General features: G+C 72.2%; 400 protein-coding genes, 10 tRNA genes, 1 other RNA gene, 6 pseudogenes and 1 riboswitch (1 of these 418 cut by a window edge). Of the genes and pseudogenes, 201 read left to right on the top strand and 216 right to left on the bottom strand.

Features of this window, described 5'->3' with window-relative positions; all coding sequences use genetic code 11:
* The first annotated feature begins 631 nt into the window (after positions 1–631).
* The 3 genes from DEJ51_RS09680 to DEJ51_RS09690 all read left to right on the top strand — a co-directional run bounded on the left by DEJ51_RS09680 (position 632) and on the right by DEJ51_RS09690 (position 5,967).
* On the top strand, positions 632–2,527 hold the full coding sequence (locus DEJ51_RS09680; protein ID WP_150257233.1) for a PhoX family protein: 1,896 nt from the start codon (positions 632–634) through the stop codon (positions 2,525–2,527).
* 53 nt (positions 2,528–2,580) lie between these two features.
* A complete protein-coding gene (locus tag DEJ51_RS09685; protein WP_223835738.1) occupies positions 2,581–4,410 on the top strand; it encodes a peptidoglycan-binding protein in 1,830 nt (609 codons plus the stop codon).
* A gap of 114 nt (positions 4,411–4,524) precedes the next feature.
* Positions 4,525–5,967, top strand: a complete 1,443-nt coding sequence (locus DEJ51_RS09690) for an RNB domain-containing ribonuclease (RefSeq protein ID WP_150257234.1) — start codon at positions 4,525–4,527, stop codon at positions 5,965–5,967.
* A gap of 6 nt (positions 5,968–5,973) precedes the next feature.
* Here DEJ51_RS09690 and DEJ51_RS09695 read toward each other — a convergent pair whose 3' ends face one another.
* Positions 5,974–6,810, bottom strand: a complete 837-nt coding sequence (locus DEJ51_RS09695) for a hypothetical protein (protein WP_150257235.1) — start codon at positions 6,808–6,810, stop codon at positions 5,974–5,976.
* On the bottom strand, positions 6,807–7,541 hold the full coding sequence (locus DEJ51_RS09700) for a MerR family transcriptional regulator (RefSeq protein WP_150257236.1): 735 nt from the start codon (positions 7,539–7,541) through the stop codon (positions 6,807–6,809). Before DEJ51_RS09700 ends, DEJ51_RS09695 begins: the two co-directional genes overlap by 4 nt.
* 77 nt (positions 7,542–7,618) lie before the next feature.
* On the opposite strand from DEJ51_RS09700, the gene rnpB reads away from it, so the two are divergent.
* An RNA gene (gene rnpB / locus DEJ51_RS09705) (RNase P RNA component class A) lies at positions 7,619–8,020 on the top strand.
* A 159-nt stretch (positions 8,021–8,179) separates the two neighbouring features.
* Positions 8,180–8,527, top strand: coding sequence for a hypothetical protein (locus DEJ51_RS09710; protein WP_150257237.1), 348 nt, complete (start codon positions 8,180–8,182; stop codon positions 8,525–8,527).
* A gap of 79 nt (positions 8,528–8,606) precedes the next feature.
* Here DEJ51_RS09710 and DEJ51_RS09715 read toward each other — a convergent pair whose 3' ends face one another.
* Genes DEJ51_RS09715 through DEJ51_RS09725 form a run of 3 tightly spaced genes read right to left on the bottom strand, consistent with a single transcriptional unit; the run spans position 8,607 to position 11,535 of the window.
* Positions 8,607–9,935 (bottom strand): bifunctional RNase H/acid phosphatase, encoded by a 1,329-nt coding sequence (locus DEJ51_RS09715; RefSeq protein ID WP_150257238.1) that lies wholly within the window; start codon positions 9,933–9,935, stop codon positions 8,607–8,609.
* A complete protein-coding gene (locus tag DEJ51_RS09720; protein WP_190620892.1) occupies positions 9,935–10,678 on the bottom strand; it encodes a zinc ribbon domain-containing protein in 744 nt (247 codons plus the stop codon). The genes DEJ51_RS09715 and DEJ51_RS09720 overlap by 1 nt, the downstream gene beginning before the upstream one ends.
* Positions 10,675–11,535 (bottom strand): Nif3-like dinuclear metal center hexameric protein, encoded by an 861-nt coding sequence (locus DEJ51_RS09725; RefSeq protein WP_150257239.1) that lies wholly within the window; start codon positions 11,533–11,535, stop codon positions 10,675–10,677. The genes DEJ51_RS09720 and DEJ51_RS09725 overlap by 4 nt, the downstream gene beginning before the upstream one ends.
* A gap of 584 nt (positions 11,536–12,119) precedes the next feature.
* On the opposite strand from DEJ51_RS09725, the gene DEJ51_RS09730 reads away from it, so the two are divergent.
* Positions 12,120–13,196: a hypothetical protein gene (locus DEJ51_RS09730; RefSeq protein WP_150257240.1), complete on the top strand. Its 1,077-nt coding sequence runs from the start codon at positions 12,120–12,122 to the stop codon at positions 13,194–13,196.
* Positions 13,197–13,256: 60 nt separating this feature from the next.
* On the opposite strand, the gene DEJ51_RS09735 is transcribed toward DEJ51_RS09730, so the two are convergent.
* From DEJ51_RS09735 to DEJ51_RS09745, 3 genes are read right to left on the bottom strand one after another with little or no spacing between them, the layout of a single operon-like run.
* Entirely contained in the window at positions 13,257–14,198 is a 942-nt protein-coding gene (locus DEJ51_RS09735; RefSeq protein WP_150257241.1) for a 3-oxoacyl-ACP reductase, read from the bottom strand.
* Positions 14,199–14,231: 33 nt separating this feature from the next.
* Positions 14,232–15,308 (bottom strand): Zn-dependent alcohol dehydrogenase, encoded by a 1,077-nt coding sequence (locus DEJ51_RS09740; protein WP_150257242.1) that lies wholly within the window; start codon positions 15,306–15,308, stop codon positions 14,232–14,234.
* Between the two features lie 46 nt (positions 15,309–15,354).
* On the bottom strand, positions 15,355–16,209 hold the full coding sequence (locus tag DEJ51_RS09745) for a MaoC/PaaZ C-terminal domain-containing protein (RefSeq protein ID WP_150257243.1): 855 nt from the start codon (positions 16,207–16,209) through the stop codon (positions 15,355–15,357).
* 253 nt (positions 16,210–16,462) lie between these two features.
* On the opposite strand from DEJ51_RS09745, the gene DEJ51_RS09750 reads away from it, so the two are divergent.
* From DEJ51_RS09750 to DEJ51_RS09760, 3 genes are all read left to right on the top strand, one after another.
* The gene (locus tag DEJ51_RS09750) at positions 16,463–16,816 is read left to right on the top strand and encodes a DNA-binding response regulator (protein WP_223836153.1); all 354 of its coding nucleotides are present in this window, start codon (positions 16,463–16,465) and stop codon (positions 16,814–16,816) included.
* 197 nt (positions 16,817–17,013) lie between these two features.
* Complete coding sequence (locus DEJ51_RS09755; RefSeq protein ID WP_150257245.1) at positions 17,014–17,577, top strand: RNA polymerase sigma factor; 564 nt, start codon at positions 17,014–17,016, stop codon at positions 17,575–17,577.
* Entirely contained in the window at positions 17,564–17,833 is a 270-nt protein-coding gene (locus tag DEJ51_RS09760; RefSeq protein WP_150257246.1) for a hypothetical protein, read from the top strand. The genes DEJ51_RS09755 and DEJ51_RS09760 overlap by 14 nt, the downstream gene beginning before the upstream one ends.
* 35 nt (positions 17,834–17,868) lie before the next feature.
* On the opposite strand, the gene DEJ51_RS09765 is transcribed toward DEJ51_RS09760, so the two are convergent.
* The 3 genes from DEJ51_RS09765 to DEJ51_RS09775 all read right to left on the bottom strand — a co-directional run bounded on the left by DEJ51_RS09765 (position 17,869) and on the right by DEJ51_RS09775 (position 21,876).
* Positions 17,869–18,384, bottom strand: a complete 516-nt coding sequence (locus tag DEJ51_RS09765; RefSeq protein ID WP_150257247.1) for a YcxB family protein — start codon at positions 18,382–18,384, stop codon at positions 17,869–17,871.
* A gap of 156 nt (positions 18,385–18,540) precedes the next feature.
* Positions 18,541–19,728, bottom strand: coding sequence for a lipid-transfer protein (locus tag DEJ51_RS09770; protein WP_150257248.1), 1,188 nt, complete (start codon positions 19,726–19,728; stop codon positions 18,541–18,543).
* Positions 19,729–19,743: 15 nt separating this feature from the next.
* Complete coding sequence (locus tag DEJ51_RS09775) at positions 19,744–21,876, bottom strand: acyl-CoA dehydrogenase (RefSeq protein WP_150257249.1); 2,133 nt, start codon at positions 21,874–21,876, stop codon at positions 19,744–19,746.
* 186 nt (positions 21,877–22,062) lie between these two features.
* Here DEJ51_RS09775 and DEJ51_RS09780 point away from each other — a divergent pair, with 186 nt between their 5' ends.
* The 5 genes from DEJ51_RS09780 (at position 22,063) to DEJ51_RS09800 (ending at position 26,161) form a co-directional block, all read left to right on the top strand.
* Entirely contained in the window at positions 22,063–23,118 is a 1,056-nt protein-coding gene (locus DEJ51_RS09780) for a tetratricopeptide repeat protein (RefSeq protein WP_223835739.1), read from the top strand.
* Positions 23,119–23,205: 87 nt separating this feature from the next.
* Complete coding sequence (locus DEJ51_RS09785; protein WP_150257251.1) at positions 23,206–23,829, top strand: histidine phosphatase family protein; 624 nt, start codon at positions 23,206–23,208, stop codon at positions 23,827–23,829.
* 206 nt (positions 23,830–24,035) lie between these two features.
* Complete coding sequence (locus DEJ51_RS09790; RefSeq protein WP_150257252.1) at positions 24,036–24,413, top strand: peptidase inhibitor family I36 protein; 378 nt, start codon at positions 24,036–24,038, stop codon at positions 24,411–24,413.
* A gap of 86 nt (positions 24,414–24,499) precedes the next feature.
* The gene (locus tag DEJ51_RS09795) at positions 24,500–25,366 is read left to right on the top strand and encodes a hypothetical protein (protein ID WP_150257253.1); all 867 of its coding nucleotides are present in this window, start codon (positions 24,500–24,502) and stop codon (positions 25,364–25,366) included.
* An 87-nt stretch (positions 25,367–25,453) separates the two neighbouring features.
* Positions 25,454–26,161: a DNA alkylation repair protein gene (locus DEJ51_RS09800; RefSeq protein ID WP_150257254.1), complete on the top strand. Its 708-nt coding sequence runs from the start codon at positions 25,454–25,456 to the stop codon at positions 26,159–26,161.
* A gap of 34 nt (positions 26,162–26,195) precedes the next feature.
* Here the strand turns inward: DEJ51_RS09800 and DEJ51_RS09805 are convergent, their stop codons facing one another.
* Positions 26,196–27,884, bottom strand: a complete 1,689-nt coding sequence (locus DEJ51_RS09805; RefSeq protein ID WP_150257255.1) for a serine/threonine-protein kinase — start codon at positions 27,882–27,884, stop codon at positions 26,196–26,198.
* A 235-nt stretch (positions 27,885–28,119) separates the two neighbouring features.
* On the opposite strand from DEJ51_RS09805, the gene DEJ51_RS09810 reads away from it, so the two are divergent.
* On the top strand, positions 28,120–29,982 hold the full coding sequence (locus DEJ51_RS09810) for a serine/threonine-protein kinase (RefSeq protein ID WP_190620284.1): 1,863 nt from the start codon (positions 28,120–28,122) through the stop codon (positions 29,980–29,982).
* A gap of 91 nt (positions 29,983–30,073) precedes the next feature.
* On the top strand, positions 30,074–30,715 hold the full coding sequence (locus DEJ51_RS09815; RefSeq protein WP_150257257.1) for a class I SAM-dependent methyltransferase: 642 nt from the start codon (positions 30,074–30,076) through the stop codon (positions 30,713–30,715).
* On the opposite strand, the gene DEJ51_RS09820 is transcribed toward DEJ51_RS09815, so the two are convergent.
* Complete coding sequence (locus DEJ51_RS09820) at positions 30,712–31,665, bottom strand: IS481 family transposase (RefSeq protein ID WP_150257258.1); 954 nt, start codon at positions 31,663–31,665, stop codon at positions 30,712–30,714. The genes DEJ51_RS09815 and DEJ51_RS09820 overlap by 4 nt on opposite strands.
* 248 nt (positions 31,666–31,913) lie before the next feature.
* Between DEJ51_RS09820 and DEJ51_RS09825 the strand changes: the two genes are divergently transcribed.
* The 4 genes from DEJ51_RS09825 (at position 31,914) to DEJ51_RS09840 (ending at position 35,732) form a co-directional block, all read left to right on the top strand.
* Positions 31,914–32,336 (top strand): hypothetical protein, encoded by a 423-nt coding sequence (locus tag DEJ51_RS09825; RefSeq protein ID WP_190620286.1) that lies wholly within the window; start codon positions 31,914–31,916, stop codon positions 32,334–32,336.
* A 305-nt stretch (positions 32,337–32,641) separates the two neighbouring features.
* Positions 32,642–33,637: an N-acetylmuramoyl-L-alanine amidase gene (locus tag DEJ51_RS09830; RefSeq protein ID WP_150257260.1), complete on the top strand. Its 996-nt coding sequence runs from the start codon at positions 32,642–32,644 to the stop codon at positions 33,635–33,637.
* Between the two features lie 153 nt (positions 33,638–33,790).
* A complete protein-coding gene (locus DEJ51_RS09835; protein ID WP_150257261.1) occupies positions 33,791–34,621 on the top strand; it encodes a DUF5336 domain-containing protein in 831 nt (276 codons plus the stop codon).
* Positions 34,622–34,721: 100 nt separating this feature from the next.
* Positions 34,722–35,732: an LLM class F420-dependent oxidoreductase gene (locus DEJ51_RS09840; protein ID WP_150257262.1), complete on the top strand. Its 1,011-nt coding sequence runs from the start codon at positions 34,722–34,724 to the stop codon at positions 35,730–35,732.
* A 5-nt stretch (positions 35,733–35,737) separates the two neighbouring features.
* Here the strand turns inward: DEJ51_RS09840 and DEJ51_RS09845 are convergent, their stop codons facing one another.
* On the bottom strand, positions 35,738–36,124 hold the full coding sequence (locus tag DEJ51_RS09845; protein WP_150257263.1) for a hypothetical protein: 387 nt from the start codon (positions 36,122–36,124) through the stop codon (positions 35,738–35,740).
* A 91-nt stretch (positions 36,125–36,215) separates the two neighbouring features.
* On the bottom strand, positions 36,216–36,785 hold the full coding sequence (locus tag DEJ51_RS09850) for a hypothetical protein (RefSeq protein WP_150261802.1): 570 nt from the start codon (positions 36,783–36,785) through the stop codon (positions 36,216–36,218).
* A gap of 221 nt (positions 36,786–37,006) precedes the next feature.
* Between DEJ51_RS09850 and DEJ51_RS09855 the strand changes: the two genes are divergently transcribed.
* The gene (locus tag DEJ51_RS09855; protein ID WP_150257264.1) at positions 37,007–37,309 is read left to right on the top strand and encodes a hypothetical protein; all 303 of its coding nucleotides are present in this window, start codon (positions 37,007–37,009) and stop codon (positions 37,307–37,309) included.
* Positions 37,310–37,313: 4 nt separating this feature from the next.
* Here the strand turns inward: DEJ51_RS09855 and DEJ51_RS09860 are convergent, their stop codons facing one another.
* The 3 genes from DEJ51_RS09860 to DEJ51_RS09870 form a co-directional block, all read right to left on the bottom strand.
* Complete coding sequence (locus tag DEJ51_RS09860; RefSeq protein ID WP_150257265.1) at positions 37,314–38,396, bottom strand: prenyltransferase; 1,083 nt, start codon at positions 38,394–38,396, stop codon at positions 37,314–37,316.
* Positions 38,393–39,130 (bottom strand): class I SAM-dependent methyltransferase, encoded by a 738-nt coding sequence (locus DEJ51_RS09865; RefSeq protein ID WP_150257266.1) that lies wholly within the window; start codon positions 39,128–39,130, stop codon positions 38,393–38,395. The genes DEJ51_RS09860 and DEJ51_RS09865 overlap by 4 nt, the downstream gene beginning before the upstream one ends.
* Before the next feature lie 64 nt (positions 39,131–39,194).
* Positions 39,195–40,517, bottom strand: coding sequence for a glycosyltransferase family 4 protein (locus tag DEJ51_RS09870; RefSeq protein WP_150257267.1), 1,323 nt, complete (start codon positions 40,515–40,517; stop codon positions 39,195–39,197).
* Between the two features lie 218 nt (positions 40,518–40,735).
* On the opposite strand from DEJ51_RS09870, the gene DEJ51_RS09875 reads away from it, so the two are divergent.
* Positions 40,736–41,359 (top strand): TetR family transcriptional regulator, encoded by a 624-nt coding sequence (locus DEJ51_RS09875; protein WP_150257268.1) that lies wholly within the window; start codon positions 40,736–40,738, stop codon positions 41,357–41,359.
* A 1,683-nt stretch (positions 41,360–43,042) separates the two neighbouring features.
* On the opposite strand, the gene DEJ51_RS09885 is transcribed toward DEJ51_RS09875, so the two are convergent.
* The gene (locus DEJ51_RS09885; RefSeq protein WP_150257269.1) at positions 43,043–43,276 is read right to left on the bottom strand and encodes a ferredoxin; all 234 of its coding nucleotides are present in this window, start codon (positions 43,274–43,276) and stop codon (positions 43,043–43,045) included.
* Complete coding sequence (locus DEJ51_RS09890; RefSeq protein ID WP_150257270.1) at positions 43,276–44,739, bottom strand: aldehyde dehydrogenase; 1,464 nt, start codon at positions 44,737–44,739, stop codon at positions 43,276–43,278. The genes DEJ51_RS09885 and DEJ51_RS09890 overlap by 1 nt, the downstream gene beginning before the upstream one ends.
* Before the next feature lie 207 nt (positions 44,740–44,946).
* Between DEJ51_RS09890 and DEJ51_RS09895 the strand changes: the two genes are divergently transcribed.
* The 6 genes from DEJ51_RS09895 to DEJ51_RS09920 all read left to right on the top strand — a co-directional run bounded on the left by DEJ51_RS09895 (position 44,947) and on the right by DEJ51_RS09920 (position 52,689).
* Positions 44,947–46,173, top strand: coding sequence for an MBL fold metallo-hydrolase (locus DEJ51_RS09895; RefSeq protein ID WP_223835740.1), 1,227 nt, complete (start codon positions 44,947–44,949; stop codon positions 46,171–46,173).
* A 211-nt stretch (positions 46,174–46,384) separates the two neighbouring features.
* Positions 46,385–46,464, top strand: a riboswitch (cobalamin riboswitch).
* A 130-nt stretch (positions 46,465–46,594) separates the two neighbouring features.
* The gene (locus DEJ51_RS09900; RefSeq protein WP_150257271.1) at positions 46,595–47,848 is read left to right on the top strand and encodes a prenyltransferase/squalene oxidase repeat-containing protein; all 1,254 of its coding nucleotides are present in this window, start codon (positions 46,595–46,597) and stop codon (positions 47,846–47,848) included.
* Positions 47,848–48,507, top strand: a complete 660-nt coding sequence (locus DEJ51_RS09905; protein ID WP_150257272.1) for an SCO2322 family protein — start codon at positions 47,848–47,850, stop codon at positions 48,505–48,507. Before DEJ51_RS09900 ends, DEJ51_RS09905 begins: the two co-directional genes overlap by 1 nt.
* Positions 48,504–49,853, top strand: coding sequence for an energy-coupling factor transporter transmembrane component T (locus DEJ51_RS09910; RefSeq protein WP_223835741.1), 1,350 nt, complete (start codon positions 48,504–48,506; stop codon positions 49,851–49,853). The genes DEJ51_RS09905 and DEJ51_RS09910 overlap by 4 nt, the downstream gene beginning before the upstream one ends.
* Positions 49,850–51,766 carry an ABC transporter ATP-binding protein gene (locus tag DEJ51_RS09915; protein ID WP_150257273.1) on the top strand — a complete coding sequence of 639 codons (1,917 nt, stop codon included), beginning with the start codon at positions 49,850–49,852 and terminating at the stop codon, positions 51,764–51,766. Before DEJ51_RS09910 ends, DEJ51_RS09915 begins: the two co-directional genes overlap by 4 nt.
* The gene (locus DEJ51_RS09920; protein ID WP_150257274.1) at positions 51,763–52,689 is read left to right on the top strand and encodes an ECF transporter S component; all 927 of its coding nucleotides are present in this window, start codon (positions 51,763–51,765) and stop codon (positions 52,687–52,689) included. The genes DEJ51_RS09915 and DEJ51_RS09920 overlap by 4 nt, the downstream gene beginning before the upstream one ends.
* A gap of 82 nt (positions 52,690–52,771) precedes the next feature.
* On the opposite strand, the pseudogene DEJ51_RS35815 reads toward DEJ51_RS09920, so the two are convergent.
* Positions 52,772–52,861: pseudogene (locus DEJ51_RS35815) on the bottom strand (hypothetical protein); the annotation flags it as partial.
* A 114-nt stretch (positions 52,862–52,975) separates the two neighbouring features.
* On the opposite strand from DEJ51_RS35815, the gene DEJ51_RS09925 reads away from it, so the two are divergent.
* Entirely contained in the window at positions 52,976–53,380 is a 405-nt protein-coding gene (locus DEJ51_RS09925; RefSeq protein WP_150257275.1) for a transglycosylase SLT domain-containing protein, read from the top strand.
* Between the two features lie 130 nt (positions 53,381–53,510).
* On the opposite strand, the gene DEJ51_RS09930 is transcribed toward DEJ51_RS09925, so the two are convergent.
* The gene (locus DEJ51_RS09930; RefSeq protein WP_150257276.1) at positions 53,511–54,680 is read right to left on the bottom strand and encodes a steroid 3-ketoacyl-CoA thiolase; all 1,170 of its coding nucleotides are present in this window, start codon (positions 54,678–54,680) and stop codon (positions 53,511–53,513) included.
* Positions 54,681–54,922: 242 nt separating this feature from the next.
* Between DEJ51_RS09930 and DEJ51_RS09935 the strand changes: the two genes are divergently transcribed.
* The gene (locus DEJ51_RS09935; protein ID WP_150257277.1) at positions 54,923–56,188 is read left to right on the top strand and encodes a cytochrome P450; all 1,266 of its coding nucleotides are present in this window, start codon (positions 54,923–54,925) and stop codon (positions 56,186–56,188) included.
* Positions 56,189–56,507: 319 nt separating this feature from the next.
* Here the strand turns inward: DEJ51_RS09935 and DEJ51_RS09940 are convergent, their stop codons facing one another.
* Positions 56,508–57,023 carry a PaaI family thioesterase gene (locus DEJ51_RS09940; RefSeq protein WP_150257278.1) on the bottom strand — a complete coding sequence of 172 codons (516 nt, stop codon included), beginning with the start codon at positions 57,021–57,023 and terminating at the stop codon, positions 56,508–56,510.
* A 107-nt stretch (positions 57,024–57,130) separates the two neighbouring features.
* On the opposite strand from DEJ51_RS09940, the gene DEJ51_RS09945 reads away from it, so the two are divergent.
* Positions 57,131–58,072 carry a GlxA family transcriptional regulator gene (locus DEJ51_RS09945; protein ID WP_150257279.1) on the top strand — a complete coding sequence of 314 codons (942 nt, stop codon included), beginning with the start codon at positions 57,131–57,133 and terminating at the stop codon, positions 58,070–58,072.
* Positions 58,073–58,141: 69 nt separating this feature from the next.
* Here the strand turns inward: DEJ51_RS09945 and DEJ51_RS09950 are convergent, their stop codons facing one another.
* Positions 58,142–60,187, bottom strand: a complete 2,046-nt coding sequence (locus DEJ51_RS09950) for a bifunctional glycosyltransferase 87/phosphatase PAP2 family protein (RefSeq protein WP_150257280.1) — start codon at positions 60,185–60,187, stop codon at positions 58,142–58,144.
* Positions 60,188–60,541: 354 nt separating this feature from the next.
* Between DEJ51_RS09950 and DEJ51_RS09955 the strand changes: the two genes are divergently transcribed.
* Both DEJ51_RS09955 and DEJ51_RS09960 read left to right on the top strand, forming a co-directional pair.
* Positions 60,542–60,745 (top strand): antitoxin, encoded by a 204-nt coding sequence (locus DEJ51_RS09955; protein ID WP_150257281.1) that lies wholly within the window; start codon positions 60,542–60,544, stop codon positions 60,743–60,745.
* A gap of 177 nt (positions 60,746–60,922) precedes the next feature.
* A complete protein-coding gene (locus tag DEJ51_RS09960; protein ID WP_150257282.1) occupies positions 60,923–61,255 on the top strand; it encodes an antibiotic biosynthesis monooxygenase family protein in 333 nt (110 codons plus the stop codon).
* A gap of 60 nt (positions 61,256–61,315) precedes the next feature.
* Here DEJ51_RS09960 and DEJ51_RS09965 read toward each other — a convergent pair whose 3' ends face one another.
* Positions 61,316–62,065 carry an L-2-amino-thiazoline-4-carboxylic acid hydrolase gene (locus tag DEJ51_RS09965; RefSeq protein WP_150257283.1) on the bottom strand — a complete coding sequence of 250 codons (750 nt, stop codon included), beginning with the start codon at positions 62,063–62,065 and terminating at the stop codon, positions 61,316–61,318.
* A gap of 69 nt (positions 62,066–62,134) precedes the next feature.
* Positions 62,135–62,554, bottom strand: a complete 420-nt coding sequence (locus DEJ51_RS09970; RefSeq protein ID WP_150257284.1) for a nuclear transport factor 2 family protein — start codon at positions 62,552–62,554, stop codon at positions 62,135–62,137.
* 106 nt (positions 62,555–62,660) lie between these two features.
* Between DEJ51_RS09970 and DEJ51_RS09975 the strand changes: the two genes are divergently transcribed.
* Positions 62,661–63,173 carry a GNAT family N-acetyltransferase gene (locus tag DEJ51_RS09975; protein WP_223835742.1) on the top strand — a complete coding sequence of 171 codons (513 nt, stop codon included), beginning with the start codon at positions 62,661–62,663 and terminating at the stop codon, positions 63,171–63,173.
* A gap of 57 nt (positions 63,174–63,230) precedes the next feature.
* Here the strand turns inward: DEJ51_RS09975 and DEJ51_RS09980 are convergent, their stop codons facing one another.
* Positions 63,231–65,300 (bottom strand): MDR family MFS transporter, encoded by a 2,070-nt coding sequence (locus DEJ51_RS09980; RefSeq protein ID WP_150257285.1) that lies wholly within the window; start codon positions 65,298–65,300, stop codon positions 63,231–63,233.
* Positions 65,301–65,504: 204 nt separating this feature from the next.
* Here DEJ51_RS09980 and DEJ51_RS09985 point away from each other — a divergent pair, with 204 nt between their 5' ends.
* Both DEJ51_RS09985 and DEJ51_RS09990 read left to right on the top strand, forming a co-directional pair.
* Complete coding sequence (locus DEJ51_RS09985; protein WP_150257286.1) at positions 65,505–66,383, top strand: peptidoglycan-binding domain-containing protein; 879 nt, start codon at positions 65,505–65,507, stop codon at positions 66,381–66,383.
* Positions 66,384–66,517: 134 nt separating this feature from the next.
* A complete protein-coding gene (locus DEJ51_RS09990; RefSeq protein ID WP_150257287.1) occupies positions 66,518–67,201 on the top strand; it encodes an HAD-IA family hydrolase in 684 nt (227 codons plus the stop codon).
* Positions 67,202–68,918: 1,717 nt separating this feature from the next.
* Here the strand turns inward: DEJ51_RS09990 and DEJ51_RS10000 are convergent.
* Positions 68,919–69,446 carry a DinB family protein gene (locus DEJ51_RS10000; RefSeq protein ID WP_150257288.1) on the bottom strand — a complete coding sequence of 176 codons (528 nt, stop codon included), beginning with the start codon at positions 69,444–69,446 and terminating at the stop codon, positions 68,919–68,921.
* Positions 69,447–69,687: 241 nt separating this feature from the next.
* A complete protein-coding gene (locus tag DEJ51_RS10010; RefSeq protein ID WP_030013166.1) occupies positions 69,688–70,269 on the bottom strand; it encodes a TMEM165/GDT1 family protein in 582 nt (193 codons plus the stop codon).
* Between the two features lie 578 nt (positions 70,270–70,847).
* Between DEJ51_RS10010 and DEJ51_RS10015 the strand changes: the two genes are divergently transcribed.
* From DEJ51_RS10015 to DEJ51_RS10030, 4 genes are all read left to right on the top strand, one after another.
* Positions 70,848–71,492: an HNH endonuclease family protein gene (locus DEJ51_RS10015; protein ID WP_150261806.1), complete on the top strand. Its 645-nt coding sequence runs from the start codon at positions 70,848–70,850 to the stop codon at positions 71,490–71,492.
* Positions 71,493–71,586: 94 nt separating this feature from the next.
* A complete protein-coding gene (locus DEJ51_RS10020) occupies positions 71,587–73,245 on the top strand; it encodes an alkaline phosphatase D family protein (protein WP_150257289.1) in 1,659 nt (552 codons plus the stop codon).
* Between the two features lie 396 nt (positions 73,246–73,641).
* Positions 73,642–74,268, top strand: a complete 627-nt coding sequence (locus DEJ51_RS10025) for a DedA family protein (protein WP_150257290.1) — start codon at positions 73,642–73,644, stop codon at positions 74,266–74,268.
* A 172-nt stretch (positions 74,269–74,440) separates the two neighbouring features.
* The gene (locus DEJ51_RS10030) at positions 74,441–74,950 is read left to right on the top strand and encodes a hypothetical protein (RefSeq protein ID WP_190620288.1); all 510 of its coding nucleotides are present in this window, start codon (positions 74,441–74,443) and stop codon (positions 74,948–74,950) included.
* A 12-nt stretch (positions 74,951–74,962) separates the two neighbouring features.
* On the opposite strand, the gene DEJ51_RS10035 is transcribed toward DEJ51_RS10030, so the two are convergent.
* Both DEJ51_RS10035 and DEJ51_RS10040 read right to left on the bottom strand, forming a co-directional pair.
* Positions 74,963–75,187, bottom strand: a complete 225-nt coding sequence (locus DEJ51_RS10035) for a DUF2277 domain-containing protein (RefSeq protein WP_030389450.1) — start codon at positions 75,185–75,187, stop codon at positions 74,963–74,965.
* Positions 75,188–75,202: 15 nt separating this feature from the next.
* Positions 75,203–75,847, bottom strand: a complete 645-nt coding sequence (locus DEJ51_RS10040) for a TRADD-N-associated membrane domain-containing protein (RefSeq protein ID WP_223835743.1) — start codon at positions 75,845–75,847, stop codon at positions 75,203–75,205.
* Positions 75,848–75,972: 125 nt separating this feature from the next.
* Here DEJ51_RS10040 and DEJ51_RS35820 point away from each other — a divergent pair, with 125 nt between their 5' ends.
* Complete coding sequence (locus DEJ51_RS35820; protein ID WP_100661309.1) at positions 75,973–76,047, top strand: 50S ribosomal protein bL37; 75 nt, start codon at positions 75,973–75,975, stop codon at positions 76,045–76,047.
* A gap of 51 nt (positions 76,048–76,098) precedes the next feature.
* Here DEJ51_RS35820 and DEJ51_RS35720 read toward each other — a convergent pair whose 3' ends face one another.
* The 3 genes from DEJ51_RS35720 to DEJ51_RS10055 all read right to left on the bottom strand — a co-directional run bounded on the left by DEJ51_RS35720 (position 76,099) and on the right by DEJ51_RS10055 (position 77,681).
* Positions 76,099–76,275 carry an HGGxSTG domain-containing protein gene (locus tag DEJ51_RS35720; protein WP_317852388.1) on the bottom strand — a complete coding sequence of 59 codons (177 nt, stop codon included), beginning with the start codon at positions 76,273–76,275 and terminating at the stop codon, positions 76,099–76,101.
* A 135-nt stretch (positions 76,276–76,410) separates the two neighbouring features.
* Positions 76,411–76,929: a DUF6650 family protein gene (locus DEJ51_RS10050; RefSeq protein ID WP_150257291.1), complete on the bottom strand. Its 519-nt coding sequence runs from the start codon at positions 76,927–76,929 to the stop codon at positions 76,411–76,413.
* A gap of 137 nt (positions 76,930–77,066) precedes the next feature.
* Positions 77,067–77,681, bottom strand: coding sequence for a DUF6879 family protein (locus DEJ51_RS10055; RefSeq protein WP_150257292.1), 615 nt, complete (start codon positions 77,679–77,681; stop codon positions 77,067–77,069).
* 186 nt (positions 77,682–77,867) lie between these two features.
* On the opposite strand from DEJ51_RS10055, the gene DEJ51_RS10060 reads away from it, so the two are divergent.
* Together DEJ51_RS10060 and DEJ51_RS35825 are read left to right on the top strand one after the other, a co-directional pair.
* Positions 77,868–79,019: a tetratricopeptide repeat protein gene (locus tag DEJ51_RS10060; RefSeq protein ID WP_317852389.1), complete on the top strand. Its 1,152-nt coding sequence runs from the start codon at positions 77,868–77,870 to the stop codon at positions 79,017–79,019.
* Between the two features lie 57 nt (positions 79,020–79,076).
* Positions 79,077–79,279, top strand: a pseudogene (locus DEJ51_RS35825) (tyrosine-type recombinase/integrase); the annotation flags it as partial.
* A 63-nt stretch (positions 79,280–79,342) separates the two neighbouring features.
* Here the strand turns inward: DEJ51_RS35825 and DEJ51_RS10070 are convergent.
* Positions 79,343–79,417: transfer RNA gene (locus tag DEJ51_RS10070), tRNA-Val, on the bottom strand.
* Positions 79,418–79,522: 105 nt separating this feature from the next.
* Here DEJ51_RS10070 and DEJ51_RS10075 point away from each other — a divergent pair.
* The 3 genes from DEJ51_RS10075 (at position 79,523) to DEJ51_RS10085 (ending at position 82,049) form a co-directional block, all read left to right on the top strand.
* Positions 79,523–80,767: a hypothetical protein gene (locus tag DEJ51_RS10075; RefSeq protein ID WP_223835744.1), complete on the top strand. Its 1,245-nt coding sequence runs from the start codon at positions 79,523–79,525 to the stop codon at positions 80,765–80,767.
* Positions 80,768–81,211: 444 nt separating this feature from the next.
* Entirely contained in the window at positions 81,212–81,769 is a 558-nt protein-coding gene (locus DEJ51_RS10080) for a DUF4383 domain-containing protein (protein ID WP_150261810.1), read from the top strand.
* A gap of 67 nt (positions 81,770–81,836) precedes the next feature.
* Complete coding sequence (locus DEJ51_RS10085; protein WP_094744670.1) at positions 81,837–82,049, top strand: FmdB family zinc ribbon protein; 213 nt, start codon at positions 81,837–81,839, stop codon at positions 82,047–82,049.
* Positions 82,050–82,134: 85 nt separating this feature from the next.
* Here the strand turns inward: DEJ51_RS10085 and DEJ51_RS10090 are convergent, their stop codons facing one another.
* Genes DEJ51_RS10090 through DEJ51_RS10105 form a run of 4 tightly spaced genes read right to left on the bottom strand, consistent with a single transcriptional unit; the run spans position 82,135 to position 87,414 of the window.
* Entirely contained in the window at positions 82,135–82,794 is a 660-nt protein-coding gene (locus DEJ51_RS10090; protein WP_150257294.1) for an O-methyltransferase, read from the bottom strand.
* Positions 82,791–83,621, bottom strand: a complete 831-nt coding sequence (locus DEJ51_RS10095; protein ID WP_150257295.1) for an HAD family hydrolase — start codon at positions 83,619–83,621, stop codon at positions 82,791–82,793. The genes DEJ51_RS10090 and DEJ51_RS10095 overlap by 4 nt, the downstream gene beginning before the upstream one ends.
* The gene (locus DEJ51_RS10100) at positions 83,618–86,212 is read right to left on the bottom strand and encodes a phosphoribosyltransferase (RefSeq protein WP_150257296.1); all 2,595 of its coding nucleotides are present in this window, start codon (positions 86,210–86,212) and stop codon (positions 83,618–83,620) included. The genes DEJ51_RS10095 and DEJ51_RS10100 overlap by 4 nt, the downstream gene beginning before the upstream one ends.
* A gap of 35 nt (positions 86,213–86,247) precedes the next feature.
* Positions 86,248–87,414 carry an HpcH/HpaI aldolase/citrate lyase family protein gene (locus DEJ51_RS10105; protein WP_150257297.1) on the bottom strand — a complete coding sequence of 389 codons (1,167 nt, stop codon included), beginning with the start codon at positions 87,412–87,414 and terminating at the stop codon, positions 86,248–86,250.
* Positions 87,415–87,608: 194 nt separating this feature from the next.
* Between DEJ51_RS10105 and DEJ51_RS10110 the strand changes: the two genes are divergently transcribed.
* On the top strand, positions 87,609–88,379 hold the full coding sequence (locus tag DEJ51_RS10110; protein ID WP_150257298.1) for a TerD family protein: 771 nt from the start codon (positions 87,609–87,611) through the stop codon (positions 88,377–88,379).
* Positions 88,380–88,511: 132 nt separating this feature from the next.
* Here DEJ51_RS10110 and DEJ51_RS10115 read toward each other — a convergent pair whose 3' ends face one another.
* The 6 genes from DEJ51_RS10115 to DEJ51_RS10140 all read right to left on the bottom strand — a co-directional run bounded on the left by DEJ51_RS10115 (position 88,512) and on the right by DEJ51_RS10140 (position 93,072).
* On the bottom strand, positions 88,512–89,252 hold the full coding sequence (locus tag DEJ51_RS10115; protein ID WP_150257299.1) for a Tellurium resistance: 741 nt from the start codon (positions 89,250–89,252) through the stop codon (positions 88,512–88,514).
* 123 nt (positions 89,253–89,375) lie between these two features.
* Positions 89,376–90,491, bottom strand: a complete 1,116-nt coding sequence (locus DEJ51_RS10120) for a DUF475 domain-containing protein (RefSeq protein WP_150257300.1) — start codon at positions 90,489–90,491, stop codon at positions 89,376–89,378.
* Between the two features lie 25 nt (positions 90,492–90,516).
* On the bottom strand, positions 90,517–91,092 hold the full coding sequence (locus tag DEJ51_RS10125) for a TerD family protein (RefSeq protein WP_150257301.1): 576 nt from the start codon (positions 91,090–91,092) through the stop codon (positions 90,517–90,519).
* A gap of 190 nt (positions 91,093–91,282) precedes the next feature.
* On the bottom strand, positions 91,283–91,858 hold the full coding sequence (locus DEJ51_RS10130; protein WP_030009302.1) for a TerD family protein: 576 nt from the start codon (positions 91,856–91,858) through the stop codon (positions 91,283–91,285).
* Between the two features lie 165 nt (positions 91,859–92,023).
* On the bottom strand, positions 92,024–92,482 hold the full coding sequence (locus tag DEJ51_RS10135; RefSeq protein WP_150257302.1) for a peroxiredoxin: 459 nt from the start codon (positions 92,480–92,482) through the stop codon (positions 92,024–92,026).
* Positions 92,483–92,643: 161 nt separating this feature from the next.
* Positions 92,644–93,072: a DUF3052 domain-containing protein gene (locus DEJ51_RS10140; protein WP_190620290.1), complete on the bottom strand. Its 429-nt coding sequence runs from the start codon at positions 93,070–93,072 to the stop codon at positions 92,644–92,646.
* 470 nt (positions 93,073–93,542) lie between these two features.
* Between DEJ51_RS10140 and aceE the strand changes: the two genes are divergently transcribed.
* Together aceE and DEJ51_RS10150 are read left to right on the top strand one after the other, a co-directional pair.
* Entirely contained in the window at positions 93,543–96,275 is a 2,733-nt protein-coding gene (aceE, locus tag DEJ51_RS10145; protein WP_150257304.1) for a pyruvate dehydrogenase (acetyl-transferring), homodimeric type, read from the top strand.
* Between the two features lie 167 nt (positions 96,276–96,442).
* Positions 96,443–97,264, top strand: coding sequence for a potassium channel family protein (locus DEJ51_RS10150; protein WP_150257305.1), 822 nt, complete (start codon positions 96,443–96,445; stop codon positions 97,262–97,264).
* Here the strand turns inward: DEJ51_RS10150 and DEJ51_RS10155 are convergent.
* Positions 97,245–97,643 carry a peptidase inhibitor family I36 protein gene (locus DEJ51_RS10155; RefSeq protein WP_150257306.1) on the bottom strand — a complete coding sequence of 133 codons (399 nt, stop codon included), beginning with the start codon at positions 97,641–97,643 and terminating at the stop codon, positions 97,245–97,247. The genes DEJ51_RS10150 and DEJ51_RS10155 overlap by 20 nt on opposite strands.
* Positions 97,644–98,080: 437 nt before the next feature.
* Here DEJ51_RS10155 and DEJ51_RS10160 point away from each other — a divergent pair, with 437 nt between their 5' ends.
* The 3 genes from DEJ51_RS10160 to DEJ51_RS10170 all read left to right on the top strand — a co-directional run bounded on the left by DEJ51_RS10160 (position 98,081) and on the right by DEJ51_RS10170 (position 101,045).
* Positions 98,081–98,746, top strand: a complete 666-nt coding sequence (locus DEJ51_RS10160) for a TetR/AcrR family transcriptional regulator (protein ID WP_223835745.1) — start codon at positions 98,081–98,083, stop codon at positions 98,744–98,746.
* 220 nt (positions 98,747–98,966) lie between these two features.
* Positions 98,967–100,118, top strand: a complete 1,152-nt coding sequence (locus tag DEJ51_RS10165) for an alpha/beta hydrolase (RefSeq protein ID WP_411757390.1) — start codon at positions 98,967–98,969, stop codon at positions 100,116–100,118.
* Positions 100,119–100,193: 75 nt separating this feature from the next.
* Positions 100,194–101,045, top strand: a complete 852-nt coding sequence (locus DEJ51_RS10170; protein WP_190620292.1) for a DUF4429 domain-containing protein — start codon at positions 100,194–100,196, stop codon at positions 101,043–101,045.
* Positions 101,046–101,058: 13 nt separating this feature from the next.
* Here the strand turns inward: DEJ51_RS10170 and DEJ51_RS10175 are convergent, their stop codons facing one another.
* The gene (locus DEJ51_RS10175) at positions 101,059–102,081 is read right to left on the bottom strand and encodes an aldo/keto reductase (protein ID WP_150257308.1); all 1,023 of its coding nucleotides are present in this window, start codon (positions 102,079–102,081) and stop codon (positions 101,059–101,061) included.
* The gene (locus tag DEJ51_RS10180; protein WP_150257309.1) at positions 102,078–102,479 is read right to left on the bottom strand and encodes a MerR family transcriptional regulator; all 402 of its coding nucleotides are present in this window, start codon (positions 102,477–102,479) and stop codon (positions 102,078–102,080) included. The genes DEJ51_RS10175 and DEJ51_RS10180 overlap by 4 nt, the downstream gene beginning before the upstream one ends.
* A gap of 78 nt (positions 102,480–102,557) precedes the next feature.
* Here DEJ51_RS10180 and DEJ51_RS10185 point away from each other — a divergent pair, with 78 nt between their 5' ends.
* The gene (locus DEJ51_RS10185) at positions 102,558–103,376 is read left to right on the top strand and encodes a serine hydrolase domain-containing protein (RefSeq protein WP_150261813.1); all 819 of its coding nucleotides are present in this window, start codon (positions 102,558–102,560) and stop codon (positions 103,374–103,376) included.
* Here the strand turns inward: DEJ51_RS10185 and DEJ51_RS10190 are convergent.
* Complete coding sequence (locus tag DEJ51_RS10190) at positions 103,373–104,068, bottom strand: pirin family protein (protein WP_150257310.1); 696 nt, start codon at positions 104,066–104,068, stop codon at positions 103,373–103,375. The genes DEJ51_RS10185 and DEJ51_RS10190 overlap by 4 nt on opposite strands.
* Before the next feature lie 92 nt (positions 104,069–104,160).
* Between DEJ51_RS10190 and DEJ51_RS10195 the strand changes: the two genes are divergently transcribed.
* The 5 genes from DEJ51_RS10195 (at position 104,161) to DEJ51_RS10215 (ending at position 109,072) form a co-directional block, all read left to right on the top strand.
* Positions 104,161–105,378 (top strand): PucR family transcriptional regulator, encoded by a 1,218-nt coding sequence (locus DEJ51_RS10195; protein ID WP_150257311.1) that lies wholly within the window; start codon positions 104,161–104,163, stop codon positions 105,376–105,378.
* A gap of 89 nt (positions 105,379–105,467) precedes the next feature.
* A complete protein-coding gene (locus DEJ51_RS10200; protein ID WP_150257312.1) occupies positions 105,468–106,385 on the top strand; it encodes an ACP S-malonyltransferase in 918 nt (305 codons plus the stop codon).
* Between the two features lie 19 nt (positions 106,386–106,404).
* The gene (locus DEJ51_RS10205) at positions 106,405–107,409 is read left to right on the top strand and encodes a ketoacyl-ACP synthase III (RefSeq protein WP_030009996.1); all 1,005 of its coding nucleotides are present in this window, start codon (positions 106,405–106,407) and stop codon (positions 107,407–107,409) included.
* Positions 107,410–107,466: 57 nt separating this feature from the next.
* Positions 107,467–107,715 carry an acyl carrier protein gene (locus DEJ51_RS10210; RefSeq protein WP_030009997.1) on the top strand — a complete coding sequence of 83 codons (249 nt, stop codon included), beginning with the start codon at positions 107,467–107,469 and terminating at the stop codon, positions 107,713–107,715.
* Positions 107,716–107,794: 79 nt separating this feature from the next.
* Positions 107,795–109,072, top strand: coding sequence for a beta-ketoacyl-[acyl-carrier-protein] synthase family protein (locus tag DEJ51_RS10215; RefSeq protein WP_150257313.1), 1,278 nt, complete (start codon positions 107,795–107,797; stop codon positions 109,070–109,072).
* Between the two features lie 65 nt (positions 109,073–109,137).
* On the opposite strand, the gene DEJ51_RS10220 is transcribed toward DEJ51_RS10215, so the two are convergent.
* Entirely contained in the window at positions 109,138–109,632 is a 495-nt protein-coding gene (locus tag DEJ51_RS10220; RefSeq protein WP_033225979.1) for a DUF3145 domain-containing protein, read from the bottom strand.
* Between the two features lie 249 nt (positions 109,633–109,881).
* Here DEJ51_RS10220 and DEJ51_RS10225 point away from each other — a divergent pair, with 249 nt between their 5' ends.
* Positions 109,882–110,784, top strand: coding sequence for an SGNH/GDSL hydrolase family protein (locus DEJ51_RS10225; RefSeq protein ID WP_150257314.1), 903 nt, complete (start codon positions 109,882–109,884; stop codon positions 110,782–110,784).
* 87 nt (positions 110,785–110,871) lie between these two features.
* Here DEJ51_RS10225 and DEJ51_RS10230 read toward each other — a convergent pair whose 3' ends face one another.
* Entirely contained in the window at positions 110,872–113,322 is a 2,451-nt protein-coding gene (locus DEJ51_RS10230) for a beta-glucosidase family protein (RefSeq protein WP_150257315.1), read from the bottom strand.
* Between the two features lie 184 nt (positions 113,323–113,506).
* On the opposite strand from DEJ51_RS10230, the gene DEJ51_RS10235 reads away from it, so the two are divergent.
* Positions 113,507–114,094 (top strand): TetR/AcrR family transcriptional regulator, encoded by a 588-nt coding sequence (locus DEJ51_RS10235; protein WP_150257316.1) that lies wholly within the window; start codon positions 113,507–113,509, stop codon positions 114,092–114,094.
* A gap of 72 nt (positions 114,095–114,166) precedes the next feature.
* Here DEJ51_RS10235 and DEJ51_RS10240 read toward each other — a convergent pair whose 3' ends face one another.
* On the bottom strand, positions 114,167–114,490 hold the full coding sequence (locus tag DEJ51_RS10240; protein WP_150257317.1) for a putative quinol monooxygenase: 324 nt from the start codon (positions 114,488–114,490) through the stop codon (positions 114,167–114,169).
* A gap of 115 nt (positions 114,491–114,605) precedes the next feature.
* On the opposite strand from DEJ51_RS10240, the gene DEJ51_RS10245 reads away from it, so the two are divergent.
* From DEJ51_RS10245 to DEJ51_RS10255, 3 genes are read left to right on the top strand one after another with little or no spacing between them, the layout of a single operon-like run.
* Positions 114,606–115,505 (top strand): LysR family transcriptional regulator, encoded by a 900-nt coding sequence (locus DEJ51_RS10245; protein ID WP_317852390.1) that lies wholly within the window; start codon positions 114,606–114,608, stop codon positions 115,503–115,505.
* A gap of 4 nt (positions 115,506–115,509) precedes the next feature.
* Positions 115,510–116,229 carry a carbon-nitrogen hydrolase family protein gene (locus tag DEJ51_RS10250; protein ID WP_150257319.1) on the top strand — a complete coding sequence of 240 codons (720 nt, stop codon included), beginning with the start codon at positions 115,510–115,512 and terminating at the stop codon, positions 116,227–116,229.
* Between the two features lie 13 nt (positions 116,230–116,242).
* Entirely contained in the window at positions 116,243–116,965 is a 723-nt protein-coding gene (locus DEJ51_RS10255) for a hotdog fold domain-containing protein (protein ID WP_150257320.1), read from the top strand.
* Between the two features lie 3 nt (positions 116,966–116,968).
* Here the strand turns inward: DEJ51_RS10255 and DEJ51_RS10260 are convergent, their stop codons facing one another.
* A complete protein-coding gene (locus DEJ51_RS10260; RefSeq protein ID WP_150257321.1) occupies positions 116,969–117,304 on the bottom strand; it encodes a winged helix-turn-helix transcriptional regulator in 336 nt (111 codons plus the stop codon).
* A 96-nt stretch (positions 117,305–117,400) separates the two neighbouring features.
* On the opposite strand from DEJ51_RS10260, the gene DEJ51_RS10265 reads away from it, so the two are divergent.
* Positions 117,401–118,288 (top strand): NAD(P)-dependent oxidoreductase, encoded by an 888-nt coding sequence (locus DEJ51_RS10265; protein ID WP_150257322.1) that lies wholly within the window; start codon positions 117,401–117,403, stop codon positions 118,286–118,288.
* 12 nt (positions 118,289–118,300) lie between these two features.
* On the opposite strand, the gene DEJ51_RS10270 is transcribed toward DEJ51_RS10265, so the two are convergent.
* The 3 genes from DEJ51_RS10270 to DEJ51_RS10280 all read right to left on the bottom strand — a co-directional run bounded on the left by DEJ51_RS10270 (position 118,301) and on the right by DEJ51_RS10280 (position 120,677).
* Complete coding sequence (locus DEJ51_RS10270; protein WP_150257323.1) at positions 118,301–119,101, bottom strand: EI24 domain-containing protein; 801 nt, start codon at positions 119,099–119,101, stop codon at positions 118,301–118,303.
* A 66-nt stretch (positions 119,102–119,167) separates the two neighbouring features.
* Positions 119,168–119,590 carry an organic hydroperoxide resistance protein gene (locus DEJ51_RS10275; protein WP_030757623.1) on the bottom strand — a complete coding sequence of 141 codons (423 nt, stop codon included), beginning with the start codon at positions 119,588–119,590 and terminating at the stop codon, positions 119,168–119,170.
* A 64-nt stretch (positions 119,591–119,654) separates the two neighbouring features.
* On the bottom strand, positions 119,655–120,677 hold the full coding sequence (locus DEJ51_RS10280) for an NADP-dependent oxidoreductase (RefSeq protein WP_150257324.1): 1,023 nt from the start codon (positions 120,675–120,677) through the stop codon (positions 119,655–119,657).
* A 95-nt stretch (positions 120,678–120,772) separates the two neighbouring features.
* Between DEJ51_RS10280 and DEJ51_RS10285 the strand changes: the two genes are divergently transcribed.
* The gene (locus DEJ51_RS10285) at positions 120,773–121,195 is read left to right on the top strand and encodes a MarR family winged helix-turn-helix transcriptional regulator (RefSeq protein ID WP_150257325.1); all 423 of its coding nucleotides are present in this window, start codon (positions 120,773–120,775) and stop codon (positions 121,193–121,195) included.
* 108 nt (positions 121,196–121,303) lie between these two features.
* Here DEJ51_RS10285 and DEJ51_RS10290 read toward each other — a convergent pair whose 3' ends face one another.
* Positions 121,304–122,026: a hypothetical protein gene (locus tag DEJ51_RS10290; RefSeq protein ID WP_150257326.1), complete on the bottom strand. Its 723-nt coding sequence runs from the start codon at positions 122,024–122,026 to the stop codon at positions 121,304–121,306.
* Between the two features lie 78 nt (positions 122,027–122,104).
* Between DEJ51_RS10290 and DEJ51_RS10295 the strand changes: the two genes are divergently transcribed.
* The gene (locus DEJ51_RS10295; protein WP_150257327.1) at positions 122,105–122,671 is read left to right on the top strand and encodes a hypothetical protein; all 567 of its coding nucleotides are present in this window, start codon (positions 122,105–122,107) and stop codon (positions 122,669–122,671) included.
* Here the strand turns inward: DEJ51_RS10295 and DEJ51_RS10300 are convergent.
* Positions 122,668–123,441 carry an esterase/lipase family protein gene (locus tag DEJ51_RS10300; protein ID WP_150257328.1) on the bottom strand — a complete coding sequence of 258 codons (774 nt, stop codon included), beginning with the start codon at positions 123,439–123,441 and terminating at the stop codon, positions 122,668–122,670. The genes DEJ51_RS10295 and DEJ51_RS10300 overlap by 4 nt on opposite strands.
* A gap of 212 nt (positions 123,442–123,653) precedes the next feature.
* Here DEJ51_RS10300 and DEJ51_RS10305 point away from each other — a divergent pair, with 212 nt between their 5' ends.
* From DEJ51_RS10305 to DEJ51_RS10315, 3 genes are all read left to right on the top strand, one after another.
* A complete protein-coding gene (locus DEJ51_RS10305) occupies positions 123,654–124,691 on the top strand; it encodes a rod shape-determining protein (RefSeq protein ID WP_150257329.1) in 1,038 nt (345 codons plus the stop codon).
* Positions 124,688–126,382 (top strand): GAF domain-containing protein, encoded by a 1,695-nt coding sequence (locus DEJ51_RS10310; protein ID WP_223835746.1) that lies wholly within the window; start codon positions 124,688–124,690, stop codon positions 126,380–126,382. The genes DEJ51_RS10305 and DEJ51_RS10310 overlap by 4 nt, the downstream gene beginning before the upstream one ends.
* Positions 126,383–126,622: 240 nt before the next feature.
* The gene (locus DEJ51_RS10315; protein ID WP_223836155.1) at positions 126,623–127,078 is read left to right on the top strand and encodes a GNAT family N-acetyltransferase; all 456 of its coding nucleotides are present in this window, start codon (positions 126,623–126,625) and stop codon (positions 127,076–127,078) included.
* 113 nt (positions 127,079–127,191) lie between these two features.
* Here the strand turns inward: DEJ51_RS10315 and DEJ51_RS10320 are convergent, their stop codons facing one another.
* Positions 127,192–127,632: an Lrp/AsnC family transcriptional regulator gene (locus tag DEJ51_RS10320; protein WP_030012642.1), complete on the bottom strand. Its 441-nt coding sequence runs from the start codon at positions 127,630–127,632 to the stop codon at positions 127,192–127,194.
* Positions 127,633–127,701: 69 nt separating this feature from the next.
* Between DEJ51_RS10320 and DEJ51_RS10325 the strand changes: the two genes are divergently transcribed.
* Together DEJ51_RS10325 and DEJ51_RS10330 are read left to right on the top strand one after the other, a co-directional pair.
* A complete protein-coding gene (locus DEJ51_RS10325; protein WP_190620294.1) occupies positions 127,702–128,457 on the top strand; it encodes a LysE family transporter in 756 nt (251 codons plus the stop codon).
* A 9-nt stretch (positions 128,458–128,466) separates the two neighbouring features.
* Positions 128,467–129,834: a carboxyl transferase domain-containing protein gene (locus tag DEJ51_RS10330; protein WP_190620296.1), complete on the top strand. Its 1,368-nt coding sequence runs from the start codon at positions 128,467–128,469 to the stop codon at positions 129,832–129,834.
* Positions 129,835–129,927: 93 nt separating this feature from the next.
* Here the strand turns inward: DEJ51_RS10330 and DEJ51_RS10335 are convergent, their stop codons facing one another.
* Together DEJ51_RS10335 and DEJ51_RS10340 are read right to left on the bottom strand one after the other, a co-directional pair.
* Complete coding sequence (locus tag DEJ51_RS10335) at positions 129,928–130,278, bottom strand: hypothetical protein (RefSeq protein ID WP_223835747.1); 351 nt, start codon at positions 130,276–130,278, stop codon at positions 129,928–129,930.
* A 227-nt stretch (positions 130,279–130,505) separates the two neighbouring features.
* Complete coding sequence (locus DEJ51_RS10340; protein WP_150257333.1) at positions 130,506–131,351, bottom strand: helix-turn-helix domain-containing protein; 846 nt, start codon at positions 131,349–131,351, stop codon at positions 130,506–130,508.
* A 49-nt stretch (positions 131,352–131,400) separates the two neighbouring features.
* On the opposite strand from DEJ51_RS10340, the gene DEJ51_RS10345 reads away from it, so the two are divergent.
* On the top strand, positions 131,401–131,763 hold the full coding sequence (locus DEJ51_RS10345; RefSeq protein WP_150257334.1) for a cupin domain-containing protein: 363 nt from the start codon (positions 131,401–131,403) through the stop codon (positions 131,761–131,763).
* Positions 131,764–131,773: 10 nt separating this feature from the next.
* Here the strand turns inward: DEJ51_RS10345 and DEJ51_RS10350 are convergent, their stop codons facing one another.
* Positions 131,774–133,036, bottom strand: a complete 1,263-nt coding sequence (locus DEJ51_RS10350; protein WP_150257335.1) for an MFS transporter — start codon at positions 133,034–133,036, stop codon at positions 131,774–131,776.
* A gap of 214 nt (positions 133,037–133,250) precedes the next feature.
* On the opposite strand from DEJ51_RS10350, the gene DEJ51_RS10355 reads away from it, so the two are divergent.
* Positions 133,251–134,408 carry a glutamate--cysteine ligase gene (locus DEJ51_RS10355; protein ID WP_150257336.1) on the top strand — a complete coding sequence of 386 codons (1,158 nt, stop codon included), beginning with the start codon at positions 133,251–133,253 and terminating at the stop codon, positions 134,406–134,408.
* 62 nt (positions 134,409–134,470) lie between these two features.
* Here the strand turns inward: DEJ51_RS10355 and DEJ51_RS10360 are convergent.
* From DEJ51_RS10360 to DEJ51_RS10370, 3 genes are all read right to left on the bottom strand, one after another.
* Positions 134,471–134,547, bottom strand: a tRNA-Ile gene (locus tag DEJ51_RS10360).
* Between the two features lie 190 nt (positions 134,548–134,737).
* Positions 134,738–134,810 (bottom strand) — tRNA-Asn (locus DEJ51_RS10365).
* 5 nt (positions 134,811–134,815) lie between these two features.
* A tRNA-Asn gene (locus DEJ51_RS10370) sits at positions 134,816–134,888 on the bottom strand.
* A 145-nt stretch (positions 134,889–135,033) separates the two neighbouring features.
* Between DEJ51_RS10370 and DEJ51_RS10375 the strand changes: the two genes are divergently transcribed.
* From DEJ51_RS10375 to DEJ51_RS10395, 5 genes are all read left to right on the top strand, one after another.
* Positions 135,034–135,339: a YtxH domain-containing protein gene (locus DEJ51_RS10375; RefSeq protein ID WP_150257337.1), complete on the top strand. Its 306-nt coding sequence runs from the start codon at positions 135,034–135,036 to the stop codon at positions 135,337–135,339.
* A gap of 94 nt (positions 135,340–135,433) precedes the next feature.
* Complete coding sequence (locus DEJ51_RS10380) at positions 135,434–136,882, top strand: FGGY family carbohydrate kinase (RefSeq protein ID WP_150257338.1); 1,449 nt, start codon at positions 135,434–135,436, stop codon at positions 136,880–136,882.
* Between the two features lie 141 nt (positions 136,883–137,023).
* The gene (locus DEJ51_RS10385) at positions 137,024–138,757 is read left to right on the top strand and encodes an ABC transporter ATP-binding protein (RefSeq protein ID WP_150257339.1); all 1,734 of its coding nucleotides are present in this window, start codon (positions 137,024–137,026) and stop codon (positions 138,755–138,757) included.
* Positions 138,754–140,676, top strand: a complete 1,923-nt coding sequence (locus DEJ51_RS10390) for an ABC transporter ATP-binding protein (RefSeq protein ID WP_150257340.1) — start codon at positions 138,754–138,756, stop codon at positions 140,674–140,676. The genes DEJ51_RS10385 and DEJ51_RS10390 overlap by 4 nt, the downstream gene beginning before the upstream one ends.
* Positions 140,677–140,772: 96 nt before the next feature.
* Positions 140,773–141,288 (top strand): GNAT family N-acetyltransferase, encoded by a 516-nt coding sequence (locus tag DEJ51_RS10395; RefSeq protein ID WP_150257341.1) that lies wholly within the window; start codon positions 140,773–140,775, stop codon positions 141,286–141,288.
* Between the two features lie 57 nt (positions 141,289–141,345).
* Here the strand turns inward: DEJ51_RS10395 and DEJ51_RS10400 are convergent, their stop codons facing one another.
* A complete protein-coding gene (locus DEJ51_RS10400) occupies positions 141,346–142,458 on the bottom strand; it encodes an RNA polymerase sigma factor (protein ID WP_411757299.1) in 1,113 nt (370 codons plus the stop codon).
* Positions 142,459–142,551: 93 nt separating this feature from the next.
* Between DEJ51_RS10400 and DEJ51_RS10405 the strand changes: the two genes are divergently transcribed.
* Positions 142,552–143,154, top strand: coding sequence for a hypothetical protein (locus DEJ51_RS10405; RefSeq protein WP_150257342.1), 603 nt, complete (start codon positions 142,552–142,554; stop codon positions 143,152–143,154).
* Positions 143,151–143,273: a hypothetical protein gene (locus DEJ51_RS35505; protein ID WP_263411702.1), complete on the top strand. Its 123-nt coding sequence runs from the start codon at positions 143,151–143,153 to the stop codon at positions 143,271–143,273. Before DEJ51_RS10405 ends, DEJ51_RS35505 begins: the two co-directional genes overlap by 4 nt.
* On the opposite strand, the gene DEJ51_RS10410 is transcribed toward DEJ51_RS35505, so the two are convergent.
* From DEJ51_RS10410 to DEJ51_RS10420, 3 genes are all read right to left on the bottom strand, one after another.
* The gene (locus DEJ51_RS10410; RefSeq protein WP_150257343.1) at positions 143,270–145,372 is read right to left on the bottom strand and encodes a molybdopterin oxidoreductase family protein; all 2,103 of its coding nucleotides are present in this window, start codon (positions 145,370–145,372) and stop codon (positions 143,270–143,272) included. The two genes, DEJ51_RS35505 and DEJ51_RS10410, sit on opposite strands and share 4 nt — an antisense overlap.
* A gap of 159 nt (positions 145,373–145,531) precedes the next feature.
* Complete coding sequence (locus DEJ51_RS10415; RefSeq protein ID WP_150257344.1) at positions 145,532–146,302, bottom strand: glucose 1-dehydrogenase; 771 nt, start codon at positions 146,300–146,302, stop codon at positions 145,532–145,534.
* 68 nt (positions 146,303–146,370) lie between these two features.
* Positions 146,371–147,078 (bottom strand): vancomycin high temperature exclusion protein, encoded by a 708-nt coding sequence (locus DEJ51_RS10420; protein WP_150257345.1) that lies wholly within the window; start codon positions 147,076–147,078, stop codon positions 146,371–146,373.
* Between the two features lie 330 nt (positions 147,079–147,408).
* On the opposite strand from DEJ51_RS10420, the gene DEJ51_RS35510 reads away from it, so the two are divergent.
* The 4 genes from DEJ51_RS35510 (at position 147,409) to dnaG (ending at position 153,072) form a co-directional block, all read left to right on the top strand.
* Positions 147,409–148,134 carry a sirohydrochlorin chelatase gene (locus tag DEJ51_RS35510; protein ID WP_150257346.1) on the top strand — a complete coding sequence of 242 codons (726 nt, stop codon included), beginning with the start codon at positions 147,409–147,411 and terminating at the stop codon, positions 148,132–148,134.
* Between the two features lie 36 nt (positions 148,135–148,170).
* Positions 148,171–149,496 carry a deoxyguanosinetriphosphate triphosphohydrolase gene (locus DEJ51_RS10430; protein WP_150257347.1) on the top strand — a complete coding sequence of 442 codons (1,326 nt, stop codon included), beginning with the start codon at positions 148,171–148,173 and terminating at the stop codon, positions 149,494–149,496.
* A 93-nt stretch (positions 149,497–149,589) separates the two neighbouring features.
* On the top strand, positions 149,590–150,855 hold the full coding sequence (locus DEJ51_RS10435; protein WP_150257348.1) for an NAD(P)/FAD-dependent oxidoreductase: 1,266 nt from the start codon (positions 149,590–149,592) through the stop codon (positions 150,853–150,855).
* Between the two features lie 291 nt (positions 150,856–151,146).
* Positions 151,147–153,072, top strand: coding sequence for a DNA primase (gene dnaG, locus DEJ51_RS10440; RefSeq protein ID WP_150257349.1), 1,926 nt, complete (start codon positions 151,147–151,149; stop codon positions 153,070–153,072).
* 9 nt (positions 153,073–153,081) lie between these two features.
* Here the strand turns inward: dnaG and DEJ51_RS10445 are convergent, their stop codons facing one another.
* A complete protein-coding gene (locus DEJ51_RS10445) occupies positions 153,082–153,528 on the bottom strand; it encodes a gamma-glutamylcyclotransferase family protein (RefSeq protein WP_223835749.1) in 447 nt (148 codons plus the stop codon).
* A 281-nt stretch (positions 153,529–153,809) separates the two neighbouring features.
* Between DEJ51_RS10445 and DEJ51_RS10450 the strand changes: the two genes are divergently transcribed.
* Both DEJ51_RS10450 and DEJ51_RS10455 read left to right on the top strand, forming a co-directional pair.
* Entirely contained in the window at positions 153,810–154,352 is a 543-nt protein-coding gene (locus tag DEJ51_RS10450; protein ID WP_223835750.1) for a hypothetical protein, read from the top strand.
* A 129-nt stretch (positions 154,353–154,481) separates the two neighbouring features.
* The gene (locus DEJ51_RS10455; RefSeq protein WP_150257350.1) at positions 154,482–155,210 is read left to right on the top strand and encodes a class F sortase; all 729 of its coding nucleotides are present in this window, start codon (positions 154,482–154,484) and stop codon (positions 155,208–155,210) included.
* A gap of 28 nt (positions 155,211–155,238) precedes the next feature.
* On the opposite strand, the gene DEJ51_RS10460 is transcribed toward DEJ51_RS10455, so the two are convergent.
* The 3 genes from DEJ51_RS10460 to DEJ51_RS10470 all read right to left on the bottom strand — a co-directional run bounded on the left by DEJ51_RS10460 (position 155,239) and on the right by DEJ51_RS10470 (position 157,756).
* Positions 155,239–156,015 (bottom strand): sulfite exporter TauE/SafE family protein, encoded by a 777-nt coding sequence (locus DEJ51_RS10460; protein ID WP_150257351.1) that lies wholly within the window; start codon positions 156,013–156,015, stop codon positions 155,239–155,241.
* 36 nt (positions 156,016–156,051) lie between these two features.
* Positions 156,052–156,336 (bottom strand): hypothetical protein, encoded by a 285-nt coding sequence (locus DEJ51_RS10465; protein WP_150257352.1) that lies wholly within the window; start codon positions 156,334–156,336, stop codon positions 156,052–156,054.
* A 124-nt stretch (positions 156,337–156,460) separates the two neighbouring features.
* Positions 156,461–157,756: a ferric reductase-like transmembrane domain-containing protein gene (locus DEJ51_RS10470; RefSeq protein ID WP_150257353.1), complete on the bottom strand. Its 1,296-nt coding sequence runs from the start codon at positions 157,754–157,756 to the stop codon at positions 156,461–156,463.
* Between the two features lie 157 nt (positions 157,757–157,913).
* On the opposite strand from DEJ51_RS10470, the gene DEJ51_RS10475 reads away from it, so the two are divergent.
* The 3 genes from DEJ51_RS10475 to nirD are packed head-to-tail and all read left to right on the top strand — an operon-like array spanning position 157,914 to position 162,062.
* The gene (locus DEJ51_RS10475) at positions 157,914–159,206 is read left to right on the top strand and encodes an NAD(P)/FAD-dependent oxidoreductase (protein WP_150257354.1); all 1,293 of its coding nucleotides are present in this window, start codon (positions 157,914–157,916) and stop codon (positions 159,204–159,206) included.
* A 1-nt stretch (position 159,207) separates the two neighbouring features.
* Entirely contained in the window at positions 159,208–161,733 is a 2,526-nt protein-coding gene (nirB, locus tag DEJ51_RS10480; protein ID WP_150257355.1) for a nitrite reductase large subunit NirB, read from the top strand.
* Complete coding sequence (gene nirD, locus DEJ51_RS10485) at positions 161,730–162,062, top strand: nitrite reductase small subunit NirD (protein WP_150257356.1); 333 nt, start codon at positions 161,730–161,732, stop codon at positions 162,060–162,062. The genes nirB and nirD overlap by 4 nt, the downstream gene beginning before the upstream one ends.
* A gap of 19 nt (positions 162,063–162,081) precedes the next feature.
* Here nirD and DEJ51_RS10490 read toward each other — a convergent pair whose 3' ends face one another.
* The gene (locus DEJ51_RS10490; RefSeq protein ID WP_150257357.1) at positions 162,082–162,489 is read right to left on the bottom strand and encodes a VOC family protein; all 408 of its coding nucleotides are present in this window, start codon (positions 162,487–162,489) and stop codon (positions 162,082–162,084) included.
* Between the two features lie 386 nt (positions 162,490–162,875).
* Here DEJ51_RS10490 and DEJ51_RS10495 point away from each other — a divergent pair, with 386 nt between their 5' ends.
* Entirely contained in the window at positions 162,876–164,036 is a 1,161-nt protein-coding gene (locus tag DEJ51_RS10495) for an alkaline phosphatase PhoX (protein WP_150257358.1), read from the top strand.
* A 306-nt stretch (positions 164,037–164,342) separates the two neighbouring features.
* Here the strand turns inward: DEJ51_RS10495 and DEJ51_RS10500 are convergent, their stop codons facing one another.
* The 3 genes from DEJ51_RS10500 to dusB all read right to left on the bottom strand — a co-directional run bounded on the left by DEJ51_RS10500 (position 164,343) and on the right by dusB (position 169,959).
* Positions 164,343–165,341 carry an ArsR/SmtB family transcription factor gene (locus tag DEJ51_RS10500; protein ID WP_150257359.1) on the bottom strand — a complete coding sequence of 333 codons (999 nt, stop codon included), beginning with the start codon at positions 165,339–165,341 and terminating at the stop codon, positions 164,343–164,345.
* Positions 165,342–165,725: 384 nt separating this feature from the next.
* Positions 165,726–168,434 carry a pyruvate, phosphate dikinase gene (ppdK, locus tag DEJ51_RS10505; protein WP_150257360.1) on the bottom strand — a complete coding sequence of 903 codons (2,709 nt, stop codon included), beginning with the start codon at positions 168,432–168,434 and terminating at the stop codon, positions 165,726–165,728.
* 364 nt (positions 168,435–168,798) lie between these two features.
* On the bottom strand, positions 168,799–169,959 hold the full coding sequence (dusB, locus tag DEJ51_RS10510; RefSeq protein WP_150257361.1) for a tRNA dihydrouridine synthase DusB: 1,161 nt from the start codon (positions 169,957–169,959) through the stop codon (positions 168,799–168,801).
* Between the two features lie 33 nt (positions 169,960–169,992).
* Between dusB and DEJ51_RS10515 the strand changes: the two genes are divergently transcribed.
* The gene (locus tag DEJ51_RS10515) at positions 169,993–171,441 is read left to right on the top strand and encodes an MFS transporter (protein WP_150257362.1); all 1,449 of its coding nucleotides are present in this window, start codon (positions 169,993–169,995) and stop codon (positions 171,439–171,441) included.
* Between the two features lie 18 nt (positions 171,442–171,459).
* Here DEJ51_RS10515 and DEJ51_RS10520 read toward each other — a convergent pair whose 3' ends face one another.
* Positions 171,460–171,915, bottom strand: coding sequence for a MarR family winged helix-turn-helix transcriptional regulator (locus DEJ51_RS10520; RefSeq protein WP_190620298.1), 456 nt, complete (start codon positions 171,913–171,915; stop codon positions 171,460–171,462).
* 91 nt (positions 171,916–172,006) lie between these two features.
* Between DEJ51_RS10520 and DEJ51_RS10525 the strand changes: the two genes are divergently transcribed.
* The 4 genes from DEJ51_RS10525 to DEJ51_RS10540 all read left to right on the top strand — a co-directional run bounded on the left by DEJ51_RS10525 (position 172,007) and on the right by DEJ51_RS10540 (position 174,937).
* Positions 172,007–172,351, top strand: coding sequence for a DoxX family protein (locus DEJ51_RS10525; protein WP_150257363.1), 345 nt, complete (start codon positions 172,007–172,009; stop codon positions 172,349–172,351).
* Positions 172,352–172,405: 54 nt separating this feature from the next.
* The gene (locus DEJ51_RS10530) at positions 172,406–173,464 is read left to right on the top strand and encodes an aldo/keto reductase (RefSeq protein WP_150257364.1); all 1,059 of its coding nucleotides are present in this window, start codon (positions 172,406–172,408) and stop codon (positions 173,462–173,464) included.
* Positions 173,465–173,485: 21 nt separating this feature from the next.
* The gene (locus DEJ51_RS10535; protein ID WP_150257365.1) at positions 173,486–174,079 is read left to right on the top strand and encodes a TetR family transcriptional regulator; all 594 of its coding nucleotides are present in this window, start codon (positions 173,486–173,488) and stop codon (positions 174,077–174,079) included.
* A 237-nt stretch (positions 174,080–174,316) separates the two neighbouring features.
* Entirely contained in the window at positions 174,317–174,937 is a 621-nt protein-coding gene (locus tag DEJ51_RS10540; protein WP_223835751.1) for a VC0807 family protein, read from the top strand.
* 79 nt (positions 174,938–175,016) lie between these two features.
* Here the strand turns inward: DEJ51_RS10540 and DEJ51_RS10545 are convergent, their stop codons facing one another.
* The gene (locus DEJ51_RS10545; RefSeq protein WP_150257367.1) at positions 175,017–176,399 is read right to left on the bottom strand and encodes a glycine--tRNA ligase; all 1,383 of its coding nucleotides are present in this window, start codon (positions 176,397–176,399) and stop codon (positions 175,017–175,019) included.
* 155 nt (positions 176,400–176,554) lie between these two features.
* Between DEJ51_RS10545 and DEJ51_RS10550 the strand changes: the two genes are divergently transcribed.
* The 4 genes from DEJ51_RS10550 to DEJ51_RS10565 are packed head-to-tail and all read left to right on the top strand — an operon-like array spanning position 176,555 to position 179,691.
* A complete protein-coding gene (locus DEJ51_RS10550) occupies positions 176,555–177,535 on the top strand; it encodes a metal ABC transporter substrate-binding protein (protein ID WP_150257368.1) in 981 nt (326 codons plus the stop codon).
* Between the two features lie 27 nt (positions 177,536–177,562).
* Positions 177,563–178,357 (top strand): metal ABC transporter ATP-binding protein, encoded by a 795-nt coding sequence (locus DEJ51_RS10555; protein ID WP_150261819.1) that lies wholly within the window; start codon positions 177,563–177,565, stop codon positions 178,355–178,357.
* On the top strand, positions 178,357–179,220 hold the full coding sequence (locus tag DEJ51_RS10560) for a metal ABC transporter permease (protein ID WP_150257369.1): 864 nt from the start codon (positions 178,357–178,359) through the stop codon (positions 179,218–179,220). The genes DEJ51_RS10555 and DEJ51_RS10560 overlap by 1 nt, the downstream gene beginning before the upstream one ends.
* Before the next feature lie 42 nt (positions 179,221–179,262).
* A complete protein-coding gene (locus DEJ51_RS10565; RefSeq protein ID WP_078892882.1) occupies positions 179,263–179,691 on the top strand; it encodes a Fur family transcriptional regulator in 429 nt (142 codons plus the stop codon).
* Here DEJ51_RS10565 and DEJ51_RS10570 read toward each other — a convergent pair.
* From DEJ51_RS10570 to DEJ51_RS10590, 5 genes are all read right to left on the bottom strand, one after another.
* A complete protein-coding gene (locus DEJ51_RS10570; protein WP_150257370.1) occupies positions 179,688–180,257 on the bottom strand; it encodes a hypothetical protein in 570 nt (189 codons plus the stop codon). The two genes, DEJ51_RS10565 and DEJ51_RS10570, sit on opposite strands and share 4 nt — an antisense overlap.
* Before the next feature lie 20 nt (positions 180,258–180,277).
* Positions 180,278–181,099, bottom strand: a complete 822-nt coding sequence (locus DEJ51_RS10575; protein WP_150257371.1) for an isoprenyl transferase — start codon at positions 181,097–181,099, stop codon at positions 180,278–180,280.
* Between the two features lie 11 nt (positions 181,100–181,110).
* Positions 181,111–181,857, bottom strand: coding sequence for a DNA repair protein RecO (gene recO / locus DEJ51_RS10580; protein WP_030009060.1), 747 nt, complete (start codon positions 181,855–181,857; stop codon positions 181,111–181,113).
* A gap of 110 nt (positions 181,858–181,967) precedes the next feature.
* Positions 181,968–183,443, bottom strand: a complete 1,476-nt coding sequence (locus DEJ51_RS10585) for a nucleobase:cation symporter-2 family protein (protein ID WP_223835752.1) — start codon at positions 183,441–183,443, stop codon at positions 181,968–181,970.
* Positions 183,444–184,056: 613 nt separating this feature from the next.
* Entirely contained in the window at positions 184,057–184,752 is a 696-nt protein-coding gene (locus tag DEJ51_RS10590; protein ID WP_150257372.1) for a TerB family tellurite resistance protein, read from the bottom strand.
* A gap of 171 nt (positions 184,753–184,923) precedes the next feature.
* Here DEJ51_RS10590 and DEJ51_RS10595 point away from each other — a divergent pair, with 171 nt between their 5' ends.
* Positions 184,924–185,682: an SDR family NAD(P)-dependent oxidoreductase gene (locus tag DEJ51_RS10595; protein ID WP_150257373.1), complete on the top strand. Its 759-nt coding sequence runs from the start codon at positions 184,924–184,926 to the stop codon at positions 185,680–185,682.
* Positions 185,683–185,799: 117 nt separating this feature from the next.
* On the opposite strand, the gene leuA is transcribed toward DEJ51_RS10595, so the two are convergent.
* A complete protein-coding gene (gene leuA / locus DEJ51_RS10600) occupies positions 185,800–187,563 on the bottom strand; it encodes a 2-isopropylmalate synthase (protein ID WP_150257374.1) in 1,764 nt (587 codons plus the stop codon).
* Positions 187,564–187,928: 365 nt separating this feature from the next.
* Here leuA and DEJ51_RS10605 point away from each other — a divergent pair, with 365 nt between their 5' ends.
* The 4 genes from DEJ51_RS10605 to DEJ51_RS10620 all read left to right on the top strand — a co-directional run bounded on the left by DEJ51_RS10605 (position 187,929) and on the right by DEJ51_RS10620 (position 190,985).
* The gene (locus DEJ51_RS10605) at positions 187,929–189,005 is read left to right on the top strand and encodes a M4 family metallopeptidase (RefSeq protein WP_150257375.1); all 1,077 of its coding nucleotides are present in this window, start codon (positions 187,929–187,931) and stop codon (positions 189,003–189,005) included.
* A gap of 9 nt (positions 189,006–189,014) precedes the next feature.
* Entirely contained in the window at positions 189,015–189,284 is a 270-nt protein-coding gene (locus tag DEJ51_RS10610) for a protealysin inhibitor emfourin (RefSeq protein WP_150257376.1), read from the top strand.
* A 51-nt stretch (positions 189,285–189,335) separates the two neighbouring features.
* The gene (locus DEJ51_RS10615) at positions 189,336–190,154 is read left to right on the top strand and encodes a GNAT family N-acetyltransferase (protein ID WP_223835753.1); all 819 of its coding nucleotides are present in this window, start codon (positions 189,336–189,338) and stop codon (positions 190,152–190,154) included.
* A 159-nt stretch (positions 190,155–190,313) separates the two neighbouring features.
* Positions 190,314–190,985: an SAM-dependent methyltransferase gene (locus DEJ51_RS10620; protein WP_150257377.1), complete on the top strand. Its 672-nt coding sequence runs from the start codon at positions 190,314–190,316 to the stop codon at positions 190,983–190,985.
* A gap of 96 nt (positions 190,986–191,081) precedes the next feature.
* Here DEJ51_RS10620 and era read toward each other — a convergent pair whose 3' ends face one another.
* The 4 genes and pseudogenes from era to DEJ51_RS10635 all read right to left on the bottom strand — a co-directional run bounded on the left by era (position 191,082) and on the right by DEJ51_RS10635 (position 195,448).
* Positions 191,082–192,032 carry a GTPase Era gene (era, locus tag DEJ51_RS34970; protein WP_223836157.1) on the bottom strand — a complete coding sequence of 317 codons (951 nt, stop codon included), beginning with the start codon at positions 192,030–192,032 and terminating at the stop codon, positions 191,082–191,084.
* Positions 192,033–192,527: 495 nt separating this feature from the next.
* Positions 192,528–192,992: pseudogene (locus tag DEJ51_RS34975) on the bottom strand (WxL protein peptidoglycan domain-containing protein); the annotation flags it as partial.
* Positions 192,989–194,284: a beta-xylosidase gene (locus DEJ51_RS10630; protein WP_150261821.1), complete on the bottom strand. Its 1,296-nt coding sequence runs from the start codon at positions 194,282–194,284 to the stop codon at positions 192,989–192,991. The gene DEJ51_RS10630 and the pseudogene DEJ51_RS34975, both read right to left, overlap by 4 nt.
* Before the next feature lie 117 nt (positions 194,285–194,401).
* Positions 194,402–195,448: a GlxA family transcriptional regulator gene (locus tag DEJ51_RS10635; RefSeq protein ID WP_190620305.1), complete on the bottom strand. Its 1,047-nt coding sequence runs from the start codon at positions 195,446–195,448 to the stop codon at positions 194,402–194,404.
* Between the two features lie 71 nt (positions 195,449–195,519).
* On the opposite strand from DEJ51_RS10635, the gene DEJ51_RS10640 reads away from it, so the two are divergent.
* Positions 195,520–196,797: an MFS transporter gene (locus DEJ51_RS10640; RefSeq protein ID WP_150257379.1), complete on the top strand. Its 1,278-nt coding sequence runs from the start codon at positions 195,520–195,522 to the stop codon at positions 196,795–196,797.
* 270 nt (positions 196,798–197,067) lie between these two features.
* Here the strand turns inward: DEJ51_RS10640 and DEJ51_RS10645 are convergent, their stop codons facing one another.
* The 12 genes from DEJ51_RS10645 to hrcA all read right to left on the bottom strand — a co-directional run bounded on the left by DEJ51_RS10645 (position 197,068) and on the right by hrcA (position 207,706).
* Positions 197,068–197,424 carry a cytidine deaminase gene (locus DEJ51_RS10645; RefSeq protein ID WP_150257380.1) on the bottom strand — a complete coding sequence of 119 codons (357 nt, stop codon included), beginning with the start codon at positions 197,422–197,424 and terminating at the stop codon, positions 197,068–197,070.
* 58 nt (positions 197,425–197,482) lie between these two features.
* A complete protein-coding gene (locus DEJ51_RS10650) occupies positions 197,483–197,836 on the bottom strand; it encodes an MmcQ/YjbR family DNA-binding protein (protein WP_150257381.1) in 354 nt (117 codons plus the stop codon).
* Entirely contained in the window at positions 197,833–199,137 is a 1,305-nt protein-coding gene (locus tag DEJ51_RS10655; RefSeq protein WP_150257382.1) for a hemolysin family protein, read from the bottom strand. Before DEJ51_RS10655 ends, DEJ51_RS10650 begins: the two co-directional genes overlap by 4 nt.
* Positions 199,134–199,631 (bottom strand): rRNA maturation RNase YbeY, encoded by a 498-nt coding sequence (ybeY, locus tag DEJ51_RS10660; RefSeq protein WP_150257383.1) that lies wholly within the window; start codon positions 199,629–199,631, stop codon positions 199,134–199,136. Before ybeY ends, DEJ51_RS10655 begins: the two co-directional genes overlap by 4 nt.
* A gap of 13 nt (positions 199,632–199,644) precedes the next feature.
* Complete coding sequence (locus DEJ51_RS10665; protein WP_150257384.1) at positions 199,645–200,688, bottom strand: PhoH family protein; 1,044 nt, start codon at positions 200,686–200,688, stop codon at positions 199,645–199,647.
* A 168-nt stretch (positions 200,689–200,856) separates the two neighbouring features.
* Positions 200,857–201,951: a carbohydrate kinase family protein gene (locus DEJ51_RS10670; RefSeq protein ID WP_223835754.1), complete on the bottom strand. Its 1,095-nt coding sequence runs from the start codon at positions 201,949–201,951 to the stop codon at positions 200,857–200,859.
* A 219-nt stretch (positions 201,952–202,170) separates the two neighbouring features.
* Positions 202,171–203,076, bottom strand: a complete 906-nt coding sequence (locus DEJ51_RS10675; protein WP_150257385.1) for a ribonuclease Z — start codon at positions 203,074–203,076, stop codon at positions 202,171–202,173.
* A 3-nt stretch (positions 203,077–203,079) separates the two neighbouring features.
* Positions 203,080–203,439, bottom strand: a complete 360-nt coding sequence (locus DEJ51_RS10680) for a histidine triad nucleotide-binding protein (RefSeq protein ID WP_150257386.1) — start codon at positions 203,437–203,439, stop codon at positions 203,080–203,082.
* Positions 203,440–203,558: 119 nt separating this feature from the next.
* Positions 203,559–204,305, bottom strand: a complete 747-nt coding sequence (locus tag DEJ51_RS10685) for a 16S rRNA (uracil(1498)-N(3))-methyltransferase (RefSeq protein ID WP_150257387.1) — start codon at positions 204,303–204,305, stop codon at positions 203,559–203,561.
* A complete protein-coding gene (locus DEJ51_RS10690; protein WP_150257388.1) occupies positions 204,302–205,393 on the bottom strand; it encodes a nitronate monooxygenase in 1,092 nt (363 codons plus the stop codon). The genes DEJ51_RS10685 and DEJ51_RS10690 overlap by 4 nt, the downstream gene beginning before the upstream one ends.
* A 156-nt stretch (positions 205,394–205,549) precedes the next feature.
* On the bottom strand, positions 205,550–206,689 hold the full coding sequence (gene dnaJ, locus DEJ51_RS10695) for a molecular chaperone DnaJ (RefSeq protein WP_150257389.1): 1,140 nt from the start codon (positions 206,687–206,689) through the stop codon (positions 205,550–205,552).
* The gene (gene hrcA / locus DEJ51_RS10700) at positions 206,690–207,706 is read right to left on the bottom strand and encodes a heat-inducible transcriptional repressor HrcA (protein WP_053703005.1); all 1,017 of its coding nucleotides are present in this window, start codon (positions 207,704–207,706) and stop codon (positions 206,690–206,692) included.
* A gap of 156 nt (positions 207,707–207,862) precedes the next feature.
* Here hrcA and DEJ51_RS10705 point away from each other — a divergent pair, with 156 nt between their 5' ends.
* Both DEJ51_RS10705 and DEJ51_RS10710 read left to right on the top strand, forming a co-directional pair.
* The gene (locus DEJ51_RS10705) at positions 207,863–208,588 is read left to right on the top strand and encodes an MBL fold metallo-hydrolase (RefSeq protein ID WP_150257390.1); all 726 of its coding nucleotides are present in this window, start codon (positions 207,863–207,865) and stop codon (positions 208,586–208,588) included.
* A gap of 28 nt (positions 208,589–208,616) precedes the next feature.
* Positions 208,617–209,426, top strand: coding sequence for a DUF3097 domain-containing protein (locus DEJ51_RS10710; protein ID WP_150257391.1), 810 nt, complete (start codon positions 208,617–208,619; stop codon positions 209,424–209,426).
* Here DEJ51_RS10710 and DEJ51_RS10715 read toward each other — a convergent pair.
* The 4 genes from DEJ51_RS10715 to lepA form a co-directional block, all read right to left on the bottom strand.
* The gene (locus DEJ51_RS10715; RefSeq protein ID WP_150257392.1) at positions 209,404–209,991 is read right to left on the bottom strand and encodes a Uma2 family endonuclease; all 588 of its coding nucleotides are present in this window, start codon (positions 209,989–209,991) and stop codon (positions 209,404–209,406) included. The genes DEJ51_RS10710 and DEJ51_RS10715 overlap by 23 nt on opposite strands.
* A gap of 105 nt (positions 209,992–210,096) precedes the next feature.
* Positions 210,097–211,329, bottom strand: a complete 1,233-nt coding sequence (gene hemW / locus DEJ51_RS10720; protein ID WP_190620308.1) for a radical SAM family heme chaperone HemW — start codon at positions 211,327–211,329, stop codon at positions 210,097–210,099.
* Positions 211,330–211,504: 175 nt separating this feature from the next.
* Positions 211,505–213,397 (bottom strand): AMP-dependent synthetase/ligase, encoded by a 1,893-nt coding sequence (locus tag DEJ51_RS10725; protein WP_150257394.1) that lies wholly within the window; start codon positions 213,395–213,397, stop codon positions 211,505–211,507.
* A 235-nt stretch (positions 213,398–213,632) separates the two neighbouring features.
* Positions 213,633–215,498, bottom strand: a complete 1,866-nt coding sequence (gene lepA / locus DEJ51_RS10730) for a translation elongation factor 4 (protein WP_150257395.1) — start codon at positions 215,496–215,498, stop codon at positions 213,633–213,635.
* 255 nt (positions 215,499–215,753) lie between these two features.
* Between lepA and rpsT the strand changes: the two genes are divergently transcribed.
* Positions 215,754–216,020: a 30S ribosomal protein S20 gene (rpsT, locus tag DEJ51_RS10735; RefSeq protein WP_030010251.1), complete on the top strand. Its 267-nt coding sequence runs from the start codon at positions 215,754–215,756 to the stop codon at positions 216,018–216,020.
* Positions 216,021–216,335: 315 nt separating this feature from the next.
* Here rpsT and holA read toward each other — a convergent pair whose 3' ends face one another.
* Positions 216,336–217,331 carry a DNA polymerase III subunit delta gene (gene holA / locus DEJ51_RS10740; protein ID WP_223836158.1) on the bottom strand — a complete coding sequence of 332 codons (996 nt, stop codon included), beginning with the start codon at positions 217,329–217,331 and terminating at the stop codon, positions 216,336–216,338.
* Positions 217,332–217,392: 61 nt separating this feature from the next.
* Between holA and DEJ51_RS10745 the strand changes: the two genes are divergently transcribed.
* Entirely contained in the window at positions 217,393–217,635 is a 243-nt protein-coding gene (locus tag DEJ51_RS10745; protein ID WP_150257396.1) for a hypothetical protein, read from the top strand.
* Between the two features lie 22 nt (positions 217,636–217,657).
* Here the strand turns inward: DEJ51_RS10745 and DEJ51_RS10750 are convergent, their stop codons facing one another.
* The 14 genes and pseudogenes from DEJ51_RS10750 to DEJ51_RS34470 all read right to left on the bottom strand — a co-directional run bounded on the left by DEJ51_RS10750 (position 217,658) and on the right by DEJ51_RS34470 (position 231,709).
* Positions 217,658–218,548, bottom strand: a complete 891-nt coding sequence (locus tag DEJ51_RS10750; RefSeq protein WP_150257397.1) for a YceI family protein — start codon at positions 218,546–218,548, stop codon at positions 217,658–217,660.
* 388 nt (positions 218,549–218,936) lie between these two features.
* Positions 218,937–220,907 (bottom strand): annotated as a pseudogene (locus DEJ51_RS10755) (ComEC/Rec2 family competence protein); the annotation flags it as partial.
* 146 nt (positions 220,908–221,053) lie between these two features.
* On the bottom strand, positions 221,054–221,719 hold the full coding sequence (locus DEJ51_RS10760; RefSeq protein WP_317852392.1) for a ComEA family DNA-binding protein: 666 nt from the start codon (positions 221,717–221,719) through the stop codon (positions 221,054–221,056).
* 395 nt (positions 221,720–222,114) lie between these two features.
* Entirely contained in the window at positions 222,115–222,960 is an 846-nt protein-coding gene (locus DEJ51_RS10765; protein WP_150257399.1) for a DegV family protein, read from the bottom strand.
* A gap of 88 nt (positions 222,961–223,048) precedes the next feature.
* Complete coding sequence (locus tag DEJ51_RS10770) at positions 223,049–223,792, bottom strand: hypothetical protein (protein WP_150257400.1); 744 nt, start codon at positions 223,790–223,792, stop codon at positions 223,049–223,051.
* Between the two features lie 120 nt (positions 223,793–223,912).
* Positions 223,913–226,783, bottom strand: a complete 2,871-nt coding sequence (gene leuS / locus DEJ51_RS10775; protein WP_150257401.1) for a leucine--tRNA ligase — start codon at positions 226,781–226,783, stop codon at positions 223,913–223,915.
* Between the two features lie 324 nt (positions 226,784–227,107).
* Positions 227,108–227,180, bottom strand: a tRNA-Ala gene (locus tag DEJ51_RS10780).
* 131 nt (positions 227,181–227,311) lie between these two features.
* Positions 227,312–227,545 carry a hypothetical protein gene (locus tag DEJ51_RS10785; RefSeq protein WP_008738908.1) on the bottom strand — a complete coding sequence of 78 codons (234 nt, stop codon included), beginning with the start codon at positions 227,543–227,545 and terminating at the stop codon, positions 227,312–227,314.
* Positions 227,546–227,689: 144 nt separating this feature from the next.
* Positions 227,690–227,762, bottom strand: a tRNA-Ala gene (locus tag DEJ51_RS10790).
* A 123-nt stretch (positions 227,763–227,885) separates the two neighbouring features.
* The gene (locus tag DEJ51_RS10795; protein WP_150257402.1) at positions 227,886–228,542 is read right to left on the bottom strand and encodes a histidine phosphatase family protein; all 657 of its coding nucleotides are present in this window, start codon (positions 228,540–228,542) and stop codon (positions 227,886–227,888) included.
* Positions 228,539–228,985 (bottom strand): ribosome silencing factor, encoded by a 447-nt coding sequence (gene rsfS / locus DEJ51_RS10800; RefSeq protein ID WP_030008628.1) that lies wholly within the window; start codon positions 228,983–228,985, stop codon positions 228,539–228,541. The genes DEJ51_RS10795 and rsfS overlap by 4 nt, the downstream gene beginning before the upstream one ends.
* Before the next feature lie 119 nt (positions 228,986–229,104).
* Positions 229,105–230,835, bottom strand: coding sequence for an LCP family protein (locus DEJ51_RS10805; RefSeq protein WP_150257403.1), 1,731 nt, complete (start codon positions 230,833–230,835; stop codon positions 229,105–229,107).
* A 24-nt stretch (positions 230,836–230,859) separates the two neighbouring features.
* Positions 230,860–231,477 carry a nicotinate-nucleotide adenylyltransferase gene (gene nadD, locus DEJ51_RS10810; protein WP_150257404.1) on the bottom strand — a complete coding sequence of 206 codons (618 nt, stop codon included), beginning with the start codon at positions 231,475–231,477 and terminating at the stop codon, positions 230,860–230,862.
* A 64-nt stretch (positions 231,478–231,541) separates the two neighbouring features.
* Positions 231,542–231,709 (bottom strand): hypothetical protein, encoded by a 168-nt coding sequence (locus DEJ51_RS34470; protein ID WP_033224011.1) that lies wholly within the window; start codon positions 231,707–231,709, stop codon positions 231,542–231,544.
* 139 nt (positions 231,710–231,848) lie between these two features.
* On the opposite strand from DEJ51_RS34470, the gene DEJ51_RS10815 reads away from it, so the two are divergent.
* On the top strand, positions 231,849–232,919 hold the full coding sequence (locus tag DEJ51_RS10815; protein WP_150257405.1) for a M48 family metallopeptidase: 1,071 nt from the start codon (positions 231,849–231,851) through the stop codon (positions 232,917–232,919).
* Here the strand turns inward: DEJ51_RS10815 and DEJ51_RS10820 are convergent.
* The 7 genes from DEJ51_RS10820 to DEJ51_RS10850 all read right to left on the bottom strand — a co-directional run bounded on the left by DEJ51_RS10820 (position 232,903) and on the right by DEJ51_RS10850 (position 239,651).
* On the bottom strand, positions 232,903–234,114 hold the full coding sequence (locus DEJ51_RS10820; protein WP_190620310.1) for a hypothetical protein: 1,212 nt from the start codon (positions 234,112–234,114) through the stop codon (positions 232,903–232,905). The two genes, DEJ51_RS10815 and DEJ51_RS10820, sit on opposite strands and share 17 nt — an antisense overlap.
* Before the next feature lie 68 nt (positions 234,115–234,182).
* Positions 234,183–234,743: a hypothetical protein gene (locus tag DEJ51_RS10825; RefSeq protein WP_150257406.1), complete on the bottom strand. Its 561-nt coding sequence runs from the start codon at positions 234,741–234,743 to the stop codon at positions 234,183–234,185.
* A gap of 77 nt (positions 234,744–234,820) precedes the next feature.
* Positions 234,821–236,113, bottom strand: a complete 1,293-nt coding sequence (locus tag DEJ51_RS10830) for a glutamate-5-semialdehyde dehydrogenase (RefSeq protein ID WP_150257407.1) — start codon at positions 236,111–236,113, stop codon at positions 234,821–234,823.
* 336 nt (positions 236,114–236,449) lie between these two features.
* Positions 236,450–236,908 (bottom strand): hypothetical protein, encoded by a 459-nt coding sequence (locus DEJ51_RS10835; protein ID WP_150261826.1) that lies wholly within the window; start codon positions 236,906–236,908, stop codon positions 236,450–236,452.
* 34 nt (positions 236,909–236,942) lie between these two features.
* Positions 236,943–238,070, bottom strand: coding sequence for a glutamate 5-kinase (proB, locus tag DEJ51_RS10840; protein WP_150257408.1), 1,128 nt, complete (start codon positions 238,068–238,070; stop codon positions 236,943–236,945).
* A gap of 151 nt (positions 238,071–238,221) precedes the next feature.
* Positions 238,222–238,653 (bottom strand): GtrA family protein, encoded by a 432-nt coding sequence (locus DEJ51_RS10845; RefSeq protein ID WP_150257409.1) that lies wholly within the window; start codon positions 238,651–238,653, stop codon positions 238,222–238,224.
* Entirely contained in the window at positions 238,650–239,651 is a 1,002-nt protein-coding gene (locus DEJ51_RS10850; protein WP_223835755.1) for a glycosyltransferase family 2 protein, read from the bottom strand. The genes DEJ51_RS10845 and DEJ51_RS10850 overlap by 4 nt, the downstream gene beginning before the upstream one ends.
* A gap of 182 nt (positions 239,652–239,833) precedes the next feature.
* On the opposite strand from DEJ51_RS10850, the gene DEJ51_RS10855 reads away from it, so the two are divergent.
* Both DEJ51_RS10855 and DEJ51_RS10860 read left to right on the top strand, forming a co-directional pair.
* A complete protein-coding gene (locus tag DEJ51_RS10855; RefSeq protein ID WP_150257410.1) occupies positions 239,834–242,713 on the top strand; it encodes a bifunctional glycosyltransferase family 2 protein/CDP-glycerol:glycerophosphate glycerophosphotransferase in 2,880 nt (959 codons plus the stop codon).
* Positions 242,710–243,882, top strand: coding sequence for a glycosyltransferase (locus DEJ51_RS10860; RefSeq protein ID WP_150257411.1), 1,173 nt, complete (start codon positions 242,710–242,712; stop codon positions 243,880–243,882). Before DEJ51_RS10855 ends, DEJ51_RS10860 begins: the two co-directional genes overlap by 4 nt.
* Positions 243,883–243,982: 100 nt before the next feature.
* Here DEJ51_RS10860 and galE read toward each other — a convergent pair whose 3' ends face one another.
* From galE to DEJ51_RS10900, 8 genes are all read right to left on the bottom strand, one after another.
* A complete protein-coding gene (gene galE / locus DEJ51_RS10865; RefSeq protein ID WP_150257412.1) occupies positions 243,983–244,996 on the bottom strand; it encodes a UDP-glucose 4-epimerase GalE in 1,014 nt (337 codons plus the stop codon).
* 83 nt (positions 244,997–245,079) lie between these two features.
* Positions 245,080–246,696 (bottom strand): glycosyltransferase family 2 protein, encoded by a 1,617-nt coding sequence (locus DEJ51_RS10870; protein WP_150257413.1) that lies wholly within the window; start codon positions 246,694–246,696, stop codon positions 245,080–245,082.
* Positions 246,697–246,766: 70 nt separating this feature from the next.
* Positions 246,767–248,212 carry a GTPase ObgE gene (gene obgE / locus DEJ51_RS10875; protein ID WP_150257414.1) on the bottom strand — a complete coding sequence of 482 codons (1,446 nt, stop codon included), beginning with the start codon at positions 248,210–248,212 and terminating at the stop codon, positions 246,767–246,769.
* Between the two features lie 178 nt (positions 248,213–248,390).
* Positions 248,391–248,645, bottom strand: coding sequence for a 50S ribosomal protein L27 (gene rpmA / locus DEJ51_RS10880; RefSeq protein ID WP_030840805.1), 255 nt, complete (start codon positions 248,643–248,645; stop codon positions 248,391–248,393).
* 13 nt (positions 248,646–248,658) lie between these two features.
* Complete coding sequence (gene rplU, locus DEJ51_RS10885; protein WP_030013082.1) at positions 248,659–248,979, bottom strand: 50S ribosomal protein L21; 321 nt, start codon at positions 248,977–248,979, stop codon at positions 248,659–248,661.
* A gap of 283 nt (positions 248,980–249,262) precedes the next feature.
* The gene (locus tag DEJ51_RS10890) at positions 249,263–253,348 is read right to left on the bottom strand and encodes a ribonuclease E/G (RefSeq protein WP_150257415.1); all 4,086 of its coding nucleotides are present in this window, start codon (positions 253,346–253,348) and stop codon (positions 249,263–249,265) included.
* Between the two features lie 235 nt (positions 253,349–253,583).
* Entirely contained in the window at positions 253,584–254,363 is a 780-nt protein-coding gene (locus DEJ51_RS10895) for a TIGR03936 family radical SAM-associated protein (protein WP_150257416.1), read from the bottom strand.
* A gap of 110 nt (positions 254,364–254,473) precedes the next feature.
* Positions 254,474–255,559, bottom strand: coding sequence for a hypothetical protein (locus DEJ51_RS10900; RefSeq protein WP_150257417.1), 1,086 nt, complete (start codon positions 255,557–255,559; stop codon positions 254,474–254,476).
* 188 nt (positions 255,560–255,747) lie between these two features.
* On the opposite strand from DEJ51_RS10900, the gene DEJ51_RS10905 reads away from it, so the two are divergent.
* A complete protein-coding gene (locus DEJ51_RS10905) occupies positions 255,748–257,346 on the top strand; it encodes a recombinase family protein (RefSeq protein WP_150257418.1) in 1,599 nt (532 codons plus the stop codon).
* A gap of 46 nt (positions 257,347–257,392) precedes the next feature.
* On the opposite strand, the gene DEJ51_RS10910 is transcribed toward DEJ51_RS10905, so the two are convergent.
* The 10 genes from DEJ51_RS10910 to folC form a co-directional block, all read right to left on the bottom strand.
* Positions 257,393–259,321 carry a TIGR03960 family B12-binding radical SAM protein gene (locus DEJ51_RS10910; RefSeq protein ID WP_190620312.1) on the bottom strand — a complete coding sequence of 643 codons (1,929 nt, stop codon included), beginning with the start codon at positions 259,319–259,321 and terminating at the stop codon, positions 257,393–257,395.
* 72 nt (positions 259,322–259,393) lie between these two features.
* Positions 259,394–260,914, bottom strand: coding sequence for a CYTH and CHAD domain-containing protein (locus tag DEJ51_RS10915; RefSeq protein WP_150257420.1), 1,521 nt, complete (start codon positions 260,912–260,914; stop codon positions 259,394–259,396).
* A 49-nt stretch (positions 260,915–260,963) separates the two neighbouring features.
* Positions 260,964–262,163, bottom strand: coding sequence for a rod shape-determining protein RodA (rodA, locus tag DEJ51_RS10920; protein WP_150257421.1), 1,200 nt, complete (start codon positions 262,161–262,163; stop codon positions 260,964–260,966).
* 8 nt (positions 262,164–262,171) lie between these two features.
* Positions 262,172–264,355 (bottom strand): penicillin-binding protein 2, encoded by a 2,184-nt coding sequence (gene mrdA / locus DEJ51_RS10925; protein ID WP_150257422.1) that lies wholly within the window; start codon positions 264,353–264,355, stop codon positions 262,172–262,174.
* 13 nt (positions 264,356–264,368) lie between these two features.
* Entirely contained in the window at positions 264,369–265,076 is a 708-nt protein-coding gene (mreD, locus tag DEJ51_RS10930) for a rod shape-determining protein MreD (RefSeq protein ID WP_150257423.1), read from the bottom strand.
* Positions 265,077–265,088: 12 nt separating this feature from the next.
* A complete protein-coding gene (mreC, locus tag DEJ51_RS10935; RefSeq protein ID WP_150257424.1) occupies positions 265,089–266,036 on the bottom strand; it encodes a rod shape-determining protein MreC in 948 nt (315 codons plus the stop codon).
* Between the two features lie 133 nt (positions 266,037–266,169).
* The gene (locus DEJ51_RS10940; protein ID WP_008738981.1) at positions 266,170–267,189 is read right to left on the bottom strand and encodes a rod shape-determining protein; all 1,020 of its coding nucleotides are present in this window, start codon (positions 267,187–267,189) and stop codon (positions 266,170–266,172) included.
* Positions 267,190–267,485: 296 nt separating this feature from the next.
* A complete protein-coding gene (gene ndk, locus DEJ51_RS10945) occupies positions 267,486–267,896 on the bottom strand; it encodes a nucleoside-diphosphate kinase (protein WP_150257425.1) in 411 nt (136 codons plus the stop codon).
* 64 nt (positions 267,897–267,960) lie between these two features.
* Positions 267,961–268,329, bottom strand: a complete 369-nt coding sequence (locus tag DEJ51_RS10950; RefSeq protein WP_150257426.1) for a DUF4233 domain-containing protein — start codon at positions 268,327–268,329, stop codon at positions 267,961–267,963.
* Positions 268,330–268,332: 3 nt separating this feature from the next.
* The gene (gene folC, locus DEJ51_RS10955) at positions 268,333–269,871 is read right to left on the bottom strand and encodes a bifunctional tetrahydrofolate synthase/dihydrofolate synthase (RefSeq protein ID WP_150257427.1); all 1,539 of its coding nucleotides are present in this window, start codon (positions 269,869–269,871) and stop codon (positions 268,333–268,335) included.
* 116 nt (positions 269,872–269,987) lie between these two features.
* On the opposite strand from folC, the gene DEJ51_RS10960 reads away from it, so the two are divergent.
* Positions 269,988–271,037, top strand: a complete 1,050-nt coding sequence (locus DEJ51_RS10960) for a rod shape-determining protein (protein WP_150257428.1) — start codon at positions 269,988–269,990, stop codon at positions 271,035–271,037.
* Positions 271,038–271,048: 11 nt separating this feature from the next.
* Here the strand turns inward: DEJ51_RS10960 and DEJ51_RS10965 are convergent, their stop codons facing one another.
* Positions 271,049–272,197, bottom strand: a complete 1,149-nt coding sequence (locus DEJ51_RS10965; RefSeq protein ID WP_150257429.1) for a sensor histidine kinase — start codon at positions 272,195–272,197, stop codon at positions 271,049–271,051.
* A 187-nt stretch (positions 272,198–272,384) separates the two neighbouring features.
* Entirely contained in the window at positions 272,385–275,033 is a 2,649-nt protein-coding gene (locus tag DEJ51_RS10970) for a valine--tRNA ligase (RefSeq protein ID WP_150257430.1), read from the bottom strand.
* A 127-nt stretch (positions 275,034–275,160) separates the two neighbouring features.
* Between DEJ51_RS10970 and DEJ51_RS10975 the strand changes: the two genes are divergently transcribed.
* Complete coding sequence (locus tag DEJ51_RS10975; protein ID WP_150257431.1) at positions 275,161–276,096, top strand: hypothetical protein; 936 nt, start codon at positions 275,161–275,163, stop codon at positions 276,094–276,096.
* 66 nt (positions 276,097–276,162) lie between these two features.
* On the opposite strand, the gene clpX is transcribed toward DEJ51_RS10975, so the two are convergent.
* The 5 genes from clpX to DEJ51_RS11000 form a co-directional block, all read right to left on the bottom strand.
* Positions 276,163–277,449, bottom strand: a complete 1,287-nt coding sequence (gene clpX, locus DEJ51_RS10980) for an ATP-dependent Clp protease ATP-binding subunit ClpX (protein ID WP_030026955.1) — start codon at positions 277,447–277,449, stop codon at positions 276,163–276,165.
* A 153-nt stretch (positions 277,450–277,602) separates the two neighbouring features.
* Positions 277,603–278,268, bottom strand: coding sequence for an ATP-dependent Clp protease proteolytic subunit (locus tag DEJ51_RS10985; RefSeq protein WP_150257432.1), 666 nt, complete (start codon positions 278,266–278,268; stop codon positions 277,603–277,605).
* Between the two features lie 54 nt (positions 278,269–278,322).
* The gene (locus tag DEJ51_RS10990) at positions 278,323–278,940 is read right to left on the bottom strand and encodes an ATP-dependent Clp protease proteolytic subunit (RefSeq protein ID WP_150257433.1); all 618 of its coding nucleotides are present in this window, start codon (positions 278,938–278,940) and stop codon (positions 278,323–278,325) included.
* Positions 278,941–279,250: 310 nt separating this feature from the next.
* Positions 279,251–280,639, bottom strand: a complete 1,389-nt coding sequence (tig, locus tag DEJ51_RS10995; protein WP_190620314.1) for a trigger factor — start codon at positions 280,637–280,639, stop codon at positions 279,251–279,253.
* A gap of 164 nt (positions 280,640–280,803) precedes the next feature.
* Positions 280,804–280,880, bottom strand: a tRNA-Pro gene (locus DEJ51_RS11000).
* 168 nt (positions 280,881–281,048) lie between these two features.
* On the opposite strand from DEJ51_RS11000, the gene DEJ51_RS11005 reads away from it, so the two are divergent.
* Positions 281,049–281,119, top strand: a tRNA-Gly gene (locus tag DEJ51_RS11005).
* Between the two features lie 251 nt (positions 281,120–281,370).
* Here DEJ51_RS11005 and DEJ51_RS11010 read toward each other — a convergent pair.
* The 3 genes from DEJ51_RS11010 to DEJ51_RS11020 form a co-directional block, all read right to left on the bottom strand.
* On the bottom strand, positions 281,371–281,565 hold the full coding sequence (locus DEJ51_RS11010) for a membrane protein (RefSeq protein WP_030008564.1): 195 nt from the start codon (positions 281,563–281,565) through the stop codon (positions 281,371–281,373).
* 176 nt (positions 281,566–281,741) lie between these two features.
* Entirely contained in the window at positions 281,742–282,197 is a 456-nt protein-coding gene (locus DEJ51_RS11015; protein WP_150257435.1) for an HD domain-containing protein, read from the bottom strand.
* Positions 282,194–283,582: a pyridoxal phosphate-dependent decarboxylase family protein gene (locus DEJ51_RS11020; protein WP_150257436.1), complete on the bottom strand. Its 1,389-nt coding sequence runs from the start codon at positions 283,580–283,582 to the stop codon at positions 282,194–282,196. The genes DEJ51_RS11015 and DEJ51_RS11020 overlap by 4 nt, the downstream gene beginning before the upstream one ends.
* Before the next feature lie 82 nt (positions 283,583–283,664).
* On the opposite strand from DEJ51_RS11020, the gene DEJ51_RS11025 reads away from it, so the two are divergent.
* On the top strand, positions 283,665–284,339 hold the full coding sequence (locus DEJ51_RS11025; RefSeq protein WP_150257437.1) for a DUF4232 domain-containing protein: 675 nt from the start codon (positions 283,665–283,667) through the stop codon (positions 284,337–284,339).
* 3 nt (positions 284,340–284,342) lie between these two features.
* On the opposite strand, the gene DEJ51_RS11030 is transcribed toward DEJ51_RS11025, so the two are convergent.
* On the bottom strand, positions 284,343–285,158 hold the full coding sequence (locus DEJ51_RS11030; protein ID WP_150257438.1) for an ABC transporter ATP-binding protein: 816 nt from the start codon (positions 285,156–285,158) through the stop codon (positions 284,343–284,345).
* 115 nt (positions 285,159–285,273) lie between these two features.
* Positions 285,274–286,416 carry a PP2C family protein-serine/threonine phosphatase gene (locus tag DEJ51_RS11035; RefSeq protein ID WP_150257439.1) on the bottom strand — a complete coding sequence of 381 codons (1,143 nt, stop codon included), beginning with the start codon at positions 286,414–286,416 and terminating at the stop codon, positions 285,274–285,276.
* 117 nt (positions 286,417–286,533) lie between these two features.
* On the opposite strand from DEJ51_RS11035, the gene DEJ51_RS11040 reads away from it, so the two are divergent.
* Entirely contained in the window at positions 286,534–287,769 is a 1,236-nt protein-coding gene (locus tag DEJ51_RS11040; protein WP_150257440.1) for a GNAT family N-acetyltransferase, read from the top strand.
* 43 nt (positions 287,770–287,812) lie between these two features.
* Here the strand turns inward: DEJ51_RS11040 and DEJ51_RS11045 are convergent, their stop codons facing one another.
* A complete protein-coding gene (locus DEJ51_RS11045) occupies positions 287,813–288,619 on the bottom strand; it encodes an Fpg/Nei family DNA glycosylase (protein WP_150257441.1) in 807 nt (268 codons plus the stop codon).
* A gap of 68 nt (positions 288,620–288,687) precedes the next feature.
* Positions 288,688–289,173 carry a ribose-5-phosphate isomerase gene (locus tag DEJ51_RS11050; RefSeq protein WP_150257442.1) on the bottom strand — a complete coding sequence of 162 codons (486 nt, stop codon included), beginning with the start codon at positions 289,171–289,173 and terminating at the stop codon, positions 288,688–288,690.
* Between the two features lie 218 nt (positions 289,174–289,391).
* Between DEJ51_RS11050 and DEJ51_RS11055 the strand changes: the two genes are divergently transcribed.
* Positions 289,392–290,825: an amino acid permease gene (locus tag DEJ51_RS11055; RefSeq protein ID WP_150257443.1), complete on the top strand. Its 1,434-nt coding sequence runs from the start codon at positions 289,392–289,394 to the stop codon at positions 290,823–290,825.
* A 74-nt stretch (positions 290,826–290,899) separates the two neighbouring features.
* Here the strand turns inward: DEJ51_RS11055 and DEJ51_RS11060 are convergent, their stop codons facing one another.
* A complete protein-coding gene (locus DEJ51_RS11060) occupies positions 290,900–291,484 on the bottom strand; it encodes a biotin transporter BioY (protein ID WP_150257444.1) in 585 nt (194 codons plus the stop codon).
* A 286-nt stretch (positions 291,485–291,770) separates the two neighbouring features.
* On the opposite strand from DEJ51_RS11060, the gene DEJ51_RS11065 reads away from it, so the two are divergent.
* The gene (locus DEJ51_RS11065) at positions 291,771–293,177 is read left to right on the top strand and encodes an amino acid permease (protein ID WP_150257445.1); all 1,407 of its coding nucleotides are present in this window, start codon (positions 291,771–291,773) and stop codon (positions 293,175–293,177) included.
* 145 nt (positions 293,178–293,322) lie between these two features.
* On the opposite strand, the gene DEJ51_RS11070 is transcribed toward DEJ51_RS11065, so the two are convergent.
* Positions 293,323–294,117, bottom strand: coding sequence for an SDR family NAD(P)-dependent oxidoreductase (locus tag DEJ51_RS11070; RefSeq protein ID WP_223835756.1), 795 nt, complete (start codon positions 294,115–294,117; stop codon positions 293,323–293,325).
* Positions 294,118–294,277: 160 nt separating this feature from the next.
* On the opposite strand from DEJ51_RS11070, the gene DEJ51_RS11075 reads away from it, so the two are divergent.
* Together DEJ51_RS11075 and DEJ51_RS11080 are read left to right on the top strand one after the other, a co-directional pair.
* Entirely contained in the window at positions 294,278–295,681 is a 1,404-nt protein-coding gene (locus DEJ51_RS11075; protein WP_150257447.1) for an amino acid permease, read from the top strand.
* Between the two features lie 160 nt (positions 295,682–295,841).
* Positions 295,842–296,498 (top strand): superoxide dismutase, encoded by a 657-nt coding sequence (locus DEJ51_RS11080; protein WP_030016698.1) that lies wholly within the window; start codon positions 295,842–295,844, stop codon positions 296,496–296,498.
* A 135-nt stretch (positions 296,499–296,633) separates the two neighbouring features.
* Here DEJ51_RS11080 and DEJ51_RS11085 read toward each other — a convergent pair whose 3' ends face one another.
* Positions 296,634–297,278, bottom strand: a complete 645-nt coding sequence (locus tag DEJ51_RS11085) for a DsbA family protein (RefSeq protein ID WP_150257448.1) — start codon at positions 297,276–297,278, stop codon at positions 296,634–296,636.
* A 138-nt stretch (positions 297,279–297,416) separates the two neighbouring features.
* On the opposite strand from DEJ51_RS11085, the gene pepN (DEJ51_RS11090) reads away from it, so the two are divergent.
* Positions 297,417–299,972 (top strand): aminopeptidase N, encoded by a 2,556-nt coding sequence (pepN, locus tag DEJ51_RS11090; protein ID WP_150257449.1) that lies wholly within the window; start codon positions 297,417–297,419, stop codon positions 299,970–299,972.
* Between the two features lie 230 nt (positions 299,973–300,202).
* The gene (locus tag DEJ51_RS11095) at positions 300,203–301,165 is read left to right on the top strand and encodes a hypothetical protein (protein WP_150257450.1); all 963 of its coding nucleotides are present in this window, start codon (positions 300,203–300,205) and stop codon (positions 301,163–301,165) included.
* Here the strand turns inward: DEJ51_RS11095 and DEJ51_RS11100 are convergent.
* Together DEJ51_RS11100 and DEJ51_RS11105 are read right to left on the bottom strand one after the other, a co-directional pair.
* Positions 301,141–302,028 (bottom strand): pyridoxamine 5'-phosphate oxidase family protein, encoded by an 888-nt coding sequence (locus tag DEJ51_RS11100; protein WP_150257451.1) that lies wholly within the window; start codon positions 302,026–302,028, stop codon positions 301,141–301,143. The two genes, DEJ51_RS11095 and DEJ51_RS11100, sit on opposite strands and share 25 nt — an antisense overlap.
* On the bottom strand, positions 302,028–302,486 hold the full coding sequence (locus DEJ51_RS11105; RefSeq protein ID WP_150257452.1) for a VOC family protein: 459 nt from the start codon (positions 302,484–302,486) through the stop codon (positions 302,028–302,030). The genes DEJ51_RS11100 and DEJ51_RS11105 overlap by 1 nt, the downstream gene beginning before the upstream one ends.
* 121 nt (positions 302,487–302,607) lie before the next feature.
* Between DEJ51_RS11105 and DEJ51_RS11110 the strand changes: the two genes are divergently transcribed.
* Together DEJ51_RS11110 and DEJ51_RS11115 are read left to right on the top strand one after the other, a co-directional pair.
* The gene (locus tag DEJ51_RS11110; protein ID WP_150257453.1) at positions 302,608–303,168 is read left to right on the top strand and encodes a CGNR zinc finger domain-containing protein; all 561 of its coding nucleotides are present in this window, start codon (positions 302,608–302,610) and stop codon (positions 303,166–303,168) included.
* Between the two features lie 273 nt (positions 303,169–303,441).
* Complete coding sequence (locus tag DEJ51_RS11115) at positions 303,442–306,765, top strand: S8 family serine peptidase (protein WP_150257454.1); 3,324 nt, start codon at positions 303,442–303,444, stop codon at positions 306,763–306,765.
* Between the two features lie 84 nt (positions 306,766–306,849).
* On the opposite strand, the gene DEJ51_RS11120 is transcribed toward DEJ51_RS11115, so the two are convergent.
* Positions 306,850–308,334 carry a M28 family metallopeptidase gene (locus tag DEJ51_RS11120; RefSeq protein ID WP_150257455.1) on the bottom strand — a complete coding sequence of 495 codons (1,485 nt, stop codon included), beginning with the start codon at positions 308,332–308,334 and terminating at the stop codon, positions 306,850–306,852.
* A 261-nt stretch (positions 308,335–308,595) separates the two neighbouring features.
* Between DEJ51_RS11120 and DEJ51_RS11125 the strand changes: the two genes are divergently transcribed.
* Positions 308,596–309,624 carry an aspartate-semialdehyde dehydrogenase gene (locus DEJ51_RS11125; protein WP_150257456.1) on the top strand — a complete coding sequence of 343 codons (1,029 nt, stop codon included), beginning with the start codon at positions 308,596–308,598 and terminating at the stop codon, positions 309,622–309,624.
* 58 nt (positions 309,625–309,682) lie between these two features.
* Here DEJ51_RS11125 and DEJ51_RS11130 read toward each other — a convergent pair whose 3' ends face one another.
* Positions 309,683–310,183 carry a DUF1203 domain-containing protein gene (locus DEJ51_RS11130; RefSeq protein ID WP_150257457.1) on the bottom strand — a complete coding sequence of 167 codons (501 nt, stop codon included), beginning with the start codon at positions 310,181–310,183 and terminating at the stop codon, positions 309,683–309,685.
* 139 nt (positions 310,184–310,322) lie between these two features.
* Here DEJ51_RS11130 and pepN (DEJ51_RS11135) point away from each other — a divergent pair, with 139 nt between their 5' ends.
* A complete protein-coding gene (gene pepN / locus DEJ51_RS11135) occupies positions 310,323–312,908 on the top strand; it encodes an aminopeptidase N (RefSeq protein WP_150257458.1) in 2,586 nt (861 codons plus the stop codon).
* A gap of 115 nt (positions 312,909–313,023) precedes the next feature.
* Here pepN (DEJ51_RS11135) and DEJ51_RS11140 read toward each other — a convergent pair whose 3' ends face one another.
* Genes DEJ51_RS11140 through DEJ51_RS11150 form a run of 3 tightly spaced genes read right to left on the bottom strand, consistent with a single transcriptional unit; the run spans position 313,024 to position 315,840 of the window.
* On the bottom strand, positions 313,024–313,926 hold the full coding sequence (locus tag DEJ51_RS11140) for a LysR family transcriptional regulator (RefSeq protein WP_150257459.1): 903 nt from the start codon (positions 313,924–313,926) through the stop codon (positions 313,024–313,026).
* A gap of 10 nt (positions 313,927–313,936) precedes the next feature.
* On the bottom strand, positions 313,937–314,857 hold the full coding sequence (locus tag DEJ51_RS11145; protein ID WP_150257460.1) for a DMT family transporter: 921 nt from the start codon (positions 314,855–314,857) through the stop codon (positions 313,937–313,939).
* 50 nt (positions 314,858–314,907) lie between these two features.
* Positions 314,908–315,840, bottom strand: a complete 933-nt coding sequence (locus tag DEJ51_RS11150) for an EamA family transporter (RefSeq protein ID WP_150257461.1) — start codon at positions 315,838–315,840, stop codon at positions 314,908–314,910.
* A gap of 164 nt (positions 315,841–316,004) precedes the next feature.
* Here DEJ51_RS11150 and DEJ51_RS11155 point away from each other — a divergent pair, with 164 nt between their 5' ends.
* Complete coding sequence (locus DEJ51_RS11155) at positions 316,005–316,496, top strand: MarR family winged helix-turn-helix transcriptional regulator (RefSeq protein WP_150257462.1); 492 nt, start codon at positions 316,005–316,007, stop codon at positions 316,494–316,496.
* 109 nt (positions 316,497–316,605) lie between these two features.
* Here the strand turns inward: DEJ51_RS11155 and DEJ51_RS11160 are convergent, their stop codons facing one another.
* On the bottom strand, positions 316,606–316,845 hold the full coding sequence (locus DEJ51_RS11160) for a hypothetical protein (protein WP_150257463.1): 240 nt from the start codon (positions 316,843–316,845) through the stop codon (positions 316,606–316,608).
* Positions 316,846–316,865: 20 nt separating this feature from the next.
* Complete coding sequence (locus DEJ51_RS11165) at positions 316,866–318,893, bottom strand: 4-alpha-glucanotransferase (protein WP_150257464.1); 2,028 nt, start codon at positions 318,891–318,893, stop codon at positions 316,866–316,868.
* Between the two features lie 214 nt (positions 318,894–319,107).
* Here DEJ51_RS11165 and DEJ51_RS11170 point away from each other — a divergent pair, with 214 nt between their 5' ends.
* Complete coding sequence (locus DEJ51_RS11170; protein WP_190620316.1) at positions 319,108–322,110, top strand: beta-N-acetylglucosaminidase domain-containing protein; 3,003 nt, start codon at positions 319,108–319,110, stop codon at positions 322,108–322,110.
* Between the two features lie 293 nt (positions 322,111–322,403).
* On the opposite strand, the gene DEJ51_RS11175 is transcribed toward DEJ51_RS11170, so the two are convergent.
* Positions 322,404–322,940 carry an HNH endonuclease gene (locus DEJ51_RS11175; protein ID WP_030011969.1) on the bottom strand — a complete coding sequence of 179 codons (537 nt, stop codon included), beginning with the start codon at positions 322,938–322,940 and terminating at the stop codon, positions 322,404–322,406.
* A 284-nt stretch (positions 322,941–323,224) separates the two neighbouring features.
* Here DEJ51_RS11175 and DEJ51_RS11180 point away from each other — a divergent pair, with 284 nt between their 5' ends.
* From DEJ51_RS11180 to DEJ51_RS11245, 14 genes are all read left to right on the top strand, one after another.
* Positions 323,225–324,307: a mechanosensitive ion channel family protein gene (locus DEJ51_RS11180; RefSeq protein WP_223835757.1), complete on the top strand. Its 1,083-nt coding sequence runs from the start codon at positions 323,225–323,227 to the stop codon at positions 324,305–324,307.
* Positions 324,308–324,463: 156 nt separating this feature from the next.
* Complete coding sequence (locus tag DEJ51_RS11185; protein WP_150257466.1) at positions 324,464–325,693, top strand: ROK family transcriptional regulator; 1,230 nt, start codon at positions 324,464–324,466, stop codon at positions 325,691–325,693.
* Positions 325,694–325,837: 144 nt separating this feature from the next.
* Positions 325,838–327,172: an ABC transporter substrate-binding protein gene (locus DEJ51_RS11190; RefSeq protein ID WP_150257467.1), complete on the top strand. Its 1,335-nt coding sequence runs from the start codon at positions 325,838–325,840 to the stop codon at positions 327,170–327,172.
* A 67-nt stretch (positions 327,173–327,239) separates the two neighbouring features.
* On the top strand, positions 327,240–328,121 hold the full coding sequence (locus DEJ51_RS11195) for a carbohydrate ABC transporter permease (RefSeq protein WP_150261828.1): 882 nt from the start codon (positions 327,240–327,242) through the stop codon (positions 328,119–328,121).
* A complete protein-coding gene (locus DEJ51_RS11200) occupies positions 328,118–328,972 on the top strand; it encodes a carbohydrate ABC transporter permease (RefSeq protein ID WP_190620317.1) in 855 nt (284 codons plus the stop codon). Before DEJ51_RS11195 ends, DEJ51_RS11200 begins: the two co-directional genes overlap by 4 nt.
* A gap of 2 nt (positions 328,973–328,974) precedes the next feature.
* Entirely contained in the window at positions 328,975–330,240 is a 1,266-nt protein-coding gene (locus tag DEJ51_RS11205) for a 6-phospho-beta-glucosidase (protein ID WP_150257469.1), read from the top strand.
* Entirely contained in the window at positions 330,231–331,220 is a 990-nt protein-coding gene (locus tag DEJ51_RS11210) for an N-acetylglucosamine kinase (RefSeq protein WP_150257470.1), read from the top strand. The genes DEJ51_RS11205 and DEJ51_RS11210 overlap by 10 nt, the downstream gene beginning before the upstream one ends.
* Positions 331,221–331,427: 207 nt before the next feature.
* Positions 331,428–332,837 carry a hypothetical protein gene (locus DEJ51_RS11215; RefSeq protein WP_411757300.1) on the top strand — a complete coding sequence of 470 codons (1,410 nt, stop codon included), beginning with the start codon at positions 331,428–331,430 and terminating at the stop codon, positions 332,835–332,837.
* Positions 332,838–332,842: 5 nt separating this feature from the next.
* Positions 332,843–333,967: a glutamate ABC transporter substrate-binding protein gene (locus tag DEJ51_RS11220; RefSeq protein WP_150257471.1), complete on the top strand. Its 1,125-nt coding sequence runs from the start codon at positions 332,843–332,845 to the stop codon at positions 333,965–333,967.
* Between the two features lie 104 nt (positions 333,968–334,071).
* Entirely contained in the window at positions 334,072–335,361 is a 1,290-nt protein-coding gene (locus DEJ51_RS11225; RefSeq protein ID WP_223836162.1) for a hypothetical protein, read from the top strand.
* Positions 335,358–338,156 (top strand): serine/threonine-protein kinase, encoded by a 2,799-nt coding sequence (locus tag DEJ51_RS11230; protein ID WP_223835758.1) that lies wholly within the window; start codon positions 335,358–335,360, stop codon positions 338,154–338,156. Before DEJ51_RS11225 ends, DEJ51_RS11230 begins: the two co-directional genes overlap by 4 nt.
* A gap of 3 nt (positions 338,157–338,159) precedes the next feature.
* Entirely contained in the window at positions 338,160–339,671 is a 1,512-nt protein-coding gene (locus DEJ51_RS11235) for a protein phosphatase 2C domain-containing protein (RefSeq protein WP_150257472.1), read from the top strand.
* 60 nt (positions 339,672–339,731) lie between these two features.
* Positions 339,732–341,066 (top strand): VWA domain-containing protein, encoded by a 1,335-nt coding sequence (locus DEJ51_RS11240; protein ID WP_150257473.1) that lies wholly within the window; start codon positions 339,732–339,734, stop codon positions 341,064–341,066.
* A gap of 47 nt (positions 341,067–341,113) precedes the next feature.
* Positions 341,114–342,157, top strand: coding sequence for an FHA domain-containing protein (locus DEJ51_RS11245; RefSeq protein WP_150257474.1), 1,044 nt, complete (start codon positions 341,114–341,116; stop codon positions 342,155–342,157).
* 13 nt (positions 342,158–342,170) lie between these two features.
* Here the strand turns inward: DEJ51_RS11245 and DEJ51_RS11250 are convergent, their stop codons facing one another.
* Complete coding sequence (locus DEJ51_RS11250) at positions 342,171–343,160, bottom strand: methyltransferase domain-containing protein (protein ID WP_150257475.1); 990 nt, start codon at positions 343,158–343,160, stop codon at positions 342,171–342,173.
* 102 nt (positions 343,161–343,262) lie between these two features.
* On the opposite strand from DEJ51_RS11250, the gene DEJ51_RS11255 reads away from it, so the two are divergent.
* Entirely contained in the window at positions 343,263–343,667 is a 405-nt protein-coding gene (locus tag DEJ51_RS11255) for a globin (RefSeq protein ID WP_150257476.1), read from the top strand.
* Between the two features lie 52 nt (positions 343,668–343,719).
* Here DEJ51_RS11255 and DEJ51_RS11260 read toward each other — a convergent pair whose 3' ends face one another.
* The 3 genes from DEJ51_RS11260 to ettA are packed head-to-tail and all read right to left on the bottom strand — an operon-like array spanning position 343,720 to position 346,557.
* The gene (locus DEJ51_RS11260) at positions 343,720–344,436 is read right to left on the bottom strand and encodes a hypothetical protein (RefSeq protein WP_150257477.1); all 717 of its coding nucleotides are present in this window, start codon (positions 344,434–344,436) and stop codon (positions 343,720–343,722) included.
* Entirely contained in the window at positions 344,433–344,882 is a 450-nt protein-coding gene (locus DEJ51_RS11265; RefSeq protein WP_150257478.1) for an acyl-CoA thioesterase, read from the bottom strand. Before DEJ51_RS11265 ends, DEJ51_RS11260 begins: the two co-directional genes overlap by 4 nt.
* Before the next feature lie 10 nt (positions 344,883–344,892).
* Entirely contained in the window at positions 344,893–346,557 is a 1,665-nt protein-coding gene (gene ettA, locus DEJ51_RS11270; protein WP_078658346.1) for an energy-dependent translational throttle protein EttA, read from the bottom strand.
* Between the two features lie 267 nt (positions 346,558–346,824).
* On the opposite strand from ettA, the gene DEJ51_RS11275 reads away from it, so the two are divergent.
* Positions 346,825–348,264, top strand: coding sequence for an MFS transporter (locus tag DEJ51_RS11275; protein ID WP_150257479.1), 1,440 nt, complete (start codon positions 346,825–346,827; stop codon positions 348,262–348,264).
* Between the two features lie 34 nt (positions 348,265–348,298).
* Here DEJ51_RS11275 and DEJ51_RS11280 read toward each other — a convergent pair whose 3' ends face one another.
* The 5 genes from DEJ51_RS11280 to DEJ51_RS11305 form a co-directional block, all read right to left on the bottom strand.
* Positions 348,299–349,801 carry a bifunctional phosphatase PAP2/diacylglycerol kinase family protein gene (locus tag DEJ51_RS11280; RefSeq protein WP_150257480.1) on the bottom strand — a complete coding sequence of 501 codons (1,503 nt, stop codon included), beginning with the start codon at positions 349,799–349,801 and terminating at the stop codon, positions 348,299–348,301.
* A 156-nt stretch (positions 349,802–349,957) separates the two neighbouring features.
* Positions 349,958–351,109 (bottom strand): thioester domain-containing protein, encoded by a 1,152-nt coding sequence (locus DEJ51_RS11285; protein ID WP_223835759.1) that lies wholly within the window; start codon positions 351,107–351,109, stop codon positions 349,958–349,960.
* A 263-nt stretch (positions 351,110–351,372) separates the two neighbouring features.
* A complete protein-coding gene (locus DEJ51_RS11295) occupies positions 351,373–351,780 on the bottom strand; it encodes a single-stranded DNA-binding protein (RefSeq protein WP_150257481.1) in 408 nt (135 codons plus the stop codon).
* A 121-nt stretch (positions 351,781–351,901) separates the two neighbouring features.
* Positions 351,902–353,770 carry a GTPase gene (locus DEJ51_RS11300; RefSeq protein ID WP_150257482.1) on the bottom strand — a complete coding sequence of 623 codons (1,869 nt, stop codon included), beginning with the start codon at positions 353,768–353,770 and terminating at the stop codon, positions 351,902–351,904.
* 4 nt (positions 353,771–353,774) lie between these two features.
* Positions 353,775–355,391, bottom strand: a complete 1,617-nt coding sequence (locus DEJ51_RS11305; RefSeq protein WP_150257483.1) for a dynamin family protein — start codon at positions 355,389–355,391, stop codon at positions 353,775–353,777.
* Positions 355,392–355,723: 332 nt separating this feature from the next.
* Here DEJ51_RS11305 and DEJ51_RS11310 point away from each other — a divergent pair.
* The 5 genes from DEJ51_RS11310 (at position 355,724) to DEJ51_RS11330 (ending at position 360,703) form a co-directional block, all read left to right on the top strand.
* Positions 355,724–355,796, top strand: a tRNA-Arg gene (locus DEJ51_RS11310).
* Between the two features lie 139 nt (positions 355,797–355,935).
* Entirely contained in the window at positions 355,936–356,214 is a 279-nt protein-coding gene (locus tag DEJ51_RS11315) for a hypothetical protein (RefSeq protein ID WP_150257484.1), read from the top strand.
* 375 nt (positions 356,215–356,589) lie between these two features.
* The gene (locus DEJ51_RS11320; RefSeq protein WP_150257485.1) at positions 356,590–358,002 is read left to right on the top strand and encodes a serine hydrolase domain-containing protein; all 1,413 of its coding nucleotides are present in this window, start codon (positions 356,590–356,592) and stop codon (positions 358,000–358,002) included.
* 160 nt (positions 358,003–358,162) lie between these two features.
* Entirely contained in the window at positions 358,163–359,449 is a 1,287-nt protein-coding gene (locus tag DEJ51_RS11325) for a phosphoribosyltransferase family protein (RefSeq protein WP_150257486.1), read from the top strand.
* Between the two features lie 129 nt (positions 359,450–359,578).
* Positions 359,579–360,703: a sulfite oxidase gene (locus DEJ51_RS11330; RefSeq protein ID WP_150257487.1), complete on the top strand. Its 1,125-nt coding sequence runs from the start codon at positions 359,579–359,581 to the stop codon at positions 360,701–360,703.
* A gap of 45 nt (positions 360,704–360,748) precedes the next feature.
* Here DEJ51_RS11330 and DEJ51_RS11335 read toward each other — a convergent pair.
* Together DEJ51_RS11335 and DEJ51_RS11340 are read right to left on the bottom strand one after the other, a co-directional pair.
* Positions 360,749–360,964, bottom strand: a pseudogene (locus tag DEJ51_RS11335) (phosphate ABC transporter ATP-binding protein); the annotation flags it as partial.
* A gap of 46 nt (positions 360,965–361,010) precedes the next feature.
* A complete protein-coding gene (locus DEJ51_RS11340; protein WP_150257488.1) occupies positions 361,011–361,487 on the bottom strand; it encodes a phospholipase in 477 nt (158 codons plus the stop codon).
* Positions 361,488–361,686: 199 nt separating this feature from the next.
* Between DEJ51_RS11340 and DEJ51_RS11345 the strand changes: the two genes are divergently transcribed.
* The 6 genes from DEJ51_RS11345 (at position 361,687) to DEJ51_RS11370 (ending at position 368,679) form a co-directional block, all read left to right on the top strand.
* Positions 361,687–362,208, top strand: coding sequence for a hypothetical protein (locus DEJ51_RS11345; RefSeq protein WP_150257489.1), 522 nt, complete (start codon positions 361,687–361,689; stop codon positions 362,206–362,208).
* 113 nt (positions 362,209–362,321) lie between these two features.
* Complete coding sequence (locus tag DEJ51_RS11350) at positions 362,322–362,735, top strand: GNAT family N-acetyltransferase (protein WP_150257490.1); 414 nt, start codon at positions 362,322–362,324, stop codon at positions 362,733–362,735.
* A gap of 141 nt (positions 362,736–362,876) precedes the next feature.
* Entirely contained in the window at positions 362,877–364,574 is a 1,698-nt protein-coding gene (locus DEJ51_RS11355) for a serine/threonine-protein kinase (RefSeq protein ID WP_150257491.1), read from the top strand.
* A gap of 146 nt (positions 364,575–364,720) precedes the next feature.
* On the top strand, positions 364,721–366,016 hold the full coding sequence (locus tag DEJ51_RS11360; protein WP_223835760.1) for a S8 family peptidase: 1,296 nt from the start codon (positions 364,721–364,723) through the stop codon (positions 366,014–366,016).
* Positions 366,017–366,228: 212 nt separating this feature from the next.
* A complete protein-coding gene (locus tag DEJ51_RS11365; protein ID WP_223835761.1) occupies positions 366,229–367,524 on the top strand; it encodes a hypothetical protein in 1,296 nt (431 codons plus the stop codon).
* Between the two features lie 90 nt (positions 367,525–367,614).
* A complete protein-coding gene (locus tag DEJ51_RS11370; RefSeq protein ID WP_150257493.1) occupies positions 367,615–368,679 on the top strand; it encodes a WxL protein peptidoglycan domain-containing protein in 1,065 nt (354 codons plus the stop codon).
* Positions 368,680–368,683: 4 nt separating this feature from the next.
* Here the strand turns inward: DEJ51_RS11370 and DEJ51_RS11375 are convergent, their stop codons facing one another.
* The 5 genes from DEJ51_RS11375 to iolC form a co-directional block, all read right to left on the bottom strand.
* Entirely contained in the window at positions 368,684–369,433 is a 750-nt protein-coding gene (locus DEJ51_RS11375; RefSeq protein WP_150257494.1) for a helix-turn-helix domain-containing protein, read from the bottom strand.
* A gap of 81 nt (positions 369,434–369,514) precedes the next feature.
* Entirely contained in the window at positions 369,515–371,014 is a 1,500-nt protein-coding gene (locus tag DEJ51_RS11380; protein WP_150257495.1) for a CoA-acylating methylmalonate-semialdehyde dehydrogenase, read from the bottom strand.
* A 13-nt stretch (positions 371,015–371,027) separates the two neighbouring features.
* Entirely contained in the window at positions 371,028–372,902 is a 1,875-nt protein-coding gene (gene iolD, locus DEJ51_RS11385; RefSeq protein ID WP_150257496.1) for a 3D-(3,5/4)-trihydroxycyclohexane-1,2-dione acylhydrolase (decyclizing), read from the bottom strand.
* On the bottom strand, positions 372,899–373,780 hold the full coding sequence (gene iolB / locus DEJ51_RS11390) for a 5-deoxy-glucuronate isomerase (RefSeq protein WP_150261834.1): 882 nt from the start codon (positions 373,778–373,780) through the stop codon (positions 372,899–372,901). The genes iolD and iolB overlap by 4 nt, the downstream gene beginning before the upstream one ends.
* 7 nt (positions 373,781–373,787) lie before the next feature.
* Positions 373,788–374,711, bottom strand: a complete 924-nt coding sequence (gene iolC / locus DEJ51_RS11395; protein WP_150261833.1) for a 5-dehydro-2-deoxygluconokinase — start codon at positions 374,709–374,711, stop codon at positions 373,788–373,790.
* Positions 374,712–374,794: 83 nt separating this feature from the next.
* Between iolC and DEJ51_RS11400 the strand changes: the two genes are divergently transcribed.
* The 3 genes from DEJ51_RS11400 (at position 374,795) to DEJ51_RS11410 (ending at position 377,180) form a co-directional block, all read left to right on the top strand.
* Positions 374,795–375,709 (top strand): sugar phosphate isomerase/epimerase family protein, encoded by a 915-nt coding sequence (locus DEJ51_RS11400; protein WP_150257497.1) that lies wholly within the window; start codon positions 374,795–374,797, stop codon positions 375,707–375,709.
* A 26-nt stretch (positions 375,710–375,735) separates the two neighbouring features.
* Positions 375,736–376,746, top strand: a complete 1,011-nt coding sequence (locus DEJ51_RS11405; protein WP_150257498.1) for a Gfo/Idh/MocA family protein — start codon at positions 375,736–375,738, stop codon at positions 376,744–376,746.
* Positions 376,747–376,979: 233 nt separating this feature from the next.
* Positions 376,980–377,180 (top strand): helix-turn-helix transcriptional regulator, encoded by a 201-nt coding sequence (locus DEJ51_RS11410; RefSeq protein ID WP_030716013.1) that lies wholly within the window; start codon positions 376,980–376,982, stop codon positions 377,178–377,180.
* A 60-nt stretch (positions 377,181–377,240) separates the two neighbouring features.
* Here DEJ51_RS11410 and DEJ51_RS11415 read toward each other — a convergent pair whose 3' ends face one another.
* Positions 377,241–379,478, bottom strand: coding sequence for an MMPL family transporter (locus tag DEJ51_RS11415; RefSeq protein ID WP_150257499.1), 2,238 nt, complete (start codon positions 379,476–379,478; stop codon positions 377,241–377,243).
* A gap of 146 nt (positions 379,479–379,624) precedes the next feature.
* Here DEJ51_RS11415 and DEJ51_RS11420 point away from each other — a divergent pair, with 146 nt between their 5' ends.
* From DEJ51_RS11420 to DEJ51_RS11430, 3 genes are all read left to right on the top strand, one after another.
* Positions 379,625–380,296: a TetR/AcrR family transcriptional regulator gene (locus DEJ51_RS11420; RefSeq protein WP_223835762.1), complete on the top strand. Its 672-nt coding sequence runs from the start codon at positions 379,625–379,627 to the stop codon at positions 380,294–380,296.
* A 392-nt stretch (positions 380,297–380,688) separates the two neighbouring features.
* On the top strand, positions 380,689–380,922 hold the full coding sequence (locus tag DEJ51_RS11425; protein WP_150257501.1) for a heavy-metal-associated domain-containing protein: 234 nt from the start codon (positions 380,689–380,691) through the stop codon (positions 380,920–380,922).
* Between the two features lie 112 nt (positions 380,923–381,034).
* A complete protein-coding gene (locus DEJ51_RS11430) occupies positions 381,035–383,344 on the top strand; it encodes a heavy metal translocating P-type ATPase (RefSeq protein ID WP_150257502.1) in 2,310 nt (769 codons plus the stop codon).
* Between the two features lie 391 nt (positions 383,345–383,735).
* Here the strand turns inward: DEJ51_RS11430 and DEJ51_RS11435 are convergent, their stop codons facing one another.
* Together DEJ51_RS11435 and DEJ51_RS11440 are read right to left on the bottom strand one after the other, a co-directional pair.
* A complete protein-coding gene (locus tag DEJ51_RS11435; RefSeq protein ID WP_030010215.1) occupies positions 383,736–385,025 on the bottom strand; it encodes a citrate synthase in 1,290 nt (429 codons plus the stop codon).
* 182 nt (positions 385,026–385,207) lie between these two features.
* On the bottom strand, positions 385,208–387,463 hold the full coding sequence (locus DEJ51_RS11440; RefSeq protein ID WP_150257503.1) for an ATP-dependent RecD-like DNA helicase: 2,256 nt from the start codon (positions 387,461–387,463) through the stop codon (positions 385,208–385,210).
* A 265-nt stretch (positions 387,464–387,728) separates the two neighbouring features.
* Here DEJ51_RS11440 and DEJ51_RS11445 point away from each other — a divergent pair, with 265 nt between their 5' ends.
* Positions 387,729–388,259 carry a DUF937 domain-containing protein gene (locus tag DEJ51_RS11445; protein ID WP_150257504.1) on the top strand — a complete coding sequence of 177 codons (531 nt, stop codon included), beginning with the start codon at positions 387,729–387,731 and terminating at the stop codon, positions 388,257–388,259.
* Positions 388,260–388,315: 56 nt separating this feature from the next.
* Positions 388,316–388,828 (top strand): annotated as a pseudogene (locus DEJ51_RS11450) (GNAT family N-acetyltransferase); the annotation flags it as partial.
* Here DEJ51_RS11450 and DEJ51_RS11455 read toward each other — a convergent pair.
* Positions 388,734–389,714: an EamA family transporter gene (locus DEJ51_RS11455; protein ID WP_150257506.1), complete on the bottom strand. Its 981-nt coding sequence runs from the start codon at positions 389,712–389,714 to the stop codon at positions 388,734–388,736. The pseudogene DEJ51_RS11450 and the gene DEJ51_RS11455 sit on opposite strands and share 95 nt — an antisense overlap.
* A gap of 100 nt (positions 389,715–389,814) precedes the next feature.
* Here DEJ51_RS11455 and DEJ51_RS11460 point away from each other — a divergent pair, with 100 nt between their 5' ends.
* The gene (locus tag DEJ51_RS11460) at positions 389,815–390,723 is read left to right on the top strand and encodes a LysR family transcriptional regulator (RefSeq protein WP_150257507.1); all 909 of its coding nucleotides are present in this window, start codon (positions 389,815–389,817) and stop codon (positions 390,721–390,723) included.
* 198 nt (positions 390,724–390,921) lie between these two features.
* Complete coding sequence (locus tag DEJ51_RS11465) at positions 390,922–392,718, top strand: glycoside hydrolase family 3 protein (protein ID WP_150257508.1); 1,797 nt, start codon at positions 390,922–390,924, stop codon at positions 392,716–392,718.
* Positions 392,719–392,808: 90 nt separating this feature from the next.
* Here the strand turns inward: DEJ51_RS11465 and DEJ51_RS11470 are convergent, their stop codons facing one another.
* Complete coding sequence (locus DEJ51_RS11470) at positions 392,809–394,242, bottom strand: S28 family serine protease (protein WP_150257509.1); 1,434 nt, start codon at positions 394,240–394,242, stop codon at positions 392,809–392,811.
* Between the two features lie 84 nt (positions 394,243–394,326).
* Complete coding sequence (locus tag DEJ51_RS11475; protein ID WP_223835763.1) at positions 394,327–394,680, bottom strand: hypothetical protein; 354 nt, start codon at positions 394,678–394,680, stop codon at positions 394,327–394,329.
* A 289-nt stretch (positions 394,681–394,969) separates the two neighbouring features.
* Here DEJ51_RS11475 and DEJ51_RS11480 point away from each other — a divergent pair, with 289 nt between their 5' ends.
* Positions 394,970–395,524, top strand: a complete 555-nt coding sequence (locus DEJ51_RS11480) for an EF-hand domain-containing protein (RefSeq protein WP_150257510.1) — start codon at positions 394,970–394,972, stop codon at positions 395,522–395,524.
* Positions 395,525–395,614: 90 nt separating this feature from the next.
* On the opposite strand, the gene DEJ51_RS11485 is transcribed toward DEJ51_RS11480, so the two are convergent.
* Complete coding sequence (locus DEJ51_RS11485) at positions 395,615–399,472, bottom strand: ABC transporter ATP-binding protein (protein ID WP_150257511.1); 3,858 nt, start codon at positions 399,470–399,472, stop codon at positions 395,615–395,617.
* 245 nt (positions 399,473–399,717) lie between these two features.
* Here DEJ51_RS11485 and DEJ51_RS11490 point away from each other — a divergent pair, with 245 nt between their 5' ends.
* The gene (locus DEJ51_RS11490; protein WP_150257512.1) at positions 399,718–399,942 is read left to right on the top strand and encodes a hypothetical protein; all 225 of its coding nucleotides are present in this window, start codon (positions 399,718–399,720) and stop codon (positions 399,940–399,942) included.
* Between the two features lie 108 nt (positions 399,943–400,050).
* Here the strand turns inward: DEJ51_RS11490 and DEJ51_RS11495 are convergent, their stop codons facing one another.
* Complete coding sequence (locus DEJ51_RS11495; RefSeq protein ID WP_150257513.1) at positions 400,051–401,718, bottom strand: thiamine pyrophosphate-binding protein; 1,668 nt, start codon at positions 401,716–401,718, stop codon at positions 400,051–400,053.
* 5 nt (positions 401,719–401,723) lie between these two features.
* Positions 401,724–402,689 (bottom strand): agmatinase, encoded by a 966-nt coding sequence (speB, locus tag DEJ51_RS11500; RefSeq protein ID WP_109782357.1) that lies wholly within the window; start codon positions 402,687–402,689, stop codon positions 401,724–401,726.
* Between the two features lie 118 nt (positions 402,690–402,807).
* On the opposite strand from speB, the gene DEJ51_RS11505 reads away from it, so the two are divergent.
* A complete protein-coding gene (locus DEJ51_RS11505; protein ID WP_150257514.1) occupies positions 402,808–404,277 on the top strand; it encodes a PucR family transcriptional regulator in 1,470 nt (489 codons plus the stop codon).
* On the opposite strand, the gene DEJ51_RS11510 is transcribed toward DEJ51_RS11505, so the two are convergent.
* On the bottom strand, positions 404,265–405,281 hold the full coding sequence (locus tag DEJ51_RS11510) for a hypothetical protein (RefSeq protein ID WP_150257515.1): 1,017 nt from the start codon (positions 405,279–405,281) through the stop codon (positions 404,265–404,267). The two genes, DEJ51_RS11505 and DEJ51_RS11510, sit on opposite strands and share 13 nt — an antisense overlap.
* Positions 405,282–405,538: 257 nt before the next feature.
* Here DEJ51_RS11510 and DEJ51_RS11515 point away from each other — a divergent pair, with 257 nt between their 5' ends.
* Positions 405,539–406,696, top strand: coding sequence for an acyl-CoA dehydrogenase family protein (locus tag DEJ51_RS11515; protein WP_150257516.1), 1,158 nt, complete (start codon positions 405,539–405,541; stop codon positions 406,694–406,696).
* Positions 406,697–406,722: 26 nt separating this feature from the next.
* Entirely contained in the window at positions 406,723–407,601 is an 879-nt protein-coding gene (tesB, locus tag DEJ51_RS11520; protein ID WP_150257517.1) for an acyl-CoA thioesterase II, read from the top strand.
* A gap of 15 nt (positions 407,602–407,616) precedes the next feature.
* Here the strand turns inward: tesB and DEJ51_RS11525 are convergent, their stop codons facing one another.
* Positions 407,617–408,474 carry a DUF4253 domain-containing protein gene (locus tag DEJ51_RS11525; RefSeq protein WP_150257518.1) on the bottom strand — a complete coding sequence of 286 codons (858 nt, stop codon included), beginning with the start codon at positions 408,472–408,474 and terminating at the stop codon, positions 407,617–407,619.
* Between the two features lie 195 nt (positions 408,475–408,669).
* Here DEJ51_RS11525 and DEJ51_RS11530 point away from each other — a divergent pair, with 195 nt between their 5' ends.
* Positions 408,670–409,137, top strand: a complete 468-nt coding sequence (locus tag DEJ51_RS11530) for a hypothetical protein (RefSeq protein WP_150257519.1) — start codon at positions 408,670–408,672, stop codon at positions 409,135–409,137.
* Positions 409,134–409,589 carry a hypothetical protein gene (locus tag DEJ51_RS11535; RefSeq protein ID WP_150257520.1) on the top strand — a complete coding sequence of 152 codons (456 nt, stop codon included), beginning with the start codon at positions 409,134–409,136 and terminating at the stop codon, positions 409,587–409,589. The genes DEJ51_RS11530 and DEJ51_RS11535 overlap by 4 nt, the downstream gene beginning before the upstream one ends.
* A 185-nt stretch (positions 409,590–409,774) precedes the next feature.
* Here DEJ51_RS11535 and DEJ51_RS11540 read toward each other — a convergent pair whose 3' ends face one another.
* Positions 409,775–410,581: a phosphatase gene (locus DEJ51_RS11540; RefSeq protein ID WP_150257521.1), complete on the bottom strand. Its 807-nt coding sequence runs from the start codon at positions 410,579–410,581 to the stop codon at positions 409,775–409,777.
* A 56-nt stretch (positions 410,582–410,637) separates the two neighbouring features.
* Positions 410,638–411,216: a TetR/AcrR family transcriptional regulator gene (locus DEJ51_RS11545; RefSeq protein ID WP_150257522.1), complete on the bottom strand. Its 579-nt coding sequence runs from the start codon at positions 411,214–411,216 to the stop codon at positions 410,638–410,640.
* A 98-nt stretch (positions 411,217–411,314) separates the two neighbouring features.
* Between DEJ51_RS11545 and DEJ51_RS11550 the strand changes: the two genes are divergently transcribed.
* From DEJ51_RS11550 to DEJ51_RS11565, 4 genes are read left to right on the top strand one after another with little or no spacing between them, the layout of a single operon-like run.
* Positions 411,315–412,931 carry a carboxyl transferase domain-containing protein gene (locus DEJ51_RS11550; RefSeq protein WP_150257523.1) on the top strand — a complete coding sequence of 539 codons (1,617 nt, stop codon included), beginning with the start codon at positions 411,315–411,317 and terminating at the stop codon, positions 412,929–412,931.
* Positions 412,932–412,957: 26 nt separating this feature from the next.
* Positions 412,958–415,003 carry an acetyl-CoA carboxylase biotin carboxylase subunit gene (locus DEJ51_RS11555; protein WP_150257524.1) on the top strand — a complete coding sequence of 682 codons (2,046 nt, stop codon included), beginning with the start codon at positions 412,958–412,960 and terminating at the stop codon, positions 415,001–415,003.
* Between the two features lie 11 nt (positions 415,004–415,014).
* Complete coding sequence (locus DEJ51_RS11560; RefSeq protein WP_150261836.1) at positions 415,015–415,932, top strand: hydroxymethylglutaryl-CoA lyase; 918 nt, start codon at positions 415,015–415,017, stop codon at positions 415,930–415,932.
* A gap of 7 nt (positions 415,933–415,939) precedes the next feature.
* Positions 415,940–417,100, top strand: coding sequence for an acyl-CoA dehydrogenase family protein (locus tag DEJ51_RS11565; RefSeq protein ID WP_150257525.1), 1,161 nt, complete (start codon positions 415,940–415,942; stop codon positions 417,098–417,100).
* Between the two features lie 75 nt (positions 417,101–417,175).
* On the opposite strand, the gene DEJ51_RS11570 is transcribed toward DEJ51_RS11565, so the two are convergent.
* Complete coding sequence (locus DEJ51_RS11570) at positions 417,176–417,496, bottom strand: hypothetical protein (protein ID WP_190620321.1); 321 nt, start codon at positions 417,494–417,496, stop codon at positions 417,176–417,178.
* A gap of 295 nt (positions 417,497–417,791) precedes the next feature.
* On the opposite strand from DEJ51_RS11570, the gene DEJ51_RS11575 reads away from it, so the two are divergent.
* The 7 genes from DEJ51_RS11575 (at position 417,792) to DEJ51_RS11605 (ending at position 425,799) form a co-directional block, all read left to right on the top strand.
* Positions 417,792–418,829, top strand: a complete 1,038-nt coding sequence (locus DEJ51_RS11575; RefSeq protein WP_150257526.1) for an ABC transporter substrate-binding protein — start codon at positions 417,792–417,794, stop codon at positions 418,827–418,829.
* 66 nt (positions 418,830–418,895) lie between these two features.
* Complete coding sequence (locus DEJ51_RS11580) at positions 418,896–419,795, top strand: siderophore-interacting protein (RefSeq protein WP_150257527.1); 900 nt, start codon at positions 418,896–418,898, stop codon at positions 419,793–419,795.
* A gap of 150 nt (positions 419,796–419,945) precedes the next feature.
* Positions 419,946–421,439, top strand: a complete 1,494-nt coding sequence (locus DEJ51_RS11585; RefSeq protein ID WP_150257528.1) for a pyridoxal phosphate-dependent decarboxylase family protein — start codon at positions 419,946–419,948, stop codon at positions 421,437–421,439.
* Positions 421,423–422,721 carry a lysine N(6)-hydroxylase/L-ornithine N(5)-oxygenase family protein gene (locus DEJ51_RS11590; protein ID WP_150257529.1) on the top strand — a complete coding sequence of 433 codons (1,299 nt, stop codon included), beginning with the start codon at positions 421,423–421,425 and terminating at the stop codon, positions 422,719–422,721. The genes DEJ51_RS11585 and DEJ51_RS11590 overlap by 17 nt, the downstream gene beginning before the upstream one ends.
* The gene (locus tag DEJ51_RS11595; protein WP_150257530.1) at positions 422,721–423,305 is read left to right on the top strand and encodes a GNAT family N-acetyltransferase; all 585 of its coding nucleotides are present in this window, start codon (positions 422,721–422,723) and stop codon (positions 423,303–423,305) included. The genes DEJ51_RS11590 and DEJ51_RS11595 overlap by 1 nt, the downstream gene beginning before the upstream one ends.
* Entirely contained in the window at positions 423,302–425,083 is a 1,782-nt protein-coding gene (locus DEJ51_RS11600) for an IucA/IucC family protein (RefSeq protein ID WP_150257531.1), read from the top strand. Before DEJ51_RS11595 ends, DEJ51_RS11600 begins: the two co-directional genes overlap by 4 nt.
* Positions 425,084–425,250: 167 nt before the next feature.
* Complete coding sequence (locus tag DEJ51_RS11605; protein ID WP_150257532.1) at positions 425,251–425,799, top strand: hypothetical protein; 549 nt, start codon at positions 425,251–425,253, stop codon at positions 425,797–425,799.
* A gap of 16 nt (positions 425,800–425,815) precedes the next feature.
* On the opposite strand, the gene DEJ51_RS11610 is transcribed toward DEJ51_RS11605, so the two are convergent.
* Positions 425,816–427,408 carry a beta-N-acetylhexosaminidase gene (locus DEJ51_RS11610; RefSeq protein WP_150257533.1) on the bottom strand — a complete coding sequence of 531 codons (1,593 nt, stop codon included), beginning with the start codon at positions 427,406–427,408 and terminating at the stop codon, positions 425,816–425,818.
* 183 nt (positions 427,409–427,591) lie between these two features.
* Between DEJ51_RS11610 and DEJ51_RS11615 the strand changes: the two genes are divergently transcribed.
* A complete protein-coding gene (locus DEJ51_RS11615) occupies positions 427,592–427,867 on the top strand; it encodes a hypothetical protein (protein ID WP_030008735.1) in 276 nt (91 codons plus the stop codon).
* A 65-nt stretch (positions 427,868–427,932) separates the two neighbouring features.
* Complete coding sequence (glmS, locus tag DEJ51_RS11620) at positions 427,933–429,750, top strand: glutamine--fructose-6-phosphate transaminase (isomerizing) (protein ID WP_150257534.1); 1,818 nt, start codon at positions 427,933–427,935, stop codon at positions 429,748–429,750.
* 80 nt (positions 429,751–429,830) lie between these two features.
* On the opposite strand, the gene DEJ51_RS11625 is transcribed toward glmS, so the two are convergent.
* Both DEJ51_RS11625 and DEJ51_RS11630 read right to left on the bottom strand, forming a co-directional pair.
* Positions 429,831–430,400 (bottom strand): acetate uptake transporter, encoded by a 570-nt coding sequence (locus tag DEJ51_RS11625; protein WP_150257535.1) that lies wholly within the window; start codon positions 430,398–430,400, stop codon positions 429,831–429,833.
* Between the two features lie 172 nt (positions 430,401–430,572).
* Positions 430,573–431,106: a universal stress protein gene (locus DEJ51_RS11630; RefSeq protein WP_150261838.1), complete on the bottom strand. Its 534-nt coding sequence runs from the start codon at positions 431,104–431,106 to the stop codon at positions 430,573–430,575.
* Between the two features lie 446 nt (positions 431,107–431,552).
* On the opposite strand from DEJ51_RS11630, the gene DEJ51_RS11635 reads away from it, so the two are divergent.
* The 4 genes from DEJ51_RS11635 to DEJ51_RS11650 all read left to right on the top strand — a co-directional run bounded on the left by DEJ51_RS11635 (position 431,553) and on the right by DEJ51_RS11650 (position 434,301).
* Positions 431,553–431,873 carry a hypothetical protein gene (locus tag DEJ51_RS11635; protein ID WP_150257536.1) on the top strand — a complete coding sequence of 107 codons (321 nt, stop codon included), beginning with the start codon at positions 431,553–431,555 and terminating at the stop codon, positions 431,871–431,873.
* Positions 431,874–432,249: 376 nt separating this feature from the next.
* Entirely contained in the window at positions 432,250–433,425 is a 1,176-nt protein-coding gene (locus DEJ51_RS11640) for a helix-turn-helix domain-containing protein (protein WP_150257537.1), read from the top strand.
* Between the two features lie 105 nt (positions 433,426–433,530).
* Positions 433,531–434,133, top strand: a complete 603-nt coding sequence (orn, locus tag DEJ51_RS11645) for an oligoribonuclease (protein WP_150257538.1) — start codon at positions 433,531–433,533, stop codon at positions 434,131–434,133.
* A 95-nt stretch (positions 434,134–434,228) separates the two neighbouring features.
* Positions 434,229–434,301, top strand: a tRNA-His gene (locus DEJ51_RS11650).
* Positions 434,302–434,348: 47 nt separating this feature from the next.
* Here the strand turns inward: DEJ51_RS11650 and DEJ51_RS11655 are convergent.
* Complete coding sequence (locus tag DEJ51_RS11655) at positions 434,349–435,374, bottom strand: LacI family DNA-binding transcriptional regulator (RefSeq protein WP_150257539.1); 1,026 nt, start codon at positions 435,372–435,374, stop codon at positions 434,349–434,351.
* Positions 435,375–435,477: 103 nt separating this feature from the next.
* Here DEJ51_RS11655 and DEJ51_RS11660 point away from each other — a divergent pair, with 103 nt between their 5' ends.
* Genes DEJ51_RS11660 through DEJ51_RS11675 form a run of 4 tightly spaced genes read left to right on the top strand, consistent with a single transcriptional unit; the run spans position 435,478 to position 440,147 of the window.
* Entirely contained in the window at positions 435,478–436,833 is a 1,356-nt protein-coding gene (locus DEJ51_RS11660) for an extracellular solute-binding protein (protein ID WP_150257540.1), read from the top strand.
* A 7-nt stretch (positions 436,834–436,840) separates the two neighbouring features.
* Positions 436,841–437,845, top strand: coding sequence for a carbohydrate ABC transporter permease (locus DEJ51_RS11665; RefSeq protein ID WP_150257541.1), 1,005 nt, complete (start codon positions 436,841–436,843; stop codon positions 437,843–437,845).
* Positions 437,842–438,666 carry a carbohydrate ABC transporter permease gene (locus DEJ51_RS11670; protein WP_150257542.1) on the top strand — a complete coding sequence of 275 codons (825 nt, stop codon included), beginning with the start codon at positions 437,842–437,844 and terminating at the stop codon, positions 438,664–438,666. The genes DEJ51_RS11665 and DEJ51_RS11670 overlap by 4 nt, the downstream gene beginning before the upstream one ends.
* Positions 438,663–440,147 (top strand): GH1 family beta-glucosidase, encoded by a 1,485-nt coding sequence (locus tag DEJ51_RS11675; RefSeq protein ID WP_150257543.1) that lies wholly within the window; start codon positions 438,663–438,665, stop codon positions 440,145–440,147. Before DEJ51_RS11670 ends, DEJ51_RS11675 begins: the two co-directional genes overlap by 4 nt.
* 48 nt (positions 440,148–440,195) lie before the next feature.
* On the opposite strand, the gene DEJ51_RS11680 is transcribed toward DEJ51_RS11675, so the two are convergent.
* From DEJ51_RS11680 to DEJ51_RS11700, 6 genes are all read right to left on the bottom strand, one after another.
* Complete coding sequence (locus DEJ51_RS11680) at positions 440,196–440,489, bottom strand: hypothetical protein (RefSeq protein ID WP_150257544.1); 294 nt, start codon at positions 440,487–440,489, stop codon at positions 440,196–440,198.
* Between the two features lie 137 nt (positions 440,490–440,626).
* Entirely contained in the window at positions 440,627–441,289 is a 663-nt protein-coding gene (locus DEJ51_RS11685) for an NADPH-dependent F420 reductase (RefSeq protein WP_150257545.1), read from the bottom strand.
* A gap of 46 nt (positions 441,290–441,335) precedes the next feature.
* Positions 441,336–441,989, bottom strand: a complete 654-nt coding sequence (locus DEJ51_RS11690) for a hypothetical protein (RefSeq protein WP_223835764.1) — start codon at positions 441,987–441,989, stop codon at positions 441,336–441,338.
* A 2-nt stretch (positions 441,990–441,991) separates the two neighbouring features.
* The gene (locus tag DEJ51_RS34475) at positions 441,992–442,156 is read right to left on the bottom strand and encodes a DUF5993 family protein (protein ID WP_190620326.1); all 165 of its coding nucleotides are present in this window, start codon (positions 442,154–442,156) and stop codon (positions 441,992–441,994) included.
* 27 nt (positions 442,157–442,183) lie between these two features.
* Positions 442,184–443,590: a sensor histidine kinase gene (locus DEJ51_RS11695; protein WP_150257546.1), complete on the bottom strand. Its 1,407-nt coding sequence runs from the start codon at positions 443,588–443,590 to the stop codon at positions 442,184–442,186.
* Between the two features lie 7 nt (positions 443,591–443,597).
* Positions 443,598–444,287 carry a response regulator transcription factor gene (locus tag DEJ51_RS11700; RefSeq protein WP_030010722.1) on the bottom strand — a complete coding sequence of 230 codons (690 nt, stop codon included), beginning with the start codon at positions 444,285–444,287 and terminating at the stop codon, positions 443,598–443,600.
* Positions 444,288–444,366: 79 nt separating this feature from the next.
* Between DEJ51_RS11700 and DEJ51_RS11705 the strand changes: the two genes are divergently transcribed.
* The gene (locus tag DEJ51_RS11705; RefSeq protein WP_150257547.1) at positions 444,367–444,927 is read left to right on the top strand and encodes a hypothetical protein; all 561 of its coding nucleotides are present in this window, start codon (positions 444,367–444,369) and stop codon (positions 444,925–444,927) included.
* A 23-nt stretch (positions 444,928–444,950) separates the two neighbouring features.
* Here DEJ51_RS11705 and DEJ51_RS11710 read toward each other — a convergent pair whose 3' ends face one another.
* From DEJ51_RS11710 to DEJ51_RS11720, 3 genes are all read right to left on the bottom strand, one after another.
* Complete coding sequence (locus tag DEJ51_RS11710; protein ID WP_150257548.1) at positions 444,951–445,589, bottom strand: class I SAM-dependent methyltransferase; 639 nt, start codon at positions 445,587–445,589, stop codon at positions 444,951–444,953.
* 162 nt (positions 445,590–445,751) lie between these two features.
* Positions 445,752–446,630: a spermidine synthase gene (locus tag DEJ51_RS11715; RefSeq protein WP_150257549.1), complete on the bottom strand. Its 879-nt coding sequence runs from the start codon at positions 446,628–446,630 to the stop codon at positions 445,752–445,754.
* 45 nt (positions 446,631–446,675) lie between these two features.
* Positions 446,676–447,071, bottom strand: a complete 396-nt coding sequence (locus DEJ51_RS11720) for a hypothetical protein (RefSeq protein ID WP_150257550.1) — start codon at positions 447,069–447,071, stop codon at positions 446,676–446,678.
* 242 nt (positions 447,072–447,313) lie between these two features.
* Between DEJ51_RS11720 and DEJ51_RS11725 the strand changes: the two genes are divergently transcribed.
* On the top strand, positions 447,314–448,630 hold the full coding sequence (locus tag DEJ51_RS11725; RefSeq protein ID WP_150257551.1) for a tetratricopeptide repeat protein: 1,317 nt from the start codon (positions 447,314–447,316) through the stop codon (positions 448,628–448,630).
* A gap of 575 nt (positions 448,631–449,205) precedes the next feature.
* Here DEJ51_RS11725 and DEJ51_RS11730 read toward each other — a convergent pair.
* Positions 449,206–449,802, bottom strand: a complete 597-nt coding sequence (locus DEJ51_RS11730) for a histidine phosphatase family protein (RefSeq protein WP_150257552.1) — start codon at positions 449,800–449,802, stop codon at positions 449,206–449,208.
* A gap of 86 nt (positions 449,803–449,888) precedes the next feature.
* Between DEJ51_RS11730 and DEJ51_RS11735 the strand changes: the two genes are divergently transcribed.
* The 4 genes from DEJ51_RS11735 to DEJ51_RS11750 all read left to right on the top strand — a co-directional run.
* On the top strand, positions 449,889–451,109 hold the full coding sequence (locus DEJ51_RS11735; protein ID WP_411757301.1) for a hypothetical protein: 1,221 nt from the start codon (positions 449,889–449,891) through the stop codon (positions 451,107–451,109).
* A complete protein-coding gene (locus DEJ51_RS11740) occupies positions 451,097–452,680 on the top strand; it encodes a hypothetical protein (RefSeq protein WP_150257554.1) in 1,584 nt (527 codons plus the stop codon). The genes DEJ51_RS11735 and DEJ51_RS11740 overlap by 13 nt, the downstream gene beginning before the upstream one ends.
* Positions 452,677–454,017 (top strand): AAA domain-containing protein, encoded by a 1,341-nt coding sequence (locus DEJ51_RS11745; protein ID WP_150257555.1) that lies wholly within the window; start codon positions 452,677–452,679, stop codon positions 454,015–454,017. The genes DEJ51_RS11740 and DEJ51_RS11745 overlap by 4 nt, the downstream gene beginning before the upstream one ends.
* A gap of 78 nt (positions 454,018–454,095) precedes the next feature.
* Positions 454,096–454,555, top strand: partial view of a hypothetical protein gene (locus DEJ51_RS11750; RefSeq protein WP_150257556.1) — the 5' portion only. 2 nt of this gene lie beyond the right edge of the window; the window shows 460 of its 462 coding nt (coding positions 1–460); it begins with the start codon at positions 454,096–454,098; the stop codon is cut by the window's right edge — 1 of its three bases falls inside, at position 454,555.

A 454,555-nucleotide genomic window follows, 5' to 3' on the forward strand; every position in this document is an offset into this window, starting at 1 on the left:
GACCAGGGCCGTGGCAGCCGGTCCTCACGGGATCGCGGGAGCGCCTGCCGAACGGTCCGGGAGGCTGCCGCCGAGGCGGAGACCCGGGGCCCGGCCCGAGCGCCACCCGCACCCGGTGCGCCGGCCACCGCTCCGGGCGCTGACGGTGACGGTGCCGCCGCCCGGTTCCTGTACCGTGAAACGCCCGGCGGACACACCCCACCTGTGACGCACGGGACATGACGCATCGTCATGCACCGTCCGGCCCGGGGCTGCGCCCGCGGCGATCACGGCCGTGTCCGGCGGCGTCACCGGGCGATCCGGCCGCTCCGTGGGCCTCTTCACCGTCCCACGGCCGCCGGGAACGTCTCGGGACAGGCAGGTCGCGGGCCACCGGACCGTGCGCCCCGGATCCCCTGCACCCCGGTCACGGCCTGCCCGCCGCACGGGCCCGCCCGCCGTCCCGGACCCGCGTCGGGGCCGGTGGGACGCCCTGGGACACCCGGTCGTGGCTCGAATCTGCCCTAGGGTCTTCGCAGTTCGCCGTACGAGATCCGCTGGCCGGGACCGCCTCCACAGCCGGCCGCGCCCCCCTCTCCCCGCTCGTTCCGGCGTCCCCTTCTCCCGCTCGCCCAGTCAGGAGCCATGCCCTATGTCCCCTCACCCGAGCCCGTCTTTCACGGACGTGGTCGCCGCCCGGATGTCCCGGCGGAACGTGCTGCTCTCCGGCGCCCTCGCGGTGGCGGCGGCCGGCCTCTCCGCGTCCCCGGCATCGGCCCGGGTCCGGACCGGCACCGGTCCGGGCGGGGCGGGACCGGACACCGCGGAGCTCGGCTTCACCGCCGTACCGGCCGGCGACGCCGACGCGGTCACCCTGCCCGCGGGCTACACGGCGCAGACGCTCGCGCCGTGGGGGCAGCCCATACGCGCGGGCGGTCCGGCATGGCGCAAGGACGGCTCCGGCTCCGCCGCCGACCAGGCCCTGCAGATCGGGTCCCACCACAGCGGAACGCACTTCTTCCCGCTGCACCGCGGCCCGGAGGGCAGCCGCCGCGGCATGCTCGTGATCAACCACGAGTCCGCGGACCCCGCCCTGCTGCACCACGACGCGGGCACCGGTGCACCGGCCGGGGACCGGGTCGCCAAGGAGCTCGCCGCCCAGGGCGTCAGCGTTCTGGAGGTCGAGCTGACCGGGCGCGGCAGCTGGCGCGTCCTCGACTCGCGGCGCAACGCGCGGATCACCGGCACCAGCCCCGTCACCTTCTCCGGGCCGGTCGGGGCGGACCACCCGGCGCTGCGGACCGGACGCCCGGCGGCGGGCACCCTGAGCAACAGCGGGTACGGGGTGACGCCCTGGGGCACGTACCTGGCCTGCGAGGAGAACACGAACGCGTGGTTCGGTACGGCCGACCCCTCCTGGCAGCCGACGCGCACCCAGCGCCGCTACGGGCTCAGCGCGAACGGCCACGGGAAGCGGTGGCACGAGGCGGATCCGCGCTTCGACCTCGCCGTAAACGGCAACGAGCCGCACCGCTACGGCTGGGTCGTGGAGATCGACCCCTTCGCCGCGCACCGCACCCCGGTCAAGCGGACCGCTCTCGGCCGCTTCAACCACTCCTCGGCGGCGGTGACCGAATCGGGCGGGCGGGCCGTCGTCTACGGCGGCGACGACCAGGACGGCGGCTACCTGTACAAGTTCGTGGGCGACGGCCCGTGGAAGGCACACCGGTCGAGGGGACGCAGTCCGCTGGACCACGGCACCCTCCACGTGGCGCGCTTCGGGGAGGACGGCACCGGCCGCTGGCTGCCGCTGTCGCACGGACAGGGGCCGCTCACGACGGCGCTGGGATGGCGGGACCAGGCCGACGTCCTGCTGCGGGCCCGGGAGGCCGCCGACGCCCTCGGTGCCACGAGCCTCGACCGGCCCCAGCAGATCACCGTCGGCCCGAACAGCCGGGACGTGTACTGCGCACTGGCCAACGGCACCGGCGGCCATCACCCCGGCCAGGGCTCCGGCAGCCCCCGTGACACCAACCCGTACGGGCACGTCGTCCGCTGGCGGGAGGAAGACGGTGCCGGCGCGCACGACGGCTTCAGCTGGGACGTCGTCGTGCTCGGCGGCGATCAGGCGCAGGGCGAGGGCGTGCTGCCCGGCGCCGGGACGTTCGGCTCGCCGAAGGGCCTGACGTTCGACGCCGCCGGACGGCTGTGGATCCAGACCGGGATCTCCAACCACGCGGTGAGCCAGGCGGACCACAAGGACCTCGGCAACAACGCGGTGCTGGTCGTCGCACCGCGCGGCGAGGTCCGGCGCTTCCTGACCGCGCCGCGGGGCGCGGAGGTCACCGCGGCCGTGCTCACCCCGGACATGCGGACGATGTTCGTCAGCATCCAGCACCCGGGAGAGCGCACGGCGGCCTGGGGGGAGCCCACGCCGGAGAACCCGCGGGCCGTCAGCGACTGGCCCGACCGCGACCCGGCGGGCCGTCCCCGCTCGGCCACGGTCGTCGTCCGCCGCACGGACGGCGGCGTCATCGGCGCGCGCTGAGCGCCGCCACCGCCCGAACCCTCACCTATGGCAGTACGTTCACGGAGGACGTTGTGGTCACCATCATCAGTCGCAGCGAATGGGGAGCCAGGTCCCCCTTCAAGCCGCAGAGGCTGTCCTGGAAGCCCTGGCAGGGCGGCGTGGTCATCCATCACCACGGCGCCGGCAGCTGGCCCGTGCACGAGCACGACCAGTGCTACGGCCAGATGCGGAGCGTGCAGCTGACGGCGATGTACCCCTGGCCGTTCCTCCAGGAGCAGTACAACGACATCCCGTACAGCTTCGTCGTCTGCCAGCACGGCGGCATATTCGAGGGCACCGGCACCCAGGTGCGGTCGGAGGCGAACGGCACGCAGACCGTGGGCGCCAACCAGGACTACTACGCGGTCATGGGCCTGATCGAGAGCGAGGACCAGCCCTCGCGGGCCATGCTCGACTCCATCCGCGAGCTGATCGCCCATCTGCGGGAGAACCACTCGGCGGGCCCCTTCATCCGCGGTCACCGGGACGTCTTCGACACCGAGTGCCCCGGGAACCTCTATCCGCACATCCAGGGGTTCTACCCGGTCCTGCCGCCCGGTGAGCCGGATCCCACTCCCCCCAAGCCCGCCCGGCCGCTGTTCCTCTACTCCCGCAGCCAGTGGGGCGCCCGGCCGCCGCGTGAGGTGACCCGCGTCGATCCCGGCAGCCGCACCGGATTCACCGTCCACTACTCCGCGGGTCCGGCCAGCCAGACGGTCCGCCAGATCCAGAACTACCACATGGACTCCAACGGCTGGTCGGACGTCGGCTACAACTTCCTCGTCGACGTCGAGGGGCGGATCTACGAGGGCCGCGGCTGGGACGTGGCCGGTGCGCACGCGACCGGACACAACACCACCCACATCGGTGTCTGCTTCATCGGAGAGGACGGCGACGCGACCCCCCGCGCACTGTCGGCCATCCGCGCCCTCTACAACCAGGCGAACTCCCGGACCGGCCGAACCCTGGCGATGACGTGGCACGGCGGACTCTCCGGCCAGTCCACGCAGTGCCCGGGGCCCGGCCTGCGCGCCTGGGTCCAGGGCGGTATGAACGCGTCCACCCTGCCGGTCCACACCGGGACGGGTGACCTCGGCGGCGACTCCACCGGCAGCACCGGCGGCGGCATGACCCTGGTCCGTACGATCGCGGCGCAGCAGGCGGCCGTCAACCAGCTCGGCTACAGCCCGGCGCTGGAGGTCGACGGCGTCTGGGGTCCGAAGACCGACGCCGGCGTGCGCTGGCTCCAGCAGAAGGTCGGGGCGGGCGCCGCCGACGGCCTGTGGGGACCCGCCACCGAAGCCGCGTACGCGGCTCACACGGGCGGCTCCGGCTCCGGCACGGGCTCGGGCGGCGGGGGTATGACCTCCGTGCGCTCGGTCAAGGAGCAGCAGCAGGCCGTCAACGCGCTCGGCTACAGCCCGGCGCTGGAGGCCGACGGCATCTGGGGTCCGAAGACCGACGCCGGCGTGCGCTGGCTCCAGCAGAAGGTCGGGGCGGGCGCCGCCGACGGCCTGTGGGGACCCGCCACCGAAGCCGCGTACAACGGCTACCTCGACAACGGCGCGATGCTCACCGTCGACGGCCAGTGGGGTCCGGCCACCATCCGCGCCACGCAGAAGGTCATCGGCGTGACCGCAGACGGCCAGTGGGGTCCGAACTCCGTACGGGGCCTCCAGCGCCACCTGAACACCTGGAGCAACGCGGGGCTGGTGGTGGACGGGGCCGCGGGCCCCGCGACGTACAAGGCGCTCCAGACCCACCTCAACAAGATGACCGGGGCCGGTCTGGCCGTGGACGGCGCCTGGGGTCCGGCCACCGTGCGGGCGCTCCAGACCGCCCTGAACCGGGGGCAGTTCTAACCCATGACCGCATGCGGGCGGGGGGTGGTGCGCGGGGGGCACCACCGCCCGCTCCATGCATGCCGGCGCGCCGCTCGCCGCGCCGTCCGGGCCGCCCGACCATAGGCTCGGTCCATGCCACGCCGTCAGATGCACATGACCGGCGCAGACGGGGCTGCTCTGCGGGCCGCGCTGCGCGAACTGCGGACGAAGCTCGGGGTGCCCGAGGACTTCCCGGCGGCGGTCCTCGCCGAGGCCGAGCACGCGGCGGCGCACCCCCGCCTCCCGGACCTGGACAGTACGGACATCCCCTTCTTCACGATCGACCCGCCGGCCTCCGTCGACCTCGACCAGGCCATGCACCTGGCGAAGCGCTCCGGCGGCGGCTACCGGGTCCACTACGCCATCGCCGACGTCGCCGCCTTCGTCACCCCCGGCGGCGCCCTCGACGCCGAGGCCCACCGGCGCGTGACCACCCTCTACTTCCCCGACGGGAAGGTCCCGCTGCACCCGCCCGTCCTCTCGGAGGGCGCGGCCAGCCTGCTGCCCGACCAGGTCCGCCCGGCCCTGGTGTGGCGCTTCGACCTCGACCCCGACGGCCGGGTCGAGACCGTCGACGTCCGCCGCGCGCTGGTCCGCAGCCGGGCCAGGCTCGACTACGACGGCGTCCAGAAGGCCGTCGACACCGGGACGGCGGAAGAGCCGCTCGCCCTCCTGAAGGACGTCGGACGGCTCCGCGAGGCCCTGGAGGAGGCGCGCGGCGGCATCTCCCTCAACGTGCCCGAGCAGGAGGTCGTCGAGCGCGGTGGCACGTACTCCCTGGCCTACCGCGCCCCGCTGCCCGCCGACGGCTGGAACGCGCAGATCTCCCTGATGACCGGCATGGCCGCGGCCGATCTGATGCTGGCCACCGGCACGGGCATCCTGCGGACGCTGCCCAGCGCCCCCGACGGCGCGGTCGGCAGGCTCCGGCGGACGGCGAAGGCCCTGCGGATCGACTGGCCGCACCACGTGCCGTACGCCGAACTCGTGCGCTCCCTCGACCCGCACCGCCCCGCCCACGCCGCCTTCCTCCAGGAGTGCACGGCCCTGCTGCGCGGCGCGGGCTACACGGTCTTCACCGGAGGCGAGAGCCCCGACCCGGCCGTCCATTCGGCGGTGGCGGCCCCGTACACGCACTGCACCGCGCCGCTGCGCCGGCTCGTCGACCGTTACGGCGGGGAGCTGTGCCTGGCGGCGGTGGCCGGAACGGAACCCCCGCCGTGGGTCCTGGCGGCCCTTCCCGCGCTCCCGGAGGAGATGGCGGAGGGCGGCCGGCTGGCGAACACGGTGGAGCGGGAGTCCGTGGACCTGGTCGAGGCCGCCGTGCTGAAGGACCGGGTCGGGGAGACCTTCGAGGCCACGGTCATCGACGTCAAGGACGGGGAGCCGCTGGTGGGCACGGTCCACCTGGAGGACCCGGCAGTGGTCGGACGTGTCCGCTCCGCCTCGCTCGGACTGCCCCTGGGCGAACGGATCCGGGTCCGGCTGGCGGAGGCCGACCCGGGCACCTCGAAGATCCTCTTCTCGCCCGTCTGAGCGGCTCTAGGAGGCGGCGGGCTGCCGGCGCAGGGCGGTGACCAGCGCGCGCGGGTCGTCGGCGTGGAAGCGGACGGTCCGGGCCTCGCCCGTGGCGCCGAGCGGCCGGGTGAAGCGGAGCGGCCGGTTCAGCTCCAGGGTGACGGTGGTCTGGCTGCCGACGACGAGGTCGAGCACCCCGTCCTCGGACAGGGTGACCAGCCGGCCCTCGGGGTAGCGCCGGTCCACCCGTGCCGAGGCCACCGCGTCCGCCGGTACGGCCAGGTCGAACAGGGCCCCGTAGCGGATCCGCAGGGACCCGTCGGGGCGGACCACGTGCGGCCGGGTGACGCACGCGGCGTGCAGGGCGAGGACGAGCAGGATCCCGTACACGTCCAGCACCAGCACCACCCGGTGCACCGTCGGCCAGGGGATGAGCACGGCCAGTCCGACCGTCTCGACCACCGACACGAAGAGCATCCCGTACATCATGGCCGTCTGCGGTCCGGTGTACGCGGCGGCGAGGTCCCCGGGGCGCACCCCGTGCTTCCCGCGCACGGCCCACCGGCCGAGGGAGGCGGTGGCGCGCAGCTCGTGCAGCACCAGCCGCCTCACCTGCACCGGGACCACCGCCCGGACCGCCGCGCGCCCCGCGGCCCGGGGGCCCGCGCCGCGGGCGCGTTCGGCGGCGTAGAGGCCGTGGACCACCCAGGCCTCCAGCAGCAGCACGCCGACGAGGAGCGCCTCGGTGGCCGCGAGCGCCCACCCGGGCAGGCGCACCCCGGCAGCGAGGCACACCACGAGCACCAGCTCCGCCGGGACCACCGCGGCGACGGCGATCCGTGCCGCCCGTATGCGGGTCATCCCCGCCCCCTCTCGATGAACGCCTCCATGACGAGGCGGACGACTTCGGCCTGCGCGGGCGCGTACTCGGCGAGCAGCGCCTCCTTGAACCCGGCAACGACCGCCCCGCCGGCGGGGATCGCGGCGAACACCTCGTCGGGGACGGCCGCCACCAGCTCCGCCGCCAGGGGCGTGATCCGCGGGTCGTCCACGGGTGCCCCGGCGAGCTCGTCGAGGCGCACGTACAGCGCGAGCACGGCGGGATCGGCGGCCAGCGGCCCGAGCGCGGCGTACACCTCCTGGCCGCCCGCGCCGGTCGCGTCGAGGAGGGTCAGGTGTTCGCGGTCCTTCGCGGCGGCCGGCGAGTCGGTCCGCGGCGCCTTCGCCAGCAGTGCGGCGAGCCCCGGGGAGAGCGGCTCGGCCTCCCCCGGCCCGGCTTCGAGCAGCACGGCGAGCCTGCGCCTGCGTTCCCGGATCTCGGCCTCCTGCCGGGCGAGGTCGGCGTCGAGTTCGGTGAGGACCTCGGCCAGTTCGCGCCCGGCGTCGTCGGCGAGGACGTCCCGCACCTCGTCGAGGCCGAGCCCGAGCTCGGTGAGCCGGCGTACGCGGGCCAGCAGGACGGCGTCGCGGAGGCTGTAGGCCCGGTAGCCGTTCGGGCGCCGCTCCGGTTCCGGGAGCAGCCCGACATGGTGGTAGTGCCGGATCGCGCGGGTGGTGACCCCGACGACCGCGGCGATCTCTCCGATCCGCATGCCCCCAGTAGAAACCCTGCCGCTGCGGCAAGGTCAAGCGGCGACCGCACAGCCGGTAGCATGGTCGCCACGGCAGACGAGCCGGCCGGGCGGCCGCGTCGGGGTCCCAGGATCCCGCCGAGGAACGTCCGGGCTCCACAGGGCAGGGTGGTGGGTAACGCCCACCCGGGGTGACCCGCGGGACAGTGCCACAGAAAACAGACCGCCAGGGGCTTCGGCCCTCGGTAAGGGTGAAACGGTGGTGTAAGAGACCACCAGCGCCTGAGGTGACTCAGGCGGCTAGGTAAACCCCACCTGGAGCAAGGTCAAGAGGATCCGTCTCCGGACGGGTCTGCGCGAACGCTTGAGGGCTGCCCGCCCGAGTTCGCGGGTAGACCGCACGAGGCCGGTGGCAACACCGGTCCTAGATGGATGGCCGTCTCCCCGGCGACCGCGAGGTCACCGGGCGACAGAACCCGGCGTACAGGCCGACTCGTCTGCCGCTTCCACTCCCGTTCGGGGAAGCGGCCCCCGCCCCGACCCCGCTCGGCGGGCACCCGGCCCTGGGCCCATCGGCGGGCGGCGGCTCCGGCACCGGATCCCGGCAGTCGGTGCGCCGTGCCTTCCGGCGGTCCGGCCGATGCGGCACTCTCACCACCATGACGGATCACCCTGCCCGCGCGGCCACGGCCGCCGCGTGCATACGCGAACTCGCCGAAGCGACCGCCGACCCCCGCAATGCCTACGCGAACCCCGCCGAAATCGCTGCCGTGACCGGAAACCTCCGCGAACTCGCCCGCCATCTCGAAGACGCGTTGAACCATCTGGAGGTCCACATCGGGCGGCGGGCCGCCGTCGACTGGGCCGCACCGGCCGGGGCACCGCCCCGCCCGTACGCGGGGCAGGCGCGCGGCGCCGTCCAGTCCGCCCGGGCCGAGGCGCACAACCTCGGCCGGGCCCTCGGCCGGGCCTTGGAGGTCCTCGGCCCCTTCAAGTCCGCGCCCTGACGGGGAGACGGGCGCAGGAGCGATGACGATCCGCCCCCGCCGACGGGCTGCCGCCGGCGGGGGCCTTCCCGGCGCGGGGCTACCGCAGGTGCGCGGTGTCGTTCAGGAGGCGGACCGAGGCGTTGCCGTCCGCGTAGTAGGCCACCGCGGAGAGGGAGGCCGCCGACAGTTCCATGCGGAACAGGGATTCCGGCGGGGCGCCCAGGGCCAGGCGGACCAGGATCTTGACCGGGGTCACATGGGTGACCAGCAGGACCGTGCGGCCCGCGTGGGCGGACAGCAGGCGGTCGCGGGTCGCCGAGATCCGGCGGGTGGCGGACATGAAGCTCTCGCCGCCGCCCGTGGGCGCCGCCTTCGGGGAGTCCAGCCAGGCCTGCATGTCGTCCGGGAAGCGCTGCTGCACCTCGGCGAAGGTCAGGCCCTCCCACGCCCCGAAGTCCACCTCGCGCAGGCCCTCTTCGACCGTCACGGTGAGGCCGAGGCGGTCCGCGACCGTCTGGGCGGTCTCCCGGCAGCGGCGCAGCGGGGAGCTGACGACCGTCTGGATGGTGCCGCGGGCGGCGAGCGCCTCGGCCACGGCGGCGGCCTGCCTGCGGCCGGCCGGGGACAGTTCGGGGTCGCTGCCGCCACTGCCGGAGAAGCGCTTCTGCGGGGTGAGCGCGGTCTCGCCGTGCCGCAGCAGCACGAAGGTGGCCGGCGCACCCATGTCCGGGCCCCAGCCGTGGCTGCCCGCGGCGACCGCCGGGGCGTCGGCGTCCAGGCAGGGCTCGATCGCCTCCGCCAGTGCCTCGGCGTCGGCGAACAGCGAGTCGGCGGCCTCCTGGGAGGCCATGCCCGTGGTGGCGGACGCCGCGCCCAGGGCCGCTCGGACGGCCGCCGCCCCCTTCGCCGCGTCCCCCGGCGGGCCCGTCGGCGCCGGCGGGGTGGCCAGGGCGCGCGCCGCACCGTGGTCGAGGGCGGCCGTGGACGCCGAGGGCTCCCACTGCTTGCCGCGCTTGCCCGCGTCCATCGCCTCGTTCGCGAGCCGGTCCGCGTGCTTGTTCTGCTCGCGCGGGATCCACTCGTACGTCACCTGGGCGCGCGGCAGGATCCGCGCGGCCTCGGCCGCGAGCGGCTTCATGTCCGGGTGCTTGATCTTCCAGCGGCCCGACATCTGCTCGACGACCAGCTTCGAGTCCATCCGGACCAGGACCTGCGCGTCGGAGGCGAGCTCACGGGCCGCCGCGAGCCCGGCGATCAGGCCCTTGTACTCGGCCACGTTGTTCGTCGCGATGCCGATGTACTCGGCCCGCTCGGCCAGCGTCTCGCCCGTGGCCGGGTCGAGCACCACCGCGCCGTAGCCGGCCGGCCCCGGGTTGCCCCGGGACCCGCCGTCCGCCTCCACGACCAACCCGACGGGCCCGCCCATCAGATGCCCGAGTCGGCCATACGGACCAGGATGCGGCCGCAGTTCTCGTGACGGACGACCTGGTCGCGGGCCGCGGCCTTGATCTCGTTGACCTCGGCCATGTCGAGCTCCAGCCGGCAGCCCTCGCAGCGGCGCTGGTAGAGGCGCGCGGCGCCGACCCCGCCCTGCTTGACGCGGATCTTCTCGTACAGCGCCATCAGGTCGGCCGGCATGGACGTGACGACGACCTCGCGGTCCTTGGTGACCTTCGCGACCTCGGTGTCGATCTCGGAGGTCGCCGCGTCACGGCGCGCGGTGGCGTCCGCGGCCTTGGCCTCCAGAGCCGAGACGCGCTCGGTCAGCCCGGCGACGCGCTCCTGCGCACCCTCCAGGCGCTCCATGACCTCCAGGACCACGTCCTCCAGGTCGCCCTGGCGCTTGGCGAGGGAGACGACCTCGCTCTGCAGGTTCGCCAGGTCCCGGGCCGAGATGCCCACGCCCGAGTCGAGCCGCTGCTGGTCGCGGGCGGCGCGCTGGCGCACCTGGTCCACGTCCTGCTCCGCCTTGGTCTGCTCGCGCGCGGTGTCGCTCGCCTGGGTCTGGGCGGCGACGAGCAGGTCGCGCTGCTGCGCCAGGTCCTTGGTGAGCGAGTCGAGCTCGGCGTGCTCGGGCAGCGACTTGCGCTTGTGGGCGAGCTGAGACAGCCGGACGTCCAGCGCCTGGACGTCGAGAAGTCGGATCTGGTCGGCGGGCTCGGCGTTCAGTTGGGGGCTCCAGAGATAGAAGGGGGTGTGACGGACGGCGCGTGGGCCGTCCAAGGGTCGGTGACCGTGCGCGAGACGTGGGTCCGCAGACCCCAGCCGTGGCGCTCGGAGATCGCGTCGAGCTGCGCGGCGGCCTGCTCGCACCAGGGCCACTCGGTGGCCCAGTGGGCGGCGTCGACGAGGGCGAGCGGGCGGCTCGTCTCGCGGGCCTCGGACACGGGGTGGTGGCGCAGGTCGGCGGTCAGGAAGACGTCCACACCGGCGGCGCGGACCTGCTCGAAGAGGCTGTCGCCGGAGCCGCCGCTGACGGCGACCCGGCGGACCGGCTGGTCCGGGTCGCCGGCCACGCGGATGCCCTGCGCGGTCGGCGGGAGCCAGGCCGCGGCGCGGGCGGCGAACTCGCGGAGGGTCTCGGGGTGGTCCAGTTCGCAGATCCGGCCGAGGCCGCGGCGGCCCTCCGGGTCGCTCGGGTCGGGCACCAGCGGGCCGACGATCCGCAGGTCGAGGGCGCCGGCGAGGGCGTCCGAGACTCCCGGATCGGCGGTGTCGGCGTTGGTGTGGGCGACGTGCAGCGCGATGTCGTTCTTGATCAACGTGTGCACGACCCGGCCCTTGAAGGTGCCGGCCTCGACGGTGGTGGTCCCCCGGAGATAGAGGGGGTGGTGGGTGATGATCAGGTCGGCGCCCAGCTTCACCGCCTCGTCGGCGATCTCCTGGACGGGGTCCACGGCGAACAGGACCCGGGTGACCTCGGCGTCCGGGTCGCCGCAGACGGTTCCGACGGCGTCCCACTGCTCGGCCCGCGAGGGGGGCCAGAGAGCGTCCAGCGCGGCGATGACTTCAGAGAGACGGGGCACGGGCCAAGGCTACCGTCCGGGGCGACCGTCCCGGCCAGGCCAGCCCCGCCGACCGGGCCCACCGGCGCCCGGCCCGGACAAACCGCCAGGTTCCCGGCACCCGGTATCCGGCGGTAGACGTCAGGGGGCGGACCCGCCGCCTGGGACGGGGACGCAGCCGCGCCACGGAGGTGGGGGCGGGCCCTGCGGCCCAGGGCAGGGGCCGGCCCGCGGCGCGGCCGCCGGCCGGCCTGCACCGTGCCGCTCCGCACGCCGGGTGCCGGACGCCGCACGCCGCACGCATCCGGGCCTCGGGCCACCGCCGCATGGCGCGGCGGGCCCGCGGCTCGCAGGGGAAGGGCCGGTGCCGCGCGCCGGAAGCCCGGCCCCGCGGGCCGGCGGCTCGCTCGGAGCGGTCCGGTGCCGCGGTCCGGCCGCGGCGGGTGCGCTTCCGGGTAGCTCGCCGCAGGCGACACCGCACAGCACAGTCGCCTCGTCCACCACGCGCGAATCGCCGACCGGACACCCGTATGTGTGAAGCGGTGTTGGTGGTGTTGTTCGCCAGGATGCCCGAAAACTAGCTTCCCCTCCGGAGGTGACCACGGATGACTGTCTGTGCCATCGAGACGACGACCACGGCCGCGTTCGGCATCGCCGCGGACGGGTCGTACGCCGCCCGGCTCGCCGGGGAGGGCGACGCGCTCTACGCGGAGCGCTGGACCCTCGCCGGGCCCGAGCCCTACGCGGTGCCGCTGCCGCTCGCACAGCCCGAGGAGGCGGACAGCGAGGTGCTGCCGCTGGCCGACGGGCGGGTACTGATCCACCGGCGGGTGGCGGAGCGGCACGCCTTCGCACTGCTCTACCCGACCGGGGCCGAAACCGGGCCGCGCACCGGGGAGCTCCAGCTGGGCGGAGTGGAGGTGCGGGACGGCGTACAGGTCCGCCTGCTCCCGCCGGGCCCGGACGGATACGGCGCCTTCGCCCTGGCCGCGGAGGACACCGTGAGCACGGTCTGGCAGGTGGCCGGGGGCCCGTCGGGGCCGCGCCCCGTCGCCCGGATCCCGGGGCGGTGCTCGGGCGGCGTCTGGCTCGACCGGGCGGGGCGGCTGCTGGCGCTGGACCGCGAGCTGGAGGGCACCACCAAGGCCGTCGCCGTGGACCTGGGGCGCGGCGAGGTGTCCCCGCTGCTGCAGATCACCGAGGACAGCGACGACCGGCTGCTGCTGGCCGACCCGGACAGCGGGCTGCTGCTGATCCGCTCCGACGCACCCGGCGCACCGCGCCTGGGGTGGGGGGTGCTGGGCAGCTCCCTGCCCCTCCGGTTCCCGGAGTGCCTGGCCCGCCTGGGGGGCGCCCACCCGTTCGCGGTCCAGCCCGGCCAGGCCCTGATGCCGGAGACCTGCGGGGTGGCCCTGCGGCTGCCCGAGGGCGACATCGGCCTGTGGCGTCCCGCCGACCGGCACGTCTTCCGGCTGGCCGCCCCGGAGGGCTGGCTCGGCGGGACCGGCCTGTGGAGCGCGCAGGGCCGCCTGCACCTCCCGTGCGCGACGCCCGAGGCGCCCTGCGGGATCCTCGGGCTGAACCTGCCGGCCACCCCGCCCCCGCCGGTGGTCGTGGATCCGCCCGCGCCGAGCACCCCCCGCCCGGTCCCCCTCCAGCAGGCACCGCTGGCCGGGCGATAGGGCGGGGGCGCTCGCCTCCTGCGGCCGGGCCGGGCCGGCCGGGCCTGCTACCCGGGCCTGCTAGTCGTGCTTGAGGCCCAGTACCTCCGTCGCGGCGAACGTCTCGTTCGCCGGGCGGGCCTCGTAGTGCGGGGTCAGGAGCCCGTCGAGCTCCTCGTAGGAGAAGGACTCCTTGGCGGTGTCGAACTTGGCGGCCACCTTCGGGCGCTCCATGACGACGACGATGCCGCCGTGCACGACGAACAGCTGGCCGTTGGCCTTGGCGGAAGCGGGCGAGGCCAGGTACCCGACGAGCGGCGCGACGTGCTCGGGTGCGAGGGCGTCCAGCTTGCCCTCCTCCGGGACCTGGAAGCCGGCGAAGACGTCCTCGGTCATACGGGTACGGGCGCGCGGGCAGATGGCGTTGGCCGTCACCCCGTACTTCGCGAGCGCCAGCGCGGTCGAGGTGGTCAGACCCACGATGCCGCCCTTGGCCGCCGCGTAGTTCGGCTGGCCGGCCGAGCCGCCGAGGAAGGCCTCGGAGGAGGTGTTGACGATCCGGCCGTAGACCGGGCCGCCCGCCGCCTTCGCGCGCTCGCGCCAGTGCACGGACGCGAAGTGGGTGGTGTTGAAGTGGCCCTTGAGGTGGACCCGGATCACCGAGTCCCACTCGTCCTCCGACATCGAGAAGACCATCCGGTCGCGCAGGATGCCCGCGTTGTTGACCAGGATGTCCAGCTTCCCGAAGCTGGACACGGCCAGCTCGACCAGTTCCCGCGCCTGCCCGAAGTCGGCCACGTCGCCCAGGTGCGCCACCGCCCGGCCGCCCGCGGCGCGGATCTCCGCGGCGACCTCCTCCGCCGGGGCGGCCGAGGCCTCCCCGGAGCCGTCCCGGCCGCTCTGGCCGAAGTCGTTGACGACCACGCCCGCGCCGAGCCGCGCGAGCTCGATCGCCTCGGCCCGGCCGAGCCCGCGGCCCGCACCCGTGACGATGGCGGAGAGCCCCTCAAGTGGGAGTGACATCCGTAGCGTTCCTCTCGCAGGTCTGGGAGCGGGTCAGAGTTCGATGCAGGTGCGCAGGGCGACACCCGTGCGCATCTGGTCGAGCGCGTCGTTGATCTCGGCGAGCTGCACCCGGTGCGTGATCAGGCCCGCCAGGTCCACCCGGCCGGCCCGCCACAGCGCGATGGTGCGCTCGTAGGAGCGGAGCACGTCCCCACCGCCGTACATCGACGGCAGGATCTTCTTCTCGTCGAAGAACAGCGAGAACATGTCGATCTGGAAGTTGTCGTCCAGCGCGCCCGCCCCGACGATCACCACGCTGCCGCCGCGGCGGGTCGTCTTGTAGGCGGTCTGGGCGGTGGCGGACTTGCCGACGACCTCGAAGACGTAGTCGAAGCCCTCCCCGCCGGTGATCCGGTTCTTGGCGTCGTCGAGGGCCTCCGGTCCCACCGCTTCGGTGGCCCCGAACCGCAGGGCCGCCTCGCGCCGGGACTCCACCGGGTCGACGGCGATGATCTGGGCCGCGCCCTGGACCTTGGCGCCCTGGATGACGGAGATGCCGACACCGCCGCAGCCGATGACGGCCACCGAGGATCCGGCTTCCACCTTGGCGGTGTTGATGGCGGCACCGAGGCCGGTGGTGACACCGCAGCCGATGAGGGCCGCGATGTCGAAGGGCACGTCGTCGGGGATCGGGACGGCGCAGGCGGCGTCGACCACGAGCTCCTCGGCGAAGGTGCCGGTGGCGGCGAAGCCGAAGATGTCGCCCCCCGCGCGGCGGAAGTTGGGGGTGCCCGCGTTGACGAGGCTCGCCAGGCACAGGTGGCCCTGGCCGCGCTTGCAGGACGGGCAGTGGCCGCACGGCGGCAGCCAGCAGACGAGAACCCGGTCGCCCTGCTTGAGGGTGGTCACCCCGTCGCCCACGTCGGAGATCACGCCGGAGCCCTCGTGGCCCGGGACGAAGGGGGCGGGCTGCGGCAGGACGCCGCTCATCGCGGACAGGTCCGAGTGGCACAGACCGGTGGCCTTGATCCGGATCTTCACCTTGCCGGGGCCGAGGCCGACTGCCTCCATGTCGTCGACGACCTCTAGCTTGTCCTGGCCGATCTCGCTCTGCAGTGCTGCGCGCACGGTGCGGCTCCTTGGGTCTCGTACGGTCTTGTTCTCGTCCTCGTGGCTACGCGTGTTCGACGACGGTGTCGGCGAGGACCGGCGCGTCGTCCCGTTCCGCGGCGGTCACCGACACCAGGACCCGGCCGGGCTCCTGCCACATCCGGATGCGCAGCGTCTCGCCCGGGAAGACGATCCCGGCGAAGCGCGTGCGGTACGCCCTGACCCGGGAGACGTCCCCGCCCAGCGCCGTGTCGACGACGGCCTTGAGGGTCATCCCGTACGAGCACAGGCCGTGCAGGATCGGCTGGTCGAAGCCGGCGGTCTTGGCGAACTCGGGGTCGGCGTGCAGCGGGTTCCAGTCCCCGGACAGGCGGTAGAGGAGCGCCTGGTCCTCACGGATGTGCCGTTCCTCGACGCGGTCCGGAGCGCGCTCGGGCAGTTCCTCCCTGACGGAGGGGCCGCGCTCGCCGCCGAACCCGCCCTCGCCCCGTACGAAGATCTGCGCGTCGCTCGTCCACAGGGGCCCGTCGGCGTCGGCGACCTCGGTGCGCAGTACGACGACGGCGGCCTTGCCCTTGTCGTAGAGGGCCGCGACCCTGGCGGTCGAGGTGGCCCGGCCCTTGACGGGGATGGGCCGGTGCAGCTCGATGGACTGGCCGCCGTGCAGGACGTTGGCGAGGTTGATCTCGATCCCGGGGGCGGCGAGGCCGCCCATCATGGCCATCCCGGCGCCGGCGACGGTGGCGAAGCTGGGCAGGACGTGCAGCTTGGATTCGAGGGTGTAGCGCAGCTCGTCCGGGTCGGTGGCCGGCCGGCCCGCGCCGAGGCCGAGGTGGTAGAGCTGGATGTCCTTGTGGTCCCAGCCGATGTCCCCGTGGCGGGGGTCGGCGGCGAGGGCCTTGGCGGCATCGATCGGCATGGGGATGCTGCTCCCTGTCGTTGGAGAACCGGGGCCGTGGAAGACCTCGGCGCGGCCGTCCGCACCGTCGGCCGCACCGAGGTCGCATGCGGCGGCCAGTTCTAGAACGCGTTCTAGGCCCGGCCGGTGAGGGAATGTATAACGCACGCCCCCACACTTGGGAAGACTCTTGACTTCACGTCAGATCCACTGCGCACAGGGCGTGTTGCATGCCCGCCGGGGGTCGGGGCAATACCCTGCCCGCGTGGAAGAAATGCCTGTTGACCACCGTGAGGTGCGCGCCCTGCGCGTCCTGCTGGAGCCGCCCAATCCGGCCCTGGCGCTCCAGCTCGGCCTCCAGCCGGACATCGAGATCGTCCGGGACCCCATGGCCCGGCCCGCGGTGGCCCTGGTGGAGGAGCTCGGGGCCGTGACCGCCCTGCTGGCCGACGACCCGGAGTGCCGGGTGCTCGTCCTGACGGGCTCGGCGCACCCCGGCCTCGCGGAGGCCGCGCTCGCCGCGGGCGCGGTGGGGCTGGTGCTGCGGGACGGCCCGGTCGGGGACCTGGCCGACTGCGTCCGGCGCGCCTCGACGGGCGAGACGGTGGTGGACCCCGCCCTGGGGTGAACCCGGTGGATCCGCGAAGATCCCGGTGAGTCCCGGTGAATCCTTTCGCGGCGCCCGCGCCTCTTATGCGTGTGCCGACGACGAGATCGGCACTGACCTGGAGGTTGTCGTGATCACTGCTGTCGCCGTCGGCGCCGTCGTACTGCTCCTGCTCTGCACGTGCACCGTTCTCGTGGCGCGCCGGCGGAGCCGCTCCCGTGGCTGAGTCGACCTGGCCCGCCGAGCCGCTGATCCTCGCCGCGCAGGGCGGGGACCTCGACGCGGTCACCGCGCTGGTCTCCGGATCGCACCCGAACGTGCGGAGGTTCGCGTACTCTCTGTGCGCCTCCCCCGAGGACGCCGAGGACGCCGCCCAGGAAGCGCTGATCATCCTCTACCGGAAGATCGGCATGCTGCGCGCTTCCGGCGCCCTGGCCTCGTGGATGTTCCGGATCGTCCGCAACGAGTGCCTGCGCCGGGCCCGGCTGGTGCCGCGCGAGCGCGCCGCTGCGCTGCCGGACGGCGGCGAAGCCGTCGTGTCGGCCGAGGACGAGGTACTGGAACGCCTGGAGGCCGCGCGGGTGGCGCGGGCGATCGCCGCCCTCCCCGCCGACCAGCGGCGGGTGCTGATCATGCGGGACGTCCAGGGCTACAGCGGCCGGATGGTGGCGGACGCACTCGGCATCGGCACGGCCGCGATGAAATCCCGGCTCCACCGGGCGCGTGCGGCCGTGCGGCACACCCTGTACCCGGCTCCCGGAGGCAACGATGAAGATCACTGACGGCCCCGACTTCGCGAGCTCCTCCCTGCCTCGGCACCTGTTCCGCGGCGCGGTCGGCCTCGGCGCCCTGATCGGCGCCTTCGCCCTCCTCCCGTTCTACGGACCGGCCACCCTGCTCCTCGCACCGCTCGGCCTGGTGGCCCTGCGCGGGTGCCCGATGTGCTGGGCGATCGGACTGGCCCAGACGCTCTCCCGGGGCCGGCTGCAACGGGAGTGCACGAACGGCCGCTGCGAGCTGAAGGCGGCACCGCGCTGATCCCGGCCGGGTGGGACCGGTGCGGGCCGGGGCCGCTACGAGCCGTCGCCGGCCCGCTCGTGTCCGAAGGCGGCGAGGAGCTCGCTCTCGCCCGGGGCCGTGAACAGCCGCTTGGGCACCGCCACGAGACACGTACGGCGGCGCGAGCGGCCCACGAACACGTGCAGCCGGGGCGTCTCGTGGTAGTAGCGCATCTCGTCCCACACGATCCGCTGCGACTCCCCGCCGCGGAACACCTCGACGCCCGTGCCGTCCACCACGACCCGCTTCTCCTGGGCGGCCCTGCCGCTGCGGAAGCCCCGGCCCACCAACCACCGCGGCAGGAGCAGCAGCACGACGAGGCCGTACACCACCGCGATCCCGAGGGGGACGGGGTGCACGGTGAGCCCTTCCGAGGACAGCGTCACACTCGCCGCGGTGAGGAGCACCGTGGTGAGGGCGGCCACCGCCCGGCCGCGCCGGAACAGCCCCGCCGCCTTGGCGGCCTCGTCGTATTCGTCCCTGGTCAGGCTGCCGGTCGCACTGAAGGAGGATTCACGCATCTCGTTCACGGAAGCGGAGCTTAGGCTGTCTCTTCCGGATCTTGTCGGCCGGGCAAGGTCCGGAAGAGACGGCCCGGTGCGGTGACCGGCACGGTTCACCGCGGTGCGGCGCCCGGCACGGCGCCGGCGCTCCGCCCCCCCTGCCCGAGGGCGGCTTCACGGCGGCTACCGCCGCAGCAGGGTGACGACCGCCGCGCCGCCCAGCCCGATGTTGTGGGCCAGCCCGACCCGCGCCCCCGCGACCTGCCGCGGACCGGCCTCGCCGCGCAACTGCCAGACCAGCTCCGCGGCCTGGGCGAGTCCCGTCGCCCCCAGCGGATGACCCTTCGAGATCAGCCCGCCGGAGGGGTTCACCACCCACCGCCCGCCGTACGTCGTCGCGCCCGACTCCACCAGTTTCCCGGCGGCGCCGTCCTCGCACATGCCCAGCGCCTCGTACGTCAGCAGCTCGTTGACGGAGAAGCAGTCGTGCAGCTCCACCACGTCCACGTCCTCGATGCCGAGCCCCGAAGCCTCGTACGCCTGCCGGGCCGCCGCCGCCGTCATCGGCTTGCCGACCACGTCGATGCACGAGCCCGAGGCGAAGGAGGCCTCGGTGTCCGTCGTCATCGACTGGCCGACGATCTCCACCGCCTTGCCGTGCAGCCCGTGGCGGACCACGAACCGCTCGGACACCACCAGGGCCGCCGCCGCGCCGTCCGAGGTCGGCGAGCACTGGAGCTTGGTCAGCGGCGCGTGGATCTCCTTCGCCGCCAGGATCTCCTCCACCGAGTACACGTCCTGGAACTGCGCGTTCGGGTTGTTCGCCGAGTGCCGGTGGTTCTTCGCGCCGACGGCCGCGAGCTGCGCGGGCGTGGTCCCGTACCGCTCCATGTGCTCCCGCGCCGCGTTGCCGAAGATCTGCGCCGTGGGCGGCGACATCTCGAAGCCGTGACCCGCGGCCATGATCCCGTAGTGCCGGGCCACCGGTGAGGTCTTGAAGTCGCCTCCGTCCGCGCCACCGCCCAGCGCGCCGCGCTTCATCTTCTCGAAGCCGAGCGCCAGCACGCAGTCGCTGATCCCGCCCTGCACGAACTGCCGGGCCATCATCAGCGCCGTCGAACCCGTCGCGCAGTTGTTGTTGACGTTGTAGACCGGCACCCCGGAGAGCCCCAGCTCGTACGCCGCCCGCTGGCCGGCGGTGGAGGCCTGGAAGCAGTAGCCCACCGGGACCTGCTCGACCAGCCCGTAGTCGACGCCCGCGTCCGCGAGCGCCGCCGTCCCGGCCTCCTTCGCCATGTCCCAGTACTGCCAGTCCCGCGACTCCGGCTTCTCGAACCTCGTCATGCCGACGCCCACGATGTACGACTTCATGCCCCTGGTGTCCCTTCAGTCCCTCGGGAGGCCGAGAATCCGCTCGGCGACGACGTTGAGCTGGACCTGTGTGGTGCCCCCGGCGATGGTCAGGCAGCGGGACATGAGCATCCCGTGCACCGCCCGCTCCCCCGCCCCCTCCCGCACCGCGCCCGCCGGTCCCAGCAGTTCGAGCGCGAGCTCGGCGGTCCGCTGCTGGTGCGGGGTCTGGACGAGCTTGCGCACGGACGCGCCCGCGCCCGGCTCCAGCCCCGACACCTGCTGGAGCGTGGTGCGCAGCCCGATGCAGGCCAGCGCGTGCGCCTCGGCGGCGAGCGCGCCGATCCGGGCCCGGTAGGCGCCGTCGAGGTCGGCGGCGCGCGCGAGGAGCGCCTCCAGACCGGTGTCGAAGGTCATCTGGTCGGCCATGTGGACACGTTCGTTGCCGAGGGTGTTGCGGGCCACCTGCCAGCCGCCGTCGGCCGCTCCGACCAGCGCGTCCGCCGGGAGGTCCACGTCGTCGAAGTACACCTCGTTGAAGAGGGCCTCGCCGGTGATCTCCTTGAGCGGCCGCACGTCGATCCCGGGGGTGTTCTTCATGTCGACGACGAAGTAGCCGAGCCCCTTGTGCTTGGGCGCGGCCGGGTCGGTGCGGGCCAGCAGGATCCCGAAGTCGGCGCTGTGCGCGGAACTCGTCCACACCTTCTGGCCGTTCACCCTCCAGGAGCCGTCCTCCCGCCGCTCCGCCCGGGTCCGCAGCGAGGCCAGGTCGGAGCCCGCGCCCGGCTCCGAGAAGAGCTGGCACCAGGTGACGTCGCCGCGCAGGGTCGGCAGGAGGTAGGTCTCCCGCTGGGCGGGCGTCCCGTAGGCGAGCAGCGAGGGCACCACCCAGGTGGCGATCCCGAGGTCGGAGACCTTCACACCGGCCGCGGCCAGCTCCTGCTGGACGACGAGCTGCTCGACGGGTCCCGCGCCGAGCCCGTACGGGGGCGGCAGGTAGGGGGCTGCGTAGCCGGTGGGGGCCAGGATCCGGCGGGCGGCGGCCGGGTCCAGCCCGCGCGCGTCCGCGACGGCGGTACGGGCCTTCGCGCGGTACGTCTCGGCCTCCGCCGGGAGTTCCAGGCGCAGCTCGCGCCGCGCACCGCCCGCCGCGCACCGCACGGCCCGGACCCGGTGCCCGTCGCCGGGCCCCAGCAGCTGGCGGGCGACCAGTGCCCGCCGCAGGTAGACGTGGGCGTCGTGCTCCCAGGTGAAGCCGATCCCGCCGAGGATCTGGATGCAGTCCTTGGCGCAGGTGTAGGCGGCGTCGAGGGCGGTCCCTGCGGCCAGGGCGGCCACCAGCGAGCGCACGTCGGCGGGCTCGTCCATGGCCTGCGCGGCGTCCCAGGCGAGCGCCCGGGCCTGTTCCAGCCGGACCAGCATGTCGGCGCACAGGTGCTTGACGCCCTGGAACTGCCCGATGGGGCGCCCGAACTGCTCGCGCACCTTCGCGTACCCTGCGGCCGTGTGCAGCGCCCAGGCGGCGGTGCCGCAGGCGTCGGCGGCGAAGAGCGTGCAGGCCAGGTCGCGGACCAGGGCCGCGTCCAGCGCCAGCAGCCGGTCCGGGTCGACGGCGACCCCCCGCGCCCGCACCTCGGCGGTCGGGCGGGTCGGGTCGGCGCTGTCGTGCGTACGGATGTCCAGCGCGGCGGCGTCCACGGCGAACCAGCGGGTGCCGTGCGCGGCTTCGGCGGCGAGCAGCACCAGGTCGGCCTCGCCTGCGCCGAGGACGGGCGGGGCGACTCCGTCGAGCAGATGGCCTCCGCCCTCGACGGCGACGGCGGTCAGTGTCCCGGGCCCGAGCGCGACGGCCCCGACCCGGCCGGCGAGCGGCTCGGCGCCGGCCCGCTCCAGCAGTACGGAGGCCAGCGCGCTCGGCAGGTACGCCCCGGGCAGTGCGGCCCGGGCGGTCTCCTCGACGACGACGGCCAGGTCGAGCAGGGTGCCGCCGTCCAGGTGCGGGTCGAGCAGCCCCTGCGCGGTCAGCGCGTCCCAGTAGGCGGGCCGCGACCCGGTCTGCGGCGGGGTGTCGAGCAGCTTGCGGACTTCCTCGGGAGGCACGGCCCGCGCGACCCAGCCGCGCACCGCCTCGGCCAGCTCGCGCTGCTCCTGTGTGATTCCGATGCCCATGCGCGGCAGACTAGAACACGTTCCAATCTGACGGAAGGTCAGATGGACGTCGGATCGGCTCACCCGGCCGAGCGCGCCCCGAGAACCCGCATGCGGCCAGCCGGTCAGAGCAACGCCTTTATGTTGCAGAGCACTTGGCCACCGTCCACCGTTGCTCCGAAGTGACGGCGCGACAGAGGGGACATCGTGAGCGAATCGACCGAGGACCGGGCGGAGCGCGCCGGCCGGGAGCGCCGGCCGGGCGGCGGCCACGCAGATCACGGTGATGCACCGATCGGCTCTGCCGCCGAGCTGCTCGGCCGGGCCTTGCCCGACGTGTCACATCCATGGGTGCGCGAGGACCCGCCGCTCTCTCCGCTCGTCCCGCACACCCGGGCGCTGCTGCGCCGGACGACCCGACGGGCCGGGACCGGTTCGACGACCGTGGCGCGCGTACTGGACTGCGCACTGCGGCTCGTCGTGGGGCTGCACCGGGCCGGCGACCACGCGACCGCGCTGTCGCTGGCACAGGACGCGCTGGCGTGCGGGACGCGGCTGCCGGACCCCGGCCATCCCGCTTTGATCGCGATCCGCCAACGGGCCGGACGGGCCCTCTACCGCCTCGGAAGGTACGAGGAAGCGGAGGCGGCACACCGCCGAGCCCTCGCGGACGCCACCGCCGCGTTCGGCGCGGACGCCGTCGAAACACTCGAAAGCTGCGTGGGGCTGGCCCCCGTACTCTTCTGGGCCGTTGACCAGAAGGCGGAGGCGGTGGCGCTGTCACGCCGGGCCGTCGACGGCCGGACCGCCGCGCTGGGCCCCGTCCATCCGTCCACGCTCATCGCACGGGCCTACCTGCTGGAGTTCACGATCGGCCCCGAGCCGGACCCGGTCACCGGACCTGAGCTGCTGAAGGACTGCCGCGAGACGCTCGGGCCCGCGCACCAGATCACCCTGATCGCCGAGCTCACCCACGGCTTCGCCCTGGTCGCCGGCCATGATCAGCGCCGAGCCCTGCCCCTCGTCCAAGGCGTGGTCGCGGCCTTCGAGCACGTCCTCGGACCCGACCACCCCAGGACACTCGCCGCCCGCGCGTTGCTGAGCCGAACCCTCGGCGAACTGGGGCTGCACGAGGAGGCAGTGGCGCAGGCGGAGCTGGTGTCCGCTTCGCGGGCGCGGGTGCTCGGCCCCGGACACCCGTGGACGACATGGTCGCTGGAGCGGCTCGCGGAGCGGCGGCGGGCGGGTCGGACGGGTCCGTGACGACGCCCCGGGGCGGGGAACCGGTGCCGGAAGGGGCGGCGTCCACCCAGTGAACAAGATCGCTCACCGGTTCGAAGGGGTCCCGAAATGACCGGCACGGCCACCCGATACCTCTATCTCGCACGGCACGGCGAGGCGTCGCCGGATGAGAGCGGGCTCACCGAGACCGGCCGCCGACAGGCCGTACTGCTCGGCCGCCGTCTGCGGGACGTCCCCCTCACGGCCGTCCACCACGGCCCGCTGCCCCGGGCACAGCAGACGGCACGCCTGATCGGCGACCAGCTGACCGGCATCCCCCTACACCTCTCGGAAGCCGCCGGAGACTACGTCCCCCACCTGCCGGACAGAGAGGAACTCCCGGCGGAGTCGGCCGACTACTACCTCGACTTCCTTGCCGGCGCGAGCGCCGAGGAACGGGAGAACGGCCCCGGGCTGGCCCGCCGGGCGATGGACCTGTTCACCGGGCCGGTGGACGGCCCGGACGACCGCCACGAACTGGTCGTCACCCACAACTTCCTGATCGCCTGGCTCGTACGGGAGGCCATGCACGCGCCGAAGTGGCGCTGGCTCGGCCTCAACCATGCCAACGCCGCCCTGACGGTCATCCGGTACGCGCCCGGTCGGCCCGCCTGCGTCCTCTTCTCCAACGACATGCGGCATCTGCCGGACGAACTGCGCTGGACGGGCTTCCCGCCCGAGTTGCACATCTGAGTGCAAACGCAGTTGGCGGGTCCGCCGAACGCATCTCCCCACAACTCGGTTGCAATTAGGGGCTGTTGAGTACCGATGGAGCGTTCACTATAGTCGGCGTGGACACGGGCCGGCCCGGGTCCGAGCGTGCCGCTTTCGGGAAGCAACTCCCTTTCGTGGTGCCCGATTTGGCGTCGGCCGAACACCACTACGTAGGGGGATGAATCATGCGCATGAAGCGGACCCTGGCACTCCTGGTCGCCTCAGCCGCCGTGACGCTCGGAATGGCCACTCCGGCCAGTGCATACGCATGCAACACCGGCTTCTTCTGCCTCTACTACAACTCCAACCAGGGCGGCGCCCGCTGGTTCACGGACGGCGACGTACCCAACCTCGCCGGGGAGATATTCACCACCTGGGCCAATGGTGAGGGCGAGCCGGTGAAGAACAACGCCGCTTCGACGCAGAACGCCTCGAATTACTGCTACCGGGTCTACTACAACTCGTACTACGCCGGCCCGTACGACACCGTCCAGGCTCACACGTCCCGGAACCTCGTGAACACGTACAACAACAACGCTTCCGTCCGGGACCTGATCTGCTGAGCATCGCCACCTGGACCGGGAAGGGTGTTCCGCAACCGCCCGTCGCGGCTGCGGAACACCCTTCCTTGCACCTGTAGAGGAATTCCGTGAACCTGACCACCCCTTCCTCCAGAGCCTGCGCCGGCATGGCGGTGCTCCTGCTCCCGCTCCTGTCCGCCTGCTCGGCCGGCCCCGCCGCCCCCGCCGAAACCCCAGGTCCGACGGCAGCGCACCGGCTCGCCGACAGCAAGACCCTCAAGCTGCCACTGGACGACTACCTGCTGACGACCGCCGACGCGGGCACGCTCGCCCGCGGGCGCGATTCCCTCATGCAGCGGTGCCTTACCGCCTTGGGCGCCCCATACACACCCAAAGCACAGGGAAGCGCCGATATCGAAACGAACGAGCGGCGCTACGGCCTGGCCGACGCGGAGCTCGCGAAGGAACACGGATATCACGTGCCCGACACGGACAAACGGGCGGAAGACTATCCAACGGCGGTCATGCCGCTCGTCACGGGTGACGTGACGACACACAATGGCGTCCCCGTCCCGCAAGGCGGATGCGCGGGAGAGGCGCAGCGGGAACTTCACGAGGCCGAACTGCAGGACGCCCTGAACTTTCCCCAGAAGCTGAACATGGAAAGCTACGTGAAGTCGCAGAAGGCACCCATGGTGGTGAAAGCCACCGCGGAGTGGTCGTCGTGCATGAAGGAATCCGGGCACTCCTACGCCGACCCCCTCGCCGCGATCAACGACAAGGAATTCAGCGCCGCGACTCCCGGAAGCCACGAGAAGGAAGTGGCGCTCGCCGACGTGCTGTGCAAGCAGAAGGTGAACCTGATCGGCGTGTGGTCCGACGCCGAAAGCGAATACCAGCGTTTTCTGATCGAATCGAATGCGAACGCCCTGACGGGTCCGCTGGCCGCCAAACAGAAAACCATGTCGGCGGCGAAGGCGGCAACGGGACCGTGAAGGCCCTCACGTATCCGCCCGGACGCAGCCGTATCCCCGCCGGCCATAAACTGGCCGGAACTCATCCATGACGGGCAGGAGGCCGAGATGGCCGGGACGACCGGGACCGAGGGGGCAGCCGGGACGACCGCGGCGGCCGTGGAGGAGGTCATGGCCGAGCTGGCCGCGCTGGAGGACCCGCGGATGCGCGAGGTCAACGAGCGGCACGGTGACGACCACGGCGTGAACCTCACCAAGCTGCGCGCGGTCGCCAAGCGGCTCAAGACGCAGCAGGACCTCGCACGCGGACTCTGGCGGACCGGTGACACCGCGGCCAGGCTCCTGGCGCTGCTGATCTGCCGCCCGAAGGCCTTCGAGCGCGCCGAGCTGGACACCATGCTGCGCGAGGCCCGCACCCCCAAGGTGCACGACTGGCTCGTGAACTACGTGGTGAAGAAGAGCCCGCACTGCGAGGAGCTGCGCCTCGCCTGGTTCGCGGATTCCGATCCGGTGGTCGCGAGCGCCGGCTGGGCGCTGACCACCGAACGGGTCGCGAAGAAGCCCGACGGCCTCGACCTCCCGGGACTGCTCGATGCCATCGAGGCGGAGATGAAGGACGCCCCTGAGCGCCTGCAGTGGGCCATGAACCACTGCCTCGCCCAGATCGGCATCGAGCACCCCGAGCACCGGGCCCGCGCGATCGGCATCGGCGAACGCCTGGAGGTCCTCAAGGACTACCCGACCCCTGCGAACTGCACCTCGCCGTTCGCCCCCGCCTGGATCGGCGAGATGGTCCGGCGACAGCAGGAGAAGTAGCGGGAGAGGTAGCGGGAGAGGTAGCGGGAGCCGTTCAGCCGGATTTGGCGGGCACGGCCGCCAGCGCCGCCTTGGCGACCTCCTTGGCCTTCTGCTCGCAGGCTCCCGGATGGTAGACGTCGACCGAGACGACCAGATTGCCGCTCCTGACGAAGAGGACGCAGGCCTGGTCGGTGTCGGCCGTCTTCCAGAACGCCCCGTCGCCGAATCCCAGGTTGCTCACCCGCCTCCCCGTGGCTGCGTCCGCGGCGAAACCGGTCTGCTGGAGCTTCGCGTTGGCCACGTCGTCACGGCCCCGCTTCACGTCCCACCGGACCAGCGCGGTCCGCCGGGCGGCCACGTCGTACCAGGAGCACATCGTGTGCGCCTGGTTGTCGCTCGCGCTGTGGTAATCCTCCCTGGACTCCCGCCCGGCCAGCGGGATCTTCCGGGTGGCCTCCGGACAGGCCGGTACATCGGCGTACGCGGCGGGGTCGGAGCCCTCCGCCACCCTGTCCAGGGCGTACGCGCCCACGCCGGCGCCCGTCGCCACCAGCACTCCGGCGGCCACCAGGGCCACGGTCCGCGACCGCTTCCGGGGCGGGGTGGGCGAGGCCTCGGTGGGCGGGCCGCTCGGCCGGGGAGGGATGACGGGCGGTGCGGGCCTCGTGGCCTCGGCCGCCCGCTCCACCGCCGACACCGCCGACACCGCCGCACCAGCCTCGGGCACCTGCTCGCGCTCAGGAGCGGGCTCCGGCACTGGCGCCCGACCGGGCTCCGGCACGGGCTCCGGCACGGGCACCGGCACCGGCAGCGCGTCCGACGGCACCGCCACCGTCGCCGTCCCACCGGACAACAGCCGGTCGATGTCCACCCGTTGCGCCGCCAGCATCCGGTACACGGCGTCCGGCCACTGCCGGCCGGCCGGTGCGACCGGTCCGAGGAGTCCGAGGAGCTGCGCCGGGGTCGGCCGGGCGGCCGGGTCCTTGGCCAGGCAGCGCTCCACGATCCCGCGCAGCCCGTCGGGTACCGCACTAAGGTCCGGGGTGGAGTGCACCACGTCGTAGAGCGTCTGGAGGGTCGAGGTCCCGGCGAAGGGGCTGCTGCCGGTGAACGCCATGACCAGCATCGATCCGAGCGAGAACACGTCGCTGGCCGGCGTCAGCGGCTTGCTCTCGGCCTGCTCGGGCGACATGAACGAGGGCGACCCGATCACCCAGCCGGTGCGCGTCAGCCCGGTGTCCCCCTCGACCCCGGCGTCGGTGGCCCGCGCGATGCCCAGGTCGATGACGCGCACACCGTCGTCGGTGAGGAGCACGTTGTCGGGCTTGAGGTCCCGGTGGATCAGCCCCGCCCGGTGGATCTCCGCCAGTGCCGACGCCAGCCCGGCCGCGAGCCGGTGGACGACGGGCTCGTCCAGCACCCCGTCCGTCTTGACCACGGCCCCCAGGGAGGGCCCGGCCACGAACACCGAGGCCAGCCACGGTGTGGGCGCGTCCGGGTCGGCGTCCATGACGGCCGCCGTGTAGGCACCGGAGACCTTGCGCGAGGCCGCGACCTCGCGCCGGAAGCGGGCCCGGAAGCCCTCGTCGTCGGCGAAGTGCGCCAGCACCTGCTTGACGGCCACGAGCCGCCCGTCGGGCCCCGCGCACAGCAGCACCCGCCCCATACCGCCCTGCCCCAGCACACCGGCCACCTTGAACGGCCCCACGTGCGTCGGACCGGACGGCCCCATGTGCTCCATGTCCCCCCGACTCCCTCCCCCTCGTCAGGGGCGGATCATACAGAGAGGCACCTCACGACGGCCTCGAACGCCACGCCGTGGACGGCGAGTCGGGCCCGGTGAGCGTCCTCGTCCGGCGTTCGTGACGCCGCATCCGAGCGTCATCACGCCGCCTCCGCCAGGGGCGCGGTCGTGCAACTGGTCACCGTCCGGTCGGAATCGGTGCCCCTCCGGCACGGTCGGCCATAATGCGAACGTGCGGGAAGAGATCGAAGCGCGGTACGCGCTGGAGGAGTTGCTGGGCCAGGGCGGTTTCGGCGAGGTGTGGCGGGCCGAGGACAGCCGGGTGGGGCGGCAGGTCGCCGTCAAGATCGGCTATCCGCAGACCCCGGAGGACACCCGGCGCTTCGAGCGCGAGGCGAGCCTCGCCGGGAACCTCGTGCACCCCAACATCGCCACCATCCACGACTTCGGCCGTACCGAACGGGACGGACGCGATGCCGTCTACCTCGTCATGGAGCTGCTCCGGGGCCGCAGCCTGGCCGACGTGCTGGAAGCCGGGGTGCCGCCGCTCGTGGACGCCCTGGAGTGGGCCGGGCGCATCGCGGACGCGCTGGGGGCCGCCCACGCCGCCGGGATCGTCCACCGGGACGTCAAGCCGGCCAACGTGATGGTCACCGACGGCGGGGTGACCAAGGTGCTCGACTTCGGCATCGCCAAGGCCCGTGGCGGCGCCGGAGCCGCCACCACCACGACGGGGCTGACGGCCACCGGCATGGTGATCGGCTCGTTCCCGTACATGGCGCCCGAGCGGTGGACCGGCGGGGCGAACGGCGTACCCGTCGACGGGCGGGCCGACCTGTACGCGCTGGGCTGCGTACTCATGGAGCTGGTGACCGGAACCCGCCCCTTCGCCGGTGCGCGCGAGATGCACGAGATGCTCGCCCAGCACCTCACGACCGCGCCGCCCGCGCCGAGTTCGCTGCGGGCGGGGCTGCCGGCCGCGCTGGACTCCCTCGTACTGGACCTGCTCGCCAAGGACCCGGCGGACCGTCCCGCCGACGCGGCCGAGGTGTCCCGGCGCCTGGCGGAGATCGCCCGCGGCGCAGCCCCCACAGCCGCACCCGCCGCACCCGCCGCGCCCGCACCCGCGCCCGCACCCGCGCCCGTCGCGGCCTTCCCGCCCCCGCCGCCCTACGCCCCCACCGTGCACACCTCGGCCGGCGATCCGGTCCGCGCGATGCTGGAGCGCAGGCTGACGCAGCTGCTGGAGGACGAGCCGGCCGACGTCGTGGAACGGCTGGGCACGCTGACGGCCGACCTGGCCGAGGAGCTCGGCGCGCAGGACCCCTTGACGGTACGGGCCGCCTACCACCGCGTGATGCGCCTCCAGGGCCGGTCCAGGACGACCGATCTGGAGCGCCTCCTGCCGCGGATGGTCCGGGTCCTGGGCCTGGACCACCCGGACACGATCACCGGGCGGGCGGCCTGGGTGGGCGAGGCGGCGGCCTTCGGGGCCGGGGACGGCCGCCGTCACGAGCAGGAGCTCCGCGAGATCGTCGAGCAGGCGACGCGGGTGCTCGGCCGGCACGACCTCGTGACGCTGACCGCCCGCTACCACCTGGCCTCGGCCATGCACCGGGGTACGCACGCCCGGGACGCCCAGTGGGCCGCCCGCAGCCGCGAGCGCGCGCTGAGCGAGCGCGCCTGGCTGGGGCCGCTGCTGCCCGACCTGGAATGGGCCCTGACCGCTGACAGTCCGGTCCTGCTGGACGTGCGGCGCAGGCTGGCCCACGACGCCTGGCTGGTCGGTGACGTGGCCGGCGCCGCGGAGCTGTACCGGCGGCTGTTCCCGAACCTCGCCGAACTCGCCGAGCACGGCGATCCGGAAGCGGCCCACCGCGTGCTCCGCGCCATCGGTGAGGCCGGGGATCCGGCGGGCGCGCTGGCGCACATGGACTTGCTGCTGCACCGGCTCCCCTTCCTCTCCGGGACGCAGGCGCTGGCCCAGGAGGTCTCCGACACGCGGTGGGACTTCCGGCGGGCCGTGCGGGAGCAGCGGCGGGCCGAGGGCACCGGTGGGGTGGGCGGCGGGCTGTCCCGGCTGTTCGGCCGCTGACCGGGCGGCGTACGGGCACACCCCGGCCGTGGCGTCCTACCAGCGGGTAGGGCACCATGGGCCGCCACACACGATCACCGCCGGAGGAACCATGGCCACCCCCAAGCCGGAGACACTCGCCGCCTTCGAGGCCGCCAAGGGGTTCATGCCCGTGGGCGAGGGGCTCGCCCTGTACGAGGCGGCTGCCGCGGCCGGGGCGCTCGGGCTGCCGCTGCTGGAGGTCGGCACGTACTGCGGCCGTTCCACCATCCTGCTGGCCGACGCCGCCCGCGAGGCCGGCGTGGCGGCGATCACCGTCGACCACCACCGGGGCAGCGAGGAGCAGCAGCCGGGCTGGGAGTACCACGACCCGACGGTCGTGGACCCGGAGGTCGGGCTGATGGACACCCTGCCGACCTTCCGCCGGACCCTCCACAAGGCCGGGCTGGAGGACCACGTGATCGCGATCGTCGGCCGGTCCCCGCAGGTCGCGGCCGCCTGGGGCGGCAAGCTCGGCTTCGTCTTCATCGACGGCGGCCACACGGACGAGCACGCGAGCGGCGACTACGAGGGCTGGGCCCCGCACGTCGCGGAGGGCGGCACGCTCGTCATCCACGACGTCTTCCCGGATCCGGCCGACGGCGGCCAGGCCCCGTACCGGATCTATCTGCGGGCGCTCGCCTCCGGCGCCTTCGAGGAGATCTCCGTCACCGACTCGCTGCGCGTGCTGCGCCGCACGGGCGCCGGCATCTAGGTGTATTGCCCAGTGAGGTTGGGGACGCGGCTGGCGGGTGGTTTGCCTGCGAGCGCGGTGTGTCCGCGGTGGTGATTGTAGGTGTGTAGCCATTGGGGGAAGGCGTCGCGTCGTTCCTGCTCGGAGCGGTAGGGGCGGGCGTAGGCCCACTCGTCCAGCAGGGTCCGGTTCAGTCGTTCGACCTTGCCGTTGGTCTGGGGCCGGTAGGGCCGGGTTCGCTTGTGGGCGATCCCGGCCGCTGCCAGCAGGTCACGCCAGGCGTGGGACTTGTAGCAGGAGCCGTTGTCGGTCAGGACCCGTTCGACGGTGATTCCGGCACTGGCGTAGTAGGCCTGGGCCCTGCTCCAGAAGGCCGTGGCGGTTTCCTTCTTCTCGTCGGCGTGGATCTCGCTGTAGGCGAGGCGGGAGTGGTCGTCGACGGCGGTGTGGATGTACTGGTAGCCGACGCCGGTCTTGGTTTTGCGGCCGGCCTGCCGGCCGAGGGTCTTGTGGCCGCCGCCGTCGGGGATGTTGCCGAGCTTTTTGATGTCGACGTGGACGAGTTCGCCCGGACGCTCACGTTCGTAGCGGCGTATGACACAGCCGGTGGCCCGGTCCAGATGCGTCAGGCGGGCCAGGCCGAACCGGGCCAGCACACGGTGCACGGTCGAGGGCGCCAGGCCCAGCAGGTGGGCGATGCGGGCCGGACCCCACCGCCGCTGGATGCGGACCTTGATGATCCGGCGTTCGGTGCGGGTCGCGGTCCGGCGAGGGCTGTGGTGCGGTCGGGAGGAATGGTCGGCCATACCGGCCTCGCCCAGGGCCCGGTAGCGGATAGCCCACCGCTGGGCGGTGGTCGGCGAGACCTGGAAACGCTCGGCAGCCCGCCGAAGGGGCCAGCCGTCCACGACCACACAACGGGCCAGGCGTAGTCGTCCGGTCTCGGTCAGGGGTGCATTACGGTGGGGCACGAGGGCCTTTCTGGTCGCCGGTGCAGATGTCGCAATCCACACCAGGCCAGAAGGCCCTCACCCATTTCAAGATCCCTCAACCGAGACCTGCATCACCCGCCCACAACCTCCCCGGACAGAACATCTAGGCCTCGCCTTCCGGGTCTTGCCCGACCCGCGCCTGCCGGCACCGCACGCAACGACAGATGCGTGCGGCTGCCGACGGTCGGGCACAATGCGGTGTGATCTGTGACGTCTGCGGCCATGAGATGCGCCGGATACCAGTGGCCGAACCGCCGACGCGGTGGGGGCCGGCGGTGAAGGAGCGCTGGTTCTGCCCCTGGTGCTACGCCTGGACCGAATTCGGATACGACCCGCGCGAAGTCTCGCGACCGCAGTACGGCTACATACCGTGGGAGCGGGCGGAATCCCCGCAGCTCCCGGAGGACGTCGCCCACGCGTACGACGTGGCGTACGCGTACTCCGCCGACGGCATCGGTGCGACGCTGTGCGGCATTGCCCACGAGGGCCTCGACGCCTCGCCGTACCTGTTCGTGGCCAAGTGGCCGAATGCCTGTGAGGCGTGCAAGGAGGCCGTTGCGGTCATCGACGAGCGCTGGCCCCTCGAAATGCGCAACGACAACAGGGTCTCTCCCGCTCCGCCTCCGGGTTCCGACTGGCCGCCCTTCTAGGCCGCTCCCTTCAGACCCCTTCAGACCGCTCTACCGGTGACCCGCATGACAGGGAAGCATGACGTGAATCCGCTGCGCACTCGCACCATGAATTGACCTGGAGCACAATTCGCGTGGCCGCCGTCCTCGCCGCCCTGGCTCTCGTGGGGCACAGGGCGTGGGACTGGGTGCGCTCGGCGCGCAGGCGCGCGAGCGTGCAGGCCGGGCCTGATCCATCCCGATGAACGCCAGGCATACCATCGCACCACGCCTTCGGATGGCCTACGGTCCGGACGGGCGCCGGAAGCCGGGTCTAGCATCGCGGCGTGCGCAACGACAACAGTCCCCCGCCCCCCGAGTCCGGCTCCGCCATCCCCGCGGACCGGCACTGGTTCACCCGGCGCTCCACGCTCGTCGTCGGGGTTGCCGCGCTCGCCCCGGCCGCTCTGGCGGGCTGGGTCCTGACCCAGGCGTTCGCCGGGCCGGGGTCCGACGGCCCGTCCCGCTCGGCGCCCCTGGCCTCCTCGCACTCGGCCCTCGCGCCGGGCCAGCGGGACGCGAAGCCGGGCTCCACGCCCGGCGAAGACGCGAGTACGAGTCCCAGCGCCGGCGCCAGCACCCCCGCGGCCGCACCCGCGCCCGCCAAGGGCCCGCTCACCGGGAAGACGGTCGTCGTCGACCCCGGCCACAACGCCGGGAACTTCGAGCACACCGACGAGATCGACCAGCAGGTCGACATCGGCACGGGCCACAAGGAGTGCGACACCACCGGCACCACCACCAACGCCGGTTACAAGGAGGCGGACTTCACCCTCGACGTCTCCCTGCGCCTGCGGACGGCCCTGGAAGCCCAGGGGGCCAAGGTGGTCCTCACCCACCAGGCCGACCGCCCCTGGGGGCCCTGCATCACCGAGCGTGCCCGCATCGGCAACGAGGCGAACGCCGACGCCGTCGTGTCCGTCCACGCCGACGGGGTCTCTTCGGGCAACCGCGGCTTCCACATCATCCTCCCGGCCAAGGTCAAGGGCGGCGCCGCGGACACCGCGAAGATCGTCGAACCGTCCCGCCGGCTCGGCGAGCGGATCGCCGGGAACTTCGCCCGCACCACCGGCTCCGACCCCGCCAACTACCTCGGCAGCGGTACCGGATTGGTCGTCCGAGACGATCTCGGCGGACTGAACCTGTCAACTCGGCCCAAGGTGTTCATCGAATGCGGCAACATGCGTGACGCCAAGGACGCGGCGCAGCTGACGAGTCCGGAATGGCGGCAGAAGGCGGCCCAGGGCATCTCGGACGGCATCGTCGGCTTCCTCGGCGGGTAGTCCCCCTCGGGAGTCCGGCGGGACCGCCCGCCGACCCGATCATCTCGGCCGCCGGAAACCTCCGTACCATGGTGCCGCCCGCCCTGCTGCAGACACGTTCTGCGACCGTGGCACCACGAGACGACGACCGAGACCGAGAAGGACACCTGAGACGTGAACATCCGCTCCCTCACTCGAGGCGACGGCGTGGTGATCGGAGCAGCGGCGCTGCTGTTCATCGCCTCGTTCCTCGACTTCTACTCCGCCACCGGCATCGACCGGCCGAGCCCGTGGGACCTCGGCGCCAACCATCTGACGCTCCCCAGCATCTTCCTGCTCGGCTTCATCGCCGCAGGTCTGCTGATCGCCTCCCGGTTCCAGCCGGAGCGCAAGTTGGCCGGCCTGCCGCTGACGGCGTGGGGCACCGTGCTCGCAGTCTCCGCCGCCTGGTCGTCGGTGTGGGCGCTCATCGCGTGCCCGGAGCTGCTCGACCTGGGCGCCGGCTCCATCCTCGCCCTCATCGCCACGCTGGCCCTGGCCGGTGTGGCCGTGGCCGGCGCGAAGGTCCCGGCGCTGGCCGGGCAGCTCGTCCCGGAACCGCGGCCCGCCGCGGTCCCGCCGTACGGTGGCCAGCCGGGCCAGCCCCAGCCGGGTGCCGGATACGGCTACCCGGGCGCGCAGCAGACCCCGTACGGTTCCACGCCGCAGCCGGTCCCGCCGTACGGCGGGACGCCGAACCCGGCGCCGGGCCCCGGCCCGCAGGACGCCCCGCACACCCCGGACCCGGCTCCGGCTCCGGCCGCGGACTTCACGCCGTTCTGGTTCGCGGTGCCGGTGGCCCGTCCCCTCTACGCGGAGGACGGCTCGCCGACCCCGATCGCCGAGCTCGCCCCCGGCACCTGGTACCTGGCCGTCGAGCAGCGCGGCGCTGCCACCCTGATCGCCCAGACCCAGGACGGCCGCCGCGGCGTGCTGAACGACACCTCGGGCATCCAGCGCGGCTGACCGCCACCCGGATCCCGGCCGACGGCCCCCCGCCCTTCCGGGCGGGGGGCCGTTGCCCTACAGTCACCTGACGCCTCGTCAGATTCTGGAGGGAACGTACATGCGCCTCGGACTCGCACTCGGCTACTGGGGCCGCGGCCCCGCCCCCGCCCACCTCGACCTCGCCGCCGAAGCAGAGAACCTCGGCTACCACTCGGTGTGGACCGCCGAGGCCTGGGGCTCGGACGCCTTCACCCCGCTGACCTGGATCGCCGCGCACACCTCGCGGATCCGCCTCGGCACGGCCATCGCACAGATGGCCGCCCGCACCCCGACCGCCACGGCCATGCACGCCCTGACCCTGGACCACCTCTCCGGCGGCCGGATGATGCTCGGCCTCGGCCTGTCCGGGCCACAGGTCGTCGAAGGCTGGTACGGGCGCCCCTTCCCCTCCTCGCCGCTCACCGCCACCCGCGAGTACGTCGACGTCATCCGCCAGGTGCTGCGCCGCGAGGCCCCGGTCGCCCTGGACGGCCGCTTCCACAGCCACCCGTACCGCGGCGGGGACGGCACCGGCATCGGCAAACCGCTCAGGCCCATCACCCACCCGCTGCGGGCCGACCTGCCGGTCCTCCTCGGCGCGGAGGGCCCGAAGAACATCACCCAGACCACCCGGATCGCCGACGGCTGGCTCCCCCTGTACTGGTCCCCGACCCGCACCGACGTCTACCAGGCCTCCCTCACCGACCTCCCCGAAGGCTTCATGATCGCGCCGATGGCCCGCGCCAAGGTCTGCGACGACGTCGCGGAGGGGCTGCTCCCGGTCAAGGCGATGCTCGGCTTCTACATCGGCGGCATGGGCCACGCGGCGCGCAACTTCCACGCCGACCTGATGGCCCGCATGGGCTACGAGGAGGAGGCCCGCCGCATCCAGGAGCTGTTCCTCGCGGGCCGCAAGGAGGAAGCGGTCCTGGCCGTACCGGACGAGTTCGCCGACGAGATCTCGCTCGTCGGCCCCCGGGAACGGATCGCCGAACGCCTGGACCTGTGGCGCAAGGGCCCGGTGACCGACCTCCTCCTGACCGCCCCCGACCCCCACACCCTGCGCGTCCTGGCGGAACTCAACAGCTGAGGGAATCAGGATCCGGCCTGCGGAACGGCCTCCAGCAGCTCCCGCACATCCAGCGGCATCACGGCGATCTCGATGCTCCCGCCGCCGTCGTAGGCACACGTGACGATCCGTGAACCGGGGTTGATGGAGATCCCCTCCTTCACGGAAGGCACCCGGATCCCGGTGGCCCGCCCGCCGGGCAACACCACCGGCTCCCCCCGCTGCGGAACCCACCGGGCCACGCCCCGCTCCCCGTACACCCGGCCCACCCGCCAGCGGCCTTCACCCGCCGGGATCCGGACCATGCAGGGAATCCCGGGCACGGGCCCGGCGGCCGTCCGCGCGAGATGCCTGCGCCGCAACAGCCACCCGGCCACCGCGCAGCCGGCGACAACCCCCACGATCTCGATCACCGACCCATTGAACCAGTCCCGGTGCGGGCCCTTGTTCTCCGGCTGCGGGCCGGTGGCCGCACCCGGGACGGGACCCGCACCCGGAGACGGACTAGCCGCCCAGCTGGGACGCGCTCGGGACCTTGTTCGTCACCGTCGCACCCGCACTCTGGCCCGCTTCCTTCACGCTGTTGATGACACTGTCGAAGGCATCGATGTCACCGTCGCCCGCCTGCCCCTTGCGCAGCTTGCTCCCGAGGCCCTTGAGGGACTCGATGCCCGCCGCGAGCGGGGCCACCGCCTTCGCCAGCAGCGGGTCGCCCTTGGCGTTCTCGGTCGCCGCCTTGAGCCGGTTGTACGCGAACGCCCCCGCGAGGCCCGCCTTGATCAGCGCGAACGTGCGGCCCTTGGCGCCCTTCTTGAACTTGCCCGCGCGGTACGGCTTGACGATCCACTGGTACGTCGCACCGGCGGCCAGGCTCGCGTTGGCGACGAAGCGCGTCTTGGCGAACTTCTGCTTCTCCGCGGACGTGCTGGGCGACGGCGTCGCGGCGGCCAGTTCGTCGGCCTCGGCGGCAACGGGCTCCGCCGCCGCGAGGGCCGCCAGCTCGCCCATCGACGCGGCGGAAAGCTCCTCGCGCGGGCCGTTGCCGCCACTGCCGCATGCGGTGGCGCCGACCATCAGCGAGGTGGACAGGACCACCGCCGCGACGGCGCGGCGGAATCGGACGGTCGTGGGTACGGACACGGTTTCCTCCGGGGACTGAGGCGTCCTCCACAACCTCGCCCCGGTTCCCCCGCCCCGCCACCGGGGGAACCCGTTCGGGTACCCCCGGGCGTGGTTCGTCACGTGACCACCGCCGGCACGGGTTTACGACACACCGGGGCGGCAACACGCGCCGTATGAGCACTCACACACGAGTACGCACCCGGGGAAGCAGTCAGGCAGGCCGCGCCGTCGCACTGGTGGCGGACGTGCTCGCCTTCGTCATCGGCCTCTGGATCCTGCTGTACCTGCTGGAGGCCAACCAGGGCAACGCCCTGGTCGACCTCGTCCACGACGTCGCCTCCTGGCTCGCGGCCTGGTCCTACGACCTGTTCACCTTCAGCCGCGAATGGGTCCAGGTCGTCATCGGCTACGGCATCGCCGCCGTCGCCTACCTCCTCATCGGCCACGCCGTCGCCGGCTGGCTCTACCGCCGCTGACCGGTCAGCCGCAGCAGTCCGGTTCCAGCCCGGCCGGGAGCGTGGTCCCGCCGAACACCTCGGTCGTGGCCTCGTCCCCGCCGAGCGCGGCGACGGCCAGCAGCAGGGACCCGGCCGTCCAGGTGGTCTGCTCCACCGGCCAGACGGCCTCGTCCTGGAACACGTACCCCGTCCAGTACATGCCGTTGTCCGCGCGCAGATGGGTGATCGACCGCAGGATCTCCAGCGCCCGGTCCGACTCCCCCGTCGCCCACAGCGCGAGCGCCAGCTCGCAGGACTCGCCGCCCGTCACCCACGGGTTGGGCAGCACGCAGCGCACGCCCAGGTCCGGGACCACGAACTCGTCCCAGCGCTCCTCGATGCGCGCCCGGGCCTCCGAACCGGTCAGGGCCCCGCCGAGGACCGGGTAGTACCAGTCCATCGAGTAGTGGTTCTTGTCGAGGAACCGCTCCGGGTGACGCCGGATGGCGTGCCGCAGCGCGCCCGCCGCCAGCTCCCAGTCGGGCTGCGGCTCCTCGCGGTGCTCGGCGATGGCCAGCGCGCAGCGCAGCGCCTGGTGGATGGAGGAGGAGCCGGTGAGGAGGGCGTCGGTGACGGCCGTGCCGTCCGCCTCCCGCTTCCAGCCGATCTCGCCGCCCGGCTGCTGGAGCGTCAGGACGCACTCCACGGCCGCGTAGACGGCCGGCCACATCCGGTCGAGGAAGGTGTCGTCGCCGGTGGAGAGGTAGTGGTGCCACACGCCGACGGCTATGTACGCGGTGAAGTTGCTCTCGCGGCTCGCGTCCTGCGGCTGCGCGGTGTCCACACCGTCGGGCCGGTCGGCGTAGGCCGCGTACCAGGAACCGTCCTGGTTCTGGTGCCGTGCCAGCCACGCGTACGCCCGCTCCGCCGCCTCGTGCTCACCGGCCGCGTCGAGTGCCATCGCGGCCTCGGTGTGGTCCCACGGGTCCAGGTGATGCCCGCGGAACCACGGTATGGCACCGTCGGCGCGCTGCGCGGCGAGGATCCCCGCCACCGTCTGCGCGGCCTCCTCGGCCGTCAGTACGCCGTCCAGGACCAGGTGTTCGGTACGTCCCGGGGAGCTCACTGGGTCGCCGCGCTGACGGGGAGGTGCGGCTTGGTCGCGTACGCCACGAAGCTCTTGCCGATGAGCGGGTTCAGGGCCTGCTCCGCCAGCCGCGTGGCCAGCGGCTTCTTCATGATGTCCCAGACCAGGAGCTTGTGGTACGCCTTGACGGGCAGCGCCTTGTCGTTGTCGACACCGAAGGCGCACTTGAGCCACCAGTACGGGGAGTGCAGCCCGTGCGCGTGGTGCGTGCCGTACGGCTTGAGGCCCGCGGCCTTCATCTTGCCGAGCAGCTCGTCCGCCTTGTAGATGCGGATGTGGCCGCCCTCGACCTCGTGGTACGCGTCGGAGAGCGCCCAGCAGATCTTCTCGGGGCCGTAGCGCGGCACGGTGATGGCGATGCGCCCGCCGGGCTTGAGCACGCGGACCATCTCGGCGAGCACGCCCTTGTCGTCGTGGATGTGCTCCATCACCTCGGAGATGATGACGACGTCGAAGGAGTCGTCGGGGAAGGGCAGCGCCAGCGCGTCGCCCTCCATGGCGGTGGCGGTGGCCCCGGCCGGAGCCTCACCGGCCTCCTTCATCGCCGCGAACCACTTCGCGACCTCGCGGATCTCCTCGCCGTTGCGGTCGACGGCGACCACCTGGGCGCCTCTCCGGTAGCACTCGAAGGCGTGCCGGCCTGCGCCGCAGCCCAGGTCGAGTACGCGGTCGCCTGCGGCGAGCGGGAACCGGGAGAAATCGACGGTCAGCACGGGGTCCTGCCTTCGCGGTCGCGGGGGTGTTGGGGGATGGGGAAGGAGCGGGGGAAGCGGAAGGTCACCGCGCCGAGCGGCGGGTACGGGCCGAGGCGGCCTGCTCGATGGCGGCGCGGTAGTGCGCGGCGGTGCCCTTGGCGGCCGCGGCCCAGGTGAACCGGGTCAGGACCCGTTCGCGCCCGGCGGCGCCGAGGCGGGCCCGCAGCTCCGGATCACCCAGCATCCGGCCCAGCGCGACGGCGAGCGCACCCGCGTCGCCCGGGGGCACCGCGAGGCAGGTCTCGCCGTCGGGTCCGGACACCTCGGGGATCGCGCCGCCGGTGGTGGCGACGAGCGGCGTACCGGTGGCCATGGCTTCGGCCGCCGGGAGCGAGAAGCCTTCGTACAGGGAGGGCACGCAGGCGATCTGGGCGCTGCGGACGAGGTCGACCAGCTCGGCGTCGGTGATGCCCTTGACGAAGCGGACCGCGTCCTGGAGGCCGTACGTCTCGATGGCGCGGGCGACGGGACCCTGCTCGGCGCGCTTGCCGACGACGACGAGGTGCGCCTCGGGCTGCTCGGTACGCAGCTTCGCGAGCGCCTCGACGAGGTACACGAGCCCCTTGAGCGGTACGTCGGCGCTGGAGGTGGTGACGATGCGGCCCGGTACCTCGGCCACGGACGGGTCCGGCGACCACAGGTCGGTGTCGGCGCCGATGTGCACCACGTGGATGCGCTCGTCCCGGACGCCCAGGTGCTGGGCGATCTCCTGCTTGGACGACCCGGAGACGGTGAGCACGGACGGCAGCCGGCGGGCCACGCGGCCCTGCATGCGGGTGAAGGCGTACCAGCGGCGCACGGAGGCCCGCTTCAGCCGGCCCTGCGCGGCGTCGAGGTCGAGCCGCCGGTCGACGGTGATGGGGTGGTGGATCGTCGTGACCAGCGGGGCGCCGAGGTCGGCGAGGAGGCCGTAACCGAGCGTCTGGTTGTCGTGGATGACGTCGAAGTCACCGGCGCGCGCGGCCAGATGGCGGCGGGCACGCAGCGAGAAGGTCAGCGGCTCCGGGAATCCGCCGGTCCACATGGTCGCGACCTCGACGGCGTCGATCCAGTCCCGGTACTCGTCGCGCTTCGGCGTCCGGAAGGGGTCCGGGCTGCGGTACAGGTCCAGGCTCGGGAGCTCGGTGAGCGAGGCGCCCGTGTCGAGCACGGGGTAGGGCTGCGCGCCGACGACTTCGACGGAGTGCCCCAGTTGTACGAGTTCGCGCGAGAGGTGGCGGACGTAGACGCCCTGGCCGCCGCAGAACGGGTTCCCCTTATAGGTGAGGAGTGCGATACGCAGCGGGCGGTCGCCGTCGGCGGCCGAGCCCGCGAAAGGGCTCGTCACCATGGCCTCAGCGGTCACTCTCGGCCCCCTTCTCACTGCAACTTTCGCCGGAGCGTAACCGCTCGGATAATGTAGAACAAGTTTCAGACTTGATCCGTCGAAGACCATTGAATCTACCGGCCGGAAACCACACCGTAAGAGGCGGAGCAGGTGATTCGCGCCACGGCTCCGGCGCCTGCGATGCTGGCCGCGGACCAGCCCGGATTCAGCCCGCGCAACGACACGGAACGGGACACATGACAGCGGAAGTGAAGGCCGTCACCACACCGGCGTCGCCTCCCCTGACGGAGCGCCAGGAGGCACGCCGCCGCCGGATCCTGCACGCCAGCGCCCAGCTGGCCAGCCGGGGCGGATTCGACGCCGTGCAGATGCGGGAGGTCGCGGAGGCGGCGGGCGTGGCACTGGGCACGCTCTACCGCTACTTCCCGTCCAAGGTGCACCTGCTGGTCGCCACCATGCAGGACCAGCTCCAGCACATGCACACCACGCTGCGCAAACGCCCGCCGGCCGGGGACGACCCCGCGGCCCGGGTCGCGGAGACCCTGATGCGCGCCTTCCGCGCCCTCCAGCGGGAGCCGCAGCTGGCCGACGCGATGGTACGGGCACTGACGTTCGCAGACCGGAGCGTGAGCCCCGAGGTGGACACGGTGTCCCGGCTGACCACGGCGATCATCCTGGACGCGATGGGCCTGGAACGGCAGCCGACGGCGGAGCAGCTCTCGGCGGTCCGGGTCATCGAGCACACCTGGCACTCGGCACTGATCACGTGGCTTTCCGGCCGCGCCTCGATCGCCCAGGTCAAGATCGACATCGAAACGGTGTGCCGCCTGATCGACCTGACGTCCCCGGAAAAGGCCTGAAGCCGCCGGTGGGGCGGCGCGGCGTCGGGCCGGCCGGCCGGGGGCGTGCGGGGTGGCCGGGCGGGGGCGTGATGCCGGGCGGGGGCGGCGCGGACGGGCCAGCGGTGGCGCCGTAGGCCGGACGGGGCTTCGGTGGCGGGAGCCGCTGGGGCGGGATCGGGATGGCGGGTGGGGTTTCCCGTCAGTCTCATCGTCTCTCCGGGCCGGGCCGGTCCCTCAAGGGCGCTCCTACGTCGCGTCGCTACGCGATGTCGCTGCGCTCCACCCTTGACCGACCGGCCCGCCCCGGAAATCCGAAGACTGGCGGGAAACCCCCAAAAGAACGAGCCGGACCATCAAGACAGGGACGGGCTGATCACAGAGCCCAGGCCGGGTCGGGCGTCGGGACGGCCGAGAGACGAGCCCATCCAGACCCGGGCCCGGGGCGGGGGAAGCGCACCACATCGCTACGCGCTCCGCACGTCTCAGCGTCCGACGACCGTCCTGGGCTGGACACAGGCCGCCCACAGACCTCAAACGCTTTCCACCAATGGCGTCCGGCGACCGCCTGGAGCCGGGCACAAGCCGCCCACGAGTCCGGTGCGACGCTCGACCTGCGTCCGACGACCGTCCGGGGCCGGGCACAGACCGCCTCGGATCGCTACGCGCTTCCCCATGACTGCGACCGGCGGCCGTTGTTGGCTGGCGGGCGCATCTGAGAGGTGCCGACAGCTGGCAGTTCGCCTATTCCGTCATGGATGGGGTTCAGCGCGAACACGACACCACAAACCCGTTGCCAGTCAAGGACAATTGGGGCAAGTTGCCGGACTTTTGGGCTGTCCACATGCGCTGACCCGCATCCATGACGGAATAGCCGCTGTTTGACGCTTCTCCGCCCCTGGCACCCGTCAGGCGCCTCCCGGGAGGGGCATCTGCCGGTCGTGGGCGGTCTGTGACCGGTCCAGGGGCGTGTATCGAGCGTCGCGCTGGGCTCGTTGACGGGCTGCGCCCGTCATCGGACGGCCGTCGGACGCATGTCGAGCATCGCACCCAGGGACCCTAGGCGGCCTATGCCCAGCTCCAGACGATCGCCGGACGCCGTCGACGCGAAGCATCTGAGGTCTGTGGGCGGCCTGTGCCCAGCTGCAGACGGTCGTCGGACGCCGTCGACGCGAAGCCCTTTTCGCCGTGGGCGGCCTATGTCCAGCCCAGGACGGTCGTCGGACGCTGAGACGTGCGGAGCGCGTAGCGATGTGGTGCGCTTCCCCCGACCCAGTCAGGGGCTCGATGGGCTCGCCTCTCGGTCGTGCCCGCCCCGACCCGGTCGGGCGTCTTCGACCGGCCCGTTCTCATCCTTGATCGCCCGGCCCGTTCTTTTGGGGGTTTCCCGGCAGTCTTTCGTGTCTCCGGGGCGGGCCGGTCGGTCAAGGGTGGAGCGCAGCGACATCGCGTAGCGACGCGACGCAGGAGCGCCCTTGAGGGACCGGCCCGCCCCGGAGGGACGATGGGACTGACGGGAAACCCCACCCGCATCCCTGACGCCGATCACGTGGCTCCCACCCACCCGCAGCCCCCGCGCAGCGTCCCGACCCGGGCCAATCGGCTCCCGCCCACCCGGAGCCCCCGCCTGCCTCACGGACCCCGGTCATCCGGCTCCCGCCACCCGGAGCCCCCGCCGCGCCCGACCCCGACCCGCCCCCGCCCCTACTCCTCCGGTGGGAAGACCGGTTCGCCCGTCGTCGCGAGGGTGATGAGGATGGCTTCCACCGGGCAGCCTTCCGCCGCCGTGAGGGTCGGCTCGTTCGCGTCCGACTGGGGTGTGCGCGGGTGGGACTGGCGTGCCGAGTCCAGGACGAAGCCGTCCGGGGCGTGGTTCACGCACATGCCCGAGCCGATGCAGACCCCCCGGTCCACCTCGACCTGCCAGCGGTCACCCATCAGGCACCCGCCCCGTGGCCGGCCGGGAGGTGGATCATCTTGTGCTCCAGGTACTCGCTCAGCCCCTCCGGGCCGAACTCCCGCCCCAGGCCGCTGTTCTTGTAGCCGCCGAACGGCCCCATCATGTCCAGGCTGAAGGTGTTCACGTTGAAGGTGCCGGTGCGGATCCGGCGGGCGAAGTCGATGCCGCGCTCGGCGTCGGCGGTCCAGACGCTGCCGCTGAGGCCGAAGTCCGAGTCGTTGGCCACCCGTACCGCCTCGGCCTCGTCGCCGTAGGGGATCAGGCAGACGACCGGGCCGAAGATCTCCTCGCGCGCGATCCGCATGGAGTTGTCGACGTCGCCGAAGAGGGTGGGTTCCACGTACCAGCCCTGCTCCAGGCCCGCCGGGCGGCCGCCGCCCGCCAGGACCTTCGCGCCCTCCTCCTGCCCGATCCGGATGTAGTCCAGCGAGCGCTGCTGCTGCCGCTTGGCCACCAGCGGGCCGAGCTGGGTCGCGGGGTCGAGCGGGTCGCCGACGACCAGCGCGCCGGCCGCCGCCGCGAGGGCCTCGGCCACCTCCTCGTAGCGGCTGCGGGGAGCGAGGATGCGGGTCTGGGCCACGCACGCCTGGCCGTTGTTCATCCAGGCCGCGGGGACGATCCCGGCGACCGCGGTCGCGACGTCGGCGTCCGGGAGGACCACGGCCGCCGACTTGCCGCCGAGTTCGAGGGTGACGCGGGTGAGGTTGCGTGCGGCGACCTCCATCACCCGCTTGCCGGCCGCCACCGAGCCGGTGAAGGAGACCTTGTCGATGCCGGGGTGCCCGACCAGGTACTCGCTGACCTCGCGGTCGGCGGGCAGGATCGACAGCACGCCCTCGGGGAGTCCGGCCTCGCGCGCGATGTCGGCGAGGATGTAGGAGTCGAGGGGTGCTTCGGGCGACGGCTTGAGGATCACCGTCGAGCCGGTCAGGAGAGCGGGCGCCAGTTTGGCCGCCGCCACGAACTGCGGGACGTTCCACGGGATGACGGCGGCGACCACGCCCACCGGCTCCCGGCGCACCAGGATGGGCCCGAGCGCGCCCTGCCGGTGTTCCTCGTACGGGTAGGCGCGGGCGACCGTGATCGCGGCGTCGTAGACCATCATCGGGCCGAGCGCCTGGGCGAGGACGCTCCAGGAGTACGGGGACCCGTTCTGGGAGCTGATGGAGCGGGCGATCTCCTCGTGGCGGACGGCTATGGCGTCCTTGATCCGGGTGACGACGGCGATCCGCTCGTCCAGGGTCATCCGCGGCCAGGGCCCCTCGTCGAACGCCTTGCGCGCGACGGCGACGGCGCGGTCGACGTCCGCTGTGGAGGCGTGCGGGACGGAGCCGATGACCTGCTCGGTGTGGGGGGAGACGATCCGGATCGTGTCGGTGCCCAGCGGATCCGTCCACTCCCCGCCGATGAACAGTTTTCCGTGTTCCACGAGCTCGGTCATGGCTGAGGCCTCCTGCGGCTTGCCCTGCGGCTTGGCGTTGCAGAACTGATACCAGTTCTAGTTAGAGGAGTCCACGGCCAGGACGGAACCTCCGCCGCAGCGGCGGAGAAGATCGAACGACTAGTCAGAGAGCCCGGAAAGTGGTCGACTTGGGCTACTACTGGAACACGTTCTCGTCCGAGGGCGGCTACAGGGGAGGGCGGGCGCATGACGGAGGACACGCCACACGGCACGGGGGGCACCCCGCAGGGCACGGAGGGTGCGGGAGGCACCCCGCACCGCACGCAGGGCACCCCGCCCCTCACGGCGGACGCACCCCCGACCGCGGCGCACACCTCGCCGGGCGCAGCGGACACCTCGCCGACCGCGGCGCACACCTTGCCGGGCGCGGACGACGCACCCCACGTCACCGATCACGGCGGCGGCGTGTGGGCGATCAAGGTCCCGATCCCCGACAACCCCCTCGGGCACACTCTCGTCCACCTCCTCGACACCGACCGCGGCCCGGTCCTCGTCGACACCGGCTGGGACGACCCCGCCTCCTGGGACGTCCTCGTCGCCGGCCTCGCCGCACTCGGCACCGCCGTCACCGACATCCACGGCGTCGTCATCACCCACCACCACCCCGACCACCACGGCCTTTCCGGCCAGGTCCGTGAGGCCTCCGGCGCCTGGATCGCCATGCACGCCGCCGACACCGAGGTCGTCGTGCGCACCCGCGCCTCCGAACCCGGAGTCTGGTTCGACTACATGAGCGCCAAACTCGCCGCCGCCGGAGCCCCCGAGGAGCACGTCGCCCCGCTGCGTGCCGCCCGCGCGAGCGGCCGCATGCGGACCCTGCCCGGCCTGCGCGCCGCCGTTCCCGACCGGGAGATCGTCCCCGCCGAGCTGCTCCCGCTCGCCGGACGCCGACTGCGCGCGATCTGGACCCCCGGCCACACCCCCGGCCACGTCTGCCTCCACCTGGAGGAGGCGCACCCGGCGAACCTCCCCGGCAACGGCCGCCTCTTCTCCGGCGACCACCTGCTGCCCGGGATCTCCCCCCACATCGGCCTGTACGAGGCCCCCGAGGACACCCGCGTCACGGACCCCCTCGGCGACTACCTCGACTCCCTCGAACGCATCGGCCGCCTCGAACCCGCCGAGGTGCTCCCGGCCCACCAGCACGCCTTCACCGACGCACCCGCCCGCGTACGGGAGCTCCTCGACCACCACGAGGAGCGGCTCAGCGGCCTGTGGACGCTGCTGGCCGAGCCGCTGACCCCGTGGGGGCTGGCCGAGCGGATGGAGTGGAACCGGCCCTGGGAGCAGATCCCGTACGGCTCCCGCAACATCGCCGTTTCCGAGGCGGAGGCCCATGTGCGGCGCCTGGTGAAGCAGGGCCGGGCCGAGGCGGTGCCGGGCACGGACCCGGTCGCCTACCGAGCCCTGTGACCTGGTCCTGTGACCGGGCCCTGTGACCTGGTCCTGTGACCGGGCCCGGCGGACCGGCCCTGAGACCGGAACCCGCACCCCGGTCCTGCGACCCGGTCCGGTACGGGGCGCCTGGTAAGGGACGCCCGGTAAGGGGCGCCCGGCCCCCGCGCCCCGGGGCCCGCCGGTTACGGGCCGGTAGAGTGAACCTGTCGTCCACACCTCTGTACGGGGGGAAGCCGGTGCAATTCCGGCGCTGACCCGCAACCGTGACCCAGCCCCGGCACCGCCGGGCGGGAAGCCGGAATGCCCCGTGCCGGAGTGCGCGGCTCGTGCCGCCGGAGCTCCCGGCGGCCGGCACCGTCGAGGTAAACGGAGCCGGAGCCCGGTGCCTGTGCGTGCCTGCTGCCGGTTCCCCCGTCCGAGAGGCACCACCCCCCTGATGAACGTCCGTCGCAGCGCAGCCGCGCTCGCCGCCTCCGCCGTGCTCTGTGTGGGCGCCGCCCCCGCAGCCCTCGCCGACACCGCGCCGCCCGCCTCGCCCTCCGCGCCGCCGGCCGTCCCCGACGGCCTCTACGGCAAGAACGACCCCACCTACGACGGTGTGTGGCGGCAGTCCTTCGCGCTGCTCGCCCAGGACACCGTCGGCGTGAAGCCTTCCGTCAAGGCCATGTCCTGGCTGGTCGGCCAGCAGTGCCAGAACGGCGGCTTCGCCTCCTTCCGTGTGAACCCGGCCGTGGCGTGCGACGCGAACACGATGTACGACACGAACGCCACCGCGGCGGCCGTACAGGCCCTGCAGGCCCTCGGCGGCCACGACGCAGCGGTCAAGAAGAGCGTCGACTGGCTGAAGTCCGTCCAGAACGAGGACGGCGGGTGGAGCTACGTGCCCGGCTCCCCCAGCGACGCCGACTCCACCGGCGTGGTGATCAGCGCCCTGTCCGTGGCGGGCGAGAAGGCCGCCGAGGTCAGGTCGAAGGCGGGCAAGTCGGCGTACGACGGCCTGCTCACCTTCCAGCTGGGCTGCGCTGCCGAGCCGGCCGCCGACCGGGGCGCCTTCGCGTACCAGCCGGCCGACGGCAAGCTCGTCGCCAACGCCAGCTCCACGGCCGCCGCCGCCCTGGCCGGCCTCGGCAAGGGCGCGGCCGTCGTCCCGTCCGCCGAGAACACCCCCGCGGCCCCGCTGGCCTGCCCGGCCGCGAACGCCGCCGACCCGGCCGCCGCCGCCCAGGGTGCGGCCGGCTACCTCGCCGAGGCCCTCAAGAAGGACGGCCACCTCATGGCCGTCACCCCGGGTGCGGACCAGCCCACCCCCGACACCGGCAACACCGTCGACGCGGTACTGGCCCTGGCCGCGGCCGGGCACAAGGAGTCGGCGGCGGGTGCCCTGAAGTGGCTGGAGGCCAACTCCGCCGAGTGGGCGAAGGGCAGCCCGGCCGCCCTGGGCACCCTGGTCCTGGCCGCGCACGCGACCGGCAGCGACCCGAAGTCCTTCGGCGGCACCGACCTCGTCGCCGCGCTGAACGCGACCGGTCCGGCCCCGCAGGGCGCGGACACCGAAGCGACCGAGGTGGACGGCGGCGAGGAGAAGCCGTCCGGCGGCCAGAACGTGTGGTGGATCATCGGCACGGGCGCCGCGGCCGGTGTCGGCATCGGCATCCTGCTGAGCGGCCGCCGGAAGAAGAACCACTCCTGATGCGCCGCCGCCTGCCCGCCGTGGCCCTCGCTTTCGGGATCGTCCTGGCCCTGCTGGCCGCCACCCCGGCGCTGGCGGCCGGCTACCGCTACTGGTCGTTCTGGGACGGCTCGGCGGGCGGCGGGTGGGCCTACGCCACCCAGGGTCCCTCGATGGCCCGCCCCGCGGACGGCGCCGTCCAGGGCTTCCGCTTCTCGGTGAGCAAGGACGCGGCGGCGCAGGCGGCCCAGCCGCGGGCGGCGGCCGACTTCGAGACCGTCTGCGGGGCGACCGCCCCGACGGAGGGCAGCAAGCGGGTGGCGCTCGTCATCGACTTCGGCGTCCCGGCGGACGCCCCGGCGGGCGACACCCCGCCCGATGCCGCCCCGCGCACGGCCTGCGCACAGGTGGCCCCCGAGGCCACGACGGCCGAGGCGCTGGCCTCGGTCGCCAAGCCGCTGCGCTACAACAGCGCGGCGCTGCTGTGCGCGATCTCCGGCTACCCGAAGCAGGGCTGCGGCGAGCAGGTCGCGGACGCCGGGGCCGGGACCGAGGCCCCCGCTCCGTCCGCTGCTCCGGATTCCGGCGGGGGCCCGTCCGCGGGCCTGCTCGCGGGCATTGCCGCGGTGGCCGCGCTGGCCGCGGCGGGTGTCTGGCAGTCCCGCCGCCGCACCCGATGACTCCCCGCCCCGAACCGGACGCCGGCTCCGCCGGACCCGCCACGCCCCCGCCCGCCGGCGGCGCCGCCGAGGAGCGGGCCCTGCGCGCCCCGGCCGTGCCGCAGGACCCGTCGCGCCACGCGGCCGGACCCGGCCGGGTGCGGCCCCCGCGGCGGCACGCCCCCACCGGGGCCGCACCCGACGACGTGACCCGGGCCCGGCGGAGCCCGGCCGGGGCGCAGGGCCCCTCGCACCGGTCGGCGTACGAACGCTGGAGGCCCCCGCAGGCCGTCCGGGCCACCGCCCTGCACGCGGGGGCCTGGTGGCTGTGGGCCCTCGGTCTCGCCACCGCCGCCTCCCGCACCACCAACCCGCTCCTGCTCGGGCTGGTCATCGGTGTCGCCGGATACGTGGTCGCGGCCCGCCGCACGGACGCGCCCTGGGCCCGTTCCTACGGCGCCTTCCTCAAGCTCGGCCTCTTCGTCATCGGCCTGCGCCTGCTCTTCTCCATGCTCCTCGGCTCCCCCATCCCCGGCTCGCACACCCTCTTCACCCTTCCGGAGATCCCCCTCCCGGCCTGGGCCCAGGGCATCCGCTTCGGCGGCCGCGTCACCGCCGAGCAGCTCGTCTTCGCCTTCTACGACGGCCTGAAGCTGGCCGCGCTGCTGGTGTGCGTCGGCGCCGCGAACGCCCTCGCCAATCCGGCGCGGCTGCTGAAGTCCCTCCCGGCCGCCCTGTACGAGGCCGGGGTCGCCGTCGTCGTCGCCATGACCTTCGCGCCGAACATGGTCGCCGACGTCGTCCGGCTGCGGACCGCCCGCCGGCTGCGCGGCCGGCCCACGGGCGGGGTGAAGGCCGTCCTCCAGATCGGCCTGCCGGTTCTGGAGGGCGCCCTGGAGCGGTCCGTGGCCATCGCCGCGTCGATGGACGCGCGCGGCTACGGCCGTACGGCCGAGGTCCCGCCCGTCGTCCGGCACACCACCAACGCCCTCACCCTCGGCGGCCTCGTCGGCATGTGCGCGGGCACGTACGGGCTGCTCGCGGCGCAGGGCGCCGGGTACGGGCTCCCGGTGCTCGGTGCCGGCGCGGCCCTGGCCGTCGCCGGGCTGCGGCTGGGCGGGCGCCGGTCGGTGCGGACCCGCTACCGGCCCGACCGCTGGGGGCCGCGCGCGTGGCTGGTGGCCGGTTCGGGTGCGGCCGTCGCCGCGCTGCTGGTCCGCGCCGGTTCCGTCGACCCGGCCGCGCTGCACCCGGGCGTGGTCCCGCTGGTGGCGCCCACGCTTCCGCTGTGGCCGGCGGCCGCGATCCTGATCGGCCTGCTGCCCGCCTTCGTGGCACCCGTACCGCCCAAGGAGGCGTCGCAGTGATCCGCTTCGAGCAGGTGTCGGTCACCTACGAGGGCGCGTCCGGCCCCTCCTTGCACGGCGTCGACCTGGTGATTCCCGAGGGGGAGCTGACGCTGCTCGTCGGCCCGTCGGGCGTCGGCAAGTCCACCCTGCTGGGGACGGTCTCCGGGCTGGTCCCGCACTTCACGGGCGGCACCCTGCGGGGCCGGGTCACGGTCGCCGGCCGGGACACGCGCACCCACAAGCCGCGCGAGCTCGCGGACGTGGTCGGCACGGTCGGCCAGGACCCCCTGGCGCACTTCGTGACGGACGTGGTGGAGGACGAGCTCGCCTACGGCATGGAGTCCCTGGGTCTGCCACCTGCGGTGATGCGCCGCCGGGTGGAGGAGACCCTGGACCTGCTGGGCCTGAACGATCTGCGCGACCGGCCGATCGCCACGCTCTCCGGCGGCCAGCAGCAGCGGGTCGCGATCGGCTCGGTCCTCACCCCGCACCCGAAGGTGCTGGTGCTGGACGAGCCGACGTCCGCGCTCGACCCGGCGGCGGCGGAGGAGGTCCTCGCGGTCCTGCAGCGCCTGGTGCACGACCTGGGCACGACCGTGCTGATGGCGGAGCACCGGCTGGAGCGGGTCGTCCAGTACGCCGACCAGGTCCTGCTCCTGCCGTCGCCGGGTGCGGCCCCGGTCATCGGCACCCCGGCCGAGATCATGGCCGTCTCCCCGGTCCACCCGCCGGTGGTCTCCCTGGGCCGCCTGGCGGGCTGGTCCCCGCTGCCCCTCTCGGTGCGCGACGCCCGCCGCCGGGCCGCTCCGCTCCGGTCCCGCCTGTCACCGGTCCCCCGCCCCACCACCTCCCAGGTCCCCGCCCCAGCCCCGGCAGACCCGGCCCCGCCGGTAATCCCAGCCCCGCCGACGCCTGAGCCGAACCCAGCCCCGCCGACGCCTGAGCCGAACCCAGCCCCGCCGATGCCTGAGCCGAACCCAGCCCCGCCGACGCCTGAGGCAAATCCAGCCCCGCCGGCGTTTGAGGCGCGGGGGTCCGGGGGCGGAGCCCCCGTCGCCGAAGCCCCCGGCCTGCTCACGCGCCTGCTCCGCCTCCGCAGGCCGAGCACCACCACAGCCACGAGCACGGGCACGGGCACCGCCACCGGCACCGCCCCCGGAGGACCCGCTCCGGCCGAGGTCCACCGGGTCACCGTCCGCCGCGGCCGCGTACAGGCCCTGCACGGCATCACCCTCACCGTGGCCCCCGGCGAGACCGTCGCCCTCATGGGCCGCAACGGCGCCGGCAAGTCCACCCTCCTCTCCACCCTCGTCGGTACCGTCGCCCCCACCACCGGCGAGGTGACCGTCGGCGGCCGCACCCCCCACCGCACGGCGCCGCCCGAGATGGTGCGCCGCGTCGGCCTCGTCCCGCAGGAACCCCGCGACCTCCTGTACGCCGACACGGTCGCCGCCGAGTGCGCCGCCGCCGACTCCGACGCCGCCGCGCCCGCCGGCACCTGCCGGGACCTCGTCTCCGCGCTGCTCCCGGACGTCCGCGACGACGTCCACCCGCGTGATCTCTCCGAAGGCCAGCGCCTGGCCCTCGCCCTGGCCCTGGTCCTCACCGGCCGCCCCGCCCTGCTGCTCCTGGACGAGCCCACCCGCGGCCTGGACTACGCCGCCAAGGTCCGCCTCGTCGAGATCCTGCGCGGCCTGGCCGCCGACGGCCACGCCATCGTCCTGGCCACCCACGACGTGGAGCTGGCCGCCGAGCTGGCCCACCGCGTGGTGATCCTGGCCGGCGGGGAGATCGTCGCGGACGGGCCGACCGCCGAGGTCGTCGTCTCCTCGCCCGCTTTCGCGCCGCAGGTGGCGAAGGTCCTCGCCCCGGACCCCTGGCTCACCGTGCGCCAGGTCGCCGAGGCCCTCGGCGCGGCGGAGGCCCGGTGAACGAGCCCGTCCGCCCCGCGCGCCGCCCGGCCCGTCCGGCCCGCCGCACCGCCCGTCCCCTGCGCATCGGCCCCCGCGCCGCCGTCGCCCTGGTCCTCGTCACCCTCATCGGCATCGCGGCCTTCGGCTGGCCGCTGCTCGCGGACCGCCAGTCGGGCCTCGCCCACGCGCAGGACGCCCCCTGGCTCTTCGCCGCGCTCCTCCCGCTGCTGGTGGCGGTGGTCGTCGCGACCATCGCCGACGACGGCATGGACGCGAAGGCGGTGGCGATGCTCGGTGTGCTCGCCGCCGTCGGGGCGGCGCTTCGGCCGCTGGGCGCGGGGACGGCCGGGCTGGAGCCGATGTTCTTCCTGCTGGTGCTCAGCGGGCGCGTCCTCGGCCCCGGCTTCGCTTTCGTCCTGGGTTCGGTGACGATGTTCGCGTCCGCCCTGCTGACGGGCGGGGTGGGGCCGTGGATGCCGTTCCAGATGCTGTCGATGGGCTGGTTCGCGCTGGGAGCCGGGCTGCTGCCGGGCCCGGAGCGGATCCGGGGCCGGGCGGAGCTGCTGATGCTGGCCGTGTACGGCCTCGCGGGTGCGTTCGCGTACGGCTTCGTCATGAACCTGCAGGGCTGGGTGATGCTGCAGAACATGCCGCACGGCGCCTCCTTCCACGCGGGGGACCCGCTGCCCGCGAACCTGGCGCGGTTCGTCGTGTACTACGTGACGACCTCGCTGGGCTGGGACCTGGGCCGGGCCGTGCTGACGGTCGCCTTGACCCTCACGCTCGGGGCGACCCTGCTGAAGGCGCTGCGCCGGGCGACCCGGAAGGCGGCCTTCGACGCCTCCGTCTCCTTCGACCCGGGGCCGGAACAGGGCCCGGAACTGCAACCGAAAGGGGTACGAACGGCAGCGGAGGGTGACATTCGGGGCCTCCCCCGGTGACCCGCCCCATAGGACCCACGTCACATACGAACGCGGCTAGTAGGCGCGGGAGGCGCTGAACACGGCGGGACGGGGGGTCCGGGGGACCGCTCGCTGCGAGGGCCGCTAGTAAGACGGACCTTTGCCAGGGCGTCGGGGCGTCTGTAGAACTGGATGAGTCGCAAGGCGGCAGGGGTACTTCGGTACTTCACCCGCCGCCGACGAACCCCTCTCCATTGCGTGAGTGGCTCACGCGTGTCTTCGGCATGCGTGCGACCGCCCTTGTCCCCGTCGGAAGGTTTCATCCGTGTCCAACACCGTCATCCGCCGCATCGCCGCTTCGAAGAAGGCCCTCGCGGGCACCGTCGTCGCCCTCGGTGTCGCCGGTTCCATGCTCGCCACCGTGCCCGCCCAGGCGGCCCCGATGAGCGCCAAGGCGATCGCACAGCAGATGATCAAGGACCCGGCCCAGTTCGCCGCCTTCGACAAGATCATCTCCCACGAGAGCGGCTGGAACCACACGGCGACCAACCCCTCCTCCGGCGCGTACGGCCTGGCCCAGGCCCTGCCGGCCTCGAAGATGGCCTCCGCGGGCGCCGACTGGAAGACCAACCCGGCCACCCAGATCAAGTGGGGCCTGGACTACATGAACGACCGCTACGGCAGCCCGGTCGGCGCCTGGAACTTCTGGTCCGCCAACCACTGGTACTAAGCCGCCCGCGGGCAGCAGCACGGCAGCAGACATACGAAGGCCCCGGTGGCCGGCCTCCCCAGGTCCGGCCTCCGGGGCCTTCTGCATCCCATCCCACGGGTCTCAGGGGCGCCTCACAGGCGCTGGCGCCTCAGAGGCGCTGGATGATCGTGCCGGTCGCCAGCGCGCCTCCCGCGCACATGGTGATCAGCGCGAACTCCTTGTCGCGCCGCTCCAGCTCGTGCAGCGCGGTGGTGATCAGCCGGGCGCCGGTGGCGCCGACGGGGTGGCCGAGTGCGATGCCCCCGCCGTTGACGTTGACCTTCTCCAGGTCCTGGTCGAAGACCTTCGCCCAGGACAGGACCACGGAGGCGAAGGCCTCGTTGATCTCGACGAGGTCGATGTCGCGCAGCGACATCCCGGCCTTGCCGAGCACGGCCCGCGTCGCGTCGATCGGTCCGTCGAGGTGGTAGTGGGGGTCGGCGCCGACGAGCGTCTGGGCGACGATCCGGGCGCGCGGCTTGAGCTTGAGGGCGCGGGCCATCTTGCGTGAGGCCCACATGACGGCTGCGGCGCCGTCCGATATCTGCGAGGAGTTCCCGGCGGTGTGCACGGCGGTGGGCATGACCGGCTTGAGCCGGGCCAGCGCCTCCATGCTCGTGTCCCGCAGGCCCTCGTCCCGGTCGACCAGGCGCCACATGCCCTGCCCGGCGGCCTGTTCCTCCTCGGTCGTCGGCACCTGCACGGCGAAGGTCTCGCGCTTGAACCGCTCCTCGGCCCATGCGGCCGCGGCCCGCTCCTGGGAGAGGAGCCCGAGCCGGTCGACGTCCTCGCGGGACAGGCCCCGGTGGCGGGCGATCCGCTCGGCGGCCTCGAACTGGTTGGGGAGGTCGACGTTCCATTCGTCCGGGAAGGGCTTGCCCGGGCCGTGCTTGGATCCGGAGCCGAGCGGCACGCGGCTCATGGCCTCGACGCCGCAGGCGATCCCGATGTCCATGACCCCGCCGGAGATCATGTTGGCGACCATGTGGTTGGCCTGCTGCGAGCTGCCGCACTGACAGTCCACCGTCGTCGCGGCGGTCTCGTAGGGGAGCCCCATGGCGAGCCAGGCGTTGCGGGCGGGGTTCATCGACTGCTCGCCGGCGTGCGTCACGGTGCCGCCGACGATCTGCTCGACGCAGTCGGGCTGGATTCCGGTACGGGCCAGCAGTTCGCGGTAGGTCTCTCCGAGCAGGTAGGCGGGGTGGAGGTTGGCGAGGGCGCCCCCGCGCTTACCGATGGGGGTGCGTACGGCTTCGACAATGACGGGTTCCGCGGCCATGAGCTCGTCCTCTCCTGCACTGCGTCAGCATGGCGGGCCGTCCCGGCGCCCCGCCCCGAACTAGTACGCGTTCTAGTTCTCCCCGCAGTCTTATGACTTGAGGCCCCGGCGCGCAAGGGTCTTGCGCGCTGCCTGCACGGATTCCACACGCAACAGTTGGCGCCAGGACCCTTGTCACTTCTAGAACTCGTTACTACCTTCAAGCCAACTTCTGATGGTCCGTCAGACTTTGGAGTTGCCCGATGTCCTGCCCCGCACTGCCCGAAGGCTTCGACGCCACCGACCCAGACCTGCTCCAAAGCCGCGTCCCCTTCCCGGAGTTCGCGCAGCTGCGGCAGACCGCTCCCGTGTGGTGGTGCCCGCAGCGGCGGGGCGTCACCGGCTTCGACGACGAGGGCTACTGGGCCGTGACCCGGCACGCGGACGTCAAGTACGTCTCCACGCACCCGGAACTGTTCTCGTCGACCACCAACACCGCGATCATCCGCTTCAACGAGCACATCCAGCGTGATGCGATAGATGCCCAGCGTCTGATCATGTTGAACATGGATCCGCCGGAACACACGCGCGTACGCCAGATCGTGCAGCGGGGCTTCACCCCGCGGGCCATCCGCGGCCTGGAAGGGGCGCTGCGGGACCGCGCCCGGAAGATCGTCGAGGAGGCCGCGGCCACGGCCGCCGACGGCAGCTTCGACTTCGTCACGCGCGTGGCGTGCGAGCTCCCGCTGCAGGCCATCGCCGAACTGATCGGCGTACCGCAGAAGGACCGCGCGAAGATCTTCGACTGGTCGAACAAGATGATCGCCTACGACGACCCCGAGTACGCGATCACCGAGGAGGTCGGCTCCAACGCGGCGATGGAACTCATCGGTTACGCGATGAACCTCTCCGCCCAGCGCAAGGAATGCCCGGCCAAGGACATCGTCACCCAGCTGGTGGCCGCCGAGGGCCAGGGCAACCTCGGCTCGGACGAGTTCGGCTTCTTCGTCCTGCTGCTGGCGGTCGCGGGCAACGAGACCACGCGCAACGCCATCAGCCACGGCATGCACGCGTTCCTCACCCACCCCGAGCAGTGGGAGCTCTACAAGGCGACCCGGCCGTCGACGGCCGCCGAGGAGATCGTCCGCTGGGCCACGCCGGTGGTGTCCTTCCAGCGCACCGCCACCCAGGACACCGAAGTGGGCGGGCAGAAGATCAAGGCGGGTGACCGGGTGGGGATGTTCTACTCCTCCGCCAACCACGACCCCGAGGTCTTCACGAACCCGGACGTCTTCGACATCACCCGCGACCCCAACCCCCACCTGGGCTTCGGCGGCGGCGGCCCGCACTTCTGCCTCGGCAAGTCCCTCGCCGTGATGGAGATCGACCTGATCTTCAACGCCCTGGCCGACACCCTCCCGAACCTCCACCTCACCTCCGAACCCCCGCGCCGCCTCCGCGCGGCCTGGCTCAACGGCATCAAGGAACTCCGCGTCAACACCACCCCCACCAGCCCCGCCGGCGTTTGAGGCGCGGGGCCCGGTGCGGAGCGCCGATCTCCAGCTCCGCCGTTCCCCCACCAGCCTCGCCGGCGTTTGAGGCGCGGGGGTTCGGGGGCAGCGCCCCCGCAACGGCGCCGCACCCGTTCGAGTGGCGGCCCGGCCCGAACGGAGTGATCCTGGCAAGCAGCGGCGATCCAGCCGAAGGGGCGCCGGGGCATCCACTGCCCCGGCGCCCCTTCGGCCCGGCCCGGTCCAACTCGGCCCGGTCCAGCCCGGCCCGGTCCAGCTCGGCCCGGTCCAGCTCGGCCCGACGCCCCTTCGGCCCCGCCGAAACCGGCGCCCCGCCTCACCCCATCCGCAGCACCACGCACGTCGTCGTGCCATGGGCGTACAGCTTCCCGTCGTGCGTCCCGACGACCCGCGCCTCCGCGGTCGCCGTGCTCCGCCCCACGTGCAGCGCCGTGCCCTCGCACCTCAGCGTGGGCGTGTCCGCCACGACCGGCCGGATCATGTGCACCCCGAGCTGCACCGTGGTGTAGCTGACGCCCGCCGGGAGCAGCGTCATCACGGCAGATCCGAGCGCCGAGTCGAGCAGGGTGGCCAGGAAGCCGCCGTGCACCGTCCCCATCGGGTTGAGCAGATGGTCGCCCGGGTCCCCCTCGAAGACGGCGGACCCCTGCGCCGCGTCGGCGAGCCGGAAGCCCAGGGTGCTCATCATCGACGCACCGGGCAGTTCGCCCTTCATGCTCGCCTGCAGGATCTCCAGCCCGCTCATGCCGAGGATCTCCGGGGTCATCTGCGGCCGCGGCTGCCAGGTGTGCGTACGACTGCGGAGCTGGGCGCTGGTCTCATACGTGGTCATGACAGCGACCCTAGGCGCGTCCGCGGGCCGCCGGGAGTGTCGGATCCGGCAGCTTCCGTATGGATTCCGACAGCTCGCTCCGGCCTGTCCGGCGGTACGGTGGAGCGGTGAAAGTCGCTGTTCTCGCCCTCGACGGGGTCTTCGACTCGGGCATCTCCGCCGTCCTCGACGTGCTGCACACGGCGCACGCGCTGCGCCGCCAGGTGGCGGGAGCCGCGCCGCCCGCCTTCGACATCCGCACCGTGGGCGTGCGGCGCCGGATCCGCACCGGCCTCGGCCACCGCATCGACACCGAACCGGCCGCCGTGGCCGAGGACGCGGACCTGCTGGTGGTGCCCGCGTTGATGGAGCGCCGCCCGGACCTCCTCGTGAAGGCCGTCGCGTCGGCCGCGTACCGGCCGGCCCGCCGGATCCTGACCGGGGCCCGCGAGCGCGGCACCCCGTTGGCGACGTCCTGCACCGGAACGTTCCTGCTGGCCGAGGCCGGGGTGCTGGACGAGCAGCGGGCCACGACCAGCTGGTGGCTGGCCCCCGTCTTCCGGGACCGCTACCGCCGGGTCACGCTCGACGAGACCCGGATGGTCGTCAGCTCCGGCGGGGTCACCACGGCGGGCGCCGCGTTCAGCCATCTCGACCTGGCCCTGTCGATCGTCGGGACGCGCAGCCCCGCCCTCGCCGATCTGGTCCGGCACTACCTCGTCGTCGACGACCGCGCCTCACAGGCGGCGTACGCCATCCCCAGCGCCCTGGCCCGCCACGACCCGCTCGTCGCCGCCTTCGAGCAGTGGGCGCGGACCCGGCTCGCGGACCCCGCGCCGATCACGGAGGCGGCCCGGGAGCTCGGCGTCAGCGAGCGCACCCTCCAGCGCGCGGTCGCCCGTACGCTCGGCCGCACACCCGTCGGCTTGGTGCAGGACCTGCGGGTGGAGCAGGCCGAACACCTGCTGCGCACCACGGACCTGCCGCTGGCAGCGGTCGCCCGGCGGGTCGGGTACGAGAGCCCGGGACCGCTGCGCACGCTGCTGCGCAAGCGCCGGGACGGGAGCTGATACCGACGGAGCCGCACGGACGCCTTCCGGCCGAGCGCGCGACGGGGACCGAGGCCCCGGGGTCGCTCTTCAGGAACGCGCCCCCGCCACGGGCTCGGCGGTGCTCGTGCCGGGCGCGGCGGGCGCCGCCCGTTCCGCCTCGTCCCTGCGCGCCTGCGCCGGGAGGCTGGCCTGCAGCCCCCGCGGCCCGGACAGCACGTACACGAGCCCGAAGCCGGCGGACACGACCACGGCCCCGCCCACGGCGTCCAGCACCCAGTGGTTGGCGGTGGCCACGATCGCGCACACCGTGATCAGGGGGTGCAGCGCGCCGAGCAGCTTCTGCCAGCCCTTCGGTGCCAGCACGACGATCACGATCCCGCACCACAGGGACCAGCCGAAGTGCAGCGAGGGCATCGCCGCGTACTGGTTGGAGATCGCGGTCATGGCCCCGTACGAGGGGTTGGCCAGGTCCTGCGGCCCGTGCACGGTGTCGATGAAACCGAGGCCGGGCATCAGGCGCGGCGGCGCGAGCGGGTAGAGCCAGAAACCTATGAGGGCCAGCACCGTGGCCAGCCCCAGCGAGGCCCGCGCCCACCGGTAGTCCCCGGGGCGCCGCCAGTACAGGACCGCCAGGATCGTCAGCGGGACGACGAAGTGGAAGGAGGTGTAGTAGAAGTTGAAGAACGCCTCCAGCCAGGGCGTGTTCACCACGGCGTGGTTCACGGCGTGTTCGATGTCGATGCCCAGCGCGCGCTCGATCCCGTGGATCTGGCTGCCGTTGCCCTCGGCGAGGCCGCGGCTGGTGGGCGCGGCGGCCCGGATGTGCGAGTAGAGCGAGTAACCCACCCGTATCAGCAGGAGTTCCAGCAGCAGGTTCGGCCGTGACAGCACGCGCCGCCAGAACGGCATCAGCGGCACCCTCGCCCAGCGGGCGCTCGCGGGCCGCCCGTAGGCGGTGGGTACCGGCTCGCGCCAGTACGCCGACGAGCGCGGCAGGAACGGTACGGCGCAGGCGGCGGCCACGGCGGTGAGCAGCGGCACGTTGTCGCGTACGGGGGCCAGTGCGGCCAGGTTCGGCAGCAGCATCGCGCTCGGCAGGGTCATGGCGAGGACCACGGCCACCGGCCACACGGGCCGGTCGGCGGCCCGCCTGCCCACCTTGCCGGCGACGGCCAGGAGCACCCACAGCAGCTGGTGGCGCCAGCCGGCCGGGGACACGGCGACGGCCATGCAGCCGGTGACGGCGACGGCGAGCAGCAGCTGCCCGTCCTGGGCGTAACGGACGGCGCGGCGCAGGCCGATCCAGACGATGGCGGCCGCGAGGGCGGCGTAGAGCAGGATCTCGGCGGGGCCGGTCAGGCCGAGGCGCAGCAGCGCGCCGTGCACGGACTGGTTGGCGAGGCCGTCGGGGGCCCCGCCGAGACCGGTACCGGCCAGGTGCTCGACCCAGTACGTCCACGAATCGCGCGGCATCGCCACCCAGGACAGCGCGGTGGCTCCGGCGAAGGTCACGGCGGCGGTGCGCGCGGTGGGGCGGCGTCCGGTCAGCCACAGCAGCGGGGCGAACAGCAGGAGCGCGGGCTGGAGCGCGGCGGCGAGGCCGACGAGGAAGCCGGCGGGCCGGTCGCCGGGCACCCGGAACACGGCGAGCAGCACCAGCAGCACGGGCAGGACGGCGGTCTGGCCCGGTGAGGCGGCTTCACGGACGGGCAGCGAGACCATCATCAGGGCCGTGAGCACGGGTGCGGCGAGCAGCGCGGTGCGCCGTGGCACCGGGTCGGGCAGGCCGCGGGCGGCGACGAGCCCGATGGCGGCCACGCACAGCAGCGTCACGCAGGTCCAGGCGACCTCCAGCGACGGGGCGGCGAGGCCGACCAGCGGCTTGAGGACCAGCCCGGCGAACGGGGTGTCGGAGAACTGGCCGGTGTCGTACAGCGATCCGGGCAGGCGGCCGGGGAGGTGGAAGCCGCTCAGCCACTCGGCCGGCGGCACCCGCAGCACGGTGGCGGCCTGTCTGACGGCGAGCGCACCGGCCAGCGCCCACAGGAGAAGGCGAGCCGCCCCGAGTCTGCCGTGATCGCCTATGACTCCGGCATGTCCGTTCGCACCGCTGTGCTCTGCCGCGTTAGCCACGCCTCGCCGGCCTCCCGCCCTGTTGACCGCAACCCTGACTTCGCCTGGCTGCCGCGCTCCATTACCCGCACGACGATATCCCCCACGGGATGCGTTGGACGGACCTCACCGGTATCGAGCAGGCCGCCGGGCCCGCCGACCTGCGAAGGCGCTCTTCGACGCCCCGGGCTGACGCATGCCCGGCGCAGCGTCCGCCGGCCGGGACGGCCCCTTTGCCGTCCGGCCGGGGCTCCGGGCGGGGTCCCTCAGGCCCTCTCCAGTACCTCTCCAGCCCCTCGCCGGGTCCTCCAGGTGCGGGCAGCGGACTTCGTGGTGAAGCTGAGGTGTACAGGCATTCCGTGGAGAGGACGGCTCATGTCCATGCTCGACAAGCTCAAGGACCTCATCAAGGGACACCCTGACCAGGCCCGCCAAGGCGTCGAGAAGGCCGGAGACGCCTTCGACGCGAAGACCGGGAACAAGTACCAGAGCCAGGTCGACACGGCGCAGCAGAAGCTCAACGAACAGATCGGCAAGGAGCCGCCCAGGCCCGGGGAGGGCCGGCCGCCGCAGACCTGAGACGGCCGGGCGACCGCAGGGCCGCATGGACGGCATGGACCGCAGGAACCGCAAGGCCGCAGGGACCGCACCGAGGCGCGGTCCCTGCGGCCTTGCGGAGGGGCGGATGTAGGAAACTGCACGCATGTCGTCGAGGCCGGGCGTGCGACCCGGCCCGTGTTCCATGAGAGGTTTCCTGTGCCTAGCGTCGTAAAGATCAACGTACTGACGGTTCCCGCCGAGCAGCGGGAGATCCTGGAGCAGCGCTTCGCCTCCCGGGCCGGGGCGGTGGAGAGCTCGGACGGGTTCGAGTGGTTCGAGCTGCTGCGCCCGGTGGAGGGCACGGACCAGTACCTGGTCTACACGCGCTGGCGTTCGGAGCAGGACTTCCAGGCGTGGATGGAGGGTCCGATGAAGGCGGCTCACCAGGGTGGCGGCGAGGGCGGCGGCGAGCGGCCGAAGCCCGCGGCTTCCGCCTCGACGGTGTGGTCGTTCGAGGTCGTGCAGCAGGCGGGTCCGAAGCAGGCCTGACGGGACGCGGGCCGGTGACCCGTGCCACGGGCCCGGCCCGTCAGCCGCTGCCGTCCTCGGTCAGCCGTTGCCGTCCTCGCCGTCCTCGCCGTCCTCGCCGTCGGCGAACCGCGTCTCAAGAGCGTCGCCGTAGCCGTGGAGGGGGTCGTCGGTTTCGAGGACGGCGAAGCGGCACTTGCTGTCACCGAGCGACAGCAACGACGTGCGTTCGGCGCGCAGTCCGCTGACGGCGGGGTCGATCGCCTTCATGAAGTTCACGTCGAACGCGCACATCACGGTCGTGACGGGTGTCGCGTCGTGGCGAGCGAAGAAGTCGTGCCAGAAGCAGCGCCTGACGTTCATCTCGAAGAGCCCCGGCTCCGGTCGCTGGAAGTCGAACTCGAAGCGAGCGGGGTAGAGCTTCACCATCACGCGGCACGTCTTCTCGATCTTGTCGAGCGCGTGGTCCCGCTCGTTGAGGGTCGAGAAGGTCAGGTCGTACGGGCGCCTCAGCACCGGGCTCATCGCGTGCTGGAGATAGCGGATCGTGCGTCTGTCGTCCCCGTCGAACAGGGGGAGCAGCGTCTCGAAGGCGGCCAGCACCACCGCGCCGATGGCCAGTGCACCCTTGGAGGATGCGTCGGTGGCCATGTCCGCGTCCGCGGCCTCGACCTCCTCCGCCCGCGCGCGGATAGCGCCGATCAGCTCTTTCTCGCGTTCGGGTGCCACATGGTGGAGGTGCTTGCGGACCTCGCCCAGGAACTTGCGGGGCATGACGCGGCCCATCAACCAGTGGGCCTCCGCTCCGATCGCCTTGTCGATGACGTTCACGAGGTCACCTGCCTGGGGACCGCCTCCCGGCGAACCTGTACGGTCACGGCACTGGCTCCAGCCCTAGCCCTAGCCCTGGCCTTGGCCTTGGCCCTGGCTCCAGAAGACGTCCTCCTCGTCGATGTCCGCGGTGCACTGGTCGATATCGGTGATCTTGTCGCCGATGATCGTGAAGAAGAGCCCCTGGCGGATCTCGATGCCCCGGTCACCGCGGTCGGCGCGTGCCGTGTGGAAGCTCATCACGTGCCCGCGGCCGTCCGCGAGCACCGATTCCAGATCCACCCGGAAGGTGCCCTTCGTCTCCTCTCCGAGGCGGCGGAAGAGGTCGAGGACGTTCTCCCGCCCCTTGTGGTGCCCGGACAGCGGGTTGGCGCCCGGCACGTGGTGGATGACATCGGCCGTCAGCAACGTGCTCATCGTCTCCATGTCGCCTTTGCCGAAGGCCTCGTAACCGCGGCGGACCAGGGCACAGTCGGGATGCTCTGACATGGCGTTCCCACCCTCCGGGTACGCAGGGAATGTCCTTTTCCTATCATCGGCCCGGCCTTGTGGATATTCCACGCGGGACATCCACCCCCGACTCCACAATGACCGCATGACCACTCACAGCGAACCCCGCACACCCACCCTGTCCTGGACCGTGGCTCCCGAGCCGTTCACCACCCGGGACGCCACCGCCCTGCGCCGCGCGTACTACGCCGAGGTCGCCGGCCGCTACTGGAAACGTGAGGTCACCGAGACCGAGATCGACCAGGGGCTGCTGGACTTCCCGGACGACGGACTGGTCCCGCCGACGGGGCAGTTCGTCGTCGGCAGACTGGACGGCGAGCCCCTGGCCTGCGGCGGGATCCGTCTGCTCGACTCCCGCACCGCCGAGCTCACCAGGGTGTACGTCGACCGGCGCGCCCGCGGCACCGGCGGCGGGGCGGCCCTGCTGGAGGTCCTGGAAGCCGAGAGCCGTGCGCTCGGCGCCGACCGGGTCCGGCTGGACACCCGGTCGGATCTCGTGGAGGCCCGGGCGTTGTACGCGCGCCACGGGTATGCGGAAATACCCGCCTACAACTCCGGCCCGTATGCACAGCACTGGTTCGAGAAACGTCTGGCCTGAGCCGCCCGTACCGCAGTACCCCGGCGACCGTGCCGCACATCGGCACGGCGACCGCTGCTAGTGGGCGGCATGGTCCCGGCGCGGCAAGGCGTCGTAGGGCTCCTCGGCGTCGGATCCGCACAGCTCCTTGTTGATCTGCCGGACCAGTTTCACCAGGTCCGTCGGCCGGTCCGGGCCCCACCAGTCGCCGAGCAGCTCGGCGAGGGACTCCTGCCGGGCCTCGGCAAGCTTCGCGGCGCACGCACGCCCCTCGCCGGTCAGGACCAGCGGCAGCCCGTCCCGGACGGCGAGGCCGCGCTCCTCGATCTGCCGGGCGGCGTCCGTGACGACCTTCAGCGGCACATTGGTGCGCTCGGCGAGTATCGCGGGCTCCACGGAGCCGTACCTCTTGATCCGCAGCAGCATCCAGCTGGACGCGGGCAGCAGGTCGTAGCCGGCCCTCGCGGTGATCTTCTCGTAGACGTGGCGGCGGCCCTCACGGGTCCCGAGGACCGACAGGGCGCGGGCCACCTCGTCGTGGGAAGAGCGCTGGACGGGGTTGGAGGCCAGGGTCTCCGTCACGTCAGGGGCGGTGACCGAGCCGCGGAGCTTGTCCTCCTTCAGGAACCAGGCGATCACGAAAGCGACCAGGACGATCGGCACCGCGTAGAGGAACACGTCGGTGATGGCGGTGGCGTAGGCGTCGAGCACCTGCGGCTGGAGCTCGGCGGGCAGTGCGCCGATGGCCCGCGGGTCCGCCTCCAGCTGCGCGACGCTGGCACCGGTCGGCAGTGTGACGCCCGCGAGGGAGGCGGCCAGCTTGTCGTCGAGCTGATGGGTGAAGACCGTACCGAAGATGGCGACGCCGAAGGAGGCGCCGATGGAGCGGAAGAAGGTGGCACCGGAGGTGGCGACCCCGAGGTCGGCGTAGCTGACCGCGTTCTGCACCACCAGGACGAGCACCTGCATGACCAGGCCGAGACCGGCGCCGAAGACGAAGAAGTAGACGCTCATTTCCCAGGTCGAGCTGGTGCGGTGCAACTGGTGCAGGAGGAGCAGACCGATCGCGGTCACCGCCGTGCCCGCGATCGGGAAGACCTTCCAGCGCCCGGTCCGGCTGACGATCTGGCCGGAACCGGTGGAGGTGATCAGCATGCCGATCACCATCGGCAGCATGTGGACACCGGACATGGTCGGTGACACGCCCTGGACGATCTGGAGGAATGTCGGCAGGTAGACCATCGCGCCGAACATCGCGAAGCCGACGACGAAACTGATCGCCGAGCAGAGGGTGAAGGTGCGGATACGGAACAGTCCCAGCGGCAGGACGGGCTCGGCGGCCTTGCGTTCCACGAGGAGGAAGCAGGCGAGCAGTACGGCGCCGAGGAGGGCGACGCCGATGATCCGGGCCGAGCCCCAGCCCCAGGTGCCGCCGAGCGAGGCGACGAGCACGAGACAGGTCGCGACGCAGGCGACGAGGAAGGTGCCGAGGTAGTCGATGGTGTGCTTCGCGGAGCGCGCCGGGATGTGCAGGACGGCGGCGATGACGACGAGCGCGACGAGACCGATCGGGAGGTTGATGTAGAAGACCCAGCGCCACGACAGGTTGTCCACGAACAGACCGCCCAGCAGTGGGCCCAGCACACTCGTCGCGCCGAAGACGGCGCCGAAGAGGCCCTGGTACTTGCCGCGTTCACGCGGCGGGACGATGTCTCCGACGATCGCCATCGACAGCACGATCAGCCCGCCGCCGCCCAGGCCCTGCAGGGCCCGGAAGCCGATCAGCTGGGGCATGTCCTGGGCGATCCCGCACAACGCCGACCCGATGAGGAAGAGGACGATGGCGTACTGGAAGAGCCTCTTGCGCCCGTACTGGTCGCCGAGCTTGCCCCACAGCGGGGTGGCGGCGGTGGAGGCGAGCATGTAGGCGGTGACGACCCAGGACAGGTGCGCCATGCCGCCGAGGTCGCTGACGATGGTCGGCAGCGCGGTGGAGACGATGGTCTGGTCGAGTGCGGCGATCAGCAGGCCCAGCAGCAGGGCTCCGATGGAGACGAGTACGTCGCGGGAGGCGTGCTCGGCGCCGGGACCGGTCTTCTCCGGGTCGAGAACGGGGCCCGGACCCTGCGCGGTCACATCCTGAGCCATCGATACCTCCTCAGGCCGGATCAACATCTCCATCCTGAGCGGTGTGTCCGGTTATGGCCTCTCGGACGGTTGGGAGGGCTCCTGCGGGTCTGCATAATCGCAGGCAATAACCAGGGAGGGAGTCCAGTGAGCCGTCAGCACTGTCCAGAATGCGGTGCCGCCGGCACCGGCTGCGGGTGCGTGCCGGGTGTGGGTTTCAACCCCTTGCGCATCCGTCCGTACGTGACGCTGCCCGACCCCGGCGAGCAGGACACCCCGGTGTCCCCGCAGCCGGTGTCCGCAGTGGTGGCCCCGGAGCCGCGCCCGGCGCCCGCGCCGGTGCATGCTCCGGCGGAGGACGACACTCCGGCGTACGGGATACCCGTGCCGCCGCAGGACGGACCGTGGCCCGCGGGCCCCGCCACGCCCGCGCCCGCGTCACACCCGGCCGAGACGGTCCAGCTCCGGACGATCCCGGCACCGGCACCGGGCCACACGTACGACAGCAAAGCGGGAGGGGGTGGGGGCGGGGGCCCGGAGAAGCGGACCGGCCCGGCCGCCCGAAAGCCGCTCGCGCTGCTGATCGGTGCCGCGGCGGCGGTCGCCCTCAGCGGGACGGCCGTTGCGGTGTGGGCGCTGCCGAGTTCCGGCGACACCGAGGCCGTACTGATGGAGGCGAAGGCTTCGGTGCCGGTGACGAGCGCGGCGCCGGCCGCGTCCTCCGCGAGCCCGTCCCCGAGCAAGCACAGCCCGTCCCCCTCGGCCTCCCCGTCACCGAGTGCCTCGAAGTCGGCGTCGCCGTCCCCGTCCCCGAGCGCGTCCCGCACCTCGCCGCCCCCGTCCCCCAGCCCGTCCCCGAGCGTGAGCCGCTCCTCCAGCCCGCCTCCTGTGCAGGCTCCGACGCTGCGGCACGGGGACTCGGGTTCGGAGGTGGAGAAGCTCCAGCGGCTGCTGGCGGCGCAGGGCCTGTACCGGGGCCGGATCAACGGCCGGTTCGACTGGCGGGTGGAGGAGGCCGTGTCGGAGTTCCAGTACGACAGGGGCATCGACGATCAGGAGTGGGGCTTCTACGGACCGGTGACGCGCAAGGCTCTGGAGGGATGAGGGTCACATGTCCGCCGGTGGCGCGGACCGCCCTTTGTTTTGTATCGTGAGGGAACAAAGTGGTTCCGTCCTCATTCCCTGACCGGTGGACGGAACCACTTGTTCTCTTTCCCGCCCCGTCTGGAGCCCCGCCGATGCCGGCCAGCACCACCACCGCACCCGTCACCCTGACCGCCAAGGCCCTGCTCCTGGACATGGACGGCACGATCGTCAACTCCGACGCGGTGGTCGAGCGCTGCTGGCACGACTGGGCGGTCTCCCACGGGCTGGACCCGCAGGAAGCCATGAAGGTGGTCCACGGCCGCCAGGGCTACGCCACCATGGCCGTACTCCTGCCGGACCGCCCCATGGAGGTCAACCACGCCGAGAACGCGGTGATGCTGGCCCGCGAAACGGCCGACACCGACGGCATGGTCCCGGTCGCGGGCGCCCCCGAGTTCATGGCCGCGCTCGACGGCCTGCCGCACGCCCTGGTCACCTCCGCCGACACCGCTCTCGCCACGGCACGGATGACCGCCGCAGCCCTGCCCATGCCCGGGATACGGGTCACGGCCGAATCCGTCCAGGCCAGCAAGCCCGACCCCGAGGGCTTCCTCATGGGCGCCGCCGCGCTGGGCGTGGACCCGGCCGACTGCATCGTCTTCGAGGACTCGGCCGCCGGCATCACCGCGGGCCGGGCGGCGGGCATGCGCGTGATCGGCGTCGGCCCCCGCGCGGCCGCCCACGCCCCGACGGCCCACGTCCCGGACCTGACGGCACTCCACGTCACAACCGCCCCGGACGGCTCGATCACCATCACGCTCCACCCGACGACCTGACCACTCGACGACCGGACGACCTGACGACCAACCCGCGCGACCCCGAGAGCGCGCTACGGGGACGGGTGGGGCGGGGCTTCGGGGGCGGCTGGGAGCCACTCATGCAGGGCCCGGAAGGCGGGGCCGGAGCTCCGAGGTGCGGGAGCCACTCGAACAAGGCCCGGAAGGCGGGGCGGCGGCTTCGGGAGGGCTGATCCCCTCGGGCGGGATCGGTGACGCGGGTGGGGTTTCCCGTCAGTCTCATCGTCCCTCCGGGTCGGGCCGGTCCCTCAAGGGCGCTCCTCCTACGTCGTCGCGTCGCTCCGCGATGGCCTCCGGCCACCCTTGACCGACCGACCCGCCCCGGAAATCCGAAGACTGGCGGGAAACCCCAAAAGAACGAGCCGGACGACACTTCCAGGGACGGGACGGTCGACGATGCCCGGCCTGGTCGGGCGCCGGGACGACCGAGAGGCGGGCGCATCCAGACCCGAGCCCTGGGCGGTGGGCGCAGCAAATCGCTACGCGCTCCTCACCCCTCAGCGTCCGACGACCGTCCTGGGCTGGACATAGGCCGCCCACCACCCCATGGGCCTTCTCCCTCACGCGTCCGACGACCGTCCTGGGCCGGTCATAAGCCGCCTCAGATCACTACGCGCTTCTCCAAGACCGCGACAAGCGGCCGGTTGGGGGTTGATGGGGCTGCTGGAGGGGCTGACGGCCCATACCTCGGCTGATCCGTAGTGGAACCGGGTCAGCACCAACACGACACCACAAACCAACTGTCAAACAGGGGCAATTGGTGCAAGCTGTCGGCCTTCCAGACCACCCTCGTGCACTGACCCGTATCCACGACGAAATAGCCGCAGTCCCACGCCCTTCCACCCCAGCCAACGACCAAGACCCACCCGACACGAACCCACGACGCGTCCGGGCAGGCGGACCGGCCGCCAGCCGCCGTCAAAGAAGAGCCCCCTGGGGTACGGGCGGCCCATGGCCAGCCACAGACCGTCGCCTGACCCCGTCATACAAAGGCACGTGGATGACGGACGGCCCACGACCGGTAACGGACGATCGTCCGACGCCGTCACGCACAACCACGTGAATGGCAGGCGGCCTATGACCGGCCACGGACGGTCATCAGACGCGGTGAATGGGAAATCACCGGGAGAGTGGGCGGCTTATGACCAGCCCAAGACGGTCGTCGGACGCCGAGAGATGAAAAATCCCCACGAGGGTGGGCGGCCTATGTCCAGCCCAAGACGGTCGTCGGACGCTGAGGGATGAGGAGCGCGTAGCGATTTGCTGCGCCTCCCCCGACCCGGCAGATCCTTTCAGGGCCCGTCTCTCAATCGTCCCCACGGCCGACCCGGCCTGGCGTCTCCAACCCGCCCGTCCCTGGCTCGACGGTCCGGCTCGTTCTTTTGGGGTTTCCCGCCAGTCTTCGGATTTCCGGGGCGGGTCGGTCGGTCAAGGGTGGCTGGAGGCCATCGCGTAGCGACGCGACGACGTAGGAGGAGCGCCCTTGAGGGACCGGCCCGACCCGGAGAGACGATGAGACTGACGGGAAACCCCACCCGCATCACCGATCCCGCCCGAGTGGATCAGCCCTCCCGAGGCCGCCGCGCGAGAGTCCGACCCCGCCCGCCGCAGCCCCCGCCCGGCGCCCGGCGCCGGGCCCCCGGCAACCCACATCACCACGGCCCGTCCGGACGGGAGGCGCCCGCCCCGGAGGTCGTTACTGGCCCACCCGGCCGTCGATGCGTTCCCGCAGGAAGTCCGCGTGGCCGTTGTGGCGGGCGTATTCCTCGATCATGTGGATCAGGACCTCACGGAGCTCCATCGGCTTGTCGCCGTGTGTGCTTTCACCTGTGACGTCCAGGTCCGGGGCGTCCGCCACCAGTTGTTCCGCGAAGGCGACTTCGGCGCGCCAGGTGGCCCACGCGTCCGCGACCACCTCCGGGTCGGCCACCGCACCGGTGAACTCCCCCGCGCGGTCCTCCTCCGAGCGGTAGTGCCGACGTACCTCCTGGCCTGCCATGACCTGCCGGAACCAGTACTGCTCGACGCCCGCGAGGTGGCGTACGAGACCCAGTAGGGACAGGTTGGACGGTTCCACCGAGCGGCGTGCCAGGGCCTCCGCGTCGAGGCCCGAGCACTTGAGCTCCAACGTCAGGCGCTGGTCGCGCAGGTAGCCGGCGAGTACGGCGCGCTCGCCTTTGAACCCGCCGTCGGTGCGGGTGTCCTCGTCGGGGTGGACGAACATGTTGGACCAGCCGAACTGCCGGTCCTCGGTGGATACCGGCGCGGGCGCGGATCGGGGTGCGGCCTCGACGGCGGGGCCCGTGGAGGTGGCGGGGCCCGTGGAGGTGGCGGGGCCGGTGGCGGCGGCGGAGGCGGTGGAATCGGTCACGCGCACGAGCGTGTCCTGCACGCCGCCTCCCCGCAAGGAGATATCCGCCGACGCCACGGCCCGCCCCCGCAGCCCGCCCCCGCGTCCCGGCGCGTCAGCCCGCGATCGCCTCGTAGAGCGAGAACGCGGCCAGTGCGGCCATCACGGCAGCGGCGATCTTGGTGATCAGTCGCAGCGGTACGTACTTCATCAGGGTGCGCCCACCCAGGATGCCGATGCCCGCGACGGCCCACAGGGCGAGTACGGCGCCGATGCCGACCGAGACGGGGTCGTCGTACCGGGCGGCGAGGTTGGCGGTCATGATCTGGGTCAGGTCACCGAACTCCGCCACCAGGATCAGCATGAAGCCCGCTCCGGAGACCTTCCAGAAGGACTGGTCGGCCGGCGGTTTGACCTCCTCGTCCCCGTCGTCCTTCTTCAGGAGCAGCATGGCCGCGCCCAGGAGGAAGAGGATGCCGACGACGGCTTGGACGAGCCGGTGCGGGAGCAGGGTGAGGACGCTGCCTGCGGCGATGGCGAGTGCGACGTGTACGGCGAAGGCGGCGGCGACGCCCGCGAAGACGTAGGAGGCGCGGTAGCGCGTGCCGAGCATCAGGCCGGCGAGGGCCGTCTTGTCGGGGAGTTCGGCAAGGAAGACGACGCCGAATGCGATCGCCGTGATGCTGAAGCTGAACACGGGGGTGAAACCTCTATCGGTCGGGCAGGGCGCCATCGGGACCGAGAGACCTGGGGTGTTTCAGGGGTCGCTTCGGCTCGGCGGCGCCCTGGCTTGCGCGTGCGCGTGGGAACGCGCCTGCGCGGAACAGGACACTGCGGCCGAAGGTCTCGCTGGCCGGCCGCTGTGCGCGTCCTGCCTCCGGGCGCCGGCTGGTGTGACCCAGCAGTATGTCGACGGTCCGGCGAAGAGCTACTCCCCTTCTGCTCAGAACAGGGTACGCGACGCCCGCGACCGGCCGGAATAGGTCTTTGGTCCCGCCTCTGCCGCGCGCCGTGTCTGCCCGGGTCCTGCCGCCGGCCTGCCGTGCCCCTGCTCTGACCTGGGCGCTGTCGTTCGTTCCTGCCGCAACCGCTCCCGCCGGAATCTCAACCTCCGTTTAAATCCGGAGCGTTGGGTGACTTGATGTGACGTGCTCATGTCGTCAGGCTGTCACCTGGCGCCCACCCGGGCGACACCCGGCGCCTGAACCATGGCCACGCCCCACCGGGGTGAAACGGCCGCAACCCCCCGCACCCAGGGAGCCCCTCATGGCACTCATACCCAACGTCTACGCGCGTCGAATTGGCGTGCTCGCGTCAGCAGCGGCGCTCGCCGCCCTCACCTCCCTCCTGAACGCCCCCACCGCCCAGGCCGCCCCGCCCGCCCCCATCAGCGCCGCGGCCGCCCGCGCCTACCTGGCGACCGTCACCCCGAAGACCGAGGGGTCCACCAGCGGCTACAGCCGCGACCTCTTCCCGCACTGGAGCACCGTCTCCGGCACCTGCAACACCCGCGAGACCGTCCTCAAGCGGGACGGCGTCAACGTCGGCCAGGACTCCGCCTGCGCCGCGGTGAGCGGCAGCTGGTACTCCGAGTACGACGGCGCCACCTGGACCGCCGCCTCCGACCTCGACATCGACCACGTCGTCCCGCTCGCCGAGGCCTGGCGCTCCGGTGCCAATTCCTGGACCACGAGCAAGCGCCAGCAGTTCGCCAACGACCTCACCCGCCCGCAGCTCATCGCGGTCACCGACAACGTCAACCAGGCCAAGGGCGACCTCGACCCCGGCAAGTGGCTGCCCTCGCGCACGGCCTACCGTTGTACGTACGCACGGATGTGGGTCAACGTGAAGCAGTACTACGGCCTGAGCATGGACTCCGGCGAGAAGACGGCCCTGGTCAACATCCTCAACGGCTGCTGACCGAGCCGGCCGATCTTTCCCCCGTCAGGGGGAGGCGTGGCTCCCCCCACCCGTCGTACCGTGATCGAAGGGGATACGGAGGAGGGGGAGTTGCATGGCCGGACTGCGTCTGGGGCCGCTGCTGCGCCACATCGACTGGGACACGGGCCGGTCGGCCACGATATGGGTCGAGGCGGACCGCCCGTGCACGGCCGAGGTGCGGTGCGCGGACGGGGCGGGTGGCAGTGCGCCCACCTTCCAGGTAGCCGGTCACCACTACGCACTGGTGCCGGTGACCGGCCTGACCCCGGGCGCGACCACGGCGTACGAGGTGCTGCTCGACGGCCGGCCGGTCTGGCCGCTGCCGGAGAGCGGTTTCCCGCCGAGCACGATCACCGCTCCGGCCGTGACGGGCCCGGGCCGGCCCTCGCCCGGGCTGCGCGTGACCTTCGGCTCCTGCCGGCAGGCTGCGCCGCCCGCGGGCCGGCACGGGCCGCACGGCGCGGACGCGCTCGACACCCTCGCGGCGCGGCTGGCCGCCGACCCGGAGGCGGTGCGCCCGGACGTCCTGCTGCTGCTCGGCGACCAGGTGTACGCGGACGCGCTGTCCCGGGAGACCCGGCAGTGGCTCGCGGCCCGGCGTGATCTGCGGGAACCGCCGGGTGCCCAGGTCGCGGACTACGAGGAGTACACCCGGCTCTACTACGAGTCCTGGCTCGACCCGGAGATCCGCTGGCTGCTGTCGACGGTCCCCAGCCTGCACATATTCGACGACCACGACGTCATCGACGACTGGAACACGAGCGCGGCCTGGCTGGCGGAGATGCGGGCGACGCCGTGGTGGCGTGAGCGGGTGCTCAGCGGGCTGATGTCGTACTGGGTGTACCAGCACCTGGGCAATCTCTCCCCCGCCGAGCTGGCCGCCGACGCGGTGTACGAGGCGGTACGGCAGACCCCCGACGGCACGGACGTGCTCCAGGCGTTCGCGTCCGCGGCGGATGCCGATCCGGGCACGGTGCGCTGGAGCTATCGTCGCGACTTCGGCCGGACCCGGCTGCTGATGGTGGACACCCGGGCGGCGCGGGTGCTGGCCGAGGACGGGCGGGCGATGCTCGATCCGGCGGAGCAGCAGTGGCTGCGGGAGAACGCTCTGGCCGGGCACGGTGGTTACGACCATCTGCTGATCGGCTCCTCGCTGCCCTGGCTGATGCCGCCGCTGATCCACGATGCCGAGACGTGGAACGCCGCGCTGTGCCGCGGGGAGCGGGGGCCGCGGTGGGCGCGGATCGGGGAGGATCTGCGCCGACGGAGCGATCTGGAGCACTGGGCGGCGTTCCCGGCCTCGTTCGCGGCCCTGACGGATCTGATCGAGGAGGTGGGGACGGGGCCGCGGGCGCCGGCGACGGTGTGCGTGCTGTCCGGGGACGTCCATCATGCGTATGTGGCCGAGCCTCGAATACCGACGACGGCGCGGGTGTTCCAGCTGACGTGCTCGCCGGTCCACAATTCCATCCACACGGCGGTGAAGTGGGGTTTCCGGCTGGGCTGGTCCCGGACGGGGCGGTGGCTGGGGCGCGGTTTCTCGCTGCACGGACGGACGGGGCGGCCGCCGGTGAACTGGCGGCGCACGGGTGGGCCCTGGTTCGGGAATCAGCTGATGACGCTGGCCCTGTCGGGGCGGACGGCGCGGCTGCGCCTGGACCAGGCGCGCAAGAAGCGTGGGGGCGCCGTGCTGACGACGGTGCTGGACCGGGATCTCACGGCGGCCGAGTAGGGGATGCGGTGCGGCCCCGGGGTACGGGGCGGTGGAGGTGGAGTTGGACTGGCGGTGATGCGGGGCAACCTTTGGCGAGTGCCCGTCTTTTCCGGGATCTGCGTCCGTCTCGGAGTGGGCGTCCGTCTTTGGGGGTGGGCGTCCGTCACCCGGCAGCGTCCGTCTGTGGGGTCGGCGTCCGTCGTCGGCGGGTGTTTGTCTCTGGCAGGGTTCGTCCCCGGCAGGGTTTGTCCGCGGCGGGGTTTGTCCGCGGCAGGCGCGCTGGCCCGGCGCCCCGGGCGTCCGGGGTACGAACGCCAGGCGTACGCTGTCTGGCTGTCAGGCCGCTCCTGCCGCTCCCCGCGACGTCGCGGCGCCTCGTGTCGCAGCCCGTCAACCGGACTGGGGAGTCCCGTTTTGTTTGAGACGCTGGGATCGCTGACCGCGAGCCCATGGATCTACGCCCTCGTGGCGCTCTCCATCGTGCTCGACGTCTTCCTCCCCGTGCTCCCGAGCGGGGTTCTGGTGATCACCGCGGCGGCGGCCGCGGCCGCCGCCGGGGCGGCCGGCCCGATGCCCGTACCCGAGCAGGTCCCGGACATCCTCCTGCTGCTCGTGATCGCCACGACCGCATCGGTGCTGGGCGACATGGCCGCGTACCGGCTGGCCCGGCGCGGCGGGGCCCGGCTGGACCGGGCCATCGCCCGCTCCCGCAGGCTGACCCGGGCCCACGAGCGCCTCGGCACGGCCCTGGCACGCGGTGGCGGCGCCCTGGTGGTCATCGCCCGCTTCGCCCCGGCGGGACGCTCGGTGGTGTCCCTGGGCGCGGGCAAGACCCAGCGCAAGGTGGCGGAGTTCCTGCCCTGGTCGGTCCTGGCGGGCATGGCCTGGGCCTGTTACAGCGTGGCCCTCGGCTACTTCGGTACGCAGTGGCTGGGCACCCAGTGGCTCGGCACCGCCCTCTCGGTGGTCGCCCTCTTCGCGGCGGGCGCCCTGGCCGCCTTCCTCGTACGCCGCCCGGAGGCGGCCGCGGCTTCCGCGTAGGCCGTCCAGCACGGCTCGGCTTCCCCGGACGGAGCAGTGGCTCACCCGTTCACCCGGCCCCGATCGCCGCCCCCGGGCTGGGCTCCTAGCGTCCACAGCACGGTGCGCAGTCCGATCCGCGCCACATCCGTGGCCTGGCCGCGCCGTTTCGACGAGCCGAGGAGTCCTCTCCATGCCCGCCACACCGCCTGCCAAACCGCCCGCCACGGCGTGCCGTCTGATGACCGTCGCGGCCGCGACGGTCATCGCCGCTGCCGCCGCGCCCGCCACTCTCGCGTACGCCTACCCCTCCGCCACCGTCTCGCCCAGCGCTGTCGCCCCGGGCGGGCGGGTCGCGCTCAACGTCACGGGCTGCGGAACCCAGGTCGCCAGGGTCACGTCGACCGCCTTCGGCGAGGTCCGGCTGACCCCGGGCAGCCCGGCGGCCACCAACCTCATCGGCAGCGCCACCGTCTTCAACAACGCCAACACGGGCACGCACCGGGTGGACTTCGAGTGCGGCGGCCCCGGCGGCGAGCGCACCACCGTATCTCTGCAGGTCACCACGGGTGCGGCGCGTGGCGGGACGGGCGGCAGCATCGGTTCGATGAGCCCCGGGCAGATCGCCGTGGGCAGCGCGCTCGCCGCGGGAGCGCTGGGCGCCGGAGTGTGGGTGATGCGCCGCCGCGCGGCGGCCTCGTAATCCTCGCCGGGGTCAGGCCGGTGCGGCCTGCCCCCGTACGTGCACCCCGTCGAGCAGGGCTGCGGTGGCCTCGGCGACGGCGTCCACCGCCGCTTCGAACACCTCTCGGTTGTGAGCGGCGGGCGCCCGGAACCCGGACACCTTCCGTACGTACTGCAGGGCGGCGGCGCGGATCTCCTCCTCGGTCGCCTTCTCGGGGATCGCGGGCGGGCGCAGGGTCTTAATGGAACGGCACATACCCCTACTATCCCGCTACCGGGGCAGCTCGGCCCCGGAGAGTTTCATGATCAAACCGGCTTGGAGGCGGGCCCTGAGCCCCGCGTCCTCGACGGTGTCCAGCAGCTCGATGGCCTGCTGGGTCGTCTCGGCCGCCCGCCGGTCGTCCCGCAGCGAGGCGGTCTGGTCTGCCATGTGCTTGAGCGCGATGTCGGCCCGCCGGTGGAAGAGCTGCCCGATCAGGGTGGTGACCAGTCCCGCCGAGCTCGTGACGATCCCCAGGTAGAGCTCCCCGCCGCCCTCGGCCTTCCAGACGGCGAGTCCGACCCCGAACAGCAGGATCGCCGCCCCGACCCCGGCGAACCGCTGGCTGGTCGCGAAGCTGCTGCGCGCCTGGGTCAGTCCGTAGGCGTAGTACTCCACGAGGATCGGTGTGAAGTCGTCCCGCCGGTCACCGAGCTGCGCCGCGGGGTGCTGGATCCCGCCGACGTCCTGGAACTTCCCGCCGCCGGGCACGACGGACGGCGTGTCGGCCTGGTCCGGCTCGGCGAGGTGCGCGAGCAGCCGCACCCGCTCCTCGTCGCGCTTCCGCTCGAATCCCGCCCCGAGGGACCGTTCCATCAGCGCCAGTGCCACGGCGACCACGGCCACGACCAACCCACCCCACGCGAGCTCGCCCATGCCCCGACGATCCCACGCCCCGGACCAGCGGCCAAGAGAGCGTCCGCCTCCCCAAATGCGGATGGACCGTACCGAACCTAGACTGACCGAGGCATGAACCGTCGCTGACGAGGGAGACCACGACCATGGCGAAGCGAGGCAACAAGCGTCGGGCCCGCAAGAAGAAGAAGGCCAACCACGGCAAGCGCCCCAACGCCTGAGCGAACAGCCCGAAAGACCCCCGCCCGTGACCGGCCGGGGGTCTTCGCGGTTCACTTCCTCTTCCGCAGCTTCCGCATCTTCGCTTCGGCTTCCTTCTTCTTCCGCTGCGCCACTGCGTAGCTGGACCAGCCGCCCTGATGAAGCTGGCACCTGGAGCTGTTCACCATCGCGGGCTTGGTGCACGGCCGTCCCGCGGCCGTCTGCGCCCCACACCTGGGCCGAGTCACGCTGCCCCCTCCTCCGACACGGCGACGGCCCCCCGAATGCTCTCGCCCGTCGCTCCCTCAGGGAAGGCGCAGAACCACGCGGCCGGAAGCACCCCCGGCACACGCGGCCGCGCTCGTCAGGCGCCCGTCGCCTCGTCAGCGAGCGGTGGATGCGGGCCCCGCGAATCGGCACTCCTCATCGGTGTCCTCGGCAGGAAGGATGGACACGAGATCCCCGGACAGGTCGAGCTTGTAGCGCGCGGCGATGACGGCGAGCTGGATCCCGAAGACCGCTCGCAGTTCGCCGAGCGCGGCCCCGAACACGACGCCCTCGCGGCGGCCATGTACGTACCCGCCATGGTCGGTACCTACGGTGTCCAGGAACCGGCGGCAGGCGGCACGCATCGCCTTGAGGTTCTCGGCAAGTTCATCGCCCGTGTCGGGCTCCATCAGGATCTGGGTCAACGTCTCCCTGATCCTCAGGACCGATGCGACGCAGTGTCCCGCCTCGTCGACCGAGTGCTCAAGACGGGACATCCTGAGAACCCGCCGGTCCTCCAGGTACACGAGGACCTTCTCGGCAACCGCTCGTTGCGGGAGCGGCAGCTCCCAGTCCACACCTCCGAGCGGTGTACTGAAACCCTTGATCCGCCGCATGATCTCTAAAACCTTCACGCCCGGCATACTAAGCAGGCCGGTGAGCCTGCGTTGCGGCGACGACAGGCACGTCGAGAAGTAGCAACGTCCGCTCCGTTGAGTTCGTTTGGGCCGCTCAGGTCCGCACGAGGCTCGCTGCCGGCGGCGACGAAGCCCTACTGCGCCTCAACAGAGGGCGGATCCAGAACACTGATCTCCCTGATGAAGAACTCATCGAAGTCATCCGCGCGCTCGTACAGCACGTTGAACCCGTTCGTGACCTCCTGGATCAGCGCTTTATCAGTGAAACGATTGGATCCCATTGCATTTCCGTCGTCATCGTAGAGCACCTCATACATTGCAACGTCCCCCAGGATCACCACCTCGGGAACACAACGACTCTCCTCGATTTCCGAGATCTTTCGAGCGTCGAGAACCCTGATGTTGTCACCCAGTTCGACACGCAGGCGCAGAACGAAGAGCTCCCATTGCACGTACGGGGTGACCGGGAACTCCACCACACGAAGACGACGCTCCAGAATTCCCAGCCGAGCCGCTTCGCGGAATTGCTGCGCATAGATGCTGCGCTTTTCGCCGATCAGAGAAAGCGAACGCTCCCAGTCACCGGCAGCGAAGGCCTCCCAGCTGGGGAATCCACGCTCTTTGAACTCTTGCCCTCGTTCAAGCTTGTTCAGGTACGTAATCCCGCTCTCGTAAATACGGCGGAAGTCCGCATGGTACGCGGGGCGGTCCATGCGCTCGGAGACCCCGAGCGGGAAGGAATCAAACATTCAGGATATCCTGTTTCGCTGCGATCAACATGCTTCTCCCCAAGCGTCTCTTGAACGTCGTGGCCGGATCAGCTTCCCGCAGCCTGCTCATCACCATCGCGCCCTCGGCTGGTCCGGCATTTGGGTACTGTAGCGCCGCACGCAGCGGCCAAGCCATGCTTTAGCAGAACATGATGCGATGGCAGAGTGGCACTCGGCTGTCCCGTCCAGCTCGGCTTCCTTTCTCAGCAAGTGCCCGGTCCCTGGACGATGGAGACCTATAGGCTCCGTCTCAAGGAAGACGAAGGAGCTGATCCCATCGACCAGGGAGCCGATGCTTTGTCACTGGAGGATCCCCGGCACCTGGCATTCGACTCGTTCGAGAGCCGCGGCCTGCCTGAAGCGGCAGTTCGCCTGCTCGAGGCGACCGTGCCAAGCATTGCGGATGCGGGCCCGCACGATCCGATGAATCGGTTGTTAGTACCTCACATGCTCGTCTTGCTGCAACGCGTCAGCGACCCGCCGACAGTGGCTACCGCGCTGGTTACGGCAATCAGACTGTGCACCGCTTTGCACCGTACGGGTGACTACCCGTCCGCCTGGGAAACAGCCCAGACCGCTGCAGACCTTGGCGAAAAGCGACTCGGCGTGGAGCACCGCCTCGTACTGGCTGCCCGCTCCAGAGCCGGCCGGGCACTCTTTCGGCTGGGCAGGTACAACGAGGCCGAGCTGCTGCTCAGCCGTATCCGCGAGGCACAGGAGCGGCTGTTCGGGGCCGACGATCCTGACACGCTGGACACCTGCCACGGCCTTCAACTCGTACTCGGAAACCTCGGGAAGCGAGACGAGGCCATCTCGCTTCTCCGGACGACGGTTGCCGGTAGACGGAGGGCACTGGGTTCTGATCACCCACTCACGTTGCGCTCTCGCTCAAGCCTGCTGGTACTGCTGTCCGCGTCTGAGGTCCGCGCTGAAGAAGACGGAGCCCTGCTGTCCCTTCCCTCGGAGTGCATCCGACACCTCGGACTCGATCACACAGTGACCTTGGGCGCCTGTCACAACCATGCCTGGGCGCTGTACGGCCTGGGCCAATTCGACGAGGCCGATCAGGAGATGTGCCTGGTCGTCGAGGCATACCAGCGTCGATTCGGACCAGACCATCCGAACTTGCTGTCGGCCCAGCAACTATTCTCCCGCATCCTGGCTGCCCGGGGCGACGTGACTGCAGGAATCGACGTCATGAGAGATGTCGTGACAAAGCGAGAACGAAGCCTGGGAGTTGACCACCCGTTCACTGTTGCCAGCCGCCAACTTCTAGACGCGTTCAGGTCAGGCCGGTATCACCCCATAGAAGCCTGACCGGTATGCGGCAGCACCCCGTCGCAGGTGTGCGCCGCGCCCCTGCGGTGGCAGCGGATCCGGCTGCACGACGCGCGCACGGGCGCGCCACCCTGCTGTTAGCGGCCGGTGTGGCACCCCGGGTGGTGACGGAGATTCTGGGGCACACTCGCAGATCGCCGGCTCGATGAACATCTACACCCACGTGGCCGACGGCGGCCGGCGCGAGGCGACGGGGCCACATGGACCGGCTGTTGCGCCGTCGGCGGCCTGCCGAGTAGGCAACTGCCGTCATCTGGAGCCGTCAAAGGCCCCCAGCCGTGATCGGCTGGGGGCCTTCGTGGTGGTGGGCGCGGACGGTTTCGAACCGCCGACATCTGCTTTGTAAGAGCAGCGCTCTACCCCTGAGCTACGCACCCGTGGATGAGTGGACAGCCTACATGGCGGGCACACCCCCCACGCAAACCCGTTCCCGTGGGAGAGAATGGACCGGGGCATGGCGGACGCGGTACGGGAGAGGCATTGTGACGACGGCATCCCGGCGGTGGTTCGGCGGGCGGGACGAGAGTCGGCGGGCGGATGCGCAGGCGGCGAAGGATGCCGCCGCGGCCGCGTTCTACGAGCTGGACACGGCGCAGCGGGATCTGCGGATCTCGATCGAGACCATCGCCGCGGCGGACGGGTCGCCCGCGGCGCGGCAGGCGACCGAGGGGTTCGCCGCGCTGGGGCGGCGGATCGACGAGGTCAGTCACGTCTACATCGAGGCGGTCGACGCGCACGATCTGGACCGGGCGGAGTTGGAGGCCTCGGTCGCCACGCGCGCGCGGGAGCAGCTGACCCGGGCGCGGGACGAGCTGGTGCGGGTCCAGGGGGAGCTGGAACGGTTCACGCAGGGGCTGCAGCCGCTGCTGGACAAGGCCGAGACGCAGCTGGCGCGGGTGGCGCCGGCCCGGGAGCGGGCCAGGGCGGCGCTGCTCGGGGCGAGTGAGGCGCTGGATGCGGTACGGGCCAAGGGGATACGGGCCGACGACCTGGCGGCGCGGCTGGCGGCGCTCGGCCCGGAGCTGACCAAGCTGAACCAGGGTGCGGCTCAGCACGGCGTGCAGGAGACGGTGCAGCGCGCCGACCGGATCCTGCGTGACGCGGAGGCCGTGCGGGCCGAGGCGGTACGGCTGCCCGAGCGGGCGGCGGAGATCGACCGGCGGCTGGTGAGTCTGCGGACGCGGGCGCAGGCGTTGCGCAACCGGGCGGACCGGGTGGATCCGGTGCTCAGTGAGCTGCGGCGGCGGTTCAGTGCGGCCTGCTGGCAGGACCTGCAGCACGTGCCGGAAGAGGCGGTACGGGACGTGGGGCGGGCCGAGGAGCAGCTGCGGGAGGCCGGTCAGGCGCGGGACGAGCAGCGCTGGGCCGATGTGGGGGCGCTGATCGAGGCGGTCCGCGGCTCGCTGGACGCGACGGACGAGGCGGTGTCGGCGGCGCAGGACCGGCTGACGCGGCTGGAGGCGGTGGCGCGGGATCCGCAAGCGGAGGTGGAGCGGACCCGTTTTGCGATCCGGGATGCGCAGCGGCTGGCGATGGCGGGGCGCAGCGTGCCGGATCCGCGGCACGCGCGGCCGCTGGACGACGCGGTGGCGCGGGTGGCGCGGGCGCTTTCGGAGCTGGAGGGGCGGCATCCGGACTACTGGGCGTTCCTGCTGGAGATGGCGGACGTACGGGCTTCCGTGAACCAGGTGGTGAACGGGATCCGGGCCGAGCGCGGGCACGCGTAGGCCGTCTCTCCGGGTCGTGGCGGCCGAGCCCGCAGCATCCGGCGGCGTGCCGCGCCGTGCCGGGCCGAGCCGTGCCGGGCAAGGCGGAGGGCGGCCCGTGTACTGGACGGCCTCGGGCGGCCCCGACAACGCGGCCGGTGCGGTGGCGGGGCGTCGCGGGCCCGGCGGGATCCGTGAGCGACGGCCCGAGCCTGCGCCGCGGGGCGCACCCGGTTGTTTCCGGGCGGGTGACGACGGATGCTGGGAGGTGCCGGGAACGGACCAGAGGAGGGCACCATGGCTGCCCGTACCTTCAACAAGTCTCCTGTGACCCATGAGCCCTACGTGGCTCATGCGGCGTACGGGTGCACGGAACCGCACGAGCACTACGCGCCCTACGTCGCCCACGAGCCCGATCCCGACGCGCCCGCCCCGCCGCGCTTCGCCGACACGGTCTCGCGGCGCATGGCCCGCGTGCTGCATCCCGTCAACGCGCAGCTCGACGATCATCTGCCGACCGATCACAAGCTCGGCAAGGTGTACCGGGTCGGGGCGGGGCTGACGGGTCTGCTGCTGGTGGTGTTCGGGATTCTGGGACTGGTCAACCAGATCGGCTTCTTCGACACCGGTGGGGACACCGTGCTGGCCCTGAACACCAACGGGGCGCTGAGCGTGCTGTCGATCTGCATCGGCGCGCTGCTGATCTTCGGGATGGTGGTGGGCGGTACCTTCGCCTCGACCCTGAACATCGTGCTGGGTGTGCTCTTCATCGCGAGCGGGTTCGTGAATCTCGCGCTGCTGGACACGGGGCTGAACTTCCTGGCCTTCAGGATCCAGAACGTGCTGTTCAGTTTTGTCGTCGGCGTGATGCTGATGTGGTTCGGGATGTACGGGCGGGTGGGCAGCGCCCTGCCGCACGACAATCCGTACTGGCGGGCCCGCCACCCCGAGCAGGCGGCCCGGGAGGACCGGGTGCGGCGCGTTCAGGGCCGGGCTCCGGTGATGCACGGCCGCTGCCCGTAGCCGGGCGGCGCTCCTTGGCGGGCGCGGTACGTAGCGCCCGGGCGCCGGGCGCGCTTAGCCTGTGCGCATGCCTCGATACGATTACCGCTGCCGGACCTGCGACGACACCTTTGAGGTCAGCCGGCCCATGGCCGAGTCCTCCGCGCCCGCCGACTGCCCGGCGGGGCACTCCGACACCGTGAAGCTGCTGTCCGCCGTCGCCGTGGGCGGTACCAGCAGCGCCCCCGCGCCCGCGATGGGCGGCGGAGGCGGCTGCTGCGGTGGTGGCGGCTGCGGCTGATCCCGGATCCGGCGGAGCCGCAGGAGACCCCGTACCCCGGAAAGCCGCCGGAGCCTCCCGGGCCTCCCGGGCCTCCCGAGTCTGCCTAGCGCTTGCGCGAGAGCGTCAGGCCGTCCGAGATCGCGAGCAGGACGGATTCCATGCGCGGGTCCGCCGACACGTGGTCGTTGAAGGCGCGGACTCCGGCCGCCGCGCCCATGGCCGACTCGTCGAGGACCGTGCCGTGGTACAGCGTGTTGTCGGTGACGATCAGCCCGCCGGTACGCAGTCGCGGCACGAGCTCCTCCCAGTAGGAGATCTGGCTCTGCTTGTCCGCGTCCACGTAGGCCATGTCGATGTGCGGTTCGGCCGGCATCGCGCGCAGGGTCTCCAGCGCGGGCGCGATGCGCAGGTCGATGCGGTCGGCGACGCCCGCGTCCTCCCAGGCCTGCCGGCCGTAGCGCGTCCACTCCTCCGAGACGTCGCAGGCGATGAGGCGGCCGTCGGCGGGCAGTGCCTGGGCCATCGACAGGGCCGAGAAGCCCGTGAAGGTGCCGACCTCCACGATGTGGCGGGCGCCCGTCAGCCGCACCAGGAAGGCCAGCAGCGGCCCCTGCTCCTCTGCCGACTGCATCCCGGCCACGTCCGGGAACTTGGTGTACGTCGTCGCCACCAGGCCCCGCTGGACCCGGTCCAGCGGGGGGTTGTGGTCGAGCATGTACCGGTACAGCTCGTCCGTGATCTTGGTGCTGTTGCCCTTGGTCATGCGTCCAGTCTGCCCAGTCGGGCGGCCTCCCGGGCGAATGCGCGCACGATTTCCTCGCCCGCCAGGACACCCGCCGCAGCCAGTGCGGTCACCGTCGGCGCCGTCCAGGCCGCGTCGGCCAGTTCGCCGTGGCCCGGGCGCCAGGCCGCGTCCGCCGCCAGCAGCAGGTCCGCGTCCAGCAGGGAGTCGCCGGCCGCGAGGGTGGTGGAGGCTCCCGTACGGCGGGCGACCTCGCGCATCGCGGCGCTCTTGGTGAGCGGGCGCGGGACCGCGTAGATCTTCCGGCCCTGGAGGGAGACCGTCCAGCCGCGGTCCTCGGCCCACCGGGTCAGGGACTTGAGCCATTCGTCCGGGACCAGGGCCCGCTCGACGACGAGGTACGTGAAGAGGTCCTCCGCCAGGCGCGCCTTGCGCAGCCACGCCGGGTCGGCGGTGGCCAGCAGGTGCTGGTGCACCTCCTCCAGGGGTGCGCACTCCTCCGCCAGGCGCGCCGCGACCTGCCTCCGCCAGTCCCGGTCCGGGACCCCGTCGACGAGCAGCTGCCCGCCGTTGGCGCAGATGGCGTACGGGGCCGGGCGGCCGGGGAAGCGGATGCGCTGGTACTGCTTGCGGGTCCGGGTGGTGGTGGGGACGAAGACCACCGAAGGATCGGCCGTCAGCTCCGCCAGCAGTCCCGCCGCCGTCTCCGTCATGTAGGACAGCGGCTTGCTCTCGTGGACCTCGACGCACAGCAGCCGGGGGGCGGCCGGGTCGGGCATGGTCAGGCCGAGGGCGGCCGCCGAGTAGATGAGCGTACGGTCGAGATCACTGGCTACGAGGACAGTCACTTCGAGGCCACAGCCTTTCCGTCGGCGCCGGTGGCACCGCGCGTGTATCGGGGGTGGATGAGTCCTACGCACGTGTAGGGCAGCCCGTCGACTTCTTCCACCGGGACGCCGCGCTGCTCGGCGAGCAGCCGTACGTGGTCCAGGTCGGCCCCGGCGCCGCGCTGCGCCAGGATCTTCCACGGCACCCGGCGCAGCAGGACACGGGTGGTCTCGCCGACGCCGGGCTTGACGAGGTTCACGTCGTGGATGCCGTACTCCTCGCTGATCCGCTCGACCGCGGCCCAGCCCTCCCAGGTGGGGGTGCGGTCGGCGGCGAGGAGTTCCTTGACCTCCTCGCCGACGGCGTCGGCCACCTCGTCGAAGTGGGCGGCGACGGTGTCGACGAACGCGACGGAGACGTCGGCTCCGGCGAGCTCGCGGTAGAACTTCGCGCCGTGGAAGTCGGCGGGACCGACGAGGTCGGACCTCAGAACCGTACGCGAGACGAGACCGGAGACGGTGGAGTTGAGACAGGCGGAGGGGATCAGGAAGTCCTCCCGGGTGCCGTAGGTGTCCACGCAGGAGCCCGGGTCGGCGAGGACGACGATCTCCGGGTTGAAGCCCTCGAACTCGGCGAGGGCGTCTCGCAGCTCGCGGGTGATGGCACCCTTGCCGGTCCAGCCGTCGACGAAGACGACGTCGGCCGGGTCGTGGTGGGCGGCCAGCCAGCGCAGGGCGTTGGCGTCGATGCCGCGGCCGCGCACGATGGAGACGGCGTAGTGCGGCAGGTCCAGGCCGTGGCGGGCGCGGGCCCAGCGGCGCATCAGTACGCCCACGGGGGTGCCGGCGCGGGCCAGGGAGACCAGGACCGGGGACGGGGAGCGCTCGGCGAGGACGGTCTCGGTGACCGTGCCGACGGCCCGGGCCACGCGGACGGCGGAGGCGGCCAGCGCGCTGCCGTACAGCTCCTGGTACTGGGGGGACGGCTGGTACTCGACGGGCAGGGACTCGGCGTAGTGCGCGCCGCCGGCCTGTATCGCCTCCTCGCGTTCCTCCGTCGGCGCCTCCAGCTCGACGTCGGAGAAGTCCTGGAGCAGCCAGCCGACGTCCTCGGGGGCGTACGAGGAGAAGGCGGGTCCGCGCAGGGGCGCGCCCAGGGCCTCGCGCAGCGGCCCGCCCGAAGGCTCACGCAGGGTCGGCTCGGTGAGCGGATCGGTCAGCGGCTCGATGAGTGGATCGGTCAGCGGCTCGGTGGGCTCGGTCATGATCGGCTTCGGCTCCCGCCGGTCGGGTGTGTAGGACGGGACGACGGCCAGCACCAGGTGGCCGGTGTGCGGGGCGAGGGCCGCCAGCAGTCCCGCGTGCAGCTCGGGGGTGTCCCCGGCCGAGTCCACGACGGCGACGACGGCGTCGAAGCCGGCGCCGTCCGTGCGGTGGACGTTGTAGGCGTAGCGGTTGCCGGGGCCGTCGGCCGGGGCGTCGTGGGCCGGGAAGACCAGCCGGGTGCGGATGGCGTAGCCGGGGTCGTCGACGGCGAGCACGGGCGAGCGGGTGGTGGTCGAGAAGCGGACCTCGCGGGCCGCTCCCGCCTCCTCCAGGGCCTTGGCGAGGCGCAGCGGGGCGTACATCAGCTCCTCGTTGCCGAGTACGAGGACTCGCCCGGGCCGGTCGCCGAGCGCGGCCGTGAGCTGCCCGGCCATCGCGGGCAGGGCCGCCTCCAGCGCGGCGCGGTGGGCGGTGGTGAAGCCGTGCCGGCCGCCGTCGGGGACGCCGGCGGGCCAGTCGAGCGCGACGCGTGTGACCGGCGCCGGGCCGTCCGCCGGGGCTGCGCCCGGGATCCGGGTGGGCGCGGCCGCGGGCTGGACGGGCCGGTCCTCGTGTTCTTCCACCAGGGCCTGGCCGCGTTCCAGTACCCCCTCGGGGAGGGACACGGTTCCCGAGGCGAGGGCGATGAGGTCCACGCGGGCGCCCAGCTCGGCGGCGAAGGCGGTGAGCCGGTCGCGGTCGGCAGGCGAGCGCATGTCGACGAGGGCGACGACGACGTAGTGCGAGCGGGGGTGGCGGGCGTGCAGGTCGCGGATGGTGTTCAGGACCGTGTTGCCGGTGGAGAACTCGTCGTCGACCAGGACCAGGGGCCCGCTGCCGGCGAGCAGCAGCGGGTCCTCGGGCAGCAGCAGGTGCGAGGTGGCGTGCGAGTGCGCCTCTTCGAAGCCGCCGGCCGCCCGGACGCCCGGCACGGGCCGGCGGGTGGAGTGCAGGTAGGGGGCGAGGCCGAGGCCGTCCGCCACGCAGTGGCCGAGGCCGGTCGCGGTCTCGGCGTAGCCGAGGACCACGGCGGCCGCGGCCCCGTCCTCGCCGAGGAGGGCGCGGACGCGTTCGCCGAGGCCGAAACCGGCGGCGTGGACGACCGCCGGGGACTGCGGGACGTGCTTGCCGAGGACCTGCGAGACCAGCAGGTGGGCGCGCTTGGGGTTGCGCCGCAGGGCCAGTCCGAGCAGCTCGGTCAGCGGCGGGCCGTCACCGGAGTCCGCCAGGCCCACGCCCAGCCGGTCCGCGACCCAGGTTCCCGACCACACCTCTTCGATCGTCTTGCCTTTCCTCGTGGTCTTCATTGTCCGTGCCGGTGCGGGCGTCCGCGCGGGCGTGCTCACACCTGGAGCCCGGCCGTGAGCAGGTCGACGAAGCCGACCTCCTCCTTGGCCACACCGAAGACCTCGGCGCGCAGCATGGTGCGCTCCGCCCAGGCCCGGTGGGGCTTCACCTCGTTCATCTTGTTCGTGTAGGCGCTGCGCATCACTCCGCCGCCGCCGCGCTCGGGCCGCAGGATGTCCTGCGCGTCGCAGAACTCCTCGTGCGAGACCACCGACAGCGCGTGCACGGGCGTGACGTGGGCGGGGTGGATGCAGGTCTTGCCGAGCAGTCCGTTGGCCCGGTCCAGCTCGATCTCGCGCAGCAGTCCGTCCAGGTCGTGCTCGATCAGGGCGGTGCGCAGTTCCTCCACGCCCTCCTCCAGGAAGGGGCTGCGGCGCAGCTGCGGCTTGAAGAGGCGCTGCTGGCTGCGGAAGTACTCCCAGACGGGGCCGGTCACCGTGAAGCCGGTGCCGTCGGCGCGGCTGAGGACGTTGACGACGTCCGCGATGACGCCGGCCACGATCTGGACGTCGTAGGCGGTCATGTCGGGGGTGCGCCGCAGTCCGTAGGCGGAGCAGAAGTCGGTCACGCCGAGCCGCAGTGCGAGGACGCGCTCGCGGTGGCTGTTGACCGTGCGGGAGATGCCGGCGAGGGCCAGGGCGCGGGTTTCGAGGTGGAGGAGGTCCGGGGTCTCCAGGACCGGCATGGCGTACAGGCGGGGCAGCCCGGCGACCGCCTCGGCCTCGGCGACGGCTTCGAGGAAGGCGATTCCGCGCCTCTCGTCGAACTTGGGGAGTACGAATCCGGCCAGGCGCCGCACGGAGCTGCCCAGCCGGCGCACCAGGTCGGGTATCTGCTCGGGCGTGCGGACGCGGATGAAGAGCAGCGGGAGCTCTCCGCCGTCGTCGTCGAGCTCGGAGAAGTGCCGGACGAGGTTCTCCTCGGCTCCGGTGACGTCGCCGTCGCTGATGGAATCCTCCAGGCAGAGGACCATCGAGACGACTCCGCGGCCGGCCTGCTTGCGGACGTCGGCCGCGAGCGTGGGCCGGGTGGCCGGGCTGTAGAGGGTGGCTCCCAGGGCCGCCGCGAGGACGCGCGAGGGCGAGGCTCCGGTGAATTCCGCCGGTTCCTGGTGGAAGAGGTCCTTACGGACGGTGGGCGTTATGTGCCCAAAGTGACGCATGTGCTTCCCCCGTACTGCCTCGGCGGCCCAACTGGCATGGCCGGTAATAGTACGTACGAACGTGAGTCAAGAGTTCCTCAAGCACATGAAGTTCAGGTAACCCTCTTGCACCATGCCCAGGTCTCGCGTTCGAGACAAGGCCCTACGGGGGGCCGCATTGTCCCTGTCCACCCCGGGAGGGCAGGATGACGTGCATGACGCACGCGATGCAGAAGGGCTCGAACATCCCGGTGGCCGCCGTGGCGGTCCGGGCGGTGCTGCGCTGGACCGGCGGCCCCGAGGTGCCGGACGTGGACGCCTCGGCGCTGCTCGTCGGCCCGGACGGCCGGGTGCGTTCGGACGAGGACTTCGTCTTCTACAACCAGCCCCGGCACCCCTCGGGGGCCGTCTGGCGGCTCGGCAAGAAGCAGATCGGTGACGCGATCACCGACGCCGTCCAGGCGGACCTGCGCACGGTGACGCCCACGGTGGACCGGATCCTGGTGGTCGCCTCCGCCGAGGACGTGCCGTTCCGCCGGGTCGGTGACCTGCGGATCCTCCTCTACGACGCCACCGCGACCGGGAGCTCCGAACCGCTGGCCTACTTCGACGTACGGCCCGAGACCGGTGCCGAGACGGCGCTGATCTGCGGGGAGCTGTACCGGCGGGGCGAGGGGTGGAAGTTCCGGGCGCTCGGCGAGGGCTACTCCGACGGGCTGGTCGGGCTCGCGACCGACCACGGGATCTCGGTGGACGAGAACGCCGCGGAGTCCGGGGCGGCCGCCGCGGCCGACCCCGCCGCTGCTCCCGGAGACGGGCCCGCTTCCGAGCAGACGGCGATGATGGCCCCGCCCACCCAGGCCCCGCCGCCGATCCAGCCCGCCTACGGGTACCCGCAGCCGGTGTCCCCGGCGCCGGTGCCGGGTCCGGGAGGCGATCCGTCCTTCCGGCTGCCGGTGCAGGGCCCGCAGTTCATCCGCCGCTGACGTCGCGCGCACGGCTCACGCGGCTCACGCGGCACGCACGGCTCACGCGGCTCACGCCGCTGACGCAGCTCACACGGCCACGCGGCTCGTGCCCGGGCCCCGCGGACGGACACCCGTCCCCGGGGCCCCGGGTCAGCTCTTGGTGCTCTTGTAGCCCCGCCCCCACTGGAGCCCCCAGCCGTACAGCCGGTCCAGCTCGGCCTGGAACCCGTACACGAACTTCACCTCGCGCCGCACCACGAGCTCGCCCTTCACCTTCTCCAGGGAGACGACCGCGCAGGAGCGGGCCTGCGGGTGCCGCTCGTCCAGCGGGATCTCGATCCGCGGCCCCGTGACGGGGTAGAGGGTCACCATGGCGTGCGTCCGGTCGAAGGCCGGGGTCTGGTCGTAGATGTACACGAAGACCAGCAGCCGCTTGATCTCGTCGGCGTGGTCGAGGTTGACGTAGAGGGTCTCCCCCGACGCCGAACCGAACCGGTCGTCCCCGCTGAGCTTCACGTACGGCGGGTCGTTGAGGTCGCCCAGCAGGTTCCCCAGCGGCTGCACGGCGCCGCGGGTGCCGTCCGTCAGCTCGTACAGGCAGCCCATGTCGAGGTCGACGTTGACCATGCCCTGGGTGTGCGCCTGCACCATGTCCGGCTTGAACAGCTTGAACGGGTGCCGGAAGAGCTGGCCGCTCTGGCCGGCGCGGCCCCCGATGTCGGAGGTCCGCATGCGCCAGGACAGGTTCACGCGCAGATTGCCGTGGACGGCCCCCTGTTTGGTGAGCGACACCGTCGCATGCCGTTTGTTCAGCTCGATCGCGTTCGACGAGGCACTGCCCGACTGGAACTGCACGGCCCGGCTGCCCATGATGCCGTCGAAGAAGCCCATCCCCTACCCCCTGGTCCCCTGATCCCCTGAAACGCCCTGAGCCTACGGAAACGGGGCGGCCCGCCGGGTCCGTGGACCCGGTGGACCGCCCCGCAGATGGAGCGTTCCGCATTACCGCCGCGGTCATGCCTCGGCGGGGGAACCCTCCAGTTCCAGGCGCTTGTTGCGGCGCACGGAGGACCAGAAGGACCATCCGATGAGCACCACGCCGATGAGACCGGTGATGATCTCGTTGATCTCGTACTGGATGGTGACGAGGAGGATCACGGCGAGCGCGCCGATGGCGTAGTGCGCGCCGTGCTCCAGGTAGACGTAGTCGTCGAGGGTGCCCTGGCGGACCAGGTAGACCGTCAGCGAACGGACGTACATGGCACCGATGCCGAGGCCGAGGGCCATGAGCACGATGTCGTTGGTGATGGCGAAGGCGCCGATGACCCCGTCGAAGGAGAAGGAGGCGTCGAGGACTTCGAGGTAGAGGAACATGAAGAAGGCGGCCTTGCCGGCCATGGCGACGGCCGTGACGGGCTTGCCGCTCCGCTTGGCCTCCTCCTCGGCCTCGTGCTCGGCCTCCTCCTCTTCCTCCAGCTTGTTCTCGAAGTAGCCGGAGAGGCCGCCGACGATCATGTAGGTGATCAGGCCGAGGACGCCGGAGATCAGGACGGTCTGCGCCTTGTCCACGTGGATGCCACCGTGCTGGTGGGCGTTGGCGCCGACGGTCATGGAGGCGATGACCAGGATGATCAGCGCGATGCAGGCGGACAGCATGTCGATCTTGCCGAGCTTGGCGAGCGGGCGCTCCAGCCAGGCGAGCCACTTGATGTCACGGTCCTCGAAGATGAAGTCGAGGAAGATCATCAGAAGGAACATGCCACCGAAGGCAGCGATGGACGGATGGGCGTCCGTCACGAGCTGCTCGTACATGTCCTTGTCGGAAAGAGCCAGGTCGACGGCCTCGATGGGGCCGATCTTGGCGCTGATCGCGACGATCACGACGGGGAAGACCAGTCGCATACCGAAGACCGCGATGAGGACGCCGATGGTGAGGAAGATCTTCTGCCAGAAGGCGTTCATCTTCTTCAGGATTCCGGCGTTGACCACCGCGTTGTCGAAAGACAGCGAGATCTCCAGGACCGACAGGATCGCGACGATACCGAAGGCCTGCCACCCCCCGTAGAACACCGCTGCGACCAGACCGAGCGCAGTGATTGCGAACGACCAGCCGAAGGTTTTGAGAACCACTGGCACCCCATCGTCTTGTACGGCTTTACGAAACGTTGACCCCGAAGTCTAGAGCGATGCCTCGGAGCCCCGACGCGTACCCCTGCCCCACCGCACGGAACTTCCATTCGCCCCCGTACCGGTAGACCTCGCCGAAGATCATCGCGGTTTCGCTGGACGCGTCCTCGGAGAGGTCGTAGCGGGCCAGCTCCTGGCCGTCGGCCTGGTTCACCACGCGGATGAAGGCATTGCTGACCTGGCCGAAGCTCTGCCGGCGGGAGTCCGCGTCATGGATGGAGACCGGGAAGACGATCTTGTCCACGGCGGCCGGCACCTTGGTGAGGTCGATGATGATCGACTCGTCGTCGCCTTCACCCTCGCCGGTGAGGTTGTCCCCGGTGTGTTCGACGGAGCCGTCGGGGCTCTTCAGGTTGTTGTAGAAGACGAAGTACTCGTCCCCCAGCACCCGGCCGCCGCTGCAGAGCAGCGCGCTGGCGTCGAGGTCGAAGTCGGCTCCCGTGGTCGAGCGCGCGTCCCATCCGAGACCGATCAGAACCCTGGTGAGGTTCGGTGCGGCCTTGGAGAGGGAGACATTGCCCCCCTTGGCGAGTGTGACGCCCATGTTGTGGTCCTCCCCGGACGACGGTGTGACGGTACGGCGATGTGCCGGTGTGGCCGGTGTTGCGGGTGTGGCAGGTCCTGCTGCGTTGCCGGTGGTGCGGTGTGCGCCCGCGGTGGTGTCCGCAGGGGTAAAGCCGGTCCGGCGCCGTACACACAGTGCACGGCGCCGGACGGACGGACTGCTCTCGGGCTCAGACGTTGACGCCGAAGTCCTGCGCGATGCCGCGCAGGCCCGATGCGTAACCCTGGCCGATGGCCCGGAACTTCCACTCCGCGCCGTTGCGGTACAGCTCGCCGAAGACCATCGCGGTCTCGGTCGAGGCGTCCTCGGAGAGGTCGTAACGCGCGAGCTCGGTGTTGTCGGCCTGGTTCACCACGCGGATGTACGCGTTGCGGACCTGGCCGAAGCTCTGCTGGCGGCTCTCGGCCTCGTAGATCGAGACCGGGAAGACGATCTTGGCGACGTCGGCCGGAACGCCGGCCAGGTTGACCTTGATGGCCTCGTCGTCGCCCTCGCCCTCACCGGTGGTGTTGTCACCGGTGTGCTCGACCGAGCCGTCGGGGCTCTTCAGGTTGTTGAAGAAGACGAAGTTCGCGTCGCTGGTGACCTTGCCCTGGTCGCTGGTCAGGATCGCGCTGGCGTCGAGGTCGAAGTCGACACCGGTGGTGGTGCGAGCATCCCAGCCCAGACCGACGATGACCGCCGTCAGGTTAGGCGCGGCCTTGGTCAGCGAGACGTTGCCGCCCTTGCTGAGGCTGACTCCCACGGGTCCTCCATTGGGTTCTGTGTGTGGGGCGGTGCCCCGTCGTTCAGGAGCCCTCCCGGCCGTGACCGGGGGAGCTACCGGATCAACGTTTCGATCCTAGTGACGGGTTCCCGCCTGTAGGCGGTTTTCGCAGGGGAAATGCGTGTACGGCCCGCTCGGGCACGCTCAGAGACTGTCGAGTGCCTTGATGTACTCGTTCAGGTCACGCGCGTCGGGCAGTCCGTTGACGACAGTCCAGCGCACGACGCCGTCCTTGTCGATGACGAAGGTGCCGCGGACCGCGCATCCCTTGTCCTCGTCGAAGACGCCGTAGGCGCGGGAGGTCTGCCCGTGCGGCCAGAAGTCCGACAGCAGCGGGTACTCCAGACCCTCCTGCTCCCCGAAGACCCGCAGGGTGGGCACGGAGTCGTTGGAGACGGCCAGGAGCTGCACGTCGTCGTTCTGGAAGCGCGGGAGCTGGTCGCGCAGCTCGCACAGCTCGCCGGTGCAGACGCCGGTGAAGGCGAACGGGTAGAAGAGCAGCACCACTGCCTTCTCGCCCCGGAAGTCGGAGAGCCGCACGGTGGCGCCGTGGTTGTCCTTGAGCTCGAAGTCCGGGGCCTTGTCGCCGACCTCGATCGCCATCTCTCGCATCCCTTCGTTCCCGCATCCCCGCGTTGGGCTGTTCGGGTGAGTCACAGACTAGGCCCTGGACGTGGGCGGAGCGTGGAACGCACACACCCCGCGGACCGGGGTCACCTGGTCGGCGGGGTGTGGAAGCGTGTCCGCTGTGCAGCGGGCGCGGCTCAGCGCTTGGACTTGGCGGCGGTCTTCGGCGTCACCAGCTTGGTGGAAGTCCACTCCTTGCCGATGGCCAGTCCCTTGGCCAGCGAGAGGCCGGCCGTCTCGGCGGCCTCGCTGATGTCGCTGGCCTCGACGTAGCCGTCACGGCCCGTCTTGGGGGTCAGCAGCAGGATCAGTGCGCCGTCCTCGACCAGCTCGGTCGCATCGACCAGGGCGTCCGTCAGATCGCCGTCCTCGTCGCGGAACCACAACAGCACCGCGTCGGCGCCCTCGTCGTAGTCCTCATCGGCGAGCTCGCTGACGAGCTTCTCGACGGCGTCACGGAACTCCTGATCGACGTCGTCGTCGTAGCCGATCTCCTGGACCACCTGTTCGGACTGGAAACCCAGCCGGGCGGCCAGGCTCTCCGCGTGGTCCGCGGTCGCGCTCACGGGGTGCCTCCTGCTCATGTTCGGTGAATGTCTTCGGCGGCGCGCGTACGCGCAGCATTGGGCGTAGTCCACACGGGCGCGGCGGATCGCGCAAGTACCCGGCCGCCGAGACCGTCGAAACGGTGACGATTGCGGCCGTCTCGCCGCAACTTTCAGCCTTCCCGTGTGCACCTCTCGTGATTCATCCCACACCATTCCAGCTCATTCGGCATCATCGTCGACGCTTGATGACTTTCCTACCTGTTTGAGGGACGAACGGTCTCCCGGAGTCGATGTCCGGCTTGGGCATAAGGTTACGTTTTGGCTGGACTCGCCACGGATCCCCGTCGACCCTTCCCTCCCGGGTTCCCCGCGGTTTCCGGGGATTACCCGGTGGTAAAGATGAAGATTTCGGCCCAGCGTAAGAGCATGGGAGGCGGCGCCCCCCAGTGACGGCCTCAGCACGACTCCCCCGACAGCGAAGGAACAGCGTGGCTTCCGCATCCGATCGCAATCCGATCATCATTGGCGGCCTGCCGAGTCAGGTCCCGGACTTCGATCCGGAGGAGACGCAGGAGTGGCTCGACTCCCTCGACGCCGCGGTCGACGAGCGGGGCCGTGAACGGGCCCGCTACCTCATGCTGCGGCTGATCGAGCGCGCGCGCGAGAAGCGCGTGGCGGTGCCGGAGATGCGCAGCACGGACTACGTCAACACGATCGCCACCCGGGACGAGCCCTTCTTCCCCGGCAACGAGGAGATCGAGCGCAAGGTCCTCAACGCCACCCGGTGGAACGCGGCCGTCATGGTCTCGCGCGCCCAGCGTCCCGGCATCGGCGTCGGCGGCCACATCGCCACGTTCGCCTCCTCCGCCTCCCTCTACGACGTGGGCTTCAACCACTTCTTCCGGGGCAAGGACGAGGGCGACGGCGGCGACCAGATCTTCTTCCAGGGCCACGCCTCCCCCGGCATCTACGCCCGCGCCTACCTCCTGGACCGGCTCACCGAGCAGCAGCTCGACTCCTTCCGCCAGGAGAAGTCGAAGGCCCCGTACGGCCTTTCGAGCTACCCGCACCCGCGGCTGATGCCGGACTTCTGGGAGTTCCCGACCGTCTCGATGGGCCTCGGTCCGCTCGGTGCGATCTACCAGGCGCGGATGAACCGCTACATGGAGGCGCGCGGTATCGCGGACACCTCCAAGTCCCACGTTTGGGCGTATCTCGGCGACGGCGAGATGGACGAGCCGGAGTCGCTGGGCCAGCTGTCGATCGCGGCCCGGGAGGGTCTGGACAACCTGACCTTCGTCGTCAACTGCAACCTGCAGCGTCTCGACGGCCCGGTGCGCGGCAACGGCAAGATCATCCAGGAGCTGGAGTCGATCTTCCGTGGCGCGGGCTGGAACGTCATCAAGCTGATCTGGGACCGCTCCTGGGACCCGCTGCTGGCCCAGGACCGGGACGGCATCCTCGTCAACAAGATGAACTCCACGCCCGACGGGCAGTTCCAGACGTACGCCACCGAGTCGGGCGCGTACATCCGCGAGCACTTCTTCGGCGGCGACCAGCGGCTGCGCGCGATGGTCGAGAACATGTCCGACCAGCAGATCCAGCACCTGGGACGCGGTGGTCACGACCACAAGAAGGTCTACGCGGCGTACGCGGCGGCCAAGGCCCACAAGGGCCAGCCGACGGTGATCCTGGCCCAGACGGTCAAGGGCTGGACGCTCGGCCCGAACTTCGAGGGCCGCAACGCGACGCACCAGATGAAGAAGCTGACGGTCGACGACCTCAAGCGCTTCCGCGACCGTCTGCACATCCCGATCACGGACGCGCAGCTGGAGGGCGGGGCTCCGCCGTACTACCACCCGGGCCGCGATTCGCCCGAGATCCAGTACATGCACGACCAGCGCAGCGCCCACGGCGGCTACGTGCCGACGCGCGTGGTGCGCGCGCAGCCGCTGCAGCTGCCGGACGACAAGGCGTACGCGGCCGCCAAGAAGGGCTCCGGGCAGCAGTCGATCGCCACGACCATGGCCTTCGTCCGCATCCTGAAGGACCTGATGCGGGACAAGGAGATCGGCAAGCGCTTCGTGCTGATCGCGCCCGACGAGTACCGCACCTTCGGTATGGACGCGTTCTTCCCGAGCGCCAAGATCTACAACCCGCTGGGCCAGCAGTACGAGGCGGTCGACCGCGACCTGCTCCTCGCGTACAAGGAGTCCCCGACCGGTCAGATGCTGCACGACGGCATCTCGGAGGCGGGCTGCACTGCCTCGCTGATCGCCGCGGGTTCGGCGTACGCGACGCACGGCGAGCCGCTGATTCCGGTCTACGTCTTCTACTCGATGTTCGGTTTCCAGCGCACGGGTGACCAGTTCTGGCAGATGGCCGACCAGCTCGCGCGCGGTTTCGTCCTCGGCGCGACCGCCGGACGGACCACCCTCACGGGTGAGGGCCTCCAGCACGCCGACGGTCACTCCCAGCTGCTGGCGTCGACGAACCCGGGGTGCGTGGCGTACGACCCGGCCTACGGCTACGAGATCGCGCACATCGTCAAGGACGGTCTGCGGCGGATGTACGGCCCGGCGGCGGAGGACGTCTTCTACTACCTGACCGTCTACAACGAGCCGATCCAGCACCCGGCCGAGCCGGCGGACGTCGACGTGGACGGCATCCTCAAGGGCATCCACCGGGTGTCGCAGGGCACCGCGGGCACGGTCGGGGCGCAGCTGATGGCCTCGGGCGTGGCGGTGCCGTGGGCGCTGGAGGCGCAGCGGATCCTGGCGGCCGACTGGGGCGTCCGGGCGGACGTCTGGTCGGCGACCTCCTGGAACGAGCTGCGCCGCGAGGCGGTCGAGGTCGAGGAGCACAACCTGCTCCACCCGGAGGAGGAGCAGCGCGTCCCGTACGTGACGCGCAAGCTCTCGGGTGCGGAGGGGCCGTTCGTGGCGGTCTCGGACTGGATGCGGGCGGTGCCGGACCAGATCTCGCGGTGGGTGCCGGGCGCGTACACCTCGCTGGGCGCGGACGGCTTCGGCTTCGCGGACACCCGGGGCGCCGCTCGGCGTTTCTTCCACATCGACGCGCAGTCGGTGGTCCTGGCGACGCTCACCGAGCTCGCCCGGGCGGGGAAGATCGACCGCTCGGTGCTGAAGCAGGCGATCGACCGGTACCAGCTGCTGGACGTGACGGCGGCGGATCCGGGCGCGGCGGGCGGCGACGCGTAGCGCCTGCGGCGGGCTCGACGGATGAGCGGGGCGGGCGGGACGGCCGGGTTCTGCACCCGGCCGTCCCGCCCGCCCGCTCCGCCCGGCCACGGGCCGGGAACCCGGCGAGCGGGTTCCGGCTTCGGCCGGGGCCCGCTCCCCTTTATGGGTTCCTTACGATGCTCGGCATGAAGGAACCCTCCCGCCAGCTGTCGTGGGAGCGGCGGAGCCAGACCCCGCTGCTCCTGCTCGCCGTGGCTTTCGCCGTGGCGTACGCCGTGCCCATCGTCGCCCCCGACGCGCGTGCGGAGGTGCACCGGGCCTGCACCCACGTCGAATGGGTGGTGTGGGGTGCCTTCGCCGTCGACTACCTGGTCCGGCTGGTCCTCGCGGCGGACCGCAGGCACTTCGTCCGGACGCACTGGCTGGACCTGGCCGCCGTGGTGCTGCCGCTCGTACAGCCGCTGCGCCTGCTGCGGCTGGTCGCCACGCTGATGCTGGTGGGCCGGCGGGCCCGGATGGCCCCGCAGATCCAGCTGACGACGTACGTGGCCGGGGCCGTGGTGGGACTGCTGATGTTCGGCTCGCTGGCGGTGCTCAGCGTGGAACGGGACGCCCCCGACGGGAACATCAAGAACCTGGGCGACGCCGTGTGGTGGTCCTTCACCACGATGACGACGGTCGGGTACGGGGACCACTCGCCCACCACCGGCCTCGGCCGGGTCCTGGCCGTCGGCCTGATGCTGTCGGGGATCGCCCTGCTCGGTGTGGTGACCGCCAACATCGCCGCCTGGTTCATCTCCCGCTTCGAACGCGACGACCGGGCGGACATGCTGCAGCTGGCGGCCATCCGGGAACTGCAGGACGAGGTACGGGCGCTGCGCGGCGAGGTCGCCCGGCTGGGCGGCGGCACGGCCGCGGTCACCGCTGCGACCGTGGCCGTGGCCGTGACCGCGGCCGACCCGCCGAACGCCCCCGCGCAGCGGGAAGCTACCTCTCCCACACCTTGAACGCCCGTACCTGGTAGGGCGACTGGGGCAGCCAGACCCCGTCACCCGGATAGGTCTGGAACTCTCCCGTCTCCGCGCACTCGGCCGACTGGTAGGTGGTCACCGGGCGTCCGGTGCGGTTGGTCAGCGACTGGGCGCTGGTCCCGGCCGGCAGCGCGGTGCAGCTGTTGATGTCCAGGTTGCTGAGTTCGTGCGTCTGGCGCGCTCCCTTGAACTCCGGTTTCGCCCACAGGCACAGCTGCCCGGTCGCGCAGGCCCCGAGGGCCGGCGGGCCCGCGGCGTGCGCCGTGGTGGCCGTACTCGGGATGAGGGCCGTGAGGGCGAGGACGGTCGCGGCGAGGGTGGTCGTGGTGGCGCGGGTGATTCGACACGTACGCATGACAGGTCAACTCCTTGTGGACGGCGGGCGTCCGGACCGTTTCCGGTGCTCCGCCGACACCACGCTGACCTGCGGCGACGGGTCGGCGGAAGAGCGTCTGCACCGGTCCACCCTGATAGGCGACAGCCCGGCGGAACCCTCCCGCACGGCCTTCACACGTACGGAGTTGACGCCTCCGGAGGCCGCGGAGCGGCCGCGGGACGGCTGCGGACGACTCCGGACGGCTGCCGGGCGGCTGCGGACCGGGCCGGCGGCCGACCCGGCGGGCGGGGCCCGGGTCCCGCCGGGCCCGCACCCGAAGGTGTCATGCGCGAGCGCTCCCGCGGGCCGGCCGAGGACCTCGGACGGCACGTCGCAAACGGCTTAACGCAGCGGCCGCCACCCCCTCCGTCACCGGTACGCTGACCGCCCACTCGGCGTCAGAAGGGAGCCCCGCGGTGACGATCGACGAGCGGTCGGCGGCGGCCGCGCCGGTGACGGGACTGCGCGAACGCAAGAAACGGCGCACCCGGAACGCGCTGCTGCGCGCCGCCCTCCTGCTGTTCCTCTCGCAGGGATACGAGCGCACCACCGTCGACGAGATCACCGACGCCGTGAACGTGTCCCAGCGCACCTTCTTCCGCTACTTCGCCAACAAGGAGGAGGTCGTCTTCGCCCTCCAGGAGCTGGTCGAGTCGCGGTTCGTCGCCGAACTGCACGCCCGGCCGGCGGCCGAGGGGCCCTTCGAGGCCCTGCGGGGTGCGGCGCTCGCCGCCTGGGACGGCGTCGAGCTGGCCCTGTCCGAAATGGTCCCGGTCGACCTCTACATGCGCAGCTACCGGCTGATCGAGTCCACCCCGGCCCTGCTCGCCGTGCACCTGCGGCGCTCCACGGAGCTGGAGGAACGGATCTCCCGGCTGATCGGCGCCCGCGAGGGCCTCGACGTGGACGCCGATCCGAGGCCGCGGGTCGCGGTCGCCGCGTTCTGCGGCGTGATGCGCGTCACGGGGCGGCTCTGGGGACGGGGCGAGGACACCAGCGTGGAGTCGATCCGAGGGCTGACGGAGACCTACCTCGACCGGATCGGCCCGGCGCTGACCTCCAGTTGGCGCGGTTCCGCCTAGGCCGGCGGGTCGAGCCGGCCGGCCGCGCGGACACGCCGGCGGGTCCTGCGTGCGGGCCTCACGCGGTCCCACGGTCGGCCGTGAGTCCTGTCACCCGGGACGTCCGGGGCGTAAGACGTCTCATAGGCTGGTCACAGTGAACGTGCCCGGCTTCGCCCACCCCACCGCCCTCGGCGCCGACCCGCGCCCTGCCGCCCTGCGTGCCCTGCTCGCGCTGGCGGTGGTCTTCATCATGCTGGCGACGACCGGCTGGACGGCCGTGCACCGGCCCGAGAAGGAGGCGCAGCTGCGGGTCGCGGCCCTCGGCGCGTGGGCCAAGGCCCGGGTCGACGGCCGCCCGGTGCCCCCGGCGGACGCCCCCGCACGGACGGTGGCCCGTTTCTTCGCGGGCCTCGACGGTGCCCAGCGCGCCCGGCTCGCCGACGGCTACCCGCTCGTCGTGGGCAACCTCGACGGGGCTCCCGCGGCCGTCCGCTACCGGGCCAACCTGCAGGGCCTGGAGCAGGCCCGCCAGGTCGAGGAGGCCCGCAGCCATGACGTCACGCTGACCCCTGCCGACCGGTCCACGGCCACCCGGCGCTCCCACCGCTTCGCCTCGCTCACCGAACCGGGCCGCCAGATCCTCGCTTTCGACCCGACCGGCAACGGCCGCGTGGCCGAGGTCTTCGGTGACCTCACCGGCGCCGAGCGGGTCTCGGTGATCGTCCCCGGTGTCGACACCGACGTGCTCACCTTCGAGCGCACCCAGCGTCGCCTGACCTCTCCGGTCGGCATGGCCGAGTCCCTGTACGAGGCCCAGCGCGCCGCCGCGCCGGACAGCCGGACGGCGGTGATCGCCTGGGCCGGCTACACCGCCCCGACCGGCATCGGTGTGGACGCCGCCACGGGCCGCATGGCCGTCGACGGGGCCGTCCTGCTGAAGTCCCTGACCGCGGCCCTGCCCGGGAACGCGAGCGTGGCGCTGTTCTGCCACAGCTACGGATCGGTGGTCTGCGGGGTCGCCGCGCACGAGCTGCCGCGCCGGGTGACCGACGTGGTGGTGGCGGGCAGCCCCGGGATGCGCGCGGAGAACGTCGCCGGGCTGCACACCTCGGCGCGGGTCTGGGCGACGCGCGACGAGGGCGACTGGATCGCGGACGTACCGCACCTGGAGGTCGGCGGGCTGGGCCACGGCGCCGATCCGGTCTCCCCGGCGTTCGGTGCGCGGCTGATGTCCTCGGCCCGGGCCAAGAGCCACACCGGCTATTTCGCGCCAGGTACGGACTCGATGGACAACTTCGCCAAGATCGGAACCGGCGCGTTCGCTTCCGTTGTCTGTGCGACCGGGAACGATGCGTGCCGACGCGGGATTTCCGGGACAGAGCAGGACTGACGCGCGTAGAGGAGCGCGAATCGGCCCCCGCATCCGGGGGGACGCGCGGGGGCGCCGCCGTTTACGATGTGCCGCATGGGTGACGTACTGGCCGGAAATCATGCCGTCTGGGAGTTCGACTCGGACTCGGTGGTCATCCGCTTCGCACGGGGGATCAGAACGCCGAGGCTGCCACGACTCTGGCATGCGCTGGGCTCGCGCCGGATCCCCCTCGAAGCGGTGTCCGCCGTGGACGTGACCGTGACCGGCAACAAACGGGACACGGTGGTTCTGCGCGCCCTGCCGCGGCCGGGCGCCGATCCGCTGATGGAGGCCGCCGCCGGGCAGCTCAAGGAGGCCTGCGACCCGTACCGGCTGGTGCTGCCGGGCGACCGGGCGCAGGCCGCCGCCGCGTTCGCCGACGCGCTGCGGTCCCGGCTCGGGCCGGACGCCGCCGAGCCGGCCGAGCGCTTCCTCGTCGACGTCGCGCAGCCGCCGCTGCAGCTGAAGGCGTACGACGCCCGGGTGAGCTTCGACGGCTCGGCGATCACCTTCCACTGGTCCCGCACCGGTGCCACCGGCACCAAGTGGAAGGCGGGCGACCAGCGCTATCCGCTGGCCGCGCTCACCGGCGTCGAATGGTCCTCCCCGGAGGGCCCCGGAGGCCACCTCCGGCTGCTGCTGCGGGACGTCACCGGTGACCCCCGCCCGGACCACGACCTGGCGACCGCCGTCTTCGGCACGGGCTACGGCGCGGTGCACGAGTCCCTGCCGTTCGCCGCGGCCGTCCTCGCCGCCCTGCGGGCCCGTACCCCGGTCGCCGCCGTGCCACGGGCCCGCTCCGGCGACGACCGGCTGCGGCACCTGAGCGAACTGCACACGGCGGGGCTGCTCACGGACGCGGAGTACGCGGCGCTGCGGGACCGGTTCGCCGCCGAGTCGCTGTAGCGGGGCCGGCGGCTCAGACCTCGCGGGCCACCGACGTGAGGCTCATGTCCGGGTAGCGGTCCCCCACGACCTGCGCCGCGATCGGCTCCAGCCGGTCCAGCTCGGCCCGGGTGAGGACGATCCGGGTCGCCCCGGTGTTCTCGCGCAGCCGTCCCGGCTTGCGGGTGCCCGGGATCGGGACCACGGTCAGCCCGTGCACCTGCGCCCGCTGCTGCACCCAGGCCAGGGCGATCTGCGCCGGCGTCGCACCGCGCTGCGCGGCGATCTCCCGGACCGGGCCCAGCAGCTCCGCGTTGGCCTTGGCGTTGTCGCCGTTGAAGCGCGGCTGGTAACGGCGGAAGTCGTCCTGCGACAGCTCCGCGGAGGCGTCCGCGAAGGACCCGGTCAGGAAGCCCCGGCCGAGCGGGGAGTACGCCGCGACGGCCACACCCAGCTCCGCCGCCGCGCCCACCGCGCTGCGCTCCACGTCCCGGCTGAACAGCGACCACTCCGACTGGAGCGCCGCTATCGGGTGCACGGCGTGCGCCTCGCGCAGTTCCGCGCCGGTGACCTCGCTGAGGCCCAGGTGGCGGACCTTGCCCTCCTGCACCAGCTCCGCCATGGCGCCGACGGACTCGGCGAACGGCACGGCCGGGTCGCGGCGGTGCATGTAGTAGAGGTCGATGACGTCCACGCCGAGCCGGCGCAGGCTGGCCTCCACGGCCGTGCGGATGTAGCCGCGGTCGTTGCGGACGCCCCGGTACTGCGGGTCGTCGGTGCGTTCCATGGCGAACTTCGTCGCCAGCGTGATCTCGTCCCGGTGGGCGGCCAGGAACGGCGCCAGGAACTCCTCGTTGCGCCCCCGCCCGTAGACGTCCGCGGTGTCGAAGAGGGTGACTCCGGCGGCCAGCGCGGCGTCGAGGGTCTCCCGGGCCGCCGCCTCGTCGGTGTCCCCGTAGAACTCGCTCATGCCCATGCAGCCCAGCCCCTGGACGCCGACCAGCGGGCCGCCCTTGCCGAGCTCGACCTGTTCGAGGGTGGTGCCGTGCTCCGTCATTGCTGTGCCTTCTTCCCCGGTACGGTTTTCATGGCGTACATGTCGATCTTGTAGTCCAGTACGGCGAGCGCGTCCGTGAGCTCCGTGATCCGCGAGCGCACCTCGCGGCGCGTGCGTTCCAGCAGCTCCCGGCGCTCCCCCACCGTGTGCTCGCCCTCGCGGACCAGTTCGGCGTACCGCACCATGTCCGCGACCGACATCCCCGTGGCGCGCAGCTTGCCCACGAAGCCGAGCCAGTCGAGGTCCTTGTCGGTGAAACGCCGCTGCCCCGAGTGGGAACGGTCCACGTGCGGCATCAGGCCGATCCGCTCGTACCAGCGCAGGGTGTGCTGGGTCAGCCCGGTCCGGGCCTCGACCTCGCTGATCGTGTACCGCGGCTGCGTCAGGCTCTGGCTCATGGCCCCACGCTAAAACCTTGGAGTGCACTCCAAGCAAGTAGGCTCGGCGGCATGGACAGCGTGGAGGACGGGAACGGCATGGAAAGCCTGCGGATCATCGAGACCTGGCCGGTGCCGACCGCCGCGGCGGCCGTCGTCCGGGCCGACGGGAGCCTGGCGGGCTCCCACGGGCCCGTGGACCACCGGTTCGCCCTTGCGTCGGTCACCAAGCCGCTCACCGCGTACGCCGCCCTCGTCGCGTACGAGGAGGGGGCGATCGAGCTGGACGAGCCGGCCGGACCCGAGGGGTCGACGGTCCGTCACCTGCTCGCGCACACCAGCGGCCTGGCCTTCGACGAGCACCGGGTGTCGGCCCCGCCCGGGCAGCGCCGGCTGTACTCGAACGCCGGCTTCGAGGAGCTCGGCGACCACATCGCCAAGGCCACCGGCATCCCCTTCGCGGAGTACCTGCACCAGGCGGTCTTCGAGCCGCTGGGCATGGAGCGCACCGCCCTGGAGGGCTCGCCCGCCAAGGACGGCGTCTCGACCGTCGCCGACCTGCTGCGGTTCGCCGCCGAGCTGCAGGCGCCGCGGCTGCTGGACGTCCGTACGGTCGCCGAGGCCACCTCCGTGGTCCACCCCGGGCTCAAGGGCGTCCTGCCGGGCTACGGGCACCAGTCCCCCAACGACTGGGGCCTCGGCCTGGAGATCCGCGGCCACAAGGCCCCGCACTGGACAGGTGCGTCCTCCTCGCCGCGCACCTTCGGCCACTTCGGTCAGGCCGGTACCTTCCTGTGGGTGGATCCGGACGCGCGCGCCGCGTGCGTGGCGCTGACCGACCGCGCCTTCGGCCCGTGGGCGGCCGAGGCCTGGACCCCGTTCACCGACGCCGTACTGGCCGAGCTCCGCTCCCGCTAGTCCGTCTCCGGGGCTTCCGGGGCTTCCGGGGCTTCCGGGGTCGCGAACTCCCAGATCAGCAGCTCGCCCGGGGATCCGGCGACGACCTCCAGGTCCCGCTCGGCGGTGATCCGTACCGAATCCCCGGGGCCGAGCTCCGCCCCGTCCAGGCGCAGGTCCCCGCGCACCACGTGCAGGTAGACCCGTTCCGCCGCGGGTACGGCGACGCGTTCGCCCGCGCCGGGCCGCCGGACGTGCAGTACGGCTCCGGCCTCGGGCACCTCGTAGGGCGCGGCGTCGGCGATCTCCCGGACCACCCCGTAGGCGGGCTCGCCGCCCGCGGCCAGGGGCGCGAGCCACATCTGCACGAAACGCAGCCGCCCGGCGCCGTCGTTGCGCTCCACGTGCCGGGCGCCGGATCCGGCGCTGAGCCGCTGGACGTCCCCGGCCCGCACCACGCTCTTCTCACCGGTGCTGTCGTGGTGGGTGAGTTCGCCTTCGATCACCCAGGTCACGATCTCGGTGTGGCTGTGCGGGTGCTCGTCGAAGCCGGCGCCCGGCGTGAGGGTCTCCTCGTTGCAGGCGAGCACCGGCCCGAAGCGCAGGTTGTCCGGGTCGTAGAAAGCGCCGAAGGAGAAGGCGTGCCGGGTGGTGATCCCGGCGGCCGGGTCCCCGCCCTCGTACCGGTCGGCGCCGGGGCGAACATCAATCATGGACGCCACGGTAGACCCCGCCGCGGGCCGGGGCGCGGGGCACGGGCGGGACCGGACTCCGCGCACCCGTCCCGATAAGGCAGTCTTGTCACGTGTCCCAACCCGAACGTGAGCATTCGCCCGCCACACATGCCGCGCATCCCGCTCCCGCCCATCCGCACACCGCGACGCTCCGCCGACTGGAGAAGTCCGCGGGCCGGCTGGCCGCCAACGCGATCGCGCGCATGGACGAGACCCTGCCGTGGTACCGGGCCATGCCGCCCGAGAACCGGTCCTGGATCGGCCTGGTCGCCCAGGCCGGCATCGCCGCGTTCACGGAGTGGTTCAGGCACCCGGAGACCCCGCAGGCCATCTCCACCGACGTGTTCGGGACGGCCCCGCGCGAGCTGACCCGGGCGATCACCCTGCGTCAGACCGTCGAGATGGTCCGCACCACGATCGAGGTCATGGAGGCCGCGATCGAGGAGGTGGCGGCCCCGGGCGACGAGTCGATCCTGCGCGAGGCGCTGCTGGTGTACGCCCGGGAGATCGCCTTCGCGACCGCCCAGGTGTACGCGCAGGCCGCCGAGGCCCGCGGGGCCTGGGACGCCCGGCTGGAGTCGCTGGTCGTGAACGCGGTGCTGTCCGGCGAGGCGGACGAGGGTGCGCTGTCCCGGGCGGCGGCGCTGGGCTGGAACTCCCCGGAGCACGTGTGCGTGGTGCTCGGCACCGCGCCGGAGGGCGACAGCGAGCTGACGGTCGAGGCGATCCGGCGCGCGGCCCGGCACCACAAGCTGCAGGTCCTGACCGGTGTGCTCGGGGACCGGCTGGTCGTGATCGCGGGCGGCAGCGACAACCCGATCCAGGTGGCGAAGTCGCTGATCGGACCGTTCGCGGCGGGTCCGGTGGTGGCCGGACCGGTGGTGTCCGACCTGCTGAACGCGACGAAGTCGGCGCAGGCCGCGGCGGCCGGGCTGAAAGCGTGCACGGCCTGGCAGGATGCCCCTCGGCCGGTTCTCGCGGACGATCTCCTGCCGGAGCGGGCCATCGCCTCCGATCCCGCCGCCAGGGATCAGCTGGTGGAGGAGATCTACAGACCACTGGAGGAGGCGGGGTCCGCACTGCTGGAGACCCTGAGCGTCTACCTGGAGCAGGCGAGCAGCCTGGAAGGGGCGGCGCGGATGCTGTTCGTGCACCCCAACACGGTGCGCTACCGGCTGCGACGTGTGACCGACGTCACCGGATGGTCTCCTTCTGATGTCCGCTCGGCGTTCACGCTGCGAATCGCCCTGATTCTCGGGCGTCTGGCTGACGGCGACGCCCAGTCCTAGACTTTTGTCGGACATCAACAATTACCCCGACGGTTCTTGGTCCCTGTCCCCACGGGCGGCAGGGACCATCCACAAGAGAGAGTGTGAGGGTGCTCGTACTCGTCGCTCCCGGCCAAGGCGCTCAGACGCCCGGCTTCTTGACTCCCTGGCTCGAACTTCCCGGTGCCGCTGACCGCGTCGCCGCGTGGTCGGACGCCATCGAGCTGGACCTTGCCCACTACGGCACGACCGCGGACGCCGACGCGATCCGCGACACGGCGGTGGCCCAGCCCCTGCTGGTCGCCGCCGGCCTGCTGTCCGCTTCCGCGCTCGGTTCCCCGGCCGCCTTCGGCGCCGTCGCAGGCCACAGCGTCGGTGAGATCACCGCCGCCGCCTACGCCGGCGTGCTGTCCGAGGCCGACGCGCTGTCGTTCGTCCGGACCCGCGGTCTGGGCATGGCCGAGGCCGCCGCCGTCACCGAGACCGGCATGGCCGCGGTCCTCGGCGGTGAGCGTGACGTGGTCGTCGCACACCTGGAGAAGCTGGGCCTGACGCCCGCGAACATCAACGGCGCGGGTCAGATCGTGGCCGCCGGCACGATGGAGCAGATCGCCGCTCTGGAGGCCGACAAGCCCGAAGGCTCCATGAAGGTCGTCGCCCTCAAGGTCGCGGGCGCGTTCCACACGCACCACATGGCCCCCGCGGTCGCCACGCTGGCGAAGGCCGCCGAGGCCCTCGCCCCGGCGGACCCGGCGCTGAAGTACGTCTCGAACAAGGACGGCCTCGTCGTCGCCACGGGTGCCGACGTCGTCGCCCGCCTGGTCGGCCAGGTCGCCAACCCGGTCCGCTGGGACCTGTGCATGGAGACGTTCGCCGAGCTGGGTGTCACGGGGATCATCGAGCTCTGCCCCGGTGGCACCCTGACGGGTCTGGCCAAGCGCGCGCTGAAGGGCGTACCGAGCGTGGCGCTGAAGACCCCGGACGATCTCGACAAGGCCGCGGCGCTCATCGCCGAACTGACGGTCTGAGAGAAGGAGCCCACACAGCATGTCCAAGATCAAGCCGGCCAAGGGCTCCCCTTACGCCCGCATCCTCGGTGTCGGCGGCTACCGCCCGACCCGTGTGGTGCCCAACGAGGTCATCCTCGAGACCATCGACTCGTCCGACGAGTGGATCCGCTCCCGTTCCGGCATCGCGACGCGGCACTGGGCCTCGCCCCAGGAGACCGTCTCCGCGATGTCGGTGGAGGCCTCGGGGAAGGCGCTGGCCGATGCCGGTGTCGCCCCGGAGCAGATCGGTGCCGTGATCGTCTCGACGGTCTCGCACTTCAAGCAGACCCCGGCCGTCGCGACCGAGATCGCGCACCGGATCGGCGCGGGCAAGCCCGCCGCCTTCGACATCTCCGCCGGCTGTGCCGGATTCGGCTACGGCCTGACCCTGGCCAAGGGTCTCGTGGTGGAAGGTTCCGCGGAGTACGTCCTCGTCATCGGCGTGGAGCGGCTCTCGGACCTGACCGACCTGGAGGACCGCGCGACGGCCTTCCTGTTCGGTGACGGCGCCGGCGCCGTGGTCGTCGGTCCCTCGGACGAGCCGGCCATCGGCCCCACGGTGTGGGGTTCGGAGGGCGACAAGTCCGAGACGATCAAGCAGACCGTGCCGTGGGACGAGTACCTCGGCAAGGACGGCGGCGAGAAGTTTCCGGCCATCACCCAGGAGGGTCAGGCGGTCTTCCGCTGGGCCGTCTTCGAGATGGCCAAGGTGGCCCAGCAGGCGCTCGACGCGGCCGGGATCACCGCGGACGACCTGGACGTCTTCATCCCGCACCAGGCGAACATGCGGATCATCGACTCGATGGTGAAGACTCTGAAGCTGCCGGAGCACGTCACGGTCGCCCGTGACGTGGAGACCACCGGCAACACGTCGGCCGCCTCGATTCCGCTCGCTATGGAGCGGCTCCTGGCGACCGGAGCGGCGAAGAGCGGCGACACCGCGCTCGTCATCGGCTTCGGGGCGGGACTCGTCTACGCCGCGACGGTCGTTACCCTCCCCTAGGGCCGGGATCCACATCCCGCCCTGTTCCACCCCAGTTAGCTACAGAAGGAGCGCCACATGGCCGCCACGCAGGAAGAAATCGTCGAGGGTCTCGCCGAGATCGTCAACGAGATCGCCGGTATCCCCACCGAGGACGTCGCGATCGAGAAGTCCTTCACCGACGACCTGGACGTCGACTCGCTCTCCATGGTCGAGGTCGTCGTCGCCGCCGAAGAGCGCTTCGACGTCAAGATCCCGGACGAGGACGTCAAGAACCTCAAGACGGTCGGCGACGCCGCGGACTACATCCTGAAGCACCAGGCCTGAGCCTGACGAGCGTTTGTCGCCACCTGGCGGTGGCGCCGTGACAATTCAGCACCCCCTGAGACGTGGAGAAAGAATTCCTGTGAGCCCGACCAATCGCACCGTGGTCGTCACCGGTATCGGCGCAACCACTCCGCTGGGTGGCGACAGCGCTTCGACCTGGGAAGGTCTGCTGGCCGGCCGTTCCGGCGTCAAGCCCCTGGAGGGCGAGCGCTTCGCCGAACTCCCGGTACGCATCGCCGCTCGGGCGGCCGTCGACCCGAACGACGTCCTGCCCCGGCCGCTGGCCCGCAAGCTGGACCGCTCGGCGCAGTTCGCCGTCATCGCGGCCCGTGAGGCCTGGGCCGACGCCGGTTACACCACCCCGGCCGGCGAAGAGACGGAAGAGGGCGCCTTCGTCGCGCCCCAGCGTCTGGGCACCGTGATCGCCTCCGGCATCGGCGGTGTCACCACCCTGCTCGACCAGTACGACGTCCTGAAGGACAAGGGCGTGCGCCGGGTCTCCCCGCACACCGTCCCCATGCTCATGCCGAACGGCCCGTCGGCCAACGTCGGCCTGGAGGTCAACGCCCAGGCGGGCGTGCACACTCCGGTCAGCGCCTGCGCGTCCGGCGCCGAGGCCATCGGCTACGCCGTCGAGATGATCCGTTCCGGCCGCGCCGACGTGGTCGTCGCCGGCGGCACCGAGGCGGCGATCCACCCGCTGCCGATCGCCGCGTTCGCCAACATGATGGCGATGTCCAAGAACAACGAGAACCCCGAGCAGGCCTCCCGTCCGTACGACAAGGCCCGTGACGGCTTCGTCCTGGGCGAGGGCGCGGGCGTCGTCGTCCTGGAGTCCGCCGAGCACGCCGCCGCGCGCGGCGCCCGGGTCTACTGCGAGGTGCTGGGCCAGGGTCTGTCCGCGGACAGCCACCACATCGCGCAGCCGGAGCCGACCGGCCGCGGTGTCGCGGCCGCGGTGCAGAACCTGCTCGACAACACGGGTCTGGACCCGGCCGAGCTGGTCCACCTGAACGCGCACGCCACGTCGACCCCGCAGGGTGACACGGCCGAGCTGAAGGCCCTGCGCAAGGTGCTGGGCGACGACCTCGACCACATCGCGATCTCCGCGACCAAGTCGATGACCGGTCACCTGCTGGGCGGTGCGGGCGGTATCGAGACCGTCGCGACCGTGCTGGCGCTGTACAACCGGCTGGCCCCGCCGACGATCAACGTCGACGAGCTCGACGAGGACATCGACGCGGACATCGTCACCGGCGAGCCGCGCAAGCTGCCGGCCGACGGCCCGATCTCGGCGATCAACAACTCCTTCGGCTTCGGCGGCCACAACGTGACCCTGGCGTTCCGCACGGTCTAGTACCTCCGAGTCACGCGAAAGGCCCACCCAGGATCCTGGGTGGGCCTTCTGCTTGGCCGAGCGGCCTAGACCACCTGGTGGAGCCAGCGGACCGGGGCGCCCTCGCCCGCGTAGCGGAAGGGCTCCAGCTCGTCGTCCCACGGCTTGCCGAGCAACTTGGCGATCTCCGCCTCCAGGTCGGTCTCGCCGTGGGCGGACCGGGCGAGGGCGGCGCGCAGCCGGTCCTCCGGGATCAGGATGTCGCCGTGCATGCCGGTGACGGCGTGGAAGATGCCGAGCTCCGGGGTGGAGCTGTAGCGCTCGCCCTCGGCGGTCGGGCACGGTTCCGCGGTCACCTCGAAGCGCAGCAGGTGCCAGCCGCGCAGCGCGGAGGCGAGTTTCGAGGCGGTGCCCGCTTCGGCCTGCCAGGAGAACTCCGCTCTCCAGGTGCCGGGGGAGGCGGGCTGTCTGATCCAGTCGAGGTTCACCCGCACCCCGAGCACGCCCGCAACAGCCCATTCCACGTGCGGGCAGAGCGCGCGCGGTGCGGAGTGCACGTACAGAACTCCACGTGTCGTCACCGGGACCTCCAGTGTAGGACGAGGTCGGGAATAAACTCCAGAAAACGGACAGTATGTGACGTGATGTAATGTAACGGAAATTATTTGACATTGCGCTACGGGGCCTGCGGCCGAAACGCCACGGGAAAAAGCTACCGTGCGCCAGGGGTCATGATGTGACGTACGGTCGCTCCAAGACCCGTAAACGCAGAGCTTTCACTCAGCAGGACCCCCCGAACGACGTGGGGACGACAAGGAGGGCCCCTTCCCATGCGCACCACCGCCCCACGCCGCCGCGCGCGCCGGACGCTCGCGGGCGCGGGCGCGGCGCTCGTCCTGCTGGCCGGGGCGGCGACCGGGTGCAGCTCGGGGGGCGGGTCGGGCGGGCAGGGCGGCGAGCGCGGGGCGCAGAGCACACCGCGCTGGAACACCAAGCCTGCCTCGATCGCCGCGGTGGGCGACTCCATCACGCGGGGGTTCGACGCCTGTTCGGTGCTGGCCGACTGCCCCGAGGTCTCCTGGGCCACCGGGAACGACCCGGCGGTCCGCTCGCTGGCCGCACGGCTGCTCGGGGACGCGGAGGTGCCCGGCCGGAGCTGGAACTACGCGGTGACCGGCTCGCGGATGGCGGACCTGCCGGCCCAGCTGGCGGGGGCCGCCGCGCACAAGCCCGACCTGGTCACGGTCATGGTGGGCTCGAACGACGCCTGCCGGCCCACGGCTTCGTCGATGACGCCGGTGGCGGAGTTCCGGTCCGGATTCGAGAAGGCGATCGCGGACCTGCGGGCCGCCTCCCCCGCCTCCCAGGTGTACGTCTCCAGCGTGCCGGACCTGCAGCGGCTGTGGGAGCAGGGCAAGGACCTGCCGATGGTGCGGCAGATCTGGAAGCTGGGCATCTGTCAGTCCATGCTCGCCGACCCGCTGTCGGCGGCCACGGGGGCGACGACCCGGCGCGAGCAGGTGCGGGCGCGGGTGGTGGAGTACAACGAGGTGCTGCGCGAGGTCTGCGGAAAGGATCCGCTGTGCCGCTACGACGGCGGTGCGGTGTTCCAGTACCCCTTCGCGGCGGATCAGTTGAGCCGCTGGGACTGGTTCCATCCGGGCAAGGACGGACAGGCGCGGCTCGCGGAACTGGCGCACCGCCAGGTGACGGCGGCCGAACCGCCGCGTTGACGCCCGGGTGCGCGCAGGGTCCGGGGGCGGGTGTCAGGGCCCGCCCCCGGACCTGTCCTCAGGGGTGATTTCCGGCCATACGGCGTGTCACGCGAGGTCGAGCGTCGCGGTCAGCCGGGTGTCACCGTGCGAGTGGCTCGCGCGGACCTCGTAGGCGCCGGCGATCCGGCGCCAGCCGCGGGCCTCCTCGTCCCAGATCTCGAAGGCCCGGGCGGGCAGGGCGATCTCGGTCTCGACGCTCTCGCCGGGGCCCGCCGCCACACTCGCGAAGGCGGCCAGCCAGCTCGCCGGACGTTCCGCACCGTCCCGCTCGGGCGCCAGGTAGACCTGGACGACCTCGCGGCCGGGACGGGCACCCGTGTTGGTGAGGCGGACCCGGACCGTGTCGGCGGTGACCTCCAGGGAGTCGTACCGCCAGTCGGTGTAGCCGAGTCCGTGCCCGAAGGGGTAGGCGGGGGCCACGGCGTGCTTCTCGTAGGCCCGGTAGCCGATGAAGAGCCCCTCCCGGTACTCCAGGCGCCCGCCGGTGGGGACGACCTCGGTGACGGGCGCGTCCGCGAAGCGCGCGGGCCAGGTGGTGGGGAGCCGCCCGCCCGGCTCCGCGTCGCCCAGGAGTACGTCGGCCAGCGCGGCCCCGCCCTCCTGCCCGGGGAACCAGGTCAGCAGGACGGCCGCCACGTCCTCGCGCCACGGGAGCTCGACGGGGGAGCCCGCGTTGACGACGACCACCGTGTTCGGGTTCACGGCGGCGACGGCGCGCACCAGGTCGTCCTGGCGGCCGGGGAGGGTGAGGTCCTGCCGGTCGAAGCCCTCGGACTCCACGCGCTCGGTGGTGGCGACGACCACGACGGCGGTGTCGGCCTCCCGGGCGGCGGCCACGGCCTCGGCGATCAGCTCGTCGGCGTCGCGCCGCGGACCGAGGTGGAGCAGCGAGAACATGACCGCCCTGAGCGGCAGTGCGGACATGTCGGGGACATGGAAGGTCAGCGACACCTCGACGGGTTCGCCCTCGGTGAGGGTGACGCGGGCGCGCTCGCTGGGGGCGCCGAAGAAGGCTTCGAAGGGGTCGGCCTCGTTGCCCATCTCCTGGACGCCGCTCCACAGGTGCTCGCCGCCGACGGCCAGGTCGAAGGCGCCCAGTCCGCGGGTGCCGAAGGCGTGCTCGCCGCTCTCGCGCGGCACGAACGTGCCGCGGACCTCGATGCTCGCCATGGTCTCGTACGTGACCCCTGCGGGCAGGTCGTCGCCGATCCACTGGACCTGGCCCGAGGGCAGGCCGCCTTCGCCGAGGACGGTCCCGGAGGCGTCACGGCAGACGGCGTGCAGCTCGAAGCCCTGTCCGGCGGCGGTGAGCTCGTCGGAGGGGTCGGCGCCGACGGTGTAGGTGAGGGCGCCCTCGGGGAGGGCGGCGGTGAGCCCGTCGAGCGGGGAGACGACCCGCTCGGGGAAGACGGTGGCGCTGCCTCCGCCGAGGACACGGGCGTCGCGGGCGGCGGCGCCCGACAGGGCGATGGTGCCGCCGGCTGCCGCGTCGAGCGGCAGCGCCCCCTCGTTGCGGACCAGGACGAAGCCGCGGGCGGCGAGCTCGCGGGCCAGTGCCTGGCCGTCGATCGGGGCCGGGGGCCGCGCGACGGTGGCGGGCGCGCCCGCCAGGGCGCCGGTGCGGGCGGCGAGGCGCAGGACGTTGCGCACGGCCTCGTCCACGGCGGACTCGGGGACCTCGCCGGAGCGGACGGCTTCGGCGAGGGCGGGGCCGTAGACGGTGGTGGGGCCGGGCATGGCCACGTCCATGCCGCCGAGGACGTCCCCGGCGGTGGAGCGGGCGGCCATCCAGTCGGAGACGTTGCAGCCGTCGAAGCCCCATTCGGCGCGCAGCACCTCGTTCACCAGGTACTGGTGCTCGGTCATGGTCGTGCCGTTGACCTGGTTGTACGCGGTCATGATGCCCCAGGGGTGGGCGTTGGCGACGATGGCCTCGAACGGCGCGAGGTACAGCTCGCGCAGCGGGCGCGGGGCGATGACGCTGTCGACGGTGAACCGGTCGGTCTCGGCGTCGTTGCCGACGAAGTGCTTGACGGTGGTGCCGACGCCGCCGTCCTGGACTCCGTTCACATAGCCGGAACCGATGGCGCCGGTGAGGTACGGGTCCTCGGAGTAGCACTCGAAGTGCCGGCCGCCGAGCGGTGAGCGGTGCAGGTTGACGGTGGGTGCGAGGAGGACGTGCACGCCCTTGCGGCGGGCCTCCTGGGCGAGGAGGCGGCCGGCGCGGCGGGCGAGCTCCGGGTCCCAGGCGGCGGCGAGCGCGGTCGGGGACGGCAGGGCGACGGACGGGTCGTCGGCGGTCCAGCGCACGCCGCGGACCCCGATGGGCCCGTCGGAGAAGACCAGGGACTCCAGCCCGATGGCGGGGATGGCGGGCAGGGACCACATGTCCTGGCCGGCCAGCAGCCGGGCCTTGGTGTCGAGGTCCAGTTTGCCCAGTGCCGCCTCGACGGCGTCGTGGTGTGTCTGATCGCGGACCTGATCGGCATCGGTCACGGCCGTGCCTCCTCGTTGGGTGCGGTTGCTCGGTGCGGTGCCCCCATCGTGGACCCGTTGCCTGTTGAACGGTAGGGTTCGTAATGTGTTCGTGATATTCGAATGCCGTACGGTCCTTGGGCAGGGCACAGGCGCAGGGCACAGGCGCAGGCACAGCGCATGAACGGGAAGGGGTGCCGGGCCGATGGTCAGGGCGAGGAGCGAGGAACGCCGCGGGGAGATCGTGCGCGCGGCCGTCGAGGTGATCGCGGAGCGCGGCTACCGGGGCGCGTCCCTGGCCACCGTCGCCGAACGCGTGGGCCTGACCCAGCAGGGGCTGCTGCACTACTTCCCGACCAAGGAGGCCCTGCTGGTCGCGGTACTGGAGGAACGCGACCGCTGGGACACGGGCGGCGGCTCGCGCTCGGCCGCGGACACCTGGCGCCTGGACCTGCTGGACTCGCTGGTCGAGTACAACGCCATGCGCCCGGGCATCGTCCAGACCTTCTCGGCGCTGCTGGGCGAGAGCGTCACCGACGGCCACCCGGCCCGGGAGTTCTTCACCGAGCGCTACGCCCAGGTCCGCTCGGAGATGGCGGCGGTGCTGCGCGCCGAGTTCGGCGACCGGCTCCCCTCCGGACTCACCCCCGAGGAGGCGGCCCCGCTGCTGACGGCGGTGATGGACGGCCTCCAGTACCAGTGGCTGCTGGCCCCGGAGTCGGTGGACATGCCCGCCGCCTTCCGTTCCTTCCTGAAGCTGCTGCGGGGGCCGGGCAGCGCCTCGGCCCCGTAGGCGTGCCCCCTCCGGATCCTGCCGGGGCTGCCGCGCTGCCCGCGCTGCCCGCCAGGATCCGGAAGAGACCGGCTAGTCGACCTGGAGCTCGCCCATCCGGCTCCAGCCGTCCGCACCCTCGATGGTGGTGCTGACGATCTCGGGCGTACGGGTCACCATCGGCCGCATGGTCTCCAGCGCGGCACGGAAGTGGTCCGAGGTGACGTGCGCCTCGGCGGCGTCGTCCTGGAAGGCCTCGACCAGGACGTAGGTGTCCGGCTCCTCCAGGCTGCGCGACCACTCGAACCAGAGGTTCCCGGGTTCGGCGCGGGTGGCGCGGGTGAAGGGCGCGACCTTGTCGGGCCACGCGTCGACATATTCGGGCTTGACGGGGAATTTCACCACAATGAAGATCACACAGGCATTTTATGCAGGTTGATCCGCCGAGCGCCCCCAACTGCCCGCTCCCGGCCCGGCCGTGACAGCGGGCACGGCCCCTCCCTGCGGGAAGGGACTGCCTAGCATGGCCGCCATGCCCTCTTCGCACAGCTTGTACGAGGTCTTCCTGAGCGTGGCCCGGATGGGCTCCCTCACCGCCGCCGCCCGTGCCCTGGGCTACACGCAGTCCGCCGTCTCCCGGCAGGTCCAGACCCTGGAGGACGAATGGGGCACGCCGCTCTTCGACCGCCTCCCCCGCGGGGTCCGCCTGACCGAGGCCGGGCGCCTCCTGCTCCCGCACGCCGAGGCCGTCGGCGAGCGGCTGCGCACCGCCCGCGCCGAACTCGACGCGCTGCGCACCCTCGGCGCCGGACGGCTGCGGATCGGCGCCTTCTCCACCGCCGACGCCGCCCTGCTGCCCCGTACGCTGGCCGCCTTCCGGGCCCGCCACCCCGCCGTGGCCGTCGCCCGCACCGAGGGCCCCTCCGCCAAGCACCTGGCCCTGCTCGCCGCCGGGGACCTCGACCTCGCCGTCGTCGCGGCCACCTCCGCGGAGCCGCCCCGCGGCTGCACCCCGCACCACCTGCTCGACGAGCGGATGTACGTGGCCCTGCCGGCCGGCCACCGGCTCGCCGGGCGCGCCGCCGTACGGCTGGCCGAGCTGGCCGACGAGGAGTGGATCGCGGCCGGCCCCCGGCCCGAGGAGACCCTCATGCACTCCGCGCTGGCCGGCGGCTTCCGCCCGCGCACCGGTTTCCTCGCCGCCGACTGGATCGCCAAGCAGGGCTTCGTCGCGGCCGGGCTCGGCGTCACCCTGGTCCCGGCGCTCGCCGCCTCCTCGGCACGGGCCGACCTGGCGCTCGTCCCGCTGCACCCGGACGACACCCCGCGCCGCCGGGTCTACGCCGCCACCCCGCACGGCATCGCCCCCTCCCCCGCCGCCCGGGCCTTCCTGGCCCTGCTCAAGGAGGTCGCGGCCGGGCTGGCATCCTGACCGGGTGAAGATCGCCGCAGCACAGCTGACCTGCGTCCCCGCGGATGTCCGGGCCAATGTCGCGCGGGCCGCGGACCTCGCCGCCGCCGCCCGCGAACAGGGCGCCGCGCTCGTGGTGTTCCCCGAGCTCGCGCTCACCGGCTACGAGCTCGCCCCGCTGAGCGCCGACCCGGGCCTGTGGACGGCCGCCGACGACCCCCGGCTGGATCCGCTGCGCTCCGCCGGGATCGCCACCGCGGTCAACGTCGCCCTGCCCACCGGCGGCCCGCGCCCCGCGATCGCGACGCTGGTCCACGACGCGGACGGCGCGCACGTGACGACGTACGCGAAGCAGCACCTCTACCGGCACGAGCAGGACGTCTTCGAAGGCGGCCGGGCCGACGGGCGCTTCGAACTCGGCGGGATCCGCTTCTGCCTGGGCATCTGCTTCGACAACCACTTCCCGGAACTGCCCGGCCGGGGCGCCGCCGACGGCTGCCGGGTCCACCTGGCGAGCTCCCTGTACGGGACGGGCGACGGGATCCACGAGCGCGCCACCGTGCACCCGGAGATCGCGCGGGAGCACGGCCTGTACGTGGTCCTCGCCAACCACGTCGGCCCGGCCGGCCCGTGGACCGGCTGCGGCCGGTCGGCCGTGTGGGGCCCGGACGGCTCGCTGCTGGCCGAGGCCGACGACCGTACGCCCTCGGTGGTGACGGCCTCGATCGCGGCGGCCCCGGTGTGATGAGGTGGGCGCCATGAGCGACTTCGAGACGATCACGGTTCCGGAACGCCTCCACGGATACCCGGGGGTGGCCTTCGGCGGCTACGTGGCGGGCGTACTGGCCGCCCGCGCCGCGGCGAAGGACGTACGGGTGGACTTCCGGCGGCCCGTGCCGACCGGGGCGCCGGTGCGGCTCGCCGCGACCGCCGGCGGCGGCTGCGAGCTGACGGACGGCGAGCTGCTGCTGGCCGTGGCGACCGCGGTCGAAGCCCCCGGCGCGGACGCCCCCGAAGCCCCCTCCTGGGACCGGGCCGTGGCCGCGGCCGAGGCCTTCCGGGCGGACCCGCCGGACGGTCAGGCCGACTGCTTCGGCTGCGGCCTGGACCGGACGCCCGCGACCGGGCTGCGCCTGCACTGCGGTACGGTGCCGGGCCGCGAGCTGGTCGCCGCGGCCTGGACGCCCGCGCCCGGACTCGGGGACGCGGACGGGCTGCTGCCGGCCGAGCTGGTGTGGGGCGCGCTGGACTGCCCGGGGAACGCCGCCGGGCGGCTGCTCGACGGCCGCCCCGCGGGTGCGGTCACCGCCGCGCTCGGCGCCCGGCTGCTGCGGCCGGTGCCGGTGGGCGAGGGGCTCGTCTCGTACGCCTGGATGCTGTCGTCCTCGGGCCGCAAGTACACCGTGGGCACGGCCCTGGCCACGGCCGACGGAGAACTGTGCGCCGTCGCCGAGGCGCTGTGGGTCCAGCCGCGCGCGTGAACCTCAGGCGGTGTCGGCCAGCAGGTGCTTGCCGCCCCACGCCCCGAGGGGTTCCAGGGCCGCGTTCAGGTCCTGGCCCAGCGGGGTCAGGGAGTACTCGACGCGCGGCGGGACCTCGTCGTACACCTCGCGGTGCACGAGGCCGTCGGTCTCCAGCTCGCGCAGCTGGGCGGTGAGCACCTTCTCCGAGATGCCGGGGGCGAGCCTGCGCAGTTCACCGAACCGGTGGGGTCGCTGGTCCAGCAGCCACAGGAGCGACACCTTCCACTTCCCGTCGATCACGGACATCGCCGCGGCGATCCCGCATTCGTCGGCGCCCGGCCTTCGTGTCACCGCCATCGCACACCCTCCCCACCTGCTCGCTCACCTCGGGGTAACCACCCACTCCGAAGTGCGTACTTGAGCGCTCTGCCGCCTGCGACCAGGCTAAACGTCATGACCGACACCACAGCTCACTTTTCCCTCACCCTCCTCGGCCTCGGCGACATGGGCACCGCCCTGGCCCGCACCTGGCTGGCCGCCGGGCACTCCCTCACCGTCTGGAACCGCACCCCCGCCAAGGCCGAGGCGCTGGCCGCCGAAGGGGCCCTTGTCGCGGCGACCGCCACCTCGGCGGTCGCCGCGAACACGCTGGTCGTGGTCTGTCTGCTGGACGACGAGAGCGTCGGGTCCGCCCTGGACGGCATCGACCTGACCGGCAAGGACCTCGTCAACCTCACCACCGGCACCCCGGGCGAGGCACGCGCCCGCGCCGCCTGGGCCGAGGAGCGCGGCGCCCGGTACCTGGACGGCGGGATCATGGCCACGCCGACGATGATCGGCGTCCCCGAAGCGGGCGGGTACGTCTTCTACAGCGGCTCGCACGCCCTCTTCGAGACCCACCGGACGGTCCTGGAGGTCCCGTCCGGCTCCCGCTTCGTCGGCGAGGACCCCGGGCACGCGGCCCTCCACGACGTGGCACTGCTGAGCGCGATGTGGGGGATGTTCGCCGGCATCTCGCACGCCTACGCGCTGATCGAGGGCGAGGACATCGCCCCGAAGGACCTGGCTCCGCTGCTGTCCGAGTGGCTCGGCGCGATGGGCTTCTTCGTCGGGAACGCCGCCGAGCGGCTGACCTCCCACGACTTCACCTCGGGGGTGGTCTCCAACCTGGCCATGCAGGTCACGGGCACCGACACGATGCTGCGCACCGCCGCGGAACAGGGGGTCAGCGCCGAGCTGGTCCTCCCGTACGTGGACCTGCTGCGCCGCCGGCTGGCGGCGGACCCGGCCGCGCACGGCGGGGAGGACACGACGGGGGCCATCCTGCTGCTGAAGCGGTAGCCCGCCGGGCGGTCAGGAGTACGCGGGCGGCGGCGGTCCGAAACCCGCGGGAGCCGATTCGGCCTCCGGGGCCTCGTCGGTCTTCATGAGGTCGCGGGCCATCAGCGTGGCCCCGGCCACCGCGCCCGGCATCAGGAACACCGCGACCAGCGGCACCAGGAACGCCAGCACCAGCGGCACCCCGAAGCCGAGCACCAGCAGGCGCCGCGAGCGCATCAGCTCCAGCCGGTCGGGCAGCTCCACCTTGCGCCGCTGCAGGGCCACGGCGGTGAGCTCCTGGGTCAGGAAGTACCCGGAGACGCAGAAGCCGAGCACCGGGATCACCGTCTGGCCGATCAGCGGGATGAAACCGAGGGCGAAGAGCAGGATCCCGTACAGCAGCACCCGCACGAGCACCTTCACGCTGTCCCGGGCCGAGACCCACAGCTCCGTCCAGAGCGGGAGCCCCGACTGCGGCACCTCGCCGCCCTCGCTGCGGTCGACCTGCTCCGAGAGGGACTCGTAGAAGGGCTGGCCGATCAGCAGGGTCACGGCGGTGAAGGTGATCACGGCGAGGAAGAGGCCGAGGCCGAAGAGCAGGGCGGTCAGGAAGCCGCGGAAGAGGGAGAGCCAGGGCGAGGACCAGTCGTCCGCGAAGGGGGTGGCCCAGGCGGTGAGGTCGTCGGCCCCGTATCCGAGCCCGATCAGGGCGCCGACGTAGAGGACGAGCGCCACGAGCCCGGGCAGCAGCCCGAAGCCCAGCCACCTGCCGTGCCGGAACACCCATCGCTGTCCGGCCAGCAGATACCGGAAGCCCCCCGCAAGATCACGCATGGGGCCAGTTTACGGCGCAGGCCGCACCCCGGTCGGGGGTGCGGCCTGCGCGCTGCGAGCGCCGGATCAGACGGCGAGCTCGACGGTGATGTTGCCGCGGGTGGCCTTGGAGTACGGGCAGACCTGGTGGGCCTTCTCGATGAGGTCCTTGGCGGTGGCGGCGTCCACGTTCGGGATCACGGCGGAGATCTTGACGATCAGGCCGAAGCCCTCGTCGTTCTTGCCGATGCCGACCTCGGCGGTGACCGTGGAGCCGGAGATGTCGGCGTTCACGTTCTTGGCGACGACGCCCAGGGCGCCCTGGAAGCAGGCGCTGTAGCCGGCGGCGAACAGCTGCTCCGGGTTGGTGCCGGCGCCGCTGCCACCGAGCTCCTTCGGCGGGTTCACGACGACGTCGAGCTGGCCGTCGTTGGTGGCGACGCGGCCGTCACGGCCGTTCTCGGCGGTGGCGACAGCGGTGTAGGCGACGTCGGACTGCTGGATGGACATAAAGGAAAATCCTCCTGGTAATCGCCGTGAGTCGCGCCCACGATCACGACGGTGTGCAGTGAGCCTAACCGGTGAAGGAAACGATCATCTTTCCGGTGTTCTCGCCGCGCAGCATGCCGAGGAAGGCGGAGGTGGCGTTCTCGACGCCCTCGACGACCGTCTCGTCGTACCGCAGCTCACCGGAACGCAGCCATCCGGCGACGTCCTGGACGAACTGCTGCTGGAGGTGGTTGTGGTCGTTGACGAGGATGCCCTGCAGGCGCAGGCGCTTGCCGATGACCTGCATCAGGTTGCGCGGGCCGGGTGCGGCCTCGGTGTCGTTGTAGCCGGCGATCGCGCCGCACAGGGTGGCCCGGCCGTGCACCTTCATCGAGGAGATGGCGGCCTCCAGGTGGTCGCCGCCGACGTTGTCGAAGTAGACGTCGATGCCCTCGGGGGCGGCGACCGGGAGCTGCTCGGCGACGGGGCCGTTCTTGTAGTTGAAGGCGGCGTCGAAGCCGTACTTCTCCGTGAGCAGCGTCACCTTCTCGTCCGAGCCGGCGGAGCCGATCACCCGGGACGCGCCCTTGATCTTGGCGAACTGGCCGACGAGGCTGCCGACCGCACCGGCGGCGCCGGAGACGAACACGGAGTCGCCCTCCTTGAAGGAGGCGACCTCGAAGAGACCGGCGTAGGCGGTCAGACCCGGCATGCCGAGGACGCCGAGGTAGGCGGAGAGCGGGGCGAGCGAGGCGTCCACCTTGACGACGTGCGCGGCGTCGAGGTCCGCGTACTCACGCCAGCCCAGCATGTGCAGGACGTGGTCACCCACGGCGAAGCCCTCGGCGGCGGAGGCGACGATCTCGCCGACCGCGCCGCCCTGCATCGGCTCGTCCAGCTGGAAGGGCGGGACGTAGGACTTCACGTCGTTCATCCGGCCGCGCATGTAGGGGTCAACGGACATGTGGAGGTTGCGCACGAGGATCCGGCCGGCCGCGGGCTCGGCGGACACGGGCACCTCGCGCAGGGCGAAGTCCTCGGCGACGGGCCAGCCCTGCGGGCGACGGACGAGGTGCCACTCGCGGCTGACGGCGGGGATCTGAGACATGCGGCGCTCCTGGTCAGAACGAAATTGCTTCACTAGGTGAAACAACCATGCGCCTAGATATTTCATGTTGTCAAGTAAATGGGTACGCTGGTTCCATGCCCAGTCGTCGCGTAGACCCAGTGACCATCGAAGTCGTCGAGCTCATCGGCGACGTCGTGGCCCGGTACCACATGGAGTACGAGCACGCGGCCGCCAGCCACCAGCTCACCGGCGCCCAGGCCAAGGTGCTGAACATGCTCTCCCTGGAGCCCATGCCGATGCGGCGCATCGCGCTGAAGCTGCGGTGCGAGCCCTCGAACGTGACCGGCATCGTCGACCGCCTGGAGACCCGTGGCCTGGTCGAACGCCGCCCGGACCCGGCGGACCGCCGGGTGAAGCTGGCCGCCCCCACCGAGGAGGGCACGCTGACCGCGGAGCGGCTGCGCGAGTCGCTCGACTTCGCCCGCGAACCGCTGGCGGGGCTTTCCGCGGAGGAGCGGACGGTCCTGCGGGACCTCCTCAGGCGCATGCTGGCCTGACGGGGGTGGCCCGGCCCGCCAAGGCCGGAAAGTTCCTGTTCACGGGCGCGTACGTGTCCGTGGGCCTGCCCGTGGGCGCGCACCCGGCAGAGATCCGGGAGGGGCGGCCTAGAACCAGCAGCTGAAGTCGAAGAGGCCGCAGGGCTTCTTCGTCGGCGAGGGACTCGGGGACGGGGACATCGGCGGCGACGGCGCCTGCGTGCCGGCGGTGGCGCTCTGCGACGGCCTTCCCGAAGCACTTGTCTGTACGGTCGGCCCCGGGCCGGGAGTGCGCGAGGCCGGGCCCGATGGCGCGGGGGCGGACGCGGCCGGACCCGGCTGCGTGACGTTCCCGGAAGGCGCCGGGGCCCCGGCGCTCTTCGTCCCCGCGGCGGTGGCCTTCGCCGTGACCTTCCCCGGCCCCGTCGGCGCACCGGCCGTCGGAGCCTCGGGCAGCGGGGCGGGCTGCTGCGGGCCGTCGTCGGTCAGCACCACGGTCGCGGCCCGGTCGGTGCGCTCCCCGTCGGTGGCCATACGGGCCACCGTCATCAAGCCGCCGACCGCGAGCAGCAGGCCGAGCGAGAGCGACAGCACGGTCCGGCGGCGGCGCCGGTGCGTGACCCGGCGGCGGGCACCGGCGCGCCGCTCGTTCGGCGAGGACAGCACCACGAGCGAGTCGGCGAAGACCTCGGCCAGTGCGGGCGGCGGCCCGGAGTACGGCGCCTCGGCAGCGGGCACGACGGCCGGCGGGCCGGCGGCCGTGGCGGGTATCAGGTACTCGGCGGGGGTTCCGCATCCGGCGCACGCCAGTGCGCCGTTGAGGTGCCTCCGGCATGCGTGGCAGTAGTTCATGGCGCCCGCAGGCTACGTGGTCTGCGGCAACATCCGGATCCCGAGAACGTAAGGATCCTGTGTGGAATCGTTTCCGCCATGACATCTTTCGGGCCGACCGGATTCCAGTTGGTGCTCTTGCGGCGGATGGCCGACTTCCAGCCGGACCTCGCCGACGAGGCCCGCCGCAGGCTGGGCGCCTCGCTCGCCGACCAGCGGGAGGCGAACAAGCACTGGCAGGCGATGGTCCGCTCACGACGCTCCCGCGGGGCCCTGGCCCGGTACCGCTCGGTGCTCGGCCCGCCGGAGTCCGCCGAGCACCGCACGATCGGCGATCTGGAGTGCGAGGCCCTGCTGTGGCCGCTGCCGCTCTGGCCGGATCTGCGCTTCGAGGTGCTGGCCGCGCCGGACGGGGCGGTGTGGAACGAGTGGCTGGTGCGGGCCCCGGGCGCGCGGGGGCCCGTACTCCGCTCGCCGGAGGATCTGCTGCCCTGGTCGGCGACGGTGGACGAGGTGGCGCGGGCCTTCGCACCGGTCCGGCCGATGGAAGGCACCGCCCCGACCCGCTGGCGCCTGGCCTTCGCCGCGCGGGGACGGACCTGCGTGGCGGAGTTCACCTACGGCCTGCTGCAGCGGTTCTCCCAGGACGACGCAGACACCCCCTAGGAGGAGAGGAAGGCGCGGACTCCGGCCGAGGTGCCGTCGTCGCCGAGCAGGTCGTTGTGCTTCAGGCAGCCGACCGGCGTGTTGGCGGCGCCGGTCAGCGGGACGCTGTCGTCCGGGTTGACGATCTCGTCGCAGGCGGACCAGAAGGTCGCGTACTTCACCGCGCCCGGGGTCTCGTCCCCGCCGTTCAGGTTCCTCACCACGTACGAGCCGGGGGTCATGTCCCGGCAGGCCTGGTCCCACAGCGCGCAGGCCCAGGCGGTGGAGGTACCGCGGTTGGGCCCGGCCAGCGAGACCCAGTGGTCCACGGCGGCCGTACCGCCGCCGAACTTCACGTACCAGCGGCTGACCAGCGAGCCGAAGGAATGCGCGACGACGTCGACCTTGGCGGCGCCGGTCTCCCGGCGGACCTGGTCGACGTAGGCGCCGAGCCGCCCGGCGAGGACCTCGTTGACGGACTGGTGGGTGTCGTAGCCGAAGGAGAAGAACTGCGCGTCGGTGTAACCGGCGGCGCGCAGGTCCGCGCGCAGGGCTCCCCAGACGCCCGGATCGGCGTTGTAGCCGTGCACGAAGACCACCGGACCGCGGGGAGCGGCCTGGGCCCGGCCGGCGGCGTGGGCCGGGCCGGGCCCGGACAGTGCCAGGCAGAGCGTCAGGAGCGCCAGGAGCGCCCGGAGCGAACGGAGGGAACGGAACGCCGTGCCTGCCCGGGGTACCGGGGGTGCCGGGGGTGCCGGAAGGGGCAGCGCTCTCTGTCGGGCCGTCAGCATCGGGTCCCCTTTACCTTGTTACGCGTGAGTAGCGCGTGCGGTGCGGGCATGGTGCTGCCTGTCGGTACAGAAATCCACCCCCATGCAGCTGCGACGCACCCCCCGGCCGGAGCATCTCAACGGGCCATGAGACCGAATTGCCCGCGATGATATGAAAAGTGACCGACATTTCCGTCGGTCCTCTTGCGTCAGCGCTCTCGGGAGGATCTGCCGTGACCGTCAGTCTTGAGCAGTTGCGCCGCTGCCACGTCGCCGTCGACCTGGGGGCGGCAAGAACCCGCGTGTACGTCAAGGGCGCCGGCCTCGTGGTCGACGAACCCAGCGTCGCCGCGGTCAACACGCGCACCGGCGCACTCATCGCCGTCGGCTCCTTCGCCGAACGGATGACCGGCCGCACGCCCGACTACATCCGGGTCGTGCGCCCCGTCTCCGGCGGCACCGTCGTCGACATCGAGATGGCCCAGCGGATGCTGCGTCACCTCCTCGGCGAGAAGCTGCGGCGCGCCCTGCGCCGCAAGCCGCGGCTGCGGGCCGCCGCCTGCACCCCGCACGACGCGGACCCGCTCGCCCAGCGGGCCACCGTGGAGACCCTCGTCGGGCTCGGCGCACGGCGCGTCGAACTGGTCGACACCCTGATCGCGGCGGCCGTCGGCTGCGGACTCCCCGTGGAGCAGCCGACCGCGACGATGATCATGGTGTGCGGGGCCGCGGCCACCCAGGTGGCCGTCCTCTCCCTCGGATCCATCGTCACCGCCCAGCGGATCCCGGTCGGCGGCGAGGCCATCGACCACGCGGTGGTCCAGCACCTGCGCCACGCGCACGAGCTGATGCTGCCCAGCCAGGCGGTCCGGCCCCTGCAGCTGGCCCTCCACGGCAACGGCCTCACCGCCGAGGGGCCGGCCTCCACCCTGATCCACGGCCGCGACGTGGCCACCGGACTGGCCCGCTCCGTCCACGTGGACACCGCGGCCGTACGGGACGCCATCCACACGCCGCTGACCGCCGTCCTCGACGGCATCGGCAAGGTGCTGCGGGACTGCCCGCCGGACCTGGTCGCCGATCTGACGGACCGGGGGATCATGATGGTGGGCGGCAGCGCCCTGCTGCCGGGCCTGGACCAGATGCTGCGGGACGCCACCGGGATGCCCGTAGCCATCGCGGAACGGCCGGACGTGTGCGCCGTGGTCGGTCTCGGCGCGATGCTCGAAGGGAAGATCGCCCCCATGGTCCTCAACCCGCTGGCCGAATGAGGCCCCAGGAGCCGAAGGAACCCACGGAGTCCGAGAGGTCGGACGAGTCCACGGAGTCCCGCGAACCCGGGCAGACCGGAAAGCCCGGGGAGACCGGAAGGTCCGGGGAGACCGGAAAGCCCGGGGAGACCGGAAGGTCCGGGAACCCCGGTGAGGAGACGGCGAGCCTTCCCACGCTGCTGCAAGCCGTCCTCGACGTCGGGTCCGAGTTGGAACTGCACACCACCCTCCAGCACATCGTGGACTCCGCGACCGAGCTGTGCGCGGCCCGGTACGGAGCGCTCGGGGTCGTCGACCCCGAGCGCGTCCTGCTGACCCAGCTGTTCACGGCAGGGCTCACCGAGGAGGAGCGGGCCGCCATCCCGCACCTGCCGGACGCGCGTTCCGGGGTGCTCGGAGCCCTCGTCAGCGACCCGCGCCCGCTGGTCCTGGACGACGTCACCCAGGACCCGCGGGCCGCCGGCTTCCCGCCGGGCCACCCGCCCATGCACAGCCTCCTGGGTGTCCCGATCCGGGTGCACACGCAGGTCTTCGGCAACCTCTACCTCACCGAGAAGCGGGGCGGCGGCCCCTTCACGGACGAGGACCTCGCCCTGCTGCGCGTCCTGGCCTCGCAGGCGGGCATAGCGATCGGCAACGCCCGGCTCTACGAGACCGCGCGCCGCCGGGAGCGCTGGATCGACGGCGCCGCCGCCGTGACCACGACCCTGCTCGCCGGACGGCCCGCGGCGGACGCCCTGAAGTGCGTGGCCGAACGGGCCCGGCTGCTGGCCGACGCCGCGGCCGGCGTGGTGCTCCAGCCGACCCCCGAGGGCGGCATGGAGATCGTGGCCGCCTCCACGCAGGGGGACCCCGGGGACCTGGTGGGGACGGCGATCGCCCCCGGTTCGCCGGTACTGGTACAGCTCCTCGGCGGCGAACCCGTCTTCATCGACGACTCGGCCACCGACCCCCGGATGACCACCCACGTGCGGGAGCGGTTCGGGCCCAGCATGATGCTTCCGTTGCAGAGCGGCGGCCAGCTGATCGGCACCCTGGCCCTGCCGCGCGCCCGGGGCGGCCCCGCGTACGACGCCGTGGACCGGCTGCTCGCCTCGCAGTTCGCCTCCCAGGCCGCACTGGCCCTCGTACTGGCGGACGCCCAGCACGACCGGGAGCAGCTGGCGGTGTACGAGGACCGCGACCGGATCGCGCGCGACCTGCACGATCTGGTGGTCCAGCGGCTGTTCGCCACCGAGATGATGCTGGAGAGCACCCGGCGGCGGGCCGCGAACGCCCCGTCGGGGGACACCGTGGGCGACGAGCTCAGCAGGGCCGTGGACGAACTCGACTCCACCATCCAGGAGGTCCGGACGGCCATCTTTGCCCTCCAGCAGCCGCCGACCGATGCCCCGACGACCTTCCGGGGACGGGTGCTGCGCGAGACGGGCGGGGCGGCGGCGGTGCTCGGCTTCCAGCCGTCGGTGCACTTCACGGGCGCGGTGGACGCCCTGCTGCCGGAGCCCGTGGCGGCCGGTCTGCTCGGGGCCCTGCGCGGCGCCCTGGCCGCGGCGCACCGGCGCGGCGAGATCACCTTCATCGACGTACAGGTGGACGCGAGCCCGTCGCGGGTACGCCTGACGGTGGCGGACGACGGCCGTGCGGAGTCGGGCGCGCGGGGCACGACGGTGACGTGGGAGTCGGCGCTGTGACCGCCGTGGGCGTGCGCCGGGAACGGACGGTGACGGACCTCTGCTCCGCGGCCGTGCTTCCATGATCCGATGACCGACGAGAGTGCTCCCGCAACCGGCGAACCCGTGGCCGGGCACGACCGGCACGTCCGGCTCGACCGGCTCGACCGGCACGACCGGCACGACCGGCACGACCGGCACGACCGGCACGACCGGCACGTCCGGCTCCGTACGGACGACGATCTCGGAGCGTGCGTCCGGGTGCTCGCCGAGGTCCACGAGCAGGACGGATACCCGGTGAACTGGCCGGACGACCCCGGCGGCTGGCTGTCCGGGCCGACGCTGCTCGCGGCCTGGGTGGCGGAGCTCGACGGGCGGATCGTCGGTCACGTGGGCCTGTCCCGCAGTGCGGCGGACGATGCGGCGCCCGCGCTGTGGAGCGGCCGCGAGGGCGTGGGGGCCGCGGCGGCCGCGGTGGTCGGCCGCCTGTTCGTCGCTCCGGCGGCCCGGGGTCACGGGATCGGTGCGCTCCTGATGGCCCGGGCGACGCAGGAGGCGCGGGGGCGCGCTCTGCACCCCGTGCTGGACGTCGTGGCCTCCGACACCTCGGCGGTGGCCCTGTACGAGCGTCTGGGCTGGGAGTTGCTGGCCACGGTCGAGCAACGGTGGAGTCCGGAGCTGACGGTGACCGTGCGCTGCTACGCGGCGGCCGGGTGACCGGAGCCCCGTACCGGGTGCGGTCGGCTGCACCGGCGACGTGGCGCGGTGCCGTGGTCTTCAGGTCTTCAGGTCTTCAGGTCGTCCGGCATTCCGGGCTCCGGGAACAGCCCTCAGTACTGCCCCGGCCGGGTGGCTGCGCGCAGCGCGATGCGGGTGTTGGACTGGGCCACCCCCGCCTCGCGTTTCATCCGGCGGAGCAGCCCGTCGAGGGCGGCGGGGTCGGCGGCCCGGGCGCGTACGAGGTAGTCGTGCTCGCCCGTCACGTGCACGACCTCGGTGATCCCGGAGAGCTTGGCGACCTGGCGCTCGAACTCCTCGTTGGTCGTGTCCTGGCGCAGGGTGACGTCGATGAAGACGACCAGCCCGCCGGCGGTGTCGGCCGCCGGGTCCACGATCGTGGTGAACCCGCGGATCACCCCCTCGCGGCGCATCCGCCGGACCCGGTCGGCGGTGGCGTTGGCGCTGAGGCCGACGCGGACTCCCAGGTCCCGGTACGAGATCCGCGCATCCTGCTGCAGGATGCCGAGGATTTCCCTGTCGAGGCGGTCCATACCGCGATTCTCGCAGCCGGGCCCGATATGCGCGCCCGTCCCCCGCGGGCCGGGCCCGACGCTCGCCCCATGAGCGAACTGATGACACCGGCGCTGGCCGGCGCGGCCGCGGGCCTGGGCGTGGCGATGCCCATGGGGGCGATGAGCGTGCTGCTGCTCCAGGAGGCGATGCGCGACCGCCGCACGGCCGTGGCCGCGGCTGCGGGAATCGCGGCGGTCGACCTCGGCTACGCGGCCCTCGCCACTGCCGTGGGGCCCTGGGTGGCCTCCCACATCTCCCCGGTCGAGGCCTGGGTCCGGCTGGCCTCGGCGGTGATCCTGCTGGTCATCGCGGCGCACGGCCTCTCCGGCGCCTCCCCCGCCTCTGGGGCCTCCGCCGCCTCTGGGGCCTCCGTGGCCTCCGCCGCTTCCGGGGCTTCCGCCGCCTCAGGGGCCTCCCCCGGCTCGGTGTCGGCGCCGGTGTCCCCACCTGCGCCCGCCCCGACGCCGAAGCAGGCTCCGGCACCCCCGGCCCGGCCAGCCAGGGCCTTCGCCCGGTACGTCGGCCTCACCGCCCTCAACCCCACCACCGCCCTCTACTTCGCCGCCCTCACCACCGCCCAGGGCGCCGCCCTGGGCACCGGACCGGCCGGCGCCGCCTTCCTCCTCGGGGTCGGGGCCGCCTCCCTCCTCTGGCAGCAGGCGCTCGTGGCACTCGGCTCCCTCGTCGGCACGCGCGTCCCGGACCGCGCCCGCGTCTGGACCTTCCGCCTCGGCTACGGCCTGGTCGCCGCCTACGCCCTCAAGATCGCCTTCCCCCTGCCGGCCCTCGGGTTCAGCCCCTAGGGTGACCCCGTGACGACCCGTCTCTCGGCCCGCGCGGCCATCGCCTCCGTGACCGACCCCGGCAGCTTCGCCGAACTCCCCGCGCCCCGGCGGGATTCCCCCGCCGACGGCCCCCTGGGATGGACCGGCTACGACGACTCCCGCGCCCGCGCCGCCGGGCGCACCGGCGAGCAGGAGTCCGTGGTCACCGGCACCGCCCGGGTCGGCGGCCACGCGGCCACCGTCATCTCCTTCGAGTTCGGCTTCCTCGGCGGCTCGCTCGGGCAGCGCACCGGCGACCGGCTCGAAGCCGCGTACGCCCACGCCCGCGAGCACCGGCTCCCCCTCGTCTCGCTCATCGCCACCGGTGGCTCCCGGATGCAGGAGGGCATGCTCGCCCTCACCCAGCTCCAGCGCGTGGCCCGCCAGTGCGTCCTGACGCGCGCCGCGGGCCTGCCCCAGCTCGCCGTCCTGCGCGATCCGACCACGGGCGGCGGCTGGGCCACCCTGGGCGCCGGCGCCGATGTGGTCCTCGCCCTTCCCGGGGCCCAGGTCGGCTTCGCCGGTTCCCGGGTGCGTCCGGCGGACGCGGATCCGGCGGCCTACTGCGCCGAGGGCCAGTACGCCGCCGGGCACGTGGACGCCGTCGTGCCCGCCGCCGAGCTGGCGGGCACCCTCGCCGACTGGCTCCGTGTGCTGGCCGCGCCCCGACCCGGCGGGCCGGCCGAGCCTCCGGGCGCGCTGGCCGACGTGGCACCGCCGCGGACCGGGTGGGACGCCGTCCTGCAGGCCCGGCACCCCGACCGGCCGCACGCCACCGCGTACCTGGACGCGTACTTCGACCTCCGGCTGCCCCTCTCCGGGGACCGGGCGGGCGGCACCGACCCCGGCATGCTGTGCGGGTTCGGGCTGCGCGAGGGCCGCGCCGTCGCCTACGCCGCCCAGTGCGGCACCGCCACCCGCCCGGCGGGCTACCGTACGGCGGCCCGCGTCATCCGCCTCGCGGACCGGCTCGGCATCCCCGTGCTCACCCTGGTGGACACCCCGGGCGCGGCCAACGACGCCGCCGCCGAACACGCGGGCGCGGGCGCGGCCATCGCCGACACCTTCGCGGCGGTGGCCGCGGCCACCGTCCCCGTCACCACCCTGCTGATCGGCGAGGGCGGTTCGGGCGGCGCCCTCGCGCTGGCCGCGCCCGGGAACACCTGGGTCACCCCGGACAGCTACTTCTCGGTGATCGCCCCGGAACTGGCGGCGGCCATCCTCAAGCGCCCCGCGGAAGCCGCCCCGGCCACGGCGGAGCAACTCCGCGTCCGCCCCCAGGACCTGGTCGCCCTGGGGGTCGCCCGCGGCATCGTCGGCCCCGACGCGTCGGCGAAGGCCCGGGCACGGGGATGACGGAGTCCAGGCCCTCCGGGCCCGCGCCGGGCAGCGGCCCGGCGCGCCGGAGCGGCCCGTCCAGCTCGCGCGGCCCAGGTCGCGAAGGGTGACTCACACCGCCGGCAGGAAGGCCTCCTGGGACTGCGGATCCCAGATGACCAGGCGGAATTCCCCGGCGAGCTCCTCGATCGCCCTGAGCGCCGCGTCGCTCCGCGACGAGAAGCTCAGATTCATGATCACGTGGTCGATGCCGACCGCCAACGGCGTGGACATCCACGGCAAATCCACGGCATGGGGCGGGCGGTCCGGGAACCGCGAGCGCAGCCGCTCGTAGAACCCGGCCACCCGCTCGTCCAGTTCGCCCTCGTCGTGACGGCCGAAGGCGCACCGCTCGAACATCGCGCGCGCCGTCGCGGGGTCGGCCGACTCCTCCATCGCGAGAACCGCCAGATCGAAGCTCACGGGATCATTCTCCATCCGGCCGTACGGGAACGACGTGCGGGGCGAACGCCGCCGATCCGGGCACGGGACGCGTCGCCCGGCCCGGCCGACCAGATCCCGAAAGAGCCGGCCTAGCGCTGCCGGTCCCGGCGCTGTGGCAGCCGTACGTCCATCCGGTACGGCCGTGTCACCTGTTGGGCGAGCTCGTCGTCGTCGCTGGCCGGCAGCAGCCGCAGGCGCCCGGTCCCTCACGACCGGCCGGACCGGGCGAACCTCGCCGGGCTGATCCCGACATGCCGCCCGAAGTGCCGGGTCAGGTGCGCCTGGTCGTAGAACCCGGCCGCCACCGCCACCTCGGCAGGCCGCATCCCCGCCAGCAGCAGCCGCCGCGCCAGCGCCACCCGCCGCGCCGTCAGGTACGCGTGCGGTGGCAGCCCGTACGCCGCCTTGAAGCTCCGGATCAGGTGCGTGGGGTGCGGGTTCCCGAGCTCGGCCGACGCCTCCTCCAGGGTGATCCCCCCGGTCACCCGCGCGTCGAGCAGCTCGCGCAGCCGTACCGCAACCAGCCCGCCCGGCCCACGCCGTGGCCCTGGCCCCGGCCCCGGCCCCGGCTCCGGAGCTTCGGCCGCGCGCCCCGCCAGCCTGCGGTGCAGCCGCTCCCGTACGAACGCCAGCCGCGACGCGGCTTCGAAGGGGTCCCGCTCCGTGAGCGCCAGGTGCAGCCCGTGCACGCGCTCGCGGAGCGCGGGGTCGGCCAGCAGCGGGGTGTCGACGGCGGCCCCGGTCAGCCGCTCGGGGAGCACCGAGGTGTCCAGGTACAGCACGCGCTTGCGGAACCCCGCCTCGGTCACGGTCCGTCCGTCGTGGCTCACCCCGGGCGGCAGCAGGACCACCGCGTCCGACACACCGAGGCCGTGCCGTTCACCGTCGAGCGCGAAATCCACCCGCCCGCCGTCGAGGACCATCAGCGCCCAGGTGTCGTGCACGTGGGCCGGGTAGGCGTGTTCCGTGAAGCGGGCGTGGAAGACCTCGGTGATGCCGGGTACCTGCGGCTGCCAGGCGGACACGGTGCTGCGCGGACGTATCGCGGCCATGTCAGGAACGTACAAGACCGCCCGCCGGGGGTGCCGACAGGCTGCCCCCATGACGACACACAAGGTCAACATCGCCGAAAAACTGGCCGGTTTCACCGAGCAGTGGGCTCCTCGGCGCATCGCCCGCGTCAACGACTACGAGGTCAAGGCCGCCCGGCTCCAGGGGGAGTTCGTCTGGCACGCCCACGAGGACACCGACGAGCTCTTCCTGGTGGTCGCCGGCACCCTGACGATCCGCCTGCGCGACGGGGACGTGGTCCTCGGCCCCGGCGAGATGTACGTGGTCCCGCGCGGGGTCGAGCACTGCCCGGCGGCGGAGGAGGAGGCGCAGATCCTGCTCTTCGAGCCGGCCGGCACCGTCAACACCGGCTCCGAGGGCGGCGACCGCACCCGGGAACCGGTGGACGCCTAGCCGGCCCGCGTCAGGCCTGCGGGGAGCGGGCGTCGTAGCGGGCGAAGTTCCGCCAGCGCAGCGCGAGCAGACCCAGCACCAGGACGCAGGCCAGCCCGCCGCCCGTGACGGCCACGGTCGGGGAGACCAGGTCGGCGGTGGTCCCGGCGAGGAAGTCACCGAGCCGGGGCCCGCCCGCGACGACGATGATGAAGACGCCCTGCAGGCGGCCGCGCATGTCGTCGGGGGTGGCGGCCTGGAGCATGGTCGTGCGGAACACCATCGACGCGGTGTCCGCGTACCCCGCGAGGGCCAGGAAGAGCATGCCGAGCCACAGGTTCCGGGTGATCCCGAACACCGCGACGGCCAGCCCCCAGCCGGCGACGGCGAGCAGGATCGCCAGCCCGTGCCGTTGGATGCGGCCCTGCCAGCCGGAGAACAGCCCGCCGAGCAGCGCCCCGGCGGCCATCGCGGCGACCAGCAGGCCGACCGTACCGGGGCCGCCGCCGTACCAGAGCCCGGCGATGGCCGGGAACAGCGCCCGGGGCTGGGCGAGCACCATGGCGGCCATGTCGGAGAAGAAGGTCATCCGGATGTTCGGCCGGGTGCCGAGGAAGCGCAGGCCGTCGAGGACGGAGGCCCGGCCCCGCGCGCCCTCGGCCCGGTCGGGCTTCATCGACGGCAGCTTCCACATCGCGTAGAGCGCGGCGGAGAAGGTGACGGCGTCGATCAGGTACGCGGCCTCGTAGCCCGCGACGGTCACGATGAACCCGCCCAGGGCCGGGCCGACCATCGACCCGAGGGTCACGGTCACCGAGTTCAGGGCGTTGGCGGCGGGCAGCTGCTCGACCGGGAGCAGCCTGGGGATCATGGCGGACCGTGCCGGTCCGGTGAGCGCCCCGCAGACCGCCTGGAGCGCCACGACGGCGTACAGGAACCAGACGCGGTGGTAGCCGAGCAGCGCGGCGGCGGCGAGCGCGAGCGACAGGGCGGCGGCGCCCGTCGAGCTGTAGAGGCCGAGCTTGCGCCGGTCCACGGTGTCGGCGATCGCGCCGCCGTAGAGGCCGAAGACGACGAGCGGGACGAGCGAGAAGAGACCGACGAGCCCGACGGAGAAGCTGGACCCGGTGATGTCGTAGACCTGGAGGGATATCGCGAGGGTGGTCATGGCCTGACCGACCCACGAGATGGTTCCGCCGAACCAGAGCCGCCGGTAGTCCGCGGATGCGCTCAGCGGGGTGAGGTCGGCGAATATGCGCTGCCAGAGCTGGGGTGGGGCGGTCGTCGGGGGCACAGCGGATGATAACCACCGGCCGTCCTTGCGCCTCCTCGATTATCGGCCGCTTCACACACCGGCAACAGTCGCCCCATCCGGCTCCGGGCTCCCGGTCCGGGCGGCGCATTGCCGGTAACTCGCCACTATCACCGGACATTTGACTGAATCGACGTACGCTCCTCACCTCGTGTTCAGCTCATGATGAAAAGACTCGTATGTCCAGGGAGGCGTAGTGATCGAACCTGGCAACAGCACCACGAGCACCGGCACGACGCAGAACACGGTGCGTCCCACCGTCCCCCTCACCGTCGGCGTCGAGGAGGAGTTCCTGCTCGTCGACGCCCGCAGCTTCCGGGTGGTCCCCGCCGCCCCGCTGGTCCTGGCGACGGCCGGCGGGCTGCCCGGCGAGCTCCACCCCGAGGGCACCCGCTACCAGGTGGAGATATCCACCCCGATAGCCCACTCGGCGGCCTCGCTGCGCACCGAGCTCGCCGCCCTGCGGCGCACCCTCGGCCGGGCCGCCCGCGCCCACGGCTGCCGGCTGCTGGCCGCCCCCTCGCCGGTCGTCGCCGTGGAGGGGCCGCTGCACCTGACCGACGACGAGCCGCGCCAGCGTGAGCAGCACCGCCGCTTCGGCGCGCTCACCGACACACTGGTCAGCTGCGGCCGTCACATCCACATCGGCACGCTCGACGTGGACACGGCGGTGGCCGTGTCCAACCGGATCAGACCCTGGCTGCCCACGCTGATCGCGCTGGCCGCCAACTCGCCGTTCTGGGGTGGCCGTGACACCGGCCATGCCAGCTGGCGGGCGATGGCCTGGTCCGGCTGGCCCTCGGCGGGCCTGCCCCCGCACTTCACGTCCACGGGACACTTCAGGCGCTCGGTGCAGACCCTGCTCGGCTCCGGGGCGGCCCTGGACACCAAGATGGTCTACTGGGACCTCCGCCCCTCCGGACACTGGCCGACGCTCGAAATCCGGGCGCCCGACATGTCCCCGGACATCGACTCGGCCGTCCTGCAGGCCGAGCTGGCCCGCGCGCTGGTCTCCACGGCGCTGCGCGAGATCGCGGAGCGCCACCCCGAACCGGCCGTACGGGACGACGTACTGCGCCTCGCGCGCTGGCGGGCGGCCCACGACGGCCTGGAGGGCTTCGGCCTCGACCCGTACACGGGGACGGAACTCCCCGCGGCGGATCTCGCGGAGGCCCTGCTGGACCTGGTGGCCCCGGAACTGGCCGCCGCCGGCGACCTCGACCACGCCGCCAAGACCCTGGCGGGTCTCCTGCGCGACGGCTCGGGCGCCCACCGCCAGCGGGTGGCCTACGCCCGCCGCCAGGACCTCACCGACGTCCTGCGCCACCTGACGGACCAGACGGAGGACTTCTAGCCGGACAGAGCACCGGGATACACCGAAGCCGCAGGTGCGATCGTTTCTGCACCTGCGGCTTGTGGTGGGGCGGGTGGGACTCGAACCCACGGCCGACGGATTATGAGTCCGCTGCTCTAACCGGCTGAGCTACCGCCCCTTCACGGCGTGGCGCGTACACGTGTGCGCGCCGTCTGCCGCAGCATAGCCGCTCATACGATCTCCTGCCTCGGATGCCTCGCATGATCGGCTTCCCCTGCCCAGTGAGACCGCGCCGAGGGCTGTCCGGTTCCCGGACAGGGCGACAAAGAAAAGAAGAGGACCCCTCGGGGCCCTCTTCCTCTTCCTTGCTCCCCCGGCTGGACTCGAACCAGCAACCCTCCGGTTAACAGCCGAATGCTCTGCCAATTGAGCTACAGGGGACTGCGCTCCCCCGACTGGACTCGAACCAGTAACCTGCCGGTTAACAGCCGGCTGCTCTGCCAATTGAGCTACAGGGGATTGCTGCGGTGCATCGAACAGCCCACCTCCGGCGTTGCCGGGGGGCGGGTGCCCGCTGCGAGTCATAGATTAGCGCAAGCAGGGGGGTGCTCCGCCAATCGGTATCGACAGCGGGCCGGGCACCACACGACGAAGGGTGACAGGCATGCGGTACAAGGTCACGTTCGTGGTCGGACTGGCCCTCGGGTACGTGCTCGGAACCCGGGCCGGACGCGAGCGCTACGAGCAGCTGCGGAAGTCCGCACGCCAGCTCGCGCAGAACCCCGCGGTCCGCAACGCCGCCGAGACCGCGGGCCAGACCGGGCGCGAGTACGCCGGGAAGGCCTTCACCGCGGTGAGCCACAAGGTCGGCGACGCCGTTCCCGACTCGCTCGCCGGGCGGGTACGGGGGCTGCGCGGCCGGGCCGGCGGCGGCGCCGGCGAGGACGACTGGGGCACCAGCAACACCTGAGCGGTACGGTCCGCGCCGGGGCCCGCGGGATCCATGAGGTTCCGGGGGCTCCGGACCGGTCGCGTCCGGCCCCGCGTGCGGCAGAATTCACCGCATGGGGATAGTCGCCGGGCTGGACAGCTCTTCCGCGTTCACACGCATCGTCGTCTGTGACACCGAGACCGGCGCCGTGCTGCGCCAGGGGTACGCACCCCATCCGCAGCCCGCGGGCGAACCGGACGGCGCCAACCCCCACGAGACGGACCCGCAGGCCTGGCTGCTCTCGCTCGGCGAGGCCGCCGGCGGCGGCCTCCTCGAAGGCGTCCAGGCCATAGGGGTCTCCGCGCAGCAGCACGGCCTGCTCCCGCTGGACCCGCAGGGCGCCCTGGTGCGTCCTGCTCTCGTCGGCAACGACAAGCGCGGCCAGGTCGCCGCCGCCGACATCATCGACGCCTTCGGCGGCCGGCACCGCTGGGTCGAGGCGGTGGGCTCGGTCCCGCACTCCGCGCAGCCGGTCGCCAAGCTGGCCTGGCTGGCCCGCACCGAGCCCGAGGCCGCCCGCCGGGTCGCCGTCCTGATGTCCCCGCACGACTGGCTCGTCTGGCAGCTGCTGGGCCGCCCGGCCCGCCGGACCACCGACCGTGGCGGCGCCTCCGGTACCGGGTACTGGTCGGCGGCCACCGGGACCTGGCGCCCCGACCTGGTCGAGCTGGCGCTCGGGCACCGGGCGCTGCTGCCCGAGGTGCTCGGCCCGGCCGATGCCGCCGGGACCACGCCCGAGGGGCTGCTGATCTCCTCCGGCACCGGCGAGACGATGGCCGCCGCGCTCGGGCTGGGGCTCGGCCCGGGCGACGCGGTGGTCTCGCTCGGCGCCTCCGGTTCGGTGATGGCGGTGCACCACGAGGCCGTGTCGGAGCCGGGCGGACTGGTCACCTCGCTGGCCGACGCGAGCGGCATGCACCTGCCCGTGGTGAACACCTCCAACGCCGTACGGGCCCTGCGCGGCACCGCCGAGCTGCTCGGCACCGATCTGGAGGGGCTGTCCGCGCTCGCGCTGAAGTCGACCCCGGGCGCGCACGGCCTCGTACTCCTGCCGTACCTGGAGGGTGAGCGGACGCCGAACCTGCCGCACGCCGCCGGCACCCTGACCGGGCTGCGCCGGGACTCGATGAAGCCGGAGCACCTGGCCCGGGCCGCCTTCGAGGGCATGCTGTGCGGGCTGGTGGACGCGCTGGACGTGCTGCGCTCGCGCGGCGTCGAGATCCGCCGCGTGTTCCTGCTGGGCGCGGCGGCCGAGCTGCCCGCCGTACAGGCCGCGGCCCCCGGGCTGTTCGGTACGCAGGTCGTCGTACCGGCGCCGGCCGACTACGCGGCGCTGGGCGCGGCGCGCCAGGCGGCCTGGGCGCTCGGTGTGGCGCAGGGCACACTGGCCCCGCACACCCCGCCGGTCTGGCCGGCCCCCGCGGCCCAGGTCTTCGAACCGGGCGAGGAGTTCCCGGCGTGGCAGGCGGTGCGCCAGCAGTACATCGCCACGCGGGAGCAGATCCACCCCGGGGCGTTCTAGGACGGGCCCGGGTACCGCCTACGTCGCGAGTCGGGGCGGGCTGGTCCTTTTGACCGGCCTTTGCGAAATCCGGTGGGGATCACAGGGCCGGTTGGCCCAAGATGGGTTGAACCCCTCGATCGTGCCGACCGGAGCCTGCGCGTGCTCATACGACTTCTGCGGACCCATCTGGGTGCGTACCGGAAACCCATCGCGGTGCTGGTCCTGCTGCAACTGCTGCAGACCAGCGCCAGCCTCTACCTGCCCACACTCAATGCGGACATCATCGACAACGGTGTCGTCAACGGAGACACCGGCTACATCCTGCGCTTCGGCGCGCTGATGCTCGGCGTGTCCCTCGTCCAGCTCGTCTGCAACGTCGGAGCCGTCTACTACGGCGCCCGTACGGCCGCGGCCTTCGGCCGGGACCTCCGCGCCGCGGTCTTCGACCGCGTGCAGTCCTTCTCGGCGCGGGAGCTGGGCCAGTTCGGCGCCCCGTCGCTGATCACCCGTACGACGAACGACGTCCAGCAGGTCCAGATGCTGGTGCTGATGACCTTCACCCTGATGGTCTCGGCCCCGATCATGTGCGTCGGCGGCATCGCCATGGCGCTCTCGCTCGACGTGAAGCTGTCCGGCGTGCTGCTCGCCGTCGTCCCGGTGCTCGGGATCTCGGTCGGCGCGATCGTCTTCAGGACCCGGCCGCTGTTCCGCCGGATGCAGACGCGCCTGGACACCGTGAACCGGGTCCTGCGCGAGCAGATCACCGGCAACCGGGTGATCCGCGCCTTCGTCCGCGACGACTACGAGAAGGACCGCTTCCGCGAGGCCAACGCCGACCTGACCGGTGTCTCGCTGGCCGCCGGCAAGCTCCTGGCGTACATGTTCCCCACGGTGATCGTGGTCGTGAACATCTCCAGCGTCGCCGTCATCTGGTTCGGCGCGATGCGCGTCGACAGCGGCGGCATGGAGATCGGCCAGCTGACGGCGTTCCTCGCCTACCTCATGCAGATCGTCATGGCCGTGATGATGGCCACCTTCATGTTCATGATGGTGCCGCGCGCCGAGGTCTGCGGGGAGCGCATCCAGGAGGTCCTGGACACCGACTCCAGCGTGGTCCCGCCCGAGGACCCGGTGCGCGAACTCGCCCGCCGCGGCCGACTGGAGCTGCGCGGGGCCGACTTCCGCTACCCGGGCGCCGAGGCACCGGTCCTGCGCGGGGTGGACCTGGTGGCCCGCCCCGGTGAGACCACGGCGGTCATCGGTTCCACCGGAAGCGGCAAGTCCACACTGCTGGGCCTGGTCCCGCGCCTGTTCGACGCGACCGGCGGCGAGGTCCTCGTCGACGGGGAGGACGTCCGCGCGCTCGACCCGGACCTGCTGGCCAGAACGGTCGGCATGGTGCCGCAGAAGCCGTACCTGTTCTCCGGGACCATCGCCTCCAACCTGCGCTACGGGCGCCCGGACGCCAGCGACGAGGAGCTGTGGCGGGCGCTGGAGGTGGCCCAGGCCAAGGAGTTCGTCTCCGCGCTGGAGGGTGGCCTGGACGCCCCCGTCAGCCAGGGCGGAACCAATGTCTCCGGCGGCCAGCGCCAGCGTCTGGCCATCGCCCGCGCGCTCGTGCAGCGCCCGGAGATCTACCTCTTCGACGACTCCTTCTCGGCCCTGGACTACGCGACGGACGCGGCGCTGCGCGCGGCCCTGTCCCGTGAGACCGAGGACGCGACCGTGGTCATCGTCGCCCAGCGGGTCTCCACGATCCGCGACGCCGACCGGATCATCGTCCTGGACGAGGGGCAGGTCGTGGGCGAGGGACGCCACCACGAGCTGATGGCCGGCAACGAGACCTACCGGGAGATCGTGCTCTCCCAGCTGACGGAGGCGGAGGCCGCATGAGCGGGCCCGGAGGACGGATGATGATGGGGCCGGCCCAGCGGTCCATGGACTTCAAGGGCTCGGGCAGGCGGCTGCTGCGTCAGCTGGCGTACGACCGGGCCAAGATCTGGGGCATGGTCGCGGCCGTGGTCGGCAGTGTCGGCTGCGCGGTGGTCGGCCCGAAGATCCTCGGTGAGGCCACCGACCTGGTCTTCGCGGGGATCGTCGGCCGCGAGATGCCGGCCGGTACCACCAAGGAGCAGGCGCTGGACGGCCTGCGGGCCCGGGGCCAGGACGGTATGGCGGACATGCTCGCCGGCACCGACTTCACCCCGGGGCAGGGCATCGACTTCGGTGCCGTCGGGGTCGTCGCGATCTGGGCGCTGGTGGTCTTCACCCTGGCCGGCCTGCTGATGCTGGTCGCCACGAGGCTGTCGAACCACGTCATGAACGGCACCGTCTACCGGATGCGCGAGGAGCTGCAGGCGAAGCTGTCGCGGCTGCCGCTGTCGTACTTCGACCAGCAGAAGCGCGGCGAGGTGCTGAGCCGGGCCACGAACGACATCGACAACATCGGCCAGACGCTGCAGCAGACGATGGGTCAGCTGCTGAACTCGCTGCTGACCATCGTCGGCGTGCTCGTGATGATGTTCTGGATCTCGCCGCTGCTGGCGCTGGTCGCGCTGGTGACCGTACCGCTGTCGGTCTTCGTCGCCGCGAAGATCGGCAAGAAGTCGCAGCCGCAGTTCGTGGCGCAGTGGAAGGCGACCGGCGCGCTCAACGCCCACATCGAGGAGATGTACTCGGGCCACAGCCTGGTCAAGGTCTTCGGCCGGCAGCGGGAGTCCGCCGCCGTCTTCGCCGAGCAGAACGAGGCCCTGTACCGGGCCTCCTTCAAGGCGCAGCTGGTCAGCGGCATCATGCAGCCGGTGATGTTCTTCATCTCGAACATCAACTACGTGCTGATAGCCGTCGTCGGTGGCCTGCGGGTCGCCTCCGGCACCCTGTCGATCGGTGACGTGCAGGCCTTCATCCAGTACTCCCGGCAGTTCTCGATGCCGCTGACGCAGGTCGCCTCGATGGCGAACCTCGTGCAGTCCGGTGTCGCCTCGGCGGAGCGGGTGTACGAGCTGCTGGACGCGGCGGAGCAGGAGCCCGACGCCGTGGTTCCGGAGCGTCCTCAGGAGCTGCGCGGCCAGGTGACCTTCGACAAGGTGGCGTTCCGCTACGAGCCGGACCGGCCGCTGATCGAGAACCTCTCGCTCACGGTCGAGCCGGGCCAGACGGTGGCGATCGTCGGCCCGACCGGCGCCGGCAAGACCACGCTGGTCAATCTGCTGATGCGGTTCTACGAGGTCACGGGCGGGGAGATCGCCCTGGACGGGGTGGACATCGCGAAGATGACCCGCGAGGAACTGCGCAACGGCATCGGCATGGTGCTGCAGGACACCTGGCTCTTCGGCGGCACCATCGCGGAGAACATCGCCTACGGTGCTTCGCGCGCGGTCACCCGTGCCGAGATCGAGGAGGCGGCGCGGGCCGCCCACGCGGACCGGTTCATCCGCACCCTGCCGGACGGCTACGACACCGTGCTGGACGACGAGGGCGCGGGGGTCAGCGCGGGCGAGAAGCAGCTGATCACCATCGCCCGGGCGTTCCTGTCGGAGCCGGTGATCCTGGTGCTCGACGAGGCGACGAGCTCGGTGGACACCCGTACCGAGGTGCTGATCCAGAAGGCGATGGCGCGCCTCGCGCGCGGCCGTACGTCCTTCGTGATCGCGCACCGGCTGTCCACGATCCGCGACGCGGACGTGATCCTGGTGATGGAGAGCGGGTCGATCGTGGAGCAGGGCACGCACGAGGAGCTGCTGGCCTCGGGCGGCGCGTACGCGCGGCTGTACGCGGCACAGTTCGCGCAGGCGGTGGCCGAGGTCGACTAGGTCGTCCCTTGCGTGAGCGTGAGGTCGCACGGCGGAGGGGCACTCGGGTACGGGAGACGTACGCGGGTGCCCCTTCGGCGTCGTTAGCATGACGGCATGGCATCGGACGTGGTGATACGCCCCGCGCGGGCGGAGGATGAACCGAACATCGTGGAGCTGGCCCGCTCGGTGTGGTCGCGCGTGAGCGAACCGGGCCCCGAACGCCCGGCGGACGCGGCCCTCTTCGACGAGCGGCACCCGGTGGAGAGCTTCCTCGTCGCGGAACGCGGTCGGCAGATCGTCGGGTACGTCGCCCAGGCCCCGGCGAGTCCCCTGGATACCAATCGGCACGTCCGCCACATCCAGGGACTGGCCGTCAGCGAGTCCGCCCGCGGCGGCGGGGTCGGAGCGGCCCTCGTCGAGGCCGCCTGTGCCGCCGCGCGCGCCGGGGGTGCCCGTCGGATGAATCTGCGCGTGCTCGGCCACAACGAGCCGGCGCGGCAGCTCTACCGGCGGTGCGGCTTCGAGGTGGTCGGGGTCCTGCCCGAGGAGTTCCTGCTGGACGGCGCCTACGTCGACGACGTGTGGATGAGCCGGCCGCTGACCGGGGCCGACGGGCCCGCGCAGGGGTAGCCGAAAGGGCGGCGGAGCGGGGGCGCCTGGCGGGGCGCCCCCTTTTCCGGTGGTCCGTCAGTCCAGGTAGCCGCGGAGCTGGTCGGCGAAAGCGTGGTCGCGCAGCTTGTTGAGGGTCTTGGACTCGATCTGGCGGATCCGCTCGCGCGTCACGCCGAAGATCCGTCCGATCTCCTCCAGGGTACGGGGACGCCCGTCGGCGAGGCCGTACCGCAGTTGCACGACCTTGCGTTCGCGCTCGCCGAGCGTCGACAGGACGGCTTCCAGGTGCTCGCGCAGCAGGAAGAAGGCGGCCGACTCCACGGGCGAGGCGGCGTCCCCGTCCTCGATGAGGTCACCGAGCGCGACGTCGTCCTCCTCGCCCACCGGGGCGTGCAGGGAGACCGGTTCCTGGGCGAGGCGGAGTACTTCGAGGACCCGCTCGGGGGTCAGCTCCAGGTGGACGGCCACCTCCTCGGCGGTGGGCTCGTAGCCGCGCTCCTGGAGCATCCGGCGCTGCACGCGGACGACCCGGTTGATCAGTTCGACGACGTGGACGGGCACACGGATGGTCCGGGCCTGGTCGGCGAGCGCCCGGGACATCGCCTGCCGGATCCACCAGGTGGCGTAGGTGGAGAACTTGTAGCCGCGCGCGTAGTCGAACTTCTCGACGGCGCGGATCAGCCCGAGGTTCCCCTCCTGCACGAGGTCGAGCATGGTGAGTCCGCGGCCCACGTACCGCTTGGCGACGGAGACGACGAGCCGCAGGTTCGACTCGATGAGCCGGCGCTTGGCCATCCGCCCCATGACGACGAGCTTGTCGAGGTCGAGGGCGAGCTGGGAGTCGAGGTCGGGGGTGGTGCCGAGCTTCTCCTCGGCGAACAGGCCGGCTTCGACGCGTCGCGCGAGGTCCACCTCCTCGGCGGCGGTGAGCAGCGGGATCCTGCCTATCTCGCGGAGGTACTGCCGGAAAAGATCGGCGGACGGGCCCGCTCCGCCTCCGCCGTCCTCACTGCTGCGCCTGCGCTGCACGGGCACCGGCTCGATCAGCTCCAGTACCTCGGGCTCTTCGTCCACGGCCTTGGCCTCCGAGGACTCGCTCACGTTCACGGTCAGGGTCCGGGTCTGCACGGGGGCGACCTCCAGGGCTCCGAGGACGGGGGCTCCGCACCTCAGTGTGGGGTACGACACATCGCGGCCACGAGGGGCGTGCGAGCACTTTCTGAGTCCGGTGCGTGACCGGATGGTTACCCCCCGGTGGGAATGCCGATGCGGATCGGACGCATGTCCGAGATGATCGACTCCATGTCGGAGTACGAGACCCATGTGACCTTGCGGTGCCCGGACGCGACCGAGCTGGCACGCCTCGAAGCCTGGGCCGGGGCAAGGGAGTTGAAGGTCACCCACATCCTGCTGGCCCGCGGCCGGATGGTGTCCCAGCCGATGCTGACCCTGCCGGACCGCACGGGCCACGAGCTCCTGGTGCCCCGGCTGCGCGCGGCCGGCTTCGACCCGGTCCGGGTCAAGGTGGAGACGGTCCCGTGGACCACGGACTCCCCCGGCCCGGGCGGCGGGTACTTCGAGCACCACCTGAAGCTGATGCTGCCCGCGGACTTCGACCGCACGGCCCTGGAGTCCCTGGTCGTCCCGCACGGGGCCCACCTGTCCTGGAACGCCCGCCGGGTCCTGACCGGGGGTGCGCACGAGCGGTTCGTGACCCAGCGGTGGCGCGGCACGGCGGCGGAGGCGGGGGCGGCCTGCGACGCACTGGTCGCGGCGCTCGGCTCGGCCGGGTACGAGATCCGCTCGGAGGAGCGGGAGTTCGTGCTGTACGACAGCGACCTGTCGGTCGACGACGGGTGGATCGCAGAAGGGGTGACGGCATGACCGGGACGAGCGCGCAGGACGCGGCGCGGGCCGACTACCCGGGGATCTCCGGCTCCGCCGAGTCCTACGCCGACCGGCTGCTGGCCGCCCTGGCACCGACCTTCGCAGGTCGCCGCTAGGCCGGCTCGACGCGGACCGCGCAGACCTTGAACTCCGGCATGCGGGAGGTGGGGTCCAGGGCCGGGTTGGTCAGGGTGTTGGCGCGGCCCTCCCCCGGCCAGTGGAAGGGCATGAAGACCGTGTCCGCCCGGATGGTGTCGGTGATGCGGGCCGGGGCGACGGCGCGGCCGCGGCGGGAGGTCACCGCGAGGGGGCTGCCGTCGACCGCGCCGATCCGGGCCGCCAGCCGCGGGTGGAGTTCCACGAAGGAGCCCGGGGCCGCCGCGTTGAGCTCGTCCACCCGGCGGGTCTGGGCTCCGGACTGGTACTGGGCGACCACGCGGCCGGTGGTGAGCAGCAGCGGGTAGTCCGCGTCGGGGACCTCGGCGGCGTCACGGTGGGAGACGGGGGCGAAGCGGGCCCGGCCGTCGTCGGTGGCGAACCGGTCCAGGAAGAGGCGCTCGGTGCCCGGGGAGTCCCCGGGCACCCCGGGGCTCCCGGGGCTCCCGGGGCAGGGCCAGAAGACGCCCTGTTCGGCCTCGATCCGGGCGTAGGTGATGCCCGAGTAGTCCGCGGGGCCGCCGGCCGAGGCCCGGCGCAGTTCCTCGAAGACCTCCTCCGGCTCGGTGGGGAAGCCCTTCTCCACGCCCAGGCGGGCGGCGAGTCCGTGCAGGACGTCGAGGTCGCCGCGGACCCCCGGTGGCGGGGTCAGGGCCCGGCGGCGGAGCAGGACGCGGCCCTCCAGGTTGGTGGTGGTGCCGGTCTCCTCCGCCCACTGGGTGACCGGCAGGACCACGTCCGCGAGGGCCGCGGTCTCGGAGAGGACGACGTCGGCCACCGCGAGGAAGTCCAGGGAGCGGATGCGGTCCTCGACGTGTCCGGCGCGGGGGGCGGACACCACCGGGTTCGAGCCCATCAGGAGCAGGGCCTTCACGTCCGTGCCGAGGGCGTCGAGGAGTTCGTAGGCGCTGCGGCCCGGGCCGGGCAGGCTGTCGGGGTCGACGCCCCAGACCTCGGCGACGTGGGCGCGGGCCGCCGGGTCGGTGAGCTTGCGGTAGCCGGGCAGCTGGTCGGCCTTCTGGCCGTGCTCGCGGCCGCCCTGGCCGTTGCCCTGCCCGGTGAGGCAGCCGTAGCCGGAGAGCGGGCGGCCGGCCCGGCCGGTGGCCAGGCACAGGTTGATCCAGGCGCCGACCGTGTCGGTGCCCTTGGACTGCTGCTCGGGCCCGCGGGCGGTGAGGACCATGGCGGATTCCGGGGCGCAGAACATCGCCACGGCCTCGCGGAGCCTGGGGACGGGTATCCCGGTGATGCGCTCCACCAGCTCCGGCCAGTGGGCCATGGCCGCGGCCCGGGCCTCCTCCCAGCCGGTGGTGCGGGCCGCGATGAACTCCTCGTCGGTCCGGCCTTCGGCGACGATCAGGTGCAGCAGGCCGAGCGCGAGGGCCAGGTCGGTGCCGGGGCGCGGGGCGAGGTGCAGGTCGGCCTGTTCGGCGGTGCGGGTGCGGCGCGGGTCGATGACGATCAGGGTGCCGCCGTTCGCCTTGAGCTCCGTGAGGTAGCGCAGGGCGGGCGGCATGGTCTCGGCCAGGTTCGAGCCGACGAGGACCACGCAGCCGGTGCGGGGGATGTCGGCCAGCGGGAAGGGCAGCCCGCGGTCGAGCCCGAAGGCCCGCTGGTGGGCGGCGGCGGCCGAGGACATGCAGAAGCGGCCGTTGTAGTCGATCTGAGAGGTGCGCAGGGCGACGCGGGCGAACTTGCCGAGCGCGTAGGCCTTCTCGTTGGTGAGCCCGCCGCCGCCGAAGACCCCGACGGCGTCCGGTCCGTACGTGCGGCCGGCGCGGGCGAGTCCCTCGGCGACGGCGTCGAGGGCCTCCTCCCAGGTGGCCGGCTCCAGCAGCCCGGCGTGGGTGCGGACGAGCGGGTGGGTCAGGCGCACCCGGGAGGAGAGTACGGCGGGGGCGGTGCGGCCCTTGCCGCACAGCGCGCCCCGGTTGACGGGGAAGTCGGCGCGCTCCTCCACCGTCACGGCGGCGCCGCCCGGTTCGGGACGCAGCCTCATCCCGCACTGCAGGGCGCAGTAAGGGCAGTGCGTGTCGGTGGCGGAGTCGGTGGTGCGCATGCGGTCCAGCGTGGGCCGGCGGTGTTACGCCGACGGCCGCCGCGCGTTACAAGTCCGGGTGCTGCGCCTCAGCACCGCCGGACGGCTGCGGTGAGGCCCGGCGCCCCGGCGGCGGCACGCGAGTTTCCGCCCGGGCCGCCGGAGGGAGCCGGGGTCGGGTCACTGTCCCGTCAGGTACTTCACTGTCAGGCCCGCGGTCCAGCCTCCGTCGACGGCGAGTTCGGCGCCCGTCATGTAGCCGGCGGCGTCGGAGAGCAGGAAGGCGATCGCCGCGGCGATCTCCTCGGGAACTCCGACACGGCCGAGCGGGGCGCCGGGGTAGTTGCCCTCGCCCGCCTGGATGCCGATCGGGGCGGTCATCGGGGTCAGGGTCATGCCGGGGTGGACGGAGTTGACCCTGATCCCCGCCTCGGCGAGTTCCACCGCGCCGATCTTCGACAGGCCGCGCACGCCCCACTTGGAGGCCCCGTAACCGGCGGTGAGCGCGAGACCGGTCAGGCCGGCGGCGGAGGAGACGTTGACGACGGACCCGCCGCCGTTCGCGCGCAGGAACGGGATCGCGGTCTTGATGCCGATGAACACGCCGACCAGGTTGATCTCGACGACCTGGCGGAAGTGCTCGACGCTCTCGTGCTCCAGGAACTGGCCGGTGGATATGCCCGCGTTGTTCACCAGGCCGTCGATGCGGCCGAACTCGGCGACCGCGTGCTCCAGCGCCGCCTGCCAGTCGGCCTCGCTGGTCACGTCGTGCCGGAGGAAACGCGCCGCGTCGCCGAGCTTCGCGGCCGTCGCGGCGCCCTCCGCCTCCAGCACGTCGGTGATCAGCACCCGGCCGCCGCCGTCCATGACGGCCTGTGCGGCCGCGGCGCCCAGGCCGCGGGCTCCACCGGTGACGACGACGGCCTTGCCGCTCAGATCCACAACAGCCACGGTTCCACACCCCTGCGCTCTCGGACGGACTCACCGACATATGACTAATCGGCATACCCGGCGTCGCGTCAGTCTGCCAGAGCGGCCAGGGCCTGCGACACCCCCTCCTCCTTGGGTCCCAGGAAGCGCGGGGCCGGCTTGAAGACCGCGTCCAGCGCCGCCTTGCCCGCCGCGAAGACCTCGCGGGTCTCGCCGTAGTACCAGGTGGCGTCGTGCACGTCGGCCACCCCGACGCCGTACGACTCCAGGCCCGCCGCCTGGCACAGCGCCACGGCCCGGCGGATGTGGAAGCCCTGGGTGACCAGCACGGCCCGCTCCACGCCGAAGATCTCCTTGGCCCGCACACAGGAGTCCCAGGTGTCGAAGCCCGCGTAGTCGCTGACGATCCGGGCGTCCGGCACCCCGTGCGCGGTGAGGTACGTGCGCATCGCGTCGGGCTCGTCGTACTCCGTGCGGCTGTTGTCCCCGGTGACGAGGACGACCTTGACCTTGCCGGTGCGGTACAACTCGGCGGCGGCGTCGAGCCGGTCGGCCAGGTACGGGGTCGGCCGGCTCCCCAGCAGGCCCGCGCCGAACACCACGGCCACCTCGGCGGCGGGCGTGTCGGCCGTGGTCCGCAGCCGGTCGGCGGCCACCGCGTGCATCCACGCCGAGGGCAGCAGCGCCAGTACGCAGCCCGCCATGACGGCCTGCACCGCCCGCCGCCGGTTCCGCACGCTGCGCAGCGCCGCCACCGCACGGCTCCACTCGACTCCCGGCAGGCGCGGTCGGCGCATCGTCCATCCCCTGTGTCTCGGCTGCTCGTCCGCTGGTCAGGACGCCTGGCGCGGCCGCGCGGTTCGCCCGGGCCCGGTCCGGCAGGCGCGCGGCCCGCCGCGGCGGATCCGGACAGCGGCGCCGGCCGGCCTGTGAGCACACGGCAAAGACCCGTCATCCCCGCGCAACGCGGTGGCAACCTCCGGCGCGGAGGATCGGTTCATGACGGAGCCGGTGCACCCTCCCGAGTTTCCCGCCCTCCCCTTCGACAGTACGGCCGAGCTGCTCGGCCGCATCACCCTCCAGCTGGGCACCCAGCTCAGCGGCCTGCGCCGACCCGGAGTCCGCCCATGCAGCCCACCCTCGTCGCCGTGGCCCACGGCAGCCGTGACCCGCGCGCCCTGCACACCGCCCTCGCCCTCCTCGACCGGGTCCGCGAACTCCGCCCCCGGCTCGACGTCCGGCTCGGCCACATCGAGCTGAACGAGCCACTGCTCGACGACACCCTGGACGGGCTGTCCGGCTCGGCCGTGCTGGTCCCGCTGCTGCTCGGCCGCGGGTACCACGTCAAGCGTGATCTCCCCGCGGCCGCCGCCCGGGCCGGCCACCTGCTCACCCGCGTCGCCGCCCCGCTGGGACCGCACCCGCTGCTCGTCGAGGCCCTGTACGAGCGGCTCCTGGAGACCGGCTGGACCCCGGCCCCCGGTTCGGCCGTCGTGCTGGCCGCCGCCGGTTCCCGCGACCCCGACTCGGCGGCCGACACCCGCCGCACCGCCGCCCAGCTCTCCGAACGCCTCGGCGGCACCCCGGTGACCTGTGCCTACGCCTCCGCCGCGGCGCCTGCCGCGCCCGAGGCGGTCCGGGCCCTCGCCGCCCGCGGCCACCACCGGATCGCCGTAGCCTCGTACTTCGCCGCTCCCGGCCGGTTCGCCACCCAGACCGCCGCGGCGGCGCCCGGCCCCGCCGCAGCCCCACTGGGCGATCACCCGGCCCTGGCCCGGCTGCTGCTGCACCGCTACGACGAGGCCCGCAGGCTGCCCCTCGGCCTGGCACGGCCGGAACTCGTCTCCGCCTGATCCCGGTTTGTCAGTTGTTCCGGTTACCGTCTCTGCATGGAAGGCACCACGCACGCCCTCACCGACGACCACCGCGACCTCTACGACGCGGCCGACACCGAACGCTGGGCCGCCGAGCCCGACAAACGGCCCGGCCGGACCGCCTTCCAGCGCGACCGCGCCCGCGTACTGCACTCGGCCGCCCTGCGCCGGCTCGCCGGGAAGACCCAGGTCGTCACCCCCGGCAGCCGTTCGTACGACTGGGACGCGAGTCCGCGTACCCGCCTCACCCACTCGCTGGAGTGCGCCCAGGTCGGGCGGGAGCTCGGTGCCGCGCTCGGCTGCGACCCCGACCTCGTCGAAGCCGCCTGCCTCTCCCACGACATGGGCCACCCGCCCTTCGGTCACAACGGCGAGGAGGCGCTCAACGAGTTCGCCAAGGACTGCGGCGGCTTCGAGGGCAACGCCCAGTCGCTGCGCCTGCTGACCCGCCTGGAGCCCAAGCGGTTCGTGCCCGACCCGGTGAGCGGGGAGCCCGTCAGCGTCGGCCTCAACCTCACCCGGGCCTGCCTGGACGCCGCCACCAAGTACCCGTGGGCGCGCGGGGACCACCCCACCGACCCGGCCTCGGTGAAGTTCGGCGCGTACGAGGACGACCTGCCGGTCTTTGAGTGGCTGCGGCGCGGCGCGCCCGCGGACCGCAAGTGCTTCGAGGCCCAGGTCATGGACTGGGCGGACGACGTCGCGTACTCCGTGCACGACTTCGAGGACGGCCTGCACGCCGGCCACCTCGACCCCAACATGCTCTTCGCCGAGCCCGAGCGCGCGGCGATCTGGCAGGTGGCCATCGGCAGGTACGTCCCGGCCGACACCGCCCCCGAGGAACTGCGGGCCGCCCTGGACCGTTTGATGGAGCAGGAGTGGTGGCCGCACGGGTACGACGGTTCGGCCGTCGCCCAGTCCCGGCTGAAGGACGCCACGAGCCAGCTCATCGGCCGGTTCTGCCTGGCCGCCGAGGGGGCCACCCGGGAGGCGTACGGCTCGGGCCGCCTCACCCGGTACGGTGCCGAACTGGTGATCCCGCGTGCGGCGCGCAACGAGTGCGCGGTGCTCAAGGCGGTCGCCGACCTCTACGTGATACAGCGGGACGAACAGGAACGGATCCGCGCCGACCAGCGCATCGTCCTGGCCGAACTCGCGGAGGCGCTGAGCGCCCGCGCACCCGAGGGGCTGGACCCGCAGTTCCGGGCGATCTTCGACGCGGCCCAGGACGACAAGGCGAGGAAAAGGGCGGTCATCGACCAGATCGCGTGCCTCACCGACGCTTCCGCCCGTTCCCTTCACGCACGCCTCACCCGGCGCGGCCGACGCGCCGAAAGGTGAGCCGATCGAGCCACTCCCCCTTCACGCGGCAGGCTCGGTGCGGGACGCTCGCATGTGCTCGCATGTGGCGGAGAGGTTATGAGGAGGCATCAGGTGGTCGACGCACACCGGACATTCGTCATCGTCGGCGCAGGGCTCGCCGGGGCGAAGGCGGCCGAAACGCTGAGGTCCGAGGGGTTCACGGGGCGGGTGATCCTGATCGGCGACGAGCGTGACCACCCCTACGAACGCCCCCCGCTGTCCAAGGGCTATCTGACCGGCAAGGACGACCGGGAGAGCGTCTTCGTCCACGAGCCGTCCTGGTACGCGGCCGCCGACGTCGAGCTGCACCTCGGCCAGCCCGCCGTCCACCTCGACCGGGACGCCAAGAAGGTGGTCCTGGGCGACGGAACCGTCCTGTACTACGACAAGCTGCTGCTGGCCACCGGCGCCGAGCCGCGCCGCCTGGACATCCCCGGCACCGGCCTGGCCGGGGTGCACCACCTGCGGCGCCTCGCCCACGCCGAACGGCTGAAGGGCGTACTGGCCGGGCTCGGCCGGGACAACGGGCACCTGCTCATCGCGGGCGCCGGGTGGATCGGGCTGGAGGTGGCCGCCGCGGCCCGTGGCTACGGCGCCGAGGTCACCGTCGTCGAGCCGGAGGCCACGCCGCTGCACGCGGTCCTCGGACCGGAGATCGGCCGGCTCTTCGCGGACCTGCACGCCGATCACGGGGTGCGGTTCCACTTCGGGTCGAGGCTGACCGAGATCGTCGGCCACGACGGCATGGTGCTGGCCGCCCGTACGGACGACGGGGAGGAGCACCCGGCGCACGCGGTGCTCTCCGCGATCGGGGCGGCCCCGCGGACCGCGCTCGCCGAGACCGCCGGGCTGGCCCTGGTCGACCGGGAGCACGGCGGCGGGATCGCGGTGGACTCCTCCCTGCGTACGAACGATCCCGACATCTACGCGGTCGGGGACGTGGCCGCGGCCCACCACCCGGTGCTCGGCACCCGGCTGCGGGTCGAGCACTGGGCCAACGCGCTGAACGGCGGCCCGGCCGCCGCGCGGGCCATGCTGGGCCAGGAGGTCGGCTACGACCGGGTGCCGTACTTCTTCTCGGACCAGTACGACGTGGGGCTGGAGTACTCGGGCTACGCGCCGGCCGGCGGCTACGACCAGGTGCTGATCCGCGGGGACGTGGGCAAGCGGGAGTTCATCGCCTTCTGGCTGTCGGAGGGCCGGGTCCTGGCCGGAATGAACGTGAACGTGTGGGACGTCACCGAGCACATCCAGGCCCTGATCAGGTCGAAGACCGCGGTCAACCGCGAGGCACTGGCGGACCCGTCCGTTCCGCTCGACTCCCTGGTGCGGGCCTAGGGGGTGTCCGCAAAGGAGCGCCGGCCGTCCGAAGGGCGGGCCCCGCGGCGTCCGGTGCCGTACATCGCAAGGCGGAGGGGTGCCCGTGTACTGGACGTACTCGGGCGCCCCGACAACGCGGCGAGGTGCGGTGCCGGGCGTCGCGGGGCAGGCGGTACTTTGCGGACACGCCCTAGGGGGGTGTCTGGCCGGTCAGGCCGGATCCCCGACCCCGCGCGCCCGGCCTGACCGGCAGGGCGCCCCCCCGGGGGGCCTGACCGGATTGCCGTCACCCGGCCGTAGACTTCACGGGTGGCAGGACGGATCAACGACGACGACGTGAAGGCGGTACGGGACGCGGTCCCGATCGACGCCGTGGTCTCCGAGTACCTCCAGCTGCGCAACGCGGGCGGCGGCAACCTCAAGGGGCTGTGCCCCTTCCACGACGAGAAGTCCCCTTCCTTCCAGGTCAGCCCCAGCAAGGGGCTCTACCACTGCTTCGGCTGCCAGGCGGGCGGGGACACCCTCGACTTCGTCATGAAGATCGACCACCTCTCCTTCTCGGAGGCGGTCGAGCGCCTGGCCGGCCTGGCCGGCATCACCCTGCGGTACGAGGAGGGCGGCTACACCGCCGGCACCAGCGGCCGCGGGGACCGCATCCGGCTGGTCGAGGCACACAAGGCAGCCGCCCAGTTCTACGTCGACCAGCTGAGCGGCCCCGAGGCCGAGATCGGCCGGAAGTTCCTGGCGGAGCGCGGCTTCGACCAGGCCGCGGCCACGCACTTCAGCGTGGGCTACAGCCCCGCCGGGTGGGACCACCTGACCCGCTTCCTGCGCGGCAAGGGCTTCACCGACAAGGAGCTGATCACCTCCGGGCTCGCCCAGGACAGCCGCAGCGGCAAGCCGATCGACCGCTTCCGCGGCCGCCTGATGTGGCCGATCCGCGACATCAGCGGTGAGGTGGTCGGCTTCGGCGCGCGCAAGCTGCGCGACGACGACAACGGCCCGAAGTACCTGAACACCCCCGAGACCGCGATCTACCGCAAGTCCCAGGTGCTCTACGGCATCGACCTGGCCAAGAAGGAGATCGCGAAGACCTCCCGCGCCGTGGTCGTCGAGGGCTACACGGACGTGATGGCCTGCCACATGGCCGGGGTCACCACCGCGATCGCGACCTGCGGCACCGCCTTCGGCGGGGACCACATCAAGATCCTGCGCCGGCTGCTGATGGACAACGCCACCGCCGAGGTGATCTTCACCTTCGACGGCGACGCGGCGGGCCAGAAGGCCGCCCTGCGGGCCTTCGAGGACGACCAGAAGTTCGCCGCGGAGACCTCGATCACCATCGCCCCCGGCGGGATGGACCCCTGCGACCTGCGCCTCGCCCAGGGCGACGCGGCCGTGTCCGGCCTGGTGGAGGCCCGCACACCGCTGTTCGAGTTCGCCCTGCGGCACATCGTGTCCCGGCACAACCTGGAGAACCCGGCGGGCCGGGCGGCCGCGCTGGCCGAAGCCGCACCGGTCGTCGCGAGCATCAAGGACCTCTCGATCCAGCACGAGTCGGCGGTCCAGCTGGCGGGCATGCTGGGCATCCTCGACGAGCAGTTCGTGGTCAAGCGGGTCGCGCAGCTGGCCCGCTGGGCCCGCGAGCGCGGCCAGGGCGACGGACCGCAGGGCGGCCGCCCCGGCGGGGACCGGGGTCGAGGCCGCCCGTCCCACGAGGCCGCCCCCGCGCCCGTCGCCCCGCCGGCCGGCGGTCCCGCGCTGAACCTGCGCAGCCCTGCCCACCGCACCGAGCGCGAGCTGCTGAAGCTCGCCCTCCAGCGCCCGGCCCTGGTCTCCCCCGCGTTCGACGCCTACGGGATCGACGAGTTCACCGCCCCTCCCTACGCCGCGGTCCGCCAGGCCATCCAGGACGCGGGCGGCGCCTCGCAGGCCGGCGACGACTACCTGGCCCGGGTCCGCGAGGCCGCCCCGAACGACACCGTCCGCGCGATGGTCACGGAGCTGGCGGTCGAGGCCATCCACGCGAAGACGGTGGACGAGATCTACGCCGGGGTCCAGCTGGTCCAGGTCCGCCTGCGGGCCGTCGACCGTCGGGTCCTGGAGATCCAGGGCGCCATGACGCGGCTGAGCCCGCAGGCCCCGCCGGAGCAGCACGCGGCCGTCCAGCAGGAGCTGTGGGTGCTCCAGCAGTACGGCCAGCGGCTGCGCAACCGCGGCGCCGAGGGCCTGTAGCCGCGGCGCTCAGCGGCGCGCGAACCAGTCGCCGCCGGGTATCTCGGTGCCCGATTCCCGCAGGTCGCGGGCGATCAGCGGGGCCGCCAGATAGACCCAGGCGCGGACCGTGGTGCCGTCGGGGCGCAGGGCCGGACGGGCGATCCGGTCGTAGACGTTCCCCGGGCGGCCCGGGCCGCCGTACTCCTCCAGCTGGTCCAGGGCGGCGAGCAGGCTCCCGTAGGCGCCCGGCGCCGCCGTGATCAGCTCGCCGACGACCGCCGTACCGGGACGGTGGACCGCGTACGGATATCCCGGGCCGTCGTAGAGCGCCGCGTCGGGGAGGATCGCCGGCTCCTCGGATGCCGTGCGGCCGCGCAGGAAGAGGTCGTGGTTGACCTCGCCCGGACGCAGGGTCCCGTAGACGAAGAAGGGGAGCGGATCGCTCGGGTCCGGTAGCCGTTCGACCGATGTCACGGGCCCTCCCTGGGGTGCGGCGTGGCGGTGCGCGGGCCGGGCCGCGATCCCGGCCGTCGCGCGCTCCACCACCGTACGCACCGCTGGTGCACGACCGTGCGGGCGGTCGGCGTCACCCGGACGGCGCGGGGCGCTCCGATGACCGCAGCCCTCTCGTTGACCTGGGAAGACGTCTCGCGGGCAGGCTCCGGAACGGCATACCTGACGGAACATCAGCAGGCGCGCGGCGGGCGGTCCGGGTTTCCTCGGAGACACGACCCCGTGTCTCCAGGAGAGTCCCCATGCGCCGACGTACCGCACACCTGCTGACCGCGACCGCGCTGACCGCCGCCGCGTTCGCCGGGCCGGTCGCCGGCGCGGTGGCCGCCGCGGACCTCGGCATGGTGGGCTTCGCCCCCGGGGACTTCGCCGCGCTGGAGGTGTGGCCCAAGTCCGCCGCCCCCGGCGCCACCGTGACCGTGAACACATCCGCCTGCGGCAGCGGCGGCCACGCGGACGGCGACGCCACCACGGTCGGCGGCGGCCGGTTCAAGCTGGTCCCGGGGACCCACAAGGAGGTGGTCGTGGGGCAGTTCCAGATCGCCCTCGGCACCCGCGGCGGCACCTACGGCATCGGTGCCACCTGCGCGAACGGCAAGTTCGCCACCGGCAACCTGATCGTCACCGAGCGCGGCCCGCAGGGCCACGTCAACACCGGGGTGGGCGGTGGCACGACCACCACCACCGACCCCGCCAAGATCGCGGCGGGGGCGGCCGTACTGGCCGCTGCCGCCGTCGGCGGTACCTGGCTCCTGCGTCGCCGGGCGAGCGGCACGCGGAGCTGACGGACGCCCACCGCGGCTCCGGCCGCGGTCCGACCGGTACCGTCCCCCGTCGCCCGCCCCGCGAGGTCCCCCCGTTCGCGGGGCCGGGCGACGGCCATTCACCCCGAAACGGAAGCCGAGGGGGTACGCATGGGTGGCGATTTCGGTGGCGCGAGGGGCCGCGACCGGCAGCCCCGGCCCGCCGACGGAGACCGCCCCGGATCCGGAGCAAGGCCCGGGCGAGCGGCGGGCCGGACCTTCCGCACCCCCACCGCCCGCCACGGCGGACTCGTCGCGCTCGCCGCCTGCGTCGGCATCTGGCTCGTGACCAGCGGTTCGCGTGAACCCGTCGGACCTCCGCTGCCCTCCCCCGCCGAGTCGCTGACCGCCGCGGGCGTGGTGGGCCCGGGGATCGCCCCGCTCCCCGGTTCCCCGCCGGCCCGGATCCGGATCCCCTCCATCCGGGTCGACGCCCCGCTGACCGGGCTCGGACTCGACGCGCGCGGCAGCCTCGAAGTCCCGCCGCCGGACCGGCGCGACCTGGCCGGCTGGTACCGCGACGGCACCACCCCCGGCGCCACCGGCACCGCCGTCATCGCCGGACACGTGGACGACGCCGCCGGGCCGGGGGTCTTCTACCACCTGGGCGCCCTGCGCCGCGGGGCCGCCATCGAGATTCCGCGCGCGGACGGCCGTACCGCGGTGTTCACGGTGCACGCGGTCGAGGTGTACGACGCCAAGGCCTTCCCCGACACCCGCGTGTACGGGCCTTCGGCGCGCGCCGAGCTACGGGTGATCACCTGCGGCGGCGGCTTCTCGCCGCGCACGGGCTACCGCGGCAACGTGGTCGTCTTCGCACACCTCACGGGGACGTACTGAGCCGCGCCGGCGGGTGCGCCCCGGCGGGTCAGCCCCACTGTTCGAGGCCGAGCTTGACCACGAGCGCACCCACCACCGTCAGCAGCACGCCCCGGACGAAGCCGCTGCCCTTCTTGAGCGCCATACGCGCGCCGACCATGCCGCCGGCCAGGTTGAACACCGCCATCAGCGCGGCCAGCTGCCACAGCACCATGCCCTGGTAGGCGAACATCACGAGCGCCCCTGCGTTGGTGCAGCAGTTCACGATCTTGGCGGTGGCCGAGGCGGTGACCAGGTCGAGGTGGAGCAGCGCGGTGAGGGCGAGCACCAGGAAGGTGCCGGTGCCGGGCCCGATGAGGCCGTCGTAGAAGCCGATGCCCAGGCCCGCGAGCCCGATGGCGAGGAGCACCCGCCGCCTGCTGACGGGCGCGGTCGAGGGGGCGGTGCCGAAACCCGGCTTGAAGATCACGACGCCCGCGACGATCACGAGCACCACCATGATCAGCGGACGGAGGGCGTCCTTGCTGATGCCGCCCGCGAGCGCGGCACCGCCCATCGAGCCGGCGAGCGCGGCCAGGCCGATGCGGACGGCCAGCTTCACGTCGACCGGGGCCTTGCGGACGTAGGTCACGGCCGCACCGGCGGTGCCGACGATGGCCACGGCCTTGTTGGTCCCGAGGACGGTTGCGGGGTGGGCGTTCGGCAGACCGAGGAGGAGCGCGGGCAGGAGCAGCAGGCCGCCGCCGCCCACCACCGCGTCGATCCAGCCGGCCGCGGCCGCGGCCACGCACAGGACGATGATCATCGTCGTTGATATGTCAGGCACGGCTCGACCCTATGGAGCAGTTGGGTGCAGCGACCATCAATCTCCGGAAAGTTGTGCAAAGGTTGAGGTTCGGCCCGCCGGCACGCGGTCGGGGGCCACCGGAGCCGCCGGGTCCACGGCCGCCGTCAGCACGGTCGCGGCCAGCACGCTGGCCGCTCCCAGCCCCGCCGCCAGCCGCCGCGCGGGCGGTACGGAGGTCAGCGCGGCGAGCGCGGCCCGTACCGGCGAGGGGCGGCGCGGCTTGCGGTGCCGGGCCACGGCAGCGGCGGGACCGGTGGTGCCGACGGGTACGGAGAGGGCGATGTGCAGCGGGTGACGCATGGGGCGGTGACTCCTCGGAGAACACGGGGGACAGGGACAGCACGGGCAGCGCGGACAGCACGGACAGCACGGGCAGCACGGGCAGCACGGACAGCGCGGCCGGTGCGCGCAGTGGGCACGCCGCTCAGAAGCTGAAGCACTCCGAATGGATGCGCCCGGCCGGCACCCCGGCCCGCAACAGCGCGGTTCTGGTCGCCTCGGCCATCCCCGGCGGCCCGCACAGGTACACGTCGTGCTCGGCCAGCCCGGGCACCCGCGCGGCCAGCGCCTGCGGGGCCAGCGGGTCGTAGGCCGCACCGGACGGCCCGAGCAGGTAGTGCAGACCGGCCTGCCGCCCGGCGGCGATGGCCTCCAGCTCGGCCCGCAGCACGAGGTGCTCCTCGGCCCCGGCCCGGTAGAGCAGCGTGATGTCCCCGGGCCCCCCGGGCAGCGTCTCGAACAGGGCCCGCATCGGGGTGATCCCGACCCCGCCCGCGATCAGCAGCACCTTGGGCCTGGTCCGCCGGGCGGCGGTGAGCGCGCCGAACGGCCCGGTGGCCAGCACCCGCGTCCCGGGTCGCAGCCGGCGGATCCGGCGGGAGTGACCGCCGAGCCCCTTCACGGTGATCCGCAGGGCGTTCCCGCGGACGGGCGCGGACAGCGAGAACGGCAGGGCCGTGTGCCACAGCCGCCGCTGGAGGAACCGCCAGCGCAGGAACTGGCCCGGCTCCGCACGAAGTTCCGCCAGGTGCTGCCCGTACATGACGACGGAGACCACCCCGGGTCCCTCGACCCGGACGTCCGCGACCCGCAGCCCGTGCCGCAGCGCCTGCCGTACGGGCACCACGGCGCGGTACCAGACCAGCAGGACGGCGACCACGGTGTGGGCGAGCGTCCAGAACCAGGCGCCCGCGGCCAGATCGGGCCCGGCGAGCTGGTGCCCGAAGGCGAGGGCGGTGGCGAGGTAGACCAGCAGGTGCACCCCGCGCCAGGTTTCGTGCGGCACCCGGCGGCGTACCGCCCGGGCGGAGGTCACGCCGACCGCGGCCAGGAGGACGGTCCCGGCCACGGCGGCGGCGAGCGCGGGGTAACGGAGCAGCTCCGAGACGGCGGAGACCACGTCGATTCCCTCGTGCACGGCGTATCCGAGCAGGGCGAAGAGCCCGTGCCCGAAGACGAGCAGCAGGACGTAGCGGCCGCCGGACGCGTGCCAGCGGGCGAGCCGGTCGGCACCGACCCCGTGCTCGACGGCGGGCACCCGGGCCATCAGGAACAGCAGCACCAGCACCCCGTACCCGGCGAGCAGACCGGACAGGTGCGCGGCGGTGGCGAACAGCGCGTCGGGCCGGGCCGAGGGCCGCACCTGCGCCGCCCAGAGCAGGGTCACCACCCCTGCACCGCCCAGCATCCCGCCCCTCACCCGCACCACCGCATTCCGCATACGGATCACGCTAAGGCCGCAGGTGGCAGCCCTGACGACCCTTAAGGCGGCCTTGAGGGAGGCCTCACCGACCCTTAACCCGTGCGCTGAGGCCGGCGTTCCGTCCGGGTAACAGAGGCGATGCCGTGGGGAAACAGCGGCCGCGCACGCTCGTGGCATGACCTCGGAACAGCGTGTGGTGGTGATCGGCGGCGGCCTCGCGGGCCTGCGGCTCGCGCAGCGGCTCGGCCCGGCCGCGGCGGTGACCGTCCTCGGCGAGGAGACCCACGTGCCGTACAACCGGGTCCTGCTCGCCGAGGTCCTGGCGGGCCGGTACGCCCCCGAGGTGACGGCCCTCCCGGCACCCGGCCCGGCGCTGCGGCGCGGGGTCCGGGCGGTGCGCCTGGACCGCGACGAGCGGGCCGTGCACTGCGACGACGGCACGGTGGCCCGGTACGACACGCTGGTCCTGGCCACCGGTTCGAACGCGGTGCTCCCGCCGCTGCGCGGACTGTTCGAGCCGGAGGGGCGGGACCTCCCGGACGGGGTGCACGCCTTCCGCACGATGGACGACTGCCTGGCGCTCTCCGCGGCCGTGCGGCCCGGGGTCCGCGTGGTGGTGATCGGCGGGGGCCTGCTGGGCGTCTCGGCGGCGCGGGCGCTGGCCGCACGGGGGGCGCAGGTGGTCCTCGCCCAGCAGGGCGAGCGGCTGATGGAGCGCCAACTGGACGCGGACGCCTCCGTCCTGCTGCACGCGCACCTGACCGAGCTCGGGGTGGAGATCCACACGGAATGCCGGGTCCGCGGCGTGCTCACATCTGCCGCGCCGCGAAATCCAGCCCCTCCGGCGTTTGAGGAGCGGGGTCCGGGGCGGAGCCCCGGCAGCGGCGGCGCGCGGGCGCAGCGCGAGGTCACCGGGGTCGAACTCGCCGACGGCTACCGCCTCGACGCCGACCTCGTCGTGCTCGCCTGCGGCGTCCGCCCCCGTACCGGCCTCGCCCGGGCCGCCGGCCTGGAGGTCCGCACCGGCATCCTGGTCGACGACCACCTGCGCACCGGCGATCCCCGCGTCCATGCCATCGGCGACTGCGCCGAACACGCCGGCCAGGTGTACGGCCTCGCGGGCGCCGCCCTGGAGCAGGCCGACACCCTGGCCGCGCTGCTCACCGGTGATCCCGCGCGGTACACCGGCACCCGCGCCCTCACCCGCCTCACCCTCAGCACCGACGGGGACCGCTCCCTCGATCTCGCCGCGTTCGGCGAGACCACCCCCCTCCCCGGCGACGACGTGGTGCGCCTCGCCGACGCCACCCGCCGCACCTACCGCAAGGTCGTCCTGCGGGGCGACCGCCTCGTCGGCGGCGTACTGCTGGGCGAGCTCTCCACCGTGGGGGCCCTGGCCCGCACCTGGGAGGGCGAGGAACCACCGCACGACCTGTTCCACCTGCTCACCGACGACGGAGGCCACTGACATGACCGAGCCCCTGCCCACGATCGTGCTCATCGGGCACGGCATGGTCGGCCAGCGCTACCTCGAAGCACTCGCCGAGCGCGGGGTCACCGCCACGCACCGGATCACCGTGCTCTGCGAGGAGCCCCGGCCCGCCTACGACCGCGTGCACCTGACCTCGTACTTCTCCGGCACCACCGCCGAGGACCTGTCCATGACGCCGGCCGGGTTCATGGCGGAGCACGGCATCGCCCTCCACCTCGACGACCCCGCCGAGCACATCGACCGGGCCGCCCGTACCGTCACTTCGCGGTCCGGGCAGGTGTTCCCGTACGACGTGCTGGTGCTGGCCACCGGCAGCTACCCCTTCGTGCCGCCGGTCCCCGGCAAGGACGCCCCCGGCTGCTTCGTCTACCGCACGATCGAGGACCTGCTCGCGATCGAGGAGTACGCGAGGACCAGGACGTCCGGCGCGGTCGTCGGCGGCGGTCTGCTCGGACTGGAGGCCGCCGGCGCACTCCAGGGTCTGGGCCTGGCCACCCGTGTCGTCGAGTTCGCCCCGCGCCTGATGCCCGTACAGGTCGACGAGGGCGGCGGCGCGGCCCTGCTGCGCACCATCGAGTCCATGGGGCTGACCGTCCACACCGGCGTCGGCACCCAGGAGGTGGTGACCGGCGAGGACGGGCACGTCAGCGGAATGCGGCTCTCCGACGGCTCCACCGTCGACACCGACCTCGTCGTCTTCTCCGCCGGCGTCCGTCCCCGCGACCAGCTGGCGCGCGACTGCGGGCTGGACGTCGGCGAGCGCGGCGGCATCGCGGTCGACGCCCGCTGCCTCACCTCCGACCCGAACGTCTACGCCATCGGCGAGTGCGCGCTCGCCGTCGACGGCCGCGTCTACGGACTGGTCGCCCCCGGCTACGAGATGGCCGAGACGGCCGCCGACGACCTGCTGGGCCGCGAGAAGGAGTTCACCGGGGCCGACCTCTCCACGAAGCTCAAGCTCCTCGGCGTGGACGTGGCCTCCTTCGGCGATGCCCACGGCGCCACCCCGGACAGCCTCGACGTCGTCTGGTCCGACTCCCGCTCCGGGGTCTACAAGAAGCTGGTCGTCTCCCCCGACGGGGTCCTCCTCGGCGGGGTGCTGGTCGGCGACGCGGACTCCTACGGGCTGCTGCGCCCCCTCACCGGCAGCGTCCCGCCCGTGGCCCCCGAGCAGCTGGTGCTCCCCGCCGGGGTCGGCGCCCCGGTCGCGCTCGGCCCGTCCGCGCTCCCCGACGACGCGGTGATCTGCTCCTGCCACAACGTCACCAAGAAGGCCATCGCCGCCTGCTCCACCCTGCCCGAGGTCAAGAAGTGCACCAAGGCGGGCACCGGTTGCGGCAGCTGCGTCAAGGTCATCGGCCAGCTGCTGCCCGCCGCCGCCGACAAGGGGCTGTGCGGCTGCTTCCCCTTCACGCGGGCCGAGCTCTACGAGATCGTCCGCACCCGCAGGCTGACCACCTTCGAGGCGATCCTCGACGGCCACGGCCGCCCGGAGGCCCGTGGCGGCGACGGCTGCGAGGTCTGCAAGCCCACCGTGGGCTCGGTCATCGCCTCACTCGCCCCGACCCTCGGCGCGAGCGGCTACGTCCTGGACGGGGAGCAGGCCGCCCTCCAGGACACCAACGACCACTTCCTCGCGAACCTGCAGCGCAACGGCTCGTACTCGGTCGTCCCCCGCATCCCCGGCGGGGAGATCACGCCCGACAAGCTGATCGTGATCGGCGAGGTGGCCCGGGACTTCGGCCTCTACACGAAGATCACCGGTGGCCAGCGGATCGATCTCTTCGGTGCGAGCGTGGACCAGCTCCCGCGGATCTGGGCGCGGCTCGTCGACGCCGGCTTCGAGTCCGGGCACGCGTACGGGAAGGCCCTGCGCACCGTGAAGTCCTGCGTGGGGCAGACCTGGTGCCGCTACGGGGTCCAGGACAGCGTCCGGATGGCCATCGACCTGGAGCTCCGCTACCGGGGGCTGCGCGCCCCGCACAAGCTCAAGTCGGCGGTGTCGGGCTGCGCCCGCGAATGCGCGGAGGCGCAGAGCAAGGACTTCGGCGTCATCGCGACGGCGAGCGGCTGGAACCTGTACGTGGGCGGCAACGGCGGTGCCACCCCCCGCCACGCCGACCTGCTCGCCCAGGACCTCTCGGACGCGGAGCTGATCCGGCTGATCGACCGGTTCCTGATGTTCTACATCCGCACCGCCGACCGGCTGGAGCGGACCTCCACCTGGCTGGAGCGGCTGGAGGGGGGCCTGGCCCACCTGCGGGACGTGGTCGTGCACGACTCGCTCGGGCTGTGCGCGGAGCTGGAGGCGCTGATGGCCGACCACGTGGCGCACTACCGGGACGAATGGGCCGAGACGCTCCAGGATCCGGAGCGGCTGCGCCGGTTCGTGTCCTTCGTCAACGCGCCGGGCGCTCCCGACCCGACCGTGAAGTTCGTTCCCGAGCGCGACCAGGTCAAGCCCGACCTGGCCGTCCTGACCATAGGAGGAGCCGTCCGATGACCGTGGAACTGAAGGTGGCGCAGGGCTGGCTGACGGTGTGCGAGCTGTCCTCGCTGATCCCCGGGCGCGGGGTGGCGGCGCTGCTGCCCGACGGGAGCCAGGCCGCGGTGTTCGTCGACCGCGCGGGGCGCCCGTACGCCATCGGCAACCAGGACCCCTTCACCGGCGCGCAGGTGCTCTCGCGCGGGCTGGTGGGGACGGCGGGAGGCCGGCCCTTCGTGGCGTCGCCGCTGCTGAAGCAGCGCTTCGACCTGGAGTCGGGGCGCTGCCTGGACGACGAGGAGGCGACGGTCCGGACCTACCCGGTGCGGACCGCCGTGACCTCGTGAGCGCCGTGTGTGTGGGTGATCAGCCCTGGATCACCGAGGGGTCCATCCACATGATCTCCCAGGTGTGACCGTCCAGGTCGTCGAAGGCACGGCCGTACATGACGCCGTGGTCCTGGGCGGGGCGGGGCTCGGTGGCACCGGCCGCCAGGGCCCCGTCCACCAGCTCGTCGACGGCGGTGCGGCTCTCGGCGCTCAGACAGAGCAGCACCTCGGACGTCTTGGTGGCGTCCGCGATCTCCTTGTGGGTGAAGTCCTTGTAGCGGGCCTCGGTCAGGAGCATCGCCACGATGGTGTCGCTGATCACCATCGAGGCGCAGTTCTCGTCCGTGAACTGGGCGTTGAAGGAGTAGCCCAGCTTGCTCCAGAAGGCCTTGCTGGCGTCCAGGTCCTTGACGGGCAGGTTGACGAAGATCATGGTGGCGGACATCGAGGTCCCTCTTCTCTCGTGTGCGTTGCTCGGTGCGTGCTGTTCGCTGGCGTGCTGTTCGGTGCTTTCGACAGGTAGACCGCGGGCCCGCCGGAAACTCATCGCGCTCCGCGAAGTTTTTTCGGGATTTCCTGCCTGACCGGTGACATCGCAGGTCAGCCCGCCGGGACGAAACCCGGCTCCGGCACCGCCCGCGGGATGGATCCGGTCCCCGGGGCCGGCGCCGCGGTGCGCCCCGCCATGGCCCGTTCGGCGGATTGCACGTCGAGTGGTCGCTCGTGCGTCATGGGGAGTTGGTGCCACGGAAACTGACGCCTCCTAGGTTCCTCGACGCGTGCGACCCCGCATCCGACCGGCCGCGGGGCCTTCATCCCACAGGAGTGACCGTGGAACGTCGTACCTTCCTGCGCGGCGCAGTGATCGGTTCGTCGGCCGCCGCCTTCGGCGGCACGTTGATGCACGGGGCGGCCTACGCGGCTCCCGCCCAGCCGGGCGCCGGTCCGTACGGGGCGCTCGGCGCGGCCGACGCCAACGGCATCATGCTCCCCAGCGGCTTCACCAGCCGGGTCGTCGCCCGCTCGGGCCAGACCGTCAGCGGCACCTCGTACACCTGGCACAGCGCCCCCGACGGCGGCGCCTGTTTCGTCGACGGCACGGGCTGGATCTACGTATCGAACTCGGAGATCAACCCCTCCGGCGGCGCGAGTGCCGTCAGGTTCAACTCCTCCGGCACGATCACCGGCGCCTACCGCATCCTGTCCAACACCCGGCAGAACTGCGCGGGCGGGAAGACCCCCTGGAACACCTGGCTGTCCTGCGAGGAGGTCGACCGCGGCTTCGTCTACGAGACCGACCCGTACGGGGTGAACGCGGCGGTGCAGCGTCCGGCGATGGGCCGGTTCAAGCACGAGGCGGCCGCCGCCGACCCGGTGCGGCAGGTGATCTACCTGACCGAGGACGAGACCAACGGCTGCTTCTACCGCTTCATCCCGACCACCTGGGGCAACCTCTCCTCGGGCACCCTCCAGGTCCTGAAGGCCGGGACCGCCGCCTCCGGCTCGTTCACCTGGCAGAACGTCCCGGACCCGGACGGTTCGCCGACCGTGACCCGCAGCCAGGTCTCGGGCTCGAAGAAGTTCAACGGCGGCGAGGGCTGCCACTACGCCAACGACACCGTCTGGTTCACCACCAAGGGCGACAACCGGGTCTGGCAGCTGAACCTCACGAACAACACCTACGAGCTGGCCTACGACGACTCGCTCGTCCCCGGCGGCGCGGCCCCGCTGACCGGAGTCGACAACGTCACCGGGTCCTCGTACGGCGACCTGTACGTCGCCGAGGACGGCGGCAACATGGAGATCTGCGTGATCACCCCGGACGACGTGGTGGCGCCCTTCCTGCGGATCACCGGCCAGTCCTCCTCCGAGATCACCGGCCCGGCCTTCTCGCCCGCCGGCAACCGGCTCTACTTCTCCAGCCAGCGCGGTACGAGCGGCAGCTCGTCCGGCGGCATCACTTACGAGGTCACGGGCCCCTTCCGCACCTGACCCCGCCGTTCCAGCCCCGTCGGCGACACTCCAGCCCCGCCGGCGTTTGAGGCGCGGGGGCCCGGGGGCAGCGCCCCGCTCTTTCAGCCCCGCCGGCGTTTGAGGCGCGGGGGCCCGGGGGCAGCGCCCCGCTCTTTCAGCCCCGCCGGCGTTTGAGGCGCGGGGGCCCGGGGGCAGCGCCCCGCTCTTTCAGCCCCGCCGGCGTTTGAGGCGCGGGGGCCCGGGGGCAGCGCCCCCGCAACGGCGCCGCACCCGCACGACCGGCCGCACCCCCACGGGCAACCCCGCAGGGGTGCGGCGGCCGCGTCACGACGCCACGGCCCCACCCTTCAGCAGGGCCGCCCCCAGCGGGGTCACGGTGTGCAGCACCGCGTTCCCCCGCCGCAGCGTGGTCACCAGCCCCGCCTCCCGCATCACGCAGGCGTGCTGGCTCGCAGAGGCCAGCGACACCCCGGCCCGGCGGGCCAGCTCGCTGGTGGTCGCCCCGTCCCCTATGGCCCGCAGCACCACCGACCTCGTGTGCCCCACCAGCTTGCCCAGCGTGCGCTGGCGCTGCTCCTCCACGGGCCGGGCCGCCTCGCCGCCCGCCGGCGCCGAGGCCAGCTGCGCCGCCGCCGGATAGACCAGCACCGGCGGCAGCTCCGGGTCGTGCAGGGTCACCGCGGTGCGCCGGCAGAAGAAGGACGGCTGGAGCAGCAGCCCGCGCCCCCGCAGCCGTACGTCACGGTCCACCGGGTAGTCGCACTCCAGTACCGGCGCCCGCCAGCGCAGCATCGGCGGCAGCGAGTCCAGCAGCTCGTCCGCGCCGCCGTCCAGCAGGGCCCGCCCGCGCGCGGCGCGCTCGGCCTCGATCTGGGCCTGGATGTGCGTCCAGTAGGGCTCCACGGCGGCCCGGTGGTACGCGCGGAGCTCGCCCATGAGCCGCGGCAGCTGTTTGTCACCGGCGTCCATGAACTCCCGTAGCCGCGGTGCCACCGGCGCTCCGGCACCCAGCAGCTGCAGCTCGCGCCGCATCCGCTCGGGGCGGATCCCGCGCAACGCGTCGAGTCCCACGTCCCACCCGTACTGCCCCTCCACAGGGGTCAGGAAATCGGGGAAATAACCACGACTCGGTATGAGCATACCGAGCGTGCGTGTTTCACTATTCAACCTGCTCCGGGTTTCCGTACGCCATTCACCGAACAACCGGGCATCACGCCGGTCTCGTAAGCGGTGAAAGCTCAGAATCGTCTCCCACAACGCATCGGGACGCCCTGCCATCCGTACGCGTGCCAGGTCCACTCCAGTGAAATGGATACGCAGCACCGAACCCCCACCTGTGCAACCGCAATCCCCCCGCCCCATGAGTATGCACGCCGTCACACGTTGTCACCACGCCCTTTCGGCCACAGTTGAAACCCCTTTCGGCGGGGGCGTGACAACCGAAATCCTGTACTCCGCCGGGCACACTCCGGTGCGACCGAAACGCTCCGCGAAGGCCGTGGGGGGCTTTGCGGGGCCTGGCGGTCGGTCGCACCGGGAAGCGCCGACGTGCCCGGCAGAATGACAGCGGCGGTGGACGGGTGGGGATCCGTCCACCGCCTGCTGGCGTAAAGATTTGTTGAACAACAAAAATAGGCGCGCCCGCCCCCGGGCAGTCAGGGAACCCGGGGACAGGCGCGGTCTATGGGGCCCTTGGCGGGCCGTGGGTCAGCGGCTGTCGCTGCCCTTCGCCTCGGCGGCGGCACGGCCGGCCTCCAGGCGCGCCACCGGAATCCGGAAGGGCGAGCAGGAGACGTAGTCGAGGCCGACCTCGTGGAAGAAGTGGACGGACTCGGGGTCGCCGCCGTGCTCGCCGCAGACGCCGAGCTTGAGGTCGGGGCGGGTGGCCCGGCCCTGCTTGACCGCGTGGCGCACGAGGGAGCCGACGCCGTCCTTGTCGATGGTCTCGAAGGGCGAGACCCCGAAGATGCCCTTCTCCAGGTAGGCGGTGAAGAAGCTGGCCTCGACGTCGTCGCGGGAGAAGCCCCACACCGTCTGGGTCAGGTCGTTCGTGCCGAAGGAGAAGAACTGCGCGGCCTCGGCGATCTGGGCGGCCGTCAGGGCGGCGCGCGGCAGCTCGATCATGGTGCCGATGGAGAGCTTGAGGGTGGTGCCGGTGGCGGCCTCGACCTCGGCGATGACCTGGTCGGCCTCCTCGCGGACGATCTCCAGCTCCTGGACGGTGCCGACGAGCGGGATCATGATCTCGACGCGGGGGTCGCCCTTGGCGTTCTTGCGCTCGGCCGCGGCCTCGGCGATCGCCCGGACCTGCATGGCGAACAGGCCGGGGATGACCAGGCCGAGGCGGACGCCGCGCAGACCCAGCATCGGGTTCTGCTCGTGCAGCTTGTGGACGGCCTGGAGCAGGCGCAGGTCGTTCTCGTTGGCGTCCTTGCGGGACTCGGCGAGGGCGACGCGCACCGACAGCTCGGTGATGTCGGGCAGGAACTCGTGCAGCGGCGGGTCGAGCAGGCGGACGGTGACGGGCAGGCCGTCCATCGCCTCGAACAGCTCGATGAAGTCCTTCTTCTGCAGCGGCAGGAGGGCACTGAGTGCCTCGTCGCGCTCGCCGTCGGTGTCGGCGAGGATCAGGCGCTCGACCATCTCACGGCGCTCACCGAGGAACATGTGCTCGGTGCGGCACAGGCCGATGCCCTGGGCGCCGAAGCGGCGGGCGCGCAGCGCGTCCTCGGCGTTGTCGGCGTTGGCGCGCACGCGCAGGCGGCGGACGCGGTCGGCGTAGGCCATGATCCGGTGCACGGCGGCGACGAGCTCGTCGGCGTCGTCGGCGCCGGCGTGCATGCGGCCCTCGAAGTACTCGACGACCGGGGACGGTACGACGGGTACCTCACCGAGGTAGACCTTGCCGGTGGAGCCGTCGATGGAGACGACGTCGCCCTCTTCGATGACCGTCTCGCCGACCGTCATGCGGCGGCGCTTGGTGTCGACGTCGAGCTCCTCGGCGCCGCAGACACAGGTCTTGCCCATGCCGCGGGCGACGACGGCAGCGTGCGAGGTCTTGCCGCCGCGCGAGGTCAGGATGCCCTCGGAGGCGATCATGCCGTCCAGGTCGTCCGGGTTGGTCTCGCGGCGGATCAGGATGACCTTCTCGCCGGAGCGGGACCACTTGACGGCCGTGTAGGAGTCGAAGACGGCCTTGCCGACGGCCGCGCCCGGGGAGGCGGCGATGCCGCGGCCGAGCAGGGTGGTCTTGGCGCCCTCGTCGAAGCGGGGGAACATCAGCTGCGCGAGCTGGTGGCCGCTGACGCGCTGGAGGGCCTCGGCCTCGTCGATCAGGCCCTGGTCCACGAGCTGCGTGGCGATGCGGAAGGCCGCACCGGCGGTGCGCTTGCCGACACGGGTCTGGAGCATCCACAGCTGGCCGCGCTCGATGGTGAACTCGATGTCGCAGAGATCCTTGTAGTGGGTCTCCAGCGTCGTCATGATCGTCATGAGCTGGTCGTACGAGGCCTTGTCGATGGCCTCCAGGTCCGCGAGCGGCACGGTGTTGCGGATGCCCGCGACGACGTCCTCGCCCTGGGCGTTCTGCAGGTAGTCGCCGTAGACGCCCGCGTGGCCGCTGGCCGGGTCACGGGTGAAGGCGACACCGGTGCCGGAGTCGGGGCCGAGGTTGCCGAAGACCATGGAGCAGATGTTGACCGCGGTGCCCAGGTCGCTCGGGATGCGCTCCTGGCGGCGGTAGAGCTTGGCGCGGTCGGTGTTCCACGAGTTGAAGACGGCCTCGACGGCGAGGTCGAGCTGCTCGCGGGCGTCCTGCGGGAAGTCGCGGCCGGCCTGCTTGGCGACGATCTTCTTGAAGCGGGTGACCAGCTTCTTCAGGTCGGCGGCGTCGAGGTCGGTGTCGACGGTGACCTTCTTGGCGGCCTTGGCCTCGTCGAGGGCTTCCTCGAAGAGCTCGCCGTCGACGTCCAGCACGGTCTTGCCGAACATCTGGATGAGGCGGCGGTACGAGTCCCACGCGAAGCGCTCGTTGCCGGCCTGGGCGGCGAGGCCCTTCACGGAGTCGTCGGAGAGACCGATGTTCAGGACGGTGTCCATCATGCCGGGCATCGAGAACTTCGCACCGGAGCGCACGGAGACCAGCAGCGGGTCGTCCGACTGACCGAGCTTCTTGCCCATCTTCACCTCAAGGGCGGCAAGGTGGGCGCTGACCTCTTCGCGCAGCTCGGCCGGGGCCGTGCCGCTCTCGAGGTAGACCTTGCAGGCCTCGGTGGTGATGGTGAAGCCGGGAGGGACCGGCAGACCAAGGTTGGTCATCTCGGCGAGGTTGGCTCCCTTGCCGCCGAGAAGGTCCTTGAGGTCGCGGTTGCCCTCGGTGAAGTCGTAGACGAACTTCTGATCTTTGTTTTCCGACACGGGTCTCGACTCCTCGAGGCTCGGTGGCTGCCCTGACGGCCAGGAACATACCCAGATCGAAGGCTTCTGGGTACGTCCACTTGGTCGTCATACGGCTGTAACCACCCGTGCGCCAGCAGATCGAAAGTAACTCATGGGTAATCAGAAAGTACGAAGAGCCTTCACATCCTGAAGGGTGAGGGGACTCCTGAGGCCTGATCACGCTCGGATGAGCGATCATCGATACCTTTGCCTTCAAGTATTGAAGGCACAAAGGGTGGCACCCAGTGCCACCCTTTGAAAGTCTTACCCGTGATTTCTGCGCTCATCTGAGCGAAACCCTTCCCATGCGTGGCGTATATCACGCACCACGGAGGGCGATTTGTCAGCCTCCGGAGGTGTCCAGTTCAGCGTCCTCGCTCACACCTGCGCAGTCGTACGGGTCCTTCAGCCAGCCGTCCGGCAGGACAACTCGGTTGTTTCCGGACGTCCGGCCGCGGGGCCCGTCCGCACTCTCCGGCCATGCTTGATCCAGATCGAGCTCGCTCAGATGAGCATCCAGCTCGGCCAGGGAGGAGGTGACCGCGAGCTTCTTGCGCATCTCGGAACCCACCGAGAAGCCCTTGAGGTACCAGGCCACGTGCTTACGGAAGTCGATCACCCCGCGCGCCTCGTCGCCGATCCACTCCCCCAGCAGCTGGGCATGGCGGTGCATGGTGGCGGCCACCTCGCGCAGGGTGGGCTTGTGGAAGTCCTCGGGGCGCCCCTCGAAGGCCGCCACCAGGTCGTTGAACAGCCACGGCCGCCCCAGGCAGCCGCGGCCCACGACCACGCCGTCGCAGCCGGTCTCGCGGACCATGCGCAGCGCGTCCTCGGCGCACCAGATGTCGCCGTTGCCGAGCACCGGGATCTCCGGCACGTGCTCCTTGAGCCGGGCGATGGCGTCCCAGTCCGCGGTGCCGCCGTAGTGCTGGGCGGTGGTCCGGCCGTGCAGGGCGATGGCCGTGACCCCCTCCTCCACCGCTATCCGGCCGGCGTCGAGGTAGGTGAGGTGCTCGTCGTTGATGCCCTTGCGCATCTTCATGGTGACCGGCAGGTCGCCGGCGCCGGCGACGGCCTCGCGCAGGATGGCGCGCAGCAGGTTCCGCTTGTACGGGAGGGCCGAGCCGCCGCCCTTGCGGGTCACCTTGGGCACCGGGCAGCCGAAATTGAGGTCGATGTGGTCGGCGCGGTCCTCTTCGACGATCATGCGGACCGCCTTGCCGACCGTGGCCGGGTCCACCCCGTACAGCTGAATCGAGCGAGGCTTCTCGGTCTCGTCGAAGTGGATCAGCTGCATGGTCTTCTCGTTGCGCTCGACCAGGGCGCGGGTCGTGATCATCTCGCTCACGAACAGCCCCTTGCCGCCCGAGAACTCCCGGCAGAGGGTACGGAACGGGGCATTGGTGATGCCGGCCATGGGTGCGAGCACCACCGGGGGCTGCACGGTGTGCGGGCCGATCGCGAGGGGCGGAGGGAGCGTGGTCATCCGCCCATTGTCCCGCATGCCGAGGGGGTGCGGGGGACGTAGCATCGGCGCATGATCGAGCCGAGTCCCCGGCAGCGCATGCTCGTCCTCGCGATCTGCTGCATGAGCCTGCTGATCGTCAGTCTCGACAACACCGTGCTCAACGTCGCCCTGCCCTCGATGCGCCGTGACCTGGACGCCTCGGTCTCGGGGCTGCAGTGGAGCATCGACGCCTACACCCTCGTGCTGGCCTCGCTGCTGATGCTCGCGGGCTCCACGGCCGACCGGATCGGGCGCCGGAAGGTGTTCGTGGCCGGTCTGGTGGCCTTCACCGGCGGTTCGCTGCTCTGCTCGCTCGCCCCCAGCCTCGACTGGCTCATCGTCTTCCGGATGGTGCAGGCGGTGGGCGGCGCCATGCTCAACCCGGTGGCGATGTCGATCATCACCAACACCTTCACCGACCCCGCCGAGCGGGCCCGGGCCATCGGCGTGTGGGGGGCGGTCGGGGGCGTCTCCATGGCGGCGGGGCCGCTGATCGGCGGGGTGCTGGTGGACTCCGTGGGCTGGCGCTCGATCTTCCTGATCAACCTGCCGATCGGTCTGGCGGCGTTCGTGCTGACCCTGAGGCACATCACCGAGTCCCGGGCGGCACGGCCGCGCCGTCCGGACCCGCTGGGGCAGGTGCTGGTCATCGCCCTGCTGGGCAGTCTGACGTACGGGATCATCGAGGCGCCCGCGGCGGGCTGGCGCTCGCCGCTGATCATGGGGTGTGCGGTGGTGGCCGTCGCCGCGTTCCTGGGGCTGCTGATCCACGAGCCCCGCTGCAAGGAGCCGCTGATCGATCTCCGGTTCTTCCGGAGCGCGCCCTTCAGCGGGTCGACCGTGATCGCGATCAGCGCCTTCGCGGGGCTGGCCGGCTTCCTCTTCCTGAACACCCTGTACCTCCAGGACGTACGGGGGCTCAGCGCCCTGCACGCCGGGCTGTACATGCTGCCGATGGCCGGCCTGACCGTGCTGTTCGCACCGCTGGCCGGGCGGCTGGTGGGCAGTCGGGGGCCGCGGATCTGCCTGCTGATCGCGGGGGTGTCGATGGCGGCGAGCGGGCTGCTGTTCGCCCTGTTCGAGGCCGAGACGTCCAACCCGCTCCTGTTCACCGGCTACATGCTCTTCGGGCTCGGTTTCGGCATGGTGAACGCGCCGATCACCAATACGGCGGTGTCCGGGATGCCGCGCTCCCAGGCCGGCGTCGCTGCCGCCATCGCCTCCACCAGCCGGCAGACCGGCGGAACCCTGGGGGTGGCGGTGATCGGCTCGGTGCTGGCGGCCGGGCTGGCGAACGGCTCGGACTTCTCCGGGGCGGCCCAGCCGGCCTGGTGGATCATCACGGTCTGCGGGCTGCTGGTCCTGGTCGTGGGCGCGGCGACGAGCGGCGCATGGGCCCGCGGGACGGCGGAACGGACCGCCCGCACCCTGGAGGACGCGGTCGGCGCCGCTGCCGTGACGGGCTCCCCGCGGGCCTGAGGATCCTGCGCCGGGCGGCTACTCGCCGCAGTCGAAGTCCTCGGCCGAGGTGTTGACCCGGTCGAGGAGGCCGCGCAGGAGCTCGCGCTCGGCGGCCGACAGGCCCGCGAAAATGCCGCTCTCGACCTCGTCGAGGGCGGTGTTCGTCTTGTGGAGGGCCGCTCCCCCGGCTTCGGTGATGGCCACGTTGTGACGGCGGCGGTCGGCCGGGTCACGGCGGCGTTCGGCCAGGCCCTCGCCCTCCAGGTCGTTCAGGATCCCGACGAGCACGCTCGGGTCCACCTCCAGCCGCTCGGCGAGCGCCCGCTGGCTGATGGGGCCGCCCTCCAGGTGCATCAGCGTCATCGCGTGCCGGGGGGTGAGTCCGGCCGCGCCGAGCGCGCGCCTCATCCGCGTCTGGGTGACCGATCCGTGCCAGGCCAGCAGCAGGCCCAGCCGCTGCGGAGGGTGCGGTCCGTCCTGATCTGCCGTCATGGTCCACATCGTAGCAACCGGGAAATGATTGCGTTCGGCATATCGTTGATGCTATTCAATGGTTTCACATCACCGACCGTTGGAGTCCCTCATGTTCATCGCCTATGCCGTCGTCGGCGTCCTGCTCGCCCTCGTCCTCACCGCATCCGCCACCTTCACCCTCCAGCGCAACGACCAGGTCGTGGCGAGCATGCAGAAGGTCCGGGTCCCGGACTCGTGGCTGCCGCGCCTCGCCACGCTCAAGGCCGCGGGTGCGATCGGCCTGGTGGCCGGCCTGTGGGTGACTCCACTCGGCGTGGCCGCGGCGGCCGGCGTGACCCTCTACTTCACCGGCGCGGTCATCAGCCACCTCCGGGTCGGGGACTACGAGCTGGCGCCGGCGGCCGTCTTGACCCTGGTCGCCGCGGCCGCCCTGACGCTGCGGATCCTCGCCTGACACTGACGAGTGACAGATATTGAAATCTGTCACTCGTCATGCCATTCTCATTGCATGACGAAGAACGAGATCACCCCCACGACCGCCGGCCTCCGCACCCTCGGCAGCACCGGCCCCACCGTCTTCCCGCTGGGGCTGGGCTGCATGGGAATGTCCGCCCTCTACGGGGAGGCGGACCGCGCCGAGTCCATCGCGACCATCCACGCCTACCTGGACGCCGCCCCCGACGGCACGCAGACACTGCTGGACACCGGCGACTTCTACGGCATGGGGCACAACGAACTGCTGATCAACGAGGCCCTGCGCACGGCGCCCGCCGGGGCCCGCTCGCGGGCGCTGACCAGCGTCAAGTTCGGCGCGCTGCGTACGGTCGAGGGCGGCTTCGCCGGTTACGACGGCCGGCCGGAGGCCGTCAGGAACTTCCTGGCCTACTCCCTCCAGCGGCTCGGCCGGGACCACATCGACATCTACCGGATCGCGCGGGTGGACCCGGACGTCCCGATCGAGGAGACCGTCGGGGCCATCGCCGAGGCGGTCGAGGCCGGGCACGTGCGCCACATCGGCCTCTCGGAGGTCGGCGCGGACACCCTGCGCAGGGCCGCCGCCGTGGCCCCGATCTCCGACCTCCAGATCGAGTACTCGCTGATCTCCCGCGGCATCGAGGCCGAGATCCTGCCGGCCGCCCGCGAGCTCGGCATAGGGATCACGGCGTACGGGGTGCTGTCCCGCGGCCTGATCAGCGGCCACTTCACCCGCGACCGCGCACTGGCCCCCGGCGACTTCCGCGGCATGAGCCCCCGCTTCCAGGGCGACAACCTCGACCGGAACCTCGACCTGGTGGAGGCGCTGCGCAAGGTGGCCGAGGCCAAGGGCGTGAGCGTCGCCCAGACCGCGATTGCCTGGGTGCTCGCACAGGGGCCGCGGCACGGGGTCGACATCGTGCCGCTGGTGGGCGCCCGGCGCCGAGACCGTCTCGCCGAGGCACTGGGTGCCATGGACATCTCCCTGGACGCCGCCGACCTGGCCGCCGTCGAGGAGGCCGTCCCGGCGGGCGCCGCGGCCGGTGAGCGGTATCCGGCGGCCCAGATGGCCCACCTCGACAGTGAGCACTGAGCTGACGGTACGGTCGTACCCATGCCCCCCGCTGCTGCCGAGCCCCTGACTCCCGAGCGCATCCTCGCGACCACCGAGGAGGTGCTGCGCCGCTTCGGCCCCACCAAGGCGACCGTCGTGGACGTGGCCCGCGCCCTGGGCGTCAGCCACGGCAGCGTCTACCGGCACTTCCCGTCCAAGGCAGCGCTGCGCGAGGCCGTGACGGACCGCTGGCTCGCCAGGAGCGTGGTCATGCTGGAGGAGATCACCTCGGCCCCCACCGGCAGCGCCCCCTCCAAGCTGGAGTCATGGCTGGAGGCCCTCTTCGAGGCCAAGCGCCACAAGGCGGGCGACGACCCGGAACTGTTCGCCACCTACACCGTGCTGCTCGCCGAGAACAGCGGCGTGGTGGACGCGCATCTGACCGAGCTGATCGACCAGCTGGGCCGGATCATCTCCGAGGGCGTCGCGGCGGGCTCGCTCGCCGCCGCCGACGTGCCGGCGGCCGCCCGCGCGGTCTTCGACGCCACCGGCCGCTTCCATGACCCGCAGTACGCGGCCGACTGGCTCTCGCCGACGATCATCACCGAGTTCGAGGCGGTCACCGCCCTCGTGATCCGGGGCCTGCGCGCCTGACGCGGGACCGCCGGCAGCACCCGGAATCAGCCAGTCCGGACAACTTGATGATCATTTTGTGCGCCTTCGGGTTGTTCGCGTCCCGTCAAAGTCCGTACGGTCCCCCTACCGCACGTCATCAGGTACGGCTCAGGGGGAACTTTGTCCACTCCGGCAACTCAAGTCACACAACCGGGACCGCCGAAGCGCTCGGGCATCGCCACCGCCCTCGGCTGGATCCGGACCATCGGGCTCAACGTGATCGCACCGATCATCACGTACAACCTGCTCACCAAGGACCACGGCTGGAGCGAGTTCTCCGCGCTGCTGCTCAGCAGCGCCTGGGCCGTGCTCGACAGCGCCATCAGCGTGGCCTGGCGGCGCAAGGTCGACGAGTTCGCCGTCGTCACCATGGTGTTCCTGGTGATCACGGCCGTCGTCTCGCTCGTCGGCGCACACTCGGCCCGCGCCCTGCTCGTCAAGGACTCGGGGGTCACCGGGCTGTTCGGGCTGCTCTGCCTGGCAACGCTGCTCGCGCCGCGCCCGCTGATGTTCTACTTCGGCCGCAAGTTCGCCACCGACGGCACCCCGGCGAGCACCGCGTGGTGGAACGGCCTGTGGCAGTACGAGGGCTTCCGCACCACCATGAACCGGATGACGCTGGTGTGGGGCCTCACCTACGTCGCCGAGGCCCTCGTCCGCCTGGCCCTCGCCTACATGCTGCCCACCAAGACCATGGTGGTGGTCAGCCCGATCATGATCTACGGGGTGCTCGCCGCACTCGGTGTGTGGACCGCCATGTACGGGAAGCGGTCCCAGGCCGAGGGGGAGCGCCGCGCGGCCGAGGACGCGGCCCGGGCGGCGGCAGCGGCTTCCTGATCCGGCCCCACCCCGCGAAAAGACCGGTGGCCCGGTGCGCACACAGCGCACCGGGCCACCGGTCTTCGTACGGCAGGACCTAGCAGCCGAGCAGACGGCTGCCGAGGTAGGCCTGGATCTGGTCCAGGGAGACGCGCTCCTGCTTCATCGTGTCGCGCTCGCGCACGGTCACCGCGTTGTCGTCCAGGGTGTCGAAGTCGACGGTGACGCAGAACGGCGTACCGATCTCGTCCTGGCGGCGGTAGCGGCGGCCGATGGCGCCCGCGTCGTCGAACTCGATGTTCCAGTTCTTGCGCAGGTCGGCGGCGAGGCCCTTGGCCTTCGGCGACAGCTGCGCGTTGCGGGACAGCGGCAGGACGGCGACCTTGATCGGGGCCAGGCGCGGGTCGAGGCGCATCACGGTGCGCTTCTCCATGACGCCCTTGGCGTTCGGGGCCTCGTCCTCGTTGTACGCGTCGAGCATGAAGGCGAGCATGGCGCGGTTCACACCGGCCGCCGGCTCGATGACGTACGGGGTGTAGCGCTCGCCCGTCTCCTGGTCGTGGTAGGTGAGGTTCGCACCCGAGGCGGCGGAGTGGGCCTTGAGGTCGTAGTCGGTGCGGTTGGCGACGCCTTCGAGCTCGGAGAACTCGTTGCCACCGAAGTTGAAGCGGTACTCGATGTCGGCGGTGCGCTTCGAGTAGTGGGACAGCTTCTCCTTCGGGTGGTCGTACCAGCGGATGTTCTCCTCGCGGATGCCGAGGTCGCGGTACCAGTTCCACCGCTCCTGCATCCAGTACTCCTGCCACTGCTCGTCCTCGCCCGGCTTGACGAAGAACTCCATCTCCATCTGCTCGAACTCGCGGGTGCGGAAGATGAAGTTGCCCGGCGTGATCTCGTTGCGGAAGGACTTGCCCATCTGCGCGATGCCGAAGGGCGGCTTCTTGCGCGAAGTGGTCTGCACCACGGCGAAGTTGGTGAAGATGCCCTGGGCGGTCTCGGGGCGCAGGTAGGCCTTCGAGCCGGTGTCCTGGGTCGGGCCGAGGTGGGTCTCCAGCATGCCGGAGAACTGCTTGGGCTCGGTGAACTGGCCCTTCACACCGCAGTTGGGGCAGTTGATGTCGGCAAGACCGTTGGCGGGCATACGGCCGTGCTTGGCCTCGTACGCCTCCTCAAGGTGGTCCGCGCGGTGACGCTTGTGGCAGGAGGTGCACTCGGTCAGCGGGTCCGAGAAGGTGGCGACGTGGCCGGAGGCAACCCAGACCTCGGGAGCCAGGATCACGGAGGAGTCGATACCGACGATGTCCTCACGCCCGGTGACCATCGCCTTCCACCACTGGCGCTTGATGTTCTCCTTGAGCTCGACACCGAGCGGGCCGTAGTCCCAGGCGGCCTTGGAGCCACCGTAGATCTCACTGCACGGGAAAACGAAGCCACGGCGCTTGCTCAGGCTGACGATGGTTTCGATCTTGTCGGCGGCCACGGTGCTCTCTTCATTACGAGGACGAACGGCGAAGTCTTTAGGTTACCGGCGCCCGCACCCCCCCTTTCAAATCGGTTCCCCTTCCAGGCCGGCCCGCCCGGGCCTCCCACCTGGGTTTTTGACAATCGTTTCCATCTTTGATGAAAATGGATGTCATGAACGTACGACGCCTCATACCCACCGCCGCCCTCGCCGGAGCCGTCGCCCTCGGCGCCACGGCCCTGACCGCCTGCTCCGGAGCCGCTGCCGGTACCGGCGGCGACAAGGACGGCAAGGTCGGCGTGACGGCGGCGTTCTACCCCCTGCAGTTCCTCGCCGAGCAGATCGGCAAGGAGCACGTGAAGGTCGACGGCCTGACCAAGCCCGGCGTCGAACCGCACGACCTGGAGATCACCCCGAAGCAGACCGGGCAGCTCGGCGAGGCCGACGTGGTCCTCTACCTCAAGAGCCTGCAGCCCGCCGTCGACAAGGCCGTCGCCCAGTCCGGCGTGAAGAACGTCGTCGACGCGGCGACCCTCACCGAGCTGGAGGTCCACGGCTCCGCAGGCCACGACCACGGCGCCGAGGAGGGCCACGCCGAGGGCGAGGGCCACGACCACGACCACGGCGAGGGCGGCAAGGACCCGCACGTCTGGCTCGACCCGGTCAAGTACGCGGAGATCGCCAAGGGCGTCGGCGCCGCCCTGGAGAAGGCCGACCCCGGCCACGCCGCGGACTACCGGAAGAACACCGACGAGCTCGTCGGCAAACTGACCGCGCTGGACACCGAGTTCAAGGACGGCCTGAAGAACACGGCCTCCAGGACCTTCATCACCACCCACTCCGCCTTCGGCTACCTCGCCGAGCGCTACGGCCTCGACCAGGAGGGCATCTCCGGCGTCGACCCCGAGTCCGAGCCGAGCCCGGCCCGGATGAAGGATCTTCAGGCCGTCGCGAAGAAGGACAATGTCACCACCGTGTTCTTCGAGACCCTGGCCAGCGACAAGACGGCCAGGACCCTCGCGACGGACACCGGCCTGCGGACCGATGTCCTGGACCCGCTCGAAGGAATCACCGACGCCTCCCAGGGCGCTGACTACTTCGAGGTCATGCGGTCCAACCTGAAGAACCTCCAGAAGGCGCTCGGAGCCAAGTAGATGACAGCAGCAACGGAGGCGCGAGCCATGCAGTCCACGCCCGGACCGGCAGCTGACCAGCCGCCCGTCATATCCCTGCGCGGGGCCACGGCCTCGCTCGGCTCGCGCCCCGTGCTGCGCGGGATCGACCTCACCGTCCACCGCGGTGAGGTGGTAGCGCTGCTCGGCGCCAACGGCTCCGGCAAGTCCACGGCCGTCCGCGCCGTGGTCGGCCAGGTCCCGCTGTCCGACGGAACCCTCAGCCTCTTCGGCACCGAGTTCAAGCGCTTCCGCGACTGGTCGCGCATCGGGTACGTCCCCCAGCGCACCACCGCCGCCGGCGGCGTCCCGGCCACCGTCCGCGAGGTCGTCTCCTCCGGCCGGCTCGCCCGCTCCCGCTTCGGACTCCTGCGCAAGGCAGACAGGGACGCCATCGAGCACGCCCTGGCCCTCGTCGACATGGACTCCTACGCCGACGCCTCGGTGGACGCCCTCTCCGGCGGCCAGCACCAGCGCGTGCTCATAGCCCGGGCGCTCTCCGTCGAACCCGAGCTGCTGATCATGGACGAGCCGATGGCGGGGGTGGACCTCGCCAACCAGGAGGTCCTGGCGAACGCCCTGCGCGCGCAGGTCGCCGCCGGCTCCACCGTCCTGCTCGTGCTGCACGAGCTGGGCCCGCTCGAACCCCTGATCGACCGCGCCGTCGTCCTGCGCGACGGCTGCGTCGTCCACGACGGCCCGCCCCCGGAGGCCGTGGGGCAGCACGCCCTGCCCGGCCACGACCACGTACACCCCCACGCGGCGCACGACGCCGGGGCCCTGCGGACGGGACTGCTGAGCTGATGGACATCCTCGACTACGCCTTCATGCAGCGCGCGCTGATCGCGGCCGCCCTGGTCGGCATCACGGCCCCCGCCATCGGCACCTACCTCGTCCAGCGCCGCCAGGCGCTCATGGGCGACGGCCTCGGTCACGTCGCCATGACCGGTGTCGCGCTCGGCTTCGTGCTCCAGACCAGCCCGGTCTGGATGGCGACGCTCGTCGCCGTCGTCGGCGCCGTCGGCATGGAACTGATCCGGTCCCGCGGCCGGACCAGCGGGGACGTGGCCCTCGCCATGCTCTTCTACGGCGGCCTCGCCGGGGGCGTCATGATCATCAACCTCGGGGGCGGGCAGACGGCCAGCCTCCTGGGCTCCATGTTCGGCTCGATCACCACGGTCGCCGCCGAGGACGTGACGGCGATGGCGATCCTCGCCGCCTTCGTCCTCGCCGTGGCCATCGGCCTGCGCAGGCAGCTCTTCGCCGTCTGCCAGGACGAGGAGTTCGCCCGCGTCACCGGCCTGCCCGTGCGCGCCCTGAACCTGCTGATCGCGGTCACCGCCGCCGTCACCGTCACCGTCGCGATGCGCATCGTCGGCCTGCTGCTGGTCAGCGCGATGCTGGTGATCCCGGTCGCGGCCGCCCAGCGCCTCACCCGCAGTTTCGCCGCCACCCTCGGCCTGGCCATGGCCATCAGCGTGACCGTCTCGCTGACGGGCACGGCGGCCACCTACTACATCAACGTGCCCTCGGGTGCGACGATCGTGCTGCTCGCGATCGGTGTCTTCATGGTGATGACCGCCCTGTCCTCTCCTCTGGCCAGGCGCCGGGCCAGAGCCGCACGCGCGGCCGAGGAGGTCTGCACGCGCGACGATGTGAAGGTCTAGCGGGCTGGCACAATGGCCGCAGGCCTATACGAGGAGGAACCGGTGGCGACTGCTCCTGGCGAGATGAATACCGCGCCAGTACGAGGACGATCCACCCGGCAGCGGGCCGCGGTCGCGGCGGCGCTGGACGAGGTGGACGAGTTCCGCAGCGCCCAGGAACTCCACGACATGCTCAAGCACCGTGGCGATTCCGTGGGCCTGACCACCGTCTACCGGACGCTCCAGTCCCTCGCGGACGCCGGCGAGGTCGACGTCCTGCGCACCAGTGACGGCGAGTCCGTCTACCGCCGGTGCTCCACCGGGGACCACCACCATCACCTGGTCTGCCGCAAGTGCGGCAAGGCCGTCGAGGTGGAGGGCCCGGCCGTGGAGAAGTGGGCGGAGTCCATCGCGGCCGAGCACGGCTACGTGAACGTCGCCCACACGGTGGAGATCTTCGGCACCTGCGCCGACTGCGCTGCGGCCGCTTAGACCCGCTTCACGTTCCGGTCCAGGATCGCGCGCAGCCGGTCGACGTCGTCGGGGTGCTGTGCGCCCCGCTTCGGCAGCGTCGCCACAGCGGCCGCACCCGTGCCCCCGAACAGGACGAACAGCTCCTGCGTCTCCGTGTACTGCGGGAAGAGCGTCCAGTCCATCGTGTACGACATGGTCTCGCCCGTGGTCGCGCTGCCCCGCTCGTCGGCCACCGTGCGGCATTGCCCGTACGGCTCCGTCACGGAGTACACCCGGCGGGCCATGCTGCGCCGGATCCAGAAGACACCGCCGATCGCGACGCCGAGGGCGGGGACCACCGAGGCCACGATCGCGATCGGCCGGGAACCGCCCAGCAGGCCGAAGCCCGCGGTGGCGACGGCTGCCAGCAACGGCAGGAGCAGCGTCTCCAGCCGGCCCGCCGTCGTCCGGCGGGCCCGGGCCCGTACGGCTCCCCTGATGTCGGCGAGCGTCAGCCGGTAGGCGAAGACGGCCTGCTCCCCCGTGGCCCCGGCCTGCCCGCTCTGCTCCGCCGTCTGCTGTACGCGACCCTCACCCGTGTTCATGCGATGAGGGTACGGGTGGCTCAGCCCGCCGAACCCTCGGGCTGGTTCGGCACCGCGCCGCCGAAGCGGCGGTCGCGCTGGGCGTACTCCAGGCAGGCCCGCCACAGGTCGCGGCGGTCGAAGTCGGGCCACAGCACGTCCTGGTAGACCATCTCGGCGTACGCGCTCTGCCAGATCAGGTAGTTGGAGGTGCGCTGCTCGCCGCTCGGGCGCAGGAACAGATCCACGTCCGGCATGTCCGGGTAGTAGATGTACTTGGCGAAGGTCTTCTCGTTGACCTTCGACGGGTCGAGCCTGCCCGCCGCCACGTCCCGGGCGATGGCCTGCGCCGCGTCCGCGATCTCCGCGCGACCGCCGTAGTTGACGCAGAAGTACAGGGTCATGGCGTCGTTGTCGACGGTCTGCTCCTGCGCCACCTGGAGCTCCTGGACGACCGACTTCCACATCTTCGGCATGCGGCCGACCCAGCGGATGCGGATGCCCAGCTCGTTCATCTCGTCGCGGCGGCGCCGGATGACGTCGCGGTTGAAGTTCATCAGGAAGCGGACCTCGTCGGGCGAGCGCTTCCAGTTCTCCGTCGAGAATGCGTAGAGGGAGAGGTTCTTGACGCCCATCTCCAGGCAGCCCTTGAGCACGTCGAGGACGACGCCCTCGCCGACCTTGTGGCCCTCGGTACGGGGCAGGCCGCGCTCCTTGGCCCAGCGGCCGTTGCCGTCCATGACGATCGCCACGTGGTTCGGGACGAGCTCGCCGGGGATCTTCGGGGGGACCGCGCCGGAGGGGTGCGGCTCGGGAATCTTGTACTCCCGGCGAGAGCGCCCCAGAATCCCGCGTCGTGCCATGTGTCCAGCTCCTATTTCTCGACGTATCGCAAGGAGCGTAGCCCGCGCTCCAGATGCCAGTGCAGGTAGGCGGAGACCAGCCCGCTGCCCTCCCGCACGTGACGCGCCTCGCACGCGTCGGCATGCCCCCAGTCGCCCGTCAGCAGGGCGCTGAGCAGGGCGATGGCCTCCGATGAGGGTACGACGCTGCCGGGCACCCGGCAGTCCCCGCATATCACCCCGCCCGCGGCGACGGAGAAGTGCCGGTTGGGTCCGTGGATGCCGCACTTCGCGCAGTCCTCGAAGCTGGGGGCGTATCCGTTGACGGCGAGGGAGCGCAGCAGGAAGGCGTCGAGGATGAGGTGGGGCTCGTGCTCGCCGCGCGAGAGGGTGCGCAGGGCTCCGACGAGCAGCAGGTACTGCTGCACGGCGGGCTCGCCCTCGTTCTCGGTGAACCGCTCGGCGGTCTCCAGCATGGCGGTGCCGGCGGTGTAGCGGGCGTAGTCGGTGACGATGCCGTTGCCGTACGGGGCGATGATCTCGGTCTGGGTGCAGAGCGGGAGGCTGCGGCCGATCAGTTCGCTGCCCCGGGCGAAGAACTGCACGTCGGCGTGGGAGAAAGGTTCCAGCCCGGCACCGAATTTGGACTTCGTGCGCCGGACCCCGCGGGCCACGGCCCGCACCCTGCCGTGGCCGCGGGTCAGCAGCGTGATGATGCGGTCCGCCTCACCCAGCTTCTGGGTGCGCAGCACGATGCCGTCGTCGCGGAACAGACTCATGCGCCCATTGTCCCGTACGGCGCCGCAACGACGGGCAGCGTCTGCCCGTCGTGGACGGCAGCGGCCCCGGCCGGGCGCGGGGCCCGGCCGGGGTCCACCCCTTGGGAGGGTCAGGAGGCGGGCGTCCGGGCTTCTTCGCCCTCGCCCGACGGGGCCGGTACGGCTGCCGGGGACTCCTCGCCCGCCGTCGGCTGGGCGGGCAGTTCGACCTTGGGGGCGTCGTGGGCGCCTTCCTTGCCCAGGCCGTTGAAGACCAGGTTGAGGACGATGGCCGCCGTGGCGCCGAGCGTCACGCCGCTGTTGAGCAGCGAGGACAGGTCCGGGTCCATGTGCTTGGTGAAGAAGACCGGAACGGTCGCGGGGAGCAGGGCGAAGGCGAGGGAGACGCCGACGATCAGCGCGTTCTTCTCCTCCTTCAGGTCCACCTTGGCCAGGGTCTGGATACCGGCGAGGGCGACCATGGCGAACATGACGGTCGCGGCGCCGCCGAGGACTCCGTGCGGGACGGCGGCGACGATCGCGGCGGCCTTGGGCAGCAGACCCAGGACGATCATGAAGACACCCGCGGCGACCACCACGAACCGGCTCTTCACCTTCGTCATCCGGACCAGGCCGACGTTCTCGGCGAAGGCCACGTACGGGAAGGAGTTGAGGACACCGCCGAGAGCGGTCGCGGCGCCGTCGGCACGCAGGGCGCGCGCCACGGTCTCGCTGTCGACCTCCTTGCCGACGATGTCGCCGACGGCGTAGGTGTCACCGGTCGTCTCGACCATGGTGATCAGCATGACGATGAGCATCAGGACGATCGGGAACCACTCGAACTTCGGGGCGCCGAAGTGGAAGGGGGTGGTGACCCCGATCCATTCGGAGTTGCTCACGTCGCCGAACTTCGCGTCGCCGAGCAGGAAGGCGACGGTGGTGCCGACGACCAGGCCGAGGAGGATCGAGATGCTGGAGAGGAACGGCTTGCCGATCTTCATCAGGATGAGGATGAAGAGCATGGTGCCGCCGGCGTAGGCGAAGTTCTTCGGGTCTCCGAAGTCGGGGCTGCCGAGGCCGCCGGCCGCGTCGTTGAGACCGACCGGGATCAGCACGATGCCCAGGACGGTGATCACCGTGCCGGTGACGACCGGCGGGAACAGCCGCATCACCGTCCGGAACGCCTTGGCCGGGAGCCAGGCGAAGGCGAAGGTGGCGATACCGGCGGTGATCACCGCACCGTAGATGACCAGCAGGGCGGCGGTACCGCCGCCGGCGCCGAGACCGATGGCGATCATCGGGGAGACCGCGGTGAAGGTCACGCCCTGGATCAGCGGCAGGCGGGCGCCGATCCGGCCTATGCCCCAGGCCTGGATGATCGAGGCGATACCGCAGGTGAAGAGGTCCGCGTTGATCAGGTAGACCAGCTGTTCAGGGCTCAGCTTCAGCGCGTTGCCGACGATGATCGGAACGATCACCGCGCCGGCGTAGAAGGCGAGTACGTGCTGGAAGCCGTACAGCGCGAGCTTGGGGAGGGGGAGCACCTCGTCGACCGGGTGCGTGCTCTGCTCTCCGTCGGTGGAAAGCCGGGCGGCGACACGTGCCATCTCAGCCTTGCCCTTCAAGGTAGGTAAGTGAGAGGAGATCTGGTTGCCCCTGGGCGTAGTGGGTCGCTAACCCGTTGGTACGCCAGGGTTGTCAGTGCATTCACGCTGAGGTGAATCGAAGCCGCGCTGTGTTAACGGCGCCGTCTTGTCGTGTGACCGGAATTGAACGCCTGTGGGTGGCCTCACACATATCGTCGACTTCGACAAACTGTTGACGTTCAGGCGTGCCCGATCTGTAGGTTTCTCCAGTGGTGCGGAGCCTTGGGCAGGGGTATGCGCACAGCGCCGCGGAGCCGGGTGTTCCCGCCGCGCAGCCGTGAAGCACCCACCTCGCGACGTGCGGAGATGGGGTTTGCAGCCCTTCGGGCCGGCAAATCCGAAGGCCTCGTTCCGGGCGTCCGACTGGTGGACACATGGCGCACTTACGGCCTTCACATCGCGTTCACGCGTCCCGAAACAGGCCATGCGAGGCCGGATCGTTACGTCGCGAAAGGCCGTTTCGGACGGCACGGGCCCGTGCGGAGTCCACGGACCGGACACGAGCGGCCCCGCGCGGTGAGTTCGCGCGGGGCCGCTCGTGTCCGGCCCGGGCCGGATCCGTGGAACACCCCCGTCAGGGAGCGCGCACCGCCGACAGCAGGCGGGTCACCTCGTCCGTGTCGATCCGCAGCGCCGCGCCGACCGTCGCGAGCACCTCGCGCTCGGCCGGGGTGTACGGGCCGTCCGCGAGCGCGATACGGGCCCCCTGGAGCAGGATCGATTCACGGCCGGGGCCGGCCAGGTGCGGAGCCAGCGGTTCCAGGGCCTCGTGGAGCTCTATCGACAGTGCGGCCCCGCAGCACTCCGGGACGTCGTACAGCCCGAGCCGGCCCTCGTCCGTGGACAGCGCCTCCACGAGGGACTCCAGCTGCTCCTCGGTGCAGTCCTGGAAGCCCGCGGTCCGCACGGCACCCACCGCGGCCTCCAGCGCGCTGCGCGAGGCGGTGCCGCCCGCGGTGAGCACCGCCAGCGCCACGGTGTGCACGGCGTCGCGCAGGAGGGCCGTGAAGCGGGTCGTGGTCAGGTGGTCCAGGACGTCGGTGTCGAAGCGCGCGCGGCAGCCCTGGCACTCGATCACGGGCCCGGCCTGCCCGCGGGGCAGCAGCGGCACCCCGAGGACGGTGAACCGGCGCCGTCCGGTCCGCCTGCGGTAATTGCGGTCCCCACCGCAGGCCGGGCAGAAGAACTCCCCGTCACCCACGGTGCTCCAGGTGGTACGGGTGCCCCAGACCGTCAGCTTCCGGCCGTCCCCACCCCGAACTGGCAGCACGTCGCACCTCCGTAACCTTCCGGCAACATCGCCGGGTGGGCGTGATGTTAGCCACATCGGTGAGGATGCGTCAGTCGTGTGACAAGACAACCTGTCGCGGGCCGCGGACTTGGCCGGTCTGTGTCCCCGGCGTCCCCCCGCCCCCTCCCCGCGGCCTCTAGGGTTCGCCGCATGAACGAGAAGTCCTGTCTGGTCACCGGCGCCGCGAGCGGGATCGGCCGGGCCACCGCCCTGTTGCTGGCCCGCTCCGGGGCTCTGGTGACCGCGGCCGACATCGATGGCCCCGGGGTCGAGGCCCTGCGTACGGAACTGGCCGAAGAGGGGTGCGCGGTCACCGCCGTCACCGGTGACGTGGCCGATCCGGAGGCCAATCGCGCGATGGTCGCGGCCGCCGTCGGGGCGTACGGGCGCCTGGACGTCGCCGTGGCGAACGCCGGGGTGCTCCCCCTCTCCGACGTACGGGAGACCAGTCCCGAGGACTGGGATCACGTCATGGCGGTCGACGGCCGCGGCATGTTCCTGACCTGCAAGTACGCCATCGAGGCGATGACCTCCCAGCCGCGCCCCGGCGGGTCCCTGGTCTGTGTGTCCTCGATCTCGGGGGTGGCCGGGCAGGCCCGCCAGGCGGCGTACGGACCCGCGAAGTTCGTGGCGTCGGGGCTGACCAAGCACCTCGCGGTGGAGTGGGCCGCGCACGGGATCCGGGTCAACGCGGTGGCACCCGGAACCATCCGTACGGAGCGGGTGATCGCCCTGCAGGACGAGCCGGGCGGACCGGAGTACCTGTCGGAGGTCACGGGGGCGCACCCGATGGGCCGGCTCGGGGAGCCCGAGGAGGTGGCCCGGGTCATCGCCTTCCTGGCCTCGGACGCGGCCTCGTTCGTGACGGGCGTGGTCCTTCCGGTGGACGGCGGCTACCTGGCCCGCTGAGCCCGCCCGCACACCCGGACGCCCGGACACCCGGACACCCGGCCTGCCCGGGAACGACGGAACCCCGCCTCCTCCGCAAGGGAGGGGCGGGGTCCACGCACGGTTCACCCTCAGGGGTCAGCGGCCCGCGCGGTTGACGGCGGAGATGACCGCCTTCAGGGAGGCGCGGGTGGTGTTGGCGTCGATGCCGATGCCCCACAGGACGCGGCCGTCGATCGCGCACTCGATGTACGAGGCGGCCACGGCGGAGGCGCCCTCGCTCATCGTGTGCTCGGTGTAGTCCAGCAGGCGGGCGTCGACACCGATGCCGGCCAGCGCGTCGAAGAAGGCGGAGATCGGACCGTTGCCGGTGCCGTCCAGGACCGTCTCCACGCCGTCCACGACCGCCTCGACGGTCAGCGTGTCGGTGCCGTCCTTGTCGGTGGCCGTCGAACCGGAGCGCAGCTGGATGCGGCCCCACGGGTTCTCGGGGTTGGGCAGGTACTCGTCCGAGAAGACGTCCCAGATCGCCTTCGGCGTGACCTCGCCGCCCTCGGCGTCGGTCTTGGCCTGGATGATCCGGGAGAACTCGATCTGCATGCGGCGCGGCAGGTCCAGCTTGTGGTCGTTCTTCAGAACGTACGCGATGCCGCCCTTGCCGGACTGCGAGTTGACCCGGATGACCGCCTCGTAGGAGCGGCCGACGTCCTTCGGGTCGATCGGCAGGTACGGGACGGCCCACTCGATGTCGTCGACGGTCTTGCCCTGGGCGGCCGCGTCGGCCTCCATGGCGTCGAAGCCCTTCTTGATGGCGTCCTGGTGGGAGCCGGAGAAGGCGGTGTAGACCAGGTCGCCCGCGTAGGGGTGGCGCGGGTGGACCTCCATCTGGTTGCAGTACTCGCTGGTGCGACGGATCTCGTCGATCTGCGAGAAGTCGATCTGCGGGTCGATGCCCTGCGAGAACAGGTTCATGCCCAGCGTGATCAGGTCGACGTTGCCGGTGCGCTCGCCCTGTCCGAACAGGCAGCCCTCGATGCGGTCGGCGCCGGCCATCAGGGCCAGCTCGGCGGCGGCGACGGCGGTGCCCCGGTCGTTGTGCGGGTGCACGGAGATGCAGATGTGCTCGCGGCGGGTCAGGTTGCGGGCCATCCACTCGAAGCGGTCCGCGTGGGTGGACGGCGTCGAACGCTCCACGGTGGCGGGCAGGTTCAGGATGATCTCGCGGCCCTCGGCCGGCTGCCAGACGTCGCAGACGGCCTCGCAGACCTCCAGGGCGAAGTCCAGCTCGGTGTCGGTGAAGATCTCCGGGCTGTACTGGTAGCCGAAGGTGGTCTCCGGGCCCAGCAGCTTCTCGGCGTACTCCATGACCAGGCGGGTGCCGTCGACGGCGATCTGCTTGATCTGCTCCTTGGAGCCGCGGAAGACGACCCGGCGGAAGGTCGGGGCGGTCGCGTTGTAGAGGTGGACGGTGGCGCGCTTGGCGCCGACCAGGGACTCCACGGTCCGCTCGATCAGGTCCTCGCGGGCCTGGGTCAGTACGGAGATGGTGACGTCGTCCGGGATCGCGCCCTCTTCGATGATGGAGCGCACGAAGGCGAAGTCGGTCTCGCCGGAGGAGGGGAACCCGACCTCGATCTCCTTGTAGCCCATGCGCACCAGCAGGTCGAACATCTCGCGCTTGCGGGCGGGGGTCATCGGGTCGATCAGCGACTGGTTGCCGTCGCGCAGGTCGGTGGAGAGCCAGCGGGGGGCCTTGGTGACGCGGGCGTCCGGCCAGGTGCGGTCGGGGATGTCCACCTGCTCGTACGAGCCGTACTTGTGGATCGGCATCCCGGAGGACTTCTGGGAGTGGGTCGCGTTCGTGATGGGCGTGGGGCGACCGACAAAAGGCTGCTGGCTCATGGCGTTGGGCTCCTCGCGTGTCCGCGTGTAGTTCGCTGGGACGGCCGACGGCGGTAGTGAAAACCGCAACACCAGACTCCGCGGGGAGGGGGTCGGCCTACGACTACAGACCCTCGCCGCGGCAGCTAAGGAGAAGCAGCCCGAAACGCATGATGGGCCGAGCCTAGCCGAGCCGCGCCGTTACGCGAGGACCTGTTTCAGTATGCAAGACCCGAGGGTCCGATTTGCCCCAAATGTGAGCCAAGCCTCGTTCGCTCCCGCCGGGTCCGGTTGTTCCGTCAATCCGGCGTCACCACTTTCAGACAAGTGAATGAATCATGGTCGCAGGTAGTGACAGCGTCATGACCCACTGCCACATTTCCGGCATGGATGCCTCCCACACCCACCGCCATGACCCTGTCTTCTGCACCGTCGTCCCGCCGCACCTCCTCGACAAGGCCGCCCTGTCCGAGGACTCCCGCCGCGCCGACCTCGCCCAGCGCACCCTGGAGCACGACTCCCTGCTGCGCACCCGGCGCCGGGTCACCGCCGTCCGGGGAATCACCCCCGCCCTCGCCGCTCCGGCCTCCGACGACCCGGACCGGACGATCTACGACGCCCAGCACCGCACCCGGCTGCCCGGAACCAAGGTCCGCGGGGAGGGGGACCCGCTGAGCAAGGACGCCACCGTCAACCGCGCCTACGCGGGGCTCGGGGCGACGTACGAACTGTTCCTGCAGGGCTTCGGCCGGCGCTCGATCGACGACTCCGGGCTCCCCCTGGACGCGACCGTGCACTACGGCGAGGACTACAACAACGCCTTCTGGGACGGCCAGCAGATGGTCTTCGGAGACGGCGACGGGGACCTCTTCCTCGACTTCACCGTGTCGGTGGACGTCATCGGTCACGAGCTGACCCACGGGGTCACCCAGTACACGGCGAACCTGACCTACCGCGGCCAGTCGGGCGCCCTGAACGAGTCGATGTCGGACGTCTTCGGCTCGCTGATCAAGCAGTACTCGCTGGAGCAGACCGCCGACCAGGCCGACTGGCTGATCGGAGCCGGGCTGCTCGGACCCAACGTCACCGGCGTCGCGCTGCGCTCGATGAAGGCCCCGGGCACCGCGTACGACGACGACGAACTCGGCAAGGACCCGCAGCCGGCCACGATGGACGGCTACGTGAACACCCACAGCGACAACGGCGGCGTCCACATCAACTCCGGCATCCCCAACCACGCCTTCTACATCGTGGCCACCGAGCTGGGCGGCAAGGCCTGGGAGCGGGCCGGGCAGATCTGGTACGACACCCTGACCGGCGGCGACCTCACCCCCAGGGCCGACTTCGCGGACTTCGCCCGGCTCTCGACGGCGGCGGCCGTGACCCGGTACGGGGACGGCGGTGCGGAGCACCAGGCACTCCAGAAGGCGTGGTCCGCGGTGGGCGTCCCGCTCGCGGGGTAGAGGGCCCCCATGCGCATTCAGGTGGTACGGACGGGCGGCTTCGCGGGCATCGAGCGCCGGGCCGAGATGGACACCGCGGGCCGGCCGGACGAGGGCGAGTGGCAGGCCCTGGCCCGGCTCGCGCTGCGGCCCGGTCCGCCGGGCGACCCGGCGGACCGGGTGCGGGACGGCTTCTCGTACCGGATCACCGTAGACGGGCAGACGGTGGCCTGCGCGGAGCCGAACCTGTCGGACGCCCAGCGGGCGCTGATCTCGCGCGTGCTGAAGGAGGGTGCCTGAACCGGCCCGAAACGAGGTGCCCGCGCGGCGCCGCTTTGTTTGGATGGCCGGATGACCAACCACATGATCGATTCGACGCTGTCCGAGCTGGAGCGGTACTACGACACGGTGCCGCGGGTGGGCGGGGCCCGGGCCGAGGACTTCGGCCCCCTGACCCTGTTCGTCCAGGAGGGCGCGGGCTGGCCGTACTACGCGCGGCCCGCGCTCGGCGGCCCCGAGGCGACCCGGGCCGACGTGGAACGGGTATGGGAGCGCCAGCGGGAGCTGAAGGTTCCCGAAGCCTTCGAGTGGGTGGCCGAAACCAGCCCCTCGCTACGGGCCGCGGTGGAGGCGGCGGGACTCCATGTCCACGCGCACCCGCTGATGGTCCTGGACCCCTCGGCGGAGGCCCTTCCCCCGCACCCGGAGGTCCGTCTGCTCGAAGCCGACGACCCGCTGCTGACCGCGGCCGTCGCGGTCCCGGCCCTGGCCTTCGCGGCCCCGGGCACGGCGGTCGGCGAGGCGGGCCCCGCAGAACTGGCGGCGGCGGTGGCGGAACCGGCGGCCGAGGCGGGCCGGGCCCGGGTGTCCGCGAAGCTCGCGGCGGGCAGCACGGTCCTGGCCGCGGCCGTACGGGACGGCGTGGTGCTCTGCGCGGGCCAGTACAACCCCGTCGGGGACGTCGTGGAGGTGGTGGGCGTCGGCACCCTCCCGTCGGCCCGCCGCCAGGGCCTGGCCCTCGGGGTCACGGCGGCCCTGGTCGCACGGGCCCGCGCGCGCGGCGCCCGTACGGTCTTCCTGTCGGCGGGTGACGAGGACGTGGCCCGTGTCTACGCCCGCATCGGCTTCCGCCGGGTGGCCACGGCCCTGATCGCCGAACCGCAGGTGTGACGCGGCCGCCGGCGCCGTACCGGGGCGGCCCGGTTCCCTGACCGGCAGGGTTCACCGCCCCTCGGACTCCTCTTTGCCGGGTCGGCAACAAAGTTTGCCGCGGCCCGTCGGGCGGGCGCAGCATCGGCCGTACCGGCACCCGTACTGGAAGAGGAACCCATGACCGAGCACACGCACACCCACCCGCACACCCACCACCACCCCGCGCCCGGGTCGGAGGCGGGCGAGGAGTTCTGGGACGGCCGCTACGGGGAGAGCCACCGCATCTGGAGCGGCGAGCCCAACGCCATGCTGGTGCACGAGGTGTCCGCCCTCGCCCCGGGCCGGGCCCTGGACCTGGGGTGCGGGGAGGGCGCCGACGCCGTGTGGCTGGCCCGCCGCGGCTGGACGGTCACCGGGACCGACATCTCCGGGGTCGCCCTCGGCCGGGCGGCCGAGCACGCGGCGGAGGCCGGGGTCGACGACCGCGTCTCCTTCGCCCGGCACGATCTGACGGAGTCCTTCCCGCAGGGGGAGTTCGACCTCGTCTCCGCGTGCTTCCTGCACAACTACGGCGACTTCCCGCGTGACGCGGTCCTGCGCACGGCCGCCGCGGCCGTGGCCCCCGGCGGCACCCTGCTGGTGGTCGGACACGCGGGCTGGGCGCCGTGGCAGGAGGAGCGGGAGGAGGCCCACTTCCCCACCCCCGCAGAGGTCCTCGCGCAGCTGGAGCCGGTCACTGCGGGCTGGGAGGTGCTGCGTGCCGAGGAGACCGAGCGGGTGCAGAACCAGCCCGACGGAACGCCCGGGACCCGTACGGACAACGTGGTCCGGGTGCGCCGGCCCGCGTAGCCGGACGGACCGGCGCACCGGCGGAACGACGAACGGACGCGGCCCCCTGCGGGGCGGCGTCCGTTCCTCGTGTCGTCGGGGCGTGCGGTGCGCGCCTCAGAAGCCGAGCTTGCGCAGCTGCTTGGGGTCCCGCTGCCAGTCCTTGGCGACCTTCACGTGCAGGTCGAGGAAGACCGGGGTGCCGAGCAGCGCCTCGATGTGCTTGCGCGACTTCATCCCGACCTCCTTCAGGCGGGAGCCCTTCGGGCCGATGATGATGCCCTTCTGGCTCGGCCGCTCGATGTAGACGTTGGCGTGGATGTCGAGCAGCGGGCGGTCCGCCGGACGGTTCTCGCGCGGGATCATCTCCTCGACGACCACGGCGATGGAGTGCGGGAGCTCGTCCCGTACGCCCTCCAGCGCGGCCTCGCGGATCAGCTCCGCGACCATGACCATCTCGGGCTCGTCGGTGAGGTCGCCCTCGGGGTACAGCGGCGGGCTCTCCGGCAGCAGCGGCGCGATCAGGTCGGCCAGCAGCTGGACCTGGGTGTCGCCGACGGCCGAGACGGGAACGATCTCGGCCCACTCGAAGCCGAGCTCGGCGCCGAGCTGGTGCACGGCGAGGAGCTGCTCCGCCAGCTGCTTGGACTCGACCAGGTCGGTCTTGGTGATGATGGCGATCTTGGGGGTCTTCTTGATCCCCGCCAGCTCCTTGGCGATGAACTTGTCGCCGGGGCCGAGCTTCTGGTCGGCCGGCAGGCAGAAGCCGATGACGTCGACCTCGGCCCAGGTGGTCCGTACGACGTCGTTGAGGCGCTCGCCGAGCAGGGTGCGCGGCTTGTGCAGACCGGGCGTGTCCACGAGGACGAGCTGCGCGTCGGGGCGGTGCACGATGCCGCGGACGGTGTGGCGGGTGGTCTGCGGCCGGTTGGAGGTGATCGCGACCTTGGTGCCCACGAGTGCGTTGGTGAGGGTCGACTTCCCCGCATTGGGGCGGCCGACGAAGCAGGCGAACCCCGCACGGTGCGGGGCGGTGGTCTCGGGGGAACGATCGCTCATACGGGCCATTCTCCCCGATGCGGCTCCCAGCGCCGACCAGATCACGGCGGCGAGGGCCGGCACACCCGTGAGCGAGGGGTGGTCGGCGAGGCCCGCACGGCCCTGAGCTGTGGTTCCGTCGGCCCGGGCGCGCACCGTGACCTCGGCCCATTCCGCTCTGGGCGCGCCCTCCCAACGGGCGGCGAGCCGTACTTCCTGACCCGGCAGCAGTTCGGCGGGCGGCCGGCCGAGCTCGCGGGCGAGGAGCGGGCGGCCGAGGACGCCGGTGGCGGTGAGGGTGGCCCGGGGGCGGAGCGTGACGTTGCCGATGTTGTGGAGCGTGTACGAGATGTCCGCCCCGGAGCCGCGACGCTTCACGGTGACGTCCCGGACGACGAGGGCGGGAGCGGTGGGGCCGGTCACCCGCAGGTACAGCCGGGCGGCGACGGCCTGCTGTACGCCGATCCCCCGGCCCGTGTCGGCCGCGCCGGCCGGCCGTTCCTCCAGGGCCACGACGGCGCCGGGGTGGTCCCCCGGTTCCGCCCGGTCGGGGACGGCGACGGTGAAGCGGACGGAGACCGACGAGCGGGCCGCCACGGTGACCCGCTCCCGGTCGAGCTTCGCCCACGCGGCGGTGGCCAGCCGCGGCTCGTCGGGGCCGCGCAGGGCGAAGCCGCCGTCGCGGGCGGTGTTGTAGGCGTCGGCGGCGTACAGCCGGAAGGTGCGGGGCCGGTCGGTGCGGTTGGTGAGGGTGACGGCGTCGGCGACGGACTGGCCGGGCGCGGCGGCGAGATAGAAGTACGGCCGCTGCCCGACGGTGTTCGCGACGGGCGCCACCGACCACTGCCCGTTGTCCGCGGCCTTCGCCGTCCCGGCGGTCCCACCGAGGGCGATCCCGCCGAGCAGCACCACCACACCGGCCCGGCCGGTTCTCAAGGCGCGGAGCCCCAGGAGACGGCGGAGCGGTGCCGGGCCCGACCGCCCCCTCACGACAAGGTCAGGGTCAGGACCGCCGTATACGCACCCGGCGGGGTGTACGGCGGCACCCGCAGGGTGACCGTGGCGTCGATGGTGAAGGTGCCGCCGACCAGCGGGGCGTCCGGGGTGGAGGCCAGGAGCGCCCCCTCCGGGCCCACCACGCCCGCACTGCCCGGGGTACAGGTGCTGATGCTGCCCGGGGCCGCCACGCACCTCGGGGTCCAGGACAGGGAGGCGCCCGGGATACGGATCCCGCCGGGCCCGGTGAAGTCGGTGACCTTGCCGGTCAGGGACCAGCCGGCCGGGCCGCCACGGGCGTCGGTGACGGTCACCGTCCCGATCCGGCCGGGGGCGGCGCCGCCGTCGCCGTACGGGACGGCGCCCAGGGTGATGTCCTGGCCGGTCTGGGTCATGCCCAGGACCCCCGGCTCGACGGTGGCCGTGACCTTCCGGCCGACGGAGGACGGCGGCGGAGCCGCGTCGACGACCGTGTACGCGGCCGGGCCCGAGCCCTGGCGCGACGACCAGGCGGCGCCCTCGTATGCGATCACCGCGGTGGTGGCCCTGTCCGTGACGGGCAGGGCCACCAGGGCCGTGCCCCGCTCGTCGGCGGTGGCGCTCACCCGGTCGGCGGTCTCCGCGGCGCCGGCCCGGCCGGCCACCGTGACGGCCGCGCCCGGCGGGAAGCCCGCGGCGGTGACCTCGACCCGGTCGCCCGGCCTGCCCTGGGCCGTGCCGAGGAAGACGCTGCGCAGGTTGGCCGTCGGCAGCTCGGTCGCGGTCAGGCGGGCGGAGACGGGGGCGGGGGCGGCAACATCGGCGGTGCAGGTGGTGTCCAGGTCCAGCAGGTGGCCGGTGTGCAGGGTGTAGCCGCCCGGGGCGAGTGTGGTTTCGCCGGGCGCGGTGACGGTGAAGGTACCGGTCATCGTGACGGCGGGGAGGGCGTCGCCCGCCGGGACCGGGTCGTTGCGCTTGGCCCCGACCACGGTGACCTCGCCGTTCTGGGCACCCGCCAGCAGGATCCGGCCGGTCGGGGTCAGCACGTCGGCGGGGAGTTCGCCGCCGACCGGGTTGACGGCAGGGGTCCGGAGCACCTGGTAGGTCACGGTGACGGTGTCGCCGACCTGCGGGGCCGGGTCGTCGACGGTGATCCGCGCGGTGGTCGGCCCGTCCGCGGGCGGCAGCCCGGCCTCCTGGGGCGCCGGGCAGTGGGTCGGGAAGTCCACCTGGCCGGGGGGCGCCTCCCCCTCGGCCGCGGCGGGTGCGCTCAGCGCGCTCCCGGTCGTGGCGGCCAGCACGGCCAGACCCACGGCCGCCGGCCATCTCCGCTTCCGCGCCCCTGTCCGCACTGCCCGCCCCCTGGGTTCCCGCGCGCCCGAGCCCGGCGCAGGGGGCCATTCACGAGCGGGGGGCGGGAGAAGTCAATGCGCGGGCCCGGCAGCAACTGATGGCCCATCAGGAGATGGCAGGTTGCCCGTCCCGGCTGCCGCCCGGAAGGTGCGCCGGTAGGCCGTCGGGCTCACACCCAGCGCCGCCTGCACGTGCTTGCGCAGGGACTGGGCCGTACCGAAGCCGCTGTCCCGGGCCACCCGCTCCATCGGCAGCTCCGTCTGCTCCAGCAGCTGCCGGGCCCGCTCCACCCGCCGGCCGACGATCCACTGGCCGGGGCTGACGCCCGACTCCTCGCGGAACCGGCGCGTGAAGGTCCGTACCGACATGGCCTCCTGCCGGGCGAGGTCGCTCAGCCGGAGCGGCTCGTGCAGCCGGTCCAGCACCCACGCGCGGGCCGCCGTGGTGGTCGCGAGCTGCGGCTCCGGCAACGGGCGCGCGACGAACTGCGCCTGCCCGCCCTCCCGGTGGGGCGGCACGACGGTCCGCCGGGCCACCTCGTTGGCCACGGCCGTCCCGTGGTCACGGCGCACGATGTGCAGGCACAGGTCGATGCCGGCGGCGACTCCGGCCGAGGTCAGCACGTCCCCGTCGTCGGTGTAGAGCACGTCCGGGTCGACCCTGACGGCCGGGAAGAGCCGCTGGAAGTGCTCGGCGGAGGCCCAGTGCGTGGTGGCGGGGCGGCCGTCCAGGTACCCGGCCGCGGCGAGCACGTAGCCGCCCGTGCAGATCGAGACGAGCCGGGTGCCGGGCCGGATGTGGGCGAGGGCCGCCGCGAGCTCCTCGCTCAGCCGGCCCTCCTCGTGCGCCGACCCCAGCTCGTACGAGGCCGGCACCACCACCGTGTCGGCGGTCGCCAGCAGTTCCGGGCCGTGCTCGACCTGGATCGCGAAGTCGGCGTCGGTGCGCACCGGCCCCGGCACGAGCCCGCACGTGAGGATCTCGTAGAGCGGCTGCCCGGCCGGGTCCTTGGCCCGCCCGAAGATCCGGTGCGGGATACCGAGCTCGAAGGGCAACAGCCCGGCGAGGGCGAGGACGACGACCCGGTGTGCCCGCCTCTGCGACTTCTCCGACTCCATGGCCCGATCGTAGCGAAGCATGACAGTCAAGCCACTATCGTACGGTCCCCCGCCGGCCGGAAGCTGTCCGCGTGCCCCAGACAGCCGCTGCCTCCGCTCCCGTGGACCGCCGCCACCCGCGCCGGTCTCCCCGCATCCACCGCGCCTGGTTCGTCGCCGCCGTCGCCTTCGTGACGATCATCGGCGCGGCCGGCTTCGCCTCCCTCCCCGGACTGCTCATCGAGCCACTGCACGCGGAGTTCGCGTGGTCGCGCGCGACCATCGGCTTCGCCGTCTCCGTCAACCTCGCGCTGTACGGGCTCACCGCCCCCTTCGCCGCAGCCCTGATGGACCGCTTCGGTATCCGCCGGGTCGTCGCCCTGGCCCTGCTCGTGATCGCCTCGGGCTCACTGGCCACGGTGTGGATGACCGCGCCCTGGCAGCTCGTGCTGTTCTGGGGCGTCCTCGTCGGGCTGGGCAGCGGCTCCATGGCCCTGGCCTTCGCGGCGACGGTGACGGGCCGCTGGTTCACCGCCCGGCGCGGCCTGGTCACCGGCATCCTGACCGCGGCCGGCGCCTCCGGCCAGCTGGTCTTCCTGCCGCTGCTGGCCTGGCTGGTCGACCACCACGGCTGGCGCCCGGCCACGGTGACGGTCTCCCTGTCGGCCCTGGCGGTCGCCCCCTTCGCGTGGCTGCTGATGCGCGACCATCCGGCGGACGTGGGGCTCGCGCCCTACGGCGGGACGTACGCTCAGAAGCCGGCCCCGGTCCCCGGCGCGGCCCGGCGCGCACTGCGCGTGCTCCTCGACGCGGCCCGGACCGGCCCGTTCTGGCTGCTGGCAGGTACCTTCGCGATCTGCGGCGCCTCGACCAGCGGCCTGGTCAAGACCCACTTCGTGCCCGCCGCCCACGACCACGGCATGCCGGTGACGGCGGCCGCGGGGCTGCTCGCGGTGGTCGGCGTGTTCGACGTGATCGGCACGGTGGCCTCGGGCTGGCTCACGGACCGCTTCGACTCACGTCGGCTGCTGGCCGTCTACTACGCCCTGCGCGGGGTCTCGCTGCTCTTCCTGCCGATGCTGCTGGCGCCGTCGGTGCGGCCGCCGCTGCTCTTCTTCATCGTCTTCTACGGCCTGGACTGGGTCGCGACCGTCCCGCCGACGATCGCCCTGTGCCGGGAGCACTACGGGGACGACGGTGCGATCGTCTTCGGCTGGGTCCTCGCCTCGCACCAGATCGGCGCGGCGGGGGTGGCCTTCCTGGGCGGCCTGACCCGCGACCTCACCGGCTCGTACGACACCGTCTGGTACGCCTCGGGCGCGCTGTGCGCGATGGCCGCCCTGATGGCGATGACCATCCGCCGCCGCTAGCCTCCCGGCGGGGCGGCCGACAACCCCGCCCTGCTCGCGCCGGCGTTCGAGGCCCGAGCCACATCCAGCCCCGCCGGCGTTTGAGGCGCGGGTTCCGGGCGGAGCCCGGTGCCCGGCGGAGCCGGGTTTCCTGGGGCGCTGCCCCAGGCCCCGCGCCTCAGACGCCGGCGGGGCTGAAGGTGGCCGGGATGGGCCGGGGAGGCCGGACGTGGCTCGGCCAGGGCCGGATGGCGCCCCGCCGGGGTCGGCAGTGCGCACCCCGCCGGGAGGCTAGGGGCCGGCCGGGGTCGTCGACTTCAGGGTGCCGTCCGGGGCGGCGAGGAGGACCGGGGTGTCCGGGCCACCGAGGTCACGGACGGCCGCGCGGTCGGCCGCGGCCGGAGCCTCTGCCGCGCTCACGACGGCGGCGGCCTCCAGGGACCGCGCCCCGCTCGCCACCGCCATCGCGACCGCGGTCTGCAGCGCGCTCAGCTTCAGGGAGTCGAGCTCCACCGTCCCGGCGACGTAGGTGCGGCCCGTCTCGTCCCGCACCGCCGCCCCCTCGGGCACCGCGTTACGGGCCCGGGCGCTGCGCGCCAGCGTGATGATCTTGCTGTCCTCGGGGTCGATCCCGGTGCTGTCGGTCATGGGCGAAAGCATAGGGAGCCGCCCCGCCCGGCCGCGCAACGACCCCGCCCGGCCCCGATCAGGGCCGGTCGAGCCTCAGCCGCTCCGCCCTCGGCAGGCCCGCCACCACCAGGTCGTAGGAGTCCTCGACGAGCTCGCGCAGCATCGCGTCGGGTACCCCGCCCACCGTCACCGTGTTCCAGTGCCTCTTGTTCATGTGGTAGCCCGGCACGATCGCCTCGTGCTCCTCGCGCAGCCGCACCGCCAGCTCCGGGTCGCACTTCAGGTTGACCTTCAGCGGCTCCGCGTCCAGCGCCGACAGCGCGAACACCTTGCCCAGCACCTTGAACACCGAGGTCTCGGGCGTGAACGGGAACTCCTCCACCGCGGCGTTGAAGTCCAGGCAGAACGCACGCAGTTGCTCCGGGGTCATTCCCCCTCCTCCCCCGCGGTCTCCGCCGCGGCCACCGGCTCCACCAGGACTGTCACGATCTTGTTCCGCCGGCCCGCCGGGGATTCGGCGGTCAGCCGCAGCGGACGCCCGTCCGGCAGCTCCACCACCGAGGAGGCGCCGGCGATCGGCACCCGCCCCAGTGCCTTCGCCAGCAGCCCGCCGACCGTCTCCACGTCCTCGTCGTCGAAGGCCTCGACCTTGAACAGCTCACCGAGGTCGGTGATGTCGAGGCGCGCGGTGACCCGGTAGCGGTCCTCGCCGAGGTCCTCGACCGGCGGGAGCTCCCGGTCGTACTCGTCGGTGATCTCGCCGACGATCTCTTCGAGGATGTCCTCGATGGTGACGATCCCGGCCGTGCCGCCGTACTCGTCGATCACGACGGCCACGTGGTTGCGCACCTGCTGCATCTCGCGCAGCAGATCGCCCGCGTTCTTGGTGTCCGGCACGAAGACGGCCGGCCGCATCGCGGTCGAGACCAGGTCGGCCTCGGCCTCCCGGCTGATGTGCGTCTTGCGGACCAGGTCCTTCAGATAGACGATCCCGACTATGTCGTCCTCGTTCTCCCCGGTCACCGGGATGCGGGAGAAGCCGGAGCGCAGCGCGAGCGTGGTCGCCTGACGGACCGTCTTGTACCGCTCGATGCAGACGAGGTCGGTGCGCGGCACCATCACCTCGCGCACCAGCGTGTCACCGAGCTCGAAGACCTGGTGCACCATGCGGCGCTCGTCGTCCTCGATCAGCGACTCCTTCTCCGCGAGGTCCACCATCGCGCGCAGCTCGGCCTCGGAGGCGAAGGGCCCCTTGCGGAATCCCTTGCCGGGCGTGAGCGCGTTGCCGATGAGGATCAGCAGCTGCGGGATCGGCCCCATGATCCGGGCCAGCGGTACGAGGACGTACGCGGCCGCGGTCGCCGTGTTCAGCGGGTGCTGGCGGCCGATCGTGCGCGGGGAGACGCCCACGGCGACGAAGGAGACGAGCACCATGACGGCGATGGCCACGAGCAGCGCGGTCCAGTTCTCGCCGAACTCGTCGAGGCAGACGTAGGTGACGAGCACCCCTGCCGCCATCTCGCAGGTGACCCGGACGAGCAGGGCCACGTTCAGGTAACGGGTGGGGTCGCCGGCGACCTGGGCGAGCTTCTCGCTGCCGCGCCGGCCCTCCCGCACGGCCTGCTCGGCACGGAAGCTGGAGATGCGGGCGATGCCGGACTCCGCGCAGGCCGCGAACCAGGCCACGACCACGAGCAGTACCGCACCGGTGATCAGCTGCGGGGCGTTCACGAGACGGTCGGTGCCGGGGACGGGCCGGTCATACCGCGCTCGCCGCGCCAGCCGTCGACGATGGCCGCCTGGAGGCCGAACATCTCGGCCTTCTCGTCCGGCTCCTCGTGGTCGTAGCCGAGCAGGTGCAGCACTCCGTGGACGGTCAGGAGCTGGAGCTCCTCGTCCATGGAGTGCTGCGTCGGGGCTTCCTCGCCCTGCCGCTTGGCGACCTCCGGGCAGAGCACGATGTCGCCGAGGAGCCCCTGCGGGGGCTCCTCGTCGTCCTTGGCCGGCGGACGGAGCTCGTCCATCGGGAAGGACATGACGTCGGTCGGGCCGGGCAGATCCATCCACTGGATGTGGAGCTGCTCCATGGCGTCCTCGTCGATGACGATGACGGAGAGCTCGGAGAGCGGGTGGATCCGCATCCGGGTGAGCGCGTAACGGGCGATGTCGAGGATCGCCTGCTCGTCGACCTCGGTTCCGGACTCGTTGTTGACGTCGATCGACATGGTGCGCTGGGTTCTACTTCCGCTGGTGGCCGTTCGCGGCCTGCTGGCCGTCGTCGTACTTCTCGTACGCGTCGACGATACGGCCGACCAGCTTGTGCCGGACGACATCCTCGGACGTGAGCCGCGAGAAGTGGATGTCCGGGACTCCTTCGAGGATCTTCTGGACCTCCCGCAGACCGCTCCTGGCGCCGCCCGGCAGGTCGATCTGCGTGACGTCACCGGTGACGACGATCTTCGAGTCGAAACCGAGCCGGGTCAGGAACATCTTCATCTGCTCGGCGGTCGTGTTCTGCGCCTCGTCGAGCACGACGAAGGCCTCGTTGAGGGTGCGACCCCTCATGTAGGCCAGCGGCGCCACCTCGATCGTGCCCGCCGCCATCAGGCGCGGGATCGAGTCGGGGTCGATCATGTCGTGGAGCGCGTCGTAGAGCGGCCGCAGGTACGGGTCGATCTTGTCGAAGAGGGTGCCCGGGAGGAAGCCGAGCCGTTCCCCTGCCTCGACGGCGGGCCTGGTCAGGATGATCCGGCTGACCTGCTTGGACTGGAGGGCCTGGACGGCCTTGGCCATGGCCAGGTAGGTCTTGCCGGTACCGGCGGGGCCGATGCCGAAGACGATCGTGTTCTTGTCGATCGCGTCGACGTACCGCTTCTGGTTGAGGGTCTTGGGGCGGATGGTGCGGCCGCGGCTGGAGAGGATGTTCTGGGTGAGCACCTCCGCGGGCGTCTCGGCAGGCCCGTCGCCGTTGCCGTTGCCGCTCGCCTTGAGCATGGCGATCGAGCGTTCCACTGCGTCCTCCGTCATCGGCTGCCCGGTGCGGAGCACCAGCATCATCTCGTCGAAAAGCCGCTGGATCAGGGCGACTTCCGCCGCTTCACCGATCGCGCTGACCTGATTGCCCCGAACATGGATGTCGGCCTTCGGGAAGGCCTTCTCGATCACGCGCAACAGGGCGTCGCCCGAGCCGAGCACGGTCACCATCGGGTGCGTGGCCGGGACGGTGAAGTGGGCTCGCGCCTGCCCCGGCGCAGGGATGTGGGCTGTCGGTGTCTGAGTCATGGGCCGGCACTGTGGCCTGCGCATACCTCCCGCTGAGGGGCCGCGCCGATCGACGACCTCCGGAGTACCAAGCGTACGTCTCCGCCGCTGCTTCCCCGAGAGGTTTTACCGCCCGGCCCCGACGACGTGGCGGTCAGAGCGGGCCCGGAACGGTCCGGAAGGGAAGGCCTACGCCGGGTGCCGGAAGCCGATCGTCGGTACGGCCCTGCGCCGGGCCGCCGGAGCCCCGCTCGGCGGGATCAGGTCGTCCAGGAAGCCGTACCGGCCGCGCAGCTCCTGCGGGGCCGCCTGCCACCAGTGGGCCACCTCCGGCCAGCCCGGGGCCGAGAGGGAGCCGCCGAACTCCTGCACCGACAGGGCCGCCGTCAGCCCGGCGAAGGCCAGGCGGTCCGCGAGCGGCCAGCCCGCGAGGGTGCCGGTCACGAAACCCGCCACGTAGACGTCGCCCGCGCCCGTCGGATCCAGCTCGTCCACCGTGATCCCGGGGACGTGCGCGGTCTCCCCGGTGCGCCCGTCCACCGCGTACGAGCCCTCCGCGCCCATCGTCACCACGGCGATCGGCACCTTCTCGGCCAGGGCCCGGGCCGCGGCTCTGGGGCAGTCGGTCCGGGTGTAGCGCATCGCCTCGCCCGCGTTCGGCAGGAAGGCCTCGCAGTGCTCCAGGTCGGCCAGGGCGCGCAGGTCCCACCGGCCGCTCTCGTCCCATCCCACGTCGGCGAAGATCCGCGAGCCGCGCCGGGCGGCCTCGCCGATCCACTCCTCGCCGCGGCCGGGTCCCAGTGCGGCCACGGCCGCGCGGGCCCGGGGCGGGCACTGCGGGAAGGGCCCGGAGCCCGCCGGCGGGGGAGCCTCGTGGCCGTGCGAGACCATGGTGCGCTCGCCCTCGTAGGCCATCGAGACGGTGACGGGGCTGTGCCAGCCGGGAATGGTGTGCGACATGGACAGGTCGATGCCCTCGCCCTGTTCGAGGGCGTCCCAGCAGTACTCGCCGTAGTGGTCGTCCCCGAAGGCGGCGGCCAGTGAGGTCCGCAGACCGAGCCGGGCCAGGGCCGTGGCCATGTTGGCGACGCCGCCGGGGCTGGAGCCCATGCCGCGCGCCCAGGACTCCGTACCGCGCACGGGGGCCGAGTCGAGGCCGGTGAAGATGATGTCGAGGAAGACCGTTCCGGTCAGGAAGACGTCACAGCCGGGTTCCTGGGGGTCACGCAGCGGACCGAGCGGGTCCACCGCTGCTGCGCGGATCTCGTAGTCCCGGTCGGTCACGGCGATCTCCCCGTTGTTTCTCGAAGGCCCGTTTCTGGATGACGTTTTCCCGTGGAAAGCTGGCAGCCCTGCCCGTGTCGGCCGGGACCAAAACCCAGTGTGGCCCAGATCACCCCCGGAAGGCCCTCCGCTCGCGGACCGCCCGGCTCACGCGCGCCGGGCCCGCCCCGGGGCGCTGCCGGTGCGGCCGGGTCCGGGCAGGCCCGGACCCGGCCATCGTCAGCCCCGCTTGGGCAGCGGCACCCGTACCAGGTCCGCGGCGACCGTGAGCTCGCCCTCGAAGCCGGCCGCGCGGGCCTGGCGCTCGAACTCGGCCGGGTCGGTGTAGCGCTGCGAGAAGTGCGTCAGCACCAGGTGCCGTACGCCCGCGTCCCGCGCCACCCGTGCCGCCTGGCCTACGGTCAGGTGCCCGTGGTCGGTGGCCAGCCGTTCGTCCTCGTCGAGGAAGGTCGACTCGATCACCAGCATGTCGCAGCCCTCGGCCAGCGCGTCCACGCCGGGGCACAGCCGGGTGTCCATGACGAAGGCGAACCGCTGCCCGGGCCTGGGCTCGCTGACCTCGTCCAGGGTGACCGCCCCGAGCCGCCCCTCACGCTGGATCCGGCCCACGTCGGGCCCCTTGATCCCGTGCCGCGCGAGCAGCTCGGGCACCATGCGGCGCCCGTCGGGTTCGGTGATCCGGTAGCCGAAGGACTCGACCGGGTGCGAGAGCAGCCGGGCCTCCAGGACGTACGAGGACCCCTGGGCCAGCGTGCCGTCCCGCGCCACCGGCTCCTCGCGGAGCGGGACGGTCTCCCGGTAGGCCGTGGCGTAGCGCAGCCGGTCGAAGAACTTCTGCCCCGAGGCCGGGTAGTGCGCGGTGACCGGGTGCGGGACCTGGTCGAGGTTGATCCGCTGGATCACCCCGGCGAGGCCGAGGCTGTGGTCACCGTGGAAGTGGGTGATGCAGATCCGGTCGATGTCGTGCGCGGCCACCCCGGCGCGCAGCATCTGGCGCTGGGTGCCCTCGCCCGGGTCGAAGAGGATGCCCTCGCCGTCCCAGCGCAGGAGGTAGCCGTTGTGGTTGCGGTGGCGGGTGGGCACCTGGCTGGCGGTGCCCAGCACCACGAACTCTCGTACGGACACGTGCTATCCGGGGGGCCACTGGAGGCCGCGGCCGCCGAGGACGTGCGCGTGGGCGTGGAAGACGGTCTGGCCGGCTCCGGAGCCGGTGTTGAACACGGTCCGGTAGCCGTGTTCGACGATCTTCTCGTCGAGGGCGACCTGGCCGGCCTCGCGCAGTATGTCGGCGGCCACGCCCGGCTCGGCCGCGGCGAGGGAGGCCGCGTCGGGGTAGTGCACCTTGGGGATGACGAGCACGTGTGTGGGCGCCTGCGGGTTGATGTCCCGGAAGGCGACCGTGGTCTCGGTCTCCCGTACCACGGTCGCGGGGATCTGCCCCGCGACGATCTTGCAGAACAGGCAGTCGGCCTGCGGTTCCCCGGCCATTGCTTAGCCTCCCGTGACGTTGATCGGTCCGGGCATCGTATCCAGCCGGACGCCCGCCGCGGGCGGGCATTTCGGCCCGTCGGGCCGAAGTCCCCGGGCCGGACGGGCCGATCGGGCCGTCAGGACCAGCGGCCCGTGCGGGCCAGCAGGACGGCGACCGCCGCCGTACCCGCCGTGGAGGTGCGCAGCACCGAGCGGCCCAGGCGGCAGGGATGGGCGCCGGCCTCGGCGAAGACCGCCAGTTCCTCCGGCGAGACCCCGCCCTCCGGACCGACCACCAGCACCACGGAACCGGCCTTCGGGAGCTCGGCGGTGGCCAGCGCCCCGGACGGGGTGTCGCGGTCCTCGTGGAGCACGATCGCCAGGTCGGCGCCGGCCAGCAGCGCCGCGACCTGCTTGGTGGTCATGGCCTCGGCCACGTCGGGGAAACGCACCCGGCGGGACTGCTTGCCCGCCTCCCGGGCCGTGGCCCGCCACTTGGCCAGGGACTTGGCCCCGCGGTCACCGCGCCACTGGGTGATGCAGCGCGAGGCCTGCCAGGGCACGATCGCGTCCACACCGGTCTCGGTCATCGTCTCGACGGCCAGCTCGCCCCGGTCCCCCTTGGGCAGGGCCTGGACCACTGTGATCCGGACGTCCGGCTCCGGCTCCTCCGCAATGGAGTTCAGGTCCATGACGACCAGCCGGTCCTTGCCCTCGGCAGCCTTGACCACGCCCTCCGCCCAGTGGCCGCGCCCGTCCGTGAGGACCACGTCCTCGCCCGGGTTCAGGCGTTTCACCGACACCGCGTGCCGGCCCTCCGGGCCGTCCAGGACGAACTCCGGCCCCGCGGGGACCTCTTCCACCACGAAAACCGGGGCGGTCATGACGCACTCCTCATCTGCCTTGCCTTCAACGTGCTCTGTGCCTCGACCAGTTCGGCCGTCAGCACCTCCACCAGTTCCCCCGCCGGCAGCGGCCGCGCCAGCCGGTGCCCCTGGCCCGCCCACAGGGCCATGCCCTGTGGGTCCCCGGCCGCGGCGGCGGCCTTGCGCAGCCCCGAGGTCAGGTGGTGGACCTGCGGATAGGCGGCCGGGGCGTACGGTCCGTGCTCGCGCATGAAGCGGTTCACCAGCCCTCTGGCCGGCCGGCCGGAGAAGGCCCGGGTCAGCTCGGTGCGGACGAACAGCGGGTCCGTCAGCGCCTTCTTGTGGACCGGCTCCGCCCCCGATTCCGGGCAGGCCAGGAAGGCCGTCCCGAGCTGCGCCGACTCGGCGCCCGCGGCCAGCAGGGCCGTGATCTGCGAGCCGCGCATGACGCCGCCCGCCGCGATGATCGGGAGTGCCACGGCCTCCCGTACCTGGGCCACGAGCGCGAGGAGACCCACGGTCGCCGTACCGTCGATCTGCGGGTCGTCCCGGTGGGTGCCCTGGTGACCGCCGGCCTCGGCGCCCTGGACGCAGACCGCGTCCGCGCCCGCGTGCTGGGCGCTGCGGGCCTCCTCGACGGAGGTCACCGTGACGACGGTGTACGTACCGGCCTTGCGCAGGGCCGCGAGGGCCGCGAAGGCGGGACAGCCGAAGGTGAACGACACCACCGGGACCGGGTCTTCGAGGAGGATGGCGAGCTTGGCGTCGTAGCCGTCGTCGCTGGTGCCGATGATGTCCTCTTCGGCGAGCGAGATCTCGTACCAGCTCGCCTCGCCCGCCAGCTGCCCGCGGTAGGCCTCCACGGCGGCCGGATCGACGTAACCGGTCTGCGGCATCAGGAGGTTGACGCCGAAGCGGCGCCGGGTCAGCGCGCGTACCTGCTTGATCTCCTGGTACATCCCGTCGGCGGTCTTGTAGCCGCCGGCCAGGAAGCCCAGTCCGCCCGCCTCGCACACCGCGGCGGCGAGGGCGGGGCAGGAGGCGCCGCCCGCCATGGGAGCCTGCACGATCGGGTACGGGGAGAGACCGTTCGGTGCCGAGGACATGGACTGCATCGTGCCACGTCCCGGGCAGGGGGCCGAATCACGGCATTCGCCTGGCACGGTCCGCTTCCCGGCCTTTCTCCGGCCGTCACCAAAGTCATGCGACGAGCCCGGCCGGGGAATCCCCAGGCCGGGCTCGTGACGGCGGATCGCGGTCGGTCAGCGACCGTTGAACGCGTCCTTCAGACGGCTGAAGAGACCCTGCTGACCCGGCGCGAACTGACCCATCGGCCGCTCTTCGCCCCGCAGCTTCGCCAGCTGGCGGAGCAGCTCCTCCTGCTGGGCGTCCAGCTTGCCCGGGGTGGTGACCTCGACGTGCACGATGAGGTCACCGCGGCCGCCGCCGCGCAGGTGGGTGACGCCCCGCCCGTGCAGCGGGATCGCCTGTCCGGACCCGGTGCCGGGCCGGATGTCGATCTCCTCCAGCCCGTCGAGCGTCTCCAGCGGGCACTTGGTGCCCAGTGCGGCCGCCGTCATCGGGATGGTGACCGTGCAGTGCAGGTCGTCCCCGCGCCGCTGGAAGGTCGGGTGCGCCAGCTCGTGGATCTCCACGTACAGGTCGCCGGCGGGGCCGCCGCCGGGGCCGACCTCGCCCTCGCCCGCGAGCTGGATCCGGGTGCCGTTCTCGACGCCCGCGGGGATCTTGACCGTGAGGCTGCGGCGGGAGCGGACCCGGCCGTCGCCCGCGCACTCGTGGCACGGGGTCGGGACCACGGTGCCGAAGCCCTGGCACTGCGGGCAGGGGCGCGAGGTCATGACCTGGCCCAGGAAGGACCGGGTGACCTGCGAGACCTCTCCGCGGCCGCGGCACATGTCACAGGTCTGCGCCGAGGTGCCGGGGGCGGCGCCCTCGCCGGAGCAGGTGTTGCAGACGACGGCCGTGTCGACCTGGATGTCCTTGGTGGTCCCGAAGGCCGCCTCGTCCAGTTCCAGGTCCAGGCGGATCATCGCGTCCTGGCCGCGCCGGGTCCGCGAGCGCGGGCCGCGCTGCGAGGCCTGGCCGAAGAAGGCGTCCATGATGTCGGAGAAGTTGCCGAAGCCACCCGCTCCGAAGCCGCCCGCTCCGCCGCCACCGCCCGAGGAGGACAGCGGGTCGCCGCCGAGGTCGTAGACCTGCTTCTTCTGCGGGTCCGAGAGCACCTCGTAGGCCGCGTTGATCTCCTTGAAGCGCTCCTGCGTCTTCGGATCCGGATTCACATCCGGGTGGAGTTCACGCGCGAGGCGCCGGAAGGCCTTCTTGATCTCGTCCTGCGATGCGTCGCGGCGCACGCCGAGAACGGCGTAGTAGTCCGTGGCCACTTACGACTCCGCCAGGATCTGTCCGACGTAACGTGCCACTGCGCGTACCGCTCCCATCGTTCCGGGGTAGTCCATGCGGGTCGGTCCGACCACGCCGAGTTTGGCGACTGCTTCGCCGCCCGAACCGTAACCGACCGAGACGACCGACGTGGAGTTCAGTCCCTCGTAGGCGTTCTCATGCCCGATCCGTACGGCCATTCCCGACTCGTTGGCCTCGCCCAGCAGCTTGAGGAGCACGACCTGCTCCTCCAGCGCTTCGAGCACCGGCCTGATCGTCAGGGGAAAATCGTGTCCGAAGCGGGTGAGATTGGCGGTACCGCCGATCATCAGCCGCTCTTCGGCTTCCTCGACCAGGGTTTCGAGGAGTGTCGCGAGCACGGTGGAGACCGTGCCGCGGTCCTCGGCCTCGAAGGATTCGGGGAGGTCCTGGACGAGCGGGGGCACGTCGGTGAAGCGGCGCCCGACGACCCGGCTGTTGAGCCGGGCCCGCAGGTCCGCCAGCGACGTCTCCCCGAAGGGGCTCGGGCAGTCGACGAGCCGCTGCTCGACCCGCCCGGTGTCCGTGATCAGTACGAGCATCAGGCGCGCGGGAGCGAGCGAGAGCAGCTCCACGTGCCGGACGGTCGACCGGGTCAGGCTCGGGTACTGGACGACCGCGACCTGCCGGGTGAGCTGCGCGAGCAGCCGGACCGTGCGGCCGACCACGTCGTCGAGGTCGACGGCGCCGTCGAGGAAGTTCTGGATGGCCCGGCGCTCTGGCGACGACAGCGGTTTGACCCCCGCCAGCTTGTCGACGAAGAGCCGGTAGCCCTTGTCGGTGGGGATCCGGCCGGCGCTGGTGTGGGGCTGGGCGATGTAGCCCTCTTCCTCCAGCACGGCCATGTCGTTGCGCACGGTGGCGGGCGAGACGCCGAGCCGGTGCCGCTCCGTGAGCGCCTTGGAGCCGACCGGCTCCTCCGTCCCGACGTAGTCCTGGACGATGGCGCGCAGCACTTCGAGTCTGCGTTCGCTGAGCATCGCGCACACCTCCAGCTGTGATCCGTTGCCGTGTTCTGCCGTGTTCTGCCCTGTGGTCTGGCACTCTGATCGTCCGAGTGCCAGAGAGCCCCCGCTCAGTGTACGGCCGGGCGGTAAGCCCCTGGCAAGGGAGGCCCGCCAGGGTAGCGTCGCGGTATGGACGTGCGTTGGGAAGAGTCCGGCTGGGAACGGCTGACCGGACGGGTCGGCCGGCGGCGGCTGCCGGTGTGGGACTGCACCGTGGGACTGGTGGTGGGCAAGGATTCGGTCCTTCTGATCGACCCCGGTTCGTGTGTCCGCGAGGGCGCGCAGGTGCGGGCCGAGGCGGAGCGGCTGACGGGCCGGCGCGTGACCCATATCGCATTCACGCACGGTCATTTCGATCATGTCCTGGGCGGGGCCGCCTTCGCCGGGGCCGAGGTGTTCGGGGCGGTCGGGCTGGCCGCACTGCTGTCGACGGGCCGTGAGGAGCTGCGCGAGGACGCCGTACGGCACGGGCTCGCGGCGCAGGAGGCGGCACAGGCCGTGGACCTGCTCGTGCCGCCCCGGCACGAGGTGTCGGGCGAGTGGACGCTGGAACTGGGCGGCGTACAGGTGCTGCTGGCCAACGTGGGGCCCGGACACACCGGGCACGACCTCGCCGTCTTCGTGCCGGGCGAGCGCGAGGTGGTCTTCTGCGGGGACCTCGTCGAGGAGTCGGGGGAGCCCTCGGTGGGTCTGGACGCCGTGGTGGGGCAGTGGCCCGCGGCCCTGGACCGCCTGCTGTCGCTGGGCGGGGACGACGCACTGTACGTGCCGGGTCACGGAGCGGTGGTCGGGGCGGAGTTCGTCCGTGCCCAACGCGCCACACTGGCGGCCCGTTTCGGCGTGTCGGAGGCGTGACGCACGCGACTCTCCTACTGTCGGCCGGATGCGCGAGTACTCCCCCGACCTGACCCCGCAGTGGAAGCGACCCAAGGCCGTGCCGGAGGTGGCGGCGGAACCCGATCTGGTGGTCGAGGTGGCTGGTACGGACTTCTGCGGCGCGGTGGTGGCCTGCGAGGCGGGCACGGTGACCCTGGAGGACCGCTTCGGCAAGCGCCGGGTGTTCCCCATGGAGCCGCGCGCCTTCCTGCTGGACGGCGCCGTGGTCACCCTGGTCCGTCCGCCCCGGGGCCCGGCGGCGCCGGCCCGTACGGCTTCGGGGTCGATCGCCGTGCCCGGGGCGCGGGCGCGGGTGGCGCGGGCGGGCCGGATCTACGTGGAGGGCCGGCACGACGCGGAACTGGTGGAGCGGGTCTGGGGTGACGACCTGCGGATCGAGGGCGTGGTGGTGGAGTACCTGGAGGGCATCGACGACCTCCCGGCCGTCGTGGCCGACTTCGCACCGGCCGCCGACGCCCGCCTCGGCGTCCTGGTCGACCACCTCGTTCCGGGCTCGAAGGAGTCCCGTATCGCGGCGCAGGTGACCTCGCCGGACGTGCTGGTCGTGGGCCACCCGTACGTGGACGTCTGGCAGGCCGTGAAGCCGTCCGCCCTGGGCATCCCGGCCTGGCCGGTGGTCCCCCGCGGCCAGGACTGGAAGACGGGCGTCTGCCGGGCCCTGGGCTGGCCGGAGAACACGGGCGCCGCCTGGCAGCACGTCCTGTCCCGGGTGACGTCCTACAAGGACCTGGAGCCGACCCTGCTGGGCCGGGTCGAGGAGCTGATCGACTTCGTCACGGTCGGTGGTACCGCTTGAACTTCGGGAGGGTGCCGAACTCGCCGGTGTCCAGTTTGATGCCCAGGACGTCCAGAGGGACGGGCTCGCCGAACTTCACCCTTCGTTCGACCGTGTAGTCGGCGTCCTCGCCTGCCCTGGCAGGTTCGGTCAGGAGCAGGCACTCGGCCTCGAACGGATCGATGATCAGATACGCGGGGACCCGTCCGGCCGCGTACATCGAGCGCTTGATCCCGTAGTCGGCGTTCGCGCTGTTCTTGGAGACGACCTCGACCAGCAAGGTGACGGCCGGGGCGGGCACCAGCCTGCCCGGACCGTCGAAAGCACCGTGCTCGACGACCACGAGGTCCGGCTGCGGCTCGGAGGACTCCCCGGGGATCGCGATGTCCTGCGTCTGCACCGGATACCACCCGGCGAGCGGAATCTGCTTCTGCACATGCAGGACGATCAGGTTGTGGACCCAATCGGGCCCGGCCATCATCACGATGTCCCCCCTGAGGAGCTCCGCCTTGAAGCCTTCGGGGACCTCCAGGTCCTCGAAAGCTCGGACGGCATCCGTGATCAGCCGGTCATCCACAGCGGTCATCTCCGTGGTCCTCCGCATCCTGCCGCCCGTCGCTTACGGTGGCAGCGTACGAACAGGATAGACAGGCACGTCCTGGTCGCGCCCGGACTCACTCCACCGGGTGGCTCAGTCCACCAGGTCCCGGACCACTGCGTCGGCCAGCAGCCGCCCCCGCAGGGTCAGCACGGCCCTCCCCGCCTCGTAGGGCGCGGCGTCCAGCAGTCCGTCCGCCAGCGCCTTGCGGGAGGCGGCCAGCCCGGCCGGGGCGAGCAGCGACAGCGGGACCCCGTCCACGAGGCGCAGCTCCAGCAGGATCCGCTCCACCCGCCGGTCCTCGTCGGAGAGGAGCTCGCGTCCCGCGCCCGGGGAGCGGCCCTCCGCCAGCGCCGCGGCGTAGGCACCCGGGTGCTTCACGTTCCACCACCGCACCCCGCCCACGTGCGAGTGCGCGCCGGGACCTGCGCCCCACCAGTCGGCGCCGCGCCAGTACAGCTCGTTGTGCAGGCAGCGGCCGGCCTCCGAGGTCGCCCAGTTCGACACCTCGTACCAGGAGTACCCGGCCTCGGCCATGACCGAGTCAGCGATCAGGTACCGGTCGGCGTGGACGTCGTCGTCGGTCATCGGGACCTCGCCGCGGCGGATCCGCCGCGCGAGCTGGGTGCCCTCCTCGACGATCAGCGCGTAGGCGCTGACGTGGTCCGGGCCTGCGCCGATGGCCGCCGCCAGGGAGGCCCGCCAGTCCTCGTCCGACTCACCGGGCGTGCCGTAGATCAGGTCGAGGTTGACGTGCTCGAAGCCCGCCGCCCGCGCCTCCGCGACACACGCCTCGGGGCGTCCCGGGGTGTGGGTGCGGTCGAGCACCTTCAGGACGTGCTGTTTGGCGCTCTGCATGCCGAAGGAGATCCGGTTGAAGCCCCCGGCGCGCAGCTCGGCCAGGTATGCCGGGTCGACGGACTCCGGGTTGGCCTCCGTGGTGATCTCGGCGTCCTCGGCCAGGCCGAACTCGTCCCGGATCGCCGCGAGCATCCGTACGAGGTCGGCGGCGGGCAGCAGCGTGGGCGTGCCGCCGCCGACGAAGACGGTCCGGACCTGCCGCGGGTCGTCGCCGAGCACCTTCCGCGCCAGCCTGACCTCGTCGATCAGGGTGTCGGCGTAGTTCTCCCGGGAGGCGAGCACGCCGCCGGTGCCCCGCAGCTCGGTGGCCGTGTAGGTGTTGAAGTCGCAGTACCCGCAGCGGGTGGCGCAGTAGGGGACGTGCAGGTAGAAGCCGAGCGGCCGCTCCCCCGCGCCCTCCAGGGCGTGGGACGGCAGGGAGCCGTCTTCGGGCATGGGTTCACCGTCGGGGAGTGCGGAAGGCATACCCCCATCATCCCGCACCTCGCCCATGGTCAGCCCCGCCCGGCTCCACCCCAGCCCCACCGGCGTTCGAGGTGCGGGGTCCGGGGCGGCGCCCCGGACCCCGCAGGGAGGCAGCGGACCGGCAGCCCCCTCCCCCGCCTCGCCCCGCCCCGCCCCGCCAGGGAAGCGGTAGGCGCTACGCCTCGCGGGACCCCTCGTACATCTCCTCGATCAGGTGCTTGAACTCACGCTCGACGACCGGCCGCTTCAGCTTCAGGCTGGGCGTGAGGTCGCCGTGCTCGACGTCGAGGTCGCGCGGCAGGATCCGGAACTTCTTGACCGTCTGCCAGCGCTGCAGGCCCTCGTTCAGGGTCTGTACGTACGTCTCGATCAGGCGGTTGGTCTCCGGCGCCGCCAGGACCTGCTGGTACGTCTTGCCCTCCAGCCCGTTCTCGGCCGCCCAGGTCAGGATGGACGGCTCGTCGAGGGCGATGAGCGCCGAGCAGAAGTTACGGTCGGCGCCGTGCACGACGATCGTCGACACGTACGGGCAGATCGCCTTGAACTGGCCCTCGATCTCCGCCGGGGCGACGTACTTGCCGCCCGAGGTCTTGATCAGGTCCTTCTTGCGGTCGGTGATGCGCAGGTAGCCGTCGGCCGACAGCTCGCCGATGTCGCCCGTGTGCAGCCAGCCGTCGGACTCCAGGACCTCGGCGGTCTTGTCCGGCTGCCGGTGGTAGCCCTGCATGATGCCGGGGCCGCGCAGCAGGACCTCGCCGTCGTCGGCGATGCGGACCTCGGTGCCGGGGAGCGGCTTGCCGACCGTGCCGGTGCGGTAGGCCTCGCCCGGGTTGACGAAGGAGGCCGCGCTGGACTCGGTCAGGCCGTAGCCCTCCAGGATGTGCACACCCGCGCCGGAGAAGAAGAAGCCGATCTCGGGGGCCAGGGCGGAGGCACCGGAGACGGCGGCGCGCAGCTTCCCGCCGAAGGCCTCACGGAGCTTGGAGTAGACGAGCGCGTCGGCGATCTTGTGCTTGGTGGTGAGGCCGAAGGGGGCGGTCGCCTGGCCGGTGCGGCGGAAGTTGTCCTGCGTGACCTTCGCGTACTCGCGGGCGACGCCGACCGACCACTGGAAGATCTTGTACTTGGCTCCGCCCGCGGCGCGGGCCTTGGCGGCCACGCCGTTGTAGACCTTCTCGAAGATGCGCGGGACGGCGGCCATGTACGTCGGCTGCACGACCGGCAGGTTCTCGATGATCTTGTCGATCCGGCCGTCGACGGCGGTCACGTGCCCGGCCTCGATCTGGCCGGAGGTCAGCACCTTGCCGAAGACGTGGGCCAGCGGCAGCCACAGGTACTGGACGTCCTCCTTGCCGATCAGCCCGGTCGCGACCATGGCCTTGGCCATGTACGACCAGTTGTCGTGCGGCAGCCGGACGCCCTTGGGGCGGCCGGTGGTGCCGGAGGTGTAGATGAGGGTGGCGAGCTGGTCGGAGGTGATGGCCGCGACCCGCTCCTTGACCGCCTCGGGGTGCTTGGCGAGGTACTCCCTGCCCCGCGACTCCAGCTCGTCGAGGGAGAGCACCCAGCCCTCGGGGTCGCCCTCGACGGCGACGGCGTCGGCGGCGTCGAGGACCACCACGTGGGCGAGCTTGGGCAGCTCGGCACGGCGCTCGCGCGCCTTCGCCAGCTGCTGTGCGTCCTCGGCGATGAGCACCCGGCTCTCGGAGTCCGAGAGGATGAACGCCGACTCGTCCGCGTTGGTGCTGGGGTAGATCGTGGTGACCGCGCCGCCCGCGCACATCACGCCGAGGTCGGAGAGGATCCATTCGACCCGGGTGTTGGAGGCGAGCGCGACGCGCTCCTCCGTTTCCAGACCGAGGGAGACCAGCCCGGCGGCGATGGCGAACACCCGCTCGGCCGCCTGGCCCCAGCTGAGTGATTTCCAGTCGTCGGCGCCGCCCTGTGCGCCGGCCGCCGGCACCGGGTACCGGTAGGCCTCGTCGTCTGGCGTCGCTGCGACGCGCTCAAGGAAGAGCACCGCCACGGTGGGCGGGCGGTTCTCGAGATAGGTCTGTGTGTCGCTCACGACATCCTCCGGACCGATCCACGCGGTAGTGCGTGGGCGTGGGGCGCTGGGGAGCGCTGGGGACTGGCGGGTATGCAGCCTTTGACTTTTTAAACTGGCGAGTAACCGTCGAGCAGTGATCAGACTAGAGCGCGACCGGCGTACGCGTAAGAGCCCGCGAGCGGCCGCTTCATAACGAAACAGGCCCCCGCACCGGAGTGCGGGGGCCCGTGCGTGCCGGGTGACGGCGGGACTGCTACTTCTTCTTGCCGCCGGAGTCGTCACTGGAGAGGACGGCGATGAAGGCCTCCTGCGGGACCTCGACCGAGCCGACCATCTTCATGCGCTTCTTGCCTTCCTTCTGCTTCTCCAGCAGCTTCCGCTTACGGGAGATGTCACCGCCGTAGCACTTGGCGAGGACGTCCTTGCGGATGGCGCGGATGGTCTCGCGGGCGATGACGCGGGAGCCGATCGCGGCCTGGATGGGCACCTCGAACGCCTGCCGCGGGATGAGCTCGCGCAGCTTGGCGACGAGGCGCACGCCGTAGGCGTAGGCGGCGTCCTTGTGCGTGACGGCGGAGAAGGCGTCGACCTTGTCGCCGTGCAGCAGGATGTCGACCTTGACCAGGCTGCCGGACTGCTCGCCCGTGGGTTCGTAGTCCAGGGAGGCGTAGCCGCGCGTCTTGGACTTCAGCTGGTCGAAGAAGTCGAAGACGATCTCCGCGAGCGGGAGGGTGTAGCGGATCTCGACCCGGTCCTCGGAGAGGTAGTCCATGCCGAGGAGGGTGCCGCGGCGCTGCTGGCACAGCTCCATGATCGCGCCGATGAACTCGGTGGGAGCGAGCACGGTGGCCTTGACCACCGGCTCGAACACGTCCGCGATCTTGCCCTCGGGGAACTCGCTCGGGTTGGTGACGGTGACTTCCTTGCCGTCCTCCAGGACCACCCGGTAGACCACGTTGGGCGCGGTGGCGATGAGGTCGAGGCCGAACTCGCGCTCCAGGCGCTCGCGGACCACGTCCAGGTGGAGCAGGCCGAGGAAGCCGACGCGGAAGCCGAAGCCGAGCGCCGCCGAGGTCTCCGGCTCGTAGACCAGCGCGGCGTCGTTGAGCTGCAGCTTGTCCAGGGCCTCGCGCAGGTCCGGGTAGTCCGAGCCGTCGAGCGGGTAGAGGCCGGAGAAGACCATCGGGCGCGGGTCCTTGTAGCCGCCGAGGGCCTCGGTCGCGCCGTTGTTCAGGCTGGTGATGGTGTCACCGACCTTGGACTGACGGACGTCCTTCACGCCGGTGATGATGTAGCCCACCTCGCCGACGCCGATGCCGTCGGAGGGGGTCATCTCCGGGGAGGAGACACCGATCTCCAGCAGCTCGTGGGTGGCGCCGGTGGACATCATCCGGATGCGCTCGCGCTTGTTCAGCTGCCCGTCGACCACACGGACGTACGTGACGACGCCACGGTACGAGTCGTAGACGGAGTCGAAGATCATGGCGCGGGCCGGGGCGTCCTTGACGCCGACCGGGGCCGGGACCGTGGCGACGACCTTGTCGAGCAGCGCCTCGACGCCGAGACCGGTCTTCGCCGAGACGCGCAGCACGTCCTCGGGCTGGCAGCCGATCAGGTTCGCGAGCTCCTCGGCGAACTTCTCCGGCTGGGCGGCCGGCAGGTCGATCTTGTTCAGGACGGGGACGATCGCGAGGTCGTTCTCCATCGCCAGGTACAGGTTGGCGAGGGTCTGCGCCTCGATGCCCTGGGCGGCGTCCACCAGGAGGACGGTGCCCTCGCACGCGGCGAGGGAGCGCGAGACCTCGTAGGTGAAGTCGACGTGCCCGGGGGTGTCGATCATGTTGAGGATGTGGGTGCTGCCCTGACCCTCGCCCGTGGTGGGCGCCCAGGGCAGCCGGACCGCCTGGGACTTGATCGTGATGCCGCGCTCACGCTCGATGTCCATGCGGTCGAGGTACTGGGCGCGCATCTGCCGCTGGTCGACCACACCGGTGATCTGGAGCATCCGGTCGGCAAGGGTCGACTTGCCGTGGTCGATGTGCGCGATGATGCAGAAGTTGCGGATCAGCGCCGAGTCGGTACGGCTCGGCTCGGGCACGTGGCTGGGGATCGCGGGCACGCAGTGTCCTGATTCTCGGTCGCAGTCGGAAGCGTTTGCGGAGCGTCGGTCGGAGCGAAAGTCCGGCTCCCGTCGCTGTCGGCGGCGCGATGTCGGATCTATACGCAGACTCCCATGGTCCCATGGACGGGGCAGTGCGCTCGGTTTGGGCCGCCCCTAGCGTGCCTGGTAGCCTGGGCAGCTGTGTCTCGTATGCCCTCTCAGCTGTCGGGACACAATCCGAAGATCAAACTCTGAACCTGAAAAGGCTCTTTCGTGGCGAACATCAAGTCCCAGATCAAGCGGAACAAGACGAACGAGAAGGCGCGCCTGCGCAACAAGGCCGTCAAGTCCTCGCTCAAGACCGCGATCCGCAAGGCCCGCGAGGCCGTCCTCGCCGGTGACGTCGAGAAGGCCACCGTGGCTTCCCGCGCTGCCGCGCGTGCGCTCGACAAGGCTGTCTCGAAGGGTGTCATCCACAAGAACGCCGCCGCCAACAAGAAGTCGGCGCTGGCCACCAAGGTTGCCTCCCTGCAGGGCTGAGCTCCCTGATGTGATCGCCGGAAGGGACCCAGTGGGCCCTCTCTCCCGCTCCTGACCGGCACCCCGCTCCGCACACGAAGCGTTCGCCACGCGGGTGCGGTGCAACCAGAAGTAACCGAAGGCCCCGGCCTCCGCCCTTCCCCAGGACGGTGGCCGGGGCCTTCGTGCTGCCCGGCGGGGCCCCGGCGCACGGTCTCCCCGCCGTGGACGTCCTGGGGCGGTACGCGGTGCGGCGGGCGAGGACGGCCGGCGGCCGCGCGGTGCACCGCTGCCGAGGGGTGTCTGCCAGGGGTCGTCGCCGCCCCCTGTACGACGTCACTGCCTGCGCTGGGGGCGGGCCGCACGGGCCACCGCGACGACGGCCTTCTCCAGGGCGTACTCGGGATCGTCGCCGCCGCCCTTGACCCCGGCGTCGGCGTCGGCCACGGCGCGCAGGGCGTCCGAGACCGCGTCCGCCGACCAGCCGCGCATCTGCTGGCGGACCCGGTCGATCTTCCACGGGGGCATGCCCAGGTCCCGGGCCAGGTCGCCGGGGCGGGCTCCGCGCGGGGCGGAGGCGAGCTTGCCGATCGCGCGGACCGCCTGGGCCAGGGCACTGGTGATCAGGACCGGTGCCACCCCGGTGGACAGGGACCAGCGCAGGGCCTCCAGGGCCTCCGCCGCACGCCCCTCCACGGCCCGGTCGGCGACCGTGAAGCTGGACGCCTCGGCCCGGCCGGTGTAGTAGCGGGCGACGACGGCCTCGTCGATGGTGCCCTCGACGTCTGCGCACAGCTGCGCGGCGGCGCTCGCCAGCTCCCGCAGGTCACTGCCGATCGCGTCCACCAGGTGCTGGCAGGCCTCCGGGGTCGCCGACCGGCCGAGCGTGCGGAACTCGCCCCGCACGAAGGACAGCCGGTCCGCGGCCTTCGTCATCTTCGGGCAGGCGATCTCCCGTGCCCCCGCCTTGCGCGCGGCGTCCAGCAGGCCCTTGCCCTTGACCCCGCCCGCGTGAAGGAGGACCAGGATGATCTCCTCGTAGGGCGCGGCGAGGTAGGCCTTGACCTCCTTGACCGAATCGGCGGACAGGTCCTGTGCGTTGCGCACGACCAGTACCTTCCGCTCGGAGAAGAGCGAGGGGCTCGTCAGCTCGGCGAGCGTGCCGGGCTGCAGCTGCTCGGAGGCGAGGTCGCGGACGTCCGTGTCGGCGTCGGCGGCGCGGGCGGCCGCCACCACCTCGCGCACGGCACGGTCGAGCAGCAGCTCCTCCTGTCCCACCGCGAGGGTGAGCGGGGCAAGCGGATCGTCGGTGGAGTTCTTCCTGGTGGCCATCGGCTCCAGCATCCCACGCCGCACTGACAGCCTCCCGCCCCGCGTGCCCGAGAATGGTCGCGTGATTGTGCGACATGTACTCGTCCTGCCCGACCGTGACGCCGCCGAGGAGGTGGCCCAGGAGGCCGTCGACCGCTTCGGCCTCACGGAGGAGCCGCAGTTGGTCCGCGACGCGCTGGCCGGTGAGGACGACGCCGAGGACGCCCAGTGGCTGGTGATCGTCGAGGATCCGCAGGAACGGCTCGACAGCAGATCGCTGGACGACCTCGCCGCCGAGTACGAGGGCTGGCTGGAAGCCCCGTAAGGGGGCTCGCGCCCGCAGCGCCTCAGGCCTTGCGCACGGCCTGGACGTCCAGCGTCACTTCCACGCTCGAACCGATGGCCGCGATCCCGTGGGCCAGCATCGACTGCCAGTTGAGGGTGAAGTCCTCGCGGTGCAGCTCGGTGGTGGCCCGGCAGGCCGCCCGGAGCTCGCCCTCCATGCCCGTGCCCAGGCCGAGGTACTCGGTGTCCAGGGTCACGGACCGGCTCACACCGTGGAGGGTGAGCGCACCGGCCACGGTCCAGCGGCCGCCGCTGCGGTGGATGAACCGCTCGCTGTAGAACTCGACGGTGGGGTGGCGGACCGCGTCCAGGAAGTCCGCCGACCGCAGGTGGTCGTCGCGCAGCCGCACCCCGGTGTCGATGCTCGCCGCGTCGATGATCACGTGCATGGAGGAGTCCTCCATGCGCTCGGCTATCCGCACCGCCCCGGCGAACGTGGAGAACCGGCCGCGGATCCGGGCCAGGCCGATGTGGCGGGCCGTGAAGCCGATGGTCGAATGCGTCGGGTCGAGCTCCCAGTGGCCGGGCTGCGGCAGCAGCGGTGGCTCCACCGCGTCCAGGACGATCTCCGCGGTACCGGGCTGCCCCAGGTCCCCCACGATCGTCACCCCGTGGAAGGGCGCGTAGCCCTCGGCGGACACGGAGAGCCGGTACTCCCCCTCCGGCACGGCCGCGGTGAAGCCGCCGTACGGGTCGGTCTCGCCGCTGACGATCCGACGGCCGATCGGATCGGTCACCTCGAACACCGCCTGCCGGAGCGGGCGGTGGACCGTGTCGAGGACCCGGCAGCTGAGCAGACGCGCCGTGGGCGGCAGCGTCAGTGTCGCTGATGTGGACGGGCCGGAACTTCCGGCCGTCCCGGCCGTCTCCATCCCCCGTCTGCGACCGAACATGACTGATGCACCCCCGTGCTGTGTGGACTTGGACCGGTCTGGCGAAGACGCATTCGATCATGCTGTCGGGTTGTGGGCAAACAGAGTGGTCGCGCCCGGTATGACCGCGTCGATTCCGCCGCCGGTTGGCCGGAAATGACCGTAGCCGCATTCCGCTCCCGGTGACGGCGATCGAACCGTCGGTGTCGGTGCGCATCACGGTCGCCCCCAACTCCCGCAGCCGGGCGAGCGCACTCGGCGCGGGGTGTCCGTAACGGTTTCCCGCACCCACGGGAACGAGCGCGAGCCGTGGCCGGATCCGGGCGTAGAGCTCCGGGTCCTGGTGCGCCGAGCCGTGATGGGCGACCTTGAGGACGTCCACCGGACCGAGGTCCGGATGAGCCCTCAAGAGGGCCTGCTGCGCGGGGGGTTCGAGATCACCGAGCAGAAGCAGGGTGATACCCGCGCCCCGCACCAGCAGGACGACGCTCGCGTCGTTGGGCCCCTCGGGCCGCGGACCGGCCGGCGGCCAGAGCACCCGCCACTCGAACGCCCCCGCCCGGCGCCGCTCCCCCTGCACCACCTTCACGACCGGCACCCCGGCGGCCGCCGCGGTCCGCCGGACGAACTCGGCCTGCCCCGGCGGATCTTCGAGCGCGGTGGCCTGGATCACACCCACGGAACGGCCCCGCAGTACCCCCGGCAGGCCTCCCACATGGTCGGCGTGAAAATGCGTCAGCAGGAGCAGCGGCACCCGGTGCACGCCCAGGGCGCGCAGACAGTCGTCCACCGGCCCGGGCTCCGGGCCGGCGTCCACCACCAGGGCCTCTCCCGGACCGAGGGAGAGCACGGCGGCGTCCCCCTGCCCCACAGCGCACTGCACGTAGCTCCAGTCGGGCGGCGGCCAGCCGGAGAGCGTACGGGTGAGCTGGGGCGGCCGCAGCACGGCCAGGAGCAGCAGCACCGCCAGGACCGAGCAGAGCCGGCCGCGACCGCGGAACCGGGCACCGACGACCGCGACGACGGCCAGGGTGGCGGCGGCCAGCAGAACGCCGCCGGTGAGCCCGCCCGGCCACGGCAGCTCCGCCCCCGGGAACCGGGCCCCGGCCCGTGCCACACCCGCGATCCACCCCGCCGGCACCCCGGCGCACCGGGCGAGCAGCTCCGCGGCGGGCATCCACACCGGAGCCACCGCGAGCGAGGCGAAGCCGAGCACCGTCGCGGGACCGGCCGCCAGCTCGGCCAGCAGGTTGCACGGCACCGCGACCAGGCTGACCCGGGCCGCGAGCACGGCCACCACGGGCGCGCACACCGCCTGCGCGGCCGCTGCCGCCCCCAGCGCCTCGGCGAGCCGCGGCCCGGCCCCACGGCGCCGCAGGGCGTCGCTCCACCGGGGAGCGAGGGTGAGCAGCGCTCCGGTGGCCAGTACGGAGAGCAGGAAGCCGTGGCTGCGGGCCAGCCACGGGTCGTAGAGGACCAGCAGCAGCACGGCGGCGGCCAGGGCCGGGATCAACGACCTGCGCCGACCGGTGGCGATGGCCAGCAGGGTGACCGCCCCGCAGGCGGCGGCCCGCAGCACGCTCGGCTCCGGCCGGCACACCACCACGAAGGCCAGCGTCAGCGCCGCCCCGCACAGGGCGGTCACCCGCAGCGACAGCCCGAGCCGGGGTGCCAGCCCCCTCCGTTCGCTCCGCTGCGCGCGGGCCGGGGGCCCGATGAGCAGGAACAGCACCACGGTCAGGTTGGACCCGGAGACGGCCAGCAGGTGCAGCAGGTCGGTGGCCCGGAAGGCCTCCTCCAGATCGGGCGGCACCCTCGACGTGTCCCCGACGACCAGCCCCGGCAGCAGGGCCCTGGCATCCGGTGCGAGCCCCTCGGTGGCCTCGCGCAGCCCGGCGCGCAGCCGCCCGGCGAGCCGCTGGACCGGGTCCGGGCCGCCGGTCACCCCGGGCGGGGTGTCACCGGCCGGCCGGAGCAGCGCCACGGCCCGTTCCCCGGCACGCGCCGGGGCCAGCCGGGCGACCACCTCCACCCGGGTGGAGGGCTGCAGCCGGGCCCAGCCCGGATGCCCGGCCAGCACCCGCACCGGGGTCCCGACGCGGGTGCTCACCCCGTCGGGCCCGGTCACCCGGGTCACCACCGCGTCCAGCACCACCACCGGCGGTCCGCTCGTGCTCCGGGCGGCCTTCGGGTCGGAGCCGACGGTGAGCTCCGTCAGGACGCGGGCGTGCTCCCCCGCCAGCCCGGCCACCGGCCCGGCCCGCGCCTCGGCCCGCTGGAGCCCCGCCACCCCGGCTCCGGCCGACGCGCACAGCAGGGCCGCCGCCGCGGCCGGGGCGAGCCGCCACAAGGGCCCGGGACGCCGGCACGCGGCCAGCATCAGCAGGCCCGCGCAGACGATCCCCAGACCCACCCCGACGGCGGTCCGGTGGAGGGGCGCGTCCACCGCGAGGGCGGCCGCCGCCCAGGCGGCCACGGCGGGCACCGCGAGGCGGAGGTCCGGCGGGCCCGGACCCTCCGGGCGGTTCACGGCCGTACCAGCGTGCGCAGGTCGGCGAAGCGCCGCTCACCGATGCCGTCGACCTGGCGGAGCTCCTCCACGGAGCGGAAGCCGCCGCGGGCGGTACGGAAGTCGACGATGTGCTGCGCCAGTACCGGCCCGACCCCCGGCAGGCCGTCGAGCTGGGCGACCGTGGCCGAGCCCAGACTCAGCGGACCGGCACCGGCAAGGCCGGGACCAGGAGCGGAGCCGCCGGCCACCGCGGCGGTCGGCGGCGGCTGCGCCGGGGCACCGACGACCACCTGCTCGCCGTCCACCAGCACGCGGGCCCGGTTCAGCCCGGTCGTGTCGGTGCCGGGACGCACTCCCCCGGCGGCGGCCAACGCGTCCTCCACCCGTGAACCGGCGGGCAGCCGCCGCACCCCGGGGTCCCGGACCTTGCCACTGACGTCGACGACGATCCGCGCGGCCCCGCCGGCCCCCGCTCCCGCGGCCCCCGCCGGTGCCGTGGCCGCCGCCGGGACGGCCCCCGGGGCGACCACCGCGGGTACGGTCACCGCCCGGGGCCGGGCCGACCAGTACTGCTGCCCGGCGAAGCCGACGGCAGCGACCAGCACCACCCCGACGGCGGCCACCGCGCGCGGCCGCACCGCGCAGCGGTCCTGCACCCACAGCGGCAGCCGCTCCCGCACGGCCAGCCTCCGTGCCGCCCCCGAGGACAGCCCAGGCGCCCCGTCGGACGGTGCCCGGACCTCCACCCCGTCCGGGGCCTCGAGCGGCTCCTGGGGCGGTGGGAGCGGGGCACGCGGCGGGCTGCTGCCGCCCAGCAGGGCTTCGGCCCGCCGGCGCTCCGCGCCCGGCTCCGGATGAGGGACCCGGCGGCCACGGGGCGCTGTACGGCGATGCCGGAGACGGCTGTCGGAGAGACGGGGGCGGCCCGGGCCACTGGTGGCACCGGACGGACGGGAAGCACGCGTTCGAAGAGTCATGCCACGACCGTAGAGGCCGATCCCGCCCCCGGTTCGGATCACTCAATTCCGGTGGAAAAAAGCTCCGTTGTGGATAACCCCGCCACCCGTTCCGGTGATCAGCGAGGTGAGACGACCGCCGCCAGCAACCCCGGGCCGGTGTGCGCCCCGATCACCGCGCCGACCTCGCTGACGTGCAGCTCGACCAGCCCGGGGATGCGTTCGCGGAGCCGCTCGGCCAGCTTCTCCGCCCGTTCCGGAGCCGCCAGGTGGTGCACGGCCACGTCGACTTCGGCGGACCCGGCGCGCTCGACGGCCAGTTCTTCCAGCCGGGCGATGGCCTTGGACGACGTACGGACCTTCTCCAGCATCTCGATGCGCCCGCCGTCCAGGGTCAGCAGGGGCTTCACCGCCAGGGCCGAGCCGAGGAGGGCCTGCGCGGCCCCGATCCGGCCGCCACGGCGGAGGTAGTCGAGGGTGTCGACGTAGAAGTACGCGGCCATGTCCGCCGCGCGCTTCTCGGCGGCCGCCACGGCCTCGTCCACGGATCCACCCGCCTCGGCCACCTCGGCGGCGGCCAGCGCGCAGAAACCGAGGGCCATCGCGACCATGCCGGTGTCCAGGACGCGGACCGGCACGGGTGCGGTCCTGGCGGCGACCACGGCGGCGTCGTAGGTGCCGGAGAACTCCGCGGACAGGTGCAGGCTGACGATGCCGGTCGCCCCGGCGTCCGCCGCCGCCTGGTAGGCCCGGACGAACTCCTCCGTGCTCGGGCGCGAGGTGGTGACCGACCGGCGCTTCTGCAGGGCCAGCGCCAGGCTGCGTGCCGAGATCTCGGTGCCTTCCTCAAGTGCCTCGCCCCCGAGCACGACGGTGAGCGGGACGGCGGTGATTCCGTGCCGCGCCATGGCCGGACGGGGCAGGTAGGCCGTGGAATCGGTGACGATGGCGACATGGCGGGACATGAGCCGGAGGTTACCGCCCGTGGGGGCCCGACGGCAGCCTGGGCCCCCGACCTGGTGCGGAGCGTGGTCCGGGTGTGCGGCTGTCGGGTCAGCCGGCGCTCTCCGGGCGCGGGGCCTTCTGCCACGGGTACTGCATCGTCGGGGTCGGCGGGTTCAAGGCGGCCGGCGGAGCGGTGGGGGCCGGCTTCGGCGCCGGTGCGGCCGGTGCCGTCTGGCCTGCCGACGCGGCCGACGCGGCCTGGGCGGCGTCCCACTCGGCGGCCGCGGCCGCCAGGTCGTCCACCGGTTCGCGGGACCAGTCGCGCAGCGCGCCGGACTCCATCTCGATCTGCTCCGACAGGACGGACAGGTCGTCGGCCGCGAAGCGCCGGGCCCGGTCACGGGCGGCCCACCGCAGGGAGTCGGCGGCCTTGATGATCTGCGCCGCGCGCTCGCGCAGGTCCGGGAGGACCTCGGCGGTGCGCTGCCGGTCGGGCTCCTGCTCCAACCGCTTCAGTTCACCGTCGAGCTCGTGCCCGTGCGCGCTGAGCTGCTCGAACAGCCCGAGGGACTCCCGCAGCGAGGCGTCCACCCGGACCCCGTCGGCCAGCGCCTGCTGGGTGGCGCGCATCGAGGTCCGCAGGTCCAGCCGCACCTGTGCCAGCGCCCCCGCCACTCCGACCTGGCCGAAGCTCTTGGCCCGCAGCGCGGTGTCCTCGACCGTGCGCCGCGCCTGCACGACCGTGCGCTCCACACCTCGCTTGGCCGCTCCCACCGCCTTGACCGTGAGGTACGCGCCGAGGCCGACGAAAGCCAGCAGCATCAGCGCGAAGATGATCAACGCGACCTCCATGACGGCCCCTTTCCCCAAGCGTCGCTATTCTCCTCCACGGTAAACGCCACGGGCAGGCCAGGGGTTCCAATCGAACCCCCAACCTGCCCGTACGGGATCACCCCCATGCGGGGGTACGCCCTAGATGACGATGTTCACCAGCTTCGGCGCGCGCACGATCACCTTGCGGATCTCCGCACCGCCCAGCGCCGCGACGACACCGGCATCGGTCACGGCCAGCTGCTCCAGCTCCGCGTCCGAGATCGTCGGCGGCACCTCCAGCCGCGCCTTGACCTTGCCCTTGACCTGCACCACGCACGTCACGCTCTCGTCCACGACGTACGCCGGGTCCGCGACCGGGAAGTCCTGGTGGACCACCGAGTCGCCGTGACCCAGACGGTGCCACAGCTCCTCCGCGATGTGCGGGGCCAGCGGCGCGACCAGCAGCACCAGGGCCTCGGCGACCGAGCGCTCCAGCGGGCGGCCGGCCTTCGTCAGCGCGTTGTTCAGCTCGGTGATCTTCGCGATGGCGGTGTTGAAGCGCAGCCCGGTCAGGTCCGATCCGGCCCCGTCGATCGCCTTGTGCAGCGCACGCAGGGTGGCCTCGTCCGGCTCGCCGTCCACGACGGTGACGGCGCCCGTCTCCTCGTCCACGATGTTGCGCCACAGGCGCTGCAGCAGCCGGTACTGGCCCACCACGGCCCGGGTGTCCCACGGACGGGAGACGTCCAGCGGGCCCATCGCCATCTCGTACAGGCGCAGCGTGTCCGCGCCGTACTCCTCGCAGATCTCGTCCGGCGTGACGGCGTTCTTCAGGGACTTGCCCATCTTGCCGTGCTCACGCTTGACCGGCTGGCCCTGGTAGAAGTACCCGCCGTCGCGCTCCTCGACCTCGGCCGCGGGCACGTAGACGCCGCGCGCGTCGGTGTACGCGTACGCCTGGATCATGCCCTGGTTGAAGAGCTTGTGGAACGGCTCCGCCGAGGAGACGTGACCCAGGTCGAACAGCACCTTCGACCAGAAGCGGGCGTACAGCAGGTGCAGCACCGCGTGTTCGGCGCCGCCCACGTACAGGTCGACGCCGCCGTGCGGGGCGCCCTCGCGCGGGCCCATCCAGTACTGCTCGATCTCCGGGTCCACCAGGGCCGATGAGTTGTTCGGGTCCAGGTAGCGCAGCTCGTACCAGCAGGAACCGGCCCAGTTGGGCATGGTGTTGGTCTCGCGGCGGAAGGAGCGCACGCCCCGGCCGTCGCCCAGGTCCAGCTCCACGTTGACCCACTCGCCGTTGCGCGACAGCGGGGTCTCGGGCTTGGACGCGGCGTCGTCCGGCTCGAAGGTGCGCGGCGAGTAGTCCTCGACCTCCGGCAGCTCCAGCGGCAGCATCGACTCGGGCAGCGGGTGCGCGACGCCGTCCTCGTCGTAGACGATCGGGAAGGGCTCGCCCCAGTAGCGCTGACGGCTGAACAGCCAGTCGCGCAGCCGGAAGTTGACCGTGCCCTCGCCGATGCCGCGCTCGGCCAGCCAGTCGGTGATCGCGGCCTTGGCGGCGACGACGTCCAGGCCGTCCAGGGCGATGCCCTCACCCGTCGAGTTGACCAGCTTCGCGTCGTAGGAGACGAAGGCGTCGTCCCACTCGGCCGGGTCGGTGCCGCGCCCGTCCGACGGCTCCACGACGCAGCGCATCGGCAGCTCGAAGGCGCGCGCGAACTCGAAGTCGCGGCTGTCGTGCGCCGGGACGGCCATGATCGCGCCGGTGCCGTAGCCCATCAGCACGTAGTCGGCGATGAAGACCGGGACCTTGTCCCCGCTGACCGGGTTGATCGCGTACTCGCCGGTGAAGACGCCGGTCTTGTCCTTGGCCTCGGCCTGCCGCTCGACGTCCGACTTGGAGGCGGCCTGCTTGCGGTAGGCGCTGACTGCCTCGGCGGGCGTGGCGTGCCCGCCGGTCCACACGTCGTGGGTGCCCTCGGGCCAGGCGGCCGGGATGAACTTCTCGACGAGCGGGTGCTCGGGCGCCAGCACCATGTAGGTGGCGCCGAACAGGGTGTCCGGACGGGTGGTGAAGACGGTGATGGCCTCGTCGCCCAGCGCGAAGTCGACGCGTGCGCCCTCGCTGCGGCCGATCCAGTTCCGCTGCTGCAGCTTGATGGCCTCGGGCCAGTCCAGCGCGTCCAGGTCGTCGATCAGCCGGTCGGCGTAGGCGGTGATCCGCATGTTCCACTGGCTCAGCCGGGACTTGAAGACCGGGAAGTTGCCGCGCTCGGACCGGCCGTCCGCGGTGACCTCCTCGTTGGCCAGTACGGTGCCCAGCCCGGGGCACCAGTTCACCGGCGCGTCCGAGGAGTACGCCAGCCGGTACTCGTTCAGCAGGTCGGCCCGCTCGGCCGCGGTCAGCTCGGACCAGGCACGGCCGCCGGGGACCTCACGGGAGCCGTCCTCGAAGGCGGCGACCAGCTCGGTGATCGGGCGGGCCTTCTTCGCGTCGGCGTCGTACCAGGAGTTGTAGATCTGCAGGAAGATCCACTGGGTCCACTTGTAGTAGTCGGGGTCGATCGTGGCGAACGACCGGCGCTTGTCGTGGCCCAGGCCCAGTCGGCGCAGCTGGACCTTCATGTTCTCGATGTTGGCCTCGGTCGAGACGCGCGGGTGCGTGCCGGTCTGCACGGCGTACTGCTCGGCCGGCAGGCCGAAGGCGTCGAAGCCCAGGGTGTGCAGGACGTTGTGGCCGGTCATCCGCTGGTGCCGGGCGAAGACGTCGGTGGCGATGTACCCGAGCGGGTGTCCGACGTGCAGTCCCGCACCGGAGGGGTACGGGAACATGTCCATGATGAACTTCTTGGGCCGTGCGACCACCGCGGGGTCCCCGGCCAGGTCTCCGGTCGGGTTCGGGGCCTCGTAGGTGCCCTGCGCGTCCCAGGCGTCCTGCCAGCGTGCCTCGATGTCGGCGGCCATGGCAGCCGTGTAGCGGTGCGCCTCGGCCGCCTCGGGGGCCGGGGTGTTCGTCTCGCTCATGATTTCTGAAGCTCCATCGATCGTCTCTGCCGTCTCTGCCTGCCCAAACGAAAAAACCCCTCGCACAGGAGGGGGCGCCGCGCCGGGTCCGACCGTCTCAGGGGGTCGGTACTGATCAGCGCGGCTCGGTAAGCAGAAGGCGTACGGCACGCATGGCGTCAGGGTACCGCAGCGGCCCCTTCCGACGCTCGGCCGTTCCACCGGTCGGCACAGCACACGACGCGGACGGCACGCGGCTGAGGACGCACGGGGCTGAGGACGCACGGGGCGGCGGGGGACAACGAGAAGCGGGCCACCCGATCCGGGTGGCCCGCTTCTTCAGTGTGGAGCTAAGGAGAATTGAACTCCTGACCTCCTGCATGCCATGCAGGCGCTCTACCAACTGAGCTATAGCCCCTTGTTGTGCTTGCCGCTTCGGTTTCCCTTGCCGGTTCCCCCTGGCGACATCCCAAACATTACACGGTCATGGCCCTGGTCCAAAAATCGGTTTCCGCCAACCAGAGACCATGTCCGATTTGGGTCGATCTATCACGCCCTCGCGAACTGATAGAACCGCTTGAGCGTGCAGTGCTCGTCGAGCAGCCGCCCGTAGATCGGCTCCCCTTCCAGCTCACGGTACGTCTCGATCGGGTCGCCTTTTATGATCAGCGCCCGAGCGCATTCCTCGCACCAGTACTGGTAGTCGGGGTTGACCGGGTCCATGTCCCGCACGATCGGCGTGCCGTTGTTGCACCAGTCGCACCGGCGCCGGTGTGCACCCATCCGTCAGCGACTCCCTCCCGCGTCGGGCCGTCGTCTCCCCCTCCGGCGGTCACGATTCTGCCATGCCGGTGCGGGCCAGGTCAGCAAACGCAAAGGGTACAAAAGCAAGGATCCCGCCCCCTGTTGGGGACGGGATCCTGATTGTGGAGCTAAGGAGAATTGAACTCCTGACCTCCTGCATGCCATGCAGGCGCTCTACCAACTGAGCTATAGCCCCGCTCTCCGCCGCGCTCCCCCCGTCTCCGGTGTTCTGCGCTGCGAACAAGAAGAACTCTAGCCTGTGACCAGCCGGAAAGTGAAATCCGGGTGGCAGCCCCGCCGGGGAGCGGCGGAAGACCGCTCAGTCGTCGTCGCCGAGCACCGGTTCCGGCAGCGTGCCGGCGTTGTGCTCCAGCAGACGCCAGCCGCGCGCGCCCTCGCCGAGGACGGACCAGCAGCAGTTGGAGAGCCCGCCGAGGCCCTCCCAGTTGTACGAGTCCAGGCCCAGCAGACGCCCGATCGTCGTCCGGATGGTGCCGCCGTGGCTGACCACGACGAGGGTGCCGGACTGCGGCAGCCGGTCGGCGTGCTCCAGCACCACCGGCGCCGCGCGGTCGGCGACCTCGGTCTCCAGCTCACCGCCACCGCGGCGAACCGGTTCGCCGCGCTTCCACGCCGCGTACTGCTCGCCGTACTTCCCGAGGATCTCGTCGTGCGTGAGGCCCTGCCATTCGCCGGCGTACGTCTCGCGCAGGGCCGCGTCGTGCGACACCGAAAGCCCCGTGAGGGCCGCCAGCTCGGCAGCCGTGGCGGAGGCGCGCCGCAGGTCGGAGGCCACGATGGCGTCCGGCTTCAGCGAGGCGAGCAGCCGGGCGGAGCGGCGCGCCTGCGCCACACCCGTCTCGGTCAGCTCGATGTCCGTGGAGCCCTGGAAGCGGCGCTCCAGGTTCCACGAGGTCTGGCCGTGCCGCCAGAGAACGATCTTCCTGCCGGACTTGCCCGAGGTGGTCGCGCTCAGAACAGATCACCGTCCAGTTCGTCGTCGCCCGCCGCCTCGCGCAGCTTGGCGTGCTCCTCGGCCTTGCCGATGGTGAGCTTGGCGTCTTCGGGGAGCTCGATCTCGGGGCAGTCCTTCCACAGGCGCTCCAGCGCGTAGAAGACACGCTCCTCGCTGTGCTGGACGTGGACGACGATGTCGACGTAGTCGAGCAGGATCCAGCGGGCGTCGCGGTCGCCCTCACGGCGCACCGGCTTGGCGCCGAGCTCCTTGAGCAGGCGCTCCTCGATCTCGTCGACGATCGACTTGACCTGGCGGTCGTTGGGCGCCGAGGCGAGCAGGAAGGCGTCGGTGATCGACAGCACGTCGCTGACGTCGTACGCGATGATGTCGTGCGCGAGCCGGTCGGCCGCGGCCTGGGCGGCGGCGGTGATGAGCTCGATGGAGCGGTCCGTGGCGGTCACTGGCCATGCTTTCGGGTTGGCGGGCAGATCCTTACAAGGGTCTCATGTACCGCCGACACCGCCCGCGCGCAGCGTCGCGCGCGGGCGAAAGCCTTCCTCGGGGCCGCCCCGGAGCCTGGTCAGGACGCCTTGTAGTCCTTGCCCAGGGTCACCACGATCTCCGCGTTCACCGCGTTCTCGGCCTTCTTCACGACCGTCTCGGGCAGCCCCAGCGTCTTGGCGACCTCGATCGCGCGGTCCCGCTGCGCGTCGTCCTGGTAGGTGATCTGCGAGGTGGCCGCCGTCTTGTCGGCCTTGCCGCCGTCGACGAAGGTGTAGCCGCCGTTCATCAGCGCCGCCTTCGCCGCGACCTGCGCCTTCTCGTCTCCGGTGGCGTCCTTGAGGCCGACCCGGGGAGCCGCACCGGGCTGCGCCGCGGCGCCGGAGCCGCCCAGCACCTCCTTGACGACCGTCTTGTTCGCGTCGTCCGTGAGCGTGCCGTCCGCCTTCACCGCGAGGACGTCCGTGCGGTACGCGCCCACCTTGGCGTGCGCGCCGAGCCGGGACAGCAGGGCGCCGAGGGTCTGCGCGTTCAGGGCGGGATCGAGGATCTGGCCGATGCTCTCGACGGTCACGGCGGCCGCCTTCGGGTCGCCCGGAATCTTGCGCAGCACCGCCCGGAGCACGTGGCCCACGCGTTCGAGCTGCTTGGCCTCCGGTTCGCCCTGCCCGCGGAACGTGGCGTACGCCACGGCCATCGCGCCGCTCAGGCTCTGCTTCTGGCCCTGGGCCACGGCCGGGGTCTTGGCCGCGTCGTCGGCCGGGACCGCGGTGTCGGTGTCGACCTCGATGCCGCCGATCTGCTCGACCAGGCTCTCCAGGAAGGGGGTGTCCAGACGCCAGGTGCCGCCGATGCGGGTGCCCAGGACGGAGTCGAGGGCCTCGCGGGTGCCGAGACCGCCTTCCTCGACCGACTTGCCGAGCCCCGTCGGGGTCCCGTCCTGGCCGGTGACGGCCAGGTTGTTCGGCAGCAGGACGGTGGCGCCCTTCTTGGTGGTGACGTTGTCGACGAGCAGCGCCGACGAGGTGCCGCCCTTCTTGGTGTTGTGCAGGTGGACGACGATGATGTCCCGCTTCTGCGCGGCGGCGTCGGCGGTGGCTCCGGTCTTCTTCTCGCCGGGGCCGTCGAGGAAGGGCAGCTTGCCCGCGTACCAGAGGTAGCCGAGTCCGCCGACGACGAACAGGGCGAGGACGACGATCAGGGCCACCACCCGGTTGCGGCCGCGACGGCGGGCCTCCTCGCGGCGTTCGGTGCGGCTCTCGGTGAACTTGAGCCAGTCGATGACGTCCTCGGAGTCCTCGTCCGGCTGGTCGATGAAGGCGAACATCTCGGTGCGGTAGTCCCGGTCCGCCCGGGGCGCGCCGTCGTGGTGCCGGTCGCCGCCCCGCGCGTCGTCCTCCTCGGCGTCCGGCCGGCGCGGCTCGGGGACCTGGGCGGGCGGGCGCTCGGCGGCGGCCGGGGGCTCGGGGGCGGCCGGGGGCTCGGGGGCGGTCTGCTGCGGGATCCACTGCTGGGCCTGCTGCGTGTCGTACCCGTAGGCGGGCGCCTGGGTGTACTCCTGCTGCCCGTACTCCTGGCCGGCCGGCTGCTGCGGGTAGTACTGCTGCTGCTGGCCGTTCCCGTAGCCCTGGTAGTCGTAGCCGTACTGCTGCTGCTCGTACTGCTGCCCGTACTGCTGCGGGGCGGGCTGGGCGGGCTGGGCGGGCTGGGCGGGCGCCTGGCCGTACACCGGCCGCCCGTACGCGTCGTAGCCGACGAGCTGCTGCTCCTGCGCGGCATACGGGTCGTACGGATCCTGTCGGTCGTTCACCGCGGGGCCCCTCTCTCCGGAAGCTCAGGCTCCCCGGTACAGCTCACGCTTGTCGATGTAGCGCACGACGCCGTCCGGCACCAAATACCAGACGGGGTCCCCCTGGGCCACCCTCGCACGGCAGTCGGTGGACGAGATGGCGAGCGCCGGCACCTCCACCAGGGAGACACCGCCCTCCGGGAGCCCGTCGTCGGTGAGCACGTGGCCCGGCCGGGTGACTCCGATGAAGTGGGAGAGCGAGAAGAGCTCTTCGGCGTTGCGCCAGGTCAGGATCTGCGCGAGCGCGTCGGCACCGGTGATGAAGAAGAGATCGGCGTCGTCGTTCTGCGCCTTCAGGTCCCGCAGGGTGTCGATGGTGTAGGTCGGCCCGCCGCGGTCGATGTCGATGCGGCTCACCGAGAACTGCGGGTTCGAGGCCGTGGCGATGACCGTCATCAGGTAGCGGTCCTCGGCCGGCGACACGGCCCGCTGCGACTTCTGCCAGGGCTCGCCGGTCGGCACGAACATCACCTCGTCGAGGTGGAAAAGGGCGGCCACCTCGCTGGCGGCCACCAGGTGTCCGTGATGGATCGGGTCGAACGTCCCGCCCATCACGCCGAGCCGGCGCTTGACCGGACCGGTAGGCACTTCCTGCTCTCCCATGAGCGCAGAGCCTACTGGCCCGGCGGACGCGGCGTTCCCGCCGGGTTCGGCGGGCTCGGCGGGTTCAGCGGTCGCGGTTCAGGCGCGTGGTGACCCACAGCATCAGCATCAGGATGACGAAGGCACCGCCGCCGGTCAGGTACGGGTTCAGGCTGTCGTGGTTGCCGCCGTGCTGCTCGGCCCCCTCCGAGGCGAGGACGACCAGGTTGTGGGCGGTGGTGGAGAGGCTCATCAGGCAGATACCTATCGAGTCGGGGAGCGAGCGGAGACTTCGCTCACATCGTATGCGGGGGCCTGGGGCACGCTCACGCCGACTCAGGCGTTGGAGAGGATAGACGCAGGGTCGAGCAGGTCCATCAGGGGAGGGCGCTATGACGGAAACAGGGTTCGAGAAGGCACCGGCAAGGGATCGCAGGCGGTTTCCCGGCATCTCGTCACGGGCGTACGAGCATCCGGCGGACCGCTCGGCGCTGGTGGCACTGCGCAAGCTGAGCGGCTTCGACACGGTGTTCAAGGCCCTGAGCGGGCTGCTTCCGGAGCGCAGCCTGCGGCTGCTGTTCCTGTCGGAGTCGGTGCGGGTGGGTGAGACGCAGTTCCCGCACCTGTACGCGATGCTGCGCGACGCCTGCTACATCCTGGACCTGGAGAAGGTCCCGCAGATGTACGTGCAGCAGGACCCGAATCCCAACGCCATGTGCATCGGGCTGGACGAGCCGATCATCGTGGTGACCACGGGCCTCGTCGAGCTGCTCGACGAGGAGGAGATGCGTGCGGTGGTGGGCCACGAGGTGGGCCACGCGCTGTCTGGGCACGCCGTCTACCGCACGATCCTGCTGTTCCTGACCAACCTGGCGCTGAAGATCGCGTGGATCCCGCTGGGCAATGTGGCGATCATGACGATCGTGACGGCGCTGCGGGAGTGGTTCCGCAAGTCGGAGCTCTCGGCGGACCGGGCCGGGCTGCTGGTGGGACAGGACGTGCAGGCCTCGATGCGGGGGCTGATGAAGATCGCCGGTGGCAACCACCTGCACGAGATGAACGTGGACGCCTTCCTGGCCCAGGCCGAGGAGTACGAGTCGAGCGGCGATCTGCGGGACTCCGTGCTGAAGATCCTCAACCTGCTGCCCCGGACGCACCCCTTCACCACGGTGCGCGCGGCCGAGCTGAAGAAGTGGGCGGAGAGCCGCGACCACCAGCGGATCATGGACGGCCACTACCCGCGCCGGGACGAGGACAAGGACACCTCGGTGACCGACTCCTTCCGGCAGTCCGCCGCGCACTACGCCGACTCGGTGCGCACCAGCAAGGACCCGCTGATGAAGCTGGTGGGCGACATCGCGGGCGGTGCGGGCGACCTGGGCGGCAAGCTCCGCGACAAGTTCACGGGCGCCGGGGCGGGCCCCGCGCCGCAGGACAAGGGCGGAGCTACGGAGCAGGGCTGACGGGAGCGGCCTGCGGAGGCGGGGGCAGTGTCGCGGGCGAGCTGACGGCCGGGGTCGCGGGCGGGGCCAGGACCCCGCACAGCCCGGCCGTGCGCCGTGGCTGCCCGCTGGCGTACGGGTCGCTCGCGGCCGGGCCCACCGTGGTCGGGCCGGCTCCGGCCAGGAGCGGGCGGAAGGCCCCGGCCGGGTCGGCTGAGCAGTCCTGCGGTCCGGCCATCACATAGGCCGAGGCCAGCTCCAGCCGGCGGGCCGTCAGGTCCTCCCGGTCGAAGCGCAGCCTCAGCTCGCGCCGGACGGTGAAGAGCGAGGCGCCGTCGGCCGCGGCCGGGGATCCGGTGGCGGGCCGTACGGCGTAGACGAAGGTGTGGTCGGTGGTGACCTCCAGCACGTCGGCGGCCACCTCCTCGAAGGCGAGCGTGCCGCTCACCCGGACCCGGGAGTCGGCCACGATGGCGGTGGCCGGGTCGAAGCGGACCAGCCAGCCGGTGGCCGCGTGGCGGCCGTCCCCGGAGGGCGAGGACATGCTGCGGTCGAACTGCGCCAGCTGGTCGGGATCGAGCAGGACGCGCACCGGGCGGGAGGCCGCTCCGGCGAGGATGTCGGGGTCCAGGGAGGACTGCACCAGGTAGTCCTTGGCGATGGACAGCGCGGCGACGACCTGGGCGTCGGTGAAGTGGTGCGTGCGGCGCACGGCGGGCAGGGTGATGCCTGCCGCTCCGACCCGGTAGTCGGCGGCGGGGCCTGCCGCGTACAGCTCGCTCGGACGCCCGCCGGGAACGACGGTGGTCGGCGCGAGCGGGACCACGGTGCTGCTGAGCGCCTGGGCAGGTCCCCCGGACGGGGGTACGTACGGGTTGCGCAGTCCCATGTAGACGGCCCCGGCGAAGGCCGTGGCGATGAGCAGCACGAGCAGCATGCCCTGCCGGGCGCCCCGGCCGGGAGTGCCGGTCCGGGAGGCGGAGCCGCCGCCGGACCAGATGGACCGGCTGCGCACCGCGCGGGCGTGTTCGCCCATGCGTTCCTGCGCGGAGTACTCCTGGAGCCGGGCGGCCCTGACGAAGTCCTCGTCGAACACCACGGACCGGTACTCGTCCGACCGGTACTCGTCCGACCGGAAGTCGTCGGCCCGGAAGTCGTCGTCGCCCCCGCCCATGCCCTCGGGGGTGCTGTTGGGTGGATCTCCTGGCACGGCCATCGCTTCTCCCCGCTGTCCCCGCTTCAGAGAAGCCCCCGGCTCCGGCGTATGCGAGTGGGGTCGTACCTTCAGGGTTGGCGAACGGAGGGGTACGTAAACGCGCCGACGCCGGTGACTTCACCCCTGGGGGTGCTGGCGGGCGCCGGAGCGGGGTCCGCCTCACCGGAGGCGCTGCGGTAGACGGCGCTGAAGGCGAGCGCGACCATGCCGAGGCCCATCACGAAGGCGAGCACCCAGGCGACGGGGCGCAGCCAGGGTGCGCGGCCGCGGTACGGGCGCAGACTGCCGCCGTAGGCCCCGTACGGGCCGTAGGGGTATCCGTGGCCGCCGTCGTGGTCCCAGCCCTGGTCGTCGTCGTACCCGTCGGGGTGGCCGTATCCGTAGCTGTCGTAGTCGTCGTCGCCCGTCCAGCCGCCGGCCACGGCACGGGCGGCTTCGGCCTCCGCGCGCGCTCGGTCGGCTGCCCGCTGGCGCTCGGCGGCGCTCGGTTCACGGATCTCGGCGTTCCGGACGAAGTCCTCGTCGAACACCACGGAGGCGAAGTCGTACTCCGCGCCTCCGCGGTCGTCTGCATCGTCTTCGGGGGTCCCGTCGTCCGGGAACGGCTTGCCCCCCACGTCGTCCGGCACAGCACAAGCCTAGACCTGGGGGGCCGCCTTGGGCAGGGTGTACGCCGAAATCCGGCCACACCTCACCCACGGGCCGACTACCGAACGTGACCGTCGCCGGTGACGATGTACTTGGTGGAGGTCAGCTCGGGAAGTCCCATGGGGCCCCTGGCGTGCAGCTTCTGCGTGGAGATGCCGATCTCCGCACCGAATCCGAACTGGCCACCGTCCGTGAACCGGGTGGATGCATTCACGGCGACCGTGGTCGAGTCGACCAGCTGGGTGAAGCGGCGCGCGGCGGCCTGCGAGGTCGTGACGATCGCCTCGGTGTGACCGGAGGTCCAGCGGCGGATGTGGGCGACGGCGTCGTCGAGGGAGTCCACGACGCCGGCGGCGATGTCGTAGGACAGGTACTCGGCGGCCCAGTCCTCGTCGGTGGCGGGCAGCGCGGTGACCTTGCCGCCCTCGGCGGCGGCGAGGACCCGGGCGTCGCCGTGCACGGTGACGCCGGCGTCGGCGAGCGCGTCGAGGGCGCGCGGCAGGAAGGCGTCGGCGATGTCGCGGTGGACGAGGAGGGTCTCGGCGGAGTTGCAGACGGAGGGCCGCTGGGCCTTGGAGTTGACGAGGATGTCCACCGCCATGTCCAGGTCGGCCTGGGCGTCGACGTAGACGTGGCAGTTGCCGGTACCGGTCTCGATGACCGGGACGGTGGATTCCTCGACCACGGTCTTGATGAGGGAGGCGCCGCCGCGCGGGATGAGTACGTCGACGAGGCCGCGGGCGCGCATCAGCTCGCGGACGGAGTTGCGGGACTTCCCGGGGACGAGCTGGATCGCGTCGGCGGGCAGGCCGGCGCTCACGATGGCGTCCCGCAGGATGGCGACGAGCGCGGTGTTGGAGGAGTAGGCGGAGGAACTGCCCCGCAGGAGAACCGCGTTCCCGGCCTTCAGGCAGAGGGCGGCGGCGTCGACGGTGACGTTGGGGCGGGCCTCGTAGATGATGCCGACGACGCCGAGCGGGACGCGGATCTGCCGGAGGTCGATGCCGTTGGGGAGGGTGTTGCCCCGGACGACCTCGCCGACGGGGTCGGGGAGGGCGGCGACGTCGCGGACGTCGGAGGCGATGGCGGCGACGCGCTCGGCGGTGAGGGTGAGGCGGTCGATGACGGTCTCGCTGGTGCCGGCCGCGCGGGCCTTGTCCGTGTCCACGGCGTTGGCGGCGACGATCTCGGCCGTACGGGCCTCCAGCGCGTCCGCGATCGCCAGCAGGGCGGTGTCCTTGGCGGACCGCGGGAGTGGCGCGATCGCCGCGGCGGCGGTACGGGACCGCTGCGCGGTGGCGAGCACGGGCGAGGTGGTGGCGCTGGCGGTGGCGGCATCGAGCGAGGTCATGCCGCCCAGGGTAATCCCCTGCCGGGGGGCGGCCGCTGGGGTTCCACCCCGCGAGACGGCCTCCGGCCGGGTCGGCGGGGTGGGGCGGGGCTTCGCCCCGCGCCCCTTGCCCCCGTGCCCGTGCCCGTGCCCGGTGGTCGGCGCGGACCCGCGGTCGGTGCGGGGGTGGGGGCGGGGGCGGGGGCGGGGGGCGGGGCCGCTGCGCGGAGCCTTCTCCCCGCCCCGCCCTTTCACCGTTTCCCCGGGCTCCGCCCGGACCCGGTCCTCAAACGCCGGACGGGCTGAAAGACCGCCGGACGGGCTGAAGGGCCGCCGGACGGGATGAGAGGGGCGGGGTCAGTACGGGTGGACGCCCACCGGGTGGGCCGGGGGTGGGCCGTAGCCCTCCGCCACGCGCTGGTGGTAGGTGGCGCGGTCGATGACCTCCAGACCGACGATCTCCCAGGGCGGGAGCTGCGCCGAGGAGCGGTGTTCGCCCCACAGGCGCAGGGCCACGGCCGCCGCGTCGTGGAGGTCCCGGGCCTCTTCCCAGTAGCGGATCTCCGCGTGGTCGTCGGCGTACCGGCTGGTCAGCAGGAAGGGATGGTCGTGGGCCAGTTGTTCCAGCCCGCGCCGGACCTCGGACAGCGGGGCCGGCTTGCCGGAGACGCTCAGGGTCACGTGCCACAGGCGCGACGCGTGATCCTGCTCCTCCCCGCCGCCGCCGTCCCCTGTTCCGACGCTGGTCAGCGCTCGTCTCACCAGCCGCCTCCTGTCTCCGCCACGCGGGTCCGTCCGCCCCTCACAGTTGACCAGTCCACGGGCCGCCGCGCTGCGCTTTTGCCGAACCTCAGCCCTCCAGCAGGACCAGATCGTCCCGGTGGACGACCTCCCGCTCGTACGCGGGTCCGAGTTCCCGCGCGAGCTCGCGAGTGGAGCGGCCCAGAAGCTGCGGAAGCTCCTTGGCGTCGAAGTTGACCAGGCCCCGGGCCACGGCGCGGCCGTCCGCCGCACGCAGCTCCACCGGGTCCCCTGCGACGAAGTCGCCCTCGACCGCCGCGATCCCGGCGGGCAGCAGCGAGCTGCCGCGCTCGGTGACCGCGCGGACCGCTCCGTCGTCCAGGACCAGGTGTCCCTGCGGGGTCGACGCGTGCTGGAGCCAGAGCAGCCGGTCCGCCGAGCGGCGACCGGTGGCGTGGAACAGCGTGCCCGTGCCCCGTCCGGCGAGGGCGTCGGCGGCCTGGCTCGCGGAGGTCAGCACCACGGGGATGCCGGCGGCGGCCGCGATCCGGGCCGCCTCGACCTTGGTGACCATGCCGCCGGTGCCCACGCCCGCCTTGCCGGCGCTGCCGATGGAGACGTGCGCGATGTCCTCGGGCCCGCGGACCTCTTCGATGCGGGTGGTGCCGGGCTGGGACGGGTCGCCGTCGTAGAGGCCGTCCACGTCCGAGAGGAGGACGAGGAGGTCGGCTCGGACGAGGTGGGCGACGAGGGCCGCCAGCCGGTCGTTGTCACCGAAGCGGATCTCGTCCGTGGCGACGGTGTCGTTCTCGTTGACGACGGGGAGGGCTCCCATGGCCAGCAGCTGGTCGAGGGTGCGGTAGGCGTTGCGGTAGTGGGCGCGGCGGCTGGTGTCGTCGGTGGTGAGGAGCACCTGCCCGACCCGGACGCCGTAGCGGGCGAAGGAGGCGGTGTAGCGGGCGACGAGCAGGCCCTGGCCGACGCTCGCGGCGGCCTGCTGCCGGGCCAGGTCCTTGGGCCGGCGGCGCAGGCCGAGCGGGGAGAGTCCGGCGGCGATGGCTCCGCTGGAGACGAGGACGATCTCCTTCTCGCCTCCGCTCCGGGCCTTGGCGAGGACGTCGACGAGCGCGTCCACCCGGTCGGCGTCGAGCCCGCCTTCGGCGGTGGTCAGGGAGGAGGAGCCGACCTTGACCACGATCCTGCGGGCGTCCACGACACCTTGCCTAGCCGCTGACACGTCTGTCCCCTTGCCCCTTGCCGAAAAGCCTGTTCCCGGAATGCCTGTTCCCGAGATGCTTGTTCCCGAGATGCCTGTTCCCGAGATGCCTGTTCCCGAGATGCCTGCCGTCTCAATCTACGGGGTGGGCGCGCGGGACTGCTCGGGGGTTTCAGACCCTGGACGAGGACCCCGCCTCCACGGGAGCGGCCTCCTCGGCCCGGGCGGCGCGCGGGACGAGGATCTTGCGGGAGAGCAGGAAGGTGAAGGGGATGGCCACGACCGCCGCCACCAGCGGGGCGATCCGGGTGTCCATCCCGGCCCAGGTCACCAGCGCGTAGAGGCCGACGGACTGGATGACGAAGTTGGTGATGTTCGTCAGCGGGAAGAGGAAGAACTTCTTCCAGGTCGGCCTGGTCCGGTAGGTGAAGTAGGTGTTCATGAAGAACGAGCCGACCATCGCCAGGACGAAGGCGAGCGCGTAGGCGGCGAAGTACGGCATCCACGGGTGCAGGAGCAGGTAGATGACGAAGAAGGTGCCGGTGTTGACTCCGCCCACGAGGGCGAACCGGAACACCTGGCCGAGCTGTTCCTTGCGGCTCATCGGGTGCTGCGCTCCACGATCGTAGGCTCTGCGACCGGGGCGGCCGTCCGGTCGTCGGTCCGCGGGAGCGGCTGTGCTCCGTGCGATTCCTTCACCAGGAAGTGCGGCCTGCGCTTGGCCTCGTAGTAGATGCGGCCGATGTACTCGCCGATCAGGCCCAGCATGATCAACTGTACGCCGCCGAGACCGGTGATGATCGCCACGAGAGTGACGTACCCCGGGGACTCCACACCGTTGGTGATCGCCGTGATGGTGATCCACAGGGCGTAGAGGCCGGTCAGGGCGACCAGCGACACGCCGAACCAGATCCCGATCCGCAGCGGCTTGTTGTTGAAGGAGATCAGGCCGTCCATGCCGTAGTTCAGCAGGGCGCCGAACTTCCACTTCGTCTCGCCGGCCTCGCGCTGCGCGTTGCGGTAGTCGAAGTGGACGGTGTCGAAGCCGATCCAGGAGAAGAGGCCCTTGGAGAAGCGGTTGTACTCCGGCAGCGACAGCAGGGCGTCCACGGCCGGGCGCGAGAGCATGCGGAAGTCGCCGACGCCGTCGGTGAGCTCCACGTCGACCCAGCGGTTGACGCCCCGGTAGTAGAGGCTGCTGAGGGCGGAACGGACCTTCTTGTCGCCCTCGCGCGTGCGGCGGGCGATGATCTGGTCGTGTCCCTGCCGGTAGTGCTCCAGCATGGTCGCGATGAGCTCCGGCGGGTGCTGGAGGTCCGCGTCCATGATCACCACGGCGTCGCCGGTGGCCTCGCGCAGGCCCGCGAGCATGCCGGCCTCCTTGCCGAAGTTCCGGCTGAAGGAGACGTAGCGGGTCTGCTCGCCGTGTTCGGCGGCGATCTTGCGGAGCTTGTCGAGAGTGCCGTCACGGCTTCCGTCGTCGACGTAGCAGACCTCGTACGCGACGGGGAGGGCGTCCAGGACCCTTCGGATCTCGACGTCGAAGCTGTCGATGACGGCTTCTTCGTTGAAGCAGGGGACAACTACGGACAGCTTCGTCATGAACACTTCCTGCTGGATCCGAACGGGTGATTGTCGGTGGTGGCCCCGCCTCTCGCCTCTTCCTTAGAAGTATGCACGGCGAGGGTCTGACGGGAGTCGGGCTGCGGGAGTCGAGGGCGGCACACGGTAGCGTGGACGAGATAAGCGGAATCAGCTGAACGTAACGAAACGAAGGGATCGAGGTGCACGTGCCCGACGTCTCCGTGGTCGTCATCGTCTACAACGACGCAGAGCGTCTGCCGACAGCAGTCCGGTCGGTTCTGGACCAGACCCTGCACAGTGTCGAAGTCGTGATCGTCGACGACTGCAGCAAGGACCGCTCGTACGCGGTCGCCCAGGAACTGGAGTCCGCACATCCGGGAAGGGTGCGCGCGTTCCAGCTGCCGGAGAACAGCGGCGGCTGCGGTGCGCCGCGCAACCACGGCATCCAGCAGGCCACCGGAACGTACGTGATGTTCCTCGACAGCGACGACGTGCTGGAGCGCAACGCCTGCCGGAACATGCTGGACGCTGCCGAGCGGACCGGATCCGACCTGGTCGCGGGCATGTGCGTACGCGTGCACCTCGACAACCGGTGGGGCAAGACCACCGAGTGGTACCCCTGGATCTACTCGCGCACCCGCACCCTGGAATCGATCACCGAGTACCCCGACCTGCTGGTCTACGACACCCTCTCCACGAACAAGTGCTACCGGCGCGCGTTCCTGCTGGAGCAGGGCCTGGAGTTCCCGGTCGGCATCCACTACGAGGACCTGCTGTTCTCCGCGCAGGCCTACGTGGCCGCCCGCCGCATCACGCTGATCCCGAACCACGTCTACTTCTGGAACGTGGTCGAGAAGGCCGCGGCCCTGTCGATCAGCAACCGGCGCCACGAGATCGCGAACTTCGTCCACCGGATGGAGATCCACCGCCGCGTCGACGCCCTGCTGGCCGAGAAGGGCCACACGGACATCAAGTCCGCGAAGGACGCCAAGTTCCTCAAGCACGACCTCGTGCTGCACCTGCGCGACCTGCCGCTGCTGAGCGACGAGTACCGCCAGGAGTTCGCCCGCCTCGCCAACGGCTACCTCGCGGGGATCGACCCGGCCGCGTACGAGAACGTCACCTACCTCCAGGCGATCTGCGCGTACCTGCTCGGCAAGGAGGACTGGGACAACCTGCTCCCGGCCGCCGACGCCATGACCAACAAGGGCCGGCTCACCTCTCCGCTCGCCGAGCGCGACGGCCGCGTCTACTGGTGCGCGCAGCACATCGACGGTCCCGACGCCGACGAGGCCCGCCGGATACTGGACGTCACCGAGCAGGCCTTCCACACCACGCCGCTCACCTCCCTGACCCTGGGCAACCGGCTCACCTCCTACGAGGACGACGGCCGCGGCACGGTCACCCTGTCCGGCTCCGTCGTGAACCCGCTGGGCCGGATCCCGGCCGACGCCGACATCAAGGCCACGCTCGAATTCCGGGCCCGGCGGCAGATCGGCGTGCGCTCCTTCAGCTTCCCGGTGGAAACCGTCCGCCACACCGGTGACACGATCGAGTGGACCGGCACCGCCGACGTCGCGAGCACGGTCCGCCCGCTCGGCATCATCGACGCCGTCTGGGACGTGCGCCTCAAGCTGACCGCGGGCGGCGAACGGATCACCACCCGTGTCGCGATCGGCGGGGTGGACCTGGAGTCGGCGGCCCGGCTGCGCGTGCGCCCGCGCCTGACCCGGCTGGTCTCCGACCGCTTCGGGCCCCAGATGACCAAGAAGGGCAACCTCAGCTACGTGCTGAGCGCCGAGGGCGCCGCCGCCGTCCGCACCCAGTCGCTGATCAACAACGCCATACAGGGCAAGGCGGCCGGCGTGGTCAAGCGGGGCCTGCGCAAGGCCCTGCGGGCCCGCCGCAACATCGGCTCCGGCGAGCAGAAGGTCAAGATCTACCACGAGGTCTTCTCGAAGCTGCCGATCAAGAAGGGCACGGTCGTCTTCGAGAGCCACATGGGCAAGCAGTACAGCGACAGCCCCAAGGCCATCTACGAGGAGCTGGTCCGCCAGGGCGCGCCGTTCGAGGCGATCTGGTCGTACGCGGGCGCCAAGCCCACCGGCTTCCCCAAGGAGGCCACCCTGGTCAGGCGCTGGAGCTGGCAGTACCTGCGCGCCCTCGCGCAGGCCGAGTACTGGGTCGACAACCAGGGCTTCCCGCTGGCGCTGGCCAAGCGGCCGGGGACCACGTACATCCAGACCTGGCACGGCTCGGCGCTCAAGCGGATGGGCTTCCACGAGCCCCGGACCAAGGCGCAGGGGCGGGCCGGCCAGGCCCGCTTCCAGGCGGCCGTCGACCGCTTCGACCACTTCCTGATCCGCTCCGAGCACGACACCCGCACCCTCGCCAAGGGCTTCCGGCTGCGTGACGAGGTGCTGCTGCGCACGGGCTACCCGCGCAACGACGCCCTCGTCGAGGCGCACCGGACCGAGGCGAACAGCGGTGAGCGGGTCCGCGGGCCCCTCGCGGGCGACCTCGGCATCGACCCGGACAAGAAGGTGCTGCTGTACGCGCCCACCTTCCGGGCGGGCCCGGACGGCGCGGTGGAGGGCTTCACCTTCCCCTTCGACGTGGAGGAGTTCGCGGACCGGCTCGGCGACCGCTTCACGCTGCTGGTGCGGACCCACTACCTCAACAGCGTCTCGCTGCCGCCCTCCGTCGCGGGCCGGGTCGTCGACGTGTCCCGGCACCACGACATCACCCCGCTGCTGGCCCTCGCCGACGGCCTGATCACCGACTACTCGTCCGTGATGTTCGACTACGCCGTCCTGGACCGGCCGATGCTGTTCTTCGCGTACGACTACGAGAAGTACGCCACCGACATCCGCGGCACGTACTTCGACCTGAAGGAGAAGGCCCCCGGCCCGGTGGTGGTCACGGCGGACGAACTCCTGCAGGCGCTCGCCGCCTTCGAGGAGGCGGACGTGAAGTACGCCCAGGCGCGGCAGCGTTTCCTCGCCGAGTTCGGCGAGTACGACCGCGGGGACGCGGCCCGCCAGATCGTCGAGAAGTTCTTCACCAGGAGCGGCAAGTGAACCAGCAGACCGTCGCTCCGGGCGGCCGTGACATCTTCATCGTCTCCAACAACGTCGACGAGATCGGCGGCGTGACCACCTGGTCGCACCAGATGGCCCGGCAGTTCAGCGACCGCGGCCACCGCGTGCACATCGTCGGCATCGCCCCGGTCGCCGACGACATCCGGCAGAAGCTGCCGCAGGGCCTGCCGTACGAGATGACCACCCTCTACGACGCGCACCCGCCCTCGGCCCGCCGGCTGCGCGGCATCAAGGGCCGGCTGAACGCTCCCGAGCGGCGCCGCCAGGCGGCTCGCCGGGCGCAGATGCGGGTCAAGGCCGAGCAGCTGAGCGAGCTGCTGCGGGCAGCCCGCCCGGGCGGTGTCGTCATCGTCACCCAGGTCTGGGCGATGGAGTGGGTGGCGCTCGCCGACACCAAGGGGCTCACCGTCGTCGGGATGAGCCACGAGTCGTTCGAGGCCAGCCAGAAGTCCACCCGCGGCGAGCGGGTCCGCCGCTTCTACCCGCAGGTCGACCGGCTGCTGGTGCTGACCGCCGAGGACGCGGACCTGTGGATCCGGGCGGGCATGGAGAACGTCGGGAGCATGCCGAACCCGCTGCCCTTCATGCCCGGCTCCCCGGCGCCGCGCACGGAGAAGGTCGTCGCCTGCGTCGGCCGCCTCGCCTTCGAGAAGGGTGTCGACCTGCTGCTCGACACCTGGGCGGACGTGGCTCCGCACCACCCCGACTGGACCCTGCGGATCTACGGGGCGGGCGCGGAGGAGGCGACGCTGAAGGCGTACTGCACCTCGCTGGGCCTGGACGACTCCGTGGAGTGGATGGGAAGCACCGACGACGTGCTGGGCGCCCTGCGCGGTGCCTCGGTCTTCGCCCAGGCCTCCCGGGCCGAAGGCTTCCCGATCACCCTGCTGGAGGCGATGGCGGCGGGCGTGCCCGCGGCCGCCTTCGACTGCGCGCCGGGTGTCAGGGAGATCGTCGAGCACGGCGAGGACGGGCTGCTGGCCCGGCTGGGCAACACGATGGAGCTGGCCGGGCACCTGCGCGAGCTGCTGTCCGACCGCGAGCTGCGCGACCGGCTCGGGGACAACGCCTTCCACGCGGTGCGGCGGTACTCCAGCGCCGAGATCACCGACCGGTGGGAAGAGCTGTTCTCCTTCCTGGAGCGCTGACCGCGCCCGCCGCACCCCGTGGCAGAAGCAGCCAGCCCGCCCCGGGCACTCCCGGGGTGGGCTGTTCCAGCTGTGGCGCATGCGGTCCGTCCGCGGCCGGTCAGGGGCGGTGGACGTCCCGGTGGGCGTCCTTGCGGGCCACCTTGTTGGCCTCCCAGCCCGCCCAGGCGGAGGTGACCATCTCACGGACGTCGTGCCGGGCCTTCCAGCCCAGCTCCCCGGTGATCTTGTCGGCCGATGCCACGACCTTCGCCGGGTCGCCGGGGCGGCGCGGGCAGATCACGGGGTCGATGTCGTGTCCGGTGTTCTTGTTCATGAGGTCGACCATCTCGGCGACGGAGACGCCCTCGCCGCGCCCGATGTTGACGGTGAGGTCCTTGTAGTCACCGGCCGCGGCCCATTCGGCGAGCTTGCGGGCGGCCGCGACATGGGCCTCCGCGAGGTCCTCGACGTGGATGTAGTCGCGGATGCAGGTGCCGTCCGGGGTCGGGTAGTCGTCACCGAAGATCTTGGCGCCCTGGCCTGCGTCGTAGCGCTCGAAGACCATCGGGACCAGGTTGAAGACGCCGGTGTCGGCGAGCTCGGGGGCCGCTGCGCCCGCCACGTTGAAGTAGCGCAGGCAGGCGGTGGAGATGCCGTGCGCCCGGCCGGCGGCGCGCACCAGCCACTCCCCGGCCAGCTTGGTCTCCCCGTAGGGGCTCAGCGGCTTGCACGGCGTGTCCTCGGTGACCAGGTCCACGTCGGGCATGCCGTAGACGGAGGCGGAGGAGGAGAAGAGGAAGTTGCGGATGCCCGCGTCGGCCACGGCCTGGAGCAGGACGGCGAGGCCCTGCACGTTCTCGTGGTAGTAGTACATCGGCTTCTCGACGGACTCGCCGACCTGCTTCTTGCCCGCCAGGTGCACCACGCCGGTGATCTTGTGCTTGCGGATGACCTCTTCGAGGGCCAGCCGGTCGAGGACGGAGCCGACCACCAGCGGGACGCCTTCCGGTACGCGGTCCTCGTCGCCCGTGGACAGGTCGTCGAAGACGACGACCTCCTCCCCCGCGAGCCGCATCGCGCGGACGACGTGCGCGCCGATGTATCCGGCGCCACCGGTGATCAGAAACGTCATGTGTGACTCCTTGGTCCTGTCCGACTTCGGGATGAAGGGCGCGGCGCCGTGCGGGTCTGCGGCCGCGGCCCGGCTACGGGGCCTCAGCCCGCCCCACGGCCCGCCCGGGCCCGGTGGAGCCGGTTGCGTACGAGGTACAGCGCACCCTCGGCGCCGGGCGCGAGGCGCAGCGCCAGGGCGCCGGCCCCCGTCCGGTAGGGCTGCGCCAGCAGCACACCGTACCGGCTGCTGGGCAGCGCCCGACGGCGAAGCAGCCGGCCCCGGGGGCGCAAGGAGGTGAACACCGAGCTCCCGTCGGCACACTGCACGCCCACCCCGACGTTCCACGCCTGCATCCTGCGCAGCCCCTGACGGCGGCCCGTGACGGCCAGGTCGGCGAGGCGGAACGGCAGTACGGCGGTCCAGCCGCCGCCGCTTTCGGGGTGCAGCTCGACCGGCTGCGCGAGGACCGCCTCGCCGCCCGCACGGGGCAGGAACCTCAGCTGCGCGGTGACGGGCCCGGCCTCGGCGAGGCGCCCGTACAGGTCGTGCAGGTGGATCCGGACGGCGGCGCGGCCGGCCGGTTCGGCGTCGACGGTGACCGGCAGCTCGCCGACCGGCAGCACGGGCAGACCCGCGAGCTCGACCGGGAGCTCCTCGCTCCACACCGGAACCCCGGCGGGCCCGGTCGCGTACGGGGGCAGCAGCCGCGGCGGTTCGGCGGCCAGCCGGGTGAGCCGCTCGACGTCGGCGGGCGGGGTCGCGGTGGCGCGCAGCACGGAGACGATCCAGCGGGCGTGGGCCGCGGCGGACTCGATGTCGGCCTCGGGGAAGGTGTCGACGTACTCGCGGGTCAGGGTCCACCAGGCGGCCTGGTACTCGGGGTCGCGGCCCAGCTCGCGCAGGTACATGCGCAGGTCGTACTCCAGGAACTTCATCCGGCAGGCGCTGCCCAGCACCGGGGACGCGTCGGTGAGGATCCCGGCGGCCGTGCGGTGGGCCTCGATGCGGGAGCGCCAGTTCCCGACGTCCTTGCGGTCCAGGGAGATCGACACCTGGGCGGCGCTGCGGCGGACGTGCCAGACGTAGACGAGGTCGCCGGTGACGGCGATCCGGGGGGCCGCGGCGAGCACGCGGGCGGTGAAGACGAAGTCCTCGTAGACGAACCGGCCGTCGGGGAAGCGCAGTCCGTGTTCCTGGAGGAAGGAGCGCTCGTACAGCTTGTTGACGCACAGGGTGTCACGGACGAGTCCGGGCCGGTCCACCGGCCGCTCGATCACCTCGCCCGGGGTGTGCAGTCCGGGCATCCACGGGACGTCGTGGTGCTGGGGCAGCTCGCGCCGTACCGCCGCGCCGACGGTGACCGGGGCCTTGTGCTCCTCGGCGGTGCGCACCAGGGCGTCGGCCGCTCCCGGTGGCAGGACGTCGTCGCTGTCGAGGAAGAGGACGTACCGGCCGGAAGCAGCCGCGATCCCGTCGTTGCGCGGGGTGCCGCACCCGCCGCTGTTCTCCGTCCGGTGGACGACCTTGAGGCGGGGGTGGACGGCGGCCAGCTCGTCCAGCACCCGCGCGGTGCCGTCGGACGAGGCGTCGTTCACCGCGATGACCTCGGTGACGACCGGGCCCTGGGCGAGGGCCGAGGAAACGGCCTCGCCCACGAGCCCGGCGTCGTTGTACGCGATGACCACGACGGAAACCGTGGGGAGGTTGCTGCTGTTCACCCGGAAGATCCTAGGCGACCCACATAAAGGCGCCTTCAAACCTTCCGGGCACACGTCCCTCGGGAGGGGCTCAGAACGGCCGGAACTCGTCGTACTCCTGCTGCGCCGAGTCCCCGCGCTTCGCGTCCCGCTCCTTGCGCCGCTGCGTGGCCGGGCGCGGGGCCTCCATACGGTGGTCCTCGCCGCGGCGGCCCAGCATCTCGGCGCCGGCCATCATGGTCGGCTCCCAGTCGAAGACGACCGCGTTCTCGTCCGAGCCGATGGCCACACCGTCACCGGCGCGGGCGCCGGCCTTCTTGAGCGCGTCCTCGACACCGAGGCGGTTGAGGCGGTCGGCCAGGTAGCCGACGGCCTCGTCGTTGTTGAAGTCGGTCTGGCGGACCCAGCGCTCCGGCTTCTCGCCGCGCACGTTGTAGACGTCCTCGACCTCGTCGTAGGTGACGGTGAAGCCGGAGTCGTCCACGGCCTTCGGGCGGATGACGACACGGGTCGCCTCCTGCTTCGGCTTGCGGGCGCGGGCCTTCGCGATGCCCTCGGCGAGGAAGTAGGAGAGCTCCTTCAGACCCGTACGGGCGACCGCGGAGACCTCGAAGACCTTGTAGCCGCGGGCCTCCAGGTCCGGGCGGACCATGTCGGCGAGCTCCTGGCCGTCCGGGATGTCGACCTTGTTGAGGACGACGAGACGCGGGCGCTTCTCCAGTCCGCCGCCGTAGAGCTTGAGCTCCTCCTCGATGACGTCGAGGTCGGCGATCGGGTCGCGGTCGGACTCCAGCGTGGCGGTGTCCAGGACGTGCACCAGCACCGAGCAGCGCTCGACGTGGCGCAGGAACTCCAGGCCCAGGCCACGGCCCTGGCTGGCGCCGGGGATCAGGCCCGGGACGTCGGCGATCGTGTAGACCGTCGAACCGGCCGTGACGACGCCCAGGTTCGGGACGAGGGTGGTGAAGGGGTAGTCCGCGATCTTCGGCTTGGCCGAGGACAGCACCGAGATCAGCGAGGACTTGCCGGCGCTCGGGAAGCCGACCAGCGCCACGTCGGCGACGGTCTTGAGCTCCAGGACGATGTCGCCGGTGGTGCCGGGGACGCCGAGGAGGGCGAAGCCGGGGGCCTTGCGGCGGGCGGAGGAGAGCGCGGCGTTGCCGAGGCCGCCGCGGCCGCCCTCGGCGGCCACGTAGGTGGTGCCCTGGCCGACGAGGTCGGCGAGGACGTTGCCCTCCTTGTCGAGGACGACGGTGCCGTCCGGCACGGGCAGGATCAGGTCCTGGCCGTCCTTGCCGGAGCGGTTGCCGCCCTCGCCGGGCTTGCCGTTGGTGGCCTTGCGGTGGGGGCTGTGGTGGTAGTCCAGCAGGGTCGTGATCGCCTGCTCCACCACCAGGATGACGTCACCGCCACGGCCGCCGTTGCCGCCGTCGGGGCCGCCCAGCGGCTTGAACTTCTCCCGGTGAACGGAGGCGCAGCCGTGGCCCCCGTTACCCGCGGCGACGTGCAGCTCGACGCGGTCCACGAAGGTGGTCATGGGTGTTCCTCCAGATACATACGGGAATGTCCCGGGCAGTCCGCATTCCTACCACTGCCCATTAAAACGTGGTCTATATGACAACGCGCCGAGGGCGGACCTCTCTTCCCGGCATGCGCCGGGAAGAGCTGAGATCCGCCCTCGGGAAGTTACGAACGCTCGATCAGCCGAAGCTGGATCAGGCGGCCGGAACGATGTTGACGACCTTGCGGCCACGGTGCGTGCCGAACTGGACCGAACCGGCCTGCAGCGCGAACAGCGTGTCGTCGCCACCACGACCGACACCCGAACCCGGGTGGAAGTGGGTGCCGCGCTGGCGGACGAGGATCTCACCAGCGGAAACGACCTGACCGCCGAAGCGCTTCACGCCGAGCCGCTGGGCATTGGAGTCGCGCCCGTTCCGGGTGGACGATGCGCCCTTCTTGTGTGCCATGTCTCAGTCCCTCTTACTTCGCAGCCGCGGGGATACCGGTGACCTTGATCGCCGTGTACTGCTGGCGGTGACCCTGGCGACGGCGGTAGCCGGTCTTGTTCTTGTAGCGCAGGATGTCGATCTTGGCGCCCTTGTGGTGGTCCACAACCTCGGCCGTGACCTTGATGCCGGCCAGGACCCACGGGTCGCTGGTCACGGCTTCGCCGTCGACAACGAGCAGGGTCGAGAGCTCGACCGTGTCGCCAACCTTGGCAGTGGAAATCTTGTCAACCTCAACGATGTCGCCGACAGCAACCTTGTGCTGGCGACCACCGCTGCGCACGATGGCGTACACGCGGATCTCTCTCTCACTCGGGACGGATGCTCCTGAAGCCAGCCGCTCAGGCAAGCCCCGCCGTGAAGGCGGAACCGCACCGATCCGGATTGGACGAGCGGCCTCTCGCGCCCGACGCTTGCGCGTACCGGACGTGAGGAAGGTGCTCAGGAGCGCGGCGCTCTCCAAGACACGCCGACGGTCTAGGTTACGGGGCCGGTTCCGGAGGGTCAAACCGGGCCCGTACGGCCGTGGGCCCCGCCACTCGGCGGGGCCCACGGCCGCTGTGTCACTCAGCGGTGCATCAGGCTTCGGCCGGAGCCGAGACGGACGGGAGCGACTGCTGCTCCGCCGCCGCGGTCTTCTTCGTCGCCCGCTTCGCCGCGGTCTTCTTGGTCGTGGCCGCCTTCTTGGCCACGGTCTTCTTGGCGGCCGCCGCCTTCTTGGCCGGGGCCTTCTTCGCCGCGGTCGCCTTCTTGGCCGGAGCCTTCTTGGCGGCCTTCTTGGCCGGTGCGGCCTCCTCGGCCACCGGTGCGGCCTCCTCGGCCGGCGCGGGGGCCTCGGTCACGGGCGCCTCGACGACCAGCACGGCGGCCTCTGCCGCGCCCGCCGGGGAACCGGCGGGTGCGGTGGCCTTGCGGGTGGCACGGCGGCGCGGGCGGGCCGGGGCGGCCTCCACGACGGGAGCCTCCTCGGCGGGGGCCTCGACCTCGGCGACGACGGCCTCGGGCTCGGGCTCGACGACCGGCTCGGGCTCCGCGACCACGACCGGCTCCGGCTCCGCGACGACGACCGGCTCCGGGGCCACCTCGGCCGCGGGGGCCGGGGCGGTGGCCTTACGGGTCGCGCGGCGACGGGTACGGCCCTTCGGCGCGGCCTCCTCCACCTCGGCGCTCTCGACGCCCGGAGCGGTCTCGACGGCAGGAGCGGTCTCGGCGGCGAACTCCGCAGCCGGCTCCAGCACCGTCTCGGCCGGCTCGGTCACCGGCTCGTCCACGACCACGGGGGCCGGGGCCGGGGCCGGAGCGACCGCACCGCGCGGGGCGCCCGCCGGAGCGGTCGCCTTACGGGTCGCACGGCGCCGGTTGCGGCGACCGCTGATGCCCGCGGCGGCCTCGGCCTCGGCCGGGCTGCTGTAGAGCTCCTCGTCCGCGACGAACTCCGGCTCGGGCAGCGCACGCGGCGCGGCGGCCTCGGCGGCCACCTCCGCCTCGGTCTCGAAGGCCCCGGTGTCGGCGGGCTCGACCGTCTCGACCTCGTGGTCGTGCTGGTCGAACTCGGTGCGGCCACCACGGCGCTTCGAGCGCTTGCCGTTGCCACCGCCGCCGATCGCGGTCGGCTGCTCCATGTGCACGATGACACCGCGGCCGTTGCAGTGGACACAGGTCTCGGAGAAGGACTCCAGCAGACCCTGGCCCACCCGCTTGCGGGTCATCTGGACCAGGCCCAGCGAGGTGACCTCGGCCACCTGGTGCTTCGTACGGTCGCGGCCCAGGCACTCCAGCATGCGCCGCAGGACCAGGTCGCGGTTGGACTCCAGGACCATGTCGATGAAGTCGATGACGACGATGCCGCCCAGGTCGCGCAGCCGCAGCTGGCGCACGATCTCCTCGGCCGCCTCCAGGTTGTTCCTGGTGACGGTCTCTTCGAGGTTGCCGCCCTGACCGGTGAACTTGCCGGTGTTGACGTCGATGACGATCATCGCCTCGGTCTTGTCGATCACAAGCGAGCCGCCCGAGGGCAGCCACACCTTGCGGTCGAGCGCCTTGGCGAGCTGCTCGTCGATCCGGTACGTCGCGAAGACGTCGACCTCGGAGGTCCAGCGCGACAGCCGGTCGGCCAGGTCCGGGGCCACGTGGTTCACGTAGCCGTGGATGGTCTCCCAGGCGCCGTCGCCGCTGACGATGACCTTCGAGAAGTCCTCGTTGAAGATGTCGCGCACGACGCGGACGGTCATGTCCGGCTCGCCGTACAGCAGGCTCGGCGAAGAGGTCGAGATCTGCTTCGACTTCTTCTGGATGTCCTCCCACTGCGCCTGCAGACGCTCGACGTCGCGGCGCAGCTCGTCCTCGCTCGCACCCTCGGCGGCGGTGCGCACGATGACGCCCGCGTCCTCGGGGACGATCTTCTTGAGGATGGTCTTCAGACGCGCGCGCTCGGTGTCGGGCAGCTTGCGGCTGATGCCGGTCATCGAGCCCTCGGGCACGTAGACCAGGTAGCGGCCGGGCAGCGAGACCTGGCTGGTCAGGCGGGCGCCCTTGTGGCCGATCGGGTCCTTGGTGACCTGCACCAGGACCGACTGGCCGGACTTGAGGGCGGACTCGATGCGGCGCGGCCCGTTGGCCATGCCGAGCGCCTCGAAGTTGACCTCGCCGGCGTACAGGACGGCGTTGCGGCCCTTGCCGATGTCGATGAAGGCGGCCTCCATCGACGGCAGCACGTTCTGGACCTTGCCCAGGTAGACGTTGCCGACGTACGACGTGGCCTCTTCCTTGTTGACGTAGTGCTCGACGAGCACGTTGTCCTCAAGGACGCCGATCTGGGTGCGCTCGCCGGACTGGCGGACCACCATGACGCGCTCGACGGCCTCACGGCGGGCCAGGAACTCGGCCTCCGTGATGATCGGGACGCGGCGGCGGCCCTGCTCGCGGCCCTCGCGGCGGCGCTGCTTCTTCGCTTCCAGACGGGTCGAGCCCTTGATGGACTGGACCTCGTCGGAGGACTCGGCCTTCTCCCGCGCGGGGCGCGGCTCGCGGACCTTGACGACGGTACGCACACCGTCCTCGTCACCCGCTTCGGCGGACTCGGCCGGGCCCTCGCCACTGCGACGGCGACGACGGCGACGACGGCGGCTGGAGCTGGAGCCGAGGGCCTCGTCGGCCTCCTCGTCCTCTTCCTCCTCGGCGTCCCGCTCGGCGGTGTCCTGCTCGGGGGCCTCGGCCTCGTCCTCGGCGGACTCGTCGAGATCGGCGGCCTCACCGCGACGGCGGCGACGGCCACCGCGACGACGACGGCGCGACGGGCGCTCGCCCGACTCGTCGCCCTCTTCGAACTCGCCGGACTCCTCCTCCAGCTCGGCGGCCTCGGCCGCCGGCTCCTCCTCCGCGAGCACCTCGGGAAGGGAGACCGGGGCGGACTCGGCGGCCGGAGCGGACTCGGCGGCGCCGCGCCCACGGCGACGGCGACGGCCGGCCGGCTGCGCGACGGGGGCCGTGGTGACCTCGGCCTCGACGAGCTCGGTCTCCTCTTCCTCCTCGACCTCCTCGGCCGGGGCGGCGGCGCGAGCAGCCGCGGCGGCCATGGCAGCCGTCTCGGGGGTCTGGAACATCGGCTCGGCGAAGACCGGGGCCTGGAAGACGGCGACGGCGGGACGCGCGGCGCGGCGGGCACGGGCCGGGGCCGCGGGCTCGACGCTCTCGGCGGGCCGGTCGGCCGGCTGCGGGGCGGCGGCGGCCGGAGCGGCGGAGCGGGTGGCGCGACGGCGGCCACCGCGCTTGGGCGAGTCCACGGCGTCGGCGACGGTCACGGCGCGGGTGGCCTTGGGGGCCTCCTCCGCGACGGGTGCGGGCTCGGCGGCGGGGGCCTCGGCCACGGCGGCGGCTTCGGCGGCCGGAGCCGCGACGGCGCGGGTGGCACGACGACGGGCACGCGGAGCCGGAGCGGCCGGAGCCTCCTCGGCCACCGGCGCGGCCTCGACCACGGGCGCGGGGGCCTCGGCGGCCGGAGCCTCGACGACGGCGGCGGCCTCGGCGGCCGGAGCCGCCACGGCACGGGTGGCACGACGACGGGCACGCGGAGCCGGAGCGGCCGGAGCCTCCTCGACCACGGGCGCGGGGGCCTCGACGGCCGGAGCCTCGACGACGGCGGCGGCCTCGGCGGCCGGAGCCGCCACGGCACGGGTGGCACGACGACGGGCACGCGGAGCCGGAGCAGCCGGAGCCTCCTCGGCCACCGGCGCGGGGGCCTCGGCAGCCGGAACCTCGGCGGCCGGAGCCTCCGGGGCGGCGACGGCGCGGGTGGCGCGACGGCGGGTCCGCGGAGCGGGAGCCGCGGGCTCCTCGGCGACCGGGGCCGGCTCGGCGGACTTGGGCTCGGCCTTGGGCTCGGCGGCCGGGACCTCGACGACGGCCTCGGCGGCCGGGGTCGCCGGAGCGGCGACGGCGCGGGTCGCACGGCGGCGGGGACGGGCAGGGCCGGCGGCCGGAGCGGCCTCTTCGGCGGGGGCGGCCGGGGCGGCCTCGGTCACCGGAGCCGTATCGGCGACGACGCCACCGGGCGGGCCCGCGGGCCGGGAAGCGGCGCGGCGGCGACGGCGCGGCGGCAGGTTGTCGCTGGGGCTGCCACTGTCGGCGCTACCAGCGGAAGTGATGTCGTTTTCGTTGTTGGGCATTGCGGGCGGTTCTCCCGTCACGCTCCCGGGCGCCGCGGCTGACTTCCGGTCCGGCACGGCTCCGCGTAATGAGCGCGGAGCCGGCCTCCGGGGCGCGTTCGCCACACGGGAGCTGTAGTCCATGGCCGCCGGTTCCGTACGTGTTGTCCGTACGGCCTGGCGGAAGTCTTCAGGTCAGTGCGCGGCCCGACCCAGGTGGCTCCCGAGTACCAGGGCTGCGCGACGACGGCGTTCCTTACGCGGCGGGACCTTCCGGCGCCTTCGCGTCGGCCGGTACGGCGGCCGTGGGTGGGGCGGCCGTGTCGGCCTCGCGGTCGGGCGCGAGCGGGTCGGTCACCGTGCCGGACTCCTCGTCGAAGAGCCCCTGCGCCAGCCTGGTCACCGCTGAGGGGACCGGCGGCGCCAGGTCGGCCACAGCTCGGAGACCGGACAGGACGTCGTCGGGTCGCACGGCAGGTGTCAGATGCCGAACAACCAGCCGCAGTATCGCACAGGCATTGTCCAGCGGCCTATCAGCCGGGGCGGGAAGCGCTTCCAGACTCACGACCGCGCCACGCGTGTCGAAGGTCCGCATTCCGTTCTTGGTCCGACGCTGCACCTCCACGGTCTCGGCGGCGAGGAAGGCCGTCACGGCCCGCTCGGCCTCGGCGAGCTCCACGCCGTCCAGGCGCAGCTCCCACACGGAGGCGGTCAGCCGGTCGGCGAGACCCGAGGTACGGGCCTCGACGGCGTCGATGATGTCGAGTCCGGTGGGCATCGACTCGTCGAGCAGCTCACGGAGCTTCTCGGGGGCGCGGGGCTCGGCGAGGGCGATCTCCAGGTACTCGGCCTCGCTGCCGGTGCCGGTCGGAGCGGCGTTCGCGTACGAGACGCGCGGGTGCGGGGTGAAGCCGGCCGAGTACGCCATCGGCACCTCGGCGCGGCGCAGGGCCCGCTCGAAGGCTCGCTGGAAGTCGCGGTGGCTGGTGAACCGGAGGCGGCCGCGCTTGGTGTAGCGCAGTCGGATGCGCTGCACCACCGGTGCGGGAGGCGGGCCTTCGGGCTGTCGCTTGCCCAGTGGTTCTTCTCCTTGTGCGGGGCTCCGCGGCTCGCGCGTCGCCCTGAGGTCTGTCGACCCGCTCCGGCTCACCCCCGCCGTCGGGGCAGGGAGATCTCGTCAGCGGGTGCCGCGTCGGCGGCTGTCGTACTACCCAGAGTACGCGCCCGTGACCTCGCCGGTTCCACGGGAGGAGCACCGAAGAGCGCGCGGCGTACGGTGGCGCGCGCCTCGCGGACCGCGGCGCGACCGGTCCGCCAGACCTCCCGCACGGCGTGCCCGACGGGGGTGAGCACGTGCCGGTACACCCGGGAGGCGGGCCATCCGACCAGCACCCAGCCGACCCGCTTGAGCCCCCGCCACAGGGCGCCGACGATCTGCCCGGCCACGTGCCAGGCCCATGCGAGGACCTTCCCGAGCGGGGCCAGGACGTACCGGTACAGGCCGGCGGCCAGCCATACGACGGCGAGCCCGACGGGCCGCAGCAGGTACCGGTAGCCGGCGACCACCAGCCATACGAGGCCCAGCCCGACGGGCCGCAGCAGGTACCGGAACACCGCGACCGCCAGCCATACGAGACCGAGCCCGACGGGCCGCAGCACGTACTGGTGGAACACCCCGGCCAGCCACACGATCCCGCGGCCGACGGGCGCGAGCGCGTAGCGCCACAGCCCGACCCACGGCCACACGAACAGCGTCATGCCGAGGGCCCATCCGATCCAGCCGACGCCCTTGGCGAGGGGCGCGAGCAGGTAGCGCATGCCGCCCCGGCCCACCCAGGCCATGGCCGCCCCGAGCGGACGCAGGAGGTGGGCGGTCAGGAACCGCCCGGCCGGCGCCAGCACCTGGTCGTACAGGCTCCGCCCCACCCGTGCCAGCCCCTGGCCGACCGGAACGATCACGTACCGCCACAGTCCGACCCACGGCCAGACGAAGACCAGCTTGAGCAGGACTGTCAGCAGCCAGCCCAACGCCCGGAACAGCGGCTCCAGGACATGGACGTACAGCGGCCGCAGGACGTGCCGGTGCACGGCCCGGCCCCCGGCGACCAGCAGTTCCCAGACCACTCGTACGGGCAGTACGACGAGTACGGCGACGATCTTCACGGGGATCCTGATGACGCCCACCAGGCACCCGTCGCCACCGCCGGCCGGAGGCCGCTTGTCCGTTTCCATGCGGGTGGGGACGCCGAAGAGGCCCCCACCCGTTGCGGGCGGGGGCCTCTCGTGACCCAAGGGTTACTTCACGACGGACAGCGGCAGCAGCTTCTTGCCGGTGGGGCCGATCTGGATCTCGGTCTGCATCTGAGGACACACGCCCACACGCCCACATCCAGCGACGCGACCATGTCGTTGGGCAGACCATGAAGAAAGCCTCGGGAAACCGGCAGAAACCCCACACGACAGACTCCCAGTGGCGCAAGACCGATCTGACCCTGCTGGAGGAGCTCATATCGGCGGAGGCACGCCTGCCTGCCGACGCGCCACGGGCACTTCTCTCCGTGAGGCTCTCCACACTCACCACCGAGACCACCTCCCCCGTCCGGCAAGAACTCGACCTACGCCGTCTTGCCCAGGAGCGGGGATACCGTGTCGTCGGTGTCGCAAGCGATCTGAACGTCTCCGCAACCCGGGTTCCGCCCTGGCGACGCAGAGAGCTCGGGCAGTGGTTGAACGACCGGGTACCGGAGTTCGACGTGCTGCTCTTCTGGAAGCTGGACCGCCTGGTCCGCCGGCTCACCGATCTCAGCACCATGATCGAGTGGTGTCTCCGGCACGAAAAGAACCTGGTCTCCAAACACGACGCCATCGACCTGTCCAGTCCTGCCGGAAAGGCAATGACAGAGATCATCGGTGGCATTGCCGAAATCGAGGCAACAGCCATCAGTACTCGTGTGACCAGCCTCTGGGACTATGCGAGGACGCAGTCAGATTGGCTCGTCGGCAAACCGCCCTACGGCTACACGATTGACGATCGCGGCAGGCTGGTCATCGATCAGCAGGAGCAGCGCGTGCTGCGCTGGTGTCTGGGCGCCGCATTGCGCGGGGTCTCCGCTCGGCGGATGACCACCGTCCTCATCCGGGCACGGGTCCCTACCGGTGGAGGTGGTCAGTGGAGCGCAAGCACCCTGCTGCGAAGACTGCGCAATCCGGCACTCATGGGCTTCCGAGTCAGCGAATACAAGAACGGTGGCGCGAGGCGCTCGGAGACCGTCCTGGGCCTGGACGGCAATCCGATCAGGGTGGCCGATCCCATCGTCACGGAAGCGGAGTGGCTATCCCTCCAAGCGGCGCTGAGTGAACGGGCGAAAGCGCAGCCGACCAGACGCAAGGGCGGAGCGACGGAGTTCCTGGGGATTCTGGTGTGTTCGGACTGCGGCACGCACATGACAGCGCACAGGAGCAAGGGGAAGGTCCGCACATACGAGTACCTGCGGTGCCGTAGGTGTCCCAGCGGTGGTTTGGGGGCTCCAGATCCGGAATCCGTCTACAACCGACTGACCCACGAGGTCATGAGCGCGTTGGGCTCGGAGCCGGTCAAGGTCAGGGAGTACGCACCGGGCACGGACGGCCGCGATCGGCGGAGGACAGTCGAGAACGGCATCGCCCACTACATGACCGGTCTGGAGCCCGGCGGGCGATACGCCCGGACCCCCTTCACGCGTCAGCAGGCGGAGCAATCGCTGGAAGGGCTGATCACCGAACTGGAGAGGCTGGACCCGCAGACTGCGCAGGACCGCTGGCTGCAGACATCCAGCGGCGGTACCTTCCGCGAGCGCTGGGTCCAGGAAGACAGAGAAACCATGGCCAGCGACTTGCGGCGAGCGGGGATCACCTGCTCGGTCAGTAGGCGCAAGGTCCCCGGCGTCCGGGCGCCGGAGGTAGACCTGAAGTTGATCGTTCCCGCAGATGCGAGGGAACGGCTGGTCATCAAGAGGGACGCCTTCACCAGCGGATCCTGATGAGACGCTGTCGGCCCTGTCGAGGACAGGGCCGACAGGCTCGTGCCTACTTGTTGACGACCGACAGCGGCAGCAGCTTCTTGCCGGTGGGGCCGATCTGGATGTGGGTGTCGAGCTGAGGACACACGCCACAGTCGAAGCACGGGGTCCAGCGGCAGTCGTCGACCTCGGTCTCGTCGAGGGCGTCCTGCCAGTCCTCCCAGAGCCAGTCCTTGTCGAGACCGGAGTCCAGGTGGTCCCAGGGCAGGACCTCCTCGTAGGTCCGCTCGCGGGTCGTGTACCAGGCGACGTCCACGCCGTAGGCGGGCAGGGTCTTCTCTGCGGCCTCCATCCAGCGGTCGTAGCTGAAGTGCTCGCGCCAGCCGTCGAAACGGCCGCCCGACTCGTACACGGCGCGGATGACGTCGCCGATGCGGCGGTCACCGCGGGAGAGCAGGCCCTCGACGATGCCCGGCTTGCCGTCGTGGTAGCGGAAGCCGATGGAGCGTCCGTACTTCTTGTCGCCGCGGATCTTGTCGCGGAGCTTGCCCAGGCGGGCGTCCGTCTCCTCGGCCGAGAGCTGCGGCGCCCACTGGAACGGGGTGTGCGGCTTGGGCACGAACCCGCCGATGGACACCGTGCAGCGGATGTCGTTCTGGCCGGAGACCTCGCGCCCCTTGGCGATGACGTTGACCGCCATGTCGCCGATCTGGAGCACGTCCTCGTCGGTCTCGGTGGGCAGGCCGCACATGAAGTACAGCTTGACCTGGCGCCAGCCGTTGCCGTACGCGGTGGCGACGGTCCGGATCAGGTCCTCTTCCGAGACCATCTTGTTGATGACCTTGCGCATGCGCTCGGAGCCGCCCTCGGGAGCGAAGGTCAGGCCCGAGCGGCGACCGTTGCGGGTCAGCTCGTTGGCGAGGTCCACGTTGAACGCGTCCACGCGGGTCGACGGCAGGGACAGGCCCACCTTGTCGTCCGTGTAGCGGTCGGCGAGGCCCTTGGCGATGTCGGCGATCTCCGTGTGGTCCGCGGAGGACAGGGACAGGAGACCGACCTCCTCGAAGCCGGTGGCCTTCAGGCCCTTCTCCACCATTTCGCCGATGCCGGTGATGCTTCGCTCCCGCACGGGGCGCGTGATCATGCCGGCCTGGCAGAAACGGCAGCCGCGGGTGCAGCCGCGGAAGATCTCCACGGACATGCGCTCGTGGACGGTCTCGGCGAGCGGGACCAGGGGCTGCTTGGGGTAGGGCCACTCGTCGAGGTCCATGACGGTGTGCTTGGACACGCGCCACGGCACGCCGGAGCGGTTGGGCACGACGCGGCCGATGCGGCCGTCCGGCAGGTACTCGACGTCGTAGAAGCCGGGGACGTAGACGTTGCCGGTCTTGGCGAGACGCAGGAGAACCTCTTCGCGCCCGCCCGGCCGGCCCTCCGCCTTCCAGGTGCGGATGATCTCGGTCATGTCGAGGACGGCCTGCTCGCCGTCGCCGATGACCGCGCAGTCGATGAACTCCGCGATCGGCTCGGGGTTGAAGGCCGCGTGGCCGCCCGCGAGGACGATCGGGTGGTCGACGGTACGGTTGCGGGCCTCCAGCGGGATCCCGGCGAGGTCCAGGGCCGTGAGCATGTTCGTGTAGCCCAGCTCCGTGGAGAAGGACAGGCCGAACACGTCGAAGGCGGACACCGGGCGGTGGCTGTCCACGGTGAACTGCGGCACCTTGTGCTCGCGCATCAGTTCTTCGAGGTCGGGCCACACGCTGTAGGTGCGCTCGGCGAGGACGCCCTCGCGCTCGTTGAGCACCTCGTACAGGATCATGACGCCCTGGTTGGGCAGCCCGACTTCGTACGCGTCCGGGTACATGAGCGCCCAGCGGACGTCGCAGCTCTCCCACTCCTTGACCGTGGAGTTGAGTTCACCGCCGACGTACTGGATGGGCTTCTGCACATGCGGAAGCAGGGCCTCAAGCTGAGGGAAGACCGACTCGGTCATCACGCGACTTTCGTGAAGCGGGCAGGGGGCAGCTCTCAAGCGTACCCCGCGGCTCGGCCGCCCCCACCCACATGATCATTCCAGCGGGGCCCGCAGCGCGGGGTCGGACGCCTCCGCCCAGACGGCGGGAAGTTCGCGTTCGCGCCGCTCGGCCAGGGCCTCTTCGCGCGCGTAGAGAACGCCCCAGGTGAAGGCGGACTCGCCCGCGGCCGTCGCCTGGACGGCGAGGCCGCGCAGGGCCTCGCGGGCCACCACGCTGTCCTGGTGGTCGCCGAGCAGGTTCTGCACCGACTTTCCGGCCTTGGCCAGGTGCTTCGCCGGTTTGCCGAGGACGGGCTCGGCGGATTCGGCCGCGTACCGGAAGCGTTTGGCCGCCTTGCGGGCGTCGTGCAGCGCCAGGTCCCGCTCGTGGCCCTCGTCGAGGGAGAGCGCGGAGCGGACCCGGCCGGCGAGGCGTTCGTAGTCGTGGAGCACCGCCTTCGGCAGGACCTTCTCCGGGGGGTGGCCGGCCGCCTTCTTCAGCGGCGGGGTGTCCAGTACGGCGTCGAGGGAGTCCAGCAGCGCCACGTAGCGCGCGCTGTCGAGGACGGCGAGGGCCCGGCGGCGCGATCCGGAGCGGCGGGCGGTGTTCCACACGCGCAGCCTGCTGCGGACCGGGCCGGTCAGGAGGGTGCGGGGCAGTTCGCCGAGGTGGCTCTGGATCCGCTCCAGCAGGACCTCCTGGTCGCGGTCGACGCCGAGCTCGCCGGCGAGCCAGCGCAGCTCCTCGCCGATCGGGTCGGTGGCCGTCCGGTCGATCACCTTGCGGTACGTCTTGAAGGCGCTGCGGATCCGGCGGCTCGCGACGCGCATCTGGTGGACGGAGTCCGGCAGGGCGCGCCGCACGGCGGGGTCCTGGGCGACGAGAGCGTCGCGCTGTTCGCGCAGGTACGCGAGCACGTGTGCGCCCGTCGTTCCTTCGGGGCCGCCGCCTTCGGGCCGGGCCGGGGGCTCGGCGTCGGTCTCGGCGAGGGCCCGGGCGAGCTTCGAGGGGGCGTCGGAGACCCGGAGCCCGGCCTTGCGGAAGGTCTTCTCGACGGCGTCGAGCAGTTCGGGGTCGACGCCGTCGGCGAGTTCCACCTCGACCTCGGTCCAGGCGGCGGTGGTGTCGCCGCGCTCGGCGAGGACCTCGTCGGTGCTGAGTTCCGCGAGCAGGGCTCCGGTGGCGTCGAGCAGGTGGCTGACGCGGCGCGAGGAGACGAGTCGGACCTGCGGCCGGAGTCCGGCGCCGCGGACGCGGGAGCGGACGAGGGCGGCGAGCGGGGGCGGGACCGTGTCGCTGAGCGCGGCCCCGATCTCGTCGCGTACTCCCGGGGAGACGGGCAGTTTGAGGTGCCAGCCCTCGTCCGCGCCGCCCGTTCTGCGCCGCAGGGTGAGACCGTCGGCGGCGAGCCGCTGGTCGGGGGTGTCGTAGTAGACGGCGTCGAGGTCGACGGTGCCCTGGTCGGAGACGGCCGCGATGGCGGCCGTTCCCGTCAGGTCCGGCACTCCTCGCCGGGCAGCTTTGGCCTTGGAGAACTCGAATTTCCGCTCGATTTCACGCTTTGTGTCCGCCATAGACCGAACTTAGTCCTGAACGGATCACATCGGCAGGGTGAACGGCGGATCAGGCCGACAATGGCCGTTGCACCTTGATCGACTGCAGGAGGCCGATCGCCACCCACACGGCGAACATCGACGATCCTCCGTACGAGACGAACGGCAGCGGGAGGCCGGCCACCGGCATGATCCCGAGGGTCATCCCGATGTTCTCGAAGGACTGGAACGCGAACCAGGCGATGATCCCGGCGCACACGATCGTGCCGTACAGCTCGGTGGTATCCCGGGCGATCATGCAGGACCGCCACAGGATGACGCCGAGCAGGAGCAGGATCAGCCCGGCTCCGATGAAGCCCAGCTCCTCCCCCGCCACCGTGAAGACGAAGTCGGTCTGCTGCTCGGGCACGAACTGGCCGGTGGTCTGCGAGCCCTTGAACAGCCCGGAGCCGGTCAGGCCGCCGGAGCCGATCGCGATGCGCGCCTGGTTGGTGTTGTAGCCGACGCCCGCCGGGTCGAGCTCGGGGTTGGCGAAGGCCGCGAAGCGGTTGATCTGGTACTCGTCGAGGACGCCCAGCTGCCATATCAGGACGGCGCCGCTCGCGCCGGCGCCGAGCAGGCCGATCACCCAGCGGTTGGAGGCGCCGGAGGCCAGCAGCACCCCGAGCACGATCACGATCATGACCATCACGGAGCCGAGGTCGGGCATCAGCATGACGATGCCCATCGGCGCGGCCGCCAGGCAGAGCGCCTTGACGACCGTGCGGTGGTCCGGGTGGGCGAGATCTCCCGCGTCCACCCGGGTGGCCAGCAGCATGGCCATCACCAGGATGATCGTGATCTTCACGAACTCGGACGGCTGGAGGGAGAATCCGCCGCCGATCACGATCCACGCGTGGGCGCCGTTGATGGTGGCGCCGAGCGGGGTCAGCACGGCGAGGATCAGCACGAGGGAGAGCCCGTAGAGGACGGGCACGGCGCCGCGCAGGGTGCGGTGGCCGAGCCAGATCGTGCCGATCATCAGCACGAGGCCGATGCCGGTGTTCAGCGCGTGCCGGGCCAGGAAGTAGTACGGGTCCCCTTGGTTCAGGGTGGTCCGGTTCCGGGTCGCCGACCACACCAGCAGGGCGCCGATGAAGGAGAGGGCGAGCGCGGAGAGGAGTATCGGCCAGTCGAGCCGGCGCACCACCGAGTCGCGGGCGGTGAGCTTGGCCATCGTCCCGCGCTCGGGCGCGTACCGGGAGACGGAGAACTTGTTGGCGGTCTGCATGTCTTCCCTTAGTCCTGGCGTGCCGCTGGCGGTGCGGGCGGCCCTGCGAGCACGGCCGGCTCCAGATCCTCCGGGGAGGACGGCACGTACGGCCGGATCTCCGGGGAGGTGATGGTGCCGTCGGGCCCGATCCGGGGCAGCTTCGCCTCGGGGCCGGGCAGCAGGGCCGGCCTCTTCGGGTCCGGCTTGCCGTCCATGGTCAGACCGTAGATGGCGTTGTAGAGCTTGCGCACGGCGGGGCCGGAAGCTCCGGAACCGGTGCCACCCTGGGAGATCGTCATGACGATCGTGAAGTCCTTGGTGTAGGTCGCCAGCCAGGACGTGGTCTGCTTGCCGTAGACCTGGGCGGTGCCGGTCTTGGCGTGCATCGGGATCTTGTCCATGGGCCAGCCGCCGAACCGCCAGGCGGCGGTGCCGCCCGGCTCGACGACCGAGCGCAGGCCCTTGTCGAGGTCGCCGATGGTCTTGGCGTCGATCGGCAGCCTGCCGTGCGACTGGGGCTTGATCATCTCGATGTGCTTGCCGTCGGGGCTGATCACGGCCTTGCCGACCGTGGGGTTGTAGAGGGTGCCCCCGTTGCTGATGGCGGAGTAGGCGGTGGCCATCTGGATGGGGGTGACGAGGACGTCGCCCTGGCCGATGGCGAAGTTGATGCTGTCGTAGGCCTTGAGCTGGTTGCCTTCGAGGCAGCTCTCGTAGGCGATCTGCTCGACGTAGGTGCCGCCCCGCTTGCCCTGCTTGCACCAGGCGTCCTTGTTGGCCTTCCAGAAGTTCTGCTTCCACTTCCGGTCGGGGATGCGTCCGGTGACCTCGTTCGGCAGGTCGATGCCGGTTTCGGAGCCGAGTCCGAACTCCCGGGCGGTCCGGTAGAACCAGTCGTGGGCGTCCTTCTTGGGGCTGAGTCCGCCGTCGCGCTGCCACTCCTTGTGGCCCAGGGCGTAGAAGACGGTGTTGCAGGAGAACTTCAGGGCGTCCCCGAGGGTGATGGGGCCGTGTCCCTGGGACTCGAAGTTCGCGAAGCTGCGGCCGCCGAGGCTGTAGGAGCTGCTGCAGTTGTACTTGTCGTCGAACTTGTAGCCGGCCCGTACGGCGGCGCTCGCGGAGACCACCTTGAAGATGGAGCCCGCGGGGGCCATGCCCTGGATTCCCCGGTTGAGCAGCGGGTAGTTGGAGCTCTTGCTGGTGAGTCGGGCGTAGTCCTTGCCGGAGATGCCGCCGACCCAGGTGTTGGGGTCGTAGTCGGGCTGGGAGGCCATGGCGACGATGCGGCCGGTCTTGGCCTCCATGACGACGACGGCGCCCGAGTCGGCCTCGTACTTGCGGCCGGTGATGTTGTCGGTCTCGTTGCGGACGACCTTCATCGCGTCCTGGAGCTCGTACTCGGCGACGGCCTGGACCCGGGCGTCGATGCTGGTGACGAGAGTGGCTCCGGCCACGCCGGGGTCGGACTTGGTCTGGCCCATGACCCTGCCGAGGTTGTCGACCTCGTACGAGGTGACCTCCGCCTTGCCGCGCAGCTGCCGGTCGTAGGTGCGTTCGATGCCGGAGCGCCCGACCTGGTCGGACCGCAGGTGCGGCGAGTCGGAGTCCTTGGCCTTCTGGATCTCCTCGTCGGTGACCGGCGAGAGGTAGCCGAGCACCTGTGCGGTACGGGCTCCGCCGGGGGCCGGGTAGCGGCGGACCGCGGTGGGCTCGGCGGTGATGCCGGGGAAGTCCTCCGGGCGTTCGCGCAGCTGCAGCGCCTGCTGGGTGGTGGCTTCGAGGGTGACGGGGATCGGCTGGTACGGAGAGCCGTTCCAGCAGGGCGCGGGGGTCTGGGAGTCGCAGAGCCGGACCTTGTCCATGACCTCCTTGGGGGTCATGTCCAGGACGTCGGCGAGGCGGCTCATGACGCCCTTGCCCTTGTCCTTCATCTTCATCAGCGCGGTGCGGCTGGCGGAGACGACGAGGCGGGTCTCGTTGTCGGCGAGCGGGACCCCGCGGGCGTCGAGGATCGAGCCGCGCACGGCGGGCTGGACGACCCGCTGGACGTGGTTGCTCTTCGCCTCGTGGTAGTACTCGTCGCCGTTGCGGATCTGGAGGTACCAGAGCCGTCCGCCGAGGGTGAGCAGCATCGAGAGGACGAGCACCTGGATCATGACGAGCCTGATCTGTACCCGGGAGGTTCGGCCGGTCTCCGGAACATTGGTCACGACTGCTCCTCCCTCACAGCTTTTTGACGCTCTTCACACCCTTGACCGCCTTGACCCCCTTTATACGGACGGCTTTGTTGGCCCGCGAGCGGGCGGTCTTCAGGCGCAGGCCGCCGCGCTGGCTGCCGATGCGCAGGCCGGTACCGCCGGCCAGCCAGCCGGCGGAGACGTCGGCGGCCTTGTTCGCGGGGCCGCCGCCGGCCTCGACGGCCATCGGGTCGTTCTCGGCGCGCCGGGCCAGCGCCATGATGAACGGCACGGTGAACGGCGCGAGCAGCAGGTCGTAGAGGGTCGCGGTGAACAGCAGCCCGGTCAGACCCACGTGGCGGGCGGCGGTGTCGCCGACGAGGGCGCCCACACCGGCGTAGAGCAGGGTGGAGCCGATCGCGGCGGCGACGACGGTGAGCATCGGGCCCCAGGCGGACCGGAAGCGGCCGCCGTCGGGACGGGTGAGCCCGGCGACGTAGCCGATGACGCACAGGACGAGCGCGTACCGTCCGGCGGCGTGGTCGGCGGGCGGGGCCAGGTCGGCGAGGAGGCCGGCGGCGAAGCCGATGAGCGCGCCGCTGACGTGCCCGTACACGAGCGCCAGCGAGACGACCGTGAGGAGCAGCAGGTCGGGCACCGCGCCGGGCAGTTGGAGCCGGCCCAGGACGGTGACCTGGATGACGAGGGCGACCACGACGAGGGTGGCCGAGAGCAGGATCCGGTTGAAGCGCATGCTGGTCTGCTCCTAGTCGTCGGCCGGTTTGGCGGGCACGCCGGCGGATCCTGACGGGGTGACCGTGACGGTGACCGTCGGGGTGGGCTTGGGGGCCTCGGGCTTGGGCGGCAGGACCGCGTCGCGGGGGTCCTCGCGCGGCGGCATCACGACGACGCCGACGATGTCCAGGCGCGAGAAGCCGACGAACGGACGCACCCAGACGGTGCGGGTCAGGTCGCCGCGCGAGGGGTCGACCTTGACCACCTCGCCGATCGGCACGCCGGGCACGAAGGGCTTGTTGCCGCGCGAGCCGAAGGTGACGAGCCGGTCGCCGGGGCTGACCTTGGCCTTGCCGTTGAGCATCTGGACGGACAGGGCGCGGTCGCCCTGGCCGGTGGCGAAGCCCAGTTCACCGGTCTTCTCCAGCCGGGTGCCGACGGTGAAGTCGGGGTCGTTGGCGAGGACGACGGTGGCGGTGTCGGGTCCGACGGTGCTGACCCGGCCGACGAGTCCGTCCCCGTTGAGGACGGTCATGTCGCGTTCGATGCCGTCCTTGCTGCCGGCGTCGATGGTGACGGTCCAGGAGAAGCCCTGGGCCGCTCCTATGGCGATGACCTCGGCGCCCTTGATGCCGTACTGGCCGGCGCCGGCCCGCTTGAGCATCTCGTCGAGCTCGTGGATGCGGCTGCGGGTCTGGTCCTCGCTGCCCAGCTTGGCCTTCAGCGCCGCGTTCTCGCGCTCCAGCGTGGCGATGCGGTTGTGGCGCTCGCCGGAGTCCCGTACCGCCCCTATGGCGTTGGCGACCGGGTCCACCGCGGTCGCCACACCTTCCTCGACCGGGCCGAAGACCGCTGCGGCGGCCTGCCGGGCACCGTCGACCGGCGACTCCTCGCCTGCCCTGATGTCCACCGTGATCAACGCGAACGCGATGGCGATCAGAAGCACCAGGAGCAGCCGGCTTTCTCGTGTGTCCCTCACGTGCGGCGGCCGTGCCTTCCTCGTCGGATTTCTCTTTTGCCTGTATATCAACGATCCGCCGCACGGGCCCGGTAGCACCCGTACGGCGGATCCTTGTGTTCCGCATGGCCCCTCCGGCAGGGAGGGGCATCTGTCAGCGACGGGGCTGGGCGTCCAGGACCTGCTGGAGGGCCTCGAACTCCTCGACGCACTTGCCGGAGCCGAGGGCGACGGAGTCGAGGGGGTCCTCCGCGATGTGGATCGGCATGCCGGTCTCCCGGCGCAGCCGCTCGTCGAGGCCGCGCAGCAGGGCGCCGCCACCGGTCAGGACGATGCCGCGGTCCATGATGTCGCCGGAGAGCTCCGGCGGGCACTTGTCGAGCGTGGTCTTGACCGCGTCGACGATGGCGTTGACCGGTTCCTCGATGGCCTTGCGCACCTCGGCGGCCGAGATGACGACCGTCTTGGGCAGGCCGGAGACCAGGTCGCGACCGCGGATCTCGGTGTGCTCGTCCTTGTCGAGGTCGTAGGCCGACCCGATGGTGATCTTGATCTGCTCGGCCGTGCGCTCACCGAGGAGGAGCGAGTACTCCTTCTTGATGTGCTGGATGATCGCGTTGTCGAGCTCGTCGCCGGCCACCCGGATGGACTGTGCCGTGACGATTCCGCCGAGGGAGATGACGGCGACCTCGGTGGTGCCGCCGCCGATGTCCACGACCATGTTGCCGGTGGCCTCGTGGACGGGCAGGCCCGAGCCGATGGCGGCGGCCATGGGCTCTTCGATGATGTGCACCTGGCGGGCGCCGGCCTGCGTGGACGCCTCGATGACGGCGCGTCGCTCCACTCCCGTGATGCCGGAGGGAACGCAGACCACCACGCGCGGCCGGGCCAGGTAGCGGCGCTTGTGGATCTTGAGGATGAAGTACCGGAGCATGCGCTCGGTGATCTCGAAGTCGGCGATCACGCCGTCCTTGAGGGGCCGTACGGCGACGATGTTGCCGGGCGTGCGCCCGATCATCTTCTTCGCTTCCGAGCCGACCGCCAGGATGCCACCGGTGTTCGTGTTGATGGCGACCACGGACGGCTCGTTCAGGACGATCCCCCGGCCCCTCACGTACACCAGCGTGTTGGCGGTCCCGAGGTCGATCGCCATGTCACGGCCGATGAACGACATTTTGTTCCCCTTGTTCCCCATGAGGAGCGTCTGGCCTTCCAGTTGATAGCGGCTGCTGTCAGGTCGGCGAGGTGGGTGTGTGGGTGGAGGCCCCATCGTAGTGCCGCGAGTACGAAGACCGCGCGACGGGACTCCGGCAATCCCGCCGGAACGGATACCCGCCCCCTCAGTGGTGACGACATGTCCTGCCCAGGCGTTCCCGCTCCTGCCCGGAAATACCGGGGGGCGACCGAAATTACTTCGGTCGCCCCAGGTCGTGAGCGCTATTCGGCTGATGTTCCGTCAGGGAAGAGTGCTCAGAGCGCCGGGAAGAACAGCTTCATCTCACGCTCGGCGGACTCCTCCGAGTCCGAGGCGTGGATCAGGTTCTCACGCGTGATCGTGCCGAAATCACCCCGGATGGAGCCCGGCGCCGCGGCGATCGGGTCAGTGGGGCCGGCCAGCTGGCGGACACCCTCGATCACCCGCTCGCCTTCGACCACCAGGGCGACGATCGGGCCGCTGGACATGAAGCCCATGAGGGGCTCGTAGAACGGGCGCCCCACGTGCTCTGCATAGTGCTGCTCCAGGATGCTCCTGTCGAGCGTACGCAGCTCCAGCGCGGGGATGGTCCAGCCGGCCTTCCGCTCGATGCGGCCGATGATCTCGCCGACCAGACCACGACGGACAGCGTCGGGCTTGAGCAGGACGAGGGTGCGCTGGGTCATGTTGCGGCTCCTTGCGGCAAACGGGTGCGGTAGGGCGAATCTACAGGGCCGGTCCGGGGACCCGTCACGCAGCGTCAGGCGCCCCGGGTGCCCCCGGTGCCTCCTGCGCGGCCGCCCAGCGCGCCTTGATCGTGTCGATCTTGCGGCCGTAGTGGACGGAGCACCACCACAGGCCGGCGAACACCGCGCCGAGGAAGAACATCGTCGGGACGACGAACCCGCTCAGGACCAGGCCGATCTGCAGCGCCCAGCCCAGCTGGACCGCCCCGGGACGCGACAGCATCCCGCACAGCAGGACCGACAGCAGCATGGTGACCCCGCACACCGTCCAGACCGCGGCCTGGGTCAGATCGGGGTCCTTCATCGCCACCAGCCCCGCGAAGCCGATCACGAAGAACTCGCCGATCAGCGTGCTCGCACACAGCGTGCGCATCCCTCAGCCCCTCTTCAGCAGCAGGCGGGCCTCGCCCACCGTGATCACGGAACCGGTCACCAGGACCCCGGCCCCACCGTATTCGGCCTCTTCCTCCGCCAGGGTGATCGCCGCCTCCAGGGCGTCGTCCAGCCGCGGCTCCACCTGCACCCGGTCGGTGCCGAACACCTCGACCGCGACGGCGGCCAGCTCGTCGGCGCCCATCGAGCGGTGGCTGGAGTTCTCCGTCACCACCACCTCCGCGAAGATCGGCTCGAAGGCCTCCAGCACCCCGCGGACGTCCTTGCCCTCGCTCGCGGCCACGACCCCGATCAGCCGGCTGAAGCCGAAGGACTCGGTGACCGCCTCCGCGGTGGCCGCCGCGCCCGCCGGGTTGTGCGCCGCGTCCAGGACCACCGTCGGGCTGCGCCGCACGACCTCCATACGGCCCGGCGAGGACACCGAGGCGAAGGCCTTGCGCACGGTGTCCACGTCCAGGACGCGGGCGTGCTCCTGTCCGATCCCGAAGAAGGCCTCGACGGCGGCCAGGGCGACCGCCGCGTTGTGCGCCATGTGGGCGCCGTACAGCGGCAGGAAGATGCCCTCGTACTCGCCGCCCACACCGCGCAGCGTCAGCTGCTGGCCGCCGACCGCGACCTCGCGCGAGACGACGCCGAACTCCATGCCCTCGCGGGCCACCGTGGCGTCCACCTCGACGGCCTTCTTCAGCAGCACCTGCGCCGCGTCCACCGGCTGCTGGGCCAGGATCACGGTCGCGTCCTGCTTGACGATGCCGCCCTTCTCCACGGCGATCTCACCGGGCGTGGAGCCGAGGCGGTCGGTGTGGTCCAGGCTGATCGGGGTGACCACCGCGACCGACGCGTCGATGACGTTCGTCGCGTCCCAGCTGCCGCCCATGCCGACCTCGACCACGGCCACGTCCACCGGGGCGTCCGCGAAGGCCGCGTAGGCCATCCCGGTGAGCACCTCGAAGAAGGACAGCCGGTACTCCTCGGAGGCGTCGACCATCTCCACGTACGGCTTGATGTCGTGGTACGTCTCGACGAACCGCTCGGCGGTGATCGGGGCCCCGTCCAGGCTGATCCGCTCGGTGATCGACTGCACGTGCGGGCTGGTGTAGCGGCCGGTGCGCAGCTCGAAGGCGTTCAGCAGGGCTTCGATCATGCGGGCCGTGCTGGTCTTGCCGTTGGTGCCGGTGACGTGGATGGACGGGTACGCGCGCTGCGGCTCGCCCAGTACGTCCATCAGCGCCGCGATCCGCGACACCGACGGCTCCAGCTTGGTCTCGCCCCAGCGGGTGGCGAGCTCCTGCTCCACCTCCAGCAGCGCCTTGGCGACCTCGGGGTCGACGGGCACGGCGGGTACCGGGTCGCCCTGGGGCGGGCCGGCCTGGGCGCGCAGGGTACGGCTGCCCGCCTCGATCACCGCCAGGTCGGGGTCGCGGTCGGACTCTTCCGCCACGATCTGGTCGAACTCGTCGAAGGTGCCGGCGAGGTCGTCGTTGTCGTCGCGGTCGTGGCTCTCGGGCTGCTGGTCACTCACAGGGCCAGTCTACGGACGGGGACCCGGAGGACTTTCGGCCCGGCCGTTTCGGGACCTCCGGCGGCCGGAGCGACCAGATCGTTATGCAAGCCTTGCGGCAGCAGATAGGGGAACAAATGCCGCAGGCCAGCAACGACAAGACGGCATCCAGCCGCGACATAGGGATGGACCTGGGCACCGCCAACACCCTGGTGTACGCACGGGGCCACGGGATCGTCCTCAATGAGCCGTCCGTGGTGGCCGTCAAGGCGGGCACCACCACCGCCCTGGCCGTCGGTACGGACGCCAAGGAGACCATCGGCCGCACCCCCGGCTCCATCACCGCGATCCGCCCCCTCAGGGGCGGTGTGATCTGCGACTACGAGGCCGCGGAGGAGATGATCCGGCACTTCGTCCGCAAGGCCGTCCCGGGGCGCCGGCCCCGCACCCGGATGGTGATCTGCGTGCCCTCCGGCGTCACCCCGGTCGAGCGGCGGGCCATCGTCCAGGCGTCCACCCGGGCCGGAGCCAGGGTCGTGCACCTGATCGAGGAGCCGATGGCCGCGGCGATCGGCGCCGGGCTGCCCGTGGCCGAACCCCGCGGCTCCATGGTCGTGGACATCGGCGGCGGCACCACGGAGGTCGCCGTCATCTCCCTGGGCGGCATCGTCACGTCCAGGTCGCTGCGCGTCGGCGGGGACCGGCTCGACGCTGCGGTCATGGACCACGTACGCAGGGAACACGCTCTGCTGATCGGGGAGCGCACGGCCGAGGACGTGAAGCTGGCCGTCGGATCGGCCTGGCCGGTCCCGGACCGGCCGGAGCTGGAGACGCGCACCTTCACCGTGCGCGGCCGCGAGAAGGTCGCCGGCATGCCCAGGAGCCTGCGGCTGACCGCCCAGGACGTGCGGGAGGCGCTCGACGAGCCGATCGAGGCGATCATCACCGCCGTGCGCACCACTTTGGAGGAGTGCCCGCCGGAGCTGTCGGGTGACGTGATGGAGCACGGCATCGTGCTGACCGGCGGCGGTGCGCTGCTGCCCGGCCTGGACCTGCGGATGGCCTCCGCCACGGGCATCCCGGTCCACGTCGCGGACCACCCGCTGGACTGTGTGGCGCTGGGCACGGGCCGGTGCGTGGAGGACCTGGACGGCCTGGGCGGTCCGTCGGCGCCGGCGAGGGCCTGAGGCCGCCCGGCTCAGCCGCGCGGGAGCGTCGCGACGACCTCGTACGCGGTCCGGGTGCGGGTCGCCGTCAGGGTCCCGCCCAGGCTGCGCACGCGTTCCGCCATGCTCGCGGTGCCCGAGCCCGCCGAGACCGGGGCCCGGTCCGGGGTCCGGGCCGGCAGCGCGTTGCCGACCGCTATCCGCAGCCGGGGGCCGTCCGCCGTGATCGACACGTCGATGGTCTCGCCGTGCGCGTGCTTGGCCGCGTTGGTCAGGCACTCCTGCACCACCCGGTAGACCGCCGCCTGCCGCAGCGGGGACAGCCCGTGCACCTCCTGGTCCATGGCGAGCCGGACGGGCGAACCGGCCCGTTCGCTCTCCTCGGCGAGCGCCGCCAGCCCGTCCACGCCCGGGGTCGAGGCCCGCTCCCCGCGCTGCACGATGATCTCGTTGAGCACCAGATGGGCCCGCCGGGCGGTGTCGGCGAGTTCCTCGAAGTCGGGCCCGTACGCCGTCTCGCGCGCCCGCATCGACAGCACCTCGGAGCGGACGGTGAGCAGGGTCAGCTCGCGCCCGACGAAGTCGTGGACGTCGCGGGCCACGGAGGTGCGCTCCTGCTGGACGGCGTGGAGCACGGCGGATTCGGCCCGCCGTGCGGTCAGCTCCCCCACCAGGTCGTGCCGGTAGGCGGCGATGCCCACCGCCGACGCCAGCACCCCGATGGGCACGACCACGCTGAGGAAGCCGCTGAGGGTCTCCCCCCGCGGGGCGGGCCACTCCGGCACGCAGAACATCACCAGCGCGAAGCCGAGGTACCCGAGCGTCGCGAGGATCCCGGCCCGGCGCCCCCGGTACCGGCCGACCGAGTAGAGGGCGAACTGGATCAGGGTGAGCTCGTGCAGCCATCCGATGAAGAGCAGGGCGGCCAGGTACGAGACCCAGGGCTGCCTGCGGCGCACCAGCAGGGTGGCGCAGCCGAGGGCGAGGACGGCGGCGGCGGTGGGCCCGGTCAGCGAGTTGTCGGCGGCGGCGAGACCCGGGAGGTCGAGGGCCATCAGGCCGAGGCAGCCGAGCGCGGTGAGCACGTCCACGGCCCGCGGCGAGCCGGCCCAGCCCTCGGTGAGCCGGCGGCCGGAAGCCACCAGCCGGTCGAAGGCCGGGACGACGGGCTTGAGGCGCATGCCCTCCATCATCCGTGGTCGGCGCCGTGGTTCGGATCACCCGGAACCGAAATAGGAGTGATTTAGGGCACTTCGGACAGCCTCCCGCTGTGACGCCGGCCCGCGCACGGGGAAGGGATACGGCGAAGGCCCCCGCGTCGACCGACGGCGCGGGGGCCTTCTCCTGTGCGTGCGTGCGTCGCGGAGGCTAGGCGGCCGGCAGGCCGTCCAGCTGCGCCTGGAGCCGGGCGATGTCCGCCTCGGCCTTGGCGAGCCGGCCCTTGATCTTGTCCACGACGTTGTCCGGGGCCTTGGCGATGAACGCCTCGTTCCCCAGCTTCGCCTCGGCCTGCTGCTTCTCCTTCTCCGCGGCGCCCAGGTCCTTCGTCAGGCGCTTGCGCTCGGCCGCCACGTCGATGGTGCCCGACAGGTCGAGCGCGACGGTGCCGCCGGCGACCGGGAGGGTCGCCGTGGCGCTGAAGGAGTCGCCTTCCGGCTGGAGGCGCAGCAGCTGGCGGATGGCCGCCTCGTGCGCGCCCAGCCCGGTGGCGCCCAGGTCCAGACGGGCCGGAACCTTCTGGCCGTCCTGCAGGCCCTGCTCCTTGCGGAAGCGGCGGACCTCGGTGATCACCGACTGGACGGCGGCGATCTCCGCCTCGGCGGCCTCGTCGCGGAAGCCGCCCGGGGCGTCAGCCCCAGGAACGGACACGGCCTTCGGCCAGTCGGCGATGACGAGGGACTCGCCGCCGGTCAGCGTGGTCCACAGCGTCTCGGTGACGAAGGGGACGACCGGGTGCAGCAGCCGCAGCATGACGTCGATGACCTCGCCGAGGACCCGGCCGGAGACCTTGGCCTGCTCGCCGCCCGCGAAGAAGGTCGTCTTCGACAGCTCGACGTACCAGTCGAAGACCTCGTCCCACGCGAAGTGGTAGAGCGCCTCGCTGAGCTTCGAGAACTGGTAGTCCTCGTAGTACGCGTCGACCTGCGCGACCGTCTCGTTCAGCCGGGACAGGATCCAGCGGTCGGTGGCCGACAGCTGCTCGGCCGGGGGCAGCTCGCCCTCGGTCGTGGCGCCGTTCATCATCGCGAAACGCGTGGCGTTCCAGATCTTGTTGGCGAACTTGCTGGACGCCTGGACCCAGTCCTCGCCGATCGGGACGTCGACACCCGGGTTGGCGCCACGGGCCAGGGTGAAGCGGACGGCGTCGGAGCCGTACTTGTCCATCCAGTCCAGCGGGTTGACCACGTTGCCGAAGGACTTCGACATCTTCTTGCCGCGCTCGTCGCGGACCATGCCGTGCAGGGCGATGGTGTGGAACGGCGGGGTGCCGTCCATCGCGTACAGGCCGAACATCATCATCCGGGCGACCCAGAAGAAGAGGATGTCGTAGCCGGTGACCAGGACGGCGTTCGGGTAGAACTTCGCCAGGCTGTCGGTCTGCCGCGGCCAGCCGAGCGTTGAGAACGGCCACAGGCCCGAGGAGAACCAGGTGTCCAGGACGTCGGTGTCCTGGGTCCAGCCCTCGCCGGTGGGCGGCTGCTCGTCCGGTCCGACGCAGACGACCTCGCCGTTCGGGCCGTACCAGACCGGGATGCGGTGGCCCCACCACAGCTGGCGCGAGATGCACCAGTCGTGGAGGTTGTCGACCCAGTCGAAGTAACGCTTCTCCATCTCCTGCGGGTGGATCTTCACCTCGCCGTTGCGGACCGCGTCACCGGCGGCCTTGGCCAGCGGGCCGACCTTGACCCACCACTGCATCGACAGACGCGGCTCGATGGTGGTCTTGCAGCGCGAGCAGTGGCCGACGGAGTGCGTGTACGGGCGCTTCTCGGCGACGATCCGGCCCTCGGCGCGCAGGGCGGCGACGATGGCGGAACGGGCCTCCAGGCGGTCCAGGCCCTGGAAGGGTCCGTGGACGGTGATGACGGCGCGCTCGTCCATGACGGCGAGGTTCGGCAGGCCGTGGCGCTGGCCGATCTCGAAGTCGTTCGGGTCGTGCGCCGGGGTCACCTTGACGGCGCCGGTGCCGAACTCGGGGTCGACGTGCTCGTCGGCGACGACCGGGATCCGGCGGCCGGTCAGCGGCAGCTCGATCTCGGTGCCGACCAGGTGCTTGTAGCGCTCGTCCTCGGGGTGGACGGCGACGGCCGTGTCGCCCAGCATCGTCTCGGCGCGGGTGGTCGCGACGACGATGGACGCCTCGCCCTCGCCGTAGCGGATCGAGACGAGCTCGCCCTCGTCGTCCTGGTACTCGACCTCGATGTCGGAGATCGCGGTCAGGCAGCGGGGGCACCAGTTGATGATGCGCTCGGCGCGGTAGATCAGCTCGTCGTCGTAGAGCTTCTTGAAGATGGTCTGGACGGACTCGGAGAGGCCCTCGTCCATGGTGAAACGCTCACGGGACCAGTCGACGCCGTCGCCGAGGCGGCGCATCTGGCCGGAGATCTGGCCGCCCGACTCGCCCTTCCACTGCCAGACGCGCTCGACGAAGGCCTCCCGGCCGAGGTCGTGGCGGGACTTGCCCTCCTTGGCGAGCTCGCGCTCGACGACGTTCTGGGTGGCGATTCCCGCGTGGTCCATGCCGGGCTGCCACAGCGTCTCGTAGCCCTGCATGCGCTTGCGGCGGGTGAGGGCGTCGATCAGCGTGTGCTCGAAGGCGTGGCCCAGGTGCAGGCTGCCGGTGACGTTGGGCGGCGGGATGACGATCGCGTACGGGGGCTTCTCGCTCTTGGCGTCCGCCTCGAAGTAACCGCGCTCTACCCAGCGCTCGTAGAGCTTCCCTTCTACCTCGGCCGGCGCGTACGTGGTCGGCAGTTCGGAGGTGGGGCTGCTGGGTGTCTGTGCGTTCTCGGTCACGGGGCACAGTTTAGAGCCGTAACAGTCCAGTCATGAAACCGGCGATCACGGGGCCCGGCGCCCTGTCCGCCGCCGGCTTCCGCCAGGATGTGTGAAACGGATAAGCAACCTCATTGGGGGACGCGGGATGAGCTACAACCAGCCAGGGCCCTACGGGCAGCAGCCCCAGCAGCCGGGACCGTACGGGCAGCAGCCCCCGCCGCCGCCCGGCCCGTACGGCCAGAGCGCCGGCCAGCCGAACCCGTACGGCCAGCCCGCGGCCCCGCAGCCGGGCTACGGCTACCCGCAGCAGCCGGGCGTCCCCCCGCAGGGCTACCCCCAGCAGCCGCCGGCGCCGGCCTACGGATACCCGCAGCAGCAGGCCCCGTACGGCGGCCAGCCCCCGAAGAAGTCCAAGGCCGGCGTGATCATCGGCGTGGTCGGCGTGGTCGCGGTGATCGCGGGCGGCGGCTGGTACTTCCTGGGCGGCGGCGCGGAAGGCAACATCTCCGCGGACACCAAGGGCTACAAGCTGGTCGCCCCGGAGTCGGTGGACGACTTCAAGAAGGACCCGAAGTACAAGGAGAAGCCCCTCACCGACGAGGGCAAGAAGAAGAACGAGGCGGCGGGCGTCAAGAACCCGACCCAGGTGGGCATGGACTACCTGGCCGGCGACCCGAAGAACCCGCTGACCACCAAGGCCCTCAAACTGTCCGGCGTCTACGGTGAGATCGCCGACCCGGAGAAGTCGGTGGACGCCTACTTCTCGAAGCTCAAGGAGGAGGCGGCCAAGGACGGCGATGCGGAGGTGCAGCTCCTCGGCAGCCCGAAGACGATGTCCCCGCCCAACTTCAAGGGCGCGGTCATGAAGTGCCAGGAGCTCAAGTTCACCACGAAGGACGCGACCGTCAAGGGACCCAAGGAGGTCACGCTCCCCTTCTGCATCTGGGGTGACTACAGCACCCTGAGCATGGTCAGCGCCTCGGACGTGGCCTCCCTCATGGCGGGCAAGTCCGGTTACACCCAGGAGCAGGCCGCCGAACTGGCCGCGAAGCTCTACAACACCTCCCGCGTCAAGAAGTAGCGGGACAGCGGGACATGCAGAAGGGGCGCCCCGATCGGGGCGCCCCTTCTGCGTACTGCCCTGCGGCTACGCCGACTTCTCGTGCGGGCCCTGGTCCTTCGGGACGATCCGCGGGACCAGCGTCGGGTTGACGTTGGAGCGGACCACGTCCGCGGTGATGACGACCCGGGCCACGTCCTTGCGGGACGGGACCTCGTACATCACCGACATCAGGACCTCTTCCATGATGGCGCGCAGGCCGCGCGCGCCCGTCTGGCGCAGGATCGCCTGGTCCGCGATGGCCTCCAGCGCCTCGCGCTCGAAGTCCAGCTCCACACCGTCGAGTTCGAACAGCCGCTGGTACTGCTTCACCAGGGCGTTGCGCGGCTCGATGAGGATCTGGAGCAGGGCCTCGCGGTCCAGGTTGTGCACGGAGGTCAGCACGGGGAGGCGGCCGATGAACTCGGGGATCATCCCGAACTTCACCAGGTCCTCCGGCATGACCTCCTGGAACTGGTCACTGGCCTCGATCTCGCGCTTCGAGCGGATCGTCGCCCCGAAGCCGATGCCCTTGGCGCCCGCACGCGACTCGATGATCTTCTCCAGGCCGGCGAAGGCGCCGCCCACGATGAAGAGCACGTTCGTCGTGTCGATCTGGATGAACTCCTGGTGCGGGTGCTTCCGGCCGCCCTGCGGCGGTACGGAGGCGGTCGTGCCTTCCAGGATCTTCAGGAGGGCCTGCTGCACGCCCTCGCCGCTCACGTCGCGCGTGATCGACGGGTTCTCGCTCTTGCGGGCCACCTTGTCGATCTCGTCGATGTAGATGATCCCGGTCTCGGCCTTCTTGACGTCGTAGTCGGCGGCCTGGATCAGCTTGAGCAGGATGTTCTCGACGTCCTCGCCGACGTACCCCGCCTCCGTCAGCGCCGTCGCGTCGGCGATGGCGAACGGGACGTTCAGCATGCGGGCGAGGGTCTGGGCCAGCAGGGTCTTGCCCGAGCCCGTGGGGCCCAGCAGCAGGATGTTGGACTTGGCGAGCTCGATCGCGTCGTCCCGGCCCTGCGCGCCGCCGTTCTCGCCGGCCTGCACGCGCTTGTAGTGGTTGTAGACCGCCACCGAGAGCGCCTTCTTCGCCGGCTCCTGGCCGACGACGTAGCTCTCCAGGAACTCGTAGATCTCACGGGGCTTGGGGAGTTCCTCCCACCGGACCTCGGAGGTCTCCGCGAGTTCCTCTTCGATGATCTCGTTGCAGAGGTCGATGCACTCGTCGCAGATGTACACACCGGGTCCTGCGATGAGCTTCTTCACCTGCTTCTGGCTCTTTCCGCAGAACGAGCACTTGAGCAGATCGCCGCCGTCACCGATGCGTGCCACGAGGTGCTTCCCCTTCGCCTGGGAGACGCCTGGTTCAGCGCTCCTGGTGCCTCATATCCGACGGTACCTTGCCGGGGGCCCCGTGCGGGGCCCCCTTGACGTGGTTCACATCGCCGAATCCGGCGATGTGCCCGCGTCAACTGGAGGCAAGGATCAGTGGGAGTTCTTGCGGGTCGAGACGATCTGGTCGATCAGGCCGTACGCGAGGGCGTCCTCGGCCGTCAGGATCTTGTCGCGCTCGATGTCGTCGCGGATCTTCTCGATCGGCGTCGTCGAGTGCTTGGCCAGCATGGTCTCCAGCTGGTCACGCATGCGCAGGATCTCGTTGGCCGCGATCTCCAGGTCGGAGAGCTGCTCGCGGCCGGTGCCACCGGAGGGCTGGTGGATCAGCACGCGGGCGTTCGGCAGGGCCATGCGCTTGCCGGGGGTACCGGCGGCCAGCAGGACCGCGGCGGCGGAGGCCGCCTGGCCCATGCAGACCGTCTGGATGTCCGGCTTCACGAACTGCATCGTGTCGTAGATCGCCGTCAGCGCGGTGAAGGAGCCACCGGGGCTGTTGATGTAGATCGAGATGTCACGGTCCGGGTCCATCGACTCCAGGCACAGCAGCTGCGCCATGACGTCGTTGGCGGACGCGTCGTCGATCTGCACGCCGAGGAAGATCACGCGCTCCTCGAAGAGCTTCGCGTACGGGTCGTACTCGCGCACGCCCTGCGAGGTGCGCTCGACGAAGCGCGGGATGACGTAGCGGTTGTCCACCTGCGGGCCGGTGTAGAGGCCGCTCGCGGAGAAGTTGTTCTGCATCTGGGTGTTCACCATCCTGGTGGCGTTCTGCGGGCTGTCGGCTGACGGGTACTGACGGTGGAGCCTCGATCAGGCCCCGGTGCCGCCGCCGCCCGGCGCGTTGGACGCGGCCGAGATGATGTCGTCGATGAGGCCGTACTCCTTGGCCTCCTCGGCGGTGAACCAGCGGTCGCGGTCGCCGTCGCGGATGATGGCCTCGACGGACTGGCCCGAGTGGAACGCGGTGATCTCGGCCATCCGCTGCTTGGTGCGCAGCAGGTACTGGGCCTGGATCTTGATGTCGGAGGCGGTGCCGCCGATGCCGGCGGAGCCCTGGTGCATCAGGATGTCGGTGTTCGGCAGGGCGAAGCGCTTGCCCTTGGCGCCACCGGTGAGCAGGAACTGCCCCATCGAGGCGGCCATGCCCATGCCGATGGTGACGACGTCGTTCGGGATGAACTGCATGGTGTCGTAGACGGCCATGCCGGCCGTCACGGAGCCACCGGGGCTGTTGATGTAGAGGAAGATGTCCTTCTCCGGCTCGGCGGCCAGGAGCAGGAGCTGCGCGGTGATCTTGTTCGCGATGTCGTCGTCGACCTGCTGGCCGAGGAAGATGATGCGCTCGCCGAGCAGCCGGTTGTAGACATGGTCGCCGAGGCCGCCACCGATGGACGGCTCACCCGCGGCGTAAGGCTTCAGATTCGTCACGTATCCACCTGCTCGTCTCCGACGGCCATGTGCCGTCTCAGCGTCTCGTTCTGGGGTCCGTGCCGGCCTGAGCGGACGGGTCCGCCGGCGCCCGGGTACTCACGTGCCCTCGTATTCATGGACCCTAACGCGCAGGTAGGACAACGCCATCCCGCTTCCCGAACTGTTCGCTCGGAGCGCAAGCTCCCGGAGCCGTGCGGGACCCGTCCGGGGCCCGCGTCCGGCCCGGGCCGAGCGCATGCCGGAAGGGCCCGGACGCGACTGCGTCCGGGCCCTTCGGGGCACTGCTCAGCGGGCTTCGCCCGGGGTGTTACTTGGCCTCGTCGGCCTTGACCTCGTCGTCACCGTCGACGGCGGCCTCGACGGTCTCGGCGGCCTGCTCCTCGTCCTCGTCGGACAGGTCCACGACCTCACCGTTGGTGTCGACGACCTTGGCGGCCTCGACGACGACCGCGAGGGCCTTGCCGCGGGCGACCTCGCCGACCAGCATCGGAACCTGGCCACCCTCGACGACGGCCTGGGCGAACTGGTCGGGGGACATGCCGGAGGAGGCGGCGCGGCGCATGAGGTGCTCGGTGAGCTCCTCCTGGTTGACGCCCAGCTTCTCCTTGTTGACGAGCGCGTCGAGGACGAACTGGGTCTTGATGCCCTTGATCGCCTGCTCGGAGGTCTCGGCGTCGAACTCCTCGACCGTCTTGCCCTGGAACTCCAGGTACTTCTCGATGGTCAGACCCATCTGGCCGAGCTGGTGGTGCTCCAGGTTGTGCTTGCGGGTCTGGACCTCGTCCGCGAGGAGCTTCTCGGGGATCGGGACCTCGACGAGCTCCAGCAGCTTCTCCAGGACGCGCTCCTGGGCCTGCGTGGCCTGGTCGTACTGCTTCATGTTCTCGAGGCGCTTGCGGCTGTCGGCCTTGAGGTCCTCGATGGTGTCGAACTCGCTCGCCAGCTGCGCGAACTCGTCGTCCAGGGCCGGGAGCTCCTTGGCGGAGACCTTGGTGACCTTGACGGTGACCTCGGCGTCCTTGCCCTCGGCGGAGCCGCCCTTCAGCTGCGAGGTGAAGGTGGCCTCGCCACCGGCCTCCAGGCCGGTGACGGCCTCGTCGATGCCCTCGAGGAGCTCGCCCGAGCCGATGGTGTAGGAGACGTCGGAGGCGACGCCGTCGGGCAGCACCTCGCCGTCGACCTTGGCCTCCAGGTCGATGGTGACGACGTCACCCTCGGCGGCGGCGCGCTCGACGTCCGTGGTGGACGCGAAGCGGCCACGCAGCTGCTCGACGGACTTCTCGACGTCCTCGTCGGAGACCTCGATGGCGTCGACCTCGACCTCGATGCCGGAGAAGTCCGGGATCTCGATCTCGGGACGGACGTCGACCTCGGCGGTGAAGGCGAGGACCTCGCCGTCCTTCAGCTCGGTGATGTCCACGTCCGGCTGGCCCAGCGGGTTCAGGTCGGCCTCGTTGACGGCCTCGGTGTAGAACTTCGGGAGCGCGTCGTTGACGGCCTCCTCCAGCACCGCACCACGGCCGAAGCGCTGGTCGATGACGCGGGCCGGGATCTTGCCCTTGCGGAAGCCCTTCACCGTGACCTGCTGGTTGATCTTCTTGTACGCCGCGTCGAGGCTGTCCTTGAGCTCCTCGAAGGGCACCTCGACAGTGAGCCGAACCCGAGTCGGGTTCAGGGTCTCCACGGCGCTCTTCACGGTTCGGTCTCCTTGTGGCTGACTGCTGGGGATTCTGCCGTCGCGCTGTGATTCAGCGGTTCGGCGGACTTCGGCCCGGTACATCAGACACACGGGCACGCAGCTTGCATAGTAACCGCAAGCGGCAATCAGCCCACAACGCGATCTTGTGGAGACACTGCTGATGGTCGGGGTGGCCGGATTCGAACCGACGACCTTCCGCTCCCAAAGCGGACGCGCTACCAAGCTGCGCCACACCCCGTCGGTGCGACACGTAGGGTACATGCCTGGAGACACTCTGATGCGCGCGGTTTCCCGAGGCATTCCGGGCGGGCCTCCGCCACGACGCCGAATGTGGTGTGCGCTCACCGGGAACGACCCGCTAGGATGCTGTCCGTGCCAAGGTCCCCGGACCTGCGGCGCGTGCGTTGCGGGTGTAGCTCAATGGTAGAGCACTAGTCTTCCAAACTAGCTACGCGGGTTCGATTCCCGTCACCCGCTCTGAAGACGAAAGGGCCAGGTCAGAGGACATCTCCTCGACCTGGCCCTTCGCCGTTCCCGAGGTCCGGACCAGCCCCGCGGCGTGCCGGTGCCGGTACACGCCGCCAAGTCGGTTCCCGATCCATCCTGTTCGGCAGCGAACGGTGGGGGGAACATGGGCGGCGCGAAGACGGGGCGGCGCGGCGGCCGTGGGACCGCCCTGTTCTGCCTGGTGCCACCGGTCCGCGGCGCCCCGGGCCGACCGCCCGGGATCAGAGCTTGATGTTCGCGATCATCGTCGCGAGGGAGTTCAGGAAACGGTTCACGTCGTCCGCGATCGAGCTGGACGCGAGGAAGAAGCCGAAGAGCGCCGCGACGATGGCGGGGCCCGTCTTGATGTGGTTGCCACGGATCAGCACCACCAGGATGACCGCCAACAGAACCACCACTGACAGCGAAATGGCCACTACTGATCACACCTTCGGTCGTCCCCTGGTCGGCCCGGGGCGCACGGCCTGGCACACCCCCACATGCACCATCCTCCCACCAACGGGCCCCGGCTATACGCCCCGTGACGAACAGGCGTGGTTCCGTTTCCGCCAACCACATGTGCGACAGGAATATTTCGGGCGCGAGGCACGGGTCACGGGGCGGTGAGGCCGAGGAGGGAACGGATATTCGCATACTTTACGGACAGCCTCTCGCGCGTGGGACCGTCCAGCACGGAGAGGCGTACGGGGTCCGCGTTGTGCGCGAGGTCGGCTTCCTTGACCAGCAGGGCGCCCGGGGTGGCCAGGATGCGGGCCGCGTACCGCTCCACCGGTTCGTCGGGGCGCTTGGTGACCGCCAGGACCATGTCCTTCACCGACTGCGGGAGGGCAGCGGAATCCAGCCAGGTGAGGCTGAGGGCCTCGTCCTCGATGGCGTCGTGGAGCCAGGCCGCCGCCTGCTGTTCGGCGCTGCCGCCGCGCAGCCGCACGCCCTCGGCCACGGCCGCGAGGTGTTCGGCGTAGGGCCGGCCGGCCTTGTCGGTCTGGCCCTCGTGCGCGCTGCGCGCCAGGGCCTCGACCTCGATGAGGGTCAGGGGGCTGTCCGTCATGCGATCTCCCTTGCCGCTGCGCCGAGGGCCTTCGCTGCCCGGCGCACGTCCGCCTGCGTGGTACGCCAGTTGGAGAACGCGGCGCGCAGGCCGGCGGTTCCCCCGTAGACGGTGGGAGTGACGAACACCTCGGCGGCGGCCGCCTCCCGCAGGGCGGCGAGGCGCTCCGGAGTGGGGGCCTCGGCCAGGGTGAAGCAGACGACGTTCAGGCGGACCGGGGCGAGGAGGGTGAAGGCGGGGTCCTCCTCCAGGGCGGCGCCGAGCGCGCGGGCGCAGGCGATGTCGCGTTCGACGATCTCCCGGTGGCCCTGGCGGCCGTACGCGCGGAGCGTGAACCAGGCGGCGAGGGCACGCAGCCGGTGCGAGTTCTCGGGGGTGAGGTGGACGAGGTCGGGGTGGTCTCCCAGGGGGCCGAGGTAGGCGGCGGAGTTCTGGAAGACGCGGGCCTGCAGGTCGCGTCGGCGGGTGAACTGGACGGCGCTGTCGTAGGGGACGTTGAGCCATTTGTGCAGGTCGACGCAGAGGGAGTCGGAGGCGTCGAGGCCGTCGGCGAGGTGCGCGTGCTCCGGGGAGAGCGCGGCGAAGGCTCCGAACGCGGCGTCGGTGTGCAGCCAGAAGTCGTGGCGTTCGCGCAGGGCTCCGATCGCCCGGAGGTCGTCGAAGTCGACGGTGTTGACGGTGCCGGCGTTGGCGACGACCACGGCGGGTCCGGGGGTGTCGGCGAGCGCCCGCTCCAGGGCGGCGGGGTCGACGGCCTCGCGGCCGGGCAGGGTGGGCACCTGGACCAGGGAGTTGCGGCCGAGGCCCAGGACCGAGAGGGCCTTGGCGATCGAGGAGTGCGGGGCGCCGGAGAGCACGCGGACCGGGCCGAGGGCTCCCGCGCCGTCGTCGGCCGGGCTGACGCCGAGGCGTTCGCCGAGCCATTCGCGGGCGATGGCGAGGCCGGTGGTGTTGGACATGGTGGCGCCGGACACGAAGCTGCCGGAGTGGGCGGCGCTCAGGCCGAAGAGCTCGCGGAGCCAGCCGACGGTCTCGCGTTCGAGGTCCTGGCCGCCGCCGTCGAGGGCGGAGTTGGAGTTCTGGTCGTGGACGGCGGTGAGCCAGTCCCCGGCGAGGGCGGCGGGGGTGGCGCCGCCGGTGACGAAGCCGAGGTAGCGCGGTCCCGCGGAGGCCGACAGACGGGGCTCCCAGCGGGCGCGGAATGCGGTGAGCGCGGCGTCCGTGCCGCCGGCGTGCTCCGGGAGGGGTTCGCAGTCGTGCGGCTTTCCCGCGGGCGGTACGACGGGACGCGCGTCCAGGGCGGCGAGCGCGTCGGCGGCGGCGCCTCGGGTGGCGTCGAGGAGTTCGGGGAGCCGGGCGAGGTCGGCGGCGAGCATACGGTCCATGGGGGCACGTTAGGCGCGGCCGGGGCCCGGTGGGCGGGCCAATCCGCGGGGAGTGGCCCGTGCGCCGCCGTAGGCTCGCCGGATGATCGCGAAACGGTGGACGGGGCGAGGGATACCGGGTCTGGTCGTGGCGGGGGTGCTGGCGGGGGCGCTGGCGGGGGCGGCCGGGTGCTCGCCGCCCCCGGCCCCGAGGGCGGCTCCCGGGCCGACCGCGGCGAGCGGGCCCGCCCCGGCTCCCCGCCCCACCGCGGCGAGCGGGCCGGCCGGGCGCCCGCCCGTGCGCAGTGCGCCCTCGGCGTCGCCGACCCCGGCGGAGCCCTGCCCCGAGGGCGGGGTCCGGCTCGTCGAGGGGGACGGGAACGCGGCCATGGGGCTGCGGGTGGCGGACTTCCAGCTGGTCAACTGCGGTGCACAGCCGTACGTACTGGAGGGCTACCCGGGGCTGTCGCTGCGCGACGACCGCGACGATCCGGTGGCGGTCGCGGTGGAGCACGGGTCGGCGGGGATCACCACGGGCACCCCGGACCTGGACGGGGCCCCGCGGCCGGTGACGCTGGCCCCGGGGCAGGCGGCCTCCTTCGGGATGGTGTGGCGCAACCTCGTCACCGAATCGGCGGCTCCGCCCGTGACGGCGCGGATCGTGGAGGTCGAGCCCCGGCCCGGGGCACCCCGGCTGTGGCTGCGGCTCGCCGCACCGGTGGACCTCGGGAACACCGGGAAGCTGGGGCTCGGACCGTGGCGGCCGCTGCTCCGCTGAGCCTCAGGCGGCGGCCGGGGCGCGCCGGGCGGTGAGTGCGGTCATGCGGGCGGCGACGGCCGCCGCGGGGCTGCGCGGCAGCCGGTCCGCGATCAGGCCGTCGGCGAGGAAGAGCACCTGGTCGGCGTGGGCGGCGGCGGCCGGGTCGTGGGTGACCATGACGACGGTGGCGCGCAGGGCGTCGACGGCGTCCCGGAGCAGCCCGAGGACCTCCGCCGCGGTGGTGGTGTCGAGGGCGCCGGTGGGTTCGTCGGCGAAGACCACGTCGGGCCGGGTGACGAGGGCCCGGGCGATGGCCACGCGCTGCTGCTGGCCGCCGGACAGCTCGGCCGGGCGGCGGCCGCCCTTGCCCTCCAGGCCGACCCGGGCCAGCAGTTCGGCGGCGTGGGCCCGGCCCTCGCGCGCGGAGCGGCCGCCGGCGAGCCGCATCGGGAGGAGCACGTTCTGCTCGACCGTGAGGGAGGGCAGCAGGTTGAAGGCCTGGAAGACGAAGCCGAGGCGGCTGCGGCGCAGTGCGGTGAGCTCGTTCTCGTTCATCGCGGTGATCTCGGTGCCGCCGAGCCGGACGGATCCCCCGGTGGGCAGGTCGAGTCCGGCGGCGCACTGCAGGAAGGTCGATTTGCCGGAGCCGGAGGGTCCCATGACGGCGGTGAAGCTGCCGCGGGGCAGGCTGAGGTCGATCCCGCGCAGGGCGTGCACGGCGGAGCCGCCGCGTCCGTAGGTCCGCCGTACGCCGCGCAGCTCGACGGCGGCCGCGGTGTCGTGCCGCTGCTCCTCCGAGGTCTGCCGGTGCTGCCGCTCGCTCCGTCGGAGCCCCATGGTGTGCCGCCTCTCGCCGCCGTCCTGATCGTGGCTCCGACGCTACGGATCATGGTGGGGCGGCGGCCATGACGCCGTCCGGTGGACCGGTGGTGGGGCAGACCCCACCCCGTGCTCAGGCGGAGCGGCGGATGAGCAGCAGCGCGCGGTCGTCGTTGACGTCCTTGGCGACCTTCTCGATCAGGTGCCAGGCCGCGCCCTCCCATCCGGCGGCGACGTAGCGGTCGGCCTCGCCGGTGAGGCGGTCTATGCCCTCGCTGATCTCCCGGTCGGAGGTCTCGACCAGGCCGTCGGTGAAGAGCATCAGGACGTCGCCGGGGCGGAGGCTGCCGCGGGCGGGGGTGAACTCGGCGCCGTCGTAGACGCCGAGGAGCGGACCCTCGCCGGACTTCTCCTGCCAGCGTCCGGTGCCCGCCGAGAGCTGGAGGGCGGGGAGGTGGCCGGCGGAGAGGAGTTCGTAGTCGCCGGTCGCCAGGTCCAGGACGAGGTGGATGGAGGTGGCGAAGCCCTCGTCCCAGTCCTGGCGGAGCAGGTAGCCGTTGGCGGCGGGCAGGAAGCCGTGGGCGGGCAGCGCGCCGAGCAGTCCGCCGAAGGCGCCGGAGAGCAGCAGGGCGCGGGAGCCGGCTTCCATGCCCTTGCCGGAGACGTCGGTCAGGACGATCTCCAGGGTCCGGCCGCCGTTGGTGCGGGCAGCGACGACGAAGTCGCCGGAGAAGGACTGGCCGCCGGCCGGGCGCAGGGCCATCTCCCGGTGCCAGCCGCGGGGCAGGGCGGGCAGTTTGCTCTGCACGCGGATGCGTTCGCGCAGGTCGAAGAGCATGGTGCCGCCGCGCCGCCAGGGCACGCCGACGCGGCTGCGGAACTGGGCGATGACCAGGCCGAAGAACCCGCAGGCCGCGACCACCAGCACGGTGCCGGGGGTGACGCGGGCCGGACCCTGGGTGTAGGGGCCGAGTACGAGGGCCTCGACGATCAGTGCGGTCGCGGAGGCGGCGTACAGGGCGAGGAGGCTGGCGGGGCGCAGCAGCAGGCCGCCGGCCACGATCGGCAGGACGAGTGCCGACGGCGAGAACCAGACGGGCAGCATGAGCGTGCCGCAGGCGATGGCGGGGATGGTGAGCAGCAGGCCGCCGAAGGCGAGCCAGTCCGAGGCGTCGCCGCGGAAGTAGTCGACTGCTGATTTGCGCAAGGCTGTGCGGCCCCGGTGCGACAGCATGCGCATCCGGGCCGTGAGGGATTCCACGTGTGCTCCGGCCATTGCTTCGGGACCCTATCCATCCTGGCTGTGAATGCGCAGGGGTACCCCCGGACCGGGGTCCCGCCGGCGCCCGAAAACCCTTGGACTGCGGCGGAGCTGCCGGGCGAGGATGGCCTGATGGCTCTTGAGATGCGCATATTGCAACAAGACGAGTGGGATGTCTGGTTCGATCACCTGGAACTGGCGTTCGGCGGTGTGGCCGAGCCCCCGGAGGGCCGGGAGCTGCTGCGGTCCCTGACCGAGCCGGACCGTGCGCTCGGGAGCTGGGAGGGCGAGACCTGCGTCGGCTCCGCGGCGGCCTTCAGCTTCCGCCTCTCGGTGCCGGGCGGGGCGCTGGTCCCGGCGGCCGCGGTGACCTTCGTGGGCGTCGCGCCGACGCACCGCCGGCGCGGGATCCTCACCTCGCTGATGCGGCGCCAGCTGGACGACGTCCGGGCGGCCGGTGAGCCGCTCGCCGTGCTGACGGCCTCCGACCCGGCGATCTACGGGCGCTTCGGGTACGGCCTCGCGACCTACGCCATGTCCCTGGAGATCGACACGACCCGGGTGCGGCTGGACGTGCCGCCGGGGACGGACGACGTGCGGCTGCGGCTCGTCGACCCGGAGAAGTCGCTGGCCGACTGCGAGCGGGTGTACGCCGAGCTGGTGGCGCGCAGGCCGGGAGCGCCGGCCCGGCAGCCCGGCTGGGAGCGGATGGCCGTGACGGATCCGCCCGGGGAGCGGGGAGGTGCCTCTCCGCTGATGTGCGTGGTGGCGGAGCGGGCTGACGGCGAGGTGGTCGGCTACGCCCGCTACCGGTTCAAACCGGACTGGACCTCGTCGGGTGCGGACGGGACGGTCCAGGTCGAGGCCCTCGACGCGCTGGATCCGGCGGCGACGGCCGCGCTGTGGCGCTACCTGTTCTCCATCGACCTGACGTGGACCGTACGGGCCGCCAAGCGCCCGGTGGACGACCCGCTGCTGCACCTGGTCAGCGACGTCAGGCGGTCGAAGCCGGCCACCCGCGACTCGCTCCACCTGCGCGTGGTGGACCTTCCGGCGGCCCTGGAAGCGCGCTCGTACGGGACCGCGGTGGACGTGGTCCTGGAGGTAGCGGACGCGTTCTGCCCGTGGAACGAGGGGCGGTGGCGGCTGGTGGCCGACGGCGGGGGCGCCGCCCGGTGCACCCGCACCGCGGACGCGGCGGACCTGGAGCTGTCGGTCGGGGAGCTGGGTGCCGCGTACCTGGGCGGGGTCACCCTCACCTCGCTGGCCGCGGCGGGCCGGGTGCGCGAGCTGCGCCCGGGGGCTCTCGCGCAGGCCTCGCGCGCTTTCGCGGGCGACGTGGCGCCCTGGCTGCCCCACGGCTTCTGAGTCGCGGGCCCGTCGGCGGCGGACCGGACCCCTGCCAGTCCCGCTAGCGGGACTGGCAGCCCGGACACCAGAAGAGGTTGCGGGCGGCGAGGCCGGCGGTGCGGATCTCCCCGCCGCAGATGTGGCAGGGCATGTTCGCCCGCCGGTAGACGTACACCTCGCCTCCGTGGTCGTCGACGCGCGGCGGCCGGCCCATGGCCTCGGGCAGGTGCTCGTCGCGGACGGTGTCGATGCGGTTGTTGCGCACGCCCTCGCGCATCAGGGCGGCGAGGTCGGCCCACATGGCGTCCCACTCACCCCGGGTGAGGTCCCGGCCCAGGCGGTACGGGTCGATGCCGTGCCGGAAGAGGACCTCGGCGCGGTAGACGTTGCCGATGCCCGCGACGACCTTCTGGTCCATGAGCAGGGCGGCGACGGTGGTGCGCGAGCGGGAGATCCGGGCCCAGGCCCGGTCGGGGTCGTCGTCGGCGCGCAGCGGATCCGGGCCGAGCCGGTCGTGTATCGCCTTCTTCTCCCCCTCGCCGATCAGCGCGCAGGCGGTGGGGCCGCGCAGGTCGGCGTAGTGGTCCTCGTTGAGCAGGCGCAGCCGGACGGTGTCCGTGGCGGGCGGGGCCGGGGCGGGGCCGAAGCCGAGCTTGCCGAACAGGCCGAGGTGGATGTGGATCCAGGCGTCGCCCAGTTCCAGGAAGAGGTGCTTGCCGTGCGCCTCGGCGCCGTCCAGCTCGCGCCCGTCGAGCACGGCCGCGCTCTGTTCGAAGCGGCCCTGGGGGCTGCTGACGCGGACCGGCCGGCCCGCGAACCGCTCGGCGTGGTCCTGGGCGAGGCGGTGGATCGTATGCCCCTCGGGCACGGCGGAGCTCCTCGGAAAGAGAAACCGGCCGCACCGGCCCCGTGGGGGCGGCACGGCCGGAAGCGGGATCAGCCCTGCGGGTGGTGGGCCGGGATCGGGGGGAGCTCGCCGGTCTGCTCGTAGGCCGAGAGCATGTCGATGCGGCGGGTGTGGCGCTCCTCGTCGGAGTACGGGGTCGCCAGGAAGGCCTCGACGAAGCTGACGGCCTCGTCCTGCGTGTGCATCCGGCCGCCGACGGAGATGACGTTGGCGTTGTTGTGCTCACGGCCGAGCTGGGCGGTCTGGACGCTCCAGGCCAGGATGGCGCGGACGCCCTTGACCTTGTTCGCGGCGATCTGCTCTCCGTTGCCGGAGCCGCCGATCACGATGCCGAGGCTGCCGGCGTCGGCGGCGGTCTTCTCCGCGGCGCGCAGGCAGAACGGCGGGTAGTCGTCCACCGCGTCGTAGATGTGGGGCCCACAGTCGACGGGCTCGTGGCCGTTGTTCTTGAGCCAGTCCACCAGGTGGTTCTTGAGCTCAAAGCCGGCATGGTCGGATCCGAGGTACACGCGCATGGGACGAGTGTGGCACGAGGAGGCCCGACAGCCCGCAGCGGGTGTCGCGTAAGTCACTTCTAAAGCTCAAGTAAACCCAAAGAACGCAGATGGGACAGGGCGCAACGGCCTCCTGGACGTTCACACCAAGGCAACGATCCGGATTGAGGTCTTCCGTCCTGCGTTCATCTCAGGTTTGAATGCCGGGGCTCGCAACCCGAGAACCTAAGGATCCGTCCATGAGCTCCACGACGACCCTTCAGAAGGAAGGCGGCCCCACCGGGAACCCCGGTGACGGCCAGCCCTCCGACGGTCTGAAGGCCGGTCTCAAGAACCGCCACCTGTCCATGATCGCCATTGGCGGCGTCATCGGCGCCGGCCTCTTCGTCGGTTCCGGTGGCGGCATCGCCAAGGCCGGTCCCGCCATCCTGATCTCCTACGCGCTCGTCGGCGCGATGGTCGTCTTCGTGATGCGCATGCTCGGCGAGATGGCCGCCGCCAGCCCGAACTCGGGCTCCTTCTCGGCCTACGCCGACCGCGCGCTCGGCCGCTGGGCGGGCTTCTCCATCGGCTGGCTCTACTGGTTCTTCTGGGTCGTCGTGCTCGCCGTGGAGGCGACCGCCGGCGCCGCCATCCTGGAGAGCTGGATCCCGGCCGTCCCGCAGTGGGCCTGGGCGCTGATCGTGATGGCGGTGCTGACCGCCACCAACCTCGGCTCGGTCGCCTCCTACGGTGAGTTCGAGTTCTGGTTCGCGGGCATCAAGGTCGTCGCCATCGGCGCGTTCGTGATCGTCGGCATGCTGGCCGTCTTCGGCGTGCTGCCGGGCTCCGACAACCCGGGCGCGGGCTTCGCCCACCTCACCGACGCCGGCGGCTTCTTCCCCAACGGCTACGGCGCCGTCCTGACCGGTGTGCTGATGGTCGTCTTCTCCTTCATGGGCAGCGAGATCGTCACCCTGGCGGCCGGCGAGTCGGAGAACCCCCGCAAGGCGGTCACGCAGGCCACCAACTCCGTCATCTGGCGGATCGGCGTCTTCTACCTCGGCTCGATCTTCATCGTGCTGACCCTGCTCCCGTGGAACGACAAGTCGATCACCGAGAAGGGCTCGTACGTCGCCGCCCTGGACTCGATCGGCATCGCGCACGCCGGCACGATCATGGAGGTCATCGTCCTGACCGCCGTGCTGTCCTGCCTGAACTCGGGCCTCTACACCGCCTCCCGCATGGCCTTCTCGCTCGGTGAGCGCGGTGACGCCCCCAAGGCGTTCGCCAAGGTCAACAAGAACGGTGTGCCGGTCGCCGCGATCCTGGGCTCCACGGTCTTCGGCTTCGTCGCCGTCTACTTCAACTACGCGTTCAAGGACACGGTCTTCAACTTCCTCCTGAACTCGTCCGGCGCCATCGCGCTCTTCGTCTGGCTGGTGATCTGCTTCACCCAGCTGAAGATGCGCGGGATCCTGGTCCGCGAGGCCCCGGAGAAGCTGACCGTGAAGATGTGGCTCTTCCCGTGGCTGACCTGGGCCACCGCCGCCCTGATCATGTTCGTGATCGGCTACATGTTCGTGGACGACGCCAACCGCGAGGTGGTCACCCTGTCCACCCTGGTCGCCGGCATCGTCGTGCTCGTCGGCGTGGTGCTGGACTTCCGCCGCAAGAAGGCCCTGCAGGCCTGATCGCCGTGCACGTACGCCGGAGCCCGGCCCGCCTTCACAAGGCGGGCCGGGCTCCGGTGCGTACGGGGGGCGGCTCAGCCGCGGCGGCCGGCCAGCTTCCAGGCGGCGGGCAGGGCGCCCATGGCCAGCGCGGCCTTGAGGGCGTCGCCGACCAGGAACGGGGTCAGGCCCGCCGCGACGGCGGCGCCCAGGGACATCCCGGTGGCGGCCATCAGGTACGGCACGCCCACCGCGTAGATCACGGCCGAACCCAGCACCATCAGGCCGGCCGTGCGCAGGACCGACCGGTCGCCGCCCCGGCGCGCGAGGGCGCCGACGACGGTGGCGGCGAGCAGCATGCCGAGCACGTAACCGAAGGAGGCGCCGCCCGCTCCGGAGGTGCCGCCCGCGAACCACGGCACGCCGGCCATGCCGACGAGGGCGTACAGCGCCAGCGAGAGGAAGCCCCGGCGGGCGCCGAACGCGGTGCCGACGAGCAGCGCGGCGAAGGTCTGGCCGGTGACGGGGACCGGGGAGCCGGGGACGGGAACCGCGATCTGGGCGGCCAGCCCGGTGAGCGCGGCGCCGCCGACGACGAGCGCGATGTCGCGGACGCGGCTCGCGGGCAGCAGATCGGCGAGGACGGCGCCGGGCCGGAGGGAGACGGAGGCAGTGCTCATCGGGAGGCTCCACGGGATGGGGGTGGCAGGACGATCACCGACGCTAGTGCGCCCTTCCCCGCCGCCCCACCGCCACCCGGGACAAAGCCGCACTCCCCGCTTTGGTTGAGAGTGCACAAACGCGAAGCCTCACACCCGAGCCGGCGTGATCCTCATCACGAGGAACATCGGACAGCACGTCCGTTTTGCACGAAAGACCGCCGCTCAGCGAGACTGTAGGATCCCGCCAATTCTGACGCGGGGCTCCCACCGCCACTGGGCCCGAACGAGAGTACGAGCACCCTTCATGCGTGAGCGCCTGGAAGAAGCACCTCACCCCGAGGGCGACCTGCCCGCGGAACCCCTCAGCCACAGCCTCAAGCAGCGCCACCTGACCATGCTGGGCCTCGGCGGCGTCATCGGCGCCGGGCTCTTCGTCGGCTCCGGCGCCGGCATCGCCATCGCCGGTCCCGCGATCATCTGCTCCTATCTGCTCGCGGGTGTCCTCGCGATGCTGGTGATGCGGGCGCTCGGCGAGATGTCGGCCGCGATGCCCGCCTCGGGCTCGTTCTCCGTCTACGCGGAGCGGGCGCTCGGGCGCTGGGCCGGTTTCTCGGCGGGCTGGCTGTACTGGTTCCTGCTGGTCGTGGTGCTGGCCGTGGAGGCCACCGGCGCGGCGAAGATCGCGAACGGCTGGGTGCCCGCGGTCGACCAGTGGGTCTGGGTGCTGCTGTTCATGGTGGTCTTCACCGTGAGCAACCTGGCCGCCGTGAAGAACTTCGGCGAGTTCGAGTTCTGGTTCGCCGCCCTCAAGGTCGGCGCGATCGTGCTCTTCCTGATCCTGGGCACCCTCGCGGTCTTCGGCCTGCTCCCGGACACGGAGCCGGTCGGCATGGCCAACCTCACCGGCCAGGGCGGCTTCTTCCCCGAGGGCTTCGGCGGTGTGGTCGCGGGCATGCTCGCCGTCATCTTCGCCTTCGGCGGCCTGGAGGTCGTGACCATCGCCGCCGCCGAGTCGGACGACCCGGCGCGGTCGGTGTCCCGGGCGGTGCGCAACGCGGTGTGGCGCATCCTCTTCTTCTACGTCGGCTCGATGGTGGTCATCGTGACCCTGCTGCCGTGGAACTCGCTGAAGCCGGGTGAGAGCCCCTACGTGGCGGTGCTCGACTCGATCGGCATCCCGGGGGCCGGCCAGATCATGAACATCGTGGTGTTCGTGGCCCTGCTGTCGGCGCTCAACGCGAACCTCTACGGGTCCTCGCGCATGGTCTTCTCGCTGGCCGAACGCCGCGAGGCCCCGCAGGCACTGCTGAAGGTCTCGGGCGGCGGGGTGCCGCGCCGGGCGGTCTTCGCCTCGGTGGCCTTCGGCTTCGTGTCGGTGGTGCTCAACCTGCTGTGGCCGGACACGATCTTCCTCTACATGCTCAACGCGGTCGGCGCGGTGCTGCTGTTCGTGTGGGCACTGATCGCCGTCTCGCAGCTGAAGCTGCGCCGCCGGATCGAGCGGGACATGCCCGAGCGGCTGACGCTGCCGATGTGGTTCTTCCCGTACGCGACCTGGGCCGCGCTGGTCGGCATGGCCGCGGTGCTGGTCCTGATGCTGTTCGACGACTCCGCGCGGCCCCAGCTGCTGTGGTCCTCGGGCGCGGCCGCGCTGGTCCTCGCCGTGGCGTGGATCCGCGAACTCCGGGAGCGGCGCGCCTCGAAGTCCTGACCGGCCCCGGCCGGTGGCCCGTGGCCGGTGGCCCGTGGCCGGCGGCCCGTGGCCCGTGGCCCGTGGCCGGTGGCCCATGCCCGGTGGCCGGTGGCCCGTGGCGAAGAAGGCCCCCCGCGCACCCGGCGCGGGGGGCCTTCGCGCGTCAGGTGCGCAGGTACGAGGCGCCGTTGACGTCGAGCACGGTGCCCGAGCTCCAGCGGGCGGCGGGTGAGGCCAGGTGCAGTACGGCCGCGGCGACCTCCTGCGGGGTGCCGACCCGGCCGAAGGGGCTCTGCGCCCGGATCCGCTCGCCCTCCTCCCCTTCGAGCCGCCCGGCGACCCGCTCGGTGGCGACGAACCCGGGCGCCACCGAGGCCACGGCGATGCCGTGCGGCGCCAGCGAGACGGCGAGCGACTGGCCGAGCGCGTGCAGGGCCGCCTTCGTGGCGCCGTACGCCGGGTGATCCGGCTCGCCGCGGAACGCCCCGCGGGATCCGACGTTGACGACGCGGCCCTCGCGCCGACCGCTGATCATGTGGCGGGCGACGCAGTGGGTGAGGTTGGCCGGGGCGAAGAGGTTCACGGCGGCCGTCTGCCTCCAGGCCTCCTGCCAGTCGGCGTAGGAGGTCGTGGGCAGCGGATGCGCGATCATCACGGCGGCGTTGTTCACGAGGACGTCGACGCCACCGAGCGCCTCCTCGGTCTCGGCGGCCAAGGCCTGAACGCGGGCCGGGTCGGCGAGGTCGCCGGCGACCAGGACGTGCCCCTCGCCCGGCAGGTCCGCGAGGGTGCGCTCGGCGTCCGCGTGCCGGACCGTGCAGTGCACCGCCACCCGGTCGCCGCGCTCGGCGAAGGCCGTGGCGATGGCCCGCCCGATCCCCCGGGACGCCCCGGTGACGAGTACTCCGCGGCCCGTGGCGGCCAATTCCCTGATCCCGTGGTCCGTTCGGTCGTCCACCGGTCCCCCTGTCGTCATGGCTCCGCTTCCTGTCGGGAGCGTACGGGGATGATCACGGCCGGTCATCCGGCTGTCCGAATACCGGACGCCAGACGTCCGGTGATCGGACGCTCGGCACACTGACCCCTGCTCCACCCCCGCACCGACAGGCATGCACCCCATGAGCCACAGCAGCACCGTCGCACCTCCCGAGCCGCCGCGGACCGGTACCGATTCACCCCTCGGCAACGGACTCAAGCAGCGCCACCTCTCGATGATCGCCCTCGGCGGTGTCATCGGTGCCGGACTCTTCGTCGGCTCCGGCGCCGGCATCGCGGCCGCGGGCCCGTCGATCGTGCTCGCGTACGCCGCTTCCGGGCTGCTCGTGATGTTCGTGATGCGGATGCTCGGCGAGATGTCCGCCGCCAATCCCGCCTCGGGCTCCTTCTCCGTGCACGCGGAGCGCGCGATCGGGCCCTGGGCCGGATTCACCGCCGGCTGGATGTTCTGGATCCTGCTCTGCGTGGGCGTGGCCATCGAGGCCATCGGCGCGGCGCACATCGTGACCGGCTGGTTCCCGGGCACCCCCTCCTGGATGTGGGTGCTGGTCTTCATGGCGGTGTTCTGCGGCTCCAACCTCGCCGCCGTCTCGAACTTCGGCGAGTTCGAGTTCTGGTTCGCCGCCCTCAAGATCGGCGCGATCGCGCTCTTCCTGGGCCTGGGCGTGCTCGCCGTGCTCGGCCTGCTGCCCGGCACCGACTCCCCCGGTACGGCCAACCTGCTGCACGACGGCGGTCTGCTGCCCCACGGCGTGGACGGCCTGCTCGTCGGGCTGCTGGCCTCGGTCGTCGCGTACGGCGGACTGGAGACGGTGACCATCGCGGCCGCCGAGTCCGAGAACCCGGTCCAGGGCGTGGCCAAGGCCGTGCGGACCACCATGTGGCGGATCGCCATCGTCTACGTGGGCTCGATGCTGGTCATCGTCACCCTCCTGCCGTGGAACGACCCGGCCGTCACGGCGGACGGCCCGTACGCCGCGACCCTGGACCGTCTGGGCATCCCGGCCGCCGGCGAGATCATGAACGTGGTCATCCTGATCGCCCTGATGTCGGCGATGAACGCCAACATCTACGGCGCCTCGCGCATGGCCTACTCCCTCGTCTCCCGCGGCCAGGGTCCGAAGGCGCTGGGCAAGGCCGGCGGCGGGGTGCCGCGCCGGGCGGTCCTCGCCTCCTGCGGCTTCGGCTTCGTCACCGTGCTGCTGTCCTACTGGTACCCGGACACCCTGTTCGCCTGGCTGCTGAACATGGTGGGCGGGGTCATCCTGGTCGTCTGGGGCTTCATCGCCGTCTCGCAGTTCGTGCTGCGCCGCCGGCTGGAGCGCGAGGCCCCCGAGAAGCTGGTCGTGAAGATGTGGGGCTTCCCCTATCTGACCTGGGTGGCGCTGGCCGGGGTGGCCGGGGTCCTGGTGCTGATGGCCCGGGGCGAGGACACGCGCGTCCAGGTCGTCTTCACCGGCGGACTGACCGTCGCCCTCGCGGTGGCCGGATACCTCGTGCAGCGCCGGACGGCCGCCGCCCGCTGACAGTCCCTCAACCGCAGGTGGGCCCCGTGCGTTCGCACGGGGCCCACCTGCTTTTTACAGAGGTAACCCTTACGTGTGAGGCGGAATAGATGCTGCTAGCGTGCAGTTGCGCATTAATTGCAATAAGCGATTGGCACGCCGAGGGGACCGGATAACACGCATGGCCATCTACACGCTTCCTGAGCTTCCGTACGACTACGCGGCGCTGGAGCCGGTGATCAACCCGCAGATCATCGAGCTGCACCACGACAAGCACCACGCGGCCTACGTCACGGGCGCCAACAACACGCTGGAGCAGCTGGCGGAGGCTCGCGACAAGGAGAACTGGGGCGCCCTCAACGGCCTGGAGAAGAACCTCGCGTTCCACCTCTCCGGCCACATCCTCCACAGCATCTACTGGCACAACATGGCCAGCCCGAAGACCGGCGAGGGCGGCGGCGAGCCCACCGCGGCCGACGGCCTGGGCGACCTGGCCGACGCGATCACCGAGTCCTTCGGCTCCTTCGCGAAGTTCAAGAAGCAGCTGACCTTCGCCTCCTCCGCCACCCAGGGCTCCGGCTGGGGCGTGCTCGCGTACGAGCCCGTCAGCGGCCGCCTGGTCGTCGAGCAGGTCTACGACCACCAGGGCAACGTGGGCGTCGCCAGCACCCCGATCCTGGTCTTCGACGCCTGGGAGCACGCCTTCTACCTTCAGTACAAGAACCAGAAGGTGGACTTCATCGAGGCGATGTGGAACGTCGTCAACTGGCAGGACGTGTCCAAGCGCTACGCCGACGCCAAGGCGAACACCCCGCTGCTGATCCCCGCCAAGGGCTGATCGCAGCGCCGCAAGCCCGTCCGCCTCGTGATCGTCTTCTCAACCTTCACCGGCGGGCGTGCCCAGCGGAAGACCCCCGTGAGGACGTGACTCACGGGGGTCTTCTGTGTGTGACGCCCTCCCGGGCCGACTCGCTCAGTCGAAGCGGGGACCCTGGGTACGGGTGCGCTTGATCTCGTAGAAGCCGGGCGTGGAGGCGACGAGCAGGGTGCCGTCCCAGAGCCGGGCCGCGGCCTCGCCGCGCGGGGTCGGGGTGACCACCGGACCGAAGAAGGCCACATCGCCCTCCGCGCCCGGAACGGAGATCACCGGGGTGCCGACCTCCTGGCCCACCCGGTCGATGCCGTCGTTGTGCGAGGCCCGCAGCACCTCGTCGTACTCGTCCGAGTCGGCGTACGCGAGCAGCTCGGCGGGCAGGCCGACCTCGGCCAGCGCCTCGGCTATCACCTCGCGGGTCGGGCCCTTCTCGTCGTTGTGGATGCGGGTGCCGAGCGCGGTGTAGAGCTTGCCGGTGACTTCCTCGCCGTGCTTCTGCTGGGCCGCTATGACCACGCGCACCGGGGCCCAGCCCTTGGGGCCGAGCAGCTCGCGGTAGACCTCGGGCAGCTCGTCGAGCTTGTTCTCGTTGAGCACCGCGAGGCTCATCACGTGCCAGCGGACCTCGACGTCGCGGACCTTCTCGACCTCGACCATCCAGCGGGACGTCATCCAGGCCCACGGGCAGAGCGGGTCGAACCAGAAGTCGACCGGGGTCTTCTCACGCACCTGGGTGTCGGTCATGTCTCTCCTCAATCTCGGCAGGGGGGCAAAAGGGCATCACTGGGCTCACGTTCCCCGTCACCAACCAGTACCGGGTGGCGCGCATTCCCTCGTGCGAGGATTCGACACAAGAACGCGATCACGCACGAAGGAGTGCACGTGCCCGGAGAGAATCTGTCCCGCGACGAGGCCCGCGAGCGGGCCGAGCTGCTGTCCGTCGACGCGTACGAGGTGGTCCTCGACATCCGGTCCGCGGTGGACGAGGCCGAACCGGCAGAGGGTCCGCGGACCTTCCGCTCGGTGACGACGATCCGCTTCCGGGCAGCCGGGACCGGCGCTTCCACCTTCGCGGACCTGATCGCGCCCTCGGTGAACGCCGTCACCCTGAACGGGCGCGCGCTGGACGTGGCCGCCGTCTTCGACGGCGCCCGGATCGCCCTCGACGGCCTGGCCTCCGAGAACGTCCTCGTGGTGGACGCGAACTGCGCCTACAGCCGGACGGGCGAGGGCCTGCACCGGTTCGTGGACCCGGAGGACGGCGAGGTCTACCTCTACACCCAGTACGAGCCGGCCGACGCGCGGCGGGTGTACGCGAACTTCGAGCAGCCCGACCTGAAGGCCCCGTACCGCTTCGAGGTGACGGCTCCCGAGGGCTGGCAGGTGTGGAGCAACGGCGCGGAGGAGTCCCGCGAGGCGGGTGTCTGGCGGTTCGCGGAGACCGCGCCGATCTCCACGTACATCACGTGCGTGGTCGCGGGCCCCTACCACTACGTGACGGACACCTACACGCGCGGGGACCTGACCATCCCGCTGGGCGCGATGTGCCGCAAGGGCCTGGCGAAGCACTTCGACGCGGACGACGTCTTCCTCGTCACCAAGCAGGGCTTCGACCTGTTCCACGAGATCTTCGACTACCCCTACCCCTTCGGGAAGTACGACCAGGCCTTCGTGCCGGAGTACAACCTGGGCGCGATGGAGAACCCGGGGCTGGTGACCTTCCGCGAGGAGTACATCTTCCGCGGCAAGGTCACGCAGGCCTCGTACGAGGCGCGCGCGAACGTCATCCTGCACGAGATGGCGCACATGTGGTTCGGCGACCTGGTCACCATGAAGTGGTGGGACGACCTGTGGCTGAAGGAGTCCTTCGCCGACTTCATGGGCTCGTTCGGGCTCGTCGAGGCCACCCGCTTCGACCAGGCGTGGATCACCTTCGCCAACCGCCGCAAGTCGTGGGCCTACCGGGCCGACCAGCTGCCGTCCACGCACCCGATCACGGCCGACATCCGTGACCTGGAGGATGCCAAGCTGAACTTCGACGGCATCACGTACGCCAAGGGCGCCTCGGTGCTCAAGCAGCTCGTCGCCTACGTGGGACGGGAGGCCTTCCTGGAGGGCGCCCGGCGCTACTTCAAGGCCAACGCGTACGGGAACACGACGCTGGACGACCTGCTGTCGGTGCTCGCGGAGGTCTCCGGCCGGGACATGGCGCAGTGGTCGCGGGCGTGGCTGCAGACCGCTGGTGTGAACGCGCTGACCCCGGTGCTCACCTACGACGCGGGCGGCCGGGTGACGGAACTGGCCGTCGTGCAGGAGGGCGAGGAGCTGCGCCCGCACCGGGTCGCGGTGGGCCTGTACCGGCTGGAGTCCGACGGGACGCTGGTCCGCTACGCGCGGGCCGACGTGGACGTGTCGGGTGCGCGGACGGTCGTCACGGAGCTGGCGGGCGCGGAGCGTCCCGACCTGGTCCTGGTCAACGACGAGGACCTGACCTACTGCAAGATCCGCTTCGACGAGGGCTCGCTGGCCACCCTGCGGGCGCACCTCGGGGACCTGACGGACCCGCTCGCGCGGGCTCTGTGCTGGTCGGCGCTGTGGAACCTGACGCGCGACGGGCTGATGCCGGCGCGGGACTTCATCGCACTGGTCCTCGCGCACGCGGGCCGCGAGAGCGATGTCGGCGTCCTGCAGATGCTGCACACGCAGGCCCTGACCTCGGTCACCCACTACGCGGCCGCGGACTGGCGCGAGCAGGGCGGCCGGGAGCTGGCGGCGGGCGCGCTGCACGAGCTGCGGGCAGCGGCGCCGGGGTCGGAGCACCAGCTGACGTGGGCCCGCTTCTTCGCGGCGAGCGCGACGACGGAGGGCGACTTCCAGCTGCTGCTGGGGCTGCTGGAGGGCTCGGCGCGGATCGACGGGCTGGAGGTGGACCAGGAGCTGCGCTGGGACTTCCTGCTGCCGCTGACCGCGCACGGGGCGGTGGACGAGGCGGTGCTCGCCGCCGAACTGGCACGCGACGACACGGCCTCGGGCAAGCGGCACCAGGTGCGGTGCCTGGCGGCGCGGCCCTCGCAGGCGGTCAAGGACCAGGCGTGGGCGGCGGTGGTCGAGTCGGACGCGCTGTCGAACGCGCTGGCCGAGGCGACGATCGCGGGTATGCAGCAGTCCTCGCAGCGTGGCCTGCTGGCGGCCTACGCGGGGCGCTACTTCGAGGTGATCGAGCGGGTGTGGGCGGACCGGTCGATCCAGATCGGCATGGACGTGGTGAGGGGGCTGTACCCGTCGCTGCAGGGCGACTCGGCCACGCTGGAGGCCACCGACGCGTGGCTCGCCGCGCACGCCGATGCGGCTCCGGCCCTGCGCCGCCTGGTACTGGAGTCCCGCGACGACCTGGCCCGGGCCCTGCGCGCCCAGGCCTGCGACGCGGCGGCCGCCTAGCCCGCGGCGCCGCTGCCGGGGCTCGGTCCCGGACCCCGCGCCTCGAACGCCGGCGAGGCTGAGCTTTCAGCCCGTCCGGCGTTCGAGGACCGGCTCCGTGCAGGGGTAGCCCATACGGGCGCATCCCATCGGCAGTCGAACGCCCGTACTTTAGCCCCAGCTTGTCCGGATTTGTCGACGAGCGTGTAACAGGGGTTAGCAAGGCCATGGCCTGAGGGAATCACCGCGTCATGAACCACAACGCACCCCTCCCCCTCGCGCACCTCACCGGCAGCCGCCCCCGCGTGCTGACCCTCGCCCAGCTGCGCGAGCACGGCGTCACCGCCTCCGACGCGGCCGGGCGCCCCTGGCAGCAGATCCTGCCCGGGGTCTTCCTGCTGCACGCCGGTCCCGCGACCAGCGAGGAGCGGCTGCACGCGGCGCTGCTCTACGCGGGGCGGCGCGGCGGCGGCGAGGTCATGATCACCGGGCTGGCGGCGCTCGCGCTGTACCGGTTCAGCTCCGCGCCCCCGCTGCTCGCCCTCTCGCACATCGACGTCCTCGTGCCCGGCACCCGGCGGCTGCGTTCGACCGGGGACGTGCGGATCGTACGGACGCACACCCCGCCGAGGTCCCAGGAGGTGACCGGGCTGCCGGTGGTGCCCGTCGCGCGGGCCGTCGCCGACGCCGTCACCCAGCTCTCCGACGCCGGCACCGTACGCCGCCTGCTGAGCGAGGCCGTCCGGGGCGGGCACTGCGAACCGGCAGCCGTGGTACGGGAGCTGACGGTGGCCCGGCTGCTGAACCGGCCGCACGTGGTCGACGCGGTCGAGTCGCTGCTCGCGGAGGGCCGGGCCATCGCCGAGGACCGGCTGTACCACGTCGTACGCGGCTACGAGCTCCCCGATCCGGTGTGGAACGTCGACCTGAGGCTGCCCGGCGGCCCGCACCTCGGCGGGATCGACGCGTACTGGCCCGAGCAGGCCGTCGCCGTCGAGATCGACACCCGCGCCCCGCGCCAGGGCGAGGACGAGCAGTGGTCCGAGTCGGTGCGCAAGCGCGAGACGCTGGAGCGGCTGGGGGTGACCGTCATCCACGTCACCCCGCGCAAGCTCCGCGACTGGCCCGAGCAGCAGGCCGCGGTCATCCGGACCGCCCTGACGGCCTCCGACGACCGGGAGCCCGCCGCCTACCTGGTGGTCCTGCCCAGGTGAGGCGAGTACTCCGGGGTGCTCCAGAGCAGCCGCCCCGGGTGCACGCTCTCCACCACCGACTCCACCCGGAAGCGGGTGCGGCGGATCCCGTCGGCCGCGAACTCGGTCCGGGCCCGGCCGCTGAGCTGGAGGACCGCCCCGCTCTCCCAGTCCGGGAAGAGCAGCCCGGCCCGCGGATCGGCCGTCAGATTGCCCAGGGTCAGGAACATGGCGTTGCCCGCGTAGTCCGGCCAGGCCAGCTCGACCGGGGAGAGCACCTCGACGAAGCCCGGCAGCCCGCCCCGGTGACTGGCGTCGGCCCCGTCCGCCTCCGCCGTGGTGGCGACGAAGAAGGTGTCGGCGCCGCGTACGGTCTCCTGCTGGCCGGGGGTCAGCGCCTCCCCGCGCCGCAGCACACCCGCCCCCTGCCGGGCGAGCTCCAGCGGCTCCCTCTTCTGCAGGTACTTGGGGCAGTTGGCGAAGACCTGCTCGGCCAGGACCGCGAAGCCTCCCCGGGTCACCTCCAGGGTTCCGTTCAGCCGCATCCGGCGCCGCGTGCGCGGGTCGAGCGCGATGGTCCCGACCCGGGTCCCCACAACGGCCAGCGCGTCGGCGAGCGGATCGCCCGCCGGAGGACCGCCGGCGACCGCGATCCGGTCCGGCCCGGTGGCCCGCACGAATCCGGGCGCACCGGTCAGCAGCGAGGCCCACATCCGCCCGGCGCCGTCGGCGGCGCCGACGACCAGGTGCGGCTGGAGTTCCAGGAAGGCCGCGGCGACGTCGCGGATGCCCGTGCCGATCGAGCGGCCGACGTGCTCGGCCTGCGCGCGCACGCCGACCCGCTCCTGCACCGCCAGCGACCCCCAGTGGTAGACGCCGCCCATTAGAAGAATCCGCAGGTCGGCGCCCCCGCGGTGGGGGCGGGCGCGTCTTCGGCGCCGGTCGGTACGGAGATCTCCAGGCGGGTGCCGTCGGGGTCGTGGAAGAAGATCCCGCCGGAAGCCGCGCCTTCGCGGTGCGCGACGACCCCCTCGTAGGCGAAGGCGACGCCCAGCCCGCGCAGCCGCTCCTCGTACGCGCGCACCTCCTCGACCGCGCCGGCCGAGAACGCCAGGTGGTGCAGTCCGGCTGCGGCCGGGTCGTAGGCGCCGTCGGCCTGCTGCCAGAGCGTGAGGACGAGCTCGCCGTCCCGGCCGAGGAAGGCGAAGCGGCGGCCCTCCTCCTTGCCCTCTCCGAGCACCTGGAAGTCGAGGGCGTCCCGGTAGAAGGCGAGCGAGCGCTCCAGATCGGTGACGTTCAGGCCGACGTGCCCGGTGCGGAGCTTGCTGATGGCGGTGGTCATGACGGGTCCTTCCCCGGAGACGGCGCAACGGTTCTAACCTTCTAAATTCAAGTTAAAGGTTATGACGACGCACGTCAACCGCTCACGTACCCTTGAGGGGTTAGCGAGCGAGGAGACGGACATGACGACGGCGGACCCACGGCCCCTGACCGGGGAGCCGGTCGCCCTCGACCTGCTGAACACCCGCTGGATGCGCGAGGGGAAGATCGTCGACCTCTTCGCGGGGGCCTTCGGGCTGAGCCGGGTCGAAGGGCTCGCGGTCTGGCTGGAGACCAACGGGCTGGCCGGCCGCTTCCGGGCCGACGCCGCGACCCTCGTCCATCTGATGACCGCGCGCGAGGCCCTGGCCCGCGTGGTGGCGGACCCCTCCGGCGAGAGCGCCCGCGCGCTGGTCGACGCCGTGCTGGAGCACGGCCGCATCCGCGCCACCCTGACTCCCGAAGGCCCGGGCGAGCGCGCCGAGTTCGACGACCCCACCTGGGGTCCGGCCTGGACGGCCGCCAGGAACTACCTGGAACTGCTGGGCTCCGCGCCCGAGCGGATCCGCAAGTGCGCCTCCGAGAGCTGCGTCCTGCACTTCCACGACACCTCGCGGAACGGCACCCGGCGCTGGTGTTCGATGTCCGCCTGCGGAAACCGGGCGAAGGCCTCGCGCCACTACGCGCGCACGCGCGAGCGCTGAGCGCGCGAAATCTGTCACACCGGCCCCGGGACGCGACCGCGTCCCGAGGCTGACACATGGCCGCCAAGTCGATAAATCGACCGATCGGCACCCTTGGTTCGCACCACTGTGCACCGGTACGGCCGCACTGGCGTGTTCTCCGCACTGGCGAGAGTCCGCCATGACAGGTCTCGGTCAATGACAACTCTCCCCAAAGAGCTGTCGCTTAGGCCAAGCTGACCGGTCATCCGGCACCGAAATCCGGACCGTATCTTTCACTTACCAGGGATGCTGATGACCCTCGAATCCCCCAGCTCCATATCCGGGGCCAGACGCGTCGCGCGCGTCGCGGCCGCGGCCGGCCTGGTCGCGGCCCTCGCCGCCACCGGCGCCGGGCCCGTCTTCGCGGCGACCGGCGCGGACACCCCGGGTACCGCACCCGCGGTCAAGTCCGCCGACCAGAAGCTCGGTTCGGCCGACGCCGAACTCCTGCAGCAGGCCAAGGCCAAGGGTGACGCGAACGTCACCGTCATGGTCGCGACCACCCCCGGCCAGACCAAGCAGGTGGCGGACCAGCTCGGTTCGGTCCAGGGCGCCTCGGTGGGCCGGACGTACGACAACCTCGGTTACGTGCGTGCCACCCTGCCCACCGGCAAGGCGGATGCCGCGCTGAAGGCGGCCGCCAAGCTGTCCTCGGTGCACGGCATCGACCTGCGGCACGAGATCCAGCTTCCGGACCCGCGCCCCGAGGCCGACCGGTCGACCGGCGCGGTCAAGAAGACCGCCGCCGAGACCTACGCGGCGCCGGACAAGAACACCCCCGCGAAGAACCCGTACAACCCGTCCTTCGAGACCGGCGCGGTCGACTTCGTGAAGGACAACCCGCAGGCCGACGGCCGCGGCGTGACCATCGGCATCATGGACTCGGGCATCGACCTCGGTCACCCGGCCCTGCAGAAGACCACCACCGGCGAGCGCAAGATCGTCGACTGGGTCACGGCGACCGACCCGATCACGGACAACGACGCCACCTGGCGCCCGCAGATCACCCCGGTCACCTCCAGCGGCGGCAGCTTCACCGCGGGCGGCCAGAGCTGGAAGGCCCCGGAGGGCAGCTTCCAGTGGAGCCGCTTCACCGAGTCGATCACCGCCACCGGCGACATGGCGGGCGACGTCAACCGCGACGGTGACACCACCGACCGGTTCGGCCTGCTCTACGACGCCGCCGCCGGCACCGTCCGCGTCGACACCGACCAGGACGGCGACTTCACGAACAACGAGCCGATGAAGCCGTACAAGGACGGCTACCAGATCGGCTACTTCGGCACGGACAACCCGGCGACCGACGTCGCCGAGCGCATCCCGTTCGTGATCGAGATCCGCAAGGACGTCCCGATGGACCCGCTGGGCGGTGACTGGGTCGGCAAGAAGGCCGACTTCGTCAACGTCGGCATCATCGAGTCGGAGCACGGCACGCACGTCGCCGGCATCACCGCCGCCAACAGCCTCTTCGGCGGCCAGATGAACGGCGAGGCGCCCGGCGCCAAGCTCGTCTCCTCGCGCGCCTGCTCGTGGTCCGGCGGCTGCACCAACGTCGCGCTGACCGAGGGCATGATCGACCTCGTCGTCAACCGCGGCGTGGACATCGTCAACATGTCCATCGGCGGCCTGCCGGCGCTGAACGACGGCAACAACGCGCGCTCCGAGCTCTACAAGAACCTCATCGACACCTACGGCGTCCAGCTGGTCATCTCGGCCGGCAACTCGGGCCCGGGCGTCAACACCATCGGCGACCCCGCCCTCGCGGACAAGGTCATCTCCGTGGGCGCGTCGGTCTCCAAGGAGACCTGGGCCGCCAACTACGGCTCCGGTGTGAGCACGAAGTACAACATGTTCCCCTTCTCCTCGCGCGGTCCGCGTGAGGACGGCGGCTTCACGCCGACCATCAGCGCCCCCGGCGCGGCCATCAACACCATCCAGACCTGGCTGCCCGGCGCCCCGGTGAAGGAGGCCGGCTACACCCTGCCGGCCGGTTACGGCATGCTGCAGGGCACCTCGATGGCCTCGCCGCAGGCGGCGGGCGCGAGCGCCCTGCTGATCTCGGCCGCCAAGCAGCACAACATCAAGCTGACGCCGTCCTCCCTGCGGGTCGCGCTCACCACCTCCGCCAAGAAGATCGACGGCGTTCCCGCGCACGCGCAGGGTTCGGGTCTGATCGACATCCCCGGCGCGTGGGAGTCCGTCCAGCGCGACGCGAAGGCCAACGAGTTCACCGTCCAGGCGCCGGTCGACACCGCGATCGACCAGTTCCTGAAGACCCCGGGCTCCGGCACCGGCCTGTACGACCGTGAGGGCGGCCTCAAGGTCGGCCAGAAGAAGGTCTACAACGTCGTCGTCACCCGCACCACGGGCGTCAAGTACGGCACCCGGCACGACCTGAGCTGGCGCAACAACGACGGCACCTTCAAGGTCGTCGGCGGCTACGACTACGTCACCCTGCCGCTGAACAAGCCCGTCACCATCAAGGTCGAGGCCAACGCCAAGACGGCCGGCGTCCACAGCGGCATCCTGCAGCTGGACGACGAGACCACCGAGGGCATCGACAAGCAGATCCTGACGACCGTCGTGGCTTCCGCCCCCCTGGCCGCGCCGTCGTTCGCCCTGTCGCAGTCCTCCACCGTGCAGCGCAACTCTCACAAGTCGTACTTCGTGACCGTTCCGCCGGGCGCCAAGAGCCTGGAGGTCGCGCTGAGCGGTCTCGCGGCCGGCGCCCAGACGCGCTTCATCGCGATCCACCCGTACGGCACGCCGGTCGACCCGACGGCCACGACCAACTGCTACCCGAACTACGACAACCCGGCCAACACCTGCCGCCCCGACGTGCGCTCGTACCCCGAGCCGACGCCGGGCGTCTGGGAGATCGAGGTCGAGGCCCGTCGTACGTCGCCGGTCCTGGACAACCCGTTCAAGCTGGACGTCTCCGTGCTCGGCGCGGCCTTCGACCCCGCGGTCAAGGTCCTGCCCGAGGTGAAGCAGGGCACCCCCGCCCCGGTCCAGTGGAGCGTCAAGAACGCCGGCGCGGCCATCTCCGGCGGCAAGCTCGTCGGCGGTCCGCTCGGTTCGGCGAAGGTCGCCAAGCCGACCATCGCGCCCGGTGAGACCCAGTCCACCGAGATCGCGGTCCCCGCGGGCACCTCGCGCCTCGACGTCGCGATCGGCAAGGTGTCCGACACCGCCGCCGACCTCGACCTGGAGGTCTACAAGGACGGCGTGAAGGTCGGCTCGGCCGCCGACGGCGACTCCGAGGAGGCCGTGAGCCTGGTGAACCCGGCCGCGGGCACCTACACCGTCAAGGTGATCGGCTACGCGATCCCGTCCGGCTCCACCACGTACGACTACCGTGACGTGTTCTTCTCGGCCGCCCTGGGCTCCGTCCAGGTCGACGACGCCGCCGCGGTGAACCTCGCCACCGGCGCCACCGCGCAGGTCTCGGCGAACGTCCTGGTCACCAGCGCGGCCCCCGAGGGCCGTCAGTTCTTCGGCCAGGTCCAGCTGCTCAACGCCCGCGGCACCGCCGCCGGCACCGGCAGCGTGCAGATCGAGAAGGTCCTCCCGTAGGACCCCGCAGCGGGAAACCCGAGGGGGCGGCGCTCTGACGAGCACCGCCCCCTCGGGCCGTTCCCCCGGGTCGTTCCCGCGCGCCTACCGCGCGCCGAGCGAGCGCAGCGACTCGGCGTAGGTGCCGACCGCGTGCGCGATCACGTCCAGGTTGGTGTCGAAGGCCAACAGGTCGAGGTTCTTCAGGGTGTCCCCCGCCCCGTGGTAGTTCGGGTCGTACGGGGCCCCGGCCGTGCCGCCGTGGCGCGCCGCCTGCTCGGCGGTCTTGACCCCCTCCGCGCCGGTGAAGGTGCCGCCCGCCGGGATCCCGTTCGCGATGAACGGGCCGTAGTCGGAGCGGCCGTCGAAGTCACTGCCCTCGTGAGGCTTGCCCTTCCGGTCGAGGAAGCCGTTGATGAGCGCCTCGATCTGGGCGGAGCCCGCCGGTCCCGCGCCCGCGCCCGTCTTATCGGAGTCGTCCCCGTCGTAGACGAACTGCACCGGGTTCGGCGAGGCGATCATGTCGAAGTTCAGGTAGAGCGCGATGTCCTTCTTCTGCTTCTCGGACAGCTGCGCGACGTAGTGCTCCGAGCCGAGCAGGCCCAGCTCCTCCGCCGACCACCAGCCGAAGCGCACCTTGTTGGCGGGCCCCCTGCCCTTCTTGTTGGCGCCCTCGTCCGCGAGCTTCAGGGCCACCTCCAGCAGCCCGGCCGAACCGGAGCCGTTGTCGTTGATGCCCGGGCCCTCGGGCACCGAGTCCAGGTGGGCCCCCACGGTCACCACCCGGTCGGAGCGGCCGCCGCGGGTCTCGGCGATCACGTTGCGGGTGGTCTTCTTCACGTGTTCCTGGTCCAGCTCCAGCCGCACGCTCACCTCGCCCTTCGCGGCGGCCGCGGTCAGCGCCTCGCCGTCGGCCAGCGTGATGCCGGCGCTCGGGATGAGCCCCTCGGCGGGCGAGGAGAACCCGCCGCGCACCGGGGCGGTTCCGCTGTGGTTGTAGACGATCACGCCGAGCGCGCCGGCTTCGGCGGCGGCCCGCTGCTTCTCCACGAAGGTGCACGCGCCCCGCTTGACCAGGGCGATCTTCCCGGCGAAGGTGCCGGCCGGGTAGTCGTCGGCCGTGCAGCCGGGGGTCTCGTCGACCCGGGCCGGGGCGAGCGGCGCGGTCAGGCCGCCGGCCGGGGTGGACCTCGTGAAGGTGAAGGCGGTGGTGGCCAGCTCGCGGGGGTTCTCGCCGAGGACGGTGGTCTTCTCCGTCCTGGTGTGCGCCTCGTGGAAGTCGAAGTCCTGGTACGAGACCTGGTACCCGGCCTTCTTCAGCGTGTCGTACACGTAGGAGGCGGAGGCCGCGTGGCCCGGCGTGCCGGCGGCGCGGTTGCCGCCGTTGGCGTCGGCGATCTGCTGGAACTTCTTCAGGTGGCGGTAGGCGCCCCGGGCGGTGACCTCCTCCACCAGCTCCTTGGCCAGCCTGCCCTCGCGCGGGTGGGCGGCCGCCGGGGTGGCGGTCAGCAGGACGGGTGCGGCGACGGCGGCGGCCGCGAGGGCGGCGAGCGCCGGTATGGACCGGCGGCGGTGGCGGATGGCGCCCACGGTGGATCTCCCCGAATTCGGTGGTTCGTTCTGCGGTCGGTCATGTCCGGATAGCGGTCATGACAGATCGGACGCTAACCGGCTCCGACCAGGCAAAACGGGTGTTCAGGGGCCCCGCAACACGCCTGCCACGAACTCGCCACAGGGGTTCACATTCAGGACACCGTCCGTACCTCGGACAATGGATTGGACAAGGCTCGTGGGGTCGAACGCATGATGGCTTCACGCGCGCCCGCGTCGTACGTACCAAGAGGAGTCACCGTGAGGGTCGGAATCGTCGGAGCCACCGGACAGGTCGGCGGAGTCATGCGCAGCATCCTCGCCGAGCGGAAGTTCCCGGTGGACGAGCTGCGGCTGTTCGCCTCGGCCCGTTCCGCGGGCTCCACCCTCGAATGGGAGGGCCGGGAGATCACCATCGAGGACGCCTCCACGGCCGACTACGCGGGCCTGGACATCGTGCTCTTCTCCGCGGGCGGCGCCACCTCCCGGGCGCTGGCCGAAAAGGTCGCCTCCCAGGGCGCCGTCGTGATCGACAACTCCTCCGCCTGGCGCAGCCACCCGGAGGTCCCCCTCGTGGTCTCCGAGGTCAACCCGCACGCGATCAAGAACCGCCCCAAGGGCATCATCGCGAACCCGAACTGCACCACCATGGCCGCGATGCCGGTGCTGCGCCCGCTGCACGACGAGGCCGGCCTGACCGCGCTGATCGCCACCACCTACCAGGCCGTCTCCGGCTCGGGCCTGGCCGGTGTGGCCGAGCTCAAGGGCCAGGCCTGCGCGGTCTCCGAGGCCGCCGACCAGCTGACCTTCGACGGTGACGCGGTGGAGTTCCCCGAGCCCGCCGTCTACAAGCGCCCCATCGCCTACAACGTGGTCCCGCTCGCGGGCAACCTGGTCGACGACGGCTCCTTCGAGACCGACGAGGAGCAGAAGCTCCGCAACGAGTCCCGCAAGATCCTGGAGATCCCCGGGCTCAAGGTCTCCGGCACCTGCGTGCGCGTGCCGGTCTTCGCCGGTCACTCCCTGCAGGTCAACGCCCGCTTCGCGAACCCGATCAGCGTCGAGCGCGCCTACGAGCTGCTCAAGGACGCCCCCGGCGTCGAGCTCTCCGAGATCCCGACGCCCCTGCAGGCGGCGGGCAAGGACGCCTCGTACGTGGGCCGCATCCGCTCCGACGAGACGGTGGAGAACGGCCTCGCGCTGTTCCTCTCCAACGACAACCTGCGCAAGGGCGCGGCCCTGAACGCGGTGCAGATCGCCGAGCTCGTGGCCGAGGAGCTGCGCGGCTGATCCCGCACCGGCAGGACCGGGAGGGCGGGCGCCGCACGGCGCCCGCCCTCCCGCCGTGTCAGGGCCGGCGCACCTCGAACTGGAAGCAGCCGAACTCGGCGAAGCGCAGGTGTACGAGGGCCACTTGGGGATCGGCGAAGGCCTCCGCGAGGGCCCGCTCGATCACCCCGTCCGGATCCTCCCCGAGGTCCAGTACCCGCCCTCCGAGGATGTGCCCGCGGGCGTCGTACCGCCGGGCCGTGCGCTGCACCCCGGCCCGGGCGAAGGGGTATCCGGCGCCGCCCGCGGGCCCGCCGCAGTCCTCGGCGTGGACGAAGACGGGCCCCTGCTCGTCGTAGGCGCCGGGATCGGCTCCGGTGCGCGCCGCCCAGCGGCGCAGCGGGGCGTAGGAGACGAGGGCGATCCGCTCACCCGCCCTGCTGGTGCGCAGGCAGCACCGCAGTGGTGCCCCGCCCTCCCCGTCGGTGTACGGGACGGGTCCCCGTCCCGCGTCGTCGCGCACGCGGAGCTCCTGGAGCGCCGCCTCCTCGATGGGCATCGCCCGGTATCTGCTGGTCATGCCCACCAGCGTGCCGAGGCGGGGCGCCGGTGTCCGGCAGGTTTGCGACCTCGCGTTCGCTCGTGGATTACTCCGGAGCGGCGGCGCTGTCCGGATGGCAGGATGGCCGGGCAACGTCACCATCGAAGGAGATGAACGCGTGCCAGGCACGAATCTCACCCGTGAAGAGGCTCAGCAGCGGGCCAAGCTGCTGACCGTCGACTCCTACGAGATCGAACTCGATCTCAGTGGCGCGCAGGAGGGTGGCACCTACCCGTCCGTGACCACCGTGCGCTTCCAGTCGGCCGAGGCCGGGGGCGAGACTTTCATCGACCTGGTCGCTCCGGCCGTGCACGAGGTCGTCCTCAACGGCACCTCCCTGGACGTCGCCGCCGTCTTCCACGACTCCCGGATCGCGCTGAAGCACCTGGCGGCCGGGGCCAACGAGCTCCGTGTCGTCGCGGACTGCGCGTACACCAACACCGGTGAGGGCCTCCACCGCTTCGTCGACCCGGTCGACCAGCAGGCCTATCTCTACACCCAGTTCGAGGTGCCGGACGCGCGGCGGGTCTTCGCCAGCTTCGAGCAGCCCGACCTGAAGGCCACGTTCCAGTTCACCGTGACGGCCCCCGAGGGCTGGACGGTCATCTCGAACTCACCGACGCCGGAGGCCGCGGACGTCAAGGACAACGTCTGGCGCTTCGAGCCGACCCCGCGCATCTCCTCGTACATCACCGCGCTGATCGTCGGCCCGTACCACGCGGTGCACAGCTCCTACGAGGGCAAGGACGGCCAGTCCGTGCCGCTCGGCATCTACTGCCGGCCCTCGCTCGCCGAGTTCCTCGACGCGGACGAGATCTTCGACGTCACCCGGCAGGGCTTCGACTGGTTCCAGGAGAAGTTCGCCTACGACTACCCGTTCGCCAAGTACGACCAGCTCTTCGTGCCGGAGTTCAACGCGGGCGCGATGGAGAACGCGGGCGCGGTGACCATCCGCGACCAGTACGTCTTCCGCTCGAAGGTGACGGACGCGGCGTACGAGGTGCGCGCGGAGACCATCCTCCACGAGCTCGCCCACATGTGGTTCGGCGACCTCGTCACCATGGAGTGGTGGAACGACCTGTGGCTGAACGAGTCGTTCGCCACCTACACCTCCATCGCGTGCCAGGCGTACGCGGAGGGCTCGAAGTGGCCGCACGCGTGGACCACCTTCGCCAACTCCATGAAGACCTGGGCGTACCGGCAGGACCAGCTGCCGTCCACGCACCCGATCATGGCCGACATCCGTGACCTCGACGACGTCATGGTCAACTTCGACGGCATCACGTACGCCAAGGGCGCCTCGGTGCTCAAGCAGCTCGTCGCCTACGTCGGCATGGACGCCTTCTTCAAGGGCGTGCAGGCGTACTTCAAGGCGCACGCCTTCGGCAACACGCGCCTGTCGGACCTGCTGGGCGCCCTGGAGGAGACCTCGGGCCGCGACCTGACCGCCTGGTCGAAGGCGTGGCTGGAGACGGCCGGCATCAACGTGCTGCGCCCGGAGGTCACCACCGACGCGAACGGCGTGATCACCGCATTCGGCATCCGCCAGGAGGCGCCCGCGCTGCCCGCCGGCGCCCAGGGCGAGTCCACGCTGCGCCCGCACCGCATCGCGGTCGGCCTGTACGAGCTCCAGGACGGCGCCCTCGTGCGCACCGACCGGATCGAGCTGGACATCGACGGCGCCCTGACCACGGTGCCGGAGCTGGTCGGCCGCACCCGTCCGGCGGTCTTCCTGCTGAACGACGACGACCTGTCCTACGCGAAGGTCCGTCTGGACGAGGAGTCCCTCGCCACCGTCACCGCGCACATCGGCGACTTCGCGGAGTCCCTGCCGCGTGCCCTGTGCTGGGCCTCGGCCTGGGACATGACGCGTGACGGCGAGCTCGCCACCCGCGACTACCTCGCGCTGGTGCTGTCGGGCATCGGCAAGGAGTCCGACATCGGCGTGGTGCAGTCGCTGCACCGGCAGGTGAAGCTGGCCATCGACCTGTACGCCGACCCGGCGTGGCGGGAGCAGGGCCTGGCGGCCTGGACCGAGGCCACCCTGGAGCACCTGCGCGGCGCCGAGCCTGCGGGCGACCACCAGCTGGCGTGGGCTCGGGCCTTCGCGGCCAGTGCCCGCACCGAGGGGCAGCTGACCTACCTGTCGGCGCTGCTGGACGGCACGGCGGAGATCGAGGGCCTGGCCGTCGACACCGAGCTGCGCTGGACGTTCCTGGAGCGGCTCGTCGCGACGGGTGTCGCCGGGGAGCCGGCCATCGCGGCCGAGCTGGAGCGGGACGCCACCGCGGCGGGTGAACGCCACGCGGCGACCGCCCGGGCCGCGCGGCCGACGGCGGAGGCCAAGGCCGAGGCGTGGGCCTCGGTGGTGGAGTCCGGCGACCTGCCGAACGCGGTGCAGGAGGCCGTGATCGGCGGCTTCGTCCAGACCGACCAGCGCGAGCTGCTGGCCCCGTACACCGGGAAGTTCTTCTCGGTGGTCAAGGAGGTCTGGGAGACCCGCAGCCACGAGATCGCCCAGCAGATCGCGGTGGGCCTCTACCCGGCGCTGCAGGTCTCGCAGGAGACGCTGGACGCGACGGACGCGTGGCTGGCCTCGGCCGAGCCGAACGCGGCCCTGCGCCGCCTGGTCTCGGAGTCCCGCGCGGGCGTCGAGCGCGCGCTGAAGGCCCAGGCCGCCGACGCCGCTGCCGCTCAGGTCTGAGGGCTCGCACCGTAGCCGGGGCTCCGCCCCGGACCCCGCGCCTCAAACGCCGGCGAGGCTGAAATCCAGCCCGCCCGGCGTTTGAGGACCGGCTCCGCCCAGCGGCCGGGCGGGGTCACCGCCGGGCCGAGGCCACCTCGCGCAAGGCCGCCAGGACGTGGGACAGCGCGGGAGCGGACTCGGCTCCGCGGCGGACCGCCGCGATCACGTGCCGGGTCGGGCGGTCCCGCGACAGCACCCGGACGGCCACGCCCGAGGCGCGGCTCGACACCATCCGGGGAACCAGCGCCACGCCCATCCCCGCCTCGACCATGGCCAGGATGGCCGTCCAGCCCGAGGCCGAGTGGGCCTGTTCGGGGACGAAGCCCGCCGCCTCGCACGCGCCCCGGGCGATCTCCGACCACGGACCGCTGCCCCCGTAGATCCACGCGTCCCCGGACAGGTCCGCCAGCCGCAGCTCCGCCGTGTCCCGCAGGGGGTGCCCCGGCGGGAGCGCCACGTCCAGCGGGTCCTCCATCAGCGTGACGCGCGTGTACCGCCGGTCCCGCGCGGTCGGGGCATGGGCGGCGAGGGACAGCGCCAGGTCCACGCCCCCGGCCGAGAGGAGCTCGTAGGCCTCCGCGGCCTCCGTCTCGCGGACCCGGACCTCCACCCCGGGGTGGGTCCGCCGCAGTTCGGCCACCGCCGGGACCACCAGCGCGGGCACGGCGGTGGAGAAGGCCCCCACCCGTACCTCCCCCGCGTCCCCGGCCAGGTATCCGGCCAGTTCCGCGTCGGCCCGCTCCAGCTGCGCGAAGACCGCCTCCGTGTGCCGCAGGACGAGGTGGGCCGCGTCGGTGAGCCGCACCCGGCGCCCCTCGGCCTCCAGCAGTACCACGCCCAGTTGCCGGGCCAGGTTCGTCAGTTGCTGCGAAACGGCCGAGGGCGTCATGTGCAGCGCCTCGGCCGTTCTGGTCACGGTCCCCTGTTCGGCGAGGGTCCGCAGGATCCGCAGCTTCTTGATGTCCCACTCGGTCATGGGCCCGAACCTACCGCCGGGCACTCCCCAGCCCGACTCCGCCGAGGATGAGCGCCATGCAGAGCAGCTGCGCCGGTCCGGTCCGCTCGCCCAGCAGCAGGAAGCCGAGTCCGGCCACGCACACCGGCTGGAGGTAGTAGACGACTCCCGCGCGGGCCGCCCCGATCACCGAGACGGCCCTGTTCCAGGCGAAGAAGGCGACGGCCGAGGAGAACACCCCGACGTACAGCAGCGGTCCGACGGTCCCGGTGGTGACCTCGAAGCCGCCCTGGACGGCTACGGAGACGGCGTAGGCGGGTGCCAGCATCAGCGCGCCGAGCACGAAGGTGGTGATCAGGAAGGCGAGTCCGCCGAGTTCGGCGGGCTTGCGCCTCAGCAGGGCGCTGTACGTGGCGAAGGAGAGGGCGGCGGCGAACATCCACAGGTCTCCGGCGCCGAAGTCGAAGCCGATCGAGCCGTCCCCGACGAGCAGCAGCACCCCGAGGGCGGCGAGCAGGATGCCGAAGGTCCGCCGGGCTCCGAGCCGTTCGCCGCCGAGGCGGGCGTAGAGCGCCATGATCACGGGCGAGGCGGCCATGATCATGCCCATGTTGGAGGCGGAGGTGGTCAGTCCGGCCTGGTGCACGAGCGTGTTGTAGAGGGCGACGCCGAACAGCGAGGCGAGGGCGACGAAGCCGAGGTGCCGCCGGATCAGGGCCCGCTGCTGCCAGGCCTGGCGGGCGGCGAAGGGGGCGACGGCGAGCAGGGCGACGATCCAGCGCCAGAAGACCGCCTGGACGGGTGGGACGGTCTCGGCCATGCCCCGGGTGGCGACGAAGCTGCCGGACCAGACGACCGTCGCGAGCAGGGCCAGGAGCACGCCGATCCCGGCGGCACCCTTCCTCGTGGTGCTGCCGGGATCGGCTTGCGAGACGGTACGGACGCGGTCCATGACGGCCACTGTGGGTCTGCTCCTCGGGGTGGGCTGGTGGTACGTGGGACCTACCGTCGCACCGCCCCATCCGTCAGGTCCATCGAAATGTTCTGATCGTTCTTTTCAGGAGAACTGAACGGTTTGGGGGTGCGCGCGGCCGCCAGCTGCCCGGCGACGGTGGCTCCGAAAGCGATCGCCATCCCGACGAGCTGTACCGGCGACAGCGCCTGACCGAGGGCGGCCCAGCCGATGACGGCGGCGGTGAGCGGGGAGAGCGGGCCGAGCAGGGTGACCGAGGTGGCGCTGAGGGCGCCGATGCCGCGGAACCAGAGCCAGTACGCGATTCCGGTGTTGATCAGCATCATGTAGCCGTAGCCGAGGAGGGCCTTGCCGTCGAGGGCGGGCGGGGCGCCTTCCACGAGGGCGGCGACGGGGATGATGAACAGCCCGCCCGCGGTGAGCTGCCACCCGGTCATCGCCAGCGGGCCCACACCCTCGGGGCGGCCCCAGCGCTTGGTCATCACGGTGCCGGCGCCCATGGAGGCGGAGGAGACCACACCGGCGAGGATGCCGACCGCATCGAGCCGGGCCTCGGCGGTCAGGACGACCATGCTCACGCCGAACGCCCCGACGACGGCGGCCAGTACGGTGCGCAGGCTCGCCCGCTCCCCGAGCAGGAGCGCGGCCAGCCCCACGACGAACAGCGGGCCGGCGGCGCCCAGGACGGCCGCGACCCCGCCGGGGAGCCGGTAGGCGGAGAGGAACAGCAGGGGGAAGAAGGCGCCGATGTTGAGGATGCCGAGCACGGCGGACTTCCACCACCACTGACCCTTCGGCAGGGTGCGGGCCAGGGCGGTCAGCAGCAGTCCGGCGGGCAGGGCCCGCATGACCCCGGTGAACAGCGGCCGGTCGGGCGGCAGCAGTTCGGTGGCCACGGCGTAGGTGGAGCCCCAGGAGACGGGGGCGAGTGCGGTCAGGGCGACGGTGGCTAAACGCTTCATGGCGGGTGGCTCCTGGATCGGACGAGGGGAAGCGGGCGGGAGGTCCGGCGTTCCGGCGCGGCCTCTCCCCCGAACTCGACTGCTGATAAGTAGCTTACCGCTAAGCTACTTATCGTCAAGCAACTTTCTTGCGAGCAGTCTCGGGGAAGCCGGATACTGCACGCATGAGTGACGACAAGGACGCCGTGGACGCGATCACGGCCCAGTGGTTCGCCGTGCGCCCCGATCTCGAAACGGCTCCCATGGCCGTCTTCGGACGCATCTACCGGATCGCCAAGGGCATGGGCGACGCGATCGAGCAGTGCTACGCGCGCTATGGCATCTCGCGCGGCGAGTTCGACGTCGTGGCGACGCTGCGCCGGTCGGGCGAGCCGTACACGCTCTCGCCCCGGCAGCTGTCGGCCACCCTCATGCTCACCACGGGCGGCATGACCGGGCGTCTGGACAAGCTGGAGAAGGCCGGACTGCTCTGCCGCAAGCCCGATCCGCACGACCGGCGGGGGCTCCAGGTGACGATCACCGACCGCGGCCTGGCCCTCGTCGACGAGGCCGTCGGCGCCGGTCTGGAAGTACAGCGTGCCGCGCTCACCGGGCTGAGCGACGAAGAGGTCGGCGTGCTCACCGGCCTGCTCCGCCGGCTCCTGGCCGCCGTCTGAGGACACGACAAGGCGCCGGGGGGCGTCGCACGGCCGAATCGAATCGGCGGTGCGGACCCCCGGCGCCCGGGAAGGTCTGCCGGTCCCGGCCCCGTGGGGCCGGGCCGGATCAGGCCTGCTTCTGCTTGCGGTCCGACTTGTCGAGGACCATCACGAGACCGATGATGCCCAGGAAGATCACCAGGGGCAGGGCCACGTACAGGCCGACCGTCTCGCCGATGCTCAGGCCCGGACCCGGGTCGTCACCGTCGTCGCGGGTGAGCGCGAGGGCGGGAGACGTCATCAGCAGCATCATCAGCGCGGTTCCGGCCGTGACGGCGCCGGCGCGCAGAGCGTTCTTCTTGTCCACGGTGCAAACGTAGCGAACACCTAAACGGGGCGCGCGCCCGGGGGTGCCGTACGAGGTCGCACGCCCTCCCCCACCGCGCTCAGCAGGGCGTTCGCCCGGGGCGAGGACACCAGTTCCTCCAGCGTCAGGGGCCTGCCCGAGGCATCGGCGACCGGCAGCCGCCAGTTGGGGTACTGGTCCCAGGTGCCCGGCAGGTTCTGCGGCCGCCGGTCCCCCACCGCGTCCGGCAGCCACACGCCGACCAGCCGCGCGGGGGTGCGCAGCAGGAAGGCGTACAGGGCCCGTACGGCGGCCTCCTCGCCCTTGGTGTCCAGCCCCAGCCCGTCCAGCAGCTCCAGCCACTCGGCGGTGTCGGCGGCGTCCTCGGCGCGCTCCAGCTCGGCCGGGCGGGTCAGCAGGCCGAGCCGGTCGCGCAGTTCCACATGGCCCCCGGCGAGCTTGGCGGCCGTGGGCGGCAGGTCGTGCGTGGTGACGGTGGCCAGGCAGTCGGCCCGCCAGGCCTGCGGGGCCAGCGGGTCCCCGCCGCCGTCCCAGTCCCGCTCGAACCAGAGCACCGAGGTGCCGAGCACCCCGCGCCGGGCCAGTTCCCGGCGGACCCGCGGCTCCACCGTCCCGAGGTCCTCGCCGATGACCAGCGCGCCCGCCCGGTGGGCCTCCAGGACCAGGATCGCCAGCATGGCCTCGCCGTCGTAGCTGACGTACGCCCCCTCCGCGGGCGGGGTCCCCTCCGGGATCCACCAGAGCCGGAACAGCCCCATCACGTGGTCGATCCGCAGGGCGCCCGCGTAGCGGAACACCCCGCGCAGCAAGGAGCGGAAGGGGGCGTAGCCGGTGGCGGCCAGCACGTCGGGGCGCCACGGGGGCAGCCCCCAGTCCTGGCCGCGCGCGTTGAAGGCGTCCGGCGGCGCGCCGACCGAGATGTACCGGGCGTAGCAGGACGATCCCCAGACGTCGGAGCCCTGCGGGTGCACCCCGACGGCGAGGTCGTGGACGATGCCGACCGTCATGCCGGCCTCGCGCGCGGCCCGCTGCGCGGCGGCGAGCTGGCCGTCCGTCAGCCAGACCAGCCAGCGGTGGAAATCGCTGCGCTCCTTCGGGTCCTCCTCCCCCGCCTGCCCGGCGCACCAGACGGCGTGCACGTCCAGCGGAGCGCCCTGTTCGGCGCGGAACGCCTGGTAGGCGGCTTCGCGTTCGGGCGTGCGCGGTACGGCGTACAGCAGCTCCAGGGCCGCTCGCTTGAGTTCCCAGACGGCGTCGCGGTCGATCAGCGCCCCCTTCTCCAGGACCTGGCGGCGCAGTTCGCCGCCCCGTGCGGCGAGCTCGTCGAGAGCGGCGCGGTCGGGGCAGTCGGCGTACTCGGGGACGTCCTCGATCCGCAGGTGGACCGGGTCCGGGAAGCGCCGCGAGGACGGCCGGTACGGGGACGGGTCGGTCGGGTCCCCGGGCACGGCCGCGTGCAGCGGGTTGACCTGGATGAACCCGGCGCCGTGGGTACGGCCCGCCCAGCGCGCGAGCTCCGCGAGGTCGCCGAGGTCACCCATGCCCCAGGAACGCCCGGAAAGCAGGGAGTAGAGCTGGACGAGCAGCCCGTGGGCCCGCTCGGGCGCGGCCGGAGCCCGCTCCGGGGCGACGACCAGGGTGGCCTCGGCGCTGCGCCCGTCCGGCGCCTCCGCGATGAGCCGGTGGACGCCCAACGGCAGAGCGGGGCCCCACGCGAGCTCCTCCCCCGTCTCCTCGGCCACCACCCGCACCCGGGTGCCCGGGGGCAGCCCGGCGGGCTCCGGAGCCATCCGTTCCCCCTGCCAGAGCACCACCGTGGGCGGCAGCAGCCGCCCGGCCGCCTCCCGGGCGGCGGACTCGGCGCACACCCGGATGCTCTCCGCGTCGTCGGTGACCACCCCCAGCAGCCCGAGGACCGCCTTGACGGTGGTCTCCGGCACCGGGACGGTGACGTCGGCGGCGGGCCGGTAGTCGGTGGCGACGCCGTACTGGGCAGCGAGCCGGGCCAGGTCGTCCATCTGCGGGCGCTCCTTCGTGCGTGCGGGCATCGGGGCATGAGGATGAGTCAGAAGACTGGGGCACAAGGGTGGTTCACGAGGGTGGGACGCCGCCGGGGAACAACGCGTCCATACCCACTCGGAGGCACCGCATTCCTGTCGCATCCGGGGCAGATCACCCACCCGCATTGACACTCCAGCCGCACGGATGGTGGGCTCAGGCTCATTCGTACGAGTGGGGGATGTTTCGGGACGGGGAGGCTCCGTGCAGCTCAGGGGTAGGAGGCGGAACACCGCTGCCGCTGTGGCGGTGATCGGCACGCTGCTGGGCGGCGCCGTGTCCTCCGCGCCGCCCGGGACCTTCGCGGCGCCCACCACACCGGACCGGCCCGCGCCCGGAGCGGGCCCCGGAGCGACCCCCGTGACGGCCGTGGCCGGGCCGGTGCTCGACCCGGGTGCCGATACGCCTCGCACGGCCTCCGAGGGGCCCGCCGTGTGGCCCCGGCCGCAGTCGATGGCCGCCGATCCGGCACGCGAGCTGCAGCTGGGCACCGAGGCCGTACTCGTCGCGGCGCCCGACGCCGACCCGTACGCGGTCGCGGTGGTGCGCGACGCCCTGCGCGAGGCGGGCGTACGGACCGTGCGCGAGCAGGCCCCCGGCGCCCCCCTGCCCGCACGGGGCACCGTCGTAAGGCTCCAGGACGCGGACGCGGAGCAGGCGCTGCGGGCGCTGGGCGCGGCCGCGCCGTCGGACCTCCCGGCCGGGGGCTACCGGCTGGCCGCGGGCCGCCATGCCGGACGGGACACGATCGCGCTGGCCGGCATGGGCGCGGAAGGACTCTTCCACGCGGCTCAGACGCTGCGCCAGCTCCTCGCCACGGGCGGCGGGAAGATGCCCGGCGTCCTGGTGCGCGACTGGCCGGCCGCACCGGTACGCGGAATCACCGAGGGCTTCTACGGGCAGCCGTGGACCCGGGAACAGCGCCTCGCCCAGCTGGACTTCATGGGCCGCACCAAGCAGAACCGGCTGCTCATAGCGCCCGGCGACGACCCGTACCGCACGACGGCCTGGCGCCAGGACTACCCGCAGGAGCAGCAGGCGGAGTTCCGCGCGCTGGCCGAACGGGCCCGCGCCAACCAGGTCGTCCTGGCCTGGGCGGTGACCCCCGGGCAGTCGATGTGCCTGTCCTCCGAGGCGGACCGGGCGGCACTGGCGCGCAAGCTCGACGCGATGTGGGACCTCGGCTTCCGGGCCTTCCAGGTGCAGTTCCAGGACGTCAGCTACTCCGAGTGGGGCTGCAAGGCCGACCGGGAGCGCTACGGGAAGGGGCCGGCGGCGGCCGCGAAGGCGCACGCGGAGGTCGCGGGCGGACTGGCCTCGCACCTGGCCACCCGGTATCCGGGAGCACCCGCGCTGTCGCTGCTGCCGACGGAGTACTACCAGGAAGGGGCCACGACCTACCGGACGGCCCTGGCGGGTGCACTGGACCCGCGGGTGGAGGTGGCCTGGACGGGCGTCGGCGTGGTGCCGCGCACCATCACGGGCAAGGAGCTGGCCGGGGCGCGCTCCGCCCTGGGACACCCGCTGATCACCATGGACAACTACCCGGTGAACGACTGGGATCCGGGCCGGATCTTCCTCGGCCCGTACGCCGGCCGCGAGCCGGCGGTGGCGGGCGGTTCGGCGGCACTGCTGGCCAACGCGATGCCGCAGGGCACCCTGTCGCGGATCCCGCTCTTCACGGCGGCGGACTTCGCGTGGAATCCGCGCGGCTACCGGCCCGGCGAGTCCTGGGCGGCGGCGGTGCGGGAGCTGACGGGCTCCGACCCGCGCACGCGCCAGGCCGTGGCGGCGCTCGCCGGGAACACCGCGTCGTCCGGGCTCAAGCAGGAGGAGTCGGCGTACCTGAAGCCGCTGGTCGAGCAGTTCTGGAAGGCCCGCGCCGCGGGCGATCCGGCGGCCGGGACCGAGCTGCGCAAGGCGTTCACGGTCCTGCGGGAAGCCAAGGACCGGCTGCCCGCCCTGGCCGGCGAGGCGGGTCCCTGGCTGGACCGCCTGGCGCGCTACGGGACGGCGGGCGAGCTGGCGGTGGACGTCCTGCAGGCCCAGGCCCGCGGGGACGGGACGGCCGCGTGGCAGGCCTCCCGCGCCCTGGCCGAGGTCCGGGCGGCGCTGGCGCAGCCGGGACCGGCCCGGGTGGACAAGGCCGTCCTGGACCCGTTCCTGACCAAGGCGGTGGCCGAGGCCGACGCCTGGACCGGTGTCAGCCGGCAGACCGGCACGGTGACGAAGGAGGCCGAGGCCTGGACCGTACGGCTGGACGCCCCGCGCCCGGTGTCGGCGGTGACCGTGATGACCGACCCGCTTCCGGCGGGGGCGCGGGGCGCCGTGGTGGAGGCGCACGTACCGGGCGAGGGCTGGCGCAAGATCGCCGGCGCCGCGGCCTCGGGCTGGACCCAGGTGGAGACGCCGGGGCTGAGCGCGGACGCGGTGCGGCTGTCCTGGGCCGGGGCCGGGTCCGCGCCCAAGGTGCACCAGGTGGTGCCGTGGTTCGGGGACGGGCCGCGGGCCCGCTTCGAGCTCGCCGGCGGGGCCGCGGCCGACGCCGAGATCGGCGGAGCCGCGCAGAAACTCTCGGCGGAGCTGTCCGCGCTGGGTCCGGGCGAGGTCCGCGGCCCGCTGTCGGCGCGGCCGCCGGCGGGCATCGAGGTCCGCCTTCCGCAGACGGCGGTGGCCCCGCGGGGCGGCCAGGTGTCGATCCCGCTGGAGATCAACGTCGCCCCGGGCACCCCGCCGGGCACCTACCAGGTGCCGGTGACCTTCGACGGGGAGTCGCGCAACCTGACGGTGCGGGCGGTGCCCCGGACCGGCGGAGCGGATCTGCTGCGGACCGCGCGGGCGTCCTCCTCGGCGAACGAGACCCCCGACTTCCCGGCCTCGGCGGCGGTGGACGGCTCCCCGGCCACCCGCTGGTCGTCACCGGCGGTGGACGGCGCGTGGTGGCGGGCGGAACTGGCCGCCCCGGCCCGGGTGGGCCGGCTGGAACTGCACTGGCAGGACGCGCACCCGTCGGCCTACCGGGTGGAGACCTCCGCGGACGGGGTGACCTGGCGCCCGGCGGCGGCCGTGGCGGCCTCCAAGGGCGGCCGCGAGTCGCTCCGGATGGACGCGCCGGACACCCGCTTCCTGCGGATCACGTGCGACACCCGCGCGACGCGGTACGGCTGCTCCCTCTGGTCGGCGGAGGCCTACGCGGTCACCCCGTAGCCCCCGCCCACCCCGCCGACGTTCGAGGGCGGCGCCCAACCCAGCCCCGTCGGCACATGACCACCGGCCCCGGGGCAGCGCCCAACCCAGCCCCGCCGGCGTTCGAGGCGCGGGCCCCGGGGCGGCACCCAACCCAGCCCCGCCGGCGTTTGAGGCGCGGGCCCCGGGGCGGCACCCAACCCAGCCCCGCCGGCGTTTGAGGCGCGGGGTCCGGGGCGGCGCCCCGGGAAGCCGGGCCGCAGGTCCACCACGACGGGAGCAACCCCGCAGGGGACCGGCGGCCCAGCCGACAGCTACCCGGCCGCGACCCCGATCCGCTCCAGCGCGTCCTCGGCCCCGTACGGCTGGAGATACGGCATCCACCGCGGATCCCGGTGCCCCGTGCCGATGATCCGCCACGCCAGCCCGGACGGCGGGGCCGGCTGGTGGCGCAGCCGCCAGCCGAGCTCCAGCAGGTGCCGGTCGGCCTTGACGTGGTTGCAGCGGCGGCAGGCGGCGACGACGTTGTCCCACGCGTGCTGACCGCCCCGGCTGCGCGGGATGACATGGTCGACGCTGGTGGCGACGGCACCGCAGTACATGCAGCGACCGCCGTCCCGCGCGAACAGGGCGCGCCGGGTGAGTGGAACGGGCCCCCGGTAGGGGACCCGCACGAAGCGCTTGAGCCGTACCACGCTGGGCGCGGGGACGACCCTTGTCGCGCTGTGCAGATAGGCGCCGGATTCCTCCAGGGAGACTGCTTTGTTCTCCAGGACGAGGACGAGCGCGCGGCGGAGCGGTACGACGCCGAGGGGCTCGTACGACGCGTTGAGGACCAGGACGTGCGGCACGGACTGCCTCCTTGTACGTCGGCGGCGCGTGGCTCGCGCCGGGACGATCTGCTCTCCAGTCTCTCCTTACGGCTGGTCGAAACGCCACCACTCGCCCGTAACGGGTCCGAGGTGTTTTCAACCACAGTCAGTCATCCCCAGGTGAGTCTGGTCTCTCCCTCGAACACGGCACCAAGGTGAAGGGATTGCCCCGTTAGTGTGGTTGGTCTGTCCCGCATGTCCCCGGATCCGTCCGGGGGTCCCCCGGTTCCGCGGGCAGACCGCTAGACCTGGAGGTTCCCGTCGTGCCCTGGCCCGCCGCCCTGCTGCCACTGGCAGCCGACGTTCCGGACGCGCCCGCATCGGTCAAGGAGGCGCAGGAGAGCGTCACCGAGGCCGCCAGCTTCATCGAGCAGAACTGGGCCACCTGGCTGAGCATCGGTCTGCGGATCCTGCTGATCGTCGTGATAGCGGCGGTGATCCGCTCGGCGGTCCGCAAGGCCCTGACCAAGCTCATAACCCGGATGAACACCAGCGCCGAGGCGGTGGAGGGCACCGCTCTGGGCGGGCTGCTGGTCAATGCGGAGCGGCGGCGCCAGCGTTCGGAGGCGATCGGCTCGGTGCTCCGGTCGGTGGCCTCGTTCCTGATCCTCGGTACGGCCGCGCTCATGGTCCTGGCCGCGCTGAAGATCGATCTGGCCCCGCTGCTGGCGAGTGCCGGTGTGGCCGGTGTGGCGATCGGTTTCGGTGCCAGGAACCTGGTGACGGACTTCCTGTCCGGCGTCTTCATGATCATGGAGGACCAGTACGGCGTCGGCGACAAGATCGACGCGGGTGTGGCCTCGGGCGAGGTCATCGAGGTCGGGCTGCGCGTGACCAAGCTGCGCGGGGACAACGGCGAGATCTGGTACGTGCGCAACGGCGAGATCAAGCGGATCGGCAACCTCAGCCAGGGCTGGGCGACCGCCGGGGTGGACGTCCAGGTCAGGCCCTCGGAGAACCTGTCCCGGATCCGCGAGGTGGTCAAGCAGGTCGCCGACGCCATGGCCAAGGAGTCCCCGTGGGACGAGCGCCTGTGGGGTCCGGTGGAGGTCCTGGGCCTGGACGAGGTGCTGCTCGCCTCGATGACCGTGAAGGTGTCCGCCAAGACCATGCCCGGCCAGCAGTTCGCGGTGGAGCGGGAGCTGCGCTGGCGGATCAAGGAGGCCTTCGACGCCGCGGGCATCCGGATCATCGGCGGCGTTCCGGCCGCGGAGGAGGACGAGGAGGCCCCGGCGGACCCCTCGGCCTCGGTCGCCGCGCCGTCCGCCCTCGCCAACCCGGCCTCACCGCAGTCGCTGGCCACCGCCCCGATCCCGCCGCCGGCCGGCCCCCGGATCACCAAGTAGCCGTACGCCGCACGGGCCCCGCTCGCCCGTGACGCCCCCGCTGCCCCGCAGGTCGTTCGTGAAACGACACAGCCTGCGGGGCAGCGGCATTGACACACTTCAGCAGGTGATAGGAAACTTACCTAACAGATCACCTCGGTGAGGGAGAGCCGCTCGATGCCCGCCGCCACGCCCGGAACGCCCAGCCTGTTGCGCGCCATGAACGACCGGGCCGCACTCGAACTCCTGCTGACGCACGGCCCGCTGTCCCGGACCCGCATCGGGCACCTGACCGGGCTGTCCAAGCCCACCGCCTCCCAGCTGCTCGCCCGCCTCGAAGCGGTCGGGCTGGTCGTGGCCACCGGCACGGACGGCGGCCGTCCCGGCCCCAGCGCCCAGCTCTACGCGATCAACCCCCGGGCCGCCTACGTCGGCGGTCTCGACGTCACCCCGGAGCGGGTGCTGGCGGCCGTCGCCGACCTCACCGGCACGGTGGTCGCCACCCACGAGGTCCCCTACACCGAGGGCGCGGAAGCCGTCGACCAGGTGACCGAGGCCCTCGGCGAGGCGGTCAAGGCGGCCGGACTGACCCGCACCGACCTGAGCCGGGTGGTCATCGGCACACCGGGCGCCTTCGACCCCCAGACGGGTCGCCTGCGCTACGCCAGCCACCTCCCCGGCTGGCACTCCCCCACCCTGCTGGAGGAGCTGGCGGCGGCCCTGCCGATGCCCGTCGAATACGAGAACGACGTCAACCTCGCCGCCGTCGCCGAACAGCGGCTCGGCGCCGCCCGCGGCCACGAGGACTTCGTCCTGTTGTGGAACGAGGAGGGCCTGGGCGCCGCCCTGGTCCTGGGCGGCCGGCTGCACCGCGGCTGGACCGGCGGCGCCGGCGAGGTGGGCTTCCTGCCCGTGCCGGGCCGGCCCCTGGTCCGGCAGGTCACCCGGGCCAACTCCGGCGGGTACCAGGAGCTGGCCGGTGTGGAGGGACTGCCCCGGCTCGCCGCCGAACTGGGCGTGGAACCGGCGGACGCCCCCGGTGCGCCCGGGGCTCCCGGAGCACCGCACGGGCCGGAGGTCGCCGCCGCGGTCGCCCTGCTCACGCGGGCCGCCGCCGCCCCGGAGGGAGCGCACCTGCGGTTCCTGCAGGCGTACGCGACCGCGCTGGCCACCGGTCTCGCCTCGGTCGTCGCCGTGCTGGACCCGGAGATCGTGGTCCTGTCCGGGGCGGCGATCAGCGCGGGCGGCGAGCCGCTGCGCGCGCTGCTGGAGGCCGAACTCGCGGAACTGGCCCCGTCCCGGCCCCGGCTGGTCCCCGGCGAGGTCCGGGAGCGGCCCGTCCTGCACGGCGCACTGGAGAGCGCGCTGGCCGCCACCCGGGACGAGGTGTTCGACACCTCGGGCTGACCGCCCGGCGCCCGCCGTCGCACTCCTCCCCGTACCCCGGCACCCCCACACGGCACGCCCGCACACCCGCGCACCCCGCACGCCCCACCGCCACACCCACCGGCACCCCCCACGGAAGTTCCTCCAGAGAGAGCGAGCCCCGCCATGCCCAGAACCGGACGCCTGACCACCGCGACCGCCGTCCTCGCCGCGATATCCGCCCTCGCCACGGCCTGTACGGGCCAGGGCGCGGACACCGCCTCCGACGATCCGAAGGCGGACGTCACCCTCACCTTCTGGCACGGCTGGTCCGCGCCGGGCGAGGCCAAGGCGATCGAGGACAACATCGCCCGGTTCGAGAAGGCGCATCCGAACATCAAGGTCCAGGTCACCGGCAACATGACCGACGACAAGATCAACCAGGCGCTGCGGGCGGGCGGGGACAAGGCTCCCGACGTGGTCTCCTCCTTCACCACCGACAGCGTGGGCAAGTTCTGCAACTCCCGCGCCTTCGCCGACCTGAACCCCTTCCTCGCGAAGTCCGGGATGGACAAGACGAAGGTCTTCCCCAAGACCCTCCTGGAGTACACGGAGTTCGAGGGCAACCAGTGCACGCTGCCGCTGCTGCACGACGCGTACGGCCTCGTCTACGACAAGACCGCCTTCGCGGCCGCCGGAATCACCGAGCCCCCGAAGACGTGGAGCCAGTTCGCCGAGGTCGCGCAGAAGCTCACCACGCCCAAGGGCGACTCGTACGAACGGGTCGGCCTGATGCCCACCTTCCACGGCTACGAGACCACCCCGATGCGGCTCGCCGCCCAGTGGAGCCCCACCTACTTCACCCCCGACGGCAGGTCCGGGCTCGCCGCTGACCCGGCCTTCGCGAAGATGCTGACCGCGCAGAAGGACCTGGTGGGCAAGCTCGGCGGCTACGAGAAGCTGGAGCGGTTCCGCAGCACCTTCGGGGACGAGTGGAGCTCCGAGCACCCCTTCCACACCGGCCAGGTGGTCATGCAGATCGACGGCGAATGGCGGGCCGCGATGGCGAAGGAGGCCGGCGTCACGTTCGAGATCGGCACCGCGCCGCTGCCCGTCCCCGACGAGCAGGCCGCCGACTACGGCAAGGGCTACCTCTCCGGCACGATCATGGGCATCGCCGCGGGGAGCAGGAAGCAGAACGCCGCCTGGGAGCTGGTCAAGTACATGACCACCGACACCGAGGCGGTGGTGGCCTTCGCCAACGCCATCCACAACATCCCGTCCACGTTCGCCGCCCTGGAGTCCCCGGACCTCCAGGTGACCCCGGAGTCCAAGACCTTCCTCGACATCGCCCGGCACCCGAAGTCCAGCACCACCCCGGCCAAGGCCGACGGCGGCACCTACCAGCTGACCTTCACGGACTTCGCGTACGCCGTCGAGAAGGGCGACGTCGGCGACATCCCGGCCGGTCTCGCCAAGACCGACCGGCAGATCGACACGGACATCGCGAAGGCGAAGTAGCACGGTGACCGGCGCCCACCCCCTGCGGTCGAAGCGGCGGCGCTCCGCCCTGCGGACCGCGGCCTTCATGTCCCCCTGGCTGATCGGCTTCGCCGTCTTCTTCCTCTACCCGCTGCTGTCCACCCTGTACTTCTCCTTCACCCGGTACGACGGCTTCCGGCAGCCGGCCTTCAACGGCCTGGACAACTGGAGCTACGTCTTCACGGACTATCCGCTCTTCTGGCCGGCCATGCGCAACACTCTGTGGCTGGTCCTGGTGATGGTGACCTGCCGGGTCGCCTTCGGCCTCGGCATCGGCCTGCTCATCACGAAGATCAAGACCGGGGCCGGGGTCTTCCGGACCCTGTTCTACCTGCCCTACCTGGCCCCGCCGGTCGCCGCGACCCTCGCCTTCGTCTTCCTGCTCAACCCCGGCACCGGCCCCGTCGCCACCCTGCTGGAAGCGGTGGGGCTGCCCAGCCCCGGCTGGTTCACCGACGCCGACTGGTCCAAGCCGGGCCTGACCGCCCTCGCCCTGTGGGGGGTGGGCGACCTGATGGTCATCTTCATGGCCGCGCTGCTCGACGTACCGAAGGAGCAGTACGAGGCCGCGGAGCTGGACGGGGCCGGCGCCTGGGCGCGGTTCCGGCACATCACCCTTCCCAACATCGCGCCGATCATCATGTTCGCCGTGGTCACCGGGGTCATCCAGGCCATGCAGTACTACGCCCAGCCGCTGGTGGCGGGGAAGGTCGCGGCCGGGGTGATCGGCGGCTCGGGACAGCAGTTCGAGCCGGGCTATCCCGACAAGTCCACCCTGACGCTCCCCCAGCTCGTCTACAACCTCGGGTTCCAGCGCTTCGACTACGGCACCGCGTGTGTCGTCGCGCTCGTCCTGTTCTCCCTCTCCATGGCCTTCACCGCGCTCCTGATGCGGCGCCGTGGCGGTCTGATCGGAGCGGATCGATGAGCAGCGCACACGCCGGCCGCAGATCCTCCAGGGCGGCCCTGCACTGGGTCGGGGTGCACGCGCTGGGTGTGGCCGCCGCCCTCTTCTTCGTCCTCCCCTTCGTCTTCCTCCTGCTCACCTCCCTGATGGGCGACCGGCAGGCACTGACCCGCGACCTGTGGCCGGACACCTGGGAATGGGGCAACTACGCGAAGGTGTGGCACACCCCGGGCTTTCTGACCTGGTGGCGCAACACGCTCCTGTACGCCGGACTCGGCACCCTGTTGACCGTGGTCTCCTCCGTGCCCGTCGCGTACGCGCTCGCCAAGTTCCGCTTCCGCGGGCGGCGGCTCGCGCTGCTCCTCGTGATCGCCATGATGATGCTGCCGCCGCAGGTGGTGGTCATCCCCATGTACCTGTTCTGGGCCAGGCAGCTCGACCTGTCGGGCACCCTGTGGCCACTGATCGTCCCGATGGCCTTCGGCGACGCCTTCTCCGTCTTCCTGCTCCGCCAGTTCCTGCTGACCATCCCCGACGAGTACCTGGACGCCGCCCGCGTCGACGGCTGCGGCGAGATACGCACCCTGCTGCGCGTGGTCCTGCCGATGGCCCGGCCCGGCATCGCGGCCGTCGCGCTCTTCCAGTTCTTCTGCGCCTGGAACGACTACTTCGGCCCGCAGATCTACGCCTCGGACAACCCCGCCGCCTGGACCCTCAGTTACGGACTGGAGTCCTTCAAGGGGGCGCACCACACCAACTGGAACCTGACCATGGCCGCGACCGTACTGGTCATGGCCCCGGTGATCGTCCTCTTCTTCTTCGCTCAGAAGGCGTTCGTCGAGGGAGTCACCCTGACCGGCGTGAAAGGCTGACGATGAAACTCGCAGTGGTGGGCGGCGGTTCCACCTACACCCCCGAACTGGTCGACGGGTTCGCACGGCTGCGCGACACCCTGCCCGTCGAGGAGCTGGTGCTGATCGACCCGGCTACCGAACGCCTGGAGCTGATCGGCGGCCTGGCCCGGCGGATCTTCGCCCGGCAGGGCCACCCGGGCCGCGTCACCACCACCTCCGACCTCGACGCGGGCATCGCCGGGGCCGACGCGGTACTGCTCCAGCTGCGCGTCGGCGGACAGGCCGCCCGGCTGGGGGACGAGACCTGGCCGCTGGAGTGCGGCTGCGTCGGCCAGGAGACCACGGGCGCGGGCGGGCTCGCCAAGGCGCTGCGCACGGTCCCGGTGGTCCTCGACATCGCCGAGCGGGTCCGGCGGGCCAGCCCGGACGCGTGGATCATCGACTTCACCAATCCGGTCGGCATCGTCACCCGGGCCCTGCTGCGGGCCGGGCACAAGGCCGTCGGACTGTGCAACGTCGCCATCGGCCTCCAGCGGAAGTTCGCGGCCCTGCTGGACCTGGCACCGGCCGACATCCACCTGGACCACGTGGGCCTCAACCACCTCACCTGGGAGACGGGCGTGCGCCGGGGCGGCCCGGACGGCGAGGACCTCCTGCCGGGGCTGCTCACCGCGCACGGCGAGGCCGTCGCCGGGGACCTGCGGCTGCCGCGGGCGGTGCTGGACCGGCTCGGCGTCGTGCCCTCGTACTACCTGCGCTACTTCTACGCCCACGACGAGGTCGTCCGGGAACTCGGGACCAAGCCCTCGCGGGCCGCCGAGGTCGCGGCGATGGAACACGAACTGCTGGCCCTGTACGGGGATCCCACGCTCGACGAGAAGCCGGCGCTGCTGGCGAAGCGGGGCGGGGCCTTCTACTCCGAGGCCGCCGTGGACCTGGCCGCCTCCCTCCTCGGCGACGGCGGACCGGCCGTGCAGGTGGTCAACACGTACAACAACGGCACGCTGCCCTTCCTGCCGGACGACGCGGTGATCGAGGTGCAGGCCCGTGTCGACGGATCCGGCGCCTCCGCGCTGGCGGTGCCCCGGCTCGACCCGCTCTTCTCGGGGCTGATCTCGCACGTGAGCGCGTACGAGGACCTCGCGCTGGACGCGGCCCTGCGCGGCGGGCGCGAGCGGGTCTTCAAGGCGCTGCTGGCGCACCCGCTCATCGGGCAGTTCGACCTGGCCGAAGGGCTGACCGACCGGCTCCTCGCGCACAACAAGGAGCACCTGCCATGGGCGTGACCCTCCCCTCGGTACTGGCGATCGACGCGGGCAACAGCAAGACGGACGTGGCGCTCCTCGCCCCGGACGGCTCGGTGCTGTGCTCCGGCCAGGCCGGGGGCTTCCAGCCGCCGCGCACGGGGGTGGCCGCGGCGGTCGACGTGCTGGCCGAGGCGATGGCCGACGCCGGGCTGCGCGCGGACCCCGCGGCCGGGCCGTGGGCCGAACGGGTGTCGGCGTGCCTGGCCAACGCCGACTTCGCGGTGGAGGAACGGGAGCTGGCACGGGAGATCGAGCGCCGCGGCTGGGGCCGTGCGACGGCCGTGCACAACGACACCTTCGCGCTGCTGCGCTCCGGGCTGCCGACGGGCGCCGGCCCGTGCGGGGTCGCGGTGGTGTGCGGGGCGGGCATCAACTGCGTCGGGATGACCCCCGACGGGCGGACCGCGCGCTTCCCGGCGGTCGGGCGGATCTCCGGCGACTGGGGCGGCGGGGGCGGACTGGCCGAGGAGGCCCTGTGGTGCGCGGCCCGGGCCGAGGACGGCCGGGGCGGGCCGACGGAGCTGGCCCGGGCGCTGCCCGCGCACTTCGGCCACGCGTCCATGGCTTCGCTGATCGAGGCGATGCACCTGGGCCGGGTCCCGCTCGCGCGGCGGCACGAACTGACCCCGGTGCTGTTCGCGGTGGCGGCCGCCGGGGACCCGGTGGCGCTGTCGCTGGTGCACCGGCAGGCGGACGAGGTGACGGCCATGGCGTCGGTGGCGCTGGAACGCCTGGGCCTGCTGGAGCAGGAGGTACCGGTGGTGCTGGGCGGCAGCGTGCTGGCGGCCGGTCACCCGCAGCTCAACGACCGGATCGCGGCGGGCCTCGCCGAACGGGCTCCGCGCGCCCGGATCTCCGTGATCACGGCGCCGCCCGTGCTCGGTGCCGCCCTGCTGGGTCTGGACGCGCTCGGATCCGCTCCCCCGGCGTACCGGAAACTCCGTGCCCATTTCGGTTGAACCCGCCCCGGAAGTCCTCCGGTCTGGAACCGTGGCGGCCATACGGACGTATTGACGGTGAAGGGGCGACGAAGGGGGCCCCCAGGGACGGATCGCCCTGGATCCAGCACCGGGTGCTGTGGTCGACCGGCACTACGGCCATACTGCTGCGCAGGGGGTACCTCCCAGCGTCGGCTGGAGGACGACAGGACCGAGGGGGAGGTCACGGTGGCGATCACATCACGCGCGCCCGCGCCCGGGGGCGGTGGCTCCGTGCCGTCCGCCGGGCCGTCGGCGCCCACGCCCGGCGGGCCGCACCGGCGGGGCACCGCCTGGGCCGAGGGTGTGGAGCGGCTGCGTGAGGCGGCGACCACCGAACCGGGCCGGCTGCGGATCATCGGCGCGGTACTGGCCGCCCTGATCGTGCTGTTCGGCGCGGTGAGCGTCTGGGAGATCTCCGACCGGGCCGCGGCGGCCGACGACGTGGTGGGCCGCAGCCAGCCGCTGAGCGCGGACGCCGCGAGCATCTACCGCTCCCTGGCGGATGCCGACACGACCTCCTCCAGCGGGTTCCTCCTGGGGGCCCAGGAGCCGCGGGAGGTCCGCCAGCGGTACGAGAAGGACATCGCCAACGCCTCCAGGCTGCTGGTGAGCGCGGCCGCCAACACCGGCGGCAACGAGGACTCCCGCCGGCAGATCACCGTGCTGAGCGAGCAGCTCCCGCGCTACACCGGCCTGATCGAGCAGGCCCGGGCCACCAACCGGCAGGGTCTGCCGCTGGGCGGCGCCTACCTCCGCTACGCCAACGAGCAGATGACCACCCAGCTGCTGCCGGCCGCCCAGCGGCTGTACGAGTCGGAGACCAAGCGTCTCTACACGGACCACGACGACGCCCGGTCCTGGCCGCTGGCCTCGATCGCTCTGGGCCTGGTCGCGGTCGCCGCCCTGGTCTGGGCACAGCGGCGCAACTACCGTCACACGAACCGGGTCCTCAACCACGGACTGGTGGCCGCGACGGCCGCGTCGGTGGTGGTCCTGCTGTGGCTGGCCGTCGGGCAGGCGGTGGCGCGGTCCTCGCTGAGCGAGGCCCGGGCGGACGGGCAGGAGTCGATGAAGGTCCTCAACGACGCGCGGATCGCCTCCCTGCAGGCGCGGGCCGGTGAGAACCTGACGCTGATCGCGCGGGGCGCCGTACTGGCCGAGGACAAGAAGTCCGACAAGTACGACGTGGACTTCACCACCAACATGAAGCAGCTGGACGCCGGACTGGCGACCGCGCTGCGGCTCGCCGACGACGCGGCCGGCCGGGACCCCGTCGGCCGGGCCGCGGACGGCGTGAAGCAGTGGAAGCAGCGGCACGCGGCGGCCCGGGAGGCGGACTTGAAGGGGGACTACGAGGCCGCGCTGCCCCAGGTCGTCGGCGACGAGAAGCACAAGGAGAGCAGCGGCGCCGCCTTCGACACGGTCGACGCCTCCCTGGAACAGGCCGTCGCCCACGAGCAGCGGGAGTTCACCCGGGCCGCCCAGGACGGTCTCGGCGCGCTGGGCGGTCTGGTGACGGGTGCCGCGGTCCTGGTGGTCATCGGTGCGGGAGCGGCCCTGCTCGGCATCGGCCGCCGGCTTTCGGAGTACAGGTGAGCGCGATGCGGATACGGGCGAGGCGGGCCGCCGAAGGTCACGAGAACCACGAGAACCAGAGCCACGGGGGCCCTGAGGGCCGGACCGCCCGCCGGGCCCGGCGGGCGGCGGCCGCGGGCGCGGCCTCCGGCATCCGCCGCGCCGCGGGCCGGCTGCGCGGCTGGGGCGGGGTGAGCGCGATGGCACTCGCCTGCGCGACGACCGCCGCCGCCGTGCTGCTTCCGCTGGCCCACGCGACGCCCGACACGGGCCGGCCGGTGGTCCGCAGGCCCGCCTCGATGGCGGCGGCCCCGGCCACGCCGTGGACCCTCACCGACACCTGCCAGGACCCCGAGGCGAGCCTGCGCCCCTCCGACGTGGACGGGGCGGCCATCGCGCGGATCAAGGCGGCCGGCAAGCTCGTCGCCGGCGTGGACCAGAACAGCTTCCGCTGGGGCTACCGCAACCAGACCGCCGACGGCAGCCGCCTCGACGGCTTCGACATCGACCTGGTCAAGGCCATCGCCAAGGACATCCTCGGCGACGAGAACGCGGTCATCTACCGGGCCATCCCGACCAGTCAGCGCATCCCCGCCCTCCAGGAGGGCCGCGTCGACATCGTCGTCCGGACCATGACCATCAACTGCAAGCGGCTGGAGGACGTCGCCTTCTCGACGGCCTACTTCGAGGCCGGGCAGCAGGTGCTGGCGCCCAAGGGCTCGCCGATCACCGGGTACGACACCTCGCTGAAGGACCGGCGGATCTGCTTCGCGGCCGGTTCCACCGCGGAGACGGCCCTGAAGGCCCAGTCGTACGGCTCGGTGCCGGTCACCGTCGCCAACCAGCTGGACTGCCTGGTCCGGCTGCAGCTGGGCGAGGTCGACGGCATCATCACCGACAACGCCCTCGCGGCGGGCCAGGCCGCCCAGGACCCGTCGGTGCAGCTGGTGGGCTCGCCCTTCACCCGCGAGTTCTACGGGGTGGCGATGAACAAGGACGCGTCGGACCTGGTCCGCCGGGTCAACAAGGTGCTGGACAACTACCGTGCGGGTGGCGGTGACAGCCCCTGGATGAAGGCCTACCTCAAGCACCTGCAGCCCGTGCTGCCCGGCGTGACGGCGCCTCCGGCACCCAAGTACCGGGACGGCTGAGGCCCGTGACGGTTTCGGACACGGGACCGGGCGCGGGGCAGGATACGGGGACGGAGGCGGCGGCGGAAGCGGAGGCACAGTCGGTGGAGGCGGGGTCTGCAGTGATGGACCGGGACGGCGTCGACCGCGCCCTGGCCCGGCTGGGCGCTGAGCACGAGGCCGTCGAGACCTCGCTGCTCGCCCTCCAGGACCACGCGGGGCGCCGCCTGCTGGAGGGCGCCGCGCTCAGCGGGACCACCAAGGAGCGGTGGACGGCCGCCGACGCGGACATCACCCGGCTGTGGACGTACTTCGACGCCTACAGCGGGGCCCTGACCGCCGCCCGGGAGGTACGGGACCGGCGCCGCTGGCCGAACCGCGAGGACCTGATCGAGCTGACCGAGCGGCTGCGCGGGCCCGGGGTGCTGATCGCCGGGGCCGCCACCGAAGGCGTCGCACTGGCGGAACGGATCTCGCTCGCCGAGCTGGTGGCCCGGATGAACGGCCTGTACGCACGCTCGCTCGACGTGGTGGTCGCCGCCGACGCCGTGTGGTCGGCGCTGCCCGCCCGGATCGACCTGCTCGCCGCCGAGCTGCACCGAACCCGCTCGCTGGCCCACTCGGTGGGCGTGCGGCCGGGCGAGCACCCCTCCGGGGACGACCTGGAGGACATCACCGCCGAGCTGGCGGAGCTGCGCACACAGGTGATCGCGGACCCGCTGGCCTTCTGGCTGCCGGCGACGGGCAGCTCGGCGCCCGGCGGCGGCCGTCCGGACACCGGGCGCTACGACCGGGCCGCGCTCGCGCTGGAGGACGTACGCCGGGAGATCGAGGCCGTGCTGGACGTACGGCAGGACGCGGAGCAGCGGCTGATCGCCCTGCGGGACGTGCTCTCGCGGGCCGACCGGACCCTGGCGGAGGCGCGGACCGCTCGCGGCGAGGTGCTGGCGAAGATCGCCGCGTCCGAGGTGCCCGCGGTCAGCGGCCCGCCCACGGTGCTCCAGGAGCAGCTCGCGGCGGCTGCCGAGCACCGGCGCCAGGCCCGCTGGCACCGGCTCTCACCGCTGCTGGAATCGCTGGAGGAGCGCGCCGAGGAGGAACTGCGCAGGGCTCGTGAGTCGTTGACCGCCGTGACGGCGCCGCTGGCCGTCCGGGCCGAGCTGCGCGGGCGGCTCGACGCGTACAAGGCGAAGGTGGCGCGCCACGGAATGGCGGAGGACCCGCTGCTGATCGAGCGGTACGACACGGCCCGGCGGATGCTGTGGAGCGCGCCCTGCGACCTGCGGGCCGCCGAGCAGGCCGTCCTGCGCTACCAGCAGGCGACGGCGGAGTCGCTGAGGCCGCCCCAGGACCGGCCCGACGCACCGCGGCACGAGGAACAGCGGCCCGACGGGCCCAGGGAGGAGGACGCATGAGCCTGATCGGAACCGCGTGCGTTCGCCCCGGCTGCCCGGGGGCGTACGAGGACATGGGCGGCGGCGAGCTCTACTGCGACACCTGCGGACTCGCGCCGATCGGCTCGGTCGCGGCGGGCGCGGACGAGCTGGTGTCGCCGCCGACGGGGATGACGAGCGCGGCCCGGGGCTCCCTGGGCTCCGGCGGCACCCGGGGCTCGATGGGCTCGCAGGGCTCCCACGGCTCGGCACGGTCCTCGGCCTCGGCCCGGTCCTCCCGGTCCTCCTCCTCCCGCCGCTCGGTGTCGGGTCGGCTGTCCCGCTCGGTGTCGGGGACGACGTCCGCGCGTTCGGTGTCGGTGCGCAGTTCGGGCTCGGCGGCCTCGGGCCGCAGCCGGCTGGGCGCCGGGCTGGTCAACGTGCCGGAGGTGCCGCGCCCGAATCCCTCGACCGCGGTCCTGGAGAACCCTGAGGTGCCGGAGCGCAAGCGGTTCTGCTCGCGCTCGGACTGCGGGGCGCCGGTGGGCCGCTCCCGGGGCGACCGGCCGGGCCGGACGGAAGGGTTCTGCACGAAGTGCGGGCACCCGTACTCGTTCGTGCCCAAGCTGCGCTCCGGTGACGTGGTGCGCGGCCAGTACGAGGTGGCGGGCTGCCTCGCGCACGGCGGCCTCGGCTGGGTGTACCTGGCGGTGGACCGGGCGGTCGCGGACCGGTGGGTGGTGCTCAAGGGCCTCCTCGACACCGGGGACCAGGACGCGATGGAGGCCGCGATCTCGGAGCGGCGCTTCCTCGCGGAGATCGAGCACTCCAACATCGTGCGGATCTACAACTTCGTGGAGCACCTGGACCAGCGGACCGGTTCGCTGGACGGGTACATCGTCATGGAGTACGTCGGCGGCAAATCGCTGAAGGAGATCGCGAACGAGCGGCGACGGCCGGACGGGCGGCGCGACCCGCTGCCGGTGGAGCAGGCGTGCGCCTACGGCATCGAGGCGCTGGAGGCGCTCGGCCACCTGCACAGCAGGAACCTGCTGTACTGCGACTTCAAGGTCGACAACGCGATCCAGCAGCAGGACCAGCTGAAGCTGATCGACATGGGCGCGGTCCGGCGGATGGACGACGCGGAGTCGGCCATCTACGGCACGGTGGGCTACCAGGCGCCCGAGGTCGCGGAGCTGGGCCCCTCGGTCGCCTCGGACCTCTACACGGTGGCGCGGACGCTGGCCGTGCTGACCTTCGACTTCCAGGGCTACACGAACGTGTTCGTGGACTCGCTGCCGGACCCGGAGCACATCGAGGTGTTCCGGCGGTACGAGTCCTTCTACCGGCTGCTGGTCCGGGCCACCGACCCGGATCCGGGGCGCCGGTTCTCGTCCGCGCAGGAGATGGCGGACCAGCTGACGGGCGTGCTGCGGGAGGTGGTCGCCCTGCAGACGGGCCGGCCGCGGCCGCAGCTGTCGACCCTCTTCGGCCCGGAGTTGCGGGTTCCGGACACCCGGCTGTTCGCCGACGCGGCCGACCTGGTCGTCTCCCGGCTGGGCTGCCGGCCGATCGCCTCCCGGTGGAGCGGCGGACTGCTGGGGCTGACCGGCCGCCGCCGGGCCGAGGCCGGAGCGCACGCGCCCGGTGGCACCGCCCTGCCCCCGGTGCAGGGCGGTGCGGCCGCCGGTGGCACCCCGCCCGGTGGCACGCCCGTGCCCGGGGCGGCCGGCGGCGGCATGCCGGGTACGTGGGCCCCCGCGGCCGGCGGACCGGGGGCGGGGGCGGCCGGGATCGGGGCCACCGCCACTCGTGTGACGAGCGTGCCGGGGCCGCGGTCCGCTCCGCCCGCTCCGGTCCAGGGCGCGGGGACCGCACCCGTGTCCCTGTCCCCGGAGCCGTCCGCCGCGAGAGCGACGACCCTCGACGCACGCGACACCGCGCTGGCCCTGCCCGTACCGCTGGTGGACGCGGCGGACCCGAACGCCGGGTTCCTGACGGGGCTGCTGGCCTCCGCGCCGAACGACCTGCTGAGCGCCCTGGGCGCGGCGCCGGCCGACTCGGCCGAACTGCGGCTGCGGGAGCTGCGGGCCCGTCTGGAGCTGGGCGAACTGTCCGGAGCCGGGCACACCCTGGCGGATCTGGAGGCCCGGCATCCGGACGACTGGCGGGTGGTGTGGGCCCGTGGCATCGCCTCGCTGGCCACGGGTGACGACGAGATAGCGGCGCTGTCCTTCGACGCGATCTACGACGCCTTCCCCGGCGAGCCCGCGCCGAAGCTGGCCCTCGGACTGTGCGCGGAGGTGCTGGGGCAGCTGGACAACGCCGCCGAGTACTACCGCCTGGTGTGGATCACCGATCCGGGCTTCGTGAGCGCGGCCTTCGGGCTGGCCCGCGTCCAGCTGGCCGCCGGGGACCGGGACGCGGCCGTGCGCACGCTGGAGTCCGTACCCGAGGCGTCGATCCACTACACCGCCGCGCGGGTGGCAGCCGTACGCGCACGTCTGCGCGACCGGTCCCCGCAGGAGCCGCTGCTGGCCGACCTGGCGGCCGCCGCGGACCAGGTGGAGGCCCTGCGGCGGTTCGGACTGGACCCGGAGCGGCAGGAGCGGCTCCGGGCGGAGGTTCTGGGCTCGGCCCTGGACTGGGTACTGTCGGGTAGCCGGGGTTCCGACCCCGGCCGGACCTCGCTGCTCGGCAGTCAACTGGACGAGCGGGGCCTGCGCTTCGGACTGGAGCGCTCGTACCGCGTCCTCGCACGGCTGGCGCGGCGTGGCGAGGAGAGGATCGAACTGGTGGAGCGGGCAAACCGTTTCCGTCCCCGGACGTGGGTGTGAGTGATGTCGATGCATCGGCTGTCGGGCTGCCCCAGCTGCGCGGAACCCCTGGAGGAGGGTGACCGTTTCTGCGGCGTGTGCGGCTACGCCGTGAGCGCTCCTCCCCCCACCGCCGTGGACCAACCGACCCTGCCCATCCCGCAGGCGCCACCGGTACCGCCGGCCCGGCCGGCCGCCGCGGGCGGCTACGGGAGCCCGGCCCCGGCCCCCGGCGTCCCGCACGCCGCCGCCGAGCCCGCCCCGGGCTGGGGCAGCGTGGCCGCGGCCGCACCGACGCTGGTCGGCGACCCGGCCGCCTGGGCCACGGCCCCGGCCGAACCGGAGCCGGAAGCGGAACCGGAGCCGCGGCAGGGCCCGGCCGGGGTCACCTACGCGGCCTCCGGCCACGGGAACCCGTACGGCACCGGCACCCCGCCGGAAGGCACCTCGTGGGGCGCGGCGGAGCACCCGTACGGCGCCGCGGACGGCCCCGAGACCCGCCACGACCGGCCCGGGGGCGACCCCGGCGCGCCGGGGGACGGGACGCCCTGGGGCGCGGGCGAGGCCCCGTACGAGAACGCGCCCCCGTCCGGCGGACCGGCCGGCGGGAAGACCTGTGTCGCCTGCCGTGCCGGGCACGTCGACACCGACGGGTACTGCGAGCACTGCGGGCACGCGCAGCCCCGCGAGCGCGACCACATCGAAGAGGAGCTCGGGAGCGTCGCCGCCGTCACCGACCGGGGACTGCGCCACCACCGCAACGAGGACTCGTTCGCCGTGGCGGCCACCGCCCTGCCCGACGGCTCCACCGCCACCGTGGCCGTCGTCTGCGACGGCGTCTCCTCCGCCAGCCGCCCCGACGAGGCCTCGGCCGCCGCCGCCACGGCCGCCAACGAGGCGCTGCTCGAAGCGCTCCCGCGCGGCGCGCATCCCCAGGAGGCCATGCACGAGGCGATCCTGGCCGCCGCCGAGGCGGTGAACGCCCTGGCCCCGGAGACCCCCGGCGCGCAGAACGCCCCCGCCTGCACCCTGGTCGGCGCCGTCGTCAGCGGCGGGCTGCTGACCGTCGGGTGGGTGGGCGACAGCCGTGCCTACTGGGTCCCCGACGACCGTGCGGCGCTGCCCCGCCGTCTCACCGAGGACGACTCCTGGGCCGCCCAGATGGTCGCCGCCGGCCTGATGGGCGAGGCCGAGGCCTACGCGGACGTCCGCGCGCACGCCATCACGGGCTGGCTGGGAGCCGACGCCTACGACCTCGACCCGCACACCGCGACCTTCAAGCCCGACCACCCCGGGGTGGTGGTGATCTGCACCGACGGGCTGTGGAACTACGCGGAATCCGCGCGGGAGATGGCCCAGGTGGTACCCGCCGACGCCGCGACCCGCCCGCTGCACAGCGCCCAGGTGCTGGTGGGGTACGCGCTCGACGGCGGCGGGCACGACAACGTCACCGTGGCGGTCGTGCCGTTCGCCACGCACCCCGAGCAGGAACCGGGACCGGATGCGGAGCCGGGCCCGGCGGCAGGACCGGAATAGGAAGTGGAAGCGCGCCCGCAGGTCTGACCCGCCTGCCCGAGCCCCCTAGGAGTCCAACCGATGGCGAATTTCGCCAAGCCGAGTGCCCCGCGGTTCAGCGTGGAGGTGTACCAGAACGAGTTTCTCCCCGAGGGCGGACGGGACGTCCACGCCATCGTCACGGTGACCGCCACCGGCGGTGCCGCCGCCACGCGTGCGCCGGTGGCCGACGGCACGGCGGCCGTGGTGCTCATGGTCGACTGCTCCGGGTCCATGGAGTACCCGCCGGAGAAGATGCGCGGCGCCCGTGAGGCCACGGCGGCGGCCATCGACACCCTGCGCGACGGCACCGCCTTCGCCGTGATCGCCGGTACGCACGTGGCCAAGGAGGTCTACCCGGGCCAGGGCCGCCTGGCGCTCGCGGACGCGAGCACCCGTGCCCAGGCCAAGGAGGCCCTGCGCGGGCTGAGCTCCGGCGGCGGTACCGCGATCGGCACCTGGCTGCGTCTCGCCGACGGCCTGCTGCGCGGCTCCACCGCCGCCATACGGCACGGTGTCCTGCTCACCGACGGCCGCAACGAGCACGAGGAGCCGGCCGTGCTGCGCGCCACCCTCGACGCGTGCGCGGGCCGCTTCACCTGCGACGCCCGCGGGGTGGGCACCGACTGGGACGTCAAGGAGGTCACCGGGATCGCCCACGCGCTGCTCGGCACCGCCGACATCGTGGCCGACCCGGCCCATCTCGCCGAGGACTTCACGCGCATGATGGAGAACGTCATGGGCAAGGAGGTCGCGGACGTCGCGCTGCGCCTGTGGACCCCGGTCGGCGTGGAGATCCAGTACGTGAAGCAGGTGGCTCCGGTCCTCCAGGACCTGACCGGCCGCCGCACCGAGGCGGGCCCGCGCGCCGGTGACTATCCGACCGGGTCGTGGGGCGACGAGTCCCGCGAGTACCACGTGTGCGTCCGCGTCCCGACGGCCACCGTGGGCCAGGAGATGCTCGCCGCCCGCGCCACGCTGGTCCTGCCGGGAGCGGCGGGCGGGCCGGACGGGAAACCGGCGGTGCTGGCCCAGGGCCTGGTCCGCGCGGTGTGGACGAACGATCTGGCGGCGTCCACCGCCATCAACGCGCAGGTCGCCCACTACACCGGGCAGGCGGAGCTGGCCGAGGCTATCCAGCAGGGCCTGGAAGCCCGCAAAATGGGCGATGTCGGTGGTGCCACGGCCAAGCTGGGGCGTGCGGTACAACTGGCGAGTTCCTCCGGAAACGCCGACACAGCACGACTCCTGGCGAAGGTGGTGGATGTGGTGGATGCGGTGGCGGGTACTGTGCGGCTGAAAGCGAAGGTCGCCGATGCCGACGAGATGACTCTCGACACGCGTTCGACGCAGACCGTCCGAGTGAAGAAGACCTGAGAAGACCTGACGTGATGACGCAGGGAGAAGAAGGGGGAAGCGCCGCCATGCCGACCTGCCCGAACGGGCACCAGTCCGCGTCCGACGACTGGTGCGAGGTCTGCGGCCACCGCATGGCTGCCTCGGAGGGCCCGCCTCCGGTGCCGTCCTACGGCTACGGCTTCCCCCCGACCGCCGGTGAACCGACGGCCCAGGCAGAGCTCTGCCCGCAGTGCCGGACCCCGCGCGAGGCCATGGCCCCGTTCTGCGAGGAATGCCGCTACAACTTCCTCACCCGTACGCCGACTTCGTACGCCCCGCCGGCCCCGGAGCCGGGGTCACAGGCGACGGGTGCCGGTGCCGGTGGTGGCGGTGTCGGCGGTCCCGGAGGCCGCGGTACGCCTCCGCCGCCCGTGCCCGCTCCCGGGGCCTACTCCCAGGACCACTTCGAGTACCAGGGCTCGCGGCCGTCCCGGGTCAACCGTCCGGCCGAGCCGCTGCAGCGCGAGGACGACTGGCTGCTGCCGCCTCCCGTGCACGAGTCGCCACTGGAGTACCAGCAGGCCCCGCAGCCCCAGTACCAGCAGCAGCCCCCGCCGCAACAGCGGGAGTACCAGCAGGAGTACCAGCAGCAGGGACCGCCGCCGCAGCCCCAGTACCAGCAGCAGGCGCCGCAGCAGCACCAGCCCTTCCCGCCCCAGGGCGGGGGCGCCTGGAACGCGACGATCGCTCCCGACCGCTCGTACTTCATGGCGATGATGCAGCGCAGCGGCCCCGAGGCCGCCGGGCTGAACCTGCCCGCCTACTCCCCGGAGCAGCACCTTCCGCTGTCGGGCGGCCAGATCACCATCGGCCGCCGCCGCGCCTCCACGGGCGAGTCCCCCGACATCGACCTGTCGGTGCCCCCGGAGGACCCGGGCGTCTCCCACCAGCACGCGGTGCTGGTCCAGCAGCCCGACCTCAGCTGGGCGGTGGTGGACCAGAACTCCACCAACGGCACCACGATCAACGGCGGCGAGGAGCCGATCCAGCCCTACGTCCCGGTCCCCCTCGCCGACGGCGACCGCGTCCACGTCGGAGCCTGGACGACGATCACGATCCGCCGCGGCTGACCCGGCCCTCGGTTCACCCCTCCCCCAGGGGCCACACGTACGGCCCCTGGGGATCGTCGAGCCACGACCACTGGCCCTCGGTGGTGACCGAGACGCCGAAGCGCTCCCGGGCCGGGCGGCCTTCGCTGCGCCACAGGTCCAGGGCCTCGCGGGGGTGCAGTACGCCCGCGGTCAGGACGAGCATGAACTGGAACCGCTCGTTCTCCACCAGCTCGTACGGAAGCCCGTGCTCCGAGACGGCGGGGGCGGGCTGCGGGGCGGCCGTGGCCCCGCGCAGCGGGACGAAGTACGCCGAGGTGTGCAGGAAGTTGCCCTCGGCGAAGCCGGCGTCCCGGACGGTCAGCGCGATCAGGCCGGTCGACAGCGGCGCCAGGATCCGCGCCCCCGGCCGGCACTGGCCGAGCCAGGCGTCCGGGATGAGCGGCAGCGTGCAGGTCACGATGATCCGGTCGAACGGGGCCCGGGCGGGGCAGCCGCGCGCCCCGTCCCCGGTGACCACCACCGGGTGGTGACCGAGCTCGGCCAGGTGCGCCCGCGCGGACTCGGTGATCTCCTCGTCCAGGTCCACGGTGGTGACGTGCTCCTCGCCGAGCCGGTGACAGAGGAGGGCCGCGTTGTAGCCGGTGCCCGCGCCGATCTCCAGGACGTCGTCGCCGTCGCGCACGTCCAGGGCGGCCAGCATCTTCGCCATCAGGGAGGGCTGGCTGCTGGAGGAGACCTGCAGGCCGTCGCGCATCCGTGTCGCCAGCGGGGTGTCGACGTAGACCCCGCGCAGCCAGCGGGCCCGGCGTTCGGGGTCCGGGTCCTGCGCCCAGAGCCGCTCGTGGCCGGCGCCGCGGCCGGTCCAGAAGTACGGGACGAACACGTGCCGGGGCACGGCCGCGAAGGCCGCCCGCCAGCGCGGGTCCTCCAGCACCCCGGCGGCGGTCAGCTCCCGGACCTGGGCGGCGTGCGCCGTTTCCCGCAGGTCCCGTGTCGCGGTGTGCGTGGTGTGTGCGGCCATGCCTCCACTGTCCTGCGCCGGGCCCCCGCGTGCGAGCGCGCGGCCCCGGGGGATGGTCCTAGGACCTCGGTCCTGGATCCGGGCGTCTGAGACGATGGTCGGGTGAATGAGATTCCGCGGGGCACGCTTGACGAGCAGACCTTCTACGAGCAGGTGGGCGGCGAGGACACCTTCCGCCGTCTCGTCCGGCGCTTCTACGAGGGCGTCGCCGAGGACCCGCTGCTGCGCCCGATGTACCCGGAGGAGGACCTGGGCCCCGCCGAGGAGCGGTTCGCGCTGTTCCTGATGCAGTACTGGGGTGGCCCGACCACCTACAGCCAGCACCGCGGCCACCCGCGCCTGCGGATGCGGCACGCGCCGTTCCAGGTGGACGCGGCCGCCCACGACGCGTGGCTCAGGCACATGCGGGTCGCGCTGGACGAACTGGGCCTGGCGCCGGAGCACGAGGCGCAGCTGTGGAAGTACCTGACCTACGCCGCCGCCTCGATGATCAACACGGCGGGCTGAGGGACGTTCCGCGGGATCGGCCCCCTCGCGGGGCCGGACCCGGTCGGGCCGGTCAGACCGGCCGGACCTGGAGTGCGCCCAGGCCGCCGGTGACGCCGGGGCGGCGCATGGCGACGGATCCGTACGGGGTGCGCAGCCGCAGCCAGGTCCCGGCGGCGAGCAGCGCCACGGGGGCGGGGGCGCCGGGCAGGGGCGCGGCGGGCGCGGGCACGGCGGCCCGGACCGGCCGCAGGAAGCCCAGGGACTGCGCGGCGTGTACGGCGCGCAGCGGGAGCTCGGTGTCACCCAGGGTGCGGGACCAGATCTCGCGGCCGATGCGGTCGCGCTCGGACCGGGTCCGGTGCTGCACGGGCAGGGCCTCGTCCCGGGCCCGGAACTCGGCGACGGCGGCGGCCACGGCCGCTCCCATCGCTTCGGGGCCGGGCAGCCCGGGAACCTGCCGCCAGCCGCCGCGGGGCGGGAGCACGCCCGCCCAGGGCGGTCCGGTGACCGGCCCGGGCACGGTGGCCTCGGCCGAGGCCTCGTCCACGGACTCCAGCAGCTCGCCGGCGGACACCGTCAGGTCCAGGGGCATCGTGACGGGTGCGGCGAGCCGCACCGTGCGGATGGCCAGGATGTCGAAGGACGGCGGCCGTCCGAAGACCGCGAGCGCGCCGCCGCCCGCCTGGAGGCGTACGGCGGCGGCGCGGTCGTAGTGCACCAGCCGGCCCAGGAAGGCGGCGAGGTCCGCCGCCTCCCCGGAATCGGCGAAGCGCAGCTGGTCGCTCATGCCGCGATGGCCTCGGTACGCGGCTCGTCGAGGTACTCCTCCAGGAAGTGCCTCTCCTCGGCCGTGATGCGGCGGGGCCGCCCCTCGGCGAGGTTGTAGGGCACGACCACGGTCTCGGCGCGCACGTAGACCGTCTCGGGCGCGTCCTCGGTCGCCTCGTCCTTGACCTCGTAGCGGATGGTCAGGGACGCGGCGCCTATCCGGGTCACCCAGGACTCGATGAGCACCGGCTCGTGACGGTGCACGAGGGGCAGCTTGTAGTCGATCTCGTGACGGGCCACGACGGACCCGCCCGTGAAGGACTCACTGCCCTCCCCCGGTGCCAGGCGGAACATGAAGTCGATCCGCGCCTCCTCCAGGTAACGGAGGAAGACGACGTTGTTGACGTGCCCGAAGGCATCCATGTCCGCCCAGCGGAGGGGGCACCGGTAGTGGTGTCTGGCCATGACGGCGACCTCAGCCTCGGGTGAGCTTCTTGTAGGTGGCGCGGTGCGGACGGGTCGCGTCCGGGCCGAGCCGCTCGATCTTGTTCTTCTCGTAGGACTCGAAGTTGCCCTCGAACCAGAACCACTTCGAGTCACCCTCGTAGGCGAGGATGTGCGTGGCCACCCGGTCCAGGAACCAGCGGTCGTGGGAGACGACCACGGCCGCACCGGGGAACTCCAGCAGCGCGTTCTCCAGCGAGCCCAGGGTCTCGACGTCGAGGTCGTTGGTGGGCTCGTCGAGGAGCAGCAGGTTGCCGCCCTGCTTGAGGGTGAGCGCGAGGTTCAGGCGGTTGCGCTCACCACCGGAGAGCACGCCGGCCGGCTTCTGCTGGTCCGGGCCCTTGAAGCCGAAGGCGCTGACGTACGCACGGGACGGCATCTCGACGTTTCCGACGTTGATGTAGTCCAGCTCGTCGGACACGACCGCCCAGAGGGTCTTCTTGGGGTCGATGTTGGCGCGGCCCTGGTCGACGTACGAGATCTTGACGGTCTCGCCGACCTTGATCTCGCCGGAGTCCGGCTTCTCCAGGCCCTGGATCATCTTGAAGAGCGTGGTCTTGCCGGCGCCGTTGGGGCCGATGATGCCGACGATGCCGTTGCGCGGCAGCGTGAAGGACAGGTCGTCGATGAGGACCTTGTCACCGAACGCCTTGGAGAGGTTGTTGACCTCGACCACGATCGAGCCCAGACGCGGGCCCGGCGGGATCTGGATCTCCTCGAAGTCCAGCTTGCGCATCTTGTCGGCCTCGGCCGCCATCTCCTCGTAGCGGGCGAGGCGGGCCTTGGACTTGGCCTGGCGGCCCTTGGCGTTGGAGCGGACCCACTCCAGCTCTTCCTTGAGGCGCTTGGCGCGCTTCTCGTCCTTCTTGCCCTCGACCTTGAGGCGCTCGGCCTTCTTCTCCAGGTAGGTGGAGTAATTGCCCTCGTAGGGGTGCGCGCGGCCGCGGTCGAGTTCGAGGATCCACTCGGCGACGTTGTCGAGGAAGTAGCGGTCGTGGGTGACGGCCACGACGGCGCCCTTGTACTGGGCCAGGTGCTGCTCCAGCCAGTTCACGGACTCGGCGTCGAGGTGGTTGGTGGGCTCGTCGAGGAGCAGCAGGTCGGGGGCCTCCAGCAGCAGCTTGCAGAGGGCCACGCGGCGCTTCTCACCACCGGAGAGGTTGGTGACGGGCCAGTCGCCGGGCGGGCAGCCCAGGGCGTCCATGGCCTGCTCCAGCTGGGCGTCGAGGTCCCACGCGTTGGCGTGGTCCAGGTCGTCCTGGAGCTTGCCCATCTCCTCCATCAGCTCGTCGGTGTAGTTCGTCGCCATTTCCTCGGCGATCGCGTTGAACCGGTTGAGCTTCTGCTTGATCGGGCCGACGCCGTCCTCGACGTTCTCCAGGACGGTCTTGGACTCGTCGAGCTTCGGCTCCTGCATGAGGATGCCGACGGAGTAGCCGGGCGAGAGGAAGGCGTCGCCGTTCGACGGCTGCTCGATGCCCGCCATGATCTTCAGAACGGTGGACTTACCGGCACCGTTCGGACCGACCACACCGATCTTCGCGCCGGGCAGGAAGTTCAGGAAGACGTCGTCAAGGATGACCTTGTCGCCGTGTGCCTTGCGCGTCTTGCGCATGGTGTAGATGAACTCAGCCAAGAGAAACCGTCCGGCAGATCGATGATGGGCAGATACACCCCATCTTGCCGTACGTCCATACCCGCGGGCGAATGGGTAGGTCAGGAACCCCGACCTGCGGTGCGACCGGAGGAGGAGCCCAACTCTGCGGTCGCCATCGGTCGTCACCGGCGGACCGCGGCCCGGGCCCGGGCTGCGGGGTCGCACGGGTCGTGTGAACCTGCCTGTGTGGACTTCCGGACGGGTGACGCGGTACCCGGAGACGGCGGCCGGCCTGCGCCTGCGGCCGTGCTGATCGCGACGTGCGTCTCGACACTGGTCGTCAACGCGAACACCTCGGCGGTGAGCATCCTGCTTCCGGCGATCAGCGCGGACACCGGTACGTCGCTGGACACCCTGCAGTGGGCCGTCACCGGGTACTCGCTGGTGGGCGCGGCGGTGATCGTCACCTCGGGGGCTCTCGGGGACGTGTTCGGACGGCGGCTGGTCTTCCTGGGCGGCCTGGCCCTGTTCATCGTCTCCTGCGTGCTGATCGCGCTGTCCGGCAGTGGCGCGGGAGTGATCGCGGGCCGGGCGGTCCAGGGGGCTGCCGGGGCGACGATCCTCGCGTGCGGCATGAGTCTGCTGTCCGTCTCGACCTCGGGGGCGGGCCAGGTACGGGCGGTGACGCTGTGGGGCGGTGCCTCGGCGGTGGGTGCCGCGGCCGGGCCGCTGGTCGGCGGCGTGCTGGTGGACGACACGGGATGGCAGGGTCTGTTCTGGATCGACGCGGCGATCGCCCTGGCCTGTGTGCCCGTCACGCTGAGGGGAGTCGCCGAGTCCCGCGACCCGGAGCGCAGCCGCTCGATCGACTTCGCGGGGACCGTGCTGATCGCCGCCGTCCTCGCTCCCGCGCTGCTGGCGCTCAGCGAGGGTGCGCAGTGGGGCTGGACGTCGGCCGAGGTACTGGGGTGCTTCGCGCTGGCACTGGTGTCGGCTATCGCGTTCGTCGCGGTGGAGCGCAGGGTCGAAGCTCCGCTGGTCGACCTGCGGCTGCTGAAGGACCGCGTCCTGATCGGAGCGACGGTCGGCATCCTGCTGAGCGCGGGCGTGATCAACGGTCTGATGTACCTGCTGAGCCTGTACTTCCAGAACCCCGCCACCCTCGCCCTGAGCCCGCTGGAGGCGGGACTGGCCACGCTGCCCGCGACGGTGGGCCTGATCGCGATCACGCCGCTCGTGCCGCGGGCGGTCCAGTGGGTGGGCATCGGCCCGGTGATCGCCCTCGGCTTCGCGGCGGCGACGGCCGGTTGCGTGCTGCTGGTGTTCGTCCAGGGCGACTGGCGGTACGCGGCGTTCGTCCTGCCGCTCGTGCTCCTGGCCGCCGGCCTGGGACTCGTCAACGGTCCGGCGAGTTCGGCGTCCACCTCGTCGGTGTCCGCCGACGACGTCGGAGCGGCGTCCGGCATCTCGAACATGGCGCGGTACATCGGCGCGGCCGCGTTCACGGCGGCCGTGGCGACGGTCAACGCGACGGTGGGCGCATCGCGGCGCTCGGGCGGGGAGTCGGCGGCGGACGCCCTGGCTGCGGGCCTGTCCGGCGCGTGCCTGCTGCTCGCGATCGCGTCCGGGGTGGGCATGCTCCTCTCCGTCCTGGCGATCCGCGCCCGCCGCCGCCGGGTCGGGCCCGGGGCCTACGGGGCCGCTGCCGCCTCGCACGCCCACACCGTCTCCGTCTCGGGCCGGTGAACGCCGCGGCCCGCAGCGCCTGCCGGCCACGGCCCTAGCGGGTCGTCCCGTCCTGCGCCGGGCGGGGGCGGTAGACGGTCAGGGCGTCGGGGATGTCGTCGAGGACGAGGGCGGACGGGGCCTGGGCGTGCTCGCCGTCGTACGCGAGCGGGGTGCCGGCGGGGATGTCCCCGATGCGCAGGCTGCGCAGGCGGGTGGCCACGTGGACGGGGGACCGGCTCAGCGGGCCCGTGAAGGCGGCCGCCAGAAGCCTGGGGCCGGGGCGGCCGCCGCCGTGGACGAGCCGCAGGTCCAGCAGGCCCTCGCCGAGGTTGTCGCGGCGGCGGGGAGTGGGACCGGTGCCGTGGTAGGTGCCGTTGCCCGCGAAGAGCAGCCATACGCTGCGGGGCCGTCCGCCGGCCAGCCGCAGCCGTACGGGCCGCTGGGAGCGCAGTACCCGCCAGGCCGCCAGCAGCGCGGCCGGGCCGCCGCCGATACGCGGGGCCCAGCGCAGCCGGTGGCCGAGCAGCTCCGGATAGGCGCCGATGCTGAAGTTGTTCAGGAAGTAGCCGGGCTCCCCGTCGGGCCCCGGGGAGAAACGGCCCACGCCGACGTGGACGGCCTGCCCCCGCGCCACGGCCTCGCAGGTCGCCCCGGCTCCCGCGAGGCCGAGGTCCATGGCGAAGTGGTTGAGGGTCCCGCCGGGGAACACGGCCAGCGGCACCCCGGCCCGCAGCGCCGCGGTGGCGGCCGCGTTGATCGTGCCGTCGCCTCCGCAGACCCCGAGCACGGTGGACCGCGCGGCCGCCTTCGCGAGCGCGGCGGGCAGCTCGGAGCCGTCGCACTCGATCACCTCGGCCTCGGGCAGGCGGGTGCGCAGTACGTCGAGCCCCGCTGCCGCGGCGGTCCCCGACGCGGTGTTGACCACCACGGTGAGCCCGGCCCCGTCGGGCAGCGCGGGGGCCCCGGCGGCCGTCCGCTCGTCGCCCGGCACGACCCGGGCCTCCTGCGCGTCGCGCGCGAGGCGGCGCACGACGAACCCGGCGGCCACCCCCAGGGACGCGCCCACCAGCACGTCGGAGGGGTAGTGGACCCCGGTGTAGACCCGGGAGAACGCCACGGACGCGGCGACCGGAGCCAGGACGGCCCCCCAGCCCGGCGAGGCCAGCGCCACCCCGGTGGCGAAGGCGAAGGCCGACGCGGAGTGCCCGGACGGGAAGGAGGTGGTCTGCGGCTGGACGGCCAGCTGCCGGGTCAGGGGCACGCCTTCCAGCAGCGGCCGCGGCCTGCGTACGGACCACTTGCCGACCGTGTTGATGGTCGCGGAGGCCAGCGCCAGCGAGGCGACCCCCCGCACGGCGGCCTTGCGGGCACCGGCCGACCCGAAGACGGCGATCGCCGCGGCGGCGCCGCCCCACAGCACCCCGTGGTTCGCGGCCCGGCCGAGCCGGGGCAGGACCCGGTCGGCCCCGGGCCAGTGCCGTCGGGCCACCGCGTCGAACAGTCGGCGGTCCCAGCGGGCGAAGGCGCCGGACCAGGTCAGTTCTTGATCAGCCATCTTCTGCCCTTACCCCGGGCGCCGCATCCGAACCGGTCCGCGCGCCCAGCCGGCCCATCGGACCCATCCGTCCGGGCCGAGTGGCGCGGTCCGGGGCCTCAGGGGGTGTCCTCAGCGGTGTCCCCAGGGGGTCCTCAGGGGGTCCTCAGGGGGTCCTCAGGGTGTGTCCTCCTCGTCCAGCGGTCGCTTGCGGAGCAGCAGCACCACCAGGCCGCCCAGAACCACCAGGCCCACCGCCAGGGAGGCGATGACCGGGGTGGCCGCCGAGCTGCCGCTGGTCGCCAGCCGCTCATCGTCCGGGGAGGTCGTCGCGAGGGCCGCCGACCGCGCTCCCAGCGTCTCGGCCGCCGAGCCGGAACCGGCCCCCTGGGCATCCCCCGTGGTGGCTCCCGCCTCCGGCGCCGGGGGCTGCGGCCAGACCGCCGTGGCCGTGGCGGCGGCCGCGGACTCGCTGGAGCCGGCCACGATCTGGGCGTGGGTCGGCAGCTCGCCCGTGAAGACCCGCCCGACCGGCACCTTGGTCGCGCCCTGGACGGTGACCGAGGCCGTCCCGTCGGGGGTGCCCGCGGGCACCTCGAAGTACAGCCGGCTCCCGTTGACGGCGGTGGTCAGCGGCTGCCCCTCGGCGTCCACCACCCGCACCCCCATGGCGACGGCCACCGCGTCCGGGATGACCGACACGCTCGGCGCCCCGGTCCGCACCGTCACCGGCCCGAGCCGGGTGCCCACGGCCCCCGACACCTCGCCCGGGTCCAGCCCGAGCGAGGCCGGCGGCTCGGGCAGCTGCCCGGCGGCCCGCTGCAGATAGTCGGCCAGCTTCTCCGCCGCCGGGTCGGCGGCCTCGACCTGCGCCCCCTCCGCGAGCCGCCAGATCGCCACCTGGGTCCCGGCGGCCGCGCTCTGCGCCGTGAGGGCCCCGGCCCCGGCCGCCTTGGCGAGCCCGGCCAGATCGTTGTGCTGCGGGTAGGAGTGCTCCAGGACCCAGCGGATCCGGCCCGCCTCCCGGTTCCCGGCGAGCGGGCTGCGACTCCAGCCGCTCTCGGTGTACCGGGTCTGGGGCTGGGCGTTGCCCGTCACGCCGACCCCGTACGTCTGGAGCATCCCGCCGCCGTCGACCCGCATCTCGTAGAGCCCGGCCGGGATCTGCCGGACCGAGCCGTCCCCGGACCGCAGGACCGCCTGCCCGAACGTCTTCAGCCCGTCCAGCACGGCGCTCGCACCCTCCGGTGACCTGGGCGCCACCGGGCCGGAGTCGGCGGCCGCCCGCGCCGCGGGGGCGGTGGCGAGGGCCGCCGCCAGCAGGGCCACCGCCAGCGGCCGGCGCGCGGAGCCCCGTACCGCAGCCGGAGTTTCGGGAGAAGCAGGGGCCGGAGCCGGAGCCGGAGCAGGAACAGCGGCAAGGCCGTGAGCAGGCGCGCGAGCAGGAACTGGAACAGGCGCGGCCGCGGAAGCGGACGCAGGAGTGGGATCAGGAGCGGAGGATGCGGGAACGGCAATCGACACAGTCTTCCCCTTCGGGCCAAAGACCCAGGTGCCCGTGAGTACCGGGGAATCCTATCCGGCTCGAACACTCAGACCACCGCCGCCTTCTGAGTGGCCATCAGCGGCGTGTCCGTCCGCACCACGCGCCGGAAGGCGGCGGTCCCGCGGTTCAGGTCGTGGCCGATGGCCGTCGCGTCGACCTCCGCCGCGAACCACCGGTTGCCCTCTCCGTCGGGCGGATCCTCACGCACCCGCAGCCGCCCGTGCACCACCAGCGGCTCACCGACGGATACGGAACCGGCGAGGTTCACAGCGAGCGTCCGCCGCGCCCACACCGTGTAGAAGCTGGTGGTCCCGTCCGTCCAGGCGTCCTTGCGCCGGTCGAAGTACCGCGGCGTCACCGCGAAGCGGAACCGTGCCGCCGGACCGCTCACCGTCTCCTTGTAGTCGATCTGCGTCGCCACGTAACCCACCAACGTCACCTGGGTGTCGTACATCCCGGCCGCCCTCCCCCGTGGTTCCGGCCCGCACGGATCGCACGGACCAGCCGTACGGACCATCCGTACGAGGTACGAACCATGCTGGGGCAGGCCGCCGACATCCGCTCCGGCCTGTGGATTACTGCCGGGTTGTGGACAACCTGCTCCCCCCTGCGGCCACCGTGGCGTACTGCTCCCGCACCTCCCGGTAGCGCAACAGCTCCGCCGCGACCGGTTCCAGTACCCGGGCCCGGCCGCACCCGGCCGCCGCCTGGCGCAGTCTGCGCTCCGCGTCCTGCCCGTACCTGCGCGCCGGACCACGGGCCGCGATCGAGCAGGACCATTCCACGAGCGGCCCGCCGATGATGCCCGCCACCATCAGCAGCACCGGCGGCAGCAGTCTCGGCTCCAGCACCCCGACGATCTGCCCGACCAGCCACAGTCCCCCGAAGATCTGCAGCAGGGTCATGGCCGCCTGTGTCAGTACCGCCGCCGGCCACCAGGTGGGCCGCGGCGGTTTGACGCTGGGCACGGCGACCGACGCCCCGAGGGTCACCGCGATCTCGTCCAGCGCCTCCGGGAGCCGCTCCGCGCCGCGCACCGCGGTCTCCCGGACCGCCTGCGCCCACGGGTCGGGCAGCCCGGAGACCGCCTCGTCGGCGACCGCCCGCACGGCCTGCTCCACTCGCTGACGTGCGGTCACCTCCTCCTCGGCCGGAGCCTCGGCGACCGTCTGGCCGCGTCCGCCGATCGCCGCGAGGGCGGCCAGCCCCGCCAGGGTGTGCGGGGCGCGGCGGTTCTCGTACCAGCGCCACAGCCGCAGCCACGGCGTGCCGCACGCCTTTCCGGCGTTGCGCCGCCACGCGCGCTCGGCGGCGAGCCCGGCCGCGAACGCCCCGACCGCCTCGGCGAGCCGGTCCTCGAACTCGGCGCGCGCCGCCTCCCCGATCTCCGGTCCGGGGTGCCCGTCGGCCACGTACAGCGGTCGCAGGCGCCCGGCCGCGCGGTCGACGTCGGCGGAGATCCGCCGGGTGGCGGCGCCCTTCTCCTGGGTGAACTGTCCGAGGAGCTCGCGCAGTTCACCGACGCCCTCCCCGGTGAGCGCGGACAGCCCGAGGACGGTGGCGCCGGGCTCGTCGTGCTCGCCGAGCGCGATGCCGTCCTCGTCGAGGAGCCGGCGCAGGTCGTCCAGTACGAGGTCGGCGGCCTCGCCGGGCAGCCGGTCCACCTGGTTGAGGACGACGAAGGTCACCTCCGCGTGGCCGGCGAGCGGCCTCAGGTACCGCTCGTGCAGCACGGCGTCCGCGTACTTCTCCGGATCCACCACCCACACCACGGCGTCGACCAGGGCCAGCACCCGGTCCACGTGGTCCCGGTGCGCGCCGACCGCCGAGTCCAGGTCGGGCAGGTCGACGAGGACCATCCCGCGCAGCGCCTCCGCCTCGGAGGTCTCGCGGGGGCGGCGCCGCAGCCTGCCCGGGATCTCCAGCCGGTCCAGCAGTCCGGCGGCTCCGTCCGACCAGCTGCACGCGATGGGCGCGGCCGTGGTCGGGCGGCGCAGCCCCATCTCGGAGATCTGCACACCGGCGAGTGAATTGAACAGAGTGGACTTGCCGCTTCCGGTGGCTCCGGCGATCGCGACGACCGTGTGCTGGGGCGACAGCCCGCGGCGCGCGGCCGCCTCGTCCAGCACCCGTCCGGCTTCGGCGAGGGTCTTTCCGTCGAGCCTGGTCCGGGACAGCCCGACCAGCTGGCGCAGCGCGTCGAGGCGCAGCCGCAGGGCCTGTCCCTCGGGGCTGAGCGGCGGCGCGGCCGACTTGCCGCCGTCGCTGCCCGCGCCGGAGAGGGCCCGTACGAGGGCCTCGTCGCCCTCGTCCCCTTCCTCGCCCTCGTACCCGTCGTCGTCCTCGTCGCCTTCCCCCTGCTTCCCGCCCACGGCCCGGGGGCGTGAGCGCGCGATGAGTCCGTCGTCCCAGCGGTCGTCGGTGCGGTCGGTCAGGGCGGTCACCGCGTCACCTCTCCTTCTGCAGTACGGACAGCGCGGCAATCAGCTCGGCCTGTGGTTCCGGGGTCACTTCGAGCGCCTCCAGCGGGGCGAGCCGGCGGTCGCGTTCGGCGCGCAGCACCTGGTCGAGGTGGTCTCCGACCAGTTCTCCGCCCCGGTCGCGCAGTCGCAGGGCGGCCTGCGCGCCGATCCGTTCGGCGAGCTTCTCTCCTGCGGGCCGGGCCCGTTTGCCGCCGAGGAGGGCGGCGACGAGCAGGGCGGCCACGCCGTCGGGGTCGGGTGCGGGCTGCCTGTCGCTCTTGGCCACCTCTTCCTCGGCGAGTTCCTCCAGGACCCGCCGCCAGCGGCGTACGGCCATGCCGATGCGTTCGCCCGCCTGGCGGTCGGGTCCGGGCAGCGAGACGGCGCCGGCGGCGGGCTCGCGCCGCCAGGCCTCGGCGATGCGCTCGTCCGCGGCGGCGACGGCGCACTGCAGGAGCGCGGCGAGGGATTCGGCGAGCGAGTCCAGCAGTTCGTCGGCGCTCGTGTCGAGCGGGTAGCCGCGCCACCGGGTGAGCGCGTCGCCGGCGAGTACGGCGCCGTGGTCGAGGCGGCCCCGGACCCGCTTGCCCTCGCGTTTGTACGCGTCCTCGACGGCCGAGGTCAGCCGTACGGCCGCGGCGTGCTGGGCGGCGACGGCGGAGGCGAGTTCCGGCATCCGGCGCCTCAGGGAGTCCAGCGCGCCGAGCGCGGTGCGCCCGACGGCGTACTGGCGGGCGGCCGGGTCCTGCGCGTGGTGGGCGAGCCAGGCGTACAGCGGGGCGACGGCGCTGGCCGGCAGCAGCCCGCCCCCGCCGGTGGATTCGGGCAGCTCCGGGACGGTGAACCGCGGTACGTCGCCCAGCCCGGCCTTGGTGAGCAGGGCCCCGTACTGCCGCGAGACCTCGGCGAGCACCTGGTGCGGGACCCGGTCGAGGACGGTGATGAGGGTGGCCCTGTACTGCTTCGCGGTGCGCAGCAGGTGCCAGGGGACGGCGTCGGCGTACCGCGATGCGGTGGTGACCATCACCCAGACGTCGGCGGCGCAGATGAGTTGGGCGGCGAGGGTCCGGTTCTCGACCACCAGGGAGTCGATGTCGGGGGCGTCGAGGATGGCGAGCCCGCGCGGCAGGCTGGAAACGGTCTCGATCCGCATCTCGCGGGTCGCGTGGCCGTCGGCCGGCCCGCGGTCGCGGGCCCGGGTTCTGGCGGTGGGGGGCACCTCCTCTTCGCCGTGCGGCACCCAGACGCGCATCAGGTCGGGCAGTACGCGCATTCCGGCGAACCAGTGGTGGTCGTCCGGGTGGCAGACGAGTACCGGGGTGCGCGTGGTCGGGCGCAGTACCCCGGCTTCGCTGACCTGCCGGCCGACGAGGGAGTTGACGAGGGTGGACTTACCGGCCCCGGTGGATCCGCCGACGACGGCGAGCATCGGCGCCTCGGGCGCCTTCAGCCGGGGTACGAGGTAGTCGTCGAGCTGCGCGAGCAGCTCGGCTCTGGTCTGGCGGGCGCGCGGGGCGCCGGGCAGGGGCAGCGGCAGACGCACGGACGCGACCCGGTCGCGCAGGGCGGACAGGGCATCGAGCAGCTGAGGCCGAACATCCAAGGTCACCACATGCGAAGAATGCCCAATTTGGGACCATTTTTGAAGCTTATACGTCCCCTGCGCGCCGACCGCGACTCCAGTGGGACATTCTGGGCACGACGGACGAGTGGGGCGCAGGCATAACGAGTGCACAACACCAGGGGCGCGACGGCGCAAAAGCGATGCGAGAATCGCACCTGCCTGCGATTATCGGGACCGCTTCACCGAACCTCCACATCGTGGCCCGCGAGTGAAGCAACCGGGACAAGGCGACCGGAGCCCTATCCTTGACCCGGCACGGACCTCAGCCCCACCCCCACCGGGGGCTCCAGGCCCACCAAGGCCGCCTTCCGGCCCCCGTAGCTCAGTGGATAGAGCAGGTGCCTTCTAAGCACTTGGCCGCAGGTTCGAGTCCTGCCGGGGGCACTTTTCCGCACCAGCCCGAGCCCTCCCCCGCGGAGGGCTTCCGTGCATCTCAGCGGCGCTCCCCTCGACTTCCAGACCGGGAAGCCGAGGTCGCCTCGGAGCGATACAACGAGTGGTACATCACGAGGATGAACTCACCATGCTCGACATCGAAGAAGCCCTGGCGGCGGCATCGGACTTCCTGACCGAGGACAGCCGATCCTGGGACTCCACAGACGTACGGATCATCCCTGAAGCGTGCTTCGTCGAACAAGGGCGGTTCATCGCCCCATATGACCACGCGGACTACCTGGACCGCGGGAAGGACGACATGCGCCTCGCAGGAAACCTGCCGATCGCCGTCGACCTGAGCACGGGTGCGTGTTCGTTCATCACCTGGGATGAAGTCGACGACTTCGCGGAGCGCAACCTGCTGTAGGGCGACAGTCATCTGGCGCCAAATGTCGCCCCGCACCTGGCTCGAAGGGTGTGCGGCGGCGCCCGTTCCGGTCAGGGCACATCCGCTGCACACGAAAGTGGGAAGAAGCGCGGACCAGCGAGAACTCGTCCGCCACCTGACCGAGCCTCCCCCACGCCGTCCGCCGCACCACCGCCCAGGTCCGGTCCAGGGAAGCGGCAGGTCCCGTCGGCCACCGGAGGCCGGGGATGCGGGGCCGCGTCAGCGATCCCTCAGCCGGTCAGGCGTGCGAGGCCGCGTCAGCGGTCCCTCAGCCGGTCATCAGCCCGCTGTCAGCGGGGGCCCGCATCGTCCTCCCGTCGGGCAGGACCGGCACGCACCCCGAGGAGAGACCTGATGAGCCCTGAGACGAGCAGCGAGGACAACGGCACACGGCAGGACGATCTGTCCGCATTCGTCGCGGCGACCGCCGAGGAGTTCGGCATCCCCGGGGTCTGCGTCGGCATTCTGGTGGACGGTCAGGAGACCGTCGCCTCCTACGGGGTGACCAACCTCGACCACCCGCAGCCGGTCGACGCCGACACGCTCTTCCCCCTCGCTTCGGTGACCAAGACCTTCACCGCCACCGCGCTGATGCGGCTGGTCGCGGAAGGCCGGGTGGAGCTGGACGCCCCCGTGCGCCGGTACGTGCCCGAGCTGGAGCTCGCCGACGAGGACGCCGCACGACGCATCACCGTGCTGAACCTGCTCGACCACACCGCGGGCCTGGAGTGGAACCTCGTCTTCACCGGCGACGAGGCCGACACCCTGGCCGGCTTCGTGGCGCACCTGCCCGAGCTGCCGCTGATCGCCCCGCCCGGCACCCGCGCCTCCTACAGCCAGGCCGGCTACAACCTCGCCGGCCGGATCGTCGAGACGGTCACCGGCCTGCCCTTCGAGAAGGCCATGGCCCAGCTGCTGCTGGAGCCCGCCGGGCTGACGAACACCTTCTTCGACCTCGACGAGGTCATGGTCCGGCGCTTCGCCGTCGGTCACACCCCCGACGGCGACGACGAGCAGCTGCGCCCCGCCCGGCCGTGGGCCTCATGGCGGGCGGGCGCCCGCGGCAACAACCCCGGCGGGGGCATCTCCTCCTCGGTGAGCGACCTGCTGCGGTGGGCCCGCTTCCACCTCGGTACGGGCGAGGGCGTGCTGCCCGCCGAGGCACTGCGGCACATGACGGAGCAGTCGGTGGAGCTGAACGCAGGCCCGCTCGGCGACGGCGTCGGGATCGGCTGGTTCCTGCGCGAGGTGGACGGGGTCCGCACGATCGGGCACGGCGGCTCGGGCAACGGCCAGGCCGCCGAGCTGCTGATCGTGCCCGGGCGGGACTTCGCGGTGGTCTCGCTGGCCAACGCGGGCCCGCACGGCCACCTCTTCAACCAGGCCGTGGTGCGCTGGACGCTGGAGCGCCACCTCGGCGCCGTGGAGCGGGACCCGGAGCCGGTCGCGTACGACGGGACGCGGGCGCGCGAGGTCGCGGGCCGCTACGCCATCGACGCCATGAACCTGGACGTCGCCGACGACGGGACCCGCCTCACGCTGGCAGTGGAGATCAAGCCGGAGATCCGCGCGGCGGCCGACGCCGACATGCCCGCCGACCTCCCGCCCGCCGCGATCGGTTTCCTGTCCCCCGGCGGCGACGAGTACGTCGTCACGGAGGGCGGGCTGACGGGGCAGCACGGCAGGTTCAACCGTGACGCCGGGGGTGCGGTCGTGGGCATCGACCTGGCGGGCCGGCTCTTCGGCCGGGTGCCGGCCGCGTCCTGACCCTGACCCTGACCCCGGCCCTGACCCGCGTACCCGAGCGGCGTACGTACGCCGTCCGGCGGGCGCGATCCGACCGACTTGCGGGAAGGACGGGGATGCGGTTGCGTCGAAGGAGATGGGTACGTGGTTTCCGTCTCCCCTGGGTTGGGGGTGAGCCATCGTGCTGTTCGCCCATCGCGCGGAGGCCGGCGAGCGGCTCGCCGAGGCGCTCCGGCACGTGCAGGGGGAAGATCCCGTCGTACTGGGCCTGCCCCGCGGCGGGGTCCCGGTCGCCTACCGGGTGGCGCGCGCGCTCGGCGCCCCGCTCGACGTGATCGTGGTCCGCAAGCTGGGCGTGCCCCACCACCGTGAGCTGGGGTTCGGAGCCATCGGCGAGGGCGGCGTACGCGTCATCAGCGAGGACATCGTCCGCGGCAGCCGCCTGGGACCGCAGGACATCGAGGCGGTCGAGCACGCCGAGGCCGCGGAGCTCACCCGGCGGGCCGCGAGGTTCCGCGGGGACCGGCCGCGGGTGCCCCTGGACGGCCGCACCGTGATCGTCGTCGACGACGGGATCGCGACCGGGGCCACGGCCGCCGCCGCGTGCGAGGTCGTACGGGCGCAGGGCGCGGCGCGCGTGGTGCTGGCCGTTCCGGTGGCCCCGCCGGACGCGGTCGCCCGGCTGGGCCCGGCGGCGGACGAGGTGGTGTGTCTGGCCACACCGCACGCCTTCCGTGCCGTCGGCGAGTGGTACGAGGACTTCGCCCAGACCCCCGACGAGGAGGTCGTCTTCCTGCTGGCGCGGGCGGCGGCCGAGCACGACACACGCCCGCCCGTCCGGGCCGCCGAGGTGGAGGTGGACGCCGGCGGCCTCGTCCTGGCCGGGGAACTCGCCCTGCCGGAGGACGCCGGCGCGGCCGTGGTGTTCGCGCACGGATCCGGCAGCAGCCGCCACAGCCCGCGCAACCGGGCGGTGGCGCAGGACCTCAACCGGGCGGGGCTCGCCACGCTGCTCCTGGACCTGCTCACGCCCGGCGAGGAGGCCGACCGGGCCAACGTCTTCGACATCGAGACCCTGGCCGGACGGCTCGCGGACGCCACCGCCTGGCTGCGCCGCCGCGAAGCCCTCCCGACGGGCTGGTTCGGGGCGAGCACCGGGGCCGCGGCAGCGCTGTGGGCGGCCGGGGAGACGGGCGCCGAGGTCGGCGCCGTGGTGTCGCGCGGCGGCCGGCCGGACCTGGCCGGTGCGCGGCTCGCCGCCGTACGGGCCCCCACGCTGCTGATCGTGGGCGGCAGGGACGGGGTGGTGCTCGACCTCAACCGCCGGGCGCAGGGCGAGCTGCGCTGCGAGAACCGGCTGGAGGTCGTCCCGGGGGCCACCCATCTCTTCGAGCAGCCGGGAGCCCTGGAGGAGGTGGCCGGCCTGGCCCGCGAGTGGTTCACCCGCCACCTGCTGCCGCCGCCGTAGAACGGGCCGGCCGCGGGGGGCTGAGGAGTGCCGCGGAGAGGACGCGGAGAGGCCTCAGAGTGGACGCGGTGTGGACGCGGAGGGACGCAGCGGTGGCGCGGCCGCGGCGGCGCGCGCGACCATGAGGAGATGGAGCAGGCGTCGTCGCTGCAGGATGTCAGCACCCCGGGCCGGATCGCTTCGCCCGGGGAGGGCATCGGCCCGGACGAGCTGGCGCTCGCGGCCCGCAACCACGGGCTGCCGCTGGAGGCCCTGCGCTACGAGGTCACACCGCCCGGACTGCACTACGTCCTGGTCCACTACGACATACCCGCCGCCGACCCGGCCGGCTGGTCCCTCGCCGTCGGGGGCCGGGTCCGTACCCCCCTGGCCCTGGACCTCGCCGCCCTGCGCGCCTTCCCCGCCGTCACCCACCGCGTCACCATGGAGTGCGCGGGCAACGGCCGGGCCCGCCTGACGCCCCGGCCGGTCAGCCAGCCGTGGCTGGTCGAGGCGGTGGGCACCGCCGACTGGACGGGCGTACCGCTGCGTCTGGTGCTCGCCCGGGCCGGGGTACGGCCGGACGCCGTCGAGGCGGTGTTCACCGGCGCCGACCACGGCGTGGAACGCGGCGTCGAGCAGGACTACCGGCGCAGCCTGCCGGTGGCCGCGGCCACCGGGGACGACCCCGAGGTGCTGATCGCCTACGCCATGAACGGCCTGCCCCTGCCCCCGCAGCACGGGTGTCCGCTGCGGCTGGTCGTCCCCGGCTGGTACGGCATGGCGCACGTCAAGTGGCTGCGCGAGATCACCCTCGTGGATGCGCCGTTCACCGGATTCCAGCAGGCCGTGGCCTACCGGTACCGGCGGGCCGCCGACGACCCGGCCGATCCCGGCGAGCCGGTCACCCGGATCGCGCCGCGCGCGCTGATGGTCCCGCCCGGATTCCCCGACTTCATGTCCCGCACCCGCGTCGTGCACCCCGGGCCCGTACGGCTGGAGGGACGTGCCTGGTCCGGTCGCGGGGCCGTGGACCGGGTGGAGGTGAGCGCAGACGGGGGCCGTTCCTGGACCCGGGCCGAGGTCGCGCCGCCGGGACCGCACCGGTGGGCGTGGCAGGCCTGGTCCTGCGTGTGGGCGGCGGCTCCGGGCCACCACACGCTCACCGTCCGCGCCACGGACACCGAGGGCGGCACGCAGCCCCTCGAACAACCCTGGAACCGGGGCGGTTTCGGCAACAACCTGGTCCAGCGGGTCCCGGTCCTGTGCTGCTGACCGGGACATGACGGTGATGGCGGCGGCGACGGCAGTGGCGGGCCGTCAGCCGAAGCGTCCCTCGACGTAGTCCGCGGTGCGCTGGTCCGAAGGGGCGGAGAACATCGCCGGAGTGGGGCCGTGCTCGACGATCCGGCCCGGGGTGCCCTGCTCGGCGAGGAAGAAGGCGCACTGGTCGGATACGCGGGCCGCCTGCTGCATGTTGTGGGTGACGATCACGATGGTGACCTCCTCGGCCAGGTTTCGGATGGTCTCCTCGATGCGGCGTGCCGGGCGTCGTGCTGCGGTGAACCTTCCGGCCAGAGCACTAGGAGATTCCGAGCAGCCGCACCGCTTGGTAGTAGGTCCAGGCGGTGCCGTCGCAGGAGCTCCTGCGGGGGCCCGAGTAGTGCGCGCAGACCCGCTTCAGGTCCGCGTGGAACGCCAGGTCCAGCCGCGCCTTGGCGGCCGGAAACAGCCCTGCCGCGCGGTGGTTGCGGTAGCCGAAGTCGTGGCGCGCGCAGGCGTCCTCGAAGGGGAAGCCGAGGGGGTTGTCGGGGGACGAGGTGCAGTGGTCCGTCGACCAGTCGAAGCCGTACGCGGCCCAGGACGCCCGGTGTTCGCGGGCCTCGGCCCATTCCTGGTAGCTGGCGGCACTGGTCTGCGTCCAGCGGCTCAGCACCTGCGGCTTGTCGGCCGGGACGTGCGGCGCCGCCCAGGCCGCCGGGGCGAGGGCGAGCACCGCGGTCGCGGCGGCGGTGGCGAGGGCGGGGACGAGAGCGGGGACGGGGCGGCGACGGCGCATGGGGTTCCTGGTTCCTCGGTGCCGGGGCGGACGGGGGTCACCTCCGGCCAACTCCCGCGGGCACCGCGTGGTTACTGCGCGTCGCCGGAACCGGATCCGGCACCCTCCCAGGTATGAGCCGTATGCAACTTGCGGCGCACTCGTGGTTCGTCCTGAGGAGGGACGCGCGGTGAGGGCCCGCCCGCCGAGACTGGAGGACATGAACCGCCGCCCGCTCGTCGTCGCCGCAGCCACCGTGGGAGTCCTCGCCACCGCCGCCTTCGCGCTGCCCGATCTGCCGCCCAATCCCGTGTCCGACACGATCGACAGCAAGGTGTACAAGGAGGCGGGCAAGCGCTTCCCGAGCGCCGCCGACGCCCCCACCCGCGAGAAGGCGCCGTTCGCCCTGCCGACCTGGATACCCAAGGACGCCACCGACGTCCGCATACGGATACGCACGAGCGGCGAGGGCCGGATGATCCGGTTCACCCTCGGCGCGACCCCCCTGGACACCCCGCAGTGCGGCACGGGCACGCCGAAGCCGGTCGGCTCCCCGGGTCTGCACGCCAGATGGTGGCCGGGCAGCCTGCGGGACGGGTCGCGGGCGGAATGCCGGGGTGCCCACCAGTACCAGGTCGTGGTGCGCGGCAAGCGGGTCTACGCCTGGACGGACGGCACCCCGTCCCCGGGCTCCACGGGCCCCCGGGACGGCGCGCCCTCGACGCCCCGGACCCAGGGCTGACCGCTCCCGCACCCTCGGCCGCCCGTGCCGCCCCCGGCCCGGGGCCGCTGCGGGCGCCACGCCGCGCCGGACATCGGCTGACCATCCGTCATGCGCGGACTATCGTGACCGCCATGGACATCCGCCGGGCCCTCACCCCCGCCGAGCTCGCAGCCGCCGAGTCCCTCTTCGACGGGCCGGCCCGCAAGGAGTGGTCCGAGCGCTTCCTCGCCGCCCCGGGACACCTGATGCTCATCGCCTACGTCGACGGCGTGCCCGCCGGGATGGTGTCCGGCATCGAGATGAGCCACCCCGACAAGGGCACCGAGATGTGCCTGTACGAGCTCTCCGTGGACGAGGGGTACCGCCGCCGCGGCATCGGCCGCGGCCTGACGCTGGCTCTCGCCGAGGAGGCCAAGGCACGCGGGTGCTACGGCATGTGGGTGGGGGTCGACACCGACAACGAGGCCGCACTGGCCACTTACGACGCCGCCGGCGCCCGCGACGAGGGGGTCTTCTCGATGCGCGGCTGGCCCCTCGCCCCTTAGCCAGGGCCTCCGTCCCCCGGCCGCCCGCCGCCCCGCTCGGCCGTCGCTCGCGCGAGCTCCCCGGCAACCTGCGCTCCCTGCCCGGCGCTTAGGGTGTTCGCTGGTCAGTCCTTCGGCTGACCGGGGGATCGGGGGAGGCCGATGAACAGCGCGACCGAGGTGTTCGAGCCGCTACGGGCGGACGATCCGTCCACCGTGGCCGGATACCGCATCGCGGCCCGGATCGGCGCGGGCGGCATGGGCCGGGTCTACCTGTCGCACACCCAGGGCGGGCGGCCGGTGGCGATCAAGGTCGTCCGCCCGGAACTGGCCGAGGACCCGTCGTTCCGGCGGCGGTTCCGCCGTGAGGTGGAGGCCGCCCGGCGGGTCCGTGGCGCGTACACTGCCGAACTGATCGACGCCGACGCGGACGGGAACCCGCCCTGGCTGGCCACCCTCTACGTGGCAGGGCCATCGCTGTCGCAGGCGGTGGCCCGGCGCGGACCGCTGCCCGTGCCCGCCGTGCTGTGGCTGATGGCGGGCGTGGCCGAGGCCCTGCAGGCCATCCACGGCGCGCACATCGTGCACCGCGACCTGAAGCCGTCGAACGTGCTCCTGGCCGCCGACGGTCCCCGGGTCATCGACTTCGGCATCTCGCTGGCCTCGGACGCCACCGCGCACACCGCCACGGGCGCCACCGTCGGCACCCCCCAGTACATGGCCCCCGAGCAGGCATCGGCGGATGAGGTCACGGCGGCCGCCGACGTGTTCGCGCTGGGCCAGACCGCGGCGTTCGCCGCGCTGGGCAAGCCGCTGTACGGCACCGGCCCCTCCGCCACCGTGCTGTACCGGATCGTGCATTCCCAGCCCGACCTGTCCCGGCTGCCGCGGGAGCTGCGCCCCCTGATCGCCCGGTGCCTGGCCGCCGATCCGCAGGAGCGGGCCACGCCCGAGGAGATCGTGGCGTGGTGCCGGACGCAACTGGGCCCGGACGCCGAAGCGGACGGCGGCCCTGCGCTCTGGCGCGAGGTGACCGGACCGGAGCCGGCGGTCCCGGAGGCCGTGCCCGAGCCGACCTCGCAGCTGCCGGCGGAGCCGGCACCGGAACCCGCTCCGTCGCCCGCGCCGGTTCCCCTCTCCCCGCACACGATGCGCCAGGTGTGGCAGCCTCCGCCGTCGGCGCAGCCGCAGACTCCGGAAGGACCCGGGGAACGGCGCAGGCGACGACGGCGCAACGCGCTGCTCACCGCCGCGTCGGCGACGGTGGCCGCCCTGCTGCTGGGCACGCTCTGGGTCGTCCTCGACCAGGCGGCGGACGGTCTGCGCGACCGGGCCAAGTCCCCGACGACCGGGGGGACGCCGACGGGGGGAGCCAGCTCCGCGAGCGGCGACCCGGCCCGCGGAGCCGTCGGCTCCGCGCCGGACCGGAACCAGAGTCCGAGCCAGAGCCCCAGCCCGAGCCCGTCCGCGAGCGTGCCCCCGAAGGCCATCCCCTACCCCTCGTTGCACCTGAACGAGGACAACTCGATCGGCATCAAGGAACCGGTCCAGCGCGCCACTCGCGGTGGGGACCTCCGTCTCCACTGCGAGCAGGTGGGCTGCACCCTGGAGAGCGACACCAGTGTGATCACCGTCCTGTCGGGCCAACCGCACGGCTCCCTGGAGTCCTGCCAGAAGGCCCTCGGCAGCAGGACCACGAGGAAGCAGTCGCTGTCCCAGGTGGCCGCCGGCAGCGAGCTCTGCGTCAAGCACCAGTCGGGGGACATCGCCCTGCTCGTGCTCACGCTCAAGTCGACGCCGTGGATGAACGACCTCCCGAGCACCCTGCATGCGGACATGACGGTCTGGCGCGTGGCCTGACGGAACGGCCTGCCGGAACGGCCTGCCGGAGCGGTCGGCCGTACGCACCCGGGCCGGGCCCGGATCCGCCCGCGCGGCGGCGTGTCGTGCACCCACCCGGCGCACCCTCCGCGCGCCTGCGGCACCGCTCGCAGAGCATCGGCCGCATGACCGCATTCGCCGCGCTCCTCCCCGCCGCCGCCCTCCTCGCGGCAGCCACCACCGCCGCCACCACGGCCGCTTCGGCCGTGGTGGGCCCGGTTCCGGGCGCTCCCCGCCCGGACACCGCCCCGTACGTCGTAGTCCTCAAGGACACCGCCTCCCGCATCCCGGCCCACACCCTGGCAGCCGAGGCCGCGGACGCCGGCGACGAGGTCGGAGCCGTCTACGACGCCGCCCTGAACGGCTTCGCCGTCCGCACCACGGCCGCCCGGGCCGCCGCCCTGGCCACGGACCCGCGGGTGGCCTCCGTGGAGCCGGACACGGAGTTCCACACCACCGACACCCCCGACACCCCCAGCACCCCCGCCGCCGGAGCCACCGCCACCCCGGACACCCCCGGCACCCCCGGCACCGGCACCCCCGCCCCCGCCACCCCCGCACCGCAGTCGGGGCCGCAGGCTCCCGCGCCCTGGTCCCTGGACCGCATCGACCAGCGCGAACTCCCGCTGGACGGCTCGTACACGTACCCCGGCCGGGCCGCGGGCGTCACCGTCTACGTCGTCGACACCGGCATCAACACCGGTCACCGGGAGTTCGGCGGCCGCGCCCGCCTCGGCTACAACGCGGTGTTCCTCGGCAGCTCCCGCGACTGCAGCGGCCACGGCACGCACGTCGCGGCGACCGTGGGCGGGGAGACGTACGGGGTGGCCAAGGGGGTCTCGCTCGTCGGGGTGAAGGTGGCCGACTGCCGTGGTTCGGCGCCCCTCTCGGCGATCCTCAAGGGTCTCGACTGGGTGGTGAGGGACGCCGCCAGGGCTCCCGCCACCCCCGCCGTGGCCAACATGAGCATCGGCGGCAGCCGCAGCCGCGCCCTCGACGCGGCCGTGGTCCGGGCCGTCGCCTCCGGCATCACCTTCGTCGCAGCCGCCGGGAACGACGGCAAGAACGCCTGCGGCGGATCCCCGGCCGCCGTCCCCCAGGCCATCACGGTCGGTGCGACCGACGACCAGGACCGGCGGGCGCGGTTCTCCAACCACGGCCCCTGCGTGGACCTCTCGGCTCCGGGCGTGGGCATCACCTCGGCCTGGAAGGACTCCCCCACCGCCACGGCCCGCTCCTCCGGCACCTCGATGGCCGCCCCGCACGTGGCCGGGGTCGCCGCTCTCGTCCTGGCGCGCGGTACGGCGCGCACCCCGGCACAGGTGACCCGGGAACTGCTGCACAGCGCCGTGTCCGACCGGATCACCGGCCTGCCGGCCGGCACCCCGAACCTGCTGCTCCACACCCCCACGGGGCGCTAGACGACATCCCGTCGCGCCACCCCGACCGGTTGGTATCCGACGGGCCATCACACGCTCTCTGATGGCCCATCAAATTGTGTGTGCTTCGGGCGAAAGCAAGTCATTGACTTCTCATCACGGCGACGCGTCAATATCGGCCACCGCACCGGCTCGGCCTCCCCCACACAGCGGGTGGGGGGAGGGGTTCGTCATGACGAAGGAGTCGCGACCCAGTGAGTACGAGAACGCTTCGACGAAGACTGCTGGCCGGGACGGGAGCCCTGTCCCTGGCCCTGACGGGCGGCGTGGTGGCCCTGACGGGATCCGCGCAGGCCGCGACCAAGACCACGGCCGTCTTCGAGAACTGCGACGCCCCCGCGCCGCAGCCGGACGGTTCCGGCAACCAGAACTGGACGGTCACCCTGCCCGACGGTGCCAAGGCCGGCGACGTCGTCCCGATCACGATCGACCCGGGCGCGAGCCCCCTGATCCCCGGGTTCTCCGTCACCACGGTGAACACCTCCAAGATCACCCTCAAGGTCGGTACCACGACCCAGGTGGTCACCAGCCCGCCGGAGACCGTGTCCGTCGTGGCCGGACAGCCGCTCGACCCCAAGGCGTTCTCCGGAACCATCAAGATCCCGGACGGCACCGAGGGCACGACCGTCCAGGTCGCCCTCGACCTGGCGGTGACCGACGCGGACCTCTCCGGTTCGGTCTTCACCACCACGTGCACCCCGGCGCCGCGTCCGAGCGCCTCGCTCGGCTCGGTCGCGGTCGAGGCCCTGCCCAAGGACCCGGTCACCACGAAGCTGACGCCCAACAGCGGACCGGCGGGCACCGCCGTCGCCGTGACCGGCGCCAACTTCCCGGCCGGTGCCGTCACCTGCTCCGCCCTGCTCGCGGGCGCGGCGACCGGTGACACCGGTGCGGGCACGGCCGACGCGTCCGGCGCGGCCACCTGCAACATCACGGTCACCAAGAAGGCCGACGCGATCAGGATCGACGGTTCGATCACCCCGTACAAGGCCTTCGTGTTCCTGGAGGAGCAGGCCGGCGTGAAGAACCCGGTCGACGTCGAGGTCCTGCCCGGCCCGCTGGCCCTCGGCCCGAAGGACGGGCAGCCGGCCGTCAGCTTCGGCGCGGTCACCATCAACGGCAAGGCCCAGTCGGTGGTCGGCGTCTTCAACGCCGCGACCGTCCAGGACTTCCGTGGCGGTTCGCTCGGCTGGGACGTGACGGCGACGCGTACGCCGTTCCTGAACCAGACCACCGGCCACTCGATGGCGAAGGCGCAGATCGGCATCCAGCCGTCCTGCACCGTGACCAACCCGGACAGCCCGAGCACCTGCACGGCGGGCACGCCCGGAGCCATCTCCGACGTCCCGATGAAAGTGGCCTCCCAGGCCGCCGGCGGGGACGAGCTGACCGGCGGTGAGTTCGCCGTCGGCGGCGCCGGGATGATCCAGCTCCCGCCCTTCATGTTCGCGGACACCTACCAGACGGTCGTGACCTTCTCGATCGCCTGACCCGTCCGGCCGCTCGGCCCGGGTGGTGCGGCGCTCCGGCGCCGCACCACCCCTTTCCCCTTTCCGCGCCCACCGGAGACGAGACCGCCCATGCGCACCCGCAGCCGTAGCCGCAGCCGCACCCGTGGCCGCACCCGCACCCTCTTGTACGGTCTGCTCCTCGGCCTGCTGCTCGGCGGCGCGGGCCTGCTGCCGACCGCCGTGGCGAGGGCCGCGGACAACGGCACGTGGGGGGTGTTCCCGACGCCCGCGGCCGGTGCGGCGATGACCGACCGCGCGTACTTCTTCCTCCAGGGTGCGGCCGGGAGCACGCTGAACGACAGCGCGACGATCGTGAACTCCTCCGACAAGGAGCTGACGTTCCAGGTCTTCGCCACCGACGCCGTGAACACCCCGGCGGGCGGCGCCTTCGCGCTGCTGCCGGTGGAGACGAGGCCGAAGGACGTCGGGGCGTGGGTCACCTTGGCCCCGGAGACCGCGAGGACCGTCACCGTGCCCGCCAAGGGCCGCAAGGACGTCCCGTTCACCGTGAAGGTCCCGGCGGACGCGACGCCCGGAGACCACGTCGGCGGGATCGTCGCCCTGGGCACCGCCGTGGAGGGCGTGCAGCAGGAGGGCAAGGTCCAGGTCGGGGTGAAGCGCTCGGTGGGCGCCCGGCTGTACTTCAGGGTGCCGGGTCCGGTCACGGCGGGGCTGAGCGTGGAGGACGTACGGGTCAGCCGCTCGGCGCCGCTGCTGCCGTGGGTGCGCGACGCCCGTGCCACGGTCTCGTACGCGCTGGTCAACCGGGGCAACGTGGTGGTCGAGCCCACGGTGGCGCTGTCCGCGGAGGGGTTGTTCGGGCGGGAGGTGCTGGACCGGCCCGCGCGCGAGCTGAAGCTGTCCCTCCTGCCGGGCCAGCGGATCGAGCTGACCGAACCGTGGCCGGACGCTCCCCAGTCCGACTGGGTGACCGTCAAGGTCACGGCGGGCGCGGCGGCCCACCCGGATCTGGTCTCGCAGGCCGGGACCGACTTCGTCGCGGTGCCCTGGCCGGCCGTGGGCCTGCTCCTGGTACTGGCGGGCGCGGGCGCCACGGTGTGGGTACTGCGCCGCCGTCGCCGCCCGGCGGGCGAACAGCCCCACCCCGTACCGGACCTGGCCCGAACGCCCTGACCGGTCAGGGCACCCGCAGCTCGTGCTCCGCGGTGTCGGCCAACTCCCGGACTTGGTGCCGGGTGAGCCGCCGGACGCCCCGAACCAGACCGGCCACCTCGACGGCGGCCCGGGGCGGCGGACGGTGTCCGTCGGGCAGGCCGATGCCGGTCAGTACCGAGAGGTCGTCGGCGCGGATGCCGAGCACGGTCGCGTAGTCGGCCTGGAGGTCGGGGGTCAGCTCCACCTCGCCGTGGCCCACCTGCCCGTACGTGGCCGCGGACCAGTACCGGCCGGTGAGGGACAGGAAGGTCTGCGCTCCGGCCGACCACCCCAGGTTCCGGTTGGCGAGCAGGCGCATGACCAGTCCGCCGGGACCCGGCGGGTACGTCATGTACGCGGGCGGTTCCGGGGTCGGCCGGGTGCGGTCCTGCTGCGGCAGTGCAGCAGCGATCCGGCGCAGCCGCTCCCGGTCCTGGCGCGGCAGACCGATGGCGTTCTTGGCGAGAAGGGCCGCCTCTCCCCCGGCGGCCGGGTCCAGCGGCGTCATCTCCTGCGGCAGGGGCACGGAGGCGATGACGAACAGGTCCTCGACGTGCAGCTGGAGTACGGGGGCGAGGCGCTTCAGCAGCGACGGGTCCGGCGCCGCGCCGTCGAGCACGGCCCGGAGCCCGGCCTCCGGGACGGCGGCCAGGCGGGACAGGTCCTCGATGCTCAGGCCTCGGTGCTCCGCCAGGCGAGCCAACAGGACGTCTGGCGACGGGATTTCTGCCATACCGGTCAGCGTAGACGGGACGCAGCGGCAGCGGCCCCCGGCCGGGGGAAGGGGGCCGGGGGCTGCTGGAGGTGGGGTGGGTCAGTGGTTGCGGGGGAAGCCCAGGTCCACGCCGACGTGGCCCTCGGAGGGGTCCGGCCAGCGGGTCGTGACGACCTTGCCGCGGGTGTAGAAGTGGATGCCGTCGTTGCCGTAGATGTGGTGGTCCCCGAAGAGGGAGTCCTTCCAGCCACCGAAGGAGTGGTAGCCCACCGGCACCGGGATCGGGACGTTGACGCCGACCATGCCGGCCTCGATCTCCAGCTGGAAGCGGCGGGCGGCGCCGCCGTCACGGGTGAAGATCGCGGTGCCGTTGCCGAACGGCGAGGCGTTGATGAGGGCGACGCCCTCCTCGTAGGTCTCGGCGCGCAGCACGCACAGGACCGGGCCGAAGATCTCGTCGCGGTAGGCGTCGGAGTCGGTCTTCACGTGGTCCAGCAGGGACAGGCCGATCCAGTGGCCGTTCTCGTTGCCCTCGACCGTGAAGCCGGTGCCGTCGAGGACGACCTCCGCACCCTGGTCGGCCGCACCCTTGACGTACGAGGCGACCTTGTCGCGGTGGGCGGCGGTGATCAGCGGGCCCATCTCGGAGGTCGGGTCGTTGCCGGGGCCGATCTTGATCTTCTCGGCGCGCTCGCGGATCTTCTCGACGAGCTCGTCGCCGATCGCGCCGACGGCCACCACGGCGGAGATCGCCATGCAGCGCTCACCGGCCGAGCCGTAGGCCGCGGAGACGGCCGCGTCGGCGGCGGCGTCCAGGTCGGCGTCCGGCAGCACCAGCATGTGGTTCTTGGCGCCGCCCAGGGCCTGGACGCGCTTGCCGTTGGCCGAGGCGGTCGTGTGGATGTGGCGGGCGATCGGGGTGGAGCCGACGAAGGAGACGGCCGCGATGCCGGGGTGGGCGAGCAGCGCGTCGACGGCCACCTTGTCGCCATGGACCACGTTCAGCACGCCCGCCGGGAGGCCGGCCTCGGTGGCCAGCTCGGCGAGCTTGTTGGCGGCGGACGGGTCCTTCTCGCTCGGCTTGAGGATGAAGGTGTTTCCGCAGGCCACGGCCAGCGGGAACATCCACATCGGGACCATCGCCGGGAAGTTGAACGGGGTGATGCCCGCGACGACGCCCAGCGGCTGGCGGATCGAGGAGACGTCCACCCGGCTGGAGACCGACGTGGACAGCTCGCCCTTGAGCTGCGTGGTGATGCCGCAGGCCAGCTCCACGATCTCCAGGCCGCGGGCGACCTCGCCCAGCGCGTCCGAGTGGACCTTGCCGTGCTCGGCGGTGATCAGGGCGGCGATGGCGTCGCGGTTGGCGTCCAGCAGGGCGCGGTAGGCGAACAGCACCTTGGTGCGGGCGGCCAGCGAGGACTGGCCCCAGCTGAGGTAGGCCTCCCTGGCGACCTGTACGGCCGCGTCGACCTCGTCGGCCGAGGCGAGCGCGACCTGCGTGGTGACCTCGCCGGTGGCCGGGTCGGTGACCGGGCCGTAGTTGCCCGACGCGCCCTCGACGGTCTTGCCACCGATCCAGTGGTTGACGGTCTTCATGCCTTTTGCTCCTTCACAGATGGCGACGTCGCTGCGCGGCTTGCCGGTCGTACTCTTCCCGGGCCGTCGCAGCGGCCTTGCGGGTCGCGGTCTCGGCCACAGGAACATCCCACCACGCCTGTGCCGGGGGTGGGCCCGACACAGTGTCGGGCGTTCGGGTCTGTACGTAGACACATGTGGGCCGGGTCGCGCTGCGTGCCTCGGCGAGGGCTTCGCGCAGGTCACGCGTGGTGCGGGCGCGGATAACGGCCATTCCGAGGGAGCCCGCGTTGGCCGCGAGGTCCACCGGAAGGGGGTCCCCCGTGTATCCGGAGTCGGCCGCCCGGAAGCGGTACGCGGTGCCGAAGCCCTCGCCGCCCACCGCCCCCGACAGGCCGCCGATGGAGGCGTAGCCGTGGTTGTCGAGGATCACCACCCTGATCGGGAGGCGCTCCTGGACGGCCGTGACGATCTCGGTCGGGTTCATCAGGTACGTCCCGTCGCCGACCAGCGCCCACACCGGCCGGCCGGGGGCGGCCAGCGCCACCCCGATGGCCGCGGGGATCTCGTAGCCCATGCAGGAGTAGCCGTACTCCACGTGGTACTGGTCCTGCGACCGGGCCCGCCACAGCTTGTGCAGGTCTCCGGGGAGGGAGCCGGCCGCGTTGATCAGGATGTCGGTGCCGTCGACGAGGGCGTCGAGCAGCCCGAGTACCTGGGCCTGGGTGGGCGGGGCGTCCTCGTCCGCGTCAGGGACGGCGTAGGCCCGCTCGACGCGGCTCTCCCAGCGGGCCCGCTCCGCCGCGTACGCGCTCCGGTACGCCGGGTCCGTGCGGTGGCCGGCGAGGGCGCCCCGCAGCTCGTCGAGCGCTTCGCGGGCGTCGGCGACCAGGGGCAGGGCGGCGAGTTTGTGGGCGTCGTACGGGTCCAGGTTGAGGCCGACGAACCGGACGGCCGGGTTCTGGAAGAGGGTCGCGGACGCGGTGGTGAAGTCGGTCAGCCGGGTCCCGGCGGCGATGACGAGATCGGCCTCCCGGGCGAGCGCGGCGGCGGTGGAGGTCCCGGTGTGGCCGATTCCGCCCACGTCGGCGGGGTGCCCGTGGGGCAGGACGCCCTTGCCCGCCTGGGTGACGGCCACCGGGATCCCCGTGGCCTCGGCGAGGGCGGCCAGGGCCGCACTGGCCTCGCTGTGCCGGATCCCGCCGCCGGCGACGATCAGCGGGCGCGCGGAGCCGCGTACGGCCTGGGCGGCGCGGGCCAGCTCGTGCCGGTCCGGCCGGGGCCGGCGCACGCCCCACACGCGCTCGGCGAAGAACTCCTCGGGCCAGTCGTACGCCTGCGCCTGTACGTCCTGCGGCAGCGCGAGGGTGACGGCGCCAGTCTGCACGGGGTCGGTGAGCACCCGTACGGCCTGGAGGGCGGCCGGGATCAGGGCCTCGGGGCGGGTGATCCGGTCGAAGTGGCGGGAGACGGGGCGCAGGGTGTCGTTGACGGAGAGGTCCCCGGCGTACGGGACCTCCAGCTGCTGGAGCACGGGGTCGGCGGGCCGGGTGGCGAAGGTGTCGCCGGGCAGCAGGAGCACCGGGATCCGGTTGACGGTGGCGAGGGCGGCGCCGGTGACGAGGTTGGTGGCGCCGGGCCCGATGGAGGTGGTGACGGCGTGCGCGGAGAGGCGACCGCGCTGGCGGGCGTATCCGACGGCGGCGTGCACCATGGCCTGCTCGTTGCGGCCCTGGAGGAAGGGCATGACCTCGGGGCCGGTCTCCAGGAGGGCCTGGCCGATGCCCGCCACGTTCCCGTGTCCGAAGATCCCCCAGGTGGCGGCGATCAGCCGGCTCCGGTGTCCGTCGCGTTCGGTGTACTGGCGGGACAGGAAGCGGACGAGCGCCTGCGCGACGGTGAGCCTCACCGGTGGTCCTCCGTCCGGGATCGGGACGGGCCGGGGAAGGGCAGCCGGGGGTCGATGTCCTGGCCGTCCCAGGTGCCGCGGATCCAGCCGTGGTCGGGGTGGTCCCGGATCAGCCACTCCCGGGTCCTGCCCGGTCCGGCCATCACGTTCAGGTAGTACATGTCGTGCCCGGGGGCGGCCATGGACGGCCCGTGCCAGCCGTCGGGGATGAGCACCGCGTCCCCGGTCCGCACCTCGGTGAGGACGTCGGTCTTCCCGGCCGGGGAGGGGGTGACCCGCTGGTAGCCGAGCCCGGGGGTGTCCCCGTGCGGGGCGATCTCGAAGTAGTAGATCTCCTCCAGGCGGGACTCCTCGCCGGGGTGGTGCTCGTCGTGCTTGTGGGGCGGGTACGAGGACCAGTTCCCGCCGGGGGTGAGCACCTCGACGGCGATGAGGCGGTCGGCGGGGAAGGTGCCGGCGGCGGCGAAGTTGTTGACCTGGCGGGAGCAGTGGCCTGCGCCGCGGAGCTCTACGGGGACCTGCGCGGCGGGGCCGTACCGGGCGGGGAGCCGCCGCTCGCAGCGGGCTCCGGCGAGGGCGAAGTGCCCGCCGGCGGCCGACCGGATCTCCGCGTCCGCGTCCCGCGGCAGGTAGACGAAGTCGGTGGTGCCGCTGAAGACCCCGGTCCGGCCGTGCAGTTGGAACACCTCCGGCCCGTCCCCGGGGCTCTGTCCCGGACCCCGCGCCTCGGACGCCTGCGAGGCCGGGTCGGGCAGTGCCCGGCAGCGGACCTCGCAGGCGCCCGAGAGCGGGAGCACGATCCATTCGCACGGCCCGGACGCGTGTGCGTGGGCCTCGCCCGGGGCCAGGTCGAGGACCATCAGCCTCGTCCACTCCATCCCCCACTCAGACACCACCGGCACGTCCGAGCACCTCCTCCACCTCGTGAGCGAACGGCATCGCGCTCGAACACGCCAGCCGTGAGGCGACGATCGCCCCGGCCGCGTTCGCGTACCGCATCACCCGCTCCGGTTCCCACCCCGCCAGCAGTCCGTGGCACAGCGCCCCGCCGAACGCGTCGCCCGCGCCGAGCCCGTTGACCACGTCCACCGGCACGGGGGCGACCTCCGCCACGGTGCCGTCGCGGTGGACCGCCAGCACGCCCTCGGGGCCGCGCTTGACCACCGCCAGTTCCACGCCCGCCGCGAGCAGCGCCCGCGCCGCCGCGTGGGGATCCGACTCGCCCGTGGCGATCTCGCACTCCTCCGTGTTCCCCACGGCCACCGTCGCGGACCGCAGCGCCCGCTCGTAGTACGGCCCGGGTTTCTCCCGCCACAGCATCGGCCGCCAGTCCAGGTCGAACACCGTCGTGCCGGTCCGCGCGCGGGCCTCCAGCGCCGCCAGGGTCGCCTCCCGCGAGGGCTCCTCGCTCAGGCCCGTGCCCGTCATCCAGAACACGCGGGCCGCCCGTACCGCCGCCAGGTCCACCTCCTCGGCCGCGATCTCCAGGTCCGGTGCCTTCGGCAGCCGGTAGAAGTACAGCGGGAAGCGGTCCGGCGGGAAGATCTCGCAGAAGGTGATGGGGGTCGGCAGCCCCGGGACCTCGGCGACCCACCGGTCGTCCACCCCGAACCCCCGCAGTTCGGAGCGCAGATACCCGCCGAAGGGGTCCGCTCCGGTACGGGTGATCACCGCCACCCGGCGCCCCAGCCGGGCCGCGGCGACGGCCACGTTGGACGGGGAGCCGCCCAGGAACTTGCCGAAGGTCTCGGCCTCGGCCAGTGGTACGCCCGTCGCCAACGGGTAGAGATCCACCCCGATCCGGCCCATCGTGATCAGGTCGAACGCGAAGGGATCGCCGGTGCCGGTCACAGTCAGTCCTCCTGTTGGTCCTCCACCCTAAGGTGGCCGCTATGACGTCCTCCCCGCCCGCGTTGACCCGTATCCGCATCGGTTCGGCTCCGGACTCCTGGGGTGTCTGGTTTCCCGACGACCCCCGGCAGACCCCGTGGGAACGCTTCCTCGACGAGGTGGCCGACGCCGGGTACGAGTGGATCGAACTCGGCCCCTACGGCTATCTGCCCACCGATCCCGCCCGCCTCGCCGAGGAAACGGCCAAGCGCGGACTGCGCGTCTCGGCCGGAACCGTCTTCACCGGACTCCATCACGGGCCCGCCGTGTGGGAGGACACCTGGGAGCACGTGTCGCGGATCGCGGCCCTGACCCGGGCGATGGGCGCGGCCCATCTCGTCGTCATCCCGTCCTTCTGGCGGGACGACAAGACCGGGGAGGTACGGGAGGACCGCACCCTGACGGCCGCCCAATGGCGTGAACTGACCTCGCAGACCGAGCGCCTCGGCCGGGAGGTACGGGACCGGTACGGGCTGCGGATCGTCGTCCACCCGCACGCCGACACCCACATCGACACCCCGGAGAACGTGGCCCGCTTCCTGGACGCCACCGACCCCGAACTCGTCTCCCTGTGCCTGGACACGGGGCACTACGCGTACTGCGGCGGGGACAGCGTGCAGGCCGTGGAGACCTTCGGCGAGCGGATCGGCTACCTCCACCTCAAGCAGGTGGATCCGCGGATCCTCGCCGAAGTCATGGCCGCGGAGCTGCCCTTCGGGCCGGCCGTTGGGCGTGGGGTGATGTGCGAACCGCCCTCGGGGGTGCCCGCGCTGGAACCGGTGCTCGCGGCGGCCCAGCGCCTGGACGTGGACCTGTTCGCCATCGTGGAGCAGGACATGTACCCCTGTCCGCCGGACCGGCCGCTGCCGATCGCCCGGCGGACCCGCGCCTACCTCCGTTCCTGCGGCGCCCGCTGACCCTTCGGAAGGAAGAGGAGTACGACATGAGCACGCTCGGCATCGCCGTCATCGGCACCGGGAAGATGGGCGCCGACCACGTACGCCGGATCGGGCGGACGGTGGGCGGGGCCCGGGTGGTGGCCGTGGCCGACCCGGACGGCGACCGGGTCAAGGAGGTCGCGGGCACTGTGGACGGGGCGACGGCGCACACCGACCCGGCGGCCGCGATAGCCGCGCCCGGGGTCCAGGCGGTGCTGATCGCCTCGCCCGGACCCGCCCACGAGGAGGCGATCCTGCACGCCCTGGAGCGGGAGCTGCCGGTGCTGTGCGAGAAGCCGCTGACGCCGGATCCCGCGGGTGCGCTGCGCGTGATGGAGGCCGAACAGCGGCTGGGGCGGCGCCTGGTGCAGGTCGGGTTCATGCGGCGGTACGACGCCGAGTACGCCCGGCTGAAGGAGCTGCTGGACGCGGGCGGGATCGGGCGCCCGCTCTTCCTGCACTGCCGGCACCGCAACGCCTCCTCGCCGTCGTTCTTCACCAGCGACATGCTGATCAGCGACTCGGTGGTGCACGAGGTGGACGCGGCCCGCTGGCTGCTGGGGCAGGAGATCACCGCCGTCAGCGTGCTCTCGCCGCGGCCCACGGCGGCCGCTCCCGAGGGGCTGAGCGATCCCCGGCTGGTGCTGCTGGAGACCTCGGGCGGGGCCGTCGTCGACGTGGAGATCTTCGTCAACTGCGGTTTCGGCTACCAGGTGCAGTGCGAGGCGGTCGGCGAGGCGGGCAGTGCCCGGATCGGTGACGGGCACGCGATGGTGGTGCAGTCGGCGGGCCGGTGGGGCGGCGCCATCGACCAGGACTTCACGGTGCGCTTCGCCGATGCGTACGACCGCCAGCTGCGGAGCTGGGTGGCCGCGGCCGCGCGCGGCCGCGTGGCGGGGCCCGACGCCTATGACGGCTACGCGGCGGCCGCCGTCTCCGAGGCGGGCCTCACGGCGGCGCGCGACGGTGTACGGGCCGTCGTGGACCTGGCGGAGCGCCCGGCCCTGTACCGCTGACGCCCCGCCAACTCCTCACCTGACCCCTGTGACCCTCTTGTCACAGGGGTCCCCCTTCTGTCACGCATGTCCGCATTACGCGGGTCTTCCGTCACAGGAAGTCGACAGCCGCTCCCCTGTCGTCACTGCGCGTCGTTCCCCGGGCACAACCCGAGTGATCGTCAGCGTCCACGCGTCGGCTCCCCCGACGGCCTCCCGGCCGGCCCCGCGCCGTGGACAAGGAGGTGTCCAGCATGAGCGACCGACAGCTGTGGTCGTACAAGGAGATCGCTGCTCACATCCGGGTCCAGCCGGACACCGTGCGCTCCTACCGCAAGCACGGGCTGCTGCCCACGCCCGACCACGTGGAAGGGGGCAAGCCCTACTGGTACGCCGATACCGTGCGCGCCTGGGTGGCCCGCCGGCCCGGAAACCGGGGCCGCCGCGAGGACTGATTCCCGCGGCGCCGGGTGAGGGGCCCGTCAGCTCCCTCACCCGGCCCCGTGCCCGGACCGTCAGGCCGGGGCTCCCGCGGGTGTCCGGTCCGGCTCCGGCGCCGGGGGCGCGGACTCGCCCTCGCTCAGGCCGAACCTCTCGTGCAGGCGGCGCAGCGGGGCGGGCGCCCACCAGGTGGCGCGTCCGGTCAGCTTCATCACCGCCGGGACCAGGAGGCTGCGGACGACCATGGCGTCCATGAGGACCGCCAGCGCGATCCCGAGCCCCAGCATCTTGGTGTTGGTCACCCGGGAGGTGCCGATGGCCACCATCACCACCGCCAGGATCACGGCCGCCGCGGTGATCAGTCCGCCGGTGCGGGCCAGCCCCGTCCGGACGGCGCTCTCGTGGTCCCCGGTGCGGTCGTACTCCTCCTTGATCCGGGATATGAGGAACACCCCGTAGTCCATGGAGAGCCCGAAGGCGATGCAGAACATCAGCACCGGCAGGGTGGTCTCTATGTCGCCGGTCGCGGTGAAGGAGAGGAGCCCGGAGAGGTTGCCCTCCTGGAACACCCACACCACCGCCCCGAACATCGCGGTCAGGCTGAGCGCGTTGAGCAGCACCGCCTGCAGCGGTATCAGCAGGCTTCCGGTGAGCAGGAACACCAGCAGCAGCGTGGCGAGGACCACCAGGGCAGCCGCCGCGGGCAGTGCTCCGGCGATGGCCTTCTGCGCGTCGACGAGAACGGCCGCCTGCCCGGTCACCGAGGTCTTGAAGCCCGGGTCCACGGCGCGGACCTCGCCGACCAGGTCCTGGGCTGTCTGCCCCACGGCCTCGCCCTCGACGGAGACCGAGAAGGAGCTGTACCCGCTCGCGGTCGTGGAGCCGATCGGCCCGTCCACCCGGATCACCCCGGGCAGGGCGGCCAGCCGGTCCCGGTAGGCCGCGAGTCGCTCGGGGCCCGGCGCTCCCTCGGCGAGCACGGTGAGTCCGCCGCCGGGGCTGTCCGGGAAGCCGTCGCGGATCTGCTCCTGCACCACGTGCGAGGGAGCGTCTTTCGGGAGCTGCCGGTCGTCGACCGTGCCGAACTTGACGCCCATGAAGGGCAGCCCGAGGAGCAGCAGGCCCACGGTGGTGGCCACGGCGAAGACCGGGGCGCGCCGCATCACGAGAGCGGCCGCCCGCCCCCAGCCGCGGCCCGTCTCCGCGGGCCCGGTCACGGCCGCCTGCGGCCGGCCACGCCGCCACAGCCGGCGCAGGTCGAGGGCGTTGACGCGGTCGCCGAGGAGCACCAGGGCGGCCGGCAGCAGGATCAGCGCGGCCGCCGCCGCGAGCAGCACCACCGCCACCCCGGCGTAGGCGAAGGAGCGCAGGAAGTACATGGGGAAGAAGAGCATCGCCGAGAGCGAGACGGCGACGGTGAGCGCCGAGAAGAGCACGGTGCGGCCGGCCGTGCGCAGGGTGGCCCCGACGGCGGCGACCGGATCGCGCCCGGCGGCGAGTTCCTCACGGAACCGGCGGACGATGAACAGGGCGTAGTCGATGGCGAGTCCGAGGCCGAGCGCGGTGGTCAGGTTCTGGGCGAAGACGGAGACGTCGGTGAACTCGGTGAGTCCGCGCAGTACGGCGTTGGTGCCGAGGATGGCCACGATGCCGACGCCGAGCGGGAGCAGGGCGGCGACGGCGCTGCCGAAGACGAGGACGAGCAGGACGAGGGTGACCGGCAGGGCGATGATCTCGGCGCGCAGCAGGTCTTCCTGGATGGTCTGGGTGACCTCGCGCTGGACGGCCGCGGGGCCGCCGAGGGACACCCGCACCGGGCCGTGCGGGCCCTCGTAGCGCGGGGCTATGCGTTCGAGTGCCGCGGTGGCCGTCTTCTCGTCGCCCTGGACGCGGGCGACGATGAGTGCCTGACGGCCGTCCCCGGAGCGCAGCGTGGGCAGCTGGGTGCGCCAGTACGAGCCGACGCCGACGACCCCCCGTTCGCCGTCGAGTGCGGCCGCGAGCCGTTCGGCTTCGGCGGCCACGGCCGGGTCGTCGACCCCCGTGGTGCCCGCGGCGGCGTCGACGAGCAGCAGCAGATTGGGCCCGGAGTGCGGGAACTCCCGTTCCAGGGCCCGCGTGGCGTAGGTGGACTGGGCGCCCGGGTCCTCCCAGCCGCCACTTCCCAGCCGGTCGGCGACGCCGCCGCCCGCGACCACGGCCAGGGCCGTGACCAGCAGGGCGAGCAGCAGCGTGAGCCGCGGCCGGGCCGTGACGAAGCGGGTCCACCCCGCATCCGCCCCGGAGGACGGCGGTTTCTTGACTTCGGACATGGCTCGGTGTCCCCTTCACCGTGATTGCCAGGCCACATAGACTGGCAAACACGAGCAGTCGCTCGCGTTTCTCAAGAATGCGAGCGATCACTCGCGTTTGTCAATCGCCCACGGGAAGCAGGGGATTGGACATGCCGGGGACAGACATGGGCAAAAACACTGAAAAAGGGACCGAGGGATCTGCCGTGGACACGAGTGCGGCGGCCGCCGCGCCGCGCCGCCGCCAGGCCCGCGGCGAGCGCCGGATCTCCCAGCTGCTGGCCGCCGCCGCCGGGGTGTTCTGCCGCACCGGCTACGCCTCGGCGAGCACCAACGCCATCGCCCGCGAGGCGGGCGTGTCGCCGGGCACCCTCTACCAGTACTTCCCCAACAAGGAGGCCATCGCGGTGGAGCTCGGCGGCCAGCTGCTCCAGCGCGCGCACGAGATGCACGGGCAGGCCTTCCGCCCCGAGAACATCCACCGCCCCCTGCCCGAGCTGCTCGACGCCGTCCTCGACCCGGTCATCGCCTTCAACTGCGAGAACCCGGCCTTCTGGGCCCTCATGCACGGCACCGGAGTCCCCGGCATCGCCCAGGAGCACGAAAAGCTGCACGAGAGCCTGCTCGCCCGCATCGAGGCCGTGCTGCGCGACCGCTGCTCCGGGATCACGCCCGACGAGCTCGCCCACACCTCGAACATGATCCTGGGCATCTTCAAGTCGTCCCTCGACCTGATCCTGGCCCACGAGGGCGACGAGCGCGCCGCGTACACCGCCGAGCTCAAGACCGTACTGCTGCGCTACCTGGAGCCGATGATCACCGGGACTCCCGCGCACTGATCCGTCCGCCCCGCCCGCCCGGGTCCGCCGAACCGACCGCGCCCACCGCTCCACAGGTGAGCGCGGCACCCGCGCTCCCGGCCGGGCGACACCCCCGGGGCCCGGCTCCCGGCCGGCCGACGGCCCTCCTGGACCCGGCTCCCGGCCGGCCGACGGCCCTCCTGGGCCCCGCCCCCAACCCCGGACGGCCCGGGGCCTCCCGGGTGACCCGTCCAGCCATTCACCGACGGATCGCCCACACCCGGCCGGTTTTCCCGCCAGGATCGGAAAACCGGGAGCCGATGCTCGCCTTGATACCCCCCAGGGGTATAGTCTCAGAGTGTCGGGAGCACGGTGGAGCCATCGGCCACCCCTCCCAGTGACCGGCACACGCCCCTGAAGAGGAGAACGACATGACCGCCGAGACGGACACCCAGACCACCACCGTCTACCGGGTGACCGGCATGACCTGCGGACACTGCGAGGGCGCCGTGACCACCGAGATCTCCGCCCTGCCGGGCGTCAGCACGGTCAAGGCGGTCGCCGCGACCGGCGAGGTCACCGTGGTCTCCGCCGCCCCGCTCGCGGACGAGGACGTCCGCGCCGCCGTCGACGAGGCCGGCTACGAGTTCGGCGGGCAGGTCTGAGCGGCCCGCCCTCCCGCACGGCACCCGCGGCAGCCCCGCGGAACCCTGCCGGGTCGTGCCGGCCAGCTCATACTGGACCCGTACGGCCCGGCCCTCCCCCTGGAGCCGGAACATGAGCAGCAGCACAGTGCACGACGGACCGATAACGGCGGTCGAACTCTCGATCGGCGGGATGACATGCGCCTCCTGCGCCGCCCGCATCGAGAAGAAGCTCAACCGGATGGACGGCGTCGAAGCCACGGTGAACTACGCCACCGAGAAGGCCCGCGTCTCCTACACCGGTGACGTGCAGGTCGCCGACCTGATCGCGACCGTCGTCAAGACCGGCTACACCGCCGAGGAGCCCCCGCCTCCCGCACCGGAACCCGCCGCGCACGCCGCCGACGCCCCCGAGGGCGGCCGGGAAGGCGGCGGCGGGGACGAAGGCGGCCAGGCACCGGCGGAGGCCCCCGACCCGGCGCTCGCAGCGCTGCGCACCCGCCTGCTGGTCTCGGTCACGCTCGCCCTGCCCGTCGTCCTGCTCGCGATGATCCCCGCCCTCCAGTTCGACAACTGGCAGTGGCTCTCGCTGACGCTCGCCGCCCCCGTCGTCGTCTGGGGCGGCCTCCCCTTCCACAAGGCCGCCTGGACCAACGCCCGGCACGGCGCCGCCACCATGGACACCCTCGTCTCGGTCGGCACCCTGGCCGCCTTCACCTGGTCGCTGTGGGCCCTGTTCTTCGGCCACGCGGGCATGCCCGGCATGCGGCACGGCTTCGACTTCGGCGTCTCCCGTACCGACGGCTCCTCCGCCATCTACCTGGAGGTGGCGGCCGGCGTCGTCTCCTTCATCCTGCTGGGCCGCTACCTGGAGGCCCGCTCCAAGCGGAAGGCGGGCGCGGCCCTCAAGGCCCTGCTGGAGCTGGGCGCCAAGGACGTCGTCGTCCTGCGCGCGGGCCAGGAGGTCCGGATCCCCGTGGGCGCCCTCGCGGTCGGCGACCGGTTCGTCGTCCGGCCCGGCGAGAAGATCGCCACCGACGGCACCGTCGTCGAGGGCGGCTCCGCCGTGGACGCCTCCATGCTGACCGGCGAGTCCGTCCCGGTCGACGTCGCCGTGGGCGACTCCGTCACCGGGGCCACCGTGAACACCTCCGGGCGCCTGGTCGTCGAGGCCACCCGGATCGGCGCCGACACCCAGCTCGCCCGGATGGCGAAGATGGTGGAGGACGCGCAGAACGGCAAGGCCGAGGTGCAGCGCCTCGCCGACCAGATCTCCGGGATCTTCGTACCCGTCGTCCTCGTGCTCGCCCTCGGCACCTGGATCACCTGGCTGCTGATCACCGATGACCCCACCGCCGCCTTCACCGCCGCCGTGGCCGTCCTGATCATCGCCTGCCCGTGCGCCCTGGGCCTGGCCACCCCGACCGCGCTGATGGTGGGCACCGGGCGGGGTGCGCAGCTCGGCATCCTGATCAAGGGCCCCGAGGTACTGGAATCCACCCGCCGGGTGGACACCGTCGTCCTGGACAAGACCGGCACCGTCACCACCGGCCGGATGACCCTCGACGGCGTCTTCACCGCCGCGGGCGTCGACGAGCACGAACTCCTGCGCCTCGCCGGATCGCTGGAGCACGCCTCGGAGCACCCGATCGCCCGGGCCGTCGCCACCGGGGCGGCCGAGCGGGCCGGCTCCCTGCCGGTGCCGGAGTCCTTCGAGAACGTCGCCGGACTCGGCGTCCAGGGAGTGGTCGACGGACACGCCGTCCTGGTGGGCCGCGAGCGGCTGCTGGCCGACTGGTCGATCGAGCTGCCCGCCGGGCTGGCCGAGGCCAAGGCGGCCGCAGAGGCCGCGGGCGGCACCGCAGTCCTGGTCGCCTGGGACGGCGCGGCGCGCGGGGTCCTGACCGTGGCCGACGCCGTCAAGGAGACCAGCACCGAGGCGGTCTCCCGGCTGCGGGCGCTGGGCCTCACCCCGGTCCTTCTCACGGGCGACAACCAGGCCGTCGCCACGACGGTGGCCCGCGAGGTGGGCATCGACGAGGTGATCGCCGAGGTCCTGCCGCAGGACAAGGTGGACGTCGTACGCCGCCTGCAGGCCGAGGGACGTACGGTCGCGATGGTCGGCGACGGGGTCAACGACGCGGCGGCGCTGGCCCAGGCGGACCTGGGGCTGGCCATGGGCACCGGCACGGACGCGGCCATCGAGGCGGGCGACCTGACCCTCGTACGGGGTGACCTCCGGGTCGCGGCGGACGCGATCCGGCTCTCGCGCCGGACCCTGGCCACGATCAAGGGCAACCTGTTCTGGGCCTTCGGCTACAACGTGGCGGCCCTGCCGCTGGCGGCCGCCGGTCTGCTCAACCCGATGATCGCGGGGGCCGCGATGGCCTTCTCCTCGGTGTTCGTCGTGACCAACAGCCTGCGGTTGCGGTCCTTCCGCTAGTAACCTTCCTCCTCATGGTCCGCACACTTCCTTCACGGGAGACGCAGATCACAGTGACCACAACGTAACCATCCGGGGTCGTCGTGGGTCTAATGGTGCGATGCCAAGAACGTCTTGGGGGACGTTTCACGGAGACCTGGGGGGTTTCCGTGGGCATCAGCCGGCCGGGACACGTACCCGCGGGAGGCTTTGAGCGGCCCTCCCGGACGAACGGGTCCCGGCACACCGACGCCCCGGCTCGGGTCCCGTGGGGGGAATCCGTTTCGGGGAAAAGGGAAGCGCCCCGACCGTCGACCCGTGGGGGGATCGACGGCGGGGCGCTTCTCGCATGCTCAGGAATGCCTGCGGTGCGCTCCGCGCGGCCGCACGCCGCGCGGAGGAGAGCCTCGGGTCAGCGGGCTTCTACGGGAACGAAGTCGCGCAGGACCTCGCCGGTGTAGATCTGGCGCGGGCGGCCGATGCGGGAACCCGGCTCCTTGATCATCTCGTGCCACTGGGCGATCCAGCCGGGCAGGCGGCCGAGCGCGAAGAGCACGGTGAACATCTCGGTGGGGAAGCCCATCGCCCGGTAGATGAGACCGGTGTAGAAGTCCACGTTCGGGTAGAGGTTGCGCTCGACGAAGTAGTCGTCGGCCAGCGCGTGCTCTTCCAGCTTGAGCGCGATGTCGAGCAGCTCGTCGCTCTTGCCGAGCGCCGAGAGGACGTCGTGCGCCGCCGCCTTGATGATCTTCGCCCGGGGGTCGAAGCTCTTGTAGACACGGTGTCCGAAGCCCATGAGGCGGACGCCGTCCTCCTTGTTCTTCACCTTGCGGATGAAGGCGTCGACGTCGCCGCCGTCGTTCTTGATGCCTTCCAGCATCTCCAGGACGGACTGGTTGGCGCCACCGTGCAGCGGACCCCACAGGGCCGAGATGCCGGCGGAGATCGAGGCGAACATGTTCGCCTGCGAGGAGCCGACCAGGCGCACGGTGGAGGTCGAGCAGTTCTGCTCGTGGTCCGCGTGCAGGATCAGCAGCTTGTCGAGCGCGGAGACCACGACCGGGTCCAGGTCGTACTCCTGGGCCGGCACGGAGAAGGTCATGCGCAGGAAGTTCTCGACGTAGCCGAGGTCGTTGCGCGGGTAGACCACCGGGTGGCCGACCGACTTCTTGTACGCGTAGGCCGCGATCGTCGGGAGCTTGGCCAGCAGACGGATCGTCGAGAGGTGGCGCTGCTTCTCGTCGAACGGGTTGTGGCTGTCCTGGTAGAACGTCGACAGCGCGCTGACCACGGAGGACAGCATCGCCATCGGGTGCGCGTCACGCGGGAAGCCGTCGTAGAAGCGCTTCACGTCCTCGTGGAGCAGGGTGTGCTGGGTGATCTCGTTGCGGAACGACGCGAGCTGGTCGACGGTCGGCAGCTCGCCGTTGATCAGCAGGTACGCGACCTCGATGAAGGTCGAACGCTCGGCGAGCTGCTCGATCGGGTAGCCGCGGTAGCGCAGGATGCCCTGCTCACCGTCGAGGTAGGTGATCGCGGACTTGTAGGCCGCGGTGTTGCCGTACCCACTGTCCAAGGTGACGAGCCCGGTCTGGGCCCGCAGCTTCGAGATGTCGAAGCCCTGGTCACCGACGGTGCTTTCGACCACCGGGTAGGTGTATTCACCGTCCGCGTACCGGAGTACTACAGAGTTGTCGCTCACGTCATCCCTCACCGACGTAGTGCCTCTTCTTCGAGGTGCCCTGACTGCCTCTACCTTCCCCCATTTGGCGCAGGAGAGTGCACTCGGGGTCGGCCTTTGGTGCTTTCGACGGCACTCAGTGCCGTGAAGCTACTCATCCTGCCCCCTCCGCACCAGTGCTGGAACCCCAAATGATCGATCATCTAGGTGATGTTTCCCACCGGTATCCGGCCGGACAGCCGGGCAGCGACCGCCGTGTACCTCCTGCCTGCGGAAACGGTACGCACAGCCTGACCGAGGGCCTTGCGGGACCCGACGAGGACGACCAGTTTCTTCGCCCTGGTCACCGCCGTGTAGAGCAGGTTTCGCTGGAGCATCATCCAGGCCCCGGTGGTGACGGGGATCACCACGGCCGGATATTCACTCCCCTGTGAACGGTGGATGGTGACGGCGTACGCGTGGGCCAGCTCGTCGAGCTCACCGAACTCGTACACGATCTCCTCATCCTCCTCCGTCCGTACCGTCAGGCGCTGTTCGTCCACGTCCAGGCCGGTGACCACGCCGACGGTGCCGTTGAAGACGCCGTTGGCGCCCTTCTCGTAGTTGTTCCGGATCTGGGTCACCTTGTCGCCCACCCGGAAGACCCGGCCGCCGAACCTCTTCTCCGGCAGATTCGGCCGGGCCGGCGTCATGGCCTGCTGGAGCAGTCCGTTGAGGTTTCCGGCGCCGGCGGGGCCGCGGTGCATCGGGGCGAGCACCTGGACGTCCCGGCGCGGGTCGAGCCCGAATCTGGCCGGAATCCTTCGGGCCGCCACGTCCACGGCCAGCACCCCGGCCGCCTCGGTGTCCTCCTCCGGGAAGAGGAAGAAGTCCGGCAGCCCGTCCGTGATCGGCGGCAGTCCGGTGTTGATCCGGTGGGCGTTGGTGACCACGCCCGACTGCTGGGCCTGCCGGAAGATCCGGGTCAGGCGGACCGCGGGCACCGGGCCGCCCTCGGCCAGCAGGTCCCGCAGCACCTCCCCCGCGCCGACCGACGGCAGCTGGTCCACATCGCCGACCAGCAGCAGGTGCGCCCCGGGCGCCACCGCCTTGACCAGCTTGTTGGCCAGCAGCAGGTCCAGCATCGAGGCCTCGTCGACGACGACCAGGTCCGCCTCCAGCGGCCGCTCCCGGTCGTACGCCGCGTCCCCGCCCGGTTTGAGTTCGAGCAGCCGGTGCACCGTGGAGGCCTCGGCCCCGGTGAGCTCGGCCAGCCGCTTCGCCGCCCGTCCGGTGGGCGCGGCCAGCACCACCCTGGCCTTCTTCGCCCGGGCCAGCTCGACGATCGAGCGCACGGTGAAGGACTTCCCGCAGCCGGGCCCGCCCGTGAGGACGGCGACCCGGCGGGTCAGCGCCAGCTTCACGGCGTCCCGCTGCTCGGGGGCGAGCGTGGCCCCCGTCCGCCCGGCGAGCCAGCCCAGGGCCTTCTCCCAGTCCACGTCCTGGAAGCCCGGCATCCGGTCGTCCTCGGCGTGCAGCAGCCGGCGTACCTGCCCGACCAGGGACAGCTCGGCCCGGTGGAAGGGCACCAGATACACGGCGGTCAGCGGATCCGGCCCGCCCTGCGGATCCGGTACGGACTCCCGTACGACCCCTTCCGGGTCGGCGGCGAGCTCGGCCAGGCAGTCGATCACCAGCCCCGTGTCCACCTGGAGCAGCTTGACCCCGTCGGCGATGAGCCGGTCCTCGGGCAGGAAGCAGTGCCCCTGGTCGGTGGACTGGGACAGGGCGTACTGCAGGCCTGCCTTGACCCGTTCGGGACTGTCGTGCGGGATGCCGACGGCCTGGGCGATGCGGTCAGCGGTGAGGAAGCCGATGCCCCACACGTCGGCGGCGAGCCGGTAGGGCTGGTTCTTCACGACGGAGATGGAGGCGTCGGCGTACTTCTTGTAGATGCGCACGGCGATGGAGGTGGAGACGCCGACGCCCTGGAGGAAGACCATGACCTCCTTGATGGCCTTCTGCTCCTCCCAGGCCGCGCCGATCAGTTTCGTCCGCTTGGGGCCGAGCCCGGGTACCTCGATCAGCCGTTTCGGCTCGGCCTCGATCACGTCGAGGGTGTCGGTGCCGAAGTGCTCCACGATCCGGTCGGCGATCTTCGGGCCGATGCCCTTGATCAGACCGGAGCCCAGGTAGCGACGGATGCCCTGGATGGTCGCGGGGAGCACGGTCCGGTAGTTCTCCACGGTGAACTGCCTGCCGTACTGCGGATGGGAGCCCCAGCGGCCCTCCATGCGCAGGGACTCGCCGGGCTGGGCACCGAGCAGCGAGCCGACCACCGTGAGCAGGTCACCGCTGCCGCGCCCGGTGTCGACCCGGGCGACCGTGTACCCGTTCTCCTCGTTGGCGTAGGTGATGCGTTCGAGCACGCCGTCGACCACCGCCAGTTGCACCGCCTGCGGCGCCCCCTCTGCTGCCATGACCCGAAACTACCGGGTGGCGCCGACAGCACGGTCGGCCTGTGGACAACGCAAAGGGGGTCCCGCCTCGCGGCCGGACCCCCTCACGGTTACCCCTCCCGTGTCGGACTTCCCGATCCCCCCAGATCCCTCCCCGGAAGCACCGACGCAACATACGACCCGCCATGCGCCCGCAGGGTTGCATCCGGAATCACAGCTTTACGTTTCTGTTACCCAACGCCTACTCAAGGTGCCGGTGAATCGGCACAGAAGTAGCGTTCCAGGCATGAGCCACTCTTCATTCCAGGACGACGTGCTGGGCGAACTCGGCGACGACAGGATGACCGAGATCGCGGGTCTGCTCGGCACGGACCCCTCCGGCGCCCGGGAGGCCGTCACGCAGACGCTGGGCGTCATGGCCGACGACCTCACCCAGAAGCTCGACGCGGACGACGCCGACGGCGCGGAGGTGCGCCAGGCCTTCGCCGAGGTCTCCGAGGCCGAACCGGCGCCGCAGGGCGTGGCCGCCTTCGGCGGCCTCGGCGGCCTGCTCAGCGGCGGCATGATGGCCGGCGTGCTGGCCAAACTGAGCAAGCCCGTGGCCGCCGCCGTCTCGAAGCGGACCGGCATCCCCGCGGCCACCGTCAGCCGGGTCATCGAGATGCTGATCCCGGTCGTCCTGGCGGTCCTCGCCAAGCGCGCCTCCGGCCAGGCGGCGGGCACCGGAGCGGGCGGAACGACGGGCGGAGCGGGCACCGGAGCGGGCGGAGCCGCGCGCGGCGGCCCCGGCGAGATCCTCGGCGGTGGCAAGAAATAGGCGGCAGAAAACAGCCCCTTCGGGGCCCCACCGGCGCGCCCTCCCCCTAGAGTTGCCCCATGGCTGAGAGCGTGCGGCTCCGCGACCCGGAACCGGGGGACCTGGGGTGGATCGTGCAGCGCCACGGCGCGCTGTACGCCTCCGAGTACGGCTGGAACAGCGACTTCGAGGGCCTGGTCGCCCGGATCGTCGCCGACTTCGCCCAGGACCACGACCCGCACCTGGAACGGGTGTGGATCGCGGAGCTGGACGGCCGGCCGGTCGGCTCGGTGATGTGCGTACGGGAGGAGGGCGCGCCCGGCACGGCCCGGCTGCGGCTGCTCCTGGTCGACCCGCAGGGCCGCGGCCGCGGCATCGGCGCCCTGCTGGTCGACACCGTCGTGGCCTTCGCCCGCTCGGTCGGCTACCGCGAGCTCGTCCTGTGGACCAACGACGTGCTCACCGACGCGCGCGGGCTCTACCTCAAGGCGGGCTTCACCCTGATCTCGGAGCGGCCGCACCGCTCGTACGGAGTGAGCCTGACGGGGCAGGACTGGCGGCTGCCGCTGCAGGAGGGCTACCCGCGCTGACGCCCGAACCGACCCCCGTACGGTTCACGGCGCGCGCGGGAGCCAGCGAGGTCAGCGCCACCCCGCCCACCAGCAGTACGGCCGCCAGCCAGCGCAGCCCCGAGACGGACTCGCCGAGGACCAGGGCCGCGGAGGACATCCCGAAGACGGGGACCAGCAGCGAGAACGGGGCCACCGAGGAGGCCGGGTAGCGGCGCAGCAGGTAGCTCCAGGCGGCGAAGCCGAAGACGGTGGACACCCAGGCGACGTAACCGATGACGGCCGCCCCGGACCAGTCCAGCGCCCGCAGCGCGGCCAGGTCCCGCTCAGGGCCCTCCAGCAGCAGCGAGAGCGCCAGCAGCGGCAGGACCGGGACCGTGCACACCCACACCATGAAGTTCAGGGCGTCGGGCGGGGCGGCCTTGCGGGTCAGGACGTTGGACACGCCCCAGCAGGCGGCGGCCGCCACGACCAGCGTGAAGCCCAGCACCGGCCCGGAGGTCCCGCCGTCCACCGCGGCGACCGCGATCCCGGCGAGCGCCACGGCCATCCCCAGCAGCCGGACCCGGCCCGGCCGCTCGCGGAGCACGACGGCGGCGAGGACGGCGGTGAAGACGGCCTGGATCTGCAGGACGAGCGAGGACAGGCCGGCCGGCATGCCGGCGTCCATGCCGGTGAAGAGCAGCCCGAACTTGGCGACGCCGAGGGCGATCCCGACCCCGGCGATCCACTTCCAGCCCGCCTTGGGCCGCCCGACGAAGAACACGGCGGGCAGAGCGGCGACGAGGAAGCGCAGGGCGGACAGCAGCAGCGGCGGGAAGTGGTCGAGGCCGATCTCGATGACCACGAAGTTGAAGCCCCAGACGGCGGCGACGAGCACGGCGAGTGCGGTGTGTGCGGGACGCATGCTTCGAGCATCGACCGCCCGATCGTGTAGCACCAGCTCGGATGTCTTCCGGAATGAATGAAGCATTGCTTACGCATGCGGGCGGTGCCACGATGGAGGCATGCTCGATCTGGCCCGGCTGCGCGCCCTGCACGCCGTCTCCGTCCACGGCTCGGTCGCGGGCGCGGCGGCCGCCCTCGGCTACACCCCCTCGGCGGTCTCCCAGCAGATCTCCAAGCTGGAACGCGAGACCCGCACCACCCTGCTGGAGCGGCGCGGACGCGGGGTCGCACTCACCGAGGAGGCGCACCATCTGGCCGACGCCGCCCAGGAGTTGCTGGCGATCGTGGAGCGTACCGAGACCACCCTGGAGGAGCGGCGCGGGCAGCCCAGCGGGCTGCTGACGGTGGCCGCGTTCGCGTCCGCCGCACGCGGGCTGCTCCCGCAGGTACTGGCGGACCTGGCCCGGCGGCATCCGGCGCTGGACGTCCGGCTCACCGAGGTGGACCCGCACCTGTCCGTGGACCTGGTGGCCCGGGGGGTCACCGATCTCGCGGTGGCCCACGACTGGGACATCGCCCCGCTGCCCGCGCCGGAGGGGATCGAGCAGGCCGTCATCGGGGACGACCTCTGCGACCTGGTCGTGCCGGCCGGCCATCCCTTCACCGCGCGCCGCGTCATCCGGCGCTCCGACCTGGGCGGCGAGCGCTGGGTCTGCCAGCCGCCCGGCCGGGTCTGCCACGACTGGCTCGTACGGACCCTGCGCACCGCCGGGTTCGAGCCCGACATCGCGCACGTCGCGGAGGAGAACCACACCATCGTCGCCCTGGTCGCGGCCGGGCTCGGGGTGGCCGTCGTCCCCCGGCTGGGCACCGGGGCACTGCCGCCGGGGGCCGTGACCGTACCGCTGGAACCGGGCCCCGTACGCCGGTTGTACGCCCTGTGGCGGACCGGGGCGGCCCGGCGGCCCGCGATCACGGAGGCGGTACGGAGCCTGCAGGAGCACTGGGCGGCGCGGCAGGAGGCGTGACGGGAGGCATGACGGGAGGCGGCGCACGGCGTGACGGGTGCGCGGCAGGAGGCGCGACGGGTGGGCGGCGGGAGGCGTAGCGGGTGGGCGGCAGGAGGCGTAACGGGTGGGCGGCAGAAGGGCTGCGGCGCTCCCGTCCGGGGGACCTTCCGAGTGTCCGTCACTCCTCGGGCCCACCCCGGCAGTAGGGTCCGGCGCGTGCCGTACCACGCCTCGCGCCGGAACCTGCTCGCCGCGGCCGCCCTGGTCGCCGCCACGGCCGCCGGCGCGGCTTCCGCCGCGGTCAACCCCCACCACACCCCCGACGACTCGCGGCCGCCCGGCCGCCGCCCCGGCCGGTCACGGCTGCGCGCCCTCATGGACCGGATGAGCCTCGACGAGAAGATCGGGCAGCTCTTCGTCTCCCGGGCCTACGGGCATTCGGCGACCGACCCCGATCCGGCGGACGCCGAGCAGAACCTGGCCGCCTTCGGCGTGCGTACCGCTGCCGAAGTGGTCTCCCGCTACCACCTCGGCGGGATCATCTACTTCGCCTGGGCCCACAACACCCGTGCCCCGCGGCAGATCGCCGCGCTCTCGGTCGGCCTCCAGCAGGCCGCCCTCACCACCGGTACCCGGGTCCCCCTGCTGCTCTCCACCGACCAGGAGCACGGCGCCGTCGCCCGGATCGGCAAACCGGCGACCCTGTTCCCGGGTGCGATGGCGCTCGGTGCGGCCGGCTCCACCGCCCACGCCCTGCGGGCCGCGCGCATCGCGGGCTCCGAGCTGGCCGCCATGGGCATCCGGCAGGACTACGCGCCGGTGGCCGACGTGAACGTCAACCCGGCCAATCCGGTGATCGGCGTACGGTCCTTCGGCTCCGACCCGCACGCCGTGGCGGAGCTGGTGGCCGCCCAGGTCCGCGGCTACCAGGGGGCCGGGGTCGCCGCCACCGCCAAGCACTTCCCGGGGCACGGGGACACCGAGACCGACAGCCATGTCGGGCTGCCGGTGATGCGGCACACCCGGGCCGCCTGGGAGGAGCTGGACGAGCCGCCCTTCCGGGCCGCGGTGGAGGCGGGCGTGGACGCCATCATGACGGCGCACATCGTCTTCCCCGCGCTCGATCCCTCGGGGGACCCGGCGACCCTCTCCCGGCCGATCGTCACCGGTCTGCTGCGCGAACGCCTCGGCTTCGAGGGGGTGGTGATCACCGACGCCCTGGACATGGCCGGGGTCCGCCAGAAGTACGGGAACGAGCGCGTCCCGGTCCTGGCCCTGCTGGCGGGCTGCGACCAGCTGCTGAACCCGCCGGACCTGGCGCTCGCGCAGCGCAGCGTGCGGGCGGCCGTCGAGTCGGGCGAGCTGACGGTGGCGCGCATCGAGGAGTCGGTGCTGCGGATCCTGGAACTGAAGGACCGCCGGGGTCTGTTCGACGAGGCGTACACCACGGGCCGGGAGGTCGACGCCGCCGTGGGCGTGCAGGAGCACCTCGACGCCGCCGACGCGATCGCGGCCGCCACGACGACCCTGCTGGCCGATCCCCGCGGGCTGGTTCCGTTCGACGTGACGGGCGGACCACGGCTGCTGGTCACCGGGGAGGACCCGGTCTCCCCCACGGGTACGACCGGACCCCCTACGGCCGTACTGGCCCGGGAGCTGACCGCCCTGGGCTGCCGGGCCACGGCGGTGCCGCCCGCCCGCGCCGTGGCCGCCGCGCCAGGTCACGCGGCGGTGCTGGTGTGCACGTACAACGTCCCGGAGGGGACGAGTCCGCAGCGCACGCTGGTGGCGGACCTGATCGCGACGGGCGTCCCGGTGGTCTCGCTGGCGGTCCGCAACCCGTACGACCCGGCCCGGCTGCCGGCCTGCGCGGCGGAGCTGGCCACGTACTCCTGGACGGACGTGGAGATGCGGGCGGCGGCCCGGGTGCTCACCGGGGCGCTGCGGCCCGCCGGCCGCCTGCCCGTCCCGGTCCCGGGCCGCTACCCGCTGGGCCACGGGCTGACGCGCTGATCCCTCAGCCGCCGGCCCGCGGCCCGCGTGTCCCTGCCTGTTCCGGCTCTTGGCTTCCGGCTGCCCGGTTTCCCGGGCTCCCGGCTTCCGTTACGGCCGCAGCTGCGGCTCGCGCTCCAGGTCGCGCTGGTCGAGCTGGGCGTCCGGCGCCGCCAGCGGCGCCGCCTTCCCCGCGTCGGCGAGTGCGGCGGCCGGGGCCACCCCGGCCCACTGCAGGATCTTCGAGGTGGCGAGGGCCTTCTCGCCGTCCATCAGCTTGGCGACGTTCGCCCCGTGGTTGGCGCCCGGCGCGATCATCACGTAGCTGTCGCGCGCCGTGTAGCCGAGGTGGAACGGCTCGGCGCCCCACGGGTCGTTCTGCCCGTACACGAAGAGCATCCGGTCGGCGTTGGCGCGCACCCACCGGTCCACGTCCGCCATCGCTCCCGGCTGGAAGGTCATGGGGATGTCACGGGGCACGAAATTGCGCGGCGGCTGGTAGCCGTAGCGGCTCAGGCCCTTCAGGTGCGCCAGCTTGATGTCCGGGGAGCCGAGCTGCGTACCCGCCTGGTAGTAGTACGGCGTGTACGCCTCCAGTCCCTGGTCGGCGTAGGCCGAGAAACCGGAGATGGCGTCGATCGAGTCCCAGATCTGCTGGTCGCTCGCGGTGGCGGCGGCCGGGACGGAGGCGCAGTCCGAGAGCAGGCTGTACTGCCAGAAGGCCCACACGTAGTCGAGCACCACGGCCTCGTAGGCCTTGTCGAGGTCGCCGACGGTGGTGAAGGTCCAGCCGTTCTCGGCGGCGGCGGCCGCGTACTTGGCCTCCAGCGGCTCGCGGCGCACCAGCGCCTCCCGCTGGACGGCGTTCAGCCTGTCGCGGCACTCCTTGGTGCCGACCTTGGCGAAGAACCGGTCGTAGGCCGAGTCCTCGTCGTTGACGACGTCGTTGGGCGCGACGTACGCGACGACGCCGTCCATGTCGCGGGGGTAGAAGCGCTCGTAGTACGTCGCCGTCATGCCGCCCTTGCTGGCGCCCGTGGCCAGCCAGTTCTTCTTGTAGATCTTCTTCAGGGCGGTGAAGAGGCGGTGCTGGTCACTGGCGGCCTGCCAGATGTCCAGGTTGGACCAGTTGGCCGGGTCGGGCCGGGAGGGAGTGAAGAATCGATACTCCAAGGACACCTGGTTACCGTCGACGATGGTCGTCGGCTCGCTGCGGCGCGGGCTGGTGTTGACGTTGTAGCCGGAGGTGAAGAACACCGACGGCCGCGAGACGTCCTTGTGCAACAGGGTCAGGCGCTGCTTGAAGGTGCCCTTCCACGGCTGCCGGTGGTCCACCGGCTGCTCGTAGTTCAGTACGAAGAAGCGGTAGCCGGGGTACGGCTTCTCCTCGATCAGGCTCATCCCGGGAATGCCGAGGATCTGGTCCTTGATGTCCGTGGCGGCCGCGGGCTGCGCGGCTGTGGCCGCTTGCGCCGTGGAGCCGGCCGCACCCATGGTGCCGATGAGCACCACGAGCGACAGCAGCCATCCGAGCGTCTTGCGCATTCACCCTCCCCTTGAGTTCACTTCGGTCGCCGTGAACCTAGCCGGGCCAATGCACCACTGAACAGACCCAGTTGGGCCTGTCCGTCAGCACAGGATCCAGCCGGAATCCGCGGATCCGGCCCCCACGCTCCCCTTTACATACACGCAGCGGTTGATGGCACCCACGGTGACAGGCCCGGCGTACCGCGTGAATCGCCCGGCCTCGCGCACCGGGGCACCGCCGCGTGGCTGAATGCTCACCGCCATCCGGCGCCGCTCGCCGGAGACCCGCGCCACGGTCATGGCGCAGGCCTGGTTGCGGCTCTTGTAGACCCGCACCTCACCCGCCTCGAACGCCACCGTCCGGGCCAGCCGGCCCCCGCAGCCCTCGGTCGCGGCCTGTGCCGTCGGCGGGGTGCCCAGCCCGCCCGCGCAGAGCCACAGCGCCGCCGCGAACACCCCCAGGGACGCGCCCCGTCGGCAGCGCCTCTTCCACCCCTGCAACACCCTGTCCCCCGATCGGCCGTGCGTGCGGCGCACGCACGCACGTACGACGCCCGAACCCTCCGGATGGTTGCCGCGCGCAAGGGACGGGGGACCGACATCGGCCACCCTCCCTCGTACGGGTGCATCCGCCACCTCCCGGCGGAGCAGCGGGAGTTCACACCCGGGACGGCGATTACGCTAGGTGACGCACACCCCGCTCGCCGTGACCGCAGCCGTGGCTGCAGCCGTGAAAGGCCATGAGATGACGAACGACCTGCTCGACCGCAAGCTGGCGCGCGCCTTCACGCACCTGGACGCCGACCGGAGCGGCGTGATCGACGCCGACGACATCATCGCGCTCGGCTCCCGGCTGCTGACGGCCCTCGCGGAGCCGGCCGGCTCGCCCAAGGCGGAGCGGGTGATGGGCGGGCTGGCCGACTTCTGGCAGGACCTGTTCACCGAGCTGGACCTCGACCGGGACGGCAAGGTCACGCCCGAGGAGTACAAGCAGGGCATGACCCGGCTGTACGCGCAGGGCGGGCCCGCCTACGACCGCTCGTTCCGGCCGATGATGAGCGCGATCCTGACGATCGTCGACACCGACGGCGACGGACTCATCAGCCCGCAGGAGTTCCACCGGGCGCAGGAGGCCTTCGACACGCGGCTGAGCCCCGCCGACACCGAGGCGCTCTTCCGCCGCATCGACGCGAACGGCGACGGCTGCCTCACCGTCGACGAACTGCTCGACGCGGTACGCGAGTACTACACCGGTACGGACGAGGACGCGCCGGGGAACCTGCTGTTCGGCGAGTTCTGATCCCGGGGCGTCCCGTCCCCCGACGTGTGCGGAACCCCGCCGGGCCGCGGCGGCCCGGCGGGGTTCCGGCGGCGGCCCGGCGGGGTCCGCTCAGGCCGCGGCGCGCTCGTCCTCGCCGACGAAGGTGCGCCACAGCTCGGCGTACCGGCCGCCGCGCGCCAGGAGTTCGGTGTGGGTGCCGTCCTCGATCACCCGGCCGCGGTCCATGACCACGACCCGGTCGGCGCGCGCCGCGGTGGTCAGCCGGTGTGCGACCACCAGGGTGGTGCGCTTGCCCGCCAGCCGGTCCGTCGCCTGGTTGACCTGGGCCTCGGTGGCGAGGTCGAGGGCGGCGGTGGCCTCGTCCAGCAGCAGCACGTCCGGGTCGACGAGCTCGGCCCGGGCCAGTGCGATCAGCTGGCGCTGGCCCGCCGAGAGGTTGCGGCCCCGCTCGGCGACGGTGTGCAGGTAGCCGCCGTCGAGGGTGGCGATCATGTCGTGGGCGCCGACCGCACGGGCGGCACCCTCCACCTCGGCGTCGCTCGCACCGGGCATCCCGTAGGCGATGGCGTCACGGATCGTCCCCGGGAAGAGGTAGGCCTCCTGGGGGACGACTCCCAGCCGGTGGCGGTACGCCGTGAGGTCCAGCTCCCGTATGTCCGCGCCGTCGGCGGTGACCCGGCCGGAGGTCGGATCGTAGAACCGCGCCACCATCTTGACCAGCGTGGACTTCCCGGCTCCGGTCTCGCCCACGAAGGCGACGGTCTGCCCGGCGGGTATCCGCAGGCTGATGCCGGCCAGGGCCTCGCCCTTCTCGCCCCGCTCCTCGGCCGTCCCGTACTGGAAACGGACGTCCTCGAAGGCGATCTCCCCGCGCAGTGCTTCCAGTGCGCGCGGCCGCTCGGGCAGCGGGGTGGTGGTGGGCTCGCGCAGCAGCCCCTGGATACGGCCGAGCGCGACCGTGGCCTGCTGGTAGCCGTCGAAGACCTGGGAGAGCTGCTGGACGGGCGCGAAGAACAGGTCGATGTAGAGCAGGTACGCGACCAGCGCGCCCGTGGTGAGCGTCCCGGCCTCCACCCGGCCCGCCCCGACGATCAGCACGGCGGCCGCGGCGCCCGAGGACAGCAGCTGCACGAAGGGGAAGTAGACGGATATCAGCCACTGGCCGCGGACCCGGGCCTCGCGGTAGGAGTGGCTGCGCTCGGCGAAGCGCTTGGCGCCCGAGCCCTCGCGGCGGAAGGCCTGGACGATGCGCAGGCCCGAGACGGACTCCTGGAGGTCGGCGTTGACCAGGCTGACCCGGTCGCGGGCGAGCTCGTAGGCCGCGACGGACCTGCGGCGGAACACGATCGTGCCGACGACCAGGACGGGCAGGGTCGCGAAGACGATCAGCGCGAGTTCGACGTCCAGGACGAGCAGCGCGACCAGGATGCCGAAGAAGGTGAAGACGGAGACGACGGCGGTGACGAGCCCGGTCTGCAGGAAGGAGCTCAGCGAGTCCACGTCGGTGGTCATCCGGGTCATGATCTTGCCGGTCAGCTCGCGCTCGTAGTAGTCGAGGCCGAGTCGCTGGAGCTGGGCGAAGATCTTGACGCGCAGGGCGTACAGCACGCGCTCGCCGGTGCGGCCCGTCATGCGGGTCTCGGCGAACTGCGCGGCCCACTGCGCGACGACGACGGCGAGGGCGAGCCCGGCGGCCGCCCAGACGGCGCCGAGCACGGCCTGCTCCACGCCCTGGTCGATGCCGTGCCGGATCAGGATCGGCAGCAGCAGTCCGGCCCCCGCGTCGGCGGCGACGAGGCCGAGGCTGATCGCGAGCGGCGCCCAGAACCCGCGGAGCAGGCGGCGCAGGCCGTAACTCTCCTCGGCGGCCGCGGCGCGGGTCTCGTCCACCTCGGGCAGGTCGTCGGCGGGCGGCAGCGCGGCCACCTGCGCGAGCAGTTCGGGGGTGGCGGGCATGCCGGAGACGGACCCGGCCATGGAATGCCCGGCTCCGGGCGCGCCGCCCGCGGCGGCGGGGGCGGCCGCGACGGGCGTGTCCGGACCGGTGTCGTCCTGGCGGCGCCAGAGCTCGGGGGTGACCCCGCCGGCGACCCGGCGCTTGGCGTTGACCGGCTCCGAGTCGATCTCGGCTTCGAGCTCGATGCCGCGTTCGAGGTCCCGGTCGAGCTCGCGCTCGAACTCGGTCATCACCCGCGCGTCCGGGGTCCGCGGCGAGGCGGCGCCGAGCGCGTCCGGGTCGGTGAGCAGCCTGCGGTAGAGCGCGGACCGGCTCTCCAGCTCCTCGTGCGTCCCGATGTCGGCGAGCCGCCCGCGGTCGAGTACGGCGATCCGGTCGGCCAGTGCGAGCGTGGAGCGGCGGTGGGCGATCAGCAGGGTGGTCCGGCCCGCCATGACCGAGCGCAGGGCCTCGTGGATCTCGTGCTCGACGCGGGCGTCCACGGCGGAGGTGGCGTCGTCGAGGAGCAGCAGCCGGGGGTCGGTGAGGATGGCCCTGGCGAGGGCGATGCGCTGGCGCTGCCCTCCGGAGAGGGTGAGCCCCTGCTCGCCGACCTTCGTGTCGTACCCGGCGGGCAGGGCCTGGATGAATCCCTCGGCCTGGGCGGCGCGGGCGGCTGCCTCGATCTGTTCCTCGGTGGCGCCGGGGTGCCCGTAGGCGATGTTGGCGCGGATGGTGTCGGAGAAGAGGAAGGAGTCCTCGGGGACCAGGCCGATCGCGCCGCGCAGGGAGTCGTAGGTCAGCTCGCGGACGTCGTGGCCGCCGACCCGGACGGCACCGCCGTCGGCGTCGTAGAACCGGGGCAGCAGGAGCGCGACGGTGGACTTGCCGCTGCCCGAGGAGCCGACGACGGCGACGGTCTCGCCCTGCGCCACGGAGAGCGAGAACCCGTCGAGGACGGGCCGGTCGGGGTCGTATCCGAAGCGGACGTCGTCGAACTCGACGGTGGCGGGCGCGTCGGCGGGCAGCTCGTGGGTGCCCTCGTGGATCTCGGGCTCGGTGTCGATGAGCTCGAACACGCGCTCCACGCCGGCCCGGGCCTGCTGTCCGACGGTGAGGACCATGGCGAGCATGCGGACGGGCCCGACGAGCTGGGCGAGGTAGGTGGAGAAGGCGACGAAGGTGCCGAGGGTGACCTGCCCCTCGGTGGCCATCCAGCCGCCGAGGGCCAGCATGGCGACCTGGGCGATCGCGGGAACCGCCTGGAGGGCGGGGGTGTAGCGCGAGTTGAGCCGGATGGTCCGCATCCGGCCGGCGAACAGCCGGCGGCCGGCTTCGCGCAGCTTGCCGGTCTCCTGCTCCTCCTGGCCGAAGCCCTTGACGACGCGGACGCCGGTCACGGCCCCGTCGACGACGGTGGCGACGGCGGCGGCCTGGCCCTGGGCCCACCAGGTGGCGGGGAAGAGCTTCTTGCGGCTGCGCTTGGCTATGAACCACAGGGCGGGGGCCATGAGCAGGGCGACCAGGGTCAGCAGCGGCGAGAGCCAGAGCATGATCCCGAGGGATATCCCGAAGAGCAGGAAGTTCCCGATCGTCATGGGCAGCATGAAGAGCAGACCCTGGATCAGCTGGAGGTCGCTGGTGGCGCGGCCGACGACCTGACCGGTGTTCAGCTCGTCCTGCCGCCGCCCGTCGAGGCGGGCGATCGTGCTGTACATGTCGGTGCGCAGGTCGTGCTGCACGTCGAGGGCGAGCCGCCCTCCGTAGTACCTGCGTATGTAGGTCAGTACGTACACGAGCAGGGCCGCGGCGATGAGCATGCCGGCCCAGGGCGCCATGGGCTTGGTCTGGTCGCCGATGACGTCGTCGATGATCACCTTGGTGACCAGCGGCACGACCGCCATCACCGCCATGCCCACCAGCGAGGAGCCGAGCGCGAGCAGCACATTGGTCCTGTACCGCCAGGTGTAGGCCGCCAGCCGCTTGCCCCAGCCCTGTTTCTCCCCAGCCGCTGTCTCTGCCGCCGCCACGTGGGCCTCCCCGTTCGTCTCGTCCCGTCGGCAGCGCCAACGCTCCGACCGGCGGATTTCATCCCGCCGCAACGATCGCACTGCCGTACGGGCGGGGCGCGCGGACCGCGTCCGACCGGGGCGGGAGGTGGGGCCGGGCCCTGTCAAGACACGACTTTCCGGATCTGTGGGGGACGGGACGCGCTGCCGATGCTGGAAGTCGGCCGCCCGCCGACCGCGGTGGCGCAGCGAAGGGATCGAGGACCATGTCCACTCACCAGGAACACCCGGCCGCCGACGGCCTCGTGCAGCGCGCCGCCCGCGCCGTCGTCCCCTACGTCACCGCGTTCCTCGTCGCGCTGCTCGCGGCGAAGATCGTCGGGATGCTGACCGAGAACGCGTGGGCCCGGCTGGGGACGGCGCTGGGCGTGGCCGTGGTCAGTCTCCTCCTCCATCCCTACGAGGAGCAGGAAGGCCGCCCCCGCGGCTGACGGCCGTCCCACCGGAGGCTGACGTCTCGCCCACACCGGACGGATCGTCCGCCCCGGGCGGATCGCCCGTCCCTTCCGGATCGCCCGTCCCGGACGCTCGGCCGCCCCTCAGAGATGCGTCGGGGCGAACATCTTCAAGGCGGCCGGGAGGACCAGGACCGAGGGGCCCGGGGTCGCCAGCGCCTTCTTCAGATCGGCGGTCAGGGACTCCGGGGTGGTGGTGGAGGCCTGCACACCGAAGGACTGCGCGAGGGTCACGAAGTCGGGGCCGGCCAGCTCGGTGCCGGCCTCGCAGCCGTACTCGCGCAGGATGCCGTAGCCGCCGTCGTCGACGATCAGCCAGGTGACGTCGAGGTCGTGCTGCCGGGCCGTGGCCAGGTCCGCGACCGAGTACATGGCGCCGCCGTCGCCGGAGACCGCCAGTACCGGGGTGTCCGGTTCGGCGACGCACGCGCCGAGGGCCGCCGGGAAGGCGTAGCCGAGGCCGCCCGCGCCCTGGGCCGAGTGCATGGTGTTGGGGTGTTTGGGGTCGAAGGCGGACCAGGCCCAGTAGGACAGGATCGTCATGTCCCAGAAGGACGGGGAGCGGGCCGGCAGCGCGGCCCTGATCGAGCCGAGCAGTTCCTGCTCCAGGGCCACGTCCTGGGCGGCGAGGCGGGCCGCGATGTCCGCCAGTACGGCACGGACCCGCTCGGGGGCACCGGCGTCCTCGCGCTCGGACACCGTCTCCAGCAGGGCCTGCAGCGCCAGCCGGGCGTCCGCGTGGATGCCGAGGCCGGCATGGTTCGACTCCAGCTTGCCGAGGTCCGCCTCGATCTGGACGACCCGGCCGGTCGGGAAGAACGTGTGGTAGTTCGACGAGAGCTCACCGAGGCCCGAGCCGACCACCAGCAGGACGTCCGCGTCCTCCAGGAAGTCCGTCATGTGACGGTCCTCCAGCCAGGACTGGAGGGAGAGCGGATGGGTCCAGGGGAAGGCGCCCTTGCCGCCGAACGTGGTGACGACGGGTGCGTTCAGGCGCTCCGCGAGCTGCTTCAGCTTGCCCGCCGCGTCGGAGCGCACGACACCGCCGCCCGCGATGATCACCGGACGGGCGGCGTTCTCCAGCCAGTGGGCGGCGAGCGCCGTGAGCTCGGGCCGCGGCGCGAGCTCGTGCGGGGTCGCGTCCACGCCCGTGACCTGCGGGATGACGGTCTCCGCCCGCAGCACGTCCTCCGGGACCTCCACGAACACCGGGCCGTGCGGGGCGGTCAGGGCCGACTCCCAGGCCTCGGCGATCACGGAGGGGATCTGGGAGGCGGTACGGACCGTGTGGACGGACTTCACCACGTCCCGGAAGGACGCCGACTGGTCCCGCAGCTCGTGCAGGTGCCCGCGCCGGCCGCCACCCAGACCCGCCACCGGGACCTGGGAGGAGATCGCGAGGACCGGGGCCGAGGCGGCCGCCGCCTCCGCCAGGGCGGGCAGCGCCATGAGCGCGCCCGGGCCCGTGGAGAGCAGCAGCGGCACCGCCTCGCCCGTGATCCGGCCGTACGCGTCGGCCGCGAAGCCCGCGTTGTTCTCCGTACGCAGGCCCACGAGGCGCAGGTCGGAGCGGCCGACCGCGTCGAACAGGGCGAGCGCGTGCTGCCCCGGCAGACCGAAGACGGTGGTCGCACCGAGGCCGCGCAGCGTTTCCACGACCAGGTCCCCGCCCGTCCGCCCCGGCGGCGGCGCGAGCGCGGCCGCCCTCTGGGCTTCGGTGGGACGGAGTACCAGGTCGTGGTCGTGCGTCACTTCGCTTACTTGCCCTTCGCCTGCGCGATCTGTCGCGACATGATCGTCGTCAGCTCGTACGCGGTGTGCGAGGCCGCGACCGAGGTGATCTCGGCGTGATCGTACGCCGGGGCGACCTCGACGACGTCGGCGGAAACGAGGTTGCAGGAGGACAGACCGCGGATGATCTCCAGCAGCTCGCGGGAGGTCATGCCGCCCGCCTCGGGGGTGCCGGTGCCGGGCGCGTGCGCCGGGTCGAGCACGTCGATGTCGATGGAGATGTACAGCGGGCGGTCGCCGATGCGCTGGCGCAGCTGGTCGGCGACCTCGTCGGCGCCACGGCGGTAGACGTCGGCCGAGGTGACGATGCCGAAGCCCATCTTGGCGTCGTCGTCCAGGTCCTGCTTGCCGTACAGCGGGCCGCGCGTACCCACGTGGGAGAGCGCCTCGGTGTCGAGGATGCCCTCCTCGACGGCGCGGCGGAACGGCGTGCCGTGGGTGTACTCGGCGCCGAAGTAGGTGTCCCAGGTGTCCAGGTGCGCGTCGAAGTGGAGCAGCGCGACGGGGCCGTGCTTCTTCGCGACCGAACGCAGCAGCGGGAGGGCGATGGTGTGGTCGCCGCCCAGGGTCATCAGACGGGAGCCGTTGCCGATCAGCTCGTCGGCCGCGCCCTCGATCGTCTCGACGGCCTCGTTGATGTTGAAGGGGTTCGCCGCGATGTCACCGGCGTCGGCGACCTGGGCGAGCGCGAACGGGGAGGCGTCCTGGGCCGGGTTGTACGGGCGCAGCAGGCGCGAGGCCTCGCGGATGGCGTTGCCGCCGAAGCGGGCGCCGGGGCGGTAGGACACGCCGGAGTCGAAGGGCACGCCGACGACGGCGACGTCGGCCTTGCCGCCGACCTCGTCGAGGCGGGGCAGACGGGCGAAGGTCGCCGGGCCCGCGTAGCGCGGGATGCGGGAGGAGTCGACGGGGCCGCGCGGCTGCGTGCTCATGGCTGTGCCTCTTTTTCTCTGGCCTGACGGGTGCGGTACTTCGAGCGTAAGCGGGCCACCCGAGGGTGGGGAGTGTACGTTTCATCCATCTGGCAGAGCTGAAATGTATGGAGCATCCATGACCGCCGCTCCTCTCGATCCGGAGCACGGCAGCGGCCCCGCCGGGGAGCCGCTCACCCCGACCGTGCTCCTCGACGGGCTCCTCGCCGAGCGGGCGCTCGGGCTGCGCCACCTCGCGGGGCCCCGGACGGCGGAGGTGCACGGGGTGCACGCCTCCGAGATGGCGGACCCGTCCCCGTACCTGCTGGGCGGCGAGCTGCTGCTGACGGCCGGGGCGGCGCTGACCGAGGCCGGTGCCGACGCCTACGCCGGCCGGCTCGCGCGGGCCGGAGCCGCCGCGCTCGGCTTCGGCGTGACCCCGGTGCACGAGGTGGTCCCGCCCGGCCTGGCCGGGGCGTGCGAGCGGTACGGCCTCTCGCTCGTCGAGGTCCCGCCGGGGACCCCCTTCACGGCGGTCGCCCGTACCGTCGGGCGGCTGGCGGCGGAGGCCCGTACGCGGGAGCTCCGCCGGGTCGCCGAGGCCCAGCAGGCCCTGGCGGCGGCCGCGGCCCGCCCGGATCCGGTCCCGGCGGTGTTGTCCCGCCTGGCGGCGAGCCTCGGCGGCTGGGCCGCCCTGCTCGCCCCGGCGGCCACCGCACCCGCCGCGCCCGCCGCGGCCACGGCGGCCGCCGGGACCGCCCCCGGCGGGGACGTGCTCGACGCCGTGTACGCCCTGGCACGCCGGGTGGCCCCCGGTTCCGCGGCCACCGCCACCGACTCCCTGGGCGCCGGCCGCCTGGCCGCGTACGCCGTGGGCGGGGGCCGGGTCCTGGCCCTGGCCACCCCGGTCCGGACTCCGGGCGACCACACCATCGCCTCCATCGCCGCCGTGCTGCTGACCCTGCTCACCGCCGACCGGCCCGCCGGGGCGGAGGCGGCCGCGCTGACCCGGCTGCTGCTCGACGGGGATCCGGCCGCGGCCCTGCCGGGCGGGCCCTGGTACGCCGTCCACGCCCGCGGGTCCGGGGAACCGCAGGCCCTGGACGCGCAGGCCCTCGCGGCCGCGCTGGGCACCGTACTGCTGGACCCGCACGAGGGCGGCGTACGGCTGCTCACGGACCGGGAGCCCGCCGCGCAGCCCGGCTGGCGGCTCGGGGTGAGCGCGCCGGCCGCGCCCTCCGGTCTGGGCACCGCCGACGCCCAGGCCGCGCGGGCCCTCCGGCGCGCGGAGGCGGCCCGCACCGCGCTGGCCCACCACACCGACCCCGGCTTCGCGGGCCTGGTCGGCGAGGCCGAGGCGCGCGCCCACGCCGAGGCCCTGCTGGGGCCGCTCTCCCCCGCCCTGCGCGAGACCCTGCGCGGCTGGCTGGGCCACCACGGCAGCTGGGACCGTACGGCCGCCGCCCTGGGCGTCCACCGCAACACCGTCCGCCAGCGCGTCGGCCGTGCCGCCGAACTGCTCGACCGGAACCTGGACGACCCGGACGTGCGGATGGAGCTGTGGTTCGCGCTGCGGTTCACCGGCCGCGGCCCGGATCAGCCGGGGTAGTCGTCCGGCGGACGGAAGGAGGAGAGCATCTCCACGAAACGGGCGGATCCGGTGATCACGCCGGGTTCCTTGCTGCCCTCGGGCGAGGGGTCGACCCCGACCGACTCGATGCCGTCCTCACCGATCCACAGCAGGCGCGAGCTCAGCCGGTACTCCTCCGGGGCGTCCTCCCACATCTTCCGGACGAGCGGACCGTAGGCGATCACGCAGGTGTGCAGATCCGGCCCTTCCACGGCCCACAGCATCAGGTGGCCGTGGTAGGGGACCATCGCGAGGATGCCGAGGGGTGCCGGACGGTCGACGAGGGCGGCGGCGCGCAGCAGGTGGGTCGAGGTGTAGCCGCCCTCGCCCTCGACGTTCACCAGCGGGTTCTCGTCCTCGTTGTACTGGAGGGTGACCGGCGCGGCATCGAGGTTGGCCGTCGCGGCCGCCCACACCTCGGCCTCGTCCACCCGCCAGGAGCGGAACTGGTCGGGCGGGACGGGGGCCGAGAAGTCCCCGTCCACGTGGATCATCACCACGGCCGCGAGTTCCTCGGTGAGGGCCGTCGCCACCGCGTGCCCCTCGCCCACCGAGTCGACCGTGACCAGCCTGGGCATGAGCAGGTGGCGGACCTCGGCGAAGCCCGCCCGGTGCAGTTCGCGCCGCCGCTCGGCGAGCCGCTGCTTCCGGTTCAGGAAGGAGACGGTGGCCGACCGCCAGTTCGCCTGTGGCAGGGCCCGGACCAGCTCGGCCATCTCCGCGAGGTCCAGGGGTGCGCCGGGCTCTCCCTCGGCGGCGAGCGAGAGGTGGCGGTGCTCCCCGAAGCGCATCGGCGGCCCGGACCTGTTCCCGTCCAGGAAGACGTCGTTGAGGAGCTCCTCGAAGGCGTGCCATTCGGCCGGGCTGAACCACGCGCACCAGCCCGGTACCGGGGACGCGTCCGGCCCGCCCGGCCCGCCCACTCCCGCGCCCGCTCCCCCGCCCGCGCCGGCGGCCTTTTTCGCTCTCCGGAAAAGTGGCATGCCGGGCAGGTTAGGGGAGGGCGAATCGGTACGTGAGACCACGAACAAGGCATTCTTGAGCGCATTCCGGCCACGTTCCGGCCACCGTGGCGCGGACGAGCCCCCTCCGCCGGGGGCGCCGGCGGCGGGCCGGGGTGAGCCAGCCCACCCTTTCTGCGGGGCCCCGGCTCTGGACAGCCAGATTGACTGGCCGGTAACTTATCCTGAGCAAGCGCTTAGGCATGGCGGCGGACCGCCGCGACCGAAGGGAGCCGGCTGTGCGCCGTACCGTTTTCAACGAGGACCACGAGGCATTCCGCGAGACCATCCGCGCCTTCGTCGAGGCCGAGGTCGTCCCGGTCTACGACGAGTGGTTCGCAGCCGGTCAGGCGCCGCGCGACTTCTACTACAAGCTCGGCGAGCTGGGCGTCTTTGGGATCAACGTGCCCGAGGAGTTCGGCGGCGCGGGCCTGGACACGCACAAGTTCGAGGCCGTCCTCTACGAGGAGACCTCCCGCGCGGGCGTGAACTTCGGCGGCTCCGGCGTGCACGTGCTGCTCGCCCTGCCCTACATCAAGATGCTGGCCGACGACGAGCAGAAGAAGCGCTTCCTGCCGAAGTTCGTCTCCGGCGAGGAGATGTGGGCGCTCGCCATGACCGAGCCGGGCACCGGCTCCGACGTCGCGGGCATGAAGACCACCGCCAAGCTCTCCGAGGACGGCACGCACTACGTCCTCAACGGCTCCAAGACCTTCATCACCGGTGGCGTCCACGCCGACCGCGTGATCGTCTGCGCCCGTACCTCCGCCCCGAGCGAGGACGACCGCCGCTTCGGCATCTCCCTGTTCGCCGTGGACACCAAGGCCGAGGGCTACTCCATCGGCCGCAAGCTCGACAAGCTGGGCCTGAAGACCTCCGACACCGCCGAGCTGGCGTTCGTCGACGTGAAGGTCCCGGTCGAGGACCTGCTCGGCGAAGAGGGCAAGGGCTTCTACTACCTCGGCCACAACCTGGCCTCCGAGCGCTGGGGCATCGCCTTCGGTGCGTACGCCCAGGCCGCCGCGGCCGTCCGGTTCGCCCAGCAGTACGTCACGGAGCGCACCGTCTTCGGCAAGCCCGTCGCGCACTTCCAGAACACCAAGTTCGAGCTGGCCGCCTGCCAGGCCGAGGTGGACGCCGCCCAGGCCGTCGCCGACCGCGCCCTGGAGGCCCTGGACGCCGGCGAGCTGACCCCGGCCGAGGCCGCCTCGGCGAAGCTGTTCTGCACCGAGGTCGCGCACCGCGTCATCGACCGCTGCCTCCAGCTGCACGGCGGCTACGGCTACATGAACGAGTACCCGATCGCCCGCCTGTACGCCGACAACCGCGTCAACCGCATCTACGGCGGCACCAGCGAGATCATGAAGTCGATCATCGCCAAGTCCATGGGTCTGTAAGGGATTCGGGCACCTACCCTTCCCCCATGAACCAGGCACTGACGACGCTCCTCGATCTGCTCGACCTCGAGCAGATCGAGGAGAACATCTTCCGCGGTACCAGCCGGCCTTCGCTGGTACCGCGCGTCTTCGGCGGCCAGGTCGCGGCCCAGGCCCTCGTCGCGGCCGGCCGGACCGTCCCCGCGGACCGCATCGCGCATTCGCTGCACTCCTACTTCCTGCGCACCGGGGACACCTCCGCGCCCATCGTCTACACGGTGGACCGGATCCGCGACGGGCGCTCCTTCACCACGCGCCGGGTCGTCGCCGTCCAGCACGGGCAGCCGATCTTCCACCTGTCCGCGTCGTTCCAGACGTACGAGGACGGCCTCGACCACCAGGTCACCATGCCGTCCGCCCCGGACCCGGAGTCCCTGCCCACCGCGGCCGAGTCGCTGCCCGCGTACCGCGAGATCTTCCGCGACCCCGGCACGGTCGAGCGGCTGATCGAGACGCGGGAGGCGGTGGACCTGCGCTACGCCACGACCCCGCCCTGGGGCAGCGTCGGCGAGCCCGTGGAGCCTCGCTCGCAGGTGTGGTTCCGTACGGCCGGCAAGCTCGACAGCGCCGATCCGCTGCTGCACACGTGCCTGGCCACCTACGTCTCCGACATGACCCTGCTGGACTCGGTGCTGCTCGCGCACGGCCGGGGCGGCTGGGCGGTGGGCGACGTCGTCGGCGCCTCCCTGGACCACGCGATGTGGTTCCACCGGCCCTTCCGGGCCGACGAGTGGCTGCTGTACGACCAGGAGTCGCCCTCGGCGGCCGCGGGCCGGGGCCTCGGCCAGGCCCGCATCTGGACGCAGGACGGCCGGCTGGCCGTGACGGTCATCCAGGAGGGTGTCGTACGCGTCCCGCGTGCGTGACGTCCGCCCGGCCGCTCAGTCCCACCAGAACCCCCAGTGGCCGCACCCGGTGACCGCCTCGTCGGCGTAGGCACGGATGCTCCCGGAGCCCTGCCAGATGTTGTCGGGCGAGAGGGCGAAGTGCTCCGCGGCGACGGGGAGCGCGTGGGCGGACGTACGCGGCGGGGCCGCCACGGACATGTGGAGCTCGTCGAAGCCGAGGGCGACGACGCGGGCGCCGAAGCGGTCCTCCCAGGACCGGAGCACGGCGCTGATCAGGGCCGTGTCGTTCTCGAAGTTGGTCGGCCCGCCCCAGCCCATGGCGGTCGGCACGTCGGCACCCCGGGCGGCGGGGACCAGCGCGAGCCGCGGGCCCGGCAGGATTCCGCCCACGATCAGCTCGTCCGCCAGCTCGCAGGCCGCGGTCTCCGGATCCGGCCCGCCGTCGGGCCCCCGCTCCGCGAGCCCGGGCCAGTCCCGGCCGAAGGGCGCGATGAGCTCGTCGCCCTCCTCCCCCGCGCCCTCCTCCGGGTCGGGCACCACCCGGCCCCAGAACTCGCGCAGCACCGGCTCGACATGGTGGTCGCCGGGGTCGGACATCCGGTCCGGCACCAACTCCCGGTCCTGCCACCACCGTTCCAGCCCGCCGCGCCCCTGGAGCAGCACGGCCTGCAGCCCGGCGGCGGCCAGCGCCGGACTCCGGTACGCGGTGAGCGCCCCGGCCCCCACGGCCTCGTCGGACACCCACAGCAACGGCTCGGACTCCCTCCACCACCCCCGCCGCCCGGGCCTGTCGATGAGCCCACCGGGCGGCAGATCCAGCCCGAGGGAACGCCCTTGAGGATCATCGGCCAGCACGGACAGCGGGTTGCGCACCTTCGGAGACTTCGCCATGAACCGACCGTACCCACCGCCTCTGACAGCGGGTCGCGCTCCGAAATGCGCACGAGTGGGCGATGATCGACATGATCAACTCCCCCCGGAACCAGCACTGATGGACATTCGGCTGTCCCACTCCGCGCCGATCGCGGCCCTCCGCCGGGGCGGCGCCGGGCCCCGTCCGTCCGCCCTCGAACCACAAGGGAGATCATGAAACGATTCTCACGGCACTCCGCAGTCGTCGCGTTCCTCCTCGCCGCAGGCTTCGCGGTCACGTCCTGCGAGTCGGGGCGATTCGGCTACGAAGAGCTCGAAACGTCGGACATCGCAGGCACTTGGGAAAGCAACAAGGGCGGGCTCATCGTGTTCACAGAGGACGGGGCGGTGTCGTTCAGCAACATCACGCAGGATCCGTACTGCGTTCCGGAGGATCTGCGGAACGCAGTCCCCCGCGCGTCCGGTGCCGGAAAGTGGTCGTTCGAAACGGTCCCGGACGAACGCCCGGGGGTCAAGATCGAATCCCCGACCGGGAAAGAGCGCCCGGCCCATTGCATCCTGTACGCGATATGGACGGGGAAGGAATCCCAGGATCGCATGTACCTGCGCCAGGACGACGGCGACGGCGAGAGCTACAAGAGGATTCCCGCGGACCGAAACGACTTCGAGGGACCCAAATGACCAGATGGAACAGGTTCTTCCTCATCGTCGCCACAGTCGTCCTCGCCACTGCGGGCGCGGCCGTACTCCTTGTGGGTTCCCTGGACTTCGGACCCACCGACCGCTTCGACCCGAAGGCGCGGTCGGCTTTGGCGGGACACTGGAAAAGCGGGAACGGCGGGAGTATGCACATCGCGGAGAACGGCGACTTCAGCGCCTCGAACGTCGGCCTCGATCTTTCCTGTTCCACCACGGGGGACCGGGAGCAGAATCCCCGCATGTCAGGATCCGGCACGTGGAAGTTCGGGGGATTTCCCGACGAGGGTCCCGGTTTCTCCATAGCCTTCAAGCCCGAGGGCTCGGATTCCGACTGCACCGTATGGGGCGTGTTCGGCGGCAATGACGCCAGCCCTGAGATCCGCCTTCTCCAGGATCGCACGCCGGAGTACTACCAGCGTTCGGCCTCGGAGTGACGCTCCCCCAGGGAACCCGACCCTGCGGGTCGCCGGGGAGGGCGTGTGCGGCCACCGCCCGCCCTCGTGGTCGCGTGAACCCCGAGGAGTCGGTGGCCGCAGGTCGGGCAGCGCCGGAACCGCCCTGCCGGTAGGCCTGTTGGGCACCCGCGGCGCGGTCGCCCACCGCGTCCGGGGCCCTGCCGTCAGAGCAGACCCGCCGCGTCCAGGACGTACGCCACCATCGGGTCGTAGAAGCGCGGGTCGCGGACGTGGTCGTCCAGGGGGATCGTCACCTGGACGGTGCCTTCCGCCTCGCCGATGAACAGGGCCGGGTCGTTGCAGTCGGCGTAGCCCACCGCGTCCAGGCCGCGCTGGGCCGCGCAGCCCGCCCAGCCGTGGTCGGCGACGACCAGGTCCGGCAGCGGGCGGCCCGAAGCCGTGAGGCCGTCCAGGATCGCCGCCATCGGCTCCGGCGAGTGGGTGTGCCACAGCGTCGCACCCCGCTCCAGGACCGCGACGTCCGCGAACTGCCACACCGAGCCCTCGTCCGCCACCAGGCCCTGCGGGATGACGACGATCTCGCACCCGGCCGCCCGCAGGGCCGCCGCCGTCGCCCGGTGGACGTCCAGGAGGCCGCCCGGGTGGCCGGTGGCGAAGAGCACGCTCTGCCGGTCGGCCGCCGCCTTGCGCAGCCGCGCGGCCAGGCGGTCCAGTCCGGCCACGGTCAGTTCCGGGTCGATGGTGTCCTGGCCGAACCGGAACGCCGGGTCGTCCACCACCCCGCACCGCTCCGCCATCACCGCGAGCACGTCCTGCTCGTCCGTCCAGCGGTCGCCCAGTTCCAGGCCGAGCCAGTAGTGCCGGTCACCGTTGGCGAGCTTGCGGTAGTGGCTGAGGTTGTTGTCGCGCGGTGTGGCGACCTGCCCCGCGATCCGGGTACGGACCAGGTGGTCGATGAGCTCGGCGCGGGTGGGTACGGGCGTCTCTATCGGCTTCGGCATACGGGCCATTCTGCCGCCGCCGGGGCGGAGACGGCGCGTCCATTCCGGTCGGCGGACGCCGCGGGTCATGCCGACAGCGCCCCGAACGCGCCGTGCGCGAGGCGCCGCAGGAGCGATTCCACCGCTTCGCGGCCCAGGGCCGCCAGGTGCGGGGTGGAGTTGAGCAGGCCGAAGACGGCGTGCACGGCGACCCGTACCTCGGCCTCGCCGACCTGCGGGTGCAGTTCCCGTACGACCTCCACCCACAGCTCGACGTACTGGCGCTGCAGCTGCCGTACGAGCTTGCGGTCGGCGTCCCGGAGCCGGTCGAGCTCGCGGTCGTGCAGGGTGATCAGCGCCCGGTCGTCGAGCGCGAAGTCGATGTGGCCGTCGATGAGGGAGGACAGGACCCGGGCGGGGTCCCCCGCCGCCTGCGCCACGCGGTGCCGGCCGCCGGTCAGCAGCCGCTCGCTGATCCCGACGAGCAGCTCGGCGAGCATGGCGTCCTTGCCCGCGAAGTGGCGGTACAGGCCGGGGCCGCTGATGCCCACCGCCGCCCCTATCTCGTCGACGCCCACGCCGTGGAAGCCGCGCGCGGCGAAGAGACGAGCGGCCTCACTGAGGATCTGCTCGCGACGGGTGGGTGCGGCCGCTCTGGTGCTCATGGGAAACCATTCTAGACAGGGCCGTTAGCGGTCGTTAACCTGAGCTCACAAGCGTTAACGCTCATTAACCGCGTGGAACGAGCAAGGGAGCTCGACCGATGCAGCAGGCACCAGTGCTGACGAGCGCCGCGGACCCGGCGTCCGAGGCCTGGCGGACCAACGAGGCCGCCCACCGCGAGCTGACCGAGGGCCTGCGCGCCCGGCTCGACGCGGCCCGGCTCGGCGGCGGCGAGAAGGCCCGCGCCCGCCACACCGCCCGCGGGAAGCTCCTCCCGCGCGAGCGCGTGGACGCCCTCCTCGACCCGGGGTCGCCCTTCCTGGAGCTGGCGCCGCTGGCCGCCGAGGGCATGTACGGGGGCGCGGCGCCGGCCGCCGGGGTCATCGCGGGCATCGGCCGGGTCAGCGGCCGCGAGTGCGTGATCGTCGCGAACGACGCCACCGTCAAGGGCGGCACGTACTACCCGATGACCGTCAAGAAGCACCTGCGCGCCCAGGAGGTGGCCCTGGAGAACCGTCTCCCCTGCCTCTACCTGGTCGACTCCGGCGGCGCCTTCCTGCCCATGCAGGACGAGGTCTTCCCCGACCGGGAGCACTTCGGCCGCATCTTCTACAACCAGGCCCGCATGTCGGGGGCCGGCATCCCGCAGATCGCCGCCGTCCTCGGCTCCTGCACCGCGGGCGGGGCGTACGTACCGGCCATGAGTGACGAGGCCGTCATCGTCCGCAACCAGGGCACGATCTTCCTCGGCGGCCCGCCGCTGGTGAAGGCCGCCACCGGTGAGGTGGTCACGGCCGAGGAGCTCGGCGGCGGCGAGGTCCACTCCCGGGTCTCCGGTGTGACCGACCACCTCGCGGAGGACGACGCGCACGCGCTGCGGATCGTACGGAACATCGTGGCGACCCTGCCCGGGCGCGGGGCCCTGCCCTGGTCGGTCGAGGCGCCGGAAGAGCCCAAGGTGGACCCGTACGGGCTGTACGGCGCGGTCCCCGTCGACTCGCGCACCCCGTACGACGCCCGCGAGATCATCGCCCGGATCACGGACGGCTCCCGCTTCCAGGAGTTCAAGTCCGAGTTCGGCCAGACGCTGGTCACCGGCTTCGCCCGGATCCACGGCCACCCGGTCGGGATCATCGCGAACAACGGCATCCTGTTCGCCGAGTCCGCGCAGAAGGGCGCGCACTTCATCGAACTGTGCGACCAGCGCGGCATCCCGCTCCTCTTCCTCCAGAACATCTCCGGCTTCATGGTCGGCAAGGACTACGAGGCCGGCGGCATCGCCAAGCACGGCGCCAAGATGGTGACGGCGGTGGCCTGCACCCGGGTGCCGAAGCTGACGGTGGTGGTCGGCGGCTCGTACGGCGCCGGCAACTACTCGATGTGCGGCCGGGCGTACTCGCCCCGCTTCCTGTGGATGTGGCCCAACGCCAAGATCTCCGTGATGGGCGGGGAGCAGGCGGCCTCGGTGCTCGCCACGGTCAAGCGCGACCAGATCGAGGGCGCGGGCCAGGAGTGGCCCGCGGAGGACGAGGAGGCCTTCAAGGCCCCGGTCCGCGCGCAGTACGAGGAGCAGGGCAACGCCTACTACGCCACCGCGCGGCTGTGGGACGACGGGGTCATCGACCCGATGGAAACCCGGCAGGTGCTGGGACTGGCCCTGACCGCGTGCGCGAACGCCCCTCTGGGCGACTCGGGCTTCGGCATCTTCCGTATGTGACGTGATGTGACGTGAGGACCTCACTGATGTTCAGCACTGTTCTGGTGGCGAACCGGGGCGAGATCGCGGTCCGGGTCATCCGTACCCTGCGGCAGCTCGGCATCCGCTCCGTGGCCGTCTTCAGCGACGCCGACGCGGACGCCCGCCATGTCCGGGAGGCCGACACGGCCGTCCGCATCGGCCCGGCCGCGGCCGCCGAGAGCTACCTGTCGGTGGAGCGGCTGCTGGATGCCGCGAAGCGGACGGGCGCCGAGGCCGTCCACCCCGGCTACGGCTTCCTCGCCGAGAACGCGGCCTTCGCGCAGGCCTGCGCCGACGCCGGCCTGGCCTTCATCGGGCCGCCGGCCGGCGCCATCAACCTGATGGGCGACAAGATCCGCGCCAAGGAGACGGTGAAGGCGGCGGGCGTGCCCGTCGTACCGGGCTCCTCCGGCAGCGGCCTGACCGACGCCGAACTGGTCGCGGCCGCGGCGGAGATCGGCATGCCGGTGCTGCTCAAGCCCTCGGCGGGCGGCGGCGGCAAGGGCATGCGGCTGGTCCGCGACGAGGCGGTGCTGGCCGAGGAGATCGCGGCGGCCCGCCGCGAGGCCCGTTCCTCCTTCGGCGACGACACCCTGCTGGTCGAGCGGTGGGTGGACCGGCCGCGGCACATCGAGATCCAGGTGCTGGCGGACGCCCACGGGAACGTGGTGCACCTGGGCGAGCGCGAGTGCTCGCTGCAGCGCCGGCACCAGAAGGTGATCGAGGAGGCCCCGTCGGTCCTGCTCGACGAGAAGACGCGTGCGGCGATGGGCGCGGCGGCCGTGGACGCGGCCCGCTCCTGCGGGTACGTCGGTGCGGGCACGGTGGAGTTCATCGTGCCGGGCGGCGACCCGTCCTCGTACTACTTCATGGAGATGAACACCCGCCTCCAGGTGGAGCACCCGGTGACGGAGCTGATCACCGGGCTGGACCTGGTCGAGCAGCAGATCCGGGTGGCGGCCGGCGCGCGGCTGGGCTTCGACCAGTCCGAGGTGACGCTGACCGGGCACGCCATCGAGGCCCGCGTCTGCGCGGAGGACCCGGCGCGCGGGTTCCTGCCGTCGGGCGGCACGGTGCTGGCCCTGTCCGAGCCGGACGGCGGTGCGGTGCGCACCGACTCCGGGCTGACGGCGGGCGTGCCGGTGGGCTCGACGTACGACCCGATGCTGTCGAAGGTCATCGTCCACGGCCCGGACCGCCCGACGGCGCTGCGCATGCTGCGGGCGGCGCTGGCGGACACGGTGATCCTGGGCGTGCAGACCAACGCCGGTTTCCTGCGGAGGCTGCTGGCCCACCCGGACGTGGTGTCCGGGGACCTGGACACGGGCCTGGTCGAGCGCGACCTGCCGTCCCTCCTGCCGGAGGGGGTCCCGGACGAGGTGTACGCGGCTGCGGCGCTGCTGGCGCAGGGCCCCCGGGCTCTGCCCGGACCCGCGCCTCAAACGCCGGCGAGGCTGGATCGGTGGGTCGACCCCTTCGACGCGGGTGACGGCTGGCGGCTGGGCGGCACGCCCGCCTGGACCGTGCACCACTTCCGCCTTCCCGGGACGGACCCGGTGGAGGTCCGCACCAGGACCACCGGCTCCGGCACCGAGCTCGCCCTCGCAGCGGCACCGGCCCGCGGCCGGATCGTCGCCCGCACCCCGGACACCGTCACCGTCGAACTCGACGGCGTCACGCACCGCTTCAGCCACGCCGCCTCCCCGGAGGGGCTCTGGCTGGGCCGGGACGCGGACAGCTGGCACGTCCAGGCGTACGACCCCGTCGTGGCCAACCTCACCGGGGCCGGGCGCGGCGGCGCGGACACCCTCGCCGCGCCCATGCCGGGCACGGTCACCGTGGTCAAGGTGGCCGTCGGGGACAAGGTCGCGGCCGGGCAGAGCCTGCTCGTCGTCGAGGCGATGAAGATGGAGCACGTCATCTCCGCCCCGCACGCCGGCACCGTCACCGAGCTGGACGTGACTCCCGGCAGCACGGTCGCCATGGACCAGATCCTGGCCGTCGTCACCCCCGACGAGGACCCGGCCGAGGGCAAGGAGGACGCCGCGTGAACCGGCTGCCCATGAACGTCCCGGCCCCCGGCCTCCCCGCCCGGGTCCGGATCCACGAGGTCGGCGCCCGCGACGGGCTGCAGAACGAGAAGGCGGCCGTCCCCACGGCCGTGAAGGCGGAGTTCGTCCACCGCCTCGCCGCCGCCGGGCTGACGACCATCGAGGCCACCAGCTTCGTGCACCCCAAGTGGGTGCCCCAGCTGGCCGACGCGGAGGAGCTGTTCCCGCAGCTCGCCGACGTCGCCGCGGACCTGCCCGTCCTCGTGCCCAACGAGCGCGGCCTCGACCGCGCGCTCGCCCTCGGGGCCACCCGTATCGCGGTGTTCGGTTCGGCCACCGAGACCTTCGCGTCCCGCAACCTCAACCGCACCGTCGCCGAGTCCCTCGCCATGTTCGAGCCCGTCGTGGCCCGGGCCAAGGAGGGGAAGGCGCACGTCCGCGGCTATCTCTCGATGTGTTTCGGCGACCCCTGGGAGGGCCCGGTCCCGGTCCACCAGGTCGTCTCCGTCGCCAAGGCCCTGCTGGACCTCGGCTGTGACGAGCTGAGCCTCGGCGACACCATCGGCGTGGCCACCCCGGGCCATGTCCAGGCGCTGCTCGCCGCGCTGAACGAGGCCGGTGTCACCACCGACCGGATCGGCGTGCACTTCCACGACACCTACGGCCAGGCCCTGTCCAACACCCTCGCCGCGCTCCAGCACGGCGTGACCACCGTCGACGTTTCCGCAGGCGGCCTCGGCGGATGCCCGTACGCCAAGAGCGCCACCGGGAACCTCGCGACCGAGGACCTGGTGTGGATGCTCGACGGCCTCGGCATCGAAACCGGGGTCGACCTGGCCGCCCTCACCGCCACGAGCGTGTGGATGGCCGAACAGCTGGGACGCCCCAGTCCCTCCCGTACCGTCCGCGCCCTCTCCCACAAGGAGTAGTCACACCATGTCCCTCGACCACCGGCTCACCCCTGAGCACGAGGAACTCCGCCGCACCGTGGAGGCGTTCGCGCACGACGTCGTCGCCCCGAAGATCGGCGACCTGTACGAGCGGCACGAGTTCCCCTACGAGATCGTCGCCGAGATGGGCCGCATGGGCCTGTTCGGCCTGCCCTTCCCGGAGGAGTACGGCGGCATGGGCGGGGACTACCTCGCCCTCGGCATCGCCCTGGAGGAGCTGGCCCGCGTCGACTCCTCGGTCGCGATCACCCTGGAGGCCGGGGTCTCGCTCGGTGCCATGCCGATCTACCTCTTCGGTTCCGAGGAGCAGAAGCAGCAGTGGTTGCCGAAGATGTGCTCCGGTGAGATCCTCGGCGCCTTCGGCCTGACGGAGCCCGGTGCGGGTTCCGACGCGGGCGGTACCCGCACCACCGCCGTCAAGGACGGCGACGAGTGGGTGATCAACGGCTCGAAGTGCTTCATCACCAACTCCGGTACGGACATCACCGGTCTGGTCACCGTCACCGCCGTGACGGGCCGCAAGGCGGACGGCCGCCCGGAGATCTCCTCGATCATCGTCCCGTCCGGCACCCCGGGCTTCACGGTGGCCGCACCGTACTCCAAGGTGGGCTGGAACTCCTCGGACACCCGTGAGCTGTCCTTCGACGGGGTACGGGTCCCCCTGGCCAACCTGGTGGGCCAGGAGGGCCGCGGCTACGCGCAGTTCCTGCGGATCCTCGACGAGGGCCGGATCGCGATCTCCGCGCTCGCGACCGGTCTCGCGCAGGGCTGTGTGGACGAGTCGGTGAAGTACGCCAAGGAGCGGCACGCCTTCGGCAAGGCGATCGGCGACAACCAGGCCATCCAGTTCAAGCTCGCCGACATGGAGATGCGCGCCCACATGGCCCGCATCGGCTGGCGGGACGCGGCGTCGCGGCTGGTGGCCGGGGAGCCGTTCAAGAAGGAGGCGGCGATCGCGAAGCTGTACTCCTCGACGGTCGCCGTCGACAACGCGCGCGAGGCGACGCAGATCCACGGCGGCTACGGCTTCATGAACGAGTACCCGGTGGCCCGCATGTGGCGGGACTCCAAGATCCTGGAGATCGGCGAGGGCACGAGCGAGGTCCAGCGCATGCTGATCGCGCGCGAGCTGGGCTTCGCCGGCTGACCGGCCGAGGCACTTGATGACGCCGTCCGGCGCGGGCCACGGGCCCGCGCCGGACTTCGGCATGCCCGCGAACGGTCAGAGAAGGACGATGAGCGCGGCAGTGGGGACCAGGGTCGCCAGGGCGCACACCGGCCAGTAGACCCGGGCCGCAGCCGTGTTCCGTCGCCGCAGGAAGTCGTTGGCGAGCCACCACAGCAGCCCGAACGCGATCACGACCGGTGCCGCGATCACCAGCCAGAGCAGCATGCCGTCGTTCTCCGTGGGTTCCCGCTGGGTCCAGCCGAGGTCGGCGAGCGGCCCGTTGACGGCGACGTACCAGACGAGCCAGACCGGCACGACGGCCGGCACTCCCATCAGCAGGTTCACTCCTGCGGCTATCCACCATTGCCTTCGCATGGGCCCAGTATTCACACGCGTGATCGGATTCCGTGGATGACGGGGCGGGGTCCGGTCGCGGCCGCGGGCCGGCGGAGTCCGACGCGGGCCGATCCCCCGTCCGGTGCGCGAAGACCCCCAACTCGGGCCCTCGTCACGGGCGGTACGGGCGCCGGCCGGTCACCCCGGTTCCGGGAGGGTGATCCACCTCACGAACGGATCTTCCCCCACCGCTGGATTTATCATTAGGTTAGGCTAACCTTCTCGCTGAACGGCCCAGGCGGCCATCCCTGCACGCACGAAAGCGGACATCGACATGCCCAAGTCCCGTACCTCCTCCTTCAGCCGTCGCGGCTTCATCGCGGCCGGTGGCGCCCTCGGCCTCGTCGCGGTCCTCGCCGCGTGCGGTGGCACCGACTCGGCGAAGGGCGACAGCGGCAAGGACAACGGCGCCACGGCCTCCGCCGCCTGGACCTTCAAGGACGACCTCGGCAAGGACGTCACCACCAAGGCCCAGCCGAAGAACATCGTCGCCTTCACCGGCACCGCTGCCGCGCTCTACGACTACGGCGTCCCGGTCAAGGGCGTGTTCGGCCCGACCAAGACCGCCGACGGCAAGGCCGACGTGCAGGCGGGCTCGCTGGACATCTCCAAGGTCGAGATCCTCGGCAACGTCTACGACGAGTTCAACGTCGAGAAGTACGCGGCCCTCCAGCCCGACCTGCTGGTCACCAACAGCTGGGACGGCAGCTACTGGTACGTGCCGGAGGCCTCGAAGGACAAGATCCTCGCGCTCGCCCCGCACGCCGCGATCAAGGTCGGCGGCGACGTCACCCTCGACAAGGCGCTGGAGCGCACCGCGGACCTCGCCAAGTCCCTGGGCGCGGACATGAACTCCAAGAAGACCGTGGACGCCAAGGCCCGCTTCGAGGCCGCCACCGCGAAGGTCCGCGAGGCCACCAAGGCCAACCCGGGCATCAAGGTCCTCGTGGGCTCCGGATCCGCCGACCTGTTCTACGCCTCCTCCCCGGAGACCTCGGCCGACCTGAAGTACTTCAAGTCCCTGGGCGTCGAGTTCATCACCCCGGACAAGCTCGACGAGGGTGGCTTCTTCGAGAGCCTGAGCTGGGAGAACGCCGGCAAGTACAAGGCCGACCTGGTCCTGCTCGACAACCGCACCGGCACGCTGCAGCCGGAGGAGCTGAAGGCCAAGGCCACCTGGGCCGAGATGCCCGCCGTGAAGGCCGGCCAGGTCACCCCCCGCGTGACCGAGCCGATCTTCTCGTACGACAAGTGCGCGCAGATCCTGGAAGACCTCGCGAAGTCCATCCAGAACGCCAAGAAGGTCAGCTGACCCACGGCGCCCGGTGACCCCGGGCGCCAGGCAAGGCCGTACCGACTCCCAGGGGGACCTCTCCGCATGACCGCCACCGCATCCGACGCCCCGGCCGTCGCACACTTCCGGTTCTTCGAGCTCGAAGTGCTCCGCACGCGCCGCCTGGGCCACTCGTTCCTGCGGGTCACGTTCGGCGGGGAGTCCCTCGCGGGCTTCCGCTCGGGCGGCTTCGACCAGAGCCTGTCGCTCTTCCTCCCCGCGTCCGGCCAGGAGCACACGGTGCTCCCGTCCACGGACGAGGACACCTGGTTCGGCGCCTGGCGCGGAATGCCGGACGAGGAGCGGCCGGTGATGCGCTCCTACACGGTGCGCGAGCAGCGCCGTACGCCCGAGGGGGCGGACGAAGTCGACATCGACTTCGTCCTCCACGGCGACAGCAGCCCGGCCTCCCGCTGGGCGGGGCAGGCGGTGGCCGGCCGCCGGATCATGGCGATCGGACCGGCCGTGTCCGAGAACAAGTCCGTACGCTTCCAGCCGCCGGCCGACACCGACGAGATCTGGATGTACGCGGACGAGACCGCCCTGCCGGCCGCGGCCGCGATCCTGGACCGGCTGCCCGCCGGGACCCGGGTCAGGGCCTGGTTCGAGGTCCCGCACGAGGAAGACCGGCTCGACCTCCGGACGGACGCCGTCGCGGACATCACCTGGATCGTTCGCGAGGGCCACGGCGCAGAGCGGACGGACCGGGTGCTGGACGCGCTGCGCGCGGACGGACCCGCCTCGGCCGAAGCTCCGTACGCCTGGCTGGCGGGTGAGTCGGGCACGATCCGCGCGGTCCGCCGCCACTTCGTGCAGGAACGATCCGTCGACCGCCGCGCCGTACGTTTCACCGGCTACTGGAGGCTCGGCGCGAGCGAGGAGCAGCTCCTCGCCGAGGCGTACGCGGGCAAGGCTCCGAGTGAGGACCCGACGTCTGAGCTGTAGTCAGTCTTCTTTTTTCACACGGCAGTTGAGATGGGCCCTGGCTTTTCAGCCAGGGCCCATCTGCGTTTGGCGAAATACTAAGGTTAGGCTAACCTAAACGTCGCATGCCACACCCCACCCCCTCTCCACCCCTTGCCCGGAGGAAAGTTGATGCGCTCGCATCTGCTGAACGAGACGACCGCGGACCTCTACCGGCGCTCCGTCACCGAAGGCGTCGAGCGCGTCGCCGCCAAACTCGCGACCACGCAGCGGCCCCACACCGGTATATCCGTCGACGAACTCGCTCCGGTCATCAACGGGATCGACCTGGACAAGCCGCTCGCAGACGCGGCCGCCGTCCTGGACGAGCTGGAGGACGTCTACCTGCGCGACGCGGTGTACTTCCACCACCCGCGCTACCTGGGCCACCTCAACTGCCCGGTCGTCATCCCCGCCGTGCTCGGCGAGGCGATCCTCTCGGCCGTCAACTCCTCGCTCGACACCTGGGACCAGTCCATCGGCGGCACGCTCATCGAGCGCCGCCTCATCGACTGGACCACCGAGCGCATCGGCCTCGGCCCCGCCGCGGACGGCATCTTCACCTCCGGTGGCAGCCAGTCCAACTTCCACGCACTGCTCCTGGCCCGTGACGAGGCCTGCCGCCTCGTCATGAAGAAGGCCCTCGACGAGGGACGCGAGCTCACCAAGGCCGAGCTGCTGCCGAAGCTGCGCATCTTCACCTCCGAGGCCAGCCACTTCAGCGTCCAGAAGTCGGCCGCCATGCTCGGACTCGGCTACGAGGCCGTCATCTCCGTCCCGGTCGACCGCAACCGCCGGATGGACACCGCGGTGCTCGCCCTGGAGCTGGAGGAGTGCGCCTCCGAGGGCCTCTTCCCGATGGCCGTCGTCGCCACCGCCGGCACCACCGACTTCGGGTCCATCGACCCGCTCCCCGAGATCGCCCGCCTGGCCGACGAGCACTCCGCGTGGATGCACGTGGACGCCGCCTACGGCTGCGGACTGCTGGCCTCCCCGACCCGCCGCCACCTCCTCGACGGCATCGAGCGCGCCGACTCCGTCACGGTCGACTACCACAAGTCGTTCTTCCAGCCGGTCAGCTCCAGCGCCATGCTGGTGCGCGACCGCGACACCCTCAAGCACGCCACGTACCACGCGGACTACCTCAACCCGCGCCGCATGGCCGAGGAGCGCATCCCCAACCAGGTCGACAAGTCCATCCAGACCACGCGCCGGTTCGACGCGCTCAAGCTCTGGGTGACCCTGCGCGTCATGGGCGCCGACGGCATCGGCTCGCTCTTCGACGAGGTCATCGACCTGGCCGCGGCCGGCTGGGACGTCATCGACGCCGACCCGCGCTTCGAGGTCGTCGTCAAGCCGCAGATCTCCACGCTCGTCTTCCGCTACGTCCCCGAGGGCGGCGACATCCGCGCCGACCTCGTCGACGAGGCCAACCTGCACGCCCGAAAGGCCCTGTTCGCCTCCGGTGAGGCCGTCGTCGCCGGCACCAAGGTGGACGGGAAGCAGTACCTGAAGTTCACCCTCCTCAACCCGCAGACCACGACGGCCGACATCGCGGCCGTCCTCGACCTTCTCGCCGCACATGCCGAGCAGTTCCTGGGAGAATCCCTTGCCCTCCACCGCTGAGACCCACGACTTCATCGGCATCGGCGTCGGTCCGTTCAACCTCGGACTCGCCTGCCTGACCGCCCCGCTCGACGAGATCGACGGTCTCTTCATCGAGTCGAAGCCGCACTTCGAGTGGCACGCCGGCATGTTCCTGGACGGCGCCCACCTGCAGACGCCCTTCATGTCGGACCTGGTCACGCTCGCCGACCCGACCTCGCCCTTCTCCTTCCTGAACTACCTGAAGGACAAGGACCGGCTGTACTCCTTCTACATCCGGGAGAACTTCTACCCGCTGCGGGCCGAGTACAACGACTACTGCCGCTGGGCCGCCGACCGCCTCGACAACGTCCGCTGGTCCACCTCGGTCACCGAGGTCACCTACGACGAGCAGGCCGGCCTGTACGAGGTCCACACGGACAAGGGCGAGACCCACCGGGCCCCCCGCCTGGTCCTGGGCACCGGCACCCCGCCGCACGTCCCGCCGACCTGCGAGGGCCTCGGCGGCGACTTCCTGCACAACTCCGCCTACATGCAGAACAAGGCGGAGCTGCAGAAGAAGAAGTCGATCACCCTCATCGGCTCCGGCCAGAGCGCGGCCGAGATCTACTACGACCTCCTCGCCGAGATCGACGTCCACGGCTACCAGCTCAACTGGGTGACCCGCTCCCCGCGCTTCTTCCCGCTGGAGTACACCAAGCTGACCCTGGAGATGACCTCCCCCGAGTACGTGGACTACTTCCACGCGCTCCCCGAGGACACCCGGTACCGGCTGGAGACCCAGCAGAAGAACCTCTTCAAGGGCATCGACGGCGACCTCATCAACGCCATCTTCGACCTGCTCTACCAGAAGAAGATCAGCATGCCTGGCGCCGTCCCGACCACCCTGCTGACCAACACCTCCCTGAACAGCACCGCGTACGACACCACCACGGGCACGTACACGCTGGGGCTGCGCCAGGAGGAGCAGGAGCGGGACTTCTCCCTCACCTCCGAGGGCCTCGTCCTGGCCACCGGCTACAAGTACACCTTCCCGGAGTTCCTGAACCCGGTGCGCGACCGGCTGAACTTCGACGGACACGGCCGTCTCGACGCCGCCCGCAACTACAGCATCGACACCACGGGCCGCGGGGTCTACCTGCAGAACGGCACCACCCACAACCACTCCCTCACCTCGCCCGACCTGGGCATGGCGGCGTACCGGAACGCGTACATCGTCGGTGAGCTCCTCGGCCGCGAGCACTACAAGGTCGAGAAGTCCATCGCGTTCCAGCAGTTCGCCGCCCCGGAAGGCACCCTCTGATGAGCACCACCGAACTCCTCTTCTCCCGCACCGACACGGAACTCGGCTCCTTCGCCGTGCGCCCCCTGGACCCCTTCGCGGACGCGGAGCTGCTCCACGGCTGGGTCACCCACCCGAAGGCCTCGTTCTGGATGATGCAGGACGCGTCGCTGCCGGACGTCGAGCGCGAGTACATGAGGATCGCCGCCCACGAGCACCACCAGGCCTACATCGGCCTGCACGAGGGCCGCCCCGCCTTCCTCATGGAGACCTACGACCCCTCCGAGCTGGAGCTGGTCGGCCTCTACGACGCCCAGCCCGGCGACGTCGGCATGCACTTCCTCGTCGCCCCCAGCGACACCCCGCTGCACGGCTTCACCCGCGCCGTCATCACCACGGTGATGGCCGCGGTCTTCGCCGACCCGGCCACCGAGCGCGTCGTCGTCGAACCGGACGTCGCCAACACCGCCGTGCACGCCCTGAACGAGGCCGTCGGCTTCGTGCCGGAGCGCAAGGTCACCAAGCCGGAGAAGGAAGCCCTCCTGAGTTTCTGCACCCGCGCCCAGTTCGAGGCCGCCACGGCCGCCCAGGGGGTCTCCATATGAGCCTCGCCGACGCCGTCGCCCACCTGAACCCCGAACTGTGGGCCCGCGCCAACCGCGCCCTGGTCCGCAAGGGCCTCGCGGAGTTCTCCCACGAGCGCCTGCTGACCCCGAAGCCGCTCGGCGAGGGCCGCTACTCGGTCCTCAGCGACGACTCCACCGTGGAGTACCGCTTCAAGGCCGTCCTGCACGCCCTCGACCACTGGTCGGTCGACGAGGCCTCCATCACCCGCCACCGGGACGGCGCCGAGCTGGAGCTGGACGCCCTCGACTTCCACATCGAGCTGCGCGAGGCCCTGGGCCTGAGCCCCGAGGTGCTGCCCGTCTACCTGGAGGAGATCTCCTCCACCCTGGCCGGCACCGGCTACAAGTACACGAAGCCGCAGGTCTCCTCCGACGTCCTCGCGAAGTCCTCCTTCCAGGACATCGAGACGGGCATGACCGAAGGCCACCCCTGCTTCGTCGCGAACAACGGCCGGCTCGGCTTCGGCGTGCACGAGTACCTCTCGTACGCCCCGGAGACCGCGAGCCCCGTCCACCTCGTGTGGGTGGCCGCCCGCAAGGACGTCTCCACCTTCACGGCGGGCGCGGGCCTGGACCACGACTCCTTCATGCGCGAGGAGCTCGGCGACGAGACCATCGCCGTCTTCGCCGAGCGGATGACCGCGCTGGGCCTGGACCTGGCCGACTTCCACCTCTTCCCCGTGCACCCCTGGCAGTGGTGGAACAAGACCACGGTCACCTTCGCAGCCGAGATCGCGAACCAGCGCCTGGTGCTGCTGGGCGAAGGCCCGGACGCGTACCTCGCGCAGCAGTCGATCCGCACGTTCTTCAATCAGAGCGCGCCGCGCAAGCACTACGTCAAGACCGCCATCTCGGTCCTGAACATGGGCTTCATGCGAGGCCTGTCGGCCGCGTACATGGAAGCCACCCCGGCCATCAACGACTGGCTGCACCAGCTGATCGAGGGCGACAAGGTCCTGAAGTCGGTGGACTTCTCGATCATCCGCGAGCGCGCGGCGATCGGCTACCACCACCGCCAGTACGAGCGCGCAACCGACCGGTACTCCCCGTACCGCAAGATGCTGGCCGCGCTGTGGCGCGAATCCCCGGTCAACCGGATCGAGGGCGACGAGCGCCTCGCCACGATGGCCTCGCTCCTGCACGTGGACGCCGAGGGCAGGTCCTTCGTCGGCGCGCTGATCGCGGAGTCGGGCCTGACCCCGGCCGAGTGGCTGCGCCACTACCTGCGCGCCTACCTGGTGCCGCTGCTGCACTGCTTCTACCAGTACGACCTCGCGTACATGCCGCACGGCGAGAACACCATCCTCGTCATCGAGGGCGGCCTGGTGAAGCGGGCGATCTTCAAGGACATCGCCGAGGAGATCGTCATCATGGACGCGGACGCGGTGCTGCCGCCCGCGGTCGAGCGGGTCCGGGCGGACATCCCCGAGGACATGAAGCTCCTGTCGATCTTCACGGACGTCTTCGACTGCTTCTTCCGCTTCCTCGGCGCGATCCTGGCGGACGAGGGCATCTGCGACGAGGACACCTTCTGGCGGGCGGTCGCGGACTGCGGCCACGAGTACCAGGAGTCCATGCCGCAGCTCGCGGAGCGCTTCCAGCGCTACGACCTCTTCGCCGAGGAGTTCCAGCTGTCCTGCCTGAACCGGCTCCAGCTGCGCAACAACAAGCAGATGGTCGACCTCGCCGACCCGGCGGCGGCCCTCCAGCTGATCGGCAGCCTCAAGAACCCCGTCGCGGCCTTCGCCCGGCGGTGACACCCGGGGCGGGGGAGGCATCGATACGGTCCCTCGACGCCTCCCTCTCCCCACCCCCTGGACCGACGGCGTGACCGCGGGGCAACAATGGCCCTCCTCGCGGTCACGCCTTCGTGCGTCCGCCCCCGCGGCCGCAGTTGACGGCCCGAGTCCGTCCGGGAGCCCCCATGCCGTTCCAGATCCGCCCGGGCCGTGCGGCCGCCCTGCTCCTGTCGGCCGCGCTCGTGGCCGGGGCGCTGTCCGGATGTTCTCTCCTGTCGCCCTTCACCACCTGCGAGGGGACCGGAGCCCGGATGAAGGAGCTGGAGTCGCTGCCCCTGCTCTCCTCGCCGCCGCCCGGCGCGAGCGCCCCCCGCAGCTTCGACGGCTCCTTCTCCGAGTGCGCGGACGACAGCGGCGACGCCTGGCTGTCCGCCGGGCGCACCTACGTCTACCCCGGCACCCGCCAGGAGGCCCTCGACCACTACCGCAAGGCGGCGGAGGCCGACGGCTGGCGGTTCGTTCCCGACCCGGTGCCCGGTCGGGACCTGGGGGACGTGTGCTTCACCAAGGGCGAGGACGGGCGGGCCAAGATGTTCACCCTGTCCTTCCCGCCCGCGCGCTACCTCAGGGAGATCTACGGTCCCGAGGCAGCCGCGGAGTTCGCCACGGGGTCCGGTTTCGAGATAACGGCTGGCTCGGAGGCGGACGGGGCCAAGACCTCCTGCTGGTCGTGACCCCGTCCCCCGCCGGTCACTGCCAGGGGACGTCCGGGGCCCGGAAGAAGGCGATGCCCTGCGCGTCCAGCCGGGGCGCCTGCGCCGCCAGGCGGCGACTGTAGGAGGTCCAGTCGAGCGCCGCCGCCGGCGACCAGCCCAGTTCGGCCAGGCCCAGCACCCTCGGGAAGGCCATCAGCTCCCAGTCGCCGCGCGTCGCTACGGTCTCCGTCCACAGCGGAGCCTCCACACCCAGCACCGCCGACTCCGGGACCCCGGCCAGGTACGCCCCCGGGTCCCAGGAGTAGGCGCGCTGCACCGGGACGTACCCCGCCCAGGCCAGGCCCTGCTTCGTCGCCGGGTCGTACTTCATGTCCAGGTACAGCCGGTCCGCCGGCGACAGGATCAGCGGGTGCCCCGCCTTCGCCGCGGCCACCACGGCCGCCTTGTCCGCGGCCGCCGTCTTGTCGTGGCCCCAGTACTGGAGCACGGCTCCCCGGGCCGGACGGGCCGACGCCAGCTGGTGCCAGGCCACCACCGTCTTGCCGTGGCGCCCCACCACCGCCTGCGCCCGGTCCATGAACGCCGCGTAGTCCGCGGCCGGCGTCGCGTGCGCCTCGTCGCCGCCGATGTGCAGGTAGCGGCCCGGGGTCAGCTCCGCCAGCTCGCCGAGCACCTCGTCGACGAACTCGTACGTCCGTTCCTTGGCGACGCACAGTGAGCTGAAGCCCACCTTGACGCCGGTGTACCGCTCCGGGGCCTTCCCGTCGCAGTTCAGCTCGGGATAGGAGGCGAGCGCGGCGTTCACGTGCCCCGGCATGTCGATCTCGGGGACCACGTCCACGTACCGCTGCCCCGCGTAGGCCACCAGCTCGCGGTACTCGGCCTTGGTCCAGTGGCCGCCCGGGCCGCCGCCGACCTCGCTGCCGCCCCCGTACTCCGCCAGCCGCGGCCAGGAGTCGATCGCCAGACGCCATCCCTGGTCGTCGGTCAGGTGCACGTGCAGGGTGTTGACCTTGTACTGGGCGAGCTGGTCCACGTACCTCTTCACCTGGTCCACCGAGAAGTGGTGGCGGGCGATGTCGACCATGGCCCCCCGGTACGCGAACCGCGGCCGGTCGGTGACCGTCCCGCCCGGCACCGTGCCGGGCCCCGCCACCGGCACGAGCTGGCGCAGCGTCTGCCCCGCGTGGAAGAGCCCGGCCGGCGTCCGCGCGGTGAGGGTGATCCCGGTCGGGTCCGACTCCAGCCGGTACCCCTCGTCGCCCACCCCCTGTGCCCCCTCGTCGATCCTGAGCCGGATCCCGTCCCCCTGCGCCCCGTCGACCACCGGCAGCGGCAGCCCGCTGGGGCCGCGCAGCTGCTCGGCGAGGAGCTCGCCCACCCGCCGGACCTCCTCGTCCGGGCCGCGGCCGGTACGGATGACCGTGCCCGCGCCGAAGGAGTAGCCGGGGCCGTCGGTGCGCGCGGAGACGGGCGCGGGCAGCAGCCGGTCGAAGGGGGCGAGGGCCACCGGCGGGTCGTCTCCGGGTCTGGCGTCGTCACCGTGGGCGGAGGTGCAGGCCGTGACCAGGGCCGGGGCCGCGGCGAAGGCGAGGAGGGCGCCGAGCGTGCGTCGCAGGACTCTCATGCGCACAGGTATAGGCCAAGCGGGCCGTCCCGTCCGGTGGGCGAATCCGGGACGGACGGAAATCATCCGAAGGAGGGCACCAGGGGGGCGAACCGAGCGCTCCACTGGTCCAGACCAGAGGGATCCTGCCCGGAATCGGGCAGGATCTTTGCGTTCACCGCTGTTAGCCGCCAATATCTACGAGTGCTCGATCGCCGCCCGTCGCATGACGACCTCGTCGACCACCTGGTGCGCAGCACCGCGCTGCAGCGCGGCGAGGCGGCCCGGGTGGTGCTGGACGTGCTCGCCTACTTCGACGAGACGACCGAGGAGTTCGTCCGCCGCCGCCACCGGGAACTGCAGTCCGGCGGAGCGGTGAACGCGGAGATCTTCGAGCGGATCGCGGCCGAGCTGCCGCACCGCGCCGTGGCACCGCCGGAGCTCTCGCTCCGGCAGTTGCGCCGCATCGTCTACGGCTGAGCCGGCGGCCGCCGCACGCGGCCCCGGACGAGTACAGAACCGAACTTCAGGAGGGGCAGAACCGTATGTGTGGAATCGTCGGTTACATCGGCAAGCGTGACGTGGCACCGCTGCTGCTGGAAGGCCTGCAGCGGCTGGAGTACCGCGGATACGACTCCGCGGGCATCGTGGTCAACACCCCGAAGGCCCCGGCCCTGAAGGTGGTCAAGGCCAAGGGCCGCGTCCGCGAGCTGGAGTCCCGCGTTCCCAAGCGCTTCGCCGGCACCACCGGCATCGCCCACACCCGCTGGGCCACCCACGGCGCCCCGAGCGACATCAACTCCCACCCGCACCTGGACCCCGAGAACAAGGTCGCGGTCGTCCACAACGGCATCGTCGACAACTGCTCCGAGCTGCGCGCCAAGCTGGAGGCCGAGGGCGTCGTCTTCGCGTCGGAGACCGACACCGAGGTCATCGTCCACCTGATCGCCCGCTCCGAGGCCGACTCCCTGGAGGAGAAGGTCCGCGAGGCGGTCAAGGTCATCGACGGCACCTACGGCATCGCCGTCATGCACGCCGACTTCCCCGACCGCATCGTCGTCGCCCGCAACGGCTCCCCCGTGGTGCTCGGCATCGGCGAGAAGGAGATGTTCGTCGCCTCGGACGTCGCCGCGCTGGTCGCCCACACCCGCCAGGTCGTCACCCTCGGCGACGGCGAGATGGCCACCATCAAGGCCGACGACTTCCGCACCTACACGACCTCCGGCACGACGACCAACGCCACCCCGGAGACCGTCGAGTGGGAGGCCGCCTCGTACGACATGGGCGGCCACGACACCTACATGCACAAGGAGATCTCCGAGCAGCCCGACGCGGTCGACCGCGTGCTGCGCGGCCGGATCGACGACCGCTTCAGCACCGTGCACCTGGGCGGCCTGAACCTGGACCCGCGCGAGGCGCGCGGCATCCGCCGGGTCAAGATCCTGGGCTGCGGCACCTCGTACCACGCGGGTCTCATCGGCGCCGGCCTCATCGAGGGCATGGCCCGCATCCCCGCGGACGCCGAGCCGGCCTCCGAGTTCCGCTACCGCAACCCGGTCGTGGACCCCGACACCCTCTACATCGCGGTCTCCCAGTCCGGTGAGACGTACGACGTGCTCGCGGCGGTGCAGGAGCTCAAGCGCAAGGGCGCCCGCGTCCTCGGCGTGGTCAACGTGGTGGGTTCCGCGATCGCCCGCGAGGCCGACGGCGGCGTGTACGTGCACGCCGGCCCGGAGGTCTGCGTCGTCTCCACCAAGTGCTTCACCAACACGGTCGTGGCCTTCGCGCTCCTCGCCGTGCACCTGGGCCGCATCCGGGACCTCTCGGTCACCGACGGCAAGCGGATCATCGAGGGCCTGCGCAAGCTGCCCGCGCAGATCCAGGAGATCCTCGAAGGCGAAGAGGACATCAAGAAGCTGGCGGCCGAGTTCGCCGAGGCCAAGTCGATGATGTTCATCGGCCGGGTGCGCGGCTACCCGGTGGCGCTGGAGGCCTCCCTCAAGCTGAAGGAGATCTCCTACATCCACGCCGAGGCCTACCCGGCCTCCGAGCTCAAGCACGGTCCGCTGGCGCTGATCGAGCCCTCGCTGCCCACGGTCGCGATCGTCCCGGACGACGACCTGCTGGAGAAGAACCGCGCGGCGCTGGAGGAGATCAAGGCCCGAAGCGGCCGGATCCTCGCGGTCGCCCACCGCGAGCAGGAGAAGGCGGACCACACCATCGTGGTCCCGAAGAACGAGGACGAGCTGGACCCGATCCTGATGGGCATCCCGCTCCAGCTGCTGGCGTACCACACGGCCCTGGCCATGGGCCGGGACATCGACAAGCCGCGCAACCTGGCGAAGTCGGTCACCGTCGAGTAGTCGTCGTCCCCACGACGAGGAACCCCCGTGCGCGATGCGCACGGGGGTTCTCCACTGCGGGGCCGCGACGCCCCGGCCGCTCAGCTCGCGGCGACCGCTCCGCCGCTGCGGGCCTTGCCGAAGGCCATCGGCCAGTGCGCCAGCGCCGCGGTGGCTCCGTACCAGGCCAGCAGTCCGGAGACGGCGGCGACCCAGCCGCCCGCCTTGGCGAGCGTGCCGTTGTCCACGAACGCGCCTATCGCGAGCAGGAGCAGCGACAGGGTCAGCAGGGCGTAGACGCCCTGGCTGAACAGACCGCTCGCGGCGGCGACCGTGAGCGTCAGCGCGAGCATCGCGAACAGGACGAGAAACGTTCCGGCGGCTTCGTCGGAGACCGAACCGCCCGCGCCCTTGGCCCACGTGAACCAGAAGATGCCGAGGCCCGCGAACGCGGTGCCGTTGAACCCGTCGCCGCCGCGGTACTCCAGGAGCCCGAGGAGGAACAGGGCCGCGCCGCCGACGTACATCGCGAGCGACACGGAGCTGGCAGCGGACACGCCGTCGATGACACCGGTGTGGCCGATACCGAACGCGAGAAGGGTGAGACCCAGGGCGATGTTCCCCAGGGTCGAAGTCGAGGCCGTGCTTCCCGCAGAGACACCATTGTCCACGGCGGGCTCCCTTCGATCTGCAGTTGTTTGCTGCGTCCCAGCAGCATTTATCTACCCTTTACACGGGGGCACAACCGCACAAGCGGCTTAACAGGCGGTCACAGAATGACAACGTTGAGCAACACCGGAAGGCGCTATGCGACCCCGGTGTGCAGCGGGGGAACGGCCTGGGTCAGGGAATGACGACGACCGGCCGCTGTGCGCGTTTGGCCAGCCGGCCCGCGACCGACCCGAAGATCCGGCCGACGATCCCGTGCGTGGAGCCGACCACGATGGCGTCGGCCGAATACTCCCGGCCGACCTCCTCCAGCTCATGGCAGATGTCACCGCCGCGCTCGACCAGGATCCACGGCACTTCGGCCAGATAGTCGGCACAGGCCAGCTCCAGCCCGAGCACCTCGGTGCGGTGGTCCGGCACGTCGACGAAGACCGGCGGCTCGCAGCCGGCCCACACCGTGGTGGGCAGCCGGTTGGCGACATGGACGATGATCAGACCGGATCCGGAGCGTCGGGCCATGCCGATCGCATAGGCGAGCGCGCGCTCACTGGAGGTGGATCCGTCGAATCCCACAACGACCCCGTGCCGGAAGGCCGGATCGCAGTGCACGCGTGTCTGTTCCACCGCGCGCAGATCGGCGGCCGACGAGGGGTCGACGACGCGTTTGCGCTTGCGGTCCGCGGGTTCGGAGAATTCGTGACCGGCCATGGGTGTCTCGGCGAAGAGGTCCTTGGAGGAAGCAACAGGGGCGAAATCGGCGACGCAGTGTGACGGAGCTCTGTCCGGGAAGCATCTTCCCAAGCCCATACCCACCAGGGTACGGCGACACTCCTGTCCTGCACAGGGCATGCCGCCCTTGGAGAGCGTCCCAGGGAGCATGCCGGAGCGAGCGCGCCTTGGCAATGGCCGCTGTCCCCTACAGCCAGTGACGAGAACGGCCATCGCCACCCGTTGGCGCAGTGACCGAGCCCCGCCGCCGGGCGTTGGGACATGTGTCCGACCTCCAGGTAAGAGCCCGCAGGGAGCACGCCGTGCCCGGTCATCCGGTTCACCCCGTCCAGCCAGCTCAGCCGACGCAGTCCGCCCGGTCCCGCCACGACGCCGACCCCGCCCCGCACTTCACCCCGTCCCCCCGGCCCGTACTTCACCCGTCCGTGCGTCCCGCAGGACACCCCCACGACGACCCTGCGGGTGACGTCGTGCGCTGGGCCGCCTTCAGCTGCATGCTCGTCCCCGTGGTCCTCGTCGTCTACGGAACCTCCTTCGGCGGGGCCGCCGTCGCGACCGCCGGCCTGCTCGCCGTCACGGCCGCGTGCCGGATCCTGCTGCGCCATTCGGAGAAGACCCGGCGGGCCGCGGCCCGGGTGTCCGTGGAGGAGCCCCTGCCGCCCGCCCACCGCGGGCGGCACTCGCGCGTCGGCGCCGGGATGCGCCGCGGCTGCCGGGGCTCCGGACCGGTCTCCCCGCAGGACTGACTCATTCGCACACCCACACACGCATGTTTTCAGCCAACTTCCCGGCAGGGTGGCTTCCTTGCCGGAATGTCCCCCCGTCTCCCTCACCACCAGCGACGACGGACCACGGGGGGCGTTCTGGCCCTACAGGTACTGGCCATGGCCGGGGATCACGCTTCCTGTTCGGGTAGCGGAGTGGAACGCTTACTGATCGAATGCTTTTCGCCAAGTTGAGAAGTCGACATAGCGCTGCGTGCTGAACTTGTCACGCCGACACCACGGGACGCAGTAGATTCGATCATGTATTTACGGCGGGGGATCCACGTGCAAGGCCGAGGGGAAACGTGCAGGTGCGACCAGACCAAGGAGTCGCGACACCCAAGGGGGGCTTAGCGCCATGAGCCAGGATTCCACCGCCGTCGTCACAGCAGACGCCGGCCGGAAGCTCGCGGGGCGTCGCCGCAGGGAGATCGTCGCGGTGCTGCTCTTCAGCGGCGGACCGATCTTCGAGAGCTCCATTCCACTTTCCGTGTTCGGCATTGACCGGCAGGACGCGGGAGTTCCACGCTACCGATTGCTCGTGTGCGCCGGTGAGGACGGTCCGCTCAGGACCACCGGCGGACTCGAACTGACAGCGCCGTACGGGCTGGAGGCGATCGCCCGGGCAGGGACGGTCGTCGTTCCCGCCTGGCGCTCCATCACTTCACCGCCGCCGCCCGAGGCGCTCGACGCACTGCGTCTGGCGCACGAGGAGGGGGCCCGGATCGTCGGACTGTGCACGGGAGCCTTCGTGCTCGCCGCCGCCGGTCTGCTGGACGGCCGGCCCGCGACGACGCACTGGATGTACGCGCCGACGCTGGCCAAGCGGTACCCGTCCGTCCATGTCGATCCGCGCGAACTCTTCGTCGACGACGGCGACGTGCTCACCTCCGCCGGCACGGCGGCCGGAATCGACCTGTGCCTGCACATCGTGCGCACCGACCACGGCAGCGAGGCGGCCGGGGCCCTGGCCCGCAGGCTCGTCGTGCCGCCGCGCCGCACCGGCGGCCAGGAACGCTATCTCGACCGGTCGCTGCCGGAGGAGATCGGCGCCGACCCGCTGGCCGAGGTCGTCGCCTGGGCACTGGAACACCTCCACGAGCAGTTCGACGTGGAGACGCTGGCGGCCCGCGCCTACATGAGCAGGCGCACCTTCGACCGGCGGTTCCGCTCGCTCACCGGCAGCGCGCCGCTCCAGTGGCTGATCACCCAGCGGGTGCTCCAGGCACAGCGGCTGCTGGAGACCTCCGACTACTCGGTCGACGAGGTCGCCGGACGCTGCGGGTTCCGCTCGCCGGTCGCCCTGCGGGGTCACTTCCGGCGGCAGCTGGGGTCCTCCCCGGCGGCCTACCGCTCCGCCTACCGGGCGCGCCGGCCGCAGGCCGACGTGGCACAGGTGGCCGAGATCAACGCGGGCCCGGTTCCGCACCAGCGCACTCCGCAGCCCCACCGGGCGGCGGCGGCCCTGGCCGCGTCGGGTCCCACGGTGACGGAGCTGTACGCCCCGGGCCGGGTCCTGCGGGAACACGCCTGACCACGGGCTGAGTACGACGCACGAGGGTCCTCCACCGGCCACCGCCGGTGGAGGACCTTCCGCATATGCGGTCCGCGCCCCGGGGGACCACATAAGGTGGGACACATGAACGATCGCATGGTGTGGATCGACTGCGAGATGACCGGGCTCTCGTTGACGGACGACGCACTTATCGAGGTGGCCGCACTGGTCACCGACTCGGAGCTCAACGTGCTCGGCGAAGGCGTGGACATCGTGATCCGCCCGCCGGACGCCGCGCTGGAGACCATGCCCGACGTGGTGCGCGAGATGCACACCGCCTCCGGCCTGCTCGACGAGCTGGCCGGCGGGACCACCCTCGCGGACGCCGAGGCGCAGGTCCTGGCCTACGTGCGGGAGCACGTGAAGGAACCCCGCAAGGCGCCGCTCTGCGGAAACTCGGTCGGCACCGACCGCGGCTTCCTGCTGCGCGACATGGCCGCGCTGGAGAGCTACCTGCACTACCGGATCGTGGACGTGTCCTCGGTCAAGGAGCTGGCGCGCCGCTGGTACCCGCGGGCGTACTTCAACAGCCCGCCGAAGAACGGCAACCACCGGGCGCTGGCGGACATCAAGGACTCCATCACCGAGCTGCGCTACTACCGGGAGGCGGTCTTCGTCCCGCAGCCCGGGCCCGACTCGGACACGGCCCGCAGCATCGCCGCCAAGCACGTCGCGCCGGGCGCGTAGTACCTCCCGGGGAGGGGCGCGGGAAAGGGGGGAGCGAGCACCCTCCCGGACCCTGTACCCTTTTCTTCGGCCGGTCGGTTTTCCGACCGGACATGGTGGGTGTAGCTCAGTTGGTAGAGCACCTGGTTGTGGTCCAGGTGGCCGCGGGTTCAAGTCCCGTCACTCACCCTGCGGGAAGGCCCCGATCGCCAAGGCGATCGGGGCCTTCTGCGTTCCTACGAGGACGCCCGGACCACCAGCCGGTTCGGCAGCACGGCGGCCGCCTCGCCCGTCTCCCCCGCGATCCTGCCCAGCAGCATCCGCGTCATGGTCCGGCCCATCTCCTCGATCGGCTGCCGGACGCTGGTCAGCGGCGGATCCATGTGCCGGGCCACCACCGAGTCGTCGAAGCCGACCAGGGCCACGTCACCGGGGATCCGGCGGCCGGCCGCGCGCAGCTCCCGCCGGGCGCCGGCCGCCATCACGTCCGAGGCGGCGAAGACTGCGTCGAGCCCGGGGCGGCGCTCCAGCAGGGCGCGCATGGCCCGCCCGCCGCCCTCCTCGGTGAAGTCGCCCACCGCGATCAGCAGCTCGTCGACGGGGTGTCCGGCGGCGGCCAGGGCCTGCCGGTAGCCGTCGAGGCGGCACTGGGCCCCGTACACGTCCAGCGGGCCGGTGATCGTGGCGATCGTACGGCGGCCCCGGTCGAGGAGGTGGCGTACGGCCTCGGCCGCGCCCGCCAGGTTGTCGGAGTCCACGCAGGGCAGGGTCTCGGCGGCGGAGCGGCGGCCGCTGATCACCGTCGGGATGCCGAGCTCGGCCAGCAGCTCCGGCAGCGGGTCCCCGGCGTGGACGGAGACGAGCAGCACCCCGTCGACGCGGTGCCCGGACAGGTACTGGGCGAGGCGGCGGCGCTCGCGGTCGCTGCCCGCCAGGGTGAGGACGAGCTGGACCTCGGTGTCGGCGAGCTCGGCGCCGACCCCGCGGACCACTTCCGAGAAGTAGGGCTCGGCGAAGAAACGGGCCTCGGGTTCGGGGATCACGAGGGCTATGGCGTCCGTGCGGTTGGCCGCGAGGGCGCGCGCGGCGCGGTTCGGTACGTACCCCAGCTCGGCCACGGCGGCCTCGACGGCGACCCTGGTGTGCTCGCTGACCTTGGAGGATCCGTTGATCACCCGGGAGACCGTGCCGCGCCCCACTCCGGCGCGCGCCGCGACCTCCTCCAGGGTCGGTCGTCCCCCACTGCGCCCGTGCCCGTTCATGACTTCCTCCCGGTTGTGAATCTACCTCTTGACGGCTGTGGGAGCGCTCCCACACTGTGTCACACGACACCTGGCACGTTTCGTCCTTCTGGGAGGAAGCCACATGCGCGTCCGAGCCCGAGCCCGCGTCCGAAGAACCCTCGTCACGACCGCCGCGGCGGTCACGACCGCGACCCTGCTCCTCGCGGGGTGCGCGCAGGACCCCGACGAGAGCCCCGACCAGGGCGCCCCGGCCACCGGCACGTCCGGCGGCGCCGCACAGACCACTCTCACCGTCGGGGTCTTCGGGGCCTTCGGGCTCCAGGAGGCCGGGCTCTACGACGCGTACATGGCGCAGAATCCCGGGATCCGCATCGAGCAGACCTCCATCGAGCGGAACGAGAACTACTACCCCCAGCTCCTCACCCACCTGGGCACGGGCAGCGGGCTGGCCGACATCCAGGCGGTCGAGGTCAACAACATCGCCGAGATCACCGCCACCCAGGCCGACAAGCTGGTGGACCTGGCCAAGGCCCCCGGCGTGGACAAGGCCGCGTACCTGCCGTGGAAGTGGGCCCAGGGCACGGCGCCCGCCGCCAAGGGCGGGGCCACCGTCGGCCTCGGCACCGACATAGGCCCGCAGGGCATCTGCTACCGCAAGGACCTCTTCGAGGCCGCCGGGCTGCCCTCCGACCGGGCGGCCGTCGGGGCGCTGTGGGCGGGCGACTGGAACAAGTACCTGGAGACGGGCCGCACCTACAAGGCGAAGGCCGGCGAGGGGAAGGCCTTCGTCGACTCGGCGTCCGGCGTGATGGCGGCGGTGACCGGGAGCAGCGCCCAGCGCTTCTACGACGACCAGGGCAAGGTCGTCTACAAGACGAACCCGGCGGTGCGCGGCGCCTTCGACCTGGCGGCCACGTTCGCCACGGACGGGCTGAGCGCCAAGCTGCAGCAGTTCACCCCGGCCTGGGACCAGGGCTTCTCCAACGGGAACTTCGCCACCGTCTCCTGCCCGGCGTGGATGCTCGGCTACATCCAGGACAAGGCCGGCCCGGCGGGCAAGGACAAGTGGGACGTGGCCCAGGCGCCGAAGCCCAGCAACTGGGGCGGTTCCTTCCTGGTGGTCCCCAAGGCGGGCAAGCACGCCGAGGAGGCGGCGAAGCTGGCGGCCTGGCTGACGGCTCCGGCGCAGCAGGCGAAGCTCTTCGAGAAGCGGGGAAGTTTCCCGAGCGCGAGTGCCGCGTACAAGCTGCCGTCGGTGTCGGGCGCGCAGCACGCGTACTTCGGCGGCGCCCCGATCGGCGAGATCTTCGCGAAGGCCGCCGAGGGCGTGCCGGTGACGGTGGTCGGCCCGAAGGATCTGGTGATCGCGCAGAACCTGGCGGACATCGGGATGCTCCAGGTCGACCAGAAGGGCCGCAGCCCGCAGGAGGGCTGGGAGGCCGCGGTGAAGGCGATCGACAACGCCCTGGACCAGTGAGGCGCCGGTGACGGACGAGACGGCTGTTCTGTCCCCTTCCGCCGTCGGCCCGAAGCGGCCGGCGGCGGAAGGGGGCGGCCGCAGCGGACGGGACGGGCGCGGCCAGGTGTGGCGCTCGCGCCGCTACCGCTGGGACCTGCGCTTCAGCCCGTACGCCTTCGTGGCGCCCTTCTTCCTCTTCTTCGCCGCCTTCGGGCTGTTCCCGCTGCTCTACACGGGCTGGGCGGCGCTGCACCAGGTGGAGCTGACCGATCCCGGCAGCATGACGTGGGTGGGGCTGCGGAACTTCACCCGGTTGTGGGACGACGAGTTCTTCTGGAACGCGCTCCGCAACACGGTGACCATCGGGCTGCTGTCCACGGTGCCGCAGCTCGCGATCGCGCTGGGCCTGGCCCACCTGCTCAACTACCGGCTGCGGGGGTCCGCGTTCTTCCGGGTCGCGGTGCTCACCCCGTACGCGACCTCGGTGGCCGCGGCCACGCTCGTCTTCGTGCTGCTCTTCGGCCGGGACTACGGGATGGTCAACTGGGCGCTGTCGGCGCTGGGTTTCGACGCGGTCGACTGGCAGAACGGCACCTTCGCCTCCCAGCTCGCGGTCTCCACCATCGTGATCTGGCGGTGGACCGGCTACAACGCGCTGATCTACCTGGCGGCCATGCAGGCCGTACCGGGCGAGCTGTACGAGTCCGCCGCGCTGGACGGGGCCTCGCGCTTCCAGCAGTTCCTCCACGTCACGGTGCCCTCGCTGCGGCCGACGATCTTCTTCACCTGCGTGGTGTCGACGATCGGCGCGACGCAGCTGTTCGGCGAGCCGCTGCTGTTCAACGGCGGGGCGGGCGCCACGGGCGGCTCGGACCACCAGTTCCAGACGCTCGGGCTGTACCTGTACGAGCAGGGCTGGGTGAACCTGCACCTCGGCCGGGCCTCGGCGATCGCGTGGGCCATGTTCCTGATCCTGCTGCTCGTCGCCGGGGCGGCGCGGCTGCTGCGCGGACGGAAGGACTCCCGATGAGGTCACTGCGCGCGGGCCGGCTCACGTACGTGGTGCTCGCCCTGTTCACGGCCGGCTCGCTCTTCCCGCTCGTGTGGACGGCGATCGCGGCGTCCCGGAGCAACACGCGGCTGGCCCAGACCCCGCCGCCGTTCTGGTTCGGCGGGAACCTGGGACGCAACCTCCAGGTCGCCTGGACCGACGCCCACATGGGGACGGCCCTGCTGAACACGGTGATCGTGGCGGGCACGGTCGCCGCGGGCACCGTGTTCTTCTCCACGCTCGCCGGTTTCGCCTTCGCCAAGCTCCGCTTCCGCGGCAGCCGGCCGCTGCTGGCCCTGGTGATCGGGACGATGCTGATCCCGCCCCAGCTGAGCGTGGTTCCGCTCTACATGCTGATCGCGAAGCTGTCGTGGACCGACCGGCTCCAGGCGGTGATCCTGCCGACCCTGGTGGGCGCCTTCGGGGTGTTCTTCATGCGCCAGTACCTGGTGCACGCGCTGCCGATGGAGCTGGTGGAGGCGGCCCGCACGGACGGGGCGAGTTCGCTGCGGGTCCTGTGGCACGTGGTGTTCCCGGCCGCCCGGCCCGCCATGGCGGTGCTCGGGATGCTGACCTTCGTCATGGCCTGGAACGACTTCTTCTGGCCGATCGTCGCGCTGACCCAGAACGGCAGCCCGACGGTGCAGGTGGCCCTGACCGGGCTGGGCCGGGGCTACATCCCCGACCAGTCGGTGATCATGGCGGGCGCGCTGCTGGGCACGCTCCCGCTGCTGCTGGTGTTCCTCGTCTTCGGCCGGCAGATCGTCGGCGGCATCATGCAAGGAGCGGTGAAGGGATGACCCAACTCCCGACGGACAAGACCACGGACGTGAGCACCACCACGGCCACGGCCACGACCACGACCACGACCCCGGCCGTGAGCACGGACTCCGGCGGCCGGGAACTGCGCTTCCCCGACGGGTTCCTGTGGGGGACGGCCACGGCTGCCTTCCAGATCGAGGGTGCGGCGGCCCTGCGCGGACCGTCCATCTGGGACACCTTCTGCCGTACGCCGGGCAAGGTGCACGGCGGTGACACGGGCGACGTGGCCGTCGACCACCACCGGCTGTGGCGGGAGGACGTCCGGCTGATGGCCTCGCTCGGGCTCGGCGCCTACCGGTTCTCGGTGTCCTGGCCGCGGGTCCTCGCCGGCGGGATCGGCTTCTACGACGCGCTGGTCGACGAGCTGCTCTCGTACGGTATCCGGCCCTGCGTGACCCTGTACCACTGGGACCTGCCGCAGGAGCTGGAGAGCGCGGGCGGCTGGCCCGAACGGGAGACGGCCTACGCCTTCGCCCGGTACGCCGAGCAGGTCGCGGCGGCGCTCGCCGACCGGGTGGACCTCTGGACCACCCTCAACGAGCCCTGGTGCAGCGCCTTCCTCGGCTACGCCTCGGGGGTCCACGCCCCGGGCCGCACCTCCCCCGCCGACTCGCTGCGCGCCGCCCACCACCTCAACCTGGCCCACGGGCTGGCCGCGGCCGCCCTTCCGGCCCGGGCCGGGACCGGCATCGCGCTCAACCCCAGCGCGGTACGGCCGCTGACCGGCTCGGCGGCCGACCGGGACGCGGCCCGCCGGATCGACGCCCTGGCCAACCGGGTCTTCACCGGCCCGCTGCTGCACGGCGCGTACCCGCAGGACCTCCTCGCGGACACCGCCGCGGTGACCGACTGGTCCTTCGTGCGCCAGGGCGACGAGGCGCTGATCCACCAGCCGCTGGACTTCCTCGGGGTGAACTACTACACCCCGGCGGTGGTTTCGGCCGCCCCCGACGGGAACGGCCCGCGCGCCGACGGGCACGGGGCCGCGGAGCACTCCCCCTGGCCCGCGGCGGAGTCGGTCGCCTTCCACCAGCCGCCGGGCGAGCGGACCGACATGGGATGGTCGATCGACCCCACCGGCCTGTACGACCTGCTGATGCGCTTCACCCGGGAGGCACCCGGACTGCCGCTGCTGGTCACCGAGAACGGCGCGGCGTACGCCCCCGACCTGCACGACCCCCGGCGCATCGGCTACCTGGAGGCCCACCTCGCGTCCGTCCACCGCGCCCTGGCGGACGGCGCCCCGGTGGGGGGCTACTTCCTCTGGTCGCTGATGGACAACTTCGAGTGGGCCTACGGGTACAGCAAGCGCTTCGGCATCGTGCACGTCGACTACGAGACCCAGGCCCGCACCCCCCGCTCCAGCGCCCACTGGTACGCCTGCCTGGCCCGGAAGGGTAGCTTCCACACCTTCGAGGACGAGCTGCTCCAGGCGCCTCCTGCCGGAAGGCCTGGGTGACCGCCGAGGACCGCCGAGGACCGGCGTCCGGACCGGCGGCCCGACCGGTCAGGTCCCCATCGCCGCCAGGCCCCTCGCCAGGTCCTCGGCGTTCATCACCGGAGCGACCTCGACCTCGGCGTTGAACTGCAGGAACAGGTCCTCCATCAGCGGCGGCATCTGCGCGCTGTCCTGCAGGTCGAAGACGATCCAGCAGGAGCGCACGCCCTCGTGCAGGCCGAAGTAGGCCGCCTCCGGCTTCACCCGGTCCATGAGGGTCTTGATCGCCTGGGGCATGGCCCCCGTCTTGATGCCCTCGTTGGTGGCGGCCGTGTCCATGTGCGCCCGGAGCATGACTCTCATGCGTGGCTCCTTCCGTCACGCCCACCCTCCGGGCGGCCCAACGGCGCGGCAACATATGCGCCCCCGTCCGGGCCCGGCCCCATCCGGGCCCGGACCCGCCCGGCGCTCCCGGACTGCGCTCCCGGCCTGCGCTCCCGTCAGGCGCCCTGGACGTGGAAGTTGAAGTCCGCGTGGCCGAGCGCGCCCATCAGGCGGAGCCAGACGGGGAGCAGCATCTCGGTCCCCCGGGCCGTCTCGATGCCCCCGAGGTCCAGGACGCTCGCTTCCGGCCACCCGAAGGCGTACAGCAGTTCGCGCACGGACTTCTTGGCCTCCGCGTCCTCGCCCGAGAGGAAGACGTGGTGCTCGCCGGGGACCCGCGCCGGGTCCACCATGATCTGGCAGTTCATCGTGTTCAGCGTCTTGACCACCCGCAGCCGCGGGAAGGTCCGCTGGATCAGCTCCCCGAGGCTGTCGTCGTTGACCGGGTCCAGGACCGGCGGGAACCCCGCCGAGAAGTCCAGCGGGTTCGCGATGTCGACGAGGACCTTGCCGTCGAGGTGGGCGGCGTCCGCCTCCGTCAGCGCGGCGATGCCGGACCGCCCGCCCGTGGCGTTGACCAGGATCTCGCCGTCCCGCGCCGCCTCCGCGAAGGGGGCCAGTGCGATCCCGGGGTGGGTCTGGTGCCACTGCGCGTACTCGTCGCGGCCGGCGGTGGCTTCCGGATCCCGGGTGCCGATGACCACCTGGTGGCCGAGGCCGTCGAGCCGGGCGGCCACGGTACGGCCGACGATCCCGGTGCCGAGGACTGCGTAGCGCATTGCGGAGATCCATTCGTCGAACGGAAGCCGGGCCGCCCGGGCCGGGTCAGCCCATGATCCCGACATCGTAGAAGAACCGGTACTGCTTCGGATGGCCCGGGAGGAACCAGTGGAAGCCCTCCTCCAGGAAGACCACGAGCATGCTCACGCCGATGACCAGGCCCAGGAACCACAGCGCGCACATGCCCGCCGTGCGCAGCGCCCCCGGACGGACCGCCGGGACGGCGCGGTCGGCCGTCGTGTGGGCGAAGGCCAGGGCGACGCCGATGGCGACCACCGAGAGCTGGAAGAGGATCCACGCCCAGTGGTACAGGTGCAGGCCGAGCACCTCGCTCCCGTACCCCTTGGCCCCCGGCAGAACCTGCAGCGTGGTCTGCCGCCAGGACGTGAAGGAGCCACCGATCGCCGCGACCAGGGACATCCCCCAGCCCGTCATGTAGACGCGCGCCGTGACGACGCCGCTGATCAGCGCCGAGCGGATGATGTACGCCGCGCCCAGGGCCGCCAGCAGCATGAACATCCGCTGCGCCACGCACAGCGGGCACGCCTGTCCGCCCGGTCCGAGCTGGTCGTAGAGCCCGGCGCAGACGACCCCCGTCCAGCCGAGGGCGAAGGTGCAGGCGAACCAGTACTGGGCCCGGCCCAGCAGGCCGCTCTCCGGCGGGGCGTCCGGCACGAGGGTGTGCATCGTCGCGGCCACGGTCAGTAGCTCAGATTCAGGGCGACGCCGCTGGTGAGGTGGTGCACGGTCAGCAGGGTGACGGCGATCAGCACCGCCCACCACGCGCCGAGCACGACCGTCCGGGACGCGCCCCGGTACAGGGCGATCAGCGTGGCGAGGAGCCCGCCGAAGATCAGGGTGTCCATGCCGCGGACCGTACCGAGACCGCGACATCACTCCTGCGAGGCGCGCCCCCGGTTACGTCGGTTGCCGCGTCGGCCGCGCCCCGCCCGCCCCGCGCCGGGGCCACCCAGGCTCCGGCCGTCCAGGCCGATCCAGACCCGGACCTCGGTCCCGCCGAGCACCGAGCGCCCCAGCCGTACGTCGCCGCCGGTCGACTCCGCGACCCGCCGCACGATGTCCAGGCCGAGGCCGGTCGAGCCGTCGCGGCCGCCGTCGTTGCCGCGGCGCAGGGCCGCGTCCGGGTCGGAGATGCCGGGACCCGCGTCCGAGACCAGCACGATGACGGCGTCGCCGGCGTCGTGGACGTCCACCGCGAAGGGGGTGCCCTCGGGGGTGTGCCGGAAGACGTTGCCGAGCATGGCGTCGAGGGCGGCGGCGAGTTCGGGCCGCGCCACCGGGATCCGTACCGTGCGGTCCACGCCCGCGAGCCGTACCTCGCGGCCCTCGTCCTCCGCGAGCGCCGACCAGAAGGCCATCCGGTCGCGGATCACCTCGGAGGCGTCGCAGCCCGCGCCCGCCCCGGCTCCGGGGCCGGTGGCCGGGCGCTGCTCCCGGGCGGTACGGATGATCGTGTCGACCTCGCGCTCCAGCTGCTCCACGGCGGCCCGGGTCTGTTCGGCGGCCGGACCGTCGCCGAGGGAGGCCGTGTTGAGCCGCAGCACCGTCAGCGGGGTCCGCAGCCGGTGCGAGAGGTCGGCGGCCAGTTCGCGTTCGTTGGCGAGGAGTTCGACGACCTGGTCCGCCATGGCGTTGAAGGCGGCGGCCGCCGAGCGGAGTTCCTTCGGCCCGTCTTCGGGCACCCGGGCGCCGAGCCTGCCCTCGCCGAGCTGGTGCGCCGCGTCCGCGAGCCGTTCGGCGGGCCGGACCAGCCGGGCGCCGAGCCGGTCGGCGACCCCGACGGAGCCGACGATCAGGGCCAGCCCCACACCCGCGAGCACGAGCCAGGCCGTCGCGACGCCGTTGCTGACCTCGCTCTCCGGTACGAAGATCTCCACCACGGCGATGTCCCCGGAACCCAGCGCGGTGGGCTGGAGCAGCGCCGAGCCGCCGCCGGACACCTTGGCGGTCGTGGCCCGCCCCATCCGCCGGGTCTCCGCGACGGCGCGTTCCCCGGCCCGGCCCTGCCCGATGTCCACCGGCGGGCTGTCGCCGATGGCGGGTACGTGGACGGCCATCCGCCGGGCGGCGCCCATCTGGGTGGACTCCACCGCCTTCCGCAGCTGCACGGGGTCGGTGGTGATGGACAGGGTCGGCCCGATGCTGGCGGCCTGCCGCTCGGCGTTGGAGAAGGCGCGGTCGCTGGCCATCTCCTGGACGACGAGGCCGAGGGGGACGGCGAAGGCCACGACCACCATGGCCGTGACCGCGAGGCACACCTTGACGAGCGCCCATCTCATCGCGCGCTCACCGGGGCGGCTCCAGCTTGACCCCGACTCCCCGCAGCGTGTGCAGGTAGCGCGGGCGGGCGGCGGTCTCGCCGAGTTTGCGGCGCAGCCAGGACAGGTGGACGTCGATGGTCTGGTCGTCCCCGTACGACTGCTGCCAGACCTCGGCGAGCAGTTCGCGCCGGGCCACGACCACCCCGGGCCGGCCGGCGAGGAAGGCGAGCAGGTCGAACTCCCGGCGGGTGAGGTCCAGTACGGCCCCGTCCAGCTCGGCCTGGCGGCGCAGCGGGTCGATGGCGAGCCCGCCGACGCGCAGGACGCGCGAGGGCGGTTCGGCCCCGGCGGCGGCCCGGGCGCGGCGCAGGACGGCGGACATCCGGGCGGAGAGGTGCTCCACCGAGAAGGGTTTGGTCAGGTAGTCGTCGGCGCCGTCGTTGAGCAGCCGGACGATCTCCGCCTCGTCGTCGCGCGCGGTGGCGATGATCACAGGTACGTCGGTGATGCCGCGCAGCATCTTGAGGGCCTCGGAGCCGTCCAGGTCGGGCAGTCCGAGGTCGAGGATGACCACGTCGAAGCGGTGGTGCGCGACCTCGCGCAGGGCCTCCAGGGCCGTGCCGACGCTGCGCACGGTGTGCGAGGCCTCGGTCAGGTGCCGGATGAGGGCGGAACGTACGAACTGGTCGTCCTCGACCACGAGCACACTTGCCATGGGCCGCACCGTAGTCCATCCGGGCGACTCGGCGGGGTGTCGGGCCACGGTTGTGGCGGGTGGTGCAGTATGTGCCCTGATGCGACGAGGACTTCTTCATGCCATGGCCTGGATGCTGGCGACCGGCGCGGCCGTGACGCTGTCGTGGTGGGGCGTGCACGCCGTCATGTCGGGCACGGCCTACGACCGGCCGCTCGCGGTGCCGCTGACCGGCCATCCGCTGTCCTCGTCGACGCACAGCGCTCAGGCGTCCCCGTCGCCTTCCTCCACCCCCTCCTCCTCCGGGTCCGCGTCCCCGTCGCCCTCCGGGTCGCCCGCCCCGGAGGCGTCGCCGACGGCTGCCGGGGGCTCTGCGGGGAAGTCCCCGGAGCCGTCGGCCGCCTCCGGCGCGTACCGGCGGGCGGAGGGCCAGGACGCGGGCAAGGTGCAGGCCTATCCCGTGTCCGGTGGCCGGGTCGTCTTCTCCCTGGGCGCGTCCAGCGCGGAGCTGGTCTCGGCCACCCCGGCGGCCGGCTGGCGGATGCAGGTGTGGAAGCAGGACTTCTGGATCCGGGTCACCTTCACCAAGGACGGCCGTGAGGTGTCGGTCTTCTGCACCTGGCACGACCACCCGCCGATGGTGGAGATCGTCGACCCCTGAGCGGCTGGGATTGAAGAGACGCCCTACTGGGCCGCAACCGTGCCGACCAGGACGAACTCGTTGTACGGGAAGACCTTGCCCACCGGTCGGGGGAAGGGGAACGAGTACGTCCGCCTGACGGCGATCCCGGCCCGGCCGGCGTGGGCGCGCAGCTCCTCGAAGCCGACCCAGCGGATGTGGGTGGCGTCGGAACGGTAGCCGACCTCCTGCGGGGTGATCATGACGACCGCGCCGCCCGGCTTGACCAGCGGAAGGTAGAGGTCCAGCAGTGCGCCCGCGGTCTCCTCGTCGACGTGCTCCAGCACGTGCGCGATCAGCAGGCTGTCGAAGGATCCGGGGCCGCAGTCCGGGGCGGTTGCCAGTTCGTCGGGGGTGTAGGCGTTCAGGCCGCGCTCGCGGCAGGTCCGTACCGAGTGCGGGTTGTGGTCGACCCCGACGCTGCCGGGTCCGCAGTTGAGGAGGTTGCGTCCCAGCCCGCAGCCGACGTCGAGGACCCGGCCCAGGTGCAGCCTGCGCAGGTTCCAGCGGTAGGGCGCCTGGGTGGGCAGGAACCGTTTGAGGCCGGACACCTCCAGTCGGGCGAGGCGCCTGGTGTAGTCGGAGGTGGTGGTGCCGGGGGTGCTCGGGGTGCCCGGGGGCGGACTGCCGGGAGTTTCAGACATGGCTGTGCCGTTTCTGAACGCGTATCGGAATGAGCCCTTCCAAGTGGCCCACAGGCTACGCGGAACATGCCCGTCCGGGGAGTCTTCCGCGCACTTCCGTACGAGCACCCCGGCCGCGTCCGGAGCCGGGCCCGCACCGCCCGTCCCGCCCGTCCCGGCCCGTCAGCGGAAGACCGAGGGCGGCGGCTGCGGTGAGGCCACCGCCGAGGCGTCCGCCACCGGCGCCGCGCCGCCCGCGAAGCCGACCAGGGCCCGGCCGTGCTCGACCCGGCCGGGGTGCGGGTCGCTCGCGACCCGGCGGGTGAACTCCGCGACGGGCAGCTCGCGGTCGGCCGCCACCAGGACGGCGTTGCCGAACCGTTTCCCCCGCCACACCACCGGATCGGCGGCCAGCGCCAGCTCCGCGAACCGGGACGCGGCCGTCGCGATCTGCCCCCGCAGATGGGTCAGCGGCGGGCCGTCCGCCAGATTGGCCACGTACCAGCCGTCCGGCGCGAGGGCACGGCGTACGTCGTCCAGGAACTCGGCGCTCGTCAGGTGCGCCGGGGTACGGGCCCCGCTGAACACGTCCGCGATCACCAGGTCCGCCCAGCCGTCCGGAACCTTGGCCAGGCCCGCCCGCGCGTCCACCGCCCGGACCCGGACCCGCGCCTGCGGATCCAGCGGCAGGTGTTCCCGTACGAAGGCCACCAGGGCGGCGTCGATCTCCACGACCTGCTGGGTGGAGCGGGGGCGGGAGGCCGCGGTGTAGCGGGCGAGGGTGAAGGCGCCGCCGCCCAGGTGCACCACGTTCAGGGGCTGCCGGGCGGGCGCGACGAGGTCGATCAGGTGGCCGATCCGCCGCTGGTACGCGAAGTCCAGGTAACCGGGATCGCCCAGGTCCACATGCGACTGCGGGGCCCCGTCGATCAGCAGGGTCCAGGCTCCGGCCCGCTCCCGGTCCGGCTCCAGCTCCGCCCGGCCGCCGTCCACCTGCCCGACGACCGCCTCGGCGCCGCCGCGTCCGCGCTGCCTGTCCTTGTTCCTGTCCTTGCCTGCCACCACCCCATTGTGACGGGCGGCGGCACGGGACCCGGCCCGCGGACGTCAGCGGCAGTTGTCCGCGGCCTCGATCAGCCGGGCCGCCTCACCGAGCGCCGCCCGCAGCACGTCCGGATCGGTGACCGGCCCCACGGCCTCCGGCGGGAGCAGCCATCCCGTGGCCCCCGCGGCGGGCGAGACGACGTCGTCGCCGAACCGCATCCCGCGGCCGTTGGTCTGCGTACACGCACTGCCCGGCAGGTCCCACGCGTCGGCCGTCCCGGACGGCACGAGGAAGCCGAGGGTGTCGCCGGATCCGTCGTGCAGGACGGGCCCGACCCCGCCGGCCTGGCTGGCGGCGCGGCGGATGATGTCCACCGCCTCCAGCCCCTGCCGCGTGGGAACGGTCACCAGGTCCAGGTCCAGGTCCGGAGCCGGGGAATTCGTTCCAGTGCTCTCCATGCCGCCCTCCACCAAGGGAACCCCTCCTCGATCCGTATCCGCATGGGTTCAACGCACGGGAACGTCAACGGGTGCGGTAGCAAGACGCCGCAAAGGATGGCAGTTCATGGCGGATCGCGGGTGAGATATCCGTTTTGTAGCCAAACATCGCATGAACACCCCCTCGTTGGCGGTACGTTCATGCGCGCCGGACCCCCTAGTCACAGCACCGGCGCTGCGTTCCTGCCAGAGAGGTCACGTCCATGGCGGCGTCCCCCCACTCACCCAACTCCACGTTCCGGCGGCTGCGCGGGCAGCACTCCCCCGCCGAGTTCGCGGCCCTGGTACGCCGGGCCGCGAAGGAAATCGGAGAAACGGTTTCCTGCGACGCGCGCTACATCGGCCGGGTCGAGTCCGGCGAGATCCGCTGCCCCAACTACGCCTACGAGCGGGTCTTCCTCCACATGTTCCCCGGCCGCACCCTGGCCGACCTGGGCTTCTCCCCCCGCGAGAGCGTCCGCGGCCGCTCGGCCCACCGCGATCCCCGATCCCCTTCCAGCTCCAAGGAGAGCGACGTGCTGCGTCGCGCGTTCATGGCGGGCGGCTCCGCTACCGTGGCGGCCGCGACGCTCAGCCTCACCCTGCTCGGCGACACCCGCAGGCTCCCCTCCCGGGCCGGCGAGACCGAGGCCGCCGCCGTCGAGGACGCGGTACGCCAGATCCGTCTGCTGGACGACCGGCACGGCGCCGACGCCCTGTACCGCAGGGCCGCCGAACCCCTGCGCACCGCCTACGCGTTGCTCGACGCGGGAGCCACCCGGCAGTCCACCGAGGACCGGCTGCACTCCGGCGCCGGTGAACTGGCCGTCTCCGTCGGCTGGCTGGCCCACGACTCGGGCCGCTTCGACGACGCCCGCTCGCACTACGCGGAGGCCCTCGCGACGGCCCGGGTCGCGCGGGACCCGGGCCTGGAGGCGCACGCCTTCAGCAACATGGCCTTCCTGGCCCGGGACTGCGGCCGCTCCCGCGAAGCGGTACGGGCCGCCCAGGCGGGCCTGCGCGCCGCCCGCTCCCTCGGCTCCCCGCGACTGCTGTCCCTGCTCGCGCTGCGCGAGGCCGGCGGCTGGGCGGGGCTGGCCGACCGCAAGGCCTGCGAGGAGGCACTGGCCCGGGCGCACACGGAGTTCGCCCGGGGCGAGTCGGAAGCCGACCCCGAGTGGATGTCCTTCTTCGGGCAGGCGGAGCTGGAGTCCCTGGAGGCACGCTGCTGGTCGACCCTCGGCGAGCACGCCCGCGCGGCCCGGCACGCCCGCCGCGCCGCCGACCTCCAGGACCCGCACTTCGCCCGGAACGTGGCCCTCTACACCGCCGAGCTGGCCGGCGACCTGGCCCGCGCGGGCGCCCCGGACGAGGCCGCGTGGGCGGGGGGCCGGGTGCTGGACCTCCTCACGGAGGTCCAGTCGACGCGGGTCCGCTCGATGCTCGCGGAAACGGCCGCCGCCCTCGTCCCCCACCAGCGCTCCCCCCGGGTGGAAACCTTCCTGACCCGCCATGCCCCTGCGGGGCGCTCGGCGGTGTGAGTACCCCCGGCGGGGCCCCTGCGGGGTGCTCGGCGGTGTGAGGCTCGGGCCGTGCCCCTGCGGGGTGCTCGGCGGTGTGCGGCTCGGCCCGTCCCCCTGCGGGGTGGCTCGGCGGTGTGCGGCTCGGGCCGTGCCCCTGCGGGGTGGCTCGGCGGTGTTAGGTTCGGGCGGTCCCCGCCGGGGTGGGCGCCTCAAACGCCGGCGGGGCTGGGTGGTGTGGGGTGGGGTGGTGCCCCGCACGAGGATCTCCTCGGCTCGGCGCGCGCGGGGCGTCCCGGCCAGACGGCCGTGGTCGCGCCTCGTCCTGCGGGGACCCTCCTACGTGCCACCACCCCACCCCGGTGCTTCGACAGCCCACGCACATCAAGCCCCGCCGGCCATTTCAGCCCCGCCGGCGATTGAGGCGACCACCCCAGGCAGGGACAGCCCGCACACATCAAGCCCCGCCGGCGATTGAGGCGCGGGTCCGGGCAGGGCCCGGGACACGAATCCCACCGCCGAGCCGCCCGCAGGGCAGAGGCAGGGCCCGGCACACGACACACACCGCCGAGCCGCCCGCAGGGCAGGGGCAGGGGCTACGCGTCCAAGTGACCCGTGTCGTTCCAGCGTTCCAGCGCCGCCGACCCGTAGGCCCACCCCAGCACCGAGAGGGACGTCGGCTCCAGCCGGATACGGGCGCCGAAGGACGCGTCGAAGCCCAGCCAGCGCGCGGCCAGCGTCCGCAGGATGTGCCCGTGCGCGAAGACCAGGACGTCGCGCTCCGCCGAGCGGGCCCAGGCGATCACCTCGTCCGCGCGGGCCGCGACGTCCGCCACGGACTCGCCGCCCGGGACACCGTCGCGCCAGATCAGCCAGCCCGGCCGGACGGCCTGGATCTCCGCCGGGGTCATGCCCTCGTAGTCGCCGTAGTCCCATTCCATCAGCGCGTCCCACGGCTCGGCCCGGGCGCCGAAGCCCGCCAGGTCGCAGCTCTCGCTCGCCCGCACGAGCGGGCTGGTGCGGACCTCCACGCCCGGCAGACCCCGCCACGGGTCCCGGGCCAGCCGCTCCCCGAGCAGCTTCGCGCCCTGCCTGCCCTCCTCCAGCATCGGCACGTCCGTGCGTCCGGTGTGCTTGCCGAGCTGGGACCACGCCGTCTGGCCGTGGCGGGCCAGCAGGATGCGGGGGGCCATGGAATTCTCCCGGTTCGTTCGAGGATTCGTACATCATCCATCACCCGCCCCCACGGCCGGATTCCGCGCTACGTCCCCGATTGTCAGTGGCGGATGGGACACTTCCGCGGGTGAGCTCCTACCCGCCCAGCAGCCCCGCGCAGCCGACGACTCTGCGGCAGCGGCTCGCCGGCCTGCGCGGCCCCGCCGTGCCGCCCCGTCCGCTCGACGCCCGGGCACTGGCGGCCCTCGCCGCCAATCCCGGCTGTGGCAGGCGCGCCCTGCTCGACGGCGCCGGTGTGGACAAGACCGCCCTCGCGTCGGCGCTCGGTTCCCCCGCCTCCTTCGGGCAGTCGCAGTTCGCCATAGTCCGCGGGAACTCCTTCGAGGCCAAGGTCAAGGGCGACGGCGGAGCCGAGCTGCTGCGGCTGGTGCACGGGCACCTCGATCCGGCCGCCGAGCCGCCCGGGGCCGCCGCCCGCGTCCCCGACCTGACCGCCGCCGGCCCCGAGGGCCGCGCCGCGCGGACCGCGCTCGCGCTGCGCGAGGCGACCGCCGCCGGCCGGGACTCCGGTGCCTGGACGCTGCTGGACCACCCGATGCTCGCCCTGGAGGTGGCCGGCTCCCCCGCCTACCTGGAGCCCGACGCCGTCGTCGTCCACCCCGACGGCCGCTGGACGGTCGTGGAGATCAAGTCGTTCCCGATGATCGACGGTGCCGCCGACGCCGCGAAGGTGGGAGCCGCCGCCCGGCAGGCCGCCGTCTACGTCCTGGCCCTGGAGAAGACCGCCGCGAAGCTGCCCGGCGCCGAGGTCGGGCACACCGTGCTGCTGGTCTGCCCCAAGGACTTCTCCAACCTGCCCACCGCCTCCCCCGTCGACGTCCGCCGCGAGCGCGCCGTGACCCGCCGCCAGCTGGAGCGGCTGACCCGTGTCGAGGAGCTGGCCGCCGCCCTGCCCGAGGGCCTCAGCTTCGACCCGGCGACACGCACCGCCGAGGAGCTCACCCGGGCCGTGTCCGCGGTCGACGCCGCCTACGCCCCCGAGTGCCTGGCCGCCTGCGAGCTCGCCTTCCACTGCCGTGACCGGGCCCGCGCCGCCGACCAGGTCACCGCGCTGGGCCGGTCGGTACGGGGTGAGCTGGGCACGCTGACCACCGTCGAGGCCGCCCTCGCGGCCGCCGCCGGGGCCGCCCCCGGGGCCGGCGGCCCCGAGGACCCGACCGCCGCCGCGCTGCACCGCGCCGCCCGGCTGCGCGCCGAGGCCCTCGAACTGGCCGCCGCCCGTCCGACGCACCCCGCCCCGGAGACCCCCGCATGCCCCTGCTGAGCACCCTGGCCCGGCTGGAGGCCGTACGCGCGGGCCGCGCCCAGCCGCTCGCGACCGTGCGCCACCGGCACCTGGGCGAGCGCCCGATGGTCTTCGTCCCGCTGACCACGGCCGGTGAGGCGGGTGCCCCGCTCGGAGCGATGGTCGGCTCCGACCGGCACGAGCCGCGGGTGTTCGTGATACCCCAGCCGCGCGACCGCGACCGGCGCTGGGCCTTCCTCGCGGAGCTGGCCGTGGAGGTGCTGGCCCACATCGACGCGTACGCGGACGTCGTGGAGCCGGCCGAGCGCAGCGAGACCGACCCGGAGACGGGCAAGCGGGTCAAGGTCGAGACCGAGCTGTGCGTGGACGCGCCGCAGCTGATCGTGCCGAGCCGGGCGGGCATCGAGTACGTACGGCTGCTGGGGCGCTCGATGCGCTTCCGGCGCACCGCCGAGGAGGATCCGGAGAATCCGTATCCGGCGCCCTCGCAGGTGCCGATGCTCGGCCGCTGGTTCACGCACCTCGCCGAGCGTTCGCGGGTGCCCGGCTCCTCGATGCTGCTGTCGGCCACCGATCTGCTGTCCCGGCACTGGGCCACCGGCCAGAGCAATCTGGAGGACCAGCACCTGGGCGCGCTCCTGGGCTGGATCGACCCGCCCGCGGGCCGGTCGGGTGCCGAGGCGGCCCACCGGGCCGAGCTGGGCCGCGACGAGGACGGCCAGCTGCTGTGCCCGCCCGCCGGTCCGGCCACCGACCCGGCTTTCGACAACAAGCTGCTGGCCCCGGCCATCGCCCGCTACGACGCCGCGCGCACCGCCCTGGCGGCCGGTCCCGGCGACGACGACCGGCATGTCCGGACTGCCGAGCAGGAGGTGCACCGGCTGGTCGAAACCCAGCTGTCGAGCACCTGGCGCATGACCTGGGAGGCGATCGACCTGCTGCGATCCCTGCCGCCGGGCGAGCGCGCGGAGGAGCGCTGGACGCGCGACCGCTGGTCCTACACCGGTCACCGTGACCGCGTACGGGCGGGTGAGCCGCCGCAGCCGCGCCGCGACGACGCGGTGACGGCGGCCCAGAAGCTGGCCACGCGGGAGACCGAACAGGTGCGGCTCGATGCCCAGGAGGCCCTGGACGACCCGCTGGTGATGGCGGGCCGGCGCTTCGCGGGCGAGGCCTTCGCCGGTGAGGTCACCGAGGTGGTGATGGAGTGGACGGAGTCGAAGCGGCCGAGCCCGCGCCCGCTGGTGACCGTGGTGACGGAGGACCTGCCGCAGCTGGCGGAAGAGGGCGGCGGGAAGGTGTTCCGTTCGCTGGACGGGCGCCCGCAGAGCGCGCAGTTCGTCCGCTTCGAGGGGGACGGGCGGCTGGTGCTGCGGCTCCTGGACAAGATGGGCCGCGGCCGGGACCCGGATCCGGGGACGGTTCCGGAGAAGGGCGACCGGCTCTGCTGGACGCTGTTCGAGCACGACGCGCGCGGCGGCCCGAAGCTCCCGGAGCCGGAGCAGACCCCGTGGACGCACGGTGGCCCGCCGGGATCGGCCGGCGCCCTTCCCCTGCCCGACTCCGTGACCGACGAGGACCTGCTGTGACCACGACCGCCCCCTTCGACCCGGGCGCGGCGGCGGCCCGGGCGACCGCCGCGATCCTGGCCGACACGCTGCACGGGAGCGAGCGGGGTGTCGTCGTCGACTCCCCGCCCGGTGCCGGCAAGTCCACGCTGGTGGTCCGCGCGGCCCGGGAGCTGGCCGCGGCCGGACGCCGCCTGATGGTGGTGGCGCAGACCAACGCGCAGGTCGACGACCTGGTGCTGCGTCTCGCCGACAAGGACCCGGAACTGAAGGTGGGCCGGCTGCACAGCAGTGACGGGGACGCCTACGACCCGGCGCTGCGCGAGCTTGCCTCGGTCACCCTGTCGGCGAAGCCGAAGGACCTCGCGGAGCTGCCGATCACCATTTCCACGGCGGCCAAGTGGGCGTTCGTCAAGGACGTCGAGCCCTGGCAGCACGCCATCGTCGACGAGGCGTACCAGATGCGCTCGGACGCGCTGCTGGCCGTGGCCGGGCTGTTCGAGCGGGCACTGTTCGTGGGCGATCCGGGGCAGCTGGACCCGTTCAGCGTGGTCGGTGCGGAGCAGTGGGCGGGCCTGTCCTACGATCCTTCCGCCTCGGCGGTGAGCACCCTGCTCGCGCACAACCCGCAGCTGCCGCAGCACCGGCTGCCGGTGTCCTGGCGGCTCCCGGCGTCGGCGGCGCCGCTGGTCTCCCGCGCCTTCTACCCGTATACGCAGTTCCGCAGCGGTACGGGCCCGGGCGAGCGGCGGCTGTCGTACGGGGTGCCCTCGGACGGGTCGGGCCCGGACCGGGTGCTGGACGAGGCGGCGGAGGCGGGCTGGGGCCTGCTGGAGCTGCCCGCGCGGCACACCCCGCGCACGGACCCGGAGGCGGTGCGGGCGGTGGCCCTGGTGGTCCGCCGGGCCCTGGACCGCGGGGCGGTGACCTCCGACGAGCAGTCCCCGTCCCCGGCCCCGCTGACGGCGGACCGGATCGCGGTCGGCACGGCGCACCGCGACCAGGCGGCGGCGGTGCGCGCGGCGCTGGCCTCGCTCGGGGTCACGGGGGTCACGGTGGACACCGCGAACCGGCTGCAGGGCCGCGAGTACGACCTCACGGTGGTCCTCCACCCGCTGTCGGGCCGCCCGGACGCGACGGCCTTCCACCTGGAGACGGGCCGCCTGTGCGTGCTGGCCTCCCGGCACCGGCACGCGTGCGTGGTGGTGGCCCGGGCGGGCATCGCGGAGCTGCTGGACGACCACCCCTCGACGGAACCGGTCCAACTGGGCGTGACGGTCAAGTTCCCGGACGGCTGGGAAGCGAACCATTCGGTGCTCGCCCACCTGTCCGAGCACCGGGTCCCCTGGCGGCCCTGAAGATCGGCGCGGGTGGAACCGAGACCCTTCCGGACACGTCCTTGAACATGTTCAAGTGAGCGACCAGGGGGTTCTCGAATGATGTCCGTACGACGCAAGCGCATCACGATATGGCTTGCGGCGACCGCCGCGGCAGCCACGCTGACCTTCGGGGGCTGGTACGCCTACCAGGTGTCGGCGGCCATGGTCGGCACCTTGGGCGTGCCGTGCGACAGGGCGGCCAAGTTCGTCCGCGCCGCCGAGCTGCCCGCGGGGACGCATGACCGGCGGTGTACGACGGGGCAGTGGTTGAGCATCTCGTACGAGCTGGACTTCCGTGCGCCCCGGGAGGAGACGGAGGCGTGGCTGCGGGCCTCCTATCCCGACACGGAGCCGTCACGGGAGTACTGCTCGGGCGCCGACGCGTGCGCGAACCCGCAGCAGAAGCCGGTGCCGGCGAGCGACAAGGACGGCCACCGGCTCGCGGACGGGGTGGGTGTCGAGCTCGACTACGAGGACGGGGGCGTCGCGCACGTACGGGTCTCGGGATGGACCATCT

The organism is Streptomyces venezuelae (genome assembly GCF_008642275.1).
GTDB lineage: Bacteria > Actinomycetota > Actinomycetes > Streptomycetales > Streptomycetaceae > Streptomyces > Streptomyces venezuelae_E.

Bases quoted from the DNA above. Each gene is read 5' to 3' on its own strand.
- DEJ51_RS11700 (WP_030010722.1), bottom strand. From the start codon at position 444,287: ATGGCAAGTGTGCTCGTGGTCGAGGACGACCAGTTCGTACGTTCCGCC.
- DEJ51_RS10345 (WP_150257334.1), top strand. From the start codon at position 131,401: ATGACGACACACAAGGTCAACATCGCCGAAAAACTGGCCGGTTTCACC.
- DEJ51_RS10900 (WP_150257417.1), bottom strand. From the start codon at position 255,559: ATGGAAACGGACAAGCGGCCTCCGGCCGGCGGTGGCGACGGGTGCCTG.
- DEJ51_RS11695 (WP_150257546.1), bottom strand. From the start codon at position 443,590: ATGAGATGGGCGCTCGTCAAGGTGTGCCTCGCGGTCACGGCCATGGTG.
- DEJ51_RS10665 (WP_150257384.1), bottom strand. From the start codon at position 200,688: ATGACTCAGACACCGACAGCCCACATCCCTGCGCCGGGGCAGGCGCGA.
- DEJ51_RS11555 (WP_150257524.1), top strand. From the start codon at position 412,958: ATGTTCAGCACTGTTCTGGTGGCGAACCGGGGCGAGATCGCGGTCCGG.
- DEJ51_RS09750 (WP_223836153.1), top strand. From the start codon at position 16,463: ATGCCTGTTGACCACCGTGAGGTGCGCGCCCTGCGCGTCCTGCTGGAG.
- DEJ51_RS10465 (WP_150257352.1), bottom strand. From the start codon at position 156,336: ATGCGTCACCCGCTGCACATCGCCCTCTCCGTACCCGTCGGCACCACC.
- DEJ51_RS11525 (WP_150257518.1), bottom strand. From the start codon at position 408,474: ATGGCGAAGTCTCCGAAGGTGCGCAACCCGCTGTCCGTGCTGGCCGAT.
- DEJ51_RS11680 (WP_150257544.1), bottom strand. From the start codon at position 440,489: ATGAGAGTCATGCTCCGGGCGCACATGGACACGGCCGCCACCAACGAG.
- DEJ51_RS09875 (WP_150257268.1), top strand. From the start codon at position 40,736: ATGACAGCGGAAGTGAAGGCCGTCACCACACCGGCGTCGCCTCCCCTG.
- DEJ51_RS10475 (WP_150257354.1), top strand. From the start codon at position 157,914: ATGACCTCGGAACAGCGTGTGGTGGTGATCGGCGGCGGCCTCGCGGGC.
- DEJ51_RS10300 (WP_150257328.1), bottom strand. From the start codon at position 123,441: ATGCTGACGGCCCGACAGAGAGCGCTGCCCCTTCCGGCACCCCCGGCA.
- DEJ51_RS09855 (WP_150257264.1), top strand. From the start codon at position 37,007: ATGAGCACTCACACACGAGTACGCACCCGGGGAAGCAGTCAGGCAGGC.
- DEJ51_RS10260 (WP_150257321.1), bottom strand. From the start codon at position 117,304: ATGGCGGTGACACGAAGGCCGGGCGCCGACGAATGCGGGATCGCCGCG.
- DEJ51_RS11150 (WP_150257461.1), bottom strand. From the start codon at position 315,840: ATGAAGCGTTTAGCCACCGTCGCCCTGACCGCACTCGCCCCCGTCTCC.
- DEJ51_RS11710 (WP_150257548.1), bottom strand. From the start codon at position 445,589: ATGTCTGAAACTCCCGGCAGTCCGCCCCCGGGCACCCCGAGCACCCCC.
- DEJ51_RS09760 (WP_150257246.1), top strand. From the start codon at position 17,564: ATGAAGATCACTGACGGCCCCGACTTCGCGAGCTCCTCCCTGCCTCGG.
- DEJ51_RS10685 (WP_150257387.1), bottom strand. From the start codon at position 204,305: ATGACCGCCCCGGTTTTCGTGGTGGAAGAGGTCCCCGCGGGGCCGGAG.
- DEJ51_RS11100 (WP_150257451.1), bottom strand. From the start codon at position 302,028: ATGGGCGGCGTCTACCACTGGGGGTCGCTGGCGGTGCAGGAGCGGGTC.
- DEJ51_RS10525 (WP_150257363.1), top strand. From the start codon at position 172,007: ATGTTCATCGCCTATGCCGTCGTCGGCGTCCTGCTCGCCCTCGTCCTC.
- DEJ51_RS11530 (WP_150257519.1), top strand. From the start codon at position 408,670: ATGAAACGATTCTCACGGCACTCCGCAGTCGTCGCGTTCCTCCTCGCC.
- DEJ51_RS10040 (WP_223835743.1), bottom strand. From the start codon at position 75,847: ATGGGCGAGCTCGCGTGGGGTGGGTTGGTCGTGGCCGTGGTCGCCGTG.
- DEJ51_RS11440 (WP_150257503.1), bottom strand. From the start codon at position 387,463: ATGGCAGCAGAGGGGGCGCCGCAGGCGGTGCAACTGGCGGTGGTCGAC.
- DEJ51_RS09895 (WP_223835740.1), top strand. From the start codon at position 44,947: ATGACGGAGGACACGCCACACGGCACGGGGGGCACCCCGCAGGGCACG.
- DEJ51_RS10530 (WP_150257364.1), top strand. From the start codon at position 172,406: ATGACGAAGAACGAGATCACCCCCACGACCGCCGGCCTCCGCACCCTC.
- DEJ51_RS10560 (WP_150257369.1), top strand. From the start codon at position 178,357: ATGGACATCCTCGACTACGCCTTCATGCAGCGCGCGCTGATCGCGGCC.
- DEJ51_RS11410 (WP_030716013.1), top strand. From the start codon at position 376,980: ATGAGCGACCGACAGCTGTGGTCGTACAAGGAGATCGCTGCTCACATC.
- DEJ51_RS10950 (WP_150257426.1), bottom strand. From the start codon at position 268,329: ATGCGCACGCTGTGTGCGAGCACGCTGATCGGCGAGTTCTTCGTGATC.
- DEJ51_RS10890 (WP_150257415.1), bottom strand. From the start codon at position 253,348: ATGCCCAACAACGAAAACGACATCACTTCCGCTGGTAGCGCCGACAGT.
- DEJ51_RS10190 (WP_150257310.1), bottom strand. From the start codon at position 104,068: ATGATTGATGTTCGCCCCGGCGCCGACCGGTACGAGGGCGGGGACCCG.
- DEJ51_RS10555 (WP_150261819.1), top strand. From the start codon at position 177,563: ATGCAGTCCACGCCCGGACCGGCAGCTGACCAGCCGCCCGTCATATCC.
- DEJ51_RS10155 (WP_150257306.1), bottom strand. From the start codon at position 97,643: ATGCGTACGTGTCGAATCACCCGCGCCACCACGACCACCCTCGCCGCG.
- mreD (WP_150257423.1), bottom strand. From the start codon at position 265,076: ATGCGCTTCAACCGGATCCTGCTCTCGGCCACCCTCGTCGTGGTCGCC.
- DEJ51_RS10185 (WP_150261813.1), top strand. From the start codon at position 102,558: ATGGAAAGCCTGCGGATCATCGAGACCTGGCCGGTGCCGACCGCCGCG.
- DEJ51_RS10965 (WP_150257429.1), bottom strand. From the start codon at position 272,197: ATGCGCCTCAAGCCCGTCGTCCCGGCCTTCGACCGGCTGGTGGCTTCC.
- DEJ51_RS10820 (WP_190620310.1), bottom strand. From the start codon at position 234,114: ATGGCCGTGCCAGGAGATCCACCCAACAGCACCCCCGAGGGCATGGGC.
- galE (WP_150257412.1), bottom strand. From the start codon at position 244,996: ATGACGTTTCTGATCACCGGTGGCGCCGGATACATCGGCGCGCACGTC.
- nirB (WP_150257355.1), top strand. From the start codon at position 159,208: ATGACCGAGCCCCTGCCCACGATCGTGCTCATCGGGCACGGCATGGTC.
- DEJ51_RS10100 (WP_150257296.1), bottom strand. From the start codon at position 86,212: ATGAAGACCACGAGGAAAGGCAAGACGATCGAAGAGGTGTGGTCGGGA.
- DEJ51_RS11035 (WP_150257439.1), bottom strand. From the start codon at position 286,416: ATGGCCGGAGCACACGTGGAATCCCTCACGGCCCGGATGCGCATGCTG.
- DEJ51_RS11195 (WP_150261828.1), top strand. From the start codon at position 327,240: ATGTCCCCCTGGCTGATCGGCTTCGCCGTCTTCTTCCTCTACCCGCTG.
- DEJ51_RS10285 (WP_150257325.1), top strand. From the start codon at position 120,773: ATGCCCAGTCGTCGCGTAGACCCAGTGACCATCGAAGTCGTCGAGCTC.
- DEJ51_RS11235 (WP_150257472.1), top strand. From the start codon at position 338,160: ATGTCGATGCATCGGCTGTCGGGCTGCCCCAGCTGCGCGGAACCCCTG.
- DEJ51_RS10470 (WP_150257353.1), bottom strand. From the start codon at position 157,756: ATGCGGAATGCGGTGGTGCGGGTGAGGGGCGGGATGCTGGGCGGTGCA.
- ndk (WP_150257425.1), bottom strand. From the start codon at position 267,896: ATGACCCAGCGCACCCTCGTCCTGCTCAAGCCCGACGCTGTCCGTCGT.
- DEJ51_RS10110 (WP_150257298.1), top strand. From the start codon at position 87,609: ATGACGCACGCGATGCAGAAGGGCTCGAACATCCCGGTGGCCGCCGTG.
- DEJ51_RS11575 (WP_150257526.1), top strand. From the start codon at position 417,792: ATGCCCAAGTCCCGTACCTCCTCCTTCAGCCGTCGCGGCTTCATCGCG.
- DEJ51_RS09850 (WP_150261802.1), bottom strand. From the start codon at position 36,785: ATGGTCGGCGCCACCGCATGCGGCAGTGGCGGCAACGGCCCGCGCGAG.
- DEJ51_RS10090 (WP_150257294.1), bottom strand. From the start codon at position 82,794: ATGACCAAGGGCAACAGCACCAAGATCACGGACGAGCTGTACCGGTAC.
- DEJ51_RS34475 (WP_190620326.1), bottom strand. From the start codon at position 442,156: ATGGACACCCTGATCTTCGGCGGGCTCCTCGCCACGCTGATCGCCCTG.
- DEJ51_RS11585 (WP_150257528.1), top strand. From the start codon at position 419,946: ATGCGCTCGCATCTGCTGAACGAGACGACCGCGGACCTCTACCGGCGC.
- DEJ51_RS10035 (WP_030389450.1), bottom strand. From the start codon at position 75,187: ATGTGCCGTTCCATTAAGACCCTGCGCCCGCCCGCGATCCCCGAGAAG.
- speB (WP_109782357.1), bottom strand. From the start codon at position 402,689: ATGAGCACGCAGCCGCGCGGCCCCGTCGACTCCTCCCGCATCCCGCGC.
- DEJ51_RS10225 (WP_150257314.1), top strand. From the start codon at position 109,882: ATGCGCACCACCGCCCCACGCCGCCGCGCGCGCCGGACGCTCGCGGGC.
- DEJ51_RS11055 (WP_150257443.1), top strand. From the start codon at position 289,392: ATGAGCTCCACGACGACCCTTCAGAAGGAAGGCGGCCCCACCGGGAAC.
- DEJ51_RS11540 (WP_150257521.1), bottom strand. From the start codon at position 410,581: ATGGCCCGTATGCCGAAGCCGATAGAGACGCCCGTACCCACCCGCGCC.
- DEJ51_RS10115 (WP_150257299.1), bottom strand. From the start codon at position 89,252: ATGGGCTTCTTCGACGGCATCATGGGCAGCCGGGCCGTGCAGTTCCAG.
- DEJ51_RS11380 (WP_150257495.1), bottom strand. From the start codon at position 371,014: ATGAAGACCGTCAACCACTGGATCGGTGGCAAGACCGTCGAGGGCGCG.
- DEJ51_RS09990 (WP_150257287.1), top strand. From the start codon at position 66,518: ATGCCGGCCAGCACCACCACCGCACCCGTCACCCTGACCGCCAAGGCC.
- DEJ51_RS10340 (WP_150257333.1), bottom strand. From the start codon at position 131,351: ATGGCCGCGATACGTCCGCGCAGCACCGTGTCCGCCTGGCAGCCGCAG.
- ybeY (WP_150257383.1), bottom strand. From the start codon at position 199,631: ATGTCGATCGACGTCAACAACGAGTCCGGAACCGAGGTCGACGAGCAG.
- DEJ51_RS10020 (WP_150257289.1), top strand. From the start codon at position 71,587: ATGGCCGGACTGCGTCTGGGGCCGCTGCTGCGCCACATCGACTGGGAC.
- DEJ51_RS10290 (WP_150257326.1), bottom strand. From the start codon at position 122,026: ATGAACTACTGCCACGCATGCCGGAGGCACCTCAACGGCGCACTGGCG.
- DEJ51_RS10410 (WP_150257343.1), bottom strand. From the start codon at position 145,372: ATGCGCACCACCGACTCCGCCACCGACACGCACTGCCCTTACTGCGCC.
- dusB (WP_150257361.1), bottom strand. From the start codon at position 169,959: ATGCGGGACAATGGGCGGATGACCACGCTCCCTCCGCCCCTCGCGATC.
- DEJ51_RS11550 (WP_150257523.1), top strand. From the start codon at position 411,315: ATGCAGCAGGCACCAGTGCTGACGAGCGCCGCGGACCCGGCGTCCGAG.
- DEJ51_RS10420 (WP_150257345.1), bottom strand. From the start codon at position 147,078: ATGCGCCGACCGCGCCTGCCGGGAGTCGAGTGGAGCCGTGCGGTGGCG.
- DEJ51_RS11245 (WP_150257474.1), top strand. From the start codon at position 341,114: ATGCCGACCTGCCCGAACGGGCACCAGTCCGCGTCCGACGACTGGTGC.
- DEJ51_RS09800 (WP_150257254.1), top strand. From the start codon at position 25,454: ATGGCCGGGACGACCGGGACCGAGGGGGCAGCCGGGACGACCGCGGCG.
- DEJ51_RS11455 (WP_150257506.1), bottom strand. From the start codon at position 389,714: ATGCGTCCCGCACACACCGCACTCGCCGTGCTCGTCGCCGCCGTCTGG.
- DEJ51_RS10915 (WP_150257420.1), bottom strand. From the start codon at position 260,914: ATGGCGGACACAAAGCGTGAAATCGAGCGGAAATTCGAGTTCTCCAAG.
- nadD (WP_150257404.1), bottom strand. From the start codon at position 231,477: ATGGGAGAGCAGGAAGTGCCTACCGGTCCGGTCAAGCGCCGGCTCGGC.
- DEJ51_RS10650 (WP_150257381.1), bottom strand. From the start codon at position 197,836: ATGACCCCGGAGCAACTGCGTGCGTTCTGCCTGGACTTCAACGCCGCG.
- DEJ51_RS10270 (WP_150257323.1), bottom strand. From the start codon at position 119,101: ATGCGTGATCTTGCGGGGGGCTTCCGGTATCTGCTGGCCGGACAGCGA.
- DEJ51_RS09905 (WP_150257272.1), top strand. From the start codon at position 47,848: ATGCGCCGCCGCCTGCCCGCCGTGGCCCTCGCTTTCGGGATCGTCCTG.
- DEJ51_RS11065 (WP_150257445.1), top strand. From the start codon at position 291,771: ATGCGTGAGCGCCTGGAAGAAGCACCTCACCCCGAGGGCGACCTGCCC.
- DEJ51_RS09940 (WP_150257278.1), bottom strand. From the start codon at position 57,023: ATGACCACGTATGAGACCAGCGCCCAGCTCCGCAGTCGTACGCACACC.
- hrcA (WP_053703005.1), bottom strand. From the start codon at position 207,706: ATGCTCAGCGAACGCAGACTCGAAGTGCTGCGCGCCATCGTCCAGGAC.
- DEJ51_RS10690 (WP_150257388.1), bottom strand. From the start codon at position 205,393: ATGTCCTCGGCACCGAACGGTCTCTCCCCGTACCCGATCGTGCAGGCT.
- DEJ51_RS11685 (WP_150257545.1), bottom strand. From the start codon at position 441,289: ATGCGCTACGCAGTCCTCGGCACCGGGATCGTCGGCCGTACCGTGGCC.
- DEJ51_RS10175 (WP_150257308.1), bottom strand. From the start codon at position 102,081: ATGACGGAGCACGGCACCACCCTCGAACAGGTCGAGCTCGGCAAGGGC.
- tesB (WP_150257517.1), top strand. From the start codon at position 406,723: ATGAACCAGGCACTGACGACGCTCCTCGATCTGCTCGACCTCGAGCAG.
- DEJ51_RS11340 (WP_150257488.1), bottom strand. From the start codon at position 361,487: ATGCGCCGTCGCCGCCCCGTCCCCGCTCTCGTCCCCGCCCTCGCCACC.
- DEJ51_RS10125 (WP_150257301.1), bottom strand. From the start codon at position 91,092: ATGGGCGTCACACTCGCCAAGGGGGGCAATGTCTCCCTCTCCAAGGCC.
- DEJ51_RS10575 (WP_150257371.1), bottom strand. From the start codon at position 181,099: ATGGCACGACGCGGGATTCTGGGGCGCTCTCGCCGGGAGTACAAGATT.
- DEJ51_RS09975 (WP_223835742.1), top strand. From the start codon at position 62,661: ATGACCACTCACAGCGAACCCCGCACACCCACCCTGTCCTGGACCGTG.
- DEJ51_RS11545 (WP_150257522.1), bottom strand. From the start codon at position 411,216: ATGAGCACCAGAGCGGCCGCACCCACCCGTCGCGAGCAGATCCTCAGT.
- DEJ51_RS09890 (WP_150257270.1), bottom strand. From the start codon at position 44,739: ATGACCGAGCTCGTGGAACACGGAAAACTGTTCATCGGCGGGGAGTGG.
- DEJ51_RS09710 (WP_150257237.1), top strand. From the start codon at position 8,180: ATGACGGATCACCCTGCCCGCGCGGCCACGGCCGCCGCGTGCATACGC.
- DEJ51_RS10265 (WP_150257322.1), top strand. From the start codon at position 117,401: ATGACCGACACCACAGCTCACTTTTCCCTCACCCTCCTCGGCCTCGGC.
- orn (WP_150257538.1), top strand. From the start codon at position 433,531: ATGAACGATCGCATGGTGTGGATCGACTGCGAGATGACCGGGCTCTCG.
- DEJ51_RS10770 (WP_150257400.1), bottom strand. From the start codon at position 223,792: ATGGAGGTCGCGTTGATCATCTTCGCGCTGATGCTGCTGGCTTTCGTC.
- DEJ51_RS11060 (WP_150257444.1), bottom strand. From the start codon at position 291,484: ATGAGCACTGCCTCCGTCTCCCTCCGGCCCGGCGCCGTCCTCGCCGAT.
- DEJ51_RS10595 (WP_150257373.1), top strand. From the start codon at position 184,924: ATGAACGAGAAGTCCTGTCTGGTCACCGGCGCCGCGAGCGGGATCGGC.
- leuS (WP_150257401.1), bottom strand. From the start codon at position 226,783: ATGAGCGAGACGAACACCCCGGCCCCCGAGGCGGCCGAGGCGCACCGC.
- DEJ51_RS11200 (WP_190620317.1), top strand. From the start codon at position 328,118: ATGAGCAGCGCACACGCCGGCCGCAGATCCTCCAGGGCGGCCCTGCAC.
- DEJ51_RS10405 (WP_150257342.1), top strand. From the start codon at position 142,552: ATGTCCGAGATGATCGACTCCATGTCGGAGTACGAGACCCATGTGACC.
- DEJ51_RS11015 (WP_150257435.1), bottom strand. From the start codon at position 282,197: ATGACGGACAGCCCCCTGACCCTCATCGAGGTCGAGGCCCTGGCGCGC.
- DEJ51_RS11725 (WP_150257551.1), top strand. From the start codon at position 447,314: ATGGCGGCGTCCCCCCACTCACCCAACTCCACGTTCCGGCGGCTGCGC.
- DEJ51_RS10605 (WP_150257375.1), top strand. From the start codon at position 187,929: ATGGATGCCTCCCACACCCACCGCCATGACCCTGTCTTCTGCACCGTC.
- DEJ51_RS10985 (WP_150257432.1), bottom strand. From the start codon at position 278,268: ATGGTGAACACCCAGATGCAGAACAACTTCTCCGCGAGCGGCCTCTAC.
- DEJ51_RS09775 (WP_150257249.1), bottom strand. From the start codon at position 21,876: ATGGGCATCGGAATCACACAGGAGCAGCGCGAGCTGGCCGAGGCGGTG.
- DEJ51_RS11105 (WP_150257452.1), bottom strand. From the start codon at position 302,486: ATGACCACCGCCATCAGCAAGCTCCGCACCGGGCACGTCGGCCTGAAC.
- DEJ51_RS10830 (WP_150257407.1), bottom strand. From the start codon at position 236,113: ATGACCTCGCTCGATGCCGCCACCGCCAGCGCCACCACCTCGCCCGTG.
- DEJ51_RS09735 (WP_150257241.1), bottom strand. From the start codon at position 14,198: ATGTCACTCCCACTTGAGGGGCTCTCCGCCATCGTCACGGGTGCGGGC.
- DEJ51_RS11030 (WP_150257438.1), bottom strand. From the start codon at position 285,158: ATGGGGCTCCGACGGAGCGAGCGGCAGCACCGGCAGACCTCGGAGGAG.
- DEJ51_RS10450 (WP_223835750.1), top strand. From the start codon at position 153,810: ATGCGCCGACGTACCGCACACCTGCTGACCGCGACCGCGCTGACCGCC.
- DEJ51_RS10255 (WP_150257320.1), top strand. From the start codon at position 116,243: ATGAGCGACTTCGAGACGATCACGGTTCCGGAACGCCTCCACGGATAC.
- DEJ51_RS11600 (WP_150257531.1), top strand. From the start codon at position 423,302: ATGAGCCTCGCCGACGCCGTCGCCCACCTGAACCCCGAACTGTGGGCC.
- DEJ51_RS11580 (WP_150257527.1), top strand. From the start codon at position 418,896: ATGACCGCCACCGCATCCGACGCCCCGGCCGTCGCACACTTCCGGTTC.
- DEJ51_RS11345 (WP_150257489.1), top strand. From the start codon at position 361,687: ATGAACCGCCGCCCGCTCGTCGTCGCCGCAGCCACCGTGGGAGTCCTC.
- DEJ51_RS10905 (WP_150257418.1), top strand. From the start codon at position 255,748: ATGAAGAAAGCCTCGGGAAACCGGCAGAAACCCCACACGACAGACTCC.
- DEJ51_RS10845 (WP_150257409.1), bottom strand. From the start codon at position 238,653: ATGAGCCGCAAGGAACAGCTCGGCCAGGTGTTCCGGTTCGCCCTCGTG.
- DEJ51_RS10535 (WP_150257365.1), top strand. From the start codon at position 173,486: ATGCCCCCCGCTGCTGCCGAGCCCCTGACTCCCGAGCGCATCCTCGCG.
- DEJ51_RS11490 (WP_150257512.1), top strand. From the start codon at position 399,718: ATGTCCACTCACCAGGAACACCCGGCCGCCGACGGCCTCGTGCAGCGC.
- DEJ51_RS11095 (WP_150257450.1), top strand. From the start codon at position 300,203: ATGAACCACAACGCACCCCTCCCCCTCGCGCACCTCACCGGCAGCCGC.
- DEJ51_RS10080 (WP_150261810.1), top strand. From the start codon at position 81,212: ATGGCCCGCGTGCTGCATCCCGTCAACGCGCAGCTCGACGATCATCTG.
- DEJ51_RS10850 (WP_223835755.1), bottom strand. From the start codon at position 239,651: ATGACGAAGCTGTCCGTAGTTGTCCCCTGCTTCAACGAAGAAGCCGTC.
- DEJ51_RS11420 (WP_223835762.1), top strand. From the start codon at position 379,625: ATGGGCAAAAACACTGAAAAAGGGACCGAGGGATCTGCCGTGGACACG.
- DEJ51_RS10710 (WP_150257391.1), top strand. From the start codon at position 208,617: ATGCGCGAGTACTCCCCCGACCTGACCCCGCAGTGGAAGCGACCCAAG.
- DEJ51_RS11260 (WP_150257477.1), bottom strand. From the start codon at position 344,436: ATGAGCGACCAGCTGCGCTTCGCCGATTCCGGGGAGGCGGCGGACCTC.
- DEJ51_RS10620 (WP_150257377.1), top strand. From the start codon at position 190,314: ATGACCGAGCACACGCACACCCACCCGCACACCCACCACCACCCCGCG.
- DEJ51_RS11480 (WP_150257510.1), top strand. From the start codon at position 394,970: ATGACGAACGACCTGCTCGACCGCAAGCTGGCGCGCGCCTTCACGCAC.
- DEJ51_RS10055 (WP_150257292.1), bottom strand. From the start codon at position 77,681: ATGTTTGATTCCTTCCCGCTCGGGGTCTCCGAGCGCATGGACCGCCCC.
- DEJ51_RS11320 (WP_150257485.1), top strand. From the start codon at position 356,590: ATGAGCCCTGAGACGAGCAGCGAGGACAACGGCACACGGCAGGACGAT.
- DEJ51_RS11075 (WP_150257447.1), top strand. From the start codon at position 294,278: ATGAGCCACAGCAGCACCGTCGCACCTCCCGAGCCGCCGCGGACCGGT.
- DEJ51_RS10610 (WP_150257376.1), top strand. From the start codon at position 189,015: ATGCGCATTCAGGTGGTACGGACGGGCGGCTTCGCGGGCATCGAGCGC.
- DEJ51_RS11210 (WP_150257470.1), top strand. From the start codon at position 330,231: ATGGGCGTGACCCTCCCCTCGGTACTGGCGATCGACGCGGGCAACAGC.
- DEJ51_RS10515 (WP_150257362.1), top strand. From the start codon at position 169,993: ATGATCGAGCCGAGTCCCCGGCAGCGCATGCTCGTCCTCGCGATCTGC.
- DEJ51_RS09770 (WP_150257248.1), bottom strand. From the start codon at position 19,728: ATGAAGTCGTACATCGTGGGCGTCGGCATGACGAGGTTCGAGAAGCCG.
- DEJ51_RS10975 (WP_150257431.1), top strand. From the start codon at position 275,161: ATGAGCTACAACCAGCCAGGGCCCTACGGGCAGCAGCCCCAGCAGCCG.
- DEJ51_RS10645 (WP_150257380.1), bottom strand. From the start codon at position 197,424: ATGACCGACAGCACCGGGATCGACCCCGAGGACAGCAAGATCATCACG.
- DEJ51_RS09790 (WP_150257252.1), top strand. From the start codon at position 24,036: ATGCGCATGAAGCGGACCCTGGCACTCCTGGTCGCCTCAGCCGCCGTG.
- DEJ51_RS11240 (WP_150257473.1), top strand. From the start codon at position 339,732: ATGGCGAATTTCGCCAAGCCGAGTGCCCCGCGGTTCAGCGTGGAGGTG.
- nirD (WP_150257356.1), top strand. From the start codon at position 161,730: ATGACCGTGGAACTGAAGGTGGCGCAGGGCTGGCTGACGGTGTGCGAG.
- DEJ51_RS09700 (WP_150257236.1), bottom strand. From the start codon at position 7,541: ATGCGGATCGGAGAGATCGCCGCGGTCGTCGGGGTCACCACCCGCGCG.
- DEJ51_RS11375 (WP_150257494.1), bottom strand. From the start codon at position 369,433: ATGGCAGAAATCCCGTCGCCAGACGTCCTGTTGGCTCGCCTGGCGGAG.
- DEJ51_RS11445 (WP_150257504.1), top strand. From the start codon at position 387,729: ATGAGCCACTCTTCATTCCAGGACGACGTGCTGGGCGAACTCGGCGAC.
- DEJ51_RS11140 (WP_150257459.1), bottom strand. From the start codon at position 313,926: ATGACCGAGTGGGACATCAAGAAGCTGCGGATCCTGCGGACCCTCGCC.
- DEJ51_RS09825 (WP_190620286.1), top strand. From the start codon at position 31,914: ATGCGCCGGATACCAGTGGCCGAACCGCCGACGCGGTGGGGGCCGGCG.
- DEJ51_RS10245 (WP_317852390.1), top strand. From the start codon at position 114,606: ATGCCCTCTTCGCACAGCTTGTACGAGGTCTTCCTGAGCGTGGCCCGG.
- DEJ51_RS11190 (WP_150257467.1), top strand. From the start codon at position 325,838: ATGCCCAGAACCGGACGCCTGACCACCGCGACCGCCGTCCTCGCCGCG.
- DEJ51_RS11405 (WP_150257498.1), top strand. From the start codon at position 375,736: ATGAGCACGCTCGGCATCGCCGTCATCGGCACCGGGAAGATGGGCGCC.
- DEJ51_RS10170 (WP_190620292.1), top strand. From the start codon at position 100,194: ATGGGTGACGTACTGGCCGGAAATCATGCCGTCTGGGAGTTCGACTCG.
- DEJ51_RS10785 (WP_008738908.1), bottom strand. From the start codon at position 227,545: ATGGGTGCACACCGGCGCCGGTGCGACTGGTGCAACAACGGCACGCCG.
- DEJ51_RS11730 (WP_150257552.1), bottom strand. From the start codon at position 449,802: ATGGCCCCCCGCATCCTGCTGGCCCGCCACGGCCAGACGGCGTGGTCC.
- DEJ51_RS11460 (WP_150257507.1), top strand. From the start codon at position 389,815: ATGCTCGATCTGGCCCGGCTGCGCGCCCTGCACGCCGTCTCCGTCCAC.
- DEJ51_RS10585 (WP_223835752.1), bottom strand. From the start codon at position 183,443: ATGGCACGTGTCGCCGCCCGGCTTTCCACCGACGGAGAGCAGAGCACG.
- DEJ51_RS10570 (WP_150257370.1), bottom strand. From the start codon at position 180,257: ATGAACACGGGTGAGGGTCGCGTACAGCAGACGGCGGAGCAGAGCGGG.
- DEJ51_RS11670 (WP_150257542.1), top strand. From the start codon at position 437,842: ATGAGGTCACTGCGCGCGGGCCGGCTCACGTACGTGGTGCTCGCCCTG.
- DEJ51_RS09785 (WP_150257251.1), top strand. From the start codon at position 23,206: ATGACCGGCACGGCCACCCGATACCTCTATCTCGCACGGCACGGCGAG.
- DEJ51_RS10275 (WP_030757623.1), bottom strand. From the start codon at position 119,590: ATGTCCATCCAGCAGTCCGACGTCGCCTACACCGCTGTCGCCACCGCC.
- iolC (WP_150261833.1), bottom strand. From the start codon at position 374,711: ATGGGCCGGATCGGGGTGGATCTCTACCCGTTGGCGACGGGCGTACCA.
- DEJ51_RS10135 (WP_150257302.1), bottom strand. From the start codon at position 92,482: ATGGCGATCGAGGTCGGCGACAAGGCCCCGGACTTCGAGCTCAAGGAC.
- DEJ51_RS11570 (WP_190620321.1), bottom strand. From the start codon at position 417,496: ATGCGAAGGCAATGGTGGATAGCCGCAGGAGTGAACCTGCTGATGGGA.
- DEJ51_RS10210 (WP_030009997.1), top strand. From the start codon at position 107,467: ATGGCCGCCACGCAGGAAGAAATCGTCGAGGGTCTCGCCGAGATCGTC.
- DEJ51_RS10310 (WP_223835746.1), top strand. From the start codon at position 124,688: ATGAGGCCCCAGGAGCCGAAGGAACCCACGGAGTCCGAGAGGTCGGAC.
- DEJ51_RS10815 (WP_150257405.1), top strand. From the start codon at position 231,849: ATGACGGAAACAGGGTTCGAGAAGGCACCGGCAAGGGATCGCAGGCGG.
- DEJ51_RS10295 (WP_150257327.1), top strand. From the start codon at position 122,105: ATGACATCTTTCGGGCCGACCGGATTCCAGTTGGTGCTCTTGCGGCGG.
- DEJ51_RS11565 (WP_150257525.1), top strand. From the start codon at position 415,940: ATGTCCCTCGACCACCGGCTCACCCCTGAGCACGAGGAACTCCGCCGC.
- DEJ51_RS11655 (WP_150257539.1), bottom strand. From the start codon at position 435,374: ATGAACGGGCACGGGCGCAGTGGGGGACGACCGACCCTGGAGGAGGTC.
- DEJ51_RS11040 (WP_150257440.1), top strand. From the start codon at position 286,534: ATGGCTCTTGAGATGCGCATATTGCAACAAGACGAGTGGGATGTCTGG.
- DEJ51_RS10490 (WP_150257357.1), bottom strand. From the start codon at position 162,489: ATGTCCGCCACCATGATCTTCGTCAACCTGCCCGTCAAGGACCTGGAC.
- DEJ51_RS09745 (WP_150257243.1), bottom strand. From the start codon at position 16,209: ATGCCGATCGATGCCGCCAAGGCCCTCGCCGCCGACCCCCGCCACGGG.
- DEJ51_RS10635 (WP_190620305.1), bottom strand. From the start codon at position 195,448: ATGGAGTCGGAGAAGTCGCAGAGGCGGGCACACCGGGTCGTCGTCCTC.
- DEJ51_RS11430 (WP_150257502.1), top strand. From the start codon at position 381,035: ATGAGCAGCAGCACAGTGCACGACGGACCGATAACGGCGGTCGAACTC.
- DEJ51_RS10205 (WP_030009996.1), top strand. From the start codon at position 106,405: ATGTCCAAGATCAAGCCGGCCAAGGGCTCCCCTTACGCCCGCATCCTC.
- DEJ51_RS11560 (WP_150261836.1), top strand. From the start codon at position 415,015: ATGAACGTCCCGGCCCCCGGCCTCCCCGCCCGGGTCCGGATCCACGAG.
- glmS (WP_150257534.1), top strand. From the start codon at position 427,933: ATGTGTGGAATCGTCGGTTACATCGGCAAGCGTGACGTGGCACCGCTG.
- DEJ51_RS11705 (WP_150257547.1), top strand. From the start codon at position 444,367: ATGCGACGAGGACTTCTTCATGCCATGGCCTGGATGCTGGCGACCGGC.
- DEJ51_RS10940 (WP_008738981.1), bottom strand. From the start codon at position 267,189: ATGTCGTTCATCGGCCGTGACATGGCGATCGACCTCGGGACCGCCAAC.
- DEJ51_RS11640 (WP_150257537.1), top strand. From the start codon at position 432,250: ATGAGCCAGGATTCCACCGCCGTCGTCACAGCAGACGCCGGCCGGAAG.
- DEJ51_RS11085 (WP_150257448.1), bottom strand. From the start codon at position 297,278: ATGACCGACACCCAGGTGCGTGAGAAGACCCCGGTCGACTTCTGGTTC.
- rodA (WP_150257421.1), bottom strand. From the start codon at position 262,163: ATGCAGACCGCCAACAAGTTCTCCGTCTCCCGGTACGCGCCCGAGCGC.
- DEJ51_RS10085 (WP_094744670.1), top strand. From the start codon at position 81,837: ATGCCTCGATACGATTACCGCTGCCGGACCTGCGACGACACCTTTGAG.
- DEJ51_RS11115 (WP_150257454.1), top strand. From the start codon at position 303,442: ATGACCCTCGAATCCCCCAGCTCCATATCCGGGGCCAGACGCGTCGCG.
- DEJ51_RS11145 (WP_150257460.1), bottom strand. From the start codon at position 314,857: ATGGACCGCGTCCGTACCGTCTCGCAAGCCGATCCCGGCAGCACCACG.
- DEJ51_RS09690 (WP_150257234.1), top strand. From the start codon at position 4,525: ATGCCACGCCGTCAGATGCACATGACCGGCGCAGACGGGGCTGCTCTG.
- DEJ51_RS11165 (WP_150257464.1), bottom strand. From the start codon at position 318,893: ATGCCCGCACGCACGAAGGAGCGCCCGCAGATGGACGACCTGGCCCGG.
- DEJ51_RS10395 (WP_150257341.1), top strand. From the start codon at position 140,773: ATGGCATCGGACGTGGTGATACGCCCCGCGCGGGCGGAGGATGAACCG.
- DEJ51_RS10455 (WP_150257350.1), top strand. From the start codon at position 154,482: ATGGGTGGCGATTTCGGTGGCGCGAGGGGCCGCGACCGGCAGCCCCGG.
- DEJ51_RS11250 (WP_150257475.1), bottom strand. From the start codon at position 343,160: ATGGCCGCACACACCACGCACACCGCGACACGGGACCTGCGGGAAACG.
- rpmA (WP_030840805.1), bottom strand. From the start codon at position 248,645: ATGGCACACAAGAAGGGCGCATCGTCCACCCGGAACGGGCGCGACTCC.
- DEJ51_RS09885 (WP_150257269.1), bottom strand. From the start codon at position 43,276: ATGGGTGACCGCTGGCAGGTCGAGGTGGACCGGGGGGTCTGCATCGGC.
- DEJ51_RS10150 (WP_150257305.1), top strand. From the start codon at position 96,443: ATGAAGGAACCCTCCCGCCAGCTGTCGTGGGAGCGGCGGAGCCAGACC.
- DEJ51_RS09815 (WP_150257257.1), top strand. From the start codon at position 30,074: ATGGCCACCCCCAAGCCGGAGACACTCGCCGCCTTCGAGGCCGCCAAG.
- DEJ51_RS10765 (WP_150257399.1), bottom strand. From the start codon at position 222,960: ATGTCCCGCCATGTCGCCATCGTCACCGATTCCACGGCCTACCTGCCC.
- DEJ51_RS09715 (WP_150257238.1), bottom strand. From the start codon at position 9,935: ATGGGCGGGCCCGTCGGGTTGGTCGTGGAGGCGGACGGCGGGTCCCGG.
- DEJ51_RS10680 (WP_150257386.1), bottom strand. From the start codon at position 203,439: ATGGCCGGGGAACCGCAGGCCGACTGCCTGTTCTGCAAGATCGTCGCG.
- DEJ51_RS11595 (WP_150257530.1), top strand. From the start codon at position 422,721: ATGAGCACCACCGAACTCCTCTTCTCCCGCACCGACACGGAACTCGGC.
- DEJ51_RS10325 (WP_190620294.1), top strand. From the start codon at position 127,702: ATGAGCGAACTGATGACACCGGCGCTGGCCGGCGCGGCCGCGGGCCTG.
- DEJ51_RS11630 (WP_150261838.1), bottom strand. From the start codon at position 431,106: ATGGCCGGTCACGAATTCTCCGAACCCGCGGACCGCAAGCGCAAACGC.
- DEJ51_RS11610 (WP_150257533.1), bottom strand. From the start codon at position 427,408: ATGAGAGTCCTGCGACGCACGCTCGGCGCCCTCCTCGCCTTCGCCGCG.
- DEJ51_RS10390 (WP_150257340.1), top strand. From the start codon at position 138,754: ATGAGCGGGCCCGGAGGACGGATGATGATGGGGCCGGCCCAGCGGTCC.
- DEJ51_RS11330 (WP_150257487.1), top strand. From the start codon at position 359,579: ATGGAGCAGGCGTCGTCGCTGCAGGATGTCAGCACCCCGGGCCGGATC.
- DEJ51_RS09805 (WP_150257255.1), bottom strand. From the start codon at position 27,884: ATGGAGCACATGGGGCCGTCCGGTCCGACGCACGTGGGGCCGTTCAAG.
- DEJ51_RS09930 (WP_150257276.1), bottom strand. From the start codon at position 54,680: ATGGCCGCGGAACCCGTCATTGTCGAAGCCGTACGCACCCCCATCGGT.
- DEJ51_RS10030 (WP_190620288.1), top strand. From the start codon at position 74,441: ATGCCCGCCACACCGCCTGCCAAACCGCCCGCCACGGCGTGCCGTCTG.
- DEJ51_RS10615 (WP_223835753.1), top strand. From the start codon at position 189,336: ATGACCAACCACATGATCGATTCGACGCTGTCCGAGCTGGAGCGGTAC.
- DEJ51_RS11280 (WP_150257480.1), bottom strand. From the start codon at position 349,801: ATGGCTGATCAAGAACTGACCTGGTCCGGCGCCTTCGCCCGCTGGGAC.
- DEJ51_RS09900 (WP_150257271.1), top strand. From the start codon at position 46,595: ATGAACGTCCGTCGCAGCGCAGCCGCGCTCGCCGCCTCCGCCGTGCTC.
- DEJ51_RS11230 (WP_223835758.1), top strand. From the start codon at position 335,358: ATGAGCCTGATCGGAACCGCGTGCGTTCGCCCCGGCTGCCCGGGGGCG.
- DEJ51_RS34470 (WP_033224011.1), bottom strand. From the start codon at position 231,709: ATGAGCCTCTCCACCACCGCCCACAACCTGGTCGTCCTCGCCTCGGAG.
- DEJ51_RS10235 (WP_150257316.1), top strand. From the start codon at position 113,507: ATGGTCAGGGCGAGGAGCGAGGAACGCCGCGGGGAGATCGTGCGCGCG.
- DEJ51_RS10320 (WP_030012642.1), bottom strand. From the start codon at position 127,632: ATGGACCGCCTCGACAGGGAAATCCTCGGCATCCTGCAGCAGGATGCG.
- DEJ51_RS11675 (WP_150257543.1), top strand. From the start codon at position 438,663: ATGACCCAACTCCCGACGGACAAGACCACGGACGTGAGCACCACCACG.
- DEJ51_RS10750 (WP_150257397.1), bottom strand. From the start codon at position 218,548: ATGTTCGGTCGCAGACGGGGGATGGAGACGGCCGGGACGGCCGGAAGT.
- DEJ51_RS11025 (WP_150257437.1), top strand. From the start codon at position 283,665: ATGATCGCGAAACGGTGGACGGGGCGAGGGATACCGGGTCTGGTCGTG.
- DEJ51_RS11360 (WP_223835760.1), top strand. From the start codon at position 364,721: ATGACCGCATTCGCCGCGCTCCTCCCCGCCGCCGCCCTCCTCGCGGCA.
- DEJ51_RS11370 (WP_150257493.1), top strand. From the start codon at position 367,615: ATGCGCACCCGCAGCCGTAGCCGCAGCCGCACCCGTGGCCGCACCCGC.
- DEJ51_RS11470 (WP_150257509.1), bottom strand. From the start codon at position 394,242: ATGCGCAAGACGCTCGGATGGCTGCTGTCGCTCGTGGTGCTCATCGGC.
- DEJ51_RS11355 (WP_150257491.1), top strand. From the start codon at position 362,877: ATGAACAGCGCGACCGAGGTGTTCGAGCCGCTACGGGCGGACGATCCG.
- leuA (WP_150257374.1), bottom strand. From the start codon at position 187,563: ATGAGCCAGCAGCCTTTTGTCGGTCGCCCCACGCCCATCACGAACGCG.
- DEJ51_RS10705 (WP_150257390.1), top strand. From the start codon at position 207,863: ATGGACGTGCGTTGGGAAGAGTCCGGCTGGGAACGGCTGACCGGACGG.
- DEJ51_RS09910 (WP_223835741.1), top strand. From the start codon at position 48,504: ATGACTCCCCGCCCCGAACCGGACGCCGGCTCCGCCGGACCCGCCACG.
- era (WP_223836157.1), bottom strand. From the start codon at position 192,032: ATGGCCCGTATGAGCGATCGTTCCCCCGAGACCACCGCCCCGCACCGT.
- recO (WP_030009060.1), bottom strand. From the start codon at position 181,857: ATGAGTCTGTTCCGCGACGACGGCATCGTGCTGCGCACCCAGAAGCTG.
- DEJ51_RS09680 (WP_150257233.1), top strand. From the start codon at position 632: ATGTCCCCTCACCCGAGCCCGTCTTTCACGGACGTGGTCGCCGCCCGG.
- DEJ51_RS10000 (WP_150257288.1), bottom strand. From the start codon at position 69,446: ATGTTCGTCCACCCCGACGAGGACACCCGCACCGACGGCGGGTTCAAA.
- DEJ51_RS10520 (WP_190620298.1), bottom strand. From the start codon at position 171,915: ATGACGGCAGATCAGGACGGACCGCACCCTCCGCAGCGGCTGGGCCTG.
- DEJ51_RS09730 (WP_150257240.1), top strand. From the start codon at position 12,120: ATGACTGTCTGTGCCATCGAGACGACGACCACGGCCGCGTTCGGCATC.
- DEJ51_RS09980 (WP_150257285.1), bottom strand. From the start codon at position 65,300: ATGGCTCAGGATGTGACCGCGCAGGGTCCGGGCCCCGTTCTCGACCCG.
- DEJ51_RS11225 (WP_223836162.1), top strand. From the start codon at position 334,072: ATGGACCGGGACGGCGTCGACCGCGCCCTGGCCCGGCTGGGCGCTGAG.
- DEJ51_RS11220 (WP_150257471.1), top strand. From the start codon at position 332,843: ATGCGGATACGGGCGAGGCGGGCCGCCGAAGGTCACGAGAACCACGAG.
- DEJ51_RS11415 (WP_150257499.1), bottom strand. From the start codon at position 379,478: ATGTCCGAAGTCAAGAAACCGCCGTCCTCCGGGGCGGATGCGGGGTGG.
- DEJ51_RS10105 (WP_150257297.1), bottom strand. From the start codon at position 87,414: ATGCGTCACTTTGGGCACATAACGCCCACCGTCCGTAAGGACCTCTTC.
- DEJ51_RS10380 (WP_150257338.1), top strand. From the start codon at position 135,434: ATGGGGATAGTCGCCGGGCTGGACAGCTCTTCCGCGTTCACACGCATC.
- hemW (WP_190620308.1), bottom strand. From the start codon at position 211,329: ATGCCTTCCGCACTCCCCGACGGTGAACCCATGCCCGAAGACGGCTCC.
- DEJ51_RS11130 (WP_150257457.1), bottom strand. From the start codon at position 310,183: ATGACCAGCAGATACCGGGCGATGCCCATCGAGGAGGCGGCGCTCCAG.
- iolB (WP_150261834.1), bottom strand. From the start codon at position 373,780: ATGGAGTGGACGAGGCTGATGGTCCTCGACCTGGCCCCGGGCGAGGCC.
- DEJ51_RS11535 (WP_150257520.1), top strand. From the start codon at position 409,134: ATGACCAGATGGAACAGGTTCTTCCTCATCGTCGCCACAGTCGTCCTC.
- DEJ51_RS11400 (WP_150257497.1), top strand. From the start codon at position 374,795: ATGACGTCCTCCCCGCCCGCGTTGACCCGTATCCGCATCGGTTCGGCT.
- DEJ51_RS10375 (WP_150257337.1), top strand. From the start codon at position 135,034: ATGCGGTACAAGGTCACGTTCGTGGTCGGACTGGCCCTCGGGTACGTG.
- DEJ51_RS35510 (WP_150257346.1), top strand. From the start codon at position 147,409: ATGCAGCCCACCCTCGTCGCCGTGGCCCACGGCAGCCGTGACCCGCGC.
- DEJ51_RS11510 (WP_150257515.1), bottom strand. From the start codon at position 405,281: ATGCCACTTTTCCGGAGAGCGAAAAAGGCCGCCGGCGCGGGCGGGGGA.
- DEJ51_RS11110 (WP_150257453.1), top strand. From the start codon at position 302,608: ATGACGACGGCGGACCCACGGCCCCTGACCGGGGAGCCGGTCGCCCTC.
- DEJ51_RS09935 (WP_150257277.1), top strand. From the start codon at position 54,923: ATGTCCTGCCCCGCACTGCCCGAAGGCTTCGACGCCACCGACCCAGAC.
- DEJ51_RS10430 (WP_150257347.1), top strand. From the start codon at position 148,171: ATGGAAGGCACCACGCACGCCCTCACCGACGACCACCGCGACCTCTAC.
- DEJ51_RS10960 (WP_150257428.1), top strand. From the start codon at position 269,988: ATGCCGCAGGCCAGCAACGACAAGACGGCATCCAGCCGCGACATAGGG.
- DEJ51_RS11205 (WP_150257469.1), top strand. From the start codon at position 328,975: ATGAAACTCGCAGTGGTGGGCGGCGGTTCCACCTACACCCCCGAACTG.
- DEJ51_RS35505 (WP_263411702.1), top strand. From the start codon at position 143,151: ATGACCGGGACGAGCGCGCAGGACGCGGCGCGGGCCGACTACCCGGGG.
- DEJ51_RS10715 (WP_150257392.1), bottom strand. From the start codon at position 209,991: ATGACCGCTGTGGATGACCGGCTGATCACGGATGCCGTCCGAGCTTTC.
- DEJ51_RS11265 (WP_150257478.1), bottom strand. From the start codon at position 344,882: ATGGCCAGACACCACTACCGGTGCCCCCTCCGCTGGGCGGACATGGAT.
- DEJ51_RS09695 (WP_150257235.1), bottom strand. From the start codon at position 6,810: ATGACCCGCATACGGGCGGCACGGATCGCCGTCGCCGCGGTGGTCCCG.
- DEJ51_RS11050 (WP_150257442.1), bottom strand. From the start codon at position 289,173: ATGCGCGTGTACCTCGGATCCGACCATGCCGGCTTTGAGCTCAAGAAC.
- obgE (WP_150257414.1), bottom strand. From the start codon at position 248,212: ATGACCACCTTCGTGGACCGCGTCGAGCTGCACGTCGCCGCGGGTAAC.
- DEJ51_RS11350 (WP_150257490.1), top strand. From the start codon at position 362,322: ATGGACATCCGCCGGGCCCTCACCCCCGCCGAGCTCGCAGCCGCCGAG.
- DEJ51_RS11185 (WP_150257466.1), top strand. From the start codon at position 324,464: ATGCCCGCCGCCACGCCCGGAACGCCCAGCCTGTTGCGCGCCATGAAC.
- DEJ51_RS10180 (WP_150257309.1), bottom strand. From the start codon at position 102,479: ATGAGCCAGAGCCTGACGCAGCCGCGGTACACGATCAGCGAGGTCGAG.
- DEJ51_RS11505 (WP_150257514.1), top strand. From the start codon at position 402,808: ATGACCGCCGCTCCTCTCGATCCGGAGCACGGCAGCGGCCCCGCCGGG.
- DEJ51_RS11740 (WP_150257554.1), top strand. From the start codon at position 451,097: ATGCCCCTGCTGAGCACCCTGGCCCGGCTGGAGGCCGTACGCGCGGGC.
- DEJ51_RS11020 (WP_150257436.1), bottom strand. From the start codon at position 283,582: ATGGACCGTATGCTCGCCGCCGACCTCGCCCGGCTCCCCGAACTCCTC.
- DEJ51_RS09840 (WP_150257262.1), top strand. From the start codon at position 34,722: ATGCGCCTCGGACTCGCACTCGGCTACTGGGGCCGCGGCCCCGCCCCC.
- DEJ51_RS11720 (WP_150257550.1), bottom strand. From the start codon at position 447,071: ATGGAGAGCACTGGAACGAATTCCCCGGCTCCGGACCTGGACCTGGAC.
- DEJ51_RS11425 (WP_150257501.1), top strand. From the start codon at position 380,689: ATGACCGCCGAGACGGACACCCAGACCACCACCGTCTACCGGGTGACC.
- holA (WP_223836158.1), bottom strand. From the start codon at position 217,331: ATGGCCACCAGGAAGAACTCCACCGACGATCCGCTTGCCCCGCTCACC.
- DEJ51_RS11080 (WP_030016698.1), top strand. From the start codon at position 295,842: ATGGCCATCTACACGCTTCCTGAGCTTCCGTACGACTACGCGGCGCTG.
- DEJ51_RS10280 (WP_150257324.1), bottom strand. From the start codon at position 120,677: ATGTCTCAGATCCCCGCCGTCAGCCGCGAGTGGCACCTCGTCCGTCGC.
- DEJ51_RS11295 (WP_150257481.1), bottom strand. From the start codon at position 351,780: ATGTACGACACCCAGGTGACGTTGGTGGGTTACGTGGCGACGCAGATC.
- DEJ51_RS11605 (WP_150257532.1), top strand. From the start codon at position 425,251: ATGCCGTTCCAGATCCGCCCGGGCCGTGCGGCCGCCCTGCTCCTGTCG.
- DEJ51_RS10550 (WP_150257368.1), top strand. From the start codon at position 176,555: ATGAACGTACGACGCCTCATACCCACCGCCGCCCTCGCCGGAGCCGTC.
- DEJ51_RS09955 (WP_150257281.1), top strand. From the start codon at position 60,542: ATGTCCATGCTCGACAAGCTCAAGGACCTCATCAAGGGACACCCTGAC.
- DEJ51_RS11660 (WP_150257540.1), top strand. From the start codon at position 435,478: ATGCGCGTCCGAGCCCGAGCCCGCGTCCGAAGAACCCTCGTCACGACC.
- DEJ51_RS09970 (WP_150257284.1), bottom strand. From the start codon at position 62,554: ATGTCAGAGCATCCCGACTGTGCCCTGGTCCGCCGCGGTTACGAGGCC.
- DEJ51_RS11315 (WP_150257484.1), top strand. From the start codon at position 355,936: ATGCTCGACATCGAAGAAGCCCTGGCGGCGGCATCGGACTTCCTGACC.
- DEJ51_RS11155 (WP_150257462.1), top strand. From the start codon at position 316,005: ATGAGTGACGACAAGGACGCCGTGGACGCGATCACGGCCCAGTGGTTC.